The sequence below is a fragment of the Arthrobacter sp. RCC_34 genome (assembly GCF_041360795.1).
Lineage (GTDB): Bacteria > Actinomycetota > Actinomycetes > Actinomycetales > Micrococcaceae > Arthrobacter_E.
In genome coordinates this window covers 70,526-505,735 of record NZ_JBFUPW010000004.1, presented here as the reverse complement: position 1 = coordinate 505,735, position 435,210 = coordinate 70,526, and the positions used below count along the sequence as shown (strand labels likewise).

General features: G+C 67.7%; 418 protein-coding genes, 7 tRNA genes and 1 other RNA gene. 225 read left to right on the top strand and 201 right to left on the bottom strand.

Going from position 1 to position 435,210, the window contains the following annotated elements; translation table 11 throughout:
* Nucleotides 1-210: 210 nt before the first annotated feature.
* Together AB6732_RS16790 and AB6732_RS16785 are read right to left on the bottom strand one after the other, a co-directional pair.
* On the bottom strand, nt 211-1,179 hold the full coding sequence (locus tag AB6732_RS16790) for a patatin-like phospholipase family protein (RefSeq protein WP_370961023.1): 969 nt from the start codon (nt 1,177-1,179) through the stop codon (nt 211-213).
* A 181-nt stretch (nt 1,180-1,360) separates the two neighbouring features.
* A complete protein-coding gene (locus AB6732_RS16785) occupies nt 1,361-2,011 on the bottom strand; it encodes a LysE family translocator (RefSeq protein ID WP_370961022.1) in 651 nt (216 codons plus the stop codon).
* 191 nt (nt 2,012-2,202) lie between these two features.
* Here AB6732_RS16785 and AB6732_RS16780 point away from each other — a divergent pair, with 191 nt between their 5' ends.
* Together AB6732_RS16780 and AB6732_RS16775 are read left to right on the top strand one after the other, a co-directional pair.
* Nucleotides 2,203-4,473 carry a cytochrome c oxidase assembly protein gene (locus AB6732_RS16780; RefSeq protein WP_370961021.1) on the top strand — a complete coding sequence of 757 codons (2,271 nt, stop codon included), beginning with the start codon at nt 2,203-2,205 and terminating at the stop codon, nt 4,471-4,473.
* Nucleotides 4,470-6,425: an NHL domain-containing thioredoxin family protein gene (locus AB6732_RS16775; protein ID WP_370961020.1), complete on the top strand. Its 1,956-nt coding sequence runs from the start codon at nt 4,470-4,472 to the stop codon at nt 6,423-6,425. Before AB6732_RS16780 ends, AB6732_RS16775 begins: the two co-directional genes overlap by 4 nt.
* Before the next feature lie 95 nt (nt 6,426-6,520).
* On the opposite strand, the gene AB6732_RS16770 is transcribed toward AB6732_RS16775, so the two are convergent.
* Nucleotides 6,521-7,516: a hypothetical protein gene (locus AB6732_RS16770; RefSeq protein ID WP_370961019.1), complete on the bottom strand. Its 996-nt coding sequence runs from the start codon at nt 7,514-7,516 to the stop codon at nt 6,521-6,523.
* A gap of 70 nt (nt 7,517-7,586) precedes the next feature.
* On the bottom strand, nt 7,587-9,317 hold the full coding sequence (locus tag AB6732_RS16765) for a helicase HerA-like domain-containing protein (RefSeq protein WP_370961018.1): 1,731 nt from the start codon (nt 9,315-9,317) through the stop codon (nt 7,587-7,589).
* Nucleotides 9,318-9,428: 111 nt separating this feature from the next.
* Between AB6732_RS16765 and AB6732_RS16760 the strand changes: the two genes are divergently transcribed.
* A complete protein-coding gene (locus tag AB6732_RS16760) occupies nt 9,429-10,046 on the top strand; it encodes a DinB family protein (protein ID WP_370961017.1) in 618 nt (205 codons plus the stop codon).
* Nucleotides 10,039-11,112: a GNAT family N-acetyltransferase gene (locus tag AB6732_RS16755; protein ID WP_370961016.1), complete on the top strand. Its 1,074-nt coding sequence runs from the start codon at nt 10,039-10,041 to the stop codon at nt 11,110-11,112. Before AB6732_RS16760 ends, AB6732_RS16755 begins: the two co-directional genes overlap by 8 nt.
* A gap of 111 nt (nt 11,113-11,223) precedes the next feature.
* Here AB6732_RS16755 and AB6732_RS16750 read toward each other — a convergent pair whose 3' ends face one another.
* Both AB6732_RS16750 and AB6732_RS16745 read right to left on the bottom strand, forming a co-directional pair.
* Complete coding sequence (locus tag AB6732_RS16750) at nt 11,224-11,805, bottom strand: GNAT family N-acetyltransferase (RefSeq protein WP_370961015.1); 582 nt, start codon at nt 11,803-11,805, stop codon at nt 11,224-11,226.
* 70 nt (nt 11,806-11,875) lie between these two features.
* Nucleotides 11,876-13,846: an FAD/NAD(P)-binding protein gene (locus AB6732_RS16745; protein WP_370961014.1), complete on the bottom strand. Its 1,971-nt coding sequence runs from the start codon at nt 13,844-13,846 to the stop codon at nt 11,876-11,878.
* A gap of 286 nt (nt 13,847-14,132) precedes the next feature.
* Between AB6732_RS16745 and AB6732_RS16740 the strand changes: the two genes are divergently transcribed.
* The 7 genes from AB6732_RS16740 to AB6732_RS16710 are packed head-to-tail and all read left to right on the top strand — an operon-like array spanning nt 14,133 to nt 21,790.
* Nucleotides 14,133-15,287 carry an amino acid ABC transporter permease gene (locus tag AB6732_RS16740; protein WP_370961013.1) on the top strand — a complete coding sequence of 385 codons (1,155 nt, stop codon included), beginning with the start codon at nt 14,133-14,135 and terminating at the stop codon, nt 15,285-15,287.
* Nucleotides 15,284-16,147, top strand: a complete 864-nt coding sequence (locus tag AB6732_RS16735) for an amino acid ABC transporter ATP-binding protein (RefSeq protein WP_370961012.1) — start codon at nt 15,284-15,286, stop codon at nt 16,145-16,147. Before AB6732_RS16740 ends, AB6732_RS16735 begins: the two co-directional genes overlap by 4 nt.
* Nucleotides 16,148-16,155: 8 nt before the next feature.
* Nucleotides 16,156-17,151 (top strand): ABC transporter substrate-binding protein, encoded by a 996-nt coding sequence (locus AB6732_RS16730; RefSeq protein ID WP_370961011.1) that lies wholly within the window; start codon nt 16,156-16,158, stop codon nt 17,149-17,151.
* Entirely contained in the window at nt 17,148-18,308 is a 1,161-nt protein-coding gene (locus AB6732_RS16725) for an LLM class flavin-dependent oxidoreductase (RefSeq protein ID WP_370961010.1), read from the top strand. Before AB6732_RS16730 ends, AB6732_RS16725 begins: the two co-directional genes overlap by 4 nt.
* Nucleotides 18,292-19,224: a DUF1684 domain-containing protein gene (locus tag AB6732_RS16720; RefSeq protein WP_370961009.1), complete on the top strand. Its 933-nt coding sequence runs from the start codon at nt 18,292-18,294 to the stop codon at nt 19,222-19,224. The genes AB6732_RS16725 and AB6732_RS16720 overlap by 17 nt, the downstream gene beginning before the upstream one ends.
* Nucleotides 19,221-20,378, top strand: a complete 1,158-nt coding sequence (locus tag AB6732_RS16715) for an LLM class flavin-dependent oxidoreductase (RefSeq protein ID WP_370961008.1) — start codon at nt 19,221-19,223, stop codon at nt 20,376-20,378. The genes AB6732_RS16720 and AB6732_RS16715 overlap by 4 nt, the downstream gene beginning before the upstream one ends.
* Nucleotides 20,375-21,790: an NtaA/DmoA family FMN-dependent monooxygenase gene (locus tag AB6732_RS16710; protein WP_370961007.1), complete on the top strand. Its 1,416-nt coding sequence runs from the start codon at nt 20,375-20,377 to the stop codon at nt 21,788-21,790. Before AB6732_RS16715 ends, AB6732_RS16710 begins: the two co-directional genes overlap by 4 nt.
* Before the next feature lie 144 nt (nt 21,791-21,934).
* Here the strand turns inward: AB6732_RS16710 and AB6732_RS16705 are convergent, their stop codons facing one another.
* The 4 genes from AB6732_RS16705 to AB6732_RS16690 form a co-directional block, all read right to left on the bottom strand.
* A complete protein-coding gene (locus AB6732_RS16705) occupies nt 21,935-22,099 on the bottom strand; it encodes a hypothetical protein (protein WP_370961006.1) in 165 nt (54 codons plus the stop codon).
* A 73-nt stretch (nt 22,100-22,172) separates the two neighbouring features.
* Nucleotides 22,173-22,424, bottom strand: coding sequence for a hypothetical protein (locus AB6732_RS16700; RefSeq protein WP_370961005.1), 252 nt, complete (start codon nt 22,422-22,424; stop codon nt 22,173-22,175).
* Between the two features lie 182 nt (nt 22,425-22,606).
* Nucleotides 22,607-22,921: a hypothetical protein gene (locus AB6732_RS16695; RefSeq protein WP_370961004.1), complete on the bottom strand. Its 315-nt coding sequence runs from the start codon at nt 22,919-22,921 to the stop codon at nt 22,607-22,609.
* Nucleotides 22,922-23,008: 87 nt separating this feature from the next.
* The gene (locus AB6732_RS16690; RefSeq protein WP_370961003.1) at nt 23,009-23,662 is read right to left on the bottom strand and encodes a hypothetical protein; all 654 of its coding nucleotides are present in this window, start codon (nt 23,660-23,662) and stop codon (nt 23,009-23,011) included.
* 507 nt (nt 23,663-24,169) lie between these two features.
* Here AB6732_RS16690 and AB6732_RS16685 point away from each other — a divergent pair.
* Complete coding sequence (locus AB6732_RS16685) at nt 24,170-25,186, top strand: helix-turn-helix domain-containing protein (protein WP_370961002.1); 1,017 nt, start codon at nt 24,170-24,172, stop codon at nt 25,184-25,186.
* Between the two features lie 26 nt (nt 25,187-25,212).
* Here the strand turns inward: AB6732_RS16685 and AB6732_RS16680 are convergent, their stop codons facing one another.
* Nucleotides 25,213-26,184, bottom strand: a complete 972-nt coding sequence (locus tag AB6732_RS16680; protein ID WP_370961001.1) for a helix-turn-helix transcriptional regulator — start codon at nt 26,182-26,184, stop codon at nt 25,213-25,215.
* A gap of 91 nt (nt 26,185-26,275) precedes the next feature.
* Here AB6732_RS16680 and AB6732_RS16675 point away from each other — a divergent pair, with 91 nt between their 5' ends.
* Nucleotides 26,276-26,818, top strand: coding sequence for a DinB family protein (locus AB6732_RS16675; RefSeq protein ID WP_370961000.1), 543 nt, complete (start codon nt 26,276-26,278; stop codon nt 26,816-26,818).
* Between the two features lie 99 nt (nt 26,819-26,917).
* Here the strand turns inward: AB6732_RS16675 and AB6732_RS16670 are convergent, their stop codons facing one another.
* Complete coding sequence (locus AB6732_RS16670) at nt 26,918-27,385, bottom strand: hypothetical protein (RefSeq protein WP_370960999.1); 468 nt, start codon at nt 27,383-27,385, stop codon at nt 26,918-26,920.
* Nucleotides 27,386-27,595: 210 nt separating this feature from the next.
* On the opposite strand from AB6732_RS16670, the gene AB6732_RS16665 reads away from it, so the two are divergent.
* The 15 genes from AB6732_RS16665 to AB6732_RS16595 all read left to right on the top strand — a co-directional run bounded on the left by AB6732_RS16665 (nt 27,596) and on the right by AB6732_RS16595 (nt 40,362).
* Entirely contained in the window at nt 27,596-28,381 is a 786-nt protein-coding gene (locus AB6732_RS16665) for an amino acid ABC transporter ATP-binding protein (protein ID WP_370960998.1), read from the top strand.
* Between the two features lies 1 nt (nt 28,382).
* The gene (locus tag AB6732_RS16660) at nt 28,383-29,027 is read left to right on the top strand and encodes an amino acid ABC transporter permease (protein ID WP_066216538.1); all 645 of its coding nucleotides are present in this window, start codon (nt 28,383-28,385) and stop codon (nt 29,025-29,027) included.
* Complete coding sequence (locus AB6732_RS16655; RefSeq protein WP_370960997.1) at nt 29,024-29,677, top strand: amino acid ABC transporter permease; 654 nt, start codon at nt 29,024-29,026, stop codon at nt 29,675-29,677. Before AB6732_RS16660 ends, AB6732_RS16655 begins: the two co-directional genes overlap by 4 nt.
* Before the next feature lie 43 nt (nt 29,678-29,720).
* A complete protein-coding gene (locus tag AB6732_RS16650; protein WP_370960996.1) occupies nt 29,721-30,596 on the top strand; it encodes a substrate-binding periplasmic protein in 876 nt (291 codons plus the stop codon).
* A 141-nt stretch (nt 30,597-30,737) separates the two neighbouring features.
* Entirely contained in the window at nt 30,738-31,643 is a 906-nt protein-coding gene (locus AB6732_RS16645) for a dihydrodipicolinate synthase family protein (RefSeq protein ID WP_066216546.1), read from the top strand.
* Between the two features lie 160 nt (nt 31,644-31,803).
* On the top strand, nt 31,804-32,805 hold the full coding sequence (locus AB6732_RS16640) for a proline racemase family protein (RefSeq protein WP_370960995.1): 1,002 nt from the start codon (nt 31,804-31,806) through the stop codon (nt 32,803-32,805).
* A complete protein-coding gene (locus tag AB6732_RS16635) occupies nt 32,802-33,746 on the top strand; it encodes an ornithine cyclodeaminase family protein (RefSeq protein ID WP_370960994.1) in 945 nt (314 codons plus the stop codon). The genes AB6732_RS16640 and AB6732_RS16635 overlap by 4 nt, the downstream gene beginning before the upstream one ends.
* Nucleotides 33,743-34,480: a GntR family transcriptional regulator gene (locus tag AB6732_RS16630; RefSeq protein ID WP_370960993.1), complete on the top strand. Its 738-nt coding sequence runs from the start codon at nt 33,743-33,745 to the stop codon at nt 34,478-34,480. The genes AB6732_RS16635 and AB6732_RS16630 overlap by 4 nt, the downstream gene beginning before the upstream one ends.
* A gap of 15 nt (nt 34,481-34,495) precedes the next feature.
* The gene (locus AB6732_RS16625) at nt 34,496-35,668 is read left to right on the top strand and encodes an NAD(P)/FAD-dependent oxidoreductase (protein WP_370960992.1); all 1,173 of its coding nucleotides are present in this window, start codon (nt 34,496-34,498) and stop codon (nt 35,666-35,668) included.
* The gene (locus AB6732_RS16620) at nt 35,665-35,967 is read left to right on the top strand and encodes a (2Fe-2S)-binding protein (RefSeq protein ID WP_370960991.1); all 303 of its coding nucleotides are present in this window, start codon (nt 35,665-35,667) and stop codon (nt 35,965-35,967) included. The genes AB6732_RS16625 and AB6732_RS16620 overlap by 4 nt, the downstream gene beginning before the upstream one ends.
* On the top strand, nt 35,964-37,397 hold the full coding sequence (locus AB6732_RS16615; RefSeq protein WP_370960990.1) for an FAD-dependent oxidoreductase: 1,434 nt from the start codon (nt 35,964-35,966) through the stop codon (nt 37,395-37,397). The genes AB6732_RS16620 and AB6732_RS16615 overlap by 4 nt, the downstream gene beginning before the upstream one ends.
* A gap of 35 nt (nt 37,398-37,432) precedes the next feature.
* Nucleotides 37,433-38,917 (top strand): aldehyde dehydrogenase (NADP(+)), encoded by a 1,485-nt coding sequence (locus AB6732_RS16610; protein ID WP_370960989.1) that lies wholly within the window; start codon nt 37,433-37,435, stop codon nt 38,915-38,917.
* A 256-nt stretch (nt 38,918-39,173) separates the two neighbouring features.
* Nucleotides 39,174-39,482: a hypothetical protein gene (locus tag AB6732_RS16605; protein ID WP_370960988.1), complete on the top strand. Its 309-nt coding sequence runs from the start codon at nt 39,174-39,176 to the stop codon at nt 39,480-39,482.
* A gap of 52 nt (nt 39,483-39,534) precedes the next feature.
* Nucleotides 39,535-39,711: a CsbD family protein gene (locus AB6732_RS16600; RefSeq protein ID WP_066216585.1), complete on the top strand. Its 177-nt coding sequence runs from the start codon at nt 39,535-39,537 to the stop codon at nt 39,709-39,711.
* A gap of 156 nt (nt 39,712-39,867) precedes the next feature.
* Nucleotides 39,868-40,362, top strand: a complete 495-nt coding sequence (locus AB6732_RS16595) for a MarR family winged helix-turn-helix transcriptional regulator (protein WP_370960987.1) — start codon at nt 39,868-39,870, stop codon at nt 40,360-40,362.
* 92 nt (nt 40,363-40,454) lie between these two features.
* Here the strand turns inward: AB6732_RS16595 and AB6732_RS16590 are convergent, their stop codons facing one another.
* Nucleotides 40,455-41,357: a LysR family transcriptional regulator gene (locus AB6732_RS16590; protein WP_370960986.1), complete on the bottom strand. Its 903-nt coding sequence runs from the start codon at nt 41,355-41,357 to the stop codon at nt 40,455-40,457.
* A gap of 243 nt (nt 41,358-41,600) precedes the next feature.
* Between AB6732_RS16590 and AB6732_RS16585 the strand changes: the two genes are divergently transcribed.
* A complete protein-coding gene (locus AB6732_RS16585) occupies nt 41,601-45,158 on the top strand; it encodes a proline dehydrogenase family protein (RefSeq protein ID WP_370960985.1) in 3,558 nt (1,185 codons plus the stop codon).
* Nucleotides 45,159-45,252: 94 nt separating this feature from the next.
* Here the strand turns inward: AB6732_RS16585 and AB6732_RS16580 are convergent, their stop codons facing one another.
* Nucleotides 45,253-46,242, bottom strand: a complete 990-nt coding sequence (locus tag AB6732_RS16580) for an ABC transporter substrate-binding protein (protein WP_370960984.1) — start codon at nt 46,240-46,242, stop codon at nt 45,253-45,255.
* A 255-nt stretch (nt 46,243-46,497) separates the two neighbouring features.
* Here AB6732_RS16580 and AB6732_RS16575 point away from each other — a divergent pair, with 255 nt between their 5' ends.
* The gene (locus AB6732_RS16575; protein WP_370960983.1) at nt 46,498-46,995 is read left to right on the top strand and encodes a hypothetical protein; all 498 of its coding nucleotides are present in this window, start codon (nt 46,498-46,500) and stop codon (nt 46,993-46,995) included.
* A 16-nt stretch (nt 46,996-47,011) separates the two neighbouring features.
* Here the strand turns inward: AB6732_RS16575 and AB6732_RS16570 are convergent, their stop codons facing one another.
* The gene (locus tag AB6732_RS16570) at nt 47,012-47,824 is read right to left on the bottom strand and encodes a slipin family protein (protein ID WP_370960982.1); all 813 of its coding nucleotides are present in this window, start codon (nt 47,822-47,824) and stop codon (nt 47,012-47,014) included.
* 101 nt (nt 47,825-47,925) lie between these two features.
* The gene (locus AB6732_RS16565) at nt 47,926-48,651 is read right to left on the bottom strand and encodes a GAP family protein (RefSeq protein ID WP_370960981.1); all 726 of its coding nucleotides are present in this window, start codon (nt 48,649-48,651) and stop codon (nt 47,926-47,928) included.
* 81 nt (nt 48,652-48,732) lie between these two features.
* Here AB6732_RS16565 and AB6732_RS16560 point away from each other — a divergent pair, with 81 nt between their 5' ends.
* The 3 genes from AB6732_RS16560 (at nt 48,733) to AB6732_RS16550 (ending at nt 50,749) form a co-directional block, all read left to right on the top strand.
* On the top strand, nt 48,733-49,329 hold the full coding sequence (locus AB6732_RS16560) for a TetR/AcrR family transcriptional regulator (protein WP_370960980.1): 597 nt from the start codon (nt 48,733-48,735) through the stop codon (nt 49,327-49,329).
* 109 nt (nt 49,330-49,438) lie between these two features.
* Entirely contained in the window at nt 49,439-50,425 is a 987-nt protein-coding gene (locus AB6732_RS16555; protein WP_370960979.1) for an LLM class flavin-dependent oxidoreductase, read from the top strand.
* 48 nt (nt 50,426-50,473) lie between these two features.
* Nucleotides 50,474-50,749, top strand: a complete 276-nt coding sequence (locus AB6732_RS16550; protein WP_370960978.1) for an acylphosphatase — start codon at nt 50,474-50,476, stop codon at nt 50,747-50,749.
* Nucleotides 50,750-50,776: 27 nt separating this feature from the next.
* Here the strand turns inward: AB6732_RS16550 and AB6732_RS16545 are convergent, their stop codons facing one another.
* Nucleotides 50,777-51,655 carry a LysR family transcriptional regulator gene (locus AB6732_RS16545; RefSeq protein ID WP_370960977.1) on the bottom strand — a complete coding sequence of 293 codons (879 nt, stop codon included), beginning with the start codon at nt 51,653-51,655 and terminating at the stop codon, nt 50,777-50,779.
* 75 nt (nt 51,656-51,730) lie between these two features.
* Here AB6732_RS16545 and AB6732_RS16540 point away from each other — a divergent pair, with 75 nt between their 5' ends.
* Both AB6732_RS16540 and AB6732_RS16535 read left to right on the top strand, forming a co-directional pair.
* Nucleotides 51,731-52,735, top strand: coding sequence for an EamA family transporter (locus AB6732_RS16540; protein ID WP_370960976.1), 1,005 nt, complete (start codon nt 51,731-51,733; stop codon nt 52,733-52,735).
* Between the two features lie 122 nt (nt 52,736-52,857).
* Nucleotides 52,858-55,623: a beta-N-acetylglucosaminidase domain-containing protein gene (locus tag AB6732_RS16535; protein WP_370960975.1), complete on the top strand. Its 2,766-nt coding sequence runs from the start codon at nt 52,858-52,860 to the stop codon at nt 55,621-55,623.
* Between the two features lie 35 nt (nt 55,624-55,658).
* Here AB6732_RS16535 and AB6732_RS16530 read toward each other — a convergent pair whose 3' ends face one another.
* The 3 genes from AB6732_RS16530 to AB6732_RS16520 form a co-directional block, all read right to left on the bottom strand.
* Nucleotides 55,659-56,594 carry an AEC family transporter gene (locus AB6732_RS16530; RefSeq protein ID WP_370960974.1) on the bottom strand — a complete coding sequence of 312 codons (936 nt, stop codon included), beginning with the start codon at nt 56,592-56,594 and terminating at the stop codon, nt 55,659-55,661.
* Nucleotides 56,595-57,466: 872 nt separating this feature from the next.
* Nucleotides 57,467-58,663, bottom strand: a complete 1,197-nt coding sequence (locus AB6732_RS16525) for an FAD-dependent monooxygenase (RefSeq protein ID WP_370960973.1) — start codon at nt 58,661-58,663, stop codon at nt 57,467-57,469.
* A 205-nt stretch (nt 58,664-58,868) separates the two neighbouring features.
* Nucleotides 58,869-60,494 carry a DHA2 family efflux MFS transporter permease subunit gene (locus AB6732_RS16520; protein ID WP_370960972.1) on the bottom strand — a complete coding sequence of 542 codons (1,626 nt, stop codon included), beginning with the start codon at nt 60,492-60,494 and terminating at the stop codon, nt 58,869-58,871.
* 109 nt (nt 60,495-60,603) lie between these two features.
* Between AB6732_RS16520 and AB6732_RS16515 the strand changes: the two genes are divergently transcribed.
* The 3 genes from AB6732_RS16515 (at nt 60,604) to AB6732_RS16505 (ending at nt 65,279) form a co-directional block, all read left to right on the top strand.
* The gene (locus tag AB6732_RS16515; protein WP_370960971.1) at nt 60,604-61,101 is read left to right on the top strand and encodes a MarR family winged helix-turn-helix transcriptional regulator; all 498 of its coding nucleotides are present in this window, start codon (nt 60,604-60,606) and stop codon (nt 61,099-61,101) included.
* Nucleotides 61,102-62,289: 1,188 nt separating this feature from the next.
* Nucleotides 62,290-64,617, top strand: a complete 2,328-nt coding sequence (locus AB6732_RS16510) for a hypothetical protein (RefSeq protein WP_370960970.1) — start codon at nt 62,290-62,292, stop codon at nt 64,615-64,617.
* A gap of 17 nt (nt 64,618-64,634) precedes the next feature.
* Nucleotides 64,635-65,279 carry a hypothetical protein gene (locus AB6732_RS16505; RefSeq protein ID WP_370960969.1) on the top strand — a complete coding sequence of 215 codons (645 nt, stop codon included), beginning with the start codon at nt 64,635-64,637 and terminating at the stop codon, nt 65,277-65,279.
* A 91-nt stretch (nt 65,280-65,370) separates the two neighbouring features.
* Here the strand turns inward: AB6732_RS16505 and AB6732_RS16500 are convergent, their stop codons facing one another.
* Nucleotides 65,371-65,910 carry a recombinase family protein gene (locus AB6732_RS16500; RefSeq protein ID WP_370961035.1) on the bottom strand — a complete coding sequence of 180 codons (540 nt, stop codon included), beginning with the start codon at nt 65,908-65,910 and terminating at the stop codon, nt 65,371-65,373.
* A gap of 258 nt (nt 65,911-66,168) precedes the next feature.
* Between AB6732_RS16500 and AB6732_RS16495 the strand changes: the two genes are divergently transcribed.
* The 6 genes from AB6732_RS16495 (at nt 66,169) to AB6732_RS16470 (ending at nt 72,134) form a co-directional block, all read left to right on the top strand.
* Complete coding sequence (locus tag AB6732_RS16495) at nt 66,169-66,669, top strand: ParB/RepB/Spo0J family partition protein (protein ID WP_370960968.1); 501 nt, start codon at nt 66,169-66,171, stop codon at nt 66,667-66,669.
* A 161-nt stretch (nt 66,670-66,830) separates the two neighbouring features.
* Entirely contained in the window at nt 66,831-67,505 is a 675-nt protein-coding gene (locus tag AB6732_RS16490; protein ID WP_370960967.1) for a hypothetical protein, read from the top strand.
* Between the two features lie 1,157 nt (nt 67,506-68,662).
* Nucleotides 68,663-68,917, top strand: coding sequence for a ParB/Srx family N-terminal domain-containing protein (locus tag AB6732_RS16485; protein WP_370960966.1), 255 nt, complete (start codon nt 68,663-68,665; stop codon nt 68,915-68,917).
* Nucleotides 68,872-69,300 carry a hypothetical protein gene (locus tag AB6732_RS16480; protein ID WP_370960965.1) on the top strand — a complete coding sequence of 143 codons (429 nt, stop codon included), beginning with the start codon at nt 68,872-68,874 and terminating at the stop codon, nt 69,298-69,300. Before AB6732_RS16485 ends, AB6732_RS16480 begins: the two co-directional genes overlap by 46 nt.
* A 377-nt stretch (nt 69,301-69,677) precedes the next feature.
* Entirely contained in the window at nt 69,678-70,751 is a 1,074-nt protein-coding gene (locus tag AB6732_RS16475; RefSeq protein WP_370960964.1) for a heparan-alpha-glucosaminide N-acetyltransferase domain-containing protein, read from the top strand.
* 78 nt (nt 70,752-70,829) lie between these two features.
* The gene (locus AB6732_RS16470; RefSeq protein WP_370960963.1) at nt 70,830-72,134 is read left to right on the top strand and encodes an MFS transporter; all 1,305 of its coding nucleotides are present in this window, start codon (nt 70,830-70,832) and stop codon (nt 72,132-72,134) included.
* 50 nt (nt 72,135-72,184) lie between these two features.
* Here the strand turns inward: AB6732_RS16470 and AB6732_RS16465 are convergent, their stop codons facing one another.
* From AB6732_RS16465 to AB6732_RS16440, 6 genes are all read right to left on the bottom strand, one after another.
* Nucleotides 72,185-72,943 (bottom strand): ABC transporter ATP-binding protein, encoded by a 759-nt coding sequence (locus tag AB6732_RS16465; protein WP_107004012.1) that lies wholly within the window; start codon nt 72,941-72,943, stop codon nt 72,185-72,187.
* Nucleotides 72,940-73,953, bottom strand: coding sequence for an iron chelate uptake ABC transporter family permease subunit (locus AB6732_RS16460; RefSeq protein ID WP_370960962.1), 1,014 nt, complete (start codon nt 73,951-73,953; stop codon nt 72,940-72,942). The genes AB6732_RS16465 and AB6732_RS16460 overlap by 4 nt, the downstream gene beginning before the upstream one ends.
* A complete protein-coding gene (locus tag AB6732_RS16455; protein ID WP_370960961.1) occupies nt 73,950-74,942 on the bottom strand; it encodes an ABC transporter permease in 993 nt (330 codons plus the stop codon). The genes AB6732_RS16460 and AB6732_RS16455 overlap by 4 nt, the downstream gene beginning before the upstream one ends.
* 25 nt (nt 74,943-74,967) lie before the next feature.
* Nucleotides 74,968-75,969: an ABC transporter substrate-binding protein gene (locus tag AB6732_RS16450; RefSeq protein ID WP_370960960.1), complete on the bottom strand. Its 1,002-nt coding sequence runs from the start codon at nt 75,967-75,969 to the stop codon at nt 74,968-74,970.
* A 201-nt stretch (nt 75,970-76,170) separates the two neighbouring features.
* Nucleotides 76,171-76,623 (bottom strand): hypothetical protein, encoded by a 453-nt coding sequence (locus tag AB6732_RS16445; protein ID WP_370960959.1) that lies wholly within the window; start codon nt 76,621-76,623, stop codon nt 76,171-76,173.
* A 38-nt stretch (nt 76,624-76,661) separates the two neighbouring features.
* Nucleotides 76,662-76,868, bottom strand: coding sequence for a hypothetical protein (locus AB6732_RS16440; RefSeq protein WP_370960958.1), 207 nt, complete (start codon nt 76,866-76,868; stop codon nt 76,662-76,664).
* 361 nt (nt 76,869-77,229) lie between these two features.
* Here AB6732_RS16440 and AB6732_RS16435 point away from each other — a divergent pair, with 361 nt between their 5' ends.
* Nucleotides 77,230-81,204, top strand: a complete 3,975-nt coding sequence (locus AB6732_RS16435; protein ID WP_370960957.1) for a hypothetical protein — start codon at nt 77,230-77,232, stop codon at nt 81,202-81,204.
* A gap of 191 nt (nt 81,205-81,395) precedes the next feature.
* Here the strand turns inward: AB6732_RS16435 and AB6732_RS16430 are convergent, their stop codons facing one another.
* Complete coding sequence (locus AB6732_RS16430; RefSeq protein WP_370960956.1) at nt 81,396-82,079, bottom strand: FadR/GntR family transcriptional regulator; 684 nt, start codon at nt 82,077-82,079, stop codon at nt 81,396-81,398.
* 72 nt (nt 82,080-82,151) lie between these two features.
* The gene (locus AB6732_RS16425; protein WP_370960955.1) at nt 82,152-82,811 is read right to left on the bottom strand and encodes a FadR/GntR family transcriptional regulator; all 660 of its coding nucleotides are present in this window, start codon (nt 82,809-82,811) and stop codon (nt 82,152-82,154) included.
* A 302-nt stretch (nt 82,812-83,113) separates the two neighbouring features.
* Here AB6732_RS16425 and AB6732_RS16420 point away from each other — a divergent pair, with 302 nt between their 5' ends.
* Nucleotides 83,114-87,235, top strand: a complete 4,122-nt coding sequence (locus AB6732_RS16420; protein WP_370960954.1) for an SdrD B-like domain-containing protein — start codon at nt 83,114-83,116, stop codon at nt 87,233-87,235.
* A 227-nt stretch (nt 87,236-87,462) separates the two neighbouring features.
* Here AB6732_RS16420 and panD read toward each other — a convergent pair whose 3' ends face one another.
* The 3 genes from panD to AB6732_RS16405 all read right to left on the bottom strand — a co-directional run bounded on the left by panD (nt 87,463) and on the right by AB6732_RS16405 (nt 90,382).
* Nucleotides 87,463-87,873: an aspartate 1-decarboxylase gene (panD, locus tag AB6732_RS16415; protein WP_370960953.1), complete on the bottom strand. Its 411-nt coding sequence runs from the start codon at nt 87,871-87,873 to the stop codon at nt 87,463-87,465.
* Between the two features lie 32 nt (nt 87,874-87,905).
* Nucleotides 87,906-88,661 carry a sugar phosphate isomerase/epimerase family protein gene (locus AB6732_RS16410; RefSeq protein ID WP_370960952.1) on the bottom strand — a complete coding sequence of 252 codons (756 nt, stop codon included), beginning with the start codon at nt 88,659-88,661 and terminating at the stop codon, nt 87,906-87,908.
* Nucleotides 88,662-88,816: 155 nt separating this feature from the next.
* Complete coding sequence (locus AB6732_RS16405; RefSeq protein ID WP_370960951.1) at nt 88,817-90,382, bottom strand: SDR family oxidoreductase; 1,566 nt, start codon at nt 90,380-90,382, stop codon at nt 88,817-88,819.
* Nucleotides 90,383-90,492: 110 nt separating this feature from the next.
* Between AB6732_RS16405 and AB6732_RS16400 the strand changes: the two genes are divergently transcribed.
* Together AB6732_RS16400 and AB6732_RS16395 are read left to right on the top strand one after the other, a co-directional pair.
* Nucleotides 90,493-91,932: a deoxyribodipyrimidine photo-lyase gene (locus AB6732_RS16400; RefSeq protein ID WP_370960950.1), complete on the top strand. Its 1,440-nt coding sequence runs from the start codon at nt 90,493-90,495 to the stop codon at nt 91,930-91,932.
* Between the two features lie 10 nt (nt 91,933-91,942).
* A complete protein-coding gene (locus tag AB6732_RS16395) occupies nt 91,943-92,467 on the top strand; it encodes a MarR family winged helix-turn-helix transcriptional regulator (RefSeq protein WP_370960949.1) in 525 nt (174 codons plus the stop codon).
* Nucleotides 92,468-92,597: 130 nt separating this feature from the next.
* Here the strand turns inward: AB6732_RS16395 and AB6732_RS16390 are convergent, their stop codons facing one another.
* Both AB6732_RS16390 and AB6732_RS16385 read right to left on the bottom strand, forming a co-directional pair.
* Nucleotides 92,598-94,076, bottom strand: coding sequence for a gamma-aminobutyraldehyde dehydrogenase (locus AB6732_RS16390; protein WP_370960948.1), 1,479 nt, complete (start codon nt 94,074-94,076; stop codon nt 92,598-92,600).
* Between the two features lie 70 nt (nt 94,077-94,146).
* Complete coding sequence (locus AB6732_RS16385) at nt 94,147-94,830, bottom strand: TetR/AcrR family transcriptional regulator (RefSeq protein ID WP_370960947.1); 684 nt, start codon at nt 94,828-94,830, stop codon at nt 94,147-94,149.
* 176 nt (nt 94,831-95,006) lie between these two features.
* On the opposite strand from AB6732_RS16385, the gene AB6732_RS16380 reads away from it, so the two are divergent.
* The 6 genes from AB6732_RS16380 (at nt 95,007) to AB6732_RS16355 (ending at nt 103,434) form a co-directional block, all read left to right on the top strand.
* Nucleotides 95,007-96,683: an amidohydrolase gene (locus AB6732_RS16380; protein ID WP_370960946.1), complete on the top strand. Its 1,677-nt coding sequence runs from the start codon at nt 95,007-95,009 to the stop codon at nt 96,681-96,683.
* Nucleotides 96,680-98,419 carry an ABC transporter substrate-binding protein gene (locus AB6732_RS16375; RefSeq protein ID WP_370960945.1) on the top strand — a complete coding sequence of 580 codons (1,740 nt, stop codon included), beginning with the start codon at nt 96,680-96,682 and terminating at the stop codon, nt 98,417-98,419. The genes AB6732_RS16380 and AB6732_RS16375 overlap by 4 nt, the downstream gene beginning before the upstream one ends.
* A gap of 134 nt (nt 98,420-98,553) precedes the next feature.
* Entirely contained in the window at nt 98,554-99,498 is a 945-nt protein-coding gene (locus AB6732_RS16370) for an ABC transporter permease (protein ID WP_107004045.1), read from the top strand.
* On the top strand, nt 99,495-100,352 hold the full coding sequence (locus AB6732_RS16365) for an ABC transporter permease (RefSeq protein ID WP_370960944.1): 858 nt from the start codon (nt 99,495-99,497) through the stop codon (nt 100,350-100,352). The genes AB6732_RS16370 and AB6732_RS16365 overlap by 4 nt, the downstream gene beginning before the upstream one ends.
* A complete protein-coding gene (locus AB6732_RS16360) occupies nt 100,349-101,959 on the top strand; it encodes a dipeptide ABC transporter ATP-binding protein (protein ID WP_370960943.1) in 1,611 nt (536 codons plus the stop codon). The genes AB6732_RS16365 and AB6732_RS16360 overlap by 4 nt, the downstream gene beginning before the upstream one ends.
* Before the next feature lie 62 nt (nt 101,960-102,021).
* Nucleotides 102,022-103,434: an NAD(P)/FAD-dependent oxidoreductase gene (locus tag AB6732_RS16355; protein WP_370960942.1), complete on the top strand. Its 1,413-nt coding sequence runs from the start codon at nt 102,022-102,024 to the stop codon at nt 103,432-103,434.
* A gap of 49 nt (nt 103,435-103,483) precedes the next feature.
* Here the strand turns inward: AB6732_RS16355 and AB6732_RS16350 are convergent, their stop codons facing one another.
* The 6 genes from AB6732_RS16350 to AB6732_RS16325 form a co-directional block, all read right to left on the bottom strand.
* Nucleotides 103,484-104,185: a TetR/AcrR family transcriptional regulator gene (locus tag AB6732_RS16350; RefSeq protein WP_370960941.1), complete on the bottom strand. Its 702-nt coding sequence runs from the start codon at nt 104,183-104,185 to the stop codon at nt 103,484-103,486.
* On the bottom strand, nt 104,182-106,767 hold the full coding sequence (locus AB6732_RS16345; RefSeq protein ID WP_370960940.1) for a beta-glucosidase: 2,586 nt from the start codon (nt 106,765-106,767) through the stop codon (nt 104,182-104,184). Before AB6732_RS16345 ends, AB6732_RS16350 begins: the two co-directional genes overlap by 4 nt.
* Before the next feature lie 98 nt (nt 106,768-106,865).
* Entirely contained in the window at nt 106,866-107,471 is a 606-nt protein-coding gene (locus AB6732_RS16340; protein ID WP_370960939.1) for a hypothetical protein, read from the bottom strand.
* A 105-nt stretch (nt 107,472-107,576) separates the two neighbouring features.
* The gene (locus AB6732_RS16335) at nt 107,577-109,136 is read right to left on the bottom strand and encodes an alkaline phosphatase family protein (protein ID WP_370960938.1); all 1,560 of its coding nucleotides are present in this window, start codon (nt 109,134-109,136) and stop codon (nt 107,577-107,579) included.
* Between the two features lie 187 nt (nt 109,137-109,323).
* The gene (locus AB6732_RS16330; protein WP_370960937.1) at nt 109,324-109,662 is read right to left on the bottom strand and encodes a YnfA family protein; all 339 of its coding nucleotides are present in this window, start codon (nt 109,660-109,662) and stop codon (nt 109,324-109,326) included.
* Entirely contained in the window at nt 109,659-110,759 is a 1,101-nt protein-coding gene (locus AB6732_RS16325; protein ID WP_370960936.1) for an Lrp/AsnC family transcriptional regulator, read from the bottom strand. Before AB6732_RS16325 ends, AB6732_RS16330 begins: the two co-directional genes overlap by 4 nt.
* Before the next feature lie 97 nt (nt 110,760-110,856).
* Here AB6732_RS16325 and AB6732_RS16320 point away from each other — a divergent pair, with 97 nt between their 5' ends.
* Together AB6732_RS16320 and AB6732_RS16315 are read left to right on the top strand one after the other, a co-directional pair.
* The gene (locus AB6732_RS16320; protein ID WP_370960935.1) at nt 110,857-112,143 is read left to right on the top strand and encodes a M20 family metallopeptidase; all 1,287 of its coding nucleotides are present in this window, start codon (nt 110,857-110,859) and stop codon (nt 112,141-112,143) included.
* Between the two features lie 28 nt (nt 112,144-112,171).
* The gene (locus tag AB6732_RS16315) at nt 112,172-113,485 is read left to right on the top strand and encodes an MFS transporter (RefSeq protein WP_370960934.1); all 1,314 of its coding nucleotides are present in this window, start codon (nt 112,172-112,174) and stop codon (nt 113,483-113,485) included.
* A gap of 78 nt (nt 113,486-113,563) precedes the next feature.
* On the opposite strand, the gene AB6732_RS16310 is transcribed toward AB6732_RS16315, so the two are convergent.
* Nucleotides 113,564-113,719 carry a hypothetical protein gene (locus tag AB6732_RS16310; protein WP_370960933.1) on the bottom strand — a complete coding sequence of 52 codons (156 nt, stop codon included), beginning with the start codon at nt 113,717-113,719 and terminating at the stop codon, nt 113,564-113,566.
* An 86-nt stretch (nt 113,720-113,805) separates the two neighbouring features.
* Between AB6732_RS16310 and AB6732_RS16305 the strand changes: the two genes are divergently transcribed.
* The 3 genes from AB6732_RS16305 to AB6732_RS16295 all read left to right on the top strand — a co-directional run bounded on the left by AB6732_RS16305 (nt 113,806) and on the right by AB6732_RS16295 (nt 116,116).
* On the top strand, nt 113,806-115,173 hold the full coding sequence (locus AB6732_RS16305) for an FAD-binding oxidoreductase (RefSeq protein ID WP_370960932.1): 1,368 nt from the start codon (nt 113,806-113,808) through the stop codon (nt 115,171-115,173).
* 134 nt (nt 115,174-115,307) lie between these two features.
* A complete protein-coding gene (locus AB6732_RS16300) occupies nt 115,308-115,616 on the top strand; it encodes a GNAT family N-acetyltransferase (RefSeq protein ID WP_370960931.1) in 309 nt (102 codons plus the stop codon).
* Nucleotides 115,617-115,846: 230 nt separating this feature from the next.
* The gene (locus tag AB6732_RS16295) at nt 115,847-116,116 is read left to right on the top strand and encodes a hypothetical protein (protein ID WP_370960930.1); all 270 of its coding nucleotides are present in this window, start codon (nt 115,847-115,849) and stop codon (nt 116,114-116,116) included.
* 107 nt (nt 116,117-116,223) lie between these two features.
* Here the strand turns inward: AB6732_RS16295 and AB6732_RS16290 are convergent, their stop codons facing one another.
* The 3 genes from AB6732_RS16290 to AB6732_RS16280 are packed head-to-tail and all read right to left on the bottom strand — an operon-like array spanning nt 116,224 to nt 120,052.
* Complete coding sequence (locus AB6732_RS16290) at nt 116,224-118,287, bottom strand: fructose-specific PTS transporter subunit EIIC (protein WP_370960929.1); 2,064 nt, start codon at nt 118,285-118,287, stop codon at nt 116,224-116,226.
* Nucleotides 118,284-119,273, bottom strand: a complete 990-nt coding sequence (locus AB6732_RS16285) for a 1-phosphofructokinase family hexose kinase (protein WP_370960928.1) — start codon at nt 119,271-119,273, stop codon at nt 118,284-118,286. The genes AB6732_RS16290 and AB6732_RS16285 overlap by 4 nt, the downstream gene beginning before the upstream one ends.
* Nucleotides 119,270-120,052, bottom strand: coding sequence for a DeoR/GlpR family DNA-binding transcription regulator (locus tag AB6732_RS16280; protein WP_370960927.1), 783 nt, complete (start codon nt 120,050-120,052; stop codon nt 119,270-119,272). Before AB6732_RS16280 ends, AB6732_RS16285 begins: the two co-directional genes overlap by 4 nt.
* A 180-nt stretch (nt 120,053-120,232) precedes the next feature.
* Between AB6732_RS16280 and AB6732_RS16275 the strand changes: the two genes are divergently transcribed.
* Both AB6732_RS16275 and AB6732_RS16270 read left to right on the top strand, forming a co-directional pair.
* Nucleotides 120,233-120,877, top strand: a complete 645-nt coding sequence (locus tag AB6732_RS16275) for an alpha/beta hydrolase (protein WP_370960926.1) — start codon at nt 120,233-120,235, stop codon at nt 120,875-120,877.
* Nucleotides 120,878-120,962: 85 nt separating this feature from the next.
* A complete protein-coding gene (locus AB6732_RS16270; protein WP_370960925.1) occupies nt 120,963-121,889 on the top strand; it encodes a hypothetical protein in 927 nt (308 codons plus the stop codon).
* Nucleotides 121,890-121,924: 35 nt separating this feature from the next.
* Here the strand turns inward: AB6732_RS16270 and AB6732_RS16265 are convergent, their stop codons facing one another.
* Nucleotides 121,925-123,247: a DUF445 domain-containing protein gene (locus tag AB6732_RS16265; RefSeq protein ID WP_370960924.1), complete on the bottom strand. Its 1,323-nt coding sequence runs from the start codon at nt 123,245-123,247 to the stop codon at nt 121,925-121,927.
* A gap of 50 nt (nt 123,248-123,297) precedes the next feature.
* Between AB6732_RS16265 and AB6732_RS16260 the strand changes: the two genes are divergently transcribed.
* The 11 genes from AB6732_RS16260 to AB6732_RS16210 all read left to right on the top strand — a co-directional run bounded on the left by AB6732_RS16260 (nt 123,298) and on the right by AB6732_RS16210 (nt 141,447).
* Nucleotides 123,298-124,191, top strand: a complete 894-nt coding sequence (locus tag AB6732_RS16260) for a glycerophosphodiester phosphodiesterase (RefSeq protein ID WP_370960923.1) — start codon at nt 123,298-123,300, stop codon at nt 124,189-124,191.
* Nucleotides 124,192-125,278: 1,087 nt separating this feature from the next.
* Nucleotides 125,279-126,703, top strand: a complete 1,425-nt coding sequence (locus tag AB6732_RS16255) for a hypothetical protein (protein ID WP_370960922.1) — start codon at nt 125,279-125,281, stop codon at nt 126,701-126,703.
* 62 nt (nt 126,704-126,765) lie between these two features.
* Nucleotides 126,766-129,666 carry a LamG-like jellyroll fold domain-containing protein gene (locus tag AB6732_RS16250; protein ID WP_370960921.1) on the top strand — a complete coding sequence of 967 codons (2,901 nt, stop codon included), beginning with the start codon at nt 126,766-126,768 and terminating at the stop codon, nt 129,664-129,666.
* A 545-nt stretch (nt 129,667-130,211) separates the two neighbouring features.
* Complete coding sequence (locus AB6732_RS16245) at nt 130,212-135,893, top strand: RHS repeat-associated core domain-containing protein (RefSeq protein ID WP_370960920.1); 5,682 nt, start codon at nt 130,212-130,214, stop codon at nt 135,891-135,893.
* 53 nt (nt 135,894-135,946) lie between these two features.
* Complete coding sequence (locus AB6732_RS16240) at nt 135,947-136,324, top strand: hypothetical protein (RefSeq protein WP_370960919.1); 378 nt, start codon at nt 135,947-135,949, stop codon at nt 136,322-136,324.
* 410 nt (nt 136,325-136,734) lie between these two features.
* Entirely contained in the window at nt 136,735-137,871 is a 1,137-nt protein-coding gene (locus tag AB6732_RS16235) for an RHS repeat-associated core domain-containing protein (RefSeq protein WP_370960918.1), read from the top strand.
* 119 nt (nt 137,872-137,990) lie between these two features.
* Nucleotides 137,991-138,488: a hypothetical protein gene (locus AB6732_RS16230; RefSeq protein WP_370960917.1), complete on the top strand. Its 498-nt coding sequence runs from the start codon at nt 137,991-137,993 to the stop codon at nt 138,486-138,488.
* Between the two features lie 219 nt (nt 138,489-138,707).
* Entirely contained in the window at nt 138,708-139,046 is a 339-nt protein-coding gene (locus AB6732_RS16225; RefSeq protein WP_370960916.1) for a hypothetical protein, read from the top strand.
* 80 nt (nt 139,047-139,126) lie between these two features.
* Nucleotides 139,127-139,480 carry a hypothetical protein gene (locus tag AB6732_RS16220; RefSeq protein WP_370960915.1) on the top strand — a complete coding sequence of 118 codons (354 nt, stop codon included), beginning with the start codon at nt 139,127-139,129 and terminating at the stop codon, nt 139,478-139,480.
* A gap of 447 nt (nt 139,481-139,927) precedes the next feature.
* Nucleotides 139,928-140,425, top strand: a complete 498-nt coding sequence (locus AB6732_RS16215; RefSeq protein ID WP_370960914.1) for a hypothetical protein — start codon at nt 139,928-139,930, stop codon at nt 140,423-140,425.
* Between the two features lie 467 nt (nt 140,426-140,892).
* Nucleotides 140,893-141,447 (top strand): DUF2247 family protein, encoded by a 555-nt coding sequence (locus AB6732_RS16210; protein ID WP_370960913.1) that lies wholly within the window; start codon nt 140,893-140,895, stop codon nt 141,445-141,447.
* A gap of 71 nt (nt 141,448-141,518) precedes the next feature.
* On the opposite strand, the gene AB6732_RS16205 is transcribed toward AB6732_RS16210, so the two are convergent.
* On the bottom strand, nt 141,519-142,145 hold the full coding sequence (locus AB6732_RS16205) for a TetR/AcrR family transcriptional regulator (RefSeq protein WP_066216965.1): 627 nt from the start codon (nt 142,143-142,145) through the stop codon (nt 141,519-141,521).
* Between the two features lie 89 nt (nt 142,146-142,234).
* Here AB6732_RS16205 and AB6732_RS16200 point away from each other — a divergent pair, with 89 nt between their 5' ends.
* From AB6732_RS16200 to AB6732_RS16190, 3 genes are read left to right on the top strand one after another with little or no spacing between them, the layout of a single operon-like run.
* Nucleotides 142,235-142,558 carry an MTH1187 family thiamine-binding protein gene (locus AB6732_RS16200; protein WP_370960912.1) on the top strand — a complete coding sequence of 108 codons (324 nt, stop codon included), beginning with the start codon at nt 142,235-142,237 and terminating at the stop codon, nt 142,556-142,558.
* A gap of 52 nt (nt 142,559-142,610) precedes the next feature.
* Nucleotides 142,611-143,288, top strand: coding sequence for an O-methyltransferase (locus tag AB6732_RS16195; protein ID WP_370960911.1), 678 nt, complete (start codon nt 142,611-142,613; stop codon nt 143,286-143,288).
* A 42-nt stretch (nt 143,289-143,330) separates the two neighbouring features.
* On the top strand, nt 143,331-144,170 hold the full coding sequence (locus AB6732_RS16190) for a spermidine synthase (RefSeq protein ID WP_370960910.1): 840 nt from the start codon (nt 143,331-143,333) through the stop codon (nt 144,168-144,170).
* Between the two features lie 34 nt (nt 144,171-144,204).
* On the opposite strand, the gene AB6732_RS16185 is transcribed toward AB6732_RS16190, so the two are convergent.
* Together AB6732_RS16185 and AB6732_RS16180 are read right to left on the bottom strand one after the other, a co-directional pair.
* Nucleotides 144,205-144,762 carry a GNAT family N-acetyltransferase gene (locus tag AB6732_RS16185; RefSeq protein ID WP_370960909.1) on the bottom strand — a complete coding sequence of 186 codons (558 nt, stop codon included), beginning with the start codon at nt 144,760-144,762 and terminating at the stop codon, nt 144,205-144,207.
* Nucleotides 144,763-144,838: 76 nt separating this feature from the next.
* Nucleotides 144,839-145,414: an RBBP9/YdeN family alpha/beta hydrolase gene (locus AB6732_RS16180; protein WP_370960908.1), complete on the bottom strand. Its 576-nt coding sequence runs from the start codon at nt 145,412-145,414 to the stop codon at nt 144,839-144,841.
* Between AB6732_RS16180 and AB6732_RS16175 the strand changes: the two genes are divergently transcribed.
* The 6 genes from AB6732_RS16175 (at nt 145,413) to AB6732_RS16150 (ending at nt 151,485) form a co-directional block, all read left to right on the top strand.
* Nucleotides 145,413-145,820, top strand: coding sequence for a MerR family transcriptional regulator (locus tag AB6732_RS16175; RefSeq protein ID WP_370960907.1), 408 nt, complete (start codon nt 145,413-145,415; stop codon nt 145,818-145,820). The two genes, AB6732_RS16180 and AB6732_RS16175, sit on opposite strands and share 2 nt — an antisense overlap.
* 199 nt (nt 145,821-146,019) lie before the next feature.
* The gene (locus AB6732_RS16170) at nt 146,020-147,735 is read left to right on the top strand and encodes an ABC transporter substrate-binding protein (RefSeq protein ID WP_370960906.1); all 1,716 of its coding nucleotides are present in this window, start codon (nt 146,020-146,022) and stop codon (nt 147,733-147,735) included.
* 39 nt (nt 147,736-147,774) lie between these two features.
* Nucleotides 147,775-148,749, top strand: coding sequence for an ABC transporter permease (locus AB6732_RS16165; protein WP_370960905.1), 975 nt, complete (start codon nt 147,775-147,777; stop codon nt 148,747-148,749).
* Nucleotides 148,746-149,678, top strand: coding sequence for an ABC transporter permease (locus AB6732_RS16160; RefSeq protein ID WP_370960904.1), 933 nt, complete (start codon nt 148,746-148,748; stop codon nt 149,676-149,678). Before AB6732_RS16165 ends, AB6732_RS16160 begins: the two co-directional genes overlap by 4 nt.
* Nucleotides 149,675-150,565 (top strand): ABC transporter ATP-binding protein, encoded by an 891-nt coding sequence (locus tag AB6732_RS16155; protein ID WP_370960903.1) that lies wholly within the window; start codon nt 149,675-149,677, stop codon nt 150,563-150,565. Before AB6732_RS16160 ends, AB6732_RS16155 begins: the two co-directional genes overlap by 4 nt.
* Nucleotides 150,562-151,485, top strand: a complete 924-nt coding sequence (locus AB6732_RS16150; RefSeq protein WP_370960902.1) for an ATP-binding cassette domain-containing protein — start codon at nt 150,562-150,564, stop codon at nt 151,483-151,485. The genes AB6732_RS16155 and AB6732_RS16150 overlap by 4 nt, the downstream gene beginning before the upstream one ends.
* Nucleotides 151,486-151,568: 83 nt before the next feature.
* On the opposite strand, the gene AB6732_RS16145 is transcribed toward AB6732_RS16150, so the two are convergent.
* The 4 genes from AB6732_RS16145 to AB6732_RS16130 all read right to left on the bottom strand — a co-directional run bounded on the left by AB6732_RS16145 (nt 151,569) and on the right by AB6732_RS16130 (nt 154,249).
* Entirely contained in the window at nt 151,569-152,624 is a 1,056-nt protein-coding gene (locus AB6732_RS16145) for an MFS transporter (RefSeq protein WP_370960901.1), read from the bottom strand.
* Entirely contained in the window at nt 152,624-152,869 is a 246-nt protein-coding gene (locus AB6732_RS16140) for a hypothetical protein (protein WP_370960900.1), read from the bottom strand. The genes AB6732_RS16145 and AB6732_RS16140 overlap by 1 nt, the downstream gene beginning before the upstream one ends.
* Nucleotides 152,870-152,926: 57 nt before the next feature.
* Nucleotides 152,927-153,709, bottom strand: coding sequence for an alpha/beta fold hydrolase (locus tag AB6732_RS16135; RefSeq protein ID WP_370960899.1), 783 nt, complete (start codon nt 153,707-153,709; stop codon nt 152,927-152,929).
* Between the two features lie 87 nt (nt 153,710-153,796).
* The gene (locus tag AB6732_RS16130; protein WP_370960898.1) at nt 153,797-154,249 is read right to left on the bottom strand and encodes an N-acetyltransferase family protein; all 453 of its coding nucleotides are present in this window, start codon (nt 154,247-154,249) and stop codon (nt 153,797-153,799) included.
* A gap of 456 nt (nt 154,250-154,705) precedes the next feature.
* Here AB6732_RS16130 and AB6732_RS16125 point away from each other — a divergent pair, with 456 nt between their 5' ends.
* The 5 genes from AB6732_RS16125 (at nt 154,706) to AB6732_RS16105 (ending at nt 159,797) form a co-directional block, all read left to right on the top strand.
* Nucleotides 154,706-155,911, top strand: coding sequence for a branched-chain amino acid ABC transporter substrate-binding protein (locus AB6732_RS16125; RefSeq protein WP_370960897.1), 1,206 nt, complete (start codon nt 154,706-154,708; stop codon nt 155,909-155,911).
* Between the two features lie 81 nt (nt 155,912-155,992).
* Entirely contained in the window at nt 155,993-157,024 is a 1,032-nt protein-coding gene (locus AB6732_RS16120) for a branched-chain amino acid ABC transporter permease (protein ID WP_144630018.1), read from the top strand.
* Complete coding sequence (locus tag AB6732_RS16115) at nt 157,021-158,217, top strand: branched-chain amino acid ABC transporter permease (RefSeq protein WP_370960896.1); 1,197 nt, start codon at nt 157,021-157,023, stop codon at nt 158,215-158,217. The genes AB6732_RS16120 and AB6732_RS16115 overlap by 4 nt, the downstream gene beginning before the upstream one ends.
* Nucleotides 158,210-159,097, top strand: coding sequence for an ABC transporter ATP-binding protein (locus AB6732_RS16110; protein ID WP_370960895.1), 888 nt, complete (start codon nt 158,210-158,212; stop codon nt 159,095-159,097). Before AB6732_RS16115 ends, AB6732_RS16110 begins: the two co-directional genes overlap by 8 nt.
* The gene (locus AB6732_RS16105) at nt 159,090-159,797 is read left to right on the top strand and encodes an ABC transporter ATP-binding protein (protein WP_370961034.1); all 708 of its coding nucleotides are present in this window, start codon (nt 159,090-159,092) and stop codon (nt 159,795-159,797) included. Before AB6732_RS16110 ends, AB6732_RS16105 begins: the two co-directional genes overlap by 8 nt.
* 111 nt (nt 159,798-159,908) lie before the next feature.
* Here the strand turns inward: AB6732_RS16105 and AB6732_RS16100 are convergent, their stop codons facing one another.
* On the bottom strand, nt 159,909-160,349 hold the full coding sequence (locus AB6732_RS16100) for an SRPBCC family protein (RefSeq protein WP_370960894.1): 441 nt from the start codon (nt 160,347-160,349) through the stop codon (nt 159,909-159,911).
* Nucleotides 160,350-160,415: 66 nt separating this feature from the next.
* Nucleotides 160,416-160,892, bottom strand: coding sequence for an adenylyltransferase/cytidyltransferase family protein (locus tag AB6732_RS16095; RefSeq protein WP_307495700.1), 477 nt, complete (start codon nt 160,890-160,892; stop codon nt 160,416-160,418).
* Between the two features lie 218 nt (nt 160,893-161,110).
* Here AB6732_RS16095 and AB6732_RS16090 point away from each other — a divergent pair, with 218 nt between their 5' ends.
* The gene (locus AB6732_RS16090; RefSeq protein WP_370960893.1) at nt 161,111-161,896 is read left to right on the top strand and encodes an IclR family transcriptional regulator; all 786 of its coding nucleotides are present in this window, start codon (nt 161,111-161,113) and stop codon (nt 161,894-161,896) included.
* 13 nt (nt 161,897-161,909) lie between these two features.
* On the opposite strand, the gene AB6732_RS16085 is transcribed toward AB6732_RS16090, so the two are convergent.
* On the bottom strand, nt 161,910-162,968 hold the full coding sequence (locus tag AB6732_RS16085) for a LacI family DNA-binding transcriptional regulator (protein WP_370960892.1): 1,059 nt from the start codon (nt 162,966-162,968) through the stop codon (nt 161,910-161,912).
* Between the two features lie 154 nt (nt 162,969-163,122).
* Here AB6732_RS16085 and AB6732_RS16080 point away from each other — a divergent pair, with 154 nt between their 5' ends.
* From AB6732_RS16080 to AB6732_RS16040, 9 genes are all read left to right on the top strand, one after another.
* Nucleotides 163,123-164,109, top strand: a complete 987-nt coding sequence (locus AB6732_RS16080) for a nucleoside hydrolase (RefSeq protein WP_370960891.1) — start codon at nt 163,123-163,125, stop codon at nt 164,107-164,109.
* Nucleotides 164,106-165,527, top strand: coding sequence for an MFS transporter (locus AB6732_RS16075; protein ID WP_370960890.1), 1,422 nt, complete (start codon nt 164,106-164,108; stop codon nt 165,525-165,527). Before AB6732_RS16080 ends, AB6732_RS16075 begins: the two co-directional genes overlap by 4 nt.
* Nucleotides 165,524-166,477, top strand: a complete 954-nt coding sequence (locus AB6732_RS16070; protein WP_370960889.1) for a ribokinase — start codon at nt 165,524-165,526, stop codon at nt 166,475-166,477. Before AB6732_RS16075 ends, AB6732_RS16070 begins: the two co-directional genes overlap by 4 nt.
* Nucleotides 166,478-166,497: 20 nt before the next feature.
* Nucleotides 166,498-167,454, top strand: coding sequence for a nucleoside hydrolase (locus AB6732_RS16065; protein ID WP_370960888.1), 957 nt, complete (start codon nt 166,498-166,500; stop codon nt 167,452-167,454).
* A 242-nt stretch (nt 167,455-167,696) separates the two neighbouring features.
* Nucleotides 167,697-169,424, top strand: coding sequence for a urocanate hydratase (locus tag AB6732_RS16060; protein ID WP_370960887.1), 1,728 nt, complete (start codon nt 167,697-167,699; stop codon nt 169,422-169,424).
* 101 nt (nt 169,425-169,525) lie between these two features.
* The gene (hutH, locus tag AB6732_RS16055; RefSeq protein WP_370960886.1) at nt 169,526-171,115 is read left to right on the top strand and encodes a histidine ammonia-lyase; all 1,590 of its coding nucleotides are present in this window, start codon (nt 169,526-169,528) and stop codon (nt 171,113-171,115) included.
* A gap of 176 nt (nt 171,116-171,291) precedes the next feature.
* On the top strand, nt 171,292-171,891 hold the full coding sequence (locus AB6732_RS16050) for a TetR/AcrR family transcriptional regulator (RefSeq protein WP_370960885.1): 600 nt from the start codon (nt 171,292-171,294) through the stop codon (nt 171,889-171,891).
* The gene (locus AB6732_RS16045) at nt 171,888-173,696 is read left to right on the top strand and encodes an alpha/beta fold hydrolase (protein WP_370960884.1); all 1,809 of its coding nucleotides are present in this window, start codon (nt 171,888-171,890) and stop codon (nt 173,694-173,696) included. The genes AB6732_RS16050 and AB6732_RS16045 overlap by 4 nt, the downstream gene beginning before the upstream one ends.
* A 256-nt stretch (nt 173,697-173,952) precedes the next feature.
* Nucleotides 173,953-175,182, top strand: coding sequence for a cation:proton antiporter (locus AB6732_RS16040; protein WP_370960883.1), 1,230 nt, complete (start codon nt 173,953-173,955; stop codon nt 175,180-175,182).
* On the opposite strand, the gene hutG is transcribed toward AB6732_RS16040, so the two are convergent.
* The 4 genes from hutG to AB6732_RS16020 all read right to left on the bottom strand — a co-directional run bounded on the left by hutG (nt 175,172) and on the right by AB6732_RS16020 (nt 178,537).
* Complete coding sequence (gene hutG, locus AB6732_RS16035; RefSeq protein ID WP_370960882.1) at nt 175,172-176,161, bottom strand: formimidoylglutamase; 990 nt, start codon at nt 176,159-176,161, stop codon at nt 175,172-175,174. The genes AB6732_RS16040 and hutG overlap by 11 nt on opposite strands.
* A gap of 81 nt (nt 176,162-176,242) precedes the next feature.
* Nucleotides 176,243-176,596, bottom strand: a complete 354-nt coding sequence (locus AB6732_RS16030) for a GntR family transcriptional regulator (RefSeq protein ID WP_066217040.1) — start codon at nt 176,594-176,596, stop codon at nt 176,243-176,245.
* On the bottom strand, nt 176,597-177,481 hold the full coding sequence (locus tag AB6732_RS16025; RefSeq protein WP_370960881.1) for a hypothetical protein: 885 nt from the start codon (nt 177,479-177,481) through the stop codon (nt 176,597-176,599).
* A gap of 180 nt (nt 177,482-177,661) precedes the next feature.
* Nucleotides 177,662-178,537 carry an NAD(P)-dependent oxidoreductase gene (locus AB6732_RS16020; protein WP_370960880.1) on the bottom strand — a complete coding sequence of 292 codons (876 nt, stop codon included), beginning with the start codon at nt 178,535-178,537 and terminating at the stop codon, nt 177,662-177,664.
* A gap of 126 nt (nt 178,538-178,663) precedes the next feature.
* On the opposite strand from AB6732_RS16020, the gene AB6732_RS16015 reads away from it, so the two are divergent.
* The 6 genes from AB6732_RS16015 (at nt 178,664) to AB6732_RS15990 (ending at nt 185,015) form a co-directional block, all read left to right on the top strand.
* Entirely contained in the window at nt 178,664-179,713 is a 1,050-nt protein-coding gene (locus AB6732_RS16015; protein WP_370960879.1) for a D-2-hydroxyacid dehydrogenase, read from the top strand.
* A gap of 62 nt (nt 179,714-179,775) precedes the next feature.
* Nucleotides 179,776-180,582 (top strand): IclR family transcriptional regulator, encoded by an 807-nt coding sequence (locus AB6732_RS16010; RefSeq protein ID WP_370960878.1) that lies wholly within the window; start codon nt 179,776-179,778, stop codon nt 180,580-180,582.
* A 295-nt stretch (nt 180,583-180,877) separates the two neighbouring features.
* On the top strand, nt 180,878-182,296 hold the full coding sequence (locus AB6732_RS16005) for an MFS transporter (protein ID WP_370960877.1): 1,419 nt from the start codon (nt 180,878-180,880) through the stop codon (nt 182,294-182,296).
* Nucleotides 182,293-183,075 (top strand): SDR family oxidoreductase, encoded by a 783-nt coding sequence (locus AB6732_RS16000; RefSeq protein WP_370960876.1) that lies wholly within the window; start codon nt 182,293-182,295, stop codon nt 183,073-183,075. Before AB6732_RS16005 ends, AB6732_RS16000 begins: the two co-directional genes overlap by 4 nt.
* Nucleotides 183,075-183,812, top strand: a complete 738-nt coding sequence (locus AB6732_RS15995) for a fumarylacetoacetate hydrolase family protein (protein WP_370960875.1) — start codon at nt 183,075-183,077, stop codon at nt 183,810-183,812. Before AB6732_RS16000 ends, AB6732_RS15995 begins: the two co-directional genes overlap by 1 nt.
* Nucleotides 183,813-183,986: 174 nt before the next feature.
* On the top strand, nt 183,987-185,015 hold the full coding sequence (locus AB6732_RS15990) for a zinc-binding dehydrogenase (protein ID WP_370960874.1): 1,029 nt from the start codon (nt 183,987-183,989) through the stop codon (nt 185,013-185,015).
* An 89-nt stretch (nt 185,016-185,104) separates the two neighbouring features.
* On the opposite strand, the gene AB6732_RS15985 is transcribed toward AB6732_RS15990, so the two are convergent.
* Both AB6732_RS15985 and AB6732_RS15980 read right to left on the bottom strand, forming a co-directional pair.
* Nucleotides 185,105-186,325 (bottom strand): MFS transporter, encoded by a 1,221-nt coding sequence (locus tag AB6732_RS15985; RefSeq protein WP_370960873.1) that lies wholly within the window; start codon nt 186,323-186,325, stop codon nt 185,105-185,107.
* Between the two features lie 160 nt (nt 186,326-186,485).
* Nucleotides 186,486-187,928: an NCS2 family permease gene (locus AB6732_RS15980; RefSeq protein ID WP_370960872.1), complete on the bottom strand. Its 1,443-nt coding sequence runs from the start codon at nt 187,926-187,928 to the stop codon at nt 186,486-186,488.
* Nucleotides 187,929-188,070: 142 nt separating this feature from the next.
* Here AB6732_RS15980 and AB6732_RS15975 point away from each other — a divergent pair, with 142 nt between their 5' ends.
* On the top strand, nt 188,071-188,712 hold the full coding sequence (locus AB6732_RS15975) for a copper resistance protein CopC (protein WP_370960871.1): 642 nt from the start codon (nt 188,071-188,073) through the stop codon (nt 188,710-188,712).
* Nucleotides 188,713-188,813: 101 nt separating this feature from the next.
* On the opposite strand, the gene AB6732_RS15970 is transcribed toward AB6732_RS15975, so the two are convergent.
* A complete protein-coding gene (locus AB6732_RS15970; RefSeq protein ID WP_370960870.1) occupies nt 188,814-189,899 on the bottom strand; it encodes a hypothetical protein in 1,086 nt (361 codons plus the stop codon).
* 130 nt (nt 189,900-190,029) lie between these two features.
* Entirely contained in the window at nt 190,030-190,710 is a 681-nt protein-coding gene (locus AB6732_RS15965; RefSeq protein ID WP_370960869.1) for an FAD-binding protein, read from the bottom strand.
* Between the two features lie 466 nt (nt 190,711-191,176).
* Between AB6732_RS15965 and AB6732_RS15960 the strand changes: the two genes are divergently transcribed.
* A complete protein-coding gene (locus AB6732_RS15960; protein WP_370960868.1) occupies nt 191,177-192,190 on the top strand; it encodes a universal stress protein in 1,014 nt (337 codons plus the stop codon).
* Between the two features lie 127 nt (nt 192,191-192,317).
* On the opposite strand, the gene AB6732_RS15955 is transcribed toward AB6732_RS15960, so the two are convergent.
* From AB6732_RS15955 to AB6732_RS15945, 3 genes are all read right to left on the bottom strand, one after another.
* Entirely contained in the window at nt 192,318-193,826 is a 1,509-nt protein-coding gene (locus AB6732_RS15955; RefSeq protein WP_370960867.1) for an NlpC/P60 family protein, read from the bottom strand.
* A gap of 193 nt (nt 193,827-194,019) precedes the next feature.
* A complete protein-coding gene (locus AB6732_RS15950; RefSeq protein WP_370960866.1) occupies nt 194,020-194,940 on the bottom strand; it encodes a cation diffusion facilitator family transporter in 921 nt (306 codons plus the stop codon).
* A gap of 156 nt (nt 194,941-195,096) precedes the next feature.
* Nucleotides 195,097-195,585: a metallopeptidase family protein gene (locus AB6732_RS15945; RefSeq protein ID WP_370960865.1), complete on the bottom strand. Its 489-nt coding sequence runs from the start codon at nt 195,583-195,585 to the stop codon at nt 195,097-195,099.
* A 138-nt stretch (nt 195,586-195,723) separates the two neighbouring features.
* On the opposite strand from AB6732_RS15945, the gene AB6732_RS15940 reads away from it, so the two are divergent.
* The 9 genes from AB6732_RS15940 (at nt 195,724) to AB6732_RS15900 (ending at nt 203,722) form a co-directional block, all read left to right on the top strand.
* Nucleotides 195,724-195,796 (top strand) — tRNA-Glu (locus AB6732_RS15940).
* 101 nt (nt 195,797-195,897) lie between these two features.
* A tRNA-Asp gene (locus AB6732_RS15935) sits at nt 195,898-195,971 on the top strand.
* Nucleotides 195,972-196,017: 46 nt separating this feature from the next.
* Nucleotides 196,018-196,090 (top strand) — tRNA-Phe (locus AB6732_RS15930).
* Nucleotides 196,091-196,298: 208 nt separating this feature from the next.
* Nucleotides 196,299-197,225 carry a methyltransferase gene (locus tag AB6732_RS15925; protein ID WP_370960864.1) on the top strand — a complete coding sequence of 309 codons (927 nt, stop codon included), beginning with the start codon at nt 196,299-196,301 and terminating at the stop codon, nt 197,223-197,225.
* Nucleotides 197,226-197,387: 162 nt separating this feature from the next.
* A complete protein-coding gene (locus AB6732_RS15920; RefSeq protein ID WP_370960863.1) occupies nt 197,388-199,013 on the top strand; it encodes an aspartate aminotransferase family protein in 1,626 nt (541 codons plus the stop codon).
* Nucleotides 199,010-200,389 carry a lysine N(6)-hydroxylase/L-ornithine N(5)-oxygenase family protein gene (locus tag AB6732_RS15915; RefSeq protein WP_370960862.1) on the top strand — a complete coding sequence of 460 codons (1,380 nt, stop codon included), beginning with the start codon at nt 199,010-199,012 and terminating at the stop codon, nt 200,387-200,389. The genes AB6732_RS15920 and AB6732_RS15915 overlap by 4 nt, the downstream gene beginning before the upstream one ends.
* The gene (locus tag AB6732_RS15910; RefSeq protein WP_370960861.1) at nt 200,386-200,970 is read left to right on the top strand and encodes a GNAT family N-acetyltransferase; all 585 of its coding nucleotides are present in this window, start codon (nt 200,386-200,388) and stop codon (nt 200,968-200,970) included. The genes AB6732_RS15915 and AB6732_RS15910 overlap by 4 nt, the downstream gene beginning before the upstream one ends.
* Entirely contained in the window at nt 200,967-202,859 is a 1,893-nt protein-coding gene (locus AB6732_RS15905) for an IucA/IucC family siderophore biosynthesis protein (RefSeq protein ID WP_370960860.1), read from the top strand. The genes AB6732_RS15910 and AB6732_RS15905 overlap by 4 nt, the downstream gene beginning before the upstream one ends.
* A gap of 80 nt (nt 202,860-202,939) precedes the next feature.
* A complete protein-coding gene (locus AB6732_RS15900) occupies nt 202,940-203,722 on the top strand; it encodes an SDR family NAD(P)-dependent oxidoreductase (RefSeq protein ID WP_370960859.1) in 783 nt (260 codons plus the stop codon).
* A 107-nt stretch (nt 203,723-203,829) separates the two neighbouring features.
* On the opposite strand, the gene AB6732_RS15895 is transcribed toward AB6732_RS15900, so the two are convergent.
* The gene (locus tag AB6732_RS15895; RefSeq protein WP_370960858.1) at nt 203,830-205,455 is read right to left on the bottom strand and encodes an MFS transporter; all 1,626 of its coding nucleotides are present in this window, start codon (nt 205,453-205,455) and stop codon (nt 203,830-203,832) included.
* A 316-nt stretch (nt 205,456-205,771) separates the two neighbouring features.
* Here AB6732_RS15895 and AB6732_RS15890 point away from each other — a divergent pair, with 316 nt between their 5' ends.
* The 6 genes from AB6732_RS15890 to AB6732_RS15865 all read left to right on the top strand — a co-directional run bounded on the left by AB6732_RS15890 (nt 205,772) and on the right by AB6732_RS15865 (nt 208,612).
* Complete coding sequence (locus AB6732_RS15890; RefSeq protein ID WP_370960857.1) at nt 205,772-206,251, top strand: Asp23/Gls24 family envelope stress response protein; 480 nt, start codon at nt 205,772-205,774, stop codon at nt 206,249-206,251.
* On the top strand, nt 206,248-206,439 hold the full coding sequence (locus tag AB6732_RS15885; protein WP_066217277.1) for a DUF2273 domain-containing protein: 192 nt from the start codon (nt 206,248-206,250) through the stop codon (nt 206,437-206,439). Before AB6732_RS15890 ends, AB6732_RS15885 begins: the two co-directional genes overlap by 4 nt.
* Nucleotides 206,436-206,828: a hypothetical protein gene (locus AB6732_RS15880; protein ID WP_370960856.1), complete on the top strand. Its 393-nt coding sequence runs from the start codon at nt 206,436-206,438 to the stop codon at nt 206,826-206,828. The genes AB6732_RS15885 and AB6732_RS15880 overlap by 4 nt, the downstream gene beginning before the upstream one ends.
* Nucleotides 206,829-206,834: 6 nt before the next feature.
* Nucleotides 206,835-207,440: a DUF6286 domain-containing protein gene (locus AB6732_RS15875; RefSeq protein ID WP_370960855.1), complete on the top strand. Its 606-nt coding sequence runs from the start codon at nt 206,835-206,837 to the stop codon at nt 207,438-207,440.
* A complete protein-coding gene (locus AB6732_RS15870) occupies nt 207,437-208,042 on the top strand; it encodes a hypothetical protein (protein WP_370960854.1) in 606 nt (201 codons plus the stop codon). Before AB6732_RS15875 ends, AB6732_RS15870 begins: the two co-directional genes overlap by 4 nt.
* Nucleotides 208,043-208,255: 213 nt before the next feature.
* Complete coding sequence (locus AB6732_RS15865) at nt 208,256-208,612, top strand: hypothetical protein (RefSeq protein ID WP_370960853.1); 357 nt, start codon at nt 208,256-208,258, stop codon at nt 208,610-208,612.
* 112 nt (nt 208,613-208,724) lie between these two features.
* On the opposite strand, the gene AB6732_RS15860 is transcribed toward AB6732_RS15865, so the two are convergent.
* Nucleotides 208,725-210,350, bottom strand: coding sequence for a glycoside hydrolase family 13 protein (locus tag AB6732_RS15860; protein WP_370961033.1), 1,626 nt, complete (start codon nt 210,348-210,350; stop codon nt 208,725-208,727).
* Nucleotides 210,351-210,585: 235 nt separating this feature from the next.
* Here AB6732_RS15860 and AB6732_RS15855 point away from each other — a divergent pair, with 235 nt between their 5' ends.
* The 5 genes from AB6732_RS15855 (at nt 210,586) to AB6732_RS15835 (ending at nt 215,324) form a co-directional block, all read left to right on the top strand.
* Entirely contained in the window at nt 210,586-211,875 is a 1,290-nt protein-coding gene (locus tag AB6732_RS15855; protein WP_370960852.1) for an ABC transporter substrate-binding protein, read from the top strand.
* A gap of 91 nt (nt 211,876-211,966) precedes the next feature.
* The gene (locus tag AB6732_RS15850) at nt 211,967-212,995 is read left to right on the top strand and encodes a carbohydrate ABC transporter permease (protein WP_370960851.1); all 1,029 of its coding nucleotides are present in this window, start codon (nt 211,967-211,969) and stop codon (nt 212,993-212,995) included.
* 1 nt (nt 212,996) lies between these two features.
* A complete protein-coding gene (locus AB6732_RS15845) occupies nt 212,997-213,869 on the top strand; it encodes a carbohydrate ABC transporter permease (protein ID WP_370960850.1) in 873 nt (290 codons plus the stop codon).
* The gene (locus AB6732_RS15840; RefSeq protein ID WP_370960849.1) at nt 213,866-214,198 is read left to right on the top strand and encodes a hypothetical protein; all 333 of its coding nucleotides are present in this window, start codon (nt 213,866-213,868) and stop codon (nt 214,196-214,198) included. The genes AB6732_RS15845 and AB6732_RS15840 overlap by 4 nt, the downstream gene beginning before the upstream one ends.
* Before the next feature lie 73 nt (nt 214,199-214,271).
* A complete protein-coding gene (locus AB6732_RS15835) occupies nt 214,272-215,324 on the top strand; it encodes a LacI family DNA-binding transcriptional regulator (RefSeq protein ID WP_370960848.1) in 1,053 nt (350 codons plus the stop codon).
* Nucleotides 215,325-215,348: 24 nt separating this feature from the next.
* On the opposite strand, the gene AB6732_RS15830 is transcribed toward AB6732_RS15835, so the two are convergent.
* Together AB6732_RS15830 and AB6732_RS15825 are read right to left on the bottom strand one after the other, a co-directional pair.
* On the bottom strand, nt 215,349-216,239 hold the full coding sequence (locus tag AB6732_RS15830; protein ID WP_370960847.1) for a hypothetical protein: 891 nt from the start codon (nt 216,237-216,239) through the stop codon (nt 215,349-215,351).
* Nucleotides 216,240-216,268: 29 nt separating this feature from the next.
* On the bottom strand, nt 216,269-217,075 hold the full coding sequence (locus AB6732_RS15825) for an exodeoxyribonuclease III (RefSeq protein WP_066217261.1): 807 nt from the start codon (nt 217,073-217,075) through the stop codon (nt 216,269-216,271).
* Nucleotides 217,076-217,165: 90 nt separating this feature from the next.
* On the opposite strand from AB6732_RS15825, the gene AB6732_RS15820 reads away from it, so the two are divergent.
* Nucleotides 217,166-218,302 carry an NADH:flavin oxidoreductase/NADH oxidase gene (locus AB6732_RS15820; RefSeq protein WP_370960846.1) on the top strand — a complete coding sequence of 379 codons (1,137 nt, stop codon included), beginning with the start codon at nt 217,166-217,168 and terminating at the stop codon, nt 218,300-218,302.
* 227 nt (nt 218,303-218,529) lie between these two features.
* Nucleotides 218,530-219,063 (top strand): hypothetical protein, encoded by a 534-nt coding sequence (locus tag AB6732_RS15815; RefSeq protein WP_370960845.1) that lies wholly within the window; start codon nt 218,530-218,532, stop codon nt 219,061-219,063.
* A 92-nt stretch (nt 219,064-219,155) separates the two neighbouring features.
* Here AB6732_RS15815 and AB6732_RS15810 read toward each other — a convergent pair whose 3' ends face one another.
* The 4 genes from AB6732_RS15810 to AB6732_RS15795 all read right to left on the bottom strand — a co-directional run bounded on the left by AB6732_RS15810 (nt 219,156) and on the right by AB6732_RS15795 (nt 222,605).
* Nucleotides 219,156-220,253: a VanZ family protein gene (locus tag AB6732_RS15810; RefSeq protein WP_370960844.1), complete on the bottom strand. Its 1,098-nt coding sequence runs from the start codon at nt 220,251-220,253 to the stop codon at nt 219,156-219,158.
* Between the two features lie 83 nt (nt 220,254-220,336).
* Entirely contained in the window at nt 220,337-220,816 is a 480-nt protein-coding gene (locus tag AB6732_RS15805; protein ID WP_370960843.1) for a hypothetical protein, read from the bottom strand.
* The gene (locus tag AB6732_RS15800; RefSeq protein WP_370960842.1) at nt 220,813-221,433 is read right to left on the bottom strand and encodes a response regulator; all 621 of its coding nucleotides are present in this window, start codon (nt 221,431-221,433) and stop codon (nt 220,813-220,815) included. Before AB6732_RS15800 ends, AB6732_RS15805 begins: the two co-directional genes overlap by 4 nt.
* A complete protein-coding gene (locus tag AB6732_RS15795) occupies nt 221,430-222,605 on the bottom strand; it encodes a sensor histidine kinase (protein ID WP_370960841.1) in 1,176 nt (391 codons plus the stop codon). The genes AB6732_RS15800 and AB6732_RS15795 overlap by 4 nt, the downstream gene beginning before the upstream one ends.
* Nucleotides 222,606-222,861: 256 nt before the next feature.
* Here AB6732_RS15795 and AB6732_RS15790 point away from each other — a divergent pair, with 256 nt between their 5' ends.
* The 4 genes from AB6732_RS15790 (at nt 222,862) to AB6732_RS15775 (ending at nt 226,480) form a co-directional block, all read left to right on the top strand.
* Nucleotides 222,862-223,455 carry a heme-binding protein gene (locus tag AB6732_RS15790; RefSeq protein ID WP_370960840.1) on the top strand — a complete coding sequence of 198 codons (594 nt, stop codon included), beginning with the start codon at nt 222,862-222,864 and terminating at the stop codon, nt 223,453-223,455.
* A gap of 8 nt (nt 223,456-223,463) precedes the next feature.
* Nucleotides 223,464-224,339, top strand: a complete 876-nt coding sequence (locus tag AB6732_RS15785) for an ankyrin repeat domain-containing protein (protein WP_370960839.1) — start codon at nt 223,464-223,466, stop codon at nt 224,337-224,339.
* A 208-nt stretch (nt 224,340-224,547) separates the two neighbouring features.
* Nucleotides 224,548-225,801 (top strand): sodium:proton exchanger, encoded by a 1,254-nt coding sequence (locus AB6732_RS15780; RefSeq protein WP_370960838.1) that lies wholly within the window; start codon nt 224,548-224,550, stop codon nt 225,799-225,801.
* 10 nt (nt 225,802-225,811) lie between these two features.
* Nucleotides 225,812-226,480 carry a metal-dependent transcriptional regulator gene (locus tag AB6732_RS15775; protein ID WP_370960837.1) on the top strand — a complete coding sequence of 223 codons (669 nt, stop codon included), beginning with the start codon at nt 225,812-225,814 and terminating at the stop codon, nt 226,478-226,480.
* Between the two features lie 120 nt (nt 226,481-226,600).
* On the opposite strand, the gene AB6732_RS15770 is transcribed toward AB6732_RS15775, so the two are convergent.
* Nucleotides 226,601-227,617, bottom strand: coding sequence for a LacI family DNA-binding transcriptional regulator (locus AB6732_RS15770; RefSeq protein WP_370960836.1), 1,017 nt, complete (start codon nt 227,615-227,617; stop codon nt 226,601-226,603).
* Between the two features lie 157 nt (nt 227,618-227,774).
* Here AB6732_RS15770 and AB6732_RS15765 point away from each other — a divergent pair, with 157 nt between their 5' ends.
* The 4 genes from AB6732_RS15765 (at nt 227,775) to AB6732_RS15750 (ending at nt 232,390) form a co-directional block, all read left to right on the top strand.
* Nucleotides 227,775-228,848 carry a C45 family autoproteolytic acyltransferase/hydolase gene (locus AB6732_RS15765; RefSeq protein ID WP_370960835.1) on the top strand — a complete coding sequence of 358 codons (1,074 nt, stop codon included), beginning with the start codon at nt 227,775-227,777 and terminating at the stop codon, nt 228,846-228,848.
* 40 nt (nt 228,849-228,888) lie between these two features.
* Entirely contained in the window at nt 228,889-230,238 is a 1,350-nt protein-coding gene (locus AB6732_RS15760; protein ID WP_370960834.1) for an MFS transporter, read from the top strand.
* A 134-nt stretch (nt 230,239-230,372) separates the two neighbouring features.
* Nucleotides 230,373-231,524: an enoyl-CoA hydratase/isomerase family protein gene (locus AB6732_RS15755; protein WP_370960833.1), complete on the top strand. Its 1,152-nt coding sequence runs from the start codon at nt 230,373-230,375 to the stop codon at nt 231,522-231,524.
* Between the two features lie 98 nt (nt 231,525-231,622).
* On the top strand, nt 231,623-232,390 hold the full coding sequence (locus tag AB6732_RS15750) for an enoyl-CoA hydratase (protein WP_370960832.1): 768 nt from the start codon (nt 231,623-231,625) through the stop codon (nt 232,388-232,390).
* A 187-nt stretch (nt 232,391-232,577) separates the two neighbouring features.
* On the opposite strand, the gene AB6732_RS15745 is transcribed toward AB6732_RS15750, so the two are convergent.
* Both AB6732_RS15745 and nadE read right to left on the bottom strand, forming a co-directional pair.
* A complete protein-coding gene (locus AB6732_RS15745) occupies nt 232,578-233,207 on the bottom strand; it encodes a hypothetical protein (RefSeq protein WP_370960831.1) in 630 nt (209 codons plus the stop codon).
* A 4-nt stretch (nt 233,208-233,211) separates the two neighbouring features.
* Nucleotides 233,212-234,039 carry an ammonia-dependent NAD(+) synthetase gene (gene nadE, locus AB6732_RS15740; protein ID WP_370960830.1) on the bottom strand — a complete coding sequence of 276 codons (828 nt, stop codon included), beginning with the start codon at nt 234,037-234,039 and terminating at the stop codon, nt 233,212-233,214.
* Between the two features lie 242 nt (nt 234,040-234,281).
* Between nadE and AB6732_RS15735 the strand changes: the two genes are divergently transcribed.
* From AB6732_RS15735 to AB6732_RS15715, 5 genes are all read left to right on the top strand, one after another.
* Nucleotides 234,282-235,673 (top strand): MFS transporter, encoded by a 1,392-nt coding sequence (locus AB6732_RS15735; protein ID WP_370961032.1) that lies wholly within the window; start codon nt 234,282-234,284, stop codon nt 235,671-235,673.
* Between the two features lie 9 nt (nt 235,674-235,682).
* Nucleotides 235,683-236,252: an orotate phosphoribosyltransferase gene (gene pyrE / locus AB6732_RS15730; protein ID WP_370960829.1), complete on the top strand. Its 570-nt coding sequence runs from the start codon at nt 235,683-235,685 to the stop codon at nt 236,250-236,252.
* The gene (locus tag AB6732_RS15725; RefSeq protein ID WP_370960828.1) at nt 236,233-237,291 is read left to right on the top strand and encodes an alpha/beta fold hydrolase; all 1,059 of its coding nucleotides are present in this window, start codon (nt 236,233-236,235) and stop codon (nt 237,289-237,291) included. Before pyrE ends, AB6732_RS15725 begins: the two co-directional genes overlap by 20 nt.
* A 99-nt stretch (nt 237,292-237,390) precedes the next feature.
* The gene (locus tag AB6732_RS15720) at nt 237,391-237,909 is read left to right on the top strand and encodes a phosphoribosyltransferase (RefSeq protein ID WP_066214690.1); all 519 of its coding nucleotides are present in this window, start codon (nt 237,391-237,393) and stop codon (nt 237,907-237,909) included.
* Nucleotides 237,910-238,031: 122 nt separating this feature from the next.
* On the top strand, nt 238,032-238,373 hold the full coding sequence (locus tag AB6732_RS15715; protein ID WP_370960827.1) for a hypothetical protein: 342 nt from the start codon (nt 238,032-238,034) through the stop codon (nt 238,371-238,373).
* Nucleotides 238,374-238,406: 33 nt separating this feature from the next.
* Here AB6732_RS15715 and AB6732_RS15710 read toward each other — a convergent pair whose 3' ends face one another.
* Nucleotides 238,407-239,231 carry an HAD-IIA family hydrolase gene (locus tag AB6732_RS15710; protein WP_370960826.1) on the bottom strand — a complete coding sequence of 275 codons (825 nt, stop codon included), beginning with the start codon at nt 239,229-239,231 and terminating at the stop codon, nt 238,407-238,409.
* A 182-nt stretch (nt 239,232-239,413) separates the two neighbouring features.
* Between AB6732_RS15710 and AB6732_RS15705 the strand changes: the two genes are divergently transcribed.
* From AB6732_RS15705 to AB6732_RS15690, 4 genes are all read left to right on the top strand, one after another.
* Nucleotides 239,414-240,682 (top strand): hypothetical protein, encoded by a 1,269-nt coding sequence (locus AB6732_RS15705; protein WP_370960825.1) that lies wholly within the window; start codon nt 239,414-239,416, stop codon nt 240,680-240,682.
* A 215-nt stretch (nt 240,683-240,897) separates the two neighbouring features.
* Nucleotides 240,898-241,515, top strand: coding sequence for a TrmH family RNA methyltransferase (locus AB6732_RS15700; RefSeq protein ID WP_370961031.1), 618 nt, complete (start codon nt 240,898-240,900; stop codon nt 241,513-241,515).
* Nucleotides 241,516-241,709: 194 nt separating this feature from the next.
* The gene (fbaA, locus tag AB6732_RS15695; RefSeq protein WP_144630119.1) at nt 241,710-242,732 is read left to right on the top strand and encodes a class II fructose-bisphosphate aldolase; all 1,023 of its coding nucleotides are present in this window, start codon (nt 241,710-241,712) and stop codon (nt 242,730-242,732) included.
* 2 nt (nt 242,733-242,734) lie between these two features.
* Nucleotides 242,735-243,157 (top strand): DUF3151 domain-containing protein, encoded by a 423-nt coding sequence (locus AB6732_RS15690; RefSeq protein WP_370960824.1) that lies wholly within the window; start codon nt 242,735-242,737, stop codon nt 243,155-243,157.
* Between the two features lie 193 nt (nt 243,158-243,350).
* On the opposite strand, the gene AB6732_RS15685 is transcribed toward AB6732_RS15690, so the two are convergent.
* Nucleotides 243,351-244,925, bottom strand: a complete 1,575-nt coding sequence (locus AB6732_RS15685; protein ID WP_370960823.1) for an AMP-binding protein — start codon at nt 244,923-244,925, stop codon at nt 243,351-243,353.
* Nucleotides 244,926-245,178: 253 nt separating this feature from the next.
* On the opposite strand from AB6732_RS15685, the gene AB6732_RS15680 reads away from it, so the two are divergent.
* From AB6732_RS15680 to AB6732_RS15630, 11 genes are all read left to right on the top strand, one after another.
* Entirely contained in the window at nt 245,179-245,868 is a 690-nt protein-coding gene (locus AB6732_RS15680) for a SipW-dependent-type signal peptide-containing protein (RefSeq protein WP_370960822.1), read from the top strand.
* A 3-nt stretch (nt 245,869-245,871) separates the two neighbouring features.
* Nucleotides 245,872-246,417 carry a signal peptidase I gene (locus tag AB6732_RS15675; RefSeq protein WP_370960821.1) on the top strand — a complete coding sequence of 182 codons (546 nt, stop codon included), beginning with the start codon at nt 245,872-245,874 and terminating at the stop codon, nt 246,415-246,417.
* The gene (locus AB6732_RS15670) at nt 246,414-247,160 is read left to right on the top strand and encodes a hypothetical protein (protein WP_370960820.1); all 747 of its coding nucleotides are present in this window, start codon (nt 246,414-246,416) and stop codon (nt 247,158-247,160) included. The genes AB6732_RS15675 and AB6732_RS15670 overlap by 4 nt, the downstream gene beginning before the upstream one ends.
* A 2-nt stretch (nt 247,161-247,162) precedes the next feature.
* The gene (locus tag AB6732_RS15665) at nt 247,163-247,660 is read left to right on the top strand and encodes a SipW-dependent-type signal peptide-containing protein (protein ID WP_370961030.1); all 498 of its coding nucleotides are present in this window, start codon (nt 247,163-247,165) and stop codon (nt 247,658-247,660) included.
* A gap of 90 nt (nt 247,661-247,750) precedes the next feature.
* The gene (locus AB6732_RS15660; protein WP_370960819.1) at nt 247,751-249,040 is read left to right on the top strand and encodes an adenylosuccinate synthase; all 1,290 of its coding nucleotides are present in this window, start codon (nt 247,751-247,753) and stop codon (nt 249,038-249,040) included.
* A gap of 179 nt (nt 249,041-249,219) precedes the next feature.
* On the top strand, nt 249,220-249,675 hold the full coding sequence (locus AB6732_RS15655) for a CoA-binding protein (RefSeq protein ID WP_370960818.1): 456 nt from the start codon (nt 249,220-249,222) through the stop codon (nt 249,673-249,675).
* A gap of 96 nt (nt 249,676-249,771) precedes the next feature.
* Entirely contained in the window at nt 249,772-250,170 is a 399-nt protein-coding gene (locus AB6732_RS15650; protein WP_370960817.1) for an MmcQ/YjbR family DNA-binding protein, read from the top strand.
* A 627-nt stretch (nt 250,171-250,797) separates the two neighbouring features.
* Nucleotides 250,798-252,207, top strand: a complete 1,410-nt coding sequence (ngcE, locus tag AB6732_RS15645; RefSeq protein WP_370960816.1) for an N-acetylglucosamine/diacetylchitobiose ABC transporter substrate-binding protein — start codon at nt 250,798-250,800, stop codon at nt 252,205-252,207.
* 92 nt (nt 252,208-252,299) lie between these two features.
* The gene (locus tag AB6732_RS15640) at nt 252,300-253,202 is read left to right on the top strand and encodes a carbohydrate ABC transporter permease (protein ID WP_370961029.1); all 903 of its coding nucleotides are present in this window, start codon (nt 252,300-252,302) and stop codon (nt 253,200-253,202) included.
* Complete coding sequence (locus AB6732_RS15635; RefSeq protein WP_370960815.1) at nt 253,199-254,086, top strand: carbohydrate ABC transporter permease; 888 nt, start codon at nt 253,199-253,201, stop codon at nt 254,084-254,086. The genes AB6732_RS15640 and AB6732_RS15635 overlap by 4 nt, the downstream gene beginning before the upstream one ends.
* A 389-nt stretch (nt 254,087-254,475) precedes the next feature.
* The gene (locus tag AB6732_RS15630; RefSeq protein WP_370960814.1) at nt 254,476-255,267 is read left to right on the top strand and encodes an endonuclease domain-containing protein; all 792 of its coding nucleotides are present in this window, start codon (nt 254,476-254,478) and stop codon (nt 255,265-255,267) included.
* Nucleotides 255,268-255,355: 88 nt separating this feature from the next.
* Here AB6732_RS15630 and purL read toward each other — a convergent pair whose 3' ends face one another.
* The 3 genes from purL to purS are packed head-to-tail and all read right to left on the bottom strand — an operon-like array spanning nt 255,356 to nt 258,677.
* Nucleotides 255,356-257,665, bottom strand: coding sequence for a phosphoribosylformylglycinamidine synthase subunit PurL (gene purL, locus AB6732_RS15625; protein WP_370960813.1), 2,310 nt, complete (start codon nt 257,663-257,665; stop codon nt 255,356-255,358).
* Nucleotides 257,665-258,423, bottom strand: a complete 759-nt coding sequence (purQ, locus tag AB6732_RS15620) for a phosphoribosylformylglycinamidine synthase subunit PurQ (protein WP_370960812.1) — start codon at nt 258,421-258,423, stop codon at nt 257,665-257,667. Before purQ ends, purL begins: the two co-directional genes overlap by 1 nt.
* Nucleotides 258,424-258,425: 2 nt before the next feature.
* Nucleotides 258,426-258,677, bottom strand: coding sequence for a phosphoribosylformylglycinamidine synthase subunit PurS (gene purS, locus AB6732_RS15615; RefSeq protein ID WP_066214728.1), 252 nt, complete (start codon nt 258,675-258,677; stop codon nt 258,426-258,428).
* A gap of 224 nt (nt 258,678-258,901) precedes the next feature.
* Between purS and AB6732_RS15610 the strand changes: the two genes are divergently transcribed.
* The 3 genes from AB6732_RS15610 (at nt 258,902) to AB6732_RS15600 (ending at nt 263,099) form a co-directional block, all read left to right on the top strand.
* Nucleotides 258,902-259,336, top strand: coding sequence for a YchJ family protein (locus tag AB6732_RS15610; protein ID WP_370960811.1), 435 nt, complete (start codon nt 258,902-258,904; stop codon nt 259,334-259,336).
* A gap of 132 nt (nt 259,337-259,468) precedes the next feature.
* Nucleotides 259,469-259,762, top strand: coding sequence for a DUF1540 domain-containing protein (locus AB6732_RS15605; RefSeq protein ID WP_370960810.1), 294 nt, complete (start codon nt 259,469-259,471; stop codon nt 259,760-259,762).
* A gap of 187 nt (nt 259,763-259,949) precedes the next feature.
* Nucleotides 259,950-263,099, top strand: coding sequence for a S8 family serine peptidase (locus tag AB6732_RS15600; RefSeq protein ID WP_370960809.1), 3,150 nt, complete (start codon nt 259,950-259,952; stop codon nt 263,097-263,099).
* Between the two features lie 128 nt (nt 263,100-263,227).
* On the opposite strand, the gene AB6732_RS15595 is transcribed toward AB6732_RS15600, so the two are convergent.
* The 4 genes from AB6732_RS15595 to AB6732_RS15580 are packed head-to-tail and all read right to left on the bottom strand — an operon-like array spanning nt 263,228 to nt 265,658.
* Nucleotides 263,228-263,578: a serine protease inhibitor gene (locus AB6732_RS15595; RefSeq protein ID WP_370960808.1), complete on the bottom strand. Its 351-nt coding sequence runs from the start codon at nt 263,576-263,578 to the stop codon at nt 263,228-263,230.
* On the bottom strand, nt 263,575-264,522 hold the full coding sequence (locus AB6732_RS15590) for a 3-methyladenine DNA glycosylase (RefSeq protein WP_370960807.1): 948 nt from the start codon (nt 264,520-264,522) through the stop codon (nt 263,575-263,577). Before AB6732_RS15590 ends, AB6732_RS15595 begins: the two co-directional genes overlap by 4 nt.
* Nucleotides 264,523-264,579: 57 nt before the next feature.
* Nucleotides 264,580-265,155, bottom strand: a complete 576-nt coding sequence (locus AB6732_RS15585; RefSeq protein WP_370960806.1) for a serine protease inhibitor — start codon at nt 265,153-265,155, stop codon at nt 264,580-264,582.
* A 56-nt stretch (nt 265,156-265,211) separates the two neighbouring features.
* Nucleotides 265,212-265,658 (bottom strand): MarR family winged helix-turn-helix transcriptional regulator, encoded by a 447-nt coding sequence (locus tag AB6732_RS15580; RefSeq protein ID WP_370960805.1) that lies wholly within the window; start codon nt 265,656-265,658, stop codon nt 265,212-265,214.
* Between the two features lie 124 nt (nt 265,659-265,782).
* On the opposite strand from AB6732_RS15580, the gene AB6732_RS15575 reads away from it, so the two are divergent.
* The gene (locus AB6732_RS15575; RefSeq protein WP_066214742.1) at nt 265,783-266,007 is read left to right on the top strand and encodes a hypothetical protein; all 225 of its coding nucleotides are present in this window, start codon (nt 265,783-265,785) and stop codon (nt 266,005-266,007) included.
* A gap of 117 nt (nt 266,008-266,124) precedes the next feature.
* Nucleotides 266,125-266,343, top strand: a complete 219-nt coding sequence (locus AB6732_RS15570; RefSeq protein ID WP_278268096.1) for a hypothetical protein — start codon at nt 266,125-266,127, stop codon at nt 266,341-266,343.
* Between the two features lie 84 nt (nt 266,344-266,427).
* On the opposite strand, the gene AB6732_RS15565 is transcribed toward AB6732_RS15570, so the two are convergent.
* From AB6732_RS15565 to ffs, 5 genes are all read right to left on the bottom strand, one after another.
* Entirely contained in the window at nt 266,428-267,795 is a 1,368-nt protein-coding gene (locus tag AB6732_RS15565; RefSeq protein ID WP_370960804.1) for an aspartate kinase, read from the bottom strand.
* 162 nt (nt 267,796-267,957) lie between these two features.
* Nucleotides 267,958-268,566 (bottom strand): GNAT family N-acetyltransferase, encoded by a 609-nt coding sequence (locus AB6732_RS15560; protein ID WP_370960803.1) that lies wholly within the window; start codon nt 268,564-268,566, stop codon nt 267,958-267,960.
* Between the two features lie 94 nt (nt 268,567-268,660).
* A complete protein-coding gene (gene recR / locus AB6732_RS15555) occupies nt 268,661-269,254 on the bottom strand; it encodes a recombination mediator RecR (protein WP_066214750.1) in 594 nt (197 codons plus the stop codon).
* Nucleotides 269,255-269,371: 117 nt separating this feature from the next.
* Nucleotides 269,372-272,284, bottom strand: coding sequence for a DNA polymerase III subunit gamma and tau (locus AB6732_RS15550; RefSeq protein ID WP_370960802.1), 2,913 nt, complete (start codon nt 272,282-272,284; stop codon nt 269,372-269,374).
* Nucleotides 272,285-272,357: 73 nt separating this feature from the next.
* An RNA gene (gene ffs / locus AB6732_RS15545) (signal recognition particle sRNA small type) lies at nt 272,358-272,454 on the bottom strand.
* A gap of 119 nt (nt 272,455-272,573) precedes the next feature.
* Between ffs and AB6732_RS15540 the strand changes: the two genes are divergently transcribed.
* From AB6732_RS15540 to AB6732_RS15515, 6 genes are all read left to right on the top strand, one after another.
* A tRNA-Ser gene (locus tag AB6732_RS15540) sits at nt 272,574-272,661 on the top strand.
* Between the two features lie 120 nt (nt 272,662-272,781).
* Nucleotides 272,782-273,915: a tyrosine-type recombinase/integrase gene (locus tag AB6732_RS15535; protein WP_370960801.1), complete on the top strand. Its 1,134-nt coding sequence runs from the start codon at nt 272,782-272,784 to the stop codon at nt 273,913-273,915.
* Between the two features lie 126 nt (nt 273,916-274,041).
* Nucleotides 274,042-274,494: a TM2 domain-containing protein gene (locus AB6732_RS15530; RefSeq protein ID WP_370960800.1), complete on the top strand. Its 453-nt coding sequence runs from the start codon at nt 274,042-274,044 to the stop codon at nt 274,492-274,494.
* An 83-nt stretch (nt 274,495-274,577) separates the two neighbouring features.
* Nucleotides 274,578-275,117, top strand: coding sequence for a hypothetical protein (locus AB6732_RS15525; RefSeq protein WP_370960799.1), 540 nt, complete (start codon nt 274,578-274,580; stop codon nt 275,115-275,117).
* 294 nt (nt 275,118-275,411) lie between these two features.
* Nucleotides 275,412-275,585, top strand: coding sequence for a hypothetical protein (locus AB6732_RS15520; RefSeq protein WP_370960798.1), 174 nt, complete (start codon nt 275,412-275,414; stop codon nt 275,583-275,585).
* On the top strand, nt 275,582-275,773 hold the full coding sequence (locus tag AB6732_RS15515; RefSeq protein ID WP_370960797.1) for a hypothetical protein: 192 nt from the start codon (nt 275,582-275,584) through the stop codon (nt 275,771-275,773). Before AB6732_RS15520 ends, AB6732_RS15515 begins: the two co-directional genes overlap by 4 nt.
* A 43-nt stretch (nt 275,774-275,816) precedes the next feature.
* Here the strand turns inward: AB6732_RS15515 and AB6732_RS15510 are convergent, their stop codons facing one another.
* The 43 genes from AB6732_RS15510 to AB6732_RS15300 form a co-directional block, all read right to left on the bottom strand.
* Entirely contained in the window at nt 275,817-277,688 is a 1,872-nt protein-coding gene (locus AB6732_RS15510) for a sialate O-acetylesterase (RefSeq protein ID WP_370960796.1), read from the bottom strand.
* A complete protein-coding gene (locus tag AB6732_RS15505) occupies nt 277,681-277,950 on the bottom strand; it encodes a hypothetical protein (RefSeq protein ID WP_370960795.1) in 270 nt (89 codons plus the stop codon). Before AB6732_RS15505 ends, AB6732_RS15510 begins: the two co-directional genes overlap by 8 nt.
* On the bottom strand, nt 277,943-278,770 hold the full coding sequence (locus tag AB6732_RS15500; protein ID WP_370960794.1) for a hypothetical protein: 828 nt from the start codon (nt 278,768-278,770) through the stop codon (nt 277,943-277,945). The genes AB6732_RS15505 and AB6732_RS15500 overlap by 8 nt, the downstream gene beginning before the upstream one ends.
* A 744-nt stretch (nt 278,771-279,514) precedes the next feature.
* A complete protein-coding gene (locus AB6732_RS15495) occupies nt 279,515-279,808 on the bottom strand; it encodes a hypothetical protein (RefSeq protein ID WP_370960793.1) in 294 nt (97 codons plus the stop codon).
* 55 nt (nt 279,809-279,863) lie between these two features.
* Nucleotides 279,864-280,463, bottom strand: a complete 600-nt coding sequence (locus AB6732_RS15490; RefSeq protein ID WP_370960792.1) for a hypothetical protein — start codon at nt 280,461-280,463, stop codon at nt 279,864-279,866.
* 360 nt (nt 280,464-280,823) lie between these two features.
* Entirely contained in the window at nt 280,824-281,942 is a 1,119-nt protein-coding gene (locus tag AB6732_RS15485; RefSeq protein WP_370960791.1) for a hypothetical protein, read from the bottom strand.
* Between the two features lie 12 nt (nt 281,943-281,954).
* Nucleotides 281,955-282,905, bottom strand: coding sequence for a hypothetical protein (locus AB6732_RS15480; RefSeq protein WP_370960790.1), 951 nt, complete (start codon nt 282,903-282,905; stop codon nt 281,955-281,957).
* Nucleotides 282,905-286,345, bottom strand: coding sequence for a tape measure protein (locus tag AB6732_RS15475; protein ID WP_370960789.1), 3,441 nt, complete (start codon nt 286,343-286,345; stop codon nt 282,905-282,907). Before AB6732_RS15475 ends, AB6732_RS15480 begins: the two co-directional genes overlap by 1 nt.
* A 48-nt stretch (nt 286,346-286,393) precedes the next feature.
* Complete coding sequence (locus tag AB6732_RS15470; protein WP_370960788.1) at nt 286,394-286,759, bottom strand: DUF5361 domain-containing protein; 366 nt, start codon at nt 286,757-286,759, stop codon at nt 286,394-286,396.
* A gap of 113 nt (nt 286,760-286,872) precedes the next feature.
* Nucleotides 286,873-287,226: a hypothetical protein gene (locus AB6732_RS15465; protein WP_370960787.1), complete on the bottom strand. Its 354-nt coding sequence runs from the start codon at nt 287,224-287,226 to the stop codon at nt 286,873-286,875.
* 98 nt (nt 287,227-287,324) lie between these two features.
* Nucleotides 287,325-287,846 (bottom strand): hypothetical protein, encoded by a 522-nt coding sequence (locus AB6732_RS15460; RefSeq protein ID WP_370960786.1) that lies wholly within the window; start codon nt 287,844-287,846, stop codon nt 287,325-287,327.
* Nucleotides 287,847-287,912: 66 nt separating this feature from the next.
* Nucleotides 287,913-288,338, bottom strand: coding sequence for a hypothetical protein (locus tag AB6732_RS15455; protein ID WP_370960785.1), 426 nt, complete (start codon nt 288,336-288,338; stop codon nt 287,913-287,915).
* Complete coding sequence (locus AB6732_RS15450) at nt 288,331-288,570, bottom strand: hypothetical protein (protein WP_370960784.1); 240 nt, start codon at nt 288,568-288,570, stop codon at nt 288,331-288,333. The genes AB6732_RS15455 and AB6732_RS15450 overlap by 8 nt, the downstream gene beginning before the upstream one ends.
* Nucleotides 288,570-288,908 carry a hypothetical protein gene (locus tag AB6732_RS15445; protein ID WP_370960783.1) on the bottom strand — a complete coding sequence of 113 codons (339 nt, stop codon included), beginning with the start codon at nt 288,906-288,908 and terminating at the stop codon, nt 288,570-288,572. The genes AB6732_RS15450 and AB6732_RS15445 overlap by 1 nt, the downstream gene beginning before the upstream one ends.
* The gene (locus tag AB6732_RS15440; RefSeq protein WP_370960782.1) at nt 288,905-289,387 is read right to left on the bottom strand and encodes a hypothetical protein; all 483 of its coding nucleotides are present in this window, start codon (nt 289,385-289,387) and stop codon (nt 288,905-288,907) included. Before AB6732_RS15440 ends, AB6732_RS15445 begins: the two co-directional genes overlap by 4 nt.
* A gap of 12 nt (nt 289,388-289,399) precedes the next feature.
* Nucleotides 289,400-289,651, bottom strand: coding sequence for a hypothetical protein (locus AB6732_RS15435; RefSeq protein ID WP_370960781.1), 252 nt, complete (start codon nt 289,649-289,651; stop codon nt 289,400-289,402).
* The gene (locus tag AB6732_RS15430) at nt 289,648-290,556 is read right to left on the bottom strand and encodes a major capsid protein (protein WP_370960780.1); all 909 of its coding nucleotides are present in this window, start codon (nt 290,554-290,556) and stop codon (nt 289,648-289,650) included. The genes AB6732_RS15435 and AB6732_RS15430 overlap by 4 nt, the downstream gene beginning before the upstream one ends.
* A gap of 16 nt (nt 290,557-290,572) precedes the next feature.
* Nucleotides 290,573-291,070: a hypothetical protein gene (locus tag AB6732_RS15425; RefSeq protein ID WP_370960779.1), complete on the bottom strand. Its 498-nt coding sequence runs from the start codon at nt 291,068-291,070 to the stop codon at nt 290,573-290,575.
* A 98-nt stretch (nt 291,071-291,168) separates the two neighbouring features.
* Nucleotides 291,169-291,936, bottom strand: a complete 768-nt coding sequence (locus AB6732_RS15420) for a hypothetical protein (protein WP_370960778.1) — start codon at nt 291,934-291,936, stop codon at nt 291,169-291,171.
* A gap of 149 nt (nt 291,937-292,085) precedes the next feature.
* Entirely contained in the window at nt 292,086-293,525 is a 1,440-nt protein-coding gene (locus AB6732_RS15415; protein ID WP_370960777.1) for a phage portal protein, read from the bottom strand.
* Nucleotides 293,522-294,919 carry a terminase large subunit domain-containing protein gene (locus tag AB6732_RS15410; RefSeq protein ID WP_370961028.1) on the bottom strand — a complete coding sequence of 466 codons (1,398 nt, stop codon included), beginning with the start codon at nt 294,917-294,919 and terminating at the stop codon, nt 293,522-293,524. The genes AB6732_RS15415 and AB6732_RS15410 overlap by 4 nt, the downstream gene beginning before the upstream one ends.
* Before the next feature lie 19 nt (nt 294,920-294,938).
* On the bottom strand, nt 294,939-295,268 hold the full coding sequence (locus AB6732_RS15405; protein ID WP_370960776.1) for a hypothetical protein: 330 nt from the start codon (nt 295,266-295,268) through the stop codon (nt 294,939-294,941).
* 141 nt (nt 295,269-295,409) lie between these two features.
* Nucleotides 295,410-295,712 carry an HNH endonuclease gene (locus tag AB6732_RS15400; protein ID WP_370960775.1) on the bottom strand — a complete coding sequence of 101 codons (303 nt, stop codon included), beginning with the start codon at nt 295,710-295,712 and terminating at the stop codon, nt 295,410-295,412.
* Nucleotides 295,713-296,027: 315 nt separating this feature from the next.
* Nucleotides 296,028-296,103: transfer RNA gene (locus AB6732_RS15395), tRNA-Met, on the bottom strand.
* Nucleotides 296,104-296,534: 431 nt separating this feature from the next.
* Entirely contained in the window at nt 296,535-297,122 is a 588-nt protein-coding gene (locus tag AB6732_RS15390; protein WP_370960774.1) for a hypothetical protein, read from the bottom strand.
* Nucleotides 297,119-297,496 carry a hypothetical protein gene (locus AB6732_RS15385; RefSeq protein ID WP_370960773.1) on the bottom strand — a complete coding sequence of 126 codons (378 nt, stop codon included), beginning with the start codon at nt 297,494-297,496 and terminating at the stop codon, nt 297,119-297,121. The genes AB6732_RS15390 and AB6732_RS15385 overlap by 4 nt, the downstream gene beginning before the upstream one ends.
* Nucleotides 297,497-297,584: 88 nt before the next feature.
* Nucleotides 297,585-297,743, bottom strand: a complete 159-nt coding sequence (locus tag AB6732_RS15380; protein WP_370960772.1) for a hypothetical protein — start codon at nt 297,741-297,743, stop codon at nt 297,585-297,587.
* 182 nt (nt 297,744-297,925) lie between these two features.
* On the bottom strand, nt 297,926-298,351 hold the full coding sequence (locus tag AB6732_RS15375) for a hypothetical protein (RefSeq protein ID WP_370960771.1): 426 nt from the start codon (nt 298,349-298,351) through the stop codon (nt 297,926-297,928).
* Entirely contained in the window at nt 298,302-299,258 is a 957-nt protein-coding gene (locus AB6732_RS15370) for a hypothetical protein (protein ID WP_370960770.1), read from the bottom strand. The genes AB6732_RS15375 and AB6732_RS15370 overlap by 50 nt, the downstream gene beginning before the upstream one ends.
* On the bottom strand, nt 299,230-300,012 hold the full coding sequence (locus AB6732_RS15365; RefSeq protein WP_370960769.1) for a hypothetical protein: 783 nt from the start codon (nt 300,010-300,012) through the stop codon (nt 299,230-299,232). The genes AB6732_RS15370 and AB6732_RS15365 overlap by 29 nt, the downstream gene beginning before the upstream one ends.
* Before the next feature lie 31 nt (nt 300,013-300,043).
* A complete protein-coding gene (locus AB6732_RS15360) occupies nt 300,044-300,640 on the bottom strand; it encodes a DNA cytosine methyltransferase (RefSeq protein ID WP_370960768.1) in 597 nt (198 codons plus the stop codon).
* The gene (locus AB6732_RS15355) at nt 300,637-301,014 is read right to left on the bottom strand and encodes a hypothetical protein (RefSeq protein WP_370960767.1); all 378 of its coding nucleotides are present in this window, start codon (nt 301,012-301,014) and stop codon (nt 300,637-300,639) included. Before AB6732_RS15355 ends, AB6732_RS15360 begins: the two co-directional genes overlap by 4 nt.
* A gap of 177 nt (nt 301,015-301,191) precedes the next feature.
* Complete coding sequence (locus AB6732_RS15350) at nt 301,192-301,947, bottom strand: site-specific DNA-methyltransferase (RefSeq protein WP_370960766.1); 756 nt, start codon at nt 301,945-301,947, stop codon at nt 301,192-301,194.
* Nucleotides 301,944-302,240, bottom strand: coding sequence for a glutaredoxin domain-containing protein (locus AB6732_RS15345; RefSeq protein WP_370960765.1), 297 nt, complete (start codon nt 302,238-302,240; stop codon nt 301,944-301,946). The genes AB6732_RS15350 and AB6732_RS15345 overlap by 4 nt, the downstream gene beginning before the upstream one ends.
* 93 nt (nt 302,241-302,333) lie before the next feature.
* Nucleotides 302,334-302,795: a single-stranded DNA-binding protein gene (locus tag AB6732_RS15340; protein ID WP_370960764.1), complete on the bottom strand. Its 462-nt coding sequence runs from the start codon at nt 302,793-302,795 to the stop codon at nt 302,334-302,336.
* Complete coding sequence (locus AB6732_RS15335; RefSeq protein WP_370960763.1) at nt 302,788-303,315, bottom strand: hypothetical protein; 528 nt, start codon at nt 303,313-303,315, stop codon at nt 302,788-302,790. The genes AB6732_RS15340 and AB6732_RS15335 overlap by 8 nt, the downstream gene beginning before the upstream one ends.
* Nucleotides 303,316-303,328: 13 nt before the next feature.
* Nucleotides 303,329-304,021 (bottom strand): lambda exonuclease family protein, encoded by a 693-nt coding sequence (locus AB6732_RS15330; RefSeq protein WP_370960762.1) that lies wholly within the window; start codon nt 304,019-304,021, stop codon nt 303,329-303,331.
* Nucleotides 304,018-304,215 carry a hypothetical protein gene (locus AB6732_RS15325; protein WP_370960761.1) on the bottom strand — a complete coding sequence of 66 codons (198 nt, stop codon included), beginning with the start codon at nt 304,213-304,215 and terminating at the stop codon, nt 304,018-304,020. The genes AB6732_RS15330 and AB6732_RS15325 overlap by 4 nt, the downstream gene beginning before the upstream one ends.
* Entirely contained in the window at nt 304,212-304,553 is a 342-nt protein-coding gene (locus AB6732_RS15320) for a hypothetical protein (protein ID WP_370960760.1), read from the bottom strand. Before AB6732_RS15320 ends, AB6732_RS15325 begins: the two co-directional genes overlap by 4 nt.
* 106 nt (nt 304,554-304,659) lie before the next feature.
* Nucleotides 304,660-304,905 (bottom strand): hypothetical protein, encoded by a 246-nt coding sequence (locus AB6732_RS15315; protein WP_370960759.1) that lies wholly within the window; start codon nt 304,903-304,905, stop codon nt 304,660-304,662.
* Nucleotides 304,898-305,368 (bottom strand): hypothetical protein, encoded by a 471-nt coding sequence (locus AB6732_RS15310; protein ID WP_370960758.1) that lies wholly within the window; start codon nt 305,366-305,368, stop codon nt 304,898-304,900. The genes AB6732_RS15315 and AB6732_RS15310 overlap by 8 nt, the downstream gene beginning before the upstream one ends.
* A gap of 144 nt (nt 305,369-305,512) precedes the next feature.
* Nucleotides 305,513-305,836: a hypothetical protein gene (locus tag AB6732_RS15305; protein WP_370960757.1), complete on the bottom strand. Its 324-nt coding sequence runs from the start codon at nt 305,834-305,836 to the stop codon at nt 305,513-305,515.
* On the bottom strand, nt 305,829-306,155 hold the full coding sequence (locus AB6732_RS15300) for a hypothetical protein (RefSeq protein WP_370960756.1): 327 nt from the start codon (nt 306,153-306,155) through the stop codon (nt 305,829-305,831). Before AB6732_RS15300 ends, AB6732_RS15305 begins: the two co-directional genes overlap by 8 nt.
* A gap of 51 nt (nt 306,156-306,206) precedes the next feature.
* Between AB6732_RS15300 and AB6732_RS15295 the strand changes: the two genes are divergently transcribed.
* A complete protein-coding gene (locus AB6732_RS15295; RefSeq protein ID WP_370960755.1) occupies nt 306,207-306,563 on the top strand; it encodes a hypothetical protein in 357 nt (118 codons plus the stop codon).
* Here the strand turns inward: AB6732_RS15295 and AB6732_RS15290 are convergent.
* The 6 genes from AB6732_RS15290 to AB6732_RS15265 all read right to left on the bottom strand — a co-directional run bounded on the left by AB6732_RS15290 (nt 306,556) and on the right by AB6732_RS15265 (nt 308,551).
* Nucleotides 306,556-306,888: a DUF6527 family protein gene (locus AB6732_RS15290; RefSeq protein WP_370960754.1), complete on the bottom strand. Its 333-nt coding sequence runs from the start codon at nt 306,886-306,888 to the stop codon at nt 306,556-306,558. The two genes, AB6732_RS15295 and AB6732_RS15290, sit on opposite strands and share 8 nt — an antisense overlap.
* Nucleotides 306,885-307,259 carry a hypothetical protein gene (locus AB6732_RS15285; protein WP_370960753.1) on the bottom strand — a complete coding sequence of 125 codons (375 nt, stop codon included), beginning with the start codon at nt 307,257-307,259 and terminating at the stop codon, nt 306,885-306,887. The genes AB6732_RS15290 and AB6732_RS15285 overlap by 4 nt, the downstream gene beginning before the upstream one ends.
* Nucleotides 307,256-307,438, bottom strand: a complete 183-nt coding sequence (locus tag AB6732_RS15280; protein ID WP_370960752.1) for a hypothetical protein — start codon at nt 307,436-307,438, stop codon at nt 307,256-307,258. Before AB6732_RS15280 ends, AB6732_RS15285 begins: the two co-directional genes overlap by 4 nt.
* Before the next feature lie 331 nt (nt 307,439-307,769).
* Complete coding sequence (locus AB6732_RS15275; protein ID WP_370960751.1) at nt 307,770-307,961, bottom strand: hypothetical protein; 192 nt, start codon at nt 307,959-307,961, stop codon at nt 307,770-307,772.
* The gene (locus AB6732_RS15270) at nt 307,958-308,212 is read right to left on the bottom strand and encodes a hypothetical protein (RefSeq protein ID WP_370960750.1); all 255 of its coding nucleotides are present in this window, start codon (nt 308,210-308,212) and stop codon (nt 307,958-307,960) included. Before AB6732_RS15270 ends, AB6732_RS15275 begins: the two co-directional genes overlap by 4 nt.
* A 90-nt stretch (nt 308,213-308,302) precedes the next feature.
* Nucleotides 308,303-308,551 (bottom strand): helix-turn-helix domain-containing protein, encoded by a 249-nt coding sequence (locus AB6732_RS15265; RefSeq protein ID WP_370960749.1) that lies wholly within the window; start codon nt 308,549-308,551, stop codon nt 308,303-308,305.
* 181 nt (nt 308,552-308,732) lie between these two features.
* Between AB6732_RS15265 and AB6732_RS15260 the strand changes: the two genes are divergently transcribed.
* Together AB6732_RS15260 and AB6732_RS15255 are read left to right on the top strand one after the other, a co-directional pair.
* Entirely contained in the window at nt 308,733-309,212 is a 480-nt protein-coding gene (locus AB6732_RS15260; RefSeq protein ID WP_370960748.1) for a hypothetical protein, read from the top strand.
* Nucleotides 309,213-309,246: 34 nt separating this feature from the next.
* On the top strand, nt 309,247-309,621 hold the full coding sequence (locus AB6732_RS15255) for an ImmA/IrrE family metallo-endopeptidase (protein ID WP_370960747.1): 375 nt from the start codon (nt 309,247-309,249) through the stop codon (nt 309,619-309,621).
* Nucleotides 309,622-309,859: 238 nt separating this feature from the next.
* Here the strand turns inward: AB6732_RS15255 and AB6732_RS15250 are convergent, their stop codons facing one another.
* Entirely contained in the window at nt 309,860-311,608 is a 1,749-nt protein-coding gene (locus AB6732_RS15250) for a cytochrome c biogenesis protein DipZ (RefSeq protein ID WP_370960746.1), read from the bottom strand.
* A 315-nt stretch (nt 311,609-311,923) separates the two neighbouring features.
* Here AB6732_RS15250 and AB6732_RS15245 point away from each other — a divergent pair, with 315 nt between their 5' ends.
* The 7 genes from AB6732_RS15245 (at nt 311,924) to AB6732_RS15215 (ending at nt 318,017) form a co-directional block, all read left to right on the top strand.
* Complete coding sequence (locus tag AB6732_RS15245) at nt 311,924-312,586, top strand: fasciclin domain-containing protein (RefSeq protein WP_370960745.1); 663 nt, start codon at nt 311,924-311,926, stop codon at nt 312,584-312,586.
* A 91-nt stretch (nt 312,587-312,677) separates the two neighbouring features.
* Complete coding sequence (gene sigK, locus AB6732_RS15240; RefSeq protein ID WP_370960744.1) at nt 312,678-313,283, top strand: ECF RNA polymerase sigma factor SigK; 606 nt, start codon at nt 312,678-312,680, stop codon at nt 313,281-313,283.
* A complete protein-coding gene (locus AB6732_RS15235) occupies nt 313,276-314,181 on the top strand; it encodes an anti-sigma factor domain-containing protein (RefSeq protein WP_370960743.1) in 906 nt (301 codons plus the stop codon). Before sigK ends, AB6732_RS15235 begins: the two co-directional genes overlap by 8 nt.
* Nucleotides 314,182-314,345: 164 nt before the next feature.
* Nucleotides 314,346-314,783, top strand: coding sequence for a DUF4383 domain-containing protein (locus AB6732_RS15230; RefSeq protein ID WP_370960742.1), 438 nt, complete (start codon nt 314,346-314,348; stop codon nt 314,781-314,783).
* A 321-nt stretch (nt 314,784-315,104) separates the two neighbouring features.
* On the top strand, nt 315,105-316,325 hold the full coding sequence (locus AB6732_RS15225; RefSeq protein WP_370960741.1) for a M23 family metallopeptidase: 1,221 nt from the start codon (nt 315,105-315,107) through the stop codon (nt 316,323-316,325).
* Between the two features lie 311 nt (nt 316,326-316,636).
* Nucleotides 316,637-317,446, top strand: coding sequence for a hypothetical protein (locus AB6732_RS15220; protein ID WP_370960740.1), 810 nt, complete (start codon nt 316,637-316,639; stop codon nt 317,444-317,446).
* 49 nt (nt 317,447-317,495) lie between these two features.
* The gene (locus AB6732_RS15215) at nt 317,496-318,017 is read left to right on the top strand and encodes a glutathione peroxidase (protein WP_370960739.1); all 522 of its coding nucleotides are present in this window, start codon (nt 317,496-317,498) and stop codon (nt 318,015-318,017) included.
* Between the two features lie 99 nt (nt 318,018-318,116).
* Here the strand turns inward: AB6732_RS15215 and AB6732_RS15210 are convergent, their stop codons facing one another.
* The gene (locus tag AB6732_RS15210; RefSeq protein WP_370960738.1) at nt 318,117-319,124 is read right to left on the bottom strand and encodes a hypothetical protein; all 1,008 of its coding nucleotides are present in this window, start codon (nt 319,122-319,124) and stop codon (nt 318,117-318,119) included.
* Between the two features lie 130 nt (nt 319,125-319,254).
* Between AB6732_RS15210 and AB6732_RS15205 the strand changes: the two genes are divergently transcribed.
* Both AB6732_RS15205 and AB6732_RS15200 read left to right on the top strand, forming a co-directional pair.
* On the top strand, nt 319,255-319,554 hold the full coding sequence (locus AB6732_RS15205; RefSeq protein WP_066214766.1) for a type II toxin-antitoxin system VapB family antitoxin: 300 nt from the start codon (nt 319,255-319,257) through the stop codon (nt 319,552-319,554).
* Nucleotides 319,555-319,560: 6 nt separating this feature from the next.
* Nucleotides 319,561-320,193, top strand: coding sequence for a LytR C-terminal domain-containing protein (locus tag AB6732_RS15200; protein WP_370960737.1), 633 nt, complete (start codon nt 319,561-319,563; stop codon nt 320,191-320,193).
* 68 nt (nt 320,194-320,261) lie between these two features.
* Here the strand turns inward: AB6732_RS15200 and AB6732_RS15195 are convergent, their stop codons facing one another.
* Together AB6732_RS15195 and AB6732_RS15190 are read right to left on the bottom strand one after the other, a co-directional pair.
* Nucleotides 320,262-320,921, bottom strand: coding sequence for a TetR/AcrR family transcriptional regulator (locus AB6732_RS15195; protein ID WP_066214768.1), 660 nt, complete (start codon nt 320,919-320,921; stop codon nt 320,262-320,264).
* A gap of 111 nt (nt 320,922-321,032) precedes the next feature.
* On the bottom strand, nt 321,033-321,767 hold the full coding sequence (locus AB6732_RS15190) for a DsbA family oxidoreductase (protein ID WP_370960736.1): 735 nt from the start codon (nt 321,765-321,767) through the stop codon (nt 321,033-321,035).
* Nucleotides 321,768-321,921: 154 nt separating this feature from the next.
* Between AB6732_RS15190 and AB6732_RS15185 the strand changes: the two genes are divergently transcribed.
* Nucleotides 321,922-323,223: a CynX/NimT family MFS transporter gene (locus AB6732_RS15185; protein ID WP_370960735.1), complete on the top strand. Its 1,302-nt coding sequence runs from the start codon at nt 321,922-321,924 to the stop codon at nt 323,221-323,223.
* Between the two features lie 13 nt (nt 323,224-323,236).
* Here AB6732_RS15185 and AB6732_RS15180 read toward each other — a convergent pair whose 3' ends face one another.
* The 3 genes from AB6732_RS15180 to aceA form a co-directional block, all read right to left on the bottom strand.
* Nucleotides 323,237-323,722, bottom strand: a complete 486-nt coding sequence (locus tag AB6732_RS15180; protein WP_370960734.1) for an SRPBCC family protein — start codon at nt 323,720-323,722, stop codon at nt 323,237-323,239.
* Nucleotides 323,723-323,985: 263 nt separating this feature from the next.
* Nucleotides 323,986-325,611 (bottom strand): malate synthase A, encoded by a 1,626-nt coding sequence (gene aceB, locus AB6732_RS15175; RefSeq protein WP_370960733.1) that lies wholly within the window; start codon nt 325,609-325,611, stop codon nt 323,986-323,988.
* Nucleotides 325,612-325,644: 33 nt separating this feature from the next.
* Nucleotides 325,645-326,961: an isocitrate lyase gene (gene aceA / locus AB6732_RS15170; protein WP_066214777.1), complete on the bottom strand. Its 1,317-nt coding sequence runs from the start codon at nt 326,959-326,961 to the stop codon at nt 325,645-325,647.
* A 141-nt stretch (nt 326,962-327,102) separates the two neighbouring features.
* Between aceA and AB6732_RS15165 the strand changes: the two genes are divergently transcribed.
* Nucleotides 327,103-328,605, top strand: a complete 1,503-nt coding sequence (locus AB6732_RS15165; protein WP_370960732.1) for a helix-turn-helix domain-containing protein — start codon at nt 327,103-327,105, stop codon at nt 328,603-328,605.
* Nucleotides 328,606-328,875: 270 nt separating this feature from the next.
* On the top strand, nt 328,876-330,300 hold the full coding sequence (locus tag AB6732_RS15160) for an amino acid permease (protein WP_370960731.1): 1,425 nt from the start codon (nt 328,876-328,878) through the stop codon (nt 330,298-330,300).
* A gap of 118 nt (nt 330,301-330,418) precedes the next feature.
* Here AB6732_RS15160 and AB6732_RS15155 read toward each other — a convergent pair whose 3' ends face one another.
* Complete coding sequence (locus AB6732_RS15155) at nt 330,419-330,694, bottom strand: helix-turn-helix domain-containing protein (protein ID WP_307495824.1); 276 nt, start codon at nt 330,692-330,694, stop codon at nt 330,419-330,421.
* A 109-nt stretch (nt 330,695-330,803) separates the two neighbouring features.
* Between AB6732_RS15155 and AB6732_RS15150 the strand changes: the two genes are divergently transcribed.
* From AB6732_RS15150 to AB6732_RS15140, 3 genes are all read left to right on the top strand, one after another.
* On the top strand, nt 330,804-332,648 hold the full coding sequence (locus tag AB6732_RS15150) for a site-specific DNA-methyltransferase (RefSeq protein WP_370960730.1): 1,845 nt from the start codon (nt 330,804-330,806) through the stop codon (nt 332,646-332,648).
* Between the two features lie 77 nt (nt 332,649-332,725).
* Nucleotides 332,726-335,437: a DEAD/DEAH box helicase family protein gene (locus tag AB6732_RS15145; protein ID WP_370960729.1), complete on the top strand. Its 2,712-nt coding sequence runs from the start codon at nt 332,726-332,728 to the stop codon at nt 335,435-335,437.
* 305 nt (nt 335,438-335,742) lie between these two features.
* On the top strand, nt 335,743-336,225 hold the full coding sequence (locus tag AB6732_RS15140) for an SRPBCC family protein (protein ID WP_370960728.1): 483 nt from the start codon (nt 335,743-335,745) through the stop codon (nt 336,223-336,225).
* A 101-nt stretch (nt 336,226-336,326) separates the two neighbouring features.
* On the opposite strand, the gene AB6732_RS15135 is transcribed toward AB6732_RS15140, so the two are convergent.
* From AB6732_RS15135 to AB6732_RS15120, 4 genes are all read right to left on the bottom strand, one after another.
* Nucleotides 336,327-337,175, bottom strand: a complete 849-nt coding sequence (locus tag AB6732_RS15135) for a hydroxymethylpyrimidine/phosphomethylpyrimidine kinase (protein ID WP_370960727.1) — start codon at nt 337,173-337,175, stop codon at nt 336,327-336,329.
* A gap of 124 nt (nt 337,176-337,299) precedes the next feature.
* Nucleotides 337,300-337,728: a hypothetical protein gene (locus AB6732_RS15130; protein ID WP_370960726.1), complete on the bottom strand. Its 429-nt coding sequence runs from the start codon at nt 337,726-337,728 to the stop codon at nt 337,300-337,302.
* Between the two features lie 4 nt (nt 337,729-337,732).
* Entirely contained in the window at nt 337,733-339,127 is a 1,395-nt protein-coding gene (locus tag AB6732_RS15125; RefSeq protein WP_370960725.1) for a hypothetical protein, read from the bottom strand.
* Nucleotides 339,124-339,996, bottom strand: coding sequence for a hypothetical protein (locus tag AB6732_RS15120; RefSeq protein ID WP_370960724.1), 873 nt, complete (start codon nt 339,994-339,996; stop codon nt 339,124-339,126). The genes AB6732_RS15125 and AB6732_RS15120 overlap by 4 nt, the downstream gene beginning before the upstream one ends.
* A 321-nt stretch (nt 339,997-340,317) precedes the next feature.
* Here AB6732_RS15120 and AB6732_RS15115 point away from each other — a divergent pair, with 321 nt between their 5' ends.
* The gene (locus AB6732_RS15115; RefSeq protein ID WP_370960723.1) at nt 340,318-341,043 is read left to right on the top strand and encodes a queuosine precursor transporter; all 726 of its coding nucleotides are present in this window, start codon (nt 340,318-340,320) and stop codon (nt 341,041-341,043) included.
* 37 nt (nt 341,044-341,080) lie between these two features.
* On the opposite strand, the gene AB6732_RS15110 is transcribed toward AB6732_RS15115, so the two are convergent.
* Nucleotides 341,081-341,797 (bottom strand): ArsR/SmtB family transcription factor, encoded by a 717-nt coding sequence (locus AB6732_RS15110; RefSeq protein ID WP_370960722.1) that lies wholly within the window; start codon nt 341,795-341,797, stop codon nt 341,081-341,083.
* A 66-nt stretch (nt 341,798-341,863) separates the two neighbouring features.
* Between AB6732_RS15110 and AB6732_RS15105 the strand changes: the two genes are divergently transcribed.
* Nucleotides 341,864-342,469, top strand: a complete 606-nt coding sequence (locus tag AB6732_RS15105) for a flavin reductase family protein (protein WP_370960721.1) — start codon at nt 341,864-341,866, stop codon at nt 342,467-342,469.
* 900 nt (nt 342,470-343,369) lie between these two features.
* Entirely contained in the window at nt 343,370-343,564 is a 195-nt protein-coding gene (locus AB6732_RS15100) for a hypothetical protein (RefSeq protein WP_370960720.1), read from the top strand.
* A 119-nt stretch (nt 343,565-343,683) separates the two neighbouring features.
* On the opposite strand, the gene AB6732_RS15095 is transcribed toward AB6732_RS15100, so the two are convergent.
* Nucleotides 343,684-344,091, bottom strand: a complete 408-nt coding sequence (locus AB6732_RS15095) for a DUF6264 family protein (RefSeq protein WP_370960719.1) — start codon at nt 344,089-344,091, stop codon at nt 343,684-343,686.
* A gap of 821 nt (nt 344,092-344,912) precedes the next feature.
* Here AB6732_RS15095 and AB6732_RS15090 point away from each other — a divergent pair.
* From AB6732_RS15090 to AB6732_RS15080, 3 genes are all read left to right on the top strand, one after another.
* Nucleotides 344,913-345,359 (top strand): hypothetical protein, encoded by a 447-nt coding sequence (locus AB6732_RS15090; RefSeq protein ID WP_370960718.1) that lies wholly within the window; start codon nt 344,913-344,915, stop codon nt 345,357-345,359.
* Nucleotides 345,360-345,444: 85 nt separating this feature from the next.
* The gene (locus AB6732_RS15085) at nt 345,445-345,639 is read left to right on the top strand and encodes a hypothetical protein (RefSeq protein WP_370960717.1); all 195 of its coding nucleotides are present in this window, start codon (nt 345,445-345,447) and stop codon (nt 345,637-345,639) included.
* 59 nt (nt 345,640-345,698) lie between these two features.
* Entirely contained in the window at nt 345,699-346,130 is a 432-nt protein-coding gene (locus AB6732_RS15080; protein WP_370960716.1) for a hypothetical protein, read from the top strand.
* 299 nt (nt 346,131-346,429) lie between these two features.
* Here the strand turns inward: AB6732_RS15080 and AB6732_RS15075 are convergent, their stop codons facing one another.
* The 5 genes from AB6732_RS15075 to AB6732_RS15055 all read right to left on the bottom strand — a co-directional run bounded on the left by AB6732_RS15075 (nt 346,430) and on the right by AB6732_RS15055 (nt 350,038).
* A complete protein-coding gene (locus tag AB6732_RS15075; protein ID WP_370960715.1) occupies nt 346,430-346,837 on the bottom strand; it encodes a DUF6264 family protein in 408 nt (135 codons plus the stop codon).
* A gap of 355 nt (nt 346,838-347,192) precedes the next feature.
* Nucleotides 347,193-347,522 (bottom strand): hypothetical protein, encoded by a 330-nt coding sequence (locus AB6732_RS15070; protein WP_370960714.1) that lies wholly within the window; start codon nt 347,520-347,522, stop codon nt 347,193-347,195.
* A gap of 250 nt (nt 347,523-347,772) precedes the next feature.
* Entirely contained in the window at nt 347,773-348,453 is a 681-nt protein-coding gene (locus AB6732_RS15065) for a DUF998 domain-containing protein (RefSeq protein WP_370960713.1), read from the bottom strand.
* Nucleotides 348,454-348,526: 73 nt separating this feature from the next.
* Nucleotides 348,527-348,901 carry a nuclear transport factor 2 family protein gene (locus tag AB6732_RS15060; RefSeq protein WP_370960712.1) on the bottom strand — a complete coding sequence of 125 codons (375 nt, stop codon included), beginning with the start codon at nt 348,899-348,901 and terminating at the stop codon, nt 348,527-348,529.
* Nucleotides 348,902-349,066: 165 nt separating this feature from the next.
* The gene (locus tag AB6732_RS15055) at nt 349,067-350,038 is read right to left on the bottom strand and encodes a hypothetical protein (RefSeq protein ID WP_370960711.1); all 972 of its coding nucleotides are present in this window, start codon (nt 350,036-350,038) and stop codon (nt 349,067-349,069) included.
* Here AB6732_RS15055 and AB6732_RS15050 point away from each other — a divergent pair.
* The 3 genes from AB6732_RS15050 to AB6732_RS15040 all read left to right on the top strand — a co-directional run bounded on the left by AB6732_RS15050 (nt 350,037) and on the right by AB6732_RS15040 (nt 352,075).
* Nucleotides 350,037-350,858 carry a helix-turn-helix domain-containing protein gene (locus tag AB6732_RS15050; protein WP_370960710.1) on the top strand — a complete coding sequence of 274 codons (822 nt, stop codon included), beginning with the start codon at nt 350,037-350,039 and terminating at the stop codon, nt 350,856-350,858. The two genes, AB6732_RS15055 and AB6732_RS15050, sit on opposite strands and share 2 nt — an antisense overlap.
* A 102-nt stretch (nt 350,859-350,960) precedes the next feature.
* On the top strand, nt 350,961-351,287 hold the full coding sequence (locus AB6732_RS15045; protein ID WP_370960709.1) for an ArsR/SmtB family transcription factor: 327 nt from the start codon (nt 350,961-350,963) through the stop codon (nt 351,285-351,287).
* Complete coding sequence (locus AB6732_RS15040; RefSeq protein WP_370960708.1) at nt 351,284-352,075, top strand: cation transporter; 792 nt, start codon at nt 351,284-351,286, stop codon at nt 352,073-352,075. The genes AB6732_RS15045 and AB6732_RS15040 overlap by 4 nt, the downstream gene beginning before the upstream one ends.
* Before the next feature lie 305 nt (nt 352,076-352,380).
* On the opposite strand, the gene AB6732_RS15035 is transcribed toward AB6732_RS15040, so the two are convergent.
* Nucleotides 352,381-353,043, bottom strand: coding sequence for a hypothetical protein (locus AB6732_RS15035; RefSeq protein WP_370960707.1), 663 nt, complete (start codon nt 353,041-353,043; stop codon nt 352,381-352,383).
* A gap of 213 nt (nt 353,044-353,256) precedes the next feature.
* Here AB6732_RS15035 and AB6732_RS15030 point away from each other — a divergent pair, with 213 nt between their 5' ends.
* Entirely contained in the window at nt 353,257-354,570 is a 1,314-nt protein-coding gene (locus AB6732_RS15030; RefSeq protein WP_370960706.1) for an MFS transporter, read from the top strand.
* 201 nt (nt 354,571-354,771) lie between these two features.
* Here AB6732_RS15030 and tgt read toward each other — a convergent pair whose 3' ends face one another.
* From tgt to AB6732_RS15000, 6 genes are all read right to left on the bottom strand, one after another.
* Nucleotides 354,772-356,028: a tRNA guanosine(34) transglycosylase Tgt gene (gene tgt / locus AB6732_RS15025; RefSeq protein WP_370961027.1), complete on the bottom strand. Its 1,257-nt coding sequence runs from the start codon at nt 356,026-356,028 to the stop codon at nt 354,772-354,774.
* A gap of 118 nt (nt 356,029-356,146) precedes the next feature.
* Nucleotides 356,147-357,136 carry a DUF6707 family protein gene (locus AB6732_RS15020; RefSeq protein WP_370960705.1) on the bottom strand — a complete coding sequence of 330 codons (990 nt, stop codon included), beginning with the start codon at nt 357,134-357,136 and terminating at the stop codon, nt 356,147-356,149.
* 113 nt (nt 357,137-357,249) lie between these two features.
* A complete protein-coding gene (locus tag AB6732_RS15015; RefSeq protein ID WP_066214810.1) occupies nt 357,250-357,792 on the bottom strand; it encodes an NUDIX hydrolase family protein in 543 nt (180 codons plus the stop codon).
* Between the two features lie 27 nt (nt 357,793-357,819).
* A complete protein-coding gene (locus AB6732_RS15010; RefSeq protein ID WP_370960704.1) occupies nt 357,820-358,335 on the bottom strand; it encodes a VOC family protein in 516 nt (171 codons plus the stop codon).
* A gap of 115 nt (nt 358,336-358,450) precedes the next feature.
* Nucleotides 358,451-359,035, bottom strand: a complete 585-nt coding sequence (locus tag AB6732_RS15005) for a TetR/AcrR family transcriptional regulator (protein ID WP_370960703.1) — start codon at nt 359,033-359,035, stop codon at nt 358,451-358,453.
* Between the two features lie 86 nt (nt 359,036-359,121).
* Entirely contained in the window at nt 359,122-361,113 is a 1,992-nt protein-coding gene (locus AB6732_RS15000) for an MDR family MFS transporter (protein WP_370960702.1), read from the bottom strand.
* A gap of 208 nt (nt 361,114-361,321) precedes the next feature.
* Here AB6732_RS15000 and AB6732_RS14995 point away from each other — a divergent pair, with 208 nt between their 5' ends.
* Together AB6732_RS14995 and AB6732_RS14990 are read left to right on the top strand one after the other, a co-directional pair.
* Nucleotides 361,322-362,182 carry a helix-turn-helix domain-containing protein gene (locus tag AB6732_RS14995; RefSeq protein ID WP_370960701.1) on the top strand — a complete coding sequence of 287 codons (861 nt, stop codon included), beginning with the start codon at nt 361,322-361,324 and terminating at the stop codon, nt 362,180-362,182.
* A gap of 115 nt (nt 362,183-362,297) precedes the next feature.
* On the top strand, nt 362,298-363,086 hold the full coding sequence (locus AB6732_RS14990) for a phosphatase PAP2 family protein (protein ID WP_370960700.1): 789 nt from the start codon (nt 362,298-362,300) through the stop codon (nt 363,084-363,086).
* Here AB6732_RS14990 and AB6732_RS14985 read toward each other — a convergent pair.
* Complete coding sequence (locus tag AB6732_RS14985; protein WP_370960699.1) at nt 363,070-364,131, bottom strand: glycoside hydrolase family 76 protein; 1,062 nt, start codon at nt 364,129-364,131, stop codon at nt 363,070-363,072. The two genes, AB6732_RS14990 and AB6732_RS14985, sit on opposite strands and share 17 nt — an antisense overlap.
* Before the next feature lie 208 nt (nt 364,132-364,339).
* Between AB6732_RS14985 and AB6732_RS14980 the strand changes: the two genes are divergently transcribed.
* Nucleotides 364,340-365,512 (top strand): acyl-CoA dehydrogenase family protein, encoded by a 1,173-nt coding sequence (locus AB6732_RS14980; protein ID WP_370960698.1) that lies wholly within the window; start codon nt 364,340-364,342, stop codon nt 365,510-365,512.
* A gap of 39 nt (nt 365,513-365,551) precedes the next feature.
* On the opposite strand, the gene AB6732_RS14975 is transcribed toward AB6732_RS14980, so the two are convergent.
* Together AB6732_RS14975 and AB6732_RS14970 are read right to left on the bottom strand one after the other, a co-directional pair.
* Nucleotides 365,552-366,454, bottom strand: a complete 903-nt coding sequence (locus AB6732_RS14975; RefSeq protein WP_370960697.1) for a DUF1684 domain-containing protein — start codon at nt 366,452-366,454, stop codon at nt 365,552-365,554.
* Between the two features lie 195 nt (nt 366,455-366,649).
* Nucleotides 366,650-367,450, bottom strand: a complete 801-nt coding sequence (locus AB6732_RS14970; RefSeq protein ID WP_370960696.1) for a hypothetical protein — start codon at nt 367,448-367,450, stop codon at nt 366,650-366,652.
* A 180-nt stretch (nt 367,451-367,630) separates the two neighbouring features.
* Between AB6732_RS14970 and AB6732_RS14965 the strand changes: the two genes are divergently transcribed.
* From AB6732_RS14965 to ppc, 5 genes are all read left to right on the top strand, one after another.
* The gene (locus tag AB6732_RS14965; RefSeq protein WP_370960695.1) at nt 367,631-369,265 is read left to right on the top strand and encodes a sigma-70 family RNA polymerase sigma factor; all 1,635 of its coding nucleotides are present in this window, start codon (nt 367,631-367,633) and stop codon (nt 369,263-369,265) included.
* A 1,062-nt stretch (nt 369,266-370,327) separates the two neighbouring features.
* On the top strand, nt 370,328-372,625 hold the full coding sequence (locus AB6732_RS14960) for a SpaA isopeptide-forming pilin-related protein (RefSeq protein WP_370960694.1): 2,298 nt from the start codon (nt 370,328-370,330) through the stop codon (nt 372,623-372,625).
* A 77-nt stretch (nt 372,626-372,702) separates the two neighbouring features.
* Complete coding sequence (locus AB6732_RS14955; RefSeq protein WP_370960693.1) at nt 372,703-374,106, top strand: SpaH/EbpB family LPXTG-anchored major pilin; 1,404 nt, start codon at nt 372,703-372,705, stop codon at nt 374,104-374,106.
* Nucleotides 374,107-374,136: 30 nt separating this feature from the next.
* On the top strand, nt 374,137-375,072 hold the full coding sequence (locus AB6732_RS14950; protein WP_074784648.1) for a class C sortase: 936 nt from the start codon (nt 374,137-374,139) through the stop codon (nt 375,070-375,072).
* Between the two features lie 133 nt (nt 375,073-375,205).
* On the top strand, nt 375,206-378,040 hold the full coding sequence (ppc, locus tag AB6732_RS14945; protein WP_370960692.1) for a phosphoenolpyruvate carboxylase: 2,835 nt from the start codon (nt 375,206-375,208) through the stop codon (nt 378,038-378,040).
* 95 nt (nt 378,041-378,135) lie between these two features.
* Here ppc and AB6732_RS14940 read toward each other — a convergent pair whose 3' ends face one another.
* A complete protein-coding gene (locus tag AB6732_RS14940; RefSeq protein ID WP_370960691.1) occupies nt 378,136-378,726 on the bottom strand; it encodes a DedA family protein in 591 nt (196 codons plus the stop codon).
* Between the two features lie 119 nt (nt 378,727-378,845).
* Here AB6732_RS14940 and AB6732_RS14935 point away from each other — a divergent pair, with 119 nt between their 5' ends.
* On the top strand, nt 378,846-379,250 hold the full coding sequence (locus AB6732_RS14935; protein ID WP_370960690.1) for a hypothetical protein: 405 nt from the start codon (nt 378,846-378,848) through the stop codon (nt 379,248-379,250).
* A gap of 38 nt (nt 379,251-379,288) precedes the next feature.
* Here the strand turns inward: AB6732_RS14935 and AB6732_RS14930 are convergent, their stop codons facing one another.
* Complete coding sequence (locus tag AB6732_RS14930; RefSeq protein WP_370960689.1) at nt 379,289-380,251, bottom strand: pseudouridine synthase; 963 nt, start codon at nt 380,249-380,251, stop codon at nt 379,289-379,291.
* 165 nt (nt 380,252-380,416) lie between these two features.
* Between AB6732_RS14930 and AB6732_RS14925 the strand changes: the two genes are divergently transcribed.
* From AB6732_RS14925 to AB6732_RS14915, 3 genes are all read left to right on the top strand, one after another.
* The gene (locus AB6732_RS14925; RefSeq protein ID WP_370960688.1) at nt 380,417-380,854 is read left to right on the top strand and encodes a VOC family protein; all 438 of its coding nucleotides are present in this window, start codon (nt 380,417-380,419) and stop codon (nt 380,852-380,854) included.
* 173 nt (nt 380,855-381,027) lie between these two features.
* A complete protein-coding gene (locus AB6732_RS14920; RefSeq protein ID WP_370960687.1) occupies nt 381,028-381,675 on the top strand; it encodes a helix-turn-helix domain-containing protein in 648 nt (215 codons plus the stop codon).
* On the top strand, nt 381,668-382,360 hold the full coding sequence (locus AB6732_RS14915) for an SRPBCC domain-containing protein (RefSeq protein WP_370960686.1): 693 nt from the start codon (nt 381,668-381,670) through the stop codon (nt 382,358-382,360). The genes AB6732_RS14920 and AB6732_RS14915 overlap by 8 nt, the downstream gene beginning before the upstream one ends.
* Before the next feature lie 123 nt (nt 382,361-382,483).
* Here AB6732_RS14915 and AB6732_RS14910 read toward each other — a convergent pair whose 3' ends face one another.
* Entirely contained in the window at nt 382,484-383,062 is a 579-nt protein-coding gene (locus tag AB6732_RS14910; protein ID WP_370960685.1) for a WHG domain-containing protein, read from the bottom strand.
* 55 nt (nt 383,063-383,117) lie between these two features.
* On the opposite strand from AB6732_RS14910, the gene AB6732_RS14905 reads away from it, so the two are divergent.
* Nucleotides 383,118-383,678, top strand: coding sequence for a DUF4188 domain-containing protein (locus tag AB6732_RS14905; protein WP_370960684.1), 561 nt, complete (start codon nt 383,118-383,120; stop codon nt 383,676-383,678).
* Between the two features lie 66 nt (nt 383,679-383,744).
* Here the strand turns inward: AB6732_RS14905 and AB6732_RS14900 are convergent, their stop codons facing one another.
* Nucleotides 383,745-385,232 carry a PLP-dependent aminotransferase family protein gene (locus tag AB6732_RS14900; RefSeq protein WP_370960683.1) on the bottom strand — a complete coding sequence of 496 codons (1,488 nt, stop codon included), beginning with the start codon at nt 385,230-385,232 and terminating at the stop codon, nt 383,745-383,747.
* Between the two features lie 59 nt (nt 385,233-385,291).
* Between AB6732_RS14900 and AB6732_RS14895 the strand changes: the two genes are divergently transcribed.
* On the top strand, nt 385,292-386,080 hold the full coding sequence (locus AB6732_RS14895; protein WP_370960682.1) for a YitT family protein: 789 nt from the start codon (nt 385,292-385,294) through the stop codon (nt 386,078-386,080).
* Nucleotides 386,081-386,134: 54 nt separating this feature from the next.
* Here the strand turns inward: AB6732_RS14895 and AB6732_RS14890 are convergent, their stop codons facing one another.
* The 9 genes from AB6732_RS14890 to AB6732_RS14850 all read right to left on the bottom strand — a co-directional run bounded on the left by AB6732_RS14890 (nt 386,135) and on the right by AB6732_RS14850 (nt 397,660).
* The gene (locus tag AB6732_RS14890) at nt 386,135-386,764 is read right to left on the bottom strand and encodes an MBL fold metallo-hydrolase (protein ID WP_066214845.1); all 630 of its coding nucleotides are present in this window, start codon (nt 386,762-386,764) and stop codon (nt 386,135-386,137) included.
* Nucleotides 386,761-387,855, bottom strand: coding sequence for an S-(hydroxymethyl)mycothiol dehydrogenase (locus tag AB6732_RS14885; protein ID WP_066214847.1), 1,095 nt, complete (start codon nt 387,853-387,855; stop codon nt 386,761-386,763). The genes AB6732_RS14890 and AB6732_RS14885 overlap by 4 nt, the downstream gene beginning before the upstream one ends.
* Nucleotides 387,856-388,167: 312 nt before the next feature.
* A complete protein-coding gene (locus AB6732_RS14880; RefSeq protein ID WP_370960681.1) occupies nt 388,168-388,518 on the bottom strand; it encodes a tetratricopeptide repeat protein in 351 nt (116 codons plus the stop codon).
* Nucleotides 388,515-389,468 (bottom strand): DNA-formamidopyrimidine glycosylase family protein, encoded by a 954-nt coding sequence (locus tag AB6732_RS14875; protein ID WP_370960680.1) that lies wholly within the window; start codon nt 389,466-389,468, stop codon nt 388,515-388,517. Before AB6732_RS14875 ends, AB6732_RS14880 begins: the two co-directional genes overlap by 4 nt.
* Nucleotides 389,461-394,497: a DNA glycosylase AlkZ-like family protein gene (locus tag AB6732_RS14870; protein ID WP_370960679.1), complete on the bottom strand. Its 5,037-nt coding sequence runs from the start codon at nt 394,495-394,497 to the stop codon at nt 389,461-389,463. Before AB6732_RS14870 ends, AB6732_RS14875 begins: the two co-directional genes overlap by 8 nt.
* A gap of 103 nt (nt 394,498-394,600) precedes the next feature.
* Entirely contained in the window at nt 394,601-395,260 is a 660-nt protein-coding gene (locus AB6732_RS14865; RefSeq protein WP_370960678.1) for a DUF4232 domain-containing protein, read from the bottom strand.
* 134 nt (nt 395,261-395,394) lie between these two features.
* Nucleotides 395,395-396,108, bottom strand: a complete 714-nt coding sequence (locus AB6732_RS14860) for a YcnI family protein (protein ID WP_370960677.1) — start codon at nt 396,106-396,108, stop codon at nt 395,395-395,397.
* 83 nt (nt 396,109-396,191) lie between these two features.
* Nucleotides 396,192-396,884 carry a hypothetical protein gene (locus AB6732_RS14855; RefSeq protein WP_370960676.1) on the bottom strand — a complete coding sequence of 231 codons (693 nt, stop codon included), beginning with the start codon at nt 396,882-396,884 and terminating at the stop codon, nt 396,192-396,194.
* A 107-nt stretch (nt 396,885-396,991) separates the two neighbouring features.
* The gene (locus AB6732_RS14850; RefSeq protein WP_370960675.1) at nt 396,992-397,660 is read right to left on the bottom strand and encodes a TetR/AcrR family transcriptional regulator C-terminal domain-containing protein; all 669 of its coding nucleotides are present in this window, start codon (nt 397,658-397,660) and stop codon (nt 396,992-396,994) included.
* Between the two features lie 128 nt (nt 397,661-397,788).
* Between AB6732_RS14850 and AB6732_RS14845 the strand changes: the two genes are divergently transcribed.
* Together AB6732_RS14845 and AB6732_RS14840 are read left to right on the top strand one after the other, a co-directional pair.
* A complete protein-coding gene (locus AB6732_RS14845; RefSeq protein WP_370960674.1) occupies nt 397,789-399,459 on the top strand; it encodes an amidohydrolase in 1,671 nt (556 codons plus the stop codon).
* A gap of 50 nt (nt 399,460-399,509) precedes the next feature.
* Nucleotides 399,510-400,877, top strand: coding sequence for an APC family permease (locus AB6732_RS14840; protein ID WP_370960673.1), 1,368 nt, complete (start codon nt 399,510-399,512; stop codon nt 400,875-400,877).
* Between the two features lie 101 nt (nt 400,878-400,978).
* On the opposite strand, the gene AB6732_RS14835 is transcribed toward AB6732_RS14840, so the two are convergent.
* Genes AB6732_RS14835 through AB6732_RS14825 form a run of 3 tightly spaced genes read right to left on the bottom strand, consistent with a single transcriptional unit; the run spans nt 400,979 to nt 404,318 of the window.
* Complete coding sequence (locus AB6732_RS14835) at nt 400,979-402,151, bottom strand: P1 family peptidase (protein ID WP_370960672.1); 1,173 nt, start codon at nt 402,149-402,151, stop codon at nt 400,979-400,981.
* Complete coding sequence (locus AB6732_RS14830; protein WP_370960671.1) at nt 402,148-402,807, bottom strand: TetR/AcrR family transcriptional regulator; 660 nt, start codon at nt 402,805-402,807, stop codon at nt 402,148-402,150. Before AB6732_RS14830 ends, AB6732_RS14835 begins: the two co-directional genes overlap by 4 nt.
* A complete protein-coding gene (locus AB6732_RS14825) occupies nt 402,804-404,318 on the bottom strand; it encodes an APC family permease (protein WP_370960670.1) in 1,515 nt (504 codons plus the stop codon). Before AB6732_RS14825 ends, AB6732_RS14830 begins: the two co-directional genes overlap by 4 nt.
* Before the next feature lie 257 nt (nt 404,319-404,575).
* On the opposite strand from AB6732_RS14825, the gene AB6732_RS14820 reads away from it, so the two are divergent.
* The 9 genes from AB6732_RS14820 (at nt 404,576) to AB6732_RS14780 (ending at nt 411,611) form a co-directional block, all read left to right on the top strand.
* Entirely contained in the window at nt 404,576-405,292 is a 717-nt protein-coding gene (locus AB6732_RS14820; protein ID WP_370960669.1) for a hypothetical protein, read from the top strand.
* A gap of 118 nt (nt 405,293-405,410) precedes the next feature.
* Entirely contained in the window at nt 405,411-406,031 is a 621-nt protein-coding gene (locus tag AB6732_RS14815; protein ID WP_370960668.1) for a copper resistance protein CopC, read from the top strand.
* A 77-nt stretch (nt 406,032-406,108) separates the two neighbouring features.
* Nucleotides 406,109-406,696 (top strand): copper chaperone PCu(A)C, encoded by a 588-nt coding sequence (locus tag AB6732_RS14810; protein ID WP_370960667.1) that lies wholly within the window; start codon nt 406,109-406,111, stop codon nt 406,694-406,696.
* Nucleotides 406,693-407,988 carry a Dyp-type peroxidase gene (locus AB6732_RS14805; protein ID WP_370960666.1) on the top strand — a complete coding sequence of 432 codons (1,296 nt, stop codon included), beginning with the start codon at nt 406,693-406,695 and terminating at the stop codon, nt 407,986-407,988. The genes AB6732_RS14810 and AB6732_RS14805 overlap by 4 nt, the downstream gene beginning before the upstream one ends.
* Nucleotides 407,989-408,193: 205 nt before the next feature.
* The gene (locus AB6732_RS14800; RefSeq protein WP_370960665.1) at nt 408,194-408,805 is read left to right on the top strand and encodes a hypothetical protein; all 612 of its coding nucleotides are present in this window, start codon (nt 408,194-408,196) and stop codon (nt 408,803-408,805) included.
* Nucleotides 408,806-408,984: 179 nt separating this feature from the next.
* Nucleotides 408,985-409,302, top strand: a complete 318-nt coding sequence (locus AB6732_RS14795; RefSeq protein ID WP_370960664.1) for a hypothetical protein — start codon at nt 408,985-408,987, stop codon at nt 409,300-409,302.
* Complete coding sequence (locus tag AB6732_RS14790; RefSeq protein ID WP_370960663.1) at nt 409,302-410,192, top strand: hypothetical protein; 891 nt, start codon at nt 409,302-409,304, stop codon at nt 410,190-410,192. The genes AB6732_RS14795 and AB6732_RS14790 overlap by 1 nt, the downstream gene beginning before the upstream one ends.
* A gap of 86 nt (nt 410,193-410,278) precedes the next feature.
* Entirely contained in the window at nt 410,279-411,277 is a 999-nt protein-coding gene (locus AB6732_RS14785) for an aldo/keto reductase (RefSeq protein WP_370960662.1), read from the top strand.
* Nucleotides 411,225-411,611: a MerR family transcriptional regulator gene (locus AB6732_RS14780; protein ID WP_370960661.1), complete on the top strand. Its 387-nt coding sequence runs from the start codon at nt 411,225-411,227 to the stop codon at nt 411,609-411,611. The genes AB6732_RS14785 and AB6732_RS14780 overlap by 53 nt, the downstream gene beginning before the upstream one ends.
* 121 nt (nt 411,612-411,732) lie before the next feature.
* On the opposite strand, the gene AB6732_RS14775 is transcribed toward AB6732_RS14780, so the two are convergent.
* From AB6732_RS14775 to tadA, 4 genes are all read right to left on the bottom strand, one after another.
* Nucleotides 411,733-411,822: transfer RNA gene (locus AB6732_RS14775), tRNA-Ser, on the bottom strand.
* 179 nt (nt 411,823-412,001) lie between these two features.
* Complete coding sequence (locus AB6732_RS14770; RefSeq protein WP_370960660.1) at nt 412,002-414,020, bottom strand: MDR family MFS transporter; 2,019 nt, start codon at nt 414,018-414,020, stop codon at nt 412,002-412,004.
* A gap of 30 nt (nt 414,021-414,050) precedes the next feature.
* On the bottom strand, nt 414,051-414,527 hold the full coding sequence (locus tag AB6732_RS14765) for a MarR family winged helix-turn-helix transcriptional regulator (protein WP_370960659.1): 477 nt from the start codon (nt 414,525-414,527) through the stop codon (nt 414,051-414,053).
* A 159-nt stretch (nt 414,528-414,686) separates the two neighbouring features.
* Nucleotides 414,687-415,187 carry a tRNA adenosine(34) deaminase TadA gene (gene tadA, locus AB6732_RS14760; protein WP_370960658.1) on the bottom strand — a complete coding sequence of 167 codons (501 nt, stop codon included), beginning with the start codon at nt 415,185-415,187 and terminating at the stop codon, nt 414,687-414,689.
* 151 nt (nt 415,188-415,338) lie between these two features.
* Between tadA and upp the strand changes: the two genes are divergently transcribed.
* The gene (upp, locus tag AB6732_RS14755) at nt 415,339-415,986 is read left to right on the top strand and encodes a uracil phosphoribosyltransferase (RefSeq protein ID WP_278268184.1); all 648 of its coding nucleotides are present in this window, start codon (nt 415,339-415,341) and stop codon (nt 415,984-415,986) included.
* Between the two features lie 83 nt (nt 415,987-416,069).
* Here upp and AB6732_RS14750 read toward each other — a convergent pair whose 3' ends face one another.
* Nucleotides 416,070-417,599: an ATP-binding protein gene (locus AB6732_RS14750; protein ID WP_370960657.1), complete on the bottom strand. Its 1,530-nt coding sequence runs from the start codon at nt 417,597-417,599 to the stop codon at nt 416,070-416,072.
* The gene (locus tag AB6732_RS14745) at nt 417,596-418,336 is read right to left on the bottom strand and encodes a response regulator transcription factor (protein ID WP_066214888.1); all 741 of its coding nucleotides are present in this window, start codon (nt 418,334-418,336) and stop codon (nt 417,596-417,598) included. The genes AB6732_RS14750 and AB6732_RS14745 overlap by 4 nt, the downstream gene beginning before the upstream one ends.
* A 233-nt stretch (nt 418,337-418,569) precedes the next feature.
* Here AB6732_RS14745 and AB6732_RS14740 point away from each other — a divergent pair, with 233 nt between their 5' ends.
* Nucleotides 418,570-418,935 carry a hypothetical protein gene (locus tag AB6732_RS14740; protein ID WP_370960656.1) on the top strand — a complete coding sequence of 122 codons (366 nt, stop codon included), beginning with the start codon at nt 418,570-418,572 and terminating at the stop codon, nt 418,933-418,935.
* On the opposite strand, the gene AB6732_RS14735 is transcribed toward AB6732_RS14740, so the two are convergent.
* The 3 genes from AB6732_RS14735 to AB6732_RS14725 form a co-directional block, all read right to left on the bottom strand.
* Nucleotides 418,864-419,238, bottom strand: a complete 375-nt coding sequence (locus AB6732_RS14735; RefSeq protein ID WP_370960655.1) for a hypothetical protein — start codon at nt 419,236-419,238, stop codon at nt 418,864-418,866. The genes AB6732_RS14740 and AB6732_RS14735 overlap by 72 nt on opposite strands.
* Nucleotides 419,239-419,332: 94 nt before the next feature.
* Nucleotides 419,333-420,235: a sigma-70 family RNA polymerase sigma factor gene (locus AB6732_RS14730; RefSeq protein ID WP_370960654.1), complete on the bottom strand. Its 903-nt coding sequence runs from the start codon at nt 420,233-420,235 to the stop codon at nt 419,333-419,335.
* A 620-nt stretch (nt 420,236-420,855) separates the two neighbouring features.
* Nucleotides 420,856-421,683 (bottom strand): hypothetical protein, encoded by an 828-nt coding sequence (locus tag AB6732_RS14725; protein WP_370960653.1) that lies wholly within the window; start codon nt 421,681-421,683, stop codon nt 420,856-420,858.
* A gap of 669 nt (nt 421,684-422,352) precedes the next feature.
* Between AB6732_RS14725 and AB6732_RS14720 the strand changes: the two genes are divergently transcribed.
* Nucleotides 422,353-423,252, top strand: coding sequence for a winged helix-turn-helix domain-containing protein (locus AB6732_RS14720; protein ID WP_370960652.1), 900 nt, complete (start codon nt 422,353-422,355; stop codon nt 423,250-423,252).
* A gap of 435 nt (nt 423,253-423,687) precedes the next feature.
* Nucleotides 423,688-424,212, top strand: a complete 525-nt coding sequence (locus AB6732_RS14715; protein ID WP_370960651.1) for a histidine phosphatase family protein — start codon at nt 423,688-423,690, stop codon at nt 424,210-424,212.
* Here the strand turns inward: AB6732_RS14715 and AB6732_RS14710 are convergent.
* The 6 genes from AB6732_RS14710 to AB6732_RS14685 all read right to left on the bottom strand — a co-directional run bounded on the left by AB6732_RS14710 (nt 424,127) and on the right by AB6732_RS14685 (nt 431,151).
* The gene (locus AB6732_RS14710) at nt 424,127-424,711 is read right to left on the bottom strand and encodes a hypothetical protein (protein WP_370960650.1); all 585 of its coding nucleotides are present in this window, start codon (nt 424,709-424,711) and stop codon (nt 424,127-424,129) included. The two genes, AB6732_RS14715 and AB6732_RS14710, sit on opposite strands and share 86 nt — an antisense overlap.
* Before the next feature lie 84 nt (nt 424,712-424,795).
* Nucleotides 424,796-425,491, bottom strand: a complete 696-nt coding sequence (locus AB6732_RS14705) for a TetR/AcrR family transcriptional regulator (protein ID WP_370960649.1) — start codon at nt 425,489-425,491, stop codon at nt 424,796-424,798.
* Nucleotides 425,488-427,539 (bottom strand): YhgE/Pip family protein, encoded by a 2,052-nt coding sequence (locus AB6732_RS14700; protein WP_370960648.1) that lies wholly within the window; start codon nt 427,537-427,539, stop codon nt 425,488-425,490. Before AB6732_RS14700 ends, AB6732_RS14705 begins: the two co-directional genes overlap by 4 nt.
* Nucleotides 427,536-428,318, bottom strand: coding sequence for an ABC transporter ATP-binding protein (locus tag AB6732_RS14695; protein WP_370960647.1), 783 nt, complete (start codon nt 428,316-428,318; stop codon nt 427,536-427,538). The genes AB6732_RS14700 and AB6732_RS14695 overlap by 4 nt, the downstream gene beginning before the upstream one ends.
* Before the next feature lie 98 nt (nt 428,319-428,416).
* Nucleotides 428,417-429,889, bottom strand: coding sequence for an aldehyde dehydrogenase family protein (locus AB6732_RS14690; RefSeq protein ID WP_370960646.1), 1,473 nt, complete (start codon nt 429,887-429,889; stop codon nt 428,417-428,419).
* Nucleotides 429,886-431,151: an amino acid deaminase/aldolase gene (locus tag AB6732_RS14685; protein ID WP_370960645.1), complete on the bottom strand. Its 1,266-nt coding sequence runs from the start codon at nt 431,149-431,151 to the stop codon at nt 429,886-429,888. The genes AB6732_RS14690 and AB6732_RS14685 overlap by 4 nt, the downstream gene beginning before the upstream one ends.
* Before the next feature lie 106 nt (nt 431,152-431,257).
* Here AB6732_RS14685 and AB6732_RS14680 point away from each other — a divergent pair, with 106 nt between their 5' ends.
* The 3 genes from AB6732_RS14680 to AB6732_RS14670 are packed head-to-tail and all read left to right on the top strand — an operon-like array spanning nt 431,258 to nt 434,833.
* On the top strand, nt 431,258-432,196 hold the full coding sequence (locus AB6732_RS14680) for a LysR family transcriptional regulator (protein WP_370960644.1): 939 nt from the start codon (nt 431,258-431,260) through the stop codon (nt 432,194-432,196).
* A gap of 45 nt (nt 432,197-432,241) precedes the next feature.
* Nucleotides 432,242-433,546: a D-arabinono-1,4-lactone oxidase gene (locus AB6732_RS14675; RefSeq protein WP_370960643.1), complete on the top strand. Its 1,305-nt coding sequence runs from the start codon at nt 432,242-432,244 to the stop codon at nt 433,544-433,546.
* Nucleotides 433,547-433,603: 57 nt separating this feature from the next.
* The gene (locus AB6732_RS14670; RefSeq protein WP_370960642.1) at nt 433,604-434,833 is read left to right on the top strand and encodes an MFS transporter; all 1,230 of its coding nucleotides are present in this window, start codon (nt 433,604-433,606) and stop codon (nt 434,831-434,833) included.
* 61 nt (nt 434,834-434,894) lie between these two features.
* On the opposite strand, the gene AB6732_RS14665 is transcribed toward AB6732_RS14670, so the two are convergent.
* Nucleotides 434,895-434,968 (bottom strand) — tRNA-Arg (locus tag AB6732_RS14665).
* Between the last annotated feature and the right edge of the window lie 242 nt (nt 434,969-435,210).

Below are 435,210 nucleotides of genomic sequence, written 5' to 3'. Positions count from 1 at the left end.
CATCAACCACCACCACAAACACCAACAGCCCCCACACCCGGGGGCTGCCGTCGTTAACAACCCACCACCCGGCCACCAGGCCAGTGGCCCGGGCCACGTCCCCCAACACCCACACCACAACCACCACGCCAGAAGGGGGAAGGTGCCCGTCAAGGTGACGGGCACCACCCACACCGGCGCCGTGCCGGAACAGCCAGGATCAGCCCGGCATCACATCACTGCCGACGTACCCCAGAACGGCGCCAGGCTCTCGGCGAGGTGGCCACCCTGCTCGAATCCGGCCCGTGCCGCCTCCGGACGCAAGCCGATGTTCATGGCATTGGCGCCGAAGAGATGCTCCGCTCCCGCCTCAGGAGAGATGACCTCCACGGAGCTGCCGGCGTCGCGCAGTTCTTCGACCTGCGCGGCGAGGTGCTGACCCCACTCCAGGGGCGTGCGAGTGCGGCCGCCGAACGGCGAGAGGATCAGGACCTTGGCGGAGCCGGCGGCCAGGTCGGCGTTCTCATTGCGCCGGTAGCCGCCGTCGATGTATCGCCGATCCCAGAGGGGATAGGCGAAGCCGCTGGAACAACTGGCGGCCACGGCATCGGCGAGGGAGACGCCACTGTCACGGGTGAAGACGACGGGCTCGCCATTGTTCGCGTCCACGGCGGTCAGCAGGATCCGTTGTTCCGGCCACTCCTGGCTCGGGAGGCGCGACGCGACCGTCGTCCTCCAGCGGGCGTGGATCTCCGGGTCGGAGGAGGCCGGAAGCTCCAGTGCTCCGGCACCCATTCGGCGTCGCATGTCGGCGGCGTCGTGGGATGCGGAGATGATGCTGTCCGTGCGCTCCAGGTGATTGACGGTGGAGCCCGCCAGCCCGTGGCGACCTGCGTCGCGCGCGGACGGCTGCGGCCTGCGGGCGGGAAGTGGTGCCAGGGAGGCTTCGTAGAGCTCAGCCGGATCCGCTCCGGTCAGTTGCGCGGCAGCCGTGGCGCCGGCCGAGGTGCCGATGATCAGATCGGCATCGGTGACGGTGAGGCCCGCGTCGGCCAGGCCGGCGACCACGCCGATGAGCCAGGCGTTGCCGGTGGAACCCCCGCCTCCGAGGACGAGGGCGCGGCCGCCCGGAGGGTTGGAGGCGCCGGAAGCGGAGGAGGAATCAGCGGAGAAGGAATCAGAAGAAATGTCGTGGTGCATGGGAGTCGCCTTTCGCGAAGTGCCTGTGTGGCGCTCCCAGGGGCGGCTGCGTCAGCCGCGGAATCGTGGGCGGAGGGGAGCGCCCATTGCGGATACTGCGTACATGGGTCTCACCTCCTGCGACTGGGTCACGATCAGAGGAATAGTCGCACATCGACGACGGCGGTGCAACAGCAGGGTTTCAGCCGTGCCGCGTCTCCGCCAGTGCCACGAGTCCGAAGGCTCCCAGGGCCGTTCCCGTCACGCGGTCGATGACCTTGCGGAACCGGGGGCCGTCCAGCCAGCGCCGGAAGTAGTGTGCCGCCGTGATGATGAGCGTGAACCAGAGAGCCGCCTCCAGATTGCTGATGACGGAGAGCATGAGACCCATCCAGAGGGGAGCGAGGGTCGGGACCAGGAACTGCGGGATCACGGCCAGGCAGAACATCCCGTACTTGGGGTTCAGGATGTTGGAGAGGAATCCCTTCACCCAGGTCTTGCCGAGGTGTTCCGGCGCCACGGTGGCCGGACCGCCTGCGGTGTCGACGGGGCCGTCCCCCGTTCGGAACGACGCCCGCCAGAACGAGAAGGCGAGCCAGAGCATGTACCCGGCGCCGATGATGCGGAGGATGTCGTAGGCGACGGTCGAGACCGCCAGCAGCGCCGAGACGCCCGTGGCCGCGGCCACGCCCCAGATGAACGCGCCTGTGATCATGCCCAGTGCCGCGGTGTACGCGTGACGGCGGCTCCGGCCCAGGGCGTAGCGGAGGACGAGCGCGGTGTCCGTCCCGGGAAGAATCGTGATCAGGACGGACAAGGCGGCGAAGCCCAGCAGGGACTGTTCAAGGGTCACCCGGTCATCTTAAAGCGCTTGTCGGTTTCCGCGCCCTTGATGACCTTCGGCGCCGCAATCGGGGCGCGGAAAGCGAATACGGGCGCACGAATCCCGCCGGGACGGAAATCCGGCCCGCTGGTACCTGACCGCCACCTGTGAACCAGGCGTCCCGATTCGACCCGCCCTCGCGCGCGCGGGACAATGGAGGCATGCCAGCAACCACCAGGAACCAGGTCTCCTCGCGCCCCGGAAGACCCGCGCGCGGGCAAGGGACGAACGGGAAGGCCGCCCACGGTCCCGCCCCCCAGGCCACCCGGACCGGACTGGGACCGGGCTGGCAGTTCGCGGCCCTCGCCGTGGCGGTCGTGACGCTCGTCCTGGGCCTGCTGTTCACCGGTGCTGCCGGTGTGCGTCAGCTGTCCGACCCCGGTGCCCTCGTGCGCTGGGGGCTCCCGGTGGCCAAGACCGTCCACAACCTCAGCCTGGCCGTGACGGTCGCTGCGCTGGCGTTCGCCGTCGTCGTGCTGCCGCAGGGGATCCGCGCCCCGCGGCGCGGTGGTGAGACGAAGGACGTGCCGGAGCACCCGGCCTTCACCCGGACCATGCTGCTGGCCGGTGTGGCCGGAAGCCTCTGGACGGTGTCCGCCATCGCCGTGCTGGTGCTGACGTATGCGAACGTGTCCGGGCAGGCGCTCAGCGGCGACACCGAGTACACCAAGGCCCTGGTCTTCTTCATGAGCGACTTTCCGCTGGGCCGCGGCTGGCTCTTCGTGGTGATCGTCGCGGCGCTCGTCGCGACGGCCAGCTTCGGCCTGCGCAACACGACGGCGCTCGCGTTCACGCTGCTCCTGGCACTCCTCGGCATGGTGCCGCCGGCGCTGAACGGCCACGCGGCCAGCTCCAACGACCACGCCGGAGCCGTAAACTCGATCGGCCTGCACGTGCTGGGGGCCTCGCTCTGGGTGGGTGGCATCGCCGTCCTGGCCCTCATCTCCGGCCTGCTGGCCCGGCCGGCCTCGGGCACCCCGCGCCGCGACATCACCGCGGCCACCCTCAAGCGCTTCTCCGCGCTGGCGCTCTTCTGCTTCCTGCTGGTCACGGCGTCCGGCATCATCAGCGCCTCCATCCGCATCACCAGCTGGCACAACCTCTTCTATTCGCCGTACGGCCAGCTGGTGCTGGTGAAGACCTTCTGCGCCCTGGTCCTCGGGGCGATCGGCTACATGCACCGCTCGTGGATCATCCCGCGGCTGGGCGACGACGACGGCGCGGCCTCCCGGGGCAAGGCCTCCGCGGTGCCGTCGAAGGGTTCCCTGACCGCTCAGCGCGTGCTGTGGCAGGTCATCGGTGTGGAGCTGCTGGTCATGGCCGCGACGAGCGCGGTCGCCGTCGCGCTGTCCTCCTCGGCTCCGCCGTCCGAGACCAAATACTCCGAGGACGCCAGCCCGGCCTTCATCCTCAGCGGCTACGAGCTCCCGCCCGAGCTGACCCCGGAACGCTGGCTCACCGTCTGGCGTCTCGACTGGCTGTGGGTGGCCGTGGCCGTCTTCGGCGCCCTGGCCTACGCTCTGGGCGTCATCAAGGTCGTCCGACGCGGCGACCGCTGGCCCGTCATGCGGGCCGTGTCCTGGTTCATCGGTCTCGCAGCCCTGACCTACATCATCTCCGGCGCCCCCGGCGTGTACGGGCACGTCATGTTCTCCATCCACATGGTGGAGCACATGGCCCTGACCATGGTCGCGCCGATCTTCCTGGTGATCGGCTCGCCCATCACTCTGGCGCTCCGAGCGCTCGCACCGCGTACCGACGGCAGCCGCGGTCTGCGCGAGTGGATCCTGGCCTTCGTGCACTCCCGTTTCTCCCAGGTGGTCACGCACCCGCTCTTCGCGGCCGCGAACTTCGCCGGGTCGATCGTGCTGTTCTACTACTCGGACTTCTTCGGCTTCGCCATGCGGGACCACGTGGGCCACGAGCTGATGAACCTGCACTTCCTGCTGACCGGATACATCTTCGCGCTGACCATGATCGGTCAGGACCCGTTGCCGCGCCGCGCGCCGTTCCCGATGCGGCTCCTGCTGCTCCTGGCGACCATGGCCTTCCACGCCTTCTTCGGCGTCTCCATCATGGGCGGCACGAGCCTGCTCGCCGCGGACTACTTCGGAAATCTGGGCCGTGCCTGGGGTCCGAGCGCCATTGTGGACCAGCAGCACGGCGGCGCGATCGCGTGGGGCATCGGCGAAGTGCCGACCGTCCTGCTCGCGATCGGGGTGGCCATCATGTGGTCCCGCTCGGATGAACGGGAGACCCGCCGAACGGACCGGGCGGCGGACAGGAATAACGACGCCGATCTGACCGCTTACAACGACATGTTCGCCCGTCTTGCTCAGAGGGACGGTTCATCCACCGGACGCACTGCGCCCACCGCCGGCGCGGCCTCTACGCTGGAACCCGGCACGCCGGAACCGAAGGAGAAAGAATGACCACCGAGAACGCGACCTCAGTGCGCAGCGCCACCCGCGTCCGCGCCTCCGAGCTGGTGGGCCGCAACTGGCTCAACACCGGTGGAGAACAGCTCTCCCTCGAGAAACTCCGCGGCAAGATCGTGCTGCTGGACTTCTGGACCTTCTGCTGCATCAACTGCCTGCACGTCCTGGATGAGATGCGCCCGCTCGAGGAGCAGTACAGCGACGTCCTGGTGACGGTCGGAGTCCATTCTCCGAAGTTCGAGCACGAGGCCGACCCGGTGGCCATCGCCGCAGCCGTGGAGCGCTACGAGATCCACCACCCGGTCCTCGACGACCCCGAGCTGGACACGTGGAAGGCCTACGCCGCCCGAGCCTGGCCGACGCTGGTGGTCGTCGACCCCGAGGGCTACGTGGTGGCGCACCTTTCCGGCGAGGGTCACGCGGACGGCCTGGCCGTCCTGATCCCGGAACTCATCGCGGAGCACGAGGCCAAAGGCACCCTGCACCGCGGGGACGGTCCGTACGTGGCGCCGGAGGCCACCTCCGGGACACTCCGCTTCCCGGGCAAGGCCCTGCTGCTGCCCGCCGGGCGCGGTTCCGAGCAGGACTCCTGGCTCGTCTCCGACACCGGTCATCACCGCGTCCTGGAGCTCGCCGACGACTTCGACACGATCCTGGCCTCCTATGGCGACGGGATCAAGGGACACGTCGACGGCGGGGCCGAGGGCGCCCGCTTCAACGAGCCCCAGGGACTCACCCTCCTGCCCGCCGAGCTGGCGGCGCGGGTCGGGTACGACGTCGTCGTCGCGGACTCGGTCAATCACCGCCTGCGCGGCATCAGCCTCGCGACCGGTGAGGTGACCACGCTCGCCGGCAGCGGCGTGCAGCGGCTGCTGGAAGCGGGCCCGGCTCGTGTGGACGACGACGGCGCCGGCTACGGCGGGCCGCTCGGCGCGGATCCGCTCCAGGTGGCCCTCAGCTCACCGTGGGACGTGCTCTGGTCCGAGTCGCTCCAGACCGTGGTGATCGCCATGGCGGGCGTGCACCAGATCTTCGCGTTCTCCCCGGAGACCGGCGAGGTGTCCATCCTGGCCGGCAACGGTCTGGAGGGCCTCCTCGACGGCGCGGCCGACTCCGCCTGGTTCGCCCAGTCTTCCGGCCTCGCCGAAGGACCCGACGGCTCCATCTGGGTGGCCGACTCGGAGACCTCCGCGCTGCGCCGCCTCGTGCCCACGGGCGACGCCGGACGCGTGACCGTGGAGACCGCCATCGGCAAGGGCCTCTTCGACTTCGGGTTCCGCGACGGCGAAGCCTCCGAGGCGCGGCTTCAGCACCCGCTGGGTGTCACCGTGCTGCCGGACGGTTCCGTGGCGATCGCCGACACCTACAACGGCGCCGTGCGCCGCTACGACCCGGCGACCGGCGTCGTGTCCACCCTGACGCGCGGCCTCGCCGAGCCCAGCGATGTCGTCCTCGACCCCCGGGGCGCCGAGCCTCTGCTCGTGGTGGTGGAGGCCAATAAGCACCAGCTGATCTACGTGCCCATCCCGGCGGAGGCACAGCAGGTGGACGAGGGCGCCTCCCAGACGCAGCGCCCGACGTCGCCCGTCGCTCCCGGTTCCTTCGACCTGGCGGTCCGCTTCACCGCCCCCACGGGCCAGAAGCTGGACTACCGCTGGGGCGATCCGACCCAGCTGAAGATCTCGTCGACCCCGGCGGAGCTCCTTGTCTCGGGCGGCGGCACGGGCGAAGGCCTGAACCGCACGCTCGAGCTGTCCTCCGAGGTCACCGAGGGCATCCTGCACATCACCGCCCGCGCGGCGGCCTGCGACGGCGCGGAAGGCCCCGACGGCGAGATCCCCGATCACGCCGCCTGCCACCTCTACCAGCAGGACTGGGGCATCCCCGTGGTCCTGAGCGCCGACGGCGACACGGAACTGGTCCTGGACCTGCGCGGCATGGACTGAGCCCGGCCCGCTCCGGACGCGAAAGCACAGATGGTGCCCCTTCCCGCCTCGGGAAGGGGCACCATCTGTGCTTTCGCGGGTGGCGGTGTCCGGGGTCAGTAGTCGACGACGGGCGTGACGGTCACCTTGTCCGCCGTGAAGCTCAGCGTCACAGTGAAGCTGAAGGGATGCACCTGGTCCAGCGGGCCGTCCACGCCGGTGAAGAGATCGACGGCTTTCGCGTTCAGTTTCGCCTTGCCGCCGAGCGGTGTGACCACCCAGCGGCCGTTGTACGGCTGGATCTCGACCTTGGGGTACTCGACGATGCTCCAGCGGATCGACCCGGGCGTGACCCGCTCGAGTCCGGCGTGGTAGAACGGGCAGTCCGGCTGGAGACGCTGCTCGTGGTTGGCCTCGGCGGCGCAGTCGTCCAGGTACTTGTGGACCTGGGTGGACACGGCGTCGGCCAGGCTCTTGGTGGCCTCGGTGCTGAGATTGACCGTCTGGCTGCTGCTGGATCCGGAGACGGAGACCCGCTGGGCAGGGGCGGCGAAATACGGCGAGCTGTAGCTCGCCTCGTAGGTGCCCGGGAAGAAGACCGGGAACTGGCCGTGGCCTTTGGGGGTGTTCACCGTGACCCCGTTGACCGTGGCGAGATTGGAGTTCACCACGTTCACGGTGACGGTGGGCAGGCTCGCCGGGACGAGCTGCCAGCGCGTGAAGAACAACCACTCGTGACCAGCGGGTTCCACCAGGAACCGGGTGCTGTTCTGCACGCCTTCCAGGGAGTAGGAGACGGGCACGGACATCCGCCCGTCGGCCTGGCGTTCGGGGTTCCCGACCGTGAGGTCTTCGAACTTCTCCACCGATGCTTTGAGGCCGGCCCCGTTGAGGAGGCTGGCGTTCCCGGCCGGCACCTGGGCGCGGACCAGGCCGAGGGCCTTGCCGCCGTCGCCGTCCTTGAGCGCCGAAAGATAGGCGCGCACCGGTTCCTGCGCGCCCGCCGGGCCGGAGTTCACCACGACGATGGTGACGATGGCAGCGGCGGCCACCAGCATGATGCCGGCAAGCCAGGATGCGGCCACCTTGATGGTGGTCTGTGTCCACGTCACGCTGCTCTGAACCTCATCTCGCGTCCGGTCGTCCTTCCTGTCCTTCGCCCGGGCTGCGGGGCACACCGGGTCAGCGGCGCCTGCTCCTCGACGATGTGCCGAAGATGCTGCGACCCAGGTCGCGGCCCAACTGGGTGCCGAGCGACCGCACCATGGAGCGGAGCCCGCCGCCGAGCGCGGAGCCCAGGCCTCCCATGATGTCACCCATCGGGTTCTGGGCGGGTTCCGGTGACGGCGCGGGCGGCGCCGGGGTGCTCGGCGCGGGTGCCGGAGCAGGCGCCTGGGACGGTGCGCCCGGCACCGAATGACCGAGGATCTCCGCCTCGATCCGGCGTGCCTCCTCGTCCACGGAGCCCTGGTTCACAGTGCCCTGGTCAGCGGAGCCGGAGCCCGCCGACGGCTGTCCCTGCTGCGCTGCGCCGCCGGCCGGCGCGTTCTGCAGTTTTTCGAAAGCGGACTGGCGGTCCGTGGCCTGGCTGTACTTGGAAGCCAGGGACGAGGCCTGGATGACCTGGTTCATGGTGGCGTCGTCCGCCGGGCCCATGAGCGATGCCGGCGCGCGGAGGCGGGTCAGCGCCACCGGAGTGGGCGCGCCCTTCTCGTTCATGACGGTGATGACGGCCTCGCCGATCCCGGCCGAGGTGAGGACCTTCTCCAGCTCGTAATCGCTGACCGGGAAGGTGGACACCGTGGCCTTGAGCGCCTTGGCGTCATCCGGTGTGAAGGCGCGCAGCGCGTGCTGCACCCGGTTCGCGAGCTGGCCGAGGACGTCCGCGGGGACGTCCTTGGGGGTCTGGGTCACGAAGAAGATGCCCACGCCCTTGGAACGGATGAGACGCACGGTCTGGGTGATGGCCTGGAGGAACGCCTTGGAGGCGCCCGTGAAGAGCAGGTGGGCCTCGTCGAAGAAGAACACGAGCTTGGGCTTGTCCAGGTCTCCGGCCTCCGGAAGCGTCTCGAACAGCTCCGACAGCAGCCACATGAGGAAGGTGGAGAACAGCGCGGGCTTGTCCTGCAGGGTGGGCAGCTCGAGGGCGCTGATGATGCCACGGCCGTCCGGCGCCGTGCGCAGAAGTTCGGAGGGGTCGAACTCGGGGAGCCCGAAGAACTGCTCCATCCCCTGGGCTTCCAGCGCCACGATCTCGCGCAGGATGACCCCGGCGGTCGCCTTGGACAGTCCGCCGAGCTGGGCCAGGGCCTCTTTGCCCTCGTCCGAGGTGAGGTACTGGATGACCGCCCGGAGATCCTTGAGGTCGTCCAGTTCCAGCTGGTTCTGGTCCGCGAAGTGGAAGATCAGCTGGAGGCTGGACTCCTGGGTGTCATTGAGGTCCATGACGCGCGAGAGCAGGATCGGGCCGAAGCTCGTGATGGACGCCCGCACGGGGATGCCCTTGCCGTTGCCGCCCAGCGCGAGGTACTCGACCGGGAACGTCGCGGCCTTCCATTCCTGACCGAGTTCTGCGGTGCGCGCCAGAAGCTTGTCCCCGCCTGCGCCGGGAGTGGCCAGGCCGGACAGGTCGCCTTTGATGTCGGCCAGGAAGACCGGCACGCCGGCAGCGGACAGCTGTTCCGCCATCATGTGCAGTGTGACGGTCTTGCCCGTGCCCGTCGCGCCTGCCACGAGGCCGTGCCGGTTCATCATGCCGAGGGGCAGACGGACCGGGGCGTCCTGGTGGACGGCGTCGTCCACGATCGCCGCGCCCAGCTCGATCACGGGGCCGGAGAAGGTGTAGCCCTCGCGGATCGTCTGGACCTTGTCCTCGGTGCTCTTGGAGTCAGTGCTCTTGCTGGCCATGGCCATAGCTTAGCGGGAGGGGGTGTCAATGCTCTTGAAGCCGCAGGCCCCGCCGGGAATCCGGGGTGTGGTGGAGGGGCCGGATCTTCTGTCGGACCCTTGTCGTAGGCTCGTGGCATGACTCACACCCCAGAGGACATCAAGACGACCCTGCACCGTTATCTCCGGGCGCGGCGAGCGGGACTGCTGGCGAAACTGGACGGGCTCGGCGAGTACGACCTCCGCCGTCCGATGACCCGGACCGGGACCAATCTCCTGGGCCTGGTGAAGCATGTCGCCAGCGTCCAGGCCGAGTACTTCGGTCTCGTCTTCGACAGACCTTTCGAACACCCCATGCCCTGGGGCGCCCCGGATGCCGAAGACAACGCGGACATGTGGGTGCCGGAGACGGAATCGGTGCAGAGCATTCTGGAGCTGCACCACGCCTCCGCAGCCCACAGTGACGCCACCATCGACGCGCTGGATCTCGACGCCCCCGGCGTGGTGCCCTGGTGGAAGCCGGAGACACGGAACGTCACCCTCCACCAGATCCTGGTCCACGTCGACCTGGAGACGGCTCATCATGCGGGTCACGCGGACATCGTGCGAGAACTGATCGACGGCAGCATCGGCTACACCGCCGGGCATCCGAACCTTCCCGACTTCGACGACGCGCGATGGTCCGCCTACCGCGGCCGCATCGAGGACGCGGCCCGCGCTGCCGCCACCGCTGCCGGGGAGAGCGTCCATGAGTGAGGAGCCGGGAATGCTGGCCGCGTATGACTCTCAGCTGAGGCTCGACGCCGAAGCGCAGGGAGCGCTGGCTCGTCGCCTGCTGCACTGGTACCCCCGGGAGGGCGTGCTGCTGGAGGCTTCTGCCGTTCCCGAGGGCGCCGGAGACGGTCCGTTCCTGTCCGTGATGACGGCGGTGTTCGCCGGAGAGGCGGGGTTCATCAGCCATGGCGCGGTCGGCCAGGATGAGAACGCCGCGCTGCTCCGGGACGAGCTCACCCGTCCGGGACGCCTGGCCGCTCTGGTGGAGGCCGGGGTGGCCGCCGTGCTGGACCTGGCCGGCGAACTCGCGAGCCCGGAGGACGGGTCGCCATCTGCCCCGGGCGCGGCCGACGCCGCCGGGGACGGCGTCCTCGGAGGGCATCCCGGGGATCAGCTCTCCGCTCCGGAGGAAGGGGCGGCCCGCCCGAGCGGTTCCGCGACGTCCGCCGCACCGGTGCGGGCGCCCCGCCGTCCACTGTCCACTCTCGAGTGGAAGACCCGCAGCCACGACGGTCTCCTCGGCCTGGGCGATGCGCTCCGGGCCGCGGGCTTCACGGAGGGGGAGGAGGAGTCGGTGATGATCGGAGACGCCGCCGCGCTCGCCGTCGACGTTCCACTTCCCGACGGCGTCAGCCTCCAGCCGGTTCGGTCGATCGAGGACGCCCTGGCGCTGTGCGTCGCGGCGGAGGACGCCTTCGGCGGCAGTGCCGCCGACGCCCCGCGCCGTGCCGCCGATCTGATGGGTCGGCTCGGCCGGGGGAACGGCACCGAGGCCTGGATGGCGGTGGCCGACGGCGAGGTGGTGTCCGGAGGGCGGCTGGAGCCGGTCCCCGGGACGGACTTCGCCGGGATCTGGGGTGGGTTCACGCTGGAGGAGTGGCGCGGGCAGGGCATCTACCGGGCCGTGACCGCTCAGCGGGCCCGTGCGGCGCTGGCGCAGGGCATCTCCCTGATCAACAGCGATTCGACCGACTACTCGCGGCCGATCCTCGAGCGGTACGGCTTCGTCCGGGTCACCGGAACCACGCCGTTCGAGCGCGAGTTCTAGGAGGGCCGCGCGTTCAAGCCCCGCGGAGCCCGCTCCGCGAAGGAACAGCTGATGCCCGGATCCGCCGCGGATCCGGGCATCAGCTGTTCCCTCGCGTTTAAGGGAGGGGCGTCAGGCGGGGGAGAGTGGCTTGGTGAAGGCCAGGTGCTTGATCTCCTCCGGGTCCGCCTCGAGGTCGAAGAGAGGCGTGTACCCCGTGGCGAGGTACAGCGCCTTCGCCTCGGGCTGCCGGGGACCTGTGGTCAGGTAGACCCTCGAGAAGCCGCGCTCCCCGGCCACTCGTTCCAGTTCCACCAGGACCCGCCGGGCCAGCCCTTTGCGACGATGCGCGGAGTGCGTCCAGATCCTCTTGAATTCGGCGGTCTCCTGGTCGTAGCGGCGGAACGCTCCGCCGGCCACGGTCTCCCCGCCCTCCTGCAGGATCAGGAGCGCGCCGTGCGGGGGCTCGAACTCGCTGGCCGGATAGCGGGAGAGTTCCTCCTGTGCACCGGCCGCGGAGAAGAAGTCGCCGTACCGGGTGGAGTATTCGACGGCGAGCTCCTCCAGGAGGGGCTTCACCCGGGCGTCATCCAGGCCGACCTGGACGACCGTCAGGTCGAGGAGTCCGGCGGGGGAGGAAACGCCCGGCGAGGAAGCGTCCTGCGAGAGGGCGTCGGGGGAGGATTCGGTCGGGGAGTTCGCGGTGATGCTCATGGGATCTTCCGTCTCTGAGGGATCGTGGTCGGCGGGCGGGCGGGCGCGGCCGGGAATCGGTGCGTGCGGCTCAGGCACGCAGCCGTTCGGAAGCCGGTGCCGTGCCGGAGGCGACGAGTCCGTCGGCGACATCGTTGAGGGCCTTGAGGAGCCTCCTCGCCAGGGCGTCGTTCTCGCGGAACGGGGCGGCATTGGTGCGCGGTCGCGCGAAAGCGGCCGACCCCCACGCCGACGTCCACGGTCCGACGGCGAACAGATGGCGCCGCTCCGCGCCGTCGGGCCCCAGGATGCGCTGCTGTGCATCCACGGCCAGTCGGCCGGAGCTGCTGACCCCGGCCCGCGTGAGCACCTGTTTCTCCCGTCCCAGCCCGCTGCTGCCCAGTTGCCAGAGGGCCGGGTTGCGGGAACCCTCGACGGTCGGTTCCGGCAGGCGGGCCTCCACGAAGACGGCGGCGCTGACGGTGTCGTCGCTGCCCGGGAGGGAGGCGACGAAACGGCCACTCGTCTCGTCCGGTGAGATCACCGCCCCTGGTCCGAGGAAGCGCAGGAACCCGCCGCGGTGCAGCGCGAGCATCTCCTCGAGCCGGTGCGGGGGCGGACCGGAGTCGATGAAGGAGAAGAAGCCGTGCCACCACTCGTTGATCTCGGCCAGCGCCGACGCGCTCAGCCGCTCCACGGGCACGAGCGTGCCCAGGGAGAAGTAGGCGTACAGGAAGCCGGTGAAGAGCGCGGTCTGCTCGCTGTGCGTGGGGTCGCTGCGCAGCCGGAGGTCCTCTTCGACGTGCCGGAGCACCGCCGCCTCGCGGTCGGCCAGACCCCCGAGCTCCGGTCCCCGCCCCGTGCCGAGCGGCCGGTCGACCTGGTCGAAGTCCAACTGGTACGCCGGATCCGGGATGAAGTCGCGCAGCAGGCGCCGCTGTTCGGCTGAGCCCCAGGCCACCGTGTCCAGCCGTCGCTCGAAGGCGTCCCAGGGCCCGTCGACCCGCGCGGGCGAGGCCGCGAACAGCTCTTCGTAGTACGCGTGGGCTACATCCTTGGCCGCCAGTGGCCAGAGGTGTTCCCGGAACCCGATCTCGTCGACGGAGTTCAGCAGTGCGCCCACGGCCTCCTGGGTCAGGTAGCGGGCGCCGCCCGGCGCCGGACCCCGGAGGGGGACCTGTGGCTTCGCGTGATACGGCACCCCACGGCGGGACCCTGCCCAGAGACGGGGTTCCCGGCCCGAGGGCACGTAGTCGAAACCGCCCTCGGCCCGGGGAGTGAACCGCCCGCCGCGGCCCTCGAACAGAAGGACCACGAGGTCCACGAAAGCCAGTCCCATGCCGGACACCAGCACGTCCTGACCTGGTGCGATGTTCGAATAGTCCGCGTCGGCGGTGTACGCCGGCGGGAGGTACAGGCCGCCGTGCCGTTCAGCGAAGGACGTCAGGGCGCGCTCGCGGGCATCCGGCCGGGCGTCGCTGTGCCCCAGGGAGTAGAGCACGACGTCGGCGTCCAGCACCGGCCCGGATGCCAGCTGCACGCGGTAGCCGGCGGCGTCGTGGTGCACGGCCGTGGCGGTGTCGCGGTGCACGGTGACCCGGGCGCGGGGCGCCAGCCGCAGCACGGCCCGGTGGAGGAACCAGCGGGCGTAGGCGCCGAAGAGCCGGCGGCTGGGAAAGGACCCGGTGCGCAGGGCCGCGGCTTCGGCGAGCAGGGCCGGGTCCTCCAGCGCGGAGTCGGCGGGGTGGCCGTCGTCGTCCAGCTCTCCCGCGGTCAGGAGCTCCGCCCAGGCCAGCAGGTCCGGGCCCTCGGCCCGTGGCCCCGCGCAGTGCACGGTGGCGTCCGTGAACAGGGTGATGTCCTGAGCCATGGAATTGAGCAGTAGACCGGCGTACTGGTGGTGCCGCCAGACCCGTCCCGACCCCGGCTCCTGTGGATCCACGAGGTGAAGATCCACCGGACTGCGGAGGAGTTCGGGCGCGCTCGCGGCCAGCCGCTCCAGGACTCCGGCCACGCGCGGACCCGCCCCGATCATGACGAGCGTGGGCCTGCGGTGAGTCATGGCTTCCTCCTGGGTCGCGGGCCGTGGAGCGGCGGCGGGAACGGTCTGGTGGAACCTGACCCTAGGAGCCCGGGCGCCCCGGAATCCAGCCCCGCCGTCACGCCCCGACGCCGGAGTTCACGGCTTGTCACGGAGCGTCGTGGGGAGCCGCATATGGCCCCGTGTGACCCGGAAAGACGTGCCGTGAACGGGGGTGCAGGAATGTGAATCGTCCCCTTGAACGTGCCCCGCGCCGGTCCATAGATTGGCACCCAATCCCACTGGAACTGATCACCGAGGACTTCCCATGAGTGTCATCACCAACACCCCGGCAGGGCCCCCTGAGGGGGTGCTCGGCCAGCCCGCCGAACCGCAGGACGCGACCCCCGCGACGGGCTTCCCCACGACCTTCGACGACGGAACGGAACACCGCCACTCGCTCGGCCTCCTGGCTGCGGCCGGTGCCACTTCGGACAGCGACACAGCGGACAGCGCGACGACGGCCCTCCCGGCCGGCGCCGACCTCCGGGTGGTCCCGGCGCGGCACCCCTGGCGCTGGGTGGGCACCGTGCTGGTCACGATCCTCGTGGCGGCGATCGCCTACTCGCTGGCCACCAACCCGCGCTGGGAGTGGGGCGTGGTGGCGCAGTGGTTCACCGCGCAGTCGGTGGTCAACGGCCTGCTGGAGACTCTCAAGCTGACCGTGATCGCCGGAACCCTCGGTTTCCTGCTCGGCTTCGTCCTGGCACTCATGCGGCTCTCCGCCTCGCCGCTTCTGGTGGGCGTGGCCTGGACGTTCTCCTGGATTTTCCGTTCGACCCCTCTGCTGGTCCAGCTGCTGCTCTGGTACAACCTGGGGTACCTGTACGAGAAGATCAGTCTCGGCATCCCGTTCACGGACGTCCGGTTCTTCGAAGCCTCCACCACCACGTTGATCAGTCAGTTCGCCGCCGCGGTCCTCGGCCTGAGCCTCAACCAGGCCGCCTATTCGGCCGAGATCATCCGCGGCGGGATCCTCTCCGTGGACGCGGGGCAGCTCGAAGCGGCCGCGGCTCTCGGCATCCCGGCCTGGCGGAGGAACACCCGGATCGTCCTGCCGCAGGCCATGAGAGCCATCCTGCCCAACGCCTTCAACGAGATCATCGGCCTGGTCAAGGGCACCTCCGTGGTCTACGTCCTCGCCTACTCGGAGCTGTTCTACACCGTGCAGGTCATCTACAACCGGACCCAGCAAGTGCTCCCGCTGCTGCTGGTGGCGACCCTCTGGTACGTGGTCATCACCTCGGTGCTGAGCATCGCCCAGTACTACATCGAACGGCACTACTCGCGGGGTTCGGTGCGCAATCTGCCGCCGACCCCCTGGCAGCGCATCCGCGCCAACCTCACCCCGGGACGCCGCCCGGCACTCCAGCCCACCGCCCAGGAACGCGCCCAGGAACCCGCCCGGAAGGACCTCCCATGAGCACCGTCGAAGCAGCAGCAGCAGCCCCGGCCACCCTGACCACGGCGAAGCAGCCCGCGCAAGGCGACGCCGCCCCCGGAACCGTGGGCCGTGTCGACATCGTCAACGCCCACAAGAGCTTCGGCCACGTCGAGGTCCTCAAGGGCGTCGACCTGACCGTCCGTCCCGGCGAGGTGACGGTGATCGTCGGTCCGTCCGGGTCCGGCAAGTCCACCCTCCTGCGGACCATCAACCACCTGGAGACCCTGAACTCCGGCTACATCGCGATCGACGGCGAACCGGTCGGCTACCGCCTCAAGGGCAACCGCCTGCTGGAACGCAAGGAGAAGGACATCCTGGCCAAGCGGACCGGCATCGGCTTCGTCTTCCAGAACTTCAACCTCTTCCCGCACCTGACCGTGCTGGAGAACGTGATCGAGGCGCCCATCGTGGCGCAGGGCCGCAGCCGCGATGAGGCGACCGCCAAGGCGAAGGTGCTCCTGGACCGCGTCGGCCTGGCGGACAAGACCCAGGCGTACCCGCGGCAGCTCTCGGGAGGCCAGCAGCAACGCGTCGCGATCGCCCGGGCCCTGGCCCTCGAACCCCGCCTGGTCCTGTTCGACGAGCCCACCTCCGCCCTGGACCCCGAGCTGGTCAACGAGGTGCTGGATGTCATCCGGGACCTGGCCCGCACGGGCACCACGCTGATCGTGGTCACGCACGAGATGGGCTTCGCCCGGGACGTCGCGGACACCGTGGTCTTCATGGACCAGGGCCGCATCGTCGAGTCCGGCCCGCCCGCCCAGCTCTTCGGCAGCCCGCAGCAGGAACGCACCCGGGCGTTCCTCTCCAAAGTCATCGAACCTGCTTTCAACATCTAAGGACCACCATGCTTCACCGCACCGCACCCCAGCGCGCGCTGGCTCTCGCGGCTCTTGCCGCCGTCGTCGTCCCCACGCTCGCCGCGTGCTCCGACCCGGGGGCCAACGCGGCCTCGGGTCCCACCACCGCCGCCCGCAACGGGGTCACCTACAACACCTCGCCGCAGCAGGACCGGATCCGAGTGCAGAAGGACGCGGCCGCGGCCGCGAAGGTCCCGGCCGCCGTGTCCAAGGACGGGAAGCTGACCGTCGCCACGAGCGCCGGTTCGATCCCGCTGTCCTTCCACGCCACGGACGACAAGACGCCGGTCGGCAGCGAGCTGGACATCGCCCAGCTCGTGGCGGACAAGCTCGGCCTCGAACTGGACGTGAAGGTCACATCGTGGGAGAGCTGGCCGCTGAAGACCCAGTCCGGGGAGGTGGAGACGGTGTTCTCGAACGTCGGGATCAACGGGGAGCGCGTGAAGCTCTTCGACTTCTCCAGCTACCGCGCCGCGTACATGGGGTTCGAAGCGAAGAAGGACTCCACGCTGGAGATCAAGGGCTCGGACGACATCTCCGGCAAGAAGATCTCCGTGGGGTCCGGCACCAACCAGGAGAAGATCCTGCTGGCCTGGAACAAGGAGCTCGAGGCCAAGGGCAAGGCGCCCGCACAGCTCGAGTACTACGCCAACGAGGCGGACACCATCCTCGCCCTGTCCTCCGGCCGCACCGATCTGAACCTCGGCCCCTACCCGTCCGCCGTGTACCGGGCGAACACCCGTGACGACCTCAAGGTCGTGGGCAAGGTCAACGCCGGCTGGCCGGCCACCACCCTTGTGGCGGCGGTCGCCAAGCGCGGCAACGGCCTGGCCGACGCCGTCACCGCGGCGCTGAACTCGAGCATCAAGGACGGCAGCTACGCCAAGGTCCTCGCCCGTTGGGGCCTGTCCGAAGAGGCCCTGCCGGACTCCGAGACCATCACGGCGGAGAACTACGGATCCACCCCGGGAGCGAAGAAGTGAAATTCCAGGTCCTGGACATCATCCCGCATCTGAAGAACCCGCTGACCGGGGAGATCGTGTCCCCGTCCGAGCGGCTGAGTCAGGTGGTGGAGACCGCGCGGCGGGCCGAGGAGCTCGGCTTCGACTCCTTCTCCGTGGGGGAGCGGCACGCGGGCGAGTTCATCTCGTCCTCGCCCACCACGGTGCTGGCCGCGATCGCCGCCGTCACCAGCCGTATCCGGCTGCAGAGCGGGGTCACGGTGCTCTCGGTGCTGGACCCGGTCCGCGTGGCCGAGGACTACGCCATGATCGACCAGCTCTCCGCCGGACGCCTCGAACTGGTGATCGGCAAGGGCAACGAGGTGCTGCAGTACCCGCTCTTCGGCCTGTCCCTCGATGATCAGTGGGAGCTGCTCGCCGAGAAATACGGCCTGCTGCACCGCCTCTGGAGGGAGGAGGGCGTCACCTGGGAGGGCCGCTTCCGTCCCGCGCTCACCGACCCGACCACGACGACGCCGCGCCCCTTCGCCGGGGCGCCGCGCGTCTGGCACGGCTCGGCGACGTCGTTGACCAGTGCGGCGCTCGCCGCCCAGTACGGCGACCCGCTCTTCACCGCGAACGCCATCCAGCCGCGCGAGAACTACAAGGTCCTGATCGATCACTACCGCGAGGAGTACGCCCGGCACGGACACGATCCGCGCTTCGCGTACCTGGGGTCCGGCAGTGGCGCGGGCGGGGTCTTTCTGGCCGACACCACGCAGGAGGCCAAGGCCCAGTTCGGCCCGGTCTACGAAGCGCTCACCGCGCACCGGAACGTCCCGGGCAACAACTCGCCGTACCGGGACATCGACCACGCGGTGGCCGAAGGTCCGGCGCTCGTGGGGAGCCCGGAGCAGGTGGTGGACAAGATCCTGTCCTACCACGAGCTTTACGGCCACGATCTGCAGTCCATCTCGCTGCCCACCACCCTGCCGTTCGACCAGCAGCTCGAGCTGCTGGAACGCTTCGCCACCGAAGTCATCCCGGCGGTCCGCGCGGCGGCCCCGACCACCCTGTGGGAGGAGGCGGACCCGTATGGCGGCCGTCCCGCCGTCGCGGGGGCGCACGAACCGGACGCCGCCGCCCGCATCACCGAACTCAATCACCAGCACAGGAGCCAGCATGCCTTCGTCAGTTGACAGCACCACGGCCGACCACACCACGGCCGTGACCGGCCAGGCCGCCCCGGCGGCCCCGGAGCCCGGCGCCTTCCAGGCCGAGTGGGACGCCTGGCACGCCCGCCACGAGGAGCAGCGGGCCGCGCCCCACGGATTCCTGGCGGTCACCGGGCTGCACTTCCTGGACGACGCGCCCCAGCGGATCCCGGGCATCCCCGGCCTCTGGAACGCCGTCGAGGACACCGTGACCATCACGCTGTCCGCCGTCGAGCGCCTCAGCTGGGAGGGCCGCGAACTGAACCCGGACGGCACCGGCAGCACCACCGTCCTCGGCCCCATCGCGGAGCGGGACGCCGTGCTGCTGGACCACGGGCACGTGCAGATCGAGGTGGCCCGGCGGGGAGGTTTCCTGGTGATCCGGCCCCGCGACCCCGGCTACTCCCTCCGCACCGGCTACCCGGGCACGCCCGCCTACCCGGCGTCCGAGGAGTTCGCCGTGACGGCACAGGTCGAGTACTTCGAGCAGCCTCAGGCCGTCACGGTGGGCGCCGTGGTGGAGGGGATCGAGCATGTCTACGAATCGCCCGCCCGCCTGCGGTTCACCCTGGAAGGCCAGGAACACGTGCTGACCGCCTTCAACGGCTACGCGCCCGGCACTCTCAACGTCCTGTTCACGGATCTGACCAGCGGCGACACCACGTACCCGGCCAACCGCTCGCTCGTGGTCACCCCGGCCGAGGACGGGACCGCCGTCCTGGACTTCAACCGGGCGGTGAACCTGCCGTGCGCCTACACGGACTTCGCCACCTGCCCCCTCCCACCCGCAGGGAACCGCCTGCCGGTGGCCGTCGAGGCGGGGGAGAAGCTGCCGGTCGAGCGGGCCACCGCGGAGACCCCGCAGGCCGCCGCGACTTCCGAGTCGGAGGCCGCAGCATGAGCGGGTTCCTCATCCTCGAAGCGGACGGCGCCGGATCGCACCCGGCCGCCTGGCGCGCAAGCCGCACGGCGCCCGCCGCTGTCCTGGGTCCCGAAAAACTCCGGGACGTGGCGCTCGCCGCGGAGTCCGCGGGCTTCCACGCCCTGAGCTACGCCGACGGGCCCCTGCCGGACGGCGCCGACGCGCAGGCCCGGCTCAACGCCCTGCAGCGCGCGGCGTTCGTGGGGCCGCTGACCCATGCGATCGGGCTCCTTCCCGAGGTCGACACCGTCTACACCGAGCCGTTCCATGTGGCCACACAGCTGGCCAGTCTCGACTACGTGTCGCAGGGCCGTGGCGGCTGGCTGCTCGCGGCGAGCGACGACGCGCGGGAGGCCGCCGCCGTCGGGCGTTCCGTCGCGGACGGTGACCGCCGCCGTGCCGAAGCGGGAGCGTCCGTGGAGGCGAATCGCCGGCTGTGGGACTCCTGGGAGGACGACGCCGTGATCAAGGACGTCGACTCGGGCCGCTACCTCGACGCCGACCGTCTCCACTACGCCGACTTCCAAGCTGATCTGGGCGACGGCGAGGGCTACTTCGTGAAGGGCCCGTCCATCATTCCGCGTCCCCTGCAAGGCCAGCTGCCCGTCGTGGCGCCGGCGGACCTGGTCTCGGTGGACGGTCCGCTGTCGCCGCGCGAGGTGGACGCCGTCCTGGTGAGCGCACCCTCGCTGGAGCACCTCCGCACCCGGCTGGCTGAGGCGCAGGAGGAGTTCGGCTCTCGGCCCGAGGGCGGTCCCGCCCTGATCGCCGAGCTGGACGTGGTGCTCGACGCGCGGGGCCTGAGCGCCGCCGACCGTCTGGCCGCGCTGGACGCGGCCACGCCGTGGGCCACCGGGCGCGCGCGGTTCTCGGGGACGGCCGAGGATCTCGCCGAGGTCCTCGCGGATCTCCTGGGCGTCGCCGACGGCGTCCGCCTGCACCCGGCCGTGCTCGACACGGACCTGCCGGAACTGTCCGCGCTGACCCTTCCGCTGCTGCGCTCGCGGAACCTCCTGCGCCCGACGGCGCCGGGAGGCACTTTCCGTGCCGTGCTCGGGCTGGAGCGCGCGGTCAATCGCTATTCGACGGAGGCCGCGCGCAGCGTCGCGGCCGGGACAGGGGCACAGGCATGAGCGGCGACAGCACACAGGGACCTACGACCGCGGACTTCCGGCCGAGCGGGCAGATCCAGTTCGGGATCTTCTTCCAGGGCGTCAATTCGGGCACCGTGTGGAAGACGCCCGAAGCCGGTTCGCAGACCGACTTCGAGTCATTCCGCCGGATCGCCCAGACCGCCGAACGAGGCCTGTTCGCAGCGTTCTTCCTGGGGGAGGGCCTGCGCCTGCGGGAGCACCTGGGCCGCGTCCACGAACTCGACGTGGCGGGCCGGCCCGACGCGCAGACCATGCTCGCCGCACTGGCCGGGGTCACGGACAAGATCGGTCTCGTGGCCACGCAGAACACCACGTACAACGACCCCGCCGACTTGGCGCACCGCCTCGCGTCGCTGGATCTGATTTCGGGCGGCCGGGCCGCGTGGAACATCGTGACCACGGACAACGCGTGGACGGGTCAGAACTTCCGGCGTGGGGGATATCTGGACCACGCCGACCGGTACACCCACGCGGAAGCGTTCGTGAAGGTGGCCAAGGTGATCTGGGACTCCTGGGAGGACGGCGTGATCGCGGAGAGCGGCGCGGCGGAGTCGTGGGTGTCCGGCGCTGGTGAGGGTGCCGGCGAAGGGGGCGCCTTCGCGCGCCGGGTCCGGCATGAGGGGCAGCACTACTCGGTGGACGTCGTCCCGCGGCTGCCGCGCAGCGCGCAGTACCGTCCGGTGCTGTTCCAGGCGGGCGACTCCCCGGAAGGGCGGGATTTCGCGGCGCGTCAGGCGGACGTGATCTTCTCCGCCCATCCGCAGCTGGAGGACGCCAGGTCGTTCCGGGCGGACCTGGTGGAGCGCACGGTGGCGGCGGGCCGGCACCCCAACGAGCTCCAGATCTTCCCCGCGAGCGAGTTCATCCTGGCGCCCACGGAGGCCGAAGCCCTGGAGAAGAAGGCCTGGGTCAGGTCTCAGCAGATCGGGCCCCAACAGGCGATCGCGTTCCTGGAGCAGTTCTGGGGCACGAGCCTGTCCGGCTACGACCCCGACGGCCCCTTGCCGGACATCGACCCGGTGGTGGAGGAGACGAGCGAGACGCGGGGCAGCGGGTTCCACGGGGCCCGGGCCCGGCAGCTGGCCGACCAGTGGCGGGCGGAGGCCAAGGACAAGGGGCTGTCCATCCGGCAGTTCGTCACGGCCCAGTCGGCTCGCCGGGATGCGACCTTCACGGGCTCGTACCAGTCGGTGGCCGACCACCTGGCGCTGTACGCCCGGGACGGCGTGGTGGACGGGTTCAACATCTCCCCGTGGCTCATCCCGACCGGCCTGGACGACATCGTGAACCACCTCGTCCCGGCGCTGCAGGAACGCGGCGTGTATCCCACGGAGTACCGCGGGAGCACGCTCCGCGAGCACCTGGGCCTGCCGGTGCCGGCGCGCGACTGACGCGCTGAAGAACCGGCGGATGCCGCCGTCGTCGCCTCTTCCGAGACGACGACGGCGGCATCCTGCGTTCCGGGGGCGGACTCGGTCAGTCCTCGCCGTTGCTGTTCTCGCCCCCGAGACGGGCGGCATCGTCCCTGCGCCGGCTCAGCGCTCCAGCTCATCGGGGTGGAACCATTCAGACGCCAGCCCTGTTTCGGGGAAGGTGACGAAGAGGGTGAACCCGCGGACGTCGAAGCGTTCGCGCATCACGGTCCCTTTGCGGTCCGTGTAGTCGGTCCCCTCGATGACGGTGGGGCGCGCGACTCGCACAGGGTCTCCGACAGTGATCCGGTGGGTCACAGGCGACATTCAGCGTTCTCCGGTCATTGGTCTGGGGGCAGGGTCACACGGTGCGGAAACAGCACGCGCACGGCGGCATACCGGACGCCCCCACCGTGGTCCCTTCGACGTAGCGGACCAGCGAGGTCCGTCGGGTGGTGCCAGGGGCGCCTGCCGTCGCGTCCGAATCGCTGCGGGCCAGGTCATCAAGGCGCCGGGTGAGCTTCCCGTGCGCCTCCTCGAAGTCGTTTCCTTCGACTTCGATGAGCAGAGGCTTTCCGTTGTTCGGGTCCAGCACGTTCTGAAAGAGGAGCATGTGAGGGATGTGTCCTTGGTGGTGGGTTGGACAAGCGTGGCTGCACTTTCACCTAGGGGGGCATTCAGTGCAGCCACGCTTGCGGTGCGTGGCCTTCGAGGTGTCGGTGAAGGTCACGCGCTGTGGACATCTCACTCCCCCATCGGGTGAGATGCCCAGACTTCGGGCCGGGTGGGAACCGGCTAGCGGGCGGCTTCGACCTCGTTGCCGTACGAGCCGCTCGGCGCGATCTTCCACACGTCGTCCTGGAGCACCAGGCTGACCTCGGCGGAATGGCCTTTCGAGGAGATCTGCGCGACGCCGGCAGTGCCGTTGGCGACGAACGTCGCGGCATCGATGCGGGTGTCGGCCGGCCACGAGGTGTTCGCTGCCACCTCGGGCAGCGGGACCAGATTGTCCGGCAGCGCGAGGACCGCGGCGAAGGATGCGGCGTCGGTCTGGTTGACGCCCGCCACGATCTGATCTGCGCGGGCCTGGGTGAACGGGATGGTAGTCATGCTGTGTCCTTAGGTAGAAGAAATCGCGCGGGTGTCCGGCTGAAGGCTCAGGCGGCACACCGGGGGAGTCGGCCGGGTGCTGGGGCCTCAAACGGTGGCGACACCCGAGAAGTTCACGGTGCCGATGCCGAAGGCCACCGCGCCGGTGGCCACACCGTTGAGGTTCCACGTCAGCGTGTAGGGGCACTGGAGGGTCAGGCCGAGGCCGTACTGAAGTGACAGGGTCACGTTCACCGACAGCTTCTTGGGGACGACGGGGTAGGACCCGATGCCCACGACCGCTCCGCCGTTCGGGAGGGTGACGTTGGTGAAGACGAACGCGCTGGGGAAGACGCCGACGGTGGAGGTGTTACCGGCTCCGACGCCCGCGCCGATCCCGGAGTTGTAGGTCCGGCCGTCGGACATGGTCAGTGTGGCCTGCGTGACGACGAAGGTGAAGGCCGGCTGGAAGATGTTCTGCCAGGTGATCCCGCACTGGGTCGCGTCGAGGCCGAAGGCGCCTCCGAGGGCGATGGTGCCCTTGTTGCCGGCGACCAGCGCCTGCGAGGTCCAGGCCCCGGACGCCAGGCCGCCCACCAGGGGGATGCCGGCCTTGATGCAGGTGGGGCAGGTAGGGGTCACGGAAGCGGCAGCCGCCGGGGCGGCGACGGCTGCGGCGATGACGGGCGTCGCCCACACTGCGGACCGTGCGACGGAGCGGCGGGTGACGTGCTGGGCTGAAGGCGGAGTGATGTCGGGCAAGGTTTTTCTCCCATGAGATGAAGTAGTTCGGAAGCTGAATCTCCGAGGTACTGTTTCGAGCCAACAATGCATCATGAATTGAGCGCTTTCAACCAAAAGAATGAAATCTGCGCCAAACAAACGACATAAACGTGCCAGACGACACTTTGCGGAAAAATGACAGGTTCCGCGGTAATCCTCAGGTTACTGTGAGGGGCATCCGGGCGTTCTCGCAGCATTGACGTCCGGTCAATGTCTGAGGACCGGAAACAAATTAATCACAATTTTTCGCGTCACGAAACGCGTGGAAACGCACTCACACTTGTGACCATCCGCAGGAGGAGTTGCGCAATTTGACGCACATCCTGCGCGAAATGAACCATTGTCCGCCTGTTGCGGGGATCTCGGCTGCTTTCAACCTCGCCGGGGACCTCCGCGCGGTGGCCTCGGTGCCTGCGCCCATCGAACTCAGCCCGGGTGCGGAGGTGGCCACGAGGCTGTGCACGATTCGCAAGACGAAGGAGACCGATGAAGGCGACGCCGCCGATTCCGCACCCTCCCCGGGGTCCCGTTGAATGGAAGGTCATCGAGAATAAGCTGGTCGTCGAGGAGAGCGGGCTCGTCGAGGACATCACGTCCGGGGTGGGGACGCTCCTCAATGTGGAGAGTGCCGGGAAGTTCGGGGTCTGCTCCCAGTCCTCGCCGACTTTTTCGGCCCAGGGAATCAGCTTCTACACCGGCAACACCGGCGCTTCGGACGTGGTCATCGACGGGGGGATCTACGATATCCATCACGATCCCGGAATGGGGTCGGTGAAACTCTCGATCGTCTCCGAAGGGACGATGAGCGTGCATTCCAGAAGAGGGGCCATGGCCCGGCATGCCGGTCATGGATTCGTCCTCCGGCCCGGCGAGAACCGCACCGTTGAATTCTCCGACGGCGCGCGGGTCCTCATCATTGAAACGTCCAAGGAAATTCTTGAAGGATATAACAATGGGGGGTTCGGTCCGGACCCTTTGCAGTTCGGTCCCGTCGGCACTCTTTCGGAGTCGATTCTCGCCTTCGGCACCTCCGTCGCCCACCATCACCCTGCAGGTCCGCTCAACAATTACTTCATCGATCAATTCCTGCAGGAAATGGTCGCCAGTATCGTCCTGAGCGTGCGTGGCGTCAGTGAGTCCGAGCGTCGTGGGCGCTCCGGGGCGTTCAGCCAGTCTCAGTATTTGATCAACGGGCGCTACATAGATCCGTCATTCTCGGTGACCGAACTCGCGTCGCTCCTGAAGATGTCCGTCAGGAATCTCCAGGACATTTATGCGCAGCAGGGAAAGAATGTCAGTCAGGCCATCCGTGACCGCCGGCTTCAAGAGGCGAAGCGGTTGTTGAGCGATCCCATGTATGTGAATCTCACGGTGGAGGAGGTCGCCATGTATTCCGGATTCGACAACACGCAGCGCCTGCGCAGAGCTTTTGAGACAGCGGATCTCCCGAACCCCCGGGCCTTCCGCGCCCAGGCGATGAGAGCGGGCCGGGCGTCGGAGTGATGCGAGAGGGTGGCGCGTCCCCGCCGTCAGGGCCGGCGATCGACTGCGGTCGCCCTCAGCAGCCGCTCGCCCCACGCTCGGCCTCCCTCGATCGCGGACTGCGGCGATTCGATCGTGTATTCGGCGTCGAGCATGCCGAGCGCCATCAGAGCCCAGTCCAGGGTCTTGGCGTGCACCGTCACCCGGCACCGGGTCGCGGCGACCTCCTCGACCGTGGACCATCGGCCGATCCTCTCGGCCACGTACTCCGCCGGCTCCGAGACCAGGGCGACCACGTCGTGAGGGCTCGGCGCCTTGTCGGCCCTGTCCCGGATGAAGGCCACTGGGTTCTCCGCCGGCAGCGTCCTGGGAGCGAACCGGGCGCCGGTCGGGACCGGCCGGGTCATCCGGTCCAGGCGGAAACTGCGCCACTCGCCGCGGTCCAGGTCGTAGCAGACCAGGTACCACCGCAGCCCGAGCCGCACCATGCGGAGAGGCTCCACGTGCCGCGTGGTCGCGCGCCCGTCGGCTGCGGTGTAGTCGAACCCGATCCGCTCCTGGTCCCGGCACGCCTGCCCGATGATGATCAGGAGTTCCGGATCGATCAGCTCCTCGACCGGTTCCCAGAAGTGGCTTTCCGTGGCGGCTCCGATCGCCTCGACCCGTCTCCTGAGTCCTCGTGGCATCACCTGGACCAGCTTGGCCAGTGCCCGCACCGAAGCCTCGGCGACGCCGCTCACCGCGCCCTGGGCGGCGGATCGCAAGGCGATCGCGAGGGCGACGGCCTCCTCGTCGTCGAGCAGCAGCGGCGGCATCGCCGCGCCGGACGCGAGCTGGTACCCGCCGTCGACTCCCCGGGCGGCCTCCACGGGATAGCCGAGATCCCGGAGGCGCTCGACGTCGCGCCGGAGTGTCCGCGCGGAAACCTCCAGCCGCCCGGCCAGCTCGGCGCCCGGCCAGTACCGTCTGCCCTGCAGCAAGGAGAGCAGCCGGAGCGTCCGTGAACTCGTGTTCGCCATGTTCTCAGTCTCCTCCCAATTGAGGACGGAAAGTGACACCAATGGTGCGTAGCGTTGAAGACATCAAGACCGGAACGACCAAGGAGATGTCATGACTGCACGGATGATCAACGCTGTGGGCACGGGCGAGAAGGCCGATCTGCTGGGCGCCCTAGCCCAGGCGCGCGAGTTCCTCAGCTACACCTGCCGCGGGGTGAACGAGGAGGATGCCCGAAAGCGCACCACGGTCAGCGAACTGACGCTCGGAGGCCTGATCAAGCACGTCACGTCGGTGGAACGGCACTGGGTCGACTTCATCGTGAACGGCCCGGAGTCGGCGGCCGCGACGAGCAGCTTCTCGAACCTGACCGAGGAGGATTTCGCCCGCTACGCCGACGGATTCCGGCTGACCGACGGCGAGACGCTCGCCGGCGCGCTGGAGGACTACCGGGCGGCGGCGGAGGAGACCGAGCGCGCGGTCGAGGGGCTGGAGGATCTCGGGGTCTCGCACGACCTTCCCGAGACGCCCTGGGGGGAGGCCCGCGCGTGGTCGGCTCGCCGGACGCTGATCCACATCATCGCCGAGACCACCCAGCACGCCGGGCACGCGGACATCATCCGGGAAGCCCTGGACGGTCAGAAGACGATGGGCTGAGCGGGTCCGCTCGACGGTGCGGACACTGCGGGCGGGGCGCGGCACGGGCGGGGAGCCGGAACGGAAGTTCCGGCTCCCCGCCCGTCGTCGTGATGGCGCTCAGGCAGGGTCGGGGTCGGACAGGTCCTCGACCGCTGAGGGGGTCATGCCCTCGAACAGCACGCCGATGCCGTAGGGATCCGCGAGCTCCAGCGGCGATTCCGTGAACCGGAGCATCCAGCCGCCGTCGTCCCAGATGACCGCCTCGGGTTCGCCGAACGGTGGTTGGTCGCTCCGCAGCGCCTGGAGTTCGTCGTCGCGCAGGCCGAAGCCGGGTTCGCTGAGCTCTTCCCGTAGGTACGCCCCGGCGGTGTCGACGAGTTCGTCGAAGCGGGCGATCACCTCAGCGGTGAGCTGGAGGACATCGGGTCCGGGCTGCGCCGCGGGCTCCACGATGATGTTCACCGTGGGGGAGGCTCCTCCGCCGGTGGCCTCGAGCGATGCCGTCCAGCAGGCGATGGGCTCGGGTGCGTCGATGAGGGTGAACGCCGTGCCGGCGATGTCGAGATGGTGCGGGATGTCAGCCACCGGCCCAGTCAATCATCGCCGCCACGGAAAGAACAGCGGCGCCTGCGAGGGGGAGCTGCGCGAGGATCCGGCAAGAAAGCCCTCTCGGAAAATCCCCCGGAGAACACCCTTGACCCACGGCACGTGACATGTAACATTGTACCGAGCCAGTGATGTGAATCACATGGCACTCACGTGGTCGGAGCTCCGGCCCTGGCAGGGAAGACAGGCATGGCGAAATCAACCCCCACCGAAGCGCACCGGGTGCCACGGCTCGGCATCCAGCTGGAGAACATCAGGAAGCACTACGGCGACCATGTGGTCCTGGATGATGTGTCCCTGGACGTGGAGCCCGGAACCGTCACGGCATTGATCGGCCCCTCCGGCGCCGGGAAGAGCACCTTCCTGCGGTGCATCAACCTCCTGGAGCAGCCGGATGGCGGCACCATCCGGGTGGCCGGGCACACGATCGAACCCGGGAAGAACATCGCCCCCAAGGACCTGGCCCGCCTGCGCAGCGCCGTCGGCATGGTCTTCCAGTCCTTCAACCTCTTCCCGCACATGACGGCGCTGAAGAACATCAGCTTCCCGCAGCAGCGGGTGCTGGGCCGCAGCAAGGAGGAGGCCGACGAGCGGGCCATGCAGCTGCTCGAGCGCGTAGGCCTCAAGGAGAAGGCGAACCAGCATCCCGGCCGCTGCTCCGGCGGCCAGCAGCAGCGCATCGCCATCGCCCGGGCGCTCGCCCTGGACCCGTCGATCATGCTCTTCGATGAGCCGACCTCCGCCCTGGACCCCGAGGTCGGCCTGGAAGTGCTGGCCGTCATGCGGGAGCTCGCGGCGGACGGCATGACCATGGTGGTGGTGACGCACGAGATGCAGTTCGCCCGCGACGTCTCCGACACCCTCGTGGTGATGGCGGACTGCAAGATCATCGAGCAGGGCGATCCGCGCGCCATCATGAGCGACCCGCAGGAGGCGCGCACCCGCCGCTTCCTGCGCGCCGTCCTGGAGCGCTGACATGGAAGCGCTCACCGCCGTCGTGCAGGGCCTGCCCATGACGCTGTGGCTGACGCTGGCCGCGTTCGCCATCGGCATCGTCGGAGCGGTCCCGCTCTCCCTGGCCCTGACCTCGCCCGTGGCGCCGCTGCGCTGGGCCGCGCGACTGCTCGTGGACCTGATCCGCGGCGTGCCGATCATCGTCTGGCTGTTCCTGCTGAAGTTCGGCATCCACCTGGGGACCTTCAAGTTCGACCCCGTCAACGCCGCGATCGTGGGCCTGGGCGTGGTGTCGATCGCCTACCTGGCCGAGATCTACCGCGGCGGCATCCAGGCCGTGCCGCGTGGCCAGCTGGAGGCGTCCAAGGCGCTGGGTCTGTCCGGCGCGACCACCTTCTTCGGCGTCGTGATCCCGCAGGCGTTCCGGATCGTCTCCCCGTCCATCGCCACGTACCTCGTGGGCCTGCTGAAGGACTCCTCCATCGCTTCCACCATCATCGTGGCGGAGATGGTGTTCCAGTCCCAGTCGTTCGCCCGTCAGCATCCCACGGTCGAGGGCATCCTCCCGTACGTGATCGTGGGCGTCATCTACATCGTCCTGAGCCTGCCGGTGGCCTTCCTGTCCCGCCGTCTCGACGCTCGCATGAGGAAGGCGATCTTCGTATGAACTGGCTTCAGCAATGGGCGGGCTACATGCCCCAGATGCTGTCCGGGCTCGGTGTGAGCCTCTTCATCGCCGGAGTGTCGATCGTGATCGGCTACCCGCTCGGCCTGCTCCTGAGTGTCATGGTGCAGCACAAGAACCTGGTCATCCGGACCCTCGGCCTGGCCATCGTGGAGGTGGGCCGTGGCGCCCCCGCCCTGGTGATCCTGTACCTCGTGTACTACGGGCTGCCGAAGTTCGGCATCGCGTTCGAAAGCATCCAGGCGGCGTGCATCGCCTTGGTGTGGAACGCCGCGGCGTACTCGAGCGAGATCATCCGTGCGGGCCTGCAGTCGGTGGCCCGCGGGCAGACGGAGGCGGCTCAGGTCCTGGGCCTGTCCTCCCGGGACACGTTCTTCCGGGTCGTCATGCCGCAGGGCATGCGGTCGGCGATCCCGGGCCTGATGGGCGTGGCCATCCAGATGTTCCAGGGCACCTCGCTCGCTTACGCCATCGCGGTCCCGGAACTGATGAAGTCCGCCTACAACATCGGCAGCCAGGACTTCAATTACCTGCAGATCTTCACCCTGGCGGGCATCTGCTACGCCGCGATCTCCATGCCGGCCACGTGGATCACCGTCTACTTCGAAAAGCGCATGTCCCGTCATGCCTGACCCGGCCTCTGAAACTCCCACCACCCCCTTTGAGAGGAACCCCATGAAAATCCAGAAGCTCAAGCGCCCCGGTGCGCTGGCCGCCGTCGTCCTCCTCGCAGGGGTCGGCCTGACGGCCTGCGGAAGCTCCGGTTCGACGACGGCGTCGGCCGACTGCACGCCGAAGCACCAGGGCGTCACCACGGTCGCCTCGGGCAAGCTGACTGTCGGCGTCATCGACATCCCGCCCTTCAGCAGCTACAACAGCGGCAAGCCGACCGGCATCGACATCTCGATCGTGGACAAGATCGCCAAGGACGAATGCCTGACCCCGGTCTACCAGCAGGCGACCTACGCCGATGCCGTGCAGTCGATCTCGGGCGGCAGCATCGACCTGGCCGTGGGCACGATCGACGCGACCGAGAAGCGCCTGAAGGCTGTGGACTTCTCCGCCTCCACCTACCTGGACGGCATGGGCATCGCCACGAAGACCGGCGCCAAGACGGTGGCCGATCTGGAGAAGATGAACAAGGTCGGCACGATCGACGGGTACCTCTGGGTCGAGGACCTCAAGAAGATCCTGGGCGACAAACTGGTCACCTACCCCTCCAGCGTGGAGCTGAAGGCGGACTTCGACGCCGGCCGTCTGGACGCGGATGTGGACGCATACGGCGTGCAGGTGCTGCAGTTCAAGGACGCCAAGGGCATCACGGTCTCCCTGGCCAACGACAAGCCGGACCCCCGCGTCGGCGCCATCACGCACTCGCCGGAAGCGGCCTTCCCGCTGACGAAGGGCAACACCAGCCTGAAGCAGGCACTCAGTGACGGCATCGAGTCGCAGCGCAAGGACGGCACCATCACCAAGCTCCTGACGGGCGCGGGCCTCACCGAGGGCCTGGGCAAGGTGGCCGACCAGCAGTACGTGGTCCCCGCCAGCTGATTCACCCCCTGATGCCGGGGCGAAAGCCCCGGCATCATCCTTCCCTATTGTGCAATGTCACATGGTAAATTAATCCTGTGAGGCGACTCACAGTGCGGCTGCCCCCGTGGCGCTGAGCCGCCTCCCTGAAAGGAACCGGAAATGACCGAAGTCCGTAAGCCGTGGCGTGGAGTCCACGTCGCCACCACCCTCCCGTTCAACGACGACCTGAGCGTGGATTACGACGCGTACGCCCAGAACATCGCCTTCCTCGCGGCCGGCGGCTGCGATGGTGTCGCCCCCAACGGGTCGCTGGGCGAGTACCAGACCCTCTCCGACGAGGAGCGGGCCCGCGTCATCACCACCGCCATCGAGGCCGCACCCGAAGGCTTCACCGTCATGGCCGGCGTCGGCGCGTATGGCGGCCTGCAGTCCCTCCGCTGGGCCGAACAGGCCGCGGAGGCCGGGGCGCAGTCCGTTCTGGCACTGCCGCCGAACACCTACCGTGCCAACGAGGACGAGGTGGTGGAGCACTACCGTCTGGTGGCCAAGGCCGGACTCCCGATCGTGGCGTACAACAACCCGATCGACACCAAGGTGGACCTGACGCCGAGGCTGCTGGCCCGCCTCCACGGCGAGGGCCTGATCGTGGGCGTCAAGGAGTTCAGCGGCGATGTCCGCCGTCCCTACGAGATCAAGGAACTCGCCCCGGAGCTGGACATCATCATGGGCGCCGACGACACCGTCCTGGAGCTCGGCCTCGCCGGGGCCGTGGGCTGGGTGTCCGGGTACCCGAACGCCATCCCGGAGATCTCCATGGAGCTCTACCGCCTGGCCATCTCGGACCAGGGCGACGACCTGGCCCGGGCGCGCGACATCTACCGCGATCTGCACCCGCTGATGCGCTGGGACAGCAAGACCGAGTTCGTCCAGGCGATCAAGCTCTCCCAGGACATCGTGGGGCAGCGAGGCGGCGTGACCCGCCCGCCGCGCGGCCCCCTCTCCCCGGAAACGGTCGCCGCGATCACCCGGGACACCGAAGCCGTGCTCGCCAAGGGTTACAAATAAACTCAGGGCCCCGAGGTTTCAGGCGTCCGACGTCGCTTAGACACAGCCTGCGCCGGCCTTCGGTCGTGGGACGACCTTCAGGGCGGCTGCGGCTGCGATGCGCGACTTCCCGGACGCCTGAAACCTCGACGAAATCCACCCACCGACCCTAGGAGCAACGATGCGGACCAAGCGCGTCTTTCATGCCGTCGACTCACACACCGAGGGGATGCCCACCCGGGTGATCACGGGCGGCGTCGGGACCATCCCGGGCGCCACGATGGCGGAGAAGCGCCTCTGGTTCATGGAGAACAGTGACTGGATCCGCACGCTCCTCATGTACGAACCCCGGGGTCACGCCTCGATGAGCGGCGCGATCCTGCAGCCGTCCACCCGTCCTGATGCGGACTTCGGCGTCCTCTACATCGAGGTGTCGGGGCTGCTGCCCATGTGCGGTCACGGGACGATTGGCGTGGCGACGGTGCTCGTGGAGACGGGCATGGTCGAGGTGGTGGAACCCGTGACCACGGTGCGGCTGGACACCCCGGCCGGGCTGGTCATCGCGGAGGTGGCCGTGAAGGACGGGCACGCCGAGTCGGTGACGATCCGCAATGTGCCGTCCTTCGTGGACCGGCTCGACGCCACCGTCGACGTCCCGGGCTACGGCGCCGTGCCGTATGACCTGGCGTTCGGCGGCAACTTCTACGCCGTCGTGAAGCTGGAGGATCTGGGGCTGCCGTTCGAACGGGAGCGCAAGGACGATCTGCTCAAGGCCGGCCTCGCGATCATGGACGCCATCAACGCCACGGACGAGCCGGTGCACCCGGAACGCCCGGACATCCGCGCCTGCCACCACGTGTACCTTCAGGCCCCCGGGTCCACCGCGCAGCACTCCCGTCACGCAATGGCCATCCACCCGGGCTGGTTCGACCGCTCACCGTGCGGCACCGGAACGAGCGCCCGAATGGCGCAGCTGCACGCCCGCGGCGAACTCGCCCTGAACACGGACTTCGTCAACGAGTCCTACATCGGCTCCCAGTTCATCGGGCGCCTCGTGGCCGAGACCGAGGTGGCCGGCCGCCCCGCCGTGGTCCCCACCGTGACGGGCCGCGCCTGGATCACGGGGACCGCGCAGTACTTCCTTGACCCGAGCGATCCGTTCCAGGAGGGGTTCCTCCTATGAGCCTGCCGTACTTCGACGCCGCGCAGGTCCGCTCCCGCGCCCCCTGGCGTGCCGCGGTGGACGCCCTGGCCGCGGCGCTCCGCCATGAGGTGGACCCTGAGCAGGATGGCCCCCGCGTCTTCAGCCCGGCGCCGGGCGGCGAGTTCCTCCTGATGCCGGCCTCCGGCGCCCGGTACAGCGGTGTGAAGGCCCTGACCGTGGCCCCCGGGAACCCCGCGCGGGGTCTCGAGAAGATCCAGGGGGTGTACGTGCTCTACAGTTCGGACACCCTCGCCCCGGTGGCCCTCATGGACGGGACCGAGCTGACGGCCATCCGGACCCCGGCCGTCACCCTGCTGGCGGTCACGCGGATCCTCGCGGCCACGCCGGGCGGCGCCCCGGAGAACCCGAAAGTCCTGGTGTTCGGCGCGGGCGTCCAGGCGCTCAATCATCTGCGCGCCGCGCACGCCCTGATCCCGGGGGCGCGGCTCGGCGTCGTCGGCCGCAGCGAGGACCGTGTCCGCGCCCTCGTGGAGACCCTGGCCGCCGAGGGTGTCGACGTCGAGGCCCGGGCCGCCGCGGACGTCGGCACGGCGGACGTGATCCTCTGCGCCACCACGTCCACGACGCCGCTCTTCCACGGCGCCGCCGTCGCACCGGACGCCGTGGTGGCCGCCGTCGGGCAGCACGGCCTGGACGCCCGCGAGATCGACGCCGAACTGGTCCACCGCAGTGACGTGGTGGTCGAGGGGCGCGCCTCGGCGCTGCGGGAGGCCGGCGATCTGATCCCGGCGCGCAGCGCGGAGGAGTGGCAGCGGATCCGGCCGGCAAATCTGCGGGACCTGGTGGTCGACGGGATCGCACGGACCCCCGGAAAACCCTGTCTTTACGCGGGCGTGGGCATGGCCTGGGAGGACCTCGTCACGGCCGCGATGGTGTATGAAGGGGGGACCATCCCATGAGCACCCCAGGAGTGACAGCCGTGAACCCCGTGTCTGATCTGCCCCTCGCCCCGATCGCCCCCAAGCCGAACCTGCGGGAGAGCGTGACGGAGTCCCTGCGCGCGGCCATCATCGCCGGCAGCTTGGAGGAGGGGACCCTGTACTCCGCGCCCGCGCTGGGCGCCGTGTTCGGGGTGTCCGCCACCCCCGTCCGGGAGGCCATGATGGACCTCGCCCGCGAGGGTCTCGTGGAGACCGTGAAGAACAAGGGCTTTCGGGTCCTCGGGGTGAGCGAGGAGGAGCTGGACGAGATCACCGAGATCCGCCTCATGATCGAGGCGCCCACGGTCGGGAAGCTTCCCGGCCGGATCCCGGAGAGCGCGTTCCCCCGCCTGCGGACGCTGGCCGCCGCCATCGTCACCGCGGCGGAAGAAGGCGATCTGACCGCGTACCTCGTCAACGACCGCACCTTCCACAGCGAGCTCCTCAGCTTCTACGGCAACAGCCAGCTGGAGGACCTCGCCACCCGGCTCCGCATGCGGACCCGGATGTACGGGCTGAGGACCCTCAGCGACAACCACCAGCTGTCCAGCTCCGCCAAGGAGCACGACGAACTCCTGGACCTCATCCAGGCCGGCGACGCCGCGGGGGCGGAAGCCCTCATGCGCCGTCACCTCGGGCACACCCGCGGTCTCTGGGCCACGGGTCACCAGGAATCCGGTCAGCACGACCCCAGCCGGCCACCGGCACCCTAACCCCAAGGAGTACCCATGAGCAGGGCCTGCGATGTCCTGGTGATCGGCGCGGGAGTGATCGGCGCCGCCACCGCCTACTTCGCGGCGAAGGCCGGACTGTCCGTGACGATCGTGGACCAGGGCCTTCCCGCCAGCGGGACGTCGTCGGCCTGTGAGGGGAACATCCTCGTCTCGGACAAGGAACTCGGCCCGGAACTCGAGCTCACCCGCTATTCGCTCTCCGTCTGGAAGGGCGAGCTCGCCGAACACCGTCACCTCTGGGAGTTCGAGGCGAAGGGCGGCATCATCGTCGCCTCGCGGCCCAGCAGCCTGGAGTCCCTGCACCGGGTGATGGGAGTGCAGCGCGGTTTCGGCGTCGTGGTCGAAGAACTGGACCCGGCCGCCCTGCGCCGCGCCGAACCGCACATCACCCCTGACGCGCTCGGCGGCGCGTACTACCCGGAGGATTCGCAGGTCCAGCCCATGCTGGTGGCCGCGCACCTCGTGCGGCTGGCCACCGAGGCGGGCGCCGTGTTCCACGCGGGCGCCACCGTCACCGCCATGATGCGCGACGGCGACCGCGTCACCGGAGTCCGGACCACGCGGGGCGACTTCCCCGCCGGGAACGTGGTCAACTGCACGGGGACCTGGGCCGGGGAGATCGGCGCGCTCGCGGGCGTCAACGTCCCCGTCATGCCGCGCCGCGGCTTCGTCATGGTCACCGAACCTCTCCCGCCCATGGTCCATCACAAGGTGTACGCGGCCGAGTACATCGACAACGTCGGCAGCTCCGACGCCGGCCTGCAGGCCTCCCCGGTGGTCGAGGGGACGCCCGGCGGCACCATCCTGATCGGCTCCACCCGCGAACGCGTCGGCTTCGACCGGACGGTCAGCACGGAGGCACTGCGGCGACTCGCGCAGAACGCCACGGGCCTGTTCCCGTTCCTCGCCGGCGTCCGCGCGATCCGGCACTATCACGGCTTCCGTCCCTACTGCCCGGACCACCTCCCCGTGATCGGGCATGACGACCGCGCCCCGGGACTCTGGCACGCGGCCGGTCACGAGGGCGCCGGGATCGGCCTCTCCGTCGGCACCGGCAAGCTCCTGTCGCAGGCCCTCAGCGGCCGCGCCCCCGACCTCGACCTCACCCCTTTCGCCCCGGCGCGATTCGGCGCCGTCGCTCCGACCCCGTTGGAGGCCACCCGATGAGCACTCTGGACGACGCCGTCCGCTTCACCTTCGACGGCCGGGACCTCACCGCCGCCCCCGGCCAGACGGTGGGCGCGGCCCTCGTCACGAGCGGCGTGACCGCCTGGCGCGGGACCCGGAAGGAGGGCCGTCCGCGCGGCCTGTTCTGCGGGATCGGCGTCTGCTTCGACTGCCTCGTGACCGTGGACGGGGTGAGCAATCAGCGGGCGTGCCTCGTGGACCTGTGCGACGGCATGGACGTGCGCGGGAATCTCGCGGACGACGCCGGCGCCCCGGACAGCGCGGAGGAGGCCCGATGAGCGAGCTGCGAGTGGACGTCGCCGTCGTCGGCGCGGGCCCGGCCGGCCTGGCCGCCGCCGTCGCGGCAGCGGAGGCGGGTGCCGTCGTCGCCGTCGTCGACGCGGCAAATCAGCCGGGCGGGCAGTTCTGGCGCCACCGCCCCGAAGTGGGCGACGCGGATCCCGACGGGCGCGGCCACCACGACTGGGACGTGTTCCTGGACCTGCGCCGCCGCTTCCGCGCGGGCATCGCGGATGGACTCGTGCATCACCTGCCCGGGCTGCAGGTCTGGACGGCGTCACGGGACGCCGGCGGCTTCACCCTCCGCACCACACGCACCGTGGTGGGCGGCGAGGGCGCGGGCCCCACCGTGCACGCCGCGCGCCTCGTGCTGTGCCCGGGCGGGTACGACCGCCAGCTTCCCGTGCCCGGCTGGGACCTCCCCGGGGTCATGGCGGCCGGCGGCATCCAGGCCTTCCTCAAAGCCAACGGCGCGCTTCCGGGACGTCGGTTCGTGGTGGCGGGGACCGGGCCGTTCCTGCTGCCCGTGGCCGCGAACATCGCCGAGGCCGGGGGAGAGGTGTTGGCGGTGCTGGAGTCGTCCTCCCTCTCGAACTGGCTCCCACACTGGAAGGCCGCGGCCTCCGTGCCCGGCAAGGCGCTGGAAGGCGCCGAGTACGCGGGCGTCTTCGCCCGGCACCGTATCCCGTACAAGACGCGCAGCATCGTGACCGCGGTCGAAGGAGGGGAGCGGGTGCGGTCGGTGCGCTGGGCGAAGGCCGACGCCGACGGCCGCGCGCTCCCCGGCACCGGCGGCGTCTACGAGGACGTGGACGTGGTCGGGTTCGGCTGGGGCTTCACACCGCAGATGGAACTGCCGCTCTCCCTGGGAGCCGAGACCCGCATGGACGCCGACGGTTCCCTCGTTGCCGTGGTGGACTACCGGCAGGAGTCCTCCGTGCCGGGCCTGTTCCTGGCGGGGGAGGTGACCGGCGTCGGCGGCGCCGTGCTCGCCGTGTTGGAAGGCCAGGCCGCGGGGACCGCGGCCGCCGACCCTGCCGCCGTCGTCCTGCCCGCGAAGGACGCCGCCCGCCGCGACCGGCACCGCCGCTTCGCCCAGGCCATGCACCAGGCGCATCCCGTGCCCACGGCCTGGCAGGACTGGCTCACGCCGGAGACCCTGGTGTGCCGCTGCGAGGAGGTGCCGGTGTCCGCGGTCACCGAGGCCCGGGACGCCCTCGGTGCCGAGGACTCCCGCAGCCTGAAGTCCTTCGCCCGGGTGGGCATGGGCTGGTGCCAGGGGAGGGTGTGCGGCTTCGCGGCCTCCTGCCTCGGCGCCGGACCCGGCGAACCCGCCGGACAGGCGTCGCTCGCCTCGGCGGCGAAGCGGCCTCTCGCCGTGCCGGTCCCGATCTCCGAACTCGCCTCCCTCGACGTGCTCGACGACTGAGCCCCCGCCTTCTTCCGACCCTGAAAGGACCTTTCATGAGCGCCTCCCACGCCCCGATCACGACCACCGAAGCCACCAGCGAGACCGAGCTCGAGCGCCTGCTGGCCGGTGTCCAGGCCGCGGCCGCGCCGCTCGCCGCACTCCGGCCCGCCGAGCGGGCCGTGCTGCTGGAGGCCGTCGCCGACGGGCTCGACGCCGCCGCGGCGGAGCTGATCCCCGTGGCCCAGGCCGAGACGCGTCTCGCCGAGGGCCGCCTGACCGGCGAGCTGAAGCGGACCACCTTCCAGCTCCGGCTCTTCGCTCAGGAACTGCGCGACGGCGGGTACCTGGACGCCCGGATCGACCACGCCGATCCGGAGTGGCCCATGGGTGCCCCTCGCCCCGATCTGCGCCGGGTCAAGCAGGCGCTGGGTCCGGTCCTGGTGTTCTCGGCCAGCAACTTCCCGTTCGCGTTCTCGGTGGCCGGTGGCGACACCGCCTCCGCGCTCGCGGCCGGCTGCCCGGTGCTCGTCAAGGCCCATTCCGGTCACCCGGAGCTGTCCCGGCTGACGGCCAACGTCGTGACCGCTTCGCTGGCCTCCGCCGGGGCGCCGGAGGGCGTGTTCGGGCTGCTGTTCGGCACGCAGGCCGGGGCCACAGCCCTGAAGGACCCCCGGATCGCGGCGGGTGCCTTCACCGGCTCCATCCCGGGCGGCCGGGCCCTGTTCGACATCGCCTCCTCCCGGCCCACGCCCATCCCGTTTTACGGGGAACTCGGCAGCAACAACCCGGTGTTCGTCACGGAAGCCGCGGCCGTGGAACGGGCCGAGGGCATCGTCGAGGGTTTCATCGGATCGTTCACGATGGGCAGCGGTCAGTTCTGCACCAAGCCGGGGACGCTGTTCGTCCCGGCGGATTCGACACTCGTAGGCCGGCTCCGCGACGCCGTGCTGCCGGACGCGACGTCGCTCCTCAATGACCGCATCCAGGCGGGCTACACGGAGGTGCTCCAGGAACTGGAAGGCCACTCGAAGCTGAGCGTCCTGGCGCAGGGGCCGGATCCCCTGTCCGATCCGCCGTCGCCCACGCTGCTGCTGACCACGGCGGAGGACATGCTGGCCGATCCGCACGCGCTGCAGGCGGAGTGCTTCGGGCCGACCGCCGTCGTCGTGACGTACATGGATGAAGCGCAGCTGGTGGCGCTCGCGGAGAGCTTCGAAGGGCAGCTGACTGCGACGATCCAAGGCACGGACACCTGCCAGGTGGCGGAGCTCGTGGAGGTGCTGGCCCGCAAGGCCGGCCGGGTCCTGTGGAACGGCTGGTCCACCGGGGTGTCCGTGACCTACGCGCAGCAGCACGGCGGCCCGTACCCGGCGACGACCGCCTCCGGGAGCACGTCCGTGGGGACCGCGGCGATCGAGCGCTTCCTGCGGCCCGTGGCCTACCAGGGCTTCCCGCAGCACCTCCTGCCGGAAGCCCTGCGGGACGAGAATCCGCTGGACGTGCCCCGGCTGATCGACGGTCAGCGGGCGCAGGGCTGAGCGTACTGCCGCCGCCCCGCCCGTCCGATGGCCGGTGCCCTCTCCGGGTGCCGGCCATCGGCGTTTTCAGGGCCCTCCCAGCACCCGCTCCCGACCCCGCAGAAATAAGTTCGATCTACAACTAGCTCGATGAGCGAGATATACGTTAGCCTAGCTTCATGAGTTCCGGTCGGCCCAGGTTGGCCGGAACGCCAGAGATTCCTGGTGTCCGGGGAATGTCTGCTGAAGGGCAGGACCTGAGAAGTCGGGAGATGGCATGGAGAGTCGGCAGATCGTTCTTGCGAGGGCTGCGGAGAACGCGGCGAGGGCGAGCACCGCGCTTGCGGATGCTGAGGTCCGCCTCGAGCGGCACGACGACGGCTGGGTCCTCCACGCGGTGTACACGGTGGCCGGATCGTCGACCACCGTCGCGGCCATGGCCCTCGTGGAGCAGCGTCTCATCCCGGACCTGGAGGAGGTGCTGGGCGGTGCTTTCGTCCAGCGCCACGTCCGGTTCGCGGTGGAGAGAGGCTCCGCCTCCAGGCTGCGCCGACTCCCCGAGTCGGCGTCTCTGGTCTCACTCTGACCGGGGTGGGAATCCCCGGGCGAATCCATCACCGAACGAAAGGACGAGCATCATGAGTTTCATCGACAAGGCCAAGAACGCTGCCGATCAGGCGGTCGGCAAGGCCAAGGAAGTCATCGGCGAGGCGACGGACAACCACAAGCTGGAGGCTGAAGGCAAGCTTCAGCAGGCCAAGGGTGACGTCAAGCAGGCCGGCGAGGACGTCAAGGACGCCTTCAAGGGCAAGTGACCTCGGGTAATTGACCCTGCGCCGTCGGAGCCGGCATCGACCCACACCATCGTGAGGGTGCCGGCCCGACGGCCTCCCCGCCCGCGGCTGCGGCCTCTGGCCGCGCCCCGGTGCGGACCGCGCAAACACCTCGATGTGGAAAAGGCTGATCTTTCGATGGCACTCGAACTGATCGACAAGCACTGGAACGACGACGGCGACAGCAGCGCCCCAGGCGACACCCTCAAGCTCCTCCGCGAGTTCACCGTGGCGGCCGAGCGGGCCCGCGAAAGCATGCGCCGCGAACTCGGGGTGAACGCCACCGACCTCGCGGCCCTGGAATACCTGCTCATCGAGAGCGACGCGTGGGGTGTCATGGCGACCGCGCTCGGCAAGCAACTCGGGCTGTCCTCGGCGTCCACCACCATCCTCGTGTCCCGTCTCGAACGGGCCGACTATCTGCGGCGGGAGCCCGCGCCCCGGGACCGCCGCGCCAACCTGCTCTTCCCGACGGAGCGGGCGCAATCGCTGCTGCGCTCCATCGTCGAGCATCAGACCGACGCACTCGCCGCCGTCGTGCGCTCCTTCGACCGGGAGGACCTGGACGTGGTTGAGGAGTTCCTCGGCGCGAGCATTGCCGCGCTCCGGAACCCGCTGCCGCCGCGGGACTGAACGCCGAGGGACTGAACCGCGCCGCTCACCGCAGCGTGGCTGACGTCCGCCCGGGGATCGCCTGTCGCCGCCGGTCCCGAACCTCGATGCCCTCACGCCCCCGCGGGATCCAGCCTCCGTGCGGTCTCCTCGAGGGCGTCGCGCACGGCGGTGATGGCCGGGTGGCCCACGCTGGCGAGGCGGGCCGACGTGAACACGGTGCGCAGGGGAGCGCTGGGCAGATCGACCAGCCGCACGGAGGACTTGCTCCGGCCCACCCAGATCAGATCGGGGAGAAGCGCTACGGCGTGCCCGGACTCCACCAGGCTGATGTGCGCCTGGAGGTCGGCGGTCTCGTACCGGACATCGGGTTCGAAGCCGGCAAGCCGACAGGCCTGCTCCGCCCAGTGCCGGGTCGCGGCGCCCCGGGGTTCCATGACCCACGGCAGGTCCGCTGCGTCTGTGAGCTGCTGCAGGGTGTTCTCCGGCGGCACCGCGAGCCGGATCGCGTCCTCCACGAGGGGCTTGCGGTCCAGGCCGGGCAGATGGGGCGCGGCATGGTGCGGATACTGCTCCGCGACCACCAGATCGAAGCCGTGCGCCCAGGTCTCGTGCAGAGCCGTCTCCGGTTCGTATTGCACCATTTCGATCCGCAGCGCCGGATGCTGTTCGGCCACGGCCTGGAGCGTCGCCGGGAGGAGGGCGAGCATCGCGCTCTGGAAGACGGCCATCCGCACGGTGCCCCTGATCTCGTCCTGGCTCGCGGCCACGGCGGCCTCGGCCCGTTCGAAGGCGTCCAGCAGCTCGCCCGTGTGCTCCGCCAGAAGCTGGGCCTGCGGGGTCAGCAGCACCCCGCGGCCCGACTTCCGCATGAGCTCAACGCCCACTTCCTTCTCCAGGAGAGCGAGCTGCTGGGAGACGGAGGACGGGCTGTAGGCGAGGGCGTCGGCCACCCCGGCGAGCGTCCCGCGGATGCTCAGTTCACGGAGCAGTCGGAGCCTGCGGATCTCCAGCATCGGGGCCTCATTTCGGGGGTGCCGGCGACCCCGCGGAAGGGCCGCATTGATAGTTCACTAAAGCTGATCCATATCCTACAGAAAACATCACTTTTCCTAATTTTCCTTGAGGCGCATACTGATGATCAGATCGATCCGGCGGCCTGATTCACAGTCGAATCACGGGACGCCGATCACCCCCTCTCTCCGCTCCCGGTGACGCAACCCGGAACCGGCGGACAACACTGAAGTGCAAGGAGCGCCATGACCACCCCTGCTCGTGTCGAACTGCCATCCGTGAGGCCACAGGACCTGGCCACGGAGGCCATCGCCCTGGTGCGCCGCTGGCTCGAGGAGGGCTCCCGGATCCCCGTGGACGCCTCCGCGGCTCAGCTGGCCGGCGTGCTCAAGGATCCCAACGGCCTGGCGTTCACCGTCGGCTTCGTGGACGGCGTCGTCCGCCCCGAGGACCTGAGTGTCGCCGCCCGCAACCTCAAGGCCCTCGCCCCCAAGGTGCCGGCGTTCCTGCCCTGGTACATGAAGTCCGCCGTCGCCCTGGGCGGCTCCCTCGCCCCGGTCCTGCCCGGCGTCGTCATCCCCGTGGCCCGCCGCGTGCTGCGCGAGATGGTCGGCCACCTGATCGTGGACGCCACGGACGCCAAGCTCGGCGCCTCGATCCAGAAGATCAAGAAGGACGGCATCCACCTCAACGTCAACCTTCTGGGTGAGGCGATCCTCGGCCAGAACGAGGCCTCCCGACGCCTCGAGGGCACCCGGAAGCTCCTGGCGCGTCCCGACGTCGACTACGTCTCCATCAAGGTCTCCTCCACGGTCGCCCCGCACAACCACTGGGCGTTCGACGAGGCCGTCGAGCACATCATCGAGAAGCTCGCGCCGCTGTACCGCCTGGCCGCCTCCTCCAGCCCCCGCAAGTTCATCAACCTAGACATGGAGGAGTACAAGGACCTGGAGCTGACCATCGCGGTCTTCACCCAGCTCCTCGACCGCCCCGAGTTCAAGGACCTGGAAGCCGGCATCGTGCTCCAGGCCTACCTCCCGGACGCCCTGAGCGCCATGATCCGCCTCCAGGAGTGGTCGGCCGCCCGCACCGCCCAGGGCGGCGCCCCCATCAAGGTCCGCGTCGTGAAGGGCGCCAACCTGCCCATGGAGCAGGTCGACGCCGATCTGCACGGCTGGCCTCTGGCCACCTGGGGCAGCAAGCAGGACTCGGACACCTCCTACAAGGCCGTCCTCGACTACGCGCTGACCCCCGAGCACATCGCCAACGTCCGCATCGGCGTCGCCGGTCACAACCTCTTCGACGTGGCGCTCGCCCACCTGCTCGCCGAGGCACGCGGTGTGAAGCAGGGCCTCGAGTTCGAGATGCTGCTCGGCATGGCGACCGGCCAGGCCGAAGCCGTGAAGCGCACCGTCGGCTCGCTGCTCCTCTATACCCCCGTCGTGCACCCGGGCGAGTTCGACGTCGCCATCGCCTACCTGATCCGCCGCCTCGAAGAGGGGGCCAGCCAGGAGAACTTCATGTCCGCCGTCTTCGAGCTGGACAAGAACGAGGGCCTGTTCGAGCGCGAGAAGAACCGCTTCCTCGCCTCCCTGGAAGCTCTGACCGACACCGTCCCCGGCCCGAACCGCGTCCAGGACCGCAGCGCGTTCGACGCCGCGGCCCTGGCCGAGGAGGAGCTCTCCCGCGCCGCGCTCGGCACCGGCGAGGCCGGCTTCGGCGGCCCGACCCTCAGCTTCGACAACACCCCGGACACCGACCCGGACCTCCCGGCCAACCGCACCTGGGGCCGCGCCATCCTGGACCGCGTGCCCGGCACCGCCCTCGGCCTGGCGACTGCCGACTCCCACGTGCTGAACACCGCGGAAGAGCTCGACGCCGTGATCGCCACCGCCGTCGCGCGCGGCGCCGAGTGGGGCTCCCTCACCGGCGCCCAGCGTGCCGAGATCCTGCACCGCGCCGGCGTGCGCCTGGAGGCCCGCCGCGCCGAACTGCTCGAGGTCATGGCCGCCGAGTGCGGGAAGACCCTGGACCAGGGCGACCCCGAGGTCTCCGAGGCCATCGACTTCGCCCACTACTACGCCGAGCTCGCCAAGGAACTCGACCACGTGGACGGCGCCACCTTCGTGCCCTCCAAGCTGACCGTCGTCACCCCGCCGTGGAACTTCCCGGTCGCCATCCCGGCCGGCTCCACCCTCGCGTCGCTGGCCGCCGGCTCCGCCGTCGTCATCAAGCCCGCCAAGCAGGCCCGCCGCTCCGGCGCGGTCATGGTCGAGGCCCTCTGGGAGGCCTTCGATGAGGCAGGCATCGACCGCAGCGTGCTGCAGTACGTCCAGCTGGCCGACCGTGACCTCGGCACCCGCCTGGTCTCCCACCCGGCCGTGGACCGCCTGATCCTGACCGGCGGCTACGAGACCGCCGAGCTGTTCCGCAGCTTCCGCAAGGACCTGCCGCTGCTGGCCGAGACGAGTGGCAAGAACGCCATCATCGTCACCCCCTCCGCCGACCTGGACCTCGCCGCGAAGGACGTCGTCCAGTCCGCGTTCGGCCACGCCGGCCAGAAGTGCTCCGCCGCCTCCCTGGTGGTCCTGGTGGGCTCCGTCGCCACGTCCCGCCGCTTCAACCAGCAGCTCGAGGACGCCGCACGCTCCCTCAAGGTCGGCTACCCCGTGGACCCGCAGACCCAGATGGGCCCGGTCATCGAGCCGGCCCAGGGCAAGCTCCTGCGCGGCCTGACCACCCTCGGCGAAGGCGAGCAGTGGCTGCTCAAGCCCCAGAAGCTGGACGAGTCCGGCAAGCTGTGGAGCCCGGGCGTCCGCACCGGCGTGAAGCGCGGCAGCGAGTACCACAAGACCGAGTACTTCGGCCCGATCCTCGGCGTCATGACCGCCGAGACCTTGGAGGAGGCCGTCGCGATCGTCAACGAGATCGACTACGGTCTGACCTCCGGCCTGCACTCCCTGGACCCGGCCGAACTGGACTACTGGCTGCAGAACATCCAGGCCGGCAACCTGTACGTCAACCGCGGCATCACGGGCGCCATCGTGCGCCGTCAGCCGTTCGGCGGCTGGAAGAAGTCCGCTGTCGGCGCGGGCACCAAGGCCGGCGGCCCGAACTACCTCGTGGGTCTGGGCTCCTGGAAGGACGCCGACGTGTCCGCCGCCGGCGCCCCGACCGCTGCGGCCCGTGGCCTCCTCGCGGCCGCCCGTTCCGCAGAGCTCGGCGCCGAGGACCTCGCGTGGCTCGAAGGCGCTCTCGCCTCCGACGCCGTCGCTTGGGGCGCCGAATTCGGCGCCGCCCGTGACGCCTCCGGCCTGACCGCCGAGCGCAACGTGTTCCGTTACCACGCCGTCCCGGCCACGATCCGCTTCGAGTCCGGCGCTTCGGGCCGGGGTCTGGCGGAGCTGGTCCGCGTCGCCGCCGCCGCGGCCACTGCGTGGGGCGGACGCACTCCGGAGGGCACCGTGGTGAGCTCCGCGGAGCAGCTGCCCGCCGCCGTCGTGCAGGCACTGAGCGCTGCCGGCATGCCGGTCATCCTGGAAGACGACGCCGCGTGGGCCGCCCGCGTCGGCCGTCTCGCCGCGAAGAACGGCCCGGAGTCCTCGGCCCGCATCCGCCTGATCGGCGCCCCGGTGCTGCCGACCGCCGAAGCGGCCGACGGCAAGCCGGACGTCGCGATCTACGCGAACGACGTCGTCGCCGCGGGCCGCGTAGAGCTGCTGACCTTCCTCAAGGAACAGGCCGTCTCCATCACCGCGCACCGCTTCGGCACGCCGAACCACCTGTCGGACGCGCTGATCTAGCAGCGCCTCCCTCACGGCCGCGAAGTAACAGCTGACGCCCCTAAAACTCGGTTTTAGGGGCGTCAGCTGTTACTTCGCGGCGTAGCGGAGGGGGCTACTTCTTCGGCAGGCCCGGAGGGTTCAGTTCGGAGGTGGGGATGCCCTCCTCCTTCAGACCCCAGCGGTCCAGGATCTTGCCGTAGGTGCCGTCCTTGATGAGGTCGTTCAGGGCGGCCTGTGCGGCCTTGGCGAAGCCGTTGCCCTTCTTGGTGCCGACGGCGATGTTCGCCTTCAGCGGCCAGCCGCCGTCGAGGAGACCCACGAGCTTCGTCTGACCGTTCTTGGCCGCCTTGTAAGCGGCGGTCGCGTTGGGACCGAGGGTGAGGTCCGCGCGGCCGGACTGGAGGGCCAGCGAGGAGGCCGAGTCGTCGTCGTAGTACTGGAACTGGACGGGGGCCAGGCCGTTTTTCTTGTTCTCGGCGTCCCAGGCCAGCAGGATCGACTCCTGGTTGGTGCCGGAGCCCACGATGATCTTCTTGCCCGCCACATCGGCCGGCTTCTGAATCGAGCTGATGGAGCTGTCGTTCTTGGCGTAGAAGCCGAGCTTGTCGCTGCGGTAGCTGGCGAAGTCGAACTTCTCCTTGCGCTCCTCCGTCACGGTGACGTTGGAGATGACGGCCTCGTACTTGCCGGAGGCGACGCCGAGCGGCCAGTTCTCCCAGGTGGTGGGGACGACCTCCGCCTTGAGACCGAGTTTCTCCGCGACGGCGAAGGCGATGTCGACTTCGTTGCCCACGGGGGTCTTGTCGTCGTTGGCGTAGACGGCCAGCGGGGCCGCGAAGGGGCTGACCGCGACGGTCAGCTTCCCGTCGGCCTTCACGGCGTCCGGGACGAGGGCGGCGGCCGCGGGATCAGCGGTGACCGGGAACCGGTCCTGCTGCGGCGTCAGGTTGAAGACCTTGCCGGAGACGGTGGCGGAGGGTGCGGGCGACGCGTCCTTGTTCCCGGCGGCGTTCGCGCCGGGGTCTGAGCAGGCGCTGAGCCCCACGGAAACGCTGGCGAGGAGGACGACGGCGGCCGCAGCGGTTGATCTTGCAGAGCTCATGATGACCTTTCGAAAGTAGAGCTGGTGCAGCAACTTTCACGGTCGCCGGAGTGCCTCGTCAAAGCCGTTCGACACGATGCGTGACGCGCGGAAACACGGGGAATCACGGCGTCACCGAGCGTCGCACACGGGGTCATGGGGCGTGCGGAAAGGTCATCTGGAAGCGTGTGGTTCCGTGGAGTGGGTCCCTCCGTGACGGGCCTCCGGAGCGCAGAAACCCGTCCCGGGAGCCCGGGGTGGGACTACTGTGCAGGGATGAGGAATTCGTATCCCGTGGGCGTCACTCTCCGGGGCGAGCGGCTGTGGCTGGTCTGGCAGTCCGAGAATGTGGCGGACGACGCCGCGCTGCCGGACGGGCTCGCGGTGGAGCAGGGCCGGATCGTCCATGCCCGCACCGAGGAAGGGCTGGAGGAACTCGCTGCCCGCTTCGGTTTCGACCGGGACGAGGAATCGCTGATCGTGGATCTCGATGCGGTGGAGGATGTGCCGGCCAAGCCCTCAGGAGACGACGCCTGTTCCCGCCTCGTGGAGGCGTGGAACCTCCTCGGGGACGTGGCCTCCAGCGTGGGTGCGGACCTGGCCGACCGGGGACCGATGGCCGAGCGGTGCTACGACAAGCTGTTCACCGGGATGAATCTGGAGTCGCTGACGCCTGCGGGGGAGCATGTCACCCCGGTCTTCTCGGGGGAGGAACGAGACGCCCTGACGGCTGTGCTGCGCCGTGGCATCGCCATTCTCGAGGCTCACCTCTGAGGGGACCGTGGGCGGCTCAGGCCGCTTTGCCCGGACTCGCCGGCGTGGAGGAGGCCGCCTGACCCTCCCGAGCCAGGAATGCGGAGAGTTCCCCGATCGTGCTCATGAGCGGCGCCGGGAAGACGACCGTGGTGTTCTTGTCCACGCCGATCTCCACCAGGCTCTGCAGATTGCGGAGCTGCAGCGCGAGAGGGTGGGCCATCATGGTGTCTGAGGCATCACCCAAGGCAGCGGCCGAGATGGCCTCGCCTTCGGCCGCGATGATCTTGGCCCTCTTCTCCCGCTCGGCCTCGGCCTGGCGGGCCATGGCGCGTTTCATGGCGTCCGGAAGCTGGATGTCCTTCAGCTCCACCAGGGTCACTTCCACGCCCCAATCGGTGGTGAGGACGTCGAGGATCTGACGGATGTCGTCATTGATCCTTTCGGTCTCGGAGAGGGTCTGGTCGAGAGTGTGCCGCCCCACCACGCGTCGCAGCGTGGTCTGGGCGATCTGATTGATGGCGGCCGCGACGTTCTCGATCGCCACCACGGACTTCACGGCATCCACCACACGGTAATAGGCCACCGCGGAGACATCCACGCTGACGTTGTCCTGGGTGATGATGCCCTGGGACTGGATCGGCATGGTCACGATCCGCAGGCTCACCAGCGGCAGATGATCCACCACGGGGATGATGAGACGGAAGCCGGGCATGCGCACCCCGACCACCCGTCCGAGCCGGAACAGAACGCCCTGTTCGTACTGCCGGACGATGCGGATGGACGCTTTCGCCAGGATGATCAGCAGCACGATGACGACGCCCAGGACGATGAGAGCAACGGGGTCCATGGGGATCCCCTCCTTAGCTTACGAAGCCGTCCGGAAGCGCTTCTGCTCCGGGGGGAGCTCCTTCTTCCATTGTCTCTCCGATGGGGCAGAATGGCTCCGGTTCACGCCACCCAGCCGAGCGCCTTGGCAGCGTGTACGGCGAGCAGGAACCCCACGATCCCGATGATCCAGAGCGTGGTGGAGCGGGCGCTGCGGGTGAGCCAGGCGTCGAGTCTCCTCAGAGGCCCCTCGACGATCCGCCGCGCGAACAGCCGGCCCGCGGTCAGCGCCAGCGCGGGCGCGATCATCACCAGGCAGTAGAGCGCCAGGACCAGCAGCGCCGTCGGCTGGTCCGCGGTCTGCGTCGTGATGATGCCGGTGGCCGCCAGATACGGCAGCATCGACGCGATCTCCACGACGACGGCGCTCACCGCCAGCCCCATGAGCGCTGCGGATCCGCTGTTCTCACCCATGGCCTGGTCGCGCCAGCGCCGCAGCCGCCCGGGCTGAGCCCCGCGCTCCGCGGCCCGTGCCCTCGCGGCCTTGGTGTCCAGGGCGAAGCTGAGGACCAGCAGCGTCACACCGAGAAGGAGCTGGAGGAACTGCGCCGGGGTGGAGTCGAGAAGGCCGGACGCGTTCTTCAGCAGCAGGCCGCCGCCCGTCATGAGGACGATCCCCACAGCAAAGTACGCGACCGCCACCGTTCCCAGATACAACGCGATCCGTCCGGGCCGCATCCGCCCCGGCGCCATGAGCAGCCACACCGGCACCAGGAGCGTGCCGAAGCTGAGGGAATCCGTGAGGGCGAGGAGCAACAGTGCCCCCGCCGCTTCGCCGGGAATGATCATCAGGTCTCCTCGCTCGTTGCACATCATCATTGGTACAGTCGTACCAACTTGAGGCTAGCACGAGTGTACTAGGATGGCAGGGTGGGATACACGCCGCGCGAAGAGCGCAAAGCACGACTGGCCGAGGCGGTCTGGGAGATCGTCCTGGAACAAGGCATCAGCGCGGTCTCCGTCCGAACGGTCGCGGCCCGGGCCGGGGTGGCCGTCGGCTCCTTACGGCATCTCTTCCCGACGCAGTCAGAGCTGCTCGAATTCTCCGCCGAACTCATGGTGGAGCGAGCCACGGAGCGAGTCTCCGCGCTCGTCCCGGGCGCGGACCCGGTGGAGTACGTCCTCGCCGTGATCAGCGAACTCCTGCCACTCACGCCGGAGACTCGCCGCGAGTTCGAACTCAACATGGCCCTGATCGCGGAGACCCCGGGGAACCCCGGACTCGCCCGGGCCCGCGACGACGCCCATGCGCGCCTCCTGGATCTCTTCATCCGGCTGGCCGGGTTCCTGCGGGGCGAGGAGCCGTCCGGGGAGGGCCCGCGGCACGACGGACGGCGCCTGCTCGCCCTCTGCGACGGCCTGGGACTCCACCTGCTGCATCAGCCGGCCGACGCGGACACCGGGTGGGCCGTCGTCCTGATCCGTGAGGAGCTCGACAGGATCCGGGGCGCCGAACGGGTGCGCTGAACCGTCCTGTGCGGCACGCGGCGGATCTCACAGGAATGCCCGGCCCCGCGCCGTCGTTGTCGCAGATGTGGCCGGTGATCCCGGCGCGGAACACCGATGAAAGGCAGTCATGTCCCTGAAGCTCTCCATCCTCGACCTCGCGACCATCGGACCCGGGCAGAGTGTGAAGGAGAGTCTGGATGGCAGCGTGGCCCTGGCGCAGCTCGCCGAGGACGCCGGATATGAGCGCGTCTGGTACGCCGAGCACCACAACATGGCCAGCATCGCGTCGTCGGCCACGAGCGTGCTGATCGCGCATGTCGCCGCCCACACGAAGACCATCCGCCTCGGCGCCGGCGGCATCATGCTGCCGAACCACTCGCCGCTGACCATCGCGGAGCAGTTCGGCACCCTCGAATCCCTGCATCCAGGACGCATCGACCTCGGCCTGGGCCGCGCCCCCGGCAGTGACCAGAACACCATGCGGGCCCTCCGCCGCGACGCCATGGCCGCCGACACCTTCCCGCAGGACGTTCAGGAGCTCCAGGCCTTCCTCGGTGACAGCACCCTGATCCCGGGCGTCGAGGCCACCCCCGGCAAGGGCACGCACGTGCCGCTGTACATCCTCGGATCCTCGCTCTTCGGCGCCAAGCTCGCGGCCGCGCTCGGTCTGCCGTACGCGTTCGCGTCCCATTTCGCCCCCGCCGCGCTGCAGGACGCGGTCCGCATCTACCGCGAGCAGTTCAAGCCCTCCGCGCAGCTGACCGAGCCGTATGTGATCGCGGGTGTGAACGTCGTGGCCGCGGACTCGACCGCGCAGGCCCAGGATCTCCTCCGCGACGCGCTCCGGCAGCGTGTGCAGACCTTCTTCGGCCGTGGTCACACCTTCACGGACGAGGAGGCCGATCTGGTGCTCGACGCCCCGCAGGGCCAGCACCTGCGGGAGATGGTCAAGTACTCCGCCGTGGGCGAGCCCGCCGCCGTTTTGGAGTACCTGGAGGGCTTCGCGAAGCACGCCGACGCCGACGAGCTGATCGTCGCCCACCAGGCCCCGGGCACCGAGGCCAAGCTGCGCTCCGCCGAACTGCTGGGCCAGATCGCGCTCGGCCAGGGCTGAGCAGGGCCCGGTCTCGCCAACGGCCGCGCCGTGGATCATCATGAGGACATGGAACGGATTCGACTGCTGATCACGGGGCGGGTCCAGGCCGTGGGCTACCGCTTCGCCATGTGCCAGGCGGCGGAGGACATCGGCGTGAGCGGCTGGGTGCGGAACCGCGCGGACGGCTCCGTCGAGGCCGAAGCCGAGGGCGATCCGAAGCGCCTCGCCGACCTTGTGGCCTGGGCGCACCACGGGCCTCGCTGGGCCCGGGTGGATGCGGTCCGGTCCGAGCCGGTGCCGCCGACCGGCGGAACCGGCTTCGATGTCCTGCCGGACGCATGAGCAGCGGCGGGGGACCGCCGTCGTCGGTCAGGGTGTGAGCAGCTCCGCGACGAGTTCTGTGAACGCGCGCGCCGCGGGGCTCGGGTGCAGCCGGTCCCAGATGAGGATCTCGTGCCGCACGGTCTCCTCGATGAGCGGCACCACGACGACGCCGGGCATCGCCGCCGCGTAACGGCTCGGCAGGAGGGCCACGGCCAGGCCACTGACGATCAGTTCCCGGGTCAAGTCCATGGATCCGAGTTCGTAGGCCACCTGGCGTTCGACGCCGGCCCGCGCGAACGCCGCGTCGCTCTGTTTGCGCCCCGCGGAGGTGCGCGGGAAGTCGGCGAACGGCTCCTCCGCGAGGTCGGCGAGGGAGAGCCTGTCCCGCGTGGCGAGGGGGTGCTCCGGAGCGAGGGTCGCGGCCAGCGTGTCCCGCGTCAGGGCGCGCTGCGCCACGCCCTCCACGCGCGTGCCGTCGAGGAGTCCCAGGAAGCCGATGTCCAGGGTCCCGGCCCGCACCTCCGCGATCATCTCCTCGCTGTTCGCGACCCGTGCTGCGAGCAGGAGTTCAGGAAAGCGCGTGCGGCATGCGCGGAGCACGGCGGGGAGGTCCACGGCCGTGACGGTGGGGATCACTCCGATCCGGAGGGTGCCCCGGACCGTACCCTGGGCCGCTGCCGCCTCATCCCTGGCCCGGTCCGCGGCGTCGAGTGCGGCACGGGCGTGGGGCAGGAACGCCTCGCCGGCCTCCGTCAGCCGGACCTGGCGGCTGGAGCGCACGAACAACTGCACTCCGAGTTCGCGTTCCAACGCCGCGATCTGGTGGCTCAGGGCCGATTGCACCACGAAGTTCCGGGCCGCGGCGCGGGTGAAGCTCCCGGTCTCCGCGATGCCGACGACGTACCGCATCTGCTGCAAGTCCATGCATCAAGAATATTCATGATTGGCATGAAATCCATGTGTTGGACTCATTGACAGGACCGGGGCGAGAGTGGAGGCATGACCACTTCACCAGCTCTTGAGACTCCTGCCGGCGCCGGCGCGACGGTCCCCGGCGCCCCCGATCCAGGAAGCCCGGGTAGCCCGGCCGAAGCCCCCGCGCCCGGCCCGGCCGCGCGGCGTCGTGCGCTGCCCTTGGCGCTCGTCACCGTGCTCGCCGCGCTGGCCCCGCTGTCCTGGGGCACCACCTATCTGGTGACCACCGACTTCCTGCCGGCCGGTCATCCGCTCTTCGCGGGGCTGGCCCGCGCGCTGCCCGCCGGGCTGGTGGCGCTCGCCCTCGGACGCGCGCTCCCGCATGGTGTGTGGTGGTTCCGGGCGGCCGTCCTGGGGCTGCTGAACATCGGCTTCTTCTTCCCGCTCCTGTTCATCTCCGCCGCGCATCTGCCGGGCGGGGTGGCCGCGACGCTCGGCGCCGCGCAGCCCCTGCTCGTGGCTTTCCTCGCGGTCGCGGTGCTCCAGGAGAAGCTGGTGTTCTGGCGCCTCGCGTGGGCCGTGGTGGGTGCGGTCGGCGTGGGCTTCGTGGTCCTGGGGCGGTCCGCCGGTCTCGACGCCGTCGGCGTCCTCGCGGGTCTCGCGGGCACGGCCTCCATGGGCCTGGGCGTAGTGCTGACCAAGAAGTGGGGGCGTCCCGCAGGCGTCCGACCGCTCGCAATGGCCGGCTGGCAGCTCACGGCCGGTGGACTGTTTCTCCTCCCGCTCACGCTGCTGGTGGAAGGCCTGCCCGCCGACGTCGGCCCCCGCGCCCTGGGCGGTTACCTCTGGCTGGGACTTGTCGGCGGACTGCTGGCGTACGCGCTGTGGTTCTGGGCCATCGGGAAACTGCCGGTCACGCGGGCCTCGCTCCTCGGCTTCCTCTCGCCGCTCATGGCGGCCGGCCTGGGGGTCCTGGTGAAGGGCGAGACGTTCGGGCCGTTGCAGGTGGTCGGGCTGATCCTGGCCTTCGGGGCGATGCTGCTCGGACAGCTGGGTGGGTGGCGGGCGAAGCCGGCCGAAAGGGGCTGAGTGCGCGGCCTGCCCGAAGGCGCCCCTAGCCAAGAAGTGATCTACGTCATAGCCTTTTTGTGATTCCTTAACCGATTTAGAGAGCAGGATCTCGCATGGTGTTGATGGGAAGGCTGGATAGGATGTCAGGGCGGGGCGCGCGTGGCGATCGCGCCGCACGCCGCACCGGGACCGCGGCGCTGGTCGTCGCACTCGCCGTCGGAGGTCTGAGCGCCGGTGCCGTCCCGGCATCCGCACTCACCACGTCGAACCCGGTCGCCGCCACTGAGAGCCCGGGAACGCCGCCCGCTGTGCTTCCGACGCCTCAGTCGGTGCGGGCAGGGGGCGAGGCGGTGCCGCTCACCGGGAAGGTCACCATCGTCACCGGACGCCAGGCGGATCAGCCCACGGTGGACCTGGTGCGTCGGATCGTCCAGCAGGCCGGGGGCAAGCCCGAAGTCTCCTCGACACCGCGGTCGGCGGGTAAAGAGATCTATCTGGGAACAGCGCAGGACAACCCTGCGATCGCCCGCGTGGTGGCCGGAATGGGCGCCCAGGACGCGACAGGCCTTCGGGCCGACGGGTATGTGCTGTCCTCCGGGCGTTACGAAGGCCGTCCCGTGATCGCCCTCAACGGCTACGACGCGCGGGGCACGTTCTACGCCGCCCAATCGCTGCGGCAACTCGTCCAGGGGAAGTCCGTGCCCGGCGTCGTCGTGCGAGACTGGCCTCTCATGTCCATCCGTGGCGCCATCGAGGGGTTCTACGGGATTCCCTGGTCGCAGCAGGCGAGGCTGGACCAGTTCGCCTTCTACGCCGAACACAAGCTCAACACGTACATCTACACCCCGAAGGACGACGCGCTGCTGCGGGCCCGCTGGCGCGCTCTTTACAGTGGCGCCGATCTGCAGCGGATGGATCAGTTGGTCAAGGAGGCGAACGCCCAGCACGTCGACTTCACCTTCGCGCTCTCGCCGGGCAACGATGTCTGCTACTCCTCGGACGCCGATTTCCAGGCCACGGTGGCGAAGTTCGAGCAGCTCAGGAACCTCGGCGTGCGGTCCTTCTACGTCGCGCTGGATGACATCCCTCTTTCCTTCCATTGCGCCGAAGACAAGGCGAGGTACCCCGATCAGGGGAACTGGCACTGGCTTGCCGATGCTCAGGCCGATTACCTGAACCGGCTGCAGAACGAGTACATCAAGCCTCACGGACTGCCTCCGCTGCAGACGGTTCCCACGAACTACAACGGCTCTGGTCCGGATCCGTACAAGGGGGAATTCGGGTCCCGGCTGAATCCTGACATCCGAGTGCAGTGGACCGGCGAGGGGGTCTTCTCCGACACCATCACGGCGGCCTCGGTCCAGCGTGCGAGCACCTCGTACGCCACCAAGCACCTGTACATCTGGGACAACTTCCCGGTCAACGACGGTCAGCGTGGCCGTCTGTTCCTGAACCCGCTCACCGGGCGGGACCCGGATCTCTACCGGTACATCGACGGCATCACCTCCAACCCGATGATCGAACCGTACGCCTCGCTGCCGTCGCTCGCCGGCTACGGTGACTACACGTGGAACGGCCCTGCCTATGACCCGGCGAAGTCCATGACGTCCGCGCTCAATGAGCTTGCAGGTCCGGATGGTGCAACCCGGACGGCGATGACCACCTTCGCGGACCTCAACCAGAACTGGCCGTACCGCCCCAGCACCGAGAATGCTCCGGCCCTGAACCAGGACATCCGGGACTTCTGGGCAGCGCGTGAGGTTAAGAACCCCGCGGCCGGGGCGGCGCTGCTGACGCGGCTGGCGGCCATCGAGCGGCTGCCCCAGACCTTGGGGCGGATGGCGCAGCCTGGATTCGCGCAGGATGCCAAGCCGTGGGTCGACGCCGCCGCGCGCTGGGCCGCTGCGATTCGCCATCAGGTGGCCATGCTGAAGGCGCTCGACGCCGGCGACGGGCCGACTGCCACCACGGAGTACTTCGCGGCGGCCGCGGCGATCGAACAGGCCAAGAAGCCCACCGTTCCCGACCTGGGAGAGGGGGGAACGGTAGTGCGGAACGCGATCACGCCTTCCGTCGGCGACGGCGCCTTCGAGGCATTCAGCACGAAGGCGTCCGGGATCTACCGGGACTGGCTCGGAGCAACCCCTCTCGTCACTCCGGCCCACCCTGGTGTCGCGTCCAGCACCCTGGGGACGTATTCGACCTACACCACGGACAAGATGACCGATGGTGATCCGCAGACGTTCTACTGGTCGAACCAGGCGCCCGTTGCGGGAAGTGCGGTGCAGCTCGACCTCGGCTCCGTGAAGCCGGTGGGGTCCCTCGTGGTGCGGCAATCGGACAGTGACACCCAGACCGGCGACATGATCTACAACGCCGCGCTGGACTATTCGGCGGACGGTGTCACGTGGACCACGGCGGGCACCTTCACGGCCCGGCCGCTCGTGCAGTACACCTTCGATACGCCGGTGCAGGCGCGGTACGTCCGCTGGCGGGCGACCGCGCCGAACCCGGGCGGGCAGTGGGTCAAGATCCGCGAGATCCAGGCGGCTGCGCCGTCGTCGGCCACGAGCAACCTGGCCTCCGTGCCCGGTCAAGGGGCGCCTGCGGCGTTCGACGCCGATCCCGGAACCGCCTATCAAGCGGCATCGACTCCGGTATCCGGTTCGTTCCTGCAGCGCACGCTCGACGCGCCGGTGTCCGCGCGACAGGTCGAGGTGGTCGGGTCGGCAAGCGGCACGGTTCAGGTGCTGCGGAACGGCTCGTGGGCGGACCTCGGGGTCATGCAGGAGGGAGCGCTGTATGCGGCCTTCACGGTGGACCCTGCGTGGGCGGTGTCCGGGGTCAGGATCCTGTTCTCTCCCGGCTCCCCGGCGCCCAGGGTGAACGAACTCGTGTTCCGCTGAGTCAGGGCTGGCGAATCGGAGCGGGCCCCGTGACCTCAGTGCAGGAACGCGGCGATCACCAGCATGGCCGGGACGGCGATGATCGTGGTGATCAGCACCGTGTCCTTGGCGATCGTCACGCCCTGCTGATAGCGGTTCGCCGCGACGAACACGTTCTGCGCGGTAGGCAGTGCTCCGGCGATCGTGGCTGCGAACAGGCCATGACCGTCGAGCCCCAGGATGAAGTGTGCCGCCAGGAACGCGAGCACCGGGTGCAGCAGCAGCTTGAAGGACGACGCCACCAGGATGTCCGTGCGGCGCCCGCTCGCGGCGGACAGCGGCCGGTTCCCGTTCAGAGACATGCCGAACGACATGAGCATCGCGGGGACGGCGGCGCCGCCGATGAAGTGGATCGGCTGCAGCACCAGATCCGGGAGCCGGAGGTGCAGCGCGGAGAGCGCCAGGGCGAGGGCCGACGCCACGATGACAGGGTTCCTGAGGATGATCAGGAGGAACTTGAACACGGGGTTCTGCCGCGTGCTGCGCCCGCCGAGCGTCGCATCCAGGAGCATCAGGTTCAGCGGGTTGTAGAAGGCCAGCTGGAAGATCAGCAGGGGAGCGACGTAGGAGGCGTCGCCGAGCACGTAGACCGCGATCGGGATGCCGAGGTTGGCGCTGTTCGCCTGGCTGGCGCTCATGGCGCCGATGATGCTCTCCGGGCTGTCGCGCTTCAGGAGGAGCTTGCTGACCAGGAGGTAGGCGATCCCGACGGCGGTGCCGCTGATGGCGGCCACCGCGAGCTGCGGGCCGAGGACGTCCTCGAGGCGCGCCTTGGACAGGGTCTCGAACAGCAGTGCGGGGCTGGCGACGAAGAAGGCCAGGCGGCTGAGGGTCTGGCCGGCGTTCGGTCCTAGGATTCCGCGGCGGCCGACGAACCAGCCCACCCCGATGATGGCCCAGACCACGAAGAAACCGGCGAGAACTCCCAACACGGTCCCAGCGTAGCCCGAAGTCCAGAGTGTGGACTATTTCGTCTCATTTATTGGGCGGCCGTGGTTCCGTGGAGTTCTAGCCGGCGTGGATGGAAATTGCCGCGGATCCGGCCCGCACGGCTGCTCCGGAGCCTCCAGGGCTGTCGCGTAGTCGTCGCCTTCGCCTCGACGTACTGGATGATCTTGGGGACCTCTTGGTCTCTACCTGTGAGCCATACCTGCAGGGGCATCGTCGTGGTCGAGTGGCTGCGGCCGGAGAGCTGGAAAGGGAGCGATTGATCGCGGGGCATGAAAGGGCCGGCCTGGAACGCCAACCGATAGCTTGAAGGCCTAAACGGTGTCTCGTTCAGGGATGGGAAGCCCTTGGTCCCGCAGTCGCTCTAGGACCTCATGAGCGGCGTGAGCTGAGATGTCGCTCGGCAGGTCATGGCGAAGCGCGTCGACCACGGTAGCGTGCAGCTCGTCATAGGGCCGTTCGCTCGAAAAAGTGTTGTCAGGCATTGCGTCAGCTTATGCGCTTCCTTTCCTGGGCGAGTCAATATCGGTCGTTTCTGACGCGCCGGAGAGGTCCGTGGGTTTGGTCCGTTATCCGCGCAAGGCTGCGGTGAAGAGTGCCGGTCGGAATGATCTGGTGGTCATTTTACTTGCTGTGTCGTGCAGTCGACGCCGGTCCAGGCATTAATTGCGATTGTTCTATACCAGCAGCCCTACTGGGCCGCGGAGGCTGCAAATCCTGGAGGGCCAGTGTGGTCCAGCGACCGGCGGGGTGCTCGCGAGTGAGTTCGCGAGGTTCCAGAGCCGTTCACTGGCTTCGTGGTAGTCGGCACCTTCGGCTTCTAAGAGCATCGCGTCGCCGTCCGCGGGAGCACTTGCTAGTGCTGTTCGAGGTGCTGGTAGTCGGGTAGCTCGATCTTCTCTGCGGGTGGGGAGAAGAACCGGTCGCCGATGATGTCGAAGGCGCGGGACGTCCCGATCTTGAGCGCGAGTCGGAGGAGAGCGATTCCCGGTGCGGACTTGGGGTTGGCTAGACGCGGGGTTCCTGGGGGCAGGTTCTGGGCTTGTTCGACGTAGGGGCGCATGATGCGTTCGTAGCCGCGGAAGGCGTCTCGGTGGTCGACGTGTGCTGCGAGTTCTCCGGCGAGGACGTATGCGCCGACGAGTGCGAGGCTAGTTCCCATGCCGCTGATTGGGGAGGCGCATGCGGCTGCGTCTCCGACGACGGCGATGCGTCCGGTGGACCATTGAGGCATCTGGACCTGCCCGAGGTATTCGAAGTACATGTCCGATTCGCTGTCGAGGGCGTCGAGGACTCGAGGTGCTTCCCAGCCCGCGTCCTTGAATACGGTTTTCAGGACGCGCTTTTGAGCGTCGGGGTCCCGGTCGTCGTAGCCGGCACGGTCGGAGATGAAGGACAGGGCGGCGCGGGTGGTGCCCTTGTTGTCGGGGCGGAGGATGATCGCGCGGCCCCCGGTGGCGTTGTACCAGCGGGCCCACTGGGTGTCGGCGTCGAGGCGGGGGATCGTGAGGAATGCGGTGTAGAGGCCGAGTGGGCGGATGGTGACGTCGTTGAAGGCGAGGTCTCTGGAGCGGGAGTTCTTGCCTTCGGCGAGGACGACGAGATCGAAGGTGCGGTCCTCCCCATTTGCGAAGGAGACGGTGACGTCGTTCTGGTTGTGGTGTAGTGCGGTGATGGTGTCGCCGAAGTTGTACTTCGTGCCGGGCGTGGTCGCGTCGACGAGGATGCGTGCGAGATCGCCCCGGAGGATCTCGAGTTCAGCGGTGGCCCCGCCACCCCCGTCGCTGACGCGTGATGCTGCGACGGTGTGTCCGTGGGCGTCGACGAAGCGGGTTCCGACTTCACCGGTGGTTGCGTCCCGGATGGTGTGTTCGATGCCCATGCGGCATGCGATCGTTTGGCCGGCGCCGCGTATGTCGATGTTCTGGCCGCCGGTTCGAAGTTCCGGGGCTCGTTCGATGATGGTGGTTTCCCATCCGTATCTGTGCAGCCAGTAGGCCAGTGTCGGGCCGGCGATGCTCGCCCCGGAGATTAGCACGGTCTTCTTGCTCATGGAGTGGGGTCCTTTGATGGTCGCATTGCGGTTCGCGGCTGCGGTTGTCGTAATCGCACGGTCGTCGGGCTCACCGTCACCGGCCTGGGCTTCTCACGGGCGGCGCCGCGGACGAGTTCTCTGAGGCTATTGGATGACCAGTGCCCTCCAAGCAACGCAGGGGCGTCGGAGGAGGGCGCTGGTGCGCGGGATCCGCGTGGGCGGACTAGTCGGCGGGGTTCGACTCAACTGCTTCAGGCATTGAGCTGTGGCCGGCCGCCTCGTTGTTCGGGATGAGGAATGTGGCAATGACACCGACAACCAGGAATCCCGCAGCGAGCAGAGAACCGAGCATGACGGCGTGGGTCATCGCGTCGCGAGCGATATCGGCCACGAAACCGTAGCCGGGGATCTCCCTGATCGGACCGATCGCGGCGCCGGCGCTGTCGGTGACCGCGTCGCTGAACTTTGTCGCGTCGGTCACGGACAGGCCCTTGTCTTCGAGCCGGTGCTGCAGGGTACTTCCGAGCGTGGAGAAGAACACCGTGGTGAGGGCGGCGATACCGAGTGCCGAGCCGAGTTGACGGAAGGTGCTCTGGATTCCGGAGCTCTGTCCGCCTTCGTCGGCCGGGACGTCGGCGAGAACGACGTTCGTGACCTGTGCGGTGGCGAACCCGACACCGATGCCGTAGAAGAACAGTACGACGGAGATGAGGAACCAGTTCGCATCGGTGAACGCCGCCACCACGCCGAGGCCTGCGAGGCCGGCTACTTCCAGGATCAGGCCGATGCGTACCAAGGTGAGGGGTGTGAGCTTGCCTGACATCGGGAAGCTCGCGCCGCTGGCCACGAAGCTGCCGATTGCGATCGGCACCAGCGCGAGACCGGCCTGCAGCGGCGTGTAGTCGAGCGTGAACTGCAGCCACAACGGCAGAACCGCGATGATGCCGAACTCGCCCAGCCCGATGATGAGCGTCGCGATGTTGCCGTTACGGAACGAAGCGATAGAGAACAATTTCGTGTCCATCAGCGGCTGATGCCTGCTACGACCCCGGCTGACGATGACCTGCCGCCAAACAAATAGGAGCAGCAGCAGCGCGGAGATCACCAGGGCGACGAACGCGGGAGACAGACCCGAGTCCCAGGTCCATTCGAACAGCTCGAACCTTTCCTCGCTCATCACCCAGCCATAGACGCGGCCTTCGACGAGACCGAAAGCCAACAGCCCGAGGCCGATGATCGACAGGACGGCGCCGACGAGGTCCACTCCGCCCTTCGACTTGCCCGGCTGCGAGAGGAACAGTGCCGCGATGATCAGAATGGCGATCGTCAGCGGGATGTTGATGCCGAACGCCCACCGCCACGAGGAGTTCTCCGATAGCCAGCCGCCGAGAACCGGGCCGAGAGCCGTGGCTGCGCCGATCGTCGACCCCCAGACGGCGAAGGCTTTGCCGCGTGCCGGTCCCGTGAAGGCGTGGTTCAACAGAGCCAGTGACGTCGGCAGGATCGCGGCCGCTCCCACCCCCTGCAGGAAACGAGCGAGGATCAGTGTCTCCCCATTCGGGGCGAGTCCTGCGAGCAAGCTCGTCACTCCGAAGATGACAACACCGACGACAAAGACTGTCTTCGAGCCCCATAGATCGGCGATACGACCGACGACCAGCAGCAGAGCAGCGAAGACGATCGCGTAGGACTCCTGAATCCACTGCGCCTGGCTGGAGTTGATCCCCAGGTCATCAATCACTGACGGGGTGATGACGTTCACAATCGTCGTGTCGACGACGATCAGCGCCACACCCAGCGCCACGGCTATCAGCCCTATCCAACGACGGGCTCCGGCAGACACAGCCATGAACACACTCCAAAACATTTGATGATCAAATAACTTGACCATAGAATAGCTTGACGGAGTGATAAACTGCAACCGGCGGCAGAGCGGTGTGCCACGTGAGGAGATGCCGATGGAGAACGAGGAAACGGTCGCGGTGCCTGTGGGGCACTATCTCTTCAACGAAGCCCTGCGCGAGTACGGCGCCACCTACGCCAACGTCGCTCGAGCGTTCGCAGCGCGCGAAGGGCTGCACTCGACGGACGCCACCGCGATGATCGAGATCCTCGCAGCAGAGGAAAGAGGCGACCCCCTCTCGCCGGCCAGGCTCAGCGACATCATTGGGCTTACCTTCGGCGCCACCTCATCACTGCTCAACCGGTTGGAGAGCGCAGGTCACGTCACCCGCAGCCGCGTACACGCAGACCGCCGCATCGTCACGCTGCACTCCACCCCGGGGGTGCAAGCGATCGCCGACGACTACTTTGACCCGCTGGGCGCGAACATCGCCAATGTCCTCACAAAGTATTCCCCCGACACCATCGAGACATTCACTCGACTACTCCACGAGATCTGCACCACGATGGGCGAGTACATGGTCGCGCCCGCGCGCCCCTCGATCGGCGACTGACGCCACCGCCACCTGCCCGCTCTCGCCACGGTCGGGTTCGCTAACCGCTCTGGCGAAATCGGTCGTTTCTGACTCACCTCGAATGGTGACAATGTGTTGGCCCGAACCCTTCGACGTGGGCGGGCCGGGTGTAGCCAGTGGTTGACGAAGCCGGGGAATTCAGTCGGAATAGCCCGTCTGCCGTTTCCAGGCCGCTGGTGGATCATATTGGTCATCCCAGAGCATGGGTCGATAGGAGCAGCATGCTGTTTGGCCGGGCCCGGGCCAGGGCTTTCCGAATGAGCGCCGACATGCCCAGACGTCTGGCGTGTTGGGGTTACAAATCACACGGATTCGGGGCGGTCGTACCCGGTCCGAGTAGTCCAAAGTGGCGCCCGGGAGGAAGTCCTGAGCGCGGGTGCTGACCAGCAGCCACGCCCCCGGGCAGCCGTAGCGCTCAGTGGCTGTTCCCACTGTGATTTCGGGATTGATCACCTCATAGGTGTAGATCAGCCCGCAGCACCCTCCTTCCTCAATGTCAACCATGACAGCACCGCCGAGGGATGCAATTTGAGAGATCGCAGCTGAAGTCACCGTGAACGGTGGGAGCGGTACCTGGTCCATACGAGCCGTTCTACACGGCAACACTGACACTTCATTATCGGGCGCTCTTCTGCTGATAGACGGTCCACTTGTTGGTGTTCCTGGCTGAGCCAAATTCGTTGGCGGTCTCAACCCGCCAATGCACCACCGCCTGGGCTGATTCTAGGAGTTTGTTGGTGATGTGTTGCCGGCCACATTGAGACTAGGTTGTGCGCTTGAGTGCGGGATCGGTGAAGTGCCGAGGCGGCGGACCGGGGTCACGGACACGGTCATCGCGGACCTTACCATCGCCGATCACGACAAGTTCAGGCTTCGGAAGTTTCTTAGAGACCGTGGATGAGATGTGAGTCTTCGAGAGTGTCGAGGACATCTGTGGGCTTGCCTGACGCGATGGAGCTTCGAGGTTCTAACTGTAACGGTTCCAGCCGCCTTAGCCAGATGTTCATCTCCCACGGCCTCAGTGTCTCCTTTGGATGCCAACGTTGCATGTTATTGTCATGAATCACAATCGTGTAAGTCGGCGGGGGCCGACAGTTCATCACCGCACAGCGGAGGAAAATTGAAGAAACAAAAGCCATGGTCACAGGCCTTGTGGCTGCCCTTGTCATGACCGGAACGACCTTGGCCGGTATCACGTTTCCGGCTGACGCGAAGGCGGCCGCTCTAACCAAGGTGAGCAGGGAAGCAATGGCAAACCCGACCACCTACTCGATCCAATTTTCGTCGGCACGGTGGGCGACAGGGGCACCGAAGGTCTTCGTCGTAGACTCCGCAGACGCCATTTCGTCAGCGGTCGCGACGCCTGCTGCGGCCAGTCAAAACGTGCCGCTGCTTCTCGTAGACACCTCGGCACCACAACCGGTGCTCGATGAGATCCGCCGGCTCGGCGCACAGGAAGCGATCATGGTGGGCCCTAGCTTCAGCCCCAAGTCAATCGTCCGTCAGCAGATCAATTCCGTCACTGCGACCCAGCAGTGGATAACCGGTGCCGGACCACTAGAGATCGATGTTCCACTATCCACTAGCTTCAGTGCGCCAGTGGACGAGCTATACATCACCGATGGAGGACAGACGGCAGACCTTGTCACCGCGGCGTCGGCCTCGGCCTACCAGAAGTCGCCTCTGCTAACCATCGGCGCAACATTGGATAGCTTTGAGGAGTCAGCGCTTGCTCGTCTGAAGCCGAAACGCATCGTCTTCGTTGGAAACGCCCCCGCCGTCTCCGCAGCACTCTCTAAGGTTGAGGCTCTGGGCTACCCCACCATCTCCGTTGAAGGAACTGGTCCGGTGGAGCGCAACCAAAACGTTGTAGACATCCTCCGGGGTAAGAACATCGACACTCGCAAGTTCCGAATCTCCGTTCCTCAAGCGGCAACGGCAGCCATTCCAGCGATCTATGAAGGTGCCGTGAGTGGAACAATTATTCGCTTTGCATCATCGGGATCTGCTCTCTCCGGACCGATTGGGGTAGAAGCGAGCTCCTGGGGATCCGAAGGCAAAGATGGAAGAGTGATCGCTACGTCTTCAGCCATTGGGGATTCGTTCATGTCCCAACTTGAGAGTGCTTTGACCAAGGCACGCCCCTCAAAACCCGGGTTCCAGGTGCTTGGGTCTTCAACCGGAGCCGACGGAGTGCGAAGCGTTGAAATGTCTCCGTATGTTGGAGCGTCGCTGTACCGCATCTTTGATCTCTCTGGGGCAAAAGTCGGCGAATCGACAACCCCGTCGTTTAAGCTTCCCGCCACCGAAACCACTTTCAGCGCAAAAGCTTATGGCTCGACCGGCACCTTGCTCGCAACACGGGACTTGAGGATTGTGATCGAGGACCAGGACCAGGCGAAACCAACCATCGCGGCGGTGATCAGTTCGGACGCGCAGATCAGCGTCGTAAACTGGAAAAAGCAAGTGACCGACACTCGTCCTCGCACCATTGTCAGGTCAGAGGTCGTCCGCACGCCCGAAGGAACTCTCACCTTTCAAGGTGCAACACGGATCGGAATGACCTGTAACTCTGAGTACGTCGACAATTCGCGTCCTGCAGGAAAAGAAGTAATCTACGAAGTTCTTCAGGACGGTACGGAAAGCACGAACATCTGCGCAACGGCAAACCCTGACAGGGGCAACCGAGAAACGGAGATCAAACTCACTTCAGCCCGAGTTCCGGCATCAGCAACTCAACTGTCACTCACGAAGCCCTTTGCTGCATCGCTTGGACAGGCGTCTCCGGAGTCGAACTCGCCCACACCCACGATCGCAGAACAAGCACTGATCGATTCCCGACAGCAATCATCAGCGGGGGCCGGCGCAACCCCGATGGCCAGAAACGTGGCCGCTGCATCACCTCTGCCCTGGACCTTCCGCTATCAGACCTTCATCCGGGATCGATACATCAGGCCGGCTGATTGGGATACCCAGGTCTTCGACGGAAACGACAGAATGTTCGGAGCGTGGAGAGAGCCGTACAAGACCCGCGCCGACGTTACCTACTACTTCGACCAGAACTGGCGAATTGTTAACCGCACTTATAACAAGTCGGTTGGCGTCACGAAGGAGTACCACTGTTCCCAGGGTTCCTTCAATGACTGCCGTTTCGTAAAGCAGGCCCAGGCTAGCGCTGATGGAATTCGCATGCGGGAGTACAACCTGTGGGGAGCGCAGATCACCAATATAGATCATGACGTTGCGCTTCCAATTAAGCCGCACGGATTTGGGTGGGGTCTTATAGAGGCCCCGGGCATCTCATACGCCGCAAACTACCGGTACGGTGTCGGCGGCTTCCACCTTTCCGGTTGGCACGACGGCGCCCCTGACCATGAAATTTGGGGCGGATATGTTCCCGGAGAATATATTCCCTTCATGTTGGATGCGCGTAATTGTGACTTCGGGCGTGGCCTTGCTGGTTTCTGCAACGTTCGATTCGATATCAAGGTATGAAGTCACGTGGTTCAGCCGTGGAGGTCCCCCTGATATCTCCGCTCCAAGCGGGAATGGGGGCCTCCACGGCGATGGCATTCGGAGAAGTGCTCGCCTTGGCTGGCTTGCACTGGACCGAGAGCGTTGCGCCCCTTCAGGTCGCCAGCGCGCTGACGCCTTTTGTCGTACTGGCCTTAGCCTTGATCGTCACGAAGTCTCGATGGCCGGCCAAACTTATTGGTCTGGCAGTCGCGGTTATCTACGCCTTCCTGGGCTTCGACTCTCCGGCGAGCTTTGTCTTCCTCGGCTTCGTATACCCGTCGGTGATCCTAGCCATCCTTGCCGGCCGTAGGGCATTAGTACCCGTTCGGGCGTTGCTCATTCGTCTTCTTGGCCTAATCGTGCTGGGGCTGCTCGTGGGTGTCTCGCTGTGGTATGTCCCCTACCCTTCAGGGTGGGTCTTGGCTCTGGCGCCTTGGCTATCATCGCGCGCGCCGACGATCGTGCTCGTCTTGAATCGCTCCCTGGGGATGATCCTCGGCATTGCACTCTGGATCGCTGGCCCGTTCTCATCGGCTAGTGTCACCGGGGGTACTGCAGGTCTCTTCGCCCTGGCCGCCATAACAGTCACACTACGCGGCGCCGGCGCCTGGCCTCGACGCGCCGGCCAGTGCGAGACTTAAACGTGCGACACCTCCGGAGGCGACAGAATCGCCTCCCGGGAAATTCTGTCTGCCCTGGTTATTGGGCCGTTCCGGCGCGCTGGATGGCCCGTTAGACGGTGGAGCGGGCGACGCCGAAGAGTTCCGCGATCTCGGTTGTGGTGTGCTCGCCTGCGCGGTGGAGGGTGACGAGGTGTGCTTCCTGGGACTTCGAGAGCTTGGGTTGTTTACCGCGCAGTCGCCCTTTGGCTTTCGCCACGGCCATGCCCTCCCGGGTGCGGGCCCGGATGAGGTCGGCTTCGAATTCTGCGACCATGCCCAGGACATTGAAGAGGAGCTTTCCCACGGGATCGTGGGGGTTGTAGACACTGCCTCCGATGTTCAGGGCAACTCCCTTGTGGGTGAGCTCGCCTGCGATGTCTCTGGCGTCCGGTAGGGATCGGGCAAGACGATCGAGCTTCGTCACCACGAGCGTGTCACCGTAACGGCACGCGGCTAGCGCTTTTCCTAGCCCAGGTCGGTCCCGTTTGGTCCCGGTGTAGCCGTGGTCGGTGTAGATCGAACCTGGGTCGACGCCGGCGGCCGTCAGGGCGTTGTGCTGGGCGGTGAGGTCCTGGGCGCTGGTTGAGACGCGGGCGTAGCCGATGAGTATGTCCCGAGTGTAGCGTTTGGGTTACCTTCACCGGGCATTTTTTCGGGCGGGTCATACGGGACTTCGATGTGCGCAGGATCCCGCGGTTGGCGAGTGAGATCCAGATGTGGTTCGAGGTGTCCGGTGCAGGACCGGCTTACAGGCGGGCAAGCCAGCATGTATTGCCACTGGATCCTCAGACGTGTAGCCGACTTCTGCAGGCGATCTCGCCGGCCGCTTCGGCTCCGACCGGGAGCCCGGCCCGCCGGGAAAGGCCCCATGAACCCGCTGGCGCGGCTTCGTGGAAAAGGACCTCGCTGGCGCTCGGGCTGTCAGGCCGGCCGCCGTGGCTCGCAGAGCTCGCCCCGTCGTCCGGGCGCCATCGTCCACCAGTCCGAGGAAGGTCTGCGCGTGGTGATGGGTCACCGTCGCACCCTCGCCGCCGGTGAGGCCAAGCTGTCGGAGATTCCGGAGCTCCTGGCGGACACTGTGGAAGAGGCGGACCGGTTGGCCCAGCAGGTCAGCGAGAACGACCTCCGCGAGGGCCTGACCGACGCCGAACGCGGGACCGCGTTCGAGCAAATGGCTCTGCGGGGTGTCACCCCGGCGCAGATCGCCAAGCGGGCCGGTGCCGGTGACGCCGAGACCGTGAAGCGCGCCCTGGCCGCGAAGAAGGACCCGAAAGCCGCCGAGGCACTTTGGTCCCGTGAAAAGAAAGGCAAGCTCAGACTCGCCCACCGCCGGCCCGCCACCAGCAGCCTTGAACCGGACCACTCCTAGCACCGGTTACAGTTTTCCTTCCTCCATGAAGCTGTCGCAGGGGTGTACGGCAGGGTCGACTTCGTATTACGGTTGTCATAGACAGGCCGAGATTTCTGTCATAGCCTTACTTCAGCTCTCGCCGAGAGCGAACAAGTACAGACAATCCGAGGGGACGGACAATGTATAAAAAGGCGCTATCCACTCTTGCTGCACTGTTGCTGCTAGGCTCGGTTGCTTCTCCTGCGCAAGCTGCAACGTCACTGAACGACAAAACATCGAATTCTTCCGCGATGAGTTCCACAGAAGACTCGCGCTCGACGTCATCCAAGATTGATAAGGCCATAGACCGCGCGTTCAAGGGCGACGCTGCGACGCTGGCCGGGCTTCTTGAGACTGCACAAGCAGAGAAGGTCCAGACGGCACTTCGTGAGCGCCTTACCGCGCGGGGAGACTTCGCATTCGCAAAACCAAACACGACTAAGCCGAACGTGCCGGGAGCGAGTGGTCCTGGGCATTCGAAGGCTAAGGGTGCCGTGGGCAAGGACTCGATCGTAAGCACGGGGCAGTATGAATATTTCTGCACCGGTTACAACGGAGTTACGATGGGTTGGTTCGGCAAACCTATCCTTGCCTGCCACGGCTGGCTGGACACGTACATCTCCGGGAATCATGTTGCGCATTACAATCCCGACTTGATCCCTCGAGGAAAGCCAATCACGGTGGGTTGCTTTGTCTCGGCAGCGAGCGGCGTGGTGACGGTACTGTCCTTGCCGGCCGGTGGAATTGTTGGTTGGGCGAAGTATGGAATCGGCGTTCTGCTTTCCTCGGCGGGGATCGTCATCAGCTGCCCGTAGATAATACAAGGCGGGAGTAAATTATGAAAAGTTTTCGCAGCTCGGCGTTGGGCGCAAGGCAGCTGATCATGCAGCAAATTGGGATTGCACTACTGGTAATCGCACTCATTATAAACCCTAGCCTGCCCGGCTGGGGATGGGTTCTGTATGTTGGTGTAGTCATTTGGGAAATTTTGATTATCGCTGAGTTTTGCGCTTACTTGAAGAAGCGCGCTCTCGCTAGACGTTCCTAACGTCCGCTTGCCATTGCGCTCGAGAACGAGGTCATGTCCGAATAGGGCCTGGCCTCATTCGCGTTAAGATCGCTTGACCTAAGTAGGTGGGGGTCCCGGGCGTCGTTACTTCTAGAGGGCTGGCAGGTGCGCCTGATACTCCACCGAAGCTTTGATATTCTTCGCGATGGATGCGAGCGACTAATTGTCACAACTGTCCACCCGGGATTTCAGGCTTCCGCGTCGATATTTATCCCTAGCGACCAGGGTCTAAGGACATGCGACCTAGCCGTCACTCAGCTCGCACCCAGCTCGAGCGCGACCTTCCAACCGGGTACAGTCGCCGTCCATAGGTTGCGTTTACGACTTATGGTCAACCTCACCACAGTGCCCCGACCTATCGGGCCGGTGGCCTTCGGTTGGTTGAAAACCCCGGACGAATCCTGATCGGCTTACAGGCGGGCAAGCCAGCATGTATTGCCACTTGATCCTCAGACGTGTAGCCAATTTCTGCAGGCGATCTCGCCGGCTGCTTCGACGCCCCGGCTCCGACCAGGAGCCCGGCCCGCCGGGAAAGGCCCCTGGCTCCGCTTCGCTGCATCAGGGAGAAGGACCTCGCTGCGCTCGGGCTGTCAGGCCGGCAGCCGTGGCTCGCAGAGCTCGCCCCGTCATCCAGCCGCCTTCGTTTTTTGGCTGCTGTCCTACGGATTTTACGTGTCCGCGCGTCCTCGTCCAGCGCTCGCAAGATCGGGCCGGCGTCCCGGAAATTCTGCTCGGCGCTTCGCTTATTTCCTCGCAGAATTTCCGTGCCACCGCCTCCGGTGGACAGGGCTCCGTCGGCCACAGCTCCGCAAGCTTCGCCAGCCGCCAAAAAACAACGGGGGAGAGGCGCCGCCACTGGTCACCACACGCTTCCCCCTCACCAACCACAGAAGGAGCACCACCATGTCCACTCAGACGCTGATCACGGTAGACCCCTCCACCCTCCTGGTGGATCTGAACATCCGTGAGGCCGCCCTTGACGCCGCGTTCGTGGAGAACATTCGCGCCAATGGAGTGATCCAGCGGCCCGTCGTCCACAAGACCGACGGCGGTCTGCGCGTGGTGATGGGTCATCGCCGGCCCCTCGCCGCCGTTGAAGTCGGCCACCGGAGATGTATGCCATCGTCACCGAGACTCCGGAGGACGCCGAGCGCCTGATCGAGCAGATCAGCGAGAACGACGCTCGAAAGGACTTCACCGATGCCGACCGTGCCCGCGGCTACGAGCAGTTGGCCCTTCTCGGGGTCAGTGCCGCAAAGATCGCCGAGCGCACCGGTGCCGCTGATGCGGCAACCGTGAAGAAGGCTCTCGCGGCCAGGAAGAACGCGAAGGGCACCGCCGCGCTGGATGCTGGCCGCACCCTCAATCAGGCGCTGGCCCTGGCCGAGTTCGAGGACGACGAGTACGCCATCTCTCAGCTCGAGGAAATCATCGAACGCCGACCTGAGCAGTGCCAGCAACGGCTCGCCCAGCTCCGCAACGAACGAGCACTGAGCGAGAAGAGGGCCGAGGCCGACGCGCCTTACGTGGAACGTGGCTGACCGTGGGCGACAGCATCGGGAGCTACCCCCCGGCGCCAGCGACGTGTTGCACCTGAGCGCCCTGGAGGACGCTGAGGGAATCCATCCCGGGGAAGATGTCGCCGACTCTGTGCATATGCGGCTGTCGCGCGTCGATGAGGACGCCCGAGTGGATCTGGGAATCAAGGATTGGGGGCAAGGCCTTCAAAGCACGTCACCGCTCCGACGGCGCGAACTCCGGCCCGATGACCGAGGAACAGAAGGCCGAGCGGAAGTAACTGATCGCCGACAACAAGGCCGCCGACGTCTCATTTTGTTGGGATTTTGCGGAGTGGCGAGGGCTGCCCGTCCTCTCGACAGCGCCCTTAGGATGAAGGGGACCATGTCAGGGGGAACACATGAAATCACTGTCTCAGCGCCTGCCCGTGCCCGATGTGCTGCGCGGTGTCGCGATCATCGCCATGCTCATCGCCCATGCGGCGAGATTCCATCCGAATGCTCCCCGGGCGGTGGAGTTCGCGGTCGGCAACATCAATGATCTCGCCTCGCCCCTGTTCGCCCTCGTCATGGGGATGTCCGCGCAGCTGACCTGGAACGCCTCGTCCCGCGCGGGCCGCACTTACCTGCAGCAGGTGCTCCGTGGGGTGATCCTGATCGTGCTGGGCCTGTGGATGGCGACCTGGGGCACCTGGGTCATGGTGGTGCTCGCCTACCTCGGCCTGCTCCTGATCATCGGCGTGCCAGTGCTCCGTCTCCGGACCGCGTGGGTGGCCGCGGTGGCGCTCGTCGTGGTGCTGGCGAGCGACCCGCTCAACGCCTTCGCCCGGACCCAGACCTGGATCTACACCGCGGATCCCGTGACGCGCTTCTTCGCGGACATGGTCGCGCTCGGGGGTTCGTACCGGCTGACGAACCTCCTGCCGTTCTTCCTGTTTGGAGGGCTCCTCATCCGGCACGGTCTGCGCCGCGGACCGCTGCTGTGGGCCATGGCCGCAGCAGCGCCTCTCGCCTATGCGGCGCGGCCTCTCGCCGAAAAGCTCACGGGGCGCGAGCTCCGCCTCTCCGGCAGCTACGTCGACACCCTGCACGACGCCGGCCTGGTGCTCGCGGTGACCGTCGCCGTCGTGCTGCTGGCGACGTCGTCCGGCGCGCTGCGGACGGTGAGCGACCGCGTCTTCGCGCCCCTCAAGGTCTGGGGCCGGCACGCCCTGAGCCTGTATCTGCTGCACGTCGGCCTGATCGCCTGGTGGGTCGCGACGCACGAGCGGGTGCTGCCGTCGCACTTCGACCCGCTGGGCTGGGCGATGGTGGTCGTCCTGCCGTTGGTGCTGTCCTGGTGCTGGGACCGCTGGGTCGGCACCGGGCCGGTGGAGTGGCTGATGGGCCGGGTGACGCTGCGGCCCAAGCCGCTCCGCCCGACCGTGAGCCGCACAGGCGCCCCGGGGAACGCGCCCGCTGAGCCCGTCCGCTGACGCCGGACCGTGCATTGCGGCCAGGCCCGGTGGCCGATGTGACTTTGCCCTGCGCGCTTCGGGCCGTAGCTTGACCCTGTGACCTCCGCTCCCTCCGTCCAGGCTTCCAGTGGCCCGGCTGTGTCCACGGCGCGTCTCCTGAGCGCGCGCCGGTGGATGACGGCGGGCCTCGTCGTCTCGATTCTCGGAACGCGTCTCGTCGAGGGCGGGTCCGACGGCCTCGTGGCTCTCGGCGTCCTGCCGCTTCTGTGGGTCTCGGTCCTGACCACCTTCGGTGAACTGGTGTCCTTCGCCTCGCCGCTCATCGCCAGGCTGACCGCCCGTTTCAGCCCGGCCCGCGTCCTGGTGGCCTCCGACCTCGCCGAAGCGCTACTCAGTGGTGTCGCACTGGTGATGCTGCTGATCGCGCCGGGCTGGACCATGCCCGTGATGATCGTGTACCTCCTGCTCGCCGCCGTTTTCCCGGCCGTGACCGATGTGGTCGAGGAGTTCTACGGGCAGCAGCTCGCTCAGGTCGATGTGAAGCAGGCCCTGACCTTCAACGCCTCGGTCTACTCGGTGCTGGCCTTCGTCGGGATCGTCATCGCGATGCCTCTGGGCAACATCCTGGCCGGGGTGTCCATCACCGTGCTGATCGCGGGCAATCTGATCCTCTCGGCGCTCGGAACCCTGTTGCGCCTGGTGAGCTCCCGCACCGTGGTGACGCCGCCGGCGACCGATCAGGATCTTGAGGATTTCGGCGTTCTGGGGGAGCGGATGACCGTCCGCGTGTTCCTGCAGGACCTGTGGGCCACCGGAGCGGCGTCGCCGTTGTTCAGCTTCCTCTTGCAGGTCGGGGGCGCCATCGGAGGGGTCTTCGTGTACCTCGCCATCGCCCAGAAGGCTCCGATGGACCCCGCAGTCGCCCTCGCCTCGGTGATCGCCATGTTCGGCATCGGCGCGACCATCGGGCCGTGGGTCGGGCGGGCGCTCAGCTCGCGCGGCGACATCAGGCGGCTCGTCTGGCTCGTGCTGGTGGCGACCGTGGCGTTCCTGCTCGTCGTCGCGGGTCTCCTGCTCGTCGTCGACTCCGCCGCCACGTGGTGGACCGGCCTCGTGTACGCACTGGTGCTCGGAATCCTCTCACGCACCCGCGCGGTCCTGACCACCACCCTTCGTCAGCAGGACTACCGCGGGACTCGGTTCGCCCGGATCATGAGCTGGTCCTTCGCCGCCACGGCACTCGGGGCTGTGGCGGGAAGCTGGCTCGCGCTGGGACTGCAGCCCACGCAGCACCCGTCGCTCGCGTTGCTCGTCCAGGCCGGGTTCATCGTCCTCGCTCTCGTGCTGCTCGCGGTGCGGGTGCCGACCGCTGCGACCCCGGAGACCGCGCCCGCACCTTGACCCCGGGCCCGAACCCTGAACCCGCCACCCGCGCCAACCGGCTGCGACCCTCAGTGCGTGTAGACCGCCGTCGGGTAGCAGCCGATCGTGTGGACCGTGACCGGGGTGTCGAAGACGCTGGTCAGGACCTCGGCGGTCATGGTCTCCTCGACGGTCCCCTCGTGCACCAGCAGCCCGTCCCTGAGCGCGACGATCCGGTCCGAGTAGGCCGCCGCGAAGTTCACGTCGTGGATGACGAGCACCACGGTCTTGCCCAGCTCGTCGGCGGCGCGGCGGAGCTGCTTCATCATGAGCACCGAGTGCTTCATGTCGAGATTGTTGAGCGGCTCGTCCAGCAGGATGTAGTCCGTGTCCTGGGCCAGCACCATCGCCACGAACGCCCGCTGCCGCTGCCCGCCGGAGAGCTGATCCAGGAACCGGTCCTGCAGGGCGGTCAGGTTCAGGAACTCCAGCGCGGACTCGACGGCGGCCACGCACTCCGCGGTCAGCCGGCCCCGGGAGTGCGGGAACCGCCCGAGCGCCACGAGGTCCCGCACCGTCAGCCGGGCCGAGAGGTGGTTCTCCTGCCGCAGGATGGCGACCTTCCGGGCCAGCTCGGCGCTCTTCGCCCGGCGCACGTCCAGTCCGCCGATGGACACGGAGCCCGCGTCGGCCTCGATGAGACGGCCCATGATGGTCAGGAGCGTGGACTTCCCGGCGCCGTTGGGCCCGATCAGGCTGGTGATGCCGCCTTCCGGGATGGTGGCGGTCACCGGTCCGAGGACCCGGGTGTCGCCGTAGTTCTTGGTCACATCCGAAAAAGAGATCACACTCTGCCCTTCCGCAGGAGCAGCACCAGGAACAGGATGCCGCCCAGGAATTCGATGATGACGGTCAGGAAGCCTGCCGCGTAGAAGATGTGCTGCATGATGAACTGCCCCACCACCAGGGTGAGCAGGCCCAGCAGGAAGGCCATGGGCATCACATAGCGATGCTGGTGGCTGCCGGTCACCTGATAGGCGAGCGTGGCGACCACGAAGCCGAAGAACGTCATGGGGCCCACCAGGGCGGTGGAGAACGCCACCATGACCGCCACGAGCACCAGCATGAGCGTCAGTTCGCGCTTATGGTCGACCCCGAGACTCTGGGCGCTGTCGCGGCCCAGCAGCAGCACGTCGAGCCGGTACCGCCGCTGCCACAGGATCACGGCGACCACCGCGCAGACGGCGAACGCCACGGGCAGATGGGAGACATTGACGTCGCCCATCCGGCCGAACAGTCTGGCGGACAGGAGGTCGTAATCGGTGGGGTTCAGCATGCGCTGCACGAACACGGCGATCGAGTCGAACGCCAGCCCGAACACCACCCCGACCAGCAGCAGGATGTAGAGGCTCCCATTGCGGCCGGAGAACAGCCAGCGGTACAGGATCGTCGCGAACACCACCATGAGCGCGGTCTGCGCCAGGACTTTCCCGATCCCTTCCTGCTGCGCGACCGCCGCCCCGCCGAACACGAACACCATGAGCGTCTGGGACAGCGTGTACATGGAGTCCAGGCCCATGATGGACGGCGTCAGGATCCTGTTGCCGGTGACCGTGTGGAACACCACCGTGCCCACACCCTGGGTGAACGCGGCGATCACCATGGCCGCGAGCATCGAGAGCCGCGCGTCCAGCGCGAACCAGAACGCGCCCCGGATGAACAGGAACAGGAAGCCGACGACGGCGAGTAGCACCGCCGCCGTCGTGAGCAGGATGCGCGCGCGGGGACTCAGCGGCGCTCGCCGGCGCCGCGGCTCGGCGGCCTGCGCTGAGCTGACTGGGGAGACGGTCGTGGTCATGCGCGCTCCCTCGACAGCGACGGGGCCGCCGAGGACGCCCGTTGGGTCCGCAGCAGGATGATGATGAAGGCGACCGCGCCCAGCGCCCCGAGGATCACCGAGGCGGGGATCTCCATGGGCGCCACCACCACGCGGCCGAGCAGATCGCAGGCGAGCAGCAGCGCGACGCCCGTCGCCACGACCCACGGCAGGTTCCGCCGCAGGTCATCGCCCAGGATCATCGACACCATGTTCGGCACGATCAGGCCGAGGAACGGGATGAAACCGACCACCACGCTGGTCACACCGGTCGCCAGGGACACCATGATGACGCCCAGGAACACGACCCGGCGGTAGTTCAGGCCAAGACCTGTCGCCATGTCCTGACCGAGGCCGGCGACCGTGAAGCGGTCCGCCACCAGGAACGCGGCCACCGCGATCCCGGCCACGATCCAGAGCGGTTCGTAGAAGCCCTGCACGATCCCGCTGAAACCGCCGGATCGCCAGGCCGTGAGGGCTTGCATGAGGTTGAAGGTCCCGGCGAGGAACGTCGTGGCGGCGCCGACCACGGCGCCGAGCATGATGCCCACCAGCGGGACCACCACGGAGGACCGCACGCGGACCCGGTCCAGCACGGCGAGGAACAGCCACGTCCCCAGGAACGCGAAGCCGGTGGCCACCACCATCTTCACCATCGGGGTCGCTTCGGGGGCCACCAAGAGAATGACCAGCATGCCCAGCCCGGCCCATTGGCTGGTGCCGGCGGTGCTGGGCTCCACGAACTTGTTCTGCGTGATGAGCTGCATGATCACCCCGGAGATGCTCATGGCGGCCGCGGCGAACACGAGCGCGAGCGTGCGAGGCACCCGGGAGAGCCAGAACATCTCCTGGGCTGCGGGGTCGCTGAAGAGCTTGTCGAAAGAGATGTCGTAGCCGCCCACCAGGAGGGAGACGAGCAGCAGGATGGCGACGGCGGCTGCCGTCGCCATCCTGAAGAGGCGCGAGGTCACGATGCGGTGCTGCCCGGGCTGAGGGCTACTTGGCCGCGCCGGACTTGGCGGTGAAGTCCTTGGCGATGGTCTTGAAGACGTCGGTGTAGGCCTGGATGCCTTCGGTCAGGTAGAAGTCGGAGGGCATGTAGACGATCTGGTCCTTGGCGTAGAACGGCACGTCCTTCCACACCTTGCCGAGACCTTCGACGACGGCCTTGGCCGGCTTGAACTCCTTGCCCTCCTCGGTGACGGCAGCATCGCGGTCCATCACGATCATCCACTCGGGCTTGGCGGCCGCGACGGTTTCGGGGGAGAGGCCGGAGTTGTTGTGCACGGAGTCGGACTTCAGTTTCGCGTCGTCCTGGGCGAAGACGTCCTTGAGGTTCACGCCCTCGAGGATGCGGCCGATGCGGCCCGCACCGTTGTCGATCTTGCCACCGGAGGAGTTAGCGAGGAAGACGGTCTGGCCGTTGGTGGCCTTCTTGGCGTCGGCGACGGCGGCGTCGAGGTCGGCGACGATCTTCTTCGCCTCCTCCTTCTTGTCGAAGATGTCGCCGAGCGTGAGGGTCTGCTTCTTCAGGCCTTCGAGGTAGCTGGAGCCCTTCTCATCGCTGGGGGCGATGTCCACCACGGGGGCGATCTTGCTGAGCTTCTCCGTCTGGCTGGCGAAGCGGTAGCCGCCGATGATCAGATCGGGCTGTGCCTCGCTGATGTCCTCCATCTTCGGCTCGCGGTGGCTGCCCGCGTCGTTGATGTTCGCGTTGTTGATCCAGTCCTGGTAACCGTCCTTGGGCAGGAGCGGCTTGGGGATCGCGACGGGCTCGATCCCGAGGGCCTTGATGGTCGCCATGGAGGTGTTGTCGAGAGCTGCCACGCGGGCCGGCTTGGTCTTGACGTCCATGGAGCCGGTGTTCGTCTGGATGGTGATGGTGGAGCTCGCGTTCTCGGCGGCCTTGGTGTCACCGGATTGCCCGCAGGCGGTGATGCCGAAGAGTGCTGCGGCGACGGCGGTGCCGGCGGCCAGGGTCTTGAAACGCGAGGTCATGCTTCCTCCAGAGGTGCGGGTGAAATAGCAAATAAAAACGTGTCGTTATTTGCCGAAAACACACGCTATAGGAAGGTAAGCCTTACCTCAACTTAAGTGACCGGCGTCATGAGGATGTGACGGCTCGGCGAACCGGGCGATGACGTGCACTTGGTACCGTTCGAGCTCGATGAGGTGCCGCTGCCCGATGCCGTGGGCGTTTCAGGTGGCGTGCGGCGCTCGGGTGACGATCGCCGTGATCTTCCAGTGCTGCCTGACCTTGGCCAGATGGACGGATTGCACATGCGTGGTGTGGGCGCCGTCGTCGTGCGCGGTCTCGCACCAGATGCGGGCGAGGTCGCCGGTGACGTCCGTCCGTCCCAGGCGGAGCGAGGCGCCTTCGTCGGGGATGACCTTCTGGAGGTATTCGCGGCAGGACGCCGTGTTCAGTTCATCGACGGCGTCGGTCCGATGAGCCTGGCTGCCGAGGCGCACCAGCACCGCCTCGGGGAGGGCGATGCTCCTGAGGATGCGGTGGTGCTGAAGTGGTGGGAGGCCGGGGAGGTAGGCCTCGATGAGGCTCTCCCGGATGGTCGCGATCGACGCGGCGGTCGAGGCGGGAGGGGCGTCGTCGAGCGACCAGGGGCCGCAGAGAAGTGGAGCATCGTTGGTCACTGTTCCCCCTGGGTGCGGTGCGGCGGTCTCGGTGGTCCTCAGCGGCGCCGCTGGGGCCGGGCGGGCGACGGTGCGGCGTCCTTTCGGAACAGCGGGGCGGCCCCGATGCTGATGAAGACGATGAGCGCGACCACCCCCAGCATCAGTCCGATCGCGAAAAGCCAGCTCGTGACGTCGTTCATGATGTCCCCGCCCATGGTGTTCCCTCTCGTCATGCCGGCGAGCCCGCCGTCGTCGGTGTTCAAGTGCATTCCTTCGGCACTTCAGAAGTGTCCGACATCTGCATATGAAAGCTATATCATGCGTCCCACCTCGGGTGACACCCCGAGGATGGCTTGTGGGTGAACTTCTGTCATCTTCATCCACATAATGTCGGACATTTGACGTTACGTGCGTTTGGGGAAACCATGAAGGGACTGCAACAAGATTCTCGTTCGCATCTGAACGGCGGTTCGCCGTCAAGGAGGGGAAATGTTCACTCGTACGTGGTCGCGCTCCAGGGGGAGCCGACGCCGATTGATGCCAGGTGGTGGGAAACCAGCGCCGGGACTGTTTCTGGGTGCCGGCGCCCACCGACTTCGGAGGATCACGGCGGCGATCACCGCCGTGATCCTGGGACTGGCGGCCACTCTCGCCGCGGTCACGCTGAGTGCGCCGGCGGCCGCCGCCGCGACCAATACCTCGTGCCACTTCTCAGCGTCGGGAACGGGAAAGTACGCCGACACCTTGTGCTGGCTCGACTTCTCCGGGCTCGACCCGGCGCAGGCGGCCAAGGGCCAGGATTTCGCGTTCACCATCGACGGCGGGAACACCCTGTACGCCACGGTCACCCGGAGCGGCGCGGCCGTCGGCCCGGCGGCCTTCCCCACGTGGGGCGGCGCCTACCTCGGCAATCGGGGCTTCTACTCGGGGACGGCCGGGAAGCCGGCCCTGTATCAGACGGATGCCGGGATGACAGGCCCGAAGACGACCCTGACCCTGAGCAACATGCGGGTCGTGACGCCTCAGGGGATGGAAGTGATGCAGTGGTCCATCGTCGGCGCGGACGCCGAATCCACCGATGTGAACGAATCGATCACCTGGAACTCCACGAACCCGATCACGTCCCTGACGGCCACTCGGACGGGCAACGGACTCGGCAACGCCTGCGCAGGCGGCTTCACCGGCGTCGGGAGCACGCAGGTCAAGTGCACCGGCGCCGGAACGGACATCAAGACCGGCACCGCGATCCTCGCCTCGCAGCGGCCCGTCACCTTCTCCCAGACCATGGTGGGGGGCGGCCGTGAGGGCGTGGCCTTCGGGGTCCTGATCTCCTCGGTCAAGATGAACAAGACCGTGGCCTCCCGCTTCCCGGGCGACGACTTCCAGGTGGACATCAGCAGTGATGCCGCCGACGTCGCCCATGGCTCCACGGGCCCGACCGGCACCAGCGCCACGACCGGGAAGAACTCCGTGGTGACCCCCGTGCCGGGCATGCCGTTCCACTTCCGCGAGAGCGCGGTGACGGGTGATCTGAACAACTATTCGGCGTCGTGGAGGTGCACCAATTTCGATCAGGTGGACCCCTCGCTCCCGCAAGGAGACGCCGGGACGTCGCAGGACATCTTCGTCGCGATCGGTGACGATGTCGAGTGCACCCTGACCAACACCGCGCTCAGCACAGGCATCTCGCTGACCAAGAAGGCCGGCGCGCCCGTGGACGCCAACAGCGACGGGATCACCGACGCCGGGGACACCATCGCGTACACATTCGATGTGACCAACACCGGCAAGACAACCCTCACGAACATCGCTGTCGATGACCCCAAGGTCGGGCCGGTGACCTGTCCGTCCGGCAATCTGGCGCCGGGGGCCTCCACCACGTGCAGTGCGCAGTACACGATCACGGCGGACGACGAGAACGCCGGCGAGGTGCACAATGTCGCGACGGCGAGCGGCAATCCGCCCAGCAGCACCGCGACGGTGACGTCGGCCACGAGCGAGACCCGGACGCCGGTGACCAAGGCGTCCCCGGCCCTCACGCTGGTGAAGTCCGTGGACAAGAGCGAGCTCGTCGCAGGGGAGACCCTGACGTACTCCTTCGTCATCACCAACACGGGCAATGTGCCGCTGAACGACGTCGGCGTGGATGAGACCGCGTTCAGCGGCGCCGGCCAGAAGCCCGTGGTCAGCTGCCCGGTCGCGGCGTCGGCGCTCAAGCCGGGCGACCAGGTCACGTGCACCGCCACCTACCAGGTCACCCAGGAGGACGTGGACCGGGGTTCGGTGGAGAACACTGCCACCGCCCACGGAACACCGCCGGGCAAGGAGCCTGTGACGAGTGATCCTTCCACCGTGAAGATCCCTGAGGATCCCAAGCCTGGTATCTCGATGACCAAGTCCGCGGACAAGACGGAGCTTGTGGCCGGTCAGACCGTCACATACTCCTTTGCGGTGAAGAACACGGGCAATGTGACCCTGAAGGACATCCATATCACCGAAGGCGATTTCACGGGTTCGGGCGCGAAGCCACAGGTCTCCTGCCCGGATGCGGCGTCCTCGCTCGCGCCCGGTCAGCAGGTGACGTGCACGGCCACCTACCAGGTCACCCAGGCCGATGTGGACCGTGGCTCGGTGGACAACACGGCGACCGCCTCCGGCCAGCCGCCCACCGGTGATCCGGCCACCTCGGACCCGTCGAAGGTGCGCATTCCGGCGCAGCAGAAGCCGGGTGTCTCGCTGACGAAGACCGCGGACAGGACCGAACTCGTGGCTGGTGAGACGATCACGTACTCCTTCGTCGTGAAGAACACGGGCAACGTGTCCTTGAACGAGGTGAAGGTCGACGAAGGGTCCTTCACCGGTTCGGGGAAGCTCTCGGCGATCGCCTGCCCGCAGTCGTCCCTCGCGCCCGGTGACTCGGAGACGTGCACCGCCACGTATCAGGTCACCCAGGCCGACGTCGACCGGGGCTCCGTTGAGAACAGCGCCAAGGCGACGGGAACTCCGCCCAACGGCGCCGAACCGGTGACGTCGGATCCGTCGCAGGCCACGGTGCCGTCCGATCCGAAGCCGGCGCTCAGCCTGCAGAAGACCGCCTCGCCGTCCCGCGTCGGGGCAGTGGGTGACACCATCAGCTATTCGTTCGCGGTGACCAACACCGGGAACGTCACCCTGCGTGACGTGACGATCGCGGAAGGCGCCTTCACGGGAAGCGGCACGATGTCCGCCGTCGATTGTCCGGAGGCGGCTAACTCGCTGGCTCCCGGCGCCTCGGTGACCTGCACGGCCACCTATCAGGTCACGCAGGCCGATGTGGACCGCGGATCCGTGCAGAACACGGCGACCGCGGAGGGCACGCCGCCCGCGGGTTCGCCCGTCAAGTCCGCGCCGTCGTCGGCGACCGTCCCCGTGGACCAGCACCCCGGGATCTCACTGCACAAGAGCGCGAGCACGGCGGAACTCGTGGCGGGCCAGACGGTGACGTATTTCTTCGACGCCACCAACACCGGCGACGTCACGCTCCACGACGTGAAGATCACGGAAGGCGAGTTCACCGGCTCGGGGAAGCTATCTGCGATCACCTGCCCGGACGGCGCGAAGAGCCTGGCCCCAGGCGCCACGGTGCGCTGCACTGCGAGCTACACCGTCACCCAGGCGGATGTGGACCGCGGCTCGGTGCACAACACCGCGACGGCGGGCGGTGACGACCCCTCCGGCAAGCCGGTCGCGTCCTCTCCGTCCGAGGTCACGCTGCCGGGCGATCCGAAGCCGGGGCTGACGATGGTCAAGTCCGCGGACAAGACCGAACTGAAGGCCGGTGAGACCATCACCTACTCCTTCAAGCTCACCAACACCGGCAATGTGACCCTGCACGATCTCAAGGTCACGGAAGGCACCTTCACGGGCTCCGGCACGCTGTCCGCGGCGACATGCCTGAAGGAGCCGCTGGCCCCGGGAAGCAGTGCCACGTGCACGGCGACGTATCGGGTGACGCAGGCCGATGTGGACCGTGGCTCGGTGGACAACACCGCCACCGCCACGGGGACGCCATCCTCGGGTGGCCCGGTGACCTCTGATCCCTCCGAGGCGTCGGTGCCGCAGAAACCTGCTCCGGCTCTCCGCCTGGTGAAGTCGGCGGACCGCACGGTCCTCAGCCACGTGGGGGAGCGCATCATCTACACCTTCATCCTCACGAACACCGGCAATGTCACCCTCAAGGACCTCGCCGTCCACGAGGGGGCCTTCTCGGGAAGCGGCAGGATGTCGCCGGTCTCCTGCCCGGCGGTCGGCCGGGGCCTCGTCCCCGGGGCATCGCTGAGATGCACCGCGACCTACGTCGCGACGGCTGCCGATCTCGCGGCGGGGAAGCTCAGCAACACGGCGACCGCGTCCGCGACCACACCGGGTGGCGCCCTGGTCGGTTCTCAGCCGTCGTCGGTGGCGCTCGAGGGAACTCCGCCGGCCCCGGCGCCTGGTCCGCCGTCGCTGGCCGAAACCGGCGCGGCGAGCGGCCCGGCGCTGGCGCTTGGAGCCTCGGCCCTGGTGCTGGCGGGTCTGGTGATCTCCGCGGCAGTGCGACGCCGGGAAGACCGGCGATAGGAAAAGGCTCGGCCGGCCGCTGACACGGGCGGCCGAGCCCCTTCACGGATGGTGACGATGAGGCCCGACGGCGACAGCGCCGTCGGGCCTCATCGTTTCCTCCTATGCCGTGTCCTCACATGCCCTGTCCGTGGCGGCCGCGACGGCCGGGGGCGTGCCGCGGTGTGCGTGGGGTGATAGCCGGCCGGCCGTCAGCCGCGAGTGTCGCAGGTCTTCAGAAGGCTTTCGGCGAACCGGGTCGCGGCGTCGCTCTCCTGGGCGCAAATCGCGGTGAGAAGCTCGGTTCTCGCCAGGATCTGATCATCCAGTGAAGGGCGGGGCTGGGGGCTCTTTTCGGCGCTTCCGAGACTCATCAGGCGGTCGTAGATCCGCAGCATCAGGCCGTTTCCTGCCCTCAGGACGAGCTCGCGGTCGAAGGCCGCCAGGCTTTCCGTCGAGAAGCCCGTGACAGCTCGACCGAGTGCGAAGTCCAGGTGCTCCAGGTCCTCGGGAGTGGCCCGCGCGGAGAGGTGCCGAACGCACTGGCATAGCAGGGCATTGCGAGCCTCGCTCAGGGCGCGTACTCGATCCTCCGCGCTGTCGTGGGAGCGGTCGAGGTCGCTGGGTCCGCTGTCGGAACCGCGTGCTGAGGCCGGAGCTCGCGCTGTGAGGCGACCTGTCTCGGTGTCGAGCAGAAGAACACCCTGGGCGAGGAGGCCGTCGAGGACCTCCTGGATGCCGGCCATGTCCTGATCGGCGAAGATCCGGCCGAGTTCGTGGACGCTCGGCAGGGTGGACCCTGCTGGCCACGCGCCGGAGGTAATCCAGTGTTCCAGGCGCTGCGCGAAGCTGTGGGAGGAGGCGACTGCCGGAGGAGTGGTGTGATCGACATTCACTTGGCAAGTGTACGACAATTGCGGAACTCCGAAACCTCCCCCGAGCGGCGTCTGGGAGTGGTCGCCCGGCTCCTACTTGAATCCGTCCACGATCGCCTGGGCGGCGGTGACGGCCGCATGTGCGTTGCCGCGCTCGAGTGCCTCCAGGAGGTCCCGATGCTCCTGCTCGAGCGCCGCGGGATCCTCGATCTTGGGGTAGTTGCCGGCGTTCAGGAGGACGGCGGGTTCCAGCCCGTCATGGAGCTCCGCCATGAGGGGGTTGCCGGAGGCTTCCACGATGGCCCGGTGGAAACGGATGTCCGCCGCGAGGCGGTCCTCAGCGGTGTCCGCCGCTTCGCGGTCCCTCAGGTGGCCTGCCACCTGGTCGAGCTGGTCCTTCGTGATGCGCGTGGCGGCCAGGCGGGACGCCTGAACCTCCAGGCCGGCGCGGACCTCGAGGATCTCATCCGCGGTGTCATCCTTGACGCGGCGGGCGAGCACGGCGCCGAGCTCGCTGGTGGAGCGAACGTAGGTTCCGTCGCCCGGGCGGGACTCCAGGAGGCCGAGGTGAACCAAAGCCCGCAGGGACTCCCGCACCGTGTTGCGGCTGGTTTCGAAGGTCTTCATGAGCTCGAATTCGCCCGGGACCTTGGTGCCGATGGGCCAGGTGCCGTCTTCGATGTTCTCCCGCAGCTGAGCCCCGATCTGAACCGAGAGAGGGACGTTTCGAGTGGCGGGGCGAAGAGAAGTCACGGTACCAAGCGTAGGTCACAGACACTATGGAGCGCCTGCTGTCAACTGAAAGGGCAGTCGGACGTAGTGCGCGGAAGCCGGGGATGACCTGGGTTTCCACTCACCTCCGGTTCGCCGCATTCCGGTAGCACGACGCGGACATTCGCGATAGCATGTCGGGGTAACTGTCCTACATTTATCAATCCTACGTTTGGATGGTTTCTTCTCTTCTCAGTCCTTCCGGGGGCAGGGAAGGCCCCCTTTCACAATGATCAGGAGCACCCATGTCTCTAGGCTTGGCGCGGAAGACAGCTTCCGCAACCATGAGCGTGACGCTTGCTCTGGCAGGGCTGACGGGACTGGCAGGGCTTCAAGTCCTCGGTGCCGCCCCTGCCAACGCGGCGCAACAGAATGGCTACGTCTTCAACAACACTTGGCAGATCCAGGATTCCGGATCCCAGAACAGCCAATACACCCCGTCCGGCGTGAACGCTTCCACTCACGCGACGAGTTCCTTCCCCCTCAACACCGGGGCCGTGAGCGTCGATGCGCTCTTCCAGCAGAACAGCTCCCAACTGCCGGGAACGAACTTCATCACCGACGGCGGCAACCAGGGCTCTTACGGTGCCACCAGCTCCATGCTGACGGGTTCGCCCGACCCTGCTTCAGTGCCGGCCCTCGGCCTCTTGTCCAACAGCTCCACTTGTGGCGGTGGCCTCGGCTCTGCCGGGCATCAGAACCTCAGCACCCTGTGCGAGAACACCGGCACTCTGACGCTGAAGTTCTCCAAGCCCGTGACCGACCCGGTCTTGGACCTCACCGGTATCGGCGGCGCGTCGATGCTCTATCAGCACAAGGACAACCCCGGCGGTTACGACTACGCTCGCGGGTCTTTCAATAACACGCAGTGGCTCATCGCCACGGATGGTGTCTCCTTCGCCCAGCTCTCCTCCGGGTCTCGCAACCTTCAGGTGGGCCAGGGCGGCAAGCGGCTCCTGGTGAAGAACGCCAACGCTGACCCGCGCTGTGACAGCAACACCGTGTACACCCCCGGGACCAGCCATCAGGGCCCGACGGTGGACAACGCGGGCTGTGGTTCCATCACGTTGCAGGGCACCTTCTCGGAGGTGACCTTCCAGATCGATGCGAAGGCGACACCGTTCTCACAGTTCCCCGCCGCTCAGTACGGCACCGGATCCGAGTACTTCGCCAACGACGGCACGCAGTACGCCGATGGCGTGAACGGCGCGAACACCGTTGAGACTGAGCGTGTTCGCCTTCCGAGGGACCAGACCGACACCACGAACTCCGATCTTCAGCGGATCTCCCTGCGCCTGCCGCAGAACGGCTCCCTGGGCGACAAGGTCTGGCGCGACACCAACGGTGACGGCCTCCAGAGCGACGGCGAACCTGGCGTCGAGGGCGTCAAGGTTCAGCTGCTGGACGCGGACGGTAACCCCGTCAACGACGCGAACGGCAACCCGATCACGACCACCACGGACTCGAACGGCAACTACAAGTTCACCGATCTGCCGTTCGGCACCTACAAGGTCAAGTTCACCGGTCTTCCGGCCGGCACGTCGCTCACCAAGGCGAATCAGGGCACTGACGACGCCGTGGACTCCGACGCCGACCCGGCCACCGGAGTCACCGGTCCGGTCACGCTGAACAGCGAGGCGCCGGAGAACCTCACCCTGGACGCGGGCATCATCCCGACGGGCTCCCTGGGTGACAAGGTGTGGCGCGACGACAACGGTGACGGCATCCAGGATCCGAACGAGCCCGGTGTCTCGGGTGTGAAGGTCGAGCTGCTGGATCAGGACGGCAACCCCGTCAAGGATGCCAACGGCAACCCGATCACCACCACCACGGACGCGAACGGCAATTACAAGTTCAGCGATCTCCCGCTGGGCAGTTACAAGGTCAAGGTCGATCTGCCGGAAGGTTCGAAGGCCACGAGCGCGAACTCGGGTGATGACCGGTCCAAGGACTCGAACATCGACCCGAACGGTGTCTCCGACACCGTGACGCTGACCCCGGAGAACCCGGACAACACGACGGTCGACGCCGGCATCGTGAAGCTCGGCTCGCTGGGCGACAAGGTGTGGCGTGATGACAACGGTGATGGGATCCAGGATCCGAATGAGCCGGGCATCTCTGATGTGAAGGTGGAGCTGCTGGACAAGGACGGCAACCCCGTCAAGGACGCCAACGGCAACCCCATCACCACGACCACGGATGCGAACGGCAACTACAAGTTCACCGGCCTCCCGCTGGGTGACTACAAGGTGAAGTTCGACCTTCCGCAGGACAGCAAGTTCACCTCGGAGGGCTCCGGCACGGACCAGGCGAAGGATTCCAACGCCGACCCGGCCACCGGTGTGACCAGCGCGGTCAGCCTGACCGCTGACGCTCCGGACAACATGACGGTCGATGCCGGCATCGTGCCGCTCGGTTCCCTGGGCGACAAGGTCTGGCGGGACGACAACGGCGATGGCGTCCAGGATCCGAACGAGCCGGGCATCTCCGGTGTGAAGGTGGAGCTCGTGGACAAGGACGGCAACCCCGTCAAGGACGCCAACGGCAACCCCATCACCACCACGACCGACGCTAACGGCAACTACCTGTTCACGGACCTGCCGATGGGCGACTACAAGGTCAAGGTCGATCTCCCGGCCGGGACCAAGGCCACCACGGCCGGTGCCGGTTCCGATCGAGGAACCGATTCCAACATTGACCCCAACGGTGTCTCCGACACGGTGTCGCTGACGCCGGACAACCGGAACCGTCGCGACGTGGACGCGGGCATCGTGCCGCTCGGTTCGCTGGGTGACAAGGTGTGGCGTGATGACAACGGTGACGGCGTGCAGGGCGACAACGAGCCCGGCATTTCTGATGTGAAGGTGGAGCTGCTGGACAAGGACGGCAACCCCGTCAAGGACTCCAACGGCAACCCGATCACGACCACCACGGATGCGAACGGCAACTACAAGTTCGGCGATCTCCCGCTCGGCGATTACAAGGTGAAGTTCGACCTTCCGCAGGACAGCAAGTTCACCTCGGAGGGTGCAGGGACCGACCAGGCGAAGGATTCCAATCCTGACCCGGCTACGGGTGTGACCAGTGCGGTCAGCCTGACCGCTGACGCTCCGGACAACATGACCGTCGACGCAGGCATCGTCCCCGTCGGTTCGCTGGGCGACAAGGTCTGGCGCGATGACAACGGCGACGGCATCCAGGCTCCGAACGAGCCGGGTGTCTCGGGTGTGAAGGTCGAGCTGCTGGACAAGGACGGCAACCCCGTCAAGGACGCCAGTGGTAACCCGATCACCACCATCACCGACAAGGACGGGAACTACCTGTTCACCGACCTGCCGATGGGTGACTACAAGGTCAAGGTCGATCTCCCGGCCGGTTCGAAGGCCACGACCGCCGGTGCGGGCGATGACCGGTCCAAGGACTCGAACATCGACCCGAACGGCGTCTCGGACACCGTGTCGCTGACGCCGGACAACCGGAACCGTCGCGACGTGGACGCCGGCATCGTGCCGCTCGGTTCGCTGGGTGACAAGGTCTGGCGCGATGACAACGGCAACGGTGTCCAGGACCCGAAGGAGCCGGGTGTCTCGGGTGTGAAGGTCGAGCTGCTGGACAAGGACGGCAACCCCGTCAAGGACGCCAATGGCAACCCCATCACGACCACCACCGACAAGGACGGGAACTACCTGTTCACCGACCTGCCGATGGGTGACTACAAGGTCAAGGTGGATCTCCCGGCCGGATCCAAGGCCACGACCGCCGGCGCGGGCGACGACAGGTCCAAGGACTCGAACATCGACCCGAACGGCGTCTCCGACACCGTCTCGCTGACCCCGGAGAACCCGAACCGTCGCGACGTCGACGCCGGCCTGGTGGTTCTGCCGAAGGCCACCGATGACGAGTCCCTGAACAACAAGCAGGGAACCACCGTCACCGTGCCGACGCTGAAGAACGATAAGGGTGACCTGGATCCGTCCACGGTGAAGATCACGGACAAGAACGGCAAGCCGGTCTCCGAGCTGGTCGTTCCCGGCGAGGGCACGTGGACGGTCGATCCCAAGACCGGCGACATCACCTTCGCCCCGGAGAAGGGCTTCACGGGAAACCCCACCCCGGTGAACTACACCGTGAAGGACCGGAACGGCAACGAGACCGGTGCGAAGGTGACCATCACCTACGTGGCCCCGGCTCCGTCTCCGACCACTCCCGCGTCCCCGACGCCGAGCCACCCGGCCACGCCGGGTCACCCGGCACCCGGCAACCCGGCTGACCCTGGGAACCCGGATGCGGGCGGAGACCTCGCCTCCACGGGTGCGAACATCGGCATGGGCACTGTCGCCGCAGGAGCACTTCTGTTCCTCGGTGGCGCCGCGCTGCTGATCTTCCGCCGTCGCCGCCAGCACTGATCCGTCGCTGCGGCCACTGAAGGCCCCGTCGCTCCTCACCCTGGAGCGGCGGGGCCTTCGGCGTCGTCAGGAGTCCCCGGAACCCAGACGATGCCGGAGTGGAGGGACGTATAGAGCCGGGCGCGGGCAAACGCAGGGAGAGCCGAGCGCCGGCAATCGTGGGGAAAGTAATCTGCAGGCCAGCAGTCGTGCGGACCGCGTGGCCCGAGGACTGGACCGCCGGACGCCTAGAGCGCGTGGGGCGGGCGGACGGATCCGGCCGTGACCGCCTCGGCGGGATCCGATCCCAGCTGGATGATGCGGTTGGCGCCATCGACGTGGACCACACTGGGGACGAAGGACTTCGCCTCTTCGGTGGTCATCTGTCCGTAGCTCATGAGGATGACCGTGTCGCCGACGTGGACGAGATGGGCTGCCGCGCCGTTGATGCCGATCACGCCGGACCCGCGCTCACCCGCGATGGTGTAGGTCTCGAGGCGGGCGCCGTTCGTGACATCCACGATCGAGACGAGTTCGCCCGGCAGGATGTCCGAGGCTTCCAGCAGGTCGAGGTCCACCGTCACCGATCCGACGTAGTGGAGATCGGCGTGGGTCACCGTGGCACGGTGGATCTTGGACTTGAACATGGTGCGCAGCATAGCGACTCAAGTCTACGCCGCCCGGCCGGGCATCACTCCTGACCGATCGCCCGCCTCAGCCAGGCGGCGTCGCGCGTCAGGGCCTCAGGCGAGTCATCCGGCACGAATTCGAACATCACCTCCACGGGCCTGTGCGCGCCGCGCAGCACGGCGGCGGCGTCGAGCCAGAGGTCCTCGCGGGCCTCCAGGGGGAGCCGAGAGTCGAAGGGCCACCAGGAGAAACAGTGCACCCCGGCCAGTCGGGGCAGCAGCGCCTCGAGATGGCGCAGCGCGTCCTCGGCGGGCTGATCCACATTCGGCTGCCAGTAGACACCGACGTTCGTCCGGTCCACGTCGTCCAGCAGCCTCAGCGTGCTGTCCAGGGTGTCGGTGAGGGTGTTGCGGTGATACTCCAGGGCGAGCTCGACGCCGGCCTCCGCCGCGGCATCGGCGGCGTCCCGGAGACCCCGGGTCACCCGCGTCCGGTGCGCCGGGTCCGATGCTTCGGTGCCGAGGGTGCCGGCCCAGACACGGACCCGGGGTGCGCCCAGCGCCAGGGCCGTGTCGAGGACGGGGCGGAAGTCGTCGTCGTGCGAGTCGGCCCGAAAGTAGGAGCCCAGGGAGAAGACTCGCAGGCCCGCGGCGTCGGTGAGTTGCCGGACCTCGCGCGCAGTGGCCGGGTCCGGGCAGTGCACATCGGAGCCCCATTCGATCCCCGCCAGGCCGGCGTCGGTCGCGGCCGCGAGGACACCGGGGACGTCGAGGTGCCGGAAGGTGACGGAGCAGAGTCCCAGGGTGAGGTCGGGCATGAGGCCAGCCTAGGCGGACCACCGGCGACCCGGACCCAGATGACCGCAGATGCACACGGGGCAGGAGCAGGCCGCGCTCGCCAGCCGCGCCCGCCCGGCGTGAGCAAGCACCGCCCCGACGCCGGCCGATGTGCCGGGCTACCGCGCGGTGCGGGCTACCGGCGGGTCCCCCGACCGGCCACGACGCGCGGGTCGGAGGTCCGCCCGTCCGGGTCCCCGCCGCCACTCGCCCGATGGGCGGCCGCGGCCTCCGTGATGCGCACCGCCATCCCCTTGAAGATCACGCCGTGGAATGGCAGGACGGCCAGCCAGTACAGCCGGCCCGGCAAACCGTGAGGCAGGAAGATCGCGCGCTGGTGGTACTCGGTGCCCCCGTCCGACTGCTCGATCGACAGCTCCAGCCACGCCCGCCCGGGCACTTTCATCTCGGCCCGGAGCCGGAGCAGATGCCCGGGATCGAGGGCCTCCACGCGCCACCAGTCGAGGACGTCTCCGAGGTGGAGCAGCCGTGGATCACGGCGGCCCCGTCGCAGGCCGACGCCGCCCGCCAGCTTGTCGATCCAGCCGCGCACCGACCAGGCGAGCGGGAACGAGTACCAGCCGTTCTCGCCGCCGATCCCCTGGATGACGTCCCACAGCTCCTCGGGCGAGGCGTCCGTCTTCTGGACCCGCGTGTCCGTGAACACCGTGCCGCCGGTCCAGTCGGGGTCGCTCGGCAGGGGGTCGGAGGGCGTCTGCACCGCACTCGACCCGGCCCAGGTGGTCTCCACTTCGCCGCGTTCGATCTTGACGAGCGCCAGTTCGACGGCCCGCCGGTAATCGGTCAGCCCGCCGGGCGGGGGAGAGATGTGCTGGTCGATGGAGTGCTCGCGCACGACGCAGTCGTTCTGCAGCGATTCGACGAGCGGCACCGCGAGGGACCGCGGGATGGGTGTCACGAGATTGACCCACTGGGCTGCCAGCCAGGGGGTGAGCACCGGCAGGGGCAGGATGACGGGCGGCCGCAGCCCGGCGGCTCGGGCGTAGTCCTTCATCATGTCCGCATACGTGAGGACGCTCGGTCCGCCGATGTCGAAGGTCGTGTTCACTTCGGGCGGCAGATCGGCGGCCTCCTCGAGGTAGTAGAGGGCGTCCCGCACGGCGATCGGCTGGACCCGGTTCAGGACCCAGCGCGGCGCGGGCATGACCGGCAGGACGTCCGTCAGGTGCCGGATCATCTCGAAACTTGCCGATCCGGATCCGATCACCAGGCCCGCCTGCAGCACCGCGGTCGGGACGCCGGACGCGAGGAGGATGCGCCCGACGTCGCGCCGGGACTGCAGATGGCGGCTCAGCTTGGTTCCGGGGTTGAGGCCGCTGAGATAGACGATGCGTCCGACGCCGGCGCGCTGGGCGCCCTGGGCGACGGTCTGCGCGCCCACACGCTCCCGTTCCGCGAAGCGTTCATGGGATCCGCCGCCCATCGAGTGCACCAGGTAGTAGAGGACGTCGGCGCCGCGGCAGAGGGCGTCCATCGCGTCGGCGTCCTCGAGGCTCCCGGGCACGACCTCGACGTCGTGCCGCCAGGGGACGTCGCGGAGCTTTTCCGGGGTGCGGGCCAGCACTCGGACCCGGTGCCCCGCTTCGACGAGCCGGGGGACGAGCCGTCCGCCCAGATATCCGGTCGCGCCCGCGACGGCGATCGTCCGGCGCCTGCGGTCCCCGTGGTCTTCAGTGGACATCGGACTCCTCCTGTCTGGACACACCCTGTCTGGACACACCCTGTCTGGACACGCCTCGTTTACTAGACGATCATATTTGTAGATGATCGAGCGATTCAAGAGGTGATGCCATGACCGGGAGGCCGGAAGTCTCCATCGTCTGGTTCCGTGACGACCTGCGCACGGCGGACCATCCCGCCCTGCGGGCCGCCCTCGACGCCGGGCCGGCGATCGCGCTGTATGTGCTGGACGAGCAATCGCCCGGGGTGCGGCCTCTCGGGGGCGCCGCGCGCTGGTGGCTGCACCACGCGCTCGCCGAGCTGCGGGAGCGGCTCGCCGAGCTCAACGTGCCGCTGGTGATCCGCCGTGGGCCGGCTGCTTCGGTGGTGCCGGACGTGGCATCGCGCGCGGGTGCCGGCGCCGTGTTCTGGAGCCGTCGCTACGGCGCTCCCGAGCGGCGGGCCGACCAGGCGGTCAAGGCCCTCCTGGCGGCGGCAGGCCGCACGGGCAAGAGCTTCCAGGCGACGCTGCTGCACGAGCCCTGGCGGATCACCACGCAGCAGGGCAATCCGTACCGCGTGTTCACCCCGTTCTGGAAGACGCTGAGCGCCCAGGATTTCCGGCCGCCACTGGCCGTGCCGGAACCGCAGGATGCCCGGAACCTCGCCGTGCCGGACGGGCTGCAGCTGGGGGACCTGGAGCTTTTGCCCAGCCATCCGGACTGGTCGGGACCGCTGTCCGAGGCCTGGACTCCCGGCGAGCATGCCGGGCAGGAGGCGCTCGCGGACTTCCTGGATGAGAGGCTGAGTGGCTATCGCGAGGCCCGGGAGCGGCCCGGCGTCGATGGCTCCAGTCGGCTCTCGCCCTATCTGCGCTGGGGGCACGTGAGCCCTTTCCAAGTGTGGGCCGGGCTGGCGCCACTGCGCCGGGAGGCGCCCGAGAGCTCCGCGACGTTCGCCTCTGAACTGGGGTGGCGGGAGTTCGCGTGGCATCAGCTCTATCACCATCCACGGCTGGCGACGGTGAACCTCCGCCCGGAGTTCGACCGCCATCCGTGGTGGCTCCCGGGCGAGGATGAGCCCGACGGCGGATCCGGGGATGCGGACATGACCGCTCTGTTGCACGCCTGGCAGCGGGGGGCCACGGGCATCCCGCTCGTGGACGCGGGCCAGCGCCAGCTGTGGAACACCGGGTGGATGCACAACCGGGTGCGGATGGTCAGCGCGAGCTTCCTCGTGAAGAACCTCGGGATCCACTGGCGGCTGGGGGAGCAGTGGTTCTGGGACACCCTGGTGGATGCGGACGCCGCCGCGAACCCCTTCAACTGGCAGTGGGCCGCCGGGAGTGGCGCGGACGCCGCTCCCTTCTTCCGCATCTTCAATCCGCAGACCCAGGCGAAGACCCACGACCCGGACGGCCGGTACCTCGCAGAGTGGATCCCGGAACTCAGCACGCCGGACTACCCCCAGCCTTGCGTGGACCTCGCGGATTCCCGGAAGGACGCCCTGGATCGCCTCAAGATGATGTCCGAATCCGGGGCGCAACAAGCTCAGGCGGCGGGGAGATCCTAAGATGTATCGCATGCATGCGGAAGAAAGCGCCTTCGGCGTGGAGTCATCCCCGGAACGTGAGCGCCTCGCCGCCGCCCCCGGGTTCGAAGTGCTGTTCCTCCTGCAGAAGTTCACCACCGAAGCGGAACGCTACTCCGAAGTCGTCCGGCGTCATCACGGCCTGGCCCGCAATGACATCCATGCGATCAACGCCGTCGTGGAGGCTGACCGGACGGGCGCGACTGTCACGCCCCGCGACCTCCGGCGGCTCCTGATCCTCAGTTCGGCGGCCATGACGTCGGTCCTGGACCGGCTCGAGTCGTCGGGACACTTGCAGCGGCACCCGAGCCCGGTGGACCGTCGCCAGCTGGTGCTCAGTTCCACCCCGAGCGCCCGCGCGACGGGCCGGGAGATGTTCGACCCCATGGTCGAGCACATGATGCCGGTGCTCGGGGAGTACTCGGAGGAGCAGGTCGCCCTGTTCGAGGAAATGATCGTCAAGCTGACCGACGCCATCGCGGCCGCTCGCGAGGAAGTCCAGGCGGCGGAGGGGTGACCCGCTAGATGCCGGAAGCCGCCCCTCACCGTGGGAATCCACGGCGAGGGACGGCTTTTCCGGCGGCGCTGAACCGGGCGGTGCGGGCCCTGGGGCGCCCGTCGCCCCGTCTCGGTCAGCGTCCCGTCTGTCAGCGCAGCGCGAAGATGGTGCGGTGCCAGTCCTTCTCCACGACGCCGCCCAGTTCGAACATCACGTGCTTGACCTGGGTGTACTCCTCGAAGGAGTAGGCGGACATGTCCTTGCCGAAGCCGGACTGCTTGAAGCCGCCGTGCGGCATCTCGGAGATGATCGGGATGTGGTCGTTGACCCACACGCAGCCGGCCTTGATCTCACGGGTCGCGCGGAGGGCGCGCTGGATGTTCGAGGTCCAGGCGGAGGCGGCCAGCCCGTAGACGGTGTCGTTGGCGAGGGCGATGGCCTCGTCGTCGTCATCGAAGGGCAGGACCACCAGGACCGGGCCGAACACCTCGTTCTTGACGATCTCCGAATCCGGCGCGGCGTCCACGATCAGGGTGGGGCGGTAGAACGCGCCGTCGCCCAGTCCGTCCTCGGTGGGGATGTACCCGCCGGCTGCCACCCGGGCGTAGCCGCGCGCCCGCTCGACCATGCCGGCCACGTGGTCCCGGTGGCGGAAGGAGGACAGCGAGCCGATGTCCGCGCCGTCGTTCTCCGGGGTGCCCAGGACGATGCCGTCGAACCGCGCGGCGAGCTTGTCCACGAACTCCTGGTAGACGCTGCGGTGCACCAGCGCGCGGGTGGCCGCCGTGCAGTCCTGGCCCGAATTGATCAGGGAACCCGCGACGGCGCCGTGCACCGCGGCGTCGATGTCGGCGTCGTCGAACACGACGAAGGGCGCCTTGCCGCCCAGCTCCAGGTGCACACGCTTGGCGTTCACCGCGGCGGCCTCGAGCACCGTGCGGCCCACGGCCGTGGAACCGGTGAAGGAGACCATGTCCACATGGGGATGGCGCATGAGCGCCGCGCCGATGGTGCTGCCGCTGCCCACCAGCACGTTCACGACGCCGTCCGGCAGGCCCGCCTCGGTCAGCGCCTCGGCGAACATCACGGACGTCAGGGGCGTGATCTCCGCCGGCTTGAGGATGATCGTGTTGCCCGCGGCGATGGCGGGCAGGATCTTCCACGCGGCCATCTGGAGCGGGTAGTTCCAGGGCGCGATGGACCCGATGACGCCGATCGCCTCCCGGCGGATGGCCGAGGTGTGGTCGGCCGAGTACTCCGCCATGGCCTTGCCTTCGAGGTTCCGGGCGGCGCCGGCGAAGAAGTCGACGTTGTCGATGGTGCCCGGGACGTCGAACTCGCGGCACAGGCGCAGCGGCTTGCCGGTCTGGGAGCTCTCCGCCTGGGCGAACTCCTCGGCGCGGGCCTCCAGGATGCGGGCGAAGCGCTGGAGGATCGCGGAGCGCTCGCCGGGGGTGGTGCGGGACCACGCCGGGAACGCGGCGCGAGCGGCGGCGATGGCGGCCTCCAGGTCGCGCAGACCGGCGAGGGTGACGGTGGCGGTGACCTCACCCGTGGCCGGGTTGATCACATCCTGGGTGGCTCCGGAGGCGCCGGTGACGGCCTTGCCGTTGATGAACTGGTGCATGGTGCGCCCTTCTCTGACAGTGAGTGCTCAGCCGTGGTAGATCGCCTCCGAACCCGCCACGGCTGAGCACTCACATGGCAGAGAGGTCGCTTTCGCGCTCAGCGCTGTCCAGGATGGCGGCGAGGCCGGCCTGGAACGTGCTGAGGGAGTCGAGCCCTTGCAGGGCTCGGTGATGCTTTTCGAGCAGCGGGTGCCCGGACAGGTGGGAGAACACCCGCGGGTTGAGCCACGGGTCGTGTCCCTGGGAATCGGGAAGCCGCTGGATCTCCAGGGCGATCCCGGCGCCGAGGGCCAGCGTGTAGCTTTCGAGGGCCGCGTAGTAGTGCACCACGCGCTCCTCGGGGAGCTTCGCGTCCGTGAGGCACTGCAGCACGAACTCGATGGCTTTCAGCTCGCCGGGACCGTAGGTGTCCGTGGCGAAGGACTCGCTGCCCAGGGAGGGGTATTGCATGAAGACCCTGAGCAGTTCGTCCAGATAAGCCTCGAGCCGGGCCCTCCAGCCGTGCTGCCGGCCCGCGGCCAGCGTGCGTTCCACGGAGAGGGCGAAGAGCCGGTCCAGAGCCGCGCGGATGATGGCGTCGCGATTGCGGAAATGCCGGTACACCGCGGTGGCGTCCACCCCGAGTTCCTCGCCCAGGCGGCGGAACGTCAAGCGCTCGCCAGGTTCCTGTCCGGCGATTTTCAGGACTGCGTCGATGATGGTTTCCGGGTCAAGCCGTGCGCGGCGATCACTGGGCTGCGCGGCCTGCGCCATCTATCCACCCCGCTTCCATGCCTCGGTTTCTGGAACCCCACGGTACACGATGCCGAGGCCGGCACGTCAAGGGAGTCAGGCCCGATGTCATTAATGATGTCAACGCTGTTGACTTAACTGTGACCCGCATCATAGTGTCAGGTCCAATCCAGCCCGCACACAGATTCGAGGAGCTCATGGCAATTGCGCAGACCATCCTGGAGAACGGATGGGTCTACACCGGCCGGGACGACGTCCCCCGCCGTGCGGACCTGGCGATCGGCGACGGAAAGATCCTGGCGGTGGGCGCCGCCGAGGAGCTGACGCCGCTGGCCGACGGCGCCACCGAGCGGCTCGACGTCGCGGGCAAGCTGATCGTGCCCGGCTTCCAGGACTCCCACATGCATCCGGTCTTCGCCGGGGTGGAGCTGCTGCAATGCGACCTCACGGAGGTTGAGAGCGCCGACGACGCCGTGGACACCGTCCGGCGCTACGCCGAGGAGCACCCGGACGAGCCGTGGATCCTCGGCGCCGGCTGGTCCATGGAGCACTTCCCGGGCGGCACTCCCACCCGCCAGCTCCTCGACGCCGTGGTCCCGGACCGCCCCGTCTTCCTCCAGAACCGCGACCACCACGGCGCCTGGGTCAACACCAAAGCCCTGGAGCTCGCGGGCATCGACGCCACCACCCCGGACCCGGAGAGCGGACGTTTCGAGCGGGAAGCGGACGGCACCCCCGCCGGGACGGTGCACGAGGGCGCCATGGACCTCTTCGCCTCCGTCCGCCCGGGCACCTCGGAGGAACTCGCCGACGCCGGGCTCCTCAAGGCCCAGGAACTCCTGCTCTCCCAGGGCATCACCGCCTGGCAGGACGCCTGGGTGGCCATCCCGGAGGACGGCAGCGTGGACCTCCTCCACGTCTACCTGAAGGCCGCGCAGGCCGGGGACCTCAAGGTCCGCGTCCGCATCTGCCAGTGGTGGGACCGCACCGCCGGCGACGCCCAGCTGGAACCCATCCTGGCCCGGCGCGAAGAGGTGGCCCAGGCGGTCGCCCCGGAACGCCTCACCGCGAGCACGGTGAAGATCATGGTGGACGGCGTCGCCGAGAACTTCACCGCCGCCATGCACGAGCCGTACCGTGACCATCACGGGCACCACACGGACAACCGGGGCATCGAATTCTTCGATCCGGAGGAGATGAAGGGCTTCGTCACCGCCCTGGACGCCGCAGGCATGCAGCTCCACTTCCACGCGCTGGGTGACCGTGCCGTCACCGACGCCCTCGACGCGCTGGAACAGGCCCGCGCCGCGAACGGCGTCACCGACGGCCGCCACCATCTCGCCCATCTGCAGCTGGTCCGGGCCGAGGACACCCCGCGCTTCGCGGAACTCGGAGCCGCCGCGAACATGCAGGCACTTTGGGCCTGCCACGAGGAGCAGATGGACGAGCTCACGCTGCCGTTCCTGGAGCCCGACGCCGAGGAGCGCCACTACCCCTTCGGCGAACTCGCAGCCCACGGGACGCGGCTCGCGGCGGGCAGCGACTGGCCCGTCTCCACCGCGGACCCCCTCGCCGCCATGCACGTGGCCGTCAACAGGACCGCCCCGGGCGAGTCCGGCGAGCCCCTCGGCCCCGACCACCAGAAGCTGAGCCTTCAGCAGATCCTGAACGCGTACACGCAGGGCACGGCGTGGATCAACCATCTTGACCACCTGACGGGCACGCTGGAGGAAGGACGGCTGGCGGACTTCGTGGTCCTGGACCGCGACGTCTTCCAGCTCCCGCCGGAGCAGATCCACACCGTCCGGGTCGAGGAGACCTGGATCGACGGAACCCGCGTCTACCGCAGGACCGCCCAGGAGGAGGAAGCATGAGGAAGACCCTGCGCGGCGCCGCGCCACAGGGACGCCGCGTGAGCGCGCTCCGGCGGCTGCGGGAGCGGTTCGGCGCGCCGTCGTCTGCTGAACGCCCGACGACGACGGCCCGCGGCAAGGCGGCCATCACCCTCGCGGTGGTCGGCGGCCTCGTCCTGAGCGGCTGTGCGGCCCGGCCTAGTGGCGGGACCGCGCCCGGCGAAGCGAAGTTCACCCTGAGCCAGGGGTCCCCGGCGCCGACCAAGGAGATCGACGGCTTTTCCTGGGCCATGTACGCCGAGCCGTTCTCCCTGGACTACGCCTACGCCTTCGACTACCCGGACAACACCGTGCTGTCGAACGTCTGCGAGTCGCTCTTCCGCTGGAACAAGGACCTCACGGTGTCCCCCGGCCTGGCCACCAAGGTGGACAACCCGGACCCGCTGCACTGGGTCTACACCATCCGGCAGGGCGTGAAGTTCCACGACGGGACCATCATGACGGCCGACGATGTGGTGGCGTCCCTCCGCCGGCACCTTGATGAGAAGGTCGGGTCCTTCTGGGCGTCGGCGTTCCAGAACGTGGAGAGCATCGACAAGACGGCGGCCGACCAGGTGACCATCACCATGGCCAAGCCGGACTACACCCTGAACGCGGCGTTGGTCGGGTCGCCCGGCGTCGTCGAGTCCGCCAAGACCCTCGCCAAGGACGGCAAGGACTACGGCAACTCCACCAAGGGTGTGAACTGCACCGGTCCCTTCTCCTTCGTCAGCTGGGAGGCTGGGGAGAGCATCACCCTCAAGCGCTTCGACGACTACTGGGACCCGTCCCTCAAGGCGAAGTCCAAGCAGGTGACGTTCAAGATGCTGACGGATGCCAACTCGCGCATCAACGCCCTCCAGACCGGCGAGATCGACGGGGCCTTCATGATCCCGTCCAACGCCATGGACATCCTCAAGGCCAACACGGACGCGGGGAACCTCTACTTCGGTGCGGACAGCACGGTCCAGAGCCTCGTCTTCACGGACCTGGCCGGCACCTTCAAGGACGTGAGGGTCCGCAAGGCCCTCATGATGGCCATCAACCGGCCCTCCCTCATCAAGGCGGCCGAGCAGGGCTACGCCCGGCCGACCGACGCCCTCACCACGCGCAATGTGTGGAATGCGGCGAAGCCGGCGACCGTGGACAAGGCGTTCGGTCAGCTGGAGCCGCTGAAGTACGACCTGGCCGAGGCGAAGAAGCTCGTCAAGGAGGCTGGCGCCACCGGCAAGAAGGTGGTCTTCTCCACGGCTTCGCTGAGCGCGGCCTTCGACATCGAGACCCGGGCGATCGCGTCCGCGGCGAAGGAGATCGGGCTCAACCCGGAGATCCGGACGATGTCCAGCGACAAATACACGACCCTGTTCTCCGACCCGGAGGCCCGCAAGGGCACGGACCTCGTGCTGACCTCCTGGTACCTCTCCAGCACCGAACCGCTCGAGATGTACAGCGTGCTGCGGGAAGGGGACTTCAGCAACTACGGCGGCTGGGTCAACAAGCAGTACGACAAGCTCGTCAACCAGGCGATCGGGACCAAGGATCCGGACCAGCGTGCGAAGTTCACCGGGCAGGCGGCGAAGATCGCCAGCGACGAGGTGGTCTGGGGCCCGTTGTACGAGACGGTCACGTCCATGTGGCTGGGCAAGCGCATCACCGGGGCTGACCCGTCCATCAACTACATGTACTTCCCGTGGGCTGCCAAGATCGGAGGCCGTTGACCATGTCTGCTGTTGACGTGAAACCCTCGCCCGATTCGCCGGGCTCCGGCGGCTCCGGCTCGTCCGGCGGGACGGACGGGCCCGGCGTGCCGGGTGCTTCCGGCAAGGCCCGCAAGCGCAAGGGCGGCGCCCGCCTGCGATTCGTGCTCGTGAAGATCGGCACCCTGCTGCTGACCTTGTTCGTGGCCTCGCTCGCGGTGTTCTTCTCCCGCTTCCTGGTCCCCGGCGACCCGGCTCGCTTCCTGCTGCGCGGCCGCAGTCCCAAGCCGGAGGCGCTCGCGGAGATCACCCGCCAGTACGGCCTCGACAAGCCACCGTGGGAGCAGTACGTGAACTGGCTCGGCGGCATCCTGCACGGCGACTGGGGCCGGTCGCTGACCTACCGGCAGGACGTTTCCGACGTGCTGCTCAACCGGCTCCCCACGACCTTGCAGCTCGTGGCGCTGGCCGCCGTGTTCATCACGATCCTGGGCCTGCTGGCCGGCATCATCGCGAGCCTCAACAAGGGCTTCGGCGACAAGTTCATCCTGATCTCCCTCACCGCGGCCGGCGCGGTCCCGCCCTTCGTGGCGGCCATCGGCCTGGTGGCGGTGTTCTCGGTCAACCTCGGCTGGTTCCCCTCCTTCGGCAGTGGTGACGGATTCTGGGACCGGATCTGGCATCTCACCCTGCCGGCCCTGGCCCTCGGCGTCACGTACATCGCGTTCGTGGCCCGTGTGACGCGCTCCTCCATGAATGAGCAGCTCATCCGGGAACACGTCGAGGTGGCCACGAGCCGCGGTCTGACGCGTCCCACGGTGGTGCTGCGCCACGTGCTGCGGAACGCCCTGGGCCCCATCCTCACGGTGAGCGGCGTCCTGATCGCCGGCCTCCTGGTCTCCAGCGCCATCATCGAGCAGACCTTCGGCCTCACCGGGATCGGCCAGCTCCTGGTCCAGTCCATCGACCGGCTGGACTTCGGCGTGGTGCAGGCCATCGTCATGGTGGTGGTCACGGCGTTCGTCGTGGTCAACACCGTGGTGGACCTGGTCCAGCCCCTCATCGACCCTCGTATCGCCGCCGGATCGGAGACCCGATGACCCTCTCAATGACGCTCCCGCAGACGGGGTTCCGGCGCTACACCTCCGCCCTGTCCCTCACGGCCTGGATCGCCGTGATCGTCACGGCCGTGGTGGTCGTGGTGTCCGTCCTGGCCCCGACGCTCGCGCCGTACGACCCGGACTACGTCGACCTGGACAACGTGCTCGCCGGGCCCAGCGCCCAGCACCTCCTGGGCACCGACGCCCTGGGCCGTGACCTGCTCAGCCGCCTCATGTTCGGCGGCCGGACCTCGCTGCTCGGCCCCACGCTCGTGGTGCTCGGCTCCACGGTCCTCGGCCTGCTGCTGGGCCTCGCCGCGGGCTGGTCCGACGGCTGGCTCGGCAAGATCCTGGGCCGCGTGTTCGACATCCTCTTCGCCTTCCCGGCGCTGCTGGTGTCGATGCTCGCCGTGGCCCTGTTCGGCAAGGGTCTCGTGGCGCCCATCATCGCCATGACCATCGCCTACGTCCCCTATGTGGCCCGCCTGACCCAGGGCCTCGTGGCCTCGGAACGGGCCCGCCCGTACGTCCAGGCGTACCGGGTGCTCGGCTTCCGGACGCCGTGGGTGGTCCTGGGCCGGGTGCTGCCGAACCTGATCCCCACCGTGGGAGCCCAGTCGGCGCTGAACTTCGGCTACGTCCTGGCGGACCTCGCGGCGCTGTCCTTCATCGGCCTCGGCGTCCAGCCGCCCACGAGCGACTGGGGCGCCATGATCGAGGAGTCCCGTGGGGCTCTGCTGGGCGGCTACATCCTGCCGGCGTTCTGGCCGGCGCTCGTGGTGGTCGTCGTCGTGGTCGCCGTGAATGTCATCGGCGAGGAGATCTCGGATCGGATCGGAGGCAAGCTCTCATGAGTCACTTGCTGGAAGTACAGGATTTCACCCTCGGTTTCGCGGGCCGTGAACCGCTGCTGGACAAGATCTCCCTCCACGTCGACGACGGCGAGGCCGTGGCGCTCGTGGGCGAGTCCGGTTCGGGGAAGTCGCTGACCACGCGGGCCGCCCTGGGGCTCCTCCCGGAACGCGCCCAGCACTCCGGGCTGGTGACCGTCCGGGGCCTCGACACCCTCACCGCGGGCCGTCAGCAGCTCCTGGACCTGCGCCGGCAGCGGGCGTCCATGATCTTCCAGGACCCCCGCGCGGGCATCAACCCGGTGCGCACCGTGGGCGACTTCCTGACGGAGACCCTGGTCCGCTGGCGCGGTCTCTCCCGCGCCGAGGCCACCGAACGGGCCGTGACCCAGTTGGAGCAGGTCGGCCTGCGCCGGGCCAAGGACCTGGTGAACCAGCATCCGCACCAGCTCTCGGGCGGCATGCTGCAGCGCGTCATGATCGCGGCCGCGCTCCTGGACTCCCCGGAGCTGCTGCTCTGCGACGAGCCCACCACGGCGCTCGACGTCACCACGCAGGCCGGGATCGTCCGGCTGCTGCGGGATGAGCAGCAGGCCCGCGGCATGGGCATGCTCTTCATCACCCACGACCTCAACCTCGCCGCGAGCCTGTGCGAGCGCGTCTACGTGCTCCGCCGCGGCAAGGTGGTGGAGCATGGCCGGACCCGGGACGTGTTCGTGAGCCCGCAGCAGGAATACACCCGGGAACTCGTGGGGGCCACCCCCACGATCGACCTGGACCGGATCCCCGCCCCGCCAGCCCCCTCCGCGGAGGCGCCACTCCTGGAGGTCTCCGGCCTGAGCAAGCGGTACGAGCTCGCCCACGGCGAGGTCATCACCGCCCTCGACGACGCCGCGTTCACCCTGCCGCGTGGCGGTTCGCTCGGCGTCGTGGGCGAGTCCGGCTCGGGCAAGTCGACGCTGGCCCGCCTGGTGGTCGCGCTGGAGACCCCGAGCGACGGCGAGATCCACCTGGACGGGAACGAACGCCCGGGCCGCCCCTTGAAGGCGTCCGAACGCAAGCTCCTGGCCAAGGATGTGCAGATCGTCTTCCAGGATCCGTACCTGTCCCTGGACCCGAGGATCCCCGTCGGCCACGCCGTGGCGGACGTGTTCCGGCTGCACCGCAAGCAGTCCCGCAAAGCCGCCGCGGACAGCGCCCGCGAGCTGCTGGAACGGGTGGGCATCGGCCCGGAGCGGTTCGGATCCAAGCCGCGGGCGCTCTCCGGAGGTCAGCGCCAGAGAGTCGCCCTGGCCAAGGCCCTCGCGGCGCAGCCCCGCCTCCTGGTCCTCGACGAGGCCACGAGCGCCCTGGACGTCTCCGTGCAGGCCCAGGTGCTCGCGCTCGTCGAGGAGCTCCGGGACCAGCTTGGCCTCACGATCCTCTTCGTCACCCATGACCTCGCCGTGGTGTCCCGGATCTGCTCGCAGGTCCTCGTGATGCACCAGGGCCGGATCGTGGAGCAGGGCCCCACGTCCGAGGTGCTCGCGGCTCCCGCGGACGATTACACCCGGAACCTCCTCGGCTCCCGGCCCCGGCCCCTCTGGGATGCGGAACCGGCGGCCCTCTGAGGCCGCCGCCCATCACGCCCCCACACTGTCCTTCACCGCACCCTCAAACAGGAGAAACTCCCGTGCATACCACCGTTTTCGAACGGAACGTCCCCCAGCCCGCCGTCGTCGCGCGTTCTCTGGAAGGGGCCGTTCACCGGCCGTTCTGGATCGACGACCTGGGTCCGGACGTGACCCGATACCCGCAGCTGGAAGGCGACGCGAGCGCCGAGCTGGTGATCGTGGGCGGCGGCTACACGGGCCTGTGGACCGCGCTGCGGGCCAAGGAACGTGAACCGGAGCGCAGCGTCATCCTGCTCGAGGGCGAGCGGATCGCCTGGGCGGCGTCCGGGCGCAATGGCGGCTTCTGCGAGGCCAGCCTGACCCATGGCTACGAGAATGGCAAGAGCCGCTGGCCGCAGGAGATCGAGACCCTCGAACGGCTGGGTCTGGAGAACCTCGAGCGCATGCAGGAGGCGATCGAGCGCTACGGCATGGACTGCGATTGGGAGCGGACCGGTGAACTGAACGTCGCCGTCGAGCCCCATCAGCTGGAGTGGCTGGCCGAGGAGAGCGGCGGCCACGTCCTGGACCGGGAGGCCACGCAGGCCGAGGTCAATTCGCCCACGTTCCTCGGCTCGGTCTGGCTCAAGGACTCCGTCGCCATGGTGCACCCCTACAAGCTCGCGACCGAGCTGGCCCGGGTGGCCACCGAGCTCGGCGTGGTCATCCACGAGCGCACCCGCGTGCGGGAACTGGTGGACGTCGACGGCGGCGTGGACGTCGTGACGGACCGCGGCACCGTGCGCGCGGACCAGGTGGTGCTGGGGACCAACGTGTTCCCGTCGCTGCTGAAGCGCAACGCGCTCATGACGGTGCCGGTCTACGACTACGCCCTCATGACGGAGCCCCTGAGCCAGGAGCAGCTCGAGGCCATCGGCTGGACGAACCGGCAGGGCATCGGGGACATGGCCAACCAGTTCCACTACTACCGGATCACCCAGGACAACCGGATCCTCTTCGGCGGCTACGACGCCCTGTACTTCTGGGGCCGTCGCGTCGACGAGGGTCACGAGTACCAGCCGGAGACGTGGGAACGGCTGGCCTCGCACTTCTTCACCACGTTCCCCCAGCTGGAGGGCCTGAAGTTCACGCACAAGTGGGCCGGACCCATCGACTCCAGCACGCAGTTCTGCGCGTTCTTCGGCACGGCGCGGAAGGACCGGGTGGCCTACGCCGCCGGGTTCACCGGCCTGGGCGTGGGCGCCACGGCCTTCGCCGCCGACGTCCTGCTGGACCTGCTGAGCGGCGCGGACACGGAGCGCACCCGCGTGGAGATGGTCCGCAAGCGGCCCCTGCCGTTCCCTCCGGAACCGTTCGCCTCGGTGGGGATCAACCTGACCCGCTGGTCGATGGACCGCGCCGACCACAATGAGGGCAAGCGCAACTTCATCCTCAAGGCCCTCGACGCCGTGGGGCTGGGCTTCGACTCCTGAGCCGGGGTTGGTGGGGCCGTGCCGCTAGGCAGCCGGGTCGCGCGGCGGCCTAGCGGCCCCAGCACTCCCGGATGGTCCGGACCAGGGCGGCGAAGTCGTCGGCCATGGCCGGACCGTCGTACTCCGGATCGGACAGCCATTGGAGCTGCAGCCCGTCCATGGCCGCCACGAGGCACCGCGCCAGCGATTCCACGGGGGCGCCGGGCAGGAGCCGTCCGTCCTCGGCCGCTTCCCGGAAGGACCGGAGGATCTTCGCCTCCGCCAGTCGGTGGTGTTCCAGAAGCCAGGAGCTGGCGGGATGGTCGTGGGCCGTCGCCTCTCCGGCCAGGGTGGTGAAGAGCCGGACCATGCCGGGCTGCCGGGTGTTGTGCCGGGCCAGGTCCACCAGCCGCTCCACCGCGGCCCAGCCCCGCGGCTCCTCCCGGTCCCGGCCGCCCAGCATCGCCAGGTCCCGGGCGTCGCGCCACTCCATGACCGCCGCCAGGAGCGCGTCCTTGGTGGGGAAGTGGTGCAGCAGTCCCGTCAGGCTCAGGCCGCAGGACCGCGCCAGGGAACTCATGGACGTGCCCCGGTATCCCTCCTCGGAGAAGACCCGCGCCGCGGTGGCCAGGATCTCCTCCCTGCGGGCGGCACTGTCGGCGCCCTTGGGCCGGCCGCTGGCGCGGCGGGCGGTTCCGTTGGAGGTCCCGTCCGCGCCGTCAGCAACGCCGGGGCCGGCGTCCGCCGTGTCCGCCGTGTCCGCGGGGGTCATCCCCACGACACCCTCGCCCGCACATCACCGAGACCGCGTGCCAGGAGGAATTCGCCGCCCGTGAGGTCCCGCCACACGCCCTCCGCCTCGTCCCAGCGGCGTAACAGGCGCGGATCGGCGCGGACAACCACAGGGACCGAGACTCCCGCCGGGACCTCGACGTTCGTGTACCCGGCCAGACGGACGGGCTGCCCGGCTTCCGCGGGGGCGTAGTAGAGCTGCACCACCTCACGGCTGGCCCGTGCCGAGACGTTCCGCAGCGTCAGGGACACCGCGGGCATGCCGTCGTCGTCCGTGAGAGCGGCGTCCGCGTACTCCCACGCGCCGAAGCTCAGGCCGGCGCCGAACCAGAACAGGGGCTCGGGCGCGTCGCCGGCGTGATAGCCGCGGTAGCCGATCGCGGTGCCGTCGCTGTAGTCGAGAGTCAGTCTCTCGTCCGGCTGAGTGCTCCAGGCCGGGGCCGCACCGTCGGCGGAGGGGAAACTCGTGACGAGGCGACCCGTGGGCTCGGCCGCGCCGGTGAGGACATCGGCCACGGCATGGCCGCCCTCCTGGCCCGGCAGGCCCACGATCAGCACCGCATCCACCGCGTCCAGCCACGGCATGAGCACTGGGGTGGCGGCGTTGACGACCACCACGGTCCGCTCGGCCGCCGCGGCGACCCGGCGTACCAGCTCATCCTGCCGCCCGGGAAGCGCGAGGGTGTGCTTGTCCGCGGCCTCGGTCTCGTCCTCCTCCGTCAGCCCGACCACGACGACGGCGGTCCCCGCCCGGCGCGCGGCGTCTTCAGCGGCGGCGAGGGCGTCGTCGTCGCTGACGGGGATCGGCTCGGCGACCAGGGTGGCCAGTCCCACCCCGGACGCCGCGAACAGGTGGCTCTCCTCGGCGACGCGGACGTGCGGCTGCGCGGCGAGCACGGCACGCCAGTCCACCGGCCGGAAGGTCTGGGTGGCGCTGATCCGGCTGCCCTCGGGAAGCTCGATGACCTCGGAGAAGGCGGGTGGGCGCAGGATGCCTTCGCCCGGGTCGAAGCCCTCGGTGGTGACGTCGCGGTCGAGCTCGGCGAGCACCGCGCCGTCGGGGCCTGTGACCACGATCCGCCAGTGACCTGCACCGATGCCGCCCACTCGGACGGTCCCGCCGCTGCCGAGCACGGCGTCGAGGCGGACGGCCGCGGGAGTCTCCTGGCCGGGATCGTCGAAGCCGGTGCTGAGGGAGGCCACGGGGGAGTGCGCGCTGGAGATCTCGCGGCCGCCGTCGGCGAGCTGGGTGACACGGATCCCGGGTTCGCCCGAGACCGGGTCGCTGAGGAACTCCGCGGAGGCGGCGACCGGACGGCGGCGGATGGCCACCCCGTCCACCACGGTCAGGCGGTCCCCGAGCCGGGCGCTCAGGCCCTCGGCGATGGTGACCTGGTACGGCGGCGTGACCTGCGCCGAACCGCCGCCCATGCACACGGTGGCCACGGCGGAGCGGCCCACGAGCGCGACCGGGCCGTCGCCGGCCAGGGGGAGGGCGCCGTCGTCGTTCTTCAGCAGGGTCATGCCGCGCGTGGCGATGCGGCGCAGCTGCTCTCGTCGCTCAGGGGAGTCCGGGGCGGGCATCCCGGATGCGAAGGGTGACGCCCCGTCCGTGCCGAAAGCGCCGGTGCGCCGGGCCAGGAGGAGCAGGCGGGCGAGGTGGTCGTCCACGGTGCTCTCGGCCACGTCACCGCGCCGGACGGCGGCCACGAGCCGCTCGCCCCACGGCCCGACTGGACCCGGCATGACCAGGTCCAGGCCGCCGTTGGCCGACTCCACGGTGCGCTTGGTGGCGAACCAGTCGCTCATGATGAGGCCGTCCCAGCCCCACTCGTCCTTCACGATCCCGTTCTGGACGTGGTCCTGTTCGGTGGCGGTGACGCCGTTGATGTCGTTGTAGGCGGCCATCATGGCCCACGGATGCGCGTCCTGCACGGCCATCTCGAATGGCAGGAGGTACACCTCGCGCAGGGCCGTTTCGGAGACCCGCGAGTTCATGAAATTGCGCAGGATCTCGGATTCGTTGGCCACGAGGTGCTTGAGGCAGGCCCCCGTGCCGCCGCCCCGCCGTCCGGTGCCGCCGGCGTCGGGGGCGCCGTCCTGCAGACCGCGGACGTAAGCGCTCGCCGCCCGGCCGGTCAGGTACGGATCCTCCGAGTAGGCCTCGAAGAGCCGGCCGCCCAAGGGGGTGCGGTGCAGATTGATGGTGGGCCCGAGGACGACGTGGATATTCTGGCGGTGGGCCTCCTCGGAGAGCATCCCGCCCACTTCCTCGGCGACCGCGTCGTCCCAGGAGGATGCGATGAGGGTGGCGTTGGGGAAGAGCGCGACGGCGTCGCCGCCCATGAACTTCAGGCCGCGCACGCCGGTGGGTCCGTCGGAGAAGGCGAGGGGCGCGAGGCCGATCGCGTCGTTCCCGGGCAGGGTGAACGCGGTCTCGCCGGTCAGGAGCCGCACCTTCTCCTCGAGGCTGAGCCGGTCGACCGCCTGGGCGATCGCTTCTCGCTGCTGGGCGTCCGTGCCCGTGCTGTCCGTGCTGGGGCTCTCGGTTATATCGCTCACCTTCGTGACGGGCAGGACGGCGGGTGCGCCGACGCGGACCGCCTCCTCGCGGAAATAGTTGGCTCTTACTATTTCACGGAGTGATGCGGGTCACAAGATCAGTCGTTCTCGATGTTGAACGTCCACAGTGCCAGGGCGTGACCCGTGTGCCGCAGCGTCACCTGGGCGGCGCCGTCGTGGAAGATCCCGCGCACCACCAGGTCCGCCTGCGAACCGGCGGCGACCGTCACCGTGGACGCGCCCACGGGTGTCAGCGTGACGGTGCGGCCCCGCTGATCGCGGCAGTCCAGGTCTCCCGAGCCGATGGTCACCGACCCCGACGTCGCCTTCACCCGCACGGTGATGGTGCCCTCGATCGGGATGTCCGGGGCCGCCGTCGGATGGGACGTGGGGACGGGGACCGGCGCGGTGTCGGGGCCGAGGGCTGTCAGGATCACCGAGGACCCGTCCGGCAAGGCGGCGGCGACCGGTGCGCCGATGGCGAGCACGGCGCCGTGACTCGCGTTCGCGCTCGCGGTGGGTTCCGCGCTCGGGGCCGACGGGACGGGCACCGCGCCGAGCGACCGCACCACGGCCTGGGCGGAGTCTTCGGCGGTGGCCGTGGGCGCCTCTGATGGGTCCGACGACGCCGGTGCGCTGCACGCGGCGAGCGGAACCGCCAGTGCGGCGGCGAGCAGGAGGGTGGGGAGGGAACGGGAGCGCACGATGGCCTTCCTGAGGGTCTGGTTTGCTGAAGGGATGGGGGGAGGGGCGGCGACGGCGGCCGGAACCTGCGGGGAACCGGCCGCCGTCGTCGCGGGGCGTGAGGGTCAGCGGCGGGCGTAGACGCTGCCGGCCGGGATGACCGGGATGCCCGTGTCCTTCACGCCGGCCACGGCCGGGTACGTGATCGCGCCGGACGGCGTGGGCTGGAGGGCCCGGCCGGACGGGTTGTTGTAGACGTCGCCGCCGAAGGGGCGGAGCCCGTCGGCCGCCGCGTAGCCGAGGTGGCCCCGGCCGTCCGTGCCGCCGTCGTGGACGCCGAAGAGGTCCTCCATGCTGCGCAGCCAGCTGTAGTGGTTGTACGGCTGGTTGCTGACCGAGCCCGGCTTGATGAAGCGGGAGATCATGACGGCGCCCGTGATGCCGCCGCCCGGGGTGGTGTCCTGGTTGAACGCCTGGAAGCCCGGCTGGCTGGTGTTCGGCCCGGGGAGTTCGTTGCAGCACGCGACCACGGACTGGCCCGTGTTGGCCTCGGCCTGCGCGGAGGCGCCGGTGCCGGAGTCGGTCCCCATGGCGGGGCCGCTGTTATTGCCCCACGGACCCGTCTGGGTGCCGAGGTCCGCGATCGAATTGCCGTACATCTTGTACGGCGGCATCGCCTCATCGAAGATGATCTGGATCAGGCCGTCCTGCTGGAACGCGGGGGAGTTCATGATCATCGGGACGTACTTCTTGAGGAAGTTGTCCGACGCGTAGAGACCGCCCTGCCGGCTGTTCGGGTCGCCGCTCATGTTCTGACCGGGGCCCTTGCAGGTGGCGTCGTGCGCGTCGGAGCAGTTGCCCGGGGTGATCCAGTTGAACTTCGGGGTGGTGCGGACGGACTTGAGGTCCTCCTCCAGGCCTGTGAGGGCCGGGTGGCCGGGGGTGGCGTGGTAGCCGGAGAGCGGGACCACGTTCTTGCAGTCCTGCGGGTTGTCGATCACGGAGTGGAACCAGGCCGTGGGGTTGTGCTTGGCCACGTACTGGTCCGTCGCGGTCGCGCCGGATGGGTCCTTCACGCCGGCCCCGGACGGGTCGCCCGGGATGCCGCAGCGGTAGACGTCCTCACGGCCGGCGTCGTTGCCCATGTCCTGCATGTACGCCTTCCAGCTGACGTGCTTGTCGTCGAGCTGGTTGAAGAGCGTCTTGGTGGAGGCCGGGTAGACGCAGCCCGTGGAGGCCAGGACCTGACCGTCGGCCGCGGGGGTGCCCGGTGAGACGTCAGTGTACTGGGGACAGTCGTTCTGATTGTCCGGGGCGGGGGACTGGCCGCCGACCAGGCTGATGTAGTTGTCCAGGCTGAAGTGACCCGTGCCGTAGTACTGCGTGAGCAGCGCGCCGTAGGACGGGAGGGTCTTCCAGAGGTAGTCGTTCTGGTTCAGGCCCGTGAAAGTGGCTTCGTAGGACTTGTTCTCGAGGATGATGGTCCAGACGTGGCCGATCTTCGACGCCCCGTCCCGGCCCTGACCGTCCCGGCCCTGGTCGTTCTGATTCTGGGAGTCGTGCGCGGGGAGGGTGGTTCCGGCGGTGGCGGCGGTGCCGCCCGCCAGCAGGGAGGCGCTCAGGGCGCCCACGGCCAGCACTCCGGCCAGGGTCTTCCCGAGGCGGCTGGTGATCCGCAATTTCATGCTTGCTCCAAAGTTCGCGATGACAGCGTGAATGCCCCGAACCCCCGTGCGAATGACGGGATGACTCTAGGATTCCTGCGCGACATGCGCCGGTGACTTCGGTGAAGGCTGAGTGGAGAACCGGTTAACGTTCGACGACGATGGCGCTCGCCGCCCGCCGTCGTCGCTCCCGTCCCGCCGCGGGTACTCAGGCCGCGCCGCGCGGGGCGAACATGATGACGGCGACGCCCGCCAGGCAGAGGAACGCCCCGATCAGATCCCAGCGGTCGGGGCGGAAGCCGTCCACCAACACGCCCCACGCCAGCGAACCCGCCACGAACACTCCCCCGTACGCGGCGAGGATCCGTCCGAAGTGCGCGTCCGGCTGCAGCGTGGCGACGAAGCCGTAGATCCCCAGCGCGATCACCCCGAGCCCGGCCCACCACCAGCCCTTGTCCTCGCGCACGGCCTGCCAGATCAGCCACGCGCCACCGATCTCGGCCACGGCGGAGAGGGCGAAGAGGAGGACGGACTTGAGGATGCTCATGCGTCCATGATGCCGGGTCCCGCGCCAGGCAGTTCTTGCGGCATCCCCGGCCCAGGGACCACCTGGCCCGTGGCGGTGCCGTCCGGGCCGAGCATGAAGCCCACACGCTTGGCGCTGCGCAGCATGACGGTGCTCTGCACGAGCTCGATCTGCGGGAGCCGTTCCTGCAGGGTCAGTTCGGCGGTGAGGACGTCGGCCACCGTACGGAGCCACATCATGATGATGAAGTTGGTCCGGCCCGTCGTGGACGCGGCGAGGCGCACGTTCCGCAGCCCGCTGAGTGCCGCGGCCACCTGGGCGTGCTGCCCGGCGGGCGCCTTGGCGAGCCAGCGGCAGGCGACCGGATAACCGGCGGGGCCCTGGGCGACCTCGCAGCGGAAGGTCAGGAGGTCGCTGCCCAGGATCTTGGCGAGCTGACGGTGCACGGTGGCCGGGCTCCGGTCGAGGGCGCGGGCCATGTCGGCGACGCCGGCCCGCCCGTTGAGCGCCAGGAAGGGCAGGAGGTCCAGGGCGGCGTCCGGGACCGGTCCGTGGTGCGGTTCGACCGCCCCGAGGCGCGTGAAGGCGGCGATCTCCTCGCGGTCGAGGGCCGCGAGCCGCCATGAATGTCCGCCGGAGTGCAGCCGGGTGCAGAGTTCGCTGTGCACGTGGAGAACGCCGGGCGCGGACGCGACCTGCGGCAGGATGCGTTCCGTGCACTCGGCGAGCGACGGCGCCAGGACAGTGAGCGCTAGGTCCGGGTTCCCTGTGGCCACGTCGATGGTGGCCACTTCGGGGATGGCGGCCAGGGCGGTCTGGGCCTGCTCGCGGAGCCCCGGCTCACACTCGATGTCCGCGAACGCGAGGATCATGACGGACGGGTCGCCCGCGAGGTGGGCCGTGATCCAGGCCCGCCCCGAGGCCCGCAGCCGTTCCCAGCGGCGTGCCAGGGTCGCGGGATGGGAGCCGAGGATGCCGGCGGCGTCGAGCCAGGAGACGCGCGGCGCGATCTGCAGTGCGTGCAGGAGGCGCAGATCCTCCTCGGACAGCTCGACGGCGGGGACCCCCAAGGGGTGGAAACCCGGCAGTGGATGAAAACGCTGACGCGGCACGCTCATCTGAAAAATTGTTGCACCTGAGCTTCTGGACTGGAAGAGAAGCGCACACTCTTCATACGCCAGACTATGGCGTGGATCACAGATGAGGAGACGGTGCATGGCCATCACGGACGACGCACGGGCGTTGCAGGACCAGCTCATCCAGTGGAGGCATGCCTTCCACCAGGCCCCCGAGATCGGACTGGAGCTGCCCCGAACGCAGGAGAAGGTCCTGGCCGCCCTGGACGGCCTGGGGCTGGAGATCTCCACCGGCACGGACACGACCTCGGTCACCGCCGTCCTCCGCGGCACGGCCGGCGTCCCCGCCGGAGACGTTGGCGGGGCCGACGGGGCCGGGGAGCGCCCCGCGGTCCTGCTCCGCGCCGACATGGACGCCCTGCCGGTCCAGGAGCGCACGGGCGTCGAGTACACCTCCAGGGTCGACGGCGCCATGCACGCCTGCGGCCACGACCTCCACACCGCCATGCTGCTCGGCGCCGCGACCCTCCTGGCCGACAGCCGCCACCGGATCGCCGGGGATGTCGTCTTCATGTTCCAGCCGGGGGAGGAGGGCTACGACGGGGCGTCGGTCATGGTGCGCGAAGGGGTCCTGGATGCCGCGGGCCGCCGGGTGGACGCCGCCTTCGGCATGCACGTCTTCTCCTCGATGGAGCCGCACGGCCGATTCGTCACCCGCCCCGGCGTCATGATGAGCGCGTCCGACGGCCTGTTCGTCCGGGTGCTCGGCGCAGGTGGCCACGGCTCGGCTCCCCACGCCGCGAAGGACCCGGTGACGGTGTCCGCCGAGATGATCCTGGCCCTGCAGACCATGGTCACGCGCCAGTTCGATATGTTCGACCCGACGGTCCTCACCGTCGGCCGCCTGGCCGCGGGGACCAAGCGCAACGTCATCCCGGACACCGCCGAGTTCGACGCCACCATCCGCACCTTCTCCGAGACGAACCGGGAGCGCATGCAGACCGCGATCCCGCGTCTTCTTCAAGGCATCGCCCACGCCCACGGCCTGGACGTGGAGGTGACCTACCTCCCCGAGTACCCGCTCACCGTCACGGACACCGCCGAGACCGAGTTCGCGGAATCCGCCATCGCGGAGCTCTTCGACGGACGGCACTCCCGGCTGGCCCAGCCGCTGAGCGGATCCGAGGACTTCTCGCGGGTGCTCGCGGAGGTGCCCGGCAGTTTCGTCGGGCTCAGCGCGGTGCCAGAGGACGTCGATCCCAGGACGAGCGCCTTCAACCACTCGCCCTACGCGACCTTCGACGACGCCGTGCTCGCCGACGGTGCGGCGGTCTACGCGCAGCTCGCGCTGTCTCGCACCGCGCTCCTCGCGACAGCCCCGACCGACACGTCGCAATCGGATTCCGCCCAGCCGGCCGTCCGCTGACCCGCCACCGGAACCTCAGGAGACCGTCATGACCGCCAGCACCCCCTCAGCTCCCGCCGTCGACGCCGCCAAACCGTCCGCGCGTCGCACCCTCATCAGCACCGGCATCGGAAACGCCGCCGAATGGTACGACTGGGCGATCTACGCGACCTTCGCCCCGTACTTCTCGAAGCAGCTCTTCAACCCCGCGGATCCCACCTCGGCCATCCTCTCGACGCTCGCGATCTTCGCCGTCGGCTTCGTGGCGCGGCCGTTCGGCGGGTTCGTCTTCGGATGGATCGGCGACCGTTTCGGCCGCAAGAACGCCATGACGATGACGGTCGCAATGGCGGCGGTCGGCAGCCTGCTGATCGGCATCGCCCCGACGTTCGCCGCGGTCGGCGCGTTCGCGTCCCTGCTGCTCCTGGTGGCCCGCCTGATCCAGGGCCTGGCCCACGGTGGCGAGCTGCCGTCGTCGCAGACGTATCTCGCGGAGATGGCCCCGCGGGAGAAGCGCGGCTTCTGGGCCACGCTCATCTACTTCTCCGGCACCCTGGGGAACATGCTCGGCGCGCTGCTGGGGGCCATCCTCGCGGCGCTGCTGCCGAAGGCCGAGATGGCGGCGTGGGGCTGGCGGCTGCCGTTCATCCTCGGCGCACTCATGGGCCTGTACGGCCTGGTGATGCGGGCGCGGATGCCGGAGACCGAGGCCTTCGAGGAACTCAAGACCGGGAACGCGACGCAGGAGCAGGGATTCGGCGCCCTCATGAGGGACATCGTGGCGCACCGGAAGCAGGCGGCCCAGGTGATCGGCATGACGCTGGGCCTGACGGTCATCTACTACGTGTGGGCGATCGTCGCCCCGACCTATGCGGCCACGAGCCTGAAACTGGACCCGGGGCAGGCGCTCTGGGCCGGGTTCGCCGCCAACATCGTGTTCCTGATCGCGCTGCCGTTCTGGGGCCGCCTGAGCGACAGGATCGGCCGCAAGCCGGTCCTCATCATCGGCGGTGTGGGGTGCGCGGCGCTGCACTTCCCCATGACCTGGCTGCTCCGGGATTCGGTGTGGCAGCTGTTCGTCTCGATGGCCGTGATGCTCGTCTTCATCGCCGCCGGGGCCGCGATCGCCCCCGCGGTGTACGCGGAGCTGTTCCCGGCCAAGGTCCGCACGGCCGGCGTCGGCATCCCGTACGCCCTCGCGGTGGCGGCGTTCGGCGGCACCGCGCCGTACCTCCAGACTCTGTTCACCGATGTGGTGAAGCAGCCGTGGATGTTCAACCTCTACGCCGTGGTCCTGAGCATCATCTCGATCCTGGTGGTGCTGCGGCTTCCCGAGACGAGAGGCAAGGACCTGAACAGCTGACGCGCTGCCGGTGCTGTTGCCGGCTTTGCTGCCGGGGCCAGTGCGGGGCGGGTGCGTGCGCGCCCGCCCCGCAGTGGCTCAGGGGTTGGGCTCTTCCTCGGCCTCGAGGGCTTCGTCCGTGTCGGAGAACGAATCGTCCGTCTCGGTGGCGTCCTCGGCCAGCTCGGCCTCACGCCGGGAGACCTCTGCCACCTCTTCTGAGTGTTCTTCTTCGCGCTTCTTGCTTCCGAACATGAGGATCCTTTCTCTCCGGCCCATCGGGGTGATGCGCTGGGACCACCGTAACCCCGTGGGCTGTCACGCGGCCTACGCTTAGGACCATGCACGAGATCGCCGCCACCCTCACTCAGCTGCTCGGCCCGGACAAGGTCGCCACGGATCCCGGCCTGGTGCGGGAGTACAGCCAGGACCGGGCCCCGGATCGTCCGGAAGCGCCCGCTCTCGCGGTGGTTTTCGCCGGCTCGGCCGAAGATGTCCAGACGACGGTGCGCGCCTGCGCGGCGGCCGGCGTCCGGGTGGTGCCGCGGGGTGCGGGATCCGGTCTCTCGGGCGGGGCGCATGCCGTCAGAGACAGCGTGATCATCAGCCTGGAACGGATGAACCGCATCCTGGACGTCCGCGCCGAGGACGAGGTCGCCGTCGTCGAGCCGGGGGTGGTGAACGCCGATCTCAATGCCGCCGCCGCGGAGCACGGCCTCATGTACGCGCCGGATCCGGCCAGCTTCACCTTCGCCACGATCGGCGGGAACATCGGCACGAACGCCGGCGGGCTGCGCTGCGCCAAGTACGGTGTGACGCGGGACTCGGTGCTGGCGCTCGACGTCGTGCTGGCCGACGGCGAACTGGTGCGCCTGGGGCACGCCACCTTCAAGGGCGTGGCCGGGTACGATCTGGTCGCCCTCCTGGTCGGTTCCGAGGGGACGCTCGGCATCGTGGTGGGCGCGACCGTCCGGCTGCGGCATCTGCCGGTCAAGGTCGTGACGATCGCGGCGTTCTTCCCGGATCTCCCGTCCGCCGCCGCGGGGGTCCTGGCGGTCGGCCGGGCCCGCGTGCAGCCCGCGATCATGGAGCTGATGGACCGCGCCTCGATCCAGGACGCCGACGCCCTCAACGGCACGGCCTTCGCCAGCCGGGGCCGCGCGCTGCTTCTCGTCCAGACCGACGGCTTCGGCGCGGACGCGGAGGCCGCCGTCGTACGCGAGGTCCTGCGGGACGCGGGCGGCGATCTGGCCGACGACGGCGACTCGGACGCCGAGCGCTTCGTGCTGATCCGGCGCAACAACCGCGGGTCCGGGGCCGAGGACCGCTTGCGCGTGGGCGAGGACGTCGCGGTGCCGCGGTCGCTCCTGGTGGATTACGCGGCCGAACTGGAGCGGATCGCCGCCGAGTACCGGGTGGGGATGAAGCTCGTGGCCCATGCCGGCGACGGCAATCTGCACCCGACGTTCTGGGCCGAACCGCAACCGGGCGAGGAGGAGGCCGCGGTGGCCGATCTGGATCGGGCCCTGGATGACTCGGTGCGCGTGGCCCTCGCGATGGGCGGCACCATCACGGGCGAACACGGGATCGGCAGTTTCAAGCTGCGCTGGCTCGGCTGGGAGCAGTCCGAGCGGGTCCGGGAACTCCAGCGCGGCATCAAGGACGTCTTCGACCCCCACGGCGTCCTCAACCCCGGCAAGGCCATCTGAACCCCGCACCCCCTGATCGACTGCTCCATACGATGTCGTTCCGCGCCGATATCCCGCGATTCCGGCATCTTAGGGAGCAGTCGATGCGGGGGTGATTCCTTGCCACCCCGGCGACGGGGTGCGAGGCTGGACCCATGAGCCAGGACGACACCTTCAACGCCGATGTGACCACCCGCAACAACCCCGAACTGCATCGCTACGAGGTGCTCGTCGGGGACAAGCTCGCGGGCTTCGCGCAGTACCGGCTCACCCCGGGCCGGGTGGATTTCGTGCACACCGAGGTCGCCCAGGAGTTCAGCGGGCAGGGCCTCGCCGGGGTGCTGGCGCACTTCGCGATCGACGACGTCGTCGCGGCCGGCCAGCGCGTCGTGCCGCACTGCCCCTTCATCGCCGCTTATCTGCGGAAGCACCACGCCAACGACCAGTTCATCGACTGGCCGTAGCTTTGACGCCCAGGGCTGACGCCCAGCTCTGACGCCGCCGTCGGAACAGCGTTTTCGCCGTGCCCGGAAGCCTGAGCCGCACCCCTCCTGGGAGAATGATTTTCGCTCCCGGATGCCTTCGATCCCTTGATTTTCCGGGGGAGCGGGCGGACACTGCTGGGACGGCCCTTCCCACCCTCGTGGCCGGACGCGGCCGGTTCCTGGCATCGAACTCCCAAGGAGGCGTCACCATGGCAGAACATGAACCCACCCCCGCAGGACTGGACGGCGAGATCGTTCAGAAGATGACGGCGTCCCTGGACGGGCCCGCGGCGGTTCCGCAGATCTCGCTCGGGACCTCGGCGGCCGGTGGGGACAGCGCCCGCCCGGTCTGGCCGGACGGCAACGGCAAGCACCGCCACCCCAAGGATCACTTCAGCAACCCTGGTCGCTCCGGCACCGCCGCCGGAGTGAACGCGGTGCACCGCACGAGCCGTCCGCAGATGCCGCACTCGCACTGACCGGCGGACCACACGAAAACACCCCCGGTTCCATTGCTCACCCACAGAAATTTCAGTGGGCGAACAACGGAACCGGGGGTGTTTTCACGTCCCGGGATCCTGGAGGATCAGACGGCGACGGCTTCCTGAGCCTGCCGGGCTTCGGCCTTGCGAGCCGCCGCGCCCTTCAGGCCCACCACCGTGAAGCCGGTGATGACGGCGCCGACGGCGATCGACAGGATCCAGAGGAGGAAGTTGTCGAAGGCGAAGAAGACGAACACGCCGCCGTGCGGCGCCCGGGAGCCGGCCGCGAAGGCCATCGAGAGAGCACCCGTCACGGCGCCGCCCAGCATGGAGGCCGGGATGACACGCAGCGGATCGGCCGCGGCGAACGGGATGGCGCCTTCGGAGATGAAGGACGCGCCCAGGAGCCAGGCGGCCTTGCCGTTCTCATGCTCGGCGGCGGTGAACAGCTTCGGACGGAGCACCGTGGCCAGCGCCATGCCGAGCGGCGGGACCATGCCGGCGCCCATGACGGCGGCCATGATGAGGTACGGGCCGTGGTTGTCCGCGGTGCCGGCGCTCAGGCCCGCTGCGGCGAAGGAGTAGGCCACCTTGTTGACGGGGCCGCCCAGGTCGAAGCACATCATGAGGCCGAGGACGATGCCGAGCACGATCGCCGCGGCGCCGCTCATGCCGGTCAGCCAGTTGTTCAGTGCAGTGGTCAGCCAGGCGATGGGACCGCCGAGGACCACGAACATGAGGCCGGAGGCCACGATCGACGCGACGAGCGGGATGATCACCACGGGCATGAGGCCGCGCAGCCAGCGCGGGGCGGGCCGCTGGCCGAGCCAGGACGCCGTGTACCCGGCGAGCAGACCGCCGACGATGCCGCCGAGGAAGCCGGCGCCCATGAAGCCGGCGACGGCGCCGACCACGAAACCGGGGGCGATGCCGGGCCGGTCGGCCAGGGCATAGGCGATGTAGCCCGCCAGCGCCGGGACCAGGAAGCTCATGGACAGGGCGCCGATCTTGAACAGCACCGCTCCGAGGTACGCGCCGAGCGGACCGAGCGCGTGGTCGCCGAATTCGGTCGGCAGGCTGAAGAGGTTGTTCTTGACCACGATCGTGTCGGCGAACTTGGTGATGTCGAAGCCACCCAGCAGGAAGCCGAGCGCGATCAGCAGACCGCCACCGGCCACGAACGGGATCATGTAGGAGACGCCGGTCAGAAGCGCGCGCTTGAGCTTGGCGCCCACGGACTCACCGGCCGTGTCCGCGTCCGAGGAAGACGAGGAACCGGTGGCCCTCACACGGCGGGCGTTCGGATCCTTCGCGGCGGCCAGGGCCTCCTCGATCATCTCCTTCGGCTCGTCGATGCCGCGCTTGACCGGGGACTGGATGTACGGCAGACCGGCGAAGCGGTCCTTGTCGCGGACGTCGACGTCGACGGCGAAGATGACGGCGTCGGCGTTGGCGATCACGTCGGCCGGCAGCGGGGTGGCGCCGGCGGAACCCTGGGTCTCCACCTGGACGTCCACGCCCATCTCCTTGCCGGCGGCGGCGAGGGAGTCAGCGGACATGTAGGTGTGGGCGATGCCCGTGGGGCAGGCGGTCACGGCCACGATGCGGCGGGGACCCTGGGCTGCGGCCGACGACGGCGCCGCGGCGGCTGCGGGGGCGGCGCTTGCGGCAGCCGGTGCCCCGGCGTCGGCGGTCGACGCGGCCGGTGCCGCCTTCGGTGCGTCGGTCAGCGCGCCCTCGACGAGCGCGACGATCTCCTCCGGGCTCGCGGCGGCCCGCAGTGCGGCGGTGAAGTCCTTTTTGATGAGCGAGCGGGCGAGCTTGGACAGGAGCTTGAGGTGCTCCTGGTCGGCGCCGGCGGGTGCCGCGATCAGGAAGATGAGGTCCGCGGGGCCGTCCTTGGCGCCGAACGGCACCGGGTTGCCCAGACGCGCCATGGCGAGGGCGGGTTCGGTGACGGCGTCGGTCTTGGCGTGCGGGATGGCGATGCCGCCGGGGATGCCGGTGGGCGTCTTCTCCTCGCGGGCCAGGGCGGAGGCGAAGAGGCCTTCCGCTTCGGCACGGCCCAGCGCGGCAACTTTGCCGGAGAGGGTGCGGATGACGTCGGCCGGGGTGGATCCCAGGTCCGCGTCGAGGACCACGAGGTCCGGGGTGATCATCTGGCTCACAGGGAGTCCTTTGCTAGGGCCGTGACGGTCACGGCGTCGGGGGTGGTCTGGTCCAGGCCGGGGACGGTGGAACCGGGGAGGGAGGCGGCTGCGGCACCGTGGGCCACGGCCTGGGTGAGGCACTCGACGGCGGATCCACCGTTCTCGGCCCGCAGGAGGTAACCGGCCAGCGAGGAGTCTCCCGCACCGACCGTGCTCACCGCCTGGATGGGTGCGTGGCTCGCGTGCCAGGCGCCGTCGGCGGTGACCAGCACCGCGCCTTTCGAGCCGAGCGTCGCGAGCACGGCTCCCACGCCGCGTTCGACGACGGCGGTCGCGGCCCGGGCGGCGAGCACCGGGTCCGCTTCCAGCTCGTCTCCGCTGTGCTGCTCGCTGAATCCGGCGAGGGCCGCGAGCTCGGCGAGTTCTTCGCCGTTGGGCTTGAGGAGATCCGGCGCCGCGTCGGCGCCGGCGTTGATGGCCTCCAGGAGCGGCGTCCCGGAGGAGTCGACGGCGATGCGCGGGGCGTCACTGCCGAGTTCGGTGCGGAGCCAGCGGGTCAGCCGCGCGTAGTAGTCGGCCGGGAAGCCGGGCGGCAGCGAACCGGCCAGGACCACCCAGGAGGCCTCGCGGGATTCGTCGAGAAGGAGTGCCGTGAGGGCGTCCCGCTGGTCGGCGCTGAGCTCCGGGCCGGGTTCGTTCACCTTGGTGGTGGTGCCGTCCGGCTCGGTCAGCGTGATGTTGCTGCGCAGCGGGGCGCCGATGGGGAGCGCGTGGTGCGGGATGCCCGTGGAGGCCAGGCCGACGACCACGGGGTCCGTGGGATCGCCGGGCAGGACCGCCACGGTCTTCAGGCCCGACGCCGTGAGCGCGCGGGAGACGTTGACGCCCTTGCCTCCGGCTTCGCTGCGGACGGCCGTGGCCCGCTGGACCTCGCCGCGGGCGAGCGCCCCGGGGAGCTCGACCGTGCGGTCCAGGCTGGGATTGGCGGTGAGTGTGATGATCACGCCTGAATCACCTCTGCTTCTGCGGTTGAAAGGGCTTCGGCCAGTTCCGGGGACGGCGTCCCGTCGGTGACCAGGGTGTCCACGTCCTCCAGGGCGGCGAAGCGGACCAGGGTTTCGGCATCGAGCTTGCTCGCGTCGGCGAGGACGACCGTACGGCGTGCCGCCTGGACGAACGCCGTCTTGACCGCGGCCTCCTCGGGGTCCGGGGTGCTCAATCCGAAGTCCGCGTGGATGCCGTTGGTGCCCACGAACGCGATGTCGGGGCGGATGTTCCGCAGCTCGGCCACGGTGCCGGCGCCGACGGCCGCCTGCGTCACCCCGCGGACCTTGCCGCCGAGGATGTGGAGCGCGACGCCGGGGGTGTCGGACAGTGCGGCGGCGATCGGGATCGAGTTGGTGAGGACGAGCAGGGCCGGGGCGTCGGCGTCGCGCTGGGTGATCAGGCCGGCGAGGGCTTCCGTGGTGGTGCCGGCGTCGAGCACGATGCTGGCGGCCGACGTGCGGGGGAGGAGGGCGAAGGCGGCCGCTGCGATCCGCTGCTTCTGCTCGGAATGGGTGGCCAGGCGTTCGGGGACCGAGGTTTCGGCGGTGCTCCCGCGGTCGACTGCCACCGCGCCGCCGTGGACCCGTCGCAACTCGCCCTGCTCTTCGAGAAGCGCGAGATCCCGACGGACCGTTTCCGGGGTGATGGTGAACCGCTGAGCGAGCTCGGTGACCGTGACACGGCCGTGCGCGGTCAGGAGGTCGGCGATGGTGCTGTGCCGTTCTTCTGCGAACATGCCCGTCTCCTTTCCGCGCCATTGGGGTTGTGACAGTTGTCACAGGAATCTTTGATTGCTTGACTTTATCTGTGTTTGTTTTTGGAAGTCAAGGGGTACGTGGCGAAAACCGGAAACGAGCGGGGGATCCCGGGGAGGGGAGGAGTTCCGCGGCGGACCCCGCGGACTACGCTTAGGGCCATGGAGAAGGTCCTGTGGTCCAAGCCGGAATCTGAGCGTGCCGGCACACCGTTGCTGCTGCTGTTTCACGGCTACGGATCCTCGCCGGAACGCATGGAGAAACTGTTCCCTCACCTGCCGCAGGAGTTCACCTGTGCGGCGCCCCAAGGTGTGATGGAGATCGGCGACCAGCACGGGTGGTTCCTGCTCGACTACTTCCTGACCAACGACTTCTCCCAGGTCATGGCCTCCTGCACACAGGTTCTCGCCTGGCTGGACGGGATCAAGGCGCAGCACAGCAGTGTCTCGCTCCTCGGGTTCTCCCAGGGCATGGCCATGGCGAGCAGCCTCCTGCGACTCCGTCCCGAACAGTTCCGGGCCACAGTTGGCCTGTCCGGGTTCGTCCTCGACAACGACCTTCTGGCGCTCACCGAGTCCTTCGATCAGCGACCGCCCTTCTTCTGGGGCCGCGACAAGGAGGACCTCGTGATCAACGAGGACGCCACACTCTTCACGGAGGAGTGGCTCGAAGAGAACACGGCCCTGACCTCGCGCAGCTATCCCGGGCTGGGCCACTACATGGCGGTGCAGGAGATGGTCGACGTGAGCGCGTTCCTCAAGTACTACGTGCTCAAGTCCACGGCTCCCGCCGAAGCCGCCTCCTGAAGCGGGCCCCTCGCGGACTAGCGCCCAGCCCGCTCCCCCATTTCGCAAGCTCAATTGGGGCCCCTCGCGGACTAGGCTTAGGGCCATGGCCAAGCGCAAGAAGAACCCCGCCCTGGGAATCGCTCAGAACGCAGCACAGAATGCCATGTTCGACGAACAGGGCAAGCCCCGTTCCGGAATCCACAACATGCTGCTGAAGGCGGTGGATGTGCAGCGTCCGCTCGTCGTCGGGCACATCTCACGGCTGCGCCGCAAGCACCCGAACGCCTCCCTGGCGGAACTCGTCGTGCGACTGGAGCGTCAGTATCTGGCCACCGTCACGACCACCGGTGCGGGCGCCGGCGCCACCGCGGTGATCCCCGGCGTCGGCACCGGGACCGCTTTGGCCGTGTCCGGCGTCGCGACGGCGGCGTTCCTGGAGGCCACCGCACTCTTCGCCTCCAGTGTCGCCGAGCTCCACGGTGTCCGGGTGACCGACCCCGACAAGGCCCGCACCATGGTCATGGCGATCATGCTGGGCGAGGAGGGCACCTCCTTGCTGAGTGCGTTCACCGGGCAGACCATGGGCCGAGGCCGAGGAGCGAGCCAGGTGTGGGGCAGCGTCCTCACCAAGAAGACGTCGACCGCCACCTTCGAACCCGTGAAGGCCGCCATCCAGAAGGCGTTTCTGAAGTCCCTGGTCAAGAAGCAGGGCAGCGCGTTCTTCGGCCGGCTCCTGCCGTTCGGCGTCGGCGCCGTGATGGGCGGCGGCGGCAACCTGCTCATGGGCCGCGCGGTCATCGCGAACACCCGCGAGGCCTTCGGGGCGCTCCCACTCGTTGCCCCCTTCGGCGAACAGCCCGCTCTCCCATCCGACGACGGCGCCGCCCAGCTCGCGTCGACGGCTCAGCCCCCGCAGCACGCGCCGCTGGAGCTGGATCCGCCGACCGCCGACCGGCGGCTCCCCGGCGCCTCCGGAGTGGACGCCGCCGGAACGGACGCACCCGGAACCCCCGGCGCCGAACCGCGCTGACCCGCGCCGCGGCGACCCGGACTGCGTGGGGGCTATCAGCCCAGCAGCAGCGTGGCGACGGTGAAGATGAGCAGGCCGGCCAGTGACCCGACCACAGTGCCGTTGATCCGGATGAACTGCAGATCGCGTCCCACCTGGAGCTCGATCTTCTGTGAGGTCTCCTCGGCGTCCCAGCGTTCCACGGTGTCGGTGATGAGCCCCGTGATCTGGTCGCGGTAGTTGGAGACCACGTAGGCTGCGATGTCGGCCACCCAGGTGTTGACCTTGGCCGCCAGCTCGGGGTCGTCCACCAGGCGACGGCCGAAGTCCCGGATCGCGCCCACGAAGCGCTGGTACAGCTCGCTCTGGGGATCGTCCACGGCTTCCAGGAGCGCTTTCTTGATGGTCTCCCAGGTGCGTCCGGCGATGTCGCGGACCTGCGGATCGCCCAGGATCTGCGCCTTGATCCCCTCGGCACGTTCGATCATCGCCGGATCGTGCTGGAGGTCCTGGGCCAGTTCCTTGAGGTAGGTGTCGATGGCCTGGCGGACCTGGTGATCCGGGTCCGCCTGGATGCCCTTCACGAACTTCGCCAGCTCGATGTACACCTTGTCCCCGACCAGCGAGTCCACGAACCCGGGCACCCAGAGTGGGGAGCGGTCGCTGACCAGGCGGTTCACCGTCTCGTGGTTCCGGCCGACCCAGTCCGCGGCCCGGTCGATCAGCAGGTCCACGAGGTGCCGGTGGTGTCCCTCGTCGAACACCCGCTCGGCGAGTTTGCCGACCGGCGGGCCCCACGGCGGATCGACGACGTGCTTGCGGACCAGCGCCTCGACCACGGCCTGGACGTCGTCGTCCCGCAGCACGGTGAAGAGACCGCGGATGGCGGCCGCGCCTTCCTTCGCGATGCGGTCGGCGCCGGTCGGACCGGTGGCGGGTGCGCCGTCGTCGTGCGTGCCGGAGAGCCACCGGCCCACCGAACTGGCCAGATCCGTGGCCGCGAGCTTGGTGCGGATGACGTCCTCGGAGAGGAAGTTGGTGCCCACGAAGTCGCCCAGGGAGGCGCCGATCTGGTCCTTCTTCCGCGGGATGATCGCGGTGTGGGGGATCTTGAGGCCCATGGGGTGCCGGAAGAGCGCCGTGACGGCGAACCAGTCGGCGAGGGCGCCCACCATCCCGCCTTCGGCCGCGGCCCGGACATAGGCCAGCCACGGGTACTGGTGCTGAAGCGCGAAGGACACCCCGAACACCACGGCCAGGGCGATGAGCAGTGCCAGGGCGATGCCCTTCATCCGGGCCAGCGCGGCGGCCTTGGCGGCGTCACCCGGAGAGGGCAGCGTGCCGCTGTCCTGGGAAATTGGCGCAGTGTTCACGTCCATGCCTCCACCCTATGCCCCTGCCCTGACACGAATGTGGGTAGCTTTATCTCATGACTCAGATCAGCCGCCCCCTCGTCTACGCTCACCGGGGGGCCAGCGAGTTCTTCGCCGAGCACACCCGCGCCGCCTACCTGCAGGCGATCGCGGACGGAGCGGACGGCGTCGAGTGCGACGTGCACCTGACCGAGGACGGCCACGTGGTGCTCCTGCACGACGACGACCTCGACCGCACCTCGAACGGCACCGGACCCGTGGCGGAGAAGACCCTCGCAGAGCTGCGCGAGCTGGACTTCCACTCGTGGAAGGGCGCCGTGATCCCGCAGGAGTTCGGCTCCCCGAGTGAGCAGTTCCTGACCCTGGGCGAGCTTCTGGACATCCTGGCGGGCGCCAGCCGTGGGATCGGGCTGGCGATCGAGTTCAAGCACCCCTCGCCGTTCGGGTTCCGGCTGGAGGAGAATACGCTGGAGCTGCTGTCGGACCGGGGGTGGGAAGCCTCGACGGGGATGCTCGGGAACATCCGGGTCTCCTTCATGAGCTTCGACCCGCAAGCCACCGAACAGCTGCTGGAGACCGTCCCCGCGGATGCCGTGTGCCAGCTCGTGGACGACGTGGACACGGACGAGGTCAAAGAAGACCTCGAGATCGGCAGTCTGGCGGCGAGTGCGGTCGCGCTGGTGCTCCGCGCCGCCGTTCAGCGGGCCGCGAGGATGCTGGACGAAGGCACCGCAGGGATCGCCGGCCCCGGCATCGACTACCTGAAGGCGCATGCCGACCAGGCGCGGCAGTGGCTGGCGGACGGGCGCCGCTTCCGGGTCTGGACCGTGGACGACGACGCCGACGTGGACTACTGCGTGACCTTCGGCATCCAGGAGATCACCACCAACCGCCCGGCCGAGGTGCTGCGTCGGATCTCCGTGGCGCTGGGCGAGGTCCCGGCGGTCTGAGGGGGTTCGGGGACGCAGCTCGGGGCACTCGGCTTTTTCGGCACGTCGTGTCATTGAGGTGGGAGAATCTGGAGTGGAAGGACAGACGCAGTGACTGTCAGCAAGGACCTGTTGCGAGAGGCGTTTGAGATACTCCTTGAGCGCGCAGCCAACGGGGACGATGTTGTTGACCTTGGCGTCGACTATTACTGGTCCATCCCTCCTAGCCGCCCAAGGGGACGTGCTTACCGGCCCACCGGAGCTGACTGTCGGGCAGTACTCAGAATGCACTGAAAATCTGAGCTCTGTCGTCAATGATCCGGAGAACGCTGTCGGTTACGGTCTTGTGTGGCTTGCGGACGTTCTGAGAGCCATCGGAGCCCGCGAAGTGGGCTGAATTGTCACTGCCTCGCTTTCGTGGGGTATGAAGCGGGACTTGACCGGCTGTCGCCGCAGCCGGGTCTCAGTTGTGGATCACGACGGCGGTGTGGGCGTCGGCGTCGAGATGCGCCCGCTCGAAGCGGCCCGGCGACGCGCTAGGGCGAACCGCGCGGTGCCGGGCGAGGTTGGGGCAACCTCTCCAGGGTCGATGTGTAGAGCTCGGTCACGCCGGCGTAAAACATACCGGTGGAACGTTTTCATTTGTCTTGCCACCTCGTGACTCTCGTCATATGGTTCAGTCATCAGTGGCTTCAGAGGAGGGCCTGAAGCCTGCCACTCGCACAACTTCATGGGGATCATATTGGGGACTTTCCGGCGAAAGCCGCTACATCGTGCTGTCTCTTTTGTCATCGCAGGCCTCGGCCTTCCGCTCGTCCTGGTGATAGGAGCGGGCGCGGTTCAAGCGAAAAGCCCTGACGCTGGGGTCGACACGCCGAGCGCCACTGAGCAGGCTGCGCGCAAGGCGAAGGCATCCGGTTCAGCAGTTGAAGTCGGCTCTCTGACCACCGAGACTTCGCGTACTGTCGCACTTCCGGACGGCACTTTCCGGGCCCAGCTTGATTCGCGGCCTGTTCGTGTCAAGGGCGCCGACGGGTGGCGTCCGGTCGATACGACGCTCAGGTCTACGGCAGCAAGCGGGGAACGCCGGTTGGTTCCCCGGAACGCTGTGGCGGACATCGCCATCGCCCAGGGCGGTTCGGATGTCATGTCCTACGTCGGTGACCGGAAGGGAGCCGCCGTCACTCAGAAATGGCCCTTCGGCGCCCTCCCGGAGCCTCTCGTCGAGGGAGACACCGCAACGTATCACTCAGTCCTACCTGACGTGGATCTGGTCCAGATCGTCAGCCCCACCGGTGTATCGCAGGTGCTGGAGGTGAAGACGCGGGAGGCTTTGAAGGACCCGCGAGTTGCGCAGATGAGGTTTTTCCTTCACACCGAAGGCGCCACCGTGAAGGACCGCGGTGATGGCAAGGGTCTTGTGGCGGTGACCGCTGACGGCAAGGCGGCGCTCGAGACCGCCGAAGGTCAATGGTGGGACTCTTCCTGGGAAGGTTCGACAGCGTCGGGCCCCGGTGGACCGGGGTTGCGGAATCCGCTGGGCCTCAGTCTCAGCACTGAGGGCGACCAGCAGGTGCAGAAGCTGGGCATGAGAGGCATTCTGTCGGCGAAGAAGCTGACGTTCCCTGTCTTCGTGGATCCGGATTGGAGCACGAGTCGCTCCGGCTACACCTATGTCGACTCCTTTACGCCCACGGTCTCGTATTGGAACGGCGGCGGCGGTGCTGACGGCACGGTCCATGTCGGGTACCTCCCCCCGGCATGGGATTACACCTACGGCGCCTCTCACGTGACACGGGGTTTCTACCAGTTCAACACCTCGGCGCTCGCCGGGAAGAAGATCATCTCCGCCAAGCTGAACGCCACGGAGACGTGGTCGCCGACGTGCACAGCGCGTCCAGTGAGCGCCTATGTGACGGGCTCAGTCGGGCCCGGCACCACCTGGAACGCGCAGCCCGCCTTCGTCCAGAAGGTGAGCACCCAGAACGTTGCCAAGGGATACTCTGCCTCCTGCCCGGCCGGTTCAGTGGCTTTCGACATGGGGGCCGCCACATCGCAGCTGTCCACGATGTCGCAATGGTCTGTCGGGCTGAAGGCCGACAACGAGAGCGACTCGCTGGGATGGAAGCGGTTCAGTAATACAGCGACCCTGGTTGTCACCTATGACACGCCACCGATTACACCCACCATCTTCACGGTCGATGGGGGCTTCTGGGACGGGCAGCCGTTCGCGCAGGGATCCCGATATGTCACTGCCGTCCCAACCCCGTCCTACAAGGTCAGGGCGAGCGACCCGGACGGAGCTCCGGGCGGTGACATCACCGTGACCATGACGGTCAAGGATCGCGTGACCGGAACGGTCAGGTCTTCGGGCACGACGGCTCCGGGCTCGCCGGCTGACGGAACGATCTTCACCTGGCAAGGCGGCACTCTGGCGGACGGCGATTACGTCCTGGAGGCTTACGCCACCGATGTGCAGGGCTATCGATCGGGCATCATGTCCTTCGCTTTCACTGTCGACACGACCCCCTGAACAACCCACCATCCATCTCCTTCCGGAACCACCGGAACCACTTTGAGCTTGAGGAGCACAGTGTGGGATCACTGAAAAGCCGCCGCTTCCGCATCATGTCGGCGGCCATCGTCGCCGCCTGTCTTTCCGCAGGGATGACGCCTGCGTATGCGGAGGATGCGCCATCGCCTGGAACGAGCGAAGCACCTGTGGCGCCTTCCACGCAGGCGACAGAACCGCCGTCTTCGGAGAAATCCGAAGCGGCCGCCGTCAAAGAAGCCACGTCATCGGGTGCCCCTGTCGTGGTGGATTCGCTCACGACCGAGTCATCGGTGACGACCGCCCAGCCTGATGGGACGGTGAAGGCCGAGATCTCCTCAGAGCCGGTCCGGGTCAAAGAAGGCACGACGTGGCACCCGATCGACACCGACCTCAAGTCCATCGACCAGAAGGGGAAGCCACGGCTCGTTCCGGAACACGTCTTCGCCGATGTGTCGTTGGCCAAAGGCGGCTCCGATGTGATGGCCTATGTGGGCGATCATCGTGGCGCAGCCGTGACGCAGAAGTGGCCTTTCGGCGCTCTGCCCGAGCCCGTCGTCGACGGCGACACGGCGACCTACTCCGAGGTGCTGCCGGGTGTCGATCTTGTACAGCTGGCCCGGCCCACCGGTGTTTCACAAGTGTTGAAGGTGAAGACGCGTGAAGCGCTGTCGGATCCGCGGGTTGCGCAGATGAGGTTTTTCCTTCACGCCGATGGCGCCACCGTGAAGGACCGCGGTGATGGCAAGGGTCTTGTGGCGGTGACCGCTGACGGCAAGGCGGCGCTGCAGACTGCTGAAGGCCAATGGTGGGATTCCTCGTGGGACGGCTCGACGGCGTCTGGTCCTGGTGGCCCGGGACTGGTGTACCCGCTGAGTCTGAGCTTGGGCACTGAGGGCGACCAGCAGGTGCAGAAGCTGGGGATGAACGGCATCCTGACGGCGAAGAAGCTGACGTTCCCCGTGTTCGTGGATCCTGACTGGACCACCAACCGTGACGGGTACACCTACGTGGACTCCTTCTGGCCGACCATGTCCTATTGGAATGGCGGCGGGGGCTCGGATGGCAGCGTGCACGTCGGGTATCTGCCTCCCGAATGGGATTACACCTATGGCGCCTCCCATGTGACGCGCGGCCACTATCAGTTCACGACGTCGGCCCTGGCGGGCAAGAAGATCATCAAAGCGGTCATGAACACGACTGAGGTGTGGTCGCCGTCGTGCACAGCGCGTCCGGTGACGGCGTACGCGACGAGCACCGTCGGTGCCGGCACCACCTGGAATTCGCAACCGGCCTGGGGCACTAAATTCAGCACGGCCAATGTCGCCAAAGGTAACTCGTCATCCTGCCCAGGAGGTACCGTCGGATTCGACATGGCAGCGGGTAAGAACGCGTTGTCCACAGATGCGCAGTGGTCGGTGGGCCTCAAAGCCGACGACGAGACCGATTCCCTCGGCTGGAAGCGGTTCAGCAACGCCGCGTCGTTGACTGTCACCTATGACACTCCGCCGACCACTCCCACCATCTACACCATTGACGGTGGCCTCTGGGACGGGGATCCGTACGCGACGGGGTCGCGGTATGTCACCAGGTTCTCCGCGCCGTTCTACAAGGTTCGCTCGGGTGACCCCGACGGGGCGGTCGGAGGCAACATCACGGTGGCCATGAAGGTGACCCAGGCCGCGAACGGAGCCCTGATGTTCTCCGGGACTTCGGCGCCGGGATCTCCGACGATCGGCACCCTGTTCACTTGGCAGGGAGGGTCGCTCCCCGACGGTCGATACGTGCTGTCGGCCACTGCGACAGATGCCCAGGGCTACAGCTCCGGGACCATGACCTTCATCTTCTACGTGGACACGACTCCACCCAAGTCGCCCACCATCACCCCGTCCGGTGGCTTCCCGGTGACGTCGACGGGTCCGAACCAAGGCTCTACGTCGGCTGTTCCAGGCCAGGACACGGTTTCGTTCACCCTCGGTGACGGTGGCGAGTATGGCGTGGAGAAGTTCATTTACGCCGTGACCAAGGACGGGCAGGTGACGTCGCACCCGGTCACGATGGCATGCAACACCCGAAGCGGCCCCTTCGTTTCCGTCTGTGCCACATCGAACAAGGCCACGATTGACGTCAGTCCAATCGATCAGAACACGGTGATCAGTGCGTGGGCGGTCGACACCGCCGGCAACGTCAATCTCCTCAAAGAGAGCACCAGCGCCACCACATACACGCTGTCGACGGGGGCTCAGGCGCCATTGCCCCATGACCTGCAGCCCGTGACCGTTTCCGGGGGAGCCGCCTGGGCTGATCAAGCGGTGTGCAACTCCGGTTCGCCGAATGTGGCCCTCTGTCCCGATACGGCAGACCAACGGAGCGGCAAGGTGCTCCAGTTCGCAGCGGCGGGGGACAGAGGCGACGTTGCAAGCGGCGCCGTCGACACGTCCAAAGCCTTCACGGCAGCGGCGTGGGTGAAACCGCAGGGCGGGACCGGCATCCGGTCGGTGATCACCCAGGTTGCGGCTTCGGGAGGACCTGGGGCGCGGCTGGGCATTCTGCCCGACGCGGCGAACAAGCCACAGTTCGGCCTGCAGGGCTGGACCAGTGCCACGGCCGATTCGCGTGTCCTGAACAACGCTTCGGGCGGTATCCAGGACGGTGAGTGGGCCTACGTGGTCAGCGCCTATGACCCTCTGAACCAGCAATTGCGGATCACCGTGACCAGTGGTGGACAGGTGACGACGTGGATCACCGCAACAGCTCAGACCCGGTTCCTTGCCTCCTCGGCAGCACAGCCGGTTCGGCTCGGGTATCTTTCGACATCCACTCAGGACCAGTTCCTCGGCTCGGTCTACCGTCCCGTGCTGGCCCAGGGCATCCTCACGGCTGAACAGATCAAGAATCTGACGAGCAGCTTCAACGACAACGGCGAACAAGGGCTGATGAGATGAGCAGAAGATTCCCCGCGAGGACATTCAAAGGTCTGAAAGGCGCGCTTGCCGCTTCTTCGGTGGCGGCGGTACTTCTCGCAGGTGCGGGACTGTACTCGCTCCCGGATACTGTCGAGTCGCCCCAAGAGCAATTGAAAGCCCAGGACCTGCCGGCGGTGTCGGCGGTGCCGTGGGCTCCGAGCGGGGAATCGAAGGGGCTGCCCTTCCTCTCGGGCGCAACGCAGACGCACGATCGACGAGGCCGCGTGGCGGGGACGGAGCAGGTTTCGGTTCCGATCGCTCAAGGTGGGCAATCCACGGTGACGGTCGTGCCGGCGTCGTTCTCCCAGTCCGGGCGGAAAGCCACCGCCGTCCAGCCCCGGACCGTGGCATCGCCGACCAATGACAAAGGCGCGGGTGACTTCTCCGCCCTCCCCGGAACCGGTGCCTCCCAGTGGGGATCCACGTCCCAGACGGGTGGGTTCACATGGTCGTATCCCTTGCCGGGCCGCGAAGCGCCAGCCGGCGGATCACCGTCGCTGTCCCTGTCGTACGATTCCTCTCGCGTGGATGGATTGACGGCGGCCACCAACAACCAGGCCAGCACGATCGGAGACGGGTGGGTTCTCGCGGGACTGGGTTCGATCCGGCAGAAGTTCGGTTCGTGCCTGGACCAGGACGTCGCCGATTCCTACGACCTCTGCGGAAACAAGGGCGGACAGTCGTTCTCCATCGCGTTCGGCGGACGTTCCGGGAAAATCATCAAGGACGCCGCGTCGGGCGTTTTCAAGCTTGAGAACGATGACAACACCAAGATCGAGTACCTCACCGGATCGGGCCAGAACGGTTCCTACGACGGCGGGTACTGGAAACTGACCGACACCGCGGGCACCCAGTATTTCTTCGGACGGAACAAGCTTCCCGGATGGGCCAACGGATCTGCGACGACCAACTCGGTGGACACGGTCCCCGTGGGTGCGGCGAACTCCAGCCAACCGTGCGCTGCAGGATCCTTCGGCGCGTCGCTCTGTCAGCAGGCGTCTGCATGGAATCTCGACTACGTCGTGGATGTCCACGGCAATTCCCAAGCGGTCTACTACGCGCAGGACACCAACTTCTACGCCTCTCAGAAGGGCACCGGAGCACGGTTGTCCTATGTGCGGTCCTCCCGCCCGATCAGGGTCGACTACGGGATGCGCTCCGGTGACGAGCTCGAGGCCAACGCGGCCCCGTTGCAGTACGTTTTCAGCTACACCGGACGCTGCACCGGGACGGATTGCAGCAAGGGCAGCGACATTCCCGCGACGTACTCGTGCACCGCCTCGGGAACGTGTGAGATGCAGTCGCCCACGTTCTACTCAGACCAGCGCTTGCAGACCATCACCACGAAGACGCTGGTGGGCTCCGCTTACCAGAACATCGACACCTGGACTCTGGCACACACGTTCCCGGACCCGGGCGACGGGACCAAGCCCGCCCTCTGGCTGGGCTCCGTCACGCACACCGCCGCGGATACGACGTCGGGCCGCACAGCTGTGACCGATCCCGCTGTGGTGTTCTCCGGCCAGACGCTGCAGAACAGGGTGTGGGTAGTGGATGGCCAGGCGCCCCTGGACCGTTACCGCATCTCCGGAATCAAACTGCCCACCGGTGGCGTGGTGTCTGTAAGCTACCTCGCGGCGGAATGCACGCCGACGAATCTGCCCGCGTCTCCTGAGACCAATAACAAGCGCTGTTTCCCGCAGCGGTGGGCTCCGACCACTCCGATTCCTGAGACTGCCCGTACCGATTACTTCCACATCTACCCGGTGGCAGCCATCGGCATCGCCGCGGGCCCGGGTGGCGGAGTCGACATGCTCACGCGGTATCAGTACATCGGCACCCCCGCCTGGAAGTACCCCGAGCAGAAATACGTGACGGGTAAGGGCGGCACGGACATGACCTGGTCCGTGGCGGCCGGGTGGGCTCAGGTGAAGACCATCAAGGGCAATAACTCGGGTACGGCGAATCCCACGTCGATCACCACGTATCTGAGAGGACTGGACGGCACCCCGTCCGATTCAAGTGGCGGCACCAGAACGTCCACGGTGACCACCACGGATGGCACCGCCATCACGGATTCGCCGTGGCTGACGGGCATGCAGGTGGAGACTCAGAGTTTCCTCGGTGACACCACAACGCGCCTGTCCAGCTCCATCACCGTCCCCTGGGCCTCGTCGCCGACGGCGACGTCGACCGCAGCGCTGGGTTCGGCAACTGCTCGCCACATCGGGGTTGCCACCCAGAAGACGGTCCAGGCGTCCGGTCAGACGGCGGCTCCCATCAATGGGGCCAGGTCCCGGACCACGACCCTGACCCACGACGGTTACGGCCGTGTCACGGCCGCGAGCAACACCGCGCAGACCGGTGGCACGGATGCCTCGTGCCAGCTGACGGTGTTTGCGGACAACACAGGCGCGAATCTCCTGGGGCTGCCCGCCACTCAGACCACGCGAAAGGGTGAGTGCTCCGGCGGCACCAGCACCGGGGATATTCTGACCGCGTCGCGTACGCTGTACGACTCCTCTGCCTCCGCTGATCCAGGGAGCAACGGGTATCAGGCTCCAACCAAGGGCCAGGTGACCCGTACCGACACGGCGACCGAGACCAACGGTGGGTCGGTGTCGACGTGGCTCACGGGCGACACCATCGGCTATGACTCGCTCGGCCGGGCCATCAGCTCGACCGATCCGACCACCGGGACCGACCGGGTCACTGCCACGACCTACAGTCCCGCCACGGGCCTCCCGACGACGGTGACCTCCACCAATCCCTTGGGGTGGACGTCGAGCCAGACGTTCGATGCCTCCCGCGGTTCGGCCCTTACCGCCACGGATGTCAACGGCAACGTGTCCACCAGTGAATACGATTCATCCGGACGCCTGGTCAAGCAGTGGGACGCGCTTCGTCCCAAGGCGAACTATCCCACTCCGTCGCTCGCCATCACCTACGCGGTGTCGCAGACGGCGCCGTCGTCCATCAAAACCGATCGGGTCAACAACTCGGGTGGGATCGTCAGCGGGTATGCGATCTTCGATGGGCTGGGCCGTGCCCGTCAGACGCAGACGGCTTCGCCGATCGGTGGCACCATCGCCACGGACACGTATTACAACAGTGCTGGAGATCTCGCTAAGAGCGTCCACGAGTACTACATGACGAATGCGCCGTCGGGGACGCTCTTCATCCCCACCATCGCGGTCCCGTCCTCCACCACCTACGCCTACGATGCCGCAGGACGTGTCACAACGACCTCGGACGTGGCCAATGACAATCAAACCCTGTGGACCAGCACGCTGGCGTACGCGGGGACCGACACGGTCACCAGCACCGGCCCTACTCCTCCGGGAGGCACAGCTGCGGCGTCGGCGAAGCAAAGCGTGACGGACCTCAACGGCAGCGCTGTGGCGAACGTCCTGTTCCGCGGCCCGACCACAGCGTCGGCGAAGGACACCAGCACGTACACCTTCGACACGCTCGGACAGATGACCTCGATGAAGGACGTCGCCGGCAACACGTGGAGCTGGACCTACGACGCCGCGGGGCGCCAGGTCTCCGCCACTGACCCGGATGCCGGCGCGAGTTCGCTGAGCTACGATGCGAGCGGGCGGCTGGCGACCTCCACTGACGCTCTCGGCACGGTCACGAAGAACGAGTACGACGCGTTGGACCGCTCGATCAAGACGACCGTGACGGTCAGTGGGGGAACGGAGAAGACCCTCGTCACTCGGAGTTATGACACCGAGAAGAAGGGGCAGCTCAGTTCCGAAACCCGGTACAACGGGGCGAACTACGATCAGGCCGTCATCTCCACCTACGCGAACTACAACGCCAACAACCAGCCGGGAACGTCCACCGTGACTGTTCCGTCCGGGCTGGGAACCTTCGCCGGGACGTACACCACGACAGCAAGCTACCGGCAGAACGGTCTTCCCAACACCCAGAGCATCCCGGCATTGGGAGGCCTGGCCGCGGAGACCCTGACGTCGTCCTACGACAGCGCCGATCGACCGATCGCCCTCGAAAGCAATCTCGGCGACAACATCGCCACGAACGGTGCTTACAACAACCTGGGCTGGCTGGGGTCCTTCCAACAGTGGGACAAGAACTCGGTCTACTCGACCAACCCCACTGTCGGCACTACAGCCACGTACTTCGACTATGACGCGACCACGCAGCGTGTCGTCGCTGTCCGGAGTGACAACAAGTCCAAGGGTGTGATCGCCGACCTCGGCAAGACGAGCTACAAGTACGACGCCGCAGGCAAGATCACCAACCGGAATCAATCCTGGTCCGCTCGGACCAATAAGCCAGTCGACAATCAGTGCTTCGCCTATGACTATGCGGATCGTCTGGCCGCTGCCTGGAGCCCCACCGCCGCCTGCGGTGCTGCCCCGGCATCAAGCGCCACCTCTGTCACGGGCCTCGGAGGGCCGGCGGCCTACGCCCAGACCTACACCTACACGGCAGGTGGGGATCGTGCGCAGGTCAAGCGCTTCGGTCCCACCGGTGCCCTGGCGTCGACTGAGGCGTACAGCTATCAGGGAACCAGCCACCGTCTGTCCGGGATGACGAGCACCCCCGCCACCGGGACTGCGACTTCCGCATCGTTTGGGTGGGACGCTGCGGGACGGATGACCACGAGGGCCGGGCAGACGCTGAACTACACGGCGGATGGCAAGCTCGCCGGCACGTCAGGCAGCACCACGCTGTCTGGTAATCCCAACCCGAACAGTGCTTCGGGCAACGCTCCTGCGTCGACGGCGACAGGTGACACTCAGCGGTTCTATACCGCCGGTGGAGACCTCATCGGAATCACCGACGGGACTGGAACGACGTTCACTCTGGGAATGACGACGGCGCACGCCACGACGGCCGGCGCTGTCACCGCAACGCGGTCGTACAGCTTCGCCGGGAAGGCAGTCGCCGAGCGCACAGCCAAATCCGGGGTTTCCCAGCTGACCGTCATCATCAGCGATCGGGTGAACACCGGTCAGACGATGGTCCTGCCGACGACGGCGACTGCCGGTACGACCGCTGTCGTCAGGTTCACTGATCCGTATGGTCTGGCCCGTGGACCGACCCAATCGGCGGTCGCCAACGCCGCTTTCGCAGCCGCGCCTGCTGGTGCACGCGGAGTGGGAAGCAATGCCGCCAACCCTGCCGGGTTCGGCGCCGTCAATGGTTATATCGGCAAGCTGGCCGACTCGCAGTCGAAGCTCGTTCAGGTGGGCGCCCGAGAACTCGACCCGACGCTGGGGGTCTTCACTGCGCCGGACCCGGTCCTGGACAAGTCCACTCAGCGACTCTTCAGCCCCTACATGTATTCGGGAGCGGATCCGGTCAACTTCTCCGACCCCAGCGGCCTGTTCCTATGTGACGTGTGCAACGGGTACGAGTCGCGTCCCAACGTGCCGATCAATCACACGAACGGCCCGATCAAGGACTATGGCAAGAAGTGGGAGCAAGCCCAGTATGGCACTCTGACTGTCGCACCGGGCGGCCCTGGAAACTACTACTACGGCACGAGCAATCCTTACTGGCGGTACACCGGGCTGCCAGCCCGAGCCAACGTTCCCACTAGTTCCAAGGTCAAGTTGCCGTCTACGATGACGAACGGTTGTGGATTTGGAGGTTGTGGTGCTGCCGTGTTCGGGGAGCAGCTCGGACGGGTAGTCGACGTGGCTCTTACGTTTGTTGACGAGCCAACTGCTGCCATCGGACGATGGGCTATTGGACAGAGCCAATCCAAGGGGACGCGGATATACAAGGACTCGGGCACCTACATCGATTCCATGAAGAAGCGCCTTGAGACTTCGCTGGGCCGAGATAGGATCATTAACAAGCTCCGCCAGGGTGGCTCTGTCGAGGATGAGGATGCCGGATACAGTGCGGGTAGCCCGGGCCCGAAAAATCTGAACTTCCTGCTGGACGCCTGTACGCTAGCGCAATGGGGAGGAGAATGCTGGGGAATGCGGCCCCGAGCAATCACTGCCCTCGGGACGTACGACCTTACGATTCGGGTTGTTTCTGTCGATCGCGCCAACAAAACTGCCCTCCTCTCGTACTCTGGGCATAATGACATGACTTTGGGATCGGCATTTGGAATAAACCAGAACATGCGAAGGTGGCTGAATTCGATTCCCTCCCCGAACGGACCCTTTTCGAAGCAACCGCAAGAGTTCAGTTGGACGGAGAAGGTTAGTTGGTAAGAACATTTAGACTATTCGCGGTTGCGATCCTGGTTTGTGCATTGAGTGCGTGCGTGCCGAGTCCCTCCAAGTTTTCGAGCGAAGGTCTTGTTGGTTCTTGGAGCACCGATGGTCCTGGCGGACGTTCTGGAACGATCCGCTTCGATGAGAATGGGAATTTTCGCGGCACAGGGCTTCCAAGTAAAGTGTTTGTTTCTCCAAATAGTGCCGGGTTTGGCGGGCCTCCCGATTGGAACAAGGTCGAGGACATTTCTGGAGGATGGGCGATCCGAGAAGACCGAGCGAGCAACCAAATCTTCGTGGTGGTGGACATTCGGGGGAGGCTCAACGGCGCGAAATTTGAAGTAAAGGAGCAAGACGGCGTGGCAACCCTCGAGTATCCGGTTGGATATCGCGACGGTGAAAGTGTTCTTCAATTTAGACGAAAGTAGTGGGGGTTTATTCCCCCGGCTCGCAAGGGGTGGTGGCCACCTCGCGTGACTTCGTACGACTCGTCGGCCTCCGCCGATCCGGGGAGTAGCGGGTATCAGGCTCCCACCAAGGGACAGGTAACCCGGACCGACACGGCGACTGAGACCAATAGTGCGTCGGTTTCGACGTGGCTCACGGGTGACACCATCGGCTATGACCCGCTCGGCCAGGCCATCAGCTCGACCGATTCACCGGGACCGACCGGGTTACCGCCACGGGTCTCCCGACGACGATGGTCCTGCCGACGACGGCGACTGCCGGTACGACCGCTGTCGTCAGGTTCACTGATCCGTATGGTCTGGCCCGTGGACCGACCCAATCGGCGGTCGCCAACGCCGCTTTCGCAGCCGCGCCTGCTGGTGCACGCGGAGTGGGAAGCAATGCCGCCAACCCTGCCGGGTTCGGCGCCGTCAATGGTTATATCGGCAAGCTGGCCGACTCGCAGTCGAAGCTCGTTCAGGTGGGCGCCCGAGAACTCGACCCGACGCTGGGGGTCTTCACTGCGCCGGACCCGGTCCTGGACAAGTCCACTCAGCGACTCTTCAGCCCCTACATGTATTCGGGAGCGGATCCGGTCAACTTCTCCGACCCCAGCGGCCTGTTCCTATGTGACGTGTGCAACGGGTACGAGTCGCGTCCCAACGTGCCGATCAATCACACGAACGGCCCGATCAAGGACTATGGCAAGAAGTGGGAGCAAGCCCAGTATGGCACTCTGACTGTCGCACCGGGCGGCCCTGGAAACTACTACTACGGCACGAGCAACCCCTACTGGCGTTATACGGGCCACAACCAACCCAAGCCGGGCTATAACCGTTACGGCTGTGGATCGCTTGGTTGCGCGAGCACCTTCTACACGCCGAACAAGAACTTCATCAGCACGGAAATGTCTGCGCAAGAAGTTCAGGTGATGGCTACCACGGCAGTCGTGGGTGTCAGCCTGATGGTCTGTCCGTTCTCGGGAGGCTTTACATGCGCTCTGGCTGCGGGGATTACTACCTGGATCGGCCAGACTGTTGTGGATCAGGTGGAAAACCCTGGCCATACGATCGGTCAATCGATAGGAGCAGCAGCTCCGGGGGCGATCGCGGCCATGATCCCGATTCCCGGGGCGGGATCGCTCGGCGCAGTCGGCAAGACAGCCTTGTCCAGCGGGTCTCGAATTGGGCTCAATGCTGCAGCTGGGAACGGGGCGCGTGACCTGATTGCCGCCACGCACCTAGGCGCAGGCATTGAGGCGACTGTCAAGACTGGCCTTGGAGTTCGGCGCCTTGACATCCTCACATCAGACGGAATCGCTATTGAATCCAAGCTTGGTCGGACGTCATTGACGAAAGAAGTCCGTGCGCAGGTCGCTAAGGATGCATGGCTGCTGAAAAACGACGAGAATATTCATGAGGTCTGGTGGATATTTTCAAGGAGCGGAGTTACTGGTAAGGTTGGCCCGACCGCCCCGCTAGAGCGCGCTCTCAACGACGCAGGTATCAAGATAGGTTATGCTCCATGAGTGTCAGATGGGAAGAATATTCGCCTCAGCCAGTCGAATCCTGGCCTGACGTAAAGAACCTCTCTCGCGCTGAAGCGCGCCAATTCTTCAACGAGACTATGGAAACCAGGAGTGCTCGCGTGAATGAATTGCGAGACCTGCTCGCTCTGAACGGAATTGATCTGGATGGCTCCGACGATTCAATTTCCGATCTTGACACTTGGTTTTTCCATAATATCGAACCGGATCCTGATGTTCCGGGACGACTGCTCCCGATGTGGTATTCGGTATGTCGCGACATCGGCCTATTTTTAGGCGACATTATGATTAAACGTCACCCGAATCTTCGATGGGAATTCTTCATCTGGGGGCGATCCAATGTTTCTTACCAGAAACATGTGATCATGGGATTCGGCGCCGAAGACCCTAAGCATCGGACGAATTTGGATGTGGACAGGGCTGTGGCGACATACGGCCATAGAATCGTCGCAGATCGGGGATCGGTTCAAACGTATGGAACTGTCGATATTAGAGGCGTAAACCTCGATTTGGATGCAGTCTTATACGAGCACAAGCGCCCGGCAGTGCACCCAGATCAGTTTCAACAGTTGCTCAACACGGCCGCGCGGAGGGCCTAGGTGAGGATGCTTGCGGTGCTTGGGTAGGCCACTTTGGCGGGGAATCGGCGACAATTGCTGAGAGGTCCTCGCCATCGTCTCAGGTCTAACAGAGGTACTGCGTCCCGCGCGGCGGACCTCGCCCACGGAGTGAAAGAGGTCGGAGGCTGGGGCGTCACGGCGTTGACATCCCGGGAGAACGAGGGCCGCTTCGGAAAGTTCATTTGAAATAGGAGTTCCATGAAAAGGGAAGAGCGGGCTATCCGAAGCCTATTGATCAGCGGCCTCGACGATTGGGTCCTGCTCCAAGAAGTCATATGGTACTCAACTTTCGAGGAGATCACCGAAGAATCAAAACGTCTCACATTGCGAGTCTTGCGAAGGCTATTCGAAGAGGGGCTGATGGTTCCTGGAGATCTCGCGGAGGGCGGATTCGTAGATTGGACGGATGAGCCGGAGGGCTGGTTGGACCGTGCTGAGCGTGAACTGGAAGCCTTGAACTGGAGCCCCAGGACTGATGGCTTCTGGTTGCGAACGACTGAGAAGGGCGACGAACTCGCGAAGACGTACCGGAAATAGCTGAGCTGTCAGGGTCTTAGTCGATGCTCTTCTGCGCTCCGATCGAATTGACGCTAGTACTTCGCGGCGATCTTACCGCAATGAATCGGATCCTAACGCTTCCGTGGTCCGAGGTAAAAGGTGCTCAGAAGGACCTCGGCGTATCTTTGATCGTGGAACGAAGCGCAGTTGTTGCGGTTCTCCATGATTTGTTGGAGGGCAGGTTCCCGTTGCCACAGATTCAACAGTGGGCTTCACTTGTTAGATGGGGCTATGTCGCTACCGCTAAGATCTCCGGCGCTGTGAGACCGCTTGATATTGAATTTGAAGAGGCGTGGGAGGAGGAGATCTCCGCGGTCATTGAACGGCTCGATGAAATTGGGGATCGAATTGACGGTAGTCTTGACCGGGCTCAGATCGTCTCGCTACTTATGTTGCTCAATGACAAAGAATAGTGGGGCGTCAGTGGGGTCGGATGTTCATGGGACTATTGGAGCCTCGGCCGTGAGATCTGGATACAAGATCCTATTAGTCAGCTCGGTCGGTGAACGTGACGGAATGTCTATCGAACTTGCTCTCGAGAGTGGAACGCGTATTGCGGAGGTTTTCGAGAATGAGGACAGCGGTGCCCGAACCGTCACCTTGTTTAGGGGAGAGATTCCGCTTGATGTTCTGGAATGGTTTCTTCAAGAGGCTAAGGAAAGCTTGTAGCGATTAAGCTTCTCAGTGAGCGGAGATCGGCGCCGCCACATGGTGAGTAGACCTAGCTCGAACGTTTGGTATTAGAGGCTTGAGAAGCCAATTGACCTGAAAAAGAATTTCGAGACCATAGGGGCGGTGTTGGCGCGAAGGACCGAATTGAAAGAACAAAGGTGGCTTGGCTGAATCATGAGGAGTTTAGGATGAACCTTCGCAAGTTCGAAGGTCCTCGGACCAAGCCCAGGCGTGGCGACATATTCGACATGCAGATTGGTGAGTTCCGGATTCCCGGACGCGTCGTTTCGACGTCGATGGTCGTAACCGGGATTCCCGACTGCATCGTGGTGTACCTCTTGAAGCCGGTCTCGACGGATTGGACACCTGATGATCGAGCCCCGTTGCAGGTGAACAACCTTCTGCTTCCACCGCAGATCGTCGAGAAATATGCATGGAGTGAGCGATATTTTCGGACGCTCGAGAGATCTCACTTCGGGCCGGGTGAACTCCTTGAGCGAAATCGCTTCAAGATCCCGCCGAATCTTCCCGGTATGGCTCGATATGAGGGCAAGTATTTCGACGAGAACGGCGACGAATCAGATGCCTCTGACTTTTTTGGGAGGTACGCCAGTGGTTCGCACGGCACCGTGAATATCGCACTTTCGAAGGCCTTGGGTCTCGAATACCGGATTTCGGACAGCTGAGGTGGAGTGAGATTCCGGTCGCACTCGGCGCGCCTGGCAGATTCGTTGGAGCGACGTGAGCTTTCGGTTTTCCTGAATGCGCGTGGACCACTCCCCGCGAAAGCGCACTTGGTGATCTGTGGTCTGACGAGAAGGATGCCATCATGCCTGATCCGATCCTGTTTGACCCCGACCAGTTGCCGCGGTTCAGCAGTGGCGTGACCATCATGGAGGCGACCACGCGCTCATTGAATCCTCGATCAACCGCCTGATCCCGTGGAACTGGTCTGATGGCGAGGTCGGGCTCGACGAGCGCGTAGTCGAGGATATGGCTGAGAAGATCGCGTTCTCCTGAAAGCCTTGGCGGGCCTGGCCTTCCCGGGCAGAAGGGTCGAGACTTGGGTGACGGTCGATTACGGCCCCACCGTCGTACTGAGCACGACGGACCCCGGCTAGCGGTGGCCCTTCGAAGGAGATGATGCAGCCCGATGAACGAGGAGTTCCGGCTGCGGTGGACATCCAGGCCTGACGGCTTCGCCGACGGTCGTCCCGATGCTCTGGTCAATTTCCGCATCCCCGCCGTCTACGTAGCGGCGAAAGCCATCCCCGCCACAAGTGAGATCGTCAAGGGCTACCTGGATGGATGGATCGATGTTTCCGACGTCGTGCACCTCGCAGAGAAGTTCGGGGAGGGGTCGCCATTAGGGGAGGAACTTTCGCTCTTGCTGTCTTATCAGTACGACGAGGTTCCGGACCTGATCCGGGAATCGACCCATACTGACGCCCGCCCGGGCGAAGAGGCCCGCCGCCTCTGGCTCTACCTGGCTTTGTCATGGGTGAGAGACCATGAGCCGGACTTCGACGAGCCACTCCGAACAGTCGAAATGCTCTTCGCCGACTTCGACTACCCGGACGATGTTGCGCCGTTTGCTGACTTCATGCCCACCCCGCAGGGTGAGGAGCCCGGGGTGAGAGGCTTGTATGCGCGGTGGCGAGCGTATCTGGACCGTGAGGAGGCTTACTTCAAGCGGGACCGGAGGTGACGGTTGCCGTGTTGGAGGGGACGTGGGCGCTGATCGGCCAGGCGCCGTCGGTCAGGGAGTGACCCAGCGGCTCAGCCCAGGGGCAGCTGGAGACTCGGCACCGGGGTCTGGGGCGGGAGCTCGCGGGTTGCCGCGGCGGGGCGCAGCGAGTCCTCGATGAGGGCGACCGGGCGGCGCCAGGCGCTCGTGCCGCGTTCGATGGTGTCCACGGAGCCGATCAGCATGGCGACGATCCGGATGACGTCCTCCTGGGACACGTCGCCGCGGATCGTGCCCTGACGCTGCGCACGGCCCAGGAGCATCCCCAGGGCCTCGATGATGTTCCCGCTGATGGTGGTCAGGACGCCGCGGCGGCCCACCAGGGCGTCCAGCAGCGCGGATTCCTCGGCCGCCACCTGGACGATCGACTCGATGACCTGCAGGAGGCCGTCGCCGGCATCCGGGGCGGCCAGGGCCTGCACGACCACCGGATCCACGTGCTCCCGCAGCTGCCGCGAAATGACCGCGAGCACCAGGGCTTCCTTGTCGGCGAAGTTCCGGAAGAGCGTCGCCGGGCCCACCTTGGCGGTCTCCGCGATGACCTGCAGCGGAACTTCCGGGCCACGCTCGTGGAAGCACTCGCGGGCGGCCGTGATGATCTTCTCGACGTTCCGCGCCGCGTCTGCACGCAGCGGTCGGCCCCCCTGACGGTATTCCATCTGATCAGCATAGCCAGCCGTGGCACACTAAGGGCGGAAGCGGTCGAAGGTACCGCTTTCATGACATGACCCCGACGAAAGGCAGCCCCATGATCGTCGCATTCTCCGTCGCCCCCTCCGGCGCGCCCGTGGGATCCGAAGCCCCGAGCGACGCCTCCGTTCATGACGCGGTGGCCGCCGCGGTCAAGGTCGTCCGCGAATCCGGTCTCCCGAATCACACCAGCTCCATGTTCACCGAGATCGAAGGTGAATGGGACGAGGTGATGGACGTCGTCAAGCGCGCGACGTTCGCGGTCGCCGAGTACGGCTCGCGCGTCTCCCTGGTTCTCAAGGCCGACATCCGTCCGGGCTACACCGGCGAACTGAGCGGCAAGGTGGAACGGCTCGAAAAGGCCCTCGACGACCTCTCGTGAACCTCCTCACGACCTCTACCGGCGGGCCCGGCCGCGTGCCTAGCATGGCCTCATGAGCGCATTCGAGCACAGGTCCCAGCCGGAATGGGTGGCCATGGAGGAATGGATCTCCAACACGGTCGTCCACCCGGATCCGGCCCTTGACCAGGCCATCCGCACCGCCCAGGACGCGGGCATGCCTCCCATCGAGGTGGCCCCGAACTCCGGCAAGCTGCTGGAACTCCTGGTCCGCATCAGCGGCGCCCGGCGCGTTCTTGAGATCGGCACCCTGGCCGGGTTCAGCACGCTCTTCATGGCCCGCGCCCTCCCAGAGGACGGACGGCTGGTGACCCTTGAGTTCAAGGCTGAGCACGCCGCCGTCGCGCGCAAGAATCTCGACGACGCCGGCGTCGGCACCCGCGTCGACCTGAGAGTGGGCGCGGCGCTGGACGTCCTGCCCACGCTGGAGGGCGGGGAACCGTTCGATCTGGTGTTCATCGACGCGGACAAGCAGAACAACTCGAACTACCTCGACTGGGCCGCGCGGCTGGGCCGCCCCGGCACCGTGGTGGTCCTCGACAACACCGTCTGGGAGGGCGCCCCGCGGCACCCCGAGATGGACCCTGTGAACGCCCCGGCGATCCGGGATTCCCTGGAACTGCTGGGACAGGACCCGCGCTTCGACGCCACGGTCCTTCAGACGGTCGGGTCCAAGGGCTGGGACGGCTTCGCCCTGGCCGTGCTGCGCTGAACCGGGACTCCACGCGTCCCGTCGCCTAGTACGCTGGGCGCTATGAGACAGGGGCAGAAGGCACAGCCGACAGGGCCCGTGGAGGGCGTCCATCCTGTGGACCAGGGTGAGGCGGAGCTCATCCGGGACCTCGACCTGGCGAACGGCTGGCTCCTGCGGCTCAACGGCGTCCAGAGCTCCCACATCGACCTCGACGATCCCGGCCACCTGAGCTTCGAGTACATGCGCTGGATCGCGGCGCTGATCGAGGACCGCTGGGTGCCCGGGACGAGTGATCGTGTCCGCCTGCTGCACCTCGGCGGGGCCGCCTGCTCGCTCGCCCGCTACTTCCACCACGTCTACCCGGAGTCCCGTCAGGTGGTGGTGGAGCTCGACGCCGCGCTCGCCGCCGCGGTGCGTGACTGGTTCGACCTCCCCAGGGCGCCGTTCCTCCGGATCCGCGTGGGCGAGGCCCGCGCCGTGACGGAGACGCTCAGCCCTGCCAGCCGGGACGTGGTGATCCGCGACGTGTTCGCGCAGGGGGTCACCCCCGCCTCGCTGACCAGCCGCGAGTTCACCGAGCACGCGGCACGGGTCCTCGGGCCTGAGGGGATGTACGTCGTGAACTGCGGCTCCGCTCCGGACCTGAAAGCCGCCCGCGAGGAGGCCGCGACCATCGCCTCGATTTTCCCGCACACGGCGATCGTCGCGGACGCCCCCATGCTCAAGGGCCGGCGCTTCGGCAATGTGATCATCGCGGGAAGCTTCACGGCCTTCCCCGGCTCGGCGTCCATGGTCCGGACCCTGCTGGGTGGTGGCGTTCCCGCTCAGTACCTGGACGACGCGCGGGTGCGCGAGTTCGCGCGCGACGCCGCCGTCCGGCGCGACGCGCCGTCGTCGTAGTCCGGCTTCCGGTGGACGGCCACCGGGTGGCGGCTCAGACGGCGGGGGAGTGGGTGGGCGGCCCGGTCCAGACGCCGAACCACTGCTCGGCGCCGTATTCCTCGAACACCTCGACTTCGCGGAAACCGAGCCGCTGCGCGAGGCGCAGCGAGGCCCCGTTGGCGGTCTGGGTGGGCAGGACGACCGGTTCGCCCGGGAACGCCGTGCCGAACCACTCCAGGGCGGCCGTGCAGGCCTCGGTGGCGTAGCCCCGGCCCCAGGCGCTCGGCAGGAACAAGTACCCGAGCTGGGCCTCGTTCCCCTCCGGACGGACGTGGCCGGGATGCTCGGCGTCGCGCCGGTCGAAGGTCACCATCCCGAGGAACTCGCCCTCCCGTTCGACCACGAAGAAGCCCTCGCGCCGCCCGGGGATCTCTGGCACGGAGGCCTCGAGCTCCTCCCGGGGCCTCGCCCCACCGGTGTAGATTCCGACCTCGGGCGACGCGAACAGGTCGATGAGGCCCGCGCGGTCCCGTGCCTCCGAGACGCGCAGGGTCAGTCGCTCGGTGGTGATCGGCGGAGGTGGCCACGGGGCCGGTCCCAAGGGCTGCATGGGTCTCATCGTAGGCCGGGGTGTCCCGGGTCTGTCGAGGCCCCGCCCGGTGCGGTGCGGCTCAGCGCGGTGCGGTTCAGAGCCGTGGGGAACCGACGGCGTCGTGGATCGCCGGGGCTTCCGTGACGCCGTCGTCGGCGAGGAAGTGCCCGGCCCCGTCGACGACCTGTGGCTTCGTGCCGAGCAGGGCGGCCAGCCGGTCCGTGTGGGCCGTCGGCACGAACTCGTCGTGATCCGAGCGGAGCACCACGAGACGGTCGAGGTGCTCCGCCAGGGCGCCCAGCGGCGTGCCGTCGGCGATGAAGCCGTCGAGGCCCGGAAGAGCGGGCAGGGGATCGAGGAACCCGGCCACCAGGACGAGCGTGCCCAGCCGCCACGGGCCCGCGAGCGAGCCCAGCGCACGCAGCACCGCCAGGCAGCCCAGACTGTGCGCGACGACGATCGTTCCGGCGTCGGGGGTTCCGAGCGCCGTCCGCACCGCGTCCTCCCACACCACGGGATCCGGGTCCAGAGGGTCCGGAAGCGCCGGCACGGTCACCGGAATGCCATCGTCCTCCAGCCGCTGCGCCAGCCAGCCGAACCAGTGATCCTCGGGGGTGGCGCCGTAGCCGTGGAAGATCAGAGCCCTCGGGCCCGTTGTCGTAGATGCCATGACAGGGACGCTAAACCTTCACGCCCATGTGAAGGTCAAGACGGGAGGGATCCGGATGCGGATCGGCGAACTGGCGGCGGCCAGCGGAGTGAGTGCGCGGGCGCTGCGCCATTACGAGGAGCAGGGCGTCCTGACCCCCGGCCGCACGCGCGCGGGCTATCGCGACTATGCGGCGTCCGACGTCGTGCGCGTCCGGCAGATCAGGACGATGATCGCGGCCGGCGTGGGCACTGCGACCATCCGGCGCTACCTGGACTGCCTGCGCGACGGCGGGGAGGGCGTCGCGCTGGAGCTGTGCCCGGATCTGCGGGCGGAACTCGACGGCCTCGCCGAGCGGCTGACCGCTCAGGAGCGGGAGATCCAGGGGAAACGGCAGCGGCTGAGAGGGCTGCTCGCGGGCGGGTGAATCGCCTGGCCAGTGTGACGATTCATGAACCTGGCGGTTCTCAAATCGACTTCTTTTTCAACCGGGCTTCTTATTCGTTCACCACGTGAAACATCGCTTTCAGAGATTTCCGAGGCCTGCTTAGGCTGTGCGGGTATTCGTTCACAGGGACATCACCAATCCGCCTGTGGATTCCTCCTGCCCCCAGAAGGGTCTCAGAATGACGCTCATCAAGAAGCCGGTCGCAGCCATCGCGGGACTGCTCGCAGGTGCTCTTTTCCTCGGCGCCTGCGCCCCGGCCGTCGAGTCTGACCCGGGCACGGAGAAGGCGGACCTGAGCAAGCTGAAGGACGAGTTCTACAAGGCCTCCGACCCGGGGAAGAGCCCGGCCGCCGCCACCCAGCGCAAGGATTCGTTCGTCACCACCATCAACAAGCCGGGTGGCGTGTTCCTCCCCGGTTTCTATGACAACGGCTGGGACGGGAACGCGGTGCAGCCGATCTTCGCCTCCCTCGTGGTGTTCAATGACGCGGGTGAGCCCGTGCCGGATCTGGCTGAGAAATGGGAGGTGTCCTCCGACAATCTCAGCTACACCTTCCACCTGCGCAAGGGACTGACCTTCAGCGACGGCTCGCCCCTCACGGCCGAGGACGTCGCGTTCACGCTGACCCTGCTCAACGATCCCGCCTACGCCGGGGGCGTGGACTTCTCCGACATCGTCATCGCCGGCACCAAGGAGTTCCGCAAGGGCTCCGCAAGCTCGCTGTCCGGGATCACGGTGGTGGACCCCACGACGATCCGCATCGTCACCCAGAAGCCGAACCCGCTCGCCCTGCGCACCCTCGGCGGCCCGGTGATCTCGAAGGCCTACTACGGCAAGGGCTACGTCAAGGGAAAGCTCGACTACCTCAAGAGCCTCTACTCCAAGCCCCTGGGCGCCGGCCCCTACGCCCTGGAACAGTACGTGGAGGGCCAGGAGATCCGGTACCGGGCCAATGAGCACTACTACAACGGCAAGCCCTCCATCGCACGGGTGATCTTCAAGGTGGTCTCCAGTGACTCCGCTCTGCAGAACTTCCAGAACGGCGACATCGACCACGGAGGCTTCGGCAGTGACCCGGCGACCCTCAAGGAGCTGCAAGGGCTCGGCTTCGCCAACATCCGCGCCCGGGTGGTCTCCGACTACGGCGCCATCTGGGTGAACAACAAGAAGCCGGCGCTCGCCGACACCAAGGTCCGTCAGGCGCTGTACTACGGCCTGGACCGGCAGCAGATCGTGGACGCCAAGTTCAAGGGGCTGGGACAGGTGGCGGACGTCTTCGCCGCCCCGACCCAGTGGTCCTACACGAACGACGGCGTGACCTCCTACGGCTTTGACGCGAAGAAGGCGGGGCAGCTGCTCGATGAGGCCGGCTGGAAGGCCCAGGCCGGCGGCACGCGGGAGAAGGACGGGAAGAAGCTCACCCTGTCCTACATCACCACCAAGCAGGACGACCCGGTGATCCCGATCGCGAAGAAGGACTACAAGGACCTCGGCATCGACTTCGTGCCGGAGGTGCTCGACTCGAACACCGCGTTCGACCGCCTCAACAACGGGGACTACGACCTCGCAGGCTTCCGCAGCAACAGTCTGAGCGACCCCAACGACGCCGTGTCCGAGTTCGGGACCACCGACCCCGCGATCAACGTCACCGGGTATTCCAACCCGCAGGTGACCGCCTTGATCAAGAAGGGCGTCTCGACCTTCGACCGGGCGGCCCGGCAGAAGATCTACACCGAGCTGTACCAGAAGCTCAGCCAGGACCCGCCGATCATCCTGCTCGACTACCGCAAGTCCCTGTCGGCCTGGAACGCCCGCATCCAGAACGGCGAGCTGTACACGACCGGCAGCGACGAAGCGGCACTCGCCCTGGCGAAGCTGAAGATCGCGGGCTAGCCGCCCGGCGTCTTCCGTCACCCGCTACGAACGGTTCCCATGACCCGCTACGTCCTCAAGAGACTGGGACTGATGGCACTGCTGCTTTTCGGTGTCTCCGTCCTGGTGTTCTTCCTCTTCGCCCTCATGCCGGGCGACTACTTCAGCTCGAACCGACAGCTCACGCCGCAGCGCAAGGCCGAGCTCCGCGCCCTGAACGGGCTGGATCAGCCCGTGCTGGTGCGGTACTTCATCTGGCTGGGCAACATGCTGCGCGGTGAGTTCGGGTACTCCCTGGTCTACAACCGGCCGGTGACGGAACTCCTCGGGCCGCTGATCGGCAACTCCTTCGTCATCGCCTTCGCCGGGTTCGTGCTGACCTGGGCGATCGCGCTGGTGTGCGGCGTGCTCTCGGCGACCCGGCAGTACTCCTGGTTCGACCGGCTCGTCACCGCGGGACTGTTCGCCTCCCTGTCGGTGCCGTCGTTCTTCATCGGTCTGCTCGCGATCAAGGTCTTCGCGGTCGATCTCCGGTGGCTGCCGACGGGCGGCATGCTCGACACCGCGAGTTCCTCTGACGGCTTCGCCCAGCTCCTGGAGATCGCCCGGCACATGGTGCTCCCGGTGGGAATCCTCACCTTCCTCGGAGCCGGTGCGCTCACCCGTTACTTCCGCAGCGGGATGCTGGAAGCGCTGCACGCGGACTTCATCCGCACCGCCCGGGCAAAGGGCTTGCGGGAGCGCAGCGTGGTGTTCTCCCATGCGCTGCGCAATGCCCTCCTGCCCGCGATCACGCTCCTGGCCTTCGAGCTTCCGGCCCTGTTCTCCGGGGCCATCATCACCGAACAGATCTTCAATTGGCCCGGCGTCGGGCGGATCCAGCTCGAATCGGTGCAGACGCGCGATTACGCGGTGCTCATGACCGTCACGATGCTCCTGGCGTTCCTCACGATCCTGGGCAGCTTCCTGGCAGATGTGCTCTACGCCGTCGCGGATCCCCGGGTGCGGCTTCTCGGGTCGAGGAGGGCGGCATGAGCCACATCGACACAGAGCTTTCGACCAGAGGCGTAGAGCCCCCCAGCAAGGGCACAGCGCTCCCGGCCAGGAGCGCGGTGGAGGTTCGCCGCCTGCTACGGATTCCGGCCGCGAGCATCAGCATCGGCCTGCTCGTCTTCATGCTGCTCTTCAGTTTTCTCGGCCCGCTGCTCACCGGGTATACCGGGGAGGAGATCAACCTGCGCATCGCCGAGCACGGACCGGCGTCGAACCACTGGCTGGGCACCGATGAGTACGGCAGGGACGTCCTGACGAGGCTCATGCTCGCGGGGCGGATCTCGCTCACGATCGGGGTCGCCTCGATGCTGCTGTCCCTCATCCTCGGCGCCGTGCTCGGCCTCGTTGCGGGGTACTACGGCGGCATCGTCGACACGCTCATCATGCGGTTCGCGGACCTCCTCATGTCCATTCCGGGCCTGCCGCTGCTCATCGTGATGGCGGCCGTGCTCTCGGAGCTGAAGGTCGCGCCCGAGTCGCGGATCTACATCGTGATGGTCCTGCTCAGCGTGATCGGCTGGCCCTCGCTGGCCCGGCTGATCCGCGGCCAGGTCCTATCCCTGCGCGAAGCCCCGTACATGCGGGCGGCGGAGGTGCTGGGTCTGAGCGCCGCTTCGCGCCAGTTCCGTCACCTCCTCCCGAACGTCATGCCACTGCTCATCGTCGTAGCCACCCTGAGCACGGCGTCGGGGATCCTCAGCGAGTCCGCGCTGAGCTTCCTGGGGCTCGGCGTCGTCTCGCCCAATGCCTCTTGGGGGAACATGATCAACGCCGCCAACAACCTGATCGACTTCCAGCAGCACTGGTGGCTGTGGGTGCCGCCCGGCGTCGCGCTCCTGATCACGGTGGCGGCGATCAACGTTCTCGGCGACCGCCTGCGGGACGTCCTCGATCCCAGGATGGGGAGGTGACCGCCGTGGCGGCCGAGCCCCTGGTCCAGGTGAAGGATCTCAGTGTGCGCTTCCCGGCTGAGGGCGGTGGCCACCGCGTGGTGGTGGACCGCGTCGGCTTCGAGATCAGCCCGGGGGAGGTCCTCGGCATCGTGGGGGAGTCCGGTTCCGGCAAGAGCCTGACCGCGCTTTCGCTCCTGAAGCTCGTGGACGAACCGGGGGAGATCTCCGGCGGTCAGGTGCTGTTCGACGGCGCCGACGTCCTCACGCTGCGACGCACCGCCTTGCAGCGTGTCCGGGGCGGCGAGGTGGGCATGATCTTCCAGGAACCCGCGCGCTCCCTCAACCCGGTCTTCACGATCGGACGGCAGCTGAGCGAGACGATCCGGGCTCACGAGTCCGTCTCGCGGGCAGAGGCCCGTGACCGCTCGGTGGAATGGCTCCGCCGGGTGGGCCTTCCCGGCGCGGAGCGGATCATGAGCTCCTATCCTCACGAGCTGTCCGGCGGGATGCAGCAGCGGGTGATGATCGCCGTCGCGCTCTGCTGCGGGCCGCGGCTGCTCATCGCGGATGAGCCGACGACGGCGCTGGACGTCACCGTTCAGGCCCAGATCCTCGACCTGTTGCTGGAGCTTCGCGACGAGACCGGGATGGCCGTGCTGTTCATCACGCACGATCTGGGCGTCATTGCCGAGGTCGCCGATTCGGTGCTGGTCATGTACGGCGGACGGACCGTGGAACGAGGGGACGTGTTCAGCATCTTCGAACGGCCGCAACACCCTTATACGGAGGCGCTGCTCGACGCCCGTCCGCTGCTCGGGCAGCGGCTGGATCGTCTGCCCACGATCCCGGAGGACGTGCGCCGGCTGGCCGCGCACGGTCATGAGGCGGCGGGGGTGAACGCATGACGGGGAATGCGGCGCCGGTGCTTCTCGAGGCACGCGACATCGTGAAGGAGTTCCGCGCGCGGGGCGGCGGCCGCCGGGCTCCCCGGGAGGCCGTGCGTGCCGTGGACGGGGTGAGCCTGAGCATCCGTGAGGGGGAGATGTTCGGACTGGTCGGTGAGTCGGGCAGCGGCAAGACGACCCTGGGTCAGGCCATCCTGCGGATGCACGAGCCCGATACCGGTTCCGTGCGGTTCCGCGGGCAGGAGATCCTGGACCTGCCGCGCTCCGAACTCCGTGGACTCCGACGGCGGATGCAATACGTGTTCCAAGACCCCTTCGGGGCGCTGAACCCGCGGCTGCGCATCGTCACGGCCATCGGCGAGCCGATGCGGACCCACGGCCTGGCGTCCCGCGACGACGAACGGCAGCGGGTCATCGAGGTGCTGGAACAGTGCGGGATGGGCGCCGATGCCCTGGACCGCTACCCGCATGAGTTCTCCGGTGGGCAGCGGCAGCGGATCGTGATCGCGCGGGCGATGGCCCTGCAACCGGAGTTCGTCGTGGCGGATGAACCGGTCTCGGCCCTCGATGTCTCGGTTCAGGGGCAGATCGTGAACCTCCTCTGCGATCTGCGCGAAGAGCGACGGACCTCCTTCCTGTTCATCTCGCACGATTTGAGTGTGGTGGAGCACATGTGCACTTCCGTGGCGATCATGTATCGCGGTGCGATCGTGGAACAGGGGAGCCGCGAGCAGATCTTCGACGACCCGCGCCACCCGTACACGCGGGAACTGCTGGACGCGGTGCCGATCGTGAGCCCCCGGGAGCGCGGGCAGCGACGTCGGCGGGGAAGCGATCGTTCCTGGGATGTTCCTGGGGGACCGCGCCGTGAACTACGGGACGTCGGAGGCGGCCACCTGGTGGCGCTGCCTGGGGAGTGAAGGATGATTTTTGGCGAGCGCCGTGTACACCCGAGCTGCCGAGGGCGTCGTGGCAGCCGCATCCGAGTCGATGAAGGGTCTGCTCAGGCCGCCGTTCGCGAGAAATCCTCGTGGCGAGCACTGCGCAGGGGCGAGAAGGCGACGATCAGCGCGGCGGCCAGGAAAATCAGCGCCGCCAGTCCGAGACTGGCCGGGTACCCCAACCAGGTCGCGAGTCCTCCTGCGGCCAGTGCCCCGAAGAAGAAGATGACGCGGTTGGTGGTGCGGATGGTCGCGTTCATGCGGCCCTGTATCTCATCGGGCGCGGCCGCCTGACGGTACGAGATGTCGTTGGCGTCCTCGATTCCCATGGACAGGCCGTACAGGAACTGGGCGGTTGCGGTGAGGGCGATCAGTCCAGCCGGATTGCTGGACGGTCCCATCGGGACGAGCGCGAGGAGAGCCCAGGGTACGACGACGAGACAGCGGCCCAGAAGGATGGCTCGGCCCGCGCCTGTCCGTGCGCCGATCGAAGGGGCGAGCACTGCTCCGAGGAGGCCGCCGACGCCACCGAATGCCAGGGCGATCCCCAGCGCCCACGCGGGCAGAGCGAGTTCGCGCAGCACGAACACGGCGAAGACCGTGGCGACGAGGCTGTTCCCGAGGAACCAGGTGTGCACTGAAAGCGCGAGCGGTCGCAGGGTCCTGTGGCCGTACGTGAAGCGCATGCCTTCTGCGATGTCGTGACCGATGTGCCGGCCCGGCGGGCGTGGCGGAGGGGTCGTGTCGGCGACTTTGATCTGTGCCTGCAGCACGGCGGAGACCGCGTGCATCGCCGCTTCGAAGGCGAAGAGGACCGGTGCCCCCAGGAGATTGAAAAGCGCGCCACCGAGGGCCGGCCCGGCAGTGCCCGCCACGGTCTCGCTCTGCCCGAGGCGTGCGTTCGCCGACACCAGCAAGGACCGTGGGACCAAGTGCGGCAGAAGCGGCTGCTCCGCGGAGTGGGCGAACAGGGTCAGGACACCCAGCGCGAGAACCACGGCCGCGAGTGTCCAGAAGCTGAGCGCGTCGCAGAGAAGCAGAACGGGAACGGCTGCAAGAACGATAGACCGGCCGACGCTGGTCAGGATCAAGGTCCGCTGACGATTCCAGCGATCCATCAGCGCGCCGATGACAATCCGAGGAAGAGGTACGGGACGACGCTGAGTGCGCTCAGGATCCCGATCTGAAACGGCGTGGCAGCGATGACCGTGACGATCAGAACCTGGAAAGCGACTCCGGCAATCGAGCTTCCGAAGGCGCGGATGGTCGTTGCGCTCCAGAACAGCCGGAACGCCCGGATACCGAGAGCCTCGGGCGGACGCCCCGCCCCGGCGGAGTCGGTGTGACGGCCGTCGTCGTTCATGCAGTCAGCTTACAAAGCGCTGGTTCGCAGAGTTCGGCCGTCTCTGATTCGGACCACTCAATCCTCGTCGTGGGCGGCGAGGAATTCCCTGACCTGGAGGTGAGGAGTCGGGTCGCCGATCCAATACGCATGACGGGCGCCCGGAACCAAAAGAGTTGCGGCGTGCGGGATGTGCCGGCCCAGGACTTCAGCGTTTGCCGGGTCCGCGAGTCGATCGTCGGTGCCGTGAACGATCAGCGTGGGTGTCCTGATGCTCTCCAACCTCGGGCCGTCGCGGCGGTCGGAGGCCGCCCCGTGAATGCGGGCCGCTTCCGGTGAAGCGGGAGCGGGAAGCACGCTGAACACCTTGTCCGGGTTCTTGGCGATCCAGGCATCGGGATAGAAAAGAGCGGCAAGGACTTGCGGGTCTCCGGACGCCAGAGCGCTCACAGCTCCAGCAGGTCGGGGCAGCCCGCGCTCGTCGCCGACCGACGTTCCACCCAGGACCAGGGACACCACGCGATCCGCGTGCTCGGCCCCCAGCCACTGAGCGATTCGGCCTCCCATGGAATGACCGTAAACGTGCACTCTGTCGAACCCGGCCGCATCAAGGATCGTCACGACGTCCGCTGCGAAATCTCTGGCTGACCACCCTGGGGTGAACGACGACGTGCTGAGACCTGTCCCCCGATGATCAAAGACGATGGTCGTCCTGTCCTGGAAGTCCTCACGAGCGGAGTCCCAGCCGTGATGGTCGAGGGCTCTGCCTTGTATCAGGAGGAGGGGAAGTCCGACGTGCGACGATCCTCGACGCACCTCAAACCAGAGCCGCCCGCCGTCCTTTGTCTCCACGAAAGTCATGAACCGAAAGTACTTCCGGGCTCCGACAATAAAGAAGTGAAGGGCTCAGTCTCGGCGACGATGGCAAGAGCGGGAGACGGCCCCGGGTCAGGAACGTCCGATCGGCGGCCTTCTGGTTCGCAGCGTCATGAAGACGTCGACCTCGTCCTCGTGGTCCGCAACAAACCCGAGCCGGTCATAGAGACGACGAGCAGCGCTTCCTTGCAGCACGTTGAGCCGGGTGACTCCGGGATGCGGTTCGTTCAGCACCGACCGGAGGACCGACGATCCGATTCCGCGGCCCTGCGCGCTGGGTGACAAGTAGAAGTGTTCGATCCAGCGGACGTTCCCGTCGGGGCGGGCCGTGATCGACCCGACCTCGGCTCCATCCGAAATGACGATCCTGGACCATTCGGGCACAAAGGCCGTGCGCATCCGTTCGCGCACCCGCACGGCGTCGTACCGGCCGAGGCGCTCGAGGTCGGCCCGAAGGACGACGGCTCGGAGCTCCACCAACCAGTCGATGTCACCGGGCACGCTGGGACGCAAGGTGAAGGCCATGCCGATGACAGTATCAAGGGCTGCCTGTGGAGTCCGGACCCGCCATACACCAAGCGGCGTAACCGACTCTTTACACGAAAGTGATCTCCCCGAATCCAAGCGCCGTTCCGGGAGCCCTACGCTCACTTCAGCGGGTGCGGCACACCACGAAAGGGGTGCCGCGCTTCATCGTTCTCCTTCCGTCGCGTGGCGGACCGGAGCCCCGATGGTCAGGCTCGACGGCGGCCGCGAACCTCCCGAACGGGGCGCTCTGGCGTCCCTGGCTGAGGCCCCACGGGGTTTTGGCTGGTGGGGCGACGTATTCGTTATCAAACCCTGACGCCAAAGTGTGGCCTATGTCACATTCCTGGGAGTACTCTCTTGGAAGTGCTCGCGGCAACACCGCCGCGGGTACATGGATCAGACCCTGATTTGGCGCGGAGGCCACTTATGTACAGGAAGAAAGCCCTCTCAGTCATGGCTACGGCGGTGGCACTCGGCATGGTGATGTCCGGCTGCGCCAACCAGAGCGGCTCGGGCTCCACGGCCACCTCAGGTGGCGATGGAAGCAAAGTGAACATCCCTGCGATCTCGAAGGTGGATGTCCCTTCCGCCGCGGTGCTCCCGGCCGGCGACGGCAAGGGCAAGTGCCCTGCCACCACCACGATCGCCTACGCCGGTGCGGAAACCGGCCCCAACGCCCAGCTGGGCATCAACATCTTCAACGGCATCCAGCTGGCCGTGAACCAGCACAACGCCGCCAACCCCGACTGCCAGGTCAAGTTCAAGAAGTTCGACACGGAAGGCGACCCCAACAAGGCCACCGGCCCGGTGACGCAGATCGTGTCGGAGTCGGACATCATCGGCGTCGTCGGCCTCCCGTTCTCCGGCGAGTCCAAGGCGACCGGCAACATCTTCGAGCAGAAGGGCCTGGTGCACATCACCCCGTCCGCCACCAACCCGAACCTGACCAAGAACGGCTGGACCACGTTCTTCCGTGCTCTGGGCAATGACGCCGTGCAGGGCCCGGCCGCAGCCAAGTTCCTCACGGACAAGCTGATGGCCAAGAAGGTCTACGTCGTGCAGGACGACTCCGATTACGGCATCGGCCTGGGCACCCAGACCTCGCAGGCCCTCGGGTCCGCGATGGTCGGCTCCGACAAGGTCGTCACCGGTCAGAAGGACTTCTCCGCGGTGATCTCCAAGATCATGAACTCCAAGGCTGACACGGTCTACTACGCCGGTTACTACGCGGAGGCCGCGCCCTTCGACCAGCAGCTGGTGGCCAAGGGCTTCACCGGATCCTTCGTGGGCCCCGACGGCGTGAAGGATGACCAGTTCATCAAGCAGGCCGGCGACGCGTCGTCGAACTCGTTCTTCACCTGCCCGTGCATCCCCGGCGAGCTGATCCCGACGTTCGAGTCCGAGTACAAGAAGGTGGCCAACGCCGAACCGGGCACCTACTCCATTGAAGGCTACGACGCCGCCACCGTGCTGCTGTCCGGCATCGACCACGGCAAGCAGACCCGCGCGGATCTCCTCGCCTGGGTCAAGGCCTACGACGCCGATGGCCTGTCCAAGCACTACAAGTGGGACGCCACCGGCGAGCTGGCGACTCCTGACGTCTACGGCTACAAGGTCGAAAACGGCAAGATCGCTCCGATCGGCGTGATCGGCAAGTAAGGTCGGCAGTTTCAAAAGAATGCTGGGGGTATGTGCCATCTGTACCCCCAGCATTTCTCTTGATCACCTCAGGAAGCTCCCATGATCAGTGAAGCAATCCCCAGCCTCATCCACGCCGTGCCACTGGCAGTGCCCACGGACGACACCTGGATCACCTTCGACGTCGACTCCCTGGCCCAGAACTTCTGGAGCTCCACGTTCGACGGCCTGACCTTCGGCGCCATCTACGCTCTGGTGGCCCTCGGGTACACCCTCGTGTACGGCGTCCTCAACCTCATCAACTTCGCCCATTCCGAAGTCTTCATCGTCGGCTGTTACGGGGTGTTCTTCACCCTCAGTGCGTTGAACTTCGGCCCGTCCGCACCCCATCTGCCGTTCTGGGCGATCGTGGGCAACCTGCTCTTAGCCCTCGTGGTGGCGATCATCGCCTCCGCCCTCACCGCCGTCGTCGTGGAGCGAGTGGCATACAAGCCGCTGCGCAAACGCAAAGCCCCGCGGCTGGCGTTCCTCATCACCGCGATCGGCGTCTCGTTCGCCATCCAGTACCTCATCTACTGGTGGCGCGGCCCCAGCCCGGAAGCGGCGCTGACCATGTTCCGTCCCACCCCGATCTTCGAGGTGTTCGGCACGATCATCGACTCCCAGCAGCTGGTGATCATCATCGCCGCGGTGATCCTGATGATCGCCACGGACCAGTTCATCCGGAAGTCCAAGACCGGCCGCGGCATCCGCGCCGTGGCGCAGGACCCGGACACAGCGACCCTCATGGGCGTCAACAAGGAGAAGATCATCCTCACCACCTTCGCGATCGGTGGTGTCCTGGCCGGTGCGGCCGCCCTGTTCTACGTCATGAAGATCCCGTCCGGCGTGCAGTACAACGGCGGGTTCATCTTGGGCGTCAAGGCCTTCGCCGCGGCGGTACTGGGCGGCATCGGCAATGTGCGCGGCGCCCTCCTGGGCGGTCTGCTGATCGGCCTGATCGGCAACTACGGACAGGTGCTGCTGGGAAGTTCCCAGTGGACCGACGTTGTGGCGTTCGTGGTCCTGGTCCTGGTATTGGTCGTGCGTCCCGAGGGCATCCTGGGAAGCTCGCTTGGAAAGAGTAAGGCATGAGCACCACAGACGGTCCCACTCTCATCCCCGACTCCGCCGCCGAGCAGGCGATGGCCGACCGCGAAGCCAAGGGCCGCCGTCGTCAAGGCTGGTTCCCCGGCCTCGGCGACAAATGGAACGCCCTCCCGCGCCACGTCCAGTGGCTCTGGCTTATGGTGGTCGTGGTCATCGCGTACCTGCTGCCCATCCTGAACCCTCCGCTCATCACCACGGAGCCCGGCAACAACTGGCAGATCGCTCTGGCGCAGATGGCGGTGTACGCGCTCGTCGCCGTGGGCCTGAACGTGGTGGTGGGCTACGCCGGCCTTCTGGACCTCGGCTATGTGGCCTTCTTCGCCGTGGGTTCCTACACGGCGGCCATGTTCACCAGTCCGGACTCGCCGTACCTGCACATCCCGTACTTGTGGACCCTTCCGCTCGCGATGGCGATCACGATGTTCTTCGGGGTGCTGCTGGGCGTTCCCACGCTGCGTCTCCGCGGTGACTACCTGGCGATCGTCACGCTGGGCTTCGGTGAGATCGTCCGCATCCTGGCCACCATCATCCCGGCCATGAAGGGCCAGGTGGGTTTCCAGAACGTGGGTCACCCTCCGGGGACGGACGCCGACGGCCAGCCGATCTTCCTGAACTCGAACGGCACCCCGTGGTACTGGCTCACGCTGACGATCATCATCATCGTGCTGCTCCTGGCCGGAAACCTCGAGCGCAGCCGGGTGGGCCGCGCCTGGATCGCCATCCGCGAGGATGAGGACGCCGCGGAGATCATGGGCGTCCCCACCTTCAAGTACAAGGTGTGGGCGTTCGCCATCGGCGCGTCCGTGGGCGGTCTCTCGGGTGCGCTGTTCGCCGGTCAGGTGGGCTTCGTGAACAACCAGAAGTTCGACATCGCCACCTCCATCCTGTTCCTGGCCGCCGTGGTGCTGGGCGGCACGGGCAACAAGGTCGGAGCGATCCTGGGCGGTGCCCTGGTGGCGTACATCCCGCTGCGGTTCACCGCGATCGCGGAGTTCAAGTACCTGATCTTCGGTGTGGCACTCGTGCTCATCATGATCTTCCGTTCGGGCGGCCTCCTCCCGGCCCGTCAGCGTCTGCTGGCGTATGGGCGGCTGGCGTACAACAAGCTGAAGGAACCGCAGACGGGCCGACGTGCCCAAGTGGTCACCGACGGCGGGAAGGCGGGCGGCCATGAGTGAAGCGGTCGAACCGGAAATCGACGTCGAAGCTCTGAAGGAGCAAGGCGTGGACCTCAAGGTGGCCGAAAGGGTCGCTCCGGAGCGGGACATTTCGGTCAATGTGGGCGAACCCCTGGTTCAGGTGAAGAACCTGACCATGAAGTTCGGCGGTCTCACGGCCTTGGACGACGTCACGTTCGACATCAACCGCGGCGAGATCCTCGGTCTGATCGGTCCCAACGGCGCGGGGAAGACCACCTGCTTCAACGCGATGACAGGCGTCTACAAGCCGACGTCGGGGACGGTCACCCTGGAAGGCAAGCCTCTCAACGGGTTGCCTCAGCACAAGATCACCCGGCGCGGCCTGGCCCGCACCTTCCAGAACATCCGCCTTTTCGGTGAGATGACCGCCCTGGAGAACGTGGTGGTGGGACTGGACGCCCGTCACAAGACGAGCGTGGGCGGCGCCCTGCTCCGCCTTCCCACCCATGTCCGGGAGGAGAAGTCCGCCATCGAACGCGGCATGGCCCTCCTGGAATTCGTCGGCATCGCGGATCATGCGCAGTTCCTGTCCCGGCATCTGCCGTACGGCTACCAGCGAAGGCTCGAAATCGCCCGCGCTCTGGCCACGGACCCCAAGGTCCTGTGCCTGGACGAGCCGGCCGCCGGCTTCAACCCGGCGGAGAAGGAGGAGCTCATGGCGCTCATCCGGACCATCCGCGACGACGGCTACACGGTCCTGCTGATCGAGCACGACATGAAGCTGGTCATGGGGGTGACGGACCGCATCGTCGTGCTGGAATTCGGCAAGAAGATCGCCGACGCCGCGCCCAAGGAGATCCGTGAGGACCCGAAAGTCATTTCCGCCTACCTCGGGGAGCCTGAAGATGAGCTTGCTTGAGCTGAAGAACGTGTCCGTGCACTACGGGCGCATCCAGGCCATTCACAACATGTCCTTCACCGTGGACGAAGGGGAGATCGTCTCCCTGATCGGCGCCAACGGCGCCGGGAAGACCACCACGATGCGGACCGTGTCCGGCCTGCTGAATCCGTCCGCCGGGAGCATCAGCTTCATGGGTCAGGACATCACGTCCATGAAGGCCCACCTCCGGGTGGTCAAGGGCATCTCCCAGGCGCCGGAAGGCCGCGGCATCTTCCCCGGCATGACGGTCATGGAGAACCTGGGTATGGGCTCGTACGGCCGCAAGGACACCTCCGGGATCGCCAAGGACCTCGAGCGGGTCTTCGACCTCTTCCCGAGACTGAAGGAGCGGTCCAAGCAGTTCGGCGGCACCATGAGCGGCGGCGAGCAGCAGATGCTGGCCATCGGCCGGGCGCTCATGTCCAACCCCAAGCTGCTGCTGCTGGACGAGCCGTCCATGGGCCTGGCCCCGCAGTTCATCCGCCAGATCTTCAAGATCGTCACGGAGATCAACAACCAGGGCACCACGGTGCTGCTCGTGGAGCAGAACGCCAATCAGGCCCTGGCCCGCTCGCACCGTGCGTTCGTCCTGGAGACCGGGTCGATCACCCACCAGGGGACCGGCAAGGAACTGATGGCCAATCCGGCGATCAAGGAGGCGTACCTTGGCGTCGCCTGAGGTGTTCCTGCGCTGACTCCTACGCGGAGGCCCCCGGGACCGCAACGGTTCCGGGGGCCTCCGTGTATCAGGGGCGACGACGACGGCGAGCCGGTGCGCGCCCCGCCGTCGTCAGCGCTGCTCCAGGATCCTCTTGAGGTTGGCGAGATCCTTCGTCGTCGCGGCCTTCATGGCGAGGCTCATGAACGGCGTGAGAATCGCGCCGAACCCGGACGGAGTGCCCGTGTTCCGCAGCGTCATCACGGTCCCGTCACCCTCGGCCGACCACGAGTAGGCGGTGTGCATCGGGAACGGGCCGTCGGAGGTCCGCATGACCAGCCGCCGTCCGGGTTCGTACTCGGTGATCTCGTAGGTGTAGCTGAGTCGCCGCCCGAGGAAGTGGGCCACGAAGTCCATCTGAGCGCCGACGCCGAGCTGCGTCCCTGGGGTATGGAGCGTGACGGACTTGATGTTCGCATACCACTCCGGCGCGTTCAGCGGGTCGGCGGCGTACTCGGCGACGACGGCGACGGGGCGGTTGATCACTGTTCTGACGGTGATATCGACGTTCATGGGTCCTCACGGATGGTGGGCAGCGATCGGGCAGGACTTCGGAGCCTGGCGGGTCGATCGCCGAGGTTACGGGCGATCGGCCTTCTCGGCTTCCTTGGCCGCCACGATACGGCGCAGGCCGGAGCTGGAGAAGCGGTGGTCGCGGCTGTTGAAGTACAACTCGATCCCACTCTCCTCGCAGTATTCGCGTCCGGTGAAATCCTTCTCCATGTACTCATCGCCCACGATCCGGACGTCGAGCTTGAAGGACCGCAGAATGTCCTCCAGGTCCTGTTCCGTGGAGTACGGCACGATCTCGTCGACGTACTGGCAGCCGCGGAGCTGGATGTAGCGTTCCACGACCGTCTGAGTGGGCGCGTTCTTCTCCGGGCGGTCCAGCGTGGGATCCATCTGCAGCCCGCAGATCAGGTAATCGCACTGGCGCTTCGCCTCGGCGAGCATCATGATGTGCCCGGCGTGGAGCAGATCGAAGGTGGAGAAGGTGATGCCGACCCGGGGTCCGGGGTTGTAGTCCTGGGTGCGGCCTTCGGCGGTGTTCGTCATGGGCTGTCCTCTCAGTACGGGTGAGTGAGGGCCACCGATGGTGGGGCGGCCCTCCTCTCACGCTACCGCGCTGATGCGGGGTGGCGGACCACCTGTGTCTGCTTACCCGCGTCACATCCCGCCCGGCCGCCCGCCGTCGCGCGTCGCCTGTCACAATGGTGTGAGCCTTCGCCCCTCCTTCACGTCCGGGGCGGCGGCCACGCAGAAAGGACTGCCCCGTGGGTGCACCCAAACCCAAAGTCCCCGCGGCGGACAACACGCTGCGCATCCTCAGGCTTCTCAGTTCGCGGCGCGGTCCGCAGCCGGCCAGCGCCATCGCCACGGCCCTCGAACTGCCCCGCTCCACCGTCTACCAGCTGCTCGCGGTGCTGGAGGATCATGGCCTGGTCATGCATCTCAAAGAGGAGAAGCGGTACGGCCTGGGGCTGGGCGCCTTCGAACTCAGCAGCGCCTACAGTCGCCAGGAGCCGATCTCGCGCCTGGGTCGGCCTCTGCTCGCGGGCCTCGTGGACGCCCTGGGGGAGAGTGCGCACCTCGCCGTGCTGCACGGGCGCGACGTCCTGTACATCGTGGAGGAGCGCGCCAAGGGGCGACCCTCCCTGGTGACCGACGTCGGCGTCCGCCTGCCGTCGCACCTCACCGCCAGCGGGCGCGCGATCCTCGCCGCGCTGCCGAAGCCGCAGGTCAGGGCCCTGTACCCGAACGCGGCCGCCTTCGTCTCCCGGCACGAGACCACAAGTCCGATCTCCGGCTATTCGGCCCTGTCCCGCCACCTCGACGACGTCCGCACGCGCGGTTTCGCCACCGAACACGGTGAGGTGACGCCGGGCTTCGGTTCCGTCGCGGCGGCCGTGACGGACCACCTCGGATGGCCGACGGCGGCCATCGCCGTGACCTTCATCGAGGACCGGGTGCCGGCGGAGGAATGGCCCGCCCTGGCATCTCGCATCCAGAAGGTCGCGAACGAGCTGACCACCCGCCTGTACGGCCGCGCAAAGGCCTGACGGGCGAGGCGCCTCAGTCCGGGTCGTCTTGATCCTTGGCCGTCGAAGCCCGTGCCACGAGCCGGCTCGGCACCTCGACGTGCTCCGTCTCCGGTGACCCGCCCTCGATCAGGGCCCGCAGCGTCCTCCCGGCCGCGGCGCCGAGTTCGCCGGACGGCAGGCTCACGCTCGTCAGCGGCGGGCTCGTGTGCCGCGAGTACGGCAGATCGTCGAAGCCCGCGACGGCGAGCCGCCCCGGCACCGCGACGCCGGCCTCGGCGGCGGCCCCCAGGACTCCGTAGGCGTGCGTGTCCGTGCAGCCGACCACGGCGGTCACCCCGGCGGCGTCCCATCCGGGCCACGCCTCCGTGAAGGCCTCCGCGGCGGCGTCGATGTCGGTCAGGGAGGCGGCGCCGTCGAGCACTTCGAGCCCCAGTTCCGATGCGGTGTCCCGGAACGCGTCGCGGCGCACGCGGAACGTGGCGGCGTCGATGGTGCTGTCGAGATAGCCCACCCGGCGATGACCCCGGCCGGCCAGGTGCCGGGCCAGTTGCGCGGCGCCGTCGGCCACGTCGAGGTTGACGCTCGGCAGGCCGCCCCGGAGTCCGGGGGCGTCCAGGAGCACGGCGCGGGTGCCCGACGGCAGTGCCTCGACCAGCTCGGCGTTCGGCGCGTCGATGAGGAATCCGGCAGGCCTCAGGGACAGGAGTTTCCGGATGCTGGCGGCGTCGATCTGGCGCCCCGGCCCGCCGACCGAAAGCAGCAGCTCGTAGCGGTCGCCGAGCGACGCGCGCGCCTCCGAGATGAGTTCGGCGTAGAACGGGTTGGCGATGTCCGTCGCCACGAGGACCACCACGGGGCTGAACCCCTTGGAAAGCGTGCTGCCCGCGGTGTCCACCACATAGCCGAGGCGCTCGACGGCGGCCTGCACCTTCTCACGATTGGCGGCGGAGATGCGGCCCTGGGCTTTGCCGCTGACCACGAGCGACACCGTCGCCGTGGAGACCCCGGCTTCGCGGGCGACCATGGCGGCCGTGACCCGGCCGGCGCCCGCGCGGAGGCCGGGCAGGGGGTTCGCGGCGTCGTCGTCCATGCGGTCCATCTTAGGCGAGGCGGCGCCGTCCGGTCCGCGCGGGATCAAGCGCTTGACGTCAAGCGTTTGACGCCACTCCGTGAACGGTGTCACACTCCTTGGTGTACCCTTGCCGCCACCCCTGGCGGCCCGCCCCCGACGACGTGGAGCAACCATGCCTCTTGTCACCGCAGACAACAGCCCCCTCAAGATCATCCTGGACTGCGACCCGGGCCATGACGACGCCGTCGCCATGCTCCTGGCGCACGGCAATCCGGACATCGAACTCCTGGCGGTGACCACCGTGGTGGGCAACCAGACCTTGGAGAAGGTCACCCGCAACGCCCTGTCCGTCGCGACAATCGCGGGCATCACGGGCGTCCCGTTCGCCGCCGGCTGTGCCCGCCCGCTGGTCCGCACCATCGAGACCGCGCCGGACATCCACGGGGAGAGCGGCCTCGACGGTCCCGCCCTGCCGGAACCCGCGTTCGGCCTGGATGAGCGGCACGCGGTGGACCTCATCATCGACACGGTCATGGCCCACGAACCCGGCACCGTGACCCTGGTGCCGACGGCCGGTCTGACCAACATCGCGCTGGCGGCCCGTAAGGAGCCCCGCATCGTGGAGCGCGTCCGCGAGGTCGTCCTCATGGGCGGCGGCTATCACGTCGGCAACTGGAGCGCCGTGGCCGAGTTCAACATCAAGATCGACCCGGAAGCCGCCCACATCGTCTTCAACGAGTCCTGGCCCGTCGTCATGGTCGGCCTCGACCTGACCCACCAGGCCCTGGCCACCCCGGACGTCGTCGAGCGCATCGCCGCGATCGGCACCAAGCCCGCGCAGTTCGTCGTCGAGCTCATGGACTTCTTCGCCGCCACCTACAAGGACGCGCAGGGTTTCGACTTCCCGCCCGTCCACGACCCGTGCGCCGTCGCCTACGTCATCGACCCGACCGTCATGACGACGCAGCGCGTCCCCGTGGACATCGAGCTCAACGGCACGCTGACCCTCGGCATGACCGTCGCCGACTTCCGCGCCCCCGCACCCGAGGACTGCACCACCTCCGTGGCCGTGGACCTGGACCGCGAGAAGTTCTGGAACCTCGTCATCGACGCCATCCAGGCGATCGGCGAGCCCGAGCAGGCAGGAGCCGCGGCATGAGCACCACCACCGCCACCAAGTCCGGGCCCGGCGTCGGCGTCCTGACCGCCGCGCTGCTGACCGCCTGCATCGCCTTCCAGCTCAACGCCTCCATGCTCAGCCCCGCGCTGGTGTCCATGGAGCACGAGCTGCACACCGACCAGGCCACCATCGGCCTCAGCCAGACCTGGTTCTTCACCGCCGCGGCGCTGTTCTCCCTGTTCCTGCCGCGCCTCAGCGACATCGTGGGCCGCAAGCGCGTCCTCGTGGGCATGATGGCGCTCATGGCGATCGGATCGGTCATCGCCGCCGTCGCCCCGGACGTCAGCTGGGTCTTCGTGGGCCGCATCATCCAGGGCGTCTCCGGCCCCACGGTGCCGCTCTGTCTGCTCATGCTGCGCTCCGCCGTCGACGACCCGCGCCGCTACGGCTCCCTCATGGGTCTCATCACGGCGGTCAACGGCGGCGTGGCCGGCGTCGACTCCTTCGTGGGAGGCTTCTTCACCGAGCACTACGGCTTCCGCAGCCTCTTCTGGATCATGACCGCGCTGGCCGTCGTGGCCGCCGTGCTCGTCCTCGTCCTGGCCCCCGAGTCGAAGCCCCAGGAGGGCACCCGGATGGACTGGGCCGGCGTGTTCTTCATCGTCGTGGCGGTCGGCGCCGTGCTGACGGCGCTCAACAGCGCCGCGGGACTGGTCTCCGCGTTCGACGCCGGCACCCTCACCTTCTCGATCGTCCTCGCCCTGGTGGGCGTGGCCGCGTTCATCGGCTTCTGGACGGTGGAGAAGCGCAGCGCCCAGCCGATGGTGGAGATCGCCCACCTGCGCCAGCGCTCCATGTGGGCCCTGCTGCTCACCACCACCCTGACCATGACCGGTATCTTCGCCGTCATCAACGGCATCGTCCCGGCGTTCGTCCAGGCCGCGTCCCCGGGCTTCTCCGTCGGCCCGACCGAGATGTCCCTCATGATCCTCACCCCGTACGCCCTGCTCGGCTGGCTCGTCGGACCCTTCAGCGGCCGTCTCGCCCCGGTGATCGGCTACCGCCGCACACTGCACCTGGGCATGGGCGGCAGCCTCGTGGCTCTGGCCGTCATCGCGTTCTTCGGACTCGGCAGCCTGCCGGTCATGATCATCGCGACCGCGCTGCTCGGCATCGCCTACGCTGGCACCGTGAACATCATGCTCAACGGCCTCGGAGTCGTGCTCTCCCCGCAGAGCAACCCCGGCTTCCTGCCCGGCATGAACGCCGGCGCCTTCAACCTCGGCGCCGGTCTGAGCTTCCTGGTCCTGCCCGCCGTGCTTCAGGCGACGCAGTCCCTGGCCGACCCGAAGCTGTCCTACCTCACGGTGGTGCTCACGGGCCTGGTCATCACGGTGGCCGCGTTCGCCGTCTCCTTCCTCATCCCCCGTCCCGCAGAAGCAGAGGTGCAGCAGTGAGTCATGTGGTCGTGGTCGGGTCCCTGAACGCGGACCTGACTCTGTACGCCGAGCGGATGCCGTTGCCGGGGGAGACCGTGCTCGGCACGGACTTCGTCATCCAGCCGGGCGGCAAGAGCGCCAACCAGGCCGTCGCCGCGGCACGCCTCGGGGCCGACGTCCGGCTCATCGGGGCCGTGGGCGACGACGCCAACGGCGCCATGCTCCTCGACTCCGCCCGGAACTCCGGCGTGGACGTCGCGGCGGTGCGCCGGATCGACCGCGTGCCGACCGGCGTCGCGGGGATCACCGTGGACGCGCAGGGCGAGAACAGCATCGTGATCGTGGCCGGCGCCAACGGCGAGCTGTCCCCGCAGGACGTCGAACAGGCCTCCGCGGTGTTCGACGGCGCCGCGGCCGTGTGCCTGTGCCTCGAGGTCTCGCAGGAGACGGTGCTCGCGGCGGCCCGGGCGGGCCGTGCGGCCGGCGCCTCGGTCATCCTGAACCTGTCACCGTTCGCCCCGATCCCCGCGGACCTCGTGGCGGCCACGGACATCCTGCTCGTCAATGCCCACGAGGCCGGTCAGCTCCTGGGCCGTGAGGCTCCCGCGGCCGAGGGGGAGGACTGGGCCGCCGTGGCCGCTGCCTTCGCCGAGGCCGGGTTCCGCCGGGTCCTGGTGACGCTGGGCGCGCAGGGTGTCGTGGTGCTGGACGGTGCGGGTTCCGGGGATGGAGTCGCAGGTCAGGGAGTCGCCATCGAGCGGATCGCCGCCACGCGCATCGAGCCCGTGGACACCACCGGTTCGGGCGACGCGTTCACCGGGGGACTCGCCACGCGGCTCGCGGCAGGGGACTCCCTCGTGGAGGCGGCCCGCTACGCTTCGGTGGCCGCGGCTCACGCCGCCACCGGCCGCGGCGCGCAGGCCTCTTACGGCACGGACGCCGACGTCGTCGCGCTCCGGGACCGCTGAACCGCACCGAAAGGCTCCTCATGGACACGATCCCCGTCTACCTCGACTGCGACACCGGCATCGATGACGCCTTGGCGATCGCGCATCTGCTCGCCTCGCCGCGGGCGGAGCTGCTGGGCGTCGGGACGGTGAGCGGCAACAGCGACGCCGCCCAGTGCGCCCGGAACACGCTGGATCTGCTCGCGCTGGCGGGCCGTCCGGACATCCCGGTGGCTGTCGGCTGCCACGATTTCCAGACGGTCGCCTACGGCGGGGGATCGCCGCACGTGCACGGTGACAACGGCCTGGGCGGGGTCGAGCTGCCGCGCGCGGACCGTGAGCCGGAGGCGGAATCCGCGGCGGAGATGCTGATCCGGCTGGCGCGGGAGCAGGAGGGGAAGCTGCACGTCATCGCCGTCGCGCCCCTGACGAATCTCGCGGAGGCGCTCCGCCGGGAGCCGCGCCTGCCGGAGCTGGTGGCGCACGTGACCATCATGGGCGGTGCGGCGCTGGCCCCTGGGAACATCACCGCGGCGGCCGAGGCGAACATCTTCCACGACCCCGAGGCCGCCGCGGAAGTCCTCGCGGCGTCGTGGCCCGTGACGCTGGTGCCGCTCGACGTGACGATGACCGAGGTCATGGAGGAGGAGCACCGGCGGCGGCTGCTCGATTCCGGCAAAGCAGTCCCTGAGACCCTGGCCCGCATGCTCGAGCACTACTTCGAGTTCTACCGCGGGATCTTCGGACGGCCGTCGTCGGCCATGCACGACCCCCTCGCCGCGGCCATCGCTCTGGGTGAGGTGGCGGTGACGCTCGGGCCGGTGGTGCGGGTCGCGGTCGAGACCGGGCAGGGTCCCGCCCGCGGCGCCACCATCTGTGACCTGCGCGGACGCTACCGCGGCGTCGGCGACCAGGACGGCGCGACGTGCCGCGTGGTGCTCGAGGCGGAGCCGGGCTTCCCGGACGCGCTGGTCGACGGGATCCTCCGGGCGTTCTGACGTCCCGCTTTTCCCCGGTTGAACGGTCATTCCCCGGCGCTGCGGCGCCGGGGAATGACCGTTTAACGGGGGAACCCCGCCAGGAGGCACCATGTCCGGAATCCCGGACAAGACCCCCGGAAAGCCTCTCGTGGCAAGGCGCGGAGTGCGGTGTCATTGAAGGGAAGCACAGCACCGCATCCGGAACGGCAACGAAGCCCCCGGCGAGGTGCCCCGAACCACTGGCCACACAAGGAGTCACCATGGCACCCGCCGATTTCACCACCGGAACCCGCCCGGTCAAGGCGCCTCGCGGCACCGAGATCTCCGCCAAGAGCTGGCAGACCGAAGCGCCCCTGCGCATGCTCATGAACAACCTGGACCCGGAGGTCGCCGAGCACCCCGAGGACCTCGTGGTCTACGGCGGCACCGGCCGCGCCGCCCGTTCCTGGAAGGCGTTCGACGCCATCACGGAGACCCTCAAGGACATGGAGGAGGACGAGACCCTCCTGGTCCAGTCCGGCAAGCCGGTGGGCGTCTTCCGCACCAACAAGTGGGCGCCGCGCGTGCTCATCGCCAACTCCAACCTGGTGGGCGACTGGGCCACCTGGCCCGAATTCCGCCGCCTCGAGGCCGAGGGCCTCATGATGTACGGCCAGATGACCGCCGGCTCCTGGATCTACATCGGCACCCAGGGCATCCTCCAGGGCACCTACGAGACCTTCGCCGCCCTCGGCAACAAGCTCATCGCCGCAGGCCGCGCCGACGGCGGCCAGGGCGAGGGCCGCGAGCACGAGGGTCCGCTGGCCGGCACCTTCACCCTGACCGGCGGCTGCGGCGGCATGGGCGGGGCTCAGCCGCTCGCCGTCACGCTGAACGACGGCGCGTGCCTGATCGTCGACGTCGACGAGTCCCGCCTGCGCCGCCGCGTCGGCAAGCGCTACCTCGACGAGGTGGAGACCGATCTGGACACCGCCATCGCCAAGGTCCTCAAGGCCAAGGAGGAGCGCCGCGGCTGGTCCGTGGGTTACGTGGGCAACGCCGCCGAGGTGTTCCCGGAGATCCTGCGCCGTCACCAGGCCGGCGAGTTCGTCGTCGACGTCGTGACCGACCAGACCTCCGCGCACGACCCGCTGTCCTACCTGCCCGAGGGCATCACCGTGGACGAGTGGAAGCGCGAGGCCGAGGGCGACCCCGAGGGCTTCACCAAGAAGGCCCAGGTCTCGATGGCCCGCCACGTCCAGGCGATGGTCGAGTTCCAGGACGCCGGCGCAGAGGTCTTCGACTACGGCAACTCCATCCGCGACGAGGCCCGCAAGGGCGGCTACGAGCGCGCCTTCGAGTTCCCCGGCTTCGTCCCGGCATACATCCGCCCGCTCTTCTGCGAGGGCCTCGGCCCGTTCCGCTGGGTGGCCCTCTCCGGTGACCCCGAGGACATCCGCGTCACCGATGAGGCCATCAAGGAACTCTTCCCGGACAACAAGCACCTCCACAAGTGGATCGACGCCGCGCAGGAGCGTGTGGAGTTCGAAGGCCTCCCGGCCCGCATCTGCTGGCTCGGGTACGGCGAGCGCCACCAGGCCGGCCTGCTCTTCAACAAGCTGGTCGCCGAGGGCAAGGTCAAGGCGCCGATCGTCATCGGCCGTGACCACCTCGACTCCGGTTCCGTGGCCTCCCCGTACCGCGAGACCGAAGCCATGAAGGACGGCTCGGACGCCATCGCCGACTGGCCCCTCCTGAACGCCCTGACCGCCGCTTCCTCGGGCGCGACCTGGGTCTCCATCCACCACGGTGGTGGCGTGGGCATCGGCCGCTCCATCCACACGGGCCAGGTCTCCGTGGCCGACGGCACCGAACTGGCCGCCGCCAAGCTGACCGCCCTCCTCACCAACGACCCGGGCATGGGCGTCATCCGCCACGTCGACGCCGGCTACGAGCGCGCCATCGAGGTCGCCGCCGAGCGCGGCGTCCGGATCCCGATGCAGGGCTAACTATTCATCCATTGCTCCGTAGGATGCCGTTTCCGGGCCGGAATCCCGGATTCCGGCATCCTATGGAGCAGTCGATCCAGACTTTTGAAGAGAGACCTCCCATGACCCTCACCACTTCCGAGACCACCGTCGTCCTCAACTCCAGCGGCGTGACCGCCGAGGACGTGCTCGCCGTCGCGCGTCACGGCGCCCAGATCACCATTTCGCAGGAGGCCCTGGACAACGTCGCCAAGGTCCGCGCCCACATCGACGAGCTCGCCGTCAGCGAGACCCCCGCGTACGGCATCTCCACCGGCTTCGGCGCCCTGGCCAACCGCCACATCCCGAACGAGCTGCGCACCCAGCTGCAGAAGTCGCTGATCCGCAGCCACGCCGCAGGCATGGGCCCGGCCGTCGAGCGCGAAGTCGTCCGCGCCATCATGTTCCTGCGCGCCAAGACCATGGCGTCCGGCCGCACCGGCGTCCGCGCCGAGGTCCTCGAGACCTTCGTGAAGGTCCTCAACGCCGGCATCACCCCGCTCGTGCGTGAGTTCGGCTCGCTCGGCTGCTCCGGCGACCTCGCCCCGCTCTCGCACTGCGCCCTCGTGGTCATGGGTGAAGGCGAGGCCTTCGGTCCCGACGGCGAGCTCTACGGCGTCGCCGGCCGCCCGACCGTCGCGGAACTGCTCGCGGAGCACGGCATCGAGCCGGTCACGCTCGCCGAGAAGGAGGGCCTGGCCCTGGTCAACGGCACCGAGGGCATGCTCGGCATGCTGCTCATGGCCATCGCCGATCTGCGCACGCTGATGACGACGGCGGACATCACCGCTGCGCTCAGCGTCGAAGCCCTGCTCGGCACGGACCAGGTGTTCCTGCCGGAACTGCACGCCGCCCTGCGTCCGCACCCGGGCCAGGCCGCCAGCGCCGACAACATGCTGCGGGTCCTCTCCGATTCGCCGATCGTCGCCTCCCACAAGGTGGGCGATTCCCGCGTGCAGGACGCCTACTCGCTGCGCTGCGCCCCGCAGGTGGCCGGCGCCGTCCGCGACACCGTGACCCACGCCGAGCTGGTCGCCACCCGTGAGCTGGCCGCCGCCATCGACAACCCGGTGGTCCTGCCCGACGGCCGCGTCTCCTCCAACGGCAACTTCCACGGCGCCCCGGTGGCGTACGTGCTGGACTTCCTGTCCATCGCCGTGGCGGACCTGTCCTCCATCGCCGAGCGCCGCACCGACCGCATGCTGGACCCGGCCCGCTCCCACGGCCTGCCCGCCTTCCTGGCCGGTGACCCCGGGGTGGACTCCGGCCTCATGATCGCGCAGTACACCCAGGCCGGTCTGGTGTCGGACAACAAGCGCCTGGCCGTCCCCGCCTCGGTGGACTCCATCCCGAGCTCCGCCATGCAGGAGGACCACGTGTCCATGGGCTGGCACGCCGCCCGCAAGCTGCGCAAGGCCATCGAGAACCTCCGCCGCGTCCTGGCGATCGAGCTGGTGACCAGCTGCCGTGCCCTCGACATCCGCACCCAGCTCTCCGATGGCGAACTGACCCCCGGCCCGGCCGGCACCGCCGTGCTCGAGGTGCTGCGCGCCGTCGTCGAGGGCCCGGGCACCGACCGCTTCCTCTCGCCGGAGCTGGAGGCCGCCGACAAGCTCGTGGGCGCCGGCGCCGTGCGCGACGCCGCCGAGAAGGCCGTAGGCCCGCTCGCCTGATCCCGGGTCACCCGCTCCGCCTGCTGAGACAGTGGGTTTCCGTCGAAACAGTGTGTTGTGCGCACTGTTTCGACGGAAACCCGCTGTTTCGTCGTTTAACGAGCCTTCGGGTGGATCGCGCGGACCCTCGGAACTCCTGGTTGTGAAAAATATATAGACTGGTCTATTATTTTCGTATGCCATCCAAAGGAACCCTCACCAAGACCCGGCTCGCGGAGTCGATGCTCGAACTCATCCAGACCAGCGGCTACAGCGGCACGGGTCTGAACGCCGTCGCCGAACACGCCGCGGCGCCCAAGGGCTCGGTCTACTTCCACTTCCCCGACGGCAAGGAGGGCCTCGGCGTCGCCGCGATCGAGCTCGCCACGGCGCAGTTCGGAACACTCATCGCCGAAGCCGCCGCGACTGCGGGAGCCCCCGCCGACGCCGCCCGCACCGCGATCGAGGCGCTGGCCGCGATCGTCGGCGAGAGCGACTTCCGGCTGGGGTGCCCCGTCTCCGTGGTGACCCTCGAAATGGGCGCGGACAGCGAACGCCTCCGCGAAGCCTGCGCCACCGCGTTCGAGTCGTGGATCGCCCCGACCGCCGCCCTGCTCGAATCCGGCGGCCTCGACGCCGAGGCGGCCCGCGCGCTCGCGACCGTCGTCGTCTCGACCACCGAGGGCGCCGTCATCGTCTCCCGCGCCACGCGGAGCGTCCAGCCCCTCCTGTCGGCCGCCGACGTCGTGGCCGAGCTCATCAACCAGCGCCTCCAGACCGCCGGGAGTGCGCGATGAGCTCTCATGGAGCATCCCGCCAGGCCCTCGTCTTCGGCGCCTCGGGTCTGATCGGCCGCCACCTGGTGCTGACCCTCGCGCAGGCCGGCGCCAATGTCACAGCGGCCGTCCGGAGTGAAGCCTCGGCGGAACGGGTCCGGCAGTGGCTCGCGGACCACGGTCTGACGCAGCATGTCAGCACCGTGATCGCCGACTTCGGCGCCCCCGAGATCATCGCGGGCGGCCCCGCGGCCTTGCCTCACATCACCGAGATCCACAACTGTGCCGGGACCTTCCGCTTCGGCATGTCCGCCGAGGAGGCGCGCAGCGCGAACGTCGGCATCGTCGAGAAGCTGATCGATTTCGCCGCCGGTTTCCCCAAGCTGCAGCGACTGCTGCATATCTCCGGATACCGCGTCGGCGGGCAGGACCCGGCAGAAGTCCCGTGGTCCGACCAGCGACGCACGGAGGTGTACCGGGAACTCGGCGGCTACGAGGCCTCCAAGGTGGAATCCGACGCCATCTTCCAGGCCCTGGCCACGGAGCGGGGCGTCCCGTGGACGATCATGAACCCGGCCGCCGTCATCGGCGACAGCGTCACCGGTGAATCGGACCAGGTCATCGGCCTGGCGCGGAACATCGAACAGCTCTGGGACGGCACCGCCGCCGCGCTCCCCGCAGGCAATTCCACCTTCCTGCCCGTGTTGACGGTCGACTACATGGCGTCGTTCATGGCCGCGGCCGCCGCCGATCCCGCCGCGGTGAACCAGTCCTTCTGGGTGCTCGACGACGCGACTCCGCCTCTCGCGGAAATGCTCACCCACGTGGGCCGGCACCTCGGCGGAAAGGTCCCGCGGCTGAGGATCCCGGTCAGCGTCATCAAGAAGCTCCCGCAGAGCCTCAGCAAAGTGGACCCGGAAACCCGCGGCTTCCTCTCGGACGACCGCTATCCGACGGAGTCCGCTGTCGAGCTGGCTGCTCGGAACGGACTCCGCACCCCCGACGTCTTCCAGTCGCTCGACCTCTGGGCCGACCACCTGGCGGCACACCGTTTCGGAGCCGCCATGGCGCCCGACCGGCGCTTCGTGGACGTCGCCGGTGTGCGCACCTTCGAGCTCGGTGACCGCGAGGCCTCCCGTGTGATCCTGCCCGGCCTGCCGGTCAACGCCGACACGTGGGCCGGCGTCGCCGAGGGCATCGGCGCGCGGGCCGTCGACCTGCCCGGGCTGGGCCTCAGCGGCGGGACCGGCGTCCAGGACTGGGAGGAATGGCTGCCGGCGCTGCTCCGCGGCGACGACGTCGACCTCCTCGGCCACTCGATCGGCGCGGGCGCCGCCGTGCTCGCCGCAGCGCGATTCCCCGAGCGGGTCCGGTCCCTCACGCTGGTCGCGCCGTTCTTCCTCCAGGCCCCGGGTGGCTTCCCGGCCGTCCTGAAACCGTTCGTCAGCGCGTACCTGCGGCGGACCGACGCGGTGAAGCTGTCGCGCCGTCTGACCGGGTCGGATGCGAGTGCCGCAGCTCTGGAATCCAGTGTCGGCGATCTCAAGAGGGGCGCGGCTCCTAGGGTGGCCTCGCAGCTCATCCTCGCGGGGTCGAAGCGCTGGCGGGCCGAGCTTCGCGCCGCGCTGGGACGCTTCACGGGTCCCGTCCGCATCATCACGGGCAGCGAGGATCCGCTCGCTCCCGAGGCGGTGGAGGAACTCGAGGCTCGGGGCAACGTCGAGCTGATCACGGTCCGCGGTGCGGGCCACCATCCGCAGCTGACGCACGCCGACGTCCTCACCGGGCTGCTGCAGGGCGCAGTGGCCCGGGGCGCTCGAGTCTGACGACCCGGCAAGCCGCCCCCTCTCATCGACTGCTCCCTACGATGCCCGAAACGCCCGGAATAGGCGTGAAACGGCATCGTGTGGAGCAGTCGATGGTGTTTTGAGGGCGAGGGGTGTTGTCAGGGCTGGTCGAGCGGCCGTCATCCCGGCCCCGCCGAAACAGTGGTTTTCCGTCGAAACAGTGATCAGAACACACGGTTTCAGCGGGAACTCACTGTTTCGGCGCGGGGCGGGTCAGGCGGCCTACAGTTGCCCCATGGGATTCCCTGCGTTGTCGCTGGTGGTGCTCGTGGCCCTGCTCGGCCCGCTCCTCGCGCTGCCCCGGAAATGGCATCTGCCGCTGGTGCTCGGAGAACTCGTGGCCGGCCTGGTGATCGGTCGGACCGGGTTCGGGCTGGTCGACGCCTCGGACAAGACCTTCACGTTCCTGGCGGATCTGGGATTCGCCCTGATCATGTTCGTGGCCGGCACTCATGTCCCCGTGCGGGACGCCCGGATCCGCAGCGCCCTGGGCCGGGGTGCGGTCCGCTTCGGCGTGACCGCGGGGGTGTCGGTGCTCCTGGGGCTCGGCATCGCCGCGCTCTTCGGGCTCGCCCATGCCCCGCTGTACGCCGTGCTGCTGGCCTCGAGTTCGGCGGCGCTGGTCCTGCCGATCGTCGACGGCCTGCGGCTCGGGGGTCCCCAGGTGCTCCAGACCATCGCGTCCGTCGCCCTCGCGGACACGGCCGCGATCGTGGCGCTGCCCCTGGCCATCGATCCGGCTCACGCACCCCGCGCGGCCCTGGGCGCGCTCGCGGTGGGGGCGTGCGCCGTCGTGCTGTTCTTCGTCCTGCGGCAGGGCGAGCGGAGCGGGATCCGGCGCCGCATCCACACAGTGTCCGAGGACCGGCTGTTCGCGGTGGAGCTGAGGGTGCAGCTGGCGGTGCTCTTCGCCCTCGCCGCGCTGGCCACGCTGACGCACGTCTCGATCATGCTCGCCGGGTTCAGCTTCGGCCTGGTGGTGTCCGCGGTGGGGGAGCCCCGGCGGCTGGCGCGGCAGCTCTTCGCGATCACCGAGGGATTCCTGGGCCCGCTGTTCTTCGTATGGCTCGGGGCGTCCCTCAACATGCGGGAGCTGGCGGTGAATCCGGCGATGATCGGGCTGGGCGTCGCGCTCGGGCTGGGTGCGGTGCTGAGCCACGCGGTCGGCCGGCTGCTCGGCGCGCCGCTTCCGCTCGCGGTCCTGGCCTGCGCGCAGCTCGGGGTTCCCGTGGCCGCCGCGACCATCGGCACGCAGAACCATCTGCTCGCGCCCGGAGAGGCGAGCGCCCTGATCCTCGGGGCGCTCCTGACCATCGCCGCCACCACGGTGTCCGGGGCGTTCGCCGCGCGGAGGTTCACGGTGGCGGAGGACGACGCGAACCGCCCCGCCACCACCTCGCCGTCGTCGACACCGCCGCCGGGGGCGACGCCGCAAGCCCCGGCAGCCGGTGACGTCAGCTCGTGAGCGCGGCGCCCAGGATGGTGTCAAGCAGTCGCGCGGCGACCTTCGCGGTGCGGCCGTCGATGTCGAAACCGGGGTTCAGCTCGGCGACGTCCACGTGCAGGAGCTTCCCGCTGGCGGCGACCTGACGGCAGACGGCGTTGATGATCTCCAGCGGCACCCCGTAGGCGGCGGGCGCACTGACCCCGGGCGCGACGGCGGCGGGCAGCACGTCCAGGTCGATCGTCAGATAGACGACATCCAGGCCGTCCACGAAGTCCCGCACGAAGGCCTCCGCCGTCTCCCGCGAGCAGTCCTCATCGAGGAGGTACGTCACGCCGAGGCTGTCGGCTTCGTCGAAGAGCACGCGGGTGTTGTTCGGCCGGCTGATGCCCAGCACGGCGTAGCGCAGCTCCCGGCCCAGGGCCTTCTCCTCGTGGGCCATCTGCAGGAACGGGGTGCCGGAGCTGGGGTTCTCCTCATCCCGGAGGTCGAAGTGCGCGTCCAGGTTCAGCACGCCCCAGCGCGCACCCCCGGTGACCTTCGCGCTTCCGGCGACGCCCCGGTAGCTGGCGTACGCGATCTCATGCCCGCCGCCGAGACCGACCGTCAGCGCGCCGTCGTCGATCAGCTGCGCGACCGCGGCGCCGAACCGCGCCTGGCCGTCCTCCAGACGGTCGCCCTCCACACGCACGTCACCGGCGTCGGCGAGCACGCGCCCGTCGTGCACGGCCAGCGGACCGAGTGCGGCGCGGATCGCGGCCGGTCCCGCGGCGGCTCCGACACGGCCCTTATTGCGGGCCACCCCGGCGTCACTCGCGAACCCGACGACGACGGCGGGCCGCACGGCGCCCTCGGCCTCACCCGTGCCGGCGCCCGTGTCAGCCGTGGCGGGCAGTGCCTGCACGCGCTGCCAGTGGCGGGCGTGCTCGGGGCCATCGCCGTCGTGGCGACCGGTCCAGGGCTGAGGCGGGACGTCGACGGAGGGTGCGCGCAGGGTCATGGTTCCATTCCACCTGTTTCCGGCCTGGAAGCCGAGAGGGTCCCGACGGAGCGTGTCCGGGGTCCCGGACAGGGGGCGTCCTCAGCGGTGCCGCGCCCGCAACAGGGCGATGAGCTCGTTGAGGCCGAGCCCGGACTTCCGGCCGGCCTGGAGGTACGCGTCCGCGGCGCTGTGGAGGTCCGCATCGACGACGCGGTCCCGCGGCGCCACCCGGGTGCCCTGGCCGCGCATCGTGACGATCATGCCCGCGGCCTCAAGGGCGGCGTAACTGCGGGCCACCGTGCCGGGGGAGAGGGCCAGATCGGAGGCGAGCTGCCGGATCGGAGGCAGGCGCTCGCCGACCGGCAGCGCCCCGAGCATGATCTGGGCCGCGATCTGCTCCCGGAGCTGCTCGAAGACGGGGACGGGACTCGTGACGTCGATGGTGATGAGCATCTAGTGCTCCCGGCTCGCAGGGAGGGGCGCCGCGAAATCCCGGCCGTCCAGCATGCCCCGGAACCGGAACACGCGGACGACGGCGCGGATGAACAGCGCGACCGCCCAGACCCCGAGGGCCAGGCCCGCCCCGCGGAAGGCGGCCTGAACGATGAGAAGAGGGACGGGATCCTGACTGAGCGATGCCAGCGGGGTGAAGGCCGTGGCGAACCCGAACACCAGGCCCGCCATCCCGCACAGCAGTGCGATCTCCACCGTGGAGAGCAGCACCTCGGCAAGAGAGGTGCGCCAGCGGGCGTCCCGCGCGGGGTCGGTCGTGATCGCCGGAAGCAGCCTGACCCGTCGCAGTGCCACCCAGGTCCCGAGCGCGAGCGGGGGCAGGGTCAGCAGCAGCGGTACGCCGTAGAACCAGCCGGGATAAGGGCTCGCCGTGGCACTCTGGCCTGCGCCGTGCACGCTGAACGCGCGGTGGAAACCGGAACCGTCCGGGCTGGACGTGAGCCCTCCGATCAGCACCAGCACCACGACGCCGGCGGTCAGGAGCCCGAGTTTCCTCCGGGCGGAGCGGGACAGGTAGCTCCCGACGGTGCGGGTGGTGAGGTTCGCGGAGCGGACAGGCTGGATGGTGCGACGGCTGCCGTCACTGGCGACGCCGAAGGCCACCAGGGCGAGAGCGAGTCCTGCGCCCGGAGCGACGAAGAGGGGCAGTCCGAGCCATTCGGGGTGCTGACGGTGGAATTCGAAGCCCGGCGCCAGGATCAGAAGGAACTCGCCGAGCATCAACGTGAGCCGGCCGTACGTGGGACTCAGAGGGCTGGACCGCAGTTGAAAGCTGCCGCTGAAGGAGATCAGGAGGATCCCTCCGATGACCAGGATCGCTGACATGACATCCCCCTTGTATCCGCAGACTGGTACAAAGCCATTCTGCTTGTACCAGTCGGGAGATACAAGTGCCGCGCCACCCCGGGCCCGTTCCTCGAGCGCCCACGTGTTGCGTGCTCAGTAGTTGCGGGTTCCGGGCCCGAACACCCGCAACAACTGAGCACGCAACTCAGGCGGAGGGCCTCAGCGCTCCGCGACGAACCTCCGGCTCACCGCGATGTCCTGGTCGCCCAGCCCGGATTCCACGATCTCGTCGAAGGCCGCCCGCAGGGTCGGCAGGAGGACCGGGCGGGTCCCGGTCGCGTCGGCGATCTCGGCGGCGGAGGCCAGGTCCTTCACCATGTACTTGGCGACGCCGGAGGGGGAGTCGTCGCCGGTGACGAGCTTCTCGCGGCGCGAGTCGAGCAGCCGAGACCCCGCGTACCCTCCGGCGAGGAGCCCCCACATCTTGTCGAGGTCGATGCCCGAGCGGTCCGCCAGTACGGTCGCCTCGCCGAGCGCGAGGATCGTTGCGGAGACGACCATCTGATTGCACGCCTTGGCGACCTGTCCCGCGCCGAGCGGCCCCAGGTGTACCGGGTTGCCGCAGGGGGCGAGCAGCTCCGTGGCCAGGGACGCGTCGTTGTCGGCGCCGCCGAGCATGATCGAGAGCGTGGCGGCCTTCGCGCCGTCCTCGCCGCCGGAAACAGGGCAGTCGACGACGCGGACGCGCCCCTCGGTCTCCGTGCTCAGCCGCTCGGCGAGGGCGCGGACGCCGGTCGCGGAGCTCGTGGATCCGACCAGGAGCAGCAATCCGCTGTCCCGGACGCCGGCAAGGAGTCCGTCCTCTCCGGACAGGACTTCCTCCAGCTGGGGGAGATCTGGGAGCATGACCAGGAGGGCGTCGACCGACGCGGCGAGTTCGCGCGGCGTCTCCGCCCAGCTGGCGCCGGCCTCCACGAGGTCCGGCTGAGGGCGGCGGGCGGTGATCGTCAGGCTTCCATGGCTGTCGAGCAGGTGCCGGGCCATGGGCGCCCCCATGGCGCCGAGCCCGATGATGCCGAGTGTCGTGTGGGTCATGAGGCCAGCTTAAGGCAAATCCAATATTTCGAACAGTGTTCAACTGGTTGAATTCGCGTTACCCTTGGAGAAGTTGTGTGCCCCGTCACGGGGCGACGTCCGGACTGCCGCAAAGAAGGGGACACCATGTCTGAGAAAGCCCGCGCCGTCGTCGCGGTCCCGCTCTCCGAGGAGCACTGCCAGCTGATCGAGCGTCTGGAGCCGCGCCTCGACGTGATCCGGCAGCACGAGCTGTACCACCCCATGCGCGGCGCGGCCGACTGGTCCGGCGACCCCGACCACGTCCGCTCCGACGAGGAACAGCGCGCCTTCGAGCAGCTGGTCGACTCCGCCGAGTTCCTCTTCGGCATCCCCGACGTCGACGCCGCGGCTCTGACGCGCACCGTCGCCGCCAACCCGGCGCTCCGCTGGGTGCACACCACGGCGGCCGGCGGCGGCAGCCAGGTCAAGGCGGCCGACCTCCCCTCCGAGGCGCTCGAACGGATCACCTTCACGACGTCGGCCGGCGTCCACGGCGGCCCGCTCGCCGAATTCGCGGTGTTCGGCGTCCTCGCGGGCGCCAAGTCGCTGCCCCGCCTCCAGGCGCAGCAGCGTGACCGCGAGTGGAGCGACCGCTGGGAGATGAAGCAGCTCGACGAGATGACCGTGCTCGTGGTGGGGCTCGGCGGAATCGGCGCCGAGTGCGCCCGCCGCTTCAAGGCCCTGGGCGCCACCGTCTGGGGGACCACCCGCAGCGGCGAGCCCGTCGAAGGCGTGGACCGTCTCATCCCGGTCGAGGATCTGGCGCAAGCCGCGGCCGAGGTGGACGCCCTGGTCGTCACCCTCCCCGGCACCGAGCAGACGCATCACCTGGTGGGCCACGAGGTCCTGGGAAACATCAAGCCGGGCGCGATCGTCAGCAACGTCGGCCGTGGCACGGTCATCGATGAGGAGGCCCTGCTGGCCGCCCTCGAGAGTGGCCGCGTGTCCTTCGCCGCACTGGATGTCTTCGAAGTGGAGCCCCTGCCGGCCGATTCTCCGCTGTGGGATCGCGACGATGTGCTCGTCAGCCCGCACACCGCTGCGCTGAACTCCAAGGAAGCGGAGCGGATCGCACGCCTCTTCGCCGAGAACGCCACGCGGCTGCTGGACGGGCGGCCATTGCGTAATGTGGTCAACACCGTGGAGTTCTACTGAGGGGTCCCACCGCTTCAGCACCCCGACCACCGCGTCCTGACCACTTTTCAAGGGAGATCTGCATGGCCGAGCCCGCCGCCGTCGACGTTCCGGACCGCGTGACGCGCGATCCCGCGCCGGCCGTCACCCGCAGCCTGAAGATCCTGGGCGTGCTCGCCGAGGCCGACGGCCCGCAGACCCTGACGGAGATCGCGACGGCGCTCGGGCTGGCCAAGTCCTCCACCATGAACCTGTGCCTCGCGCTGGAGGACGGCGGTATGATCCAGCGGGTTCCCGCGGGGTATCAGCTGGGCCGTCGCAATGCAGAGCTGGGCGGGGCTTTCGCCGCCCAGTTCAACCAGATCCGGGAGTTCTACGCGGTCTGTGAGGCCTCCCCGGTGCTGCGCCACGAGGTGGTGCAGGTGGCGATGCTGGACGACCATGACGCCCTCTATCTCGCCCGGCATGAGGGGTCGCGGACGGTCCGTTTCGGCACGCCGCTGGGTTCCCGTATCCACGCGGCGTTCAGTGCCACGGGCAATGCCCTGCTGATGGTCATGGAGGACTCCCGGGTGGAGGAGATCATGTCCGATCAGGTCCCGTTCCCGCGAGCGTCCGAGAACAGCGTCCGGGAGATGCCGGACCTGCTGGAGAAGCTCGCCGCTGCGCGTGCCCGCGGGTATGCGCTGGATCCGGGGGAGGGCATGCAGGGCCTGTACGGCGTGGCGGTGCCGCTCGAGGGCTGGGCCCCGGGCGACCCGCCCCTCGCCCTCGGTGTGGCGATCCAGGAGGCCCGGGCGACCCCGGAACACATCGAGCGCGTCGCAGACGCCCTCCGGGACGCGGCCCGTCGGCTGACCAACCCCCTGGGCGCCGCCGCCCGGAAGTAGGCGGCGCCGCAACCCGCGGGTCGCTCGCCGCCACTCTCATCGCCATCCTGCATGGTCCCGCCCCGTTCTCTTGCTGATCTCTTGCTGAGTCCGCTATGGGGGTGGTGAGTCCGCTACATCTCGTAGCGGACTCACCACCCCCATAGCGGACTCAGTGTGTTTACGGGCAACCCTGTGGCATCCACCACACAATTTCTGTTCAAAGTATTGAACCGGGTTCAAAGGGTTGGTAATCTCGATCACAGGCCGCAGCGCATCGACGCGCCGGCAACCACGTTTCAGCCAATCAAAGGAGATGGCAGTGACCACTCAGGACTCGGTCCAGCATCCGGGGTCTTCGGACCCGGACTACGCCAAGAACCTCCAGCGCGCCACCCTGGCCTCCAGCGTCGGAAGCGCCCTCGAATACTTCGATTTCGCCCTCTACGGTCTGTCCACGGCCCTGATCTTCAACCTGCTGTTCTTCCCGCAGGGTGATCCGGCCATGGCGACCGTCGCGGCGTTCGCCACGTACGGCGTCGGCTTCCTGGCCCGCCCCTTCGGCGGCCTGTTCTTCGGCCGCCTTGGCGACCGGCTCGGCCGCAAGTGGGTCCTGGTGGTGACGATCCTGCTCATGGGCGGCGCCTCCACGGCCATCGGCTTCCTCCCCACCTATGACGCCATCGGCATCTGGGCCCCGATCCTCCTGGTGACGCTCCGCCTGCTCCAGGGCTTCGGCGCCGGCGCCGAGCAGGCCGGGTCCACCGTCCTCATGGCCGAGTACGCCCCGGTGAAGCGCCGCGGCTTCTTCTCGGCCCTGCCGTTCATCGGCATCCAGGCGGGCACGCTGCTGGCCGGCCTGGTCTTCAGCGCCATCTCGCTGCTGCCTAAGGACCAGCTCATGACCTGGGGCTGGCGCGTGCCGTTCTTGATGTCGTTCCTGCTGATCATCGTGGCCATCCTCATCCGCACGAAGCTCCGGGAGACCCCCACCTTCGTCGTGCTGGAGAAGCACGAGCAGGTCCAGGACAAGCCCGTCAAGGAGATCTTCACCAAGGGCCTGCCCGGCGTGATCGTGGGCATCGGCCTGCGCATGGCCGAGAACGGCGGCTCCTACATGTTCCAGACGCTGGCCCTGAGCTTCTTCGTCTCCGTGGTCGGCAAGAACGCGGACAAGGGCCTGCTGGCCTGGGGCGTCACCCTCGGCTCGCTCATCGGCGTGTTCTCCGTGCCTTTCGCCGGCGCCCTCTCGGACCGCTTCGGACGCCGCACCGTCTACCGCTTCGGCGCCGTCTTCATGCTGCTGTACTCGTTCCCGGCCTGGTGGCTCCTGTCCCTCGGCAACCACGCGCTGGCGATCGCCGTCGTCGCGGTGGGCATCGGCGTGGCCGTCAACACCATGCTCGGCCCGCAGTGCGCCATGCTCCCCGAGCTCTTCGGCAACAAGCACCGCTACCTGGGCGTGGCCATGGCCCGCGAGATCTCCGCAGTGCTGGCAGGCGGCCTGGCCGGTGTGCTGGGCGCCTACATCATCGCCGTGAGCAACGGCAACTGGCTCCTGCTGGCCGTGTACATGGCGACCCTGGCCCTCATCACCACCTGCTCGACGTTCCTGGTCCCGGAGACGCTGCGCCGTGACCTCCTCCGCACCGACGACGCCGTGAAGGTCTCCCGCGACGAGGCCGGCGACGGTGTGGAAGCCACCACCCAGCGCCTGGTAAGGGTTGAGGCATGAGCACTCCCACAGGAATCTCCGCTTTCAGCCTGGAGGGCAGGACCGCCCTCGTGACCGGATCCAGCCAGGGCATCGGCCGAACCCTCGCGGAGGGGCTCGCCGCGGCGGGCGCCACCGTCGTCGTTCACGGACGTGACGCGGCGAAGGCCGCCCGAGCCGCGCAGGAGATCGCCACGGCCACCGGCGCCACGACGCGCAGCGTGACCTTCGACGTGACCGACGCCGCCGCCGTCGACGCCGGCATCGCCCAACTGGAGGCCGATCTCGGCACGCCGGACATCCTGGTGAACAACGCGGGCATCCAGCGCCGGTCCCCGATCGGCGAGTTCAGCGATGAGGACTGGGACGCCCTGCTGGCGACCAACCTCTCCAGCGCCTTCTACCTGTCCCGGCGCGTCAGCCGCGGCATGGTGGAGCGGGGGAGCGGCAAGCTCATCCAGATCGGCAGCGTGCAGAGCCAGCTGGCACGGCCGGGCATCGCGCCGTACTCGGCCACCAAGGGCGCCATCGTGATGCTGACCAAGGGCCTCTGCGCGGACCTGGCGCCGCTCGGCATCCAGGCCAACGCGATCGCCCCCGGCTACTTCGCCACCGAACTCACGCAGGCCCTCGTGGACGACGAGAAGTTCTCCTCCTGGGTCCGCGGCCGCACCCCCGCGGGCCGCTGGGGCGACACGAAGGACCTCGTGGGCGCGCTCGTCTTCCTGGCGAGCTCCGCGAGCGACTTCGTCAACGGCCAGACGCTGTTCGTCGACGGCGGCATGACGGCGGTCGTCTGATGCGGCTCGCCCGACTGACCGCCGACGACGGCGCGGCCCGCTGGGTCCGTGCCGACGGCGACACCTGGGTGCCGGTCGAGGACCCGTACGCCGCCTTCGCGCGCGGCGAGGCTCCCGCGGACCTTCCCGGTGAGACGGTGACCGGGGCGTTCCTGCCTCCGTGTGAACCGCTCCTGGTGATCGGCATCGCCCAGAACGGCCCGGAGCACCACAGCCCGGTGCAGGCCTGGCTCAAGAGCCCCCGGACCATCGTGGCGAGTGGGACTCCCGTGACGCTGCGCCGCGACGCCGGGGTTCCCGCGATCGAAGGTGAGATCGCCGTCGTCATCGGCAAGGACGCCGAGGGTCTCACGGCGGAGAACGCCCACGAGTACGTGCTCGGCGTGACGGCCGTGAACGATGTGTCCAGCCCGGACCGCGCCGTCCTGGACCCGCGGAACTTCGAGGGCAAGGGCGGCGCGGGATACACCCCGCTGGGTCCGTGGATCGACACCGGGGCGGGTATCGACGAGGTGCCGATGACGGTCCGGATAGACGGGGTGGAGCGCGTGTCCACGGGCACCTGGGACCTTCCCGCCTCGATCCGGGAGTGCCTCGTCTACGTGACCCACTGGCTGCGGCTCGGCCCGGGCGACGTGATCATGACGGGCGCCCCGCGTTCCAACTTCAGTGTGGAACCGGGGGCGTTCGTGGAGATCGAAGTGGCGGGGATGGTCCTGGCCACCCAGACCGCCTGAGTCGCTGCCGGCTGAGTCCCTGCCGGCTGGATCCCTTCTGTGGACGTCCGGTCGAAACACCCCGGGACCCCGCCGAAACAGTGGTTTTCCGTCCAAACAGTGTGTTGTGTTCACTGTTTCGACGGAAAACCACTGTTTCAGCAGATGGGTGCCATCCTGATGATTGGAAAGAAAATGACTGAGAACCTGGGAGTGGTGGCCCACGCCGCCGAGGACCTGCGCATCGAGGCGCTGCCGGAGCCCGTGCCCGCGGCGGACGAGGCCGTGGTCGAGATCGCCTTCGGTGGCGTCTGCGGATCCGATCTGCACTACTGGAAGCACGGCGCGGCCGGGGCGTCGATCCTGCGTGAACCCATGATCCTGGGCCACGAGGTGTCCGGGACGGTGGTGCAGGCCGCGGCAGACGGTTCGGGCCCGACAGCCGGAACCCGCGTGGCCGCTCACCCTCTGACCCCGCACGGCGACGGCGTCACCCCCTACCCGGAGGACCGCCCGAACCTCGCCCCCGCCTCCACCTACCTCGGCTCGGCCATGCACCTCCCGCACACGCAGGGCGCCTTCGCGCGACGCGTCGCCCTGCCGGCCCGCATGCTGCACACCATCCCGGACGGACTGTCGCTCGAGGTGGCGGCCCTGGCCGAACCCGCCGCAGTGGCCTGGCACGGTCTGGAGCGGGCCGGCGACGTCCGTGGGAAGCGGGTGGCCGTGATCGGGGCCGGCCCCATCGGGCAGCTCGTGATCGCCGCCGCATTCCACCATGGCGCCTCCGAGGTCATCGCGACGGACCTGTTCGACGTCCCGCGGGCCATCGCGGAACAGCACGGGGCGCGGACCCTGGACGCTCGGGACGCCGAGGCGATCACCCAGCTGCACGCCGACGTCGTGATCGAGTCCAGCGGCACGGTGCCCGGCCTCTCCGCGGCCATCTCCGCGGCCGTGCGGGGCGGGACCGTCGTGATGCTCGGCCTGCAGCGCGCGGGGAACATCGAGGTGCCCATGGCGACGGCGATCACTCGGGAGCTCACGCTGACCGGGTCGTTCCGCTTCGCCGGCGAGTTCGACGCGGTCCTGGAGGCACTCGGAGACGGCAGCCTCCGCACGGACGGGATCGTGACCCACGTGGTTCCGGCGGCCGACGCGCTGGAGGGCTTCGCCACGGCGGCGGACGCCTCGGTCTCGTCCAAGGTGCTGCTCGCCTTCTGACCCCCGAAACGCCAGTAGGTGCCCGTATCCGACGTGGATACGGGCACCTACTGGCGTTTCGCGAGCGGCCGAGGCCAGCGCCGTCGGCCTCAGCGGCGCGGTCGGTGCGGAATGTAGCGGGGGATGTAGCGGGCGAGTACTCCGGCGCCCACGAGCGCGAGGACCCCGATCACGCCGCTCGCCAGCGACAGCGAGACCGTGGCGAGTGCAGCGATCAGCAGCGGCGATGCGGCCTGGCCGGCGTCGCTGGAGAACCGCCAGGCGCCCAGGAACGCGGCCGGATTGTCCTTCGGCGCGAGGTCCGCGCCCAGCGTCATGACGATCCCGCTGCCCATCCCGTTCGCGACGCCCAGCACGAAGGCGACCGCAGTGAACCACGCCTCGCGGCCGGGGACGTCGTGGAGGAAGGCCAGCGCCAGGAAGCCGATGCCCAGTCCGACCATGCACGGCATGACACTCCACAGCCGGCCCCGCCGGTCCATGAGCTGGCCGCTCGTGTAGAAGAGGGCGAACTCCAGGCCTCCGGCCAGGCCGATGACCAACGCGGTGTGGGCCTCGCTCATGCCGATGCTGAGCGCCCACAGGGGCAGGAGGGTGATCCGTGCGGCGCGGGTCGCGCCCACGAGTGCCACGCCGGAGCCCATCCGGACCAGGATGGCCCGGTTCGCGTGGATCGTGCGGAAGAGGCCCGGCCGTGGCGCCGCTTCGGCGACGGACGGCGGCGGGCCGACCTGCTTCTCCGGGTCCGGCAGCACCAGCAGCGCGACGACGGCGGCCGCGCACCCGATCGCGAAGATCCAGAAGGCGGCCTGCGGGGTGCCGGTGCCCGCGATGACGGCCGCGGCGATGAGCGGGCCGATGAACCAGCCGGCCCGGAAGATGCCACCCAGCGCGGAGAGGGCTCTGGCCCGGTACCGCAGCGGAACGCGGGTCGTCATGAAGGCGTGCCGAGCCAGGGCGAACACGGACGTGGCGAGTCCGATCAGCAGCACGCCGATCATGAGCGTCCACGGCGCCGTCGCGAGCAGACTGAGGGCGATGCCGGTCAAGGCGAGCCCGGCCGCGCCGATCATCGAGGTGCGCTCCCCGAACCTCGCCACGAACCAGCCCGCCGGGATGTCCCCGAGGAGCTCGCCGACCACCACCATCGCGGCGATCACGCCGGCGAACGGAAGGGACGCGCCCAGCGCATGCGCCATGACGGGGATCATGGGCAGCACGGCGCCCTCACCTGTGGAGAACAGGATCGTCGGGAGATAGACGGAGAGTGCGACGGACCGGAAGTTGAAGGGCTGTTCGGCTACTGTCATGGCTTTTCCACCCTACGCCCGCTGCGAGCCATGCCCTGTCGAGGGACCTCCGAATGCCGCAAGCCCTCTTCCCCACGCGAGCCGCCAGTAGATGCCCGAATCCGTGGCGGATAGGGGCATCTAATGGCGGCTCGCGTGGGGAAGAGGGGAGGCGCGGGGCCTACTTGACCCCGAGGACCTGCTCGATCACGCCGATGCCGAAGAACAGCACGAAGGCGGCGGCGACCACCCAGAGGAGCGGGTGGACCTCCTTGGCGCGGCCCTGCGCGGAACGCAGCACCACGTAGGCGATGAAACCGGCGCCCAGGCCGTTCGCGATCGAGTAGGTGAACGGCATGAGTGTGAACGTCAGGAAGGCCGGGATCGCGATGCCCCAGTCGCTCCAGTCGATCCGGGACACCTGGGAGACCATCATGAAGCCGACCACCACGAGCGCGGGGGCCACGGCCTCGAACGGCACCAGGTTGATCAGCGGCGTCAGGAACATCGAGGCCAGCAGCAGAAGACCCGTGACGATCGAGGCGAAGCCGGTCCGGGCGCCCTCGGCGATGCCGGCGCCGGACTCCACGAAGATCTGGTTCGAGGACACCGAGGAACCGCCGCCGGCGATGGCGCCGAAGGCGTCCACGATCAGGACGCGGTCCACGTTCGGGATCTCGCCGTTCTCATCGACATTCCCGGCCTCATTGGCCAGGCCGACCATGGTGCCCATGGCGTCGAAGAAGATGGACAGGAGAATCACGAAGGCCATCAGCAGCGCGGCGATGGCGCCCATGTGCTGGAAGGCGCCGACAGGGTTGGCCTTGCCGATCAGGGAGAGATCCGGCAGGCCCCACTCGGTGAAGTGCGGTGCCACGAGGGACCATCCGGCGGGATTATGGTTCTTGCCGTCGAAGCTCGGGCCGATGTGCAGGGTGTACTCGAGGATCACGGACAGCACGGTGGACGCGATGATGCCGATCAGGATCGCGCCCTTGACCTTGCGGACCAGCAGCACGACGGTCAGCAGAAGACCGAAGACGAACACCAGGGTGGGCCAGCCGAGCAGCTTGCCGTCGAAGCCCAGACCCACGGGCACGGTCGTGCCGGCGACGTCGGGGATGCGGCGCACGAATCCGGCGTTGACCAGGCCGATCAGGGCGATGAAGAGGCCGATGCCCACCACGATCGCCGTCTTGAGCCCTTCCGGGACGGCCTTGAACACGGCGGTCCGGAAGCCGGTGAGCACCAGCACCATCATGGTCAGACCGGAGAGCAGGACCAGACCCATGACGTCGGGCCAGGCCAGGCCCGGGGTGGTGGCGATGGTGACCGCCACGAAGGCGTTCACGCCCAGGCCGGTGGCGAGGGCGAAGGGGTGCTTGGCCCAGGTGCCCATGAGGATCGTCAGGACACCCGCCACGAAGGCCGTGACGGCGGCGACGCTGGTGAAGCCCAGGATGTCGCCGTTGGCGTCCTTGCCGGACAGGATGAGGGGGTTGAGGACCACGATGTAACTCATGGCGAAGAAGGTGGCGAAGCCGCCGCGGATCTCGCGGGAGTAGCTGGAGCCACGCTCGGAGATCTTGAAGTAGCGGTCCAGTGCGGAACCGGCTTTGAACATGGGGGTGCCTTCCAGGGAATTTGCTGGGGATTTCCGAGAAAATCATATTCCCCCCAGGGCAACACTTGAAAAGCGGAATAGGGTGGTGTAGGAATCTGCGGCGTTTCGGCCGCCCGGACCACGCCCCTTCAGGAGACTCTTCATGCCCAGCCAGCCCCAGTTCACGACGGCGACGGCCACCCCGGCGCGGACCCTCTCACCTGCCGCCTGGGGAGAGGTGGTCCGCCGGGCCGGGCTCGCCGTCGTCGCGCTGTTGGGGGCGGCGCTGCTGACGCTGGGGTTCGCCGCACCCGCCTCGGCTCACGACAGCTGGGTAGGAAGTAGCCCGTCCAAGGGAGAGAAGCTCGCCGTGCCTCCCGCCAAAGTGACTCTCACGTTCACTGATAACCCGATCGCTATCGGCACGAAGGTCGTGGTCAAAGATTCCTCAGGCACCGACTGGGCCGATGGAGATCCTGACATTGTGGATAGTGTCGTTTCTCAGAAGCTGAAGGATGGCGCGCCCAAAGGCACATACACGGTGGTCGCGCGCGTAGTCTCCGCGGATTCCCACCCTCAAGAGTGGACGTTCTCCTACGTCGTGACCACCGGTTCCGCCGCGACCGCCCCCGGCGCCTCCACGGCCGAGCCGCTCCAGACCAAGTCCGAGGCCCCGCAGCAACAGGCTGAGGGCGAGCCGTTCCCGGTCATGATCGTGGTGTTCGGCGCCGTGGCGGTGGTCCTGCTGGTGGTCGTGGGTGTGCTGGCGCGCCGGAAACTCAGCGGCGGATCCGAGGACTCCTGACGGTCCGATCCGGCACGATCAGCTCCACCAACCTGACCCGCCCCTGAGCCGCGCCGCCCTTTAGGGCGGGCGGACTCATCGGCAGGGGCTTCGTCGGGAAGCTACGGCTGCTGCTCCGGTCGGGGCTCGGTCTCCGGAGCCTGCTGCGGCTGAGGCGCCTGCTGCTGGAATGGTTCCTGCGGCTGAACTGGCTCCTGCTGCGGGGCCTCCGGGGCCGTCTGCGGCGCCGTGTGCGGGGTTTCAGAGGGTTGCTGCCACCCCTGGGCCTGTGACTGTCCGTACGGGCCCTGCTGCTCCGACTGAGGGTACGCCTGCTGCTGTGCCTGCGGCTGCTGCGGATAGGCCTCCTGGGCGTAGCCCGGCTGCGGGTAGCCCGCCTGTGGGTAAGCGTTCTGCGGATACCCGGGCTGCGCATACTGCTGCGGGTACTCCTGCTGCCATTGCTGCGAGTACGCCGGCGGCTGGCCCTGCTGAGGCTGCTGCGCATAGCCGTTCCACTGAGGAGCCTGGGTCCACTGCTGCTGGGCGTAGTCCTGCGGAGGAAGCTGGTCCGCGGGCGGCTTCGGCTCGAACGCCCGGAGCACCAGCGGGATGACCAGGCCGACGATGGCGATCAACGAGGTCGCGCCCGCCGTGCGCCACCACCAGGAGGGCCAGTCCATCGCCGGGAAGGCTGACGGGAGGACGAGTTCCAAGACGGTCAGCCACGCGAACACGAGGGTGGCCATCGAGGAGATCCGCACACCGGTCTTGCTCGCGCCCGTGATGAAGCGGGGGACGTAGAGCTGGGTGAGCAGCAGAGCCACCCGCACGAGCAGGATCATGGACACGAACCGGGCGATCTGGCCCGTCCACACCGCGGCGCTGGCGGTGTCCGCCGGCTGGAGCCAGCCGTTCCAGATCTTGAGGAGACCGATCGCCAGGAGCACGACGTTCAGAATGGTCGAGACGGCCAGATACCAGCGGTTGCGGCCCTCGGGCATACTGCCGTCCAGCACCACCGCGCCGGCGAACAGCCCGACCAGGAGGAGGGTGAGCCATGCGCGCCCGGCGACATTGGCCTGGTCACCCAGGATGATGAAGATCCCGCCCAGCACAGCCGCGGCCACGAGCATGGTGATCGAGAGGCCGAGGGCGATCGTGGCGGTGCGTGAGCGTTGGCGTGCCGGAGGGGCGGGGTGTGTCATGAGCGTCTCCTGGTGCTAGTCCCCGCCAGCTTATCTAAAGACGATAGCCTTTCGATAGGGGATCAGCGCTATGTGTACAGGAACTTATGAGCCCTGTGGACAGTCGCGGCCCCGCCCGGATCGCTGCGGTTCAGGCAGGAACGCGCTGGGCGCCGCCCGCGATCGCATTGCCCACCAGGCGCGCCTGGTGGAGCACTTCCCGGTGTCCGGCCGAGACCTGCTGCCCCACTCCCACCAGGTAGATGCCCACGTGGCGGAGGGCCGTGGCCATGTTGTCGCTGGTCTCCTGGCCGACGGCCTTGAGGAACTGCCGCACACGACGCCGGCCGGAGACCCCCGTGATCACGACGGAGTCGCAGAGGATCAGGCCGTCCGGAGTCGGAAGAGCCCAGCGCCGGCCGGCCGCGTCACCCCCAGTGGTGGACGCCCGCCGCCGGCCCTGCGCCGGAGAGAATTCCTGTGCCGGAACCGCCGGGTTCAGTGCGCCGGCGACCACACCCCGGCGGATGTCCAGCTGGTGGCTCTTGGCGTAGCCGTGCAGCTGGCGCAGGATGTCCCGGCGCTCGCGGTGGGACGCCGGATCGCCGATGGCGACGCGTTCGAGTTCTTCGGTGGTGGCGTGCCGCAAGGCTCCTGCCGCCACCGGGTCACCCTGGTTCAGGCCATCGATGACCACGACCGCCATGCCCTTGCGGTGCAACTGCGTCGCGACCGCCAGCCCGCCCATCCCCGTCCCCACGACCACCACATCGGTGACGGTGACGACGCCTTCCGGAGGCCCGCCGGGCACTCTGCTGGCGCTGCGTGGCATTCCATCCTCCTTCGGTGCGGCATGGCTGCCCGGCATCACGCACAGGCGGGGGAGTTCCGGTCATGCCGGAACGGTCAGCGCGCAGAAAAGACCCAGGGAATCGTCGCGATTCACCATGGGTCCCCTCCCACTGTGCAACTGAGAATACTCCCCTCGGGGGCACCTGAACAGGGCGCCGGAAGGCTGATGTGAAGCAATCGGTGAACGGTACCGGATGACCCGTTTCTGTCTCGGTGGATGGGTTTCCTGAGCACTGCGGGCGGTGCCCGCGGATCGGCGGTTCAGCGGACGTTTCTGGCCCCGTCGGGCGGACCCTACGACAAGCGGCGGAAAGCCCTCCGGCGTCGGTGTTTCTTGAAACGACCAGCACAAACGGCAATAGTGGGACATAAGCCAGCGTGGGTGGTAGGAGAGCTGCAGGGACCGTCTCCGCAGGCCGCCCACAGGGGATGAGGAGGCGAGAGTCGTGAGCACGGATACGCCGGAGACAGCACCGCAGGGAATCCACGGCGGAGTGATCGTGGGAGTGGACGGGTCCGAGCATGGGCAATGCGCTCTGAGCTGGGCCGCACGCGAGGCGGAGCGACGCAGGACCACCCTCCATCTGATCACCGCCTACTCGGTCCCCATCTACGCGGCCTCGGGCCTGGACGGCGGGTACGCCGCCGTCGACGACTCCGTCATCCGGCAGGGTGCGGAGAGCGTTCTGAAGGATGCGCTGGATCGCATCAAGGACTTCGACATCGACGTCGACGCTTCCGTGGAGAACGGCGACGCCTCGGGCGTGCTGCTGGAACTCGGGCGCGAGGCGGATCTGCTCGTGGTCGGCAGCCGAGGACGGGGAGGCTTCGTCGGACGCCTGCTCGGCTCGGTGAGTTCAGCCCTGCCCGCGCACGCGAGCTGCCCCACGGTCGTGGTGCCCATGATCTGCGCCGGCCGCTTCGGGCAGGACGTGACGGACAAACACCTGAAGGCCGAACTCGCCAAGAATCCCCTGGAACCCGTGAAGCCCCGCGTCGTCGTCGGCGCGGACGGTTCCGATCAGGCCCGGGTCGCCGTGCTGGAAGCCGCGGCACAGGCCCAGCGGCTCGGCGTCGAACTGCAGATCCTGTGCGCCGTGCCGCAGTACAGCGGCAGCCTGGCCTGGGTCCCGGCGGCGATGGACCGGGAGGCGATCTTCGCGGACATCCAGGCCCAGCTCGACGCCGGCGTCCTCTGGCTCAAGAGCCACTTCCCGGAACTCGAGATCACCACCCGCCTGGTGGACGGCTCACCCGTGGAGGTTCTCGTGGACGCCAGCCGGGATTCGGAGCTCGTGGTGGTGGGCACGCGCGGCCGTGGCGGATTCGCCGGCATGCTGCTGGGCTCGACGTCGGATGGCGTCCTGCACCATGCACAGGGACCGGTCATGGTGGTGCCGGACAGAGAGGACCCGCGGCTCGCCGATCGCGCCAGCTTCGGTCCGGTGCTGGGCGGCTGACGGCTGCAGGTTTCTAGAACACCGCAGGCAGGACGAAGGCCCGGCCTTTCCGTGGATCTCCACGGAAAGGCCGGGCCTTCGTCATCACCGCTAAGAGCGGACGCCGGTCAGATTGCGCCGGAGCCGATCACCAGTACCGGGCTGCGGTCGGCCAGAGCTGCATGCCGATCATCCAGTCGATGCGCGACACGGTGATGCCGGAACCCGGGTTCAGGGCGTTGACCACCTGGCCGCCGCCGATGTAGATCCCCACGTGGTAGAACGATCCGCCGTCACCCCAGAAGATGAGGTCGCCGGGCTGCCACTGACCCATGGGGATGTAGCGCGGAGCCGAGAAATACTGATCCGTTGCCGTGCGCGGCATGTAGACGCCCGCGGCGGCGAAGGCTGCACTCGTCAGACCGGAGCAGTCGTAGCCCACCGGGCCGTTGCCGCCCCAGACGTACGGGCCGCCGACCTTGGACATCGCGAAGTTGATCGCGGTCTGGGCCGCGCCACCGCCGGGCGACGGCGCCGGCGGGGTGACGACGGGAGGCTTCGGAGCAGGCGGTTGAGGAGCCGGCGGCTGGGGCGCCGGAGGCTGCGGCGCGGGCGGCTGGACCACCGGCGGACGGGGCGCCGGCGGGGTGACGACGGGTGGCTGGGGCGCGGGCGGCTGGACCACGGGAGGCTGCACGACCGGTGGCTGAGGCTGCGACGGCTGACCGCCGCCGTTGGAGCCGCTATCGGTGGTGCCGCCTGAGTTCCCGCCCGAGTTCCCACCCTGCGCCGGTGGCTGCGGGGACGGGACCGGCTGCTGAGCGGCGCGTTCCTGGAGGGCCTTCAGTGCCGCCGCGGCGCGCTGCTGCTCGAGGCCCTGAACACGCTGCGTCTCCAGGGCCACCGTGGTGTTGCGGAGCGAAGCAAGCTGGGCGATGACCTTCTCGCGGTCCTTGGACGCGCTCTGAAGGGCCTGCGTGGCCGAAGCCTGCGCGGACTCCGCGGTGGCGCGGGCCTGATCTGCGTCACGTGCGGCGTCGTCGGCGGCCTTCTGCGCGGCGGTCGCGTCGGCGGACAGCGCCGAATTCGCCTGACCGGAAGAGATGGCTCGGTTGAACGTCTCGCTCTGTTTCTGGCTGATGGCGTCGAGGGTCGTGGCGCGGCTGAGGAGGTCCCCGCCGTCCCCGTTGAGCACGCCTTCCACGGCAGGGTTCACGCCGCCGGTCTTGTAGATGGAGCTGGCCAGGGTGCCGAGATCCTTGCGGCTCTTGGCCGCCTGGTCCTTGGCGGCGGCGGCCTTGGCCTTGGCAGCTGCGGCGGCATCCTGCTTGGTCTTGAGGGTCAGCAGGGCGTTGGTGTAGGAGTCGTTGGCCCGCATGCTGGCGGTGATGGCGCTGGACTGGCGGTCCGCGAGAGTGCCGATGAGGCCTTCCAGGCGAGCCTGGGTCGCCTTCGCGCTGCTCTCGTCCTTCTTCGCAGCGGCGATCTCCGATTCGCTCGGAATGGTGTCGGACTGGTCGGCCGGAACGGTGACCGGCGACGCCGGGAGGGGCGCGGCCATGGCGCCGGGAATGCCGCCGGAGCCGAGCAGGACGCTCGCGCTCAGGGCGGAGGAGTAAAGGATCGCTGCGTATTTCCTGCGCTTCGCCACTGCCATGTACACCTGCCTCGAGACCGCTGGGAGAACACCCAGCCCTACCGAGAGTACGGCCTCAAAAGTAACATTGGCAACATTGGTCCCACCATCAACATAAACAACATCGCTGTCATTTCACCGCTGGTCGCACGGCGTGTCGCGCGAAATCCCGCCGTCGGGCGCCGCTTCATCCGCGGCCCGGAATCCCGGGTTCTCAGGCGTGCTGGTGCGCCTCGTGAGCCTGATGAGACGCAGGTTCCAGCTGGAAGGTGCAGTGCTCGGTGTCGAAGTGCGAGCCGAGGCAGCGCTGCATGCGGTCCAGGATCCTGTCGGCGGATTCGGGGCTGAGGGCATGGTCATCGACCACGACATGGGCGGAGAACACCGGGACGCCGGAGGTGATGGTCCAGATGTGGATGTCGTGGACTGACTGCACGCCGTCCACGGCGAGGATGTGCTCGCGGATCATGCCGACGTCGACGCCCTTCGGTGTAGCCTCCAGCAGCACATCCACCACATCCTTGAGCAGGCTCCAGGCCCTCGGCAGGATCATGGCGGCGATCAGGATCGAGGCGATGGGGTCGGCCGCGGTGAATCCTGTGAACATGATGACGAGCGCCGCCGCGATGACGGCCAGGGAGCCGAGCAGGTCGCCCAGAACTTCGAGATAGGCGCCGCGCAGGTTCAGGCTCTCCTCCTGCCCGCCCCGCAGAATCAGGAGCGAGACGCCGTTGGCCACCGCGCCGATGATCGCGGCGATCAGCATGGTGTCCGTCCGGATCTCCGGTGTCTCACCGAAGCGGCGGAAGGCTTCGAGGGCGATGATGACCGCGATCACGATCAGAATCAGGGCATTGGCCAGAGCTGCCAGGATCTCGGCGCGCTGATAGCCGTAGGTTCGCTGATCCGTGGCCGGGCGGGTGGCGATCCAGGACGCGAGCAGGGCGATGAACACCCCGGCCGCGTCCGAGAGCATGTGACCGGCGTCGGCCAGCAGAGCCAGCGAGCCGGAGAGGGCCGCGCCGGCCACCTGGATGACGACGACGCTGAGCGTGATGCAGAGGACGATGATGAGGCGCTTCCGGTGCTTGCCGGTGCCCGTCATTCCCTGAGTGTGATCGTGGTTGTGGCCCATGCTGTTCAGGCTAGCTTCGGACGGCCCGGAATGCATGTCCGGAATGCGACTCATTCGCAGTGCTGGCGCGGATTTTGAGGGGTCCGGGAGGGCTTCGGGAGGCGGTCGCGGAGGGTGCGCGTGAGGCGCTGTGCCAGGTGCCCGACGCCAGCCGGTTCAGCCCCAGCCGAGCTCGTGGAGGCGGGCGTCGTCCACGCCGAAGTGGTGGGCGATCTCGTGGATCACGGTCACCTGGATCTCGAATAAGACCTCCGAACGGCTGGCGCAGATCTCGAGGATGGGGCGCCGGTAGAGCGAGATGCGGTCGGGGAGGGAACCTGCGGCCCAGCCCTCGCCCCTTTCCGTGAGGGGAGTGCCCTCATAGAGGCCGAGCAGGGGTTCGCCGGTCGCCGGGTCCACGCCGTCGTCCTCGATGAAGAGCATGACGTTGTCCATGTGCCGGGATATCTCGGGTGGGAGGTCCTCGAGAGCCTGAAGTGCGATGGCCTGGAACTCATCGAGGCTGAGCGTCGCGGCCTCCGTGCGCTCGAGGTGTTCAAAACCGGGTTCACCGCGCAGCGTGCACCGCGGCCCGGGTGGCCAGATGCGGATGGGCAGGCCGCGGGGGAGTGGTCGCGAGGAGGCCGGCTCCGGTCTGCTGTCCATGCCTTCCACGGTAGCCGTCCGTGCCGGGTCCGGGGCGCCGGCCCGCATTTTGGAAATTCCCGGACCATGCTCTAAAGTTTTACTGGTCCACTTCGCGAGGAACGCGGCAGCAGCCGGGAACCGAGCAGGTGTGTCAAGGCCCCCATCGTCTAGCGGCCTAGGACACCGCCCTTTCACGGCGGCGGCACGGGTTCGAATCCCGTTGGGGGTACGCATGAGATGCGATTTGAAAGCGGATCGAAAGATCTGCTAAGATGAAATCTTGTGAGCCGGGAGCGATTCCGGTGAAAACAACGGTAGAAATACCACCAAGGCCCTGTAGCGCAGTTGGTTAGCGCGCCGCCCTGTCACGGCGGAGGTCGCGGGTTCAAGTCCCGTCAGGGTCGCTTTGATGGCTGGAATTATCCGGCGATCATGGTGACAAGTCACCGAGGCTCTGTAGCTCAGTTGGTAGAGCGTTCGACTGAAAATCGAAAGGTCACCGGATCGACGCCGGTCGGAGCCACTGAAACCCTCGCCTAGCTTCTACATGGTGAGGGTTTCTTCAATTTAACCGCGGTTTCTCTGAGACTGCTTCACGAACCGCCTTCCGGGCGGTTTTTTCGTTTAACCGCTGGCGGACCCCGGGCCGCCGTGCGCCCGCGACATGACACTCCGCGGCTAGAGTCGTGCTGACCGCAAGAACAGTTCCAAGCAGCCCTGGGGGACCGCTGATGACCGCGCCCGTGCCGCCCGCCGTCCGGTGGGGCCGCGCCTATTTCGCTGTGCAGTCGGTGGCCGGCGTTCTCTGGTGGATTCTCGTCCCTGTGTCCCCGCTGGTCCGGCACATCACTCTGGGCTCACTGGACCCGGCGCTCGTGGCGATCTTCGACCTTCCGCTGTTCGTGGCCGCCGCCGGACTGGCCGCGGCGGGATCGCGAGTGGCGGCCCTGGTGAACACTGCCTGGACGCTTCTGGTGACGGTGCTGATGGCGCTGTATGCCACGCTCACCACCGAGGCCGGCTGGGGTGTGGTCGCGATGAGCGCCGCGGCGCTCGGTTCGCTGCTCGCGCTGAGCCTCGTGTGGCTGGGCAGGATTCCGTTCGAGTGGGTCACCCGCGGTCCGCTCGCCTTCCGGCCGGCGGATCGGCAGCGCGCGACGGCGGGCCACGTGGGCTGGACGTTCACGCAGCTCGTCGTGGTCTGGGGCCTCTTCCTCGGGGTCTTCCCATTGATCATCCGGGCTCTGGAGGAGCGCTGGAAGGTGGGCCTGGCCGCGCCGGAGGCCGCCGCCGTCGTCGGCTGGACGATTTTTGCCCTGGCCAGCCTGTTGGGGATCTGCTCGGCGGTCGTCATGTCTGCTCGCGGGCATGGCACGCCCTTGCCGTCGGTGATGCCCAATGAGCTGGTGATCGCGGGCCCGTACCGCTGGGTCCGCAATCCGATGGCCGTGGCGGGCGTGGTTCAGGCGGCGTCGGTGGGGCTGATCCTCGGGTCCTGGCTCGTGGTGGTGTACGCGGTGGGCGGAGCGCTGCTCTGGAATGTCGGCATCCGGCCGCTGGAGGAGCGTGACCTCGAGGCGCGGTTCGGCGAGCCGTACCGCCGTTACCGCGAGACGGTGCGCTGCTGGATCCCCCGGTGGCCTGTGGCGTCGCGCTGAAGAGTCACAGAAGCGCAGACTCCAGCGGTCGCGGAGTGACATATACTGCGTGAATTACAGCACGCTAATTTGACGTAAAGGCAAGCCTAAGTAAGGCTTGGCTTGCCTAACGTTGCTTGTGGCCGTTGGGCGTCCCCGATCCCCGACGGAAAGTAGTGTCCTGTGACATCGTCCCGTGTCGAACTCTCCCCAGGCCAGGACTTCGGTTCCGGCGTCGAACTCGCGCTGGCGGCGAGCAATCAGCTCCTCAACGCCAGGAATTCCCCGAATTACGTGGCGCAGGTCCTCCAGGGCGTGAACGCCGTGGCCACCAAGATCCAGCGCACCTCCCAGCCGTTCACCGGCATCACGCCCGCCGGCCTCGAGCGCCGGGTCGCCGCCGTCGAACTCGACCAGCCGCTCCCGGATCTGACCGCGGCGCTCGAGGAACTCGACGAGCTGTATCTGAAGGACGCCGTCTACTTCCACGATTCCCGCTACGCAGCACACCTCAACTGCCCCGTCGTGATCCCGGCGCTGGTCGGGGAGGCGATCCTCTCCGCCGTGAACTCCTCCCTGGACACCTGGGACCAGAGCGCGGGCGCGACGCTCATCGAGCGGCGGCTCATCGACTGGACCGCGGAACGGATCGGCCTCGGCCGGGACGCGGACGGCGTGTTCACCTCCGGCGGCAGCCAGTCCAACTTCCAGGCCCTGCTCATGGCCCGCAACCACGCCGTCGCGCGCCTCCGTGCCGAGTCCGCCGAGCATCGCGAGCTGCGGCTGCCGCTGCTCCTGGACCGCCTGCGGATCTTCACCTCCGAGGACAGCCACTTCAGCATCCAGAAGTCCGCCGCCATGCTGGGCCTCGGGTTCGACGCCGTGATCCCGGTTCCCACGACGCCGGACCACCGCCTGGACCCGACCGCCCTCGGCGCCGCTCTTGCCGAGTCCCAGGAGGCCGGCCTGATCCCGATGGCCGTCGTGGCGACGGCGGGCACCACTGACTTCGGCGCGGTCGACCCGCTGCACGAGGTCTCCGCCCTGGCGAAGGCGTACGACGCCTGGATGCACGTCGACGCCGCATACGGCGGCGGGCTGCTCGTCTCACCGCGCCACGGCGGGTTGCTGAACGGCATCCACCTGGCGGACTCCGTGACGGTCGACTTTCACAAGACCTTCTTCCAGCCCGTCAGCTCCAGCGCCGTCCTGGTCCGGGACCGCGCGATGCTCCGTCACGTGACCTACTACGCGGACTACCTCAACCCGGAGAGCGCCGCCAAGGCCCAGATCCCCAACCAGGTGGACAAGAGCATCCAGACGACCCGCCGCTTCGACGCCCTCAAGCTGTGGCTCACGCTGCGCACCATGGGCGCCGATGCCGTCGGTGCGCTCTTCGACGAAGCCATCGACCTCACTGCCCGCGTGGGGACCCTCCTCGACGAGGATCCGGACTTCGAACTCGCGGCCGCGCCCCAGCTCAGCACCCTGGTGTTCCGTTACCGTCCTCTGCTGAACGGCGCCCCGCTGGACGAGGACCTCGCGGACCGCCTCAACCCCGCCATCCGTGCCGCCGTGTTCGCCTCCGGTGAGGCCGTGGTGGCCGGGACGACCGTGCATGGACGTCACCACCTCAAGTTCACCCTCCTGAACGCCGAGACGCGCCTCAGCGACATCCAGGACATCATCGAGCTCCTGCGCCGCACCGGCGCGGATCTCCTCGGCACCCTGGCCGCCCCGCGGGACGCCGCCGCCTCCTCTTCTTTCACCGCCTCCACTGCCTCAGACCAGAAGGACCTCTCCGCATGACCACCACCGAGAACACCGCAGACGGCCGCATCCACGACCTGGTGGGCATCGGCCTCGGCCCGTTCAACCTGGGTCTCGCCGCGCTGAGCGAACCGCTGGACGGGCTGGACCATCTCTTCCTGGAACGCCGCGAGAGCTTCGATTGGCACCCCGGCATGATGCTCGAACCGGCCCACCTCCAGGTGCCGTTCATGGCGGATCTCGTCACGCTCGCCGACCCGACGTCGCCCTACTCCTTCCTGAACTTCCTCAAGCAGACCGGCCGCCTCTACCGGTTCTACATCCGGGAGAACTTCTACCCGCTGCGCGCCGAGTTCAACCAGTACTGCCAGTGGGTGGCCGGGCAGCTCGACTCCATCCGTTTCAGCACGGATGTGCTGAATACGACCTACGACGACGGCGTCTACACCCTCACCGTCCAAGGCCCCCAGGGCACGGAGCAGGTCCGCACGCGGCGCCTCGTGCTGGGCACCGGCACCACCCCCGGCGTCCCGGAAGCGGGACGCGGAGTGCTCGACGCCGGCGGCCCGGCCCTGCACAACGCGGAGTACCTCCAGCGGAAGGAGGAGCTCCAGGCGCGGCGGAGCATCACCGTCGTCGGGAGCGGGCAGAGCGCCGCCGAGGTGTATCTGGACCTGCTGCAGGAGATCGACATGCACGATTACCAGCTCACCTGGGTGACGCGCAGCGGCCGCTTCTTCCCGCTCGAATACACCAAACTGACCCTGGAGATGACGTCCCCCGAGTACGTCGACTACTTCCACGGACTGCCCGCGGAGCAGCGCGACCACCTGATCGCGCACCAGAAGAACCTCTACAAGGGCATCGACTCGGAACTCATCAACGAGATCTACGACCTGCTCTACGCGAAGAGCCTCAACGGCATGGTGGACACCCGGCTCTTCACGCACTCTGAGCTGCTGGACGCCGCGTGGGACGAGGACGCCGGCACCCACACGCTCACCTTCCGTCACGCCGAACAGGGTGGGGAGTTCACCCTCGAGTCCGAGGCCGTGGTCTTCGCGACGGGGTACTCCTACCAGGAACCTGCGTTCCTCGGCGGAATCGCGGACCGGATCCGGCGCGACGAGCTCGGACGCTTCGACGTGGACCGGCAGTACGGCATCGGCGTCGAGCCGGGGGAGATCTTCGTCCAGAACGCCGAGCTGCACACGCACGGCTTCGTCACCCCGGACCTCGGCATGGCCGCGTACCGCAATTCGTGCATCCTGCGGGAGATCCTCGGCACCGAGGTGTACCCGGTGGAGCGGAGCATCGCGTTCCAGCACTTCGGCGTCCCGGCGGCGGAGCGTGTGGAAGCCACCGAGTCTGCGAAGTCCACCGAGTCCGCGGAGTCCCTGGCGGTGACGGCATGAACCACACCTTCCGCCGCGTCGACCCCGCCGCCGACGCGGAGCTGCTGCACGGCTGGGTCACGCAGCCCTACGCCCGGTTCTGGGGGATGCTCGCGGCGTCCGTCGAGGACGTCCGGGAGGAGTACGACGGCCTGGCCGCGACCGGTCACCACGAGGCGTTCCTGGGTCTCCGGGACGGCGTTCCGGAATTCCTGGTCGAGCGGTACCGGCCGGCCGAATCGCCGCTCAATGCGGTCTACCAGGTGCAGCCCGGCGATGTCGGCATGCACCTGCTGGTGGCGCCGCCGTCGTCGTCGGGGACCATTCCGGGCTTCACGCTCGGCGTCATGCAGTCCGTCATGGCGTGGCTGTTCGAGCACACGGGGGCCGAGCGAGTCGTCGTCGAACCAGATGTCCGCAACCACAAGATCCACGTCCTCAATGAACGGGTGGGCTTCCACGCGCACTCCGTCGTGACGCTGCCTCCGGTTGATCCCGCCGAAAGCACCAAGGAGGCTCTTCTGAGCTTCTGCACGCGGGACGACTTCCTCGCCACCCTCACCCCGCTCGCCACCCCCGCCACCGAAGGAGCCTCCGCATGACCTCCACCGCCCTTTTCCAGGAAAGCAGCGCCCAGGACGGCCTCCGTGAAACCGCCGCTCCGGGCCGGGAAGCCGGTGGAGTGGCCCACCTGGAACCGGCCCGCTGGGCGGTGGCCAACCGGCACCTGATCCGGAAGGCGCTTGCCGAGTTCTCGCACGAGCGGCTCTTCGTCCCCGAGCGCACGGGCGACGGCGCGGACGGGCGCGGCGCCTACCGCCTCTTGAGCGACGACGGCGGCACGGAGTACCGCTTCGAGGCCACCCTCCGTGGGCTGGACCACTGGAGCATTCCGGCCGACTCGATCTCCCGCCACCGCGCGGGCCAGGACGAGGAGCTCCCGCTCGACGCGCTGGACTTCATCGCGGAGTTCCAGACGAGCCTGACGATCCGGCTGGAACAGCTGCCGGTCTATCTGGAGGAGATCAGCAGCACCCTGTCAGGCCACGCCTACAAACAGGGTCACGGCGTCCCGTCGGAACTGCTGGCGCGAGGGGTGACGGGCGGCGCCGATGTGGCCCAGGACTTCCAGGCCATCGAACGGGGGATGACCGAGGGGCACCCGTGCTTCGTCGCCAACAATGGGCGGCTCGGCTTCGGGATCTCGGACTATCACGCCTTCGCCCCGGAAACGGGCGCCCCGGTGCGCCTGCGCTGGATCGCCGTGCACCGCAGCCGCGCCGTGTTCAGCTCGGAGGAAGGACTGGACTACCGCCGTCACCTGACCGATGAACTCGGGTTCGACGCCATGGCCTTCTTCGACGCGGAGCTGTCCGCCGCAGGCCTGAATCCGGAGGACTACTTCTACATGCCGGTGCATCCCTGGCAGTGGGAGCACAAGATCACGGTGACCTTCGCCGCGGAGATCGCCCAGCAGCGGATCGTGCTGCTCGGCACGGGCACCGATTCCTACCAGGCGCAGCAGTCCATCCGCACGTTCTTCAACCTCTCTGCCCCGGGGAAGAGCTACGTGAAGACGGCGATGTCCGTGGTGAACATGGGCTTCATGCGCGGCCTGTCTCCGCAGTACATGAAGGCCACCCCGGCCATCAACGACTGGCTGGAGGAACTGATCGGCCAGGACGCCGAACTGCAGCGTCACGGCCTGGCCCTGATCAAGGAGAAGGCCGCGCTCGGCTATCACAACCACTACTACGAGGCGGCGTCCGCGAAGGGCTCTCCTTACAGGAAGATGCTGTCCGCGCTCTGGCGGGAGAGCCCGGTGCATCTCCTGCAGGAGGGGCAGCAGCTGGCGACCATGGCGTCGCTGCTGCACGTGGACCACGACGGCACGTCGTTCGTCTCGGCACTCATCGAGCGCTCGGGGCTGGCTCCGGAGAACTGGTTGCGCCGGTACTTCGACGCCTATCTGGTGCCCCTGGCGCACTGCCTTTTCGCCTATGAGCTGGCCTTCATGCCGCACGGCGAGAACGTGATCCTGGTGCTCGAGGACGGCGTTCCCGTCCGGGCCATCATGAAGGACATCGCCGAGGAGATCGTCCTGATGGGTGACCGAGTGGAGGTTCCCGAGGACGTCGCCCGCATCAAGGCGCCCATCCCCGAAGAGGAGAAGGCCGCGGCGATTTTCACCGACGTCTTCGACTGCATCTTCCGGTTCCTGTCCGCACAGCTCGCGGAGGACGGAGTGCTGGAGGAGGACGCCTTCTGGAGGACCGCGGCCGAGGCCCTGCACGAGTACCAGGCACGGCACCCGGAATTGGCGGGGCAGTTCGCGGCGCACGACCTGTTCGTGGAGGAGTTCGAACTCTCCTGCCTGAACCGCCTGCAGCTGCGGAACAACCAGCACATGCTGGACCTGGACGACCCGTCCGGCGGTCTTCAGAAGGCCGGGATGCTGCAAAATCCGCTCGCGGCGTTCCGGGACCGCTAGTACCCGCGCGGTCGCCGTCCCCGTGGCGGGGCGGCGATCGCACCGGCTCAGTGCGGGCTCATGAGGGTTACCCTGGGGGCATGACGGCACGAGCGGACGCTTACACGGCCCTGGTCACGGGCGCCTCGGCGGGGCTGGGCGCGGAATTCGCGCGGCAGCTCGCCGAGGAGGGCCACCACCTCATCCTCGTGGCGCGCGACGCCGGGCGGCTCACCACGGCGGTCGGCCACCTGGAGCGTGACTACGGGGTGACCGTGGAGGTGCTGCCCGCGGACCTGACCGACGACGCCGGGGTGGCCGCCGTCGTCGCGCGTCTCCGGGACGCCTCCCGGCCGGTGGATGTGCTCGTGAACAACGCGGGCATCGGACTCCAGAAGCCCTTCGACGAGAATCCGGTCGAGGACGAGCTGAACCACTTGCGGCTCCATGTGCAGACCACGCTGGAGCTCTGTCACGCGGCGTTGCAGGAGATGCTGCCACGCGGCACGGGCCGGATCATCAATGTGGCCAGCGTCGCGGCCTTCGCGACCCGTGGCACGTACGGGGCGGCCAAGGCCTGGGAACTGAGTTTCAGCCGCTGGGCCAATGTGAGCTACGGGCCGGCCGGGGTGAAGGTCACGGCGCTGTGCCCGGGCTTCACGCACACCGAGTTCCATCAGCGCATGGGCATCGACAAGGCGGCCATGCCCCGCTGGATGTGGCTCGACGCCCGCCGGGTGGTGCGGGACGGCCTGGCCGACAATGCCCGCGGCAAGGCCGTGTCGATTCCGAGCCTCCGGTACAAGGCCGTGGTGGCCGCGACGAGGCTCCTGCCCGCCCGCTTCGCGCGAGGTCCGGCGCGGCGTCCGGTCGACCAGCCCTGACAACACCCTCCAGCCCTTAAACCGCCATCGACTGCTCCCTACGATGCCGTTTCACGCCCTTTCCGGGCGATTCGGGCATCGTAGGGAGCAGTCGATGAGAGGGGGCGCTACTTGCCGGCGCTGGCCAGCGGACGGTCCTCGAAGGGGAGCGTGTCCAGATCCAGCAGCGGGTTCTCCTCCTGGGTGGCCACGAGTTCGCGGGCCTCCTCAACGGTCGCGACGCTCGGCATGGAGCCGGGCAGCGGGCGACGTGCCGATTCCGGCAGGAAGTAGATCGCGATGCCGCCGATCACCGAGGTGGCCATCAGGTAGTACGCGGGCATCATGTCGTTGCCCGTGGCCTGGATGAGAGAGGCCACGATGAACGGCGTGGTGCCGCCGAAGATCGCCATGGAGAAGTTGTAGGCGATGCCCATGCCGCCGTAACGGCTCGACGTCGGGAACAGGGCCGGGAGTGCGGAGGCCAGGTTCGCCACGTAGAAGGTCACGGGGAACGCCACCAGCGCCAGGCCCAGCAGGGTGGACCAGATTTCGCCGACGCCGATCAGCAGGAAGGCCGGGATCGAGAGCACGATGGTGCTGCCTGCGCCGACCCACAGGACCGGACGGCGGCCCACCCGGTCGGACAGGCGGCCGGTCAACGGGATGCAGGCGGCCATGATCACCAGGACCGGGATGGTCAGCAGGGTGCCGTGGACGGGATCGTAACCCTTCGAATCCGTGAGGTACGTCGGCATGTAGGACGTCAGGGCGTAGCCGACGGTGTTGGCCGCTGCGGCCAGGATCATCGCGAGGATGATCTGTCGCCAGTACGTCTTCACCAGGGTGATGGGACCGGTGTTGGTGGTCGGATCCTTCTCCGTGGCGCTGCTGACCTTGGCCTCCTGAGCATCCAGGGTGGCTTGGAACTGCGGGGATTCCTCGATCTTGCTCCGGAAGTAGATGGCGACCAGGCCCAGCGGGCCGGCGAGCAGGAACGGGATGCGCCAGCCCCAGGCCTCCATGTCGGCCGGGCTCAGAGTGAGCTGGAGGACCGAGACGAGGGCGGCGCCGACGGCGAAGCCCAGGTAGGAGCCCATGTCCAGGAAGCTGGCGAAGAAGCCGCGCTTCTTGTCCGGGGCGTACTCCGAGACGAAAGTGGTGGCGCCGGCGTACTCACCGCCGGTGGAGAAGCCCTGCACGAGCTTCAGCGTGACGAGCAGAACCGCGGCCCAGCCGCCGATCTGCGCGTAACCGGGCAGCAGGCCGATGGCGAAGGTGCTGGCGGCCATCATGGTGAGCGTCGCCGCGAGCACGCGCTGACGTCCCACCTTGTCGCCGAGCCAGCCGCAGACGATGCCGCCCAGCGGACGGGCGATGAAGGTGACCGCGAAGGTGCCCAGCATGAAGAGGGTGCGGATGGCGGGGTCGGCGTCCGGAAGGAAGACCGGACCCATGACCGTCACGAGATAGCCGAACACGCCGACGTCGTACCATTCCATGGTGTTGCCGACGATCGTGCCGCCGATGGCCTTCTTCAGCATCGGCTTGTCGACGACATTGACGTCGGAGACCTTCAGGCGATAGCTGGGAAGACGGAACTTGCGGGCGGGCCCCCCAGGGCGCCTCGGTGCGGCAGCGGGGACGACGGTGTCGGTGCCGCCGGCGAAGGCCGAGCGGGCGCCGTGGGCGTCCTCGATGGGTCGGTCACCAGGGGCCGTCACGGTCTTCTGTGAGTCTGGGTCTGTGGGCATTTGGGCTTCTCCTTGAGGGAGGTCATTTGCTTGCGACTTGCACTTCTGTGCGGGGTCCAGCCCCGCGATGACGTTCAAGTTTAGTCCCGTTGACGCAATTTGATGGAATCGGAGGCGCTCAAGACGCCGTCTGTGATGCGGTATGACTGCCGGAGAAACCCCGGGATTCCGCGGTTTTTCCACGCTCCTGAAGAAATCCTGGGAGCCTCGTCACACCGTGCCGGAAACACCGGTTCCGCGGCCGCTCCGGCACGGCGGGCTCCCCACCCCAGCCGATACGCGTACTAGGCTTGGTGACCAAGGGAAAGGGAGCACAGTGGACTCTGAATTCGAGCAGCACACAGCAGGCGGACGGACCGTGATCTCTGATTCAGCGGTGGCCAAGGTCGCCGGGCTCGCGGCACGCGCCGTCGCGGGTGTCCATGCCCTCGGCACGGGAAGCACGCCCCGCGCGCTGGGCGCCATCCGCGACGCCGTCGGCAATCCGGACCACGTTCCCGGGGTTCGCGCCGAGGTCGGCGAGACCCAGGTGGCGGTGGACCTCACCCTCGTGGCCGAGTTCGGCTACCGCTTCCACGACATCGCCAACGCCGTCCGCGCCGCCGTCTACCAGGCGGTGGAGGACCTCGTGGGCATGGACGTGATCGAAGTCAACATCGAGATCAACGATGTCCAGCTGCCCGGCGCCAAGCAGGACAACCGCCCCGCCCGTGGCGCAGCCGCCCCGACCCCGCAGGAACTTCCGCAGGGCACCGGGCCGGACGCCGTCGTCGTCGAAGGAAAGCGAGTCCCATGAACCACACCCTGAGCGGTATCGCCATCGGAGCATTCCTGGCCTTCATGTCCTTCCAGTTCGGCTGGTGGGGCTTCCTGGTCTCCCTCATCTTCATGGCCGTGGGCGCCATACTGGGCCGCGCGGCCGAAGGCCGGATCGACCTCCGCCGGGTCCTGGACGCCCTGACGGGACGGCGCTCCTCCTCATGACCGACGCCGCCGTGGCACCGGCAGGGACCCCCGCACCGCAGCAGCGTGTCCTGGCCGGTCACAACCGATTCAGCACGCAGGCCCTCACCAGCCTGGCGAAAGCGGCCTGCGCCGAAGCCCTGGACGTTCCGGCGCAGGAGGTGCGCGTCGAATGGCGCGACGACGACGGCCTCCTCGCCTTGAGCGTGGTGAGCCCCGTGAGCATCCCGGCGCTGAGCGAGGTGGTCCGCGACGCCTCGGCACTAGCCTCCGGCACCATCTGGGACCGCGCCGTCCACGCGAAATCGGCCATCCGTGCGCGCGTCATGCAGTTGAGCGGCTCCGAGCTGAGCCGAGTGGACATCCGGATCTCGGGCGTGGTGCACCGCACCGCGGGAAGGGTCAGGTGAGTGGGCGTGTCCGTTGAACCGCTGTCCGCCGAAGAGGAGCGCCGCTTCCTCGACGAGGTCACCCGCCGGGAACTCACGCCGTCGCGCTCCGTCGCGGCGCTCCTCGCCGGGATCCTCGTCATTCTGCTCTGCGTCTACCTCATGCTGGAGTCCGTGCTGGCGCTGTTCCGCCTGCCGGGCTGGCTGATCGACCCGGATCGCGCCCTCGACTGGATCGCGACACTGCCCGCCGGCGGGCCCGCTCCGGTCCTGGCCCTCGGCGGCGCCGTGCTCGCCATGGTCGGGCTGATCTTCCTGCTCGTCGCCGTCTTCCCGGGACGCAGGGCCCGGCACAGCATGCCCCATCCCACGCTGGCCGTGGTGGTGGACGATGAAGTGGTGGCTTCCACCCTGGCACGCCGCGCGCGGCTGGCCGCCAATGTCTCCTCCGCGCAGGTCATGGTCACGGTGGCGCAGTCACAGGTGGTCGTCAACGTCCGCCCCACCTCGGGCCTGCGCGTGACCCCGGAGGCGGTGGAGCGAGCCGTCACGGACGAACTCGGGGCCATGGGACTGGAACCGCGGCCCAGCGTCACGGTCAACATCGCGAGCACGGGAGTGGTGGGCGCATGAACGGCACACCGAGAAGGATCAATCGCTTCTTCACCGGCCTCGTGGGACTGGTGGTGCTGGCAGCCGGGGTCTTCCTGATGGTGGTTTCAGCCGTCCCGGCCGTGGCGCAGGCCTGGCACCGGGTGGCGGAGCAGTGGGTGGAGTGGTTCCACCGCCGTTACGAGTCCACGCCGCTGCTCGCCAGCAGCTGGATCTACCTGGTGGCCGTCGCCGTGCTGCTGGTGATCGTGCTGCTCACGGTCCGGTGGATCTCCGTCCAGGGCCAGGGCCGGGTCAGCCTCCTGGTGGACCGCGCCGATGATTCGCCGACGCTGGGTGATGTCACCATCAGCGGCAATGTCGCCGAACAGATGCTCCGCGCGGCTCTGGCAGGCCGGAGCGATCTGCTCGGCTTGTCGGTGGGCACCTACCAGTACCGCGGCGTCACCGGGCTCCGCGTCCGGCTGTATCCCCGCAAGGGCGCCTCGCCGCAGAAGCTGGTCCGGGAGGTCGGCGTGCTCCTGCAGGGGCTCGACGCGACGGTCGGGCAGCACACCCCGGTGCTGCTCCACCTGGGAACCGGTACCCGGGCGTTGTTCACGCGTGAGGAACGAGTGCTCTGAGTTTTCGGGGTGCGCTGGAGCTTTTCGGGTACTGCGTTTTTCGGGGTGCGGCAGTGTGTCTCAGGAAGACGTGTCTTCGCTGCTGACCACCTCCGACGCCGGATCGGCCTTGCTCCTGAGCGATGTGCCGTCTAGCTTGAAGGTGGAGTCAGCCTGACACCGGGCAAGCCGCCGACCAGCGCTTGCACAGCCACCGAGCATGCAGGAGTCATCATGAGTGAGAACATTCCGGGCGCCGAGGAAGTCAACAACGCGGCCGACACCGCCGGCGAAGCCGTGAAGAACGCGGCCGACACCGCCGCGGAGAACGCCCCCGAGGGCACCCGCGAATTCGTGGATGGCGCCGTCGAGAACGTCAAGAACTTCACCGAGGACGCCGTCGGGAACGTCAAGGAGTTCGCCGGTGACGCCACCGAGAACGTCAAGGAGTTCGCGGGCGACGCCGTTGAAAACGTGAAGGAATTCGCGGGCGACGCTGCCGAGAACGTCAAGGAGTTCGCCGGTGACGCGGTGGAGAACGCCAAGGGTCTCGGCGCGAAGATCGCCGGCTTCTTCAAGGGCGACAAGTAGCACATAGGCGTAATCGCCTGAGCCAGCACGCCGCGAAGGGCGGGCCCCGGAGTGATCCGGCGCCCGCCCTTCGTCATGTGCCCCACCGGCGTGCGCGGCGGGTGAGCCGCCGTCAGCTCTTGCCCGGCACCAGGTAGACGGTGGTGTCGGACGGCACCTTGTCCTCGACCGGTCCGCTGGCGAGTGCCAGGGAGAATCCGGCCGGCAGCGCCACGGGGGAGTCGCCCATGTTGGTCAGCACGAGCACGCCGCTGTTCAGGAACGCCACGACGCCGTGGGCCGGGTCGTGCAGCGCGGACCACAGGTGGGAGCCCCGCCCGAGACCGTGTTCCCGCCGGAAGGCCAGTGCCGCGCGGTAAAGCTCGAGCGTGGAGCCGTCGACGCCGTCCTGCACATCCGCCGCGTGCTCGGCGAAGGATTCGGGCTGCGGAAGCCACGGCTTGGCGCCATTCCGTGGTCCGTGCAGGCTGAAGCCATACCCGGGGGCGTCCGCGGTCCACGGGAGCGGCACGCGGCAGCCGTCACGGCCGCGCTCCTCGCCGTGGGTGCGGAAGAAGGACGGGTCCTGGCGTGCTTCGGCGGGGAGCGTGGTGTGCTCCGGAAGCCCCAGTTCCTCGCCCTGGTACAGGTAAGCGGATCCGGGCAGTGCCAGCTCCACGAGGGTCGCGGCGCGGGCGCGCGCCAGGCCGAGCGCGGCGTCGGGCTGCTCGTCCTCGGCCGCGATGCCCTTGGGGAAGGTGGTGGGGTCGCTGAGACCGAAACGGCTGGGGTGCCGCACGGTGTCGTGGTTGCTCAGCACCCAGGTGACGGGCGCCCCGACGGCGGCCACGGCCTCGATCGAGGCGTCGATCGAGGTGGCGAGCCGCTCGGCGTCCCAGCCGGCCAGCAGGAAGTCGAAGTTGAAGGCCTGCTGCATCTCGTCCGGACGGACATACCGGGCCAGCCGTTCGGCGGGCTCCACCCAGGCCTCGGCCACGAGCATCCGGTCGCCCGGGTATTCGGCGAGGAGCCGGTGCCAGTCGCGGTAGATCTCGTGGACGCCGTCCTGATCGAAGAAGGGCGCCTTCGAGAGGTCCTGGCCGCTGCCGGTGCCCTTCTCCTGGGTGGCTTCGCCTTCGGTGATGGAGCCTTCCACCATGGCGGCGGCGCCTTCCCAGTCCGGAAGACCCTTGGCTTTGATCATGCCGTGGGCGACGTCCACCCGGAAGCCGTCCACCCCCTTGTCCAGCCAGAAACGGAGGACGGAACGCATCTCCTCGCGGACCTCTTCGTTATCCCAATTGAGATCCGGCTGCTTGGTGTCGAAGAGGTGGAGATACCACTCACCGGGGGTTCCGTCGGCGTTCGTGGTCCGGGTCCAGGCAGGTCCACCGAAAATGGAATTCCAGTTGTTGGGCTCGATCTCGCCGTTCTCGCCCTTGCCGGGGCGGAACATGTAGCGGGCGCGCTCGGGCGAGCCGGGGCCGGCGGCGAGGGCCTCCTGGAACCAGACGTGCTCGTCCGAGGTGTGGTTGGGCACGAGGTCCACGATCACCTTCAGGCCCAGTTCATGAGCCTTTTCGAGCATTCCGTCGAAGTCCTCGTTGCTGCCGAAGAGCGGGTCGACCACGCGGTAATCGGCCACGTCATACCCTGCGTCCGCCTGCGGCGACTTGTAGAAGGGGCTCAGCCAGACGGCGTCGACCCCCAGCTCCGCCAAGTACGGAAGCTGCTGCGTGATGCCCGGGATGTCCCCCATGCCGTCGCCGTTCCCGTCGGCGAACGAGCGCGGGTAGACCTGGTATACCACTGCGTCGGACCACCAGGTGCCGTGGCGTGCCTCGTGGGATTCGGGTGCGGTCTGCGGCACGGGAGAACCTTCCTAACGATTCTATGTAAACGCTTGCATCGGACGATGGAAGCTTACTAATGTGATCTACGCAACATCAACCCGACTGGGAAGACTTGCTTCGCTCACTGAGGAGTCATCTGCAATGAAACCACGTAAATTCCTTGTGCCGGCCGCAGCGGTCGCTGTTCTGGCTGTAACCCTCACCGCCTGTGGCGGCGGGAGTGGGTCTGGCAACGGAGGGGGCGGCAACGATGCCGCGTCACAGGGCCTCGACGGACGCGGCCCGATCACCTTCGTGACCGGCAAGGACAACTCGAATGTCTGGCGTCCCACCATCGACCGCTGGAACTCGGCCCACCCGGACCAGAAGGTCACGCTCAAGGAACAGACCGACAACGCCGACCAGCAGCACGACGATCTGGTTCAGCACTTCCAGGCCAACGACGCCAACTACGACGTCGTGACCGTGGACGTCGTCTGGTCCGCGGAGTTCGCTGCCAAGGGCTGGCTCCAGCCGCTCAAGGACAAGGTGGCGGTGGATTCCACCAAGCTGCTGCCCGCCACGGTCAAGGCCGCGACCTACAACGGCACCCTCTACGCCGTGCCGATCTCCTCGGACGGCGGTCTCCTGTACTACCGCAAGGACCTGGTCCCCACCCCTCCGAAGACGTGGGACGAGATGATGTCCATGTGTTCGATCGCCAAGCAGCACAACATGAGCTGCTACGCCGGCCAGTACCAGAAGTACGAAGGCCTGACGGTGAACGCGGCCGAGGCCATCAACACCTTCGGCGGCAAGATCGTCGATGACCAGGGCAAGGCCGCCGTGAACACTCCGGAGGCCAAGGCCGGTCTGTCCAAGCTCGTGGATGCCTACAAGAGCGGCAACATCCCCAAGGAAGGCATCACCTACCAGGAGGAACAGGGCCGTCAGGCCTTCGAGGACGGCAAGCTCCTCTTCCTGCGCAACTGGCCGTACGTCTACAACCTCGCCAAGAGCGACGGCGCCTCCAAGGTGAAGGACACCTTCGGCGTCGCGCCTCTCCCGGGCAAGGACGGCCCCGGCGCCTCCTCGCTGGGCGGCCACAGCGCAGCCATCAGCGTGTACTCCAAGAACAAGGCCACCGCGCATGACTTCGCTAACTTCCTGATCCAGGACGAGCAGCAGAAGTTCTTCGCCACCCAGGGCTCCCTGGCCCCGGTGACCGCGGACCTCTACAAGGATCAGGCGATCGTGGCCAAGCTGCCGTACATGCCGACGCTGCTGACCTCGATCCAGAACGCGGTTCCGCGTCCGGTGACCCCCTTCTACCCGGCAGTCACCAAGGCGGTTCAGGACAACTCCTACGCCGCGATGAAGGGTGAGAAGACCGTCGATCAGGCACTGAGCGACATGCAGGCCGCCATCGACGCGGCCAGCGCGTCCAAGTAGCCGACCAGGTGGGGGCCCGCTCGCGGGCGGGCCCCCACCATCGCCCCGTGCGCGGGGCCATCGACCAGGGGAACACCACAGAGGAGTCACCATGTCCACAGATGCCCCCTCGCAGACGCGGGGCACCACCACCGGCGGCGGCGCGGGGAAAGGGTCCAAAGGCGGACCCGGCCTGGCCGGCGCGGAAAGCGCCGACCGGCGCGAAGTGACGCAGGGCCGCTGGGCCTACACGCTGCTCACACCCACCTTGATCCTGCTGGCCGTGGTGATCGTCTACCCGATCATCAACGCCATCATCATGTCCTTCCAGAAGGACGCCGGCCTCGACCCGGCCACCGGCTTCTTCGTCCAGGGCGGCTTCGCCGGAGCCGACAACTACGTCCACTGGCTCCTGCAGCAGTGCAACGGCCAGGCCTGCCCTCCCGGCACCCTCGGTTCCCAGTTCTGGAACGCGATGGGCACCACCTTCTTCTTCACCATCATCACGGTGATCCTGGAGACCATCCTCGGTTTCTGGATGGCCGTCATCATGGCGCGCGCCTTCAAGGGCCGCAGCATCATCCGCGCCGCCGTCCTGGTGCCGTGGGCCATCCCCACCGCCGTCACGGCCAAGCTGTTCTTCTTCATGTTCGCCTTCGACGGCATCATCAATCAGCTTTTCGGCACGCAGATCCTCTGGACGGGTTCCGAAGGGCCCGCCCGCTGGGCCATCATCATCTCCGACGTCTGGAAGACCACCCCGTTCATGGCGCTGCTGATCCTGGCGGGTCTTCAGCTCATCCCGGACGAGGTCTACGAGGCCGCGAAGGTGGACGGCGCCAGCGCCTGGCAGCGGTTCACCCAGATCACGCTCCCGCTGGTGCGGCCGGCCCTGATGGTCGCCATCCTGTTCCGCACCCTCGACGTGCTGCGCATGTACGACCTGCCCGCCATCATGACCGGCGGCGCCAACAACACCACCACCCTCTCCATCCTGGTGGTGCAGCAGGTCAGACAAGGCCTCAACGGGGCGTCCGCGCTGTCCACCATCACCTTCCTGGTGATCTTCCTGGTGGCATTCATCTTTGTCCGCTTCCTCGGCGCCAACGCCGTGGAGTCCGCCGCACCGAAGAAGAAGTGACATGAGCAACGCAGTCAGCACCGCCTCCGCAACCACGCGCCGTCGTGCCTTCAGCTGGGCGCCGGCCCGCACCTACATCCAGGCCGCCGTCATCCTCGTCTGGTGTCTCGCGCCCTTCTACTGGATGATCGTCACGGCGTTCCGCGATGTCGGCTTCACCTTCGACCCGACGCCGTTCTTCACCCACGTCACGTTCGACAACTTCCGCACCGTGTTCGACGAGAGCCTGGGCAACCACTTCGCCCAGAACCTCCTGAACAGCCTGATCGTGGCGGGCACCACCACAGTGATCTCCCTGGTGGTCGGCGTGTTCGCGGCCTACGCCCTGGCCCGGTTGAAGTTCCGCTTCAAGGAACTGGTCCTCGGTTTCATCCTGGGCGCGTCGATGTTCCCCGCCGTCGCCTTGATCACGCCGCTGTTCCAGTTCTTCACCGGGATCGGCTGGATGGGCACCTACCAGGCCCTGATCATCCCGAGCATCTCCTTCTCCCTGCCCCTGGCGGTCTACACGCTCACGTCCTTCTTCCGTGAGATGCCGTGGGAGCTGGAGGAGGCGGCCCGGATCGACGGCTGCACGCAGGGCCAGGCGTTCCGGAAGGTCATCCTTCCGCTCGCCGCACCCGCGACGTTCACCACCGCGATCCTGACCTTCATCGGCGCCTGGAACGAGTTCCTGATCGCCAGCCAGCTCTCGGTGGATTCCACCAAGACCGTCACCGTGGCCATCGCCTCCTTCGCCGGCGCCCAGCCGCATCAGGAGCCGTACACGGCCGTCATGGCCGCCGGAACCGTGGTCACCATCCCCCTGGTCATCCTGGTGCTGGTGTTCCAGCGCAAGATCGTGGCCGGTCTGACCGCAGGCGCGGTCAAGTGAGCAAGCAGCAGTCCTCCGCGGACGACGACGGCCGGCGCGCCGCCGCCGTCCGCGGACGGACCGTGGGCGGATGGGAAGGCCCGGCCCGGGAGGAGCCGGAGCGGAAGCCCAGCCGTCGCCTCCTCAGAAGCGCCGAGGATCTGGATATCGTCCTGGGGATGCTGGGGTTCTGGACCCTGGTCCTCTTCGGCACCACGGTGTGGATGGAGGTTACGGGACAGCCGGCCCTCGGCTGGGCCCTCGGCCTGCTCGCGGCGGTGCTCGCCGTCTGGGGATTGATCAGGCTCCGCAGGCGTCTGCCGTCCCGGGCCATGGGCCGTCGCAACTGAGCACGAGGCGTCATCGACTGTGACGTGACATGGCACGCGTGGTTCAATTCATGATCCGGAGAACCTGAGGAGTGTGACTGGCATGGCTGCGCGTGCCGCCCGTGGTGGGCATCATGGCGTGAGCATCGAGGATGTGGCTGCCGCGGCGGGCGTCTCGACGGCGACCGTCTCCCGGGCCGTCCGAGGCCTTCCGAGGGTCTCTGAACAGACCCGCCAGCGCATTCTGGACGTCGCCTCCGAACTCGGCTACGTGGCCTCGTCCGCGGCGTCCGGCCTGGCGACGGGCCGGACCCGCACCATCGGGGTCCTGGCGCCGTATGTGGACCGCTGGTTCTTCTACAAGGCCCTGGAAGGCGTGGAGCGCGAGCTCCACGAGCAGGGTTACAACCTGTCGCTGTTCAGCCTCGACAGCCGCTCCGGCGAACGGCAGCGGACCTTCAGCAAGACCATGGTCGCGAAACACATCGATGCGCTCCTGGTGCTCTGCATGGCGCTGTCCATCGACGAGATCCAGGAGCTCCGCCGTCTCGACATCCCGCTGGTCGCGGTGGGCGGGCCGGTGGAGGGCTGCTCCAGCATCGGCATCAACGACGTGGACGCGGCGGCTCTCGCCACCCGCCACCTGCTGGACCTCGGGCACCGCGACATCGGCGTCCTGCATGGCCAGGACGATGACGAGGACCTCAATTTCCAGGTCCCCGAGCTGCGCGTGAACGGGTTCCACGAGGAGCTCGCCCGTGCAGGGGTCGAGTACCACGCGGAGTGGGAGGTGCGGGGGAACTTCACCCTCGCGAGCGGAGCCGAGGCGTTCGAGGAACTCTGGAACCGGCCGGGCCCCAAACCTACGGCGCTCATGTGCGCCTCCGATGAGATGGCCATGGGCGTCATCCTGCAGGCGCAGCGCCGTGGACTGCGAGTGCCGGAGGATCTTTCGGTGATCGGGATCGACGACCATGAGTTCTCACCGGTCATGGGGCTGAGCACCGTGGCCCAGGACCCGGTGGCTCAGGCACGGCTCGGGACGCGCATGCTGCTCGACGAGCTGGCCGGCAAGGCGGGATCCGTCCACGATGTGCACGCGGACTTCGAGCTGAAGAGCCGGACGTCCACCGCGCCGCTGTCGTAGCTCTTTTGTCGGCGCGGGTCTGGTTCAGCTGGCGCGGCCCAGGTGCCGCAGCGGCACCCATCGCGTGATGAGACGCTGATACGCGGCGGCCGCGCCCGTCATATCGCCCTCCGCGAGGCACTCGATGCCCATGCGGACATCGCTGGGGGACTCATCCGGATAGACCCGGTCCGCCAGGGCGCCGTAGTCCAGTTCCAGGACACTGCTGGTGTGGAAACGCTCCAGCCACGCGACCACACGGGTCATCTCGTCCAGGAAGTCCAGCTCCGGGGCGCCGAGAGAGAGCGCGGCCACGAGGGTGCGGGAACGCGAGATCGCCTCCGCCACCGGGGTGTAGAGGCGCAGGGTGGCGATGCTGCCATCCCGGTTGTTGAGCATCTCCTGGCGGTCGCCCTCGTGGAAGAAGATGAACCACGCGAACGGAACGCCCCAAGTGGCGGTGCGGGTGAACAGCAGATCCGAGTCGATCAGACCGGAGTCCACCAAAGTCTTGAGCCGTTCCTGATGCCGTTCGGTGGCGTCCACCGGGACGATCCGCTCCAGACTTTCCGAGCTCGACCCGTCCGTCAGCTCCTCCGCGGCCAGTGCGGAACGGAGCACCGTCTGGTTCGGGCAGTACAGCAGAACACCCCGCTCGCTGGGATCGGCGAGGGCGCGCGAAAGCTCGGCGCGGCTGCCCGGGTACGGGTCGTTGGGCTTCCGCAGGAGCCGGTGAAGGGTGCTGCGCAGTTCGCGGCGCTCGACGTCGTCGCGCATCTGCCGCAGCTCCGAGGCACTGAGGATCGCCCGCTCGGTCAGATCGCCGTACTGCGCGACGATGGCGCGCCGCTGTGGGGCGCCGAAGGCGTCGAGCGGCTGATAGACGCGCAGCGCGGAGATGTAGGGGAACCCCATGGGGGAGTCGTAGAAGGTCATCGGCTTCCCGGCCGCGCGCTGGGCATCGCTCAGTCCGCGAGTTCGACGATCACGGGGGCGTGGTCGCTGGCTCCCTTGCCCTTGCGCTCCTCACGGTCGATCACGGCGCCGGTCACGCGGGAAGCGAGGGCCGGGGACGCCATGACGAAGTCGATGCGCATGCCCTCCTTCTTGGGGAAGCGGAGCTGCTTGTAATCCCAGTAGGTGTAGACACCGGGCCCGGGGTTGAGCGGGCGAACCACGTCTGTGAAGGAGGCCTCTTCGAAGGCGTGGAAGGCGGCGCGTTCCGGGGCGGAGACGTGCGTTAGCCCTTCCTCGATGAAGAAGTCGATGTCCCAGACGTCGTCATCCTGGGGTGCGATGTTCCAGTCGCCCATGAGCGCGATCTGGGCGGCGGGGTCGGTGTCCAGCCAGGCCTCGGCGTTGGCCTTCAGGGTGTCCAGCCACTCCAGCTTGTACGGCATGTGCTCGTCATCCAGGGCGCGGCCGTTGGGCACGTACAGACTCCAGACGCGGACGCCGTTGCAGGTGGCGCCGATGGCACGGGCCTCCTGCTCCGGGTTCACCCCGCCCTTGCCGAACGTCGGCTGGCCGGGGAAGGTGCGCTCGACGTCCTCCAGACCCACGCGGGAGGCGATGGCCACCCCGTTCCACTGGCTGAACCCGAAATGCGCCACCTCATAGTCCATGCGCTCGAAGAGCTCCCAGGGGAAGTTCTCGTCCTTGCACTTGGTCTCCTGGATGGCCAGGACATCGCAGTCACTGCGTTCCAGCCAGGCCTCCACACGGTCGGCGCGGGCACGGAGGGAATTGACGTTCCAGGTGGCGATCTTCACGCTCCCAAGCTATCAAAGCGGACTGACAGTTTGGTGACCCGCGGCGTCACCATCGGAATACGATCCGGCGACGCGGGGTTGCCCATCATCGTGAGCCAACTTTTCAGTGAAGCAGTCCTGTCAGCCCCGTCCGGCCAGCTCACGCTGCGCAACCGGACCTTCCTCGCTCCCATGTGCATGTACTCCGTGGATGCGCGCGACGGCGTGCCGACCGCCTGGCATCAGGCGCACCTGGGCGCCCGCGCCGCCGGCGGTTTCGGCATGGTGATCACCGAGGCCACCGCCGTGGTGCCGGAGGGACGGATCTCCCCGGAGGACCTCGGCCTGTGGAACGACGAGCAGGTGGAGGCCTTCAAGCCGATCATCTCCTTCATCAAGAGCCAGGGCGCCGCGGCCGGCGTGCAGCTGGCCCATGCCGGTGGCAAGGCCTCCACGTACGGCTGGCTGCCGCGCTGGGTGGACCGGGGTCTGACCGGGTCCGTCCCGGTGGACGACGGCGGCTGGGTCACCGTGGCGCCGTCCGTCACCTCGGTCCATGGTCTGGCCGAGTCGCATGAGCTGACCGTCGACGAGATCCAGGAGTCCGTCGCCTCCTGGGCCGCCGCCGCCCGTCGCGCCGATGAGGCCGGCTTCGACTTCATCCAGATCCACGCCGCCCACGGCTACCTGGTGCACCAATTCCTGTCCCCGCTGAGCAACACCCGCACGGACTCCTATGGAGGCTCCTACGAGGGCCGGACCCGGTACCTGCGGGAGGTCGTGGCCGCGGTGCGTGAGGTCTGGCCGGCCGACAAGCCGCTGGGTGTGCGGTTCTCCGGGTCCGACTGGGTCGAGGGCGGCTGGACCATCGAGGAGACCGCCCGTCTCGCGGTGGAACTCCGGGCCGAGGGAGTGACCGTGTTCGACCTGTCCAGCGGAGGCATCGGCGCGTACCACGGTCCCACCGGCCCGGGGTATCAGATCGCGCTCGCGGCCGAGGTGAAGAAGGCCCTGGCCGCGGACGCCGAGGAGCGCGGCGTGGAGAACGACGCCTTCGTCAGCGCCGTCGGCATGATCAACGAAGCGCAGCAGGCCGAACAGGTCCTGGTGAACGGCCAGGCGGACGGCGTCTCGATCGCCCGGGCCGCCCTCAAGGAGCCGAACTGGCCCGCGCTCGCGGCCCGCTCCCTCGGCGAACCCCTGGACAAGACCCCGTTCGCACCGCAGTACTGGCGCGCGCACTGGTGAGGTGAGTCCTGCGGGGCGGACCCGCTGAAACAGTGGATTCCCGTCGAAACAGTGTGTTTAACACGCGGTTTCGGCGGGAATCCACTGTTTCAGGGGGGCGGGACGTGCTGGGACAGGTGAAAAATCTGTCGAAATCTTGTCGCAAGCTGTCCGCATGGAGGGTGGAGCCTGGCTTTGAGGAGTGAGGAGCGAATGACTCGTTCCCGCCCGAAGAAGGAGGAGAAACCTTGCGCATCTACCAGAACTTGACCCGTTCGCTCAGGCTCGTGGCTGACGACCCCATCCGACCCTTGCGGACGGGTTTCCGACGGCCCGGTCGTGAGGAGATCGAGCACCTTTCGAATCGTCCTCGTGCCGAAGTCGAGACTCTGCTCGAAGAGAAGCAACGGGGGATCACCGACCCGGCCTGGGGGCATCTCCTGAACTTCGTGGGAATCATCGGTCTCGCTTTTTCGGTGGTGAGCACCGGACTCATCGCATTCGCCGGGTTCATGGCGGAGGATCCACGACTGCAGACGAAGCTGACCGTCCAGGACGCCGGACAGACCTATGTGGAGGTGATGTGGATGCTCTGTAGCTTGGCTGCGCTCCTGATCATCTTCTATGCCGCCGTGAGTTTCCGGGCAAACCTGTATCGGAACCGGTGCATCGAGTGGAGTATCGCCGCGAAATCGGCGTTGAGGCTCATGGACGAACGAAGCGACGCTCAGAACCCGCCGCTTCCGGTCGCGGCTCAAGCGACGTCCCTGGCCGTCCCCTGAAACAGTGGATTCCCGTCGAAACAGTGTGTTTAACACGCGGTTTCGACGGGAATCCACTGTTTCGGGGCTGGGGTGAAGTGAGGCGGGGACGGTCAGCCCCTGGCGATCGGCCTCACAGGCGCGGTCGCCCGCGCCTCCCGCGCATCCTGGACCTGCTGGCCCGACACCAGGCCCGGCAGGCCACGGCCCTTCGCGCTGAACACCAGCGCCCCGAGGGACACGAGGACGAACAGGGATTCCACCCAGTCGAACCCCTCCGGGAGAAGGCCGAGCAGCGCATAGCCGCCGATCCCGCCGAGCAGGCGCAGGAGCCGGGCAAGCGGGCGGGGGAGGGGCCCGCCGTCGTACTGGAGCTGGACCGCCTGGTCGCCGACGGTGCGTCCGCTTACCAGCGTGACCACCAGCCACACCAGGAACGCGACGCCGGTGCCGACCACCCCGGAGTAGTCGTCCTGGTTGAGTGCTTCGCGGTCGTTGAGGACGTAGAGCAGGACCGCGCGGATGCCGACCGTGATCGACACGCTGAGCAGGACGAACGCCAGCCAGTCGCACAGCACCCCCAGGAAGCGCCGGGGTTTGGTGACCGGACGCGCGACGTCGGCGGCCGGAGTGACGCTGTGCCGTCGCCCGACGAACGGCAGAGCGATGAGGGAGCCGAGGAGGGCGCCGAGGGTGTTGGCCATCAGGTCGTCGACGTCGAAGAATCGGTAGGCGCACGGGTACAGCCCCCACACGCCGGTCAGCTGGGTGAACTCGATCAGCGCCGTCGTCGCCAAGCCGGTCAGGGTCGCGATCACGACGCCCCGCCCGCCCAGCACCCGGATGAAGAACCCGAGCGGCATGAACAGCACCACGTTGAAGACCACCTGCAGGACCGCGAAGTCCATGACGGCCGCTCGGAGGCCGCCACCGGATGACGCCAGCGAATCCCGGATGTGCTGGACGAAGGCGAACGGCTGAACGTTCGCCCCGACGCACTGGTAACCGGCCGGGTCGGGCAGGGGCAGCAGCGTGTACGTCCAGATGGCCCAGAAGTACACGAGCGCGGCGCCCCAGAGGACGAAGCGTCCGGCGGTGAGACGGCCCCGTCTCCGGTAGCTGGCGGCCACGAACGGGACGAAGAGCAGGATCCCGGTGACCAGGCCGAATCCCATGGCCATGAATGCGGACGTGAGGTGAACTGAGCGCATGACACGAGTGTTCCATCGGAGCGGCCGGACCGGGGCCGATAACCCGCTGTTTCAGGGTGAACTCGCGCACACCGTGAGTGAGTTCACCCGGCCTTCAGCACCAGCTCCACCACATCCCGCACCACATCCAGCGACTCGCGCAGTGCCTCACGGGACGTCAGGGTCTGCGCCCAGCGGTGGTCGAATGTGGCCGAGGCGAGCCGGGCCACCCGTCGGGCCTCGGTGAACGGGTCCGCGGTCCAGTCGAACTCCACGGAACGCACCGCTGACGGCTCCACCGGCGTCGACGGAGCATCCCGCACATGCACGGCCTGGTCGGTCACAAGGAACCCCACGCTCTCCATTCGACGCGCGAACAGGTTCTTCGCGTGCAGCCCGGCGAACAGCAGCGGCGCCTCGCCGAGCAGCACGGCCTCTTCACCCAGGTCCTCGACGGCCGCCGCGAACACCTCGTCCTGATCGTCCAGGGGATGGCCGGTCAGCCCGGGGGCGAACAGCAGGAACCGCACAGGCCCCTGCCTGCGGGACACCAGCTCCGCGATGTCCTCAGCGCGCACGGTCATCGCATCCCCTCGCGGCGCAGTGCCTTCGCGATGGCGGCGGCCCGCGAATCCACCCCGAGCTTCGCGTAGATGTGCGCCAGATGGGTCTTGACCGTGGCCTCGGAAATGAACAGCTTCCGGCCGAGTTCCTTGTTCGAAAGCCCCTGGGTCAAGAGGGTCAGCAATTCCGCCTCCCGGGGTGTCAGCGCCTCGTCGGGGTTCCGCATCTGCTGGAAGAGCCGGCTCGCGACGGGCGCGCTCATGTGGCTCTGCCCCCGGGAGGCGCCCCGCACCGCGGCGAAGATCTCGTCCGGGGCGGCGTCCTTGAGGAGGTACCCCATGGCCCCGGCGTCGACGGCACGCACGATGTCCGCGTCCGAATCGTAGGTGGTGAACACCAGGACGGCCTGTGCGGGACGCTCGGCCCGCAGCCGCCGGATCGCTTCGATCCCGTCGATCCCCGCTCCCATGGCCAGATCCATCAGCACCACGTCCGGCGCCTGTTCCAGTGCGACCGCCACGCCCTCCTCACCCGAGGACGCCTCAGCCACCACCTTGATGTCCGGCTGGGTGCTGAGCAGTGCCCTGAGCCCGCTCCGCACCACCAGATGGTCGTCCACCAGCAGCACCGTGATCATGCCGTTCCTCCTTCCACTGCGCTGTCCTCCACCACGCCGGTGTCCCCGGCCGGGATCTCCACGCCGATGACCGTTCCCTCGCCCGGCGCGGATTCCACCGCGAAAGTGCCGCCGAGCTGTTCGACCCGCTGCCGCATGGCGCGCAGCCCGTACCCTCCGTCCGGGCCCGGCGCCGAGGTGGCGGCGGGCACGAAGCCCACGCCGTCGTCGTACACATCCAGCGTGACGGACCCCGGCAGATAGCCGAGAGTGACGCTCGCCCCCTGGGCGGAGGCATGCCGCTCGACGTTCGCCGCTGCGCTCTGGGCGATGCGCACGACGGCGTGCCGCACCTCGGGCGGCAGCGCCCGCGGGGTGCCGGTCACGTTGATCCGCATCGCCGGAACGTGGCGTCGGACGGCCACGGCCAGGGCCTCCTCCAGCGGCAGATCGGGTTCCCGGGCCGTCGCGAGATTGTGGACCAGCCCCCGGGTCTCCGCGAGGTTCACCCTGAGCTGTTCGGTCGCCTGCCGGACCTCGGGGCCCAGACCCTCCGTGCGATCCGCCGCCTCCAGCAGGAGCACCGTGCTCGCGAGGCCCTGCGTCACGGTGTCGTGGATTTCGCGGGCGACACGTTCCCGCTCCGCGAGAGTGCCGGCGGCCCGTTCCGCGGCGGCCGTCTGGGCCTGCGCGGTGCGCAGCTCCGCATTGAGCTGGGCCTGGCGGGACAGGGCGGCTTCCAGGCGGTCGTAGACGAGTGTGAGGACCAGCGCTGCGGCTGCCGGGCCCAGAAGCGCCGCGACGTCGGTGTACCCGCTGAGCTTGAACAGCCCCACGGACGTGCTCAGCGCCGTCAGCCCGGTCGCCAGCGCGGCGGCCTTCCCCGACACGGCGGACCGCCCGACGAAGAAGACCGCGAACGCACACCACGCGAAGCTCGGAGCGAGGATGACGAGCGCCGCCCAGACCGCTACGAGGATCCACAGGACCACGGGACGGGCAGGTCCGCGCAGCCGGACCGCGGCCGCGTACAGCACGCAGAGCGCGGCAGCCAGGACCAGGACGAGGGAATTCTCGTCCGGTCCATGCCGCAGCACGAATCGGATGAGTGAGGCGGTCAGAAGCACCGCGAAGCCACAGTGCACCGCCACGCCGAGATAGCGCTCGCGGCCTGCCGGGGGTGCGGTGATCATGGGGCCACTCTACGAGACCGCGCCGACAGGAAAGGCGCGTCTCATCCTTTTGGCTGAGACGGCCACCCGAAGGCATGACGAACCCCTGCCGGAACAGCCGATGTGCCCGGAACCGCACCTCGGAAGGATGGATGTCAGGAGTTCACGGATCCGTCAGGAAGGCCGGGGCAGACCCGGCACGCCGGGGTCCGTGGGCTCGCACCGAGACCACCGAAACCGATCCACGCACGATCCATTCCCGAAGGGCAGGCACATCATGGCCATCAGCAAGAGCAACATCAAGGTCCTCTCCGCAGCGGCGGCGGCGCTCCTCCTGACCGGCGGCATCACGGCCGCCGCGAACGCCGAACAGGTCTCCCAGCCTGCGGCCGCGCCCGCCGCGGAGACCGCCAATCGCCTTCCCACGGCGGACATCCCGGCCGGCGAGGGCACCACCGTCTCGCAGAACCGCATCTCCGCGACCGCCTCCGCCAAGGCCGTCCAGGCCGCCCTGGCCAAGTGCGTGGGTGACAAGCTCCCGTTCGTCTCGGTCACGGTCGTGGACCGTTTCGGCACGGTCCAGGCGGTTCTCCGGGGCGACAACGCCGCGCAGCACACCCTCGAGGCGTCGAAGCAGAAGGCCTACACCGCGGCGGCCTTCGGCGCCCCCACGAGTGAGCTGGCCGGACGCATCAGCGGCAACGGCAAGCCCTCCATCGCCGATCTGCCGGGCACCCTGTTCCTGGCCGGCGGTGTCCCGCTGAAGGTGAACGGCGTGTCCGTGGCGGGGATCGGCGTCGGCGGCGCACCCGACGGAGCCCTCGACGAGGCCTGCGCCGCAGCCGGCGCCGAGGCGATCCTGGGCCGCTAGGAGCCACGATGGAAGCCATGCCGACGCGTGGCGCCGTGCTGAAGGGGAGTCTGGCGGTCCTCACCGTCGGGCTCCTCGGCGCGTGCGCCCCGGGTTCCGCTCAGCCGGGCTCCACTCAGGCGCCCGACGACGACGCCGCGCCCCCCGCGCGGACCTCGCCGCCGGCGTCGTCCCCCACTCAGGAAGGGTCACCAGCCGCGGACAGCGGCAGTACGGCGTCGCCCGCCGCACTTGACGACAGGGCCCGCGCAGCCGCCCGATCCCGGCTGACGCAGACCCAACGGGACCGGCTGGACCAGGACCTCATCCGGACCGCGAAACGGAACGACCTCGCCGGGGTGAAACGCCTGATCGAGCAGGGCGGCGACGTCAACGCCAAGGACTCGATCCAGGATTCGGCCTTCCTCTACGCCGGAGCGGAAGGGTTCAATGAGGTACTGCGGCTCACCTTGGCGGCAGGCGCGGACGTGCGGAGCGTCAACCGGTTCGGCGGGACCGCGCTCATCCCGGCCTGCGAGCACGGACACGTCGAGACGATCCGGATCCTGATCGCGGCCGGGGTGCCCGTGAACCATGTGAACCGCCTCGGCTGGACGGGGATGCAGGAGGCGATCCTGCTGAACACGGGCGGGCCACGCCAGCAGGAAGCCGTCCGGCTCCTCCTGGCGGCGGGCGCGGACCCCGGCATCCGGGACCCGCAAGGCCCTCGACAACGCCCGGCGGAGGGGTTTCACAGAGATCGTGCGAATCCTCGAATCCCACCCCTGATCCACTGCTCCATACGATGCCGAAATCCCCGGAATTCCGCGCGGAATGACATCGTATGGAGCAGTCGATCAGGGGGCGGGAAATGTTGGAGCGCTCCAACAATCAGGTGTCCGTAGACACACCCAATTCCGGCCCGGCAACGTGGAGTTCCGAAGGGGAGTAGTTCAGTCCGGGGATGACCTCCGGACGCGCTGCGTCGACATGCTGACCGCCATCGTGGGTGGTCCGGCGCGCCACCTCACCGCGTGAGGCGAACGAGACCTTCGGCCATGAGTCGTGGCCGGAGATCTCTCCCGGGCCACGGCGTGATGCAAGGAATTCGCCATGCCACCTGCTCTGATCCGCCGTCTCGTACTGTGCTTCGCGATCGCCGTCCCGGCCGTCGCGCTGCGCCTCAGCGGCATCCACCTGCCACCCGTCGTGAGCCTCCTCGTCTTCGGAGCGTCCGTCGTCGCCGCGGCGTTTCTTCTGGCCTGGGCCGCGGAGGCCGCCCAGAAGGACATCTCCGGAGCGCTCGCCATCGCGCTCCTCGCCCTGATCGCAGTGCTGCCCGAGTACGCGGTGGACCTGTACTACGCGTTCCGGGCCGGGTCCGACTCCGCGTACACGCACTTCGCCGCCGCGAACATGACCGGTTCGAACCGCTTGCTGCTCGGCTTCGGCTGGCCGCTCGTCGTGATCGTGGCCTTCGCCGTCGCCCGCAAGATGCGGAAGATGCGGAAGGGAGCCGGTAAACAGCCGCACTTCATCCGCCTTCCTGAGGACAGCCGTCTCGACATCGGATTCCTCGCTATCCTCGCGGTGCTGGCCTTCGCGATCCCGCTCCTCGGGAGCATCCCCCTCTGGCTGGGCTTCGGTCTGATCGGGATCTTCGCCCTCTACCTCTGGCGGGCCAGCCAGGTCCACGACGCGCGGGAGGAGGAGTTCGTCGGCGCGGCGGCCCTGATCGCGCGGATGGACGTTCGACGCCGCCGGATCACCGTCGTCGCCTTGTTCCTTCTCTCGGCGGCGATCATCGTCACCGCGGCCGAACCGTTCGCGGAGGCGCTCGTCGCCTCGGGCTCGGCCCTCGGCATCGACAGCTACTTCCTGGTCCAGTGGCTCGCGCCCCTCGCCTCCGAGGCCCCGGAGTTCATCATCGCCGTCATGTTCGCCGTGCGCGGGATGGGCGCCGCCGCCATCGGCACACTGATCGCATCCAAGGTGAACCAGTGGAGCCTCCTGGTCGGGTCGCTGCCGGTCGCCTACTGGTTCGGCGGTGGCGGAGCGGGGCTGCCGATGGATGCGCGGCAGGTCGAGGAGTTCGTGCTGACGGCCACGCAGACGCTGCTGGGCGTTGCCATCATCGTCGCGCTGCGGTTCCATTGGTGGTCGGCGGTGGGCCTGGCGGCACTGTTCGCGGTCCAGTTCATCGTCACGGACACGGGCGGCAGGTACGTCCTGAGTCTCGTCCAGGCGGTGCTCGCCGTTGGCTTCCTGGTGGCCCATCGCCGAGACATCGTCCCGACGCTCGCGGCGCCCTTCCGACGGCCGCGACGTGTGGAGCCAGCCCGGGTGCCGGAGAGGGAGGCCCACTAGAATGCGGAAGATGGGCAGCCCAGCAGTCACCCGCGTCGTCGAGGACTACGTCACGCTCATCTGGAAGGCGTTCGAGTGGCCCGACGGCGGTCCGACGACGACGGAACTCGCCGCCCAGCTCGACGTCACGCCGTCCACAGTGTCGAGCACGCTCAAGAAGCTGGCGCGTGACGGATTCATCGAATACGAGCCGTACGGCGCTATCTCGCTGACCGACGCCGGCCGACGCGTGGCGCTGCGGATCGTGCGCCGCCACCGGCTGCTGGAGAGCTACCTCGCCCGCGCCCTGCACGTCCCGTGGGACGAGGTCCACGCGGAGGCGGACCGGCTCGAACACGTCATCTCGGACACCCTGCTGGAGCGGATGGACGCCGTCCTCGGCCACCCGGTCCGCGACCCGCACGGGCACCCCATTCCCGACGTCACCGGCGCCGTGGTGACGGAACCGGATCAGGCGCTCGCCGACGTGGGGCCGGGGACGCAGGCGAGGATCACCCGGGTCTCGGACCGGTCGTCGGAGCTGCTCCGCTATCTCGAGTCGCTGGGGCTCACGGTCGGAGTCCGGGTCCGGGTCGAGACGGTCTCCGCGGCGGCCGATGCCGTCACGATCACCGTCGACGGCGAGCCGGTCCAGTTGAGCACGGTCGCCGCGGCCGCGCTGCGGGTCGCGCCCCTCTGATCGACTGCTTGATACTCTGATCGACTGCTCCATACGATGCCGAAATCCCTGGAATTCCGGGCGGAATGACATCGTGTGGAGCAGTCGATCAGAGGTGGAGACAGAAGGACGGCTGGGGGTCTAGTCCCTCCGCGTCGAAGCGCGAGGCCGGAGCCGGGCCCGCGTGAGTCGGGGACCCACGGTCTCGCCGGTCTTGAGCAGTTCCTGCAGCATGTCCAGGAGCAGGTCCGCAGTGCCGGCGGGGTTGAGTTCGAAGGCCGTGATGGCGGGTCGGCTCGAGCGGGCGTGCTCCGAATCCGACGCCGCGGCGATCATCACCTGACCCGGCACGGTCACCCCGGCCGCCAGGATCTCCTGCTGGACGCCTGCGGCGTGCCGCCCCGTCATGCAGAACACCGCTTCGGGAACGCCGTCCGCGAGGATGCGCAGCCCGGCGTCGCGCCCGCCGTCGAGGCCCGACCGCTCCGACTGCTCGTAAACCCGCGGCGTCACCTTGTGGCGCTCGCACCACGACAGATACTCCTGGAGGAAGTCCGCATTCCACGCGTTCCGGTCCGTTCCGGAGACCAGCACGACCTCACGGGCCCCAGCGGCTTCGAAGTGCGCCAGGATCTGCCGGGCGGCGAGGGGGTCGTCCTCGGAGGACCAGCGCGTGAAGTCCGGCTTGTCCAGGAGCTTGCCGTAACAGACATAGGGGATGCCCCGCCGGTCCAGGAGCTCGATCACGGGGTCCTGGGCGTTGGGACTCATGATGACGTAGCCGTCCATGGAGAATGCCAGCGGCGGCACGGGACTGCGGGTCAGATCCGGCACGAGCGTGAGGCTGAGCCCGCGGGCCAGGGCGCGGGAGGACAGGATCCCGGCGAACCGCTCGAACACGTCGACGCCGGCCGGGGTGTAGTCGCCCAGGGCGTCGAGGGAGCGCATCACCAGGCCGATGGCGCCGATGCTGCCCTGGCGCATGCCACGGGCGAAGGCGTCCGCCTGGTATCCGAGTTCGTCCGCGGCGGCCTTCACACGCGCCCTGGTCTCCTCGCTGATGGTCCCCTTGCCGTTCAGCGAGTGCGAGACGGCAGTGATGGACACCCCCGCGCGGCGCGCCACATCCCGGATCGTCACACCTTTGCCACGTGCCACGGACCCTCCTGAAATCGTTCGTACCCACATTTCACCAGGGACGGAACCGCCCGCAAACGGGTCCAGCATGCCAAGTGGAAAACCATCATTGCATAAAACGTTTTACTTCCCTAATGTGATCTGCACCTCAGAAAACGCCCCCACGAAGGAACCCCTCATGAAGCTCTTCACCGCAACATCCACCACGCAGGACCCGGCAGTCCGCGGCCGTGAACTCGGGCTGGAGTTCGGCGACCGCTTCGAGCACGTGGCCGGGCTGTACCTCAACCATTTCGCGGCTCTCAACATCCCGGAGGAGACCGTGCGGAGTATCGCCGAGGCGAGCCACGCGGCACTGGCCGACTGGGCGCCCGGCCTGGCTGCGGAGACGGAGGCCATCGCCTCGGCCGCCGGCCTCGACCTCTGGCAGCTCGCCGCCGTTGGCGCCCGCACCGAGATCCTCGCGGCCGAGCCGCCGCGCGGTGAAGGCGAATGCTCCACCGCGGTCCTCACCGGCGAAGATCGCGCTCCGGAGACCCTCCAGACCTGGGACTGGCACGAATTCCTGGTGCCGGACGGCCTGCTGCTGGACCTCACCACGCCGGCCGGCCGCCGGGCCAAGGTGTTCACCGAATTCGGCACCGCCGCGAAGATCGGCGTGAACGACGCCGGGCTCGGCCTGCACTTCAACATCCTGTCCCACCGCAGCGACTCCGATCAGGGCGGGGTGCCGGTCCACGCGATCGCCCGCCGCATCCTGGAGGAGGCTGCGACCGTGGAGGAGGCCCAGGCCATCGCGGCAAGCGCCACGGTCAGCGCCTCCACCGTCTTCACCGTCTTCGACTTCCACGACGGCGTCTCCCGCGCCGTGAGCCTCGAACTCGCCCCGGCCGGGCTCGGGGTCGTCCGTCCTGGCGCGGACGGCTGGCTCTTCCACACCAACCACTTCCTCGATCCGGACCTCTTCCAGGGCGACACCATGCCCGCCGACTCCTCCACCGCCGAGCGCTACCAGCACCTCGACGCCGTCCGAGGAACCCTCACGGGCCTGGCGCCCGTCGAGCGGGCCCGAGCCGCCTGCGGTGGCGAAGGATCCGCCGCCGCCATCTGCATGTCCCCGGACACCGCCAAGCCGGTCATCGATCAGTGGGGCACCCTGCTGACGATCAGCGTCGACGTCGAGCATTTCGCTCTCGACTACTTCGCCGGCCGTCCCGACGAAGCCGCCGTTCACGGCCTCGCGCGCTTCTGACCGCCCCCTCCCCGCTTCATCTCCTCAAGGAACCACTCTCATGTCCCACACCCAGTCCTCACCGGCCGCCGCCCCGGCGCCGCAGGATGCCCCGACGCTGGGCACCCAGGCCACCACCGCGCTGCGGACCTTTTTCATCTCGGGTTTCGGCACGGCCCTGGAGTTCTACGACTTCATCGTCTACGGCCTGGCCGCCGCCCTCGTCTTCCCGACGCTCTTCTTCCCCGCGACCGACCGGCTGACCGGCACTCTCGTGGCCTTCGCCGCGTTCGGCGCAGGGTTCATCGTCCGGCCGCTGGGCGGCATCGTGGTGGGCCACTTCGGTGACCGGATCGGGCGCAAGTCCATGCTCATCATGACCCTGCTCCTGATGGGCGGCAGCACCTTCCTCATCGGCTGCCTCCCGACGTACCAGAATGTCGGCCTGTTGGCTCCCGTTCTGCTGGTTGTCCTGCGCCTCGTGCAGGGCTTCGCGGCGGGCGGCGAGTGGGGCGGGGCGTCCCTCTTCGGCATCGAGAATTCGCCGGAGAACCGCCGTGGCCTGTGGGGCAGTTTCACGAGCACGGGCATCGGCATCGGCAGCCTCTTCGGCACGGGTGTGTTCACGGTGATGACGCTCCTGCCGGAGTCCGAGCTCACCGCCTGGGCCTGGCGCGTGCCGTTCTGGCTGGGAGGTCTCCTGGTCCTCGTGGGCCTGATCGCCCGCACCCGCATGCCGCACGAGACGGTGAACACGGCGAGCGCCCCGCGAGTGCCCCTTCTGGCGGCCATCCGGAAGCACCCGAAGCAGATGCTCCTGGCCATCGGCGTCGCGTTCGGTTACAACACCATCGCGTACATCGGCTCCCTGTTCACGGTCACGTACACCGAGGAGCGTGGGTACACGGACACGCAGTCGCTGCTCTTCCAGGTGGCCGGCTCGTTCGCCTTCATGCTCGCCGCCCCGTTCATGGGTCTCCTCTCCGACAGGATCGGGCGGAAGAAGGTCATCGCCGGAGGCGCCGTGATCTACGCGGTGTTCTTCTTCCTCTTCTTCGGGATGGTGGACAGCCGGGTGGCGTTCCTGGCCACCGTCGCGTTCATCCTGGTGAACATCTTCATGGCCATGCCGCAGGGCTGCATCCCCGCGTTCCTGGGTGAGCAGTTCTCGAAGGAGAGCCGCTACTCGTCCATCTCGGCGACGTATCAGACCGGGGCCGCGCTGGGCGGCGGCACGGCGGCGAGCATCGCCACGGCCCTGTTCATCGCTTTCAACCGCGGTTCGCTGGGCATCGCGCTGTACTCCGGCGCCGCGTGCCTGGTCCTCGCACTGTGCGTGCTCGGCCTCCGGGAGACGTATAAGGTCCGCACCAAGGATCTCGGCGAGAAGCCGGAGGACGTCCTCGCCTGAGTCCTCGGCGCCCGGTATGGGCCATGGCCCGCCAGGTTCAGCCTCCTCTTCCGTCCACCGATGGAGGAGGAGGCTTTTCCACATCGGGAGCCGTTGCAGATGAAACTGGTCCGCCTTTCGGGCAAGCTAGAGCCATGGAGCCTTCCAGTACCAGCGCACCGTCCACTCTCTCCGCCTCCGCCCCCACAGCCGGGCAGCCTGCCGCGGAGGTGAAGTCGGCGGAGGTGACCTTCGAGCAGCGTGGTCACGCCGGGGTGGTCATCCTCAACCGACCGCGTGCGGTCAATGCGCTCAACCAGGGGATGGTGGAGGCGGTGGACGCGCAGCTGCGGGCCTGGGCGGTCGATCCGTCGATCGAGCACGTCGTCATCACCGGGTCAGGGGAACGTGGGCTGTGCGCCGGCGGGGACGTCGTGGCGATGTACCGGGACATCGTGGCCGGAGAGCGGGCATCCCATGACTTCTTCCGTGCCGAGTTCCGGATGAACTCGCTGATTTTCGGCTACCCCAAGCCCGTGATCGCCGTGCAGGACGGCCTGGTCCTGGGCGGGGGTGTGGGCATCTCCGCCCACGCTTCGCACCGGGTGGTCACCGAGAACACCCGGATGGGCATGCCGGAGGTCACCATCGGTTATGTCCCCGACGTCGGCGGGACCTGGCTGCTGGGCCATGCCGGCACTGCCGGGGTCCACGCCGCGATGACGGGTGACCATGTGGGTGCCGGGGACGCGATCCACTTGGGTCTCTCGGACGCCTTCGTGCCGGCCGCGAACCTCCCCGAGTTCCTCGTCTTCCTGGAGACCGACACGGCCGACGACGCCGTGGCCCGCTTCTCCGGTATGGCGCCGGAGGCGGTGCTCGCCGCAGCCGGGGACGCGGATGGCGCGGCCCCCTGGATCGAAGACTGCTACGCGGGAGCCTTGTCCGGCGACGCTTCCGCGGCCGTCATCCTGAGCCGCCTCGAAACCCATCCGGACCCGCAGGCCCAGGCGGCCGCCGCGACCCTCAAGACCAAGAGCCCGCGCTCCGTGGCCGTGGCGCTCGAAGCCGTGCGCCGGCACTGCTCCGGGACACTGGAGGATGCTCTGCGGGAGGAGTTCCGCGTCGCCGTCCGGTGCCTCGCCTCTCCGGACATGCGGGAGGGCATCCGTGCTCAGGTGATCGACAAGGACCGCACCCCGCGCTGGGAGCACCCCGGGCTGACCGAAGTCAGCCCTGAACTCGTCGCCTCCTACTTCGCTCCGTTCGCACCCGGCGAGACGGACGGCGGGGACCTGGTCCCCTGATCCCGGAGGCAATGCCTCGAGCACCCGAATCCTCAGCCCGCATTCCTCATTCCTCACCCCTCATTCCTCAGACTCCGATTGCGAAGGAGCAAGCACCCGTGCAGAACATCCTGGTGGAGCGCCGTGGGCGCGTCACGATCGTGACCCTCAACCGGCCGGAGGCGCTCAATGCGCTGAACCTGGCGACCATGACCGAAGTGGTGGAAGCCGTCCGGGCCGCGGATGCGGATCCCGGCACTGGCGCCGTGGTCCTCACGGGCTCTGCCAAGGCGTTCGCCGCCGGGGCGGACATCAAGGAGATGGCGTCCAAGGACCATCTCGAGATGTACCGGGCCGATTGGTTCCGCGGCTGGGAGGAGCTCTCCCGGGCCCGGATCCCTGTGATCGCCGCGGTCTCCGGCTACGCGTTGGGTGGCGGCTGCGAACTGGCCATGATGTGCGATCTGCTGATCGCCGCTGAGAACGCGAAGTTCGGTCAGCCGGAGATCAACCTCGGCGTCATCCCCGGCATGGGCGGCTCTCAGCGGCTCACGCGCGCCGTGGGGAAGGCGAAGGCAATGGACCTGGTGCTCACGGGCCGGATGATGGACGCCGCGGAAGCGGAACGGTCCGGGCTGGTCTCGCGGGTGGTGCCCACGGAATCCCTCCTCGAGGAGGCGCTCGCGGTCGCCGAGACGATCGCCGGGAAGTCCAAGCCGGTGGCGATGATGGCCAAGGAGGCCGTCAACGCCGCGTTCGAAACCGGGCTCGCTCAGGGCGTGGTGTTCGAGCGCAGACTGTTCCACTCCCTGTTCGGCACGCCCGACCAGGTGGAAGGTATGGCGGCGTTCGAGGAGAAGCGACCCGCGGAGTTCAACCGGGACTGAGGGGCGGGCGGAGTTCTCGCATGGTCACCGCCTTGCGTGCTCAGTAGTGTTGTGTGCTCAGTTGTTGCGGATGAAGCGCCGTTCCATCCGCAACAACTGAGCACACAACGCGTTTGAGGCAGTGCCAAAGACCGTCCAGGCAACCACATCTCAGCCGGGAGTCCGGTTTTCCTCCAGAGGCACGAGCTCAGTCCAGGGCAGCGATGACGGCCTCGCCGCCGGTCCAGGATGCCAGCAGTAGCCGACGACCCGGGCCGGGGCCCGGAACGGATGGTCTGCGGGCCACGAGGACCCGTTCGTCTCCCGTGCCCACCGCGTCGAAGCCGTCCTCGTCCCTGGCGTCCGTCGGCGCCACGTCCGCTTGGGTTCCGCCGGCCGCGCCGTCGGCCTCGACGAGCTTGACCCTCACCTCCGGTTCGAGACGCTGGACGACGGTGCCGGCGTCGTCGTGGACTTCGAGGATCGCCTGCTCCTGTTCGCCCCGGAGGGCGCGGCGCAACGCGTCCTGACTGACCGGGTCGCCGAGGCCGTCGTACACCCAGCGGGTGCCGAGGACGGAGTGTTTCATGGTCCCGATCAGCCAGTCGTCGGCGCCATTCAGGGGAGACCCACGGTACGTGAGCACCACATGGAGGGTCTCTGCGCCGCGGCGGAGCAGGAAGCCCTCGATCCCGACCTCGCCCGCGGGGTCGTCGAAGCGGTAGGTGCCGAGCCGCTCCAGCTCGCCGCCGCTGCCGGCCCAGGGCTGCCGGCCGAGCCAGGACGCGAGAAGGTCCAGCTTGGAGGGGCTCAGCGTCGCCTGGTGGATGACGGCCACGAGGTCAGCCCTGCTTCCACCACTCGTCGTGGATGGTGACCGGGGTGGTGCGCTTGTGCCGGGTGCGCAGGTACTTCTCCTCGATCGTCGCGGCGACGCCCTCGGGAACTTCGCGGCCCTCCAGGTAGTCGTCGATCTGGTCGTAGCTGATGCCCAGCTCGTCCTCGTCGGTGCGTCCGGGCTTGCCGTCCAGAAGGTCGGCGGTCGGGACCTTCTCCCAGACCTGGCGGGGCGCGCCCAGGTGCTCCAGCAGCCGGCGGTTCTGGCGCTTGTTCAGGCCGAAGAGCGGCAGCACATCGGCCCCGCCGTCGCCGAACTTGGTGAAGAACCCCGTCACCGACTCGGCGCCGTGGTCAGTCCCCACCACGAGGTAGTTGTGTTCGCCGGCCAGCGCATACTGCGCCACCATGCGGATGCGGGCCTTGACATTGCCCTTGTTGAAATCGGAGATCTCGGAGCCGGTGGTCTTCAGGAACTCCTCCTCCACACCGTCCACACCGGGCCCCACATTGAAGGTCCATTCGGTGTGGGGCTTGATGAAGGCGAGCGCCGCCTGGGCGTCGTCCTCATCGTGCTGGACGCGGTACGGCAGGCGGACCGCGACGAAGGCTGCGTCCACCCCCTCGAAGGAGAGCTTCTCGACGGCGAGCTGGCAGAGCTTCCCGGCGAGCGACGAGTCCACACCGCCGGAGATGCCCAGCACGAAGCCGTTGGTCTTGGTCGCCCGCAGATAGGACGCCAGGAAATCCACCCGTGCCGCAACCTCCGCCGCGGGGTCGATCTCGGGCTTGACGCCCATTTCCTCGATGATCTGTGCCTGAAGTGCGCGCATACGCCCAGGGTACTCGCCCCGCGTTTCGCGAGGGTTACACCGCTTCCGCGCGCGGCGCCCCGCGGCGCCTGGCGCCCCGGGTCCCGGACCTCGCCGCCGTCGGCGCCGTCGGCGTGCCGTCCCGAAGGATCCGGAGCGCACTCGAACCCTCCCGGGGCAGAATGGAACCGGCGGCACCCGCCGTCGTCCTTCCGGGCCACCCCGTCCGGGAGCATCGCGCTGCAGAACCGGAGTCCCTCGGCATGAAGACCGGCCCCGCCGCTCAGCGGCTCATTCTCTGGATCACCATCCTGGCGTCCTTCGTCTCGTTCCTGGACGGCAGCGTCATCAACGTCGCGCTCCCGGCCATCGACCGTGAATTCGGCGGAGGACTCGCCACGCAGCAGTGGGTCGTGGACGCGTACCTCATCACCCTGGGCGCCCTCATCCTGCTGGCGGGTTCGCTCTCGGACGTGCTCGGCAGGATCCTCATCCTGCGGATCGGCCTGATCGGCTTCGGAGTGACCTCGCTCGTGTGCGCCTTCGCGCCGACGGCGGAGGTCCTGATCGTGGGCCGCGGCTTCCAGGGCGCGGCCGCGGCGCTCCTGGTGCCCAGTTCGCTGGCGCTCATCACCGCGAACTTCAGCGGGCCGGAACGGGCCAAGGCCATCGGTCACTGGACCGCTGGCACCACGGTGGCCTTCATCGCGGGGCCGATCCTGGGCGGCGTCCTGGTGGACACCGTCGGCTGGCGCTCCGTATTCTGGATCAACGTCCTGCCCATCGCCGTGACGCTCTATCTGCTGGCCGTGCTCGGGATGAAGGACACCCGCGCGCAGGGTGTCCGGATCGACTATGCAGGGGCCGTCCTCTGCGTGCTCGGCCTCGGCGGCCCGGTGTACGCCCTGATCGAGCAGGGGAACCTGGGCTGGGGGAGTCCCGCCATCTGGGTCCCGTTCGTCGTGGGTGTGCTGTGCCTGGCGGGTTTCCTCTGGCGCCAGGCGACGGCGAAGCAGCCCCTCATGCCGCTGAGCCTTTTCACTGTGCGCAATTTCGGCGTCGGGAACATCGCCACCACCTTCATCTACGCGGCGCTCTCGATCGGCGGCCTGATCGTGGTGCTCTTCCTGCAGCAGGTGGCGGGGTTCCCGGCCACCTTCGCCGCCCTGGCCACGCTGCCCATCAGCATCCTGAACATCGCGCTGTCCAGCTGGTTCGGTTCCCTTGCGGGACGTTTCGGACCGCGGTGGTTCATGGCCCTCGGCCCGATCCTGGGCGGCGCCGGCTACCTGCTCATGGTCACGACCCGCCTGCCGGTGGACTACTGGACGCAGCTGCTGCCGGGCATCCTACTGTTCGGCGTCGGCCTGTCGGTGACGGTGGCCCCGCTGACGGCGGCCATTCTCGGCTCGGTGTCGGAGGAGCAATCGGGCATCGGCTCGGCGGTGAACAACGCCGTGGCGCGAGTGGCGGGCCTGGTGGGTGTGGCCGTGCTCGGTCTCATCGTGGGGCCGACGCTGGATCTCGACGGCTTCCACCGGGTCCTCCTCGTCACGGCGCTCCTGCTGGTCGTGGGCGGTCTCGTCTCCGCGGTGGGCATCCGCAATCCACCCGTCCAGGAGCCGGCTGACGGCGGGGCCGCCGCCAGTCGATAAACTTCTCGTATGACTGCCCTCGACGCCGCCGCTGCCCGCGCCCGCCTGCTCGACCTCATCAAGGAACTCGCCGTGGTCCACGGCAAGGTGACCCTCTCCAGTGGCAAGGAGGCCGACTACTACGTCGACCTGCGCCGCATCACCCTGCACCACGAGGCCTCCCGCCTGGTGGGCCAGGTCATGCTCCAGTTGCTGGACGACGCCGGTGTCGAGTTCGAGACCGCGGGCGGCCTGACCATGGGCGCCGACCCCGTGGGCACCGCGCTCATGCACGCCGCCGGCGACGCGGGCCGCTCCATCGACGCCTTCGTGGTCCGCAAGGCCCAGAAGTCCTACGGCATGGGCCGCCAGGTGGAAGGCCCGGGCGTCGACGGCCGCGACGTCGTGGTCCTCGAGGACACCTCCACCACCGGAGGCTCCGCACTGACCGCCATCGAGGGCGTCCGCAACGCGGGCGGCAACGTCAAGGCCGTGGCCGTGATCGTGGACCGCAACACCGGCGCCAAGGAAAAGATCGAAGCCGAGGCGGGCGTCCCCTACCTGTTCGCCTTCTCCAAGGATGAACTCGGACTCGACTGATCTCCCGCCCCCTGTGCCCGGGCCGGACGGTCCGGGCACAGGGCGCGACGACGACGGCGCGGCCCGCCGTCGTGATCTCGCGTCCCTGCTGCGCACCGCCGGCCGCATGCGCCGGTTTTCGCGGCGGAGTTTCCTCTGGCTGGGCGGCGCCTCCGCTTTCCTCGCAGCGGACCTCGCCTATACGAGGGCCATCGCCGAGCAGCGACGGCAGACGACGATCCTGACCCTCGGTGACGACGCTCCCGGGGACGCCCCGGCCGACGCGGGCTGGTACCTGCTCCCGGGGTTCAAGACGAGCTGGGACGAGGCCCAGTTCATCCTGACCACCCTCAAACCGGCCATCGGCCGCTGGGGGCGGATGGCCGCGGTGGGGTACTCGAATCTCGGCCTGGCCGTGAACGACGTGGTGGACGCCGTCGCCGCGTCGATCCGGCTCCGGGGGATCCGCCACGTGTTCCTGTACGGACACAGCTTCGGCGGGATGCTCGCGGTGCAGACGGCGGTGCTCCTGTGGGAACGCCACCGGATCCAAGTGCGGTTCATCCTGCTCGACTCCAGCCCCGCCAGCCGTTATGACGTACTGGACCAGGACTCGTTCGGCGGCGTGGTCTACAGCTATGAACAGGGCGTGCCGATCCCCACGATCGTCCGCGGCGGCTACGAGCTGGGGGAGCGGATCGTCAACAAACACGAGCGGACCTGGCGGCAGATCCTGGAACAGACGGCCGAGCAGCTGAGCCCGCTGGCGCCGTCGTCGTTCCTCATCCAGAGCGAGGCGGCCTATGTGTTCGACTTCGAGGTGCGCCCGCTGGCGGAGCGGCTGCCGTACACGAGCCTGGTGTTCATCGGGAATCCCGGGGACGGCACGGTGGACTACTACACGGCCCGGCAGGGCTGGCGGAACGCGTTCCCGACCCGGTTGCTGAGTTCCGACATCGAGACGCTCGGGGCGGTCCCCGCGCACGCCAGTCCGCAATGGAGCCCGCAGGTGTACCACCCGATCCTCGAGCAGATCATGAATCGCTACTTCCCGCTGTGACCGCCGGCGGGCGCGCTCTGACGGGAGCACCGTGACGGGCGCGCTGTCGCGTTCGGCCCCGACTACCCGCCGGAGCGGGCGCACCGGTAACTTTGGTACATGGCAAACAACCTTGATGATTCCGGGGTGGACGTCCTCCCCGAGCCCGAACGCGAAGTCCTCACCTGGGACACCTTCGGCGACGCGTCGCGCGAGCTGGCCCAGACCGTGGTGGACAGCGGGTTCCAGCCGGACGTGGTGGTCGCGATCGCCCGTGGCGGCCTGCTCCTGGCCGGGTCCATCGCCTACGCCCTTGGGGCCAAGGCCTGTGGCGCCCTCAACGTGGAGTTCTACACCGGGATCGGCACCGTGCTGCCGGAGCCCGTGGTCCTGCCGCCCATGCTGGACGAGGGCGCGCTGAGCGGCAAGAAGGTGCTCCTGGTGGACGACGTCTCCGACTCCGGCCGCACGCTGGCCAAGGTGGTCGACCTGATCGGCGACTGGGGCGCCGAGGTCAAGACCGTCTGCCTCTACACCAAGCCCCGCACCATCCTGGCGCCGGACTTCGAATGGCGCCGCACGGACAAGTGGATCACCTTCCCGTGGTCCTCGCTGCCGCCGGTCGAGCCGACGGTCTGAAGCCCTGATCCACGCACTATGAGCGCCGAAGCCTCTGAGCAGACAACCTCTGAGCACGACGGCGGGCCGGCCTCCGGTCCGCCGTTTCGGCCCGCTGACGAGAGCATCCTGAGGAGAGCGGTATGAGCGTTTCCGGGCAGCCCCTGCCGAGCGGCGTGATCCCGTACGTCGAATTCCATCAGGGGGAGCGCCGGCTGCTCACCCTTCAGGTGACCACCCAGAACGTGATGGCCTCGGGCCGCTTCCGGCCCGTGGTGAGCATCGATGGCCGCAGCTACGTCGTGTTCTGGGGGTACATGACCTTCGAGATCCCGGCCGACCGCTCGTGCCACGTCGCGGTGTACGTCCAGGCGGACTACATGACGCAGACGGCCTCCCTGCTGATGCCCCCGGGCCGTGACGTCACTCTCGTCTATGCGACCGACTTCGCCACGGGCCTGGGCAGGCTGGGCCCAGCCGCCTGAGCCGGCCGTGCCGTCTGGGCCGGCTGGGCGGGCTCAGATCTGATCCACGAGCGCCGCGACGCTCGTGAGGACCTGATTCGGGCGGAACGGGTAGGAGCTGATCTCTTCGGTCCGGGTGATGCCGGAGAGCACGAGCACCGTGTGCAGGCCGGCCTCCATGCCCGCCACGATGTCGGTGTCCATGCGGTCGCCGATCATGGCCGTGGTCTCGGAGTGGGCGTCGATCCGGTTCATGGCCGAACGGAACATCATCGGGTTGGGCTTGCCCACGATGTACGGTTCGCGGCCGGTGGCCTTGGTGATGAGCGCGGCGATGGCGCCCGTCGCCGGCATCGGGCCTTCCTTCGAGGGGCCCGTGGCGTCCGGGTTGGTCGCGATGAACCGGGCGCCCGCCAGGATGAGGCGGATGGCCATGGTGATCGCTTCGAAGGAGTAGGTCCGGGTCTCGCCGAGCACCACGAAGTCGGGGTCCTGATCGGTGAGGATGAAGCCCGCCTCGTGGAGCGCCGTCGTCAGTCCGGCCTCGCCGATCGTGTAGGCGCGGTTGCCGCTGTCCGAGCTGTGCACCTGCTCCTTCAGGAACTGCGCTGTGGCGAGCGCGGAGGTCCAGATGTTCTCCTCCGGGACCGCGAGGCCGGACGACGCCAAGCGAGCGGCCAGGTCCCGCGGCGTGAAGATCGAGTTGTTGGTCAGGACGAGGAAGCGCTTGGAGGTGTCGACCCAGCGCTGGATGAGTTCGGCGGCTCCGGGGATGGCGTGGTTCTCATGAACCAGCACGCCGTCCATGTCGGTGAGCCAGCATTCGATCTCCTGACCGCTCCGGTGATTGCGCAAGGGGCTGCGTTCGGCGTCGCTCATGGTTCCTCCTCAGATGGGACTGTCTCCACTCTACGTTCCGCCTCCTGTCTGAACGGAACGTGAAATCTCCGTCATGACTGGCGCGACAGCCCGGAATGTGGCGAAATGGGAGAGAGTTCGCCTTTGAATCCAACGATTTGATTTAATGGGACTCTTCACTCCTCCTCCTGAAAAGAACTTCCATGGACCCGAACAACGAGCCTGAACAGCCGCCCCTCGGCAGCACCCGTCCCCTGGACCCCCGCGATGTGCCCGGCCGGCCCGGCCAGAATCCGCAGCAGGGCCCAGCCCAGCAGCAGGGGAACCCGTACCCGGGCGCCCAGAATCCCGGCGCCCAGAACCCGGGCCAGCAGTACCCGGGAAACCCCTACCCAGGGAACCAGTACCCGGGCGCAGGGCAGCAAGGGCAGCAGCAGAACCCGTACCCGGGTTCCTCCTACCCCGGCCAGGCTCCGACGCAGTCCTATCCTCAGCAGCCGGGACAGCAGCCCGGTCAGCAGCAGTCCTTCCAGGTGCACATCCCGGAAGAAGAGGACCACACGGTCCTCCGCAACGGCCTGCCTCCCGTGCCGCCGCCCCCGTCCTCCGGCAACCGCAAGACCCTGGCGATCGTGCTCGGCAGCATCGCCGCGGCACTGGTCGTGGTGCTCGTAGTCGTGTTCGCCTGGCTGGTGCCGGCGCTGTCCGGCACCAAGGAGCCGCGCGCCGTCGACACCGCCTCCCAGCAGAGCACTCCGGAGTCCAGTCCCGAGGAGACGGCGTCGGAGCAGCCTTCCGAAGAGCCGTCGCCGGAGGACACCACCGCCCCCGCCGTGTCGATGCCGGCCGGCGCCGTTCCGCTTCCGGACCCCTGGAAGGAATACAAGAGCCCGGATGGCGCGCCGGCGGACGGCGACTCCACGTTCAGCCGTTTCGTCACCGGTGAATCCAGCTTCGCCCGCCTGAAGGAATGGTCCACGGACGTCAGCCTCGGCATCACCAAGGATCCGGAAAGCGGCCAGGAGATGCAGCGGGCCGCCGCCGGCACCAACCAGCTCGACTCGGACGGCCTGTCCGTCGCGTTCTCCTTCTTCGCGGAATCGGAATCTCAGAAGTACGGTTCCGACCCGGAGAAGATCAAGGGCCTCATCAAGCAGCTCGAGACGAAGCTCAGTGGCATGTCGTCCGAACAGCTCGCCTCCGTGGTGGTGAGCCACAAGTGCGCCTCGGACTTCCGCACCACCAAGCCGGAGATCCGGTCCTTCCTCCGCGGCCTGGCCGTGGTGGTCGGCTTCGAATGCAAGACCTCCAAGGGCGACGCGATCCAGGGCGTCAACCTCTTCACCATCACGCCGTGGGGTACGCCCCAGCTGCTCGGCGTGAGCGGTCACCAGAGCTACTGGGACCAGCACCCCGGCCTCATGGCGGAGCTGGCCAACTCCTTCCGCATCAACAAGTGGCGGATGCCCTGAGCGGCCCACACCTCCCGCACGGCCTCGTCTGAGGCCGGCACTCCGCGCAGAGCCCGGGCCGTCGGTCCGGGCTCTGCGCGTCCCACTACAGTTGAAGGGTGACTGAACAGACCTCCGGCGCCCCCGGCCTGCCCGCCCCCGCACAGGACGCGGACGACGACGCCGGGGCGCGCGCCGTCGTCGCGCCGGATGCCGAGGGCGGGGCGGACACCGTCGTGGCTCCGGAAGTGGGCGTCGGGCCGTGGGAGGGGCCGTGGCCCGAGGGGGACCACTGGGATCCCGAGCTGCTGGAGCACGGCGACCGGCGCAATGTGCTGGACCAGTACCGGTACTGGAAGCACGACGCGATCGTGGCGGAACTCGACACCCGGCGGCATGACTTCCATGTGGCGATCGAGAACTGGCAGCACGACCTGAACATCGGGACCGTGGTCCGCACCGCCAACGCGTTCCTGGCCAAGGAGGTCCACATCATCGGGCGCCGGCGCTGGAACCGCCGGGGGGCGATGGTGACGGACAAGTACCAGCACATCCGGCATCACCCCACGGTCGCCGACTTCGTGGCCTGGGCTCAGGGCGAAGGACTCACGATCCTCGGGGTGGACATCTTCCCGGACTCCGTGCCGCTGGAGACGTATGAGCTCCCGAGGAACTGCGTCCTGGTGTTCGGTCAGGAGGGGCCTGGCCTCTCGGAGCAGGTCCACCGGGCGGCGGAGGCGACGCTGTCGATCGAGCAGTTCGGCTCCACCCGGTCCATGAACGCCGCCTCGGCTGCGGCGATCGCGATGCACGCCTGGGTGCGCCGGCACGTCTTCGGCCAGCACGTGTCCTGACGCGGCCCGGCCGACGACCCCGGCGCGCCGCACGATCCTGCGGAGCGCCGAGTGTGCCGCGCGTCATGATCCGGGCCACATTCCATGCCCGCCTGCTTGCTGGCTAGGATGGGTTCAGTCACGCGGAAATAGCGCGAATCGGTCGGCACCATCCCTGCTGTCCGGCCCATCCCGTTGCATCACCAGGAGTCAGCATGCCTATCGCAACCCCGGAAATCTACGCCGACATGATCGACCGTGCCAAGGCAGGCGGCTTCGCCTACCCGGCCGTGAACGTCACCTCCTCGCAGACCCTCAACGCGGCCCTCCGTGGCTTCGCCGAGGCCGGCTCTGACGGCATCATCCAGGTCTCCACCGGTGGCGCGGCCTACTGGTCCGGCGCCTCCGTCAAGGACATGGTGGCCGGTTCCCTCGCTTTCGCGGCCTTCGCCCGCGAAGTGGCCAAGAACTACGACATCAACATCGCCCTGCACACGGACCACTGCCCCAAGGACAAGCTTGACGGCTTCGTCCTGCCGCTGCTCGCAGCCTCCGAGGCCGAGGTCAAGGCCGGCCGCGACCCGCTCTTCAACTCCCACATGTGGGACGGCTCCCACGAGGAGCTCGGCGAGAACCTGCGCATCGCCCGTGAGCTCCTGGACCGCACCGCGGCCGCCAAGATGATCCTCGAGGTCGAGATCGGCACCGTCGGCGGCGAAGAGGACGGTGTGGAGAACGAGATCAACGAGAAGCTCTACACCACCACCGAGGACGCCCTGGCGACCATCGAGGCCCTGGGCTCCGGCGAGAACGGCCGCTACATCACGGCCCTCACCTTCGGCAATGTGCACGGCGTGTACAAGCCGGGCGGCGTGAAGCTGCGTCCCGAGCTGCTGAAGAAGATCCAGGAAGAGGTCGGCGCCAAGATCGGCAAGGCCAGCCCGTTCGACCTGGTCTTCCACGGCGGCTCCGGCTCCTCCGAGCAGGAGATCGCGGACGCCGTCTCCTACGGCGTCATCAAGATGAACGTCGACACGGACACCCAGTACGCCTTCACCCGTCCGGTGGCAGGCCACATGTTCAGCAACTACGACGGTGTGCTGAAGGTCGACGGCGAGATCGGCAACAAGAAGGCCTACGACCCGCGCGTCTGGGGCGCCTCCGCCGAGGCCGGCATGGCGGCACGCATCGTCGAAGCCGCTCAGCAGCTCGGTTCCGCCGGCAAGAGCGGCAAGTAAGCATGTCCGACGAATTCCGTTCGAACCTCCTGGGGCCCGAGCCCACGAAGCTGCCGGCCGAGACCGAGGTGTACCAGCATCTCGCCCTCGGCGCGCACCCTCAGGAGCTCGTGGCGAAGTACCCGGCGTCGTCCCTGCTCTGGGCCCTCGCGGCCGAGCAGGCCTGGACCGAAGGCCGGACCGTCGAGTCCTACGCCTTCGCCCGGGTCGGGTACCACCGTGGCCTGGACGCCCTGCGCCGCAACGGCTGGCGCGGCGCCGGTCCCATCCCGTGGGAGCACGAGCCGAACCAGGGCTTCCTCCGGGCGCTCTACGCGCTGGGCCGCGCCTCCGCGGCCATCGGTGAGCCCGACGAGCCGGAGCGGATCGCGACCTTCCTGAACGACTCGGACCCCACGGCGAAGGCGGCCATCGAGGCCCTCTGAGTTCCGGCTGAGTTGTACGACGACGGCGGGCACCTTTCGCAGGAAAGGTGCCCGCCGTCGTCGTACCCGCCATCAACCCTCCTGCTGAGTCCGCTGCCCCGGTGGCGAATCCGCTATCTCATGTAGCGGATTCACCACCTGGACCACGGACTCGGCATCCGGTCGACGGGGGTGAGGGCCGAAGCTGTCCCGCTCAGCCCTTGCGCAGTTCGCGCCGCAGGATCTTGCCGGACGCCGACTTCGGGATCGCGTCCAGGAACTCGACCTGCCGGACCTTCTTGTGCGGGGCGACGTGGGCCGCCACGAACTCCATGACCGCGGCGGCGTCGAGCTCCGAGCCGGGCTGCCGCACGACGAAGGCCTTGGGCACCTCCTGGTGGTCGTCGTCGTAGGCGCCGACCACCGCGACGTCGGCCACCTCCGGGTGCGTGAGCAGCAGGGCCTCCAGCTCGGCCGGCGGGATCTGATAGCCCTTGTACTTGATGAGCTCCTTGAGCCGGTCGACGATGCTGACCACGCCGGTGGAGGAGACCGTGGCGATGTCCCCGGTGTGCAGGAAGCCGTCGGTGTCGAGGGTCTCCGCCGTCGCTTCGGGGAGGTTCAGGTACCCCACCATGACGTTGGGCCCGCGGCAGAGCAGGTGACCCGGTTCGCTCACCCCCTCGGACGGCGGGTCGATGTCCTCCCCGGTGGCCAGGTCCACGATCCGGATGTCCATGTTCGGCACCGTGTAGCCGCAGCTTCCGAGCGGCACGCCTTCGGACGAGCGGGGGATCAGGTGGGAGACCGGGCTCATCTCGCTCATGCCGTAGCCCTGCAGCATCGTGCAGCCGAGACGTTCCGCGACGGCGTGACCCAGTTCCTCGTCCAGCGGCGCGGCCCCGGACAGCGCGGTGTGGACGCTGGAGAGGTCGTAGTCCGCCACGAGGGGGTGTTTCGCCAGGGCCACGGCCACCGGCGGCGCGATGAAGAGATACGTCACGCGGTGCTCCTGGATGATGCGCAGGAACTCCGTGAGGTCGAACTTGGGCATCGTGACGAGCTGTGCGCGTTCGGACAGCGCCAGGTTCAGCAGCACGGTCATCCCGTAGATGTGGAAGAACGGGAGGAGCGCCAGCAGCACGTCGTCGCGGCTGACCTCCAGGAGAGCGCGGCTCTGCTGGACGTTGGCCACCAGATTGCGGTGCGTGAGCATGACGCCCTTGGGCTTGCCGCTCGTGCCCGACGAGAAGGGGAGCGCCGCGATGTGGGTGGCGGGGTCGAGGTGCACCTCGGGCGCCGGGTGGCCGGCGGTCAGCACATCCTTGAGGGACGGGTGTCCGGGAGCGCCGTCCAGGACCACGAGGCGTTCAGCGGGGATGCCCTGATGGGCCGCGGCAGCTTCGGCGCGCTCGAGGAACGGCGAGATCGTGAAGAGCCAGCCGGCCCCGGCGTCCTCGAGCTGGTGACCCACTTCGTCGGCCGTGTAGAGGGCGTTGATAGTGGTGGCCGCGGCGCCGGCGCGGAGGATCCCGTGGAATACGGCGGCGAAGGCCGGGATGTTGGGGGAGAAGAGCCCCACCACATCGCCCGGCCGCACGCCATGGGCGGCCAGATAGCCGGCGACCGCGTCGATCTGCGTCACGAGCGTCCCGTAATCGGTCGGCGCGCCGGTGGTGCCGTCCACCAGGGCGATCCGCTCCCGGTCCTTGTCATCCAGTGAGCCGAAAAGGTAGTCATAAACGCTCACATCGGGGATGTCGACGTCGGGGAACGGGCTGCTGAACACGGTGCCTCCTGCGTGCCGGTACCAGGCGCCGTCCGGGCCGCGGTGCCTTGGTTACCGGTCAGTATGGGTGATCCAGGCCGAAATGGCGAGAGGTCCGGACCGGCCACGGCGTGCGACTTGACAAGATGACAGATCGAGATCTCTTACCCGTTGACACAGTGTGCCTCCGATGGTGCACTGAAAAGAGCACTGCATGGCAGCAGTAGGGGGCCGGGTGCTTTTCATCACTCAACTGCTATGACAAGGCATCACCATGGAGAATCAGTCCACCACTCGTCCATTCCGTTCCCGGAAAGTCCGCGCCATCCTGGCCGGAGGTCTCGTTCTGGGAGTAGGCGCGGTCTTCACGCTCGCCGCCTGGACCGACAATGAATGGGTCTTCGGCCAGAACGACGCCGGCACCGGCGGCCCGGGCACCAAGACCTACCAGATGGAGCAGAACACCTGGACCGGGACCGCGGGCGCCGCGTCCTGGAGCGATCAGGGCAGCAAGAACGGCGGGGCCCTGACCTTCGCCGTCAACGCCGACAAGCTGGTCCCGGGCAGCACGGTCTACGCGCCGATGCAGCTCCGAGCCGCTGTAGGATCCGAAGCGCTGACCGCCACCCTCGCCGAGGGCGTCCAGGCCACCCCCGTGGTGGACCCCACGAACAACTCGGCGCTCTACGCGGCCCTGACCTACTCGGCGAAGTCCGGCGTGACGAAGGCACAGTGCAACGCGGCCGGCTTCAGCGCCAACGGCGCCGTCCTGGTCGCCGCAGGCCAGCCGCTGACCGCCACCTCGGCCACCCCGATCAGCCTGCCTGCAGGCCCGGACGCGGCCACGGCCGGCACCGGGGTGGACATCTGCCTCGCGATCACGCTACCGACCACGGCGGATCCGTCGCTCCAGGGCAAGAAGACCACCCCGCTCTGGCACTTCACCAGCACCGTCGGTTCCTGATCGGTGCTGACGCGCAGCATCAGGACGGTCCGCGAAGTTCTCCTGAGCCTCGCGGCCGTCCTGGGCCTGTTGTGTCTGCTGTCCGTCCTGGCGGCCTTGCTGTTCGGTGCGGGATTCGTGGTGTTCCGGACCGGTTCCATGGAACCGGATTACCCGGTGGGCGCCCTGTCCCTCACGGTGCGGGTTCCCGCTGACCAACTCAAGCCCGGGGAGGTGGCCTCCGTGACGCGTCAGGGCACGAAGACCCTGGTCACGCACCGCGTGGTGTCCGTGGCACCCGAGCCCGGCGCCGGGAAGGGTGCGGCGACCCTGGTGCTCAAGGGCGACGCCAACAGCTCCCAGGATCCTGTGCCATACCAGGTGACCACCGCGCAGCGAGTGGTCTTCACCGTCCCCGTCCTGGGTTCCTGGGTCATGGCGACCCGCGGCCCGTGGTTCCTGGGAGCCGCCACCCTCGTGCTCGCCGCGCTGGTGACCTGGGCGTTCTGGCCGCACCGGGAGCCGCGGCACCGCGGAGGGCAGCAGGCAGGTCCCCAGGAGTCGTCATGAGACGGGCCGGACGCCGTGCCGCTCTCCTGCTCATGGGTCTCGCCATGGTCTGTGGGTCCGCGGGGGCGGCGAGCGGCGCGGATCAGGGCCCGGTGTTCACCCCCGTCCCGGAGACGGGCGAGCGGGGGCACCTCCAGCTCGCTTCGTCGCCTTATCCCCTGATCTTCCCTTCGCTGCGGCCGGGGCAGCAGTACAGCTGGCAGCTCAGGTTACGGGTGGCCGACGGCGACCCGGCCGCGACCTCGCTGAAGCTCAGCGCCACGGGTGCGCTCGCGGAGACCGGGGGCTACCTGGTCACGGTGCGCGAGTGCTCCGAACTCTGGAACGGGGCGAGTGGCGTGGGCGCGGAACTCCGCTGCCCGGCGCATCCCGTGGTCCGGGTCGACCGTGAGGCGCTGAAATCGGTGGATCCGCAGACGAGCGTGCCGCTGGCGGGGCTGCCGCGCGGGAGGGACTCCTACCTGGCGGTCACTCTGCAGGCGCCGCACGGGACTCCGGCGGCTCCGCAGGGCGGCCTGCGGCTCGGGCTCGGGATCACCGCGCAGTCGGAGGACGACGCCGGGACCACCTCTCCGGAGGACGGTCACCTGGGCTCGACGGGCTTCGAGGGGGGCCGCTTCGCGCTGTTCGGCGGCGGGGTGCTGTTGGCCGGAGCGGCTTTGTGGGCGGCATTTCGGCGGGTTCCGGCCGCCGTGGCCCAGCGGGAAGGACACGACGAGGAGAAGGACGGAGGAGCATCGTGAGGATGAAGGGCGGGATCGCCGCAGCGCTGGCCGCGTGCGCCGTCGTCGTCTCCGCCGTGCCCACGTCCGCCGCCTGGAGTGACCGCGAATGGGTCGCGGGCAGCGGCCTCGGGGCCTATACGGTCCCGCCTGCCACCCTGACCAGGGCGTGCGCCTACAACGCCGGGGTGGCGGGGATCGGCGCCAAGGTCATCATCTACTGGAAGCCGCCGACCGGGTTCACCCTGACCAACGCCACCGTGTACGCCTCGCAGAGCGGCCTCGGGTCGGCACTGGCTCCTCTGACAGGCTTTTCCATGACCTCGAACACCACGGGCACCACCGCGGAATACACCACCAACGTCCCCGTGAACCTCCTCGGAGGTCTCCTCGGCCTGGGCACCGATCTGGAGCTGGCGATCGTCATCAACAGCGGGACCTGGCCTTCGGTGCCGGTCAAAGTCCGCGCCAACCCTGGGCTCGTGGGCGGTCTGGGCGGGTCCTGCACGAATATCGGCTGACCCTCGTGAAGCGGCCCGATGCGGGCTGTCGGCCCCGGTCGACTAAGCTGGGTAGGTCAACGCCCCTGCCGAATCCTCGGGGAGGATCTAATGCCAGCAATCGTGATCGTCGGAGCCCAGTGGGGCGATGAAGGCAAGGGAAAGGCCACCGACCTCCTGGGCGGGCGCGTGGATTACGTGGTCAAGCCCAACGGCGGCAACAACGCCGGCCACACGGTCGTGGTGAACGGTGAGAAGTACGAGCTCAAGCTCCTTCCCGCCGGCATTCTCAGCCCCAACGCCATCCCGGTGATCGGCAACGGCTGCGTGGTGAACCTCGAGGCTCTCTTCCAGGAGATCGACGGTCTGGAAGCCCGTGGCGCGGACACCTCCCGCCTCCGAGTCTCCGCCAACGCCCACCTCGTGGCCCCGTACCACCAGGTGCTGGACAAGGTCACCGAGCGCTTCCTCGGCAAGCGCGCGATCGGCACCACGGGCCGCGGCATCGGCCCCGCCTACATGGACAAGGTGGCCCGCCTCGGCCTCCGCGTCCAGGACGTCTTCGACGAGTCGATCCTCCGCCAGAAGGTGGAAGGCTCCTTGCACCAGAAGAACCAGCTCCTGGTCAAGGTCTACAACCGCCGCGCCGTGGAGGTGGAGGAGATCGTGCAGTACTTCCTCTCCTTCGCCGAGCGCCTGCGCCCGCTGATGATCGACTCGACCTACGAGCTGAACAAGGCCCTGGACGAGGGCAAGGTGGTCCTCATGGAGGGCGGCCAGGCCACCTTCCTGGACGTGGACCACGGCACCTACCCGTTCGTGACCTCGTCCAACCCCACCGCGGGCGGCGCGTCCGTGGGCTCCGGCATCGGGCCCACGCGCATCTCACGTTCCATCGGCATCATCAAGGCGTACACCACGAGGGTGGGCGCCGGCCCGTTCCCCACCGAGCTGTTCGACGACATGGGTCTCTACCTGCAGAAGACCGGCGGTGAGTTCGGCGTGAACACCGGCCGTCCGCGCCGCTGTGGCTGGTACGACGCCGTCCTGGCCCGTCACGCCTCCCGCGTCAACGGCTTCACCGACTACTTCCTCACCAAGCTGGACGTCCTCACCGGCATCGAGCAGATCCCGGTCTGCGTGGCCTACGACGTCGACGGTGTCCGTCACGACGAGATGCCGATGACGCAGACGGACTTCCACCACGCGAAGCCCATCTTCGAGTACTTCCCGGGCTGGACCGAGGATATCAGCGGCGCCAAGAGCCTGGACGACCTCCCGGAGAACGCCCGCAACTACGTCCTCGCGCTGGAACGCCTTTCCGGCACCCGGTTCTCCGCCATCGGCGTGGGCCCGGACCGCGAGCAGACCATCGTCGTCCACGACCTGATCGAGGACTGATTTCCTCATCCCTTTCTCGAGGGCCGGTGGCGCGTTGGCGCCGCCGGCCCTCGGCGTTCGGGGCCCGGGGGATGCATTCCCGGAAGCGGCGCATCGCGCGCCGCAGCGAGGAACGAGCGCAGGCGTGTGTCTAAGCCGCGTGGGAATGCATCCTCCAGGCGGAGGAATAGGCTAGGGGCATGGCACACGTCAACGATCCCGCCGTCATCGAGAAGCTCATCACCACGAAGGGCCGCTGGGCCGTGGTCGGGCTGAGCACCAACGAATGGCGCGCCGCCTACGACGTCTCCCTCACCGTCCGCGACCGCATGGGCATGGAGATCATCCCCATCAACCCCAAGGGTGAAGACGTCCACGGCGAGAAGGGCTACACGCTGCTGTCCGAGGTTCCGGGTCAGGTGGATGTGGTGGAGTGCTTCGTGAACTCCGAACGCGTCGGCGCGGTCGTCGATCAGGCCATCGAGGCCGGCGCCAAGGCGATCTGGATGCAGCTCGGCGTCGTGGACGAGGCCGCCGCAGAACGCGCGGAGGCCGCCGGGCTCGACGTCGTCATGAACGAGTGCCCGGACCGGGTGCTGCACCGCTGGGCCCAGCAGGGCCGGCGCCTGGACACGGATGGCGCCACGGGCGCCTGACGCCCCGCACACGCACGCACGACGACGGCGGGTGGCCCCGGCGTCGTCGCCCCCGGTTGAGAGCCGCAGACGGCGGCCTGGCGAAGAGGAGCGGTCATGGACGCCCGTGAGCTGCGCGAGTTCTGCCTGGAGTTCCCGGGCGCTGTCGAGGACTTCCCGTTCGACCCGGACACGTCGGTCTTCAAGGTCGCGTCCGAGGTGGAGGGCGCCCGGCATCCGGCGAAGATGTTCGCCCTGACCCGGCTGCGGTCCGTGCCGTTGTCCGTGAGCCTGAAATGCGATCCCGTGCTGGCCCTGCAGCTGCGGGCGGGTTACCCGCAGATCACCGGAGCCTGGCATCTGAACAAGAAGCACTGGAACGGCGTGCTCCTGGAGGGGCTGCCGGATGAGCTGCTGCGGAACATGATCGAGGACTCCTATGACCTCGTCGTGTCCGGGCTGAGCCGTCGCCAGCAGGAACAGCTGAGCTGGAAGGGCCTGGTCGAGCGCGGCTGAACGGGGTTTTCCGGGCGGGTTTTCCGGTCACCAGATCCGGTTGGCGCGCCGGGCCAGGTGGTGGGGCCGGGCCGGGCAACAGGGATGTCTGACCGGGCCCCACCACTGTCCCCAGGACCAGGTCCTGGGCACCGGGTGACCGCCTCCTAAAACAGCCACCCTGCCACCCGCGATGGGAATCCCCCGATTCCTTCCGCGGGCGCACCGCACGCGCCCCCGAGGGCTACCCCTGAGACCACCGTGCCGCGTACTGTGCAGGGTAGCGCCGGGTGCTGAGTCCACTCCCAAGTAGTGACCACCCGATTCTCACCGGCGCGTGGGCCGACGTCAGGCCGCGACCCGCCCGAAAAGAGAGGGGCGATCGTGGTCCGGAGTCGTGGGTCGCAGCGCTGAACTGCGGCGATCCTCGTAAAGCCCCGGGACGGGAGGTGTTCTGAAACCTCACCGACCCCTGGCGGTTATGAAATCGCAATGAAAGAAGTTGATCAAAACTCCCGGGAAATATTGCGTTTCGCTCAAAGATGGTGTTGCATATCACACAGACGCGGGTCTGCTTGGATCCAGGTCACGCTGGTCGAAGTCGCAGATGACCCGCCCAGTTCCTTTGAGTCATCGGAAGGTAACGATATGAAAATGCAGAATCAGCCGTTCGCGCGGCGTGGATTCCTCCGGGGGGCGCTCGCCACGGCTGCGGTCATCCCCATGGGTGGCGCATTGGCTTCCTGCGCGTCCGGCGGTGACAGTGCCGCTCCGGCCGCCACCGGCAACGTCTCTGCAACGAACCCCTTCGGCCTGGCGGACAAGGCCACGGTCGACGCGGTGATCTTCAAGGGTGGCTATGGTGTGGACTACGTGGAGTTCGCCGCCAAGACCGCCGAGAAGAAGTTCGCCGGCAGCACCTTCAAGGTCGCAGCCTCCTCGGCCATCTCCGCCGAGCTGCAGCCGCGTTTCGCCGGCGGCAACCCGCCGGACCTGATCGACAACTCCGGTGCCCAGTCCATCGGCATCTCCACCATCCTGGACCAGCTCGAGGACCTCAAGTCCGTGGTCGACGCCAACAACTACGAGGGCGCCAAGATCTCCGACACCCTGTACGAGGGCGTGCTCGCACCGGGAACCTTCGGTGACAAGGTCGCGGCCATCAACTACGTGCTCACCGTCTACGGCCTCTGGTACTCCGCCTCCCTCTTCAAGGACAACGGCTGGACCGTGCCGAAGACCTGGGACGAGGCGTTCGAACTCGGCGAGAAGGCCAAGGCCAAGGGCAAGTTCCTGTTCCTCTGGGGCAAGGAAGCCGCGACCTATTACCAGGAACTCGCGTTCGCCTCCGCCATCAAGGAGGGTGGCCAGGACGTCCGCCTGAACATCGAGAACCTGAAGCCGGATGCCTGGAAGCAGGACGCCATCATGAAGGTGTTCAAGGCTCTCGAGAAGCACATCAAGGCCGGTCACTTCAAGCCGGGCGGCTCGGGCACGCAGTTCACCGCGGCCCAGGCTCAGTGGTCCAACGCGCAGGAAGCCCTGCTCTACCCGTCCGGGTCCTGGATCGAGAACGAGATGAAGGACCAGACCAAGGCGGACTTCCAGATGACCGGCACCCCGGTGCCGACCGTCACCTCCGGGTCCAAGCTGCCTTTCGAGGCACTGCACTCCGGCGCGGGCGAGCCCTTCATCGTGCCGTCCCAGGGCAAGAGCGTCGCCGGCGGCAAGGAGCTGCTGCGTGCCATGCTCTCCAAGGAAGCGGCCACGAACTTCGCCAAGACCAAGCTTTCGCCGACGATCGTCAAGGGCACCGTTCCCGCCGACGGCTTCGGCTCGACGGCGCTGGTCTCCCAGACGAAGATGCTCGACGCCGCAGGCAAGAACGTCTTCAACTGGCAGGTCTTCGACCTCTACGGCACCAACAAGGACCAGCTCGTCGTGTGGAACGCCTTCCTGGACGGCAAGAGCTCCGCGGAGGAGCTGGCCGATGCACTGCAGAAGATCTCGGACAAGGTCGCTGCCGATTCGTCCATCAAGAAGGTTGAAATCAAGTGACCCTGCCTGTTCCGGGCACCACCACGGGCGGCGGCCTCCCGGCCGCCGCCCCGCGGCGGCGGAAGCCGCTCACCTGGGACAAGGTCAGCTTCATGCTGGTGTTCCTTGGCGTTCCCCTCGTGATCTACGGGCTCTTCGTGGTGTGGCCATTCCTCCAAGCGTTCTACTACAGCCTGACGGACTGGTCGGGCTTCTCCCCGAAGTTCAACTTCGTCGGACTCGCGAACTACATCAAGATCTTCCAGGACGATCTGTTCCTGAAGGCGCTGGGCAACAACATCCTGCTGCTCATCGTGGTTCCCCTCGTGACGATCGTTCTCTCCCTGGCACTCGCCGTCGTCGTCACCGTGGGCGGCAGCAGCAAGGGCCAGGTCAAGGGCCTGAAGGGCTCCAGCTTCTACCGCGTGGTCTCCTTCTTCCCGTACACCATCCCCGCGATCGCCATCGGCATCATGTGGGGACAGATCTACGACCCGAGCGGCGGCCTGCTGAACGGCCTGCTCCGGGGAATGGGACTGCAGAACTTCAAAGATTTCGCGTGGCTGGGCAACTCGAACACCGCGATGTTCGCCTCCATGTTCGTCATCATCTGGGGCTTCGTGGGCTTCTACATGGTGCTCTTCATCGCCGGCATCAAGGGCATCCCCGCCGAACTGTATGAGGCGGCGCGCATCGACGGCGCTGGGCGTTTCCGCACCGCTGTGAGCCTGACCATCCCGATGATCCGCGACAACATCCAGACCGCCTACGTCTATCTGGGCATCCTCGCCCTCGATGCCTTCGTCTACATGGCGGCCCTCTTCCCGAACGCCGGTGGCCCGGAGAACACCACGCTGGTTATGTCCCAGCAGCTGTTCTTCACCGCGTTCCAGCGTGGCCAGTTCGGCACCGCGACCGCCATGGGTGTGGTCATGGCCGTGGCGACGCTCATCTTCTCAGGACTCGTCTTCCTGGTGAACCGGCTGACCGGTGGTAAGGATCAGGAACTCGTATGAGCATTCTCAACAAGACGAAGGCTCCCGAAGGACACGTGGAGCGCAGGGCCGAGTCGACGACGAGCGACCGCGTGGTGGCCGGAAGCAGCCACGTGGTGCTGATCCTGTGGTCCGCCATCGTCGTCCTGCCGCTGCTCTGGACGTTCATGTCCTCCTTCAAGACCTCCGCGGAGATCTTCGCCTCGCCGTTCGCGCTGCCGAGTGTGTGGCGCTTCGACAACTACACCCGGGCGTGGACCGAGGCCGGCATCGGCCAGGCCTTCGGAAACTCGCTCATGCTGGTGGGCGCGTCCCTGGTGCTCGTGATGCTGCTGGGCGCCATGTCGGCCTACGTCCTGGCGCGCTTCAGGTTCTGGGGCAACCGCTTCATCTACATCCTGCTGCTGGCGGGCAACACCTTCCCGGTCTTCCTGGCCATGGTGCCCCTGTTCAAGATGCTCGAGCGGATGCACCTGCTGAACACCCTGTTCGGCCTGATCCTCACGTACGTGGGCTTCGCCCTGGCCTTCACGGTGTTCTTCCTGCACAGCTTCTTCAAGAACCTGCCGGGTGAGATCGCGGAAGCCGCCGCGATCGACGGCGCGGGCGAGTGGCGGACGTTCTTCCAGATCATGCTGCCGATGGCCAAGCCGGGCCTCGCTTCCGTGGCGATCTTCAACTTCCTGGGTCTGTGGAACCAGTTCCTCATCCCGGTGACGATCAACGCCGCCGGCCCGAAGGTGCTCTCGCAGTCCCTGGCGGCCTTCGCACAGCAGATGGGTTACGCCGTCGACTTCGGCGCACTGTTCGCCGCGGTCACCATCACGGTGATCCCCGTCCTGGTGGTCTACATCATCTTCCAGCGTCAGCTGCAGGGCTCGGTGTCGCAGGGCACGTCCCGCTAGACACCGACGCCACGGCCCCCGAACGCTGAAGGCCCCCGACCCGTCGACGACGGTCCGGGGGCTTTCGCGTACCCGCCTCTCCCTGCCCCTTTCATCGACTGCTCCATAGGATGTCGTTCCGGGCCGGAATTCCCGTGGAATGACATCCTATGGAGCAGTCGATCAGGCGTGTGGATAACCCGACGCACCATCGGCCGGATCGGTGTTTGATGTGGACCATGACCATCAAGAGGCCAACGCCCACTTCGGAGCTGATGAACCCCTTCAGGACCGGGGCTGCCGAAGGAGCCGGATATTCGACCCGGGTACTCAACCGCCTGGGTGCTCAGCACCTGGGAAAAGGGGTCTGGTCGTGGTCCCTGACGGACATCAATGGAGTCCCGGACGGCTTGAGCGGTGCTGCCCTGGCGCGGTGGATCGCTCCGTTCCTGGAGACCAACCGCGGAGTGGCCGCCTCGCTCTGGACGGCTGCCAGGATCTGGGAACTGCCCGTGTGGGATCGTGGAGATCACAGGGTTCACGTGCTCCGGTCCGACTCTGCCGCCGACCTCGCGCGGCCTTTCGTCGAGGCTCACCGCGCGAAGCTGCTCCCCGGCGAGATCTGCTGGTTCCAGGGTGTGCCGGTGACCACGCCCGCCCGGACGTGGCTCGATCTCGCCGCCGTCGTCACCCTGGATGAGCTCGTGGTGGTGGGGGATACCTGCGTCCGGATCCCGCGGCCGGACTTCGAAACCCGGACCGGGCCGCACGCCACACCCGGGGAGCTCCGCGCTGTCGTCGGCGGGCACCGCGGTAAACGGGGGATCAGCCCGGCACGGGCGGCCCTGGAGCTCATCCGGGTGGGTGCCGACTCGCCCCAAGAGACACTGCTGCGGCTCGCCTTCGAGCGTGCCGGGTTCCCCGAGCCCCTGTTGAATCCCCGGGTAGCGGTCCCCGGGACGGGCGAGGAGTTCCAGCCCGACCTCGCCTTCCCCGAGCACAGGATCGGCGTGGAGTACGACGGCGAGCATCACAGCGCGGCCGCGCAGGTCGGACGGGACATCCGGAGAGCGGAGAAGTACGCGCGGGCTGGATGGCTGGAGGTGAGGCTTTCGAAGGAGCACACCGTCGACGACCAGCGGCTCGCGATCCGGAAGGTCAGAGACGCCCTGGTGTCCCGGGGCTGGCGCAAAGCCGCTTAAACGACGATCGACTGCTCCATTGGATGCCGGAATCCGCCGGAAAGGGCAGAAAACGACATCCTGTGGAGCAGTCGATCGAGGGGGAGGGTCAGCCGAAGTACTTCGGCAGGGTCCCCTCGTGGGCCTCGCGGAGGGCGTCGAGCGGGAGCGTGTCCACGCCGTTGATCTCCAGGGCGCCGGAAGCGGAGTCCACTACACCGATGCGGGCGTGGGCGAAGCCGCGGGCCGTGCACATGTCGTTGAAGCGGACTTCCTCGCTCCGCGGCACGGACACGATGGCCCGGGCCTGGGACTCGGAGAACAGCAGCGTGAACAGGTCCACGCCATCGCGTTCCGCGACCTCGTCCAGGCCGATCCGGGCGCCGACGTTGTAGCGCAGTGCCGACTCCACGAGAGCCGCGGCGAGGCCGCCCTCGGAGAGGTCGTGCGCGGCGTCGACCATGCCGTCACGGGAGGCGTTGATCAGGATCTCACCCAGAGTGCGCTCGGCGGCGAGGTCCACGCGAGGCGGCAGGCCGCCCAGGTGACCCCGCAGCTTGGACCACTCGGAGCCGTCCAGTTCGGCCGCCGTCGTGCCCAGAAGGTAGATGGCCTGGCCATCCTCACGCCAGCCGGACGGGGTGCGGCGCGCGACGTCGTCGAGCTTGCCGAGCACCGCGACCACGGGGGAGGGATGGATCGGCGTGGTGCCGGTCTGGTTGTACAGGGAGACGTTGCCGCCCGTGACCGGGACACCCAGCTCCATGCAGGCGTCCGAGAGGCCCCGGATGGACTCGGCCAGCTGCCACATGACGTCCGGGTCCTCGGGGGAGCCGAAGTTCAGGCAGTCGGAGACCGCCATCGGCACGGCGCCGCCGGTGGCCACGTTGCGGTAGGCCTCGGCCAGCGCCAGCTGTGCGCCCTGGTAGGGGTCCAGGTAGGTGTAGCGGCCGTTGGCGTCGGTGGAGAGCGCGACGCCCAGACCGGTCTCCTCGTCCACGCGGATCACGCCGGCGTCGTCCGGGAAGGCCAGGGCGGTGTTGCCGCCCACGTAGCGGTCGTACTGCTTGGTGATCCAGGACTTGTCGCACATGTTCGGCGACGCGACCAGCTCGGTCACGGCGGCGGCGAGCTCGCCGGACGTGGCGGGGCGGCCGGCGTCCTGCACCGAACCGGCGAAGGTGTCCGCCTGCAGGGCATCCTGCCAGGACGGGCGGGCGTAGGGGCGGTCGTAGACAGGACCGTCGTGCGCGACCGTCTTCGGGTCCACGTCCACGATCACTTCGCCGTCCCAGGTGATGATGAGGCGGCCGGTGTCGGTGACCTCGCCGAGCCACGAGTACTCCACGGCCCACTTGTCCATGACGGCCTCGAACGCCTCGACGTTCTCCGGCGTCACGACGGCCATCATGCGCTCCTGGGACTCGGACATGAGGATCTCGCCCGGAGTCAGGGTGGGGTCACGCAGCAGGACGCTGGTCAGCTCGACCTGCATACCGCCGTCGCCGTTGGAGGCCAGCTCCGAGGTGGCGCAGGAGATGCCCGCGGCGCCCAGGTCCTGGATGCCCTCCACGAGGGAGTGCTTGAACAACTCGAGGCAGCACTCGATGAGCACCTTCTCGGCGAAGGGGTCGCCCACCTGGACGGCGGGGCGCTTCGAGGGCTTGGTGTCGTCGAAGGACTCCGAGGCCAGCACAGAAGCGCCGCCGATGCCGTCGCCACCGGTGCGGGCGCCGAACAGCACGACCTTGTTGCCCTTGCCGGAGGCGTTCGCCAGGCGGATGTCCTCGTGGCGCATGACGCCCACCGCGAGGGCGTTCACCAGCGGATTGCCCTGGTAGACCGCGTCGAAGACCATTTCGCCGCCGATGTTCGGCAGGCCCAGCGAGTTGCCGTAGCCACCGATGCCGGCCACGGCGCCGTGCATGACGCGCGCGGTGTCCGGGTGGTCGATCTCGCCGAAACGGAGCGGATCCATGACGGCGACCGGACGGGCGCCCATCGAGATGATGTCACGCACGATGCCGCCGATGCCGGTCGCGGCGCCCTGGTACGGCTCCACGAACGACGGCGAGTTGTGGGACTCGATCTTGAAGGTCACGGCCCAGCCGTCACCCAGGTTGGTGACGCCGGCGTTCTCGCCGATGCCGACCAGCATGTCCTTCTTCATCTCCTCGGTGACCTTCTGGCCGAACTGGCGCAGGTGGTTCTTGGAGGACTTGTAGGAGCAGTGTTCGCTCCACATCACGGAGTACATGGCCAGCTCGGCGCCGGTGGGGCGGCGGCCCAGGAGCTTGACGATCTCCTCGAACTCGTTCTGCTTCAGGCCCAGCTCGGCCCACGGCAGTTCGACCTCGGGGGTGCCCGCCGCGTTGGCGACGGTGTCGATGTTGAACTTGGCAGTGGTTTCCTGGGTCATCACTTTCCTCCCACGATCTGGGTCAGCACGGAGGTGAAGAAGCCGAGGCCGTCCACCGAGTGGCCGCCGTCCTGCTCCGGGCCGAAACCGGCCTCCACCGCGTGCTCGGGGTGCGGCATGAGGCCCACCACGTTGCCGGCGGCATTGGAGATGCCGGCGATGTCACGGCGCGAGCCGTTCGGGTTGAAGCCGACATAGCGGAACACCACGCGGCCCTCCGCCTCGAGCGCGTCGAGCGTCTTCTCGTCGGCGATGTACTGGCCGTCCTGGTTCTTCAGCGGAACCGTGATCTCCTGGCCCTGCGTGTAATCCGCGGTCCAGGCGGTGTTCGCGTTCTCCACGCGGAGCACCTGGTCGCGGCAGATGAACTTCAGGTGGTCGTTCTTGATCATGGAGCCCGGCAGCAGGTGGGACTCGGTCAGGATCTGGAAGCCGTTGCAGATGCCGAGGACCGGCAGCTTGGCGTCCGAGTTCGCGGCGTCCACGATCTTGCCCATGAGGGGCGCGAAGCGGGCGATGGCCCCGGCGCGCAGGTAGTCGCCGTAGGAGAAGCCGCCGGGGATCACCACGGCGTCCACGTCCGCGAGCTCGGTGTCGGCGTGCCAGAGAGAAACGGCCTCGGCGCCGGCGAGACGCACGGCGCGGGCGGCGTCGCGGTCATCCAGCGTCCCGGGGAAGGTCACGACGCCGATCCGGGCGCCGGCGAGAGGGGTGATGGCCGCGGCGGCGACCTCACCGATCAGGGGGATCTCGGTCATGATCAGGCCTCGACGACCTGGATGTTGACCACGTCTTCGATCACGGGGTTGGAGAGCAGGGTCTCGGCGGCGTCACGGGCCTTGGCCAGGATCTCGTCCGTCACCTCACCCTCGACCTCGAGCTCAAAGCGCTTCCCCTGGCGGACCGACACGAAATCGGTGAAGCCGAGGCGGGGCAGCGCGCCCACGATGGCCTTGCCCTGCGGGTCAAGGATTTCGGGCTTGGGCATGACGTCGACGACGATCCGGGGCATCCGGCAACTCCTGTGTGCGTGCGTGCGTTGAACCTGGGCCGGGTGTCGCCCCAGGCCAGGGCCGTCACGGAAGTGTTGCCGTCTCACGCGCTTTCCGCTTCCACGCATGGGCTCCCGGAAGGAGATGAGAGGCGGGGAAAACGGTGGCAGCGACGCTCCGCGAGCTTGCACCTCCCATTCTACCGGGTGCGCCCGGGCCTTCGCGCCGTGTTTAGGCTATGTGGATGAGCGCCCGGAAGAGCCCCGCACCTGGTCCCTGCCCCTGCCTGAGCGGGGAGTCCTACGACGCCTGCTGCGGCCGTTTCCACGCGGGGGAGGCCTGGCCTCCGACCGCCGAGGCGCTCATGCGGAGCCGGTACAGCGCCTTCGCCGTGCTGGACGAGGACTACCTGCTCGCCACCTGGCATCCGGACACCCGCCCTCGGGACCTCGAGCTGGACGAGGACCTCCGCTGGCTCAGGCTCGACATCACCGACACCACGGCGGGCGGCCCCTTCGACGCGGAGGGGACCGTCACCTTCCGCGCGCATTACCGTGCCCCGGCGGACGACGACGGCGACGCGGCGCCGTCGTCGCGCACCGTGCGCGGGGTGCAGGAAGAGGTGAGCCGCTTCGTGCGGGAGGGCGGGCGCTGGTACTACGTCAATGCTGCCGGATGAGCGTGCCCTGAGGCTGACCTGGGCTCATTAGCGAATACACACATACGCATTTCCGCCGGGTCAAACCGCGGCGGACGGTCGTACCGTGGAAGAAGCGGGGACCCCCGCCGCGAGAGACCAGCAGGAGGAATGATGAGCACTCACGTCACCGAAGTGTCCGCTTGCAGTGTGGATGCCTGTTCGTTCAACCACGACGGTTGCACGGCCTACGGCATCACGATCGGCGGCAGTGACCACCACGCACAGTGCGCCACCTTCATCGACACGAGCTCCCTCGGCGGGCTGCCCAAGGTTCTGGCGCACGTCGGCGCGTGCCAGCGCAGCGAGTGCCGGCACAACGACCACCTCATGTGCGGCGCGCACGAGGTGAAGATCGGCCCCGGGGCGGAGCGCGCGGACTGCCTCACGTACGACCCGGCCGGCTGACAGCGCAGCCGATCACGCGGCCGATAACGCAACTGATAACAAACTGTGAAATAACCCTGTCACAACTGGGTGCTGCTCCATTAGGGTAAGAGTCAACCTGAGTGTGAGCCGCGTAACAACGCGGCCGATCGGGCATGACCCCTCCGGTCAAGGGACTGGAGGACCTTCGTGAAAGGTTCACGCACCCATGAGAAGAACAGGGAAGGGCCTCCTGCGCGGCAGGGCGCTCACCAAGGCCCTCGCGGCCGGCGTCAGCATCCCCGTGCTCCTGAGCACGGCCGTCATGACGCCCGCCCAGGCCGCACCCACGGTGGTGCCCGGGCAGAGCAGCATCCAGCAGTTCCAGGCGGGCCGCTACATCGTGGTCCTCGCCGAAAAGCCTGCCGCAAGCTACGACGGCGGGACCCCGGGCCTCGCGCCCACCAAACCGGAGGCGGGCCGCAAGCTGGACGCCGGAAACCAGAACGTCCAGCGGTACCGTCAGCACCTCCAGTCGGTCCAGAAGCAGGTCGCTGGGCAGGAGGGCGTGGCCATCAAGCGCAGCTTCTCCACGGCCCTGAACGCGTTCTCCGCTCAGCTCAGCGCCGAGCAGGCGAGCAAGCTCGCCAAGGACCCGAAGGTCCTGACCGTGGCCCCGGACCGGCAGTACGCCCCGGACTACTCCAGCACGGACTACCTCAAGCTTCCTGGCAAGACCGGCCTCTGGCAGCAGCAGCTGGGCGGGGTGAAGAACGCGGGCAAGGGCGTGGTCGTCGGCGTGATCGACTCCGGATACACCCCGTCGAGCCCGTTCTTCGCCGGTGACGAGGTCAAGCCTCTCCAGGGCGCCCCGAAGGTCGGCGTCCCGTACCGCAACGAGGACGGCAAGATCGCCATGCTCAAGTCGGACGGTGACACGTTCGTGGGCGACTGCCAGGCAGGCGACGGCTTCGAAGGGACCGAGTGCAACTCCAAGGTGCTCTCCGCCCGCTACTTCGCCGATGACTTCCTCAACACCGTCCCGCCGGAGCACCGCGCACCGGAAGAGCTGATCTCCCCGGTCGACGTCGGAAGCCACGGCACCCACACCGCGAGCACCGCGGCCGGCAACTCCGATGTCCGCGCCAATCTGGGCGACCGGGACATGGGCATCACGAGCGGTGTCGCCCCGGCGGCCAAGCTCTCCATCTACAAGGTCTGCTGGGAGGACGATGACCCGGACACGGGCGGTTGCTACTCCTCCGCCTCCGTGGCCGCCATCGACCAGGCCATCCTGGACGGCGTCGACGTCCTGAACTACTCCATCTCCGGCAGCGCCACGAGCACCACCGACCCGGTCTCCCTGGCGTTCCTCTCCGCCGTCTCCGCCGGTGTCTTCGTCTCCGTCTCGGCCGGCAACAGCGGCCCGACCGCGAGCACCGTCAACCACGGCGCCCCGTGGCTGACCACCGTGGCAGCCAGCTCCTTCACGAGCGAACTGCAGGGCACGGTCGAGTTCGAGGACGGCACCAAGTTCCGCGGAGCGAGCCTCATGGCCAAGGAGGTCCCGTACAGCAACCTGGTCCTCTCCGGGAACGCCGCGTCCGGCAAGGGCAACGCGAACCTGTGCGCCCCGGACAGCCTCGACCCCGCCAAGGTGGGCGGCAAGATCGTGGTGTGTGACCGTGGCGTGGTGGACCGCGTCGCTAAGAGCGCCGAGGTCAAGCGCGCCGGCGGCGTCGGCATGGTCCTGGTGAACTTGAGCGCCTCCAGCGAGGACGTGGACATGCACGCCGTGCCCACGGTCCACGTCAACCCGCCGGCCACGCAGCAGATCAAGGACAAGGTCACCGCGAACCCGGCCATCAAGGCCCGGCTGGTCAACCATGACACCACCGGTCTCCCGGCGGAGCCCCAGCCGCAGGTCGCAGGCTTCTCCTCGCGTGGCCCGCTGCTGGCCTCCGGCTCCGATCTGCTGAAGCCCGACGTCGCCGCCCCCGGCGTCGCCGTCCTGGCCGGTGTGTCCCCGATCGCGGAGCACGGCGCGCTGTTCGGCATGATGTCCGGCACGTCCATGGCGTCCCCGCACATCGCGGGCTTCGGCGCCCTGGCGCTCTCCAAGAACCCGCAGTGGTCGCCCGCCACCATCAAGTCGGCGCTCATGACCACCGCGACGGATCTGAAGAAGGCCGACGGCACCAAGGACAAGGACCTTTTCGCCACGGGCGCCGGTCAGGTCAACCCCGCCGGGTTCCTGAACCCCGGACTCGTGTACGACGCCGGTCAGGACGACTACCTGCGGTACATCCAGGGCCTGGGCTTCGACCTCGGCATCCCGGGTCTCGGCTCCACCAAGACCCGCGACATGAACGTCCCGTCCTTCGCCCTCGGCAATCTGACGGGCCGTATCGAGGTCACCCGCACGCTCACCGCGCTGACCCCCGGCCTGTACCGCGCCGTGGCCAACGTCCCGGGCGTGAACGTCAAGGTCACCCCGTCGGTGCTGAACTTCAACGCCGCCGGGCAGAAGAAGACCTTCAAGGTCAGCTTCGAAAACGCTGGCGCTCCGCTGGGCCAGTTCGCGATGGGCCAGCTGAGCTGGCAGGGTGCGGGCAAGAGTGTCACGTCGCCGATCGCGGTCCGTCCGCAGTCGGCCGTGGCGGCCACCAACCTGTCCTTCACCACCGCCAAGGGAACGGACAAGGCCACTTTCCCGGTGACCTCGGGCAGCGACCGTCCGACCAAGCTGACCCTGGACGGCCTGTCCAAGGCGGATGCCACGCAGATCCAGCTCGTTCCCGGCCCGGCCGGTGACAAGCCGGACGCCTCCAACGCGTCGAAGACCGTGACGGTTCCGGCCGGCACGCCGTTCGTCCGCTTCGCGGTGGCGTCCTCGCAGGACAACGCCGACTTCGACCTGGTGGTCCTGGGCCCGAACGGCAAGGTCTACACGGCGGCCACCGCCTCCGCGAGCGAGTCCGTCTCCCTGACGAACCCCGAGCCCGGTCAGTACACCCTGCTGGCCAACCTGTACGCGAGCCCGGGCAACCAGCCCGTCAAGGCGAGCCTGGAGGCTTCGGTGCTCGGAGCCTCCGTGGGCAACGCCACGGTGACGCCGAACCCGCTCGTGCTCAAGAACGGCAAGACGGCCGACGTCACGCTCGCGTGGAAGGGCCTGACCCCGGGCTCCTACATCGGGCGCGTCAGCTACGCCGGCTCCTCGGTGCAGACCTTCGTGAACGTCGTGGTGACGGGCACCGGAGCCTCGGTGGCGGCCCCCGCTGCGGAGAGCCCGGATGCCGGAGTCCGCGCCAAGGCGGAGCAGGAACTGCAGAAGCGTCCCGACCTGAATCAGGAGGACGCTCCGGCGGCCGGTTGATCCCGACCGCTGAGTGACGCGGAAGGGCCGGTGGGACATGTCCCATCGGCCCTTCCGTCGTTTCCGGAGGTCACCTCGGATGCCCTGCGTCGCCGTGGGAGGGTCGCGCGGCGTCGTCCGGCCGCCGGTCAGACCTCCGCGCCGCCCAGCAGCGGCGCCAGGGCGTCCCAGCGGGCGGTCTCCCGCGAATCGGAGCGGCTGAAGCGGCGGTCCACCGGTAGGCCCTCCAAAGTGCCCGTGACGTGCGCACGCTGCTCCCCGCCGAAGACCGGCCTGGCTTCGGAGGCGGCCGCCCCCTTGCGCGGCAGGGCGGGGAGGAGCAGCCGTTCGCCGTGGCGCACGACGGCGTCGTACGCGGCGTGCGGGTCCGGCACCGTCGACGCGGGGCCGGGGCCCTCCGGCCCGCCGACCAGCCGGAAGGTCACCTCGGGCGCCCCGGGGGCGGGTGTGAGAGTCACGGTCAGGTCCATGGAGGTCATCGCGTCTCCTGAGGGGTGGGTGGGACGGTGCGGTCGAGGAGCTCCAGGAAGCGGGCACGGAGCTCCTGCGTCTCCTCGGCGAAGCCTCGCTGCCGGGCGACGTACTCGGCCTTGCCCTCGGGAGTCTCGATGCGAAGGGGGTCATAACCCCAGGCGGCGAGGTCGTAGGGGGAGGCCTGCATGTCCATGGCGCGGATCCGGTACGAGAGTTCGAAGCAGTCTATGAGGAACTCGCCCGGCAGCAGAGGCGTGAGTTTGTACGCCCACTTGTAGACGTCCATATTGGCGTGCAGGCAGCCGGGCTGTTCCAGATCGCGCTGGGTCTCGCGGGTGGGCTGGAGCTCGTTCAGCGGGGTGGCGTCCGGCGTGTAGAAGCGGAAGGCGTCGAAATGGCTGCAGCGAATACGGTGGCCTTCGACCACCTGGTCCGTCGCCTCGCCGCCGAGCCGGAGCCCGAGGTACTCGTGGCGCAGCTCGAACTTCTCCTGCCGGTACACCATGGCCCATTCGTGGAGGCCGAAACAGCCGAACTGCGCCGGTCGGGCCAGCGTGCCGCCGAGGATGATGCGGGCGAAGTCGACGGCCTCGCGCCGGTCCGCCAGGAAACCCTCGACGTCCACGGTGACCGCCACTGCGTCGGGCGCGAGGCCGAGGGCGTCGAGTTCCTCCGTGGTCAGCGCCCGGTAGTGCTTCCAGCTCTGGCGCTCGCGGGCGTGCGGGCCGAGCAGAACGGTCCCGGCGCCGGGATGCCAGCGGCGCAGCTGCCCGGGCTTGTGGGTGTAGTACGTGAAAAGGAAGTCCTCCACGGGGTGCTTGCGGCCGGTGTGCCGCCGTTCCAGGAAGGGAACCGCGTACCGGTCAACGCGGGCGGCATGAGCCTCGGCGCGGGGGAGCCACTCGTCCTCGGTCAGGACGCGGATGGTGGCGGGGGCTGCGGTGGACACGCCTCCATTATCCCGCGTCGCCGCGCGGGGTGCAGGCGGCGCCGCCCCCCGAACGTCTCAGACGTTCGCCCCTGCTTCGCCGAGCAGCGGTCCGAGGGCGGTCCACTGGCTGATCTTGCAGCCGTCCGACCTGCTCAAGGAGAGGTCCACCGTCTTGCCACGGACGGTGCCCTTGACGGTGGCGGTGGCGGGGCCTCCGTACTGCTCGGTGCACGCCTGGGCCGTGTTCTTCGCTGAGGGGAACAGATACGCCGGGTGGGCTTCGACGAGGGCGCACGCTTCGTCGGCGATCGGGACCGTGGAATCGGGCTTCGCCGTCTTGCCCGAGCACAGCAGCCGTGTCTCCGTCGGTTTCGCGCCGGGCTTCGCGACGACGGAGATGGTCAGGTCGGCCGTGACGGAGGCGTCGGGGGCCGGACGGTCGTTCGTGGCCGGGGGAGTCGTGGGCAGCTGACTCTGGGACGGACTCGAGGAGGCGCTCGTGGAGCCGGTGGCGCCCGGCGTCGTCGGGTCCGGGGACGGGCTGCCGGACGGCGTGCAGGCCGCCAGGGCGAGAGCGGCGGCGACGGCGGACAGGCCCAGCAGCGCGGTTCGCAGGCCTGAAGGATTCCTGGATGAGAGGTGCTGGGCCATGGCGTCTCCTTGCTCCGGACCGATGATCCCAGTGTAGGCACGCCGAGCCCGGCGGGTCAGTCCTCCGCGGTGGCCGCTTCGATGAGGTTGTGCATGGCCTTGTTCAGGACCATGACCTCCTCACGGGTGAGCTTGAGCCGGCGCATCATGGCGGGCGGCACGGCGCGGGCCTTCTCCTTGAGGGCCAGGCCTTCCGCGGTCAGTTCGACGTCGAGCGCGCGGGCGTCCTGGGCGTTCGGCGTGCGCCGGACGTAGCCCATGTCCTCCAGCCGCCGCAGCAAGGGCGAGATGGTGGCCGGCTCGTGCAGGAGCTGGGCGCTGACCTCTTTGACACTCAGCGGATTGTGGTCCCAGAGGGCCAGCATCACGAGGTACTGCGGGTGGGTCAGGCCGAGGGGTTCCAGCACCGGTCGGTAGGCCTGGACGACGGTCCGAGAAGCGACCGTGAGTGCGAAACACAGCTGGTTCTCGAGTGAGAGGTCTGTATCTGCATTCGAATCCACGGGTTCATCCTATCGTCCGGGTTGTCAAGACCCTGTCGAGAGGGCCAAGGAGCGAGATTAGTTAGTGTACTAAATAATTTGCTATGCTGAAGGAGTCGAGGATGCCCTGAACCGAGGGAGAGAGATGAGCGACCAGACCTTCACCCAGCGCTTCATGCGGGCCACCGGAAAATTCCGGGCGGTCTTCGGGCCGGCGAACCGCAGCGCGCTGGACCACGAGATGACCGAGGAGAACAAGGTCCTCCTGGCCCAGCGTCAGGCCGAGACCCTCCAGTGGGAGACGATGACCCGGCCGGACGGCAGCACCTACGTGGTCTCCAGGAACCCGGACGACCACTCCCTCCGCTGAGCATCCGCGGCCCGGGGATTTCCCGATCACCGGCTCTTTTCCCGCGTCGCGGACTTAAAATCGTCCTAAGCGCTCCAGGTGGAGAGGCCGCCCGGCGCGAGCAGGGAGGTGGCCGGCATGACCACGATGACCGAGAAGTTCATGCACCTGACGGAGAACGCCGCGAAGCTGTTCGGCCCGGCGGCCCGAGGGGATGCGGCAGCGCCGGTGGTCCACCGGCATGACGATTTCGAGAAGGCTTCGGAAGAGGATCTCAGCCATTTCGAGATCGAGACGGATTCGCAGGGCCATCATTACGCGACGCGCAAGCCCGGCCCGCAGGAGCCCCACCGCTGAGGCGAGGCGGCAGGCACTTAACGCAGACGACGACGGCGGTTCCCCGCCGTCGTCGTCTGCGTGGTGAAGCCGGTGCCTCCGCCGTCAGCGGCCGGTGCCGCCGTACACGGTGGCGGTGGCGTCGCCGTCCAGTTCGAACGCCTTGTGGATCGCGCGCACAGCGTCATCCAGCAGGTCAGCGCGGGTGACCACGGAGATGCGGATCTCCGAGGTGGAGATCATGTCGATGTTGATCCCGGCGTCGGAGAGGGCCTTGAAGAACGTGGCCGAGACGCCCGGGTGGGAGCGCATGCCGGCGCCGATGAGCGACAGCTTGCCGATCTCCGCGTTGTAGTCGATGCTCTCGAAACCGATCTCCGGCTGGGCCGCGCGGAGTGCCTCGAGCGCGTCGGCGCCCTCGACGATCGGCAGGGTGAAGGAGATGTCCGTGTGGCCGGTGCCCTTGGTGGACACGTTCTGCACGATCATGTCGATGTTCGAGTGCGCCTTGGCGATGACCTGGAAGATCGCGGCGGCCTTGCCGGGGATGTCCGGCACGCCCACCACGGTGACCTTGGCTTCGGAACGGTCGTGTGCGACGCCGGAGATGATTGGCTGCTCCAAGGCAACTCCCTCTTTGATGGTGATCTTGTCATCGGGGCTGGGCAGGACCCAGGTGCCCTCGTGCTGGCTGAAGGATGAGCGGACGTGCAGCGGCACGCCGAAGCGCCGGGCGTACTCGACGCAGCGCAGGTGCAGGATCTTCGCGCCGGATGCGGCGAGCTCCAGCATCTCCTCGCTCGAGATCGTGGCGATCTTCTGGGCGGAGCCGACCACGCGCGGGTCGGCCGTGAAGACGCCGTCCACGTCCGTGTAGATCTCGCAGACGTCGGCGTCGAGCGCAGCGGCGAGTGCGACAGCCGTGGTGTCCGAGCCGCCGCGGCCGAGCGTCGTGACCTCCTTCGTGTCCTGGCTCATGCCCTGGAACCCGGCGACGATCGCGATGTGGCCCTTGTCCAGGGCGGTGCGGACCCGGTGCGGGTCGACGTCGATGATGCGGGCCTTGCCGTGGATGGCGTCCGTGAGCATGCCCGCCTGCGAGCCCGTGAAGGACTGCGCCACCGCGCCCTGCTTGTTGATGGCCATGGAGAGCAGGGCCATGGAGATGCGCTCGCCGGCCGAGAGGAGCATGTCCATCTCACGGGCCGGGGCGCCGTCCGTGACCTGCGCGGCGAGGTCCAGCAGCTCATCGGTGGTGTCGCCCATCGCGGAGACCACCACGACGACGTCGTTGCCCGCGTTCCGGGCGGCCGCCACACGGGCGGCCACGCGCTTGATGCCGTCGGCGTCAGCGACGGAGGAACCACCGAACTTCTGGACGATGAGCTGCTTGGTGGTTCCGGTGGCGGGCGTGACGGCCCCGGGCTCGGTGGTCAGTTCCGCTGCGGGCAGCTCACTGGTGGGCAGACTCATGCATGGACCCTTACTGGTCGGGCGCCGGGCGGCGCCAGGTTCTGGGGGTGGCGGACCTCTGCGTCCGTGACGTGCGGCCGGAGCAAGGCACAGGCCGCGTGCAGCCATTTTATCGCCGTCGTCTCGCAGTGCGGAAAATGTGACTCACATGCTGGACCGGGATCAGACCGGCTCCGGGCGGTCGAGGCGGAAGCGGATGGACGGCAGTCCCTTCCCGCTCTGGTCCTGCTCCGCGGTGAACCAGCGGTCGGGGGTGAAGCCGAGGCTCTTCAGGAGCGACTGGGACGCGAGGTTGGGTTCGAAGACCCCGGCGAACGCGGTCCTGATGTCCCGCTGGGTGAAGAGCCAGTCGACGAGCGCCAGCGCGGCTTCGCGGCCGTAACCCCGACGGTGGAAGGCCGGATCCAGCACGTAGCCGAGAGCCGCCTGGCCGGGTTCGAGGTGTTCGGGTTCCGGCGGATTCCGGGTGGTCCAGGTGCTCGCTTCGCCAATCACCTGGCCGGAGCCGCGCAGCTGGATGGCCCACGCGTGCCGGAAGACCGTCGGGGTGGAGGCGGCTGCTCGTGCCTGATCGGAGGCGATCCGCTCGCGCACCTGCGTGGGGTCCAGCGCCTCATGGGAGAGGTACCGCGTGGTCTCCTCGCTGCCGCGGATCCTCTCCAGGGCCGGGGCGTCGGATGACTCGGTGGGGCGGAGCACCAGCCGGTCCGTGGTGATGGGGGCGATCGGTGGTGTGGGCTGAACGCCCAGGCGGGACCCGGAGATGACCATGAGGCCAATCTAGTACGGACGTCGGCCGGCGATGCGTCGCGAGGCTCGGCCGGGGGCGGTGGCGGGTTCAGTGCAGGGGCCCCGTGCGGTGGACTCAGACCGCGAGGCGTCCGGCGAAGGCCCGGCCGAGGGTGGCCTCGTCCGCGTATTCCAGATCGCCGCCGACCGGCAGGCCGGAAGCCAGGCGGCTGACGTTGACCCCGATGGGCTTCAGGGTGCGGATGAGGTACGTCGCCGTGGCTTCGCCTTCCACATTGGGGTCGGTGGCGATGATGATCTCCTGGACCGTGTCATCGGAGAGCCGGGTGAGCAGTTCCCGCACGCGCAGCTTCTCCGGCCCGATGCCGTCGATCGGGCTGATCGCGCCGCCGAGCACGTGGTACCGGCCCCGGAAACTCCGGGTCCGCTCCACGGCCATGACGTCCTTGGACTCCTCCACGACGCAGATGATGCTGGCGTCCCGGCGGGGGTCGCGGCAGATGCTGCACGTGTCCTGCTCGGAGACGTTGCCGCAGATCGTGCAGAACTTCACCCTCGTCTTCACCGCGGTGATCGCCTCGGACAGCTTGCGCATGTCCTCCGCGTCCGCCTCGAGGATGTGGAAGGCAAGCCGCTGCGCGGACTTGGGGCCGATCCCCGGCAGGCGTCCGAGCTCGTCGATCAGCTCTTGAACAGCGCCCTCGTACACGGCGTCCTCTTTTCCTGCGGTTCAGCTCTTGCTACGGGTCGGTTCTTGGTGCGGGCCGGTTGTCATGACGGCCTGTGCTTGCTGCGGCCGATGTGGGCGACAGCTCGGAAACCACGGTCAGCGGCGGATGATGGGGGTGCCGTCCAGGGTGGTCTCCTCGATGAGGGTCCCGTCCAGCAGACGTTCCACGGCCGCCCGACCGAACGTGCTTGATTCTTCGATGGTCTCATCATCGGCGCTGATCTCGTCCACGGCGTAGCCCGCCACGCTGCCGTCCGCGTTCTGGACCTGCGTGGGGGCGGCCCGGCGGGCTTCCTCACGGGCCCGCTGCGCCTGGGGGCTGTTGGAGAGCCGCTGGTAGAGACTCTGGCTGCCGTCGCGCGAATCGTGGTCAGGTCCGGGGCCGGAGGCTCCGGGCGCGGGTACTTCCATGGACCCCGGCATAGGCCGCGGCGCCGGTGCGACGGCTGGCCTTGGAGCGTCCGTCCTCTCAGGGGTGTTCGCCGGTTCGGCGGGCAGTCCCCAGGGGTCACCGGCAGGAGCCGCAGCGGCTGCCGGCATCGGGCCGGATCCGGACAGGTCCTCGTCGGCAAGATCCTCGTCCTCGAACTCGGGGTCCTGGAAGCCTTGCCCGGGGATGGCCGTGGATGCGGCGGAACCGCCGTTCCCGGTGCTCACATTGCTCTCGGTCCCGACTGTCCAGCGGCCGGGGGAGACCTCACGGGCCCGAGACCAGGGGTCGTCCTGGAGTGCGGCGGATGAGCCGGCCGATCCTGCCGGGTCTGTCGCGGGTTCCACCGGCTCGGGTTCGACCGCCGCAGGCGCGGACGAGGCCGTGGGCCGGGTCGTGGAGCGCGCCGCCTGGCGTGCCGACGCTGCCGGAACCGACGGTGCGCCGGGAGCCGATGGCCACCCCCGATCGGAGGGGCCGTCGTCGTACGGCGGTTCATCATCCAGCGGCGGCTCGTCCTCGTCGCGAGGCTGATCCAGCGGGTGGAAATCCCCCGAGGGAACCTCCCGCTGAGGCGCTGTCCTGCCGGGGCCGCTAGCCGGGGGGATGCTCTCCTGGCTAGCCGGTGCTTTTGGGCTGTCGCCCCAGCCCGGAGGTTCCTCCGCGGAGGCGGGGGCGGCTGCGGGTGATGGCGCCGCCGGTTCTTCCGGGGCACTCGGCGGGGCCGTCTGGAACGACGGCGGGGGCGCCGCCGCGTCTCCGGCGACTGCTTCGACACGGCAGTCGAGGCCCAGGACGTCCTTCACCGCTGTCTGAAGGTGCGTCTTGTGGTCGCCGCGGCCGAAGGCCCCGGCGAGCCCGTTCGTGGAGAACGACAGGATCACGGCGTCCCCGTCCAGGCGCGCCACGGTGGCGTTGGGGGCCACGAGCGCCCAGGTGCTGCGCTTGATCTTGCCCAGCCGGTCCAGGATCTGCGGCCACGCCCGGCGCAGTGCCTCGACGTCGCCCGCACTCTGGGCCGCGGGCTGCTGCTGAGTGGCCGGGGGAGGTGTCTGAGCGGACGCGGCAGGCATCCCGGCCGACGACGGCGCGGCCGCCTCGCGCGGGCGGGGCGCCGGTTCCGTGATGGGTGGCGCAGCCGGGGCGGGCTCGGGCACGGCCTCGGCGGGCCGTTCGCGGGCCGGCGGTGTGGACGCCTCCCGCACCGGGAGGTCCGGGGCATTCGTGGTCTCCGCGCCACGCGCCGGCTCGACCACAGGGGCGGTGGCAGGGGCGGTGACGGTCCGCGGGGAGGAGGCCCCGGCGTCGTCGTTCCGGGCAGCCGCAGGCACATTCACCGGGGCGGGCGCGGCAGGCTGCGCGGCCGGAGTCGGTGCCTGGGCGGGGGCTTGCGCTTGGGCCGGAGCCCCGCCCAGGGCGAGGCGGCGTTCCAGGGCATCCAGTCGGGCGGCAGCGCCGCGCTCGGTGCTGTCCGACGCCGGGAGCATCAGGCGGGCGCAGAGCAGTTCGAGGTGCAGGCGCGGCGAGGTGGCGCCGGTCATCTCGGAGAGCGCGGCGTTCGTGACGTCCGCCGACCGCGACAGCTCGGCGGGACCGAGCGTGAGGGCTTGCTGGCGCATCCGGGCGATCTGGTCCTGGGGCATCCCGCGCAGGATGGTGGCGGCGCTGTCCGGCATGGCCTGCACGATGATCAGATCCCGGAACCGCTCCAGGAGATCCTCGACGAAACGGCGCGGATCGTGGCCGGTCTGGAGAACCCGGTCCACGGCGCGGAACACCGTGGCGGAGTCATGGGCGGCGACAGCGTCCACCACGTCATCCAGGAGCGAGGCGTGGGTGTAGCCCAGGAGGGAGACGGCCAGCTCGTAGTCGAGACCCTGCGGGCCGGCACCGGCCATGAGCTGGTCCAGCACGGAAAGAGAGTCACGCACGGACCCGCCGCCCGCGCGGATCACGAGCGAGAGCACGCCCGGGGCCACCGGGACGTTCTCCTGCTCGCAGAGCTGCTCCAGGTACGCCAGCAGCGGCTCCGGAGGGACCAGGCGGAAGGGATAGTGGTGGGTCCGCGAGCGGATGGTGCCGATCACCTTGTCCGGCTCCGTGGTGGCGAAGATGAACTTGATGTGCTCCGGCGGCTCCTCCACGATCTTCAGCAGGGCGTTGAAGCCTGCCGACGTGACCATGTGGGCCTCATCGATGATGAAGATCTTGTAGCGGTCGCGGGCCGGGGCGAAGGTGGCGCGTTCGCGCAGATCACGTGCGTCGTCGACGCCACCGTGGCTGGCCGCGTCGATCTCGATGACGTCCAGCGAACCGGCTCCGCCACGGGCGAGTTCCACACAGCTGGGGCAGACGCCGCACGGGGTGTCGGTGGGGCCCTGCTCGCAGTTCAGGCAACGCGCCAGGATGCGGGCCGAGGTGGTCTTGCCGCAGCCGCGGGGGCCGGAGAACAGGTAGGCGTGATTGACACGGTTCTTCTTCAGAGCCGTCATCAGGGGGACCGTGACATGCTCCTGACCGATCACGTCCGCGAAGGTGTCGGGGCGGTATCTGCGGTAGAGAGCGCTGGCTTGGGTCACAGGGAAACCCTATCAATCGAGGCTGACAGGAGAAGCCGTCGTTCCGCAGCTCCGGACGGGCCGGGCCGTTAACGTAGAAGACTCCTCGCGCACCCGCCAGAGCCCACTTACCCTTGCTACCTTCCGGTCCTGGGGGAGTTCGGCAGGATGACGCCACGCGAGGAGTCGCACACCAGCTTAGCGGCAGGGAGCCGGACGGGGAAATCGAGCTGGCGCGAGGCGGCGGGCGGCCCTTGATTTGGCGCTCCCGCCAGAGGTCCGCTAAGCTGATACCTGCCCTTAGGGCAATGGAGAATTCGCCTAGCGGCCTATGGCGCACGCCTGGAACGCGTGTTGGGTTAACGCCCTCGGGGGTTCAAATCCCCCATTCTCCGCCAAGACGGCCCCGGAAACTCAAGGTTTCCGGGGCCGTTTTTCTGTTGTGCTGACTTTTTCCTTGTTGTGGCTGACGCGTCGTGAAACAATGACTAACTAACCACCAACTAAGGACTAAGACGATGGCATGGATCAGAGAACGCCGACGCAAGGACGGCGGCATCACCTACGTTGTCACCTGGCGGGAGCCCGGAGAGCGGACCGAATCGACGCTCAGCATCAAGGACGACAAGGCCCGAGCGGAACTGAACGTCCGCCTCCTCGACGCGAACGGCCAGTCCTTCCAGGCCGCCAAATCAATGCTCGCCAAGACCAGCACGGCAGGACCCACAGTGCAGGAGAACCTACGCCGCCATGTGGAGCTGCTGACCAGTGCCGGCCCCGACCAACTCAAGAGGTATGGACGCGCCATCGACAGGTACTTCGGCGGCCGGATAGGCAAGATCCCCGTGGCATCCGCCGACCACGAGGACGTCGTCCTTTGGGTCAAGTTCATGCAGTCAGCGACCTACAAAGGGAAGCCCCTGTCAGCCAAGACCATCGCGAACCACCACGGCCTTCTGTCAGCGTCGATGGAGACAGCCGTTCGGCTAAGACTCCGCGCAGACAATCCGTGCAAGGGGATTAAGCTGCCGAAGGATCAGTCGACGGCTGAGAAGATGCGGGTGATGACGGCGGCCGAGTCTCTGTCCGTTGTCATGGCGCATCGTGAACGCTATCGGGTGTTCGTTGCGTGCCTTCGCGCTACTGGGGCGCGGTTCGGTGAGGTGACGGCGCTGTTCCCGGACGACTTTGACCTCGATGCCCCGACCCCAACGGTCAGGATCGAGCGGGCTTGGAAGCGTGACGCGAACGACCGGTTCTATCTCGGCCCGCCAAAGACCAGGAAGTCGCGCCGATCTGTGAGTCTGCCGCCATCATTCGTCAAAGACGTTCGGGCTCTCATCGAATCGACACCTCCAGGGGCGCACGTGTTCAGGACGTCTTACGATGGGCCGATCCGGCACTCGACGTTCTGGCAGTTCTGGGATGAGGCGCTCGACTCGCTCCACTATCCGAAGGCTGAACGGCCACGCATCCACGACATGCGGCACACGCACGCGTCATTGATGCTGGCGGGCGGGATGAACATTTACGAACTGTCGCGCCGCCTGGGTCACGAGTCCATCCAAACCACCATCGACCGGTACAGCCACCTCATCCCAGACGCGCACTTCCGGGCAGCGGAGATCGCACAGCAGGCCCTCGAAAGTTAGTGCGCGGAATTGTGTCGACACCCCCACCACGGCCTGTCGTCAATAGAGCCTCCGGGGCCGTAAGGTAGGGCTCTATGACGGCTGGTATGGGAACACCAGCTGACATCACTCGCAATCTGAAGGACCATGATGCAACAACCACATACCCAGCCGCCGCGTGCTCACGGTGCGGCGGCAAACCAGGCCAACGCGGTCGGGCGAAAGTCCTTCCTGATTACGTGGGTGCTGTCCCTGATGCTGGGCAGCTTCGGAGCTGACAGGTTCTATCTCGGCAAGATAGGAACTGGCTTCATCAAGCTCGTAACCCTGGGCGGGTTCGGGGTATGGACCCTGATTGACCTTTTCCTTGTCCTGGCGAACGAGCAAACCGACAAGCAGGGCATGAAGCTAGAAGGTTATGCGCGCCACAAGATCGTTGCGATCGTCATCTCCGTGGTTGTTGTCCTTGCCGGTGTGGTCGGTGGGGCTGTGAATGGGTTTGGCGGTGGGGCAAAGACTCCTGGTGTGCCTGACAGGCCTGCCTTTTCTCTTCAGGAACAGCATGTGAGCAGCCTGGCACCTATGGCGGAGGTTGCCTAAGCTTGCCCTTCACCCTGTGGTGCAGTTAGCGCACCAAGCAGTGGCTATGATTCCATCATCACTCACATCCGAATTGGGGTTCCATGAAGAAGTTCCTTGCGCCTGTTGGTGCTTTGGCTATTGCCGCACTTGTCGCTTCCTGCTCATCCGGTGGAAGTGGTAACGCCTCCACGAGCGCCCCGGTTGCTGCAGGACCTGCGTCTTCCTCGTCGGCATCCACGCCCACTCTGTCGACTACCCCGAAGCCTGTCCTGAAGACGGCAACCGAGATCGCAACTGCGCTCAAGATGAAGGTTCCTCAGATCACCAAGGTCACGACCTTGACCGAAGAGAATGATGTGAACAACATGATTGGACGCCCTGGTCAGTATTCGTCTGCAGCTTGGATCACGGACAGCCGTGGTAAGGCTGGCGAGACTGGCGTTGATGGGGGTGCGGTCGTCGAGACTTTCGAAACGGCGGAGGACCGCGATGCCCGTGCAAAGTACATCAAGGATGTGACCAAGGGGATCGGGATGCTTGCTGAGTACGACTACACCACTGGAACATCACTCGTTCGCGTGTCCGGGAAGCTGACTCCTTCTCAGGTAAAGGCCTACAAGGATGCTGCGGCTAGCCTGTAGTGTCTGAAGCCTGGTTTGCCGCCCCATCCTTGTCTGAGGATGGGGCGGTTTTCGTTTGGCTACTTGCCAGGTGGCTATAGCGATGCTATAGTTATTTCATCGGAACAAGAAAGGAGGAACCGATAGAGATAGTGACCGCAGCAATCGCAGCCGGAGCGCTCATCGTCCAGATCATCAGACTCCTGATCGACTGGCCCCGCAAGGGAAACGGGAAGCACCGAAAGCGATAGAACGAAGGGAACCGGGCTAAGGTAAGTAGCCCGGTTCCCGGGTCACCAATTCTACGGGGATGAGATGAACATTCTGAAGAGCAAGGCCGTGCAGGCTTCGGCCGCTGCTGGTGTGGTGATCGCGATCTGCGCGAGTGTCGGGGCGGCGAAGCTGCCCGTGGTGTTCGCGGTGATCGGTGCCGTGTGGCTGGTTGCATCGGCGGTTGCGGTCGTGAACGCTGCGAGGTCGGCGCGATGAACCTGGACAAGGTCGCGGCGACGTTCGCGGATCGTGAGGCGGCACGGGCGGACCTACAGAAGGCCGAAGAGGCGTTCTCTGTAGCTGTCCGTGAGGCCATGACCGGTGGTGCTACGGCTCCGCAGATTGCGAAGCTGACCGGACTCACCCCGCCGAGGATCTACCAGATCCGCGACGGCCGTCGATGAAACACGAAAAGCGCCCCCACCCTTCACGGGTGGGGGCGCTTTTTCATGCGGTGGCGGTGATGTCAGCCCAAGTGTTGGCTGAGGTGGGATGGAAACCGAACCCAACGCGAGTTCCCTGGGGAACAACACCAACCATCGTGTAGGTCCCAACAAGAACGTCTCCTGCGGCTCCCGCCCACACTGTAATGGTGTCCCCGGACACTTTGGCCTTGAGGAGGTCGCCGCTGGCCTGGTTGACTGTGGAGTCCACAACGGACGTTGTCACCCCGCCGGCCAACCCAGTGATTCGGTACTTGTTGGTGGCCCCCTGCGTCAAATACAGGGCAACCCAGTTGGACGGGTCCACGTACTTGAGCAGGAAGATCGACACTCGGGAACTGGCCTGGTTCCCAACGCGAGTCGTCACCGTGTAGTTTGGCGAGCCTGTATCAACCGTCCAGTAGGACCAAGCGCCAGAAGCAGAGTCGTGTCCGATATTTCCGGATATGACCTTCGCCTGGATGAGGACCCCAGCGTTGAGAGGCTGGCCAAGCCATGCCTGGCCCGCTGGAGTGGAACCAACCGGGCCATCCGCGCGTTCGAAGTCATCGGTCACAAGGACCGTCCCAGGCGGCGGTTCAACGACAACGGTTGGGGCCTTACCGGCTTTCGCTCTGACCCACTCCGCGTACATTGCAGCTCCAAGCTTGCGCTGACCAGCCGCAGAGTAGTGGACGTTGTCGCCGTTCTGTTCGGTCGGGCTGAGAGCGAACCCGATCCTTGGGAGCTTTGTTGCGACCCTTGTGTGTGCCCAGTTGATCTGCGCCGTCGTGCCCGTTGTGAAGTAGGCCCGAAGCATCTGACCCATGACGAACGGGACAGTGGAACCGTACTTGGCGCGTAGCCCGTTGATGAGGGCTTCGAGGTCCGTCTGGTAGGCGTCAGCGGTGACGTTGTTGAACCCGTCCTGCTCGCCTTGGACCCAGAAGATTCCGTCAACTCTAACGGTCGCGCCGGGCCACTGGTTTTGTGCTGCCGCGATTGCTGCGTCTGTCTGCGAAATCGCGAGGGATGTTAGGTTCCCTGTGACTCCCCAGCGCCAGGCGAGTGCTGCGTTGGACGAGAGCGGGGTTCCACCGTGCGCGGTCGGGACAAGGACAATGTAGTCATCCTGCGGAATGTCGGCGATCATGTTCCGTGCGATCTGCAGGCCCGGGCCGAAGCCTGTCGATGGATCGTGGTGATCCAGCGGCTCGGATGCGACTCGGAGCGTCTGGACCTTGGACCCGAACTGGTAGATGTTGGAGTTCGGCGGGTCCGTCAGCGCGGCGTTCAGGACGACGCCGCGGCCGACCGCGTTCGACTGGCCGGCGATGACCACCACGTGGATGGTGCGGCCCACGTACCGCTCGCGCAGCGCCGCGTCCGTCTGAGTCCCGGCGCTGCGCACCTGCGCCGCGGTGGCCGTGTCGTTGGCAACGGCGTTCACCCCAGGAAGGCCAGGAACGCCCTGGTCTCCCTTTGCGCCCTTCACGATCCCGGCATCCAGGGTATCGCCGGATCGTTTCGTGAACCGAATCATCCCAGAGATCGGATCAGTTGCGGCAGAAACGATAGCTTCCTGCTGAGCAGCAGCGGCAGAATCCGCAGCATCGTTTGCCTGACCAATGATGGCCTGGATCGATGAGGCACTGATCGTGAGACCGTTCGCTGAGACAAGCTTGATGTTTGCACTCGTGGTCCGGAAATCGGGGAGGAACGCATCAGGAGAGGACGTCAGCGGGTTAGGCAGAGCGAGCCCGTTCAGGTCCTGTAGCGCCAGGGGAGTCGTGTTGTTCGCGTCGAGCGAGTCGTACACGGTGACGGCGCTGTTCGCCGCCCTGCTGAAGGTGTAGGGGTCCGCGACAAGGATCCCGGAGAAGACGTTGTCAGTCATGCGGGGTCTCCTTGGGTTCGGCTCCGAGGCCGATCTTGGTGAGGAACTCGTTGACGAGTGGGAGTGCCATGACGCGGGTGATTGCTCCGGCGATTCCGAGGACGGCGGCGGCGAGGCCTGTTGCTGCTGCCGGGTCGTGGAGGGTGGCTGCCTGGTAGATCAGCGGTGCACCTGCGATGAGTGGGAGCCCGACGGCGAGGGCAGTTCGGGCGACTGCCCGCCACGGGTAGCGGGTCTGGGTTGCTGCGCGGTGGTCAGCCATTGTTGATCCTCTTTCCCAGCTCGGCGGCCACCTGTGCCGCGATCTCCTTGGGGATGGAAGCTGCGAGTGCCTTGGGGTCGATGGTCGCTTTCACTCCGGCCAGTGCGGGCGGCAGGATCTCGCGCTGGATTCGTCCCTCTGAGGATCCGATGATGGTCTCGGGCCACTCGCCTCGGCCAAGGCGTCGGTTCTGTACAAGCTTCGCGCCGGGGCGACCGAACCAGACGGCTTCGTACATGTCTTTCAGGAACGCGTCCTTGTCGGCCTGGGGCCAGTCGCGGTACGGCATGTCATCCTCCTTGGGGATGATGGGGCGGACTGCGCCGCCAGAGTTGGTGATTCCTGCGATGCCCCACGGTTCGGTGCTGTCGTAGACGTCGGCGGGGAAGTTGGCTGGGTCGCCCCAGTAGAGGTCCACGGTGGAGACGTGGATGTGATCGGAGTGAGGTGACTCGCCCGTGTAGGGCTGCCATTCCCAGTCGGAGAATGCCCCTGCGATTCGGGGGTCTGGCGAGCCCGGAGACATGTCGTGGATGAGGTAGGAGAACCGGCCGGTGGCGCGCCCGATGGCACGTAGCTGCTCTGCAAGCTCGCGCCCCTGCGCTTCGGGGAGGTTCCCGTTGCCATCGGTGAAGATGTCGATGGCGTGAACGATCCCGTTGGCGTCGGCGTTGTGGCCCGTGAAGTTGGTCGGCGACTTGTACCCGGTCACGAACTCGCTCGCTCGGGCCGGGGTGTAGTCGTACCGCTCGTAGACCTCATCGCGCAGAGTCGTGAGGGATCTGTTTGGGCGCTGGTAGGCGACGGCCATGTTCGGCATGACTGCTCCTCAGATATGAGTTGAGCCCGTCACGGGGACGGGCTCGGGGTGGATGCTGTGCACGTGTAGGTCGTGGACCCGGGCGGTTGCGGAGTGCACGTGTAGGTTGTCCCGTCCTGAGTGAGCGTGATCGACGATGGCGCTTGACCTGCTGGGCCTTGCGGCCCGAGGTCGCCCTTCGGACCCTGAGCGCCTGTATCACCCTTCGGGCCTTGGCTGCCGTCGGCTCCCTTCTCCCCGGGGAGGCCCTGCGGGCCTTGCGCGCCCGCATCTCCCTTGGCCCCCTGTGCACCTGCTGTTCCTGGAATGCCTGGGGGGCCTCCCGCGCCAGTGGTTCCTGGTTTTCCGTCCGGGCCCGGAGGACCGTTTTTGCCGTCTTGCCCGTCGCGGCCGTCCCTGCCATCGATACCGTTGCGTACTGTTGGCTGCGGCCCCGGGTCGGCGGCCACGTCAGCAGCTTTGGCGCAGACGTTCCTTCCGGCTGGGGACTTCGCGAAGTCGTCCCCCTGGCAGGCGGCGGCGAACTCCTCCGCCAGTGACTTCTTCGAAGCCTCCTGGGTTGCGGCGTAACGCTCCGATGTGGCGGCCAGCCTTTTGTTCTCGTCGGCGAGTTGGACCGCGACTGTGGCGAGGATCGCGCACACCATGGCAGCGAGTACGAAGCCGGTGTTACGCCACCTCATCACACGGTTCCTGCGGCGCAACTCCTTTTCCTGCCGGGCAAGGTCCTGTTCGAACTCAAACTCACTGCTCATCAGGGTCCTCCGGCCACTCTCCGGGATCAGGCTTGATATCGTTTTCGATCAGTTGCTCGCGCCACTTGTCCCCGGCGCGGCGCATCCTGTGGATTTTGCGTAGGAGGCTCTGGACTTCGGCTTTGAGTTCGCTGACGCGCTCGCGCAGTGTGGCAATCACTTGTCCCTCCCCAGCTTCACGCTTCTTGTCGGCTCGGTTGACGAAGAACGCCACCGCCCCGCCGCCAGCGGTGAGGGCTCCCACGAGGGCTGTGACGAGGCCGCTGATGCCTTCTGGTTCCACACGCGCCTACCCCCTGCTCTGATCGTTTGGGACATCGAAGGGCTCGCTCATGCGGTCACCTCGTGTAGCTGAATGACAGGGTTGCTTCGTGTCCAACGCGGATATCAGTGCCCGCGTTCTCGCCACGGAGTGATAGTGCCCCGGACCCCACAGAGACGATGGCAGCGCACTCCACTGTTGATCCGGCACCAGTGAAACGGACGTTAAGGATTCTCGCTCGCGCGCCGGTCTTTCGGACATCCTCGGGTAGGAGCGCCCCAAGTTCTGTTGCTGGATCGTAGGGGATAGTCGCGTTGCTGTATCCGCGGATGATCTGGACATCCACGTCGACCCGCTCAGCGGGCCCTTCATAGGCGACGGTTACCGAGCCTGTTACGGTCCAGAAGGTTCGACCAGCACTAACAACAGTCATGGCAATCGGGAACTCTTTGCCACTTGGGGACCATGCAGGAACATCGTTCTGCCCAAGCACCCTCTGCCATGTGGTGTTGCTGATGCTCACCTTGGTTGCGATGTCGTCAAGAAATGTAAGGGCAAGTTCGTCCTTCGCGATGATCCCGCCAGGACCAGCCCATGTGCGAAGGTCGATGATCTGCGTGGGTTGAGTTTGCCCAGCAGTCCACTGGACCAGGGCGAGAGGCTGGTCATCACTCACGCCGGGAGTGGCGTTGCGGGGTGGGATCTGCTTAGTCGAACTGCCAGTGACGCGGCCTGCTGCTGTTGCCCCGTTCGGGGGAGTCCAATCACGGCGCATGGTGACCATGTCCCAACGAGTTCCTGAACTGATCGAGTCACACTGGACTGTTTGGATTTCCGTGGCCGAGTCGAGGACGCCATGACCCCACCCAGTTCCTCCAGCAACATTTACTGCTTGCGCTGTCGATGGATGCGGGGTTACTTTCCAGTCGCCCGGGCCAACGACACCGTACCGGCCTCGGCCAACACGGGGAGCAAGAGAAGCCCATTGGACCTCATCTACTGTTCCGTCATAGCCAACTGAGATGATGGGGGCCATTTATCGGCTCCTCTCTAGGTTGTTTCCTGCGCGGATGGCTTTTTTCAAGGCCTTTGCTACGGCGGTGTCTGCGGACATGAACTCGCCGGCCTGTGGCTCAGCAACAAGGCCGTCTTCGCGGGTGAAGCTGATGTCGGCTTGCCTGAGAATGTCGGTGACGGCGAGTCCTGGCCCGATCTCTGCGGTTACCCGGTCTCCGACTCTGACCGTGTCCCCGTACCGGAAGTTCTTTGTTTCAGAGAGCCCTAGTTTCAGCCCGGTTTTCTGCGCTGTTTCGGTGAAGGTCTCCACTGCGCGGGTGCTGTATACGTCTTCGACATCGTCGGAGTCGCTGGCATCACGGAACACTTCAATGCGTTCGTTCCACAAGGCCTGCCGCCCATCGGTCGCCGAGAAGTGCTTGAAGACCCTTCCGACTCCCTCGCCGGATCCTCCGACAATCACGTCAGTTGCTTCCGGCGCAGCCCTTTGCCACTCCCATGACGCGAGCACTCCGGATGCTTCGGTGAGTGTGTGTGGGTAGGTGCTTGGTTGGTAGCAGTCCACCACGAACCCCGGACCGACCCGCCTGACCGTGACGCCTAGGCCTGCAGCGTCGATGGCCGGGATGAGACGCTCTTCGATGGTGTGAAACCGCATCGTCGCCGTGATGGTTGTCCCACGTCCGAGGCTTGGCGAGCACGTGATTGGTAGGCCGAGGCGGTTAGCGTTCGCCGTGACGATGGTCTTCAGGACGGTCTCGGCAGGTCCAGTAACGATGTGGTACTCGTTGGTCTGGTTGTCAAGGTTCGCTGTTGGGACCGGCCACCCGGTGAACGTTGAAAGCATCCTGTAGTCGTCTACCAAGGTGAACTCGATTGTTCCGTTACTGGCCGGTCCCTTCCCGGTCGCCTCCCTCAGTGGCCCACCCATGAAGTGCTTCCCGTGGAGAGTGATCTCCAACCTGGTCCCTTCTTCCATGAGGAGGCCGAGCTTCTTAGACCGGTTCGAGACCAAAATTTTCGCCGTCGGTTGAGCGCAGTGGGCGGGGCTCGCGCGAAGCTCGAGAGCGTCGCCGAGAACCCCAGCCCACCGAAAGTCCTTGCTGACGATGTCGATATGGAAGGGGCTTTCTGACATACTCGGCCTCCTTCACCATGCCCTGCGATACCTTGGGCGAATCTCGGCCCTGATGGAACCGGCACCGGTCATGCTGATGTTCAACGGAACTGACTGTCCCGCTGGGATGGGGGCAAACGACGCACTCCCCAGATCGATGGTTCGGTCCACAGGGTTCCTGAGCGTTTCACCGTCCCAGTCGCCGTACAGAGCGATCTGTTCGGTTGGGTCTGTATCCAGGAGGATTGCTTTGCCCTCAGGGATTGTGAACGGGACCGGGACGGCCGTATCCCCGACTCCAACGGAAGCGACCGTCGATGGGCCTGCGATCACCCAGACAGGCCAGGCCGGTTCGTCTCCGGTGTTCGGGATCGAAGCGGAAGCCATGGTTGACCCTGAGCTGATGTTGTATGGGGTTGCCTTGCCAGGTGCGTTGAAGAAGTCCTTCGGCACACGGTTCTGCCATGTCCGAGAGATCGTCTTGCCAAGCCAGAACGGCTTATCAGCAGTGAGCGCGATCCCGTACACGGCCCACCCCTGACGTACTGGGTCGATGCTGTAGCCGTCGTCCTGGACGGATTCGAACCTGCACGAAAGCTCGCGAGAGGAACCGTCCGGCAGGGTAGCTTTCCAGATCCCGGGCTTGTCGGGGTCCATGGTCCGCCACAGAGCCTGGTCGCGCCTGACCCAGTCCATGGACGAATCATCGTGGTAGATGAACAGCGGCCAGAACACCCGTCTCGCCTGCACCACTGAACCACGGTAATGCTGGCCGGACACAGCGGGTGATGTCTTGGTCCATATCTGCCATTCCGGAGCGCCTAGACCCTCCACGCTCTCATTCCGAAGGAACACCCCAGCGGACGGGTCGGTCAGGTCCCACATGGAACCGTCCCAACCCGTCCATGTCAGCGCGACACCCGTGAACGCTTTCACTGGGGGAGCTGGCGGGGAATAGGGGATGCCATAAACAATCCCTGCCACTAGACCCTCCCAATCCCGGCGAGCGCGTTGGCCCGCCGCTTTCGACGCTCGACTTCATCAACGATCTGCACAGGTGTAGCTCCGTAGACGTCACCGTTCACGGTGAAGCCCCCACTGCCCTGCCCAGCGAAGCTGCCGGGCACAGCAGGGACGAAAGATGCCGGCACGTAGGGTTGCGAGGCGATTGCCCTCGGGATCTGCACCAGGGCATCGACAGCGCCAGTCACAAGACCCATGCCGTCACGGACGCCCAAGGCGAGGCCAGCCGGAACCTGCCGCCCAACCTCATACCGGAAGACCCTGGATGGGCTGTGGATCCCGAGGTTCTTTTTCACCTGCGAGGTCATCCGGTCCGTGATCTTCTTGACCGCCGCGTCGATGGCCTTGAGATTCCCGGACAGGCCCTTGACAAGGCCTTGCTGAGCCGCGATCCCGGCCCCGTACATCCCATTCGCCAGGGACATGCCTGCAGACTGTGAGACGGATCCAAGCTGCTTCCACTGCCCATTGAGCTGTGAGACAACACCCTTGCCGCCCGCGATCAGCGCCTTCGCAAATGCTCCGCCCTTCTCACTGCCAAGGTCACCTATCTGCGCCATGAGGCTAGCGTCCAGACCCAATGAGCGGAGCTTGTCGAGCTGGCCTTTGAAAGCCGCGACGTTCGAGACCGTTCTCTTCACTGCAAGGAGAATGCCATTTGCATCTCGCCCAGCCAGATTGCCCAAGTCGAACTCGTCCCGGAACTTCTCGGCCGCGTCACTGGCCGCCTTGTCCCGTGTCTTGACCGCGTCCGAAAGGCTCTTCTGCGCCGTCTTCAGGCGGGATGCGATGCTGGCACGCTGGGTGGTGAGTTTGGAGATCTGCTTATTGCTGGCGCTGATCATCCGCGACGTAGCATCTAGCGTCCGCCCCAGGGATGTTTCCCGGGTTGCCTCGGCAAGCTTCTGCCTGCCCTGAGCGACCAGGTCAGAGACGCGCTTATTCCGCTTCGAGATCGCAGCGTAGTAGGCGGTCATCTTCTTCGCGTTGGCCTTCGCGTCATTCCCCAGAGTCGGGGCCTTCGCCCCCGACACCTGAGCGGCGCGGCTCATCAGAGACGAGGCAGCCTTGCGGAGCTGGTCTGCCTTCGTAAAGTGTTTCGTAGCGGAGTCGGTAACCTTCTTAGCCACGGCGTTGATGGCTGCCGTTGCCTGGGGCGCGGTCTTCTTCACGCCCGAGGTCAGGCCCTGGATGATGTACGTGCCGATCTTCGCGAACTCACGGGATGGCGAGTGGATACCAAGGAGACCTTTGACCCCGGAGAGCATCTTCCCGCCAACATCCATTACAGCGTTGACGGCGTTTTGCACCATTCCGCCGATGCCGTTGATGAGGCCCTGGATCATGTCGCGGCCGACCTGAACTAGTGAGTTCGTGAGCCCTGCCACAGCACCAAGGATCCGCCCTGGAAGACCTTGGAAGAACGAGACGACATTGTTGATTCCGGATGAGATTGCGCCCGTCAGGCTCGACCACAGGCCAGAGAAGAACGACTTGATACCGTTCCAAGCGGAGTTCCAGAGTGAGCTGATGAACGACAGGCCAGCACCGATGATGGAACGAACGATGTTGATCGCACCCGTAATGATCGAGCCAATGGCGTTCCAGATGCCGCCGAAGACGTTTTTGATGCCTTCCCACACCTGGGACCAGTTACCGGAAATGACGCCGGTCACGACCTGGATCACGCCCTGGATGATCTGCATGACCGAAGTGATGACGTTTGCGATCACGCCGAAGACTGTCGTAACCACCGGCATAAGCGCTTGGATCGCGGGCACCAGGACGGCGAGCAGGATGTTCACTACTGGCCCGATGGCTCCGACGATGGCGCTGAAGATCGACACCACCGGGGGAAGGACCGAGGAAACGAGCTGGGTGATGATCGGCACCAGCATCCCCACTAGGGAGGACACGAGCGGAGCGACTGCAGCCACGACCTGGCCGATGACAGGGGCCAGGGTGGTGAATGCCTGGCCGAGGGCGGTGATGATTGTGGATACCACCGGCATGAGCTGAACGAACGCGCCCGACAGGATCGCGACGAGCTGTCCCGCCATCGCCGTCACCGAGGGCATGACCGCTGCGAGGGCACCCAGCGCCGAACCTGCGAGCTGGCCCAGAAGGGTTACGATCTGCGGCAGTACAGGGCCGAGGGCCTGGAAGATCAGACCGAGCGGGCTGAATGACGAAACGAGCTGCAACGCCTGGGCGGCGAGTTGCCCGATGACCGGCATCAGCGGTGCGATGGCCGGGCCGATGGCGTCGAACACCTTTCGCATGTTGAGTCCGAGCTGTTCCATGAAACCGGCGAACCCGGATGAGGTGACGTCATCTCCGCCTGCTGCGAATGCGGCGAAGAACGCCTTCACCGAGCCCACGCCTTCGCGGGCTATCAGGCCGACGCGCTCAAGCACCCCGGCGAAACCGGAACTGGTGACATCCGATCCGCCGTCTTTGTAGGCGGCGATCATGGCGGTTACTCCGCCCTTGATCTCGTTCAGAGCTGGCGCAGCTTTCTGCCCCAGGCCGGTCGCGGCCTTCCCGACCGCATCGAATGCGCCGCCGAGTCCGGACGTCAGCCCGTTGATTGCCCCGGTAAGAGCGGGCTTCATGGCGTTCAATGCCGACATGAGGCCCGAGTTGATCGTGGCTTGGAGGTTGCCGATGGCACCTTCGAAGGTCTTGGTGGACTTGGCCGCCTCGACGGCGACGGGCTGGTTTCCTAGCTTGAGGATCGCCGCGTTGAACTCTTCGGCGGTGATCTCGCCCTTTTCCATGGCGTCGCGGAAGTTCCCGGTGTAGGCCCCGGCGTCCTTCATGGACTTCATCAGCGGACCCGCCGCGCCGGCCACTGCGTCAGTGAGCTGGTTCCAGTTCTCGGTGGTGAGCTTCCCGGAACCAGCGGTCTGTGTCATGACCATCGCTACGGACTTGAACGACTCGGCATTTCCACCTGCGACGGCGTTGAGGTTGCCCGCGGCCTTGGTCAGGCCGGTGTAGTCCTTGATGCCGTTAGAGGCGAGCTGGGCGATGGTGTTCTGGATTGTGGGGAGGTCGAACACGGTTTCGTCCGCGTACTTCTTGGCCGCCGCTGCTGCCTTGTCGATTGCGTCGGTCTTGAGGCCGGCGAAGTTCATGGTGGCCTTGAACTTGTCGGTCGCGTCGCTCGCCTCAGCGGCCTCCTTGATGAACCCGCCGAATGCCCCCGTCAGTGAGGACGTGACGGATGCCGCGATACCGGCGATGGCCCCGCCAGCCAGGAAGCTCCCGGCAAACCCCTTGCCTGCCGCAGCGCCAGCGGCGCTACCAGCGCCGCCGAGTTCCCGGATGACCCGCTGCCCCTGGCCCCCGGTGGAGATAACGAGGTTCGCGTAGGCGGTCGCCAGTTCAGATCCCATGGGGCCTCCTGGAATGCGGCTAGCCCCCACACCGTGAAGGTGCAGGGGCTAGCGGTTTCGGTTGTAATAGGCGGCTTGTCGTACGGTGACGAACTTGAACACGCCGGCCTTCGTGGTGTGCGCGACCTTCCCGGGCGGGGGGGCTGGGGATCGCCGTTTCGCGTCCCACTTCTTGAAAGCCTCCAACGACATCGGCCTGCCCTTGAACGTCTTCCTGGTGTTGTCCTCGAATCCGGGACGTGGGATCGGTTTGGGAGGGCGTTTGCCCTTGTGACCGTCTGAGGTCTTCTGCCAGGCCAGGACAGCGAGGCGGTCCGCGATGAGCGCGGTGAGCTGCTCAAGACCTGTCCACCCATCGCCGATGGCCCGTTTGGTCGCAGAGTCCTCGGGCAGGTGAACTGCGAACTCGGCCACCTCCCAAAGCCCGTACCCATTGACGCGGCCGGTGTGGTTGAGCCGGAGTTGGTAGTAGCGCCGGAAGTCGGCGCGTAGCTGCCCGCCATACTCTCGATTGAGAGCGGCGAGCGTTAGGAGTTTGGGTCCAGGGCCTTGAAGAGTTCGCCCACGAACTCCGCGCCGTCTGTGATCGAAACACGGCCCGTCTCCGGGTCGCGGAGGATCTTCATGGCCTCCTTGAAGTGCTCCCTGCCGAGGACACGGCGGAGGATGCTGGGGAGTGCCTGGGGTTCGTCGTTGTCCATGGAGTTCAGATCATCGAGAAGCTCGAAGTCATCCATGACCTCGAGCGGCACGGTGACCGTCAGGCCACGAATGGTGATGGTTCGGGAGCCATCCTTGTCGACCTTTGGCTTGCGGTCCTGGGGCTTCTTCGCCCCTTCCGGGATCGTTGTGGTTTCGTCGGTGATCTTGATTTCAGACATGTGTGCCTCCTGCGGGCAGAGAACAGAACGGGATGGTGCGGGACTGGTGGTGACCTGTGGGGCGCGGTCCCGCAACACGCGCCCCACAGGGGCTTGGATCAGGCCGAGTAGATGTAGGCCTTCGTTCCGGTGGCGTCCGGGTAGGCGGTCAGGGTGATGTCGTAGCCGACAGCTTCGTCCGTCTTGAAGACCATGTCCCCGCGCTCGGTGACCTGTGCGTCAGGGAGCACGATGCGGCTGACCTCAGTGCCGTCCTTGATCTCGATGGCCCACACGTTGTGGCTTGTCTGAGCGGCGGTGATCTTGACCTCGGTGTCCGTGGCATCCGGATCTGCGTAGTAAATCTGTGCCGTCTCGCCGTTTGTCTCGATCATGGTGAACTGATACGTGACTTCGTGGCTGGTCTGGATCTTCCGGACCACATCACCGTTCTGCCATGCCTTGATGTCGGACTGGTCGGTGCTGATGGACTGGGTAACGCCGTCCTCCGACACGTACCCGACATCCTTGAATGCGGCGGCAAGGGCCGTGGTCGCATCGACAGGCAGTGTGGTTCCGAGCGGGGCGATGTTGCACGAACCGGTGACGGCGACGCGCACGTTTGCGGCAGTGAGTGCCATGTTGTCCCTCCTGGGGGCATGAAAAAAGCCCCGCCGGGTGGCAGGGCTTGCAAGGTTTGGGTTGGGTTAGATCGGCGTGCCGCGAACGAGGAGTTCGAAGTTCTGCCGGTAGCGCGGGATCTTGGCGTCCGGGTCGGGGAGATCCACGAGCCCGCCCATGGGGGTGGCCCGGTAGATGACGACGTCCATTGCTGGGGAATCGGTACTGGCCGGGACGGTGATGGTGTCGTTGTACAGGGATGACAGGTGCGCCCGGACGAGCTGCGCCTTGGCCTTGGCAACGTTCTTCGTCGGCCCCCACGTATCGACCATGAGGAATGCCGCCTCGTGGATCGGCGAGTATTGGCGGCCGCCAGCGTCGCTGATGAGAACGAACTGGTCCGGACGAGGATTCGGCTCAGTGCCGACAATGGTGAGCCCAGGGATCTTCCCGACCAGCCATAGCCGGGCCGCTGCCAGGGCATTGCCGAACAGGACCGCTTGGTTAGCCACCGCCCACCGCCTTCGACAGCGCGCCGTACTTCGCCTCGGCCCGGTAGCCTTCGGCGCTGTTCGGGAAGATCGCCACACGGGCACGGCTTCCGCCAGTGTGGGTGTCCCTTTCGAACCCGGGGCCGGCGTTGTCGATGATTCGCTCAGCCTCGTACTCGAGGAATGCGACCACGGCGGGATCGTTTCGGAGTTCCCGGAACCCCCTGTTGTTGAGCTTCACTCTGGCGGCCATCAGCCCTCCACTCGCTTGAGGTTGATCCTGTACCCCGGAGCCCATCGCCAGGGCCCGTGGTTGTAGTCCTCGGGCCAGCCGACAGCGAAGAACTCGACGCCGTCGATGATGACTTTGTCCTGGGGCTTCGTGAACCCGGTGGGGCTGTAGAGGTCCAGATCGCGGTCAACGCCGGAGCCTGTGGGGCGAATCTCCGTGTCCGGCCCGGGAGGTGCCCAGCCCATGACCTTCTGGTCTGGGCGGGGCTCCCAGTGCTCAGGGAGCGGGTCGCCCATGGGGTCCGTGCCGGACGCGATGCGTTCCTGGTGACCGACCGTGTAGGGGGTGGGGAACTTCATGGTGTCCCGCCCTCGTAGATCGGTTCCCCGGCGATGTCGGTCCCGCAGGAGCAGTACGTTGCACCGAAGTTCAGACTGCACCAGGGGAGGTGGATGCCGTCCGGCCGGAATGCGATCTGCACCCCGAACGCCTTCGACTTCCCGCAGCCGAGCGCGATCTTCTCCTGCTTGTTCAGGTAGTAGTTACCGTCGGGGTTCGAGACCTTCCAGGTTTGCTGGAATGGCCCGGCTCCCTGGGTCATGGATTCCATGCCTTCGCCGCCATCGGGGGTGCCCATCGAGCGGCGAACCACGGCGCACACCACCCGGCGGCGGGTTGATGGGCTGGCGTTGGCGGCCCCTGAGCAGACGTCCAAGATGAACTGGGACGCATCCTCAAGGGCCACCGTCGCCGCTTCCTCGGCACCGAGCGGGAAGTCGGGCCACCGCTGCTTCAACTCGTCCACCGTGGCGAACGGAAACGGTGTCACTTCAGCCATGGCCCGACCTCCTTACTCGTCCTCGGACTTCTCGCCCTCGCCGCCGTCGCCCTGTCCCTCGGATTCCTCGGTGGCGGGCTTGGCGGCTTCCTTGGCCTTGGCCGTCCGCACGGTGGCGGTCTTACGCGTGGGCTGCTTCGAAGTCGCAGGCGGGACGTAGTCGGCTTCCGGGACGTACTGGGAGCTGAGGCCGGAGACCAGCTCTTCGTTGACGTTCACGCGAACGCCCAGCGTCCGGTGAACCAACGTGATCAGGTCGCTCACGGAGTCACGTCCTCAATGACCGCGAAACGGTCTGCGTAGACGTACCAGGCGTAGACGATCTCCATACGGAGAGCGACTTCGTTGTGGCCCTTGAGGTCACGGCCCGTGTTGTCCGGGTCGCCGTAGGGGATGACCTGGAAGGGGATTTCCTTCTGGATGCCCCAGCGGATGCCCTCATCGAAGTCGCCCACGATAGCGCGGACCTTGTTGTCCGTGGTGTCCGCGTCGCGGGCCTTGCCCTGGACGGTCGTGGACACGGAGGCGCGCAGTCCGGCCAGGTTGGTGATGTTCAGGCCCATGCCCAGCTCGGGGAACTTCTTGCGGCCGTCCGGGTAGCGTTCCGTGGTGAAGGAGTGGGCGTAGCCGCGAGTGAGGGCGATGCCTGTCGGGGCGAAGCCGTCAGCGATCACCAGGCCGGTTGCGGCTTCCAGCTCAGCTTCGGGGCCCGCCGCGCCGATCTCGACCCGCTTGGTGGTCGAGTTCAGGTAGTTGGTCCAGGAGGTGATCGCGTTTCCGGTCTTGGGGTTCAGGCGGAAGTACGCGCCGAGATCCAGGGCACGGGACAGGGCGCGAGAGCCCTTCTCCGCGAACTTGTCCAGGATGCCCAGCTGGTAGTCCTCGTCGGCCCACAGGAACTCATCGGAGGTGCGGTAGGTGACGACGGCCTTGTGCGGGGTCGCCTTGGCGGAGGTCGGCTTGATGTCCTCGGATGACTTCGCGCCGCCTTCCTCCACGAACTCCGCAGCCGGGTCCTGGTCGAAGGAAACGACGGTGACTTCGCCGAACTTCATCGGCTCCTGGGTGGACAGTGCCGAGATGGTGCCGGAGGTCTTGGACTTCTCCACCATGCCGTCGAGGATCTGCGCCGGGAGGATGCCGGACAGGTCAGAGGTGTAAACAGCCATTTCGCTGCCTCTCTACTTAGGAATTGGTTCCGAGGACGCCGCGCAGCCATTCCTTGCGCGGGTCGTCGGTGATCTTGGATGGGGTCTTCCCCTGGGCGGGGACGACGGGTGCGGTCTGTTTGGTCCCACGGAAGGCCAGAAGCGCGTCAGCGGCGGCTTCGATCTCTTCCCGGGTCCCACCGCTCAGAAGGTTCTCCGGGACGCCCTTAGCGGCTGCCACAGAGGCGCGCAGTGCGGTTGCCTCAAGGCGGGCGTTCTCTTTGGCGAGCTGTTCGGCTCGCTCGGTGGCCTTCTGCAGTTCGGTCTTGTTCGCGTTCTCGAGCTGCGTGAGCTGTTCGGCCTTAGCCTTCAGCGCGTCGTAGTCCGCGTAACGCGCCTTTTCCCGAGCCAGGCGCTGCCCCAGGACCCGGTCAAGGTCCTCCTGAGAGGTGATCGGCTCAAACTGCTTGCCTTCCGGCTGCATCTGGGTCTCGGTGGTTTCTCCCGCTGGTGCGGTGTTGGTCGTGTCGCCCAAGGCGGCACCTCACTTTCTTCCGTTTAGGCCCCGTACGGGCATAGAGGGTGATCACCGCGCAGACGGGCGCGTACCGCTTCACGGGAGAACCGTGGAAGTCACTTCACGCCGAGTTCGGCGCGCATGTATTGAAGGACCTGGCTGGTCCGGTCCTTGGCCGAGGACTTCTCACCCGTGGGGGTTTCCCAGTGGCCGGTGCCGGAGCGTGAGCCGTCCTTGGTGCGTTCGGCAGGGACCCAGATCTTGCCGTCCTGGGCCTGCTCGTAGCCCTTGCGGTAGGTGTCCAGGTAGCGGTCCGCGTCGGATTGCATCTGCACCGCGTTCTGAGGGGTGACCGCGACGACGGCGCACCGGCAGTGGTCGTGGAAGGACTCACCCAAGCGTCGGGATCCGCGGGGGTTGATGCCCCTGCCCTGCCCGCCACGACGGCCCTTGGTCTTCTCCAAGGGCACCCCACGGCCCACCACCGTCCCGGCTGACTCCTTGGACGTGTAGGCGGCACCACGGGAGGCGAGCATCCCGCAGAACGCGCAACAGCCCGGCTTAGGGACGCGCTGGTAGCCCATGCCGCCCTGCGCCTCGGCGTTGCCGATCATGGTGTCAGCGGCCATCTCGGTCAGGACCCGCGTCAACCCACCGGACAGGAGCGAGAACATCAGCGCGTTCCCGCCCTGCTCGAGTGCTGCCGGGCGGCTCGCCCAACCGGCCAGGGAGTCCCACCGGTCAGCGCCAGGGCCAGCGAGGCTCTGAGCGTCCACAGGGTTCCGGATCTCGAGGACCTGTTGCAGCTCCGTGAAGAACTGCGCCGAGATCAGCGAGGTCATCCCCGCGTACTGGTCACCCAACACCGGCAACAGCTCCCGCATGGTCCGCCGCTTCACCTCAGGCGAGGCATCCCGGACCGGACCGATAGTGCGCTGTAGATCGACAAGCGCTCTGGTCGAAAGCTCGCCAAGAAGCATGGAATAGCTGTTGACCATGGCGAGAGGAATCACAGGAGACCTCCCTGATCTGGTTACGCGGTTGCCTGGTTGTCGGCACCCTTGGCGACCTCAGCGGCCACCTCAGGAGTCACGGCGGTCTGGCCGGCCACGCGGTTGATGAAGTCCGCGACCATGCCCTGTTTCGCCTCGTTCCGCAGGCTGTCAACCTCGTCATCGGTAAAGACCCGGCCAGCGAGCGTCGGGTACTGGATGAGCTGAGGAAGTACAGGGGCGAGTTTCGTGAGCGCGTCAGCCTCAGCCGACATAGAGCGGAACTCCGGATTGCGGAACCGTGCCGAGAGCTTCCAGAACTCGTCCGGGAGGCTCGTCTCGTTCTCCTTGACCATGTACGCCAACCCGGCGATCTCTTCCACGGCAGGGGCAAGAACGTATTGGTTCTGCCACATGATGTCGATCAGAAGCTCATGCTCAGCAGCACGGATCGCCTCGGCACTGGACGGCTGATCATGCAGCACACCGAGAGAAGATGGCGACAAGCCAGTCTCACCACTGAACGCCATCGCTACCGTTCGAAGCATGTCGCTGTGAGGGGTCATCGTCGCCTGCTGCAACTGCTTGAGCTGCGGAATGTCGCCGTCCTCGTCCTTAGTGAGCGCGAGGAGGCGAGACATCGCAAGCTTGAACTTGGCCTCTTCCACAGACCCGCTGAAGGCATCCTCCGCAATGCCCAAGATCGCGAGCTGCGGAGTCGAATAGAACTCGGCATTGCCTTCCATGCGAACGAACGCGCGGACAGCCATGTCGTTCAAGGCCATTACGGAATTCGTAAGCCGTGAGCGACCAAACGGCGCATTACCCTGAGGGTCGTTCCGTACAGGCACGCCGAGGACGCGGCCAATGGGGTTTTCGTCCTTCTGGGCAGTCCACTTTGCACCATCAAGGGTGCAGGTGATGACGAAGTCATCCAGCCAGACGATGAACTCGGTTGGGTTGCTGCGTTGGTCAACGTCCGTGATAGTCAGTAGGGCTTCCAAGCGGCGCTTGCGGCGGTTCCAGATGCCAGCAGAGGTTTCGGCAGAGTGTCCGATGATCTGCGCCGGGGCCTCTCCTTTGTCTCCCTTAGCGACCGTCACGAAAGACACTGAGTGCTTGTTCGCCCCGGTTACGGCCTGCTGGAACTCGAGCCCAAAGTTGTTGGCCTTGAACACCTCGCCAAGCTCGAACGGGTCATCCGAACCAGGAAGATGTAGGCCATCAAACTGCACTCGCAGTGACGGTCGACGAACCGCCATCGCCGCCCAGGAGAGGTAGAACTTGGCGTTGCGGAGCTGCGGAGGCAGGGCGATGCCGAGGTCCTTGAACGGGTTCTCCGCATCGGCGTACTGGGAACGGCGGAGCGTCTTGGGCAGGCGAGCGGCCCACGTAGCGAAGAGCTTCCGGGTGGTCCTCAGTTCATCGTCGGTGAGCCCTTCGACTGTCAGATTGGAGAGATCCTTGTAGCCCCATGTCATAGGAATCCTCCTTTTCGGCCTGGCCGTCGTTTCGTTGTCTTTGCGCCCCAGTACGCCAAGGTTGCGGCGTCTAGCAGGGCGACGCTGGTCCCGTCAGCGGGGGAGTCCCAGCCGAAGCCGCCAGCGTTGCCGATCTTGCGCTTGATGGCCGCCTCAGCCTGGGTGGTCAGCTCGGATTCCCCCGAGTGCTCGAGACCGCCTTCGATCACGGCCCGTTCGAACATGCTGTGCGCGGCGATGGCTTCCTCGGTGTTCGGGGTCAGGATGGCCTTGGCCGGCACCTTCTCCTGGCGAAGCGCGTTCACGAGGAACCCGACACCAGAGCGACCGTCAATGACGATCTGCGCGGCCTCGTCCTTCCGCTCGACCAGGAAGTCCACCAGCCAGGCCGTGGACTGGGACGCCGACATCGACTTGATGCCCTCAACGAAGATCGGCGCGTCCGGATCGTCCGGACGAAGAGCGCCAGAGAGGGCCACCGTCGCGCCGTCCGGGGAGAACTTCACCCCGAACACCTTCCGGCCACCCTCAGGCTTGACGCCCTTGCGTTTGCCCCACAGACCAGGGGAGAAGGCTGTCTTGACGGTCTTCCGCTCATCCCAGATGCCAAGGCCCTCGCGAAGGAACGATTCGACGTTCCCCAGGAGCTTCCGCATCCGCAGGATCGCGGCACGCTTCACACGGTGAGGGAACGACGGGTTGGCTTTCGCCCACTGGGATTCGTCACCCGGATTGGCGTGCCGGTCAGCGGAGAACTCGACGTAAAGGGTGTCAGGATCGTCGTCATGCAGCTTGGCCGCACGTCGGCCACTGAACACCTCGCCCGGATCGATCGGACGCGGCGGAGTCCCGATCAGGATAACCAGACCATTCGCGGCGGCGTTCGTCGCCGGCACCATGTCTTCCATCGCCTTCTCAGTGAGGATCTGCGCCTCATCCAAGACGATGATGTCCACCTCGGCGAAGCCGCGACCGAAGCCCGCCTCACGGGCACCGAACAGGATCCGCGACCCGTTGGTGAACTCGATCTCCTGCTCACCGTTAGTCTTACGGATCGCCTTGATGAACGGGGCGATCCTCTTCCGCTTCGCCATGGACTCCATGGCCTTGAACGTCTCGTTGTGAGTCCTGGTCCGGTGAGCCGTCCAGAGAACAAGAGTCCCGGGGTCTCTCTGGCAGAGAGCGAAGATCAGGGCACCGATGGTGAAGGTCTTGCCGACCTGCCGGGGGATGGAGATGATCGCTCCACCGATGCCACAGGCATACAGGCCATCGTCACGCTGAGCGGTGATCGCCTTACTCAAACCGACCTGCCAGGTATCCATGTCGATACCCATCCGGTCCAGCTCCGGCGCGATCTCCGGCCACCGATGAGTGACGATGCCCTCCGGCATCAGCAAGTGGCGGGCTACCTCAGATAGCAGCCGTTCCTTCCCACTTGTTGCCACCAGCGTTCACTCCTGCCTGCGCCCGGGAATGCTCTTCCTCGTCCTCCTGGGCTTCCTTCGCCTCAAGAGCCTCGATCTCCTTAGCGAGATCCACCAACCTCTTCGACAGCGCTGCAAGGTCCCGAGGCGGAACGCCGTTGTCAATGTCCATTGAGATCTTGTCTCGTAAGGCCCTTCGCAGATAGAGTGGTGATAGCTTTGAGGCTTCAAAAACTGACATCGGCTCAGCGCTTCTCGCAGCCTCAACGGCCTCATCTTCAGGCCCAGCGACTCGGAGTGTCTTCTTCGACGTCAAACGAATCACCTCTTCTGGAAAATCAACTAATTCCGCAATGCGGAAAAGCCGCATTCCCCTCTATGTGGAAAAGAAAACGGGGAGGGATCGCTATGCGCGAAAAGCGACTTGGACGGGGTGGGGGACCGGGTGCCCCCTGGGTCACCAGTCAACTGTGGTGACTGGGTTGGCGATGGCTGGCCTCGGGCGGCCTTTTCGGCGTTTGTTCCCGAGCTGCTGGTTGCAGAGGCGGCAGAGCGTCTGCGAGTTGGAGAGGGTGTCTGGTCCGCCCAGGGCATGGGGGATGATGTGGTCGGTCTCGGCGCTGTTGGGGAGTCGGCCCTCGTCCCAGTTGAGGCGGACCCGGCAGCGGGGGCAGTGGGTGAGGCCGCGTTGTTGGTCGATGCGTCTGCGTTCTCGTACGACGCGTTTCCATTGGCCTGTGCCGGTGCGGCTGGTGACCATGTCAGCGGAGTTCCTTGATGGCTGTGGTGTCGTAGCTCTTGTACCAGCCGTCTTGCATGGTGAGTCCGTCGGTGTGGGTTCGCATGCAGTGGAGGCAGAAGTGGAGTGGGCCTGTTGGGGTGATGAGGGTGGCGAGTGCGCGGGCTACCCGGCATCTGTCGCAGTAGCTCATTGCGCCACCTCGCGTCTTAGTGTGCCGTGCCACCCCCCGCCTGATAGGGGGGTGGGTGGTGCCAGGTCCCCGGCTCGTTCCCGGGTGGGCCGGGGACCCGGCGTTGCCGTGGTCTCACCCAGCCACGGCGCTGGGGTTCTGTGTGGTGGCAATGTCTGGACTCGAACCAGAGACCTCTCCGTTATGGGCGGAGTGCTCTACCGACTGAGCTACAAGGCCGTGCACTCAGCCCACGGGCTGAGGCAGTGCATCTCCCCGTGATGGGGCAACGCGGGTCGCGGGCGGGGTATGATCCCGCGTCTCTGCCAGAGCTGCCATATCCCCGTGTGGGTCTAGTGGGTCAGAGATAGCAGCGCCTTTACCGGTTAGGCCACCGCGACGTTGGCGCGTCTTCCCTGGGAGGACTTGCCAGTGGACAGCCTGGAGTCGAACCAGGCTGGGAACCTCGGTGGGGGCGTGTGGTTCCGTTCTCCGCGATCTGTCCTTGGATGGTGTGTGCCCGCCCATTGCTGGGCGGGCTCCCGTCACCATCCGGAAGGAGGGCATGAAAAAAGCACCAGCCAAATGGCTAGTGCTTACACGTGTCCCTCGTGTGATTTACGGTACCAGAGATCTCGTGTGATTAAAAGTGATCTCGTGGCGTTTCGTGTTCAGAGGCCTTCCCGTGACTTCATCGCTGTTGCGATGGCCCCCAGGCTGTCGCCTGTCCATTCGGCTCCGCATGATTCGCATTCCATGGTCCAGTCTTCGGGGTGGGTGACTTGGCCGTCGGTGCCGATCCAGTGGACGGAGAGGCATGGGTTGCGTTCTTCGCCGTAGAACCGTTGTCCGCAGGCTGGGCATGGGCGTGATGGGTGGTAGGGCTTGGCGGGGGAGATGAGTTTCTGGATCTTGTTGACCCATGTGGTGGTGAGGGTGGCGAGATAGGTGCTCCATTCGAGGGTGAGGTCGGCCGTGTCCCAGGCGTGGAGGATCTGGTCGGTGTTGTTGATCAGGTAGCCGGTCATGGTGACGTTGGCTTGGGTGGCTTCTCGGGCGATGTCCTGTTGGAGTGCGAGGGCTGTGGCGTTGACGGGGAGTTTTGCTCCGCCTGCTGATGTTGCCCCGCCTCCGTTGTTCGGTTTGAGGGCGTCTTGGAGTTGGACGAGGAGTGGCTCGTTGGGGGTGTAGCCGCCGAGGCCGTCTTCGATGACGTGGGGCCGGATGAGCTGGTGGATGTTCGAGGCTAGCGATGTCATTCGTTGGCTCCGTGGTGGGTGATGGTGAGGGTGATGGCGTTGGGGCCGGGGTGTCCTCGTCGGTGGTCTGGGCCTTCGAGTTCGCGCCAGGAGTCGTCGGGGATGAGTCCGGCGTCTACGAGGCCGTCGACGATGGCTTTGGTGGTTGGGGCGAGGTTGTTGGGGTCCCAGCGTCCTGAGCGGGTTTTGTGGATTCGGGCTTCGATGTGGACGGGGGTTTGGAGTTGGAGGCCGGGTGCGACTCGTTGGCATTCGGTCATGGCTGCGTTGCGCCATGTTTTGGTGAGGCGGGCTTTGGCGAGTGGGTGGAGGCGGTGGTTGCTGTTGATCCAGTCGCAGGGGGCTTCGATGGTGAAGATGAGGACGCGGGTCATCGGGGCTCCAAGAGTGTGAGGATCACGAGAGCTGCGTTAAGGGCAATGGCGAGAATGACAAGTCCCGCGATCTCTGGATCGATCTTTCTCATCGGGTGGTCCTCCGGTTTCGCTCTTGCGCTTCGTCGAGGCGTCGGCGGGCGTCTTTGAGTGCTTGGTCGGTCTTCTTCGTGACCCGCCATTGCCATGCGACGAGGGCGATGGCGGTGAGTGAGAACAGGATTGAGATGGCTTGCAAGATGGTCATCGGACGCCCCACATGCGGGCGAGGATGATGAGGATGCCGATGGCGAGTCCTACGGCGATTGCGGTGAGGATTCCCGTGTCGGGGTGCTTCATGACTGGCTGCCTCCTGTGGGCGTGAAAATTGCCGCGCCCTTGTCTGGGTGCGGCTTGTGGGTTTGAGACGGTTGTGGGGGCGGTTCTGGGTTAATCAGGCGTGTTCTGGATGCGTTCGCGGATTGCGCCGAGCTGTCGGCGGCGTTCTTGTTCGTGTTTCGCTACTGGTTTCGGCTTGGTGTCGTCGGAGCGTTCCCAGAGTTTGGCCAGTGACGACCTGATGCGCGCCGGGATGCGGTAGTCGTCCGGGTTGAGTCGTTTGGCCGGTTCGATTGCGCGTTGCTTCCGGTCGGCTAGTTCGAGGTGTTCGCGGGCCCTGCGGGTGTTGGCGATGATGTGGGCTGGTTGGAGGTAGGCGTCGGAGGTGGTGCGGTGGATGCGTAGGGCTTCCATGGCGAGGTGGTAGTCGAGGTGGCCGATGATTTCGTGCCAGGCTTCGACGATTTCTGGGCTGATGATGCGGTTGTCAACGAGGGCTGCTTTCGAGAGCAGCCGGGCCGTGTCGCCCTTGTTCATAGTTGTTGTCCTGTTCGTCGTACATGCGTGCGATGTTGAGCCCGTCGATGGCTCGTTGGGTGCCGGTTGCTACACGGGTGGCTGCTGGATGGCTGGCAGGGGCTTTTTCGGCTGCTCGGCGGATCCAGTTGCGGTAGGTGGCGTCCCAGTCGGTTTTGCGGCCTTTGGCTCCTGGTTGGGATCGCCAGTAGTCCTGGAAGACTGAGAATTCGCGTCGTTGGTCTACGTGGGGGCATTCGGCGGTCATTTTGTCGCGGACGGCTTGGGAGGGGATCCAACCGTCGGGGAGTCGATGTCCGCTTGATGTTTTGGGCTTGCCCGGAGCGGCTTGCCGCGACGGTTTGGTGGTCTCGGTGTTGGGGCGCGGTGCTACGGAAGGTGACCAAAGGTATTCACCTTCACCTTCACCTTCACCTTCACCTTCACCTTCACCTTCAGCGCGAGACCTCGCCGTGGTCTCGCCGTGGTCTCGTGAGACATCGTGAGAATCAGCGAGGTTCTCATCCGAATCGTGAAGATCCTCGGCCTCGGAGTGCCTCAGTTTTCGTCCCCGATTCCACTTCTCACGCTTCGCTTTCGCTTCCTCCGGAAGCTCGCATCCAGGCGCATCACAAATGACAAACCAGCGCATATCAAGCTTCTGATGCTTGGCGAGGTTCTTGACGGTCACCCACTCGCCATCACGAGTAACCAACTTCTGTACCGCGAGTTCGTCCAGCAGCGCGTCAACATCCGTATTGTCGGCAGGAAGGATGCGCATTTTGATCTGTCTCGGACGGTCCTGCACATGGCCGTTATCGCAGGCGTAATTCCACAACCCGATGAACAGGAGACGCGCGAGAGGGCTCAACTCAACGATCTCGCCATCAGTCCAGAAATCAGGCTTGATGCCACGCATCTTCGGCATTGCATCCTCCTTCCTGTTCTCGTCTCGCGGCCATGCGTCGGAGGGCTTCGAGGGCTTGTTGGGTGACGGCCCCGTTGCCGGCGGCTTTGATCTGCTCGTTGGCACTGATGTCCACTTCGGTGATCCAGCCGGCGGGCTGGCCCATCATCCACTCGGTGAAGGCGGGGTTGAGGCGTTCCTTCCCGCGACTGTTCGGGACGGTGGGCGGCGGCGATAGTGTGCACATGACGCTCTCCCAGCGACGGATCGCAGGCTCATACGGGCCCCAGCCAGGCGCCTCAATACCCTTGATCACTCGCGTGCCGAGATGAGTCGCTTTGCTCGCCGGGCGCCCACTCGTGGACGGCGTGACGAAATCGCCGTCGGAGGCCTTCGGGGTCGGAAGGAGCCGACCGCCCGTGGTGAGCATGTCGTTCTCCACCAGGATCGCGAGATCCGTCACCCGCTCCCGCCCTGGCTTCTTCCGCAGATGCTCCTCGGGGCTGTTCCCCGACGGCTGCGCGACCGGAGTAGGGAGGAGAACCTCCCCCTGCGCCCGATCACTGTGGTCTACCTCAGCGCCGAGAAGGTACATCGTCTCCGTCGAGGACCCGCCTCGCGTAGCGCGGGGCGTCGGCAGGAGCGTGACCGCGGTTCGGAGGTCCAGCCCGCCGTCTCCGTGGATCCCTGGCCCGTTGGTGTCGCTGGTGCGCGGAGTGGGGAGCAGATTGGTGATTTCGGAGAGGGGTTGCGCCCGATCGCCTGAACGGCGCATGTAGCCGTCCGGAGTGCCGGGGGCTTTGAAGTCACGTGCTGCTGGTGTGGGCAGGTAGTCGTCGTGTGGCGTGGATGAAGACGCGGAAGCGGTGGTGTGGGGCGCCCACGTCTGAGGCGCGTAGACCTTCCCATCGCGCATCGTACCCGAGGTCGGAAAGGTCTCCGAGTACACGGGCAAGTGCCCGCAGAGGAGGGACGGTGTCGCTTCCGCTCCCGTCACTTCCCATGCATCCCGGGCAGTGTTCCAGGCCGCTATCGGCTGTGGCACTGTACGCTCCTCTGACGTTTTCCCAGATGACGTGCTGGGGTTGGATGGTTGCTATTGCTTCGCGCATGGCGACCCACAGATTCGAGCGGGTGCCTTCGGTCATGCCACGACGGCGGCCGGCGTGGGATAGGTCCTGGCAGGGCGTCCCGCCGTACAGGATGTCCACACGGGGGACGGTGGCCCAGTCGATCAGGGTCATGTCCCCGAGGTTCGGGGCGTCGGGCCAGTGAGCGGCCATGATCTTCGACGGAGCCGGATCGAACTCCGAGTACCAAGCCAACTCGGCCCCGAAGAACTGCTCAATCGCCCGGCCCAGACCCCCATACCCGGCGCACAGCTCGGCGTAGGTGAGGGTCATGACGCCTTCCGTCGCTGTTCGTGTTCCCAGGCTTCGCGTGTGGCGATAGCGAGTCCTTGCGGGCCGCCGTAGATGCAGTCGGTGAAGTCGATGGGGATGAGTGGTTTGGTGGTGAGTTCTTGGATGCGTGCTGCGAGTGCGGTGGCCCGTGTTGTGGCTTCTTGTGTGGCTTGTTCGGCCAGTGCTTCGCGTTCTAGGGCGAGGCGGAGGTGGTGCCGCAGTGCTCTTACCTCGGCGTCGTGTTGGGCGTTTTCTACGGCGTGTGCGCGTTTGAGTCGGTGGATGGTTTGGACGGCCTGCGCGAGTCGGGCGCGTGGGTCCATGCCGTCATGTGCGGGTGTTGCGGGGGGTTTGTTTGCGCGGTGCTGGTACATGGTTCCTCCTTTCGCGGTCGACGTTGGCTGCTGCGAGGTCGCCGACGGGGTCTGGGTGGTCGCGGGTTGCGCGGTGGTTGGCGGCGTCTTGGGCTTCGTATTCTTTGTGGTGGTCGCATTGGAAGCGTGTGAGGCAGATGCCGGTGTGGGAGCGGCAGAGGTGGCAACAACGATCGGTCATGCGATACCTCCGAGGTCGAGGACTTCCTGCGAGAGGCGACGGGCGGCTACCTCGCAGTACTTCTCTTCTCGCTCTATGCCTATTGCCTTTCGTCCTAGCGCCTTGGATGCGTAGAGAGTGGTCCCGGAACCGGCGAATGGGTCCAGCACGACGTCGCCATGGTCCGTGAACAGATGGACGAGCTCCTGCATGAGTTCGTGGGGTTTCTGGGTCGTGTGCAGTCGTGCCCCGGATTTGCCTCTGTCCAGGACAATTGGGTGTGTCCAGACGGCATGTTTGCCGCCGCCGTTCCAGCGCTTCTTCCCTTTTGGGTGGGCGATGGTGATTGCTTCGAACCCTGTTGCTGGCCGGTCTCCTGAGAACTGTGGGGTCGAACCGATCTTGATCCACGCTCCCGTGCGGACGTAGTCGAGTCCGCTCGCCTCTAGGTCGTTTCGCCACAGGTGGTCAGATTCGACGTCGGAGAACACGAGTACCCATCGCGACGCGAGGCGGGTGAACTCGGTTGCGCAGAACATCCGTAGTTCCGGTGTGAGGTGGTCGAACCCTAGGTCAACGTTTCGCCTCGTGTCGGCTCCGTACTTTCCGCCACGGTCGTTGGCGAGCATCTTTGCCGACCTGATGTTCCTGTGAGTGTGTTCGCTGTAAGGCGGGTCAGTGATGACATGTGCGACAGTCTCGAGCTTTGGGAGGATGTCTTCGCATTTCCCGTGGTAGAGGCGCACGTGGTCGTCTTCGTAGTAGAGGCTCATGCGGCGTCCTCGCGTTCGGTGATGTGCTGCTTGATGAGGTCGGGGATGTAGCCGGACCAGTGGACGGATTCGCCATCAGGGAGGGCTACGAAAACGACGGGTGCTTGCTGGTGGCCGAGTGCGATGACGAACTCGAGTGCGGTGGTGTCGGTGCTGACGTCGACGGTGGTATAGACAATCCCGGCCTTGTTGAGGGCGCGCTTCGTCGCGTCGCACTGGACACAGCGGGGCTTTGAATAGAGCACGACTGCGACACCCTGTTCGGTCATGGTGGTTTCGGCGTGGTTGGGCATGTGTGAGTCCTGTGAGTTTGGGCGGGTGCTGTGCCGGTTGGGGTACAGCACCCGCTTTTGGGCATGAAAAAAGCCAGTCAGTAGGTGACTGGCTCAGAAGGGAGGTGCGGCGTCCCAGCCTTGGGGTTCGGTTGGTGGCTGCTCCCACACGGGTTGCGTTGGTGTCGACTGCCGGTTGTGCTGGACAGCGTCGAAAGGCTGGTTGCCGCCCTGTTGGCGCTGCTTGTTCTTCTCGTTCTTCTTGATGATCGAGACGCCGGTGACAGTCACATCCATGGACTTTTCGGGGCCATTGCCTCTGTCATAGTCGCGGGTGTAAAACTCGCCGTGAACTTTGACCTTGTCGCCGCTGAGTAGCCTGTCCGCGAAGTACTCTGCATCAGTGCCCCAGAGGGTGCAGTTGAACCACTGCTCCCTCAGCTTCTCCCAGCTTCCGTCTTGCAGACGCTTGGATTTCGTGTCGCAGACGCTGAACGACAGGCGAGGTGATCCATTCTGGTCGAACTGGATCTTTGAGTCCTTGCCGATGTGGCCAATGAAGGTAATCTCAGCCATTGGTTGCGGCCTCCTTGATGTAGTTCAGGTCGTCGGGGCTGGCACCGTTCTTCTGTGCTTCGGTCCAGAGGGCTTTGAGCTTGGGTTCGTTGCCTGCGATCTTGTCGGCTTCGGCCCGCCAGTTCCGGGGTGTGGGTGCGGCGGTGAGGGGTTCGACGACGTAGATCGCTGACTTGCCGCGCTTGATCAGGAGGGGCATCTTCAGGGGCCCGTCGATGTGGGACATGTGGCTGATGCGCACCCCTCCGACTGCTTGGCCGCCGAACTGGACTGTGGGGTCGCAGAACAGTGTCACGGAGCGGCCTGCGTACTTGGTGGCGTCGGTGCCCCATGCTTTGGCGATCACGCGAAGCATGCTCTTGGCGGGCCGCCACGGGCGGGGGAATCCGGCGAGGTGAAAGTTCCAGGGCTGTTCGGCGTTGTTGGGGGTGACCTTCTCGATGGTGAAGGTGCGTGGTGTGACGAGTTCGACGGCGTCGAGTTGGTCGCTTTTCGGGGCGAGTGATTCAGTGATGTCCACCTGGTGGTTCCTTTCAGACGGTGATGATGGGATCTTCGAACGGGTCGAACCACTCGGCAGGCGACAGTTCGAGTTGCTCGACGCGACGCTCATAGACGTAGACGGTCTCTAGAATCTCGGTTTCGGCGTGGGACACAGCCGCCATGATTGCTTGCTGCCAGCGCTCGTCCGGCTCGACCCGCTTGATGTAGGTATGGGAGCCGGGGCAGTAACTAACGAAGTCAATCCAGGACCGTCCAGACACGAAGAGCCCCGTTTGTACCTGGGCGACGTTCTCAGAGGGCACTTCGTCGGCGAGAACTGTTGCGATGTGCGTTTCGGGCCCCGGGCATTTGATTTCAATTGAGCCGTCGTCACCTACCAGACCGTCCGGTGAGAACCCAAGCGGGCCAGTTCCGCCATCGAGACGCATGAACCCGACTTCCTCGACGGTGACGCCCATGTGCTCGGCGTACGCTTCCCGGGCGAACGGTTCGAGGAGTGTGCCGCGTTGCATGGCTTGATTCGGACGGATGGATATCGGGTGGCTGGTGATGCGTTCTGCTGCGAGCCTCCGAATCAGAGCTTTCGATGTGTCGTTCCGGGCTACCTTCAGCGTTGCGGGTGTGATGAGTTGGCCGATGACTGAGGCGGTGAGGATGCCGCACCGTGCCTGAAGCCACTCATCCGAGCCTTGCTCGAGGTCGTTGTAGATGGTGAGGGTCATGGGGTGTCCTTGTCGAGTCCGAGCATTTCGAGAATGTCGTCTGCGCCGTGCGCGATGCAGATCGCGGCCGCAGCAGTTTTCTCGTCGTCGGTGTTGTCGGCGGTGATGATGGTGCGGTCCTGGTACCCGACCGCGATCCCTTTGATGGGTGACGGGTTGATGGTGTGGTCGTAGCCCGCGTACTTCCGGGTCATGCTGCTCGCCTCCGTGGCTGGTGGGTGCAGGTGGTGTAGCCGTCCCACCTCGGCGCGAGGATCTCGTGAACCCAGAACTCAACTCGGTCTTGCCAGTGGTCAATGTCGACATCTCGGTGGTCTTTGGTGGATCGTTCTGCTTCGGTGAGTTCGTTCATTGCAAGCCACAGCTCGTCGACGTCACTCATGTGGACTTCGATGTCGAGGCGGTAGCTCAACTCCCTCGCCAGGGTGACCAAGTCGTCCGTGCAGTAGTTCAGGTGCTCACGTTCGACACCCATCACACCGAGCAGGATGTGCTCAGCGGTGGCCTTGTCGAACTCAGGGTTAGTGCCCATGTGGTTCTCCTTCCGGGCATAAGAAAAGGGACCCTGCGAGGTCCCATCGAGATGGTGAAAGTTTCAGGCTGATTGTTCGAACTTCAGGCCGACGTTGAAAGCCGCTTTACACGGCTTGGTCGTGTTCGGCGAAGCGTCGGAGGGTGAGGCGTTTGCTGAGGGGTGTCCAGTGGAGTGCTCCTTCGCCACCCGTGTCGGCCCCGTGGGACGCCCAGTACTCGGCAGCGATTTCGGCGTTGGTGAGGTGCTTCGCCCGGCGAAGGTGATCCACGACCTGGCGGCTGTAGATGACCCCTGCCCGGTTCCCGTAGATACTCCCAGCGCGTTCCCAGATAGTCACGGGTTCACTCATCACCGCTCCTGTAAGGGTTGTCGCGGTGGGTGAGGCTTCGTGCGGCTCGGTGGCCGGCGTCGAACCCCTCAACCCACGCGTCGGCTTGCCCGGCCCGTGCTTCCCGGAGCTGTCGGACGAGTTCTTTCACAACGTCAGGGCCGGTCTCCGCGATGAACACGGCATCGGCTGTTTCGAGGATGCCGCCTTCTTCGTAGTCGTAGTTCCCGGTGATGGGGTTGTCGCTGCCGTCCACTTCCACGTGGTGGGTGGCGCCCTGGTGGTAGTGCATGGTGAAGGAACGGCCGCTGTCCGACCCGAACTCCTTGACGATGATGAGCGGCGCGCCGTCCTCGCAGTAGCCGCACCCGAACTCGTCATCTGGTTCCAGCATCCAGGTCAGTTCATCGGCCCGCGCCATCCACTTCCCGGGTGTTGCGGCGTCGGCCAGGGCTTCGAGCCGGTCAAGATCAAGAGCGGTCATCGGGGGTCTCCTCATACCGGGGGCAGTCGCATTTGAGTGGGGTGATGGTGGTCATTTGGGTTCCGGTGATGATGTTGGCCCAGCACTCGGTGCCGCCGCAGTCATGGGCGGTCGAGTCGTGGCCGCACGTCGCGCAGGTGGCCATCATTCGCCGCCTTCCCAGAGGATGGTGAACGGGTCCCGCTTGCCACCAACAAGACCTTCGGAAGTCTCGCTGACGACCAGCCACGAGACCCATACGCCAGTGATGAGCTTCTGCCATGGGACGTTGAGACGATCGCGCACGATGGACGCGCCCGGCAGTTCGTTGAGCTCGTCGGCGGTCTCGACCACCCGAGGCAGGCGGTACCCAGCGGCGAGGACCGCGTCGGCGAGTCCAAGGTCTTCTGCCTCTGACGTGTCGTAGATCCCCGTGACTTCCGACAGCGCCTGGCGGACGACCTGCGAGAGTTCGTCGCGTTCAGCCACGGTCGGCCTCCTTCAACTTCGCGATGAGCCAGTTCGAGGCGATCCCTGCCGTTGTGCGCGTGGTCAGGTTCTCGTCGTTCTCGAACTCGGCTTCGGCCTGGTCGGCGAGTTCCTGGATGATGGCCCGGCGGAAGGTTTTGAGCTGGACGGCAACAGCGTGGCCGATCATCCCGCCGACGTTGCTCCCAAGCCGGCGCTCCCACTCAGCGTGGGCCGCTTCCCACGCCTTCGTGCCGCGGTCGTTTTCGCCGCGCTCAATGAGGTCATCGATGTACTCCTCGAGTTCCATCTGGGACATTTCGTTGGGCTTCGCAGCCATGTTGTTCTCCTTGGTCTGTTTGTTGTCAGTCCCCGGTGGGATGGTTGTGGGGTGAGTTTGGATCAGGGATACCGGGACCCCGAGCCGTGGGAACTGCCCATTGTGGTGCCGGATGATGCGATTGATGAGCGGCTGGTGTACCGGTCGGAGCATGGGATCGCGGTGTGGGCGCGGTTGACGTTCGACGGTGGTGAGCCGGACCGGATCGTGGAGGGGTTCGCCGTCGCGTGGACCCGCGAGTACGTGCTCGTGCAGACCCTCTGGCAGCAGTCCTACTTCCTCGGGACCAAGACGTTCTGGCTGAACGCCAGTCAGGTGAAACGCCGCGCCATCATCCCCAGCCACCCCAACCGGTCACCCGAACAGGTCCACAACCGACCCCAGCGAGGATGGCGGCGCGCTAAGTGAGCGGCCATTCCGGAAGCTTGACCGTCTGCCCTCGGAGGCTGTGGGTGCAGTCGTCGAGGAACTGGATCTGGCCGTCGGTGACGAAGCTGTGGCATCGCGGGGTTTCGGTGATGTTCTCGGGGGCCGTGAGTGCGTCGCCTTCCAGTTCGTCGTTGATGAGCGTCTTGTGCGAGTAGACCAGGAGTGACGGGGTGAACGTCGGCTTGTCGAAGTCTCCGTTGAAGGCCCACTCCGGGACGTGAGGGCCGTGGGCTTGATCGCACCCGGGGCACCAGAAGAACAGCTGCCCGGAACCGTCGATGAGACGGCCATGGAGGACGCTCACGCCTTCACCTCCTGCCACGGGAGAACCAGACGGGAGACGACAACTGCGGGAGCGACGTTTCTCATCGCCTGGGCAAGGTCTGCGGCGTCATCGGACGAGGCACACCGTCCGCTGGGCTCGTCTGTCTTGTCGGCCCAGGACACGCCCCATTCGGTGGTGGTGTGCTGGGCGATGGTCTCCATGACCACAGCGGCGAGGTGGACGGCGTACTCGCTTTCCGAGATCCATCGTCGGTCGCATCGGCACATGTGCGTCTTCGCGTCGAAGCTGTACCCAGAGCCGCCAGCGAGTCCGGTGGGTCCGTGCTCTGCCAGCGCCTCAGTGACTGCAGCTTCCAGTTCGGGCGGGAAACCAGGGGCAGGGGTGGTCATTGGCGGGTCTCCTCGGGTACGAAGAAGGCCCCGGTGTTCGGGGCCTCAGGGTCGAATGGGTCAGTTGGTTCGGTGTCCGGCCAGGACGGGGGAAGAGTCACCCAGGCAAGCCACAACCCGATCAGGAGCGCGAGGATCCACACCGCATGGAACACCAGCTGGGACATGTAAACGCTCATCGTGCGTCACGCTCCCGGATCGCGGACCTCGTGAGACGCCACTGCATCTCACGGCGCTTCTCACCACGCACCGACCCAGCAGACTCAACCACGCCCCGCCGCACCAACTCGGCACACCGGGACCGAATCGACTGATCCGTCGGAAACGCTTTCGATGGGATGCCACGCTCCACACACAAGCCCCGCACCCGCAACACCAACTCACGATGCGTCACAGGACGATTCCGGGCCGTGTACAACGCATCAGCCACCAGCGACTCGCACCAGCCAGTACGCACCTGCGCGGCCGCCACATGCGACGTCGACAAGTCAGAAGTCCGGGCATACGCGGTCATGCTGTTCCCTCCTCAATGACTTTTGCGGCCGCATACAGTGGGCTGATGAACCTCTCGCGGAGGTCGTTCTGAACGTTGAGCGGCCACGAGTCCCAGGACTTGCCAGTCGGTGCCACCTCGGAGCCGTCCACGAGGCGGCGGCAGAAAGCCTCCAACGCCTGAGACAGCACATGATCTGGGGCGCTCATGCGGCGGCCGCCTTCATCCCGTGTCGGTTCATCAGGAAGTTGAGTAGGACGTTGTCGGTTGCCGTCTCGCCCGTGTCGTCGGCGTGCTGCTGCGTGTACGCCTCAGCAGCCTTCGTGAACTCGTCGGCGATCTGCGAGAGCATCACGCCCTGAGCCCGGCGATGCGACTCCCTCGTGCTGATCGGGCACCCCATATCGGCGTGCATCTGCTTTATCGTGTGCCGAAGCTCCACGAAACTCATTTTGGACATGGCTGTCCCTCCTTCTACGGCTACTGCCTGCCGTCAAACGACGGTCTTTGGATGGTGAAAGGTGCCCAGAGAGTGGGCGAGAGGGTGCGCTTAGAGCGGCTGGCGCTTGCGGGAGCGCGGTGCCCGGGAGACAGGCTGGGGAGCGAGGAGCTGTTGGATCTCGCTGATATTCTCGGCTGAGAATCGGTAGTGGCGTCCGATGCGCATGTGGGGCCATTCGCGGTTGCGGCATTTGCGCCAGACGGTTTCGGTTCCTACGCGGAAGAACTCGCTGATCTCAGGTGCCGTGTAGGTGCGGCCTGGTTCTGCGAACTTGCCGGCCTGTGGGGTGGAGTTCATGTGAACCTCCCTCCAAGTTGGTTGTTGTTCGTTGTGGAACCAACTATGACCAACTTGGATAGAAGTTGCAACCATGTAATTTAAGTCCATCCGAGTGAATAATCTCGAATCCCAGGTGAGACGCGGAACTTCGTTACGAAAAAAAGTTTGACTTCAACCAATTCGGTACTAACGTGAAACTGTGCAAACACAACTTGACTCAACTCGCAACCGAATTCGAGCCCTCGCCATCAGCGCCCGTGGCACCCGAACCCGCGAGCAGCTGATCCAGGACTCGCCGGTCAACATGTCCACCTACGCGGACTTCGAAACCGGCAAGCGCTGGCCGCGCGCTGTGACGCTTCGTCGCATCGAGGAACTGCTGGGCTGGAAGTCGGGCGTGATCGACGAAGCAATGGCTTCCGGCATCGAACCCGAACTGCTCGAGTTGGAGCACATGGCAGGAGGCAAGACCATGTCGTCCACGCCACGCACCCTGCGCGGCTACTCAGACATGGAACTGCTCAGTGAGCTTGTCCGCAGGACGAGCGAACGCGAAGCAATGAGACTCCCAGGAAGTGACTACCGAGGGCCGGACTACCTGACCCAGGACGACTACGACATCGCAGCGTCCAACAGCCTGGGGGAGGGGATCCGGAAGGGGGAATACCCGGTTGAGTAGAAACACTGTCACTCGCCACTCCTACGATGAGGCCATGGTCACGGAGGACTGGATTGAGCAGCTGGGGGTGTTGGTCGTGGAGATGGACCTTGGAGGTGACGCGTGCGGGTATTACGACGACCGCATACGCACGATCTTCATTGACCGGCGGCTGAGCCCGATCCAGTGGACGTCGACTATGGCGCACGAGCTTGGGCACGCCTATTACAGGCATGTGGGGACGACGCCTCGGGGGGAACGTGAGGCGTCGGAGTGGGCGGCGCGGCAGCTCATTCCGCACGAGAATTTCATGGAGGTTGCAGCCATCTATGACAACGCTGTCGCGATGGCGAACGAGTTGGGGGTGCTCCCTCGGGATGTTCACAACTACATGGGATGGGTGCGCCGAGAGTGGCGTATGGCTGGCTGATTTTGTCAGCAGATCGTGTCAGCCACGGTATGGCAGGACCAACTAGGACTGAGTCGAAGCAACTGAATGACTGACGAAGGGCCGAGTTTCCGGCCTAGAGAACGGGGGTTCAAATCCCCCATTCTCCGCCAGAAAGCCCCCTGGAACCTCGGTTCCAGGGGGCTTTTGCGTTCCCGCCTCCCTGCCGTCTCCCGGCCCGACGTGGCAGGGAGACGGCAGGGAGACGGCACCCTTCACCTCACCCGAAGGTGAACGAGTAGAGCTGGACGCCCGGCGTCGGCCGCAGTTCCAGGGTCCCGGCGCCGGAGGTGTCGCTCTGATGGACCACGTAGGACTTCGGCGGGCCGGAGATCTGGAGGATCTTCTCCCCGTCGGGGCCCTTCACGGTGACGGATCCCGTGCCGCCCAGCACCGCCTGCACCTGTCCCGCATGGAAGCTCAGCCGCACGCCGGAGCCCGGGGCGGGGGCATTCCGCGGTACCGAGATCCGTTGCGACTCAAGGGTCCACGAGCCGGTGAGCGCGAAACTGTCCGGAGCCTGCGATGCCGGGTAGGCGAAGAGGGACGTCCCCGAGCGGTAGGTGGCCGCGCCCGAGTAGTTGACCTGCTTGGACACCCCCAGGAACGTCTCGCGGGTGGTGTTTTGCGGCAGCGCGCCGTCCTGTCCGGCCGCTCCCGTCTCCACGGCCGCCGGTAGGTCCTTGCCCGGCTGGGCGGAACTCAGGAGGGAACGGATGAGCTTCTCCGTGAGCGCATACCCGCCCTCGCCCTGCTGGATGTGTCGCACGTTGCCCTGGGCGTCGATGAGGTACTGCGCCGGCCAGAAACGGTTCCGGTAGGCGGTCCAGGTGGCGTAGGAGTTGTCGAGGGCCACCGGGTACTGGATGCCGTGATCCTTGATGCCGGCGCTGACATTGCGGGTCTCGCGTTCGAACGCGTACTCGGGCGTGTGCACGCCGATCACCTGGAGGCCGGCAGCACGGTACGCCGTGTCGAGCGCGGTGATGTGGGGCAGGGACCGCTGGCAGTTGATGCAGGAGTAGGCCCAGAAGTCCAGGAGGACCACCTTGCCCTTGAGCTGCCGGAGCGTCAGCGGATCCGAGCCGAGCCAGGCGTTGATGCCCCGGAGCTCGGGCGCGGGTCCGCAGTCCTGCAGTTCCGTGGAGCCTTGGGTGCACTTGGCGAGGTCCTTGTTCTCGTCCGTGGCCACGCCGCCCAGATCCAGCGGGCTGCCCTGCGAGGGCGTCAGCTTCTCCTGGAAGGACGCGGTGTAGTCGGGGATGAGCCGCTGCACGGCAGCGGGGAGGTCGAAGGCCAGGCCTGCTGCGAGGGCGATCATGAGCACGCCGGCCAGGATGCGGATGCCCTTCTGGCGGCGACGGAACGCCTTGAGCCGCTCGGCCAGGCCGCGGCCCGCGAGCGCGAAGAACAGCAGAGGAATGGCGACGCCGACGGCGAACGACAGCGTGAGCGTCAGGGTCCCGGCGCCGATGCGGCCGGTGGCGCCGGAGACGGTGATGGCGGCCAGGACCGGACCGGCGCACGGGACGAAGACGGCCCCGAGCGCGAGGCCCAGGCTGAATCCGCCCCGTTTACGGGCGTCGACCTGCCGCCGGGGGATCCAGGAGAAGGGCCGTTCGAGCCATTCCTCGAGGCGCGGGATGAGCATGCCGAGTCCCACCGCCGCCAGCACCGCGATGCCGGCCCAGCGGAAGATGTCCTGCGGCAGCCCCAGGAGTCCGAGGAGCAGGGAACCGAGCAGCGTGAAGACACTGAAACTGATCACCAGCCCCAGGATCACCTGGTAGGGCCGCCACCGGGAGACGGCCCGGGCGGGCGCGTCGTCCTCACCGGGAGCGGCGCCGGGTTCGCGCCGTGCGCTGTCCAGACCTCCCGAGAAGAAGATGACCGGTAAGACGGGCAGGATGCAGGGCGATATTCCGGTCACCAGACCGCCCAAGAAGCCGATGATGATGTTCGTGTCCATGCCGGGTATTCGGTGCGCCGCACCTCGGCGGATTGGACCGGCGGATTGGACCGGAGGCCGGGACCCGCGGCAAGGACCCGCAAGGGCCCGCCGTCGTCGTGCGCTGGTCATGCGGTGAGGGAACGGCGCCGCTCGACGCCGGGGCAGCCATCCCACGGCGCTCGCTGACCCTCCGGAAGAGGCGGGAAAGCGCCTCCCGGAAAGTTTCCGGAAATTCCTCCAATCCGTCCACGGACCCTGCTCCGAAGTACTGGCACCAACAGGTCAGCCCAGCTTCTGGATGCGGACCGCACACCTTTGAAGAGGAGCATCATCATGAAGAAGATCCAGCGTCTGTCCGTCCTGGCCGGTCTCGCAGCCGTCGTGCCCCTCGGGCTCGCGGCGTGCAGCGGCGGAATGAGCGGCGGCGCAGCCACCTCGTCCGCGCCGTCCCCGGCGATGACGTCCAGCAGCGCAGCCGCCAGCCCCAGCATGGATCCGGCCGCCAACTTGGTCGGCCCCGGCTGCCAGGCGTACGCCTCCGCCAATCCGAGCGGCCCCGGTTCCGTCCAGGGCATGTCCACCGACCCGGTGGCCGTGGCGGCCTCTCACAACCCGCTGCTGAAGACCCTGGTCCAGGCCGTCTCCGGCAAGCTGAACCCGCAGGTGAACCTGGTCGACACGCTGAACGGCAGCCAGTTCACGGTGTTCGCCCCGGTGGACAGCGCCTTCGCGAAGATCGACGCGGCCACCATCGACAGCCTCAAGAAGGACGCCCCGGCGCTCAAGAAGATCCTGACCTACCACGTGGTCCCGGGCCAGATCGAGCCGGCGTCGATCGTGGGCACGCATGACACGGTCGAGGGCCAGAAGGTCACCGTCTCCGGTTCCGGCGACAACCTGAAGGTCAACGGGGCCAACGTGATCTGCGGTGGCGTCCGCACCGCGAACGCGACCGTCTACCTGGTGGACTCGGTCCTCCTGCCCCCGGCCAAGTAGTCCCTACGGAGCAGGACCCCAGGTGAGACCCGGGCGGCGGGCCGGCAGGCCCCCCCCCCTTCCCATCCCGGCAAACAGGTGGCGGAGGAACATGAGCGGACATGAGACAGTGATGTACATGCATCCACCCGGGTCAGGGCCAGCCGCCTCCGCCGACATCGACGAACTGATGGAACTCGTGGCGCAGGGCGATCAGTCCGCCTTCGGCAGTCTCTACGACGCCCTCGCCCCACAGGTCCACGGCCTGGTGCTGCGGGTCCTGCGGGATCCGGCGCAGAGCGAGGAAGTCACCCAGGAAGTGTTCCTGGAGGTCTGGCAGCAGGCCAAGCGCTTCGACGCGGACCGCGGACGGGCCCGGGCCTGGATCACCGTGATGGCGCACCGACGGGCGGTCGACCGGGTGCGGGCCGCGCAGGCCTCCCAGGAACGGGACCTGCGCGAAGGCATCAAGGAGTACCGCGAAAGTTACGACGACGTGGAGCATCGCGTCCAGGTGGCCCTGGAGAGCGAGAGGGTCCACAAGGCGATGGAGTCGCTGACCGAAGTCCAGCGGCAGGCCATCAAACTCGCCTACTACGGCGGGTACAGCTACGGAGAAGTGGCCCAGGCGCTCGACCTGCCCCTGGGCACCGTGAAAACCAGAATTCGTGACGGCATGATCCGTCTGAGAGACACGTTAGGAGTTGGCCATGGATGATCAATTGCATCTGCTGACCGGCGCCTACGCGCTCAACGCCTTGGACGAGGACGAACGCCGTCACTTCGAGACGTCGCTGACCCCGGGCCACCCGGTCACGGAGGAAGCGCGCGAACTGAGTCAGGTGGCCGCGCTGCTGGCCGCCGGGACGACGCCGGTGGCGCCTCCCGCGGACCTGAAAGCCCGGCTCATGGCCCAGATCGCCGTCACGCCTCAGGTCGAGGCGGCCGCCGCGCCGGAGGCGCGACAGGTTCCCGTGGCGGAGGCGCAGAAGGCGCCTGTGCCGACGACGCCGGACGCTGAGGTTCCTGCGGAGGGCGCCGCTTCCGCGAAGGCCGCCGTTCCCGCGAAGGCCGCCGAGGCTGAGCCGGCCCAGGCTGACGTCGTGCCGCTCCCGGTCCGCCGGGCGCCGTCGTCGACTCGCTGGCTGGCCGCGGTCGCGACCGTGTTGGCCGTGGCGGCCGCAGGGACGGCGGGATGGGCCTTCCAGGCACAGTCGCAGCGGGACGAGGCGCAGCGGCGGCTGGCCGCGGCGCAGGACTCACCAGCGGAGGCGATGAACAGGATCATCGCCGCGCCGGACGCCAAGCTGAAGCAGTTCTCGGTCCCCGGTGGCGCGACCATGCTGGTCATGCACTCGGAGAAGGAGGGCCGCGGTGGCGTCATGACCCTCGGCATGGGGGCGCCGCCTCAGGGCAAGAGCTACGAGCTCTGGCTCATCGATCAGGCGGGCGCGGCGAAGCCTGCCGGTCTGCTGGAAAGCGGCGGCGGAGCGTCCACCTGGAACGAGCTTCCTGGCGGGATCGGTTCGGCGTCCTTCCTGGGGGTCACGATCGAGCCGGAAGGCGGCTCGGCGCAGCCGACCACCAAACCGATCCTCGTGGAATCCATCACCTGAGGTCCGCTGAGAGCACCTGAGAAAAGCCCGGGAGAAATTCTCCCGGGCTTTTCCAATCCGCCTCGGCGTCCGCTCCGAATCCATGGTGCGGGAAGTCCGCACCGGGGGCTGAAGTCACCGGACGGCGCATCGGGCGCCGTGGAACACGAGGTGAGGAGCACGAAATGTCCAGCAATGTCATCCGGGGCAAGAGCCCGGTACGTCTGACCGCGACCCTGGTGGGAGCAGTCTTCCTGCTCGTCGGAATCCTGGGGTTCGTCCCCGGCATCACGTCGGGGGACATGGAGGCGGCGGGCCATCATTCGCACGCCATGCTCCTCGGGATCTTCCAGGTCTCCGTCCTGCACAACGTGGTCCACCTCCTGTTCGGCGTGGCCGGCCTGATCCTCGGGCGCAGCGCTGCCGGGGCCAGGAACTTCCTGGTCTGGGGCGGCGTGATCTACCTGGTGCTGTTCGTCTACGGGCTCTTCTTCGGTGAGGAGTCGGCGGGCAACTTCGTCCCCGTGAACATGGCGGACAACGTCCTCCACTTCGCGCTCGGCGCGGCGATGCTCGCCTTGGGCCTGATCCTGGGACGCACTCCGGCTCTGCGGAGGGCATGACGTTTCCTGACGGCCGCAAGCACTGGTGGGGCGCCCCGGAATCCGGGGCGCCCCACCAGCGTCTTCCGTGGTCGGGGCCGGATCGCAGGGCCTCTTGAGGGCCATTCCCGTGCGGTTCCCGGAAGGGTTCTGAAACGGGGCGTGGGATTCCCTTGAATTCGCGACGGCGGCGGGGGCACACTGGGAAGTGATTGCCCGGTCGGGTGGTCGACACAGACGACAACAGGGGATGTTCAGCGCTGTGCAGGTCTTGGGGATGGAAGCACTGTGAGGGGCCACCACGTGCCGCGTCATCGCGGACGCGGGCCCGTGAAAGCATCGATGAGGGCGAGCCTGGTGATGGCGGGCGTCGTCCTCGTGTCCCTGGCACTGGGGACGCCGTCCGGTCTGGCGCAGTTCACCGCCGTCAGTGAACGCCAGGCACCGACTGCGGCCACTGACCAGGTGGGGGTTCACCCTCTCGGCGGACCGGTCACGGCGGAAGCCGAAGCCTTCATCTCCTTCGAGCGCACCACTTTGCAGAGCCGCCCGAAAGGGGCGCGGGAACGCCTCAACGTGGCTCAGGCCGGACGGCACCGTCCCGCCGCCGGTCATCTCTCCGCCCCGCTGGAGGTCCTGATCCCCACCTCGCCCTTCGGCCCGCGGGTCAATCCGCTCACCGGCGAGGTGGGCGAGATCCACTGGGGCCAGGACTACGGCGCCGCGTGCGGCACCCTGGTCTACGCCGCCGACGCCGGGCGGGTGCGCAACGTCGGTTGGTCACCGTACGGCGGGGGGAACCGCATCGAGATCGACCACGGCAACGGCCTCGTGACGACCTACAACCACCTCTCCGGCATCGCCGTGAACAAGGGTGAGCGGATCGACGTGGGACAGGTGATCGCCAAGGTGGGGACCACCGGTTCGTCCACCGGCTGCCATCTGCATTTCGAGACCATCAAGGACGGCAAGTACGTCAATCCGCTGCAGTGGATCCTCGATCCCATCAAGCAGGTGGACCGGCTGGACCGCATCGCGTTCACGGACTACTCGCGGTCCGGCGCCAAGTCCGCGTGGACTCTGCCCGGCGGCTCGTCCGGCACGGAGGGGATCATCACGCCCGAAGCGGAGAAGGACGGCGGGAAGGTCCCTCCGGGCACCAAGGTCCCGCCGGCTCGCCCGGAGCCCACGCATCCCGAGCATCCGACGCCGGTCCCGACCCATTCGACTCCGAGCCCCACCGGTTCGCCCACGCCGAGCCCGACCGGCACCCCGGAACCCACTCCGACCCCGACGGGCCCCACGACCCCGCCGGTCCCGACCACCCCGGCGCCGACACCGAGCAGCACTGAGACCTCAGGCCCCGTGGTGCCGCCGACCACGGGCTCGCCCGCGGGGAGCGGTTCGCCGTCCGGCTCGCAGGGTGCGGGAGGCCAGAGCGCGGGTGGCCAGGGCACAGCAGGCCAGGGAACGAGCGCCGGTGAGACCGGTTCACCGGCGCCGAGCTCCTTGCTGAGCCCCTCCCTGCTGCCGAGCGTGCTGCTGCCCCTGATCACGCCCTGATCCGGGAACGCCCTGATCCGGGAACGCCCTGATCTGGGAATGCCCCAGTCCGAACGCGCCCTGATCCGGGCGGTCCGGCACCGGACTTCGCCGCGCCGTCGCGAGGCGTCCGTGAGCTGAACAGGTTCGCTGCCGCGCGCAACGGCGTGCAACAACGAGGTCAAGGTTGGCGTGGTCCATGTCACTGGGAGAGAATCAGTGACAACGGCTTTCAGGGGAGGGCCGCCCAAGGGGGAACCACACGTGATGACTGAGTTCTGGGCTTTCGGCGCCGTCGCCGTATGGCCCGGCCGTGCCCGGACGTGGCTGCCATGAGCGGCCGCCGCGTCGCGCCGCCGTCGGCCCGGACGGCGCGCGTCAGGACCCGGAGCCGGGGCGCCCGGCGCGCCGACACCAGCGCGCTCGCCGCGTGGGGCGCCGCCGCGCCAGGCCATCGTCAGACCGTCTCGCTGGTCACCCTGAGTGCCGTGCTCCTCGTCTCGACCGCTCTCGTGTCGGGAGGGACCTCGCAGCCCGAGCTGACCGCGGACCACCGTTCCGCCCCGCAGACGGAGGCCAAGGCAGGCGCACCCGGCACGCCCGGCGTCGTGCTCTCACGGCCCACTGACCGCAGCGGCGGCACCCGGACGGCTGTCGCCACCGATCCCGCGAAGAAGACCGCCACCCCGGCTCAGGATCCTGCGAAGGGGTCCGCGGTCGCCGGTCCGGCGGGGGACTCGGACGAGCAGGCCCGCCTCACCTCTCAGTCCTCCAACGGGAACGCCGCAGGCGCAGGCCCCGGCGCAGGAACAACCGCAGGCAGCAGCGCAGGAACCGGCCCAGTGGCTGGGCAGCAGCTTCCGGGGCGGACGACACTGGCCCCGGAGACCGGCGGGCACGGAACCGCGCCCGGCGACGGCGGCACGGAGCCGCCCGCTCCCGGCACGCCGGCGCAGCCAGGACCGTCCGCCCCTGCGGTCCCGTCGACACCACCGCCCGTGGTTCCTCCGGCCACCCAGCCTCCGGCGCCGAAGCCTCCCGCGCCGCAGCCGGGCACTCCGGCCCCGAAGCCGCCCCAGAACACCGGGTGCATCGTGGACGTCCTCGGCATCAAGATCTGCCTGCCCGTGCTGGGCGGCTGACCTCGGCCCTGAAGTCCGTCGTGGACCCGGACCGGCGTAGGCTCGTGAGGTGACCTCTCTCTATGACATCCCCCTGACCATGAACGACGGCGCCACCTCGAGTTTCGGACGCTTCCGCGGCAAGGCGGTCCTGGTGGTCAATGTTGCCTCCAAGTGCGGTTTCACCCCGCAGTATGACGGGCTTGAGAAGCTCTACGAGCGGTTCCAGGACCAGGGGCTGGAAATCCTGGGCGTGCCCTGCAACCAGTTCGCCGGGCAGGAGCCGGGCGAGGACGCCGAAATCGCCGAGTTCTGCCGGCTCAACTTCGGGGTGACGTTCCCGCTCACGGCCAAGGCGAAGGTGCGCGGCAAAGGACAGCACCCGCTCTATCACGAGCTGACCCGCTTCAAGCACCCCCTGCTGCCGGGCCTGATCAAGTGGAACTTCGAGAAGTTCCTGATCAGCCGCGACGGCGAGGTGCTGGAACGGTTCGGGTCGCGGACCGAGCCCGACGACGCCGAACTGGTCGCCGCCGTCGAGGCAGCGCTCGCGGCGCCGGGAACCGCCGCCGCTCAGCCCGCGGCCGGCTGACCGCTCCGGCCGAGCCGGCCAGTCTGAGCGATCCGGCTGGGCCTGGGGCGAGGCCGCTCACGGCAGGGTGACCCGGCGGTCACCCGGTGGGAATCCGGCTCAGCCGTCCAGACGCTCGTGCCAGGCGCGGAGGAACGCCAGGCCGGCCTCGTCGTTCACCACATCCGCGCCGAGGCCGACGTGGACCGAGGTCAGGACGTGGTACGGCTTGTCGGGAAGCTCTTCGGCGGGCCGGACGTCGACATGCGCCACGGCGTGCCCTTGCGCCTGCAACCAGTCGGCCATGGCGTAGTCCGTGCCGGAGTCGCCCACCGTGCGCCACTGATCGGGCTCCAGACCGCGCTCCTGGAGCCACGAGAGAGCGCGCCACGCTCCGAGGTCTTTGCCCAGGCGCGCGTGTTCGATGTCGGTCGAGATGATGGTCGGGTCCACCAGGAAGTGGCTGGCCCCGGAGTCCTTGATGCCGCTCGCCTGTTCCGGGGCCGCGGAGCGGATCAGGCCGCGCATGGCGTGGGCCGGCATGAGGGAGAGCGCGTCGGCGTCGAAGTGCGGCTGCTGTCCCAGGTAATCCTCGCTGGGAGTCTCCACGTGCTGTTCCACGGACACCATGGCGAGTTTGGTCTCGTCGAAGAACATCCACTCCGAGTACTTGCGCCGCACCAGCTCGCGGATGGCCGCGGCGTAGCTGGCCGGGACCTTGAACTGCCCGTCCACGTGGACCTCGCCTGCGCCGGTGCGGTCGAAGGTGAACCAGGTGGCGCCTTTCTCGCACACGGCCAGGAACTCGAGGCCGTCCGGGATGCCGGCGGCGAGCATGGGCCGGACCACTTGCTGCTCGATGAAGTCGGCGGAGCGGCCGGTGTTGAAGATGACGGGCACGCCGGCGGAGGCCAGCCAGAGCAGCTCCGCGATGACCTCGTCGGGGACGGAACGGGTGACGGGGCTGGCGATCGGCCCGTCGACGTCGAGCAGCAGCGCCAGCGGGGGGCGGGTGCCGTCGCCGGGCTCCACGGGGATGGTCGCCTCCCGGGGAGCCCGCGGCTCCGGGCCGGACGTCCCGTCCGGGGAGTGGGTGTCGGGGGCGGCCGGGGCACTGCTGTCAGTCATGACCACCATTCAACACCCGGGCTCCGGCGCCCTCCAATCCACCCCCTCAAATGGTCACCGTTCCACTACGACTCGAGGCGCAGGCGGCGTGCCGATTCCCCGGGACCTGTTTCTTGCCTAGGCTTGCAGGGTGATCTTCAAAGCTGTCGGTGAAGGACGTCCGTACCCGGAACACGGGCACAACACGCCCAAGGACTGGGCCGCGCTGCCGCCCCGGCCCGTGCGGCTGGACGAACTGGTCACCACCAAGCGGACCCTGGACCTCGAGGCCCTCCTGGCGGAGGACTCCACCTTCTTCGGCGATCTGTTCCCGCACGTCGTCGAGTACAAGGGCGTGAAATACCTGGAGGACGGGCTGCACCGGGCGGTGCGCACGGCCCTGCACCAGAGGACCGCCATCCACGCCCGCGTCCTGGTCATCGAGGAGTGAGGCACGGTGGCGCGGGATCCTGAGCGCCTGCACGGGAGCCACGTGGTCTCCCGCCAGGAACTCGAGGCGGCCTTCTCGGAGGACCCGGACGACGACGGCGACGGGCGCCGCTTCCGTCTGCGCCTGCGTCACGCGGTGGTGCTGGTGGTCCTGCTCGTCCTAGTGGCAGGCGGCATCGGCGTGGCCTTCGCGATCCAGAAGGGCTACCTGAGCATCCCGCAGGCGGAGTCCTCGCCTCAGAAGACCTCGGTCTGCCCCTCCGGGACCTTCACTCCGCTCAAGCCGTCGGCCGTGAAGGTCAACGTCTTCAACGCCACGGACCGGCGTGGCCTGGCGGGCAATGTGGCAGCACAGCTCAGGGCACGGAAGTTCGTGGTGGGCGCGGTGACGAACCGGGATCTTTCCTTGAACACGCCCGTGGCCGTGATCTCCGGCAAGGACGGCCACGCCGCGGCACTGACCGTGCAGCGGCAGTTCCAGGGTGCCGACTACTACCAGGACGGACGGAGCGACGGCACGGTGGACGTCATCCTGTTCCAGGGATTCGCCGCCGTGACCCCCACGGCCAAAGTGGTCCAGGGTCCGGGGGAGCTGCTCTGCCCTCGCGAGCTGGCGGCGGCGAGCACGCCCGCGAAGTGACTCTCCCGAAGTGACCCTGGCGAAGTGACTCCCGCGGGGAGGTGACCCGCCCGCGGGCTGTGCGGGACTCAGGCCAGCGGCGTCAGCAGGGGTGCGACCACCACGGGTCGGCCGTCGTCGTCGAACTCGGCACCCGCTCCGCTCGCGATGAACCGCACGGTGGCCGCGATCTGCAGCTCCAGCTCCGGCGAGCCGGGCTGGTGGGATTTGGCGCGGGAGGCGGTCGAGGACAGGGTGCCGAGGATGAGGCGGGCCAGGGACTCGACGTCTCCGTGGGGCAGGAAGCCCTGCTCCATGCCGTGCCGGAGGATCTGCTGCAACAGGCCGTTGAGCTCGCCGACGTGATCGGCGAGGCGGGCGAAGGACTTGGGGGAGAGAACCGCCGCCATGGCGGGTCCCGGGGGCAGGTGCCGACGCGTGAGGTCTTCCACCTGGGCCCGGATGTAGAGGGAGAGCTGGTCGACGGGGTTGTCGAGTGATTCCAGCCCGGCCTTGAGCTCGGCCACGAACTTCTCGGTCTCGGTCAGCGCGTAGGAGACCAGCAGTTCTTCCATGTCCGCGTAGTAGTTGTAGACCGCGGTGCGGCCGATGCCCGCGTGACGGGCCACGTCCGTCATGGTCAGCCCAGGCAGGCCCTGGGTGAAGAGGAGTTCGCCGAACGCGGTGAGGATCTTCCGCTGGGTCTCGGCGCGCTGGGCCACATTGTTGGCCGCGGAGATTTTGGGCATAGAGACACTTTACCCGATTGTGTCACCAAAAGGGAGATGCCGGCCTGGGAGAAGGCTGTGTGTTCGCGCACGCCCTCTCTCAGGCCGGCATCGTCGGCCGGCGGAACCGGTTCAGCAGCCGTCCGGGCTGCAGGCCTGGCCGTTGAGATCGGCGTCGTCACCGGTGGGCCCGGCGGCCTGGGCGCCCACCGCGGCGGGGGTCAGCAGCGGGTGGCTCTCCTGCCAGACCTCGTCGAGCACCTGCGAGAACGTGTCGCTGGACTGGGCGCCGGAGACACCGTACTTCCGGTCGAACACGAAGAATGGAACGCCGCTCACGCCGATGGCGCGGGCCTCCGCTATGTCCTCGCGGACCGCGTCGGCGTACTTGTCCGTGGTGAAGAGCTCCTCCACGTCCTGGGCGGGCAGGCCCAGCTCGGCGCCGAGGGTGCGCAGGTACTCGTGGTTCCCGATGTCTTTGCCATGCTCGAAGTGGTCGCTGAGCAGACGCTCCTTGGCCTCGTCGGCCTTGCCGGACTGTGCGGCCAGGTGGATGAGGCGGTGTGCGGTGAAGCTGTTGGCGACCACCACGGTGTCGAAGTCGTACGCCAGGCCTTCGCCTGCGGCCTGCTCCGTGACATGACCGAACATCGTGCGAACCTGTTCGGGTGCCATGCCCTTGCGCTCGCTGAGGTACCCGAGTTCGGTACCGTCATAGTGTTCGGGAATGCTCGGATCCAGCTGGTAGCTTCGCCACTGGACCTCCACCTCATCGCGGTGCGGGAACTTCTCCAGGGCTTTTTCGAAACGGCGCTTGCCGATGAAGCACCAGGGGCAGGCGACGTCGGACCAGATTTCAATCTTCACGTGAGGAATCAACCCGGGGGAGAAGGCCGTTATTCCCGCCGGAAGGTTGACCAGGGCACTGAGGCCGGGAGGTCGGGAGCCTTCGGGCAATTATGGTATACCATAGCCGTTTGTTCGAGACAGGGCGTGCAGCGCGCCCGGAGAGCGTGGCAGCATGACCCGTACCCCCACGACCGTGGCATCCCGGTCGACGCACTCCACCACCCACGGACAGCCGGCCTGGCTCCTGCTGCTCGCGATCATCGGCATCGCGCTCACGATGCGCGGCCCCTTCATCGGCCTCGCGCCACTCGCCCCGGTCTTCCGCAATGAGGTGGGCCTCAGCGAGGTCCAGTTTGGCATCCTCACCGGCATCCCCGTCCTGTGCTTCGCCTTCTTCTCGCCCGCCGCCTCGTGGCTGGGCCGCAAGGTGGGCGCCGAGATGGCGGTGTCCCTCACGGTCGCCGGCGTGGCCGTGGGAGCGGCAATCCGTTCGATCGGCCCGGAGTGGGCGCTCTTCGCGGGAACCGCCGTGATCGGCGCGGCCATCACGATCGGCAACATCGTCATGCCATTGATCGTCCGGCGGGACTTCCCCGTGGAGCGGCAGAGCCTCACCATGGGCGTCTACTCCGGCACCCTCAACTTCAGCGCGTTCCTCGCCTCGGTGGCCACGGCTCCGCTGGCCCAGTGGCTGGGGTGGCAGGGCGCCCTGGCGCTGTCCGGCGTCGTCGCGCTCGTGGTGCTCGGTTTCTGGATCTGGACCATGGGAGCGTCCGTGGCGCTCAGGCCGGTGGCGATCGCCGGACCCGGATCCGGGCAGGAAGGACTCAGTGCCGCCGAGGAGAAGGCCGCCGGTAAGGCGGCACGCAAGGCGGCCGCGCGGTTGCAGGGTGCCACGCTCTGGGTGACCATCGCCTTGGTGATCGGCTTCGCGGGCCAGTCCTCCAGCTACTTCGGCATCACGGCCTGGCTGCCCACCTACCTGCACGACACCATCGGGCTCGCCCCCACCGAAGCCGGGGCGGGGTCCTCGATCTTCCAGGTGATGGGCATCCTCGGCGCTCTCGGCACGCCGCTGCTGGTGCGCTGGCTCGGCGGGATCGCGGGGACGCTCGTCATCGGCGCGCTCTGGGTGACGGTTCCCCTCGGGCTGCTTCTGGCACCGCAGCTGTGGTGGCTCTGGGCGTTCACGGGCGGCACCGCGCAGGGCGGTGGTTTCACGCTGGTGCTGTCGGCGATCATCAAGGCCGGCTCCACTCAGGCTCAGACCGCCCGGATCTCCGCCCTGGTGCAGGGCATCGGATACATCTTCGCGGGCATCGCGCCGAGCGTGATCGGCTCGGTCCACGTGAGCGCCGGCAGCTGGCAGCTCGCGCTCCTGGTGCCGCTGCTGACCACCATGGCGTTCCTCGTCTGCACGACGTGGGGCGTCTCACGGGCGAACAAGCTGGCCGCCGCGCGGCAGCAGGGCTAGGAACGGCGAGGACTCAGGAGCGGCGGCCGCTCCGGACCGCCTCGAGGACTTCCGGGTCGGCGCAGCCGGCGGCGAAGCCGTCGAGGCGGGCTCTGATCTCTCGCTGCAGGACCTTGGCGCCGATCCACTCCGCGACGGGCGCCAGCCAGGCCGGCTTGCACGCGAAGCTGTAGCGCCAGCTCACGAGCGTGCCGCCGTCGTCCGCTGCCTTGAACCGCCAGCCCCCGGCGAACCGCTCGAAGAACCACGGCCCCTCGGTCATGTGCATGCCGGTGTGCGACGGCGGGTGGAAGGACACGCATTCGCTCACCATCGGCATCCCCCAGCGGTGCCGCGTCCACGTCCGGACGCCCTTGCCCTGGGAGGTGGCGCCGTCCAGGAGCCGTTCGGCGCGGATGAACCGGTCCCAGCGGAGCCGCAGCTCGCCATGGGTCTGGGACACCGCGAACGCGAGTTCCGGGTCGATGGCGACGGTCGTGGTGGCCTCTAGGGTCGGCATGGAGTCAGTCTAGGGGGTGCCGGGTGGGCCGGGCGATGCGTTGCGTGCTCGGTTGTTGCGGGTCCGAAGTGCCGGAACCCGCAACAACTGAGCACGCAACGAGGAGCGGGGGACAAAGAGCCGGCTCAGCACGACGACGGCGGCGCACCTCTCCGGTGCGCCGCCGTCGTCGTGCGAGCGGATGTTCCCTGTCGGCCGGGCCGCCCCCGGCCTTCGGGGTACGTGTTGCGAGTCCGTCGCGGCTCCGGCGCCGACAGGTGGTCTCAGGCGGCCACCAGCCGGCGTTCCCTCGCATCCTCCGCGGAGGTGGAGAGGAACCGGGCGTAGGCCGGGATGGTCAGGAAGGTCGGGAAGAAGGAGGCCAGGGCCACTTCCTCGAAGAGCTCCCGGGCGTCACGGAAACGGTCGCCCTCGAATCGCTCCAGTCCGCTGTAGACCTCCTCGAAGATCTCCGTCACCCACTCCCGGGTGATGACCTCGCCCTGGTCCGTGATCGCCTGGTTGTGGATCCACTGCCAGAGCTGCGACCGCGAGATCTCCGCCGTGGACGCGTCCTCCATGTTGCGGCGGATCGTCACGGCGCCGTTGCCCCGCAGCCAGGATTCGATGTACCGGATCCCGATCTCCACGTTCGAGCGGATGCCGGCCTCCGTGATGGTGCCGGTGGTCTGCGAGAGGTCGATCAGGGCGCGGGCGTCCGGGACCACGTCCAGGCGCTGGCGGTCCATCTGGTGCGGGCGCAGGCCGAGGGCGGCGTCGAACACCTCCCGGGCGGAGGACACCAGATCCGGATGGGCCACCCAGGTGCCGTCGAAACCGTCCACGGCGAAGCGGGTGGTGTCCGCGCGGACCGCGGCGGTCGCACGGGCGTTCTGTGCGGCGTCGCGCCGGCTGGGAACTTCGGCGGACATGCCGCCGATCGCCATGGCGCCCCGCTTGTGGCAGATGTGCACCAGCTGTTCCGAGTAGGCCCGGATGAACGGCTGCTCCATGGTGATCTGGGAGCGGTCCGGGAGGACGAAGCGCGGACCGCGGGTCCGGAACGTCTTGATGAGGGAGAAGATGTAGTCCCAGTGCCCGGCGGCCAGCCCGGAGGCGTGATCCCGCAGCTCGTACAGGATCTCCTCCATCTCGAAGGCCGCCGAGATGGTCTCGATCAGGACCGTGGCGCGGATGGTGCCCTGGGGCAGCCCCAGCAGGTCCTGCGCCAGGATGAACAGGTCATTCCACCAGCGCGCCTCCTGATGCGTCTCCACCTTCGGCAGGTAGAAGTAGGGGCCGCGGCCCTGGGCCAGCAGGCGACGGGCGTTGTGGAAGAAGTACAGCCCGAAGTCCACGATCGACCCCGAGACCGGCTGTCCGCCCGAGAGGAGGTGCTTCTCCGGCAGGTGCAGGCCGCGGGGACGCATCACGATGGTGGGCAGCGTGCCCTCGGTCAGACGCAGCTCCGTGCCGTCCGGGGCGGTGAAATCGATGCGCCGTTCCAGGGCGTCCATCAGGTTCAGCTGGCCGGAGATGATGTTGCGCCAGCTCGGGGTCAGGGAGTCCTCGAAGTCCGCCACCCAGACCGAGGCGCCCGAGTTGAGCGCGCTGATGGTGGTGCGGCGGTCGGTGGGGCCGGCCAGCTCCACCCGGCGCTCGTTCAGACCCGGGGCCGGCGGGGCGACCCGCCAGCTGCGGTCCTCCCGGATGTGTTCGGTGCCATGCGGGAACTGCGGGTCCTCGCCCCCGGCGATCCGGGCCCGGCGGCCGTGACGGGCGTCGAGCAGTTCGGTGCGGCGCTCGCCGAGCGCACGGTGCAGCCGTTCGATGAATTCCAGGGCCTCCGGGGTCAGGATCTCTCCCTGCCTCCGGATCGGCTGAGCGGTGAGCTCGAAGGTGGTGGTCATGTCACTGTCCTTAGAAAATTCGTGCGGGGAACCTCAGTGGAACTGGCCTTCTTCGGTGGATCCCACCAGGGCCAGGGTGCTGCCGTTCGGGTTCAGGGCAGTGGAGACCAGATCGAAGTAGCCGGTGCCCACTTCGCGCTGGTGCTTGGTTGCGGTGTATCCGCGGTCTTCGGCGGCGAACTCGCGCTCCTGGAGTTCCACGTAGGCGCTCATGCCGTCACGGGCGTAGCCGTGGGCGAGATCGAACATGGAGTAGTTCAGGGCGTGGAAGCCGGCCAGGGTGATGAACTGGAAGGTGAAGCCCATGGCGCCGAGCTCGCGCTGGAACTTGGCGATCGTGGCGTCGTCCAGGTGCTTCTTCCAGTTGAAGGACGGGGAGCAGTTGTAGGCGAGCATCTGGTCCGGGAACTCCGACTTGACGGCCTCCGCGAACTTCCGGGCCAGCTCGAGGTCCGGGGTGCCGGTCTCCATCCAGATGAGGTCCGAGTACGGCGCGTAGGCCTTGGCGCGGGCGATGCAGGGCTCGATCCCGTTGCGGACCTTGTAGAAGCCCTCCGCCGTGCGCTCGCCGGTGATGAACTCCTGGTCCCGCTCGTCCACGTCACTCGTGATGAGCGTGGCGGCTTCGGCGTCGGTCCGGGCGATGATGACGCTCGGGACACCGGACACGTCGGCGGCCAGGCGGGCCGCGTTGAGGGTGCGGATGTGCTGCTGGGTGGGGATCAGCACCTTGCCGCCCAGGTGGCCGCACTTCTTCTCGCTGGCCAGCTGGTCCTCCCAGTGAACGCCCGACGCGCCGGAGGCGATCATGGACTTCATGAGCTCGTAGGCGTTCAGCGGGCCGCCGAAGCCGGCCTCGGCGTCGGCCACGATCGGCACCAGCCAGTCCTCCACGGACTGCTTGCCTTCGGAGAACTCGATCTGATCCGCGCGGAGCAGGGCGTTGTTGATGCGGCGGACCACCTGCGGCACGGAGTTCGCCGGGTACAGGGACTGGTCGGGGTAGGTCTGCGCGGCGTTGTTGGCGTCCGCTGCGACCTGCCAGCCGGAGAGGTAGATGGCCTTGAGTCCGGCCTTGACCTGCTGCACGGCCTGGTTGCCGGTGAGGGCGCCGAGAGCATGGGTGTGCTCGCCCTTGCTCTGCTGCTCCTTGAGCTGGGCCCAGAGCTTCTCCGAACCGCGGCGGGCGAGCGTGTGTTCTTCGCTGACACGACCGCGGAGGCGGACGACGTCGGCGGCCGAGTAGTCGCGCTGGATGCCCTCCCAACGCGGGTTGGCAGACCATTCCAGCTCCAGGGCCGCCGCCGACTCTTCGGGGGTGCTCGGGGAAGTGGTGAATTCTGCGGTCATGTCCGTCTCCTCAAGTAGGGCTCTTCGCTGAGCTCTTGATGCCGGCTGTTCTTTGCCGTGCTTCAAGATTTCCGCAGTTTCAACCCCCTTTCCAGAGGTTTTCCCTGGAAAGAAATGCACTTCTTCCCGTATTCTCAAAAAATGACGCGTTCGGAGCAGCACACGGTCCGTGGCAACTGGCATGCCGGTCTGGAGAGGCCCGCGCCCCTGGGCGACAGCGGCGGGGTGGATGTCATCGCGCTCGGCCGCAGGGTCCGGCACCTGCGCAAGAAAGCGGGCCTGACGCTCGAGGCGCTCTCCGGCGTCGTCGGCATGGCGCCGAGCCAGCTCAGCCTGCTGGAGAACGGCAAGCGCGAGCCGCGCCTGGGCGCCTTGCAGCAGTTGGCCGGAGCGCTCGACGTCGGGCTCGACGATCTGCTCGGCACGGAACCTCCCAGCCGGCGCGCCGCCATGGAGATCGAGCTGGAGCGCTACCAGCGCAGTGCTCTCTACGAGTCCCTCAACCTGCCGGCCATCCGGGTGGGGCCGCGGCTGCCCAATGATGTCCTCGAAGCGCAGCTCGGCCTGCTGAAGGAGCTCGAGCGGCGCCTCAACGAACAGCTCGCCACCCCGGAGGAGGCGCGCCGGGCGAACAGCGAGCTGCGCGTGATGATGCGCCAGCGGGGCAACTACTTCCCGGAGTACGAGGCTGAGGCCAAGAAGGTCCTGGCCGGCGTCGGGTACAGCGGCGGGCCGCTCAGCCAGTTCGTCATCTCGGACATCGCCGCCCACCTGGGCTTCACGCTGCACCACGTGAGCGACCTCCCGCACTCCACCCGGAGCGTGACGGACCTGAAGAACCGGCGCATCTACCTCACGCAGGGCTCCTCTGGCGACCACGATCCGCGCTCGGTGCTGCTCCAGGCGCTGGGCCACTACGTCCTGGGGCACGAGACCCCACGGAACTACGGGGACTTCCTGCACCAGCGTGTGGCCACCAACTACTTCGCCGCCGCGCTCATGCTGCCCGAGGACGCGACGGTCGAGTTCCTGCAGCACGCCAAGGCGGCCAAGGAGATCGCCATCGAGGACCTGCGGGACCACTTCGCCGTGTCCTATGAGACGGCGGCCCACCGCTTCACCAACCTCGCCACGCATCACCTGGGCATCACGACGCACTTCCAGAAGACCCACCAGAGCGGCATCATCTACAAGGCGTACGAAAACGACGGCGTGATCTTCCCGAAGGACCACACGGGCTCGATCGAGGGCCAGCCGAGCTGTAAGAACTGGACCAGCCGGGTGGTGTTCGGGGTGGCCGACAAGTTCAGCCCCTACAGCCAGTACACCGACACCAAGGCGGGGACGTTCTGGTGCACGGCCCGCACCGAACGCTCCGCCGGTGGCCAGTTCTCGCTGTCCGTCGGAGTGCCGTACGCCCATGTGAAGTGGTTCCGAGGGCGCGAGACGACGGTGCGATCGGTGTCGAACTGCCCGGATCCGAGCTGCTGCCGGCAGCCCCCGGAGCGGCTGTCCGAGGCCTGGGCCGGGAACGCTTGGCCCTCGGCGCGGGCGCACTCGCACCTCCTGGCGGCCATGCCCCCGGGCGCGTTCCCCGGCGTGGACGAGACCGAGGTCTACAGCTTCCTGGCGGCGCACGAATAGGCGCGCAGGGTGAGGGGCCGGGTCCCGTTCTGAACGAGTCCCCGTGCCGAAACAGTGGGTTTCCGCTGAAACAGTGATCAAACAACACTGTTTCAGCGCAAACTCACTGTTTCAGCCGGGTTCGGCCAGGTTCAACCGCACTCGGCCGGGTTCAGCCCGGTGAGCGCGGAGCCTCGGGCCGGGGCATGACGTGAAAAGCGGGTCCATTGTGGCGTAGGATTCCGGGTGCCCTCGGGCGCATCGCACCACCTTCTGCAGAAATGAGGCTCCATGTCCCAGGACAGCCCGCACTCCGAGGGGAAGAAACTCCGCTCCCGTCACGTCACCATGATCACGCTGGGCGGGATCATCGGTTCCAGCCTGTTCGTGGGTTCGGCCAATGTGATCAAGGCCGTCGGTCCGGCCGCCGTGATCTCCTACCTCATCGGCGGCCTGCTGGTCTTTCTGGCCATGCGGATGCTGGGCGAGATGGCCGCGGCACGTCCCGCCGTCGGCTCCTTCATGGAGTATGCCCGGGTGGGCCTCGGGGACTGGGCCGCGTACTTCGTGGGGTGGCTCTACTGGTACTTCTGGGTGGGCGTCATCGCCTACGAGGCCGTGGTGGGCGGTTCCATCCTGAACGGCTGGGTGCCCGGGGTGCCGCAGTGGGTCTTCTCGATCCTCTTGCTCCTCGTGTTCACCGGGGCGAACCTGGTGTCCCTGCGCTCCTTCGGTGAGACCGAGTTCTGGCTGGCCAGCATCAAGGTGGCCGCGATCGTGGTCTTCCTCGTGGTCGGTGTCCTGTTCGCCTTCGGCCTGTGGCCCAACGCGCACTTCTCCATTCCGAACCTCTGGGAACACGGCGGCTTCATGCCCGAGGGCGTCGGCGCCGTGGTGGGCGGGGTAGCCATCGTGATCTTCTCCTACTTCGGCACCGAGATCGCCGTCATGGCCGCTTCCGAGTCGGAGGACCCTGCCAAGGGCGTCCGGCAGGCCACCACCACCGTCATCTGGCGCATCCTGATCTTCTTCGTCGGCGCCGTCCTTCTGATCGTCACCATCGTGCCGTGGGACCAGCTGCCGAACCCGAAGGAGAAGGCGCCGTTCGCCTACCTCTTCAGCCTGTACGGCCTGCCGGGCGCCGACGTCGTCATGAGTGCCGTGATCCTGACTGCCGTCTGTTCCGTGCTGAACTCCGGCCTGTATTCCGCCGCGCGCATGTTCTCCTCGATCGCGGAGCAGGGCTACGCGCCGAAGCTGATCGCGCGGAAGTCCTCCTCCGGTGTGCCCGTGGCCGCCGTCATCGCCTCGACCCTCGGCGGCTACGCGGCGGTCATCATCAACTTCACGGCCCCGGATTCCGGCATCTTCGACTTCATCATGAACTCCGCCGGCCTCGTGGCGCTGTTCGTCTACGCGTTCATCGCCCTGACCCAGCTACGCACCCGTGCGGCACTGAGCCCGGAGGAGGAGTCGCAGCTCAAGCTCAAGATGTGGCTGCACCCGTGGCTCGGGATCCTGGTGATCGCGGCGGTGCTCGGCATCGTGGTGGTCATGCTGCTCTCCGGCGAGTCCGGCCGGACGCAGGTCTGGACGTCTTTGGTGTCCGTTGCGGTTCTGGCGATCTGCTGGCCGTTCGTGCGCAAACAGTTGAAGGCCCGCCGTGCCGCCGGGCTGGAGGAGCACGGGGTGCCCGCGGAGATCTCGGGGCACTAGAAGTCAGGACGTTGGATCGTAAAAAGCAGGGCCGTCGGATTCCTTCCGGCGGCCCTTGCCGTTGCCGCCCGGAAATACTGTCGGAGGGCGGGCGTAGGCTCCGGTCATGACCGGAGGATCACTTGCCGCTGTTCTCCAGGACCAGGTCGATCAGCTCTTTGGGGTCGATCCGGTAGACGCGCGCGAGTTCCAGCAAGGTGGCGATGGTGGGGTTCGACGTCGCGCGGTCGCCGTAGTCACGGTGCCCCAGCTCGAGCGTCCGGTAGTGGCCGCGGGACAACCCGATGAGCCCGGCGACCTCCGCCTGCGTCCAGCCGAAGTCCGCGCGGAGCGCCTGCAAACGCAGACCGAGGGCCTTGGAGGCCTCCGGAGTGAGCTTGGCATGACTGGACACCCATCAATGACAGAGTAGAAAGCCCCTGTTCGTGACATGTATAACTGTCATAGTGTGCGAAATCGATCACTGTGACTGTTTGCAACGGTCCAACAGGGAGGAGAACGGGATGCCGGATGGAATCCGGACGGTCGAGGAGCTTGCGGGGGAGCGCCGCCCGGATCGCGTCGCGGACCTGAGGGAGCTCTTCCCGGAAGCCTTCGCGGACGGCGCCGTGGACCTCGCGCGGCTGCGCGTCCTGCTCGGCGACGCCGTCCCCACCCTGGGCGCCGACGAGCCTCAGGAACGCTACGGGCTCAGCTGGCCCGGCAAGCGTGAGGCGATCCGGCTGGCGCAGCGGCCGTCCACGGGCACGCTGGACCCGCTGCGCCACGAGTCCGTCGGCTGGGCCGGCACCCGGAACGCCGTCGTCGAGGGGGAGAATCTCGAAGTCCTCAAGCTCCTGCAGAAGCCGTACTACGGCAGCGTCAAGCTCATCTATCTGGATCCTCCCTACAACACCGGCCATGACTTCATCTACGAGGACGACTTCGCCGAGCCCACTGCGGCGTATCTCCGGCGCTCCGGGCAGGTGGACGGCCAGGGGTTCCGCACCTCGGCCAACCGGGAGACCTCGGGCCGGTTCCACTCGGACTGGCTGAGCATGATGTACCCGCGGCTCGTGCTGGCGCGGAGCCTGCTGGCCGAGGACGGCGCCCTGATCGTCTCCATCGACGACGGCGAGCTGGCCTCCCTCCGCCACCTGGTGGACGAGATCTTCGGCTCGGAGAACTTCGTCGCCACCCTGATCCATCAGCGGGCCAAGGGTGGGGGCAACGCCCGGCACGTGGTGCGCGGCCACGACTACGCGCTCGTCGTGGCGAAGTCCCTGCGGAGCCTGCCGCCGTTGCGCCGGGACAAGGTGGTCCAGGGCCGGGTCGAGGAGATCGACGGCGTGCGGTACCTGGTCGATGACGACGTGATCCGCAAGACGTTCGGCAAGTACGAACCGGGGGTGGAACGCCGCTGCCTCTACGAGGAGCTCGTCGAGTACAAGGGCGAGGCCAAGAAGCGGGAGGTGGACGAGCGGATCGCCCGTGGGGAGCTCTTCCTCCTGCCCTGGGGCGACGGCAAGCACGCCGTTGCGAAGCGCACCCCCGTCCGGGAGGCCTCCTCCAAGCTCTACTCGATCGTGAAGGTCCTCTCCGAACAGGGCCGCAAGGATCTGGAACGACTCGGCCTGGACGGCGCCTTCGACTATCCGAAGCCCGTGGACTTCGTGCAGCAGCTCGTCCGCGCCGCCACGTCGCCGAATGGCGGTGACCTGGTGCTCGACTTCTTCGCCGGCTCCGGCACGACGGCCGAGGCGGTCCTCCGGCAGAACGCCGACGACGGCGGCGACCGCCGCTTCCTGCTCGTCCAGCTTCCCGAGGAGTCCGGTCAGCCCGGGTTCCCCACCCTGGCCGCCGTCACCCGGGAGCGTGTGCGGCGAGCTGGACGCCTGCTGAGATCGGGGGCCGACACCGATTCCGTCCCCGGCGACACCGGTTTCCGGGCCTTCCGGCTGAGTGCTTCGCATTTCCGGGAGTGGTCCCCGGAGACGAGCACCCTGCTCGGGGAGGATCTGGAGGTGTTCGTGGACAACGTCGAAGCGTCGGCCACGGACGAACAGATCGTTCACGAAATCCTCCTCAAGGCGGGTGTCCGCCTGGACACGTCCCTGGAGGTCCTGCCGCTGGCCGGTGAAGTGGTGGTCCTTGCGGAGGGCGGAGCGGTCGCAGTGAGCGCGGCCCGGAGGATCACCCCGGATTTCATCGAGGCACTCCTGGACCTCGAGCCGGCCCCGCGGCAGATCTTCCTGTTGGATTCGGCGTTCGGCGAGGACGACTCGCTCAAGCTCAACGCCCGCCTCCGCTTCGCCGCCCGCCGTGGAGAGACCGACCCCGACCGGGACCACGCGCTCCGGACGGTGTAGGCGTGCGGCGGCGACGATTTCACTCGGGAGCCGCACCACCCGCCCCGCACCCGCCCCGACCTTTCAGAAAGAAGCCCATGGAACTCACCTTCGACGCCACCCAGCCGCACCAGCTCGCGGCGGTGGACGCCGTCGTCGAGCTGTTCAGCGGGCAGCCGCTCGCCCAGGGGTCCTTCGGCACCGCGCTCGAGGAGGAGGGCGTGCTGTTCTCCGGCGGCGGGGTGGGGAACCGGCTGGCGATTCCGCCGGAGCAGATCCTGGAGAACCTTCGCGCCGTGCAGGGCCGGGCGGAGAACTTCGTCCCGGAGGACGCCCGGGACGAGTCGCTGGCGTCGCTCGATTTCAGCGTGGAGATGGAGACCGGCACCGGCAAGACCTACGTCTACCTCCGCACCATCCGGCAGCTCCGGGAACGGTACGGGTGGCGGAAGTTCATCATCGTGGTGCCGTCCGTCGCGATCCGCGAGGGCGTGCTGCAGAGCCTCCGCGCGATGGACGGACATTTCGCGGAGCTCTTCGACCATCAGAGCCTCGACGCCTGGGTCTACGACTCGAAGGACATCAGCAGGATCCGCAGCTTCAACCGGGACAGCGAACTCAAGGTCCTGATCATGACCCTGGCGTCCTTCAACAAGGCCGGGAACGTCCTCTACAAGGACCTCGAAGGGCTGGGCCGGGGCATCAGCCTGCTCGCGGAGACCCGGCCGATCGTCATCCTCGACGAACCGCAGAAGATGGAGAGCCGGAAGAGCAAGGAAGCGCTGCGGCAGCTGAGGCCGCTCTTCACGCTCCGGTACTCCGCCACCCACAAGGACCGTCACCACCAGCTGTACACCCTGGACCCGGTGCGGGCGTACGACCTGGGCCTGGTCAAGCAGATCGTGGTCCGCTCCGTCCTGCAGGAGCACGACCCCAATCGGGCCGGGATCCTGCTGCGAGCCGTCGACGCGGGACGGGACGGCGTGAGCGCCACGGCCGAGATCGAGGTCCGGGCCGGGGACGGGGTGGTGCGGAAGGCCGTGCGGCTGGACCGGGCCGGTCAGGATCTCCAGAGACTCTCGGGAGGCCTGGAACGGTATGCCTCCTGGGTCGTGGAGGACATCCGCGCGGACACCGGTGAGGTGGTCTTCGCCAACGACCGTGTGCTCCGCGTCGGGGAGCGGACCGGGGTGGACCGGGATTCCCTCATGAAAGCCCAGCTCAGGTCCACTGTGGAGAGCCATCTGCAGCACGAGGTGCTGCTGCGCCGGAAATTCCCGGAGCCGGGCCGCCGGGTCAAAGTGCTGTCCGTGGTGTTCATCGACCGGGTCGCGAACTACACCGGCGGCGGTGACCACGAGCCGAAGATCCGCCGCTGGTTCGAAGAGGCGTACACGGAGCTTTCCACGCAGCCACGGTTCGCCGAGCTGAGCCTGCCCGAGGTGGACGCGGTCCACACCGGGTACTTCGCCACGGACCGTGCCGGACGGCCCCGCGACACGTCGGGCACGACCGCGGATGACCAGACCGCGTACGACGAGATCATGCGGGACAAGACGAAGCTTCTGGAGCACGGCAACCCGCGGCGGTTCATCTTCAGCCACTCGGCGCTGCGCGAGGGCTGGGACAACCCCAACGTCTTCCAGATCTGCACCCTCAACGAATCGGTGTCCGTGGACCGGAAGCGGCAGGAGATCGGGCGCGGCCTCCGCCTCCCGGTGCACGAGAACGGCGAGCGCTGCTTCGACCCCGCGGTCAACCGGCTCACGGTCATCGCCAATGAGCACTACGACGACTTCGCGCGCGCCCTGCAGGCGGAGATCGAGGAGGAGACCGGCGTGACGTTCGACGGCGGCCGCATCCGCGATCAGCGCGCCCAGGTGCACGTCGAGGTTCCGGAGCTCACCGCGCTCGCGGACGACCCGGCCTTCCGCGCGCTGTGGCGGAGCATCAACCCGCGGACGCGGTACGAGGTGAGCTTGGACGCCGGAGCGCTCCGGGCCGACGTCGTCGAGCGGCTCCGGCGGGAACCCGCCGTCCAGGCGCCGCGGCTCGTGGTCGGTGACGCGGTGCTCGGGATGACGCGGGGCGGTCCGGGGGCCGCAGGCGGGGTGGACGCGCGCATGGTGCACGGATTCCAGGAGGCCGGGCAGGTGAACGCGGCGCCGCGGATCCCCGACGTCCTGGGGCATCTGCAGCGGGAGACCGGCCTCACCCGTGCCACGCTCGCGGGCATCGTCACGGCGTCGGGCCGGGCGGAGGAGCTGACCGTCAACCCGCAGGCGGTGCTGGATCTGCTGGTGCGGGTCATCAACGAGTCCCGTCGGGCGCTCATGGTCCAGGGCATCCGCTACCACCGGGTGGACGGGCCGGAACACGCCGAGTGGCCACTGGAGATCCTGCGGGACCTGGACGGCGAGGCCGACGCGCGGCACCTGGTGGGCGTGGAGGGGTCGATCGTGAGCTACGTCCGGGTCGACTCCGAGGTGGAGCGGGACTTCGCGCGCGGGCTGGACGACCGCTTCGCCGATGGGGACGTGGACGGTGACGTGAAACTGTTCCTCAAGCTCCCGCCGCGGTTCCGGATCCCCACCCCGGTGGGCGGGTACAACCCGGACTGGGCGGTCCTCAAGATGGAGCTCAGGGACGGGCAAATGCGGGACGTCGCCGTGGTGGCGGAGACCAAGTCCACGCACCGGCTGGATGCTCTGCGGCCGGAGGAACAGCGGAAGATGGCCTGCGGGCGGGCGCACTTCGCGGCCCTCGGGGTGCGGTACGAGGCGCCGGTGGTCGACGCCTCGGAGATCTGAGAGGGGGAGCGGTGGATCCGTTCAGAAGTGGTCCGTCCGGAAGTGCGAGCTGGCCCGGACTGCCGGCAGGAGACCGGGTGTGCGGTGGTGGTTCCCCCTGGCCGCCGCCCGTCCCGGAGCAACCGGACGGAGGGATCCGGGCCCTGCTCTGGCCGCTGCGCTGACGCAGCGGCAGGCAGCGGTGGTGTTCGGCGGAAGGCAGCGTCGGCGTTCGACGGCGGCGGGCGCGCCGGCGTCGCGGGCCATCCTGGTCACGGGGCGACAACACCCGTGACGGCGCTCGTGGCGGGGCTTAAGCTGAACGCATGAGCACCTTCGCCGTCACCCGCAGCGCCTTCATCCAGGCCGCGCCCCAGGACGTCTTCGCCCACGTCAACAACTTCCACCTCTGGGGCGCCTGGTCGCCCTGGGAGAAGCTCGACCCGGCGATGACCAAGAACTACAGCGGCCCCGAGTCCGGCCGCGGCGCGGCATACTCGTGGGAGGGGAAGAAGGCGGGGGCGGGCGCCATGCTGATCGAGGGCGTGACCGAACCTGCCGGCAGCACCGACGGCTCCGGTTCCATCGACATCCGCCTCAACTTCCTCAAGCCCTTCAAGAACGAGAACCACACCCTCTTCACGTTCGTGCCGGAGGGCGACGGCACCAAGGTCACCTGGACCATGAGCGGCGAGAACAAGACGCTGTTCTCCAAGATCTTCGCGAAGCTGTTCAACATGGACAAGATGGTGGGCAAGGACTTCGAATCGGGCCTCGCGAGCCTCAACGAGGTCGTGACCAGCTCCTAGACGGCTCCTCCCCACGCCTCCCCACGCGAGAGAACAGATGGCGCCCCTACCCAGGCCGGGTAGGGGCGCCATCTGTTCTCTCGCGGAGGGGTGGGCCGGGGTCAGGCGCCGGCGCCGCCCTGCCAGAGTGCGGTGAAGGGGGCTCCGGAGGCCACGCGGTTCTCGATGCCACGGGTCACGAAGGCCTTGGCGGTGCGCGCGGCTTCGAGCGGAGTGGCGCCCTTGGCCAGCTCGGCCGTCACGGCGGCGGCCAGCGAGCAGCCGGCGCCGGAGACGGCGACGTCCCCCACCTTGGGTTCGGACAGGATCTCCAGGGTCTCGCCGTCGTAGAAGACGTCGACGGCGGCGTCACCGGCCAGGCGCACGCCGCCCTTGGCCAGCACGGCGGCGCCGCTGAGGGCGTGGATCTTCTTCGCGGCCTCCACGAGGTCATCGACCGTGGAGATGGTCATGCCGGAGAGCGATTCGGACTCGAAGTGGTTCGGGGTGACGAAGGTGGCCAGCGGCAGGATCTGGGCCTTGAGCGCCTGGTCGGTGTCCAGGGCATGGCCCGGTTCCTGGCCCTTGCAGATCAGCACGGGGTCCAGCACGATGTTCCGGAATCCGCCGCCCTGGAGCGCCGTCTCGACCGTGGAGATCGTGGCGGGGCTGCCCAGCATGCCGATCTTGACGGTGTCCAGCACGCTCCCGGCGCCCGACTCGGGACCGTAGGCCGCCGTCGTCGCCTCGAGCTGGTCGGCGATGACCTGCTGGTCCACCGGCACGAAGCGGTGGTTCCAGTTGTCCTTCGGGTCGAAGGAGACGATGCAGGTCAGGTTCACGATGCCGAAGACGCCCAGTTCCTGGAAGGTCTTCAGATCGGCCTGGGCACCCGCGCCGCCGGTCGCCTCGGAACCGGCGATGGTCAGCGCGATGGCGGGGGATTCGGAATGCAGTTCGGTCGACGTCATGGCACCATCCTCCCACTGCGCGCCACCCGCTCGCGTTGTGCGGGTGGACAGGGGACGACGACGGCGATGAGTCAGACGGGCAGGCGCCCTCTGACCCTCGACGCGCGTCGTGTCCGCCGCTGCGTCAGCCCGCGATGCCGGGGTTCGGGTTGGCCTTGAGGAACTCTCGGTAGCTGCTGAGGGTGTTCCCGCCCGAATAGCCGAGCACGGTCGGCGAGTAGGAGCCCGAGCCGTCCGCAGCGGTCACCAGGATCGTCAATGACGCTTCGGGGTCGCCGTCCGCGGCTTTCACGATCGCCGGGAAGGCCTGCCGCATGAGCTCCTTCAGCGCGGCGTCGTCGCTCGTGTCCGCCTTGATGTCGACGGTGCCGGTCCGGCCCATGCCCTGTTTGGTCGAGTACTGGCTGTCCACCGAGGAGACGTGCGGGAGCGACGCGACGGAGGCCTTGTACTTCTGAGCCAGCGCGCCGTCGTCCTGCTTCGCCCCGCCCGTGCACGCGCTGAGCAGCGCGATCAGAGTTCCCGCGAGCAGGATCAGTTTCAGTCTTCTCATGGGTTCATTGTCTCCGGCCGATGTTGGACACCGTCGAACTCACCTGGCTGAGATCGTCGGTGATGAAGCGCTGGGTCGAGGGGTCGTTCTGGTAAGAGGAGAGGTCGGAGGTGTTCGCATAGCGCTCCACCGAATTCGCGTAGTTGTTGAAGTCGTGGTTGCCCTTGGCGTCGAACGGACCAGACCCGGGGGGATTCGGGAGGGTGACCACGGTGCCGCTGTTGTCCCTCGTCCAGGGCAGGAGCACGGGGCCGATGGGCTTCGCGTTCCCCAGATCGAGCTGTGGCACCACGTCGTTCGCGTGCTGGATCTCCAGGGTGTTGACGCTGTCCGGGATGTGGGTGGAGTCCACCGGCGAACCGTACGTGACGACGTTCGTGAGGTTGAACCGGTCCCGGAACCCCGAATCGGCGGCGAGGGCCGCCGCAGTCATGCCGCCCTGCGAGTGGCCGACGAGCATGACGGGGGCTCCCTCGGGGATGCCGGCGTTCTCCATGGCGAGCCGCACGGCCTGACTCATGGTGGAGAGGTCGCCCGAGGCGGTCTCGAGGTTTCCGGTGAGGTCCATGGGGTCCGAACCGGACAGCGGGTTCCAGTTCTGCGTTCCGGGGATGCTGACGATGTATGCCGGCCCGTCGCCCTTGTCGACCGCCGTGATGCGGACGGCGTTGTCCGGGACGCCTGACTTCCCGGTGTCGTCGTACGTGGCGGTGACCCCGCGGAGGATGTTGGCCAGGTTGGTCGGCAGCGGGGTGTTCTGATGTCCGTCGATCAGCGGGGGCTGCTTGCCGTGGTACGCCGGATCGTAGACGCCCACGAACTGCGGATCCCCGGCGTAGGGGGTGCCGTCGTCGAAGAGATGCGGGTTGGCGAGGCCGAGCGTATTGGTGGTGGCCGCGAGATTCAGGGTGGACCCCACCAGGAGCGTCCCTCCAGCGACCAGCTCGGTGAGCGACGGCGGCTCGCCGTGGATCAGGGAGTTCCACGCCATGTGCCCGAAGTTCCCGAGCGCCGACGCCTCCTGGCTCAGCGCCGAGACCACGTTGTGCACGGGGGAGTGGGAGTCGTTGATGACCCAGTTCCACGCCTGCTCGAACGGATTCCCGCCGCCCCCGCCGTGCGGCCGGCCGTCGCCGGCGTTCTTACTGGCCACCTCCTGCTCGCGGACCTGCTCGCGCATGGTCCGGGCCGCGGCGTGCAGGGCGTGCGACGCCGCGGTGAGCGTGTGCCGGTGGCCGTTCCACTCGCTCTTGAAACCGTCCGCATCGGGCCCCTTCCAGGGAGAGGAAGCGAGTGAGGAGCTGATGTCCTTGCTGAGCTGCGCCAGCCGGTCGGCGCCCTGGTCGAGCTTCTTGCCGAAAGTCTTGCCCTGCTCCACGTCCATTCCGAACAGGCTCATGAGCGCGCACCGCCTTCCGCGGCGCTGCTCAGGAACTGCTGAGCACCGAGGACATCCCAGACCAGCTGCCGCGCCAGGGTTCCGGGTTCCTGCGGGATGAGCACGACGCCGGGCCGGCCCTCCGGTGCGGCCCCCGCGCCGCCCTGACCGTCGCCGCTGCCGTCCACCTGCCGGGCGGGCGTCGTCCGCACCTCGAACAGGCGATCCGTCAGAAGCCACAGGTGCACCGAGCGGTACAGCGGGGAACCGGGGTCCGGGATGCCGGTGGCGATCTGCCGGCCGGCGGCCACGGACAGCTGCACCGTGGCCCGCGTGGCGGCGTTCACCGCGGCCAGCTCCGACGCCGTGACGGGGAGACGTTCCTCCCGGTCGACGGAGGGCATCGCGGTGGAGGTCAGTTCGGGGACGTCCGGCAGTGCCGCAGACACGACCGCCCAGAGCGATTCCTCGGAGAACGCCGTCACGGCCATGCGCTCGCCGACCGTCTCGGTGGTGACCGTGCCGTCCGGCAGCTCCCGCACCGTTCGCGAGCTGGTCCGGGCCAGTCCGGAGCCACCGGCCAGGCTCACGTCGCAGTGCACTGAGACGCCGGAACTCCGCGCCACCAGCTCGAGGGTGAGCGGGGCTTCGGCCGCCCGCGTCAGAGTCTGCTGCCAGTCCGGGGTGAGGGCGCCGTCGTCGTCCGTGAGGCCCGCGGAGCGAAGCTCAGCTTCGAGCGCCTGCCGCTGGTCGTCGGTGAGAGCCGCGAGCGGATCCGGCAGGGTTTCCGCCGGGGGCTGCGTGCTCGCGGCTCTGGACGCCTTCTCCACAGCGAGCGCCCAGCTGAGCACATTCAGGTCAAGCGAGTGATCCGTCATCGCGGCTGTCATGTCGTCTCCGGGGGTTCGTCGCCTCGGCGTCTGATCGCCGGGTTTGTGGTCACCGTACTACGACGCCGACGGACGGGACATGGGGAGCGCTGCCCATCGGGGGCGGGGCCGCGCAGCCCGGTAGGTGCCGGAGCCCGCGCCCACTCTGCGCCGGTCTCGTGTGTCGTGGGAGAATACCGAGGGGATTCCGCCGAGCCGGGATCCCTCCAAGTGCTAATACAGCGGGGCCCGAGGGCCCTGGCGAACCACTTTCCGGGCCCGACCCCGACGCTGCCGCGCACGTCGTGGGGCTGACGGCCCTTCACCTGAATTGAGAATCACATGAACGCCGAGAACACCGCCGTGCCGCCCTCCCAGCAGGGCGCCGCTTCCAGTTCCACTGTCAAGGCCAGCTACGCCTCCATCGGCAGCCCGTTCTTCGGGATCCTGCTCGCGATCATGGCGGTGATCGTGATCCTGTCCAACATCGGCGCGTCCAAGGGCGTGGTGATCGGGCCGGTGGTGACGGACGGCGGCTTCTTCCTCTTCCCGCTCGCGTACGTGCTGGGCGATGTGATCTCCGAGGTGTACGGCTTCAAGGTGGCACGGAAGGCCATCATCACCACATTCGCGATCTCCGTGTTCGCCTCCCTGTCCTACTGGGTGATCATCGCGCTGCCCGGCTTCGATGACGACTACGGCCGCGCCAAGCAGGCCGCCCTGGAAGGCGCGCTCGGCCCGGTCCCGCAGATCGTGCTGGCCTCGCTCCTGGCGTTCCTGGCCGGGCAGACCATCAACTCGTGGATCCTGGTGAAGATGAAGGCCCGCACGGGGGAGAAGACCCTGTGGGCGCGCCTCATGGGATCGTCCGGTGTGGGCGAGTTCGTGGACACGCTGATCTTCTGCTCCATCGCGGCGCCCGTGATCGGCATCTCGGACGCGCCGACGTTCATCAACTACGTCCTGGTCGGGTTCCTCTACAAGACCCTGGTGGAGTATGCGCTCGTGCCCGTCACCGCACTGGTGATCCGCGCGATCAAGCGCCGCGAACCGAGCTACGGAGCCTGAGGCGGGGACGGCGTCGCGTCGGCGAGCCTCCTGATGTTCAGGCGGACGACGACGGCGGGGCGCCGTTCTGAGACCAGGGGACTTCGAGCAGGGGACGGAGAGCCAGGGATCCCTCGGGCGTGAGTCGCAGGGCCCGGGCGCTGCCGAGGTGCACGAGCCATTGCCGGCGGATGAAGGTTGCCAGCAAAGCCTCCGCAGCGGTGCCGGCGAGGTGGTCCCTCCGTTCGGTCCAGTCCAGACAGGGGCGGGTGAAGGCGCGCGAGGAACTCATCGGAAGGTCGACCTCGAGTGTCTCGAACCAAGCATGACCTGCCGCGGTCAGGGTCCACGAGGGGTGCAGATAACCGAGACGATGCATTCCATCGGTCAGGGCAACGCCCAGTCGTCCCGCCAGGTGGCGGTAGCAAGTACGCGCCTCGCGCAGCACCTTGTCGGCACGTTGCGACCGAAGCGTAGCGGCAGCCGGTTCTGTCTTCTGGGAGAAGGCCGCGAGCGACTCCACGAGATCCGCTACGGCGGGGCTCGCCAGGCGCACATACCGGTGGCGGCCCTGCCGGACCTCGGTGAGCATCCCGGCGTCGACCAGGCGGTGGAGCTGTTCAGTGGCTGAGGGGCGGGCAATGGTGAGGGCATCCGCGAGTTCCGTGGGCGTCCATGCCCGGCCATCCAGCAGGCTCATCATGATCGACGCCCGTGTTTGGTTCGCCAGGAGGGCTGCGGTTCCTGCGAGGTCCGGCCTGCTCACGCTGTTCATGCCACCGAGTGTAGGCCGACCATGATTCGGACAGCGCCGAAGTGTTCCGGCACCAGACTTCAGGCCATGGATTCTTCACTCGTGATCTCGCCTCCAGTGCACTACTTCGGAACGCCGGTGATGCTGCTGAGCACTCTGATGCCCGACGGACGGACGACGAACATCACCCCCATCTCGTCCGGGTGGGCCCTGGGCAGCACGTACGTTCTCGGCCTGGGCCGCGGCGGGCAGGCGCTGCGCAACCTGGAAGAGCACCCTGAGCTGGTGATCAACCTGCCCTCTCACGATGCGGCCGCCGCCATTGAACGCATCGCCCCGACCACCGGATCCGCCGTCGTGCCTGACGCCAAGCGTCCTGCGTACCGCCACGAGCCCGACAAATGGGGGCTCGGTGGCTTCACCCCTTTGCCGAGTGAGTGTGTGGCTCCAGCCCGGATTGCGCAATGTCCGGTGCAGATTGAGGCCAGGGTCATTCGCACGACACCGCTCGACGACGCCGACGACGCTATGGTCGTCCACGCCCGGATCGTGAGAACGCATGCCCACGAGCCGATCATCATCCCGGGCACGTCCCACATCGACGTCCAGCGATGGACTCCGCTGTACTACACCTTCCGGCACTACTTCGCTCAAGGCGCCGCCGTCGGCGCCAACTTCAGAGTCGAAGCCTGAACCGAACCACCAGGGCGGATAGTCGAACCGCTCGGGCAGAGGAAAGCGTGGGTCGAATGGAGGGCTTGGTGAATCAAAAAGTTGTTGCTGGCGGGTCGCGGGAGTCATCCTTCGGGATGGCCTGTCTGCTCGCAGGCGACTCATAGAGTGAAAGATGACCTTTACATAGGTCATTGATGTTCCGCACTACGCACCTCACGACGCGGCGGGCCGGAACCCGGTCAGCCAGATTGGAGCACGATATGAACGAGACATCTAGGACTCTCGGCGCCGCGGCTCTTGCGCTGGCCATCGGAGTTGGATCCTTCGGCTTGGGATATGCCACCCATCCTCAGAGCACAGCGGGCGAAAGTTCCACAGTGGAGGGTGCCGGCAACGCGAGGGGAGCCGGCCCTGACACACAGGCCCTGTCCGTGTCGGTAGAGGACAAGTCGCCGACCGACCTGACGATCAAGCCTTCGGCTCCTAAGCCTTCCGAACCTTACGTTGTCTCATTCGTCGCACGGGTGAACGGGCAAAAGGTCGTGCGGCTGAACGCTACGGGTGCGACCTTCTCCCTCGGGCAGGGCGGGTCTCTGCAGGCCAAGGATTCCCGAGGGAAGGTTATCGATTCCACGCCGGCTCAGTTTCACGATCAATGGCGTTCACTATGCTCTCAGGTTCACCCTGAGCAACGACGCACAGCAGGTAGACGTGGTGTACCGGTGGACCTCGACAGCTTCGGAAGCCACCGTGCGCACTGTTGTGGACCAAAACTGCGCCCTCAATAATCTCCTGTGGGGTATGGGCAGCGGCGTCGTCACCGGCGCTGGCGCCGGTGTGCCCGGAGTCGTCATTGGCGCACTCACCGGGGCTATCATTTCCGGAGTCCAGAGCGCCACCAGCTGCTAGGAGCCTGCCATGACGAAAACTCCCCGCAACCCACTGTCCCGGACACTGCTCTGGCTTCTTTTTGGGCTGGCGATCGGCGTCGTGACCGCTGTGATTCGCAACCTGCTCGGTGAACACCAAAGCGGTCTGAGCATCTTTTTCACTGTGCTGGCGCCGACCGCTGCAGCCGGCACCGCCGCAGGAATCAAGAGTTTTCAGAAGTAGACGCACCGCAACCCATAGACGATCTGGAGCTTCCGCCTGGCGCAGGTAGGAGCTCCAGATCGTGTCGCCCGCACGGGCCATTCCCGTGGCGACCTGGCCAAAGGTGGGGAACGGCGTCGTCAGCGTCCGAGGCCCGCTTGCATGAGGCCGGCGCCGGCTGCCCAGACCAGGATCGCGAGGAAGGCGCCGGCAAGGGTGATCCACCAAGCGGTCTTGCGGCGGGCGAGGCGGATGATCGTCCAGATGACCGCTCCGACGAAGACGGCGGGCGGTACCGCGAGAGCTATCAGCCAACCGACCGACATCAGGCCGGTATTGCATTGATTCGCGGAGCAGCCGTCAGACATCATCGAGAGGAAAAGGGGCAGGAATCCGAGGAATGCGAATCCGACGACGCCGATGATGATCAGGATGATCGAGACCATCAGGTCCGCGGTCTGGGCACCTGACCTGGCCAGCTGGGGAACGCCCGGCCAAGACCCTGCCCCCACGGGGCCGGAGAAATCCGGTGGTGGCTGTACCGTCATGGCGACAGTATGGCATGGCATCGCCCGCCCGGCAGGGAATGCGCCGGTACGGTCTCGTCGTCCGGTTCGGGGCGGCAATCGCTGAGTCAGAAACGGTCGTTTCTGACTCATGGGTCAAAATTGGTGCGCGCCGCGGACGCGAGCCTCAGGGCCGAAGTCAACGGCATCGCATCCGAGTAATGCTGCGGCGCCCCGGAACGCGCGTCCTATTCACCCTTGGTCGGTTGTTCAACGGGCCCCCGGGCCGGCTGGTGACTTGTCGGCTCGTGTGCCCGGAGATGGTCCATACTTTCGCCCAGGGCAAATTCTGAGGTGGAACCGGCGACCCCGACAGAAGAGCCCATGGCGAAACTCGAGGACTTCATCGACCGCACGCGCCACAAGAGATCGTTTCCGTGTCGCTGCAGACATGTAGATTGGGGTCGACCCCGGGCCGGTCGCCCGCGCGATGCCTTAACGCCCCATCTGGCGTTCTTACTGTTCCAGACCACTTCTGCTTCCCCATTTTTCGATCTGGATCGAGCCAGCCACCATGGACGGGCGTAGACTCGAAATATGTCGGGTGATCCAGACCGTGACGGAAAAGACTCACCCTCGAATGTTCAGCATGATTCCGCGCAATTGGAGTCCGATCCAGAAGATCGGGCCGATCGTCGTAGTGACGAGAACGCGACCGAAGGTTGGGACAACGAGGGCGGGCATGACGACGCCCACCCGGTGAACGAATAGCATCTCGCCTGCTCAGCTGAGCCCGCGATCATCACGCCGCCACCCACCCCGTGGAATCGACAGCGCATCGATACGAAACGGCGGAATCCGTCATGACAACTGAACATCCCAGGGAACCTCTTGCACTCAATGGGGTCCTCGCCTCCGCTCTTCCCCCCGAACTCGGCACCTACCGCGCCCCGTCTCGTTACACCGTGGCAGCAGTGTTCACTCGACGCCCTGAAACCCGCGAACTCTTTCTGCTCGGTGCGCCAGAAACGCGGCGGACACTGGACGAGGCCGGATACACGGCAGTGGAACTGCAAGTCTCTGACCGGCGTTTGTTCATCACCAACACGAGTCTTGACGAACTCAAACAAGGACTCGCCGTGGTCATTGCCGACCTCCTCGCTCAGATTTCCTCCGAAGTCCAAGAAGAGTGGGCGCTGCAGACCGAGCGCCTGAGCGTTCTGGCAGACGAGGAGGGGCGGAGACTGCGCGACGTCGAAGCTGCCGCCGCCGAGATCTCGTTCGTCAGCAGTGCTTGGTCCCGGCTTTAGTCGCCCGCATCACCTGCGTGCGACCAACCGGTCTACGCCCCTCCGATCAGTGCCGAGGAGCATCATGATCAGGAAATACGGACGGATGACATCCACCACCAAGGTCGAGGACCCCATGGTGTGGCCGGACTTCGGTCAGCACGAGGCCTCCGGCCAGTTCCGGGCCGGGCCCAACCTGGTGTTGGTGGAGGATCCTGGCGATCAGAGCTGGACCATTACGGGAGGCGTCTCGGGGTCTGGCGACCTGAAACCTCTGCCATCTGAACGGCTCGTTCCGTGAGGCGGCTTCGACAACCGGTACGCGACCTCTTCCAACGTGACCACGGGAGGAACACTTCGATGACGACTACAAGCGACGGCCGTTCAACTTCCCTGGAACCACTGCGTCTCCAAGGAGTTCTGTTCTCCGGCATCCGGGACGGGGTCGAGGAAGACCCGCGGGTGGAAAAGTACACAGTTCCAGCGATTCTGTCCCGCCGCCCTACCCCCGCGGAGAGGCGGTTGATGGCCCAAGTCGCCAGCGCCGGGCACCTCGCCGCAGCTGGATACCCCGACGTTGAACTCATCCTGAGCGACCGTCGGCTGGACATCACGAACACCTCGTTGGAAGAACTCAAGAGTGGTCTCGCTCTACTGCTCGGGGCACTGGTCCGAGACCTCGCCGAGCGTGCAAGTGAAGCAGCCGACTCAGGCGCCGACTTCTCATCGCGCCCGCCGGAAACCAAGCGCGAACGCCTGAGAAGGGCCGCCGCTGAGATCCAGTTCTACTAGGAGGCAATTCGCGGTTTCCTATCGACGGCATTCGTGTGCAGGTCCCGAGATGCGCCGACGTCGTCGAACACGCTGTAGCCAGTGCAGGTGACCAGACCTCTGCAAGATCGACCACCACCGACTCTCGGCCCACAGCGGTGAGCAGATCAGCGCTCAGGTGTGAGAGCTCTCTGGCGCGATTGTCCGGCTCCAGGCTGTAGGAGAACACCGAACCGATCACGTACCACGACGTCGGCAACGGTTCTGGGGGGGTACTTCACCTTGCGCCACGTCCTATTGAAAGGTGGTGAATCGACCCCTCAGCGTCCGAGGCCCGCTTGCATGAGGCCGGCGCCGGCTGCCCAGATCAGGATGGAGAGGAAGGCCCCTGCAAGGGTGACCCACCAAGCGCTTTGACGACGGACGAGTCGGATGATGGTCCAGATGACCGCTCCAACAAAGATGACGGGCGGTAGAGCGAGGGCTATCAACCATCCGGCCGACATCAGGCCGGTATTGCATCGGTCCGCGTAACAGCCGTCAGACATCATCGAGAGAAAAAGAGTCAGGAATCCGAGGTATGCGAATCCGACGACGCCGACGATGATCAGGCTGATCGAGACGATCAGGTCAGCGGTCTGGGCACCTGACCTGGCAGGCTTGGGAATGCCCGGCCAAGACCCTGCCCCCACGGGGCCGGAGAATTCCGGTGGTGGCTGTATCGTCATGGCGACAGTATGGCATGGCACCGCCCGCCCGTCGGGGAGTGCGCCGGCAGGGCCTTGGCATCCGGTTTGGGGCGACTATCGCTGCGTCAGAGACGGTCGTTTCTGACGCGCCGGCGCCTGCCGACAGCGATGTTCCACGGCCTGCTTTCACTCCTAGCTTCGAGGTGAATCGACGGCCGCCGGTTGGCTGGCAAGGGCCTCCAGTAGCCAGCCGAGTTGTTCTTTTGCCTCGAGATAGTCGTCGCTTGCTGCTTCTACGAGAGCTGGCGTGCCGGTGTAGGGGTTGAGGATGGGCGCGAAGAGTTTCACGGTGAGGCGCGTACTGGGCTTTGAGAAGGCCGAACGGTTGCCTTCATCACCGGTGATCGGGGCTGAGGATGTTGTGGGCCATGAGCTTTCGGTTGACTTTGTCGATAAGAGCCTGATCGTAAGGGAGCGCCTGAGTCAGTTCTTCGGCGGTGTATGGGCCAGCCCCGTGGTGCCGGGCATAATCGAGAATTGCGGCTGCTGCTTCCAGTCTGGTGATGGTTCGGCCCGTAGTGCTGATGTAGTCCAAAAGCATCTCTGTCTCGGACGAGCCTCTGAAGATCGCGGTTTCCGCTGCGGTGATGTCGGTGATGAGCTGGAACAGGAGGTTGCCGACGTCCTCGGATACTCTCTGCCGCTCCTCCGGGGTACAAACCACGCTTTACTACTTTCTGAGTCATACTGATGCGCCCGAGGCGAAGGACGAAGCTCCGGGGTGGCTGCGCTGCTCCAGTGATCTAGGGATGGAGAGCGCAGCCCTGCACGGTTCCGTCAGGAGATCGTTGTCCGTGCAGCTCGAGTGCCGACCCCCACAGGGCACTCAAGTGGTGTCGTCGTCGTTGACGGTGTGGTGCTTGGCTCCTCGCGCCCCCATCGACGCGAGGAACCAAATCTGTGCCGGGCCAGAGTCAGTGGCGAGAGAGTTGGGACGTGTGGGATGAGAAGAGGAAGGTCAAGGTGAGGCCAGTGAGGAGTTCCCAGACCATGAAGGTGTAGACCGATCCTCGTTCCCAGGTCCCGTCAGGAAGGCCTGCATGTAGGACCAGCAGCAGAGCGCTGCAGAGGCCCAGGATGGGGTCGGCCCCTCGGTACCAGGCCGGTGGTCGGAGTTCGGCGAGGGTGAAGCGGCTGGTGATCGCGGCGAGGTTGCCCGCGACGATCGCGGAGATGGCTCTCAGGCCATGGATGGCGAGAAGTCCGAGCTTCTCGTTCTCCGGGGACCCGTTGACCAGGCCGACGAAGGCGATTCCCGCGGCATGGAGCATGCCGAAGATCAGCAATACGGCTGCTGCGCCGGTGTTTTCGAGCAAGGGCACAAACAAGAGCATTCCGAAGTAGAAGAGCACACCCGAACCGATGAATCCGGCATTCATGACGGCTGGAAGGATCGAATGGAGCATTCGGCCTTGGAATTCGCCGATGGAGGGCGCGCCGAGGTCGCTGATGTAGAAGGTGGCGTAGTCATATCCAGGGAAATGCGGAGGCTGCGACTGCTTCGCAGAGCACGTACCGCAGTGGGGCGATCGTCCAGAGAAGGCCGATCGTTCGAACGGTGTTCCGTGTGCTGTGGGGGCTCGGGTGTTCGCCATGACCTCTCTCTTGGAGGACCGTTGGTGGGGTGGCCCGGGAGCAGGGTGGGGCTCCCGGGCCACTGGTTGTCGGTCAGTGGGTGGTGGTGGCGTTTCCGCGGCCGATGGCGTAGGCGACCATTGCGGAGTCGAGATAGGCCCGGACTTCCACGATCACCTCGTTTTCGAATCGACAGACCCAGCAGTAGCGGTTATCGAAGGGCACGCCTTCCAGAGTGGTGGCCTCGGCGCGGAGCTCCACGATGCCGTACTCGTCGGCGTCGTGGAAGCGCTCGACCTTCAGGGTCAGGCCATTGCGCATCAGGCCCGGAAGCACTGCGAAGGTGGCATCGAAGAAGTCCTGCTTGCTCGTGTACAGGCCGGCGAGGGGGTGGGTGCCCATCACCGTCCACTGGACCGTGTCCGAGACGTGCTCGAAGAACGTTGACGAGGTGGTTTCCGAACCCAAAAGTGCAAATAGTTCAGCACGCTGTGTCATCGAAATTTCCCTTTCGTGGAGTAATCGGATCGATTGATCCATGACTCGCTGGCTAGCTCCGCGAATGACCCGTGAGGGGTTCTAAGGGCTGCCAGTCGCTTCGTGCCCGATCAGGTGCTTCGTCGCGCCACGGTGTCAGGACAGGTAGGTGAAGTTCTGGTATCCGCCGGGAGCTTCCAGGCCCCTGTTATTACTGGAGTCCGTGTCGATCCACCCCGCGGCCGTTCCACTAGCCGAAACGCCTGCCCCCGACCGGCCCGTGTTCGTCACGGTCACCGGGGCCGCGACGTCCGAGGCCGCCTGGATGTCGTGAATGGGCAGGGCGTGCACGGTGTAGTCGAAGGAAAACGTCAGGGACCCGCCCGGCGGGATCGTCGCCGGCAGGTTGAAGCTGTAACGGTTCGATGTGACGTAACCGCCTTCATAGACGGAATAGTCGAACATGTCCGGCCCGTACCGGTAGGTGTTCAAATAGCCATAGGTGAAGCCCGGGGTGACCTTAGTGAGGTTGATGTCGCGGTTGGGAGCGTCCATGAACGAGAAAAGCTTATTCGGACCGGTCGAGAGCCCCAATTGCGCCGAATCGTGGTACCCGAAGGAGAACATCGCGCCGTCGACGGGGAACGGCTCGGTGCTGGAGGGATTGTTGGTGATCGTAAAGGTTGCCCGATAGGTGATGGTCGTCCCGGTTCCGCCGTTGTCCAGGGTCGGGCGGTACGTCGGCTGAGGAGTGCCATTGATCGTCATTACCACAGGAGCGTCAGAGGCACTGACCACAGTGACCGGGAGTGCGGCGACGTCCACCAGTCGCACAGGGGTCGGGCCAGAAGCTGCCTGGGCCGGAGTCGCAACGGCTGCCGCGATCACGGGAATAGACCAAGCTGCAGCCCGGGTCACCGTCCGCCGCGCGACGGTGCGGTGCTTCTCTTGTGGATTCTCTGACATCGTGATTTCTTTCTCTCGGAGCTGAACCGCCCGCTGCTCGATGGAAGTGTGAGTACCTGGGCCTGAAAGCGACCTTGCCACCAGGCCCACCACCAAATAGCGGCCAACAGCAAGCGCCGACAAAGATGCGCCAATTCGCGACAGGCTGACAAGGAGAACCATGGATCAACGAGGCGACTTCGACATCCCGCCCGGTGCCGTCGTAGAGAATGCGGCAGCACCCTACGAAGGGGTTCGCAACTATTTCGTGCACGTCAGAGCCGCGAAGTTCAGGGTCTTCCTGAACGTGATGGATGATGTGGTCCTTCTCCCAGTCCAGGGCGAGGCGAACCTCGAGTACGGGGGCGCAAACAGCTCCCTTTCCCGGGAACAAGTCGCTGTTTTCGTCGGAGTCGACGGAGCCGTCACCCTCACGACCAAGGGCATGCAGCTCCTAGTTGTCATTGCCGAAGGAGGAAACCCGGACATTCGAGCGCTGACTCAGGCACTAGGTCTCGCCCAGGTGCCGATCATGCTGACCGACCCGCTCTGGGGCGACGTCGCAGTCCTGGGCGCGGCCGTGACCAGACGGTCGCCTCAGCTGCCGATCGAGCAGAGCCACGCCCAGGCACGATTCCTGGAAGAGCTCTACCGCAGAACCGCCGCCCTGAGCATCGGCCAGCTCACCCACGAATACCGGCGGAGCCTCCACGATCGAGCACTCGACATCATCGAGGTGAGCGCCGCGAACCCAGCCCTGAACACGCACATGATCGCGGACATGCTGGGCGTCTCCGCTCGAAGCCTCCAACGCAGATTCGCCGACATTGGAGTCACCGACCACATTCGCCGGCGACGCGTTGAAATTGCCTTAGCTCTTGCTCGAACGGGCCCGGGCAAAGGCATGACCCTGACCCAACTCGCCCAGGCCGCAGGATTCGCAGACGCACGAGCGTTGCGGCGCGCGATCGCCAGCACTGCAAACTCTGTTCTCCGGCAGTAGGGGCATGAGTCGATATCGATCGTTTCTGACGCATCCGTTCGCATCGGGCGGAGTTACTAGTTCAGGGGTGTGTGAATTCATCGTTCGATGTACAGTTGAGGTATGGAGACCTTGACGCATGCCCCGGTCCTGGCCCGTTTCGGATACGCCGTTTCGGATGCTACGAGGGCGCGGATTCTGCTGGCCCTGGCGGATGCGCCGGCTTACCCTTCGGATCTGGCTGAGGTGCTCGGTGTGACGCGGCAAAGCATGTCCAATCACTTGGCGTGCCTGCGGGGCTGCGGTCTGGTCGTCTCGGTCCCTGACGGTCGCCGGAGCCGGTACGAGCTCGCGGATCAACGCTTAGGGCATGCGCTACGGGATTTGCTCGGTGTGGTCCTGGCCGTGGATCCGGAGTGCTGCGCCCCCGACGGGACGTGTGTCGCATGAGCGCCCTGGTCTCGCTCACCCCGGATCGCCGGTTGGTGTTGATGCGCAGGATCCGCCTGTTCGCTGCGGCCACCATCACCTACAACGTCATCGAGGCGGTCGTGGCGCTCTGGGCCGGAGGTGCGGCTGATTCTTCGGCGTTGATCGGTTTCGGCCTGGACTCGGTGATCGAGGTCAGCTCCGCTGTTGCGCTCTCCTGGCAGTTCTCGGCCAAGGACCCCGAACGGCGAGAGCACCTGACGCTGCGCCTGATCGCCCTGTCATTCTTCGCCCTGGCGCTGTTCGTGACGGTTGATTCGATCCGCTCGCTCCTGGGAGGCGGGGAGGCCCAGCACTCTTCTGTCGGGATCGTGATCGCGGCGTTGAGTCTGGCCATCATGCCGGTTCTGTCCTGGCTGCAGCGCCGGGCGGGCCGGGAACTCGGGTCCCGGACCGCGGTCGCTGATTCCCATCAGACTCTGCTGTGCACCTACCTCTCCGCGGTCCTTCTCGTGGGGCTGCTGCTGAACAGCCTGTTTGGCTGGTGGTGGGCTGACGCCGGGGCCGCGCTGATCATCGCCGGTATCGCAGTCAAGGAAGGCCTCAACGCCTGGAAAGGCGACATCTGCTGTGCGGTGCCTGGTGGTGGTAATGAGGGCGATGCCGACAACTGTTGCGCCACAGTCGAGTCCCCGGCGCCTTCAAGCGGAACCCAGAGTGCGACCGATCACGGGTGCTCGTGCTGTGCGCAGGAACCAATGAAGTCCTCAATCACGGTTCTCCCGCCCTCCCGGAACACCGCCAGTTAGACCCGATTGCGGGAGGTTGGGGCAGTTCGCCGATTTCGCGTCGCAAACGTTCGTTTCTGGCGCACTGATCGGCTCTGCGGCGGTGGAAGTTTTCAGAGACTGCGCGCGGCGCCAGAAACGTGAGTCATGAGGTGGACAGCGCCGAAACCTCTCGCGGGGCGTTTCTGCCCCGTTGAACTTCTGGGCATCAACGCTAGTACTGAGGTTTTTAGAAGCTGGGTGCCCGAAAATGTCGGCGATCGCGGACTCGGCGCGCGTTACCGTCTGGGACACGATGATCCGTAATGGCAGCGTCGCCAACCGGGCTACGGGGCCGGCGCCTCAGCCGGTGTCACCTCGACCAGCTTCCAGATCGCCAGGCGCCCGACGACGGCGCACAGCGCCCCGGCGCCGCCCAACAGGAGCAAGGCGCCCGGGCTCTCGGCGTTACCGCCCAGCCCCATGAACAGCAGTGCGGGCATCGGGGTGAGGAACCCGGCGACCGCGAATCCGAGAACATGCCACCACTGGTTCCGCACGTTCCGCAGGGCGAAGACCACGCCCAGGGCGGCCGGAACCCCGACGAAGAGCGCTGGAAGCGCCGCGAACAACGGGACGTACACGAGCAGCATGAGACTGCTGCCGACAGCCTCAGGAAGTGAAGGCGCCGCGCCGGTCGTTGGACCCGCTGGGGGGCTCAGCGTCATCACGGTCGTGACGACGGTTGCGACCAGCGCGAGAGCCACCAGTGTCCCGTACGCCGCGAGCCAACCTCTCACGAACGCCTTGACCGGGTACCGCACCGCGGGCTGACGACCGTATCGCCCAGCCGGACGTCCAACCTGACTGTCCGACGCTCCATACCGCGCCGCCAGCAACTCCTGAGTCTCCGGACGCAGCCCCGGGATGACCGGCGGCTGAGCCGCGGCACTGCCGGGTGCCGCGTCGCCGTCGTACGCCGTGTTGCCCTGACCCGCGGTGTTCCCCATGCGTGAAGCCTACTGGCAGGGGCCCCGGCCCACCGCGGCCCCTCCGCCCCGCCGCCGCGGCCCCGCCGTCGCGCCCACCGCACACCCGCCGTCGCCCCTTTTCAGTCGCAGCTGTGACCAATATGACCAATACACCGTGACCGGGGCCACGCGGGGGTAGCGTGGCCCGCGGCTGCGGCGCATCGGCGCGTGGCGGCGGAAAGGTGCAACGGTATGTCAGGAACACGTCTTGCCCCACCGGCGAAGCAGCCCACGATGGGCCGTGCCGTCGCCAACATCCTCAAAGGTTCGGCCGGCAATCTGATCGAGTGGTACGACCTCTACGTCTACGCCGCCTTCTCCTCCTACTTCGCGAGCTCCTTCTTCAACGGCAAGGACCCGGCGCAGGCACAGATCGACGCATACCTCACGTTCGCCCTGACGTTCCTGATGCGGCCCGTGGGCTCCTGGTTCTTCGGGCGCTTCGCGGACCGCCGGGGACGCCGTGCCGCGCTGACCGTGTCTGTCAGCCTCATGGGCGTCGGCTCTCTCCTGGTCGCCGTGCTGCCGACCGTCGCGCAGATCGGCGTCTGGGCGACCGTCCTGATGTACGCGTCGCGACTGCTCCAGGGCTTCTCCGTGGGCGGTGAATACGGCACGAGCGCCACCTACATGAGTGAAGCGGCAGTGAGCGGCAAGCGCGGCTTCTTCTCGAGCTTCCAGTACGTGACCCTGGTGGGCGGCCAGGTCCTGGCTCTCCTGACCCTCGTGATCCTCCAGCAGACGCTGGGCGAGCAGGCCATCCACGACTGGGGCTGGCGCATCCCGTTCGCGATCGGCGCGGTCGCGTCACTGCTGGTCCTGTGGCTGCGGCGGACCATGGACGAGACCATCTCCACCGAACAGCGTGAAGCGGTCCGTTCGGATGGCGCCCAGCCGGGCACCCTCAAGCTCCTCTTCACGAAGCACTGGAAGCAGTTCCTGGTGGTGGTGTTCTTCACCATGGGTGGCACGTGCGCGTTCTACCTCTACACCACGTACATCCTCAGCTACATGAACAACGTCTCCCACATCCCGAAGGCGCAGACCTCGGTCATCAACTTCTGGGCGCTGCTGCTGTTCATGCTGATCCAGCCGCTGTTCGGTCTGCTCTCCGACCGGATCGGACGCCGGACCCTGCTCATCGTGTTCGGCGTGCTGGGCACCGTGTTCACGTGGCCGATCATGTCGACCCTGGCCACCGTGCATGACCCCCTCCCGGCCTTCCTGCTCATGGTCGCCGCACTGCTGATCGTGGTGAACTACACCTCGGTCAACGCGATCATGAAGGCCGAGCTGTTCCCGTCCTCGGTGCGCGCCCTCGGCGTGGGCCTGGGCTACGCGGTGGCGAACTCGCTCTTCGGTGGGACGACGCCGCTGATCGGCGAATGGCTGTCCGCCCAGGGACACAAGGAATGGCTCTTCACCTACGTGACCATCACGATCGCGCTTTCGCTCGTGGTGTACATCTTCTTCCTGCCGAAGGACCGGCCGGAAGACCTCGACTGACGCTGCGATCCCCCCACGCAGCGTCTAGCGTACGACGGCGTGTGGCACCCGGCTGAGCGGACCACCCCCCACGGTCCAACGGCAGCCGGGCGGCCGCGCGCCGTCGTCGTCTCCCGTCAATTTCGCGAGAAGCCAGTTGAGCACAGTCCTGAAGTGGCGGACTGTGCTCAGCTGGCTTCTCGCGAGTGCTGGCGGGGGCGCTCAGGCCGAGTAGTACCGGCCCAGCGTCTCCGCCTTGTACGCGGCGAAGTCGCCGGACTCCATGGCGAGGCGGGCGTCGTCCACGAGCTTCACCACGAAGCGCTCATTGTGGATGGAGACGAGCGTGGCCGCCACCATCTCCTTGGCCTTGAAGAGGTGGTGGATGTAGGCCCGCGTGTAGTTGGCGCAGGCGTAGCAGTCGCAGCCGTCGTAGAGGGGGCCGAAATCCGCCTTGTACTTACGGCCGGAGAGGTTGAAACGCCCGTCCGGCGTGTAGAACGCGGAGTTCCTCGCGACGCGCGTGGGGGAGACGCAGTCGAAGGTGTCCGCCCCGTTCTCGATGGCCGTGAAGATGTCGTCCGGCTCGGAGATGCCGAGAAGGTGCCGGGGCTTGTCCTCCGGAAGCTCTTCGGCGCACCAGCCGACGATCGTCCCGAGGTTCTCCTTCTCGAGCGCTCCGCCGAGCCCGAAACCGTCGAAGTTCATGGCGCCGAGGTCACGGCAGGCCTTGCGGCGCAGGTCCTCGTAATGGGCGCCCTGGATGACGCCGAACAGCGCCTGGTACGGCTTGCCGGCGCGCTCCTCGGTGAGGCGGAAGTGCTCCGTGACGCAGCGTTCCGCCCAGCGGCGCGTGCGCTCGAGGGATTCTTCCTGGTAGGCCCGGGAGTTCTGGAGGGTGGTCAGCTCGTCGAAGGCGAACATGATGTCCGCGCCGATCTGGTGCTGCACCTGCATGGAGATCTCCGGGGTGAAGCGGTGCTTGTCGCCGTTGAGGTGGCTCTTGAACCAGACGCCATCTTCGTCCACATGGGCCAGGCGCTCCTTGCCGGGTGCCACCGCGTCGTCCGGACCGGAGTTGTCCACCACGTCCATGTTGATGACCTTCTTGAAGCCGGACCCCAGGCTCATGACCTGGAACCCGCCCGAGTCGGTGAAGGTCGGGCCCTGCCAGTTCATGAACCTCCCGAGCCCGCCGGCGGCGTCCAGGATCTCCGGACCGGGCTGGAGGTACAGGTGGTACGCGTTAGCGAGAAGTGCCTGAGCTCCGAGCTCCTTCATGGACTCGGGCAGCACCGCTTTCACTGTGGCCTTGGTGCCGACGGCGATGAACGCCGGGGTCTGGATCTCGCCGTGGGGCGTCCTGATGGTTCCGGTGCGGCCGTGCTTGCCGGGTTCGGCATCCGCCAAGCGGGTCCCGACCGTGAAGCCGAAATCCTCCTGGCGGGCAGGCTCGCGCTCGGGGACGGCGGGATCGATCAGGGATTCAGCGGTGGAAGACACCCTGCCATTCTGCCAAAGGTTGCTCCCGGAAAGGTCCGGCCGGGGGCCGCGGGGCGTGAGCCGCCCCAGGGTCCGGACTGCTCAGCCGCGCCCCTCAGCCGCGGATGACGTCCAGTTCCAACCGCACGCGGCGCTCCACCTCGTCGGGCGCGAGGGTCTGGGAGCCGCCGTGGGCCATGAGATGGAGCAGGGACTCGAGCCGCAGGATGCGCCATTCGCGCTCCGCCTCGTGATTCCCGCTGTCCATGGCGCGGAAGACCTCTTTGTCATACAGATTGGGTTCGTTGAGCCGTCGCTGGCGGATCTTCGCTTCGAGGCGGGAGCGGAACGGGTCCAGGCTCTGTCCTTCCGGGGCCTTGAGGAGGAGCCGGTAGCGCTCCGCACGGTCGCGGTCGCCGAGCTGATCGGCGATGTAACTGGACAGTGCGAGGCTCGCCTCGGTGTGGGTCCAGCGGGCGGGGTTCCCGTCGAAGGGCAGCACGTTCAGCAGATCGGCGACCGCGAGAGCCCCGTCGGCGTCCTGGTGCTCCAGGAAGAGGTCCTGGGAGAAGGCGCGCAGATCGGCCAGGCAGCTGCCCGATTTCACATTGATGCCCTTGGCCAGCCGTTCGGCCAGATTCTGCAGTCCGGCGCGACCGGGATACTGCTCGGCGAGGTCCTCGATGAGCTGCTCCGGGGTGACCTCCGGAGCGGGGATCTTCTCCCGGGCCTCCCGCACGGCCGCGTCCTCCTCGGGCGCCGGCAGGGGCGTGGGCGGTGGCGGCACCGCCAGGCCGGAGGCGGTCTCGGTGACTCCGGCCAGGGGCTCGGCCTTCACGTCTTCGGACCCGGCCCCGGCAGCGGCGCCGACGGGAAGCCCGGCCCCCGCGCCCGCCACCACGAGCACCGTGGCGGTGAGCGCCACGCGGAGGCTGGCGCCGTCGTCGAACATCAGGCGGTTCTGCAGGGGGTTGCCGAGGTCGTCATCCTCGGTGACCACAGCCTGCACCTGGGGGCTCAGCTCGCCATCGGGCAGCACCACGCGGACCCCTTTGGCGATCAGGCCGGCTGCGAGCTCGACGCGCAGCGCTTCGTGATGTTCCATCAGTGGGTTACCTCCCGGTGTCCGGTCCAGTTCGCCGCACAGTCTACAAACCGCGCCTGACAATTCGGCGGGAGGGAGGACCCGCCGGAGCGCCGGACCGGCCGGAAAGCCGTCTAGAAGGCCGCGATCCCGGAGAACGCCAGGGCCTGCCGCACCAGCTGTCCGCGGCCGCCGTCGAACTCCTGCTGGACCGCGGGGCTCAGCACTTCATCCGGCGACATCCAGGTCAGTTCCAGCGCGTCCTGGCGGGGGCTGCACTCGCCCGTGACGGGCACCAGGTAGACGAGCGAGACGGCGTGCTGCCGGTCGTCGGTGAAGCCGGTGTGCGACGGCGCCGGGAAGTACTCCGCCACGGTGAAGGGCACCGGGCTCGGCGGGAGCTGCGGCAGGGCGAGGGCGCCCAGGTCCTTCTCGAGGTGACGCAGCAGCGCGGCGCGGATGGTCTCGCGGTAGAGGACGCGCCCGGACACGAGGGAACGCACCATATTGCCTTCGGCGTCGCCCTGGAGAAGGGAACCGACCTCGATCACAAGTCCCAGCGGATCCAGCCGCACGGGAACCGCCTCCACATACACCATGGGGAGGCGGTTCCTGGCCTCGTAAAGGTCCTCATCGGACAGCCAGCCGGGGTAGGGGTCCGGGGTGCGTACGCTCATGAACCCATTATGACCGGCGGGCGGGCCTCAGCCCGCGAAGCCGGCGGCCCACTCGTTCACGCGCCGCTTGCTCTCCTCGGGGGACAGGTCCTCGACGCGCGTCATCACGGCCCAGCGGACGCCGAACGGATCAAGGATGGAAGCGTACCGGTCGCCCGAGACGAAGTTCGCGGGCGCCTCGCGGATCGTGGCCCCGGCGGCCTCCGCCTTCGCGGTGACGGCGTCCACATCGGTGACGTAAAGGGCGAGGGACATGCTGATCCCGCCCGGCCGGGGTGCCACGAGGCCGTATTCGGGCAGAGGGTCGCCGATGGTGATGCTCCCGGAGGCGAACCGCAGCTCGGCCTCGCCGATCGCGTCGCCCATGCGCGTGTCGGAGACGACGACGGCGCCGAACACGTCGCGGTAGAACTCCAGGGCCGCGGGGGCCGGGGAGACCACGACGTGGGGCGTGATGGACGTCCGGCCGTGCGGAAGGCCGTCGGTGGTGAACTCACCCGTGGCAGGTGCGGTGGACTGATCCTGTGCTGGTGTTTCGCTCATGACACCACTCTGGCGTGGGGCGCGGGGCCGCGTCTTGAAGAAATCGGCCACGGGTGTGCCCGGTCAGCGGAGGCCAGAAGGAAAGCGGGCCGGCCGGAGGGCCGGCCCCCGGGGCTCAGTGCCCCTGCGCCACCTCGGCCAGGACCTTGATCATGGCCTGGAGGTCCTCGGCGGACGGCCGGTCCTCGATCCCGGCATGGCTGCTGTCCGAATGCAGGAAGAGCGCCGCGAACACCAGGGACGTGGCGGCGCGGGCCCGCAGCGGGGTGGTCTTCTGCTCGGCCAGGGCGATGATCTCGGCCCGCAGCCCGGACATCCAGTGGTGCACGGCGGCCATAAGCTCGGGCTCGTTGTCCACGAGCTTCTTCAGGCGCGGGACGCTGTCCGGGCCGCTGGAGAGACTGCCGATGAGATGGCAGAGGTCATCGATGATCGGCCCTTCGCTGTCCAGGAACAGGTGTGCGCGGGCCTCGGAGAGCGGGTTGCTCGGCAGGCCCAGGGACGCTGCCGCCTTGGAGGGGAAGTAGTTGAAGAAGGTCCGTTCCGAGATCCCCGCCCGGGCGCAGATGTCCGCGATCGTCACCTGTGCCAGTCCCTCTTCGAGCACCAGCGCCCGCGCGGCATCATGGATCGCCTGCCGGGTCTGCTGCTTCTTGCGTTCCCGCAGGGAACTGTGGACTGCGTCTGTTTCGGACGTCATGGGGGTCATGGATGCTTCCTCTGGTCTGCCCGCGCTCCGGCCCCGGGAGGTCCCGGGGCCGGAGCACGGTTCAGTCCTGGTGCCGCTCAGCTCTCGGCGAGCTGGGCGGCCGTGTTCTTATCGGCCTGTTCCTGCAGAGCCGAACGCTGGCGCAGCGGCGGCACCTTGAAGAACCAGCTGAGGATGAACGCCAGGACGATCACGCCCAGGCCCACCCAGTAGATGCTGACCGCCGAGGTGTTGAACCCGGTCATGAACTGACGGGTCAGGCGCGGATCGGCACCCTTGAGGTACGAGGTGTCCGAGGTCGACGCGCTGCCGCCATTCTCCGACTTCTGTTCCTTCAGCTTATCGATCATGGTCGGCGCCAGCTTGTCCACCACGGCCTGACGCTGGCCGGCGTCACTGAAGTCGATGGCGAGCTTGCCGTTCACGACGGCGGCGTTCGCCTGCCGTGCCGCGGCCTCCAGGGCCTTCTGCTCGGCGGCCGGCTTCGCGGCGGCGACCTGCTGATCGATGATGCTCTGAGCGGCCTCCGCGGGGACCTGACCCGCCGTGACCTTGGCCTGGACGGCGGCGGTCACCTGCCGGGTCACCGCGTCGTCCGCGGCCTTCTTTGCGGCGGCCGTGCCCTGGTCGAGGCCCTTCTGGAGCTCGTCCTTGACCGGGTTCACAATCGGGTTCCACAGCTGATCCATGACGCCCTTGTTCGCCGGAGCGGTCGCCACGGACGGGGTGAGGGCGGCGTCCAGGGAGGACTTCAGATCGTTCTCGTTCTGCATGGCCGTGGTGATGTTGTTCGGCATCACGGCGAACAGCACGGACAGCAGCACCGCGGTGCCCAAGGTGCCGCCGATCTGGCGGAAGAAGGTGGACGAACTGGTCGCCACACCCATGTCCCGGGGCTCCACCGAGTTCTGCGAGGCGAGCGTCAGGGTCTGCATGAGCTGGCCGAGGCCGAGACCGATCAGGAACATGCCGATCATGAGGAACCAGAGCGGCTTGTCGATGGTCATGAAGGTCAGCACGAGGTAGCCGCACGCGGTGGCGAAGGTGCCGGTGATCGGGAAGATCCGGTACTTGCCGGTCTTCGCGATCAGCTGGCCGGACACGATCGAGGCGATCATGAGGCCCGCGACCATGGGCAGCGTGGCGAAGCCGGATTCGGTGGGTGTCAGACCCGTGACCAGCTGAAGGTACAGCGGGAGGGTCAGCATGGCGCCGAACATCGCGAAGCCCACCAGGAAGCCGAGCACCGTGGCCATGGAGAACGTGCTGGAGCGGAAGAGCCGCAGCGGGATGATGGCGTCCGACTTCATGATCGATTCGATGATGATGAACGCCGCGAGACCCACGGCGCCGATCACGTAGCAGGCGATGGCGCCCGCGGAGCCCCAGCCCCATTCGCGGCCCTGCTCGGCCACGAGGAGGAGCGGGACGAGGGTGACGATGACCGCCGTCGCGCCCCACCAGTCGATCCTGACCTTGCCGTGCTCGTGGAACTTGGGCAGGTGCAGGAAGGCGAGCACCATGGCGAGGGCCGCGAGGCCGATCGGGACGTTGATGAGGAACACCCAGCGCCAGCCGGTGATCCACAGGATCTGATCGGCGTCGGCGAACACGCCGCCGATCAGCGGGCCGATCACGGAGGAGACGGCGAAGACGGCCAGGAAGTAGCCCTGGTACTTGGCGCGCTCGCGGGGAGCCAGGATGTCGCCCATGATGGCCAGCGGGATGGACATGAGAGCGCCGGCGCCGATGCCCTGGAAGCCGCGGAAGGCGGCCAGCATGAGCATGGAGTCCGAGAACGAGGAGAGCAGCGAGCCGACCAGGAAGACGCCCAGACCGAAGAGGTAGAGCGGGCGGCGGCCGAAGATGTCCGAGAGCTTGCCGTAGATCGGCGTCGAGATCGTGGAGGTGATCAGGTAGGCCGTGGTCACCCAGGCCTGCTGGTCCAGCCCGTGGAGGTCATCGCCGATGGTGCGGATGGCCGTGCCGACGATCGTCTGGTCCAGGGAGGAGAGGAACATTCCGGCCATGAGCGCGTAGATGACCAGAAGGATCTGGCGATGCGTCATGACGGGATTGCCTGAGCCGGGTTGCTGGGCCTCGGCAGATGCTGCGTGAGCAGTGCTTGTGGACATGAAAGAGACCAGGACTTTCGGTGAAGGGTTCTGGGGAAGTGTGTGCCGGATTCGGCGACAAGTTTGCAGACTCTGCAACTTTACATACTCTGCAATAATTCCGGCAAGGGTCTGTGATCCCCGACACGGGGAGAATGGGACCGTGATCTCTTCCAAAGGACATCTCAACCCCGGGGCGGCCGGTGTCCGCCTGGACCGCTTCGCTCCGCCGGCCGGCACGGAGGACGTGGTGCGGCACCTCTGGCGCGTCCAATGGTCCCTGCCGGACGGCGCCGTCCAGCGGCAGCGCGTGCTGAGCTACCCGGCGTCGAACGTGGTCTTCGGCCCGGACGGCGCGGTGCTGTCGGGACTCGGCACGGCCGTCGCGACACAGGATCTCGAAGGTGAGTCCTGGGCGCTCGGCCTGCTCCTGCGCCCTGCCGTCACCCGCCTGTTCGGCGCTGATCTTTCCAGCACCGATCTCTCCAGCACCGATCTCTCCAGTGCCGAGCCGCCGGCCGCGCTCGTGGGCCGCGTGGTGCCTCTCGCCGGCGCTCCGGTCGCCGCGGTCCGCGCCGCGATGGAGGACGACGACGCCGGCCCCGCCCCGCTGCACGCGGCGCTCGCGGAGTGGCTGGCCCCGTTCGCGGAACGCGTCGACGAGCGGATGCGGCTCTGCAACGAGGTGTGCCGCCTCGCGGAGGAGGATCCGGGCATCCTCCGGGTCGACGAGCTGGCCCGGGCCGCGGGCCTCCCGGTCCGTTCGCTGGACCGGCTCGTGAAGGATCACGTGGGGGTGACGCCGAAGTGGCTGATCGACTGCCGCCGCCTGCAGGAGGCCGCCACGGTGCTGTACGCCGACGCCGCGGCCTCCTTGCCGGATCTGGCGTACCGGCTCGGGTTCTCCGACCAGGCGCATTTCAGCCGCAGCTACCGGAAGGTGATCGGGGAGACCCCGGCCCAGACTCGGTCGGCGGGGGAGCGGGCGCGGTCCGTGGGGAACGTGCCTCCGCGGCTGCGCTGAGCCGCGGAGGTGCACATGCCGAGGATGCGCACGAACGGCGACGGGCCAGGCCGACGGGTCGCCGGGTGACCGGCGTTCCGGGGGTTCCCCAAGGTGGGCTCGCTACATTGATCCGATGACCACGCCCCGACTGCGCCCCAGCCCGCCCCTGACGGTCCGTCCCGAACGGGTCCGGTGGCTCGCCGCGGCCTTCGTCGTGGTGGGTGCGGGATGGTTCGTGCTGATGATGTTCAGCTTCCTGTACAACTTCGGGGTGGGCGCCGCGGACCAGCCGGTGCACGACTGGGCGATCTCTCTCAGGACCCCCGTGGCCACGGCGATCCTGGCGTTCATCACCACGCTGACCGGTCCGAGCTGGATGACCGTCATCACGGCGATCGCCGGGTTCGGGTGGATGATCCTGTCCCGGGAATGGCGCCGTCCGGTCCTGCTGATGGGTGCGATGGGCCTCGCGGTGCTGGCGTCGACGCTCATCAAGCACGAGCTGAGCCGGGCCCGGCCCGATCCGGTCCAGATGATGCTGGCCATCGACCAGTCCTACTCGTTCCCCTCGGGCCACACCCTGGGGACGGCGGTCTTCGCCGGGTCCCTGGCGTTTCTCCTGGCCGCCCACTCCACCCGCAGGAACGCCTTCGCGCTCGGTGCGGTGCTCGCCGTGGCTTTCACAGCCCTGGTGGCGTTCACCCGCCTCTATCTCGGCTACCACTGGCTCACGGATGTGCTCGCGTCCGCGGGCCTCTCCCTCGTGTTCATCGCCGCCGTCATGGTGGGGGATCTGCTGCTCAGCAGGACACCGGTGACGAAGACCGGAGGGGCCGGGGCGTCCGGTGCGTCAGGGCCAGAAGTGCAGCCCGCCGCGACCCAGGAGGATTGCCGCGAGGACGGGCCTACCGAGCGGGCGTGAGACTCGCGGCGGCTTCGAGGGTCATCCACGCCTGAAGCTGGGCGGCGAATTCCACCGTGCCACCCAGCAGGGCGGGGTCGTGCCCGCCCGTCGTCTCCCGCGGGAAAACCCAGCCGTCCGCGGACTCCTGCCGGCCCGCCCAGAACGCGTCCGCCGTCGTCGTGACGAGTGCTGCCGCCGTGCCGCGCGCCGTGGCTGAAAGCCGGTCGTCCCGGGCGGCCAGGGCGAGGTAGCGCGCCAGGATCCCCGTGAAGAGGGCGCCGTCGCCGGGGCCGTGTGTCTGCAGGGCTCCGCCGGGGTGGGTGAGCCGGTCCGCCACGGCCTGGATCAGCTCCTCGGCATGGCGCAGATCATCCACGGCGCCGAGCGACAGGTACGACCCCAGCACCGGCCCCTGATTGTAGGAGTAGACCTCGCGGGCCACGGTGGTGCTGCCGTCGGGCTGGAGGTGGATGCCGTCGAGGAAGAGGCCCGTGTCCGTGTCCAGCAGACGCTCCCGGAGCCAGTCGACCAGCGCCCGGGCCCGGGCAGTGTCCCCGCTGCGTGCGAAGTACAGGGACACCGGAGCCGTGGCCGGGGTGTTCTTGAAGTCCCGGGCCTTGCTCCAGAAGCTGCCGCCGCCCAGCTCGTCCGTGCTGGCCAGCACCAACTGGCGGTTGAGCGTCCGCTGCAGGGCGTCGAGGCCACGGGCGTGACGCGCTCCGGGATCGAGGGCCTGGAGCCGCTGAGCCGCCAGGGCGAGCCACGCCATGTCGTCGGTGAAGGAGTTCACGTACCGGAAGACGTTGTGCAGGCGGATGGACCGGATGACGCGCCGGGCGAGGGCCGCTTTCGTCCCGTCGGGCTCTCGTTCACGCAGCGCGGCGTCCACGAGGGCGTCGACGTAATGCGCCTGCCACCAGTAGTGCCAGGCGCCGAGTTCGCTGAAGGCGCGGCTGGGCGCTTTGATCCTCCCCAGGTGAGTCCCGGGGAGGCCCGCGAGACGGCGGCCGTGGCGGGCGATGACCGAGCGGGCCGCCTCCGCAGCCCGTTGCTGTGCGTCCATGAGCCGAGCCTAGCGGCTGCGTCGTCATCGGTCCGTCCAGGCCGTTCCATGCCCGGCCCGGAATGTGATGTAGTTAACATGCATTAACGCAATGGCCTCATCCGGCCGGACGTCGATGCGGTTGATCACCAGCGTGCCGGGCCCGCATCGGGGCCCCGGCACCGGCACAGGCGCCCTGTCGACCACAGGGCGTCGGGAAGGCTGTCCCATGACCCCGGAACTGCCCACCGCCGATTTCTACGGCGTCGAAGACCTTCTGAGCGGCAAGGAGCGGGCCAAGCTCGCGGAAGTGCGCGATTTCCTGGACGCCGAGGTGAAGCCCCATGCGGCCGCCTGGTGGGATGCCGCCGAGTTCCCCTTCGAGCTCCTGCCCAAACTCGCCTCCCTGGAGATCAACACCCCGACGCGCCGCGGGTACAGCCACCTCTTCATGGGACTGCTCATCGCGGAGCTGAGCCGGGCGGACGTCTCCCTCGGCACGTTCTTCATGGTCCACCACGACCTTTTCGTCGAGTCCCTGCACCGCTTCGGCTCGCGGGAACAGAAGGACCGGCTGCTCGACGACGCCGCCTCCCTCCGCACCACCGGCGCCTTCGCGCTCACGGAACCGGAGCATGGCTCGGACATCGCCCGCGGCCTGTCCACGACGGCGGTCCGGCACGGTGACGAATGGGTGCTGAACGGCTCGAAGCGCTGGATCGGCAACGGCACGTTCTGCGACCACATGCTGCTCTGGGCGCGGGACCGGACGCCCGGCGCGGAGGGGGCGGTCCGGGGATTCATCGTGGCCGGGGACCTCCCGGGCCTGACCCGCACCCGGATCGAGGGCAAGACGGCCCTCCGGACGGTGCAGAACGCCGACATCGAGCTGCGGGACGTCCGGGTGAGTGAAGCGGACCGTTTCGCCGGGATCTCCAGCTTCGCGGACACCAACGAACTCCTCCGAGGCTCCCGCGTGCTGGTCGCGTGGCAGGCTGTGGGGCAGCAGCTCGCCGCCTTCGACGTCGCCCGTTCCTACGCGGTCCGCCGCGAACAGTTCGGCAAGCCGATCGCCTCGTTCCAGATGGTGCAGGACCGTCTGGTGAAGATCCTCGGCAACGCCGTCTCCGGCGCCACCATGATGACCCGGATCGCCCAGCTCGACGAGCAGGGCCTCGCGGGCATGCCCCAGGTGGCGCTCGCGAAGGCCCATGTCACCACGGCCATGCGGGAATCCGTCGCCCACGCCCGGGCCGTGCTGGGCGGCAACGGGATCGTCACCGGCTACGGCGCCGCCAAGGTCTTCGCCGACGCGGAGGCCATCTACACCTATGAGGGCAGCTACGAGGTCAACACCCTGATCGTGGGGCGCGAGATCACCGGGGTCTCGGCCATCCACTGAGGGCGGCGCTCAGCGCGTCGGACCCCAGGGACCGGTCAGTCAGCGCGCCTTCCGCTCCCCGGCCTCCACGGCCGAGGGGATCGCATTGCCGGGCACCGGGGCCGGGCAGGTGCCGAAGTCGGTGAACGCACTCGGGTAATTGATGGCGCGGTTGAAGTCGATCACGACGGTGCCGTCCGGCCGCGGCCGGGCCGTGGAGACCTTGCGCCACTCGTCCGTGGAGTCGCCGTTGCTCGCGTCGTGGAAGGTGATGGTGAGGGCGCCGAGCTTCTCCTCCTCGGCCTGAAGTCGGTGCTCCGTGTCCGAGCCGGGCAGCGTGAAGACGACCTCGCCCACCGAGTGGTGCACGCTCGTCACGTGTGGATTCGCGGTGGCGATCGGCACGGCGCGCGACTCCGGGAACGGTTCGAACCGCGCGGTCACCACGAGCTCCGGCCGGTAGCCGAACACCGGGACGCCCTGGAATCCGGTGAAGACGGGGGAGGCGTCGTCCCGGGTGCGGACCGCATAACGGCCGCCCCGGACGGCCAGTTCCACGAGCACCTGGGTGCCGTCGGGCCCGCCGAAGGTCACCCAGTCGAGCGATTCCTCATCGTTCAACTGCGCGCTCACGGTGCCGACGACGACGCCGCCCCGCCGCCCGCCGTCCGTCTCCGCGGCGCCGGCGCCGGCGTCGTCGGACATCACGGCGCGCAGGCCGTCCTCCTCCGTGGCACGCAGCCACGCGGTGGTCCCGTCCGTCCACCAGAGCCCGGGGACGCCGTCGAGTGCGGAGGGGGCGTCGGGAAGCCATTGCAGTGAGGTGAGGGTGAGCCAGCCGTGAGAGGTGGCCAGCGCGGTGTTGCGATTGTCCCGGAAGCGGAGCCAGCGGGCTTCCTGGGGGTCACCGGCTGACTGACGCGTGATGGCGCCGGTGGATGACGGCGTCGCTGAGGGGTTCATGGTTCCTCCTGGTCGAGAACTCACTCCACCTAACCATGCCGCGCTGCGGCTCATTCCCGGGTGCCGCCGACGCTCCGCGCGGCTCAAACCGATCAACAACCGATTAAAAGAGGAGGGCGCCGTGGCGTGAACCACGGCGCCCGGCCCCGAGACGATGGGGGGCGTGCCTCGGGACCTCCCGACTAGTGAGTGGGGTCAGCCCTCGAATCGTGACGCGATGCCGGAGATCTTTTTCAAAGAGATTCCGGGAGCTCCGGCGAAGCCGCTCCGGGAGGCCTCCTCCTCGGTCACGGCGACCGGCATCAGGGCGCCATCCCGCAGGGTTTCCAAGGCCGTGCGGCACTCCTGGAGGCGGCGGAGCGAGTCCTCGTCGTCGCGACCGGCGACGGCCACGGTGCCGGAGATGTGGGCTGCGCAGAATCCCGGGCCGAGTGCCTGGCTCACCGCGTCCCCGAGTTCGGCGAGCACGGTCCAGCTCAGTGGAGCGGCCGCGCAGTTGTAGCGCAGGGCGAACGAGGTCACCAGCACCGGTCCGGAATCCGCGGCCAGCATTTCGCCGACGGTGTGCCGGAAGTGGGACGGGGTGTAGAGGCCGGTGGCGACGTCGAGGCAGCCGAGCTCCGCGGTGTCGTGACTGGTCTCAGCCCAGGCGTCGATGGCGCAGGCCGTGGCGTCCAGATCGAGCTCCTGGCCCATGGACGTGTACAGCGCCTTCAGATCCAGGAGTACTTCGCGTGCGCCGACGCCGGCCCAGGCCCGGGCGACACCCAGGCTGGCGCTGGATTCGGAGGACAGCCGTGCATCCGACAGCAGCTGCTGGGCGATCGACTCCACCGGAGCCAAGTCCCAGTCCCCGGTATGTCGCCAGCCGGCGCCGAGGCTGGCAGCGCGCCAGGTCTCCACCAACTCGCGCCAGGACAGGTGGTCCTGGTTCTCCATACCCGGCGTCGGGTGCATGATGGCGCCCCCCTTCCCGTCCAGTGCTGATTCGTGCATGTCTAACGTAAAATTGAGTGTGCACAGCTGACACATCGTGACGCGACTTCCCTCATTCGTGTGACGTGTCACAATTTAAAAAAGTCGGAGAATCCGGCGTCACGATCTGCACTCCAACACTACTTCTCTTCTATGGGGAGCGTTTCGGAGGGGAACGCGGTGCAACGGAGGGGGTATGGCGTGTCAGACGACACCCAGATGAGTGACGGGGATCTGTGTCTCCGGGTCCGCGAAGGGGACCAAGAAGCTTTCGGCGTGCTCTATGAGCGTCACGCCCCCCTGGCGCTCTCCATCGCCCGCCAGTCCGTCGACAACTACGCCGACGCGGAAGACGTCGTCGCCGATTCCTTCCATGCCGTGCTGGACAAGCTGCGGTCGGGCGACGGACCGGACACCTTCTTCCGAGCCTACCTTCTTCAGGTGGTGCGCCGGACAGCCTATGCCCGCAACCGCAGCGCAGGACGGGCCATCCCCACGGCGGATGAGCAGCAGCTGGACCGCCTGGAGACCCCCGACGACCCCACGCTGATGGAGTTCGAGAGCCAGGCGGCGGCCACCGCGTTCCGGGCGCTCCCCGAGCGCTGGCAGGAGGTCATCTGGTACCTCGACGTCGAGGGTCAGAAGCCCGCCGCGGTCGCGCCGATCATGGGCCTGGCCCCCAATGCCGTGTCCGCCCTGGGCGTTCGCGCCCGGGACGCGCTGCGCCGTGAATACCTTCAGGCCCACGTGACGGGTGACGTTCCGGAGGAGTGCAAGCCGTACCGCGACAAGCTGGGCGGCTACGTCCGGGGCAGCCTGCCCCGCGGCGCTGAACGCAAGGTGCGGGACCACCTGGAAACGTGTGCGAAGTGCACCGCCATCATGGTGGAGCTCGGTGACGTGCGCGCCACCATCAAGGCCGTGCTCCTGCCGCTGATCATCGGTGTCGGACCCGCCGCCTGGTGGCTCACCTCCGCGGGTCAGACCGCGGTCCTGGGGTCGCTCGCCGGCACCACCGGCCTGGGCGCCGGCGTGCTCGGTGGCGCCGCGGCAGCGGGCGCCGGCGGGGGAGCCGCCGGAGGCGGGGCAGGCGCGAGCGGCGGAGCGGCCGGCGGCGGTGCTGCCGGTGGAGCCGCCGGCGGTGCGCTGGCCGGCGCAGGAGCGCTCGGCATCGGCGCGGCGGTCGCGGGCATCGCGGTCGTCGCCGTCGGCCTCGTGATGGCGCCGTCGGTCCTGGCCGCCTGGCAGTCCCCGGCGACGCAGCAGTCCGCGCCGCACAGTCAGGCTGCCGCGCCGAATGCGGCGCAGGCGCCGTCGTCGCAGACTCCGGTGAAGCCGCCCGTGGCCAAGAAGCCGACCGCGGCACAGACCGCAGAAGCGCAGCCCGACGTCCCGGCTCAGAATCCCGCACCCGGCCCGTCGGACCTGCCACAGCTGGTCACGCCGCTGCTTCCGGCTCCTCCCGCGCTCACGCCCACCCCGGCGCCGTCCACGACGGGCAGCACGTCGGCGGCGCCGAGCAAGAGCGCAGCGCCGAGCAGCTCCGCCACGCCGGCTCCGACGCGCACGGGCACCCCGACGCCTACAGGGACGGGCAGCCCGACAACCCCGGGTCCGACCAGTTCAACGTCCTCGACCGAGACTGCGTCGCCGCATCCATCGACATCAACGTCGTCGACTGAAACTGCGTCGCCAGATCCATCGACATCGACCTCCTCGACGGACCCGGTGTCGCCGGAGCCTTCGAGTTCGACGTCGTCCCTCCCTTCCCCGGACCCGACGATCGACCCGTGCCTGGTGTTCCCCTGGCTCTGCTCGGTCATCGGCACCTTCTGAGCCGTTCCGCGTTCCGGGCCTCGTTCCTCCGCCCCGCGGTGCCCTGTCGGGCCGTCTGAGCCCGCCGGATCCACCCCGGCGACCACGATGTTTCGTCCGATGACGGCAGTCGCGTCACGATTCACCGTTGCGGTGCTCTTCATACATGTCGGGGGTCACGGTCTGGTCGTGGCCCTCGATGCAGGTCTCGTTCTGCTCCTGGACCGGGACTTCCGTGCGCTGAGCTGATGCGGCTCGGTGTCCGGGATGCGGGTGCCGGCGTTCCCTAAGATCGCCGCCTGTGCGGCATAGCCGGCACCCGCACTTCCTCCTCCGCGGGCCCGGATCCTCGCGGCACTCCGCCGGTGCCAGACTCACCGTCGTCCCACTTCTGTGTGCACTTTGCCGCGCCCTGCGACCGCCGCCGTCGTCCCGTCGGTCGTCCGGGGGCTCTCGGGTGAGACGAGGAAACCGACTCCGCGACCGACCGTCCGGGACGGCCTCCCGTGACATCCGCGGCGCCGCGCCGAAAGCGCATTAAGTGGGCGGAACCCGCGAATCGTGTCGCGGAAATCACTTAAATTTCCGACATTCTTTTATGTGACTTGCACGACACGAAAATTTGTGGTGAAAGTCCGCATTTTTTCCGTCACGAATCCGTAAGACCCCTCACTAGGACCTATGAACAGGCGAAAGGGGCGGCCGCCCTCGGCTCGGTAGAGCACTGAAGCCAGAGGGAAGGACGGACGTGAACTGGATCTTGCGTGCACTGCGCCGCGTCCCCTCACTAGGACGCCGTGCTCCGCATCCGGGCTCTGATCGAGCGGGTGCCGGAGACGGGCTGCCGAAGTACATGACCTTCGACTGCCGGGACGGAATGCATGAAGCCTGCCTGGTCTGCCGCTGCACGTGTCACAGGGAACCTCCGACCGAGGAGATCTTCCCGGCTGAAGCCGCGCCGGAAATCCAGCCGGAACCCGTGATGCCCCCGTCGCCCGACGCTGTACCCGCCCTAAGGAGAGTCTGATGTTAGTGCCGTTTCGGCCTGGAAATCCACCAGCCGGGAGAAGACGCCCACTGATCGTGCACGTCACACTGCTGTGTGCGCTGATCGCCGGCGCCGTGATGGGAGGAGCCGCACCCGCGCAGGCTCTCGCCACCCCGGCGCCACGTTCCGTGCCCGCAGCACCCGCCGCTTCCGTCATCCAGTGCACCGCCGGGGTCGTGTACGGCGTCTCGGCGAACGGCCAGCTTCAGCAGGTCACCGCCGGCACGGTGACCGCGATCGGCTCCCGCGCCAGCGGCGTCTCCAGCTTCAACGGCCTCGGCATCGGCACGGGCGGTTCCCCCGTCCTGGCGTACGAGCGCACGAACGGCGGCCGCACGGCCACCATGTTCTCCTTCGACCCGGTCAGCCTCGCCTGGAGCAACACGGGCGACGCCTACAACACCGCGAACGACGGCTACAACGGCCAGCTCGTGGCCGGCGCCGTGGACCTCAAGACGGGCTCTTACTACTTCGGCGGCTTCTCCAGCAATGGCGCCCAGTACTACCTGTGGCGGTACAACCCGGGCACTTCGCCTCGCTTCACCTTCATGGGCACGCTGGACACGTCGACCAACGCGGCCTCCGCTTCCAACGGTGACATGGCGTTCGACGCCGCCGGCAACCTTTTCGTGGTGCGCGGCGTCGGCAGCACCACCACGGTGTTCTCCGTGACCGCGGCCAACCTTGCGGCCGGCACGGGTGGCACCATCCCGTCGTCGACGTCGAACTCCTTCACCACGAACGCGAACGTCAACGGCGTGGCCTTCGACGCGTCGGGCAAGGCCTACCTCGGCACCGGCAACACGGTGACCTCCTACGACATGCCGAACTGGACCAACGCCACGGTCGTGGCATCCTCGACCTCCGGCTACTCCGGCACCGACCTCGCGTCCTGTTCCTCCCCGGCGACCATCACGCTGGAGAAGGACGTGCAGGGCCGTGTGAATGACACCGACCAGTTCGCCCTGAGCCTGACCCAGGGCTCCACCACCCTGGGCACCGCGACCACCACGGGCACGGCCACGGGTGTCCAGTCCCAGCGAGTGGGCCCGCTGCCCGCCGTCCGCGGCACCACCGTGAACTTCGCAGAGACCGGAGCCGGCGGCACGAACCTCTCCGGCTACACCAGCAACTACCAGTGCACCGTCGACGGCCAGCCCATGACCCCCGCGGTCTCCGGCACCGGAACCTCCGGCTCCGTCACCATCCCGGTCACCGGACAGGAGATCCTGTGCCGGATCGTCAACTCGCCGCGCTCCGCCGCGGTGACGGTCAACAAGACCTGGGTGGTGGACGGCAAGAGCTACGCCGACGGCCAGCAGCCCGCCGGGATCTCCGCGACGCCGTCGCTCACCCCTGGCGGCACCGGCACCGGTTCCGTGACCTGGGGCCAGCGCCGCACCGGCTACACGATCGGCCAGAGCGTCGGCGTCGGCGAGTCCACGGTCATCGACCCGAACGCGTTCCCCGGCTGCACCCTCAGCTCCGCCACCATCTCCGGACCGGGTGTCAACGGCACCCAGGCCATCGGGCAGCCCACCACCGTGAAGCTCCCGGGCACGGAGAACGTCTACCAGGTGACCAACACCGTCACCTGCCAGACCCTGACCGTGATCAAGAACGTCCAGAACACGCACGGCGGAACTCGCAGCGCCACCGACTGGAACGGTCACCTCAAGGCGACCCAGGGCCAGAACGTGCTGAGCTACAACACCGGCCAGAAGCGCTATGTGGCCACCGGCTCCTATGTCATCTCCGAGGACCTCCTGGCGGGCTACGCGCAGGCCGGCATCACGTGCCAGGGCGGCACGCTCGCGGCCGACGGCAAGACGGTCTCCGTCGCGGCCGGCGCGAACGTCACCTGCACCATCACCAACCAGGACCAGGCCGGTTCCGTCACCTGGAAGAAGGCCGATGAATCCGGTCGTGCCCTCGCCGGTTCCGTCTGGACCCTGACCGGTCCGGGCGGCGCCACCCAGGAGATCACCGACTGCGTCGCCGCCTCCGCGGCGTCCTGCACCGGGGCCGACAAGGACCCGGCCGCAGGCGCGTTCAACCTGGCCGGACTCAACATGGGCGACTACACGCTCGTGGAGAAGTCCGCACCGGCCGGCTACGTCCTGGACACGACCCCGCACCGCTTCACGCTGACGTCCGACCGCAAGGACTTCGCGTTCACGACGGCGTTCAAGAACGTGCAGCGTGCGGCCGTGACGCTGCCGCTCACGGGCGGCACCGGATCGGACCTCTTCACCCTCGGCGGGCTCGCCGTGCTGCTGGGAGCCGGCGTCACCGCCGTCGTCCTGCACCGTCGCCGGGCAACCAAGTCATGATCTTCCACCACCTTCGACACCTCATCCCCGCATCTCCGGCGAACGACGCCGGTGACCTCCGAAAGGAAAACAACACCATGGGCCACTCCACGTTTGGTCTGGGACGGCGCTTCGCCGCACTGGCCGGCGCCGTAGCGCTCGCACTGGTCGGCGGCGCCGCCGCAGCCCAGGCGGACACCCCGGCGCCCTCCGCAGGCAACATCAACGAGTCCACGCCGACGTCGCTGACGATCCACAAGTACGACGGCACGCCCGGCGCGGCCGGTGACGGCACCCAGAAGACCGACACCTCGCAGCTCGGCAACGCCCTGGCCGGCGTGACCTTCAAGATCACCCCGGTGACCTCGAAGAACGGCCAGGCTCTGGACCTGCACACGCAGGCCGGCTGGGACCTTCTGCAGGGCGTCAAGGCCTCCGACGTGACGGCGGCGAACGGCTACGCGTTCGGCACCCCGGTCAGCGTGACCACCGGCGCCGACGGCTCCGTGACTCAGTCCCTGCCGCAGGCCGTGTACCTGGTCACCGAAACGGACCCGGGCACCAATAACGTCATCTCCCCGGCCCAGCCGTTCCTGGTGACTCTGCCCCTGCCGCAGAGCAACGGCAACTGGCTCTACGACGTGCACGTGTACCCGAAGAACAAGATCAACACCACCACCCCCACCAAGGAGGTGGCCGATCCGGTCGCTCCGGTCCTGGGCTCCCAGGTCACCTGGACCATCAACGCCCCGGTGCCGGCCCTGGCCGCCGGTGACACCTACAAGTCCTTCGTCATCACCGACCAGCTGGACTCCCGCCTGAGCTACACCTCCGCCACCGTGGACGGCTTCACCGCGGGCACCGATTACACCGTCACCGAGTCCAACGGCCTCGTCACCATCACCTTCACCCCGGCCGGCGTGGCCAAGCTCTCCTCGGGCCAGACCGTCGTCGCCAAGGTGACCACCAAGGTCACCTCCCTGGGCGACAACGGCGTCATCACCAACACCGCGACCGTTAACACCAACGGCTCCAAGGTCGACACCAACAAGCCGAGCACCAACTGGGGCCCGCTGCAGATCCTCAAGTACGCCCAGCAGGACGAGAGCAAGACCCTCTCCGGCGCGCACTTCGAGATCTACACCGCCAAGGACGCCGCCCAGCCCGTGGGCACCCTCGTGACCGACGCCAACGGCAAGGCCTCCATCAGCCTCTGGGTCGGCAACAACGACGTCACCAGCAAGACCTACTGGGTCAAGGAGACCCAGGCTCCGGCCGGTTACACCCTGCCCCAGGATCCGTGGACCCAGGTCACGGTCAAGGCCAACGGTGACACCGCCCCGGTCGTGCTGAAGATCGCCAACACGCAGCAGCCCGCCGTGACCCTGCCGTTCACCGGCGCCGAGGGCCAGCTCCTGCTGACCGTCACCGGCATCGCCCTGGTCCTGCTCGCCGTCGGCGCCGCGCTGGTCATCAGCCGCCGTCGCGCAGCACAGCGCTGAGACCGGTGACCACCACCAACGGGTGAGTTCATGAACACTCCCAGCACAGCGCCGGCCCCGGGCACCGCCCGGGGCCGGCGCGCTGCCCGCCCCGCCCGCACCTGGCGTCTCCCGGTGGCCGCCGTGGTGGTCGCCGTCATCGCCCTGGCCGGGATGGCGGTGCTCCTGTACCCCACCGCGGCCTCCTGGTTCTCCCAGCTCGAGCAGTCCCGTGTGATCGCCAACAGCGCGACGTCCGTGGACGCCGACCGCGGCCGCGAGAACGAACAGCTCCGCCTCGCCCACGCCTACAACAAGGCCCTCGCCTCCGGCGCCGTCCTCGACGCCAACCAGCGCCTGCCCACCGGCGAAGGCAAGAGCAGCGACAGCTCCCTGAACTACGACTCGATCCTCAAAGACTCCGCCACCGGGGTCATGGCACGCCTCATGGTCCCCTCCATCGGGGTGGACCTGCCCATCTACCACGGGACCTCGGACGAGACCCTGCTCAAGGGTCTCGGCCATCTGGAAGGCACCTCCCTGCCCGTGGGCGGTTCCGGCACGCACTCCGTCATCACCGGTCACCGCGGCCTGGCGAACGCCACCATGTTCACCGATCTGGACCGGGTCAAGGAGGGCGACATGTTCAGCCTTTCGGTCGCCGGTGAAGTGATCAGCTACCGGGTGATCAACACCCAGGTGGTGGACCCGGATCAGACCAAACCGCTGCAGGCGGTCCCGGGCAAGGACCTGGTCACGCTGGTGACCTGCACCCCGCTCGGCATCAACTCCCAGCGCATCCTCGTCACCGGTGAACGGGTCACCCCGACCCCTCCCGCGGACCTCGAAGCCGCCGCCGCCCTTCCGACCATCCCGGGCTTCCCGTGGTGGGCCGTGATCCTCGTCGGCGGACTGCTGCTCGCTCTCGTGTACGTCTGGCGCAGCGGTTACGCGCCCCGCGTCAAGGCCGTGCAGACCGCTTCCTGAACGGTCCGCACGGCGGCCGACGGTTCCCCTGAGGGGTGGCTTGCGGCTAAGATCACATGCTCAGCAGCCAGCCGATCTGGCTCTCAGTATCCAGCGACGTGTACTGGCCATCCCCTGCCCCGAGGAAGCGCCCATGCCGTTGAACAGCCCCTTGCCCTCCGCCGTCCCGAACCCGGCCGATCCCAGTGAGGAACTGGCCCCGGAGCTGCGCGCCGACGTGCGTCGGGTCTCCACGCTCCTGGGGCAGTCCCTGGTGCGCCAGCACGGGCCCGAGCTCCTCAAGCTGGTCGAGCAGGTGCGCCTGCTGACCAAGGAGTCCAAGGAAGCCGCCCGCGGCGTCGGTGACGCCACCGGTCCGTGGAGCGCCGACGACGTCGCGCAGCAGGTCCGCGAACTGCTCTCCTCCCTGCCGCTCGAGGAGGCCACTCGCCTGGTCCGCGCCTTCGCCTTCTACTTCCACCTGGTGAATGCGGCCGAGCAGGTGCACCGCGTCCGCGTCTTGCGCTCCCGGGCCGAGAAGGACGGCTGGCTCGCGCGGGCCGTCACCGAGATCGCCGAACACGCCGGCACCGAGGCCCTCCAGGACCTCGTCAACGAACTCGACGTCCGCCCGGTGTTCACCGCCCACCCCACGGAGGCCTCGCGCCGCTCCGTGCTGGACAAGCTCCGCGCCCTCTCCGATGTCCTGTCCGAGCCCACCGAGGACGGCACCGCGGCGCGCAGCCGCCAGGACCGCCGACTGGCCGAGATCATCGACCAGATGTGGCAGACCGACGAGCTGCGTCAGGTCCGCCCCACCCCGATCGACGAGGCCCGCAACGCCATCTACTACCTCGGCAACATCCTCACGGGCGCCATGCCGGAGGTCATGACCGAACTCGGCGACCTCCTGGCCGAGCACGGCGTCACGCTGCCCGCCGAGAAGGCGCCCATCCGCTTCGGGTCCTGGATCGGCGGTGACCGGGACGGCAACCCCAATGTGACCGCCGAGGTCACCCGGGAGATCCTCCAGCTCCAGAACCAGAACGCGGTCCGGATCGCCATCTCGCTGCTGGACGAGCTGATCTCCGTCCTCTCCAACTCCACGGCCCTGGCCGGCTCCAGCGAGGCGCTTCAGGAATCGCTCCGGGAGGACCTGGCGAAGCTGCCGGGCCTCGACAAGCGCGTCCTCGAGCTGAACGCCCAGGAGCCCTACCGTCTCAAGCTGACCTGCATCAAGGCGCGCCTGCTCAACACGGGCCGCCGGATCGCCAGCGGCGGCCCCCACGAGCCGGGCCGCGACTACGTCAGCACCGAGGCGGTCCTGGCGGATCTGCGCCTCGTGGAGGACTCCTTGCGCGAGCACTCCGCGTCCCTGGCCGCCGACGGCGCCTTGGCCCGGGTGCAGCGAGCGGTCGCCTCGATCGGGCTCCAGCTCGCCACGCTGGACATCCGCGAGCACGCCGACCACCACCACGACGCCGTCGGGCAGCTGTTCGACCGGATCGGCGAGCTGAGCGGCCCTTACGCCGAGCTCTCCCGCGAAGAGCGCTGGGAGGTGCTGCGGGCCGAGCTGGCCTCGCACCGCCCGCTGTCGGGCCACCCGATCGTGCTGGACGGCGCCGCGGACAACACGTACAACGTGTTCCGGGTCATCCGCCAGGCGCTCAAGGCGTACGGCCCGGACGTGATCGAGACGTACATCATCTCAATGACGCGCGGCGCGGACGACGTCCTGGCTCCCGCGGTCCTGGCCCGCGAGGCGGGACTCGTCCAGCTGCACGGCGAGACCCGGTACGCCAAGATCGGCTTCGCGCCGCTCCTGGAGACCGTGGACGAGCTGCGGGCCTCGGAGCAGATCGTGGACCAGCTGCTCTCCGATCCCTCCTACCGCGAACTCGTGCGGCTGCGCGGAGACGTGCAGGAGATCATGCTCGGCTACTCGGATTCCAACAAGGAGTCCGGTGTGATGACCAGCCAGTGGGAGATCCACAAGACGCAGCGCAAGCTCCGCGATGTGGCACTCAAGCACGGCGTGCGTCTGCGCCTCTTCCACGGCCGCGGCGGTTCCGTGGGCCGCGGCGGCGGGCCCACCTACGACGCCATCCTCGCCCAGCCGAACGGCGTCCTGGAAGGCGAGATCAAGTTCACCGAGCAGGGCGAGGTCATCAGCGACAAGTACTCGCTGCCCGAGCTGGCCCGGGAGAACCTGGAACTCTCGCTGGCCGCCGTCATGCAGGGCTCGGCACTGCACCGTGCGCCGCGCACCACGGAGGAGGAGCGTGAACGGTACGGCCAGGTCATGGACGTCATCTCCGACGCCGCCTTCGCCCGCTACCGCTCGCTGATCGACGACCCCGATCTGCCCGCGTACTTCCTCGCCTCCACCCCGGTGGAGCAGCTGGGTCAGCTCAACATCGGATCCCGGCCGTCCAAGCGTCCGGATTCCGGGGCCGGTCTGGGTGGTCTGCGGGCCATCCCGTGGGTGTTCGGCTGGACCCAGTCCAGGCAGATCGTGCCCGGCTGGTTCGGCGTGGGCTCGGGCCTGAAGGCGGCCCGGGAAGCCGGTCTGGAGCACGAGCTCCAGGAGATGGCGGAGCGCTGGAACTTCTTCGCCTCGGTGCTGTCCAACGTCGAGATGACCCTGGCCAAGACGGACATGGACATCGCGAGCCACTACGTCGGAACCCTGGTGCCGGAGGAACTGCACCGCCTGTTCGACGCGATCCGTGCCGAGCACGCGCTGACGGTGGAGGAGGTGGAGCGCCTGACGGGGGAGACGGAGCTCCTCGAGGCCCAGCCCACGCTGCAGCGGTCCCTGCGCGTCCGCGATCAGTACCTGGACCCGATCAGCTACCTCCAGGTGGAACTGCTGCGCCGTGTCCGGGAGGAGGCGGGCTCCGGGGAGTCGGAGATCGCTGAGACCCTGCAGCGCGCGATGCTCATCACCATCAACGGCGTGGCCGCCGGCCTGCGCAACACGGGCTGAGGCTCACGGCGCTGGAGTCCTACAGCGCCAAGCGGCGCGGGGTGGCGCGGGGACCGGGAGACCGGGCCCCGCGCCGTCGTCGTGTCCGGGCCAGGTCAGGGAGAGCGACGACGACGGCGGGTGACCACGAGCCCCAGCACGGCGCCCACGAGCACACCCACCGCCAGGCCCAGCAGCGAGCTGACCCAGAACGGCAGGCGGGTGGTCTGCCCGGTGACGTAGCCGAGCCCGACGGTCCACGTCGCCCACAGCATGCTGCCCAGCAGCGAGCACGCGACGAACGTGCGGGTGGGGATGTCCGCGATTCCGGAGCCCGCGGACAGGACCAGTCGGCCGCCCGGCAGGAACCGCAGGCCGATGATCACGCCGTAGGTGGGGGTCCGCCCGGCGCGTTCCAGCGCGCGGCGGATGCCTGCATGGATTTTCGATGTGAGGCTCCACCGGTCCATGAGGTGCGCCAGCCGCCGTTTGAACAGCAGGAACACCGCGAGTTCACCCAGGAAGGACCCGAGCGCGGCGAGGGCCAGCGCCAGGGGGAGCGAGCAGTGCCCCTCGGCCGCGAGAGCGCCCGCCGCCACCACGAGAGCCTCGGACGGGAGAGGCGGGAAGACGGTGTCCGCCATCACCAGGGGGACGATCCACCAGTAGAGCGCGGTGCTCCACGTGGTGGGATCGGAGAAGTCCATGGCAACAAGGTACGTCACCGGGGCCCGGGGTGGGGCCGGGACGGCCGTGGCAGGGCCGGTACAGTAGGCATCGTCCGCTGGTGCGGATCACTCGTCCGGAGATCTTTGGGGGTATTTCCATGGGAAGACTGTTCGACGGCCCGGGGCCGGTCCTGCTCATCATCGTCCTGACCCTGGGGGTGGTGGCCGCGCTCGTCATCCTCGCAGTGGTCGCCGGTTCCCGACCCAGTCAGGACGCCGCGTATCTGAACCGGCTGCGGGACGGGCAGCTGACGGTCGAGAGCCAGACGGCGTATCTGCAGGGCGTCGGGCACCGTTCGCAGGCCACCGTGTTCGGGGTGCTCGGCCTGTTCGTCCTGGGGATCGTGTTCGGACCTTTGGCGATCGTGCAGGCCGGCCGGGCCGAGGCTCTCGGCGTGACGGCGACGGCGGGCAAGGTCCTCGGCTGGATCGGCGTCGGTTTCGGTGTGCTCTGGGTGCTGGGGGTCGGCATGGGTCTGGCCGGCCGCTTCGCGAACTACTGAGCGGGTCCGGCTGGGCCGGCCTGCCGGACTGCGGGGCGTCAGCCGCGCCGCGCCTCCGACAGCGTCAGCTCACTGCGGTATTCCACGGGCTTGCCGGACAGCGGATCGACGAAGCGGATCCCGCGGGCCAGCAGCTGGAGCGGACGATCGTAGTCGTCCGGGGCCTGGTCCAGCAGGACCGGGTAGAAGGGGTCATTCAGGATCCCCAGCCCCAGCGACGCCATGTGCACGCGCAGCTGATGCGTCTTCCCGGTGTGCGGCTCCAGGCGGTAGAGGGCGCGCCCGCGGGGGTGGCCGTCGTCGTGCGCTGCTGTCCGGTGCGCCGGCTCGATGACCTCCCGGCGTTCGATGCGCGTCTCCGTGTTCGGCTCACCGTCGACGACCTGCGCCAGCAGGTAATCGCGGGACTTGGTCATCCGGTTGCGGACCAGCGCCGGGAATACCGGGTCGGCGAAGCCGTCCGCGGGGACGACGGCGGACACGCACTCGTACTCCTTCTGGACCTTCCGTTTCTCGAAGAGGACCTGGTACTTCCCTCGTGTCTCCGGATTGGTGGAGAAGAGCAGCACGCCCGCCGTCATGCGGTCGAGGCGGTGCATGGGGATGAGATCCGGGATGTCGAGCAGCTTCCGCAGCCTGACCAGGGCGGACTCCTGGATGTAGGTGCCGCCCGGCGTCGTGGGCAGGAAGTGCGGCTTGTCCACCACGAGCAGGTCGCCGTCCTGATGCAGGATGGACAGCTCGACCGGCAGCCGCTCCTCGGACGGGAGGGTGCGGTAGTACCAGATGAAGGTGTGATCCCGGAGGGGAGTGGTGCGGTCCAGGGGCGCTCCGGACTCGCCGACGATCTCCCCGGCGTCGAAGCGGTCCAGGATCCCCTGCGGGTCGATGTGACCCCAGCGGTGCAGCATGTACTCCAGCGCGGTCTCCCACGGGCCGTCGTGCGGCAGGCGCAGGCGGGTGGCGTTGACGCCGTCGCGGACCGGCAAGGGGGATTTCATCACCGGGACAGTTTAGTGGGCCCGTTGGTCGGCTCGGCACTCGCGTGACCTTGCACTTTCTCGGGCCTCCGGGGTGCGGAACCCCGAGAAAGTGCAATCTCGACGCGGCGCGGACGGCTCATCCGGGGGCTCCCCGACGCGATGGCCGCGGCGTAGGCTGGCGCCATGACCACTTTCAGGCTGGACCATGTGGGTGTGACCGTGCGGGATCTGGACGGCGCCATCGCGTTCTTCGAGGCGATCGGCTTCGAGGTGGAGGGCCGTGCCGAAGTCGGAGGCCCCTGGGCGGACCGGGTCAACGGGCTCGACGGGACTCAGGTGGAGATGGCGATGGTCCGTCCTCCCGGCGGCGGGGAGGGGAAACTCGAGTTCACCCGGTTCATCGCGCCGCCCGCCGAAGGCGACTCCGAAGGCCGCCCGGTGAACACCTACGGTTTCAGCCACGTCTGCTACCAGGTGGATGACGTGCGCGACGTCGTGGCGCGCGCCGAGGCCGCGGGCTACGGCCTCGTGCGCGAACTGGTCAATTACCAGGACGTCTTCCTGCTGGCGTACCTCCGCGGCCCCGAAGGAATCCTGGTCGAGGTCGCCGAAGCGCTCTGAAGCCCCGCGTCTTCTCCCAGCCCCTCCGCCCGCTCCCGCCCCTTCTGATCGACTGCTCCATACGATGCCGTTTTCCGCGATTTCCGGCCCGGAAACGCGTCCTATGGAGCAGTCGATGGCAGGAAGGGAAAAATGTCCTTGACAAGAAAATTTGTCGGTGAAATCATGAAGCCATGAAGGACATCGAAGTGATCGAGGATCCCCAGGTCGCAGAGGTCTCGCTGGACCCGATGCGCTCGCGGATCCTGGAAGCGCTCGTGGAGCCCGCGTCGGCGGCCACGGTCGCCGGACGGATCGGGGCACCTCGTCAGAAGGTGAACTACCACCTGAAGGCGCTCGAATCGGCCGGGCTCGTCCAGCTGGTCGAGGAACGGCGCAAGGGCAATATGACCGAGCGGGTCATGCAGTCCAGTGCCGGCTCCTACCTGATCTCGCCGCTGGCACTGGCCTCCATGGCGCCGAAACCCGAGAAGTACACGGACCGCTTCTCCGCCTTCTGGATGCTCGCCCTCGCCGGGCGGCTCGTCCAGGAGGTGGGCAAGCTGATCGCGGGCGCCGTCGCCGCGCGGAAGCCGCTGGCGACCTTCGCGATCGACGCCGAGCTCAGCTTCGCCAGCGCCCGCGACCGCGCGGAGTTCGCGCAGGAGCTCTCCGCCGTCGTCGACTCCCTCGTGGAGAAGTATCACGACGCCGACACCCCCGGCGCGCGCCGGCACCGCCTGGTGCTCGCGCTGCACCCCGAACTGAAAGCCGGTGGGCAGCCTGCCGCGCCGGCGCACGACATCACCGACACCCCGGACAAGGAGCAGGACCATGAGTGAGAACCGCGAATTCCGCATCGAAGCGACCACCGAGGTAGAAGCCACGCCCGAGCGGGTGTGGGAAGCGATCAACGACGCCACCGCCGCCTGGATGTTCCCCACGGACCAGTGGCCCGCCGAGTACCCCGTCAAGGAGTACCCCACGCATGTGATCTCGAGGATGGACGGCCCGGACGGGTGGTTCAATCAGCTGGAGAACACCATCGAGGCGTTGCCGGGCGGCAAGTCCCGGATCCGCTATGTGCACAGCGGCGTCTTCACGGACGACTGGGACCAGCAGTACGACGGCGCGTCCAAGCACACCCTCTTCTACCAGCACACCCTGGGGCAGTACCTCAAGTACTTCGACGGTCAGCCCGTGGTCTTCACCGACGTCCAGGGTCCTGCCGCTTCGGGTGCCCCCGACGCGTTCGACAAGCTCAAGGAGTCCTTCGGGATCGCCGGCGCTCAGGCCGGGGACAAGGTTGCCGTGAAGGTTCCGGGCGTCGGCGAGCTGAAGGGCGAACTCGACTACGCCAACGAGTGGTTCTTCGGCATCCGCACGGGTGACGCCCTGTACCGCTTCTTCGGCCGGAACCACTTCGGTTCCGTGGTCGGCCTGACGGTCCACGACTTCTCCGGCTCGGGCGATTCCGAAGCCACCGCGGCCGCCTGGGGACGGTACCTCGAGGAGCTCTACTCCTGACGGCCCGCCCTCACCTCTGATCGACTGCTCCATAGGATGTCGTTTTCCGTCGATTTCGGCGGGGAAAAGCATCCTATGGAGCAGTCGATCTCTGTTGGGGGAGGGCTTTGGGGTCCATGGGCGTCAGGCAGCCCAGGCACGTTCGATCGCGTCGAGGGCGGCCAGGTATTGGGCGTCCCGGTCGGCGGTCGGTGATCCCAGGCCGGCCATTTCGAGGCTGACCATCCCGTGGACCTGGGCCCAGATGACCGCGGCCACCTCCTGCGGTGAGCCGTCGCGCAGGGTTCCCCGTTCCTGACCTGCCCGGATGGCGGACAGCAACGGCTGCAGGGTGATCTCGGATTCCGGCTCGGGCGGATCCTGCTGACCTTCCTTGAGATTCAGGAGGCCGCCGAACATGAGCCGGTAGAGGGCGGGGTGGTCCAGCGCCCAGTGCCGATAGGCGATGCCCAAGGCGCGGAGACCGCCGTCGGCGGCCGCCTCCTGCGCGGCGCCGAAGGAGGTGAAGCCGTGGTTCACGACCGCCTGTAGAAGCTGTGCTTTGCCGCCGAAGAGCGAGTAGATCGCGGTGGTCGAGGTGCTCGCGGCCGCGGCGAGGTCGCGGAGTGTGACCCCGCCCGGCCCGCGCTCGGCGACCAGGGCGGCCGTGGTGTCCAGGAGGGTGCGCCGGAGCAGATCGTCATGAATCACAGGTCTTGCCATGTCTGACATTGTTTCATAACCTTGTTTTGTAACAGCGTTACTAAACGGAGGCGTCATGAGTTCCACAGTTTTCCCGGGCCGGTACACGGCGGCCCTGAAGGATCCGACCCTGAAGGATCCAGCCCTGAAGGATCCGGCCGGGCAGGACGACGGGAGTCGCGAGGTGACGGTGTTCCTCATCGGCATGCGGGCGAACCGCTGGTGGAAGCTGGGCCGCATCGCGCAGGTGACGTCCGCCATGCCGAAGATGCTCGCGCACCTGTCGCGCACGCCCGAGGCGGGCATGCTCGGGTTCCACACGTGGTTCGGACGGACCACGATCATCCTCAGCTATTGGGAGAGCCCGGAGCATCTCAATCGCTTCGCGGCGGACCGGGAGGCGCCTCACCTCGAACCGTGGCGCCGCTTCATGAAGGAGCTGGCGGGCACCGGCGACGTCGGGGTCTGGCATGAGACGTACCGGGTCCGGCCCGGTGACTTCGAGACCGTCTACAGCGACATGCCCCGCTTCGGTCTCGCCGCCGCCGCGCAGCACGTTCCGGTGGGGCGAGGGACCGGCACCGCGCGCGAGCGGATCCAGCGCGGCGCCCCCACCCCCGGATCGACTGCTCCCTAGGATGTCGTTCCGGGCCGGAATCGGTGGAAAACGGCATCGTGTGGAGCAGTCGATCGGGTGCGGGGGTCAGGCGATCGCGACGGCGGGTGGCTCCGGAAGCCGTCGGCGCAGGCCCGGGGTGCGGAGCAGCTGCGCCTGCGCGTCCTTGAGGGCCAGGACGCCCCGTTCGAGATCGTCAGCGGGGAGCGTGAACGGGAGCCGCAGGAAGTGCTCGAACGCCCCGCCGACGCCGAACCGCGGCCCGGCCGCCAGGCGCACCCCGCGCTGAGCCGCCAGGAGGGTGAGCGCCGCGCTGCTCACGGCCTCGCCCTGGGCGCCCTGCCGCGGGAGCCGGCACCACACGGACAGGCCACCGTCGGGGACCTCCGTCCGCCACTCGGGGAGGTGCTCCTCGAGGAGGGCGATCAGGGTGTCGCGTTGTCCCCGCAGCTCATTCAGCCGGGGCCCGAGTCCCGGCAGGTCGTGCTGGAGGATGTGCCGGCCCGCCAGTTGCTCGGCGACCGGCCCTCCCAGATCCAGCGGGGTCCGGGCCCGTGCCATGCGCTGGATGTTCTCCGCCGACGACCGGGCCCAGCCGATGCGCAGCCCACCCCAATGGGTCTTGCTGAGGGAGCCGATCGTGACGACGCCGGGCGAGTAGGACCCGAGATGCGGGGGAGCGGTGCCGTCGAAGTCGATGTCCCGCAGGGTCTCGTCGGCGATCAGCACGGTGCCGGACGCCGATGCGGCCCGGGCGACGCGGCGTCGCTGCTCGGCGGGCATGAGGCGGCCGGTGGGATTCTGGAAATCCGGGATGAGGTAGGCCGCGGCGGGCCGGTGCCGCGTGAGGGCCGCCTCGAAGCCGTCGACGTCCCAGCCGTCCGAGAGGGGGAATGCGAGCGGGATGGCCTTGCACTGCCGTGCGCCGATCGCATCCAGCGCGTGGGGGTAGCTGGGGTGTTCCACGAGGACCCGGCTCCCCGGGGCGGCGAACGCTGCGAGGGCGAGTGCCATGGCCTGCTGCGCCCCGCCGGTGACCATGACCTGGTCCATGGTGGTGGGCAGTCCCTCGGCGGTGAACTTCGCGGCGATCGCCTCCCGGAGCTCGGGGAGGCCGTACGAGTCGTAGCCGAAACCGGGAAGCAGGGCGGGAAGCTCGCTGAGCGCCGCCGTGTAGGCCTGGTGAACGGCCGCTCCGTTGGCCGGAAGGCAGGCGTAGGCGAAGTCGACCACGCCATGCGGGGCCCGGAGTCCCGGAGCGTAGTCCGCGCGCGCCGCCCAGGGATCCTCCTCGCCGGTCCGGCTGGGGATCGAGGTGCGGGCGCGTGTGCCCTGCCCGGCCGAGAGGTAACCCTCTTCGCGTAATGCGTTGTAGGCGGCCGTGACGGTGGTGCGGCTGACGCCAAGGGCGAGTGCGAGCGTCCGTTCGCTGGGCAGCGCCGAGTCGAGCGGGAGTCTGCCGTCGAGGATGAGGAGGCGCACGACGTCGGCCAGCTCGCGGTACGCCGGAGCCGTGCCGCGGCGCCACTCGCCGAGAAGTCTGATGAAGACGGTGCCTGAAGTGGCCTGATGCATGAAGCCAGTATTCCAAAGTGGCTATGTTTTTCATAGCCACTTCCTGGGAAAGTGGAACCATGATGTTCCGAAGGATTTCTCAGCTCATTGCCGGACTGGCCTTGTACGGCTTCTCCATCGCCCTCTTCGTCCGCGCCGGACTGGGCACCGCACCCTGGGATGTCCTGCACCGCGGGGTCTCACATCTGACGGGCATCAGCACGGGTGTGGTGATCATCGTGCTGAGCTTCCTGATCCTGCTGCTCTGGATCCCTCTGCGGCAGAAGCCGGGCTGGGGGACGCTTGCCAACGCCGTCCTGGTGGGGCTGTTCGTGGATCTGTCGATGCCGTTCATCCCGCAGGCGGACGGGCTCGTCTGGCAGGTGCTGTTCCTGCTCGGGGCGCTCGTGCTGAACGCTGTGGCGACAGCCTGCTACATCAGTGCGAACTTCGGGCCTGGTGCACGGGACGGGCTCATGACGGGCCTGGCTCGACGCACGGGGTGGCCCCTGTGGCGGTGCCGCACTCTCATCGAGGTGACCGTCGTGGCCATCGGCTGGGCTCTGGGCGGCGTGCTCGGCGTGGGAACGGTCGCGTACGCCTTCGGCATCGGTCCGCTGGTGCAGTGGCTCATGCCGGTCTTCGCTATTCCGGGTGTGCGCCGCACGACCGTCGAGACGAACGACGGGCCCGTGGCCGAGGCGGTGGCGGTTCCGGTGGAGGCTGCGGCGTCGGTGGAGGCTGCGGCGCCCGTGCAGACGACGCGGCCGGCGGAGGCCGGGGCGGCCGGAGTGGCTGAATCGGACGTGGAGCCCAGGGAGACTGTGGAGGCGTCCGCCGTCGAGCGCTTCCCCTCGACTGCTCCGTAGAAGTCCCCTTCGGACCTGGAACGGCACCTTACGGAGCAGTCGATGGGTGCGGGGTCAGTGGCCCCGGTCGATCCATTCCTGCAGATGCGGAGCCTCGGCGCCGATGCTGGTCGAATCACCGTGGCCGGTGTGGACCACCGTCTCGGCCGGAAGCGACAGGAGCCGGTCCCGGATCGAATCGATGATGGTCGGGAAGTCGCTGTAGGACCGTCCCGTGGCGCCGGGGCCACCGGAGAACAGGGTGTCCCCGGTGAAGACGGTGCCGAGGCCGGGTGCGTGGAAGCTCACGGACCCGGGCGAGTGCCCCGGGGTGTGCAGGGCGATGAGCTCGGTGCCGCCGACCTCGAAGCGCTGCCCGTCCGCGATCTCCGCGTCCGGGGTGGTTCCCGGGTACACGGCCTCCCAGAGCATCTGATCCGCCGGGTTCAGGAGCACCGGCGCGTTCACCCGGTCGGCGAACTCGCGGGCGTGCCGGATGTGGTCGTCGTGGCCGTGGGTGAGCAGGACCGCCTGGACCTTCCGGCCCGCGACGGCGTCGGCGATCGCCGCGGCGTCATGCGCGGGATCGATGACCAGCACCTCGGCGTCGTCACCCACGATCCAGACGTTGTTGTCCACGTCCCAGGTGCCGCCGTCCAGGGAGAAGGTTCCGGACGTGACCAGGTGGTCGATGCGGGCGGTCACAGTTCCACCACCGAACGCAGCACTTCGCCGCGGTGCATCTTGTCGAAGGCGGCTTCGACGTCACCGAGGCCGATGCGCTCGGTCACGAAGGCGTCGAGCGGCAGGCGGCCCAACCGGTACTGATCCACGAGCATGGGGAAGTCGCGGCTGGGCAGGCAGTCGCCGTACCAGGACGACTTGAGCGAGCCGCCGCGGCCGAACACATCGAGCAGCGGCAGGTCGAGGGTCATCTCCGGTGTGGGGACGCCGACCAGGACCACACGCCCGGCCAGGTCACGGGCGTAGAAGGCCTGCTTGTAGGTCTCCGGACGGCCGACCGCGTCGATCACGACGTCGGCGCCGAAGCCCCCGGTCAGCTCACGGATGCCCTCGACGGGGTCCGTGTCACCGGAGACGATGCCGTGCGTGGCGCCCAGCGTCTTCGCGAGCTCCACCTTGGCGGGATCCAGGTCGACGGCGATGATCGTCGTCGCGCCGGCCAGCTTGGCGCCCGCGATGGCGGCGATGCCCACGCCCCCGCAGCCGATCACGGCCACCGATTCCCCGCGCTTGACCTCGCCGGTGTTCATGGCGGCGCCGATGCCGGCCATGATGCCGCAGCCGAGGAGGCCGACGGCCGCCGGGTCCACATCATCGTCGATCTTCGTGCACTGACCCGCGGCGACCAGGGTCTTCTCCGCGAACGAGCCGATCCCGAGGGCCGGCGACAGCGGGGTGCCGTCCTGGAGCGTCATCTTCTGGGTGGCGTTGTGCGTGGCGAAGCAGTACTGCGGCTGCCCCTTGGCACACGCGCGGCACGTGCCGCAGACGGCGCGCCAGTTGAGGATGACGCGGTCGCCCGGCTTCAGATCGGTGACGTCCGGGCCGACGGCACTCACGACGGCCGTCGACTCATGACCCAGGAGGTACGGATAGTCGTCCCCGATGCCGCCGAGCTTGTAGTGCAGATCCGTATGGCAGACGCCGCAGCTCAGGACGTCGACGAGCGCCTCCCCGGGGCCCGGGTCCGGCACCAGGATGGTCTCGATGCTCGCGGGAGCACCCTTCTCCCGGACGACGACTGCCTTGACTTCGTGGACGGCTGCGGCCATGAAACACCTCCGGTGCTGTGGGTTGAGCTGTGGGTCGTTCAATGCTGTTCCGAGCCTAGCGAGATCCGCGGTCACCTGTCGCCACGTGACCGCCCAGGTGGACATCCCGTGGGACGGCCGTGTGGACAGTGCACCCCGCTGCCGCGCCCGCGCCGGGAGCTCAGCTGGTCTGGCGGTCGAGGCCGGCCAGATACTCGGCGTTCCCGCGGAGCGCCGCCTCGTACCGGGTGAGTTCCGGGGAGTCGACGTGGTCCGCGAAGAGCGTCAGGGCCGAGGACAAGGCCGCATGATGACGGCCCTGGGCATGCAGCGTCAGCAGCTCGAACACTCCCAGCGAGAGCGAGGACGGGAAACGCTCGCGTCCCGCAGGAACATCTCGGTGGACCTCTCCAGTTCGCCGAGATTCCGGAGGGTGCTCCCGTACTGCAGGTAGCACTTGCGGAGGCTCTCGCCGTCGAGCCCGGCCTCCATGGCCCGCTGGTAGTACCCCTCGGCGACGGACTCCTGGCCATCGGTGTCGTAGGCGCCGCCCACCTGATAGAGCACCTCGGGGTGGTCCGGATGCTCGGCGAGGACCTCCAGGAACGCGTCGATGGTGGGCTGCATGTTCTCCCGGTCTCGTGCCGAGAAGATGGATTCGAGGCGGTCTTCCAGGCTGGTCATGGGGTCCTCCGGGGTGTGGGATCGGTCGGGAGCGGCTGGCACCGCGGGCAGAAGTAGATGACACGGTCCTGTGTCACGCGCGCGGGTCCACGGGACGGGCCGCCTGTTCGGCCGACGGCCGGGCCCCCGGTCAAGGTGCCCGGCTCGCCGAGCGAGCCTTCCCGGATGGGTGTCCGGCACCGCAGGCAGGGCTGACGGGTCCGCCCGTACACGTGGTAGCGGGGCCAGGATCCTCCGCCCGCGGGGCGGATGCCTTGCGGCAGCGACGTCGTCTGCCGGGCCGGGGTTTCGCGGTTCATGTCGAGGAGCCGATGGGCCTCCGTCACGACGGCGGTCAGGTCCAGCGTGCCGTCAGGAATCTCCGCGCGGTCCAGGAGGGCCTGCACAGGGGTCGCAGGGTGGAGCCCGGCCAGGAAACAGAGCTCGTTCCGGTAGATGTTCCCGATCCCCGCCATCACCCGCTGGTCCAGCAGCGCCAGGCCCAGCGGCCGGGCCGGCTCGGCCCGCAGGTTCGCCTCGGCTGTCGCGGGGTCCCAGTCCGGTCCCAGCAGATCGGGACCGAGGTGACCGACCACGCTGGACTCGGCGGACGTCTTCAGCACTTCGAGGATGCCGAGGGAGAACCCGACGGCGGAGCCCCGTTCGGTGCGCAGGACCACCCGGGCGGTGTGGCCGGGTTTCCGCCAGCGCTCGCCCGGCTCGTAGCACTGCCACGCGCCCTCCATCTTGAGGTGCGAGTGGATCGTCAGTCCCTCACGGGCAACGCCTTCCGGCGGGGAGAGCCGGTGCAGGAGGTGCTTGCCGCGGGCCACGACCTCGTCGGTGCGCCACCCGCTCAGGTCCAGCGTGGCGAAGCGAGGCACGCGGAAATCGCTGGCGAGGAGCGTGGTGCCGCGCAGGAAGGCATCCAGCAGGGACGCGGCGCGCCAGACGGAATCCCCCTCAGGCACGGATCCTCACTCCCCGGGGCGTTGAGTAGGCGCCAGCGGCGAGGAACGCGGCGGCCAGCGGGGTGTCGAGGAGGTCCCGGCCGTTGACCTTCTCCATCGCGAGACGGTCCACCGCGCCGCGCCGGACCGTCGTGACGAGCGAGGACGCGGCCTCGGTCAGCAGGGCCTCGTCCTCCGTGAAGCTGAGGAGAGTCTTTCCGCCCCGCTCGACGTACAGGATCAGACGCCCGTCCACGAGAACCACGAGGGCACCCGCCTTCCGGCCGGGCCGGTGCCCGCTGGCCGCGCCGTCGAGCGTCGGCCAGGTCAGGGCCGCGCCGTAGGGGTTGGCCGGGTCCGTCGCGGCGAGCGTCACCGCGGTGTGCGGGCGGTCCTCCGCGGCCAGGATGGTGCCGTCTTCGGAGAACGACCGCAGCCGGTCCACCGTGGCGGGGACGGAGAACTGGGCGGCCCCGAGTTTCTCGATGAAGTAGCCCCTGCGGGTCCGGCCGCTCTCCTCGAGTTTGCTGAGGATGCGGTAGAGGAGGGCGAACCCGCCCTGCACCTGTTCGGAGACGACGGAGCCGCGGGTCAGGACGCCGTAGCGGTCCAGGAGCAGCTCGGCCAGTGCGTGTGCGCGGACCGTGGGGTCGAGCGGCTGCGGCATGACCGCGGACCAGCGTCCCGCGCCGAGGGGAGGCACCGTGGCCATCCCGGGACCGTCCAGCCCGGCGCCGGGGAATCCGCCGGCGCCGCCGAGACGCGAGCGGCGGAGCGGCCGCGCGCGGGATGGCCTGGGCGCCTGCTTGTGCGCGGTCCCGCCTCCTGCAAGGAGCGCACGGACCGGCGCGAACGTGTCCCCGGTGACGCGCCCGGCCCAGACCAGACCCCAGAGCTCCGCGATCATCTCCTCATCCGTGAGCACGGCATCGAGGCCTCCCGCGCTCTCCTTGAGCGGACGGAAGAAGTACGCGCCGCCGCCGGCGAGGTGCTCCAGGAGGCGTTCCTGAGGCGCCGTCGGCTCGAATTCGAGCGCAGGATTCACGGTCAGCGCCGCGGATTCCGCCAGGTGGAGGCTGATCCAGCCGTCGTTGCCGGGAAGTGACGCGGTGCCGGTCCAGAGCACTTCTCCGCTCGCCATGAGTTCGTCCAGGAGAGTCGGGGCGTAATCGCGGATGCGGGCAGGGAGCACCAGGGTCTCCCAGGCGGAGGCCGGGATGGGGACTCCGGCGAGCTGGTCCACCACGGTCAGGACGCCGTCGAGGCCCCGGAGAGCCGCGGGGCTGCGGGACGTGCCGACGTGCTGCCAGGACGGGAGGAATCGGCCGAATGCCTGGGCGTCCACTGGCTCCACCTCCGCGCGCAAGGCGGCGAGCGAACGACGGCGGAGCCTCCGGAGCACCTCGGCGTCACACCACTCCTGCCCACCGACCAGGCGGGCCGTCTCGCCGGTGGACGCGCCGCCGGGAAGGCTCGGGTCCGGGAACGCCTCGCTGTGGCTGACGCCCGCGGCATCGTCCGAGGCTTCTTCCGCGGGTGCCGCGCCGGGCCCGGAGACCAGTTCGGGATGCGGCCGGAATTCGCCCTCCACCACCCGGCCGTCGGTGGCCAGCCGTTTGAGGACGGACAGCACCACAGCGGTTCCGAGGCCGAGATGGGTGGCGAGTTCCGCCGTCGTGAAGGGGCCGTGCGTGCGGGCGTAGCGGCCCACCAGGTCACCGAGCGGATCGGCCACCGGTTCGAGGAAGGCGAGGGGGACACCCATCGGGAGCGGCACGCCGAGCCCGTCACGCAGCCGGGCGGAGTCCTCCACCGCGGCCAGATGTTCGCGGCCCCGCAGGCTGAAACGCAGCGCTCGGCCCGTCGCGACCAGCTGTCGCGCATGCTCCCCGGCGTCCTGCGGATCCTGCAGACGTTCCGCGATCTCCGGCACGGTGAGCGGGCCGAGGAGCCGGAGCAGATCGGCCGTTCCTTCGATGCCGCGCAGCCGGCGGTCCGGCAGGAGCCGCTGCAGTTCCAGCCCGGTCTGTTCGACCACGGCCGGGTCGAGCAGCTCGCGCAGTTCGACGCGCCCCAGGAGCTCGTTGAGCAGTCCGGAGTCCAGGGACAGGGCCGCGGCCCGGCGCTCCGCGAGCGGGGAGTCGCCCTCGTACAGGAACTGGGCGACGTAGCCGAAGAGGAGGCTGCGGGCGAACGGGGACGGCTGGGATGTGGTGGTCTCGGAGATCTGGATCTCGCGGCGTTCGATGCGCCCAGCCACGTCCTGGAGGGCAGGCAGGTCGTAGACGTCCTGGAGACATTCGCGCACGGTTTCCAGGACGATGGGGAACTGCGGGTACTTCTTCGCCACGTCCAGCAATTGCGCGGCGCGCTGGCGCTGCTGCCAGAGGGGCTGCCGTTTGCCGGGCGTCTGCCGCGGGAGCAGAAGCGCACGCGCGGCGCACTCGCGGAACCGTGAGGCGAAGAGGGCGCTGCCGCCCACCTCCTCCGTGACGATCCGTTCGAGTTCCTCGGGTTCGAAGAGGAACAGTTCCGCCCCCGGCGGTTCGTCCTCCATGAGGGGCACGCGCAGCACGATGCCGTCGTCGGCGGCCATGACCGAGCCGTCCAGCCCGTACCGCTCCTGCAGTCTGCGGCCCACGGCCAGGGCCCAAGGCGCGTGCACCGGCATGCCGAACGGGCTGTGCAGGACCACGCGCCAATCGCCCAGTTCGTCGTGGAAACGCTCGACGAGCAGGGCGCGGTCGTTCGGCACCACCGTGGTGGACTGCTGCTGTTCGGTCAGATAGGCCACGAGATTACCCGCGGCGTAGGAGTCCAGACCGATGCCTTCGCAGCGCGCGACGGCGGCAGATTCGTCCGCGCCGGACACCTCCCGGATGAAGGCGCCGAGCGCCTGTCCCAGTTCGAGGGGACGCCCCAGGGAGTCGCCTTTCCAGAACGGCAGCTTGCCCGGCTGGCCGAAGGCCGGTGTGACGAGGACCCGGTCGAAGGTGATGTCCTCGATCCGCCAGCTCGTGGCGCCGAGCGCGAAGACGTCGCCCACGCGGGACTCGTAGACCATCTCCTCGTCCAGCTCGCCGACGCGCTTGCTGGACTTCGAATCCTCTTCGCCCACCAGGTAGACGCCGAACAGGCCGCGGTCCGGGATGGTTCCGCCGGACACCACGGCCAGGCGCTGTGCCCCGGGCCGTCCCTCGATGGTCCCGGCGTTCCGGTCCCAGATGATGCGCGGCCTGAGCTCGGAGAACTCATCGCTCGGGTACCGCCCGGCGAGCAGATCCAGGGTCGCGTTGAAGGCCCCGCGGGGCAGCGCCGAGAAGGGCGCGGAGCGGCGGACGACGGAGAACCACTGTTCGACGTCGATCGGCCCCAGCGCCGTCGCCGCGACCGTCTGCTGGGCCAGGATGTCCAGGGGATTCTGGGGGATGCTGAGCCGCTCGATCTTGCCCGCGGTCATGCGTTCGACGGTCACGGCCGTGTGCAGCAGATCGGCGCGGTGCTTGGGGAACAGGACGCCCTGGCTGACCTCGCCCACCTGGTGCCCGGCGCGGCCGACGCGCTGGAGGGCGCTCGCGACCGACGGCGGCGACTCGACCTGGATGACCAGGTCCACGGCGCCCATGTCGATGCCGAGTTCCAGGCTGGACGTCGCGACGACGCAGCGCAGCCGTCCGGACTTCAGATCGTCCTCGATCTGCGCGCGCTGTTCTTTCGACACCGAGCCGTGGTGCGCGCGGGCCAGGATCGGTTCGGCGCCGGCGGTCTGGCCGGCCTGGGCCATCATGTGGGCGGGTGTCGCGGTCGACGCCTGGGTACCGTTCCGTGAGTGCTCGCCTTCCCGCAGACGCTCGACGGCGGCCGCGACCGCCTCCGCCGCCGGGCGGGGGAGGCGGTCGTCGGGCAGCCCGTCGTCCGGCAGCCCGCCGTCGAACCCGTCCTCGTCTGCTCCCTCCACCCAGGCGCTTTCGACCTGGCGCTCCGCATAGATCTCGTTGAGCCGCGCGGTGAGCCGTTCGGCGAGGCGCCGGGAGTTCGCGAAGACGATCGTGGACCGGCGGGCCAGCACGTGGTCCACGATCTTCTCCTCGACATGAGGCCAGATCGAAGCCTGTGGCTGGAGGCCCGACGCCGGCCCGAGGTCGTGGGCGGAGGCCGCCGCCGGGAGGTCCGACATGTCCTCCACCGGCACGCTCACCGTCAGTTCCCACGTCTTCGACGCCGGAGGGGCCACGACGGACACGGGGGACTCGCCGCCGAGGAACCGTGCGACGAGGTCCCGGGGTTCCACGGTGGCGGACAGACCGATCCGCTGGGCGGGGCGGTCCAGCAGGGCGTCGAGCCGTTCGAGCGACACCGCCAGATGGGCCCCGCGCTTGGTGCCGGCCACCGCGTGCACTTCGTCGAGGATGATCGTGTCCACGTCTGTGAGCGTCTCCCGCGCGCTGGACGTCAGCATGAGGAAGAGGGACTCGGGCGTGGTGATGAGGATGTCCGGCGGATGGCTCAGCAGCTTGCGGCGTTCGTTCGCGGGGGTGTCACCGGAGCGGACGCCTACACTCACGTTCGGCGCGGGCAGCCCCAGGCCCTTGGCTGTCTGGGTGATGCCGATCAGAGGGGCGCGGAGGTTGCGTTCCACATCCACGCCGAGCGCTTTCAGCGGGGAGATGTAGAGGACTTTGGTGCGGGACTTGGCCTTCCCTTTCGCGGCCGGCTTCCCCGTCGCAGACAGATCCGGCGTCGGCAGGTCCGGGATGTCCAGCGTGCCATCTTGAGGAGGAGCGGCGGGGGCCGTGTCCCCGTCCCCGGCGAGCGGACCGTGGATCAGCCGGTCCAGGGCCCACAGGAACGCCGCGAGGGTCTTGCCGGAACCGGTGGGCGCGACCACCAGGGCGTGATGGCCCTGGGAAATCGCGTGCCAGGCCTCCTCCTGCACCCGGGTCGGCGCGGCGAACGCCCCCAGGAACCACTGGCGCGTGGCCTTCCCGAAGCGCGACAGAACCTCCGCGGGAGCCTTCCCGGCGGCGTCCTTCAGGGCTTCGTCTGACATGGGACCATCTTGCCGTAGGGGTCTGACAGAAATTGCACGCCGCCTCTCCGGGCCGCTGAGCGGCGGCCCGGAGAGGCGAAGTCGCGGGAATCGGCCGAGAGGTTCAGGCGGCCTTGAGGGCCTGGACGGTGAGGAGCTTCACCGCGGCGTTCGAGCAGCCGTCCACCGTGACCGGGACGAACAGCGGATCGCTCGAACCCGGTGCGTAGACACGGTACTGGTGTGCCGCCACGTGGACGCAGTCCGGGTGCAGGCCGGCCTGGCTGTACCGCAGCTGAGCGCCCGCGGCCTGGCCGGGGGCGAGGGTGACGGTGGTGGCCGGCACGGACGCGTCCTGCTCGGCCGGAGCGCCGATGGCGGGAGCGGCCGTTCCGGGCACCAGCTCGACCTTGGGGAACCCCGTCACCGTGCACGTCACGCCGCCGGTGTTCTTCAGTGTCAGGATGCCGTAGACACTGCCCGCCGCCCCACCGCCTGCCGTGTTCAGGGACGCGGCGAGCGAATCGGCCGCGCAGGGCTTGGGCGCCGCGACGGGCGGGGTGGTGGTCGTGGGCGGAGGAGTGGCCGTGGCCGATGGAGAGCTGGACGGCGTGGTGGCGCTCGGTTCAGGTGTCGTCGCGGTGGGCGACGGCGAGTCACTGCTCGGGGAGGGGCTGCTGCCGCTTCCCGGGGTGCCGCAGGCGGCCAATCCCAGCACGAGGACCGTCGCTGCGGCCCCGAGAGGGAGGGTTCGTGACGTCAGGAACTTCCTCGGAGTGCTCATGGAACCCACCCTAGTCCTGTGACGCCTGAGCTGGGGAAACAAATAGGCCACGACCGACCCGGGGCGGGTCCACCGGCTGATGCGGTGGACCGGCGCCCGGGCCGTCGTGGCCTCAGGAACCGTTCCGGCGGCGTCTACTGTGCGGTGTTGCGGCGGGTGCGGACGAGCGCCACCCCACCCAGCACGAGGCCCGCGACGCCGGCTCCCAGGCCCACCCAGGAGCGGGCGGCGGAGGCGCCGTCATCGCTCGTGGAGGAGGCCGGGGCGGCGGCCTCGGGGGTCGCGGCGCCGTGACCGCCGTGCTCACCACCCGCGGAGGCGGCCGTGACCTTGAAGGACGGGGCGGGGGACTTGAGGGAGTCCTCGTCCTGGCCGGCGGCCGGGATCTGGTTCCAGTTGGTCGAGCCCGTGCTGCACTCCTGGAGGGTGGGGAAGTAGAGCGTGGCGTCCGGGGTGCTCGGGACCTTCACGGACAGGACCAGGGCGTCGCGCTGGTGCGGATCGAGCGGGGTCTTGGCCGTGTAGACGATCGCCTTGGTGCGGGTGGTGATCGAGTTGCCGGTCTCGAGCTTCTTGGGCTCGGGAAGCTTCTCGGTGACCTTCTGGATGGTCCAATTCGGGTTCACCGTGGGGGTGGCGTCGTCGAGTTCCTTCGGAAGGTTGATCGTGACCTTCGTGGTGGGCTGTGCGTCGCAGCCGTGGGGGATGCCGAAGGTCAGGAGGGCATAGGAGCCGGCTCCGGTCTTGTCCGGAGTGACGCCGACGTGGGCGCTCGCGGCCGCGGCGCTTCCCAGGAGGAGGGCGGCGGCCCCGGCTGCGGACAGGGTGGACTTCAGGATGCGTGACATGGTGGCCTTTCGCGGCGCGCTCAAGGGCGCGCCAAAAAATGTGTTCTCCGGCGTATATACCGGCAAGGGCATGCTGGCGGTCGTCAGAGGACGACGACGCGCGGCGGCCCGCGGAGCCTGTCACGGCGGAGGGTGCGCCACGGAAGCCGCGGCGGCTCGGGTGCGAACGGAGCCCGGAGTGCCCGCCCGGCGACCGGGAGGACCGGGGTCTTCGTGGCCCGGAAGAGAGGGCGCAGCCACGCGGCCAAGGCCCAGAGGGCGGCCTCTCCCCGGGCCAGCAGGAGTGCCGTCAGCAGGGTGGCCACGACATGGGCCAGGAGCATCCTCGGGTCGTGCGTCAGGGAGCCGTGCCCCGCGGAGTGTCCGAGAGCCGGGGAGAGGTGCTGCAGCGCGCCGGCCAAGGCGGCGCCGTCGTCGTGCTGATGAGCGGCCGGCAGGGCGGCGTGGGGCGCGCCCGTGTCGGCCAGTGCAGTGAACGCCTCGTGGAGCAGCACCTGGCCGGCGCCGAGCGCGGCGGTCATCGCCGGGAGTCCGAGGCGGATCTTGGTCGCCAGGACCGAGGCCAGAAGGGTCAGCGCGAGCAGTGCGGCGAGGATCGCCGGCGCGGGAAGGGCACCACCGGCCAGGGTATGGGCCCCTGCCGCGAGCGTGAGGATGCCGGTGCTCAGGAGTCCAGTCCGCAGCAGGTGGAACGGCGCCGGGTGCCGAGTCGGTGCCGCGGCGGTCGGTGCGGAACCGCGGGCGGGACGCCGGAGGAGACGGTGCGATGAGGGCACGGCTCCTCCTTCACTGGGCATGGTTCACGCTGGGCACGTCTCGCTTCACCGGGCAAGGCTCGGGGACGCGAAGATCGGGGTGGATGGCGAGTGCCATCCGGGCCATTCTATCGGGCCGCCGGTGCCTCTCCGGGACCGTTGCGGAGCTGTTCGAGCGAGGTGGAGAGGCCGGCCAGGAACGCCTCCAGGCCCAGGTCGAAGGCCTGGTCCGCCACGGCGGTCGCGTAGGACACGTCGTCCTCCCGGCCGAGGAAACGCTCCCGGACGGCGAGGGCTTGTGTGAAGACGGGCACCTGCTCGGCGAAGTCCCCGGTGTCGAAGATGTCGGCGGGCGCCACGGCGTCCAGGGCCGAGCCGAGGATGAAGCTCTCCAGAGACACGATGGCGCTGACCACGAGTTCCTCGGGCCAGCCTTCGTCGAGGAAGCCCTGGGTGACGGCCTCGTACATGCTCAGCGTGGGGTTGGCGCCGGTGACGGGCGTGGTGGCCAGGAGGGCGATCGCGTGCGGGTGGGCGGCGAAGGCGGTGCGGTAGGAGCGGGCCCAGAGACGCGTGGCGTCGAGCCAGGGGAGGGTCCCGAAGCCGGAGTGGTCGATCCCGGACGTGATCAGTTCGCGCATGGAGCTCAGGACCTCGGTCTTGTTGCCCACATGGTGATACAGCGCCGGGGTCTTCACGCCGAGCTCGCCGGCCAGCGCGGCCATGGTGAAGTCCTCGGGGCCGGTGCGTCGAAGCACGTCAAAGGCCGTCCGGACGATCAGGTCTCGGTCCAGCACGCTTCTTTTCGGCCGTCCCGCCCGTCGTGGCGCGGTTGACATCATGACTGTCCCCTCTTGCGTGTTGCGTACATCACAGACTACTGTGATCCCCAATTATTTAATCCCATTAAATATTTGGAGTTCGAATGGTTCTGACAGTCTTCCACGGCGGCGTGGTCGCGGCCGATCCCCGCATCCCCGGCCAGGCTGACGCGCCCGGCCGGGGCGAAGCCGCCCCCGGCAGCGCCACCGCCCTCGCCGTCCGCGACGGCGTCATCGAAGCCGTCGGCGCGGACGCCGAAGCGCTGCTCGACCAGGCGGACCACGTCGTGGACCTGGACGGCGCCTTCCTGGGTCCCGCCTTCGCGGACGGCCACGCGCATCCGCTCTTCGGCGGGATGGAGGACCTCGGGCCCCAGATCCGTTCGTGCGGGTCCGTCGAGGAGATCGTGGCCGCCGTCGCCGCGTACGCGGAGGAGAACCCGGACCAGGACTGGATCATCGGCGCGAGCTACGACGCCACGCTCGCCCCGGGCGGCCTCTTCGACGCCGCCTGGCTCGACGAGGCGGTGCCGGACCGTCCCGTGGTGCTCAAGGCCTGGGATTACCACACGCTGTGGGTCAACTCGGCAGCGCTCCGTGCGGCCGGGATCGATGCCGGGACCCCGGATCCGGACCGCGGCCGGATCGTCCGTCGCGAGGACGGCAGTCCCCTCGGGACCCTTCAGGAGTACGGCGCGCTGGAACTCGTGGAACGGGTCGCCCCGGGATACTCGCTGAGCCGGCGCGTCTCCGCCCTGGAAAGCGCCACGTGGACGCTCGCCGCCTCCGGGATCACCTGGGTGCAGGACGCCTGGGCCGCCCTGGAGCACCTGGACGTGTACCTCGAGGCCGCGCGGCAGGGCCGGCTCAACACCCGTCTCAACCTCGCATTCCTGGCCGAGCCCGGCCGCTGGCGGGAGAACCTGGACGCCTTCGTCGCGGCGCGCGAGGCCGTCCAGGCGGTCGGGTCCGATCTGCTGACCGCCCAGACCATCAAGTTCTTCGCCGACGGCATCATCGAAAGCCACACCGCCTGCATGCTGAGCCCGTACGCGGACGCCCCGGAGGACAAGGGTCTGCCCAACTGGAGCCAGGACGAGCTGAACGACGCGCTCGCCGCCGTCGACCGTCTCGGCTTCCAGGCCCACATCCACGCGATCGGTGACGGCGCCATCCGGATGGCGCTGGACGGCATCGAAGAGACGGCGCGGCGCAACGGCCCCCGCGACCGCCGTCCCGTGCTGGCGCATCTGCAGGTCGTCGACCCCGAGGACGTCCCGCGCTTCGCGGAGCTGGGGGTCGTGGCCAACTTCGAGCCGCTCTGGGCCCGCGAGGACGACGTCATGAACCTCCTCACCATCCCGCGTCTCGGCAGCCCGCGCTCCGAACGCCAGTACCCCATCGGCAGCCTCGTGGAACGGGGCGTCGCGGTGTCCTTCGGCAGCGACTGGCCCGTCACCTGCCACGAGCCGGTGCCCGGACTCGCGACGGCGGTCACCCGCCAGACCCCCGACCACCTGCCCGCGGGCGGCTGGCTGCCCACCGAACGCGTCGACGTCGACGCCGCCCTCGCCGCGTACACCTCGGGCGTCGCCCACCAGGCGTTCGCCGAAGACCGCTGGGGCTCGCTGCGCCCCGGCCTGAGCGCCGACCTGGTGCTGCTCTCCCACGACCCCCGGGACGTGGCCCAGGAAGAGATCCAGGACATCCAGGTGAAAGGCACCTGGCTGGCCGGACGCCGCACCCACACCGCGCTGCTCCCCGCCGCAAGCTGAGCCGCACACCGAGCAGACCCCGCGTGCCTCCCCGACAGAAAGACCTCCCCATGGCATCCACCCCTCTCGAACCCCCGGCTCAGGCCGGCCTGGTTCCCGGCGACCGACCCCGACAGCTCCGCCGCGTCCTCGGCCTGGCCGCTTTGGTCATGTTCGGCCTGAGCTACATGGCCCCCGTGACCGTGTTCACGACCTTCGGCACCGTCACCCAGATCACCGACGGCCACCTGGCCGCCGCCTATGTGGTCGCCCTGGCGACCATGTTCTTCACGGCCCTCAGCTACGCCCGCATCTCCGGGGTCATCCCGGCCGCCGGCAGCGCCTACTCCTACACGACCCAGACGTTCGGCGGCCATCTCGGCTTCGTGACCGGCTGGACCCTCATGCTGGACTACCTGTTCCTGCCGATGATCAACTTCCTGCTGGTGGGCCTCTACCTGAACTCGGCCTTCCCGGCCGTGCCGGGCTGGGTGTTCTCGCTGGTGAGCGTGGTCGCCGTGCTGGCGTTCATCGCGCTGGGCGTGAAGTTCGTGGGCAAGTTCAGCGGCGTGATCGTGGCGATGGCCGTGGCGATCATCGTGGTGTTCATCGCCCTGGCCGTCTCGTACCTCTCCGGCAATCCCGCGCCCTCGGTGCTCGCCCCGTTCGAGACCGGTTCCGGCGGGGTGGGCCCGATCTTCGCCGGCGCAGCCGTGCTGGCCCTGTCCTTCCTCGGGTTCGACGCCGTCTCCACCCTCTCCGAGGACGCCCGGGACGCGCAGCGGAACATCCCGCGCGCCATCGTCATCACCACAGTGCTGGGCGGGGTCATCTTCATCGCCGTCGCCTGGGCCGGCGGCCTCGTCTTCCCCGACTGGCACGCCTTCGGCTCCCTGGACACCGCGGGTATCGAGCTGATCGAGAAGGTCGGCGGCCCTGTGCTGAGCGCGATCTTCATCGCGGTGTTCGTGGCGGGCTGCATCGGCTCGGCCATGACCAGTCAGGTGAGCGTCAGCCGCATCATCTACGCCATGGGCCGCGACGGGCTCCTGCCCCGCGCTTTCGGCAAGCTGCACCCGCGCTTCGGGACGCCCGTGCTCGCGGCCGTCTCGGTGTCCGTGGTGTCGCTGCTCTCCCTGGTTCTGTCGCTCGAGATCGCGGCGACGATGATCAGTTTCGGCGCGCTGTTCGCCTTCTCGATGGTCAACCTGTCCGTGGTGAAGTACTTCTTCTGGGACCGCAAGGGCCGCACCCCGAGGGATCTGCTGATTCACCTGGTCCTGCCGCTCATCGGCTTCGCCCTGACCATCTGGCTCTGGACCTCCCTCGCGCCGACGTCCTTCACGGTGGGCGTGTGCTGGATGGTGGTGGGCGTGATCTTCCTGGCCGTTCGCACGAAGGGATTCCGGCAAGCGCCCCCGAAGCTCACGTTCGAGTAGGGCGGCGGCGGGCACGGCTCCCGCAGCACGACGACGGCGGTGGGCCGGGCAGCGCGCCCGGCCCACCGCCGTCGTCGTTCAGGGAGCCCTGGGCAGTCAGGTCACGACGCGAACGCCGCGCGGACCTCCTCGTGGGGGAGCGCATGGCTCCTGTGGCCCTCGCGGCCGACCATGTCCCGCGCCGCGACGAGGGCGTTGAGGACCGCCTCTTCGGTGGCCTCGACCACGGCCTCGTAGAAGGGGTCCATGCTGCCCCAGGCCACATGGGAGAGCTGTTCGACCACCACACCGCCCGCGCCCATGCGGGAGCCGAGGCCGCCCTCGTTGGCCGTGGAGAAGGCGAGGAAGATGTCACCCGAGAAATGGCTCCCCGTGGTGCCCGTGCGCGCCAGGCCCAGGCTCACCCGGCGGGCGAGCGCCCGGCACTGGTCCGGAAGCATCGGCGCGTCCGTGGCCACGACCACGATCACGCTCCCGGCCCCTGCCACCGCGTGGGCGGGGGAGGCGGTGTCGCGTTCGAACCAGTCGGTGGTGGTCATGGGGTCGGGGGCCTGGGAGTCCCGCCCGAGCCTCCGCCCGGCCACGCGCAGTTCCTTCCGGGAGCCGAAGTTGGCCTGCAGGAGGACGCCCACGGTCCAGGAGTCGTCGCCCGAACGGACCACCCGGGAGGCCGTGCCCGTCCCGCCCTTGAAGCCGTAGCAGTTCATGCCGGTCCCGCCGCCCACATTGCCTTCGGCGAGCGGCCCGGTGCGGGCGGCGTCGAGGGCGGCCGCGGCGTGCTCGGGGAGCACGGTGTCCGCGTTGATCGAGTTCAGATAGCCGTCCCAGGTCTCGCCGACCACGGGCAGCATCCACTGTGCCGCGACCGCGGGGTGGTGCTCAGCCATCCACTGGTCGACACCACGGTGCACCGCCCCCACCGCGTGCGAATTGGTCAGCGCGATGGGCGTCTGGAACTGTCCGGATTCTTCGATCCAGGTGCTCCCGGTCAGCTCGCCGTTGCCGTTCAGGACGGCGAGTCCGGCCGCGCAGGGCTTCCCGGCGGCCGCCTTGCCGCGCGGCAGGATCGCGGTGACGCCGGTGCGGACCACCACGGGCCCGTCCTCGATCAGCGTCACGTAGCCGACCTCCAGGCCTGGCACATCGGTGATCGCGTTCCACGGTCCGCGCTCGCCGTCGAACGGGATGCCGAGATCCCGGGCCCGCGGAGCGGCGCCGAGCGGAGCGGTCCCGGACGGACGGCTCGTGCTCGGATCGGAAAGGGGTGCGGTCACTGCTGCTCCTCGGAGGTGGGTGATGTGGACGGTTCGGCTGGGGCGGACTGTGTGGAAGGTGCGGGCGTGATCAGCGTGCAGTCCAGGGCGAGCTCGGCGAAGAGGAGGGTGTTCCGCAGATAGCGGTCACGCTGCCAGTCGTCGGGGTCGATGAGGTAGAGGTCGTAGGCGTCCTCGAGCGCCACCAGGTTCTCCGCGATCGCATGGATCTCCATGCGGGGCCGGAACGCTCCGAGGGCGGTGCCGACTTCGAGCACGATCTCGTACAGGGCGACCTGCCGTTCCACCACGAGCGCCAGATTGCGCCGGTAGTGCGGATTGTCCTGGGCGGCCGACACCACTTGGTACACGATCCGCAGTTCGTCGCTGATGTGTTCGGGGATCCCGGCCTCGATCATGAGGCGGAGCCGTTCGACCGGGTCGGAGACGCCGTCGATCAGCCGGCGTCGTTGTTCGCTGAACTCGTCGATGACACCCTTCACGGCCTCCATGACCAACTGGTCGAAGCTCTCGAAGTGATACAGGACGCTGCCCGTGCTGACCTCGGCGCGCTCGGCGACCGCGCGCACGCTGGCGTTGGCGATGCCGTGTTCGGCGATCACGCTGCTCGCGGCCGCGATGAGGTCCTGGCGGCGCTGTCTGCTCTTAGCCCTCATGCCACCGGCTCCTCTGCCGGCGCCGGCTCCGCCGCGGGGGCGCGGTCCTCCGGGGCGGAGACCACCACGGAGGAATTGAGGGCGGCGTAGCGTTCGGGGGAGCGCCGCTGCATCACGAGGCCGGCGATCACGCCGCCCACGAAGACGAGCGGCACGATGCCGATCAGCAGGAGATTCACAGGGCCGGTCATGCCGGACACGATATCGAAGTGCGAGACGATGATGGCGAACGCGGCGATGAGCCCCAGGGCGCCGAGCACCGGTGCGATGACCACGCGCCACGTCCCATGGCCTCGCCGGTCCTTCCGGAAGAAGCCGATCACGGAGACCGCGGCCACGCCCTGAGCGAAGACGAGCCCCGCCACGCCCACGGCGTATGTCCAGAGGCTCAGTCCGAGATAGGGGTCCGTGCCGGAGAGCGCCCCGGCGATCATGACGACCAGGCTGAGACCGGTCAGCGCCAGGCTGGCGACGTGCGGGGACCGCATGCGGTGGTGGGTGCGGGAGAACACCGTCGGCAGCAGGCGCTCGCGGCCGAGTGAGAACACGTACCGCGCACAGGCGTTGTGGAAGGCGAGGGCGCAGGCGAAGAAGCTGGTGATGACCAGGATCTGGAGCACGACGCCGGCCCACGCTCCCAGCGACTGCTCGCCGGCGAGGAACATCATCTCCTCGAGCTTGTCCGAGTTCGCGAGCGCCAGCACGCCATCCACCCCGAACGCGACGGTCAGGGCCCAGAAGGTGAAGGCGTAGAAGACGGCGAGGAACGCGATGGCCAGGTAGGTCGCGCGGGGGACCGAGCGGTCGGCCTGCTTCGCCTCCTCCGCGTAGATGACCGTGCCCTCGAAGCCGAGGAACGCCCCGAAACCGAAGACGAACAGGACGCTGGCGCCCGGGACGAAGAAGATGTTGACGGGGTTGAAGGACGCGGCCGTGGCGTCGGCGATGTGGCCGCCGTTCTCCACGATCGCCGCGATCGAGACGATGAGGAGGATGAGGACCTCGGCGGTGAGCAGCACCGCCAGGACTTTCGCCCCGACGTCGATGCGCCGGTAGCCGAGCAGCCCGATCAGGAGCACCGAGAGCGCCGACCAGACGCCCCAGTGCAGATGGATGCCGAACAGATTCCCGAACGTCAGGTCCGCGAAGAACCCGAGGAGCGCGTAGAAGCCGATGAGCAGGAACGCGTAGGCCATCACGGTGACGAAGGCGACGCCGATGCCCACCGGCTTGCCCAGCCCGGCGGCCGCGTAGGCGTAGAAGGCGCCCGTGTTGCGGACGAAGCGGGACATGGCCGTGAAGCCGATGGCGAAGAGGATCAGGACCGCGCCGCTGGCGAGCATGGCGCCCGGCGCCCCGATCCCGCCGAGGAAGAACGACAGCGGGGCCGCGCTCACGGCCACCGTGAGGGGCGCCGCCGCGGACACGACGAAGAAGATGATGTCGACCGTGCCCAATTTCCCGGGGGCGAGGGAATCCGGGGCCTTGGCCTCGGTGGTCGTGCTCTGCATGGGAACCTCCGGTGTGCCTGGGTGACGAAATCTGAACAAGTGTGAGAAAAGTCTCATCCCCTGTTCGTCGCGTGGTCAAGGCTTTCCGCGCTTAAAATTGACCAGCTGTTCAGATTTCTGGTCTAGACCGTTCGCCCCGCGCCGTGTCGGCGAGGGCGGCCGACGGGGGCTCCCGGCACTTCGACAGGCCGTAGAAATTCGTGGATAATCGGGCCTGGACGGGCGGTGCGCCCTTCCAGGACGGACGGGGAAGGACGATGACGGCACGCGGAGCGCGTTTCGCACGGGGCTGGATCGCAGCCACCGCCGCGACGTCGATCGCCGCCTTCTCGCATGTCCTCGCCGGCGGAGCCGTTCCCGCGGCGGCCGTCCTGCTGCTCTCGCTGGTCCTGTCCGGGCTGGTGTGCACGCTGCTTGCCGGAAAAGGTCTGCTTGCCGGAAAAGGCCTGCTCGCTGGGAAAGCGCTCCACACCGGAAAACCACTTTCTCTCTGGCGTCTCTCCACCGGTGTCCTGTTCAGCCAGGCGCTGTTCCACGGCCTGTTCAGCATGGCGCCCGCCGGGATGACCGCCGGGATGACTACCGGGCCCGCCGCCACGATGGCGCACGACATGGCCCGGATGGGTCACGCCGGGCACATGGCCCGGTCGATGGCCCCGGTCCCGGGCAGCGTCGCCACGGACAGCTCCATGGCGCTGATGGACCATTCCTCACCGCTCATGTGGGTGGGCCACGTGGTCGCCGCGGTCTTCACCATCGCCGTGCTGCGCCATGGCGAGGTGACCCTCCTGAGGCTTCTCGCCGCTCTGCGGATGCGGCTCCTTCCTGTCATTCCCCGGGTGGCGCCGCTCGTCGTCGTGCCCGGATCGCTGACCATGCCGCTGGACCGGCGCGTCACGCCGCTGCGCAATCTCGGCGTGCCCCTGCTGGTTTTGCGGCACCGCGGCCCGCCGCTGTTGTCTGAGTCGTTCTAGCCACCCCGGCCACCGGTCCGCCTCGCGCGCCGGTGCCGTGAGACCTGCGCGGAGTCTCCGCGCCACACTTCTCAGCCGCCCTGCCGGGCCCCTGTGTCCCGCAGGGCAGGAAGCAGTCATGAGTTCTTTGCCATTCCTTGCATGGCGGAACCCGGGGCGTCGTGCCTCCGTGCTGACGGCCGTTCTGGTGCTGTGCTTCGCCGTTCTCCTGGCGGGCGCTCCGAAGGCCTCGGCGCACGACCAACTGGTTTCGTCCATCCCGTCCGACGGCAAACGCCTGTCGGCAGCACCCACCCAGGTGTCCGTCACGTTCAGCGCGGCCCTCATGGACCTGGGCTACGAGATCCGCGTCGTTGACGCGGCCTCGAAGAACTGGGCCCAGGGCAAGCCCGTGCTCGCACGGGAGACCCTGGCCCAGCCCCTCGCACCGGACCTTCCGGAAGGGGAGTACCAAGTCCGCTGGAGAGTCGTCTCCAGCGATGGCCACCCCATCAGCGGCAGCTATTCGTTCCTGGTCGGAGCGAACGCGAAGGCGGGCACCATTCCGGCGCCCGGACTCGCGCCGGGCACCGAACCCGCTGCCGCGCCGTCCGCGGAAGCCGGCGCCGCGTCGGAGTCCGATCAGGCGGCCGGGGTCCCCGGCTGGCTGATCGCCGGCGGCATCGGCGCTGCCGTGGGCCTCGGCCTGTTCCTCGCGGTCCGGGCCCTGCAGCGCCTGCGCCGCGACGACGCCGCCTGACGGGCACCCCTTTCATCCCACACTTTCACCCCGTCCCGGCCTCACGCTGCCCGGACGGGCACAGATCAGGAGTCACCATGACCACCAAGAAGACCCTTTCCCTGCTGTCCCTCGCCGCTGCCGCCACTCTCGCCCTCGGCGCCTGCTCCTCGGGGAACGCCCCGGCGCCTGCCGCATCCTCGGCCAGCCCGGCGCCCGCCCTCTCGATCAGCGAGCCCTGGGTGAAGGCGGCATCCTCCGGCATGACCGCCGCGTTCGGGACCGTCCGAAACGGCAGCGGCAAGGACCTCACCATCACTACCGTGACCACCCCCGCTTCGCCCATGGCCGAGCTGCACGAGACCGTCATGAACCCCAGCGGCGGCATGCAGATGCGCGCCAAGGAGGGCGGGTTCACCATTCCCGCGGGCGGTGAGCTCAAGCTCGAACCCGGTGCGAACCACATCATGCTCATGAAGCTCGCCAAGGCCTACCGTGCCGGCGACGAGATCCCCTTCGAGCTGAAGGCGAGCGACGGCACGACCCTCAGCTTCACCGCCCAGGTCAAGGACTTCTCCGGCGCCAAGGAGAACTACGCGCCGGGTGGGGACTCGGGCGAGCACTCGGGCCACGGCGGCGAGGACCACTCCGGGCACGCCCAGCCCACGACCTCCCCGGCCAAGTGAGTCCGCGGGACGTGGAGCCGTCGGCCGAACCCGAGGGCCGTCCGGAGGAGCCGGCGGGCGCGGGAGCCGCGGCGGGATCCTCGAAGGGGGTACGACGCCGGAACCTCCTCCTCGGTGGCGCCGCGGCGGGGGTGGGGGCGCTGGCCGCCGCCGGGACGCAGCTGGTGGGCGGCGCGCCGTCGTCGTCGGTGGCGGCGGAGACGCCCGACAACGGGGCCGGCACCGTGCCCTTCTTCGGCCCGCGGCAGGCCGGGATCGGCACCGCCGCGCAGGCTCACGGCGCCTTCGTGGCGCTGGACCTGAAACCGGGGATCACGGGGGCGGGGGTGAAGTCCCTGCTGAAGCTGCTCACGTCCGACGCCGCGCGGCTCACGCAGGGGGAGGGCGCTCTCGCCGACACGGAGGCCGAGCTGGCGTTCCGTCCGGCGAACCTGACGGTCACGTTCGGCTTCGGGCCGGGTCTCTTCCGGGCCGCGGCGCCGAGCCGGGCGCCCTCGTGGCTCCGGCCGCTGCCGAAGTTCGGCATCGACCGCCTGGTGAAGGAGTACAGCGGCGGGGATCTGCTCCTCCAGATCTGCGCCGACGACCCGCTCACGGTCGCGCACGCTCAGCGGATGCTGCTGAAGGACAGCCGGAGTTTCACCACGGTCCGGTGGATCCAGCACGGCTTCCGGCGGGCGTACGGCACAGAAAAACCGGGCACGACCATGCGGAACCTCTTCGGCCAGGTGGACGGGACCGCCAACCCGGCGCCCGGCAGCGAGAGTTTCGAGCGGGTCGTGTTCGGTGACGGGACCAACCGGCCCTGGGTGGAGAACGGGACGTCCCTCGTGCTCCGGAGGATCAGCATGAACCTCGACAAGTGGGACGAGCTGGACCGCTCCGGGCGCGAGGAGTCGGTGGGGCGGAAACTCTCCAACGGCGCGCCGCTGACAGGGGTCGACGAGCACGACGAACCGGACTTCAAGGCCCTGAACCCGGCGGGCTTCCCCGTGATCGCGGACTTCTCCCATCTGCGCCGCGCGCGGCCGGAGGACCCGTCCCAGCGGATCTTCCGGAGGGCGTTCAACTACGACGTCCCGCCGGGAGGCCCGGGGGTGTCCGATTCCGGGCTGCTGTTCGCGTCGTTCCAGGCGGATGTGGACCGGCAGTTCGTGCCGATCCAGAAGCGCCTGGACGATCTGGACATCCTGAATCAGTGGACGACGCCGGTGGGCTCGGCGGTCTTCGCCATCCCGCCAGGGTGCGGTCCGGACGGCTTCGTGGGGGAGGGCCTGTTCGCCTCCGCGTGAGGCGGTGATGTGCGTTCCCCGGGGGCCTCGCGGGGTTGAGGCCGGCGCCGTTCGCTAGAGCGACGCCGGCCTTCGCCGCGGGCGCTGCCCGTCGCAGAGCGACGTTCCCGCGTCTCCTCTGTGTTCGCGGCGGAGAGCCGGATATGCTGACACCGCATCACTCGCATCACCGGTTGAACCGGACTTTTTCACTGGGGGACATTCCGTGTCTATGAAATCTCTGGGGCGTGCGGTCGTCGCTGCCCTGACGGCGCTGATCGCCGTCGTCGCATCACTGGTCGTGGCGGCTCCTGCCCAGGCGGCTCCGACCGTCTCCACCCGCGTCGCGTCCTATGCGGCCGGACCCGCCACGGTCACCCGCGGCAAGCCGATCACCATCCAGGGCCAGGCGCAGCGCCTGAACGGCCGGACCTGGGCCAACACGGGCACCGTGAAGGCGGTCGTGTACTTCGACCCGGATGGTGCCAAGCCGAATGCCGCGGTCCGCACCGTGAACAGCAACGCCAAGGGCTTCATCCGGACCTCGTTCCCCGCGAGCGTCTCGGGCAAGTGGTCCGTGCGGATCGTGTCGACGGGCACTCTGAAGATGAGCTCCAGCGCGCAGAAGTACGTGCGCGTCGTGGCCCCGCAGCGGCCGACCGCCACCGGTCCGATCAGCAAGTGGAACTGCCCCTCCTGGGCGCCCATCAAGGGCAACCGTTCGAGCATGATCTACCACCTGCCCGGCCAGCGTTTCTACACCCGCACGGCTCCGGAACGCTGCTTCGCCACCGAAGCCGCGGCGCAGCGCGAGGGCTACCGCAGGGCCAAGGTCTGAGTTTTCCGGCCTGACGAAGCTCCCCCGGGGACGGACCGAGAAATCGGATCAGCCCCCGGGGGAGCTTTTTCGTGGGGCGGGGCGCCCGACGGCGGTCAGCGGCCGAGCGGCTGTACGTGTCAGTCCGTTTTCAATCGTGTCACTTTGGCAGGGTGCCGGACACACGCGATAGTTGCCTTATGAAGATTGATCTGAGCCGGCTGGACGCCCACGCGGCCGACTACCTGGGCCTGCATCGGACTGTCGAGCATCAGGCCGGCGACATGCTGTCGGAGCTGCTCGAAACCGTGGTCGGTCCCTGGCTGGCGTCGGCACCGTTGGCCGTGTGGACCTGCCGGGCAGAGGTCCGGGGTGAGTGGGTCGACATCGCCGAATTCCCCTGGTCCCGGGACCGTGCCCTCGGGTTCCGGCTCCTCGCGGCCGACGAACCGGTCGAGGGTCTCCTCGCCGAAGGTGCCACGGTCTTCAGCATCGCGTGCGTGCCCTCCTTCGGCTGATGGACTCACCTCAGAACCCTGTCGCGGCGGACCTCTCACCTGATGCCCTGACGAAGAAGGACACGGTGCAGCTCGCCAAGAACCTGAAGATCGCCTCCCGTCCGGCCCCAGGTGACCAGGCTCCGGTGTGGGAATCGGGTTCCGTCCGAAAGGGCCGGCTCAGGGCTGCGATCATCTCCGCGGCCGTCTTCGTCGTGGTCACGGTGGGGGTAGCGGTGCTCCTGGCGTGGACGACCAACCCCGTGTGGGGAAATTACCCGCAAGCACCCGCGACCGTGGTCGGAAAATCCGAGGCCAATGCCCACAAGAGCACCCCGATCTGTACCGTGACTCTGCGGTTCGTGCTTGACGGCGTGCCTCATGAGGCCACGGTGAGGAATGAAGCGCCCTGTGATCGGCTGCCGCGATACAAGGAACAGGTCACTCTCGCCTACAACCCCACGGATTACTCCGGCATGCTGATCGTGGGCCATGACGAGACGGTGCGATCCAACGCGTCGATGATCGCATTGGTCTCCGCGATCCCGCTCCTTGGGCTGCTGACGGTGAGTGCCATGTGTGTCCGCTCCTACAGGAACGCCAGGAGGGCTGCCACGGCCAGGGCATGGCAGGAGATCACGGTCGTCGTGAAGGACGTGGCATCCCATCCGGAGCACACGGACCTGCTCGTCCATGCACGCGACGACGGCGGCGCCGACCGGACCTTCGTGATCGGTTATCCCACGTCCAAGATGGCCGGATTCGCGCCGCAGAAGGATACCGAGGTCACCTTCCGGCTCGTCAGCGACGGTGAAGGTCACACCATCCTCAGCACTCCCGACGGCTCCGCAACCTGCGACGCCACCATCTCAACACCGAACAGCTTCGAGCTCCGGACCCTGGGGCTGTGAGCGGTGCCCCCGATCAGCTCGGGACGCGGCACACTGCTCCGGGCGACGCTTGACCTGGAGCGCGCTCCAGCTGTTTTGCTCCTGTCATGACTGTTCTTGATCCGGGGGATATCGCCCTCGGCACGATGTACTTCGGCACTCGGATCGATCAGGCCAGGGCGTTCGAACTCCTGGACCGGTTCGTCCTCAGGGGAGGCCGATGGTTGGACACGGCGAACAATTACGCATTCTGGCTGGACCCGTCCGGCCTCGGGGGCGCGAGTGAGTCAGTGATCGGTTCCTGGTTACGGGCGAATCCTGGCATGCGGGACCAGATCCGTATCTCGACCAAGGTCGGGGCGGCCCCGACCGTGCCAGGGGATTGGCCCGGGTCGATGGAGGGTCTCAGAGCGACAGCCGTCCGTACCGCTTTCGAAGGCTCCTTGGAGCGCCTCGGCACTGATCACGTGGACCTCTTGTGGGCTCACGTCGAGGATCGCGAGGTCGACCTCGAAGAACAGGTCTCCGTTTTCGGGTCCCTGGCCGCTGAGGGGGTGGCGACGCGGCTCGGCGCTTCGAATCACGCCGGCTGGCGCGTCGAGCGTGCTCGGTCGATGGCTCTCACCTTGGGTGTCGAGCCCTTCACGGCCGTGCAGTTGCGGCACAGCTACCTGCAACCGTTGCCGTTCGTGCCGCTGCCGGACCGTGGTCATGTCGTTGCGACGCCGGAAGCGCTCGATCACGTTCTCTCGACTGATCTCCGGTTGTGGGTCTACAACGTGCTCCTCGGCGGGGCCTACACAGACAAGACCCGGCTCCAGGATGCCTACCGTCACCCCTCGTCGGAACGACGTCTCGCGGCGCTGGACCGTGTCGCCGCCATGCTGGGGGCCACCAGGAACCAGGTGGTGCTCTCCTGGTTGCTCGGCTCCCCTCAGTCGCCCACTCCGATCGTGGGAGTATCGACTCTGGAACAGCTGGATGAAGTGATGGACGCCCGTGAGCTGCCGCTTGACGAGTTGGCGCGGGGCATTCTGGAAGAGGTGGTCGAGAATGACGACGTTCACGATGCAGGAAGCGGTGGCAGCCTCGGGGCTCTCTCCTGACGCGATCCGCTACTACGAAGACGAGGGGATCATCGGTCCGTTCGAGCGCAGTTCGTCGAATCATCGCAGGTTTTCCGACAGCGATCTGGCATGGATCGGCGTGGTCACCTGTATGAGGGACGCCGGGCTGGGCATCTCGGACCTCCGTGAGTTCGCCACGCTCCTCCGCGGAGAAGAGGCCTCCGCGGACCCGGCGACCTTCCTCCGGGAGCGTCGGGCCGCCCTGGACGCACGCGCCGAAGCCCTGCAGCGGGCCATCGACGTCCTGGACGACAAGATCACCCACTTCGGTAGGCGGCACGAACAAGCATCACCCGAGACTCATCGCCCATGAGCAGGGACCGGCTAGCGGGGCAGCGCCAGGAATGGGGCTGTCCCCGAGCGTGCGTACCGTCTCGGTCAATGACGAAGGCCCCGGAACCTCTGATCTCTCAGGAGTTCCAGGGCCTTCGCTCTGGCGGTGACGGTGGGATTTGAACCCACGTTGGCTGTTACACCAAACAACATTTCGAGTGTTGCACCTTCGGCCGCTCGGACACGTCACCAACGGTTGACCACTTTACCGTAGCCGGACACCCCCGCCCAAACGGAGCACATCCAGGCCACTTTCCAGGCTCCGAAACCGCCAGATCTCGGGCCACTCACTGTCCCCCGGAAACGCCCGAGGGGCGCCCACCGCAACCGGTGGACGCCCCTCCCAACACCTCCGCAGGAGCTGACCGCCTCAGCCTGCGCTGTGCCGTCCCCGGGTCGCCAGATACAGCGCGGCTTCCTTCTGGAGCTGCCGCTCGGCGTCGAGCTCTGCCTGGATCCTGGCCAGCTCGCCGGCCGCCTGACCCTGCCGCTCGGACACCTCCAGCTGCGCCAGCAGCTGGGTGTTGACCTTCTCGCTCAGCTTGGCGAGCTGCTCCTGCTGCTTCGCGAGCAGCAACTGCGTCTGCTGGAGCGCCGCGAGCGTGGCCGCGGTGTCGCCCTGGGGCACGACGCCGGGCGTCTCGCGCTCAGCCAGCAGGAGCCGCAGCTCGGAGTCGAGCCCGCCCTCCAGGCCGCCGTCGTGCGTCGCCGGGGCGGTGCGCTGATGCCCTGCGACGTGAGCCGGAACGTGCTGCTCGGGAGCGTCGCTCGGATTCAGGCCGTTGGCGAGTGCCTCACCCGCGGCCCCGGAGGGAGCGGCGACCGCGGCGAGGGTCGCCGTCGTCGTGTCGGGTTCCCCGACGGAGCCCTCGGAAGCCGCCTTGGCCGGCTGCATCTCGACCGTCTTGCGCAGCGGGACCTCCTTGATGAACAGCACGGCGATGATCGCGGCGATCGCGACGAAACCGGCGATCAGGAAGATCTGCGCGGAGGCATCACCGTAGGCGGCCTTGACGATCGTGGCGATCGGGCCGGGCATGTCCTTGACGTCCAGGCTCGTGCTCGACGCACCGGACCCGGCGGGGACCTTGATGTGGTGGTCGATGAAGCCCTGCTTGATCAGATCCGAGGAGCGGTTGCCCAGCACGGCGCCCAGCACGGAGACGCCGATCGCGCCACCGACGGTCCGGAAGAACGCCACCGAGGCACTCGCGGACCCGATGTCCCGCGGAGCGACGGTGTTCTGCACGGCCAGGACCAGGTTCTGCATGGTCATGCCGAGACCGAGGCCCAGGACGGCCATGTAGACGCCGGTGATCCAGAAGTCGGTCTCGTGGTCGATCGTACCGAGGAGGAGCATGCCCGCCGCGGTGAAGATCGTGCCGGCCACCAGGTAGCCCTTCCACTTCCCGTAGCGGGAGATCAGCTGACCCGCGACCGTGGAGCCCACCAGGTTGGTGAAGATCATCGGCAGGGTGAGCAGGCCGGCCTCGGTAGGCGTCGCGCCACGGGCCACCTGGAAGTACTGACCGATGAAGGAGGAGGAACCGAACATGGCCACACCGATGGCCACCGAGGCCACGATGCTCAGCGCGGTGGTGCGGTTGGAGATGATCTTCAGGGGGATGATCGGCTCGGCGACCTTGGCCTCGACCAGGATGAAGAGCAGCAGGCCGACGACCGAGCCGCCCACCATCGCCGCGGTCTGCCAGGACCACCACTCGTAGTAGTCCGGGTTGCCGGCGAAGGAGACCCAGATCAGCAGGGTGGAGACGGACGCGCTGAGCAGGATGGTGCCCAGCCAGTCGATCTTGGCCTTGCGGCGGATCTGCGGCAGCTTCAGGGTGATCTGGAGCAGGATCAGCGCGATGATCGCGAGGGGGACACAGACGTAGAAGGTCCAGCGCCAGCCCCAGTGGTCCACGATCAGACCGCCGAGCAGCGGGCCGCCTGCGGTGCCCACGGCGAGAACGGCGCCGAGGTAGCCGGAGTACTTGCCACGCTCACGCGGGGCGATCATGACGCCCATGATGGCCTGGGACAGGGCGATCAGACCGCCCATGCCGATGCCCTGGATGACGCGTGCGGTCAGCAGCATGGGGATGTCGGGGGAGAGGCCCGCCACCACCGAACCGGCCACGAACACGACGATGCTCAGCTGGACCAGGATCTTCTTGTCGTACAGGTCCGCGAGCTTGCCCCAGATCGGGGTGGTGACGGCGCTGGCCAGCATGGAGGCCGTGATGACCCAGGCGAAGTCCGTCTGGGTGCCTTTGAGGTCGGAAATGATGGTGGGCAGCGCGTTCGAGACGATCGTGCTGGACACGATCGCCGTGAAGAACGCGGCAAGGAGGCCGGTGAAGGCCTCCATGATCTGCCGGTGGCTCATGGGCTGAGCCTCGTGGGTGGGGTTCAAGATTCAGTCTCCTGCGGGGGTGGCGGCGGCGTACGGGGAGGGCTTGCGACGGTAGGACTGCAAGGCCACGGTGAGGTCGGTGAGGTTGGAGCGGCACGTGAGCGCCTGGTCCTCATCCCAGTCACCGAGGAGGCTCAGGAGCGCCTGGACGCGGTCCTCCTCGGCCCGGGCGAGCTGTTCCTGCCCGATCTCGGTGACTTCCAGCAACTGGGCCCTGCGGTCCGTGGGGTCCTGCGTCCGGGTGATGAAGCCGCGTTCCTCGAGTTCTCCGAGGTGGCGGCTCAGCACCGGGGAACTCACGCCGAGCCGCTGCGCGATGTCCACCGCACGCCCACCGTGTTCGGTGATCATGTGGAGCACCCCGAGCAGGGCCGTGCTGGTTCCCGGAGCCAGGGAGTCGTGTGAGAGGCAGCGCAGTGCGCGCTGCAGATCCACGACCCCGCGGATGAGTGCCCGCGCTGTTGCTGGCTCTACCGGCATCCGATCCTCCTGTAATTGCTTACGGCAACTATATAAGTAGAAAGGTTGCTTAGTCAAACTAATGTTCTGGCGGGGTTGCGGGGGACAAGAACAGAAGGCCTGGGCGGCGCACGACGACGCCGGCCGCCGGAGCGCTGTGAGGGGGAGGAAGTCTCGGGGTCAGCCCCGGTGGCGGGCGAAGAAGTCCCGCAGGAGGGCGGCGCACTCGTCTTCGCGGATCCCGGCGTAGACCTCCACCCAGTGGTTGAGGCGGCGCTCGCGGAGGATGTCGAAGACGGAGCCCGCGGCGCCGGCCTTCTCGTCCCACGCGCCGAACACCACGCGGGGGATCCTGCTCAGGACGATCGCCCCGGCGCACATCGCGCACGGCTCGAGCGTGACCACCAGCGTGCAGTCCTCCAGACGCCAGCCGTCGGAGGCTCCGCCGTCGTCGGTCATCCTGCGGCGGAGGGCCTCGGCGCCGGCCCGGATCGCGACTACTTCGGCGTGCGCCGTGGGGTCGCCGAGAGCCTCGCGTTCGTTGCGACCGGTGGCGAGGACGGCGCCGTCGGGGCCCAGCAGCACCGCGCCGATCGGCACGTCCTCGGTGCGCAGCGCCTCCCGGGCCTCGGCGAGGGCGAGGCCCATCCAGTGCTCGTGGTCGGCGTCGTGCGGGATCATGCCCACCAGCGTATCCGGCCTCCCACGCTCGCGAACCGCCAGTAGGTGCCCGTATGGCCCACGGATACGGGCACCTACTGGCGGTTCGCGGGGGAAAAGTGCCGCGGTCGGCGAGGGACGGCAAGCGGCCGGCGTCCTGTAAATTTGACCCATGCGCACCATCGTTGTGGACCACCCGCTCGTCGCCCATAAGCTCACCGTGCTGCGGGACAAGACGACGCCTTCGCCCGTCTTCCGTCAGCTGACCGAAGAGCTCGTCACCCTTCTCGCCTACGAGGCCACTCGCGAGGTGCGTACCCAGCCCGTCACCATCGAGACTCCGGTGGCCACCACGATCGGCACGGCTTTCACCAAGCCGACGCCCCTCGTGGTCCCGATCCTCCGGGCCGGTCTCGGCATGCTCGAGGGCATGACCAAGCTGGTCCCCACCGCCGAGGTGGGCTTCCTGGGCATGGCCCGTGACGAGCACACCCTGGACATCATCACCTACGCCGAGCGCCTCCCGGAGGACCTCACGGGCCGCCAGGTCTTCGTGCTGGACCCCATGCTGGCCACCGGTGGCACGCTGCGTGAGGCCATCAAGTTCCTCTTCCGCCGCGGCGCCGACGAGGTCACCTGCATCTGCCTCCTGGCCGCGCCGGAGGGTCTGGCGAAGCTGGAGGAGGAGCTCTCCGACGCGAACGTCACGGTGGTTCTCGCCTCGATCGACGAGCGCCTCGATGAGAAGGCGTACATCGTCCCCGGTCTCGGCGACGCCGGCGACCGCCTCTACGGCGTCGCGAGCGTCCTGGAGGCCTGAGCCTCACCCGCCGTCCCCTGCTCGCGAGAAGCCAGTTGGGCACCATGTTCACGCCGAACACTGTGCCCAGCTGGCTTCTCGCGTCAGGCCGGGCGCAGCTCCACGGAGAACACGGTCCGTCCGGGCCGGGACTCCAGGGTCACGATCCCGCCGTGCGCCTGGACGATCGCCTGCACGATCGACAGGCCCAGCCCGGACGAGCCCCCCGTCCGTGCCTTGTCCGCCTGGGTGAAGCGGGAGAACACCTCGGGCTGAAGCTCCTCGGGGATGCCGGGGCCGTCGTCGGTCACGGTGAGCGTCGGCCTGCCATCGGCCGAGACCGCGACGCCGACCTCCACCTTGGTGCCTTCCGGCGTGTGCTTCTGGGCGTTGGTCAGCAGATTCACCAGAACCTGCCGCAGCCGCGCCGGATCGGCCCAGGCATCCACGGTTCCCGCGGGGACCGCCAGCCGCCAGTCATGTCCGGAGTCCTGGGCGCGCTTCTCCATGACCTCCTCGACCGCGAGCTGCACGAGGTCCACGGAGCGTCCCTGAATGGCCTGGCCCTCGTCCAGCCGGGCGAGCGTCAGCAGGTCCTCCACGAGCGCGTTCATCCTCACGGACTGGCTCTGCACCCGGGACAGTGACTCCTTGCCCTGATCGCTGAGGGATTCGGTGAGGCCGAGCATCTCGCTGTAGCCGCGGATGGCCGTCAGCGGGGTGCGGAGCTCGTGGGAGGCGTCCGCCACGAACTGCCGGGCCTTCATCTCGGAGGCGTGCCGCACGGCCAGGGCGCCGGCGACGTTGTCGAGCATCCGGTTGAACGCATGCCCCACGCTGCCCACCTCGGTGTCGGGGTCCGTGGCGCTCTCCGGGACGCGCGCGCCCAGGGCGACTTCGCCCACGTCGAGCCGTGACTCCGCCACCTGCCCGGCCACCTCGCTGAGCTGAGCGAGAGGGCGCAGGGTCCGGCGGATGAGCCAGGTGCCCACGACGGCGCAGATCACCAGGGCACCCGCCGACACGAGGAGGGTGGTCAGGACGAGGGCGCCGAGGGCGTCGTTCTTGCCGGCGAGAGGGAGCCCCGTGACCACCACCGCTCCGTTGGGGGTGGTGGACGCCAGCATCCGGTACTCGCCGACGCTGAGCCGGCTGGTGACGGGGGCTGCGCCCGGTCGGTAGGCCTCCGGGGTGGCGGAGAAGAGCGCGATCTTCCGGAGGTCGCTCGTGGGGAGCGGGGCGAACTGCCCGTCGTCGCGGAGGATCACCGCCGCGCCCTGGGAGCCGTCGCTCGTGGACACCGCCGTGATCGTGCCGAGGGCCTGGCCCCGGAACTCGGGAGAACCGCCCGGCCCGACTGGGCCGCCCAGGGTCGCCGCCGCACGGTGGTTCGCCAGCCGCAGCTGCGAGTCGACGTCGTTGGTCAGGACACGGTCCATGGTCGCGTAGACCACGGAGCCGAGCACCGCGGCGATGACCGTCAGGAGCGCCATGGTGACGAGCACCAGCTTGGTGCGCAGGGGCCACGACTTCAGGCGCCGCCAACGGGGCCCGGCGCTGGAAGACCGGGCGCCGGTCGGTGGATTGCCGGGGACCGGGGGAAGGGCGCTCTCAGGGATGCTCTGCGTGGTCATTCCGCACCCGGCCGGATGACGTAGCCCACGCCCCGGACGGTGTGGATCATGGGGGGACGTCCCACATCGATCTTCTTGCGAAGGTAGGAGATGTAGAGCTCCACGATGTTCGCCTGGCCGCCGAAGTCGTAATGCCACACGTGGTCCAGGATCTGGTTCTTGCTCAGCACGCGCCGCGGGTTCTCCATGAGGTACTGCAGAAGGTCGAACTGCGTCGCGGTCAGCTGGATCTCCTCGCCGCCGCGGCGGACCTCCCGAGAGTCGATGTTGAGCACCAGATCGCCCACCACCAGCTCGGACGCGTCCTTGGCCGTGGCTCCGGAACGCTGCACCAGGCGGTGCAGGCGCAGGGTGAGCTCCTCGAGGCTGAAGGGCTTGGACACGTAGTCGTCTCCGCCGGCCGCCAGTCCCTCCACCCGGTTCTCCACGCTGTCCTTGGCGGTCAGGAAGAGCGCCGGGACCTCCGGCATGAAGGTGCGGATCTTCTGGAGGGCCTCGACGCCGTCGAACACGGGCACCATGATGTCCAGCACCAGCACGTCCGGCTGGAACTCGCGCGCGACCCGGACCGCGGACGGCCCGTCCTCCGCGTACTGGACCTCCCAGCCGCTCAGCTTGAGCCCCATGGCGACCAGCTCACGGAGCATCGGCTCGTCGTCCAGGACCAGGGCACGGATCGGAGAGCCGTCCGGACGGGTCAGACGAGGCAAGGACTGGAGTGACGGTGGCAGCGACATACCTCCACTCTGAACCCTCGCCTTCGCTTCTGCCTAGGCGTTCGCTGTGTGCTCGCTGTGAGCGGACGACGGCGGGCGGCCGGGGAGGGGCGGAAATTGTTCAGGATCGCGTCATCTCCGGCCGGTACCCTGCTTAGGAACGGTGTCGGGGAGAGAACCTCCGTGGTCCTCGACGGCCGCGTTTCCACCGGAACCGGCTCCCGCAGGACCGAGAACGAGGCGAGGCGTCCACGATGAGTGCATCCGCAAGGGGGCGAGCGGGCGATCCGCGCCCGCGACATACGGCGGCTGCATCCTGGCTGCGGCTGCTCCCACTGGTGGGCGGCGTCGTCGTCCTGTCCTTGTGGGCGGCCGACGTTCTTCCGGTGCTGCCCGCCGTCATCGCCTTCTGCGTGCTCGCGCTGGGCCAGCTGGCCGGGGCGATGGTCCGCGCCCGTCGCGACATGGACCGCCGGGTTCAGGAGGTCGTCGAGGCGCGGGAGGACGCCCCGTCGGAGATGCCCGGCGAGGAAACCGAGCCGGATGCCTCAGGGGGCGTAGACCTCGACCCGGCGCAGACTGACCCGACCGGCAAGGAACTCCAGAGATTCGGTGAATGACATGCCGGCGTCGTTCCGGTAGTCGATGACGAGCATGTTCTCCGCAGTGATCAGGCCTCTGAGATGGACGGCGTCGGCGAGATCCCACCGGAAATCCGGGGCCCGGAGCGCCGCGACGAGTTCGGCCACTCCTCTGAGAGGTTCCGACGTCCCGTCAGAGGCCTGATGAAATTCGATGTTTTCACCCACGAGGGTGGAAATGGTTTCGACATCCAATGCCCGCCAGGCATAAATCCAACGGGTCGAGAAACCGAGTAGGGAAAGGTTTCGCCAGCACTGCTGTGGACCGGTCTCATCGGGCATTCAGGTGCTTCCTTGGCATGAATATGCCCCTAAAAACGGGCATTTTGCGGGATACCATTTGATTATATCGCACGCTGCGGAATCGTCGGGTGGACTAGTGATTTCCGGTCGCGGAATGACTGATCACGGAGGCGTTGATCCGATGAAGAAGCCCTGTCGGATCGAGCCCGTGGTTCGAGGGCTGGGAGGCGACGATCAAGGCGACCGACGTCCAGATCATGAGGTGCGTCATGTAGTTCTTCCACGGCCAGCCCGGAGGACGGTTCTCGTCCTGAACACGGAAGACGCCGCTGTCGAGGAGTTCGGTGACGGCCTTGCGGCACGTCCGGCACGTCTCGAGGTGGCCGTGAAACCACGCTTTTTTCCGGGCGGTCAGAGTTCCGCTCAGATATGACGGCACATATTCGATAGTGAACTGGCACTCTTCGGATTCCTGCTGCCCCAGAAGTTCCCGGAGATATGCGACGCGAAGGGCTTTCTTAGCGCGCCGGTGCAGCACGACCGCGGCATTAGGCGACAAGCCCAAAGAAGGCGCGACATCCTTCGGCTGCATATCCTCAATATCGAGATACCAGATGATCATGCGCCATCGTTCGGGAAGCGACTCGAAGGCCTTCCGGGCCGACTCATTCTCAAACGCGGCGATGACCCGATCGGTGACCTCGGGGGTTTCGCCCACCGAGTCCAAGTCGTCGGACGGCACCTCGCGGCGTCGACGGCGGGAATTCCTCCAGACTGTCCGCGAAACACTCGACAGGAGGTACGGGAGGAAGACCCCCTGCGGCCCGCGCCCGGATTTGATGGCCGCCAGCACGGCGGCGAAGGTGTCATTCACGGCGTCCTCGGCCGCGCCGTGGTCGTGTGTCAGTCCGTAGGCGATGCGGTAAGCGGAAGCGCGGTGCTTGGCGAACAAGGCCCCGAAAGCGACCATGTCCCCGGAGCGGGTGAGGGCCAGAAGTTCGACGTCGCTGCGCCTAAACAACAAGATCCCGATCACTCGGATGGTGAGGGATTCCCTGCGCCGTGTGTGCGGGCGTCGAACCCGCTCCGCCGTGCCGTCCCCTTCGGCGCGAAGGACCGACCGGATAACGGTCCTTCCTGCCGAAAGCTGATGCGCGCCTCCTCCTACTGAGATGCGTGTCTTCCATTTCCACCCCTAGATGATTCCCGCGGTGAAACATTCATATCCTGTTGCGCAACTGGATGGGGACGCGGAGAGAACGTGCGCAGCTTCAGGCGAAGGAAGATGCGCACATATCTCAAGCGGCTGACCTTGATGGCGCGCGAGCAGGTCCGACGACTGGAAACCGAGTTCCTGGACCGCGATGTGAAGAAACATGATGTCTCACCGTTGGCGATGTGCAGTGCAACGAGGAGAAGAAGCACGCCCCCATGCCGCTGTCCCCGAGTGGGCGCGTGCGTCGAGCTGGCCGACGCACGAATCCCACTTGAACAGAGTTAGACGACTTGACGCGAGCTATGACGCGACAAAGTCAAACAATTGAAGAAAGTCCACGGGCTCGCGGCGGCGATCGGAATGAACGTTCCGGATCCACCACAGCGCCGGTGTGGGTCAGGGGACGCCGCGCGGGGAGAGCCGGCCCGGTTGCAGTCGGCTCAGTACCAGTTGTTGGCGTAGTGGAAGCCGAGGGCGCCACAGGGGGAGCCATAGCGTTCGGAGACGTACTTCAGGCCCCAGGTGATCTGAGTCTTGTAGTTCGTCTGCCAGTCGGGTGCCACGGAGGCCATCTTGGTGCCCGGCAGCGCCTGGACGATGCCGTACGCGCCAGAGTCCGCGTTCTGAGCGGTGGTCTTCCACCCGGATTCCCGCGTCCAGAGGGTCACGAGGCACGGCATCTCGCCCGCGCCCCAGCCGTATTTGCCGAGCTGGCTGGCGGCGAAGGCCTGAGCGGCCGAGGGATCGTCGACCGTCTTGGGCGGCGCGGCTTCCTCTTTCAGCGCGTCGACCGCCTGCTTCAGCGCGGAGGCCTGACTGGCGGCCTCCCGGGCCGATTTGCTGGCTTCAGCGCCCGCCGAGACGCTCTCCGAGGACAGGGTGGCCAGGACGGAGAAGTCGAACTTCTGCCCCACGTTCTTGACCTTGCGGAACTGAGGAGCGCTGAGCTTGACCTCGGGTGCCGCCTGCGCCGTGGGAGCCGCTGGCCGGGTGTCCTGCGCGGCGATCGACGCCTGGGTGGCGAGGCCGCCGGCCAGCGCGAGCGTCAGGACGGAGCCGACGACGGCGGCCCGGGCGCCACGGGTGCGCGGAAGGATGCTGGGGAGCTGGCTGAGGACGGACCGCTTCTGGCGGGCGCTCGGCACAGCGGACGCCGTGGCCCGTGGTCCCGTCGTCGAGCCCTCGCCGCGGGTGCTCCTGGTGGCGCGCACAGCGCGGGACTCCGCGGCGGCTAGGCCGTCGGTGGTCCGCGGTCGGTTCGCGGTCATGCTCAACCCTTCGATGCTTCTGGAAGGGGCGGGTCCGTGGACTCCGGACGCGGACACCCCGGTGGTGTCGCGCTCTTCCGGTGGACGCTCTGCCCCACGAATCAGTCTAGGTGGCGGACTCGCTCATGTCACATTTAGGTAACGACGGTTCCCGGATCCCGAACTCTTCGCGGAGGCCCGCCGGATGCCGAACCGTCCACCATGCGGTCAAGTGGATCCGGCATGAGTTTCAGTTCACAGTTGAACTTTCGGACGCTGGAATGCATTTTTGGTTCGTAAAATTCGACGATTCGCGTCCAGGCTGACCGTGAAAGGGTTGATTCGCATCTCCGGAGCCCTCTCGTCAGAATGGTGAGATCGGTCACAATGGACACATTTGTCTCACTATGTGGACGCTCCACAGCTTTGTTACTTGCAAGTTGTGTTTGTTACGTTGCACACTCGGAGATGTGAATACCAACTCAACAGCATCTGCAGCCGCAGCGACCCTCTCCAGCGCACCCGCTGGCCGGATGGTTGGCTGTTGTCGAATGTGCGCCTGACCTCCACCCCTCAGCTCAGGCAACCGTCCTCACCCCGCCCAATGAAGGGCACTTTCCTGATTCATTGCGGGGACTCAACATTCGAGCCGCGATGACGGCAAATTCACTCTCAGAGGTTTGAAACAACATGTCAGTTGCATCCGGATACGTCCACATCTCCCTGCGGAACGCCAACAAGGCACCTGCCGTCCGCCCCGAATTCGCCAACCGCCCGGCTCCGGCCCCGCAGCAGTACCCGGCCGGCTACAACGGCCAGTTCGCAGCCCCCGCCCCGGCCCAGCAGCCCGGTTACCCCCAGCAGGGATATGGCCAGCTCCGTGCGGTTCCGCAGCCGGGAACCCCGGCCGTGGAGGGCCACCCCCTGACCGCACCCACTCCGGTGATCGCCCGCGGCGCCAATGGCGCACCGGCCCGTCCGGCCGCCGGCACTCCCACGGTGGCCCGCGGTTTCGTCCTCTACGTCGGCATCGATGAGGAGACGGCAGCCGCGTCCGGTCAGTCGATCGCCAAGCTCGCACAGGAGATCCGCGCTTACGCTCAGTCGCTCGTGCAGGGCGCCGAGAGCTACGCCGCCGTCGCCGTCGCGCCGGCCAGCGCGCCCGGCTCCGCCCTCGACGTCGTGCGCAGCACCTTCGGTGATCCGACCGTCGCCAACCGCCAGCGCGTCGAGGCGCCCCGCCCGGCCGCCGTCCCGGATCAGCGCCCCAGCGGTGTGCTGATCGACCTGGCCCGTCGCGAAGTCCACCTCGACGGCGACACCCTGAACCTCACGTTCAAGGAGTTCGAGCTCCTGAACTACCTCGTGGAGAACGGCACGCGCACCGTGGACCGCGAGGAGCTCCTGGAGAACCTGTGGCGCAACGCCGAGGAAGTCCCCAACGAGCGCACCATCGACGTGCACATCCGCCGTCTCCGCTCGAAGCTGGGCCGCCTGGCCAACACGGTCCGCACGGTCCGCGGGCAGGGGTACCGCTTCTACGAGCACCCCGAGGTGGTCGTCTGGGCCGCACCGGAGTATTCCATCTGACGTTTTCGGTTCTGCGAAAGGCGGGGCATCCCTCCGCGCCTGCGCTCCCGCCCGCCGCCCCTGACGATCTTCCTGACGGTTGACGTCTCAGGCGGCGGGCCGGAACGCAACAACGGTGCTGTCGGGATGCCCCGCCTTTCGCTGTTGGCGGGTCAGAGGGAATGCGTCCGGCTTGATGGAGGGGTACCCGTGAGTGGGGCCGGTTCTGTGCGAGCGAGTGGGTGACTTGGCCCGCGGACGTGAGGAGTGGTCCGCGCAGGGGTGCCGGGGGTATCCGGAGAGCGCCGTTGTTGCGTGGAAGCCCCGCCGCTGACAGCTTGAGGCGAGCCTGACCGCAGAAGTCGGCGGGGCTGAAGCGCAGGCGCCGAAGGATGCCCGCGGCACCCCTTCCACACCGAGAACCCCACACCACCCCCGCGGGGATAGTGTTTTCCCATGAGTGAGCATCACGTGAAGCGCCTGATCATCATGCGTCATGCCAAGGCGGACTGGCCTCTGGGGGTCCAGGATCACGACCGGCCTCTGGAACCCCGTGGGCATCGTGATGCGGCGGCGGCCGGGGCCTGGCTCCGGGAATCGGGCAACGTCCCGGACTTCATTCTCTGCTCCACCGCGGTCCGGACCCGCCAGACGTGCACCTGGGTGTGCGAGGAACTGGGGGAGAAGGCCCCGACGCCGAAGCTCGAATCGGGGCTCTACTCGGCGACCGGGCGGCGCATGCTCACGGTCCTCAACCACGTGCCGGAGACCGTGACGAGCCTGATGGTCATCAGCCACATGCCGGGAGTGCAGGACCTCGCGCTGCTCCTGGCGGACCGGGACTCGGATCAGGGTGCGTATCTGGACATGGCGGAGCATTACCCCACCAGCGGGATCACCGTGCTTGAGAGCGTGAAGCCCTGGGCGGAGCTGGACGGTCAGGACGCGCGCCTGGTGTCCTTCGAGGTGCCGCGGGCCTGACAGCAGCCCTCGCCGTCGAGCGGCCTCCGCCGGTTCGGCCCGCTGCGCTGCCCGCTGAACGAGCGCTCCTGCTGCCCGCCGAGCGAGTGGGGCGCTTGCGTCCGGTGACGCCGGGCTTCTTCACAGGCCAGACGCTGCCCAGGAACAGCAGCAGCGCGGCGGGCAGTCCGGCCGCGAGACTGAGGAAGAAGTACAGATCGCTTCCCGCACCGGGTCCTGTGGTGTGCATCCGGTCGTAGCCTTCGGAGAATCCCAGCCCCCAGAGGCGGACGTACGCCAGGGCGAAGGTGACGGCCACGGTGGTGAGGATTCCGGCCGCGAGGAGCACCTTGTTGCGGCGCAGGATGGCGACGGACGCGATGGAGCAGACGAAGCCGATGAACGCGCACACCAGGAGGAGGAGCAGGCCCAGGGTCTCCGGGGCCAGGACCGTCTGGATCAGGAGCGCGGCGCAGGCCAGGGCCGCGCCGAGCATGATCTTGGTGGTGAGCAACCGCATGGCGACATTCTTTCAGAGGGTTCTGACAGTTTTCCTGGTCCGTTTTCCTGGTCCCCGGCTCCGGGGACCAGGAAGGGGCGGGCGTCAGCGCGCCAGGTAGCCCTTCACGAAGGTCATGATGGCCTCCACGCTCGCCTCCTGGGAACGCCCCGGATGGAAACTCTTGCGGTCCAGCCCCACGATGAAGCAGGCCCCGAAGATCGCCGCCTCCAGGCCGCTCCGTGAGACGTCCTGGTTGACGGCGTACCGCTGGCCGATCCGGTCCAGGGCCTGGGAGATCACGTCGAGCAGTTCCGAGCGGAGCTCCCGCATCAGATCACGCCATTCGTTCTCCGCTTTCCAGTTCTCGTTCATCCAGAGCTGCCCGAAGGACGGGTAGTCGTCCAGGAACGCGATCGCCTCGGACACCACGGACTCCATGGCCGCGACGGGGTCCTCCACCGCGGGCACCGCCGCGAAACGGGCCAGGAGGATGTCCACGCCGTGCCGGAGCAGTTGCGCGATCAGCTCGGACTTGCTGCCGAAGTTGTAGTACACGGTGCCCTTGGAGACCCCGGCCTCCGCCGCGATCTCGTCCACCGTCACTTCGGCGGCGCCCCGCTCGCCGATCAGCTGCATCGAGGCGTCGAAGATCTTCTGCCGCGACGCGGACGTCCGCTGGGGACGACGACGCCGGCCCGCGCCGTCGTCGTCCGCCACGGCAGGCTCCTGGCCGGGTCCGCCGGCGTCGCCGCCCGCCGACGGCAGGCCCGGATGCGTGGCCGGCTCGGCGGGTCTCATACCGAGATCTCCGGCTTGAAGCTCTTCAGGGTCCAGAGCTTGTGCTTGTGCACCGCGAGCGTGGACATCGCCATGCCGAGCACCGCGTAGCCCACCAGGCCCAGCATGATCGGAGCCACCATGGACAGGTCACCGCCGTAGATGAGGTGACGCATGCCGGTCACCACATAGCCGAGCGGCAGGATGTCGTGGACCACGTGGAACGGCTCCGGGGTGGTCTGCCAGGGGAAGGTGCCGCCCGAGGACACCAGCTGGAGCACCAGCAGGATGAGCACCACGAACTTGCCCGGCGTGCCCAGCAGGGCGCAGATGCCCTGGATGAGCGCCGTGAACGCCATCGCCGCGAACAGCAGGAAGACGAACGTCAGCGCCGGGTTGGCCGATTCGAGTTTCAGGCCGAGCGTGACCACCGCCCACAGCAGGGCCGTCTGCACGGCGGAGACGACGAAGAAGGGCAGCCAGCCGGCGATGCCGATCTTCCAGGACGGCGCGTTGGACGCGAGGGCTCGCTGGGTGAGCGGGCGCATGGCCTGCACCAGCATGAACGCGCCGATCCAGAGCGAGAGGCTCAGGAAGAACGGGGCCAGGCCGGCGCCGTAGGTGGTCGCCTTGGTCTGCGCGAGCTTGTCGACGGCCACCGGATCGGACATGACCTTGGAGACGCTCTCCCGCTGGGTCGCGTTCGGGTTGGGAATCTGGCCCGACCCCTCCGCGAGCTTGGTGGCCAGTTCCTTGCCGCCGCTCGCGGCCGACTTGGCGCCGTCCTGGAGCTTGGCAGCACCGGCGTTGAGCTGTGTGGCGCCCGAGTTAAGCTTGGTGGCGCCCTGGTAGGCGCTCTGCTCGCCCGCCGCGAGGGTCTTCGCGCCGTCGGCCAACTGGTAAGCGCCCGAGTTGGCCTGGTTGATGCCGTTGACCAGGGTGGGTGCGGAGTCGGAGAGCTTCTTGGCTCCCGCGGACACCGCTGCGGCCCCATCGGAGAGCTTCTGGATGTCCGCCGCGGCGCCGTTGATCTTCGCCTTGGCTTGCACCACCGGGCTCGACCCCTGGACCGTCTTCAGGTCCGCGAGAATCTTGTCCGCCTGTTCCTGGGTGATGAACTCGTCCTTCACGAGCTTGCTGACCGTGGTCTTCACGTCCGCGTCGGCCTGGGTCTCCACGGTCTGGAGGTCCTTCACGGCGCCCTGCACCTTGGCGTTGAGCTGGGCGTTGCCGGCGGCCACCTGGGCCGCGCCGTCGGCGAGCTGCTTGGTGCTGGAGGGCAGAGGCGCCGCTCCCTGGCTGAGCTGCGAGAGGCCGCTGCTCAGCTTGTTCGCGCCGTCCGAGAGCTTGTTCGCCCCGGCGACGAGCTGGCCCTGGCCGTCCACCAGCTGGCTGGCGCCGGAGCTCAGATCGGTCGTGCCCTTGTGCAGATCGGCGGTGCCGGTCTGGAGCTGGGCGAGGCCGTTGGACAGCGTTTTGGCGCCATCCGCGGCCTTCACCATGTTCTGGTGGATCACCCCGAAGCCGGACAGGAGCTGATCGGCCGTCTGCTCGCCGACCTCCTGGGCGACGCTCGCGTGCACGGCCGTGGTGAGCTTGTCCACGATCGTGCTGAGCAGGTAGTTGTTGGCGTCGTTGGTGGTGACGTTGAGCATGGCCTGGTGCGCCGAGTCGAACGTCGACGGGGACACGAGGTTCTTGGAGAAGTCCTTCGGGATCTTCAGGGCGAAGGCGTACTTGCCCGTCCGCACGCCCTCATCCGCTTCCTGGGAGGTGGGCACGCGCTGCCAGTCGAAGAGGTGCGCATCCACGAGGGAGTCGGCGACTTTGGCGCCGGCCTTCAGCTCCTCGCCCTTGGTGCCGTCGGGCTTGGACGGGGTGGCGCCGGTGTCCTCGACCACCAGGGCGGCCTTGATGCCGCTCAGGTTGTTGTACGGATCCCAGTTCGCGTAGAGGTAGATGGCCCCGTACAGCAGGGGGACCAGTGACAGGGCGACGATGGTGAGCTTGGGCAGCACACCACTGGTCATGCGCTTGAGCTCGGAGCGGGCCAGGCGTAGAACGGTCACTTCTCTTCCTCCACGTTCTCTTCCGCATTGTTCTGTTCCGTGCTGTTCTGTTCCGTGCGCTGCGTGTCACTCGACGCGGCTTCGCCGTTCGGCTCGGCCTCGGTGGCCGCAGCCTCCTCCGCCTCCTCCTCGGCGCCCGGCGGCAGCTCCGCATGCGGCACGGAGTTGCCGATCACCGCGCTGGGCCCCTCCCAGCCCTCCGGCAGGGTCGCCACGACCGCGACGACGGCGAGCGGCCGCCCGGCGTCGTACGCCAGCTGCTCGCAGCGCTCCAGCCAGACGGTGGGATCTGCGCTGTGCCGGTCGGGGGAGTCCAGCACGAGCAGGTCGACCGCGGGATCGGCGAGAGCCAGCTGAGTCAGAAGGCTCACGCGGCGTTCCGCGGGAAGTTCGTCCACCCAGAGCTTCTCCACGTCCTCGAAGGAGTTGAGCTTGAGCCAGGGCTTGGCGAGCAGGGCGCCCCGGTAGCGGCGGGGGATCAGCGCGAGGTCCTCGGTGACCAGGTCGCAGACGGAGAGGTGCTGTTCGGGCTCGTTGATGCCGGGGGAGTCCACGAGGGCGGAGGCCTTGCGGACGGCTTTGAGCCGGGTGCTGCCATTCCAGGACAGGTGACCCGAGGACGGCTTCATGCGTCCGGTGAGGGTCAAGGCGAGGGCGGTGCGGTCATCCTGGTTCTCGCCGCGGACCAGGAGCAGTTCGCCGGGGGAGACACGCAGTGAGGTGGCGGGCAGGAGGTCGGTCCTGCGGCCGTTCACCTGGAGCGCACGGGCGTCGAGCATGGGGGAGGTGCCTTTCGTGAAGAACGTCTGACTCCAGAGTATCTAAACTGACCGGTCAGTTCAAATAGTTCTTCACGCGTCCCGTGCCGCTGTGACGATCAGCGACGGCGGCCGTGCACCAGCTTCACCAGACGCCCCATGAGCCGCACCTGCCAGGCCTCGCGCCGGAAGGAGAGCACCGGCACCGGGAGCGGGAAACGCTGCCGGGCCACACTGTGCGGACGGGCGAACTCCCGCAGCCCGTCGGCCCCATGGATCCGGCCGAACCCGGAATCCCCGGTCCCGCCGAACGGCAGGGCGGGGACGAGGGCGAAGGACATGACGCTGTTGATGGACGTCATGCCGGCACGGACCCGGCGCGCGATCGCCTCGGCCTTCCCGAGGTCCCTGCTGTAGACCGCGCTGCCCAGGCCGTAGACCCCCGCGTTGCTCTTCTCCACGGCTTCGTCCACGGACCCGACGCGGGTCACCGTGAGCGTGGGGCCGAACGTCTCCTCCCGGACAGCCTCGCTGTCCTCCGGGACGTCGAGCAGGATGACCGGTTTCACGAACGGCGGCGCCACCGACTCCTCCCCGCCGGCCACGGCCTGCCCGCCGTCCGCGAGGGCGGCCTGGATGTGGCGCAGCACGGTGCCAGGCTGGCTGGGCATCGTCAGCGGCCCGATGCGGTCCGCGTCGCCCGGCCCCGCCGTGACGGTGCCCGCGATCCGACGGAGCTCCGCGACGAACTCGTCGTACACGGGGGCCTCCACGTAGGCGCGCTCCATGCCGATGCAGGTCTGTCCGGCGTTGCCCCACGCGCCGAAGGCCACGTCCTGGGCCGCGGCGCGGACGTCGGCGTCGGCGGCGATGATTGCGGCGTCCTTGCCGCCCGCCTCGATGACCACGGGGGTGAGGGTCTCGGCGCAGGCCGCCATGACCTTCTTGCCTGTGGCGGTCGAGCCGGTGAAAGCGAGCTTGGAGACCCCGGACCGGCAGAGCGCCGAACCCGTGGCGCCCAGCCCCGTCACGAGCTGGAGGACCGGCAGTTCCGGCACGGCGCGATGGAAGGCGTCGACGAGCCACGAGCCCACCGCGGTGCTGTATTCGCTGGGCTTGAACACCACGGCATTCCCCGCGGCGAGGGCGTAGGCGATCGACCCCATGGGCGTGAACACCGGATAGTTCCACGGGCCGATCACGCCCACCACGCCCAGCGGCTGGTATTCGACACTCGCCGCCAGGTTCGCGCCCAGGACCCCGGGCCGCACCGAGCGCCGCCGCAGTACCCGCTGCGCATTCCTCGCCGCCCAGTCGATGTGCTCGACGGCGGCCATCACCTCCAGCCGGGAATCGTCCACGGGTTTCCCGGTCTCCTCCCGCATGAGCCGCGCCAGCTCGTCCAGTCCTTCCACTACGGCGTGTTTGAACGCCTGCAGACGGCGGAGCCGGCCATCGTAACCCAGCCGGTCCCACCAGTCAGCCGCCTCCCGCGCGCGGTCGACGGCGGCCGCCACCGCGCCGTCGTCGTCCACGGGAAAGGTGGCCACGACGGCGCCGGTGGCGGGGTTGAGGGAATCGAACGTGCTCATCCGAGGAATGCCTTTCCTTCGCCGCGGTAGCTGGGGACGGATGCCACCAGCCGGTCGCCGTCCACCATGTGCAGGGTGTCGACGTGTTCACAGAGTTCGCCGGCCTTGGCATGCCGGAACCAGACCCGGTCGCCCACGGACAGCGCGTCCGCGCCAGGGCCCTGCACGGGGGTCTGGACCTCGCCGGCGCCTTCCGTGCCCAGGAGCTTCAGACCGGTCGGCCAGACGGGACGGGGTAGCCGGTCGGGTCCCGATGGTCCGGACGCCACCCAGCCCCCGCCGAGCACCGTGGCGAACCCCGGGGCGGGCTTGCGGACCACTGGCAGGGCGAAGAAGGCCGCGGGTTCCGGGTGGAAGGCACGGTAGCCGTCGAAGAGCGCGGGGGCGTAGAGCCCGGACCCGGCCGCGAGTTCGGTGACCGCCGCTTCCGCTCCGGTGGTCTCGAAGCTTCCGGTGCCGCCACCGTTGACGAATTCGAGGGGTGAGCCGGCGGGCAGTTCCCGGCGCACGGCGTCCACGGCCTCGGCGCGGCGCGCGGCGAGTTCCCTCCCGGACAGGGCGTGCAGCGCGCGGATCTGGGCGCGGTGCAGGACGGAACCCGAGGCGTCCCCGAGCCCGGCGATCTGCCCTTCGTAGGACATGATCCCCACGAGCCGGAACTCCGGTCGCCGGACGATCTCGGCGGCCACGGCGGCGGCGTCCTCCGGGGTGTGGACGGGCGAGCGCCGCATGCCCAGATGCGCGCGGCCTCCCGCCAGGCGCAGCGAGGCGTCCAGATCCAGGCACAGACGGAGTGGAGTGGTCGGTCCGGTGAACGGGGCCAGGAGATCCAGCTGCTCGACGGAGTCCACCATCAGCGTGACGCGCTCGCGAGCGGGGGCCGAGTGGGCGAGGGCGGCCAGAGCGGTGCGGTCGGCGGTCGGGTAGGCGACGACGACGTCGTCGAACTCCTCGGCCAGCCACAGCGCCTCCGCGAGGGCATAGGCCAGGATGCCGTGGAAGCCGGGGAGCTCCAGGACGGCCCGGAGCACGGCGCGGCTGCGGATCGACTTGCTCGCCACCCGGATGGGCTTGCCCTGAGCCCGGCGCTGCAGGTCCGCGGCATTCCGGCGGAGCGCGGGCAGGCTGAGGACCGCGAGCGGAGCCTCGAGGTGCGCGGTGGCACGGTCCAGCGCGGCGAAGCCTCCCGCTCCGGTGAAGCTGTTCCGCCCCGCCGCGGGGCCGTCCGGGGCGAGGCTGAAGGAAAGGGTGCTGGCGGACATACCCCGACTGTGACACGTCGCACACCTCTGGGGGAAACACCCGGGTGGGCTCGACTCACATCGAGGTGTTGTCAATCCAAAGACGCGCTCCCAGAATGAGGGGGTGATGGACGTCAACACACGCCGCCTGCGGTACTTCGTGGCCGTGGCCGAGGAACTGCATTTCAGCCGGGCCGCCGCGCGGCTGTTCGTCGCCCAGCAGGCGCTCTCCAAGCAGATCCGCGAACTCGAGGCCGAGCTGGGCGTGACCCTCCTGAACCGCACCACACGACGGGTCGAGCTGACCGAGGACGGTGAGCACTTCCTCGAGGTGGCCAGGGGAGTGCTGGAGGCCTGGGATGACGGGCTCCGGCGGGTCCGGCTGGCGAGCCGCGCCGGTCAGCGGGTCCTCCGGCTCGGCTTCGTGGTGGGTGCGGCACTGGAACTGACGCGGCCGATCCTGGCGGAGTTCGCGCGGCGCCATCCGGATGTGGAGCTCCGCCTTCAGGAGGCGGCCCTCAGCGACCCCAGCTGCGGCCTGGCCGACGGCAGCAGCGACCTCGCGATCCTCCGGCCGCCGCTCTCCCTGGCCGGGGTGCAACGGCTGCCGCTCTTCGTGGAACCCGTCGTCGCCTGCCTCGGCTCCAGCCACCGGCTGGCGGGCCGGAGCATGATCTCGCCGACCGAACTGCTGGACGAACCGCTCACGGTCGGCGGAGGCCACGACGCCGCGTGGCGTGGGTTCTGGTCCCTGTCCGCCTTCCGGACGGAAGGGCATCCGCCGCGGATCGTGGAGACCTCCTCACCCACGGAGGAGGCGGAGCTGGTGGCCAGCGGCGTGGCGACCGCGCTCACCGGGGCCGCGATGGCGAGATATCTGGTGCGCCCGGGGCTCGTGTACGTGCCGGTGGAACCGCACCCCGGTTCGGAGGTCTCGCTCGCTTGGCGCGAGGACGCCCCGAGCGAGGTCGTCTCCCTGTTCGTGCAGGCGGCCAAGGACGTGCGCGACGCCGAACGGGATCTCGTCCGCGGCATTGAGCATCCGGTGGTTGTGAATTCGCCCTGATCCAGTGTTTGTGCTCCAGGTCACCTCGGCGTGAGCATGGAGGCCATGTGGAAGAACTGGGCCGGAGATCAGGCCTGCACCCCGGCGAACCTTGTCCAGCCCGCTTCGGTGGAGGCTGTCCAGGAGTCGGTGCGTGAGGCGGCCCGGCAGGGGAGGGGAATCCGGGTGGTGGGGGCCGGTCATTCCTTCGGCGACAACGTCCTCACCTCCGGGAACCTGCTGTCCCTCGACCGGTTGAGCGGCCTGCTCGGCGTCGACCGTGAGGCGGGGACCGTCCGCGTCGCTGCCGGGACCCGGCTCCGCGACCTCAACCGGCTGCTGGACGGGCATGGCCTCGCCCTCGCGAACCTGGGGGACATCGACAGCCAGTCGCTCGCGGGGGCGATCTCCACCGCCACGCACGGCACGGGCCGGAATCTCGGCAATCTGGCGACTTTCGTGGAGGACGTCGAATTCGTGACGGCGGAGGGCGAGGTCCTGCAAGCGTCCTCCGCCGGGCCGGACGTCCTGTCCGCCGCCCGGGTCTCGGTGGGGGCGCTCGGGGTCATCACGGCGTACACCCTGCGCGTGGTGCCCGCCTTCACCCTGCACGGTGTGCAGGAACCGGCTCCTCTGGAGGAGACACTCGAACGCCTCGACGAACACATGGACGGCAACGACCACTTCGAGTTCTTCACTTTCCCTCACAGCACCACGGTGCTGGCCAAGAGGACCAACCGCGTCGCGGACCTCGTCCCGGAGAACGACAGCCCTGCGCCGGGGCGACTGCGCTCCTACCTGGAGGGTGAGCTGCTCGAAAACACGGCGCTGGACCTCGTCTGCCGGCTGGGCCGCGCCCGCCCCGGGCTGATTCCCCGGCTGAACCGGCTGGCGACGGACCTGGTCACGCCGACCTCCCGGATGGGCGTCAGCCACGAGGTGCTGGTCAGCAAACGGAGCGTCCGGTTCACGGAGACCGAATGGGCCCTGCCGCGCGCGGCCTGCGTCGAAGCCCTCACGGAGATGCGGCGGCTGGTGACGGCCCGGGGCCTGGACGTGAACTTCCCCTTCGAAGTCCGCTTCGTCGCGGGGGACCGGGACTCCCTCCTGAGCCCGGCCTACGACCGGGAGAGCTGCTACATCGCTGCGCACATGTACCGCGGCATGCCGTGGCAGGAGTTCTTCACGGCCGTGCAGGACGTGGCACTCTCCTACGGCGGACGGCCTCACTGGGGGAAGCGTCACAGCCTCTCCGCGGCGCAGCTCGCGGAGCTGTATCCCCGCTGGGACGACTTCCAGCGCGTTCGCCGGGAACTCGATCCGGCCGGACTGTTCGCCAATGACCACATCCGCCGCATCTTCGGGGCCTGAATCCGTGCCTGACATGCGACCCCGATACCCGAGTTCCGACCTCCTGAGGAGAAGGACATGAGCCAGCCAGCCGCCGTCGTGCGATCCGGCGGGATGACCACCCAGCGGGTGGCGACCGCCGCCGCCTTCTTCCTGCAGGGATTCCTGTTCATCACCATGACCACCCACCTGCCGCAGATCCAGGGGCTGTTCGGCCTGGATGCGGCGACCTTGTCCCTGGTGCTCCTGGGCATGGTGGTCTTGGCGGGCGTGGGCTCGGTGGTGGCCGGGCAGATCGCGCGGCGGCTCGACTCCGCCCAGGCGCTCCGGGTGGGCCTCGGGCTGATCGGCGCCGGCGCGATCGGGGTCGGTCTGGCTCCCGACCTGCTGCTGTTCTGTCTGTTCCTGGCCATCTACGGGATCGGACTCGGCACGGTGGATGCCTCGATGAACATGCAGGGGGTGGCGCTCGAGCACCGTCTGCGCCGCACCCTGCTGCCCGGCTTCCACGCGGCATGGACCGCGGGCGGGATCGTCGCGACGCTCGCGGCGCTCGCCTTCGGGGAATCCGCTCTGGCGGCGTCCGTGACCCCCTTCGGGGTGGTCGCGGTGGTGGCGGCGGCGCTGCCGTTCCTGCGCCGGGACCGTGGCGCGGAGGACGGCGCGGATGGGAACCAGGTCAGCATCCCGTGGAAACGGCTGATGCTGGTGGGCCTGGTCCTCGTGCTCTTCTACATGGTGGACACCGCCGCCTCCACCTGGGGTCCCGCCTATCTGCACGATCTTTTCGGCACGGGCCTGGGCAATGTGGCCGTCGCGACCCTGCCGTATCTCGTGGCCTCGCTCCTGGCGCGGCTCGCGGGCGACTGGGCCGTGGGGCGGTTCGGGGCCGTGCGGCTTCTGCGCGCCGCCGCCATGCTTTCGGCCGCCGCGCTCGCCGTCGTGGTCCTGGCCCCGGATGCGGCGATCGCGGTGCTGGGCTTCGCCGTCCTCGGTTTCGGGGCGGGCATCATCGCGCCGCTGTCCTTCTCCGTGGCGGGGTCGATCGCGGCGCTCGGCCAGGCCGGGGGCGGTGGCGCCGACGATCCGGTGCGCCGTGCGCGGGTGGACTCCGTGATCGCCCGGTTCAATCAGTTCAACTACGTGGGGGCGTTGCTGGGATCCGTGCTGACGGGGCTGGTGGGGGCCGACTCGCTGCGCATCGGCTTCGCGCTGCCACTCGTGCTGGTCCTGGCGATCCTGCCGCTGGCCGGCGCGTTCCGGGAAAGCAGCGCAGTCCAGGAAACTGGCGCCGTTCGCGAGGAGTGAGGCGGGAATGCGAAAGCCCCGGTCCGTGGACCGGGGCTTCTGTGTGTTCGCACCTTCTCGGTGCGCCCAAAGGGATTCGAACCCCTGACCTTCTGTTCCGTAGACAGACGCTCTATCCAGCTGAGCTATGGGCGCATGTTTCTCCCGGGAGATTTCCCGCTCGAACCTCGAAATACTTTACCCGAAAACTTCTCAGGATGCACGACGGCGGAAGGTCGGTTCGGGAATCGGGGGAGCGGCGCGCGCATCCGGGCACGAAAAAGCCCCGGTCCGTGGACCGGGGCCTTTCTGTGTTCATCTTCTCGGTGCGCCCAAAGGGATTCGAACCCCTGACCTTCTGTTCCGTAGACAGACGCTCTATCCAGCTGAGCTATGGG

Coding starts and splice junctions, on each gene's coding strand:
- AB6732_RS16305 (WP_370960932.1), top strand. CDS start 113,806: ATGCACGAGATCGCCGCCACCCTCACTCAGCTGCTCGGCCCGGACAAG.
- AB6732_RS14880 (WP_370960681.1), bottom strand. CDS start 388,518: ATGACCAGCCTGGAAGACCGCCTCGAATCCATCTTCTCGGCACGAGAC.
- AB6732_RS15510 (WP_370960796.1), bottom strand. CDS start 277,688: ATGACTGACAACGTCTTCTCCGGGATCCTTGTCGCGGACCCCTACACC.
- AB6732_RS15065 (WP_370960713.1), bottom strand. CDS start 348,453: ATGGCGAACACCCGAGCCCCCACAGCACACGGAACACCGTTCGAACGA.
- AB6732_RS16220 (WP_370960915.1), top strand. CDS start 139,127: ATGAATCGGATCCTAACGCTTCCGTGGTCCGAGGTAAAAGGTGCTCAG.
- AB6732_RS15810 (WP_370960844.1), bottom strand. CDS start 220,253: ATGCGCTCAGTTCACCTCACGTCCGCATTCATGGCCATGGGATTCGGC.
- AB6732_RS15185 (WP_370960735.1), top strand. CDS start 321,922: ATGACCCGTACCCCCACGACCGTGGCATCCCGGTCGACGCACTCCACC.
- AB6732_RS15575 (WP_066214742.1), top strand. CDS start 265,783: ATGAGCGACCAGACCTTCACCCAGCGCTTCATGCGGGCCACCGGAAAA.
- AB6732_RS16525 (WP_370960973.1), bottom strand. CDS start 58,663: ATGAGCAAGAAGACCGTGCTAATCTCCGGGGCGAGCATCGCCGGCCCG.
- AB6732_RS14910 (WP_370960685.1), bottom strand. CDS start 383,062: ATGGCAAGACCTGTGATTCATGACGATCTGCTCCGGCGCACCCTCCTG.
- AB6732_RS15230 (WP_370960742.1), top strand. CDS start 314,346: ATGTCCAGCAATGTCATCCGGGGCAAGAGCCCGGTACGTCTGACCGCG.
- AB6732_RS15865 (WP_370960853.1), top strand. CDS start 208,256: ATGAGTGAGAACATTCCGGGCGCCGAGGAAGTCAACAACGCGGCCGAC.
- AB6732_RS14985 (WP_370960699.1), bottom strand. CDS start 364,131: ATGGACGCACAGCAACGGGCTGCGGAGGCGGCCCGCTCGGTCATCGCC.
- AB6732_RS14810 (WP_370960667.1), top strand. CDS start 406,109: ATGACCACCAAGAAGACCCTTTCCCTGCTGTCCCTCGCCGCTGCCGCC.
- AB6732_RS14795 (WP_370960664.1), top strand. CDS start 408,985: ATGAAGATTGATCTGAGCCGGCTGGACGCCCACGCGGCCGACTACCTG.
- AB6732_RS16210 (WP_370960913.1), top strand. CDS start 140,893: ATGAACGAGGAGTTCCGGCTGCGGTGGACATCCAGGCCTGACGGCTTC.
- AB6732_RS15285 (WP_370960753.1), bottom strand. CDS start 307,259: ATGACCACCCCTGCCCCTGGTTTCCCGCCCGAACTGGAAGCTGCAGTC.
- AB6732_RS15370 (WP_370960770.1), bottom strand. CDS start 299,258: ATGCCGAAGATGCGTGGCATCAAGCCTGATTTCTGGACTGATGGCGAG.
- AB6732_RS14715 (WP_370960651.1), top strand. CDS start 423,688: ATGAGTGAGCATCACGTGAAGCGCCTGATCATCATGCGTCATGCCAAG.
- ngcE (WP_370960816.1), top strand. CDS start 250,798: ATGAAAATGCAGAATCAGCCGTTCGCGCGGCGTGGATTCCTCCGGGGG.
- AB6732_RS15710 (WP_370960826.1), bottom strand. CDS start 239,231: ATGAGCGACGCCGAACGCAGCCCCTTGCGCAATCACCGGAGCGGTCAG.
- AB6732_RS16130 (WP_370960898.1), bottom strand. CDS start 154,249: ATGGCCTTCACCTTGCGTCCCAGCGTGCCCGGTGACATCGACTGGTTG.
- AB6732_RS15505 (WP_370960795.1), bottom strand. CDS start 277,950: ATGGCTGACCACCGCGCAGCAACCCAGACCCGCTACCCGTGGCGGGCA.
- AB6732_RS16300 (WP_370960931.1), top strand. CDS start 115,308: ATGAGCCAGGACGACACCTTCAACGCCGATGTGACCACCCGCAACAAC.
- AB6732_RS14840 (WP_370960673.1), top strand. CDS start 399,510: ATGGCATCCACCCCTCTCGAACCCCCGGCTCAGGCCGGCCTGGTTCCC.
- AB6732_RS16545 (WP_370960977.1), bottom strand. CDS start 51,655: ATGGACTTGCAGCAGATGCGGTACGTCGTCGGCATCGCGGAGACCGGG.
- AB6732_RS15780 (WP_370960838.1), top strand. CDS start 224,548: ATGCCACCTGCTCTGATCCGCCGTCTCGTACTGTGCTTCGCGATCGCC.
- purS (WP_066214728.1), bottom strand. CDS start 258,677: ATGCCCCGGATCGTCGTCGACGTCATGCCCAAGCCCGAAATCCTTGAC.
- AB6732_RS16655 (WP_370960997.1), top strand. CDS start 29,024: ATGAACTGGCTTCAGCAATGGGCGGGCTACATGCCCCAGATGCTGTCC.
- AB6732_RS15800 (WP_370960842.1), bottom strand. CDS start 221,433: ATGATCACGGTGCTGCTGGTGGACGACCATCTGGTGGTGCGGAGCGGG.
- AB6732_RS15515 (WP_370960797.1), top strand. CDS start 275,582: ATGAACCTGGACAAGGTCGCGGCGACGTTCGCGGATCGTGAGGCGGCA.
- AB6732_RS14860 (WP_370960677.1), bottom strand. CDS start 396,108: ATGTCACGCATCCTGAAGTCCACCCTGTCCGCAGCCGGGGCCGCCGCC.
- AB6732_RS16265 (WP_370960924.1), bottom strand. CDS start 123,247: ATGGACGTGAACACTGCGCCAATTTCCCAGGACAGCGGCACGCTGCCC.
- AB6732_RS14770 (WP_370960660.1), bottom strand. CDS start 414,020: ATGAGCCACCGGCAGATCATGGAGGCCTTCACCGGCCTCCTTGCCGCG.
- AB6732_RS16330 (WP_370960937.1), bottom strand. CDS start 109,662: ATGAGCATCCTCAAGTCCGTCCTCCTCTTCGCCCTCTCCGCCGTGGCC.
- AB6732_RS14675 (WP_370960643.1), top strand. CDS start 432,242: ATGTGGAAGAACTGGGCCGGAGATCAGGCCTGCACCCCGGCGAACCTT.
- AB6732_RS14790 (WP_370960663.1), top strand. CDS start 409,302: ATGGACTCACCTCAGAACCCTGTCGCGGCGGACCTCTCACCTGATGCC.
- AB6732_RS14935 (WP_370960690.1), top strand. CDS start 378,846: ATGGGAAGACTGTTCGACGGCCCGGGGCCGGTCCTGCTCATCATCGTC.
- AB6732_RS15020 (WP_370960705.1), bottom strand. CDS start 357,136: ATGGAACATCACGAAGCGCTGCGCGTCGAGCTCGCAGCCGGCCTGATC.
- AB6732_RS15160 (WP_370960731.1), top strand. CDS start 328,876: ATGTCCCAGGACAGCCCGCACTCCGAGGGGAAGAAACTCCGCTCCCGT.
- AB6732_RS15690 (WP_370960824.1), top strand. CDS start 242,735: ATGTCCGACGAATTCCGTTCGAACCTCCTGGGGCCCGAGCCCACGAAG.
- AB6732_RS16715 (WP_370961008.1), top strand. CDS start 19,221: ATGAGCGGGTTCCTCATCCTCGAAGCGGACGGCGCCGGATCGCACCCG.
- AB6732_RS15885 (WP_066217277.1), top strand. CDS start 206,248: ATGAACCACACCCTGAGCGGTATCGCCATCGGAGCATTCCTGGCCTTC.
- AB6732_RS15430 (WP_370960780.1), bottom strand. CDS start 290,556: ATGGCTGTTTACACCTCTGACCTGTCCGGCATCCTCCCGGCGCAGATC.
- AB6732_RS16580 (WP_370960984.1), bottom strand. CDS start 46,242: ATGAGCTCTGCAAGATCAACCGCTGCGGCCGCCGTCGTCCTCCTCGCC.
- AB6732_RS15355 (WP_370960767.1), bottom strand. CDS start 301,014: ATGTACCAGCACCGCGCAAACAAACCCCCCGCAACACCCGCACATGAC.
- AB6732_RS16570 (WP_370960982.1), bottom strand. CDS start 47,824: ATGGACCCCGTTGCTCTCATCGTCCTGGGCGTCGTCATCGTGCTGCTG.
- AB6732_RS15460 (WP_370960786.1), bottom strand. CDS start 287,846: ATGGCACTCACTGCCGCAAACGTGCGCGTCGCCGTCACCGGTTCGTGC.
- AB6732_RS16520 (WP_370960972.1), bottom strand. CDS start 60,494: ATGGCTGTGTCTGCCGGAGCCCGTCGTTGGATAGGGCTGATAGCCGTG.
- AB6732_RS15595 (WP_370960808.1), bottom strand. CDS start 263,578: ATGACCTCCATGGACCTGACCGTGACTCTCACACCCGCCCCCGGGGCG.
- AB6732_RS14690 (WP_370960646.1), bottom strand. CDS start 429,889: ATGAGCACGTTCGATTCCCTCAACCCCGCCACCGGCGCCGTCGTGGCC.
- AB6732_RS15775 (WP_370960837.1), top strand. CDS start 225,812: ATGGGCAGCCCAGCAGTCACCCGCGTCGTCGAGGACTACGTCACGCTC.
- AB6732_RS16150 (WP_370960902.1), top strand. CDS start 150,562: ATGACGGGGAATGCGGCGCCGGTGCTTCTCGAGGCACGCGACATCGTG.
- AB6732_RS14895 (WP_370960682.1), top strand. CDS start 385,292: ATGATGTTCCGAAGGATTTCTCAGCTCATTGCCGGACTGGCCTTGTAC.
- AB6732_RS15235 (WP_370960743.1), top strand. CDS start 313,276: ATGGATGATCAATTGCATCTGCTGACCGGCGCCTACGCGCTCAACGCC.
- AB6732_RS15605 (WP_370960810.1), top strand. CDS start 259,469: ATGAGCACTCACGTCACCGAAGTGTCCGCTTGCAGTGTGGATGCCTGT.
- AB6732_RS15970 (WP_370960870.1), bottom strand. CDS start 189,899: ATGACACACCCCGCCCCTCCGGCACGCCAACGCTCACGCACCGCCACG.
- AB6732_RS15100 (WP_370960720.1), top strand. CDS start 343,370: ATGACGAAAACTCCCCGCAACCCACTGTCCCGGACACTGCTCTGGCTT.
- AB6732_RS16615 (WP_370960990.1), top strand. CDS start 35,964: ATGAGCGAGCTGCGAGTGGACGTCGCCGTCGTCGGCGCGGGCCCGGCC.
- AB6732_RS16080 (WP_370960891.1), top strand. CDS start 163,123: ATGCCTCTTGTCACCGCAGACAACAGCCCCCTCAAGATCATCCTGGAC.
- AB6732_RS16275 (WP_370960926.1), top strand. CDS start 120,233: ATGGAGAAGGTCCTGTGGTCCAAGCCGGAATCTGAGCGTGCCGGCACA.
- AB6732_RS16595 (WP_370960987.1), top strand. CDS start 39,868: ATGGCACTCGAACTGATCGACAAGCACTGGAACGACGACGGCGACAGC.
- AB6732_RS16450 (WP_370960960.1), bottom strand. CDS start 75,969: ATGACCTCGCGTTTCAAGACCCTGGCCGCCGGCACCGCCGTCGCCGCA.
- AB6732_RS15250 (WP_370960746.1), bottom strand. CDS start 311,608: ATGGACACGAACATCATCATCGGCTTCTTGGGCGGTCTGGTGACCGGA.
- AB6732_RS16565 (WP_370960981.1), bottom strand. CDS start 48,651: ATGATCATTCCCGGCGAAGCGGCGGGGGCACTGTTGCTCCTCGCCCTC.
- AB6732_RS16610 (WP_370960989.1), top strand. CDS start 37,433: ATGAGCGCCTCCCACGCCCCGATCACGACCACCGAAGCCACCAGCGAG.
- AB6732_RS15790 (WP_370960840.1), top strand. CDS start 222,862: ATGGCCATCAGCAAGAGCAACATCAAGGTCCTCTCCGCAGCGGCGGCG.
- AB6732_RS14685 (WP_370960645.1), bottom strand. CDS start 431,151: ATGTCCGCCAGCACCCTTTCCTTCAGCCTCGCCCCGGACGGCCCCGCG.
- AB6732_RS15315 (WP_370960759.1), bottom strand. CDS start 304,905: ATGAGTGAACCCGTGACTATCTGGGAACGCGCTGGGAGTATCTACGGG.
- purQ (WP_370960812.1), bottom strand. CDS start 258,423: ATGACCGAGATCCCCCTGATCGGTGAGGTCGCCGCCGCGGCCATCACC.
- AB6732_RS15445 (WP_370960783.1), bottom strand. CDS start 288,908: ATGAAGTTCCCCACCCCCTACACGGTCGGTCACCAGGAACGCATCGCG.
- AB6732_RS15320 (WP_370960760.1), bottom strand. CDS start 304,553: ATGGGCACTAACCCTGAGTTCGACAAGGCCACCGCTGAGCACATCCTG.
- AB6732_RS15880 (WP_370960856.1), top strand. CDS start 206,436: ATGACCGACGCCGCCGTGGCACCGGCAGGGACCCCCGCACCGCAGCAG.
- AB6732_RS15915 (WP_370960862.1), top strand. CDS start 199,010: ATGACCACCACCGAGAACACCGCAGACGGCCGCATCCACGACCTGGTG.
- AB6732_RS16485 (WP_370960966.1), top strand. CDS start 68,663: ATGTCCACTCAGACGCTGATCACGGTAGACCCCTCCACCCTCCTGGTG.
- AB6732_RS15010 (WP_370960704.1), bottom strand. CDS start 358,335: ATGAGCGAAACACCAGCACAGGATCAGTCCACCGCACCTGCCACGGGT.
- AB6732_RS16630 (WP_370960993.1), top strand. CDS start 33,743: ATGAGCACCCCAGGAGTGACAGCCGTGAACCCCGTGTCTGATCTGCCC.
- AB6732_RS16390 (WP_370960948.1), bottom strand. CDS start 94,076: ATGCACCAGTTCATCAACGGCAAGGCCGTCACCGGCGCCTCCGGAGCC.
- AB6732_RS16730 (WP_370961011.1), top strand. CDS start 16,156: ATGCTTCACCGCACCGCACCCCAGCGCGCGCTGGCTCTCGCGGCTCTT.
- AB6732_RS15090 (WP_370960718.1), top strand. CDS start 344,913: ATGACAACTGAACATCCCAGGGAACCTCTTGCACTCAATGGGGTCCTC.
- AB6732_RS16295 (WP_370960930.1), top strand. CDS start 115,847: ATGGCAGAACATGAACCCACCCCCGCAGGACTGGACGGCGAGATCGTT.
- aceA (WP_066214777.1), bottom strand. CDS start 326,961: ATGACCGCAGAATTCACCACTTCCCCGAGCACCCCCGAAGAGTCGGCG.
- AB6732_RS16660 (WP_066216538.1), top strand. CDS start 28,383: ATGGAAGCGCTCACCGCCGTCGTGCAGGGCCTGCCCATGACGCTGTGG.
- AB6732_RS16695 (WP_370961004.1), bottom strand. CDS start 22,921: ATGACTACCATCCCGTTCACCCAGGCCCGCGCAGATCAGATCGTGGCG.
- AB6732_RS15680 (WP_370960822.1), top strand. CDS start 245,179: ATGGAGAATCAGTCCACCACTCGTCCATTCCGTTCCCGGAAAGTCCGC.
- AB6732_RS16605 (WP_370960988.1), top strand. CDS start 39,174: ATGGAGAGTCGGCAGATCGTTCTTGCGAGGGCTGCGGAGAACGCGGCG.
- AB6732_RS15330 (WP_370960762.1), bottom strand. CDS start 304,021: ATGACCCTCACCATCTACAACGACCTCGAGCAAGGCTCGGATGAGTGG.
- AB6732_RS15375 (WP_370960771.1), bottom strand. CDS start 298,351: ATGAACAAGGGCGACACGGCCCGGCTGCTCTCGAAAGCAGCCCTCGTT.
- AB6732_RS15195 (WP_066214768.1), bottom strand. CDS start 320,921: ATGCCCAAAATCTCCGCGGCCAACAATGTGGCCCAGCGCGCCGAGACC.
- AB6732_RS16270 (WP_370960925.1), top strand. CDS start 120,963: ATGGCCAAGCGCAAGAAGAACCCCGCCCTGGGAATCGCTCAGAACGCA.
- AB6732_RS16000 (WP_370960876.1), top strand. CDS start 182,293: ATGAGCACTCCCACAGGAATCTCCGCTTTCAGCCTGGAGGGCAGGACC.
- AB6732_RS16460 (WP_370960962.1), bottom strand. CDS start 73,953: ATGACCACGACCGTCTCCCCAGTCAGCTCAGCGCAGGCCGCCGAGCCG.
- AB6732_RS16110 (WP_370960895.1), top strand. CDS start 158,210: ATGAGTGAAGCGGTCGAACCGGAAATCGACGTCGAAGCTCTGAAGGAG.
- AB6732_RS15030 (WP_370960706.1), top strand. CDS start 353,257: ATGTCAGGAACACGTCTTGCCCCACCGGCGAAGCAGCCCACGATGGGC.
- AB6732_RS16410 (WP_370960952.1), bottom strand. CDS start 88,661: ATGCCCGACCTCACCCTGGGACTCTGCTCCGTCACCTTCCGGCACCTC.
- AB6732_RS15050 (WP_370960710.1), top strand. CDS start 350,037: ATGGATCAACGAGGCGACTTCGACATCCCGCCCGGTGCCGTCGTAGAG.
- AB6732_RS16100 (WP_370960894.1), bottom strand. CDS start 160,349: ATGAACGTCGATATCACCGTCAGAACAGTGATCAACCGCCCCGTCGCC.
- AB6732_RS15220 (WP_370960740.1), top strand. CDS start 316,637: ATGAGCGGCCGCCGCGTCGCGCCGCCGTCGGCCCGGACGGCGCGCGTC.
- AB6732_RS15670 (WP_370960820.1), top strand. CDS start 246,414: ATGAGACGGGCCGGACGCCGTGCCGCTCTCCTGCTCATGGGTCTCGCC.
- AB6732_RS16030 (WP_066217040.1), bottom strand. CDS start 176,596: ATGCTCATCACCATCGACGTCACGAGTCCCGTCCCCGTCTTCGAGCAG.
- AB6732_RS14970 (WP_370960696.1), bottom strand. CDS start 367,450: ATGCACGAATCAGCACTGGACGGGAAGGGGGGCGCCATCATGCACCCG.
- AB6732_RS15145 (WP_370960729.1), top strand. CDS start 332,726: ATGGAACTCACCTTCGACGCCACCCAGCCGCACCAGCTCGCGGCGGTG.
- AB6732_RS16720 (WP_370961009.1), top strand. CDS start 18,292: ATGCCTTCGTCAGTTGACAGCACCACGGCCGACCACACCACGGCCGTG.
- AB6732_RS15560 (WP_370960803.1), bottom strand. CDS start 268,566: ATGGTCATCTCCGGGTCCCGCCTGGGCGTTCAGCCCACACCACCGATC.
- AB6732_RS15300 (WP_370960756.1), bottom strand. CDS start 306,155: ATGGCTGCGAAGCCCAACGAAATGTCCCAGATGGAACTCGAGGAGTAC.
- AB6732_RS15270 (WP_370960750.1), bottom strand. CDS start 308,212: ATGTCCAAAATGAGTTTCGTGGAGCTTCGGCACACGATAAAGCAGATG.
- AB6732_RS16085 (WP_370960892.1), bottom strand. CDS start 162,968: ATGGACGACGACGCCGCGAACCCCCTGCCCGGCCTCCGCGCGGGCGCC.
- AB6732_RS15000 (WP_370960702.1), bottom strand. CDS start 361,113: ATGACGCATCGCCAGATCCTTCTGGTCATCTACGCGCTCATGGCCGGA.
- AB6732_RS15735 (WP_370961032.1), top strand. CDS start 234,282: ATGAAGACCGGCCCCGCCGCTCAGCGGCTCATTCTCTGGATCACCATC.
- AB6732_RS15475 (WP_370960789.1), bottom strand. CDS start 286,345: ATGGGATCTGAACTGGCGACCGCCTACGCGAACCTCGTTATCTCCACC.
- AB6732_RS15755 (WP_370960833.1), top strand. CDS start 230,373: ATGGAGCCTTCCAGTACCAGCGCACCGTCCACTCTCTCCGCCTCCGCC.
- AB6732_RS14745 (WP_066214888.1), bottom strand. CDS start 418,336: ATGTCGCTGCCACCGTCACTCCAGTCCTTGCCTCGTCTGACCCGTCCG.
- AB6732_RS16205 (WP_066216965.1), bottom strand. CDS start 142,145: ATGGAATACCGTCAGGGGGGCCGACCGCTGCGTGCAGACGCGGCGCGG.
- AB6732_RS14955 (WP_370960693.1), top strand. CDS start 372,703: ATGGGCCACTCCACGTTTGGTCTGGGACGGCGCTTCGCCGCACTGGCC.
- AB6732_RS16025 (WP_370960881.1), bottom strand. CDS start 177,481: ATGTCAGCGATCCTGGTCATCGGAGGGATCCTCCTGATCTCCTTCAGC.
- AB6732_RS16335 (WP_370960938.1), bottom strand. CDS start 109,136: ATGAAATTGCGGATCACCAGCCGCCTCGGGAAGACCCTGGCCGGAGTG.
- AB6732_RS15500 (WP_370960794.1), bottom strand. CDS start 278,770: ATGCCGAACATGGCCGTCGCCTACCAGCGCCCAAACAGATCCCTCACG.
- AB6732_RS16400 (WP_370960950.1), top strand. CDS start 90,493: ATGACCGGGAGGCCGGAAGTCTCCATCGTCTGGTTCCGTGACGACCTG.
- AB6732_RS15830 (WP_370960847.1), bottom strand. CDS start 216,239: ATGACCTTCTACGACTCCCCCATGGGGTTCCCCTACATCTCCGCGCTG.
- AB6732_RS16325 (WP_370960936.1), bottom strand. CDS start 110,759: ATGAGCGTGCCGCGTCAGCGTTTTCATCCACTGCCGGGTTTCCACCCC.
- AB6732_RS15975 (WP_370960871.1), top strand. CDS start 188,071: ATGCCCAGCCAGCCCCAGTTCACGACGGCGACGGCCACCCCGGCGCGG.
- AB6732_RS16065 (WP_370960888.1), top strand. CDS start 166,498: ATGGACACGATCCCCGTCTACCTCGACTGCGACACCGGCATCGATGAC.
- AB6732_RS16040 (WP_370960883.1), top strand. CDS start 173,953: ATGGGATTCCCTGCGTTGTCGCTGGTGGTGCTCGTGGCCCTGCTCGGC.
- AB6732_RS15995 (WP_370960875.1), top strand. CDS start 183,075: ATGCGGCTCGCCCGACTGACCGCCGACGACGGCGCGGCCCGCTGGGTC.
- AB6732_RS16555 (WP_370960979.1), top strand. CDS start 49,439: ATGTCCCTGAAGCTCTCCATCCTCGACCTCGCGACCATCGGACCCGGG.
- AB6732_RS15850 (WP_370960851.1), top strand. CDS start 211,967: ATGTCCACAGATGCCCCCTCGCAGACGCGGGGCACCACCACCGGCGGC.
- AB6732_RS15390 (WP_370960774.1), bottom strand. CDS start 297,122: ATGACATCGCTAGCCTCGAACATCCACCAGCTCATCCGGCCCCACGTC.
- AB6732_RS16175 (WP_370960907.1), top strand. CDS start 145,413: ATGACAGGGACGCTAAACCTTCACGCCCATGTGAAGGTCAAGACGGGA.
- AB6732_RS16310 (WP_370960933.1), bottom strand. CDS start 113,719: ATGTTCGGAAGCAAGAAGCGCGAAGAAGAACACTCAGAAGAGGTGGCA.
- aceB (WP_370960733.1), bottom strand. CDS start 325,611: ATGACCACCACCTTCGAGCTCACCGCTCAGCCGATCCGGAGGCAGGGA.
- AB6732_RS15660 (WP_370960819.1), top strand. CDS start 247,751: ATGCCAGCAATCGTGATCGTCGGAGCCCAGTGGGGCGATGAAGGCAAG.
- AB6732_RS16735 (WP_370961012.1), top strand. CDS start 15,284: ATGAGCACCGTCGAAGCAGCAGCAGCAGCCCCGGCCACCCTGACCACG.
- AB6732_RS14830 (WP_370960671.1), bottom strand. CDS start 402,807: ATGAGGGCTAAGAGCAGACAGCGCCGCCAGGACCTCATCGCGGCCGCG.
- AB6732_RS16775 (WP_370961020.1), top strand. CDS start 4,470: ATGACCACCGAGAACGCGACCTCAGTGCGCAGCGCCACCCGCGTCCGC.
- AB6732_RS16195 (WP_370960911.1), top strand. CDS start 142,611: ATGAGCGCATTCGAGCACAGGTCCCAGCCGGAATGGGTGGCCATGGAG.
- AB6732_RS16360 (WP_370960943.1), top strand. CDS start 100,349: ATGAGTCACTTGCTGGAAGTACAGGATTTCACCCTCGGTTTCGCGGGC.
- AB6732_RS16385 (WP_370960947.1), bottom strand. CDS start 94,830: ATGGCGCAGGCCGCGCAGCCCAGTGATCGCCGCGCACGGCTTGACCCG.
- AB6732_RS15485 (WP_370960791.1), bottom strand. CDS start 281,942: ATGTCAGAAAGCCCCTTCCATATCGACATCGTCAGCAAGGACTTTCGG.
- AB6732_RS14695 (WP_370960647.1), bottom strand. CDS start 428,318: ATGCTCGACGCCCGTGCGCTCCAGGTGAACGGCCGCAGGACCGACCTC.
- AB6732_RS15150 (WP_370960730.1), top strand. CDS start 330,804: ATGCCGGATGGAATCCGGACGGTCGAGGAGCTTGCGGGGGAGCGCCGC.
- AB6732_RS15600 (WP_370960809.1), top strand. CDS start 259,950: ATGAGAAGAACAGGGAAGGGCCTCCTGCGCGGCAGGGCGCTCACCAAG.
- pyrE (WP_370960829.1), top strand. CDS start 235,683: ATGACTGCCCTCGACGCCGCCGCTGCCCGCGCCCGCCTGCTCGACCTC.
- AB6732_RS16200 (WP_370960912.1), top strand. CDS start 142,235: ATGATCGTCGCATTCTCCGTCGCCCCCTCCGGCGCGCCCGTGGGATCC.
- AB6732_RS16645 (WP_066216546.1), top strand. CDS start 30,738: ATGACCGAAGTCCGTAAGCCGTGGCGTGGAGTCCACGTCGCCACCACC.
- AB6732_RS16590 (WP_370960986.1), bottom strand. CDS start 41,357: ATGCTGGAGATCCGCAGGCTCCGACTGCTCCGTGAACTGAGCATCCGC.
- AB6732_RS15900 (WP_370960859.1), top strand. CDS start 202,940: ATGACGGCACGAGCGGACGCTTACACGGCCCTGGTCACGGGCGCCTCG.
- AB6732_RS15115 (WP_370960723.1), top strand. CDS start 340,318: ATGAACGCCGAGAACACCGCCGTGCCGCCCTCCCAGCAGGGCGCCGCT.
- AB6732_RS14780 (WP_370960661.1), top strand. CDS start 411,225: ATGACGACGTTCACGATGCAGGAAGCGGTGGCAGCCTCGGGGCTCTCT.
- AB6732_RS16755 (WP_370961016.1), top strand. CDS start 10,039: ATGAGTGAGGAGCCGGGAATGCTGGCCGCGTATGACTCTCAGCTGAGG.
- AB6732_RS14710 (WP_370960650.1), bottom strand. CDS start 424,711: ATGCGGTTGCTCACCACCAAGATCATGCTCGGCGCGGCCCTGGCCTGC.
- AB6732_RS16780 (WP_370961021.1), top strand. CDS start 2,203: ATGCCAGCAACCACCAGGAACCAGGTCTCCTCGCGCCCCGGAAGACCC.
- AB6732_RS16315 (WP_370960934.1), top strand. CDS start 112,172: ATGACCGCCAGCACCCCCTCAGCTCCCGCCGTCGACGCCGCCAAACCG.
- purL (WP_370960813.1), bottom strand. CDS start 257,665: ATGACCCAGGAAACCACTGCCAAGTTCAACATCGACACCGTCGCCAAC.
- AB6732_RS15440 (WP_370960782.1), bottom strand. CDS start 289,387: ATGGCTGAAGTGACACCGTTTCCGTTCGCCACGGTGGACGAGTTGAAG.
- AB6732_RS16125 (WP_370960897.1), top strand. CDS start 154,706: ATGGCTACGGCGGTGGCACTCGGCATGGTGATGTCCGGCTGCGCCAAC.
- AB6732_RS16745 (WP_370961014.1), bottom strand. CDS start 13,846: ATGACTCACCGCAGGCCCACGCTCGTCATGATCGGGGCGGGTCCGCGC.
- AB6732_RS16215 (WP_370960914.1), top strand. CDS start 139,928: ATGAACCTTCGCAAGTTCGAAGGTCCTCGGACCAAGCCCAGGCGTGGC.
- AB6732_RS15165 (WP_370960732.1), top strand. CDS start 327,103: ATGACGCGTTCGGAGCAGCACACGGTCCGTGGCAACTGGCATGCCGGT.
- AB6732_RS16515 (WP_370960971.1), top strand. CDS start 60,604: ATGGAGAACGAGGAAACGGTCGCGGTGCCTGTGGGGCACTATCTCTTC.
- AB6732_RS15055 (WP_370960711.1), bottom strand. CDS start 350,038: ATGGTTCTCCTTGTCAGCCTGTCGCGAATTGGCGCATCTTTGTCGGCG.
- AB6732_RS15280 (WP_370960752.1), bottom strand. CDS start 307,438: ATGAGCGTTTACATGTCCCAGCTGGTGTTCCATGCGGTGTGGATCCTC.
- AB6732_RS16475 (WP_370960964.1), top strand. CDS start 69,678: ATGAAATCACTGTCTCAGCGCCTGCCCGTGCCCGATGTGCTGCGCGGT.
- AB6732_RS15345 (WP_370960765.1), bottom strand. CDS start 302,240: ATGCCCAACCACGCCGAAACCACCATGACCGAACAGGGTGTCGCAGTC.
- AB6732_RS16635 (WP_370960994.1), top strand. CDS start 32,802: ATGAGCCTGCCGTACTTCGACGCCGCGCAGGTCCGCTCCCGCGCCCCC.
- AB6732_RS15420 (WP_370960778.1), bottom strand. CDS start 291,936: ATGCGGGAGCTGTTGCCGGTGTTGGGTGACCAGTACGCGGGGATGACC.
- AB6732_RS14815 (WP_370960668.1), top strand. CDS start 405,411: ATGAGTTCTTTGCCATTCCTTGCATGGCGGAACCCGGGGCGTCGTGCC.
- AB6732_RS16620 (WP_370960991.1), top strand. CDS start 35,665: ATGAGCACTCTGGACGACGCCGTCCGCTTCACCTTCGACGGCCGGGAC.
- AB6732_RS15040 (WP_370960708.1), top strand. CDS start 351,284: ATGAGCGCCCTGGTCTCGCTCACCCCGGATCGCCGGTTGGTGTTGATG.
- AB6732_RS15105 (WP_370960721.1), top strand. CDS start 341,864: ATGGATTCTTCACTCGTGATCTCGCCTCCAGTGCACTACTTCGGAACG.
- AB6732_RS15720 (WP_066214690.1), top strand. CDS start 237,391: ATGGCAAACAACCTTGATGATTCCGGGGTGGACGTCCTCCCCGAGCCC.
- AB6732_RS14845 (WP_370960674.1), top strand. CDS start 397,789: ATGGTTCTGACAGTCTTCCACGGCGGCGTGGTCGCGGCCGATCCCCGC.
- AB6732_RS15080 (WP_370960716.1), top strand. CDS start 345,699: ATGACGACTACAAGCGACGGCCGTTCAACTTCCCTGGAACCACTGCGT.
- AB6732_RS14725 (WP_370960653.1), bottom strand. CDS start 421,683: ATGACCGCGAACCGACCGCGGACCACCGACGGCCTAGCCGCCGCGGAG.
- AB6732_RS16165 (WP_370960905.1), top strand. CDS start 147,775: ATGACCCGCTACGTCCTCAAGAGACTGGGACTGATGGCACTGCTGCTT.
- AB6732_RS15650 (WP_370960817.1), top strand. CDS start 249,772: ATGGACGCCCGTGAGCTGCGCGAGTTCTGCCTGGAGTTCCCGGGCGCT.
- AB6732_RS16095 (WP_307495700.1), bottom strand. CDS start 160,892: ATGACGAACACCGCCGAAGGCCGCACCCAGGACTACAACCCCGGACCC.
- AB6732_RS15310 (WP_370960758.1), bottom strand. CDS start 305,368: ATGACCGCTCTTGATCTTGACCGGCTCGAAGCCCTGGCCGACGCCGCA.
- AB6732_RS15365 (WP_370960769.1), bottom strand. CDS start 300,012: ATGCGCCGTTCAGGCGATCGGGCGCAACCCCTCTCCGAAATCACCAAT.
- hutG (WP_370960882.1), bottom strand. CDS start 176,161: ATGACCCTGCGCGCACCCTCCGTCGACGTCCCGCCTCAGCCCTGGACC.
- AB6732_RS15255 (WP_370960747.1), top strand. CDS start 309,247: ATGGTCACGGAGGACTGGATTGAGCAGCTGGGGGTGTTGGTCGTGGAG.
- AB6732_RS14950 (WP_074784648.1), top strand. CDS start 374,137: ATGAACACTCCCAGCACAGCGCCGGCCCCGGGCACCGCCCGGGGCCGG.
- AB6732_RS16260 (WP_370960923.1), top strand. CDS start 123,298: ATGACTCAGATCAGCCGCCCCCTCGTCTACGCTCACCGGGGGGCCAGC.
- AB6732_RS15955 (WP_370960867.1), bottom strand. CDS start 193,826: ATGGCAGTGGCGAAGCGCAGGAAATACGCAGCGATCCTTTACTCCTCC.
- AB6732_RS14990 (WP_370960700.1), top strand. CDS start 362,298: ATGACCACGCCCCGACTGCGCCCCAGCCCGCCCCTGACGGTCCGTCCC.
- AB6732_RS16740 (WP_370961013.1), top strand. CDS start 14,133: ATGAGTGTCATCACCAACACCCCGGCAGGGCCCCCTGAGGGGGTGCTC.
- AB6732_RS15640 (WP_370961029.1), top strand. CDS start 252,300: ATGCTGGTGTTCCTTGGCGTTCCCCTCGTGATCTACGGGCTCTTCGTG.
- AB6732_RS15400 (WP_370960775.1), bottom strand. CDS start 295,712: ATGGTCACCAGCCGCACCGGCACAGGCCAATGGAAACGCGTCGTACGA.
- nadE (WP_370960830.1), bottom strand. CDS start 234,039: ATGCGCGCACTTCAGGCACAGATCATCGAGGAAATGGGCGTCAAGCCC.
- AB6732_RS15585 (WP_370960806.1), bottom strand. CDS start 265,155: ATGGCCCAGCACCTCTCATCCAGGAATCCTTCAGGCCTGCGAACCGCG.
- AB6732_RS16020 (WP_370960880.1), bottom strand. CDS start 178,537: ATGACCCACACGACACTCGGCATCATCGGGCTCGGCGCCATGGGGGCG.
- AB6732_RS15785 (WP_370960839.1), top strand. CDS start 223,464: ATGGAAGCCATGCCGACGCGTGGCGCCGTGCTGAAGGGGAGTCTGGCG.
- AB6732_RS14975 (WP_370960697.1), bottom strand. CDS start 366,454: ATGAACCCCTCAGCGACGCCGTCATCCACCGGCGCCATCACGCGTCAG.
- AB6732_RS16675 (WP_370961000.1), top strand. CDS start 26,276: ATGACTGCACGGATGATCAACGCTGTGGGCACGGGCGAGAAGGCCGAT.
- AB6732_RS15525 (WP_370960799.1), top strand. CDS start 274,578: ATGAAGAAGTTCCTTGCGCCTGTTGGTGCTTTGGCTATTGCCGCACTT.
- AB6732_RS15180 (WP_370960734.1), bottom strand. CDS start 323,722: ATGCCGACCCTAGAGGCCACCACGACCGTCGCCATCGACCCGGAACTC.
- AB6732_RS16365 (WP_370960944.1), top strand. CDS start 99,495: ATGACCCTCTCAATGACGCTCCCGCAGACGGGGTTCCGGCGCTACACC.
- AB6732_RS15905 (WP_370960860.1), top strand. CDS start 200,967: ATGACCTCCACCGCCCTTTTCCAGGAAAGCAGCGCCCAGGACGGCCTC.
- AB6732_RS14920 (WP_370960687.1), top strand. CDS start 381,028: ATGAAGGACATCGAAGTGATCGAGGATCCCCAGGTCGCAGAGGTCTCG.
- AB6732_RS16050 (WP_370960885.1), top strand. CDS start 171,292: ATGCCATCCAAAGGAACCCTCACCAAGACCCGGCTCGCGGAGTCGATG.
- AB6732_RS14825 (WP_370960670.1), bottom strand. CDS start 404,318: ATGCAGAGCACGACCACCGAGGCCAAGGCCCCGGATTCCCTCGCCCCC.
- AB6732_RS14670 (WP_370960642.1), top strand. CDS start 433,604: ATGAGCCAGCCAGCCGCCGTCGTGCGATCCGGCGGGATGACCACCCAG.
- AB6732_RS16550 (WP_370960978.1), top strand. CDS start 50,474: ATGGAACGGATTCGACTGCTGATCACGGGGCGGGTCCAGGCCGTGGGC.
- AB6732_RS16790 (WP_370961023.1), bottom strand. CDS start 1,179: ATGCACCACGACATTTCTTCTGATTCCTTCTCCGCTGATTCCTCCTCC.
- AB6732_RS15125 (WP_370960725.1), bottom strand. CDS start 339,127: ATGAGCCTGTTCGGAATGGACGTGGAGCAGGGCAAGACTTTCGGCAAG.
- AB6732_RS15095 (WP_370960719.1), bottom strand. CDS start 344,091: ATGACGGTACAGCCACCACCGGATTTCTCCGGCCCCGTGGGGGCAGGG.
- AB6732_RS15655 (WP_370960818.1), top strand. CDS start 249,220: ATGGCACACGTCAACGATCCCGCCGTCATCGAGAAGCTCATCACCACG.
- AB6732_RS15120 (WP_370960724.1), bottom strand. CDS start 339,996: ATGACAGCCGCGATGACGGATCACTCGCTTGACCTGAATGTGCTCAGC.
- AB6732_RS14705 (WP_370960649.1), bottom strand. CDS start 425,491: ATGAGACCCGCCGAGCCGGCCACGCATCCGGGCCTGCCGTCGGCGGGC.
- sigK (WP_370960744.1), top strand. CDS start 312,678: ATGAGCGGACATGAGACAGTGATGTACATGCATCCACCCGGGTCAGGG.
- AB6732_RS16540 (WP_370960976.1), top strand. CDS start 51,731: ATGACCACTTCACCAGCTCTTGAGACTCCTGCCGGCGCCGGCGCGACG.
- AB6732_RS14720 (WP_370960652.1), top strand. CDS start 422,353: ATGTCAGTTGCATCCGGATACGTCCACATCTCCCTGCGGAACGCCAAC.
- AB6732_RS15945 (WP_370960865.1), bottom strand. CDS start 195,585: ATGGACAGCAGACCGGAGCCGGCCTCCTCGCGACCACTCCCCCGCGGC.
- AB6732_RS14900 (WP_370960683.1), bottom strand. CDS start 385,232: ATGCATCAGGCCACTTCAGGCACCGTCTTCATCAGACTTCTCGGCGAG.
- upp (WP_278268184.1), top strand. CDS start 415,339: ATGCGCACCATCGTTGTGGACCACCCGCTCGTCGCCCATAAGCTCACC.
- AB6732_RS15635 (WP_370960815.1), top strand. CDS start 253,199: ATGAGCATTCTCAACAAGACGAAGGCTCCCGAAGGACACGTGGAGCGC.
- AB6732_RS16395 (WP_370960949.1), top strand. CDS start 91,943: ATGCATGCGGAAGAAAGCGCCTTCGGCGTGGAGTCATCCCCGGAACGT.
- AB6732_RS15715 (WP_370960827.1), top strand. CDS start 238,032: ATGAGCGTTTCCGGGCAGCCCCTGCCGAGCGGCGTGATCCCGTACGTC.
- AB6732_RS16140 (WP_370960900.1), bottom strand. CDS start 152,869: ATGAACGACGACGGCCGTCACACCGACTCCGCCGGGGCGGGGCGTCCG.
- AB6732_RS16650 (WP_370960996.1), top strand. CDS start 29,721: ATGAAAATCCAGAAGCTCAAGCGCCCCGGTGCGCTGGCCGCCGTCGTC.
- AB6732_RS15985 (WP_370960873.1), bottom strand. CDS start 186,325: ATGACAGTAGCCGAACAGCCCTTCAACTTCCGGTCCGTCGCACTCTCC.
- AB6732_RS15245 (WP_370960745.1), top strand. CDS start 311,924: ATGAAGAAGATCCAGCGTCTGTCCGTCCTGGCCGGTCTCGCAGCCGTC.
- AB6732_RS16480 (WP_370960965.1), top strand. CDS start 68,872: ATGTATGCCATCGTCACCGAGACTCCGGAGGACGCCGAGCGCCTGATC.
- AB6732_RS16750 (WP_370961015.1), bottom strand. CDS start 11,805: ATGAGCATCACCGCGAACTCCCCGACCGAATCCTCCCCCGACGCCCTC.
- AB6732_RS16280 (WP_370960927.1), bottom strand. CDS start 120,052: ATGTTCGCAGAAGAACGGCACAGCACCATCGCCGACCTCCTGACCGCG.
- AB6732_RS16225 (WP_370960916.1), top strand. CDS start 138,708: ATGAAAAGGGAAGAGCGGGCTATCCGAAGCCTATTGATCAGCGGCCTC.
- AB6732_RS15415 (WP_370960777.1), bottom strand. CDS start 293,525: ATGACATGGGGCTACAAGGATCTCTCCAATCTGACAGTCGAAGGGCTC.
- AB6732_RS14865 (WP_370960678.1), bottom strand. CDS start 395,260: ATGAGCACTCCGAGGAAGTTCCTGACGTCACGAACCCTCCCTCTCGGG.
- AB6732_RS16680 (WP_370961001.1), bottom strand. CDS start 26,184: ATGGCGAACACGAGTTCACGGACGCTCCGGCTGCTCTCCTTGCTGCAG.
- AB6732_RS15465 (WP_370960787.1), bottom strand. CDS start 287,226: ATGTCTGAAATCAAGATCACCGACGAAACCACAACGATCCCGGAAGGG.
- AB6732_RS15520 (WP_370960798.1), top strand. CDS start 275,412: ATGAACATTCTGAAGAGCAAGGCCGTGCAGGCTTCGGCCGCTGCTGGT.
- AB6732_RS15795 (WP_370960841.1), bottom strand. CDS start 222,605: ATGATCACCGCACCCCCGGCAGGCCGCGAGCGCTATCTCGGCGTGGCG.
- tadA (WP_370960658.1), bottom strand. CDS start 415,187: ATGATCCCGCACGACGCCGACCACGAGCACTGGATGGGCCTCGCCCTC.
- AB6732_RS16495 (WP_370960968.1), top strand. CDS start 66,169: ATGAACCCGCTGGCGCGGCTTCGTGGAAAAGGACCTCGCTGGCGCTCG.
- AB6732_RS14785 (WP_370960662.1), top strand. CDS start 410,279: ATGACTGTTCTTGATCCGGGGGATATCGCCCTCGGCACGATGTACTTC.
- AB6732_RS16115 (WP_370960896.1), top strand. CDS start 157,021: ATGAGCACCACAGACGGTCCCACTCTCATCCCCGACTCCGCCGCCGAG.
- AB6732_RS16350 (WP_370960941.1), bottom strand. CDS start 104,185: ATGACCCCCGCGGACACGGCGGACACGGCGGACGCCGGCCCCGGCGTT.
- AB6732_RS15860 (WP_370961033.1), bottom strand. CDS start 210,350: ATGGGGGACATCCCGGGCATCACGCAGCAGCTTCCGTACTTGGCGGAG.
- AB6732_RS15765 (WP_370960835.1), top strand. CDS start 227,775: ATGAAGCTCTTCACCGCAACATCCACCACGCAGGACCCGGCAGTCCGC.
- AB6732_RS15385 (WP_370960773.1), bottom strand. CDS start 297,496: ATGACCCGCGTCCTCATCTTCACCATCGAAGCCCCCTGCGACTGGATC.
- AB6732_RS16060 (WP_370960887.1), top strand. CDS start 167,697: ATGGCACCCGCCGATTTCACCACCGGAACCCGCCCGGTCAAGGCGCCT.
- AB6732_RS16120 (WP_144630018.1), top strand. CDS start 155,993: ATGATCAGTGAAGCAATCCCCAGCCTCATCCACGCCGTGCCACTGGCA.
- AB6732_RS15075 (WP_370960715.1), bottom strand. CDS start 346,837: ATGACGATACAGCCACCACCGGAATTCTCCGGCCCCGTGGGGGCAGGG.
- AB6732_RS15135 (WP_370960727.1), bottom strand. CDS start 337,175: ATGACGTCGACCGAACTGCATTCCGAATCCCCCGCCATCGCGCTGACC.
- AB6732_RS15275 (WP_370960751.1), bottom strand. CDS start 307,961: ATGAGCGCCCCAGATCATGTGCTGTCTCAGGCGTTGGAGGCTTTCTGC.
- AB6732_RS15035 (WP_370960707.1), bottom strand. CDS start 353,043: ATGGGGAACACCGCGGGTCAGGGCAACACGGCGTACGACGGCGACGCG.
- AB6732_RS15530 (WP_370960800.1), top strand. CDS start 274,042: ATGATGCAACAACCACATACCCAGCCGCCGCGTGCTCACGGTGCGGCG.
- AB6732_RS15965 (WP_370960869.1), bottom strand. CDS start 190,710: ATGCCACGCAGCGCCAGCAGAGTGCCCGGCGGGCCTCCGGAAGGCGTC.
- AB6732_RS14765 (WP_370960659.1), bottom strand. CDS start 414,527: ATGCCGGTAGAGCCAGCAACAGCGCGGGCACTCATCCGCGGGGTCGTG.
- AB6732_RS16600 (WP_066216585.1), top strand. CDS start 39,535: ATGAGTTTCATCGACAAGGCCAAGAACGCTGCCGATCAGGCGGTCGGC.
- AB6732_RS14925 (WP_370960688.1), top strand. CDS start 380,417: ATGACCACTTTCAGGCTGGACCATGTGGGTGTGACCGTGCGGGATCTG.
- AB6732_RS15980 (WP_370960872.1), bottom strand. CDS start 187,928: ATGTTCAAAGCCGGTTCCGCACTGGACCGCTACTTCAAGATCTCCGAG.
- AB6732_RS15870 (WP_370960854.1), top strand. CDS start 207,437: ATGAACGGCACACCGAGAAGGATCAATCGCTTCTTCACCGGCCTCGTG.
- AB6732_RS15925 (WP_370960864.1), top strand. CDS start 196,299: ATGACCGCGCCCGTGCCGCCCGCCGTCCGGTGGGGCCGCGCCTATTTC.
- AB6732_RS15140 (WP_370960728.1), top strand. CDS start 335,743: ATGAGCACCTTCGCCGTCACCCGCAGCGCCTTCATCCAGGCCGCGCCC.
- AB6732_RS15045 (WP_370960709.1), top strand. CDS start 350,961: ATGGAGACCTTGACGCATGCCCCGGTCCTGGCCCGTTTCGGATACGCC.
- AB6732_RS16145 (WP_370960901.1), bottom strand. CDS start 152,624: ATGGATCGCTGGAATCGTCAGCGGACCTTGATCCTGACCAGCGTCGGC.
- AB6732_RS14940 (WP_370960691.1), bottom strand. CDS start 378,726: ATGGACTTCTCCGATCCCACCACGTGGAGCACCGCGCTCTACTGGTGG.
- AB6732_RS16185 (WP_370960909.1), bottom strand. CDS start 144,762: ATGCAGCCCTTGGGACCGGCCCCGTGGCCACCTCCGCCGATCACCACC.
- AB6732_RS15005 (WP_370960703.1), bottom strand. CDS start 359,035: ATGACGTCCGAAACAGACGCAGTCCACAGTTCCCTGCGGGAACGCAAG.
- fbaA (WP_144630119.1), top strand. CDS start 241,710: ATGCCTATCGCAACCCCGGAAATCTACGCCGACATGATCGACCGTGCC.
- ppc (WP_370960692.1), top strand. CDS start 375,206: ATGCCGTTGAACAGCCCCTTGCCCTCCGCCGTCCCGAACCCGGCCGAT.
- AB6732_RS15855 (WP_370960852.1), top strand. CDS start 210,586: ATGAAACCACGTAAATTCCTTGTGCCGGCCGCAGCGGTCGCTGTTCTG.
- AB6732_RS15225 (WP_370960741.1), top strand. CDS start 315,105: ATGAGGGCGAGCCTGGTGATGGCGGGCGTCGTCCTCGTGTCCCTGGCA.
- AB6732_RS16510 (WP_370960970.1), top strand. CDS start 62,290: ATGACCGGAACGACCTTGGCCGGTATCACGTTTCCGGCTGACGCGAAG.
- AB6732_RS16710 (WP_370961007.1), top strand. CDS start 20,375: ATGAGCGGCGACAGCACACAGGGACCTACGACCGCGGACTTCCGGCCG.
- AB6732_RS15380 (WP_370960772.1), bottom strand. CDS start 297,743: ATGACCATCTTGCAAGCCATCTCAATCCTGTTCTCACTCACCGCCATC.
- AB6732_RS16765 (WP_370961018.1), bottom strand. CDS start 9,317: ATGGCCATGGCCAGCAAGAGCACTGACTCCAAGAGCACCGAGGACAAG.
- AB6732_RS16575 (WP_370960983.1), top strand. CDS start 46,498: ATGAGGAATTCGTATCCCGTGGGCGTCACTCTCCGGGGCGAGCGGCTG.
- AB6732_RS16760 (WP_370961017.1), top strand. CDS start 9,429: ATGACTCACACCCCAGAGGACATCAAGACGACCCTGCACCGTTATCTC.
- AB6732_RS16490 (WP_370960967.1), top strand. CDS start 66,831: ATGTATAAAAAGGCGCTATCCACTCTTGCTGCACTGTTGCTGCTAGGC.
- AB6732_RS15350 (WP_370960766.1), bottom strand. CDS start 301,947: ATGAGCCTCTACTACGAAGACGACCACGTGCGCCTCTACCACGGGAAA.
- AB6732_RS15085 (WP_370960717.1), top strand. CDS start 345,445: ATGACATCCACCACCAAGGTCGAGGACCCCATGGTGTGGCCGGACTTC.
- AB6732_RS15535 (WP_370960801.1), top strand. CDS start 272,782: ATGGCATGGATCAGAGAACGCCGACGCAAGGACGGCGGCATCACCTAC.
- AB6732_RS15565 (WP_370960804.1), bottom strand. CDS start 267,795: ATGAGTCTGCCCACCAGTGAGCTGCCCGCAGCGGAACTGACCACCGAG.
- AB6732_RS15845 (WP_370960850.1), top strand. CDS start 212,997: ATGAGCAACGCAGTCAGCACCGCCTCCGCAACCACGCGCCGTCGTGCC.
- AB6732_RS16700 (WP_370961005.1), bottom strand. CDS start 22,424: ATGCTCCTCTTTCAGAACGTGCTGGACCCGAACAACGGAAAGCCTCTG.
- AB6732_RS16585 (WP_370960985.1), top strand. CDS start 41,601: ATGACCACCCCTGCTCGTGTCGAACTGCCATCCGTGAGGCCACAGGAC.
- AB6732_RS14915 (WP_370960686.1), top strand. CDS start 381,668: ATGAGTGAGAACCGCGAATTCCGCATCGAAGCGACCACCGAGGTAGAA.
- AB6732_RS15110 (WP_370960722.1), bottom strand. CDS start 341,797: ATGAACAGCGTGAGCAGGCCGGACCTCGCAGGAACCGCAGCCCTCCTG.
- hutH (WP_370960886.1), top strand. CDS start 169,526: ATGACCCTCACCACTTCCGAGACCACCGTCGTCCTCAACTCCAGCGGC.
- AB6732_RS14905 (WP_370960684.1), top strand. CDS start 383,118: ATGAGTTCCACAGTTTTCCCGGGCCGGTACACGGCGGCCCTGAAGGAT.
- AB6732_RS14885 (WP_066214847.1), bottom strand. CDS start 387,855: ATGGCCGCAGCCGTCCACGAAGTCAAGGCAGTCGTCGTCCGGGAGAAG.
- AB6732_RS15610 (WP_370960811.1), top strand. CDS start 258,902: ATGAGCGCCCGGAAGAGCCCCGCACCTGGTCCCTGCCCCTGCCTGAGC.
- AB6732_RS15570 (WP_278268096.1), top strand. CDS start 266,125: ATGACCACGATGACCGAGAAGTTCATGCACCTGACGGAGAACGCCGCG.
- AB6732_RS16180 (WP_370960908.1), bottom strand. CDS start 145,414: ATGGCATCTACGACAACGGGCCCGAGGGCTCTGATCTTCCACGGCTAC.
- AB6732_RS15760 (WP_370960834.1), top strand. CDS start 228,889: ATGTCCCACACCCAGTCCTCACCGGCCGCCGCCCCGGCGCCGCAGGAT.
- AB6732_RS16075 (WP_370960890.1), top strand. CDS start 164,106: ATGAGCACCACCACCGCCACCAAGTCCGGGCCCGGCGTCGGCGTCCTG.
- AB6732_RS16005 (WP_370960877.1), top strand. CDS start 180,878: ATGGCAGTGACCACTCAGGACTCGGTCCAGCATCCGGGGTCTTCGGAC.
- AB6732_RS15340 (WP_370960764.1), bottom strand. CDS start 302,795: ATGGCTGAGATTACCTTCATTGGCCACATCGGCAAGGACTCAAAGATC.
- AB6732_RS15015 (WP_066214810.1), bottom strand. CDS start 357,792: ATGAGCGTACGCACCCCGGACCCCTACCCCGGCTGGCTGTCCGATGAG.
- AB6732_RS14980 (WP_370960698.1), top strand. CDS start 364,340: ATGACCCCGGAACTGCCCACCGCCGATTTCTACGGCGTCGAAGACCTT.
- AB6732_RS15910 (WP_370960861.1), top strand. CDS start 200,386: ATGAACCACACCTTCCGCCGCGTCGACCCCGCCGCCGACGCGGAGCTG.
- AB6732_RS15265 (WP_370960749.1), bottom strand. CDS start 308,551: ATGAACTCCACCCCACAGGCCGGCAAGTTCGCAGAACCAGGCCGCACC.
- AB6732_RS14820 (WP_370960669.1), top strand. CDS start 404,576: ATGACGGCACGCGGAGCGCGTTTCGCACGGGGCTGGATCGCAGCCACC.
- AB6732_RS15410 (WP_370961028.1), bottom strand. CDS start 294,919: ATGCCGGAGGGCATCGTCACTCATCGGTGGCCGGAGATCGCGCCGGAG.
- AB6732_RS15450 (WP_370960784.1), bottom strand. CDS start 288,570: ATGGCCGCCAGAGTGAAGCTCAACAACAGGGGGTTCCGGGAACTCCGA.
- AB6732_RS16010 (WP_370960878.1), top strand. CDS start 179,776: ATGGCCGAGCCCGCCGCCGTCGACGTTCCGGACCGCGTGACGCGCGAT.
- AB6732_RS16665 (WP_370960998.1), top strand. CDS start 27,596: ATGGCGAAATCAACCCCCACCGAAGCGCACCGGGTGCCACGGCTCGGC.
- AB6732_RS16045 (WP_370960884.1), top strand. CDS start 171,888: ATGAGCTCTCATGGAGCATCCCGCCAGGCCCTCGTCTTCGGCGCCTCG.
- AB6732_RS16625 (WP_370960992.1), top strand. CDS start 34,496: ATGAGCAGGGCCTGCGATGTCCTGGTGATCGGCGCGGGAGTGATCGGC.
- AB6732_RS16015 (WP_370960879.1), top strand. CDS start 178,664: ATGTCTGAGAAAGCCCGCGCCGTCGTCGCGGTCCCGCTCTCCGAGGAG.
- AB6732_RS14680 (WP_370960644.1), top strand. CDS start 431,258: ATGGACGTCAACACACGCCGCCTGCGGTACTTCGTGGCCGTGGCCGAG.
- AB6732_RS16160 (WP_370960904.1), top strand. CDS start 148,746: ATGAGCCACATCGACACAGAGCTTTCGACCAGAGGCGTAGAGCCCCCC.
- AB6732_RS16420 (WP_370960954.1), top strand. CDS start 83,114: ATGAGCGTGACGCTTGCTCTGGCAGGGCTGACGGGACTGGCAGGGCTT.
- AB6732_RS14930 (WP_370960689.1), bottom strand. CDS start 380,251: ATGAAATCCCCCTTGCCGGTCCGCGACGGCGTCAACGCCACCCGCCTG.
- panD (WP_370960953.1), bottom strand. CDS start 87,873: ATGCTGCGCACCATGTTCAAGTCCAAGATCCACCGTGCCACGGTGACC.
- AB6732_RS16135 (WP_370960899.1), bottom strand. CDS start 153,709: ATGACTTTCGTGGAGACAAAGGACGGCGGGCGGCTCTGGTTTGAGGTG.
- AB6732_RS14870 (WP_370960679.1), bottom strand. CDS start 394,497: ATGTCAGACGAAGCCCTGAAGGACGCCGCCGGGAAGGCTCCCGCGGAG.
- AB6732_RS15725 (WP_370960828.1), top strand. CDS start 236,233: ATGAACTCGGACTCGACTGATCTCCCGCCCCCTGTGCCCGGGCCGGAC.
- AB6732_RS16170 (WP_370960906.1), top strand. CDS start 146,020: ATGACGCTCATCAAGAAGCCGGTCGCAGCCATCGCGGGACTGCTCGCA.
- AB6732_RS15665 (WP_370961030.1), top strand. CDS start 247,163: ATGAAGGGCGGGATCGCCGCAGCGCTGGCCGCGTGCGCCGTCGTCGTC.
- AB6732_RS15325 (WP_370960761.1), bottom strand. CDS start 304,215: ATGACCCGGAAGTACGCGGGCTACGACCACACCATCAACCCGTCACCC.
- AB6732_RS14750 (WP_370960657.1), bottom strand. CDS start 417,599: ATGACCACGCAGAGCATCCCTGAGAGCGCCCTTCCCCCGGTCCCCGGC.
- AB6732_RS14735 (WP_370960655.1), bottom strand. CDS start 419,238: ATGCCCGATGAGACCGGTCCACAGCAGTGCTGGCGAAACCTTTCCCTA.
- AB6732_RS15950 (WP_370960866.1), bottom strand. CDS start 194,940: ATGGGCCACAACCACGATCACACTCAGGGAATGACGGGCACCGGCAAG.
- AB6732_RS16320 (WP_370960935.1), top strand. CDS start 110,857: ATGGCCATCACGGACGACGCACGGGCGTTGCAGGACCAGCTCATCCAG.
- AB6732_RS16375 (WP_370960945.1), top strand. CDS start 96,680: ATGAGGAAGACCCTGCGCGGCGCCGCGCCACAGGGACGCCGCGTGAGC.
- AB6732_RS15130 (WP_370960726.1), bottom strand. CDS start 337,728: ATGAGAAGACTGAAACTGATCCTGCTCGCGGGAACTCTGATCGCGCTG.
- AB6732_RS16380 (WP_370960946.1), top strand. CDS start 95,007: ATGGCAATTGCGCAGACCATCCTGGAGAACGGATGGGTCTACACCGGC.
- AB6732_RS16190 (WP_370960910.1), top strand. CDS start 143,331: ATGAGACAGGGGCAGAAGGCACAGCCGACAGGGCCCGTGGAGGGCGTC.
- AB6732_RS15705 (WP_370960825.1), top strand. CDS start 239,414: ATGGACCCGAACAACGAGCCTGAACAGCCGCCCCTCGGCAGCACCCGT.
- AB6732_RS14740 (WP_370960656.1), top strand. CDS start 418,570: ATGAGTGCATCCGCAAGGGGGCGAGCGGGCGATCCGCGCCCGCGACAT.
- AB6732_RS15990 (WP_370960874.1), top strand. CDS start 183,987: ATGACTGAGAACCTGGGAGTGGTGGCCCACGCCGCCGAGGACCTGCGC.
- AB6732_RS16685 (WP_370961002.1), top strand. CDS start 24,170: ATGAAGGCGACGCCGCCGATTCCGCACCCTCCCCGGGGTCCCGTTGAA.
- AB6732_RS16405 (WP_370960951.1), bottom strand. CDS start 90,382: ATGTCCACTGAAGACCACGGGGACCGCAGGCGCCGGACGATCGCCGTC.
- AB6732_RS15360 (WP_370960768.1), bottom strand. CDS start 300,640: ATGACCCTCACCTACGCCGAGCTGTGCGCCGGGTATGGGGGTCTGGGC.
- AB6732_RS16535 (WP_370960975.1), top strand. CDS start 52,858: ATGTCAGGGCGGGGCGCGCGTGGCGATCGCGCCGCACGCCGCACCGGG.
- AB6732_RS15210 (WP_370960738.1), bottom strand. CDS start 319,124: ATGACTGACAGCAGTGCCCCGGCCGCCCCCGACACCCACTCCCCGGAC.
- AB6732_RS16640 (WP_370960995.1), top strand. CDS start 31,804: ATGCGGACCAAGCGCGTCTTTCATGCCGTCGACTCACACACCGAGGGG.
- AB6732_RS15805 (WP_370960843.1), bottom strand. CDS start 220,816: ATGACCGTGCGCGCTGAGGACATCGCGGAGCTGGTGTCCCGCAGGCAG.
- AB6732_RS15895 (WP_370960858.1), bottom strand. CDS start 205,455: ATGCCCACAGACCCAGACTCACAGAAGACCGTGACGGCCCCTGGTGAC.